Below are 455,249 nucleotides of genomic sequence, written 5' to 3' on the forward strand. Positions count from 1 at the left end.
AGTGATTAGATTTTCGGTGGTTTTTGGTTGGTATTGCGAAGTAAAAATGGACTGCAGACCAGATGGCATAAGCGATCCGATGAAAAGGATTGTGGGGCATGGATGGGGCAAAACTGCGTTATAAAGTTCGTTTAAGTTCGTTAACTCTGCTTTTCACTGATATCGCTCATCCCTTGTTTAATGCGCTCCTGGACGATCTTTATCGATATTAAAAATTATGAGTTCATATTATACAAATGTAGCGAAAAAGGTGTTTGTACCTGAAAAGATGAACATTCTGCATAGCGCGTTTTAGACAACAGGAATATATTGAAACGTTACTCGACAAACGATGCATAAGGTTTTCTATGACACAACAGCCACAAGCCAAATACCGCCACGACTACCGTGCGCCGGATTACCTGATTAGCGATATCGATCTGACTTTTGACCTGGATGCCACTAAAACCGTCGTGACAGCGGTGAGCCAGGTGACGCGCCAGAGCGCGACGGCTGTACCGCTGCGTCTTGATGGTGAAGACCTGACGCTGGTTTCCCTGCATATTAATGATGAAGCGTGGACTGATTATAAAGAAGAAGGCAACCAGCTGGTTATCGACAACCTGCCGGAACGCTTTACGCTGCGCATCGTCAACGAAATCAGCCCGGCCGCCAATACCGCGCTGGAAGGGCTCTACCAGTCAGGCGTGGCGCTGTGTACCCAGTGTGAAGCAGAAGGCTTCCGCCATATTACCTGGTATCTGGATCGCCCCGATGTACTGGCGCGCTTTACCACCAAAATCATTGCCGATAAAACCCTCTATCCGTTCCTGCTCTCGAACGGCAACCGCGTGGGCGAAGGCGAGCTGGAGAACGGTCGTCACTGGGTACAGTGGCAGGATCCGTTCCCGAAACCGTGCTACCTGTTTGCGCTGGTGGCGGGTGATTTCGATGTCCTGCGCGACACCTACAAAACCCGCTCTGGCCGCGACGTGGCGCTGGAACTGTTTGTTGACCGTGGCAACCTTGACCGCGCGCCGTGGGCGATGACCTCGCTCATCAACTCCATGAAGTGGGACGAAGAGCGCTTCGGCCTCGAATACGATCTCGACATTTATATGATCGTCGCCGTCGACTTCTTCAACATGGGCGCGATGGAGAACAAAGGTCTTAACGTCTTTAACTCCAAATACGTGCTGGCGCGTACCGATACCGCCACCGATAAAGACTATCTCGATATCGAACGCGTGATCGGGCACGAATATTTCCATAACTGGACCGGTAACCGCGTCACCTGCCGCGACTGGTTCCAGCTGAGCCTGAAAGAGGGCTTAACCGTTTTCCGCGACCAGGAGTTCAGCTCCGATCTGGGCTCCCGCGCCGTGAACCGCATCAACAACGTGCGCACCATGCGCGGCCTGCAGTTTGCGGAAGATGCCAGCCCAATGGCGCACCCGATTCGTCCGGATAAAGTCATCGAGATGAACAACTTCTACACCCTGACGGTGTACGAAAAAGGCGCTGAAATCATCCGCATGATCCACACCCTGCTGGGCGAAGAGAATTTCCAGAAAGGGATGCAGCTCTACTTCGAGCGTCACGACGGCAGCGCCGCCACCTGCGACGACTTCGTCCAGGCGATGGAAGACGCGTCCAACGTGGATCTGTCCCATTTCCGCCTCTGGTACAGCCAGGCCGGTACACCTGTCGTGACCGTTAAAGACGACTACAATCCGGAGACCGAGCAGTACACCCTGACCATCAGCCAGCGCACGCCGCCAACGGCCGAGCAGGCGGAGAAACAGCCGCTGCACATTCCGTTCAGCATTGAGCTGTACGATAACGAAGGCAAAGTGATCCCCCTGAAGAAGGGCGGTCACCCGGTACACAGCGTGCTAAACGTCACCCAGGCGGAGCAGACGTTTATTTTCGATAATGTTTACTTCCAGCCGGTACCTGCGCTGCTGTGCGAATTCTCTGCGCCGGTAAAACTGGAGTACAAGTGGAGCGATCAGCAGTTGACGTTCCTGATGCGTCACGCGCGCAATGACTTCTCTCGCTGGGATGCAGCGCAGAGCCTGCTGGCAACCTACATCAAGCTGAACGTGAACCGTTATCAGCAGGGCCAGCCGCTGACGCTGCCGGTTCATGTTGCGGATGCCTTCCGCGCGATCCTGCTGGACGAGAACATTGACCCGGCACTGGCGGCTGAAATCCTGACCTTACCGTCCGCGACTGAAATCGCCGAGCTGTTCGAGATTATCGACCCGATTGCGATTGTCGCAGTGCGTGAAGCGCTAACCCGCACGCTGGCTGCCGAACTGCGGCGTGACGCTGCTCACCCGCACGCTGGCTGCCGAACTGGCGGATGAGTTCCTGGCCATTTACAACGCCAACAAGCTGGATGCGTACCGTGTTGAGCATGCCGATATCGGCAAACGTTCCCTGCGCAATACCTGTCTGCGCTATCTGGCCTTTGGTGAGGTGGAACTGGCGAACACGCTGGTCAGCAAGCAGTATCACGAAGCCGATAACATGACCGACGCGCTGGCTGCGCTCGCCGCAAGCGTTGCCGCCGAGTTGCCGTGTCGTGATGCGCTAATGCAGGAGTACGATGACAAATGGCATCAGGATGGTCTGGTGATGGACAAATGGTTCATTCTGCAGTCCACCAGCCCGTCCGCCGATGTGCTGAGCACCGTACGTCGCCTGCTGAAGCACCGCTCGTTCACCATGAGCAACCCGAACCGCGTCCGCTCGCTGATTGGCGCGTTTGCCAGCAGCAACCCGGCTGCCTTCCACGCGGAAGACGGCAGCGGCTATCAGTTTATGGTGGAAATGCTGACCGAGCTGAACAGCCGTAACCCGCAGGTGGCGTCGCGACTGATTGAGCCGCTGATCCGCCTGAAACGCTACGATGCGAAGCGTCAGGCGAAGATGCGCGCCGCGCTTGAGCAGTTGAAAGGGCTGGAGAACCTGTCTGGCGATCTGTACGAGAAGATTGCTAAGGCGCTGGCCTGATGTAAAAAAGCCCGGTGGCGCTACGCTTACCGGGCCTACGTGGGGTCGCGGGGCATCGGTTTTCTCCCTCTCCCTGTGGGAGAGGGCCGGGGTGAGGGCATCAGGCATTGGCCTTTATCCGCTGAATCTCCGCTTCCCCACGTTTCATCACCCGATCCAACACTTCCGCCTCCAGCTCCGCCAGTTTTGCCGAGCCCACGCGGCGCGGGCGCGGGATATCCACCGTCAAATCCAGACCAATCTTCCCGTCTTCTATCAGCAGCACCCGGTCCGCCATCGCGACGGCCTCGCTCACGTCATGCGTCACCAGCAGTACCGTAAAGCCATGCTCCTGCCACAGGGACTCAATCAAATCCTGCATTTCAATCCGCGTCAGCGCATCAAGCGCGCCGAGCGGTTCATCAAGCAACAGCAGGCCGGGACGGTGAATCAACGCGCGCGCCAGCGCCACGCGCTGTTTCTGTCCCCCTGACAGCGCAGCAGGCCACTCGCCTGCGCGGTTTTCCAGCCCGACGGCGGCCAGCGCCTGACGTGCGTTATCCCGCCAGTTGCCCTTCAGACCGAGACCGACGTTGTCGATAACCGTTTTCCACGGCAGCAGGCGCGCGTCCTGAAACATCATGCGCGTATCGTCCTGAATATTAGCCAGCGGCGTTGAGCCTGCCAGGATTTCACCGCCGTTGGGGGCTTCCAGCCCGGCCAGAAGGCGTAGCAGCGTACTCTTGCCGCCGCCGCTGCGTCCGACAACGGCCACAAATTGTCCGGCGGGAATATGCAGATCCAGCCCGTTAAGAATGGTGTTTTCGCCGTAGCGTTTGGTGACGCCGTTGAGCAGTAACGGCGTCCCCTGGTTCAGTCGTGCAGTATTCATGCTTTTGCCTCCTGAAGGGTATAGGCCGGGTTCCAGCGCAGCCAGCTGCGCTCCAGCCACTGGGCGCTGACGTCGGCGAGTTTGCCGAGCAGGGCGTAAAGGATGATGGCTACCACCACTACGTCGGTTTGCAGGAATTCACGGGCGTTCATCGCCAGATAGCCAATGCCGGAGTTAGCCGAAATGGTTTCCGCCACAATCAGCGTCAGCCACATCAGGCCGAGCGCAAAACGCACCCCAACCATAATCGAGGGCAGGGCGCCCGGCAGGATCACATGTATAAAGAGAGAAAAACCGGACAAGCCGTAGCTTCGCGCCATCTCAACCAGACCGCGATCGATATTGCGGATGCCGTGCCAGGTGTTGATGTAAATCGGGAACAGCGTGCCCAGCGCCACGAGGAAGATCTTGGCGCTCTCATCAATGCCAAACCACAGGATAACCAGCGGGATCAGCGCCAGATGCGGCACGTTGCGCAGCATCTGTATAGACGTATCCAGCAGCCGCTCACCCCAGCGCGAAAGGCCGCTGATCAGACCCAGAACCAGACCGATACTGCCGCCAATGGAAAACCCAATCACGGCGCGCCATGAGCTGATCGCCAGATGCTGCCACAGCTCTCCGCTCACGCTCAGCGACCAGAACGCTTCAACAACGCCCTCCGGAGAGGGCAGAATGCGGCTCGACAGCCAGCCGGTGGACGACGCGAGCTGCCAGAGGGCCACGATGCCGACGGGTAAAAACCACGGCGCGGCGCGCAGCAGCCATTTTTGTGAGGTGGCAGACATGGTCACTCCTTAGCTCTGCGCGGCTTTTCGTGGAATAAATTCGTTCGCCACGGCTTCGCCCTGAAGCTGGAGTTGCTGCGGCTGCGGAATTTCCGGGATGGCGACATCCAGGTGCGGGAATAACAGTTCGCCCACCTTGTAGGCCTCTTCCAGATGCGGATAGCCGGAGAGGATAAAGCTGTCGATGCCCAGGTCTGCGTATTCATTAATCCGCGCGGCCACCGTTGGACCATCGCCGACCAGCGCTGTACCTGCGCCGCCGCGTACCAGACCAACACCCGCCCACAGGTTCGGGCTGATCTCCAGGTTCTCGCGCTCGCCGTTGTGCAGGGACGCCATCCGGTGCTGCCCGACGGAGTCGGTTTTAGCAAACGCGGCCTGCGCTTTCGCGATGGTCTCATCGTCCAGATGGGAAATCAGGCGGTCGGCGGCCTGCCAGGCTTCTTCATTGGTTTCGCGCACAATCACATGAAGGCGAATACCGAAACGCACCTTGCGACCGTGGGCTGCTGCCTTGGCGCGGACCTGGGCAATTTTTTCTTTCACCAGCTCAGGCGGTTCGCCCCAGGTCAGGTAGAGATCGACCTGCTCGGCGGCCAGATCCTGGGCCACATCCGACGATCCGCCAAAATAGAGCGGCGGGCGCGGCTGCTGCACCGGCGGGAAGTAGAGTTTCGCGTCGCGAACGTGAATATGTTTGCCTTCGAAGGTGACGGTTTCACCTTCCAGCAGGCGTCGCCAGACGCGGGTGAATTCGGCGGAGGCCTCGTAGCGCTCCGTGTGATCGAGGAAAACGCCATCGCCCGCCAGCTCCTGCGGATCGCTACCGGTGACAAGGTTAAACAGGGCGCGGCCGTTGGACAGTCTGTCCAGCGTTGCCGCCTGACGCGCCGCCACGGTGGGGGAAACTACGCTTGGACGTAACGCGACCAGGAACTTCAGACGCTGGGTGACCGGGATCATCGACGCGGCGACCAGCCACGCATCCTCGCACGACCGTCCGGTTGGGATCAGCACGCCGGTGAAACCGATTCGGTCCGCCGCCTGCGCAATCTGCTGCAGATAGCCATGGTCAACCGGGCGTGAACCCTCTTCTGTACCAAGGTAGTGTCCATCACCGTGGGTGGGTAAAAACCAGAAAAGATTCAGACTCATGATTTAGCTCCTTCTTTGCCTGCGGGCTGCCAGATGCGTTCGCGAATATTGACCTGTTTTGGCACCAGGCGGTTTTGATAGAAAAGGTCAGCGGTTTGTTGCTGAAGGGCGGCGACCTGCGCATTAACAGGCGCAATGGTGGTCGGCGGACGGTGGCTGAGATAGCTCGCGATCACCGGTTCAGGTAAGCCCATGGTTTTTGCCAGCAGGGTAATGCTTTCCTGACGCTGGCTCTGGGTCAGGGCATCGGCCTGGGTAAAGGTATCCAGTACGCCCTGAATGAATGCACCGTTTTTCTCCGCGTAAGGACGTGCAGCGAGATAGAACGAGCCGGTTTGTTTCAGCGTGGTGCCATCTTTCAGCACCCGCACGCCACCCTGCAGTAAGGCTGCGGAGTAGTACGGATCCCAGATGGCCCAGGCATCCACGTTCTTCTGCTGGAACGCGGCGCGCGCGTCGGCAGGCGTCAGGTAAACGGGCTGAATGTCGGTGAACTTAAGCCCGGCCTCTTGCAGGGCGCGCAGCAGCAAGTTGTGTGAGCTGGAACCTTTCTGGAAAGCCACTTTATGGCCTTTAAGATCGGCAACGCTTTTAATCTCGCTATTTTCAGGTACCAGAATCACCTCGGCTTTCGGTTTAGCGGGTTCAACCCCCACATAGACCAGATCCGCCCCGGCAGCCTGAGCAAAGATAGGCGGAATATCGCCCGTGCTGCCCAAATCGATACTGCCGACGTTCAACGCCTCCAGCATCTGTGGGCCTGCAGGGAACTCCACCCAGGAGAATTTGGTGTCCGGGAAGCGTTTTTCCAGAAGCTGGTGGCTTTTCGCCAGCACCATGCTGACGCTGCCTTTCTGATAGCCGATGCGCAGGCTTTCCGGCGCGGTTTCCGCCGCATGAGCCAGCGACGACAGAGCCATCAGCCCTGCCAGCCCGATACGTGTCAGTGTTTTAAACATGAGCGACTCCTTGCGACGGATTAAAAGCGGGAACCTGAATATCCCGGCGATGCAGCGCATGCCAGAACGTTTCCAGCGCGGCATCAAGGCGAGTTTGCAGATTTGGCGTAAAGTGGGGTTTGTGTTGATAGTCGATGACCTGTGAATCATCTGCGAAAACGCCATGCAGGATTTCCTGTGCTTTCAGGGCGTTCAGCACCGGTTTCAGGGCGTAATCCACCGCCAGTAAATGGGCAACCGTACCGCCCGTAGCCAGCGGCAGCACCACTTTGCCGTCCAGCGCGCGCTCCGGAAGCAGGTCAAGCAGGGTTTTCAGTGCGCCAGAAAAAGAGGCTTTATAAATGGGCGTCGCCACAATTAAGCCATCTGCCCCCTTGAGCTGCTCGATCAGGGTTTTCAGCGCGGGGCTGTCGAAGCGGGCATAGAGCAAATCTTCAGGTTCGAAGTTATGCAGATTCCAGTGGCACACTTCCACATCCAGAGCAGTGAGCTTTTCGCGGGCATATTCCAGCAGGGCGCTGGAACGCGAGGGGAACCGTGGACTACCGGCCAGGGTGATGACGCGCATGTTTGCTCCTTATAACTAATTGTTTGCTTTTATCTAACATTCATAACAATTTTAAGGAGTGTGACATCGCCGGGTTATTCCACTAAATGATTTATCTGCAATTTAAATGCGAAAAAGTGCATAAGAAACAGGCGCGCAGGTAAACGTTTGCGTTTTGCGCGATTTTTTTGCCGCAGGTCAATTCCCTTTCCGGGCGGGATCGCACATAATCCCCTCCCGGTTTGCACACCGGGAATCCAGGAGAGTTCATGTACTACCCCTTCGTTCGTAAAGCCCTTTTCCAGCTCGATCCTGAGCGCGCTCATGAATTTACATTCCAGCAATTACGTCGTATTACAGGCACGCCTCTGGCTGCGCTGGTGCGTCAAAATGTGCCGGAAAAACCTGTCCAATGCATGGGCCTGACCTTCAAGAATCCGCTGGGCCTGGCGGCCGGTCTGGATAAAAATGGCGAATGTATTGATGCCCTGGGCACGATGGGGTTTGGCTCCATCGAAATCGGTACCGTTACGCCGCGTCCGCAGCCGGGTAACGACAAGCCGCGTCTGTTCCGCCTGGTCGAAGCTGAGGGTTTGATCAACCGCATGGGCTTCAACAACCTCGGTGTCGATCATCTGGTTGAGAACGTTAAAAAATCCCATTTTGATGGCGTATTAGGCATCAATATTGGTAAAAATAAAGACACGCCGGTGGAGCAGGGCAAAGATGACTATCTGATTTGTATGGAAAAAGTCTATGCCTATGCCGGTTATATTGCGGTGAATATTTCATCACCCAATACCCCGGGCCTGCGCTCATTACAATATGGCGATGCGCTGGACGATCTTCTGAGTGCCATTAAAAATAAACAAAACGAGCTCCAGGCGATCCACCATAAATATGTTCCGGTCGCGGTTAAGATCGCGCCGGATCTTTCTATTGAAGAATTGATCCAGGTTGCCGACAGTTTAGTACGTCATAATATTGATGGTGTGATAGCAACCAATACAACACTCGATCGTTCTCTCGTTCAGGGAATGAAAAACTGTGACGAAGCGGGCGGGCTAAGTGGCCGTCCGGTACAATTAAAAAGTACGGAAATTATTCGCGCACTCTCTGCTGAATTACAGGGACGTCTGCCCATTATTGGCGTGGGCGGTATCGACTCTGTTATTGCTGCACGCGAGAAGATGGCTGCCGGGGCATCACTGGTGCAAATTTATTCCGGCTTTATTTTTAAAGGCCCGCCATTGATTAAAGAAATCGTTACTCATATCTAATCTTTTCTCCTAATCAGACAACCAGGGCTTTATTTCCGGCCCTGGTTGTTTTATATTCCGTCACTGTTGCTTATTTAGTCATTATAGTCTTTTATTAATGGTGTTATAAACGAGGCGGCAAACAGGACATTTTTAGTACAGGACGTTTGGGGACGGGAGAGACACATGCGAATTAAACCTGACGATAACTGGCGCTGGTATTTTTGCGACGAGCACGATCGAATGATGCTCGATTTAGCCAATGGCATGTTGTTTCGTTCACGTTTTCCGCGTCGAATGTTAACCCCGGACGCTTTCTCGCCGTCAGGCTTTTGTGTGGACGATGCTGCGCTTTATTTTTCCTTCGAAGAAAAATGCCGCGACCTGATGCTCTCCAAAGAACAGCGCGCTGAGCTGGTCCTGAATGCGCTGGTGGCTATCCGTTTCCTGAAACCGCAAATGCCAAAAAGCTGGCATTTTCTTGCTCATGGCATGAGCTGGACCCCGGCAACGGGCGATGCGGCAAGCGTCAATCTGAGCGATACCGCAGAAGAGGTGAATTTACTGGTCGTTGAACCCGGTGAAAACGCCGCGCTCTGTTTGTTAGCGCAGCCCGGCGTGACCATTGCCGGGCGAGTTATGCAGTTAGGTGATGCGATCAAAGTCATGAATGACAGGCTGAAGCCACAGCTGCGCGTTGATTCGTTCAGCCTTGAACAGGCCGTTTAAGCTTCCAGTTGGACGGACGTTTTCGGCACACAGCTGCAGCATAAAATCGTACCGTCATCACCTACCGCCGATTTCTTCAGCGCAGTGACTTCACCCTCGACCAGTTTGATTCGACAGCATCCGCAAATACCTGCACGACAGGAGTAAGGTACGCGGATCCCTGCCTGTTCCAGTTGCTCAAGTAATACCTGCTGATTGTTGCCACGGATAACTTTACCCTGCCAGTGAATATCGACCCCTGACGAAGGCGCGGACTCGATATCAACAAACTCCTCTTCCTGGCTGGAACCATAAATCCTGGCGGGACCACGGGTGAGGATTTCTACTTCGTCACCGACGCGGATCACGCCGCTGGAGCGCGGGATGAGGTTCTGACCGAAATCCACATCACCGTTGTCCTGGGCGGTACGGAATGACTGCAACGTTTTCAACGGTTCACCGGAAGGATGTTTTTGGCCTTTTTCTGGGCTGACAGTGGTGAAAATGCAGCGACTACAGGGCTTCACCACGTCGAAAATCACGCTGCCGATGCGGATCACCTTCCAGGTATCTTCGTCCCAGGCGTCGGCACCTGTGACCACCAGGTTAGGGCGGAACTGTTCCATCTGAACGCTGGCTTTGCAGCGGCGCTGTAAATCACGCAGCGAGGCTTCGTTGGTCAGCAGGAACGGGAAACCATCGGCGAAGGAGAGGGGAACGGCGTCATGGCGCTTCACGCGACGCGTCAGTTCAGGACCAACCCAGCGCAACTGCACGTCGCGGGAGAAAAAACCGCTCAGCCAGCGGTTAATTTCATCCGGGGCGATGCGCGCGGTAAAATGATTGCCCCACACTTCCGTTGGCGCGTCGACAGGGGCAAAATCAGCAAAGCGAATCACTACGCTGGAACCGTCCGGCGCGGTCAGGTGCAAACCGTCATGAAGTGGAGAAGGGGTAAAGCGAACCATCTGCGGGAACTGGCGTGCGGTAATGAACGTACCGTCAGGCTCGGTGACCATAAAAATGCGATCGAAGGCGAATCCGCTCATGTCGGCTAGCGCGTGAGAGACGCCGATGCCGCGCATGGATTTCACCGGATGAATAAAAAGCCTGGATAACGTCGCCACTGCACACTCCCACAAATGAAAATAAGCCTTCAACTTTATGACATACACGCCATATTAGCTATAATGCGCGACAATTTTCTAAGAGTAAAAGTGACGATATGAATTCTCTGTTTGCCAGTACGGCCCGTGGGCTGGAAGAGCTGTTAAAAACTGAACTGGAAAGCCTGGGCGCGCAAGAGTGTCAGGTGGTTCAGGGTGGTGTCCATTTTGAGGGCGACACGCGGCTTATTTACCAGAGCCTGATGTGGAGCCGTCTGGCGTCGCGCATCATGCTGCCGATGAAGGAGTGCAAGGTCTATAGCGACCTGGACCTCTATACCGGCGTACAGATGATCGACTGGACAGAGATCTTCACGCCAAATGCCACCTTTGCGGTGCATTTCAACGGCGTGAACGACGAGATCCGCAACAGCCAGTACGGTGCCCTTCGCGTAAAAGACGCCATTGTGGACTGCTTCACGCGTAAAAATAAGGAACGTCCAAACGTCGATCGCGAAAATCCGGATCTGCGTATTAACGTCTGGCTGAACGGCGACACGGCCAGTATCTCTCTCGATCTGAGCGGCGCGGGTCTGCACCTGCGCGGCTACCGCGATCGCACCGGTATGGCGCCGATCAAAGAAACGCTGGCTGCCGCCATCGTCATGCGCTCCGGCTGGCAGCCGGGCACGCCGCTGCTCGACCCAATGTGTGGTTCTGGTACGCTGTTGATAGAAGCAGCCATGCTGGCAACTGACCGCGCGCCGGGGCTGCATCGCGGTCACTGGGGCTTTAAAGGCTGGGCACAGCACGACGAAGCGCTCTGGAAAGAGGTCAAAGACGACGCGCAAACCCGCGCGCGTAAAGGTCTGGCGGAGTACACCTCCCACTTCTACGGTTCGGACAGCGACCCGCGCGTCATTGAACGCGCGCGCAGCAACGCCCGCCGCGCCGGTATCGGCGAGCTGGTCACCTTCGAGGTGAAAGACGTGGCGAACCTGACCAACCCGCTGCCAAAAGGCCCGTACGGTACCGTGATCAGCAACCCGCCATACGGCGAGCGCCTGGACAGCGAACCGGCGCTGATTGCCCTGCACAGCCTGCTGGGCCGCAATATGAAGGACTACTTCGGTGGCTGGAATCTCTCCCTGTTTAGCGCCTCACCGGAGCTGCTGAGCTGCCTGCAGCTGCGTGCCGATCGCCAGTTTAAGGCGAAAAACGGCCCGCTGGACTGCGTGCAGAAAAACTACCATCTGGCAGAGAAAGCGGCGGACAGCAAGCCGTCCGGCGTGGCGGAAGATTACGCCAACCGCCTGCGCAAGAACCTGAAGAAATATGAGAAATGGGCAAAGCAGGAAGGGATTGAATGCTACCGCCTGTACGACGCCGACCTGCCGGAGTACAACGTGGCGGTTGACCGCTACGCGGACTGGGTGGTGATTCAGGAATATGCGCCACCGAAAACCATCGATGCGCAAAAAGCGCGTCAGCGTATGCTGGATGTGATTGCGGCCACCATCGCCGTGCTCGGCATTACGCCGAACAAACTGGTGCTGAAAACCCGCGAGCGCCAGAAGGGCAAAAATCAGTATCAGAAGATGGGCGAGAAGGGCGACTTTATCGAAGTGGGCGAGTACAACGCGCGCCTGTGGGTAAACCTGACCGACTATCTGGATACCGGCCTGTTCCTTGACCACCGTATCGCGCGCCGCATGCTGGGCCAGATGAGCAAGGGCAAAGACTTCCTCAACCTGTTCTCCTATACCGGTAGCGCGAGCGTGCATGCAGGTTTGGGCGGGGCGCGTAGCACCACCACGGTGGATATGTCTCGCACCTATCTGGAGTGGGCGGAGCGTAACCTGCGTCTGAACGGCCTGACCGGACGCCAGCATCGCCTGATGCAGGCCGACGTGCTGGGCTGGCTGCGTGATACCGACGAGCAGTTCGACCTGATCTTTATCGATCCGCCGACCTTCTCCAACTCCAAGCGTATGGAGGATAGCTTTGATGTTCAACGCGATCACCTGCGCCTGATGACCGACCTGAAACGCCTGCTTCGTAAAGGCGGCACCATTATGTTCTCGAACAACAAACGCGGCTTCCGCATGGATCATGAAGGCTTAGCCACGCTGGGACTGAAAGCGCAAGAAATCAGCCAGAAAACGCTGTCTCAGGACTTTGCCCGTAACCGTCAGATCCATAACTGCTGGTTAATCTCAGCGGTCTGAAAGGAAATATAAATGTCACTAATTAGCATGCACGGCGCCTGGCTGTCTTTCAGCGATGCGCCCCTTCTCGACGATACTGAACTGCACATTGAAGATAACGAACGTGTTTGTCTGGTAGGCCGTAACGGCGCGGGTAAATCCACGCTGATGAAGATCCTTAACCGTGAGCAGGGTCTGGATGACGGCCGTATCGTTTACGAACAAGATCTGATTGTTTCTCGACTGCAGCAGGATCCACCGCGTAACGTGGCGGGCACCGTCTACGACTTCGTTGCGGAGGGGATCTCTGAACAAGCCGAATACCTGAAGGGCTATCATGAAATTTCGCATCTGGTGATGACCGACCCGAGCGAAAAAAATCTTAATGAAATGGCGCGCCTGCAGGAACTGCTGGATCATCACGGCCTGTGGCAGCTTGAAAGCCGTATCACTGAAGTGCTGGACCAGTTAGGTCTGGATGCGGATATGGAACTGGCATCACTTTCCGGCGGCTGGCTGCGTAAAGCGGCACTGGGACGCGCGCTGGTCAGCGGCCCGAAAGTGCTGCTGCTGGACGAACCGACCAACCACCTGGACATTGAAGCCATCGACTGGCTGGAAGGGTTCCTGAAGACCTTCAACGGCACCATCATCTTCATTTCGCACGACCGTTCGTTTATCCGCAACATGGCGACGCGCATTGTCGATCTCGATCGCGGCAAACTGGTGACCTATCCTGGCGATTACGACACCTATCTGCTGGAAAAAGAAGAAAACCTGCGCGTAGAAGAGCTGCAAAACGCTGAGTTTGACCGCAAGCTGGCGCAAGAAGAGGTCTGGATCCGCCAGGGTATCAAAGCCCGCCGTACCCGTAACGAAGGCCGCGTGCGTGCGTTAAAAGCGATGCGTAACGAGCGTAGCGCCCGCCGTGAGGTGATGGGTAGCGCGAAGATGCAGGTGGAAGAGGCATCCCGCTCGGGCAAAATCGTCTTTGAGATGGAAAACGTGAATTACCAGGTTGACGGTAAAGTGTTGGTGAAAGACTTTTCCGCTCAGGTTCAGCGTGGCGACAAAATTGCCCTTATTGGCCCGAACGGCTGTGGTAAAACCACGCTGCTCAAGCTGATGTTAGGCCAGCTGCAGGCTGATAGCGGTCGCGTTCACTGTGGTACGAAGCTGGAAGTGGCCTACTTCGACCAGCACCGCGCTGAGCTTGACCCGGACAGAACGGTGATGGATAACCTCGCTGAAGGTAAGCAAGAAGTGATGGTCAACGGTAAGCCGCGCCACGTGCTGGGTTATTTGCAGGACTTCCTGTTCCATCCGAAACGCGCAATGACACCGGTACGCGCGCTGTCTGGCGGCGAGCGAAATCGTCTGCTGCTGGCACGTCTGTTCCTGAAGCCAAGTAACCTGTTGATTCTCGATGAACCAACCAACGATCTGGATGTCGAAACGCTGGAATTACTGGAGGAGTTAATCGACGGTTATCAGGGAACCGTGATGCTGGTGAGCCACGATCGTCAGTTCGTTGATAATACCGTGACCGAGTGCTGGATTTTTGAAGGTGAAGGCCGGATTGGTCAATACGTGGGCGGTTATCATGACGCGCGTGGACAACAAACCCAATCGCTGCTGCAAAAACAGGCAAAATCCAAAAGTGCACCGGAACCGGTTGTAGCGAAAGCAGAAACTGTCAAAAAAACTCCTGCTAAAATGAGCTATAACCTGCAGCGCGAACTGGAAGGCTTACCTCAGCGTCTTGAAGAACTGGAAGCTGCTCTTGAAACGCTGCAAATTCAGGTTGCTGATGCGTCATTCTTTACGCAGCCGCACGACTATACTCAGAAAATATTGGCTGAACTGTCCGCGGCTGAAAAAGCCCTGGAAGAAGCATTTGAGCGCTGGGAGTACCTCGAGTCTCTGAAAAACGGCGCATAAACAGGGATTAACTATGTGTGACCAGCACCACGCCGACAGGCATATATTATGCTCGCAATGCGATATGCTCGTGGCGTTGCCAGAGCTTGGTCACGGACATAAAGCCCTGTGTCCACGTTGCGGCGCAACGTTGACGACGGAGTGGGACGCGCCAAGGCAGCGTCCCACTGCTTATGCCCTTGCTGCATTGTTCATGCTGCTGCTTTCCAACCTCTTCCCTTTCATTTATATGAAAGTGGGCGGCATGACCAGCGAGGTCGATCTGCTTGAAATTCCTGGCGTGATGTTCTCGGAAGATTACGCCAGCCTCGGCACCTTTTTCCTCCTCTTTGTCCAAATCGTCCCGGCGTTCTGTCTGGTGGTGATCCTGTTGCTGGTAAACCGCGTCAGGATGCCCGCATCCCTTAAAATTAAACTCGCGCGTATCCTGTTCCAGCTGAAAAGTTGGGGGATGGCCGAGATCTTTCTGGCGGGGATTCTGGTCAGTTTCGTCAAGCTGATGGCCTATGGTGATGTGGGAATTGGCAGTAGCTTTATTCCCTGGTGCCTTTACTGTGTATTACAGCTGCGCGCTTTCCAGTGCGTAGACAGGCGATGGGCGTGGGATGACATCGCGCCAGCACCGACGCTTGCGCAGACGGTTAAGGTCGGTGTGCCGGGCATCCGTCAGGGGCTGCGCTCTTGCTCATGCTGTACCGCCGTTCTGCCCGCGGATCTCGATGTGTGTCCTCGCTGCGAAACGAAAGGCCATGTACGTCGTAAAAATAGCCTGCAGTGGACGATGGCGTTGCTGGTCACGTCAATCATGCTCTATCTGCCAGCCAATATTCTACCCATTATGATCACCGATTTACTCGGCGACAAAATGCCCTCAACCATCCTTGCTGGGGTCGTTTTGCTGTGGGGCGAAGGATCGTATCCGGTGGCTGGCGTGATCTTCATCGCCAGTATTATGGTACCAACCTTAAAAATGATCGCCATTGCCTGGCTCTGCTGGGACGCGAAAGGTCACGGCAAACGCGACAGCGAACGCATGCACCTGATCTACGAAGTTGTTGAATTTGTTGGCCGCTGGTCAATGATTGATGTGTTTGTCATTGCCGTTCTCTCTGCGCTGGTGCGCATGGGAGGACTGATGAGTATTTATCCCGCAATGGGAGCGCTAATGTTTGCGTTGGTCGTCATTATGACCATGTTTGCGGCCATGACCTTCGACCCTCGTTTATCGTGGGATCGTGAGCCCGAGTCAAGCCATGAGGAAGAGTAAGAGCATGGAAAATAAGAGTGGAGAGGCGAAAGTGCAGAAGGTCAAGAACTGGTCTCCGGTGTGGATTTTCCCCATCGTAACCGCGCTGATCGGTGCATGGATCCTGTTTTATCATTACAGCCATCAGGGACCGGAAGTCACGCTTATCACCACCAATGCAGAAGGTATTGAGGGGGGAAAAACCACCATCAAAAGCCGCAGTGTGGATGTGGGCGTGGTTGAAAGTGCAACCCTGACGGATGATTTGACGCACGTTGAAATAAAGGCGCGTTTAAATTCCGGTATGGAAAAATTGCTGCATGGCGACTCGGTTTTCTGGGTGGTTAAACCGCAGGTAGGACGTGAGGGGATCAGCGGGTTGGGGACGCTGCTGTCCGGCGCCTATATTGAGCTGCAGCCAGGTAAGAAAGGGAGCCAGCCGGGACAATACGAGCTGCTGGACTCTCCGCCGCTTGCGCCACCGGATGCAAAAGGCATTCGCGTGATCCTGGACAGTAAAAAAGCGGGACAGCTCTCGCCTGGCGATCCCGTGCTGTTCCGCGGCTATCGCGTGGGTTCAGTTGAAACCAGTACGTTTGACGCGCAAAAACGCACCATTAGCTATCAGCTCTTCATCAATGCGCCAAACGATCGTCTGGTCACCAGCAACGTCCGCTTCTGGAAAGACAGTGGGATCGCGGTAGATCTGACCTCGGCGGGTATGCGTGTCGAAATGGGCTCCCTGACCACGCTGTTTGGTGGTGGCGTCAGTTTTGACGTGCCGGAAGGGCAGGATTTGGGCCAGCCGGTTGCAGAGAAAACGGCGTTCAGACTCTTTGACGATCAAAAAAGTATTCAGGATGCGCTCTATACCGATCACGTTGACTTCCTGATGTTCTTTAAGGACTCGGTCCGTGGCCTTCAGCCGGGAGCACCGGTCGAATTCCGCGGCATTCGACTCGGAACGGTTGGACAGGTTCCGTTCTTCGTGCCGGGTCTTCAGCAGATGCTGGATGACGATTACCGTATTCCTGTGCTGATTCGCATTGAGCCGGAGCGTCTGCTCAACCAGATTGGCGAAAATCAGGATATTGCCACCCATATCAGCCAGCTGATGGAGCGCGGTCTGCGAGGCTCGCTGAAAACCGGAAACCTGGTCACCGGTGCGCTGTATGTGGATATGGACTTCTATCCTAAAGCGCCAGCGATTACCGGTATTCGTGAATTCGGGGGCTATAAAATTATCCCAACGGTCAGCAGCGGTCTGGCACAAATCCAGCAGCGTCTGATGGATACGCTCGATAAGATTAACAATCTGCCGCTTAATCCGATGCTGGAAGCCGCGACCGGTTCGTTACATCAAAGTCAGGCGACGATGCAACGTCTGCAAACGACGCTGGATAATATTAATAAGATCACGGCAAGCCAGTCCATGCAGCAGCTGCCGCAGGATATGCAGAAAACGTTGCGTGAACTCAACCGTAGCATGCAGGGCTTCCAGCCGGGTTCAGCGGCATACAACAAGATGGTGGCCGATATGCAACGTCTTGATCAGGTCTTACGTGAACTGCAGCCTGTGCTGAAAACGCTCAATGAGAAGAGCAACGCACTGGTGTTCGAAGCGAAAGATAAAAAGGATCCTGAGCCGAAGAGGGCTAAACAATGAAAAAATGGCTAGCGATTGCAGGAGCAATGGTATTAACGGCCTGTAGCTCGGGTAGTGATAACAAAAGCTACTATCAGTTACCGCTGACGACCCAGGCGAGCGCACAAAGCACTGCCTCGCAGGGCAACCGTCTGTTATGGGTGGAGCAGGTTGCGGTGCCGGATTATCTGGCTGGCAATGGCGTGGTGTATCAAACCAGCGATGTTCAGTACGTTATTGCCAACAATAACCTGTGGGCCAGCCCGCTGGACCAGCAGTTGCGCAATACGCTGGTGGCGAATCTCAGCAGCCTGCTTCCTGGCTGGGTTGTTGCGTCACAGCCGCTGGGAAGCGACCAGGACACGCTTAACGTCACCGTGACGGGCTTCCACGGTCGCTATGATGGCGTCGTTGTGGTGAGTGGAGAATGGCTGCTGAATCATCAGGGGCAGCTGATTAAGCGTCCTTTCCATCTGGAAATGAAGCAGCAAAAAGATGGATATGATGAGATGGTGAAAGTGCTGGCCCAGGGTTGGGCGCAGGAGTCTGCGAGTATCGCCAGAGAGATTTCCAGACTGCCATAAGTAAAATTCATCGACAAAAGCCGCTATCAGATTTTCGCTGATTGCGGCTTTTTTTTCGTTTTGGCTTCAGGTTGTTACTTGTGCTGCATCACATTTTTTGTACAAATGATCTTCTGCTTAGCTCACAAATATGACACCCGTATGAATTTTGAACGTTGACGCTGAGGCTAATTCGGGTTATTCGTTATCTGTGCTTGCACACTTTGCAATCACTGTTTTCTTTCCACCAGACAAAAGAATGAGGGAAACGAGGCATGAAGAGACAGAAACGAGATCGCCTGGAAAGGGCTCATCAACGTGGTTATCAGGCTGGCATCGCCGGACGTTCTAAAGAAATGTGTCCCTATCAGACCTTGAACCAAAGGTCTCAATGGTTAGGGGGCTGGCGAGAAGCCATCGGAGACAGGGCAGTACTTGCTTGATAGCGTCTCTTTAAAAAAGAAACCTCCGCAGAGCGGAGGTTTCGCCTTTCTGAAGCAGCTAAAAGCCGGGCTTAGAAAGCAGAGGTATCCTGGAACAGACCCACTTTCAGATCGTTCGCGGTATAAATCAGACGACCATCTACCAGCACTTCACCATCCGCCAGGCCCATGATCAGACGACGGTTAACGATGCGCTTGAAGTGGATACGGTAGGTGACTTTCTTCGCGGTAGGCAGTACCTGACCGGTGAATTTCACTTCACCCACGCCCAGCGCGCGGCCTTTGCCTTCGCCACCGAGCCAGCCCAGATAGAAGCCAACCAGCTGCCACATCGCATCGAGGCCCAGGCAGCCAGGCATTACCGGATCGCCAATAAAGTGGCAACCGAAGAACCACAGATCCGGGTTGATATCGAGTTCTGCTTCTACGTAACCCTTATCGAAGTTACCGCCGGTTTCGGTCATTTTCACGACACGGTCCATCATCAGCATGCTTGGGGCCGGTAACTGTGGGCCTTTAGCGCCAAACAGTTCACCACGACCAGAGGCAAGAAGGTCTTCTTTTGTATAGGATTCGCGTTTATCTACCATGTTCTCAGTAAGCCTTATTTTAGTGAAGGACGCAGGATAGCTAACACGTGTACGCTGAACAAGTCCGATCAGTTTGAACTAAACCAACTTAACCAACGTAACGGCCAGGGATAACGATGACGAGCATCCGGCTGTGTTGCCTGAGCAATGCGCTCCTGAATGGTCTGCATCAGCGTGGTTTGACCCTCGCCATCCCATACCAGGTTTGTCAGTAAGGGTAGTGCATCCTCAATGCCTTCGATGGCCCACAGGGTGAATTGTTCCTGTTCCACCGCATCTAGCAGTTCCTGGCTCAGGCTCAAATGGCGCGCGTTTGGCGCAGGGATAATAACGCCCTGTTTGCCGTTTAACCCACGCTGCTGACAAATGGAGAAGAAGCCTTCGATTTTCTCGTTCAGACCACCGACCGGCTGGGCGCGGCCAAACTGATCCACGGAACCCGTAATGGCGATGTTCTGATTAATCGGGACTTCTGCCAGGGCGCTGATCAAGGCGCACAGCTCGGCCATTGAAGCGCTATCGCCATCGACTTCACTGTAGGACTGCTCAAACGTCAGGGACGCAGAGAAGGGGATCTGCTGCTCAAGCTGCAGCTCGGACATCAGGAAAGCTTGCATGATCATCATGCCTTTAGCATGAATGTTTCCACCCAGCTCCGCTTTCCGCTCAATATCCGTAAATTCACCGTCGCCAATGTGAACGACACAGCTGATACGGGAAGGCTCGCCGAACGCACGAGGGTGGCCGGGGAACTCAATTACGGACAAGGCGTTAATCTGACCGATTCGTTCGCCTTCGGTTTCGACCAGAATCTGTTCCAGCAGGATTTCATCCTGCATACGGTCCGCAAGGTAGCCTTCGCGCCATTCTCGCTGGGCAAGCATCTGGGTCAATTGTTCGCCTGTGAAAGCGCCTTCGCCGCTGATCACACCCACTTCACGCAGCTGTTTGCCGATCCAGAGTGGGCAAAGCGGCAGGGTTTCCTGGTCGCCGGTGTAGCGTACCGCTTCGCGGATTAAGCCCGGCCATGCGTCAGCCGCAGGGGTTGGCAGCGCAAAACGTTCAGCAACGGCCATCACCCACTGGCACCACTGCGCCATATCATCCGCATCGGCAATTTGAATGTTGTCTTCGTATTCGCTGTAAACCGCCTGATCCGCCAGCTCTGGCTCCATTTCCTGGAAGTCGGCCAGAGACTCACGATCCCCCGTCAGCACGACGGTTAGAGAGAGCGGCATTGACGGGATGGATACAGGCAGAGGGCGAGACTCGTCATAGCCTACCCAGTCGAAGCGCTGCTGGCTCACGATCGTTTTCAGACGCATCCACAGCAGCGGTTGCGACATCAGGGTGCGCAGGGAAATAATAAGTACACCGCCGTTTGCGCGATGCACCAGCCCTGGCTGCAGGGAGAGCTCACCGTTAAACTGACGAAGACAACCAAACAGTTGTTCTGCTTCGACCCAGTTAGCGGTAACGACTTCGCCCTGCGCTGCAAAACGTTCATCAGCCTGCGTAGCGGGGGCGAAAGTGACATTATGTCCTGTGATACGATACTCGCCGCCGAAAACAGCATTCGCTTCCGGTTTCAGCTCGCGCATGGCATCACCCAGAAGCGTCAAATACTCGGCTTCTTCCGGGGCTTTGAGCAGCATGAAGGGAGATGTTGCCCATGGGCTTAACACCTGCTCCAGCGCGTAATGCAAACGCGGTTGTGTATCGCTAAGTATGAATTCGTGTTCTTGTGCGAGGTCTGGCTGTGCAAACAGTTCCTGATAGCTCTCGGTATCCGGAACCAGGTCACGCCATGCTAGTTTCGTAATGGTCAAAGTTGATGTTTTTTAGTCAGATGTAAAACCGTGGAGTATACCGTAAGCGGGGGGCTCTTCCCAAGCAGGATCGGGGATTTCAATGAGTGAATCTCAAGCGATGTTTCACAGGATATGATTTCTTTTCAGCAGATTGCCAAAAAACTGATATTCTGAACAGAGTTACGTGGTAACACTGAGATCGCAATGAAATATCAACAACTGGAAAATCTCGAAAGCGGCTGGAAATGGAAGTACCTGGTCAAAAAGCACCGTGAAGGGGAGCTGATCACCTGCTACATCGAAGCCAGCGCTGCGCAAGAGGCCGTGGATATTTTGCTGACCCTCGAAAATGAACCGGTACAGGTGAATAGCTGGATTGAGAAGCATATTAATCCCGCCCTGTTAAACCGGATGAAGCAAACTATCCGTGCGCGGCGAAAACGGCATTTTAATGCTGAGCATCAGCACACCCGTAAAAAATCAATCGACCTGGAGTTTATGGTCTGGCAGCGTCTGGCGGGGCTTGCGCAACGTCGAGGAAAAACGCTGTCAGAGACCGTAGTACAACTGATTGAAGATGCCGAGCACAAAGAGAAGTATGCCAGCCAGATGTCGACGCTGAAGAACGATCTTCAAGCTCTGCTGGGTAAAAAGTAGTTTCTTACTGTTCTTCAGACAATAAAAAACCCCGCATGGCGGGGTTTTTTTATAAGACGATAACTTATGCCGCAGGCTGAGTTACAACGTCTTTGATACCTTTAACTTCGATCTCAACGCGACGATCTGGTGCCAGGCAGTCGATCAGTGCAGCGCGAGCTTTCACGTTGTCACAGGTAGAACCGGTCACTGGGTTAGATTCGCCCATACCACGTGGGGAGATCTTGTTAGCTGGGATACCTTTAGAAACCAGGTAATCAACTACAGACTGAGCACGTTTCTCAGACAGTTTCTGGTTGTAAGCGTCAGAACCGATACGGTCGGTGAAGCCCAGAACCACTACAGAACCATCTTTAGGATCCAGGTTGCTCAGCTGGGTGTACAGCTGATCCAGTGCCTGCTGACCTTCTGGTTTCAGAGTAGCTTTGTTGAAGTTGAACAGAACGTCAGACTTCAGAGTGAAGTGCTTGGTCTGTACTTCTGGAGCTGGAGCCGGAGCTGGCGCTACGATTGGTGCAGCATCTTCCTGCTGACCGAAACGGTAAGAAACACCAACGCTCAGCATGCCGTTGTCTGGACGAACGCCAACGGTAGCACCGTCACCAATGTTGTTAACCCACTGGTATTCCAGACGGGTAGCGATGTCACGGGTCATAGCCCACTCAACGCCACCAGCGAATACTGGGGAAACACCGGTGTCATGGTCGTCGCCAGCGATGCTGTTGCTGGAGTCTGCACGCCATACCATGCCGCCCAGACGGGTGTACACGTCCAGATCGTCAGTTACTGGGTAACCCAGTTTAGCGGTCAGCTGAACGCCTTGAGCTTTGAAAGCGCCATTGACGTTGTCGCCTTTGTATGGCATACGACCTAACCAGTCGTAACCCATTTCAAAACCAACATACGGGTTAACCTGATAGCCACCGAACGCGCCTGCACCCAGCTGGCTCTCGTGAGTCGGGCCATCGTTGTTCAGGCTGCTGTTGTACCAGCCGGTGTCATGGAACTGAGACCAGCCCAGTTTACCACCTGCATACCAGGTATTATCTTTCGGAGCGGCCTGCGCTACGGTAGCGAAGCCAGCCAGTGCCACTGCAATCGCGATAGCTGTCTTTTTCATTTTTTGCGCCTCGTTATCATCCAAAATTTGCCATGAAGATCTCTGCAGAGAAATCACGGTTAAATCCTTCACCGGGGGGCGTGGTCAAATATAAATCTACCGATATCTTCGGCTTAGGCCGAGCACCCCTGGCGATGTAAAGTCTACAACGTAGATGAAAACTTACAAGTGTGAAGTCTGTCAGGCATATGAAAAAAAAAGTTCCGTATACCTAATATTTAACATTTCTTGAACGAAAATTGTGCAGCAAAATTAACGAGAACCGCTCCAGACAAGCCTTGCCGAAGATTTGACGCGTTGAACTATTTCTGCATCTTATGGTCGAAAAAAATTCCAGGAAAACTCCTAATTTCACTCAATGGTACAAATTTGAGTGAATTTTTAGCCCGGAATGTTGTCCTCTGCGATAAGAATCTGCACGAACCGGTCGCATAATAAACCCCATCGCGTGACCTTCTTCCGCTGCTTCCGTCAGTCTCAAGTGTTCCTCTTCCGACAGTTCATCAGGCAGCCATCCGATCACCACACTGTAATTCCCTGTGCGTAAGGCCCGAATCATTGAATCTACCGTATCGCAGGGTGAGAGTTGGTTAATCTGCATCACTTTCGCCAGCGGCAGGCCCGCAGACAGAACCCACTCGCGGCTCAATTTTTGTTGTGGCGTTAGCCAAAGCTGCCAGCGTGATTGCTGACCAAGCTGTTGCAACAGCGGCAGTAATAAGAGTTGCGTTAACAGAGGCTGGTCTTCACGGTAAACCACTTCACTGATAAGCCCTGTAGAATCACGCCCGACGGATTTCTGCGCGACATTGCCAGCGGTAGAAGAGAGAGATGTTGAGCGATTTGCATAGCCTGAAGTGTACATATTCATTCCAGCCCTGTAGTTACTGTATGGATATACAGTAACCCCTGTATGCATAAAGATCAACCTCATTTTCGGAAAGAGACTCGCAAATTTCACCCATTCTTGGTGCGCCATAAAAAATCATCTTGCCCTCCAGCAATAAGTTGCCTATTTTCCTGCTAACGGATCCGTTAGTGAGAAATATCGTTGTTAATAATTGATTTTAAATGGAATTATCATGAAAAAGATATCTTATGAGCGGATTTATAAATCGCAGGAATACCTCTCACCGTTAGGCGAAATTCATCATCGGGCGCTATTCGGTGGGTACACCCTGGCGGTGGATAATGCGGTGTTCGCGATGGTGTCGGAGGGGGAACTCTACCTCCGGGCCTGTGAAGAAAGTGCCAGGTATTGTGTAAAAAACGCCTCTTCGTTTCTGACGCTGATGAAACGGGGCCGTCCCGTCCTGCTTAATTACTATCGGGTGGACGACGGGCTGTGGCAGGACAGGGACAAATTGCTCCAGCTTTCCTCCTTTGCTCTCGACGCGGCAAGGAAGGAGCGCTGCCAGCGCCATCAGCGCAACCGGCTAAAAGATCTTCCGAACCTGACCTTTCAACTTGAGGTGCTGCTTTTAGAAGCAGGCATCACTAATGAGGAAACCTTACGGGAACTGGGCGCCAGGAAATGCTGGTTAAAGATGAGGTCCAAAAACAAGGCCTTAAGTATTAAGGTGCTGTTCGCGTTGGAAGGTGCCATCGAAGGGCTACATGAAGCGGCGCTCCCGGCCGACATTCGCCGGGAGCTGACAGAGTGGTTTAATGCGCTGCCCGAGAGTCAGGAGCATCATTCCTCAAGGTAGCGATCTGCTGCTGCAGCCGGCAGATTTCCGGCAGCAGGGCGATCAGCAGGCCGATTTGCTGCAGGACCAGCGGGGCTTTGTTGTCGGCGCCCGGGTCAAGGTGGGCAATACGTTGGGCCAGTTCATCCAGCGATTGTTGAACGCGCGGCTCATCGGCTGGCCGATGATGAAGCGCATCATCGACGTAGCAGACAGCATCATCCAGTAAGGCGAGAATGCCCGGGTTGGTCAGTTTCTCACGGTGTGCGCCCAACGTAGAAATATAGCTAGTGAACGTATGATTCAGACACAGCAGACGAAAAGCGGTTTCCCGAATTTCCGCGGTGGCGCGCGGTTCCGTGGACATGTTCGAGACCACCGACGCCAGTTCCGCATCGCTGTTATGCGCATCGCGTCGGGCAATGCGATAAGCAAGGCGGTTATCGCGCCCCTGGTGGTATTGCTCAAGGATCGCATCAAGGTACCGGCAGTTTGCATTCATCGCCCTGTCTAACACACGCGGCAAATTACGAAAACGCCAGTCGGGCCAGATGAAACTCACCGCCGCCCAGGCGATAGCGCAGCCTATGAGCGTGTCGAACACGCGGGGCAGGGCAACTTCAAACCCTTCTCCCAGCAGGTTAAAGCACAGTAAAACCAATAGCGTGATGAACATCGTCGCGTGGGCGTATTGCACATTACGGAAGGCGAAGAACAGTACGCCAGTAATGACGATCAGCACCAGTTGGCCTTCGATGGACGGCACGAAATAGAGCACCGGCAGGCCAATGGCGACGCCTACCAGCGTTCCAATAATACGTAACGCCAGGCGGTGGCGGGTGGCGTTATAGTTGGGCTGGCAGACAAACAGGCTGGTGAGCAGGATCCAGTAGCCGTGGTGTAAACCGGTTATTTGAATAAACGCATAACCCACGCACAGGACCAGTGACATTCTCACCGCGTGACGAAATAGGGCAGATTCCGGCGTAAAATTGCGGCTCAGCCGCAGCCACATGTCGCTAACGCTATGCACGCTGTCATCAGCAAGCTGATTATCGGCATCGTTGCCCGGCATGGCCATCGCCTGCTCGGATTCAATCGTCGCGAGCTGAGCATCGATTGCCCGCAGGTTATTAAGCAAAAACCCCAGCGCTTTTATATGTTCCGGTGCGGTTCCACTGGCCTGCACGCGGTCGATTGCCGCATCAAGATGGCTAAACGCGCGCTCAAACCGCGGGTCATGCTGATAGGGCGTTCGCAGTAAAATTGAACGCGCTAGCTGCTGGCACGCCTGAGACTGCATGGAAAGTAACCGCTGGAAGCGGAACATCACGTCGCTGTAGCGGAACGTTTCACGCAGGGCGGCATATTGAACGTGCGAAGAGCTGGCGCGCTCATGGATGTCCTGAGCGGCAAAGTAGTAGTGAAGTGTTCTTCGCGTCCCGCGTTGGCCGCGGTCTCCGCGCAGTCGGGTCAGCAGGGAGGCTTTGGTCTGGTTCAGCGTGGCGACCAACTGGCCGTTTGCCAGCGCCAGATCGTAAAGAGGGGCCTGACTTTCCTCTTCGATATCCGGGTCAAACAGCCGGGATTTCAGCTCCAGATAATGAGCCAGCTGCTCATAGCTGCGAGCAAGATTATCCTGCAGAGGGCGCACCGGGAAGATGAGGTGCCCTGTTAACGTCAGTAGGTTATACCAGATGGCCCCCAGCAATAGCAGCACGGGTTGCTGGTACCACTGATCGTACAGCGACACGCCCAGCATGGTGTAAATAGCAATCAGCAGCGCGCCAAATGCGATGGTGGCATAACGCTGTCCAAGCCCGCCGAGCAGAATAAAGCCGCTGGTGGAGAGCGTAAGGCCTAAGGCAAACAGCCAGGGCCACGGGAAGAGCAGCTCGACAGACGCGGACGCAATAAAGAAACAGACAAGAGTGATAACCAGGTTGCGCAGACGCCCGGCCAGACGGTCATCGAGGTCCGCAAGCGCCCCCGCAACCACCCCTAACGTGAGCGGAATCGTGAGCTTAACGTCATTCAGCCACCACGGCAGGGCAACGGTGCCACAAAGAGCGATAAAAATTCTGACGTTATAAAGCCAGATGCTGTTCCAGGTATAACGGCGAAGCAGTGGGCTTAGCATGAGCGCGGCCAGTCCTTATTACTGAAAACGACGGCGAGCATTGGCCTCACGCGCGGCTTGCGCCACCTCAACCGGGACGACCCTACGTCCAACCGGCCACAGGGCAATGACGGCAATTTTAAAGTTCGCGATCCCAACAGGAATGCCAATAATCGTCATGCACTGGGCGATACCGGCAAAAATGTGCATCAGGCACAGCCACCAGCCAAAGAAAATCAGCCACAGAATATTCAGTACGGTGCCGCCGGTATTCATCAGCGCGTTTTTACCTTCCGGGTTCAGCTCATCAACGTGGACAGCCTCATTACCGTAGGGAATAAAGGAGAGTTTGGTGATTTCCCAGCAGGAGCGCGTCAGCGGCAGGGTAAAGATAAGCACGATGCTGACCAGAGTGGCAAAAAGCCAGGAAAGGGTGGTGGCAAAACCGCCCAGCACAAAATTCAACACATTCAGAACGGTACGCATAAACCCTCACTTCCTTTCGATAAAATTAACGCCCACTGATTGTAACGTTTTTTTAGGCTGGAGCACCTTAAAACTGGCAGTTAAACTATCAGGCAAATTATCTCTTCGTGGATCCGGCTGGATATGGAACTGAAAGCAACGTCAATGGGCAAACGCCTGGCTCAACACCCTTACGACAAGGTTGTGCTCCTTAACGCGGGAGTGAAAGTCTCCGGGGAACGCCACGAATATCTCATTCCCTTCAATCAAATGTTGGCGATCCACTGTAAACGTGGGCTGGTGTGGGGCGAGCTGGAGTTCGTTTTGCCTGCCGATAAAGTAGTGCGCCTTCACGGCACCGAGTGGGGGGAAACCCAGCGTTTTCATTACCATCTGAACACGCTCTGGCAGCAGTGGAGCCAGGATATGAGCGTGATTGCCGCCCAGGTTTTGCAGCAGGTACTGGATGAAATCGCGCAGAGCGATGCCCAACACAAATGGCTCACGCGCCAGCAAACTGCGGGACTGCAGCAAAAAATAAAACAGGCGCTGACTGCGTTGCCGTTCCCCGTAGCGCGTCTCAATGAGTTTGAAAATTGCCGCGATGCATGGCGGAAGTGCCAGGCATGGCTGAGCGATATTGATAAAAGTCGCCTGGCGCATAACCAGGCCTGGACCGATGCCATGCTCACCCAATATGCTGATTTCTTCAGCACGGTCGAGTCATCGCCGCTTAACCCTGCGCAGGCGCGTGCGGTGGTCAACGGTGAACAGTCGCTGCTGGTACTTGCGGGCGCCGGGAGCGGTAAAACCTCGGTGCTGGTGGCTCGCGCAGGCTGGCTTCTGACCACTGGCGAGGCCGTTGCAGACCAGATTCTGCTGCTGGCATTTGGTCGCAAAGCCGCACAGGAGATGGACGAACGTATCCAGGCGAGACTGCATACCCAGGATATCTCGGCCAGAACGTTTCATGCGCTTGCGCTGCATATCATTCAGCAGGGCAGCAAGAAAGTCCCGTCCATCAGTAAGCTGGAAAACGACACGCAGGCGCGCCAGGCGCTGTTCATTAAAACGTGGCGGCAACAGTGCAGTGAGAAAAAAGCACAGGCAAAAGGCTGGCGTCAGTGGCTGGAGGAAGAGCTGAACTGGGCGGTGCCGGAAGGCAGTTTCTGGCAGGATGACAAGCTGGCACGTCGGCTCGGCTCGCGTCTCGATCGTTGGGTCAGCCTGATGCGCATGCACGGCGGTTCGCAGGCCGAGATAATTGAAAGTGCCCCGGAGGCGATCCGCGCGGTGTTTTCAAAGCGCGTGAAGCTGATGGCTCCGATGCTAAAAGCGTGGAAAACGGCACTGAAAGAGGAGAACGCCGTCGATTTCTCCGGGCTTATCCATCAGGCCATTATCATTTTAGAGAAGGGGCGTTTCGTCAGCCCGTGGAAGCACATACTGGTTGATGAGTTTCAGGATATCTCTCCGCAGCGTGCCGCTCTGCTCTCTGCGCTGAGGGCGCAGAACAAACATACGTCGCTGTTTGCGGTGGGGGATGACTGGCAGGCCATCTATCGCTTTAGCGGGGCGCAGCTTTCACTGACGACAGCGTTTCACCACTATTTTGGCGAAGGCGATCGCAGCGATCTGGACACCACCTACCGCTTCAATGCGCGCATAGGCGAAATAGCCAACCGCTTTATTCAGCAGAACCCGCACCAGCTGACCAAACCGCTCAACAGCCTGACGCCGGGGGATAAAAAAGCGGTCACCCTGTTAGCAGAAGATCAGCTTGAGCCGCTACTGGATAAACTGAGCGGCTACGCGAAACCCGACGAACGCATTCTGGTGCTGGCGCGCTATCATCACCTCAAACCGGCCGCGCTGGAAAAGGCCGCTACACGCTGGCCGAAACTGCAGCTTGAATTTATGACAATTCACGCCAGCAAAGGGCAGCAGGCTGATTATGTGATTGTGGTGGGGCTTAAAGAGGGCAGCGACGGTTTCCCGGCCCCGGCCCGCGAGTCGGTGATGGAAGAGGCCCTGCTGCCGGTGCCGGAAGATTTCCCGGATGCAGAAGAGCGACGTCTGCTGTATGTGGCGATAACCCGCGCGCGTCATCGCGTATGGCTGTTGTTCAATAAAGAGGAGCCATCCGTGTTTGTCGATATTCTGAAGAGTATTGATGTGCCGGTGGCGCGTAAACCATAGCGATGTAAGGCAAGATTTTGTAGGCCGGGTAAGGCATAGCCGCCACCCGGCAAAAAAGCTACTTCAGTCTCTCGGAAAGATAGCGCTGGTAGTCCGGAATAAGGATATCCACCGGCGAGTTAAACTGCGGCGATTCAATGATGAAATCCGCCGTCGACAGGTTCGTTGCCACCGGAATATTCCACACCGTCGCCAGGCGCAGCAGCGCTTTAACATCCGGATCGTGCGGAACCGCGTTCAGCGGATCCCAGAAGAAAATCAGCACATCAATTTTCCCTTCCGAAATCTGTGCGCCTACCTGCTGATCGCCGCCCATCGGGCCGCTCAGCATGGCGTTCACTTCGAGACCCGTTTCGCGCTGGATCAGATTGCCGGTTGTACCGGTCGCTGAGAGGGCGTGCTTTTCCAGCAATGACTGATGGCGGCGAACCCAGTTAAGCAGCATTTGTTTACAGTGATCGTGCGCAACCAGAGCAATGTGTTTGCGTTCCGGGAGCGTGCGTGTTGTCAGTTCCATAATCATATCCATCAGGTTAACTGACTACACGATGACGGGAACCGCCTGATGCTGCAAGAGAAAGGCGTAAAAAATGTGGCTTACGACGAAGGTTGTTGTTTTGCCCACTGCAAAAAGCGGGCGCGCGTATCGGGATCGGCCTGCTGGAACCAGAATTTCAGGCGTTGCTCCGTCAGCGTCTGGGACTGAGGCGGTATAACATCCAGCTCTGAAACACCGGATAACAGCGTACTGTCGTCGGCCATCATGGTGGCAAACTGCGGAAGAGAGGCGCGTTTACCCGCTTTGTTATAAGACTCGGTTGCGGCCTCGTAGTCCGTGCCTTTTGGCGAGGTGGTTAGCGCCAGAATATCAAGCTTCACCGGGATCGGCATCGAATCCCCATCCAGCAGCTCAACGCGCGGCGCGGCGTCGAAAGCGACGGACTCTTTTTCGCTCTCAAGCCGCGGCAGGGTAATGTTTACCTGACTGACCCGCTGGGTATTAAAGCTGACAATCAGTGGGGGAGAGATGTACATCCGTTGTTCATGATTCGCAAGACCGATCGTTTTTTCTACCCGAAACACCAGCTGATGCGGCCCGTTATCCAGTTCGATGCTCTCTGCGCCGCGCAATAATGAACTGGAGACTTTTTTTCCGTCCAGCACCAGCAGGTCAATATCAGTAGAGAGCCGAAGCGTGGTTGCAAAAACGCAAACCGGCATCACTAACGCAATCACAGCAGAGACGATGCCGGTTTTCATAGTTGACTCCAGTTGAAAATTATACCCGCAAGAATGTATCAAAATTTTTCGATAATCACGTTTACTAACATATAGACATAAATCACCGTTTTGCCCTCATACATCTGTATGGGATGAATGGTTGAGATGTGCGCTTTGGCGTACACTTTGAAAAAAGCCAGGAGAAAAAGCATGAGAGAGAATGATATTGCCGAGATTTTGACATCCACGCGCACTATTGCGCTGGTGGGCGCCAGCGATAAACCGGATCGTCCAAGTTATCGCGTGATGAAATACCTTCTCGATCAGGGCTATCACGTGATCCCCGTTTCGCCAAAAGTGGCGGGAAAGACGTTATTAGGCCAGCAGGGCTACGCCACGCTTAACGATGTACCGGAAAAAGTGGACATGGTAGATGTGTTCCGTAATTCCGAGGCGGCATGGGGTGTCGCGCAGGAAGCGATTGCCATTGGTGCGAAAACGCTGTGGATGCAGTTGGGCGTCATCAATGAACAGGCTGCCGTACTGGCGCGCGAGGCGGGTTTACAGGTGGTTATGGACAGATGCCCGGCGATTGAAATCCCCCGGCTGGGGCTGGCTAAGTAAAAAAAAGGCCCGATTATCGGGCTTTTTTTACACGCTCAGTTGCGCAGGCGCGGCGCCTGTAACTGCTTGCGGATAGTCTGCGCTAATTCATCCATCGTGGGTTGCTCCGGATGTTCATCCTGCAGCTCACTGCTTAACTGCGCCTCAGCGAGGTAGGTGTGAACGGGTTGCCCGTCGTCACCTTCCATCACCACGTGGTACCAGGGCGCGGCACGAAGCTCTGCATCAACCGCCAGCTCGTCGGCTGACGGTTCGTCAAGGGAATACTCCGGGTCGATATCCACGACCACACCCAAATACCCAAGCAAGGTGTGGCGGACCTGCTGGCCGATACCGAATTTGCTGGCAATCATAGTCACCTCCCGGGAAACATTACTTACACACGATGTGAGGGCAATATTTCTCTTTTCAAGTTACATGACGCGACAGGCAAACCCTTTCAGATACAGCCCTTCCGGGTAGGTAGCGATCACCGGATGATCGGCCGCCTGACGGAACTGCTCTATAAATTGTACATCACGACCAGCATCTATTGCGGCATCGGCGATGATTTTCTGAAATAAATCTGTGGTCATCAGGCCGGAGCAGGAGAACGTGAGCAGAACCCCGCCCGGGTTCAGCAGCTGGATAGCCAGCATGTTGATATCTTTATACCCGCGGCATGCACCCATCAGCTGGCTTTTGTTTTCCACAAACTTAGGCGGATCCATGACGATAACATCGAACTTCTCGCCCTGGTCGCGATATTTACGCAGCAGCTTGAAGACGTCATCACGTACAAACTCCGCTTTGCTCAGGTCCAGTTTGTTTAGCTCAACGTTCTGTTTCGCCACGTCCAGCGCTTCCTGTGACGTATCCACGCTAACGACCTGGGCACAGCCGCCCATCAGCGCAGACACCGCAAAACCGCCCGTGTAGGAGAAGCAGTTCAGCACGCGCTTGTTCGCCACGTACTGACGGGTTGCCAGACGGCTGTCACGCTGGTCGAGGTAGTAACCTGTTTTGTGGCCGCCCTGAATATCCACCAGCAGCTTCATGCCGTGTTCTTCGATAGGCAGCAGGGCAGGCGGTAATTCACCGGTAACAGGCCCTTGCGTCAGCTCCATGCCCTCTTTTTTACGCACCGCCACATCGCTGCGGTCATAAATGGCGCATTCAGGGAACAGAGACTGAAGGGCGCTGATCAGGGCAGCACGCTGATATTCCGCCCCTGCGCTTAACAGCTGCAGCACCATAAAGTTGCCGAAGCGATCGATGGTCACGCCCGGCAGACCGTCGGACTCACCGGCGATCAGCCGATAGCTGTCCAGCCCGTCACGTTTTGCCAGCCACTCACGCCACTGCTGAGCCTGCTGCAGGCGGTGGACGAAGAAATCGATATCGATGGTTTCATCTTTATCGAACGTCCAGACGCGAGCGCGGATCTGCGATGCTGGCGAGTATGCGCCGCGCGCTAACCATTTCCCCTGATGGTCAACGATATCGATGGTTTCACCGAGGTTGGCTTTACCTTCCATACGCGCAACCGCGCCGGAAAAGACCCAGGGATGGCGGCGCAGCAATGACTTCTCGCGCCCTTTGGCTAACACTAAACGTACACTCATAATTTCTATTCTGTCGATTGCATGGAAATGGCGCGTAGAGTAGCACAGAAGGCCAGTGGCAATCATCTGCGGACACTCTGCGCGCCCTTAACTAAAAATCTTCCGGGAAATAGGCAAAGTAGTCAAAATCGGCCGGGATATGTTCGCCCGTGAAATCCTGACAGCACATCCCGACAAAGGCACCGGTGAAGCGCTCTATGCCACGTTCCTTAAAATATTCATCGGACAGTTTGCTGTATTCAACATAACCCCCAATCGGGAACCATTTTTTTTCATCGAGTGAATAGTAAAAAAGAGCACCATCATCTTTGACGCAGACTCTGAGGTAAACCAGACCTTCTGCGGCAATTTTTACCCCTTCTCCTGTCGGTAAGGAGAATCGGTTCAGGTCATTAACCATCAAATTGACCGTCCGTTCTCCCGCGTCGTTACAGGATATGTTCAGATAAACGTAGTTGGTGGTGTCGTAAAAGCAGACCAGCCCGGCCATCTGCTGGAAAGAGTGAGGCTTAAAATCTACGCATGTCTGAGCGGTATATATAAAATCGGTTTGTCTTCTTGCCAGCAGGCTTTGATAGTGCTGTGAACTCAGGGATTCATAACCCCGCAACCGTAACCATCCGCGCCTTTCCGTAAGCGTGCACATTTCCTCGCTTAAGGGGATGCGTAACGACTGGTAGTGAAGGGGCAGCTCCGGCGTATCGAACTCATCCCGGGCAGGCGGCGTTGGCCACGGACGTTCTTTCAGGCGCGTCTGCACCGTTAATTCTGGCGTAATGCTGTTATTTGTTAAGCGCAGCCAGCCATCCTCCGTCCAGTAAACCTGCTGAATAGCGGTTTCTCGACCCATCGGGCTGCGTCCTTTTGAGGGCAACGGTTGCCCGCATAAATGCACAATAAACCATTCGCCCAGACCGTTATCAAAAAGATCCGCATGGCCGACGCGCTGTAAAGGTAAACGGCAATCAAAGCGAGATGTCATCATTTGCCCGATGGGATCGGTTTCGTAGGGGCCAAACAGATGCCGGGAGCGCGCCAGCGTGACGCCATGGTTATAAAACGTCCCGCCTTCAGCCACTAACAAATAGAACCAGCCGTTCAACTCATAAATGTGTGGCCCTTCGGTGATGCCCAACGCGGTACCGGCGAAAATTTTACGGCACTCGCCGGTTAAGCGACTCTTCTGCTCATCGTATTGTTGGATGATAATGCCATTCCATTTCGGGAATCCTGCCTCCCCGCCGTCCCTGTAGCTCATCTCCATGCTCACAAGCCATTTCGTACCGTCACTGTGGTGGAACAGTGAGGGATCAATCCCTCTGCTATTGAGATACGTTGGCTCAGACCATTCACCTTCGATATCGTCCGTGGTCACGATAAAGTTATTCGGGTCCCAGAAACGTCCGGTCACGTTTTTGACATCGGTATAAATGAGATAAAATTTTCCGGCATTGTAGCTGAGGCATGGTGCATAGATTCCGCCGGAATTCGGATTCCCGCGCATGTTCAACTGACTTTTCCGCTTCAGGGGATGAGAAATCAGCCGCCAGTTTTTGAGATCGTATGATTTATACAAACAAATACCTGGAAACCATTCAAATGTCGATGTTGCTAAGTAATACGCCTCACCCACTCTTATAATGGAGGGGTCCGGATTAAAACCTGGGATAATGGGGTTAGTTATTATGGTCATCTTCGATTCCTGTTATGAAAATAGCGGTGGTAACGTCAGGCCTGTAACGCATTATGGGTCCGGTATTGCCTCATGATGAGGTACATCATGAAGACAAAAGCAGCGGGAATAAGCGTAAAGATAAGCCGCACAATCAGAATGGCGAGATCGGTTTGGATCGCAGCACTGCCCACATAGCCGCCAACGGTGAGCAGCCAGCCAATGATGGCACCGCCAACCGCAATGCCAATTTTTATAGCGAAAAGATTGGTTGAGAAAACTAAGCCACTCAGCGAAATGTTTGACTGTTTTTCAACGTTATCAATGATGTCACTGAGCAGGCTCCATTGCAGGGGGGCAGAACTGGCGTCGATGAAATGAATCAGACAGATCACCAGGCAAACCGGCAGGACGTATTCTGCAGGAATGGCGAAAAGAATAATTAAGATAATGGCTTGTATAATTAACGAAACTTTATATGACAATACCCGGTCATAATTTTTATATAATAGCGTTGTCGACAATGCGCCCAGAAATCGGGTGCAGAGAATAATAATAAGCACAAGCCCCACTAAATCGGGCCTTTTCAGATAGTAGCTAACGAAATAAATGGCTCCGCCCGTTTTCAGGATGCCAGCGATAAGGCTTGCAATATTGAGGCTGAAAATACAGCGCCAGTTATGATCTTTCACCACGACAGTCAGATCATCATAGATACCACGAAAGTTACGTTTTTTATCCACCGCTTTCGTGTAATGTTCCCTGGTCATGGCAAAGCAACAGTAAAACATGATAGTGCTGATCGCCCCCATAATCACCATCGCCAGAAAATAGCCTTTCTGTAGATCGCCTTCACCCAAAATTTTGGTTAACGGTAGCGCCACGACGGAAACAATAATCCCTCCTAAAGCAGCGAAGGCAAAACGATAAGACTGCATTGAAACCCGTTCTTTTGCATCACTGGAAATGTTATTAATCAGCGCGCAGTAGGGAACGTTAACGAGGGAATAAAAAAGCGAGAGGGCAGTATAAGACACATACGCATAGACAATTTTGGCCGACTCGCCAAAATCGGGTGTATAAAACGTCAGGGCACCAAAAATACCGAAGGGCAGCGAGAACCAGAGGAGATAAGGTCTGAACTGACCGTACCGGGTCTGAGTATGGTCGGCCAGATAGCCAATGTACACGTCGGCAATGGCATCAAACGCTCTGACGACCAGGAACATGGTCCCCATATGAAAAGCGCTTAGCCCGTAGATATCTGTATAAAAGTAGGCCATGAAAAGCATTATCGTTTGCCAGATAATATTGGACGCACCATCACCTAACCCATAACCAATCTTTTCTTTGAATCCTATTTTTCTCATAATAAATACCTTTTAATCAGGATGAGTACGAATCCGAAATGAGTGGCCAGTCTCAGGTTAAAAGATAAATATTAAGAGCATAAAAAAATGTATGAGAAAGATGCTTTTATATAATTTTTTTGCGCAGGTAGATTTGTGCCGATCACAGTTTTATCAACGACGCGGTTTTACGCTTAAAGCTGCACGTTATGACCGGTTTTTAACTGTTCTGATGTCAGATTGCTGTTCCTGAATTTTTTAGGTGTAACGCCGATAACCCTTCTGAACTGGAAGCAATAGTACGCAGCATCTGTAAACTCACATTTGTAAGCAATGTCGGTGATGCTAAGTTCTGTATTACGCAACAGTTGTATTGACAGGGCGATTTTCTTTCGCAGAAGATATTCCTTGAAACTCACCTGCATAATTTTTTTAAACGTTCTGGAAAAATGACTGGGTGAGAGTCCGACCGATTCAGCGGCTTCGTTCAAACTCATCGTAAATGAGGTTTGCGTTTCCAGGTTGATCACAAAAGAGATAATAACCGCAAAGATGGATTGATGATCCGTCTCTGTGGCGATTTTGGTTGCGTTTTCGGCATGCTGCAGAACGGTGCTGAGTAACAAAATCATTAACGGCTTAATTTCTTTTTCAGAATAGGCCGTCTCATTGACTTCTGAGAACCATTTGAAAATAAATTGTAATCTTTCTGCATCCTTTTCCTCCAGGCAGGAAACGACACCCGTATGTGATTCCAGGGCGGGTACTGGATATTTCAGATTGCTGAGCGCAGTATGATCATATTGTAAGATAAAACGTTCATGGTCTGCCGTAAAATCCAGTTCCATATCATGCAGCGTGAGTGGGCTGACATAGACAAGCGTATTATTCTGGAGAGCGAATTTTTCACGGCCAATACTATAGCTGCCTCTGGCTTTGTAAAACCACATTATTTCATGTTCGAGATGCATATGTGGCTTGATGTACATTCCACCTTCCGGCACTTTTTCCTGTGCGCGTAATATGTAATTTAACCCGGCTTTCGTTTCCAGCTTCTCAAAGAAATAATCTGATGGTGGCATAGGTTTTTCCTAAAATTCATCTGTTTATCCTGTTATTTTGATACCATATTTTGAGACGATTTAAAAACCGGCATAATTTGCTATTCTTTGAATTCGAATAGAAAGAGGGGCGGGCTGCGCTCCGGACGGATAAGGAGAATAACGATGTCAAACGTGTGCACCATCGCCTGGGTTTACGGCGTCGTTCAGGGTGTCGGCTTCCGTTACAGTACCCAGCGCGAAGCCGTACAGCTAGGGTTAACGGGATATGCACGTAATATGGACGACGGCAGCGTAGAGGTACTGGCCTGTGGTGAAGAAGAACAGGTTGAGAAGCTGGTGGCGTGGCTGAGAGCGGGCGGGCCGCGAAGTGCGCGGGTTGATAAGGTTTTAACGGAACCGCATCAACCCGGTCGGGAGTACGTTAACTTCGGTATTCGCTATTAAATGCACTTCACCGGCTTAGGCAGGCCAGCAATCTTTGTTGCCTGTTTTGCCGGGCCTTTTGGAAACAGGCGATACAGATAACGGCTGTTACCTTTCTCTTCGCCGAATTTATTGGCCATGGCTTTGACCAGCATACGAATAGCCGGAGAGGTGTTGAATTCGAGATAGAACTCGCGCACAAAACGCACCACTTCCCAGTGTTCGGGGGAAAGGACGATACCCTCTTTCTCCGCAATCACCGCTGCCAGCGCTTCGCTCCACTGGCCACTCTCTTTGAGATAACCGTCGTTATCGGTCTCGATCTCTTTGCCTTCAAAACTCAACATAATCATTCACGCATCAGTCAAAAACCGCAGCAGTGTATCAAAAAACAAAGCCCCGCATAAGCGGGGCCAGGTTTACATTGCTGTAGCTTTAATCGCGGCTGGCGAAGCCCAGAATGCTCAGCAGGCTGACGAAGATGTTATACAGCGACACGTACAGGCTCACGGTAGCGCGGATATAGTTCGTCTCACCACCGCGAATGATGTTGCTGGTTTCAAACAGGATCGCACCTGAAGAAATCAGAATAAACACGGCGCTAATTGCCAGGTGCAGGGCAGGCAGCTGCAGGAAGATGTTTGCCACCATACCCACCAGCACGACCACGATACCCGCCATCAGCATACCGCCGAGGAAGGACATGTCCTTACGGGTAGTGAGTACGTAGGCCGAACAGCAGAAGAACACCAGTGCCGTACCGCCCAGCGCCATACCGATAAGGTCGCCCATACCGGCAGACAGATACGCATTCAGCATCGGCCCCAGGATGTAGCCCAGGAAGCCAGTGAAGGCAAACGCAGACAGAATACCAACCGGTTTGTCAGCGGTTTTGTAGGTCAGGAACATCAGACCATACATCCCCACCAGCGTCAGGATCAGCCCCGGAGACGGCAGCATCAGCACGGTGCTGGCGGTGGCGGTGATCGCCGAAAACGCCAGCGTCAGGCTAAGCATGAAATAGGTATTGCGCAGCACCTTATGGGTACTGAGTAGCGATGTGCGGTCGCGTGAAGATGTAATTATACGATCCATGAGTCACTCTCTTATGACAGATGTAATTAACGGCAAGAATAGGAAACGGCGCGCCAGTCTCAAAGTGGTTTTACCCATCTTTACTCAGCACGTTAGCGCTGATGCTGGTTATTTCTTCTGCGAAAATCATTTCCTACAGGATGAACAGCGGATTACGAATTTTATTCAGATCAACCTCTTATAGGTTACTGAAAAATATTGCCTTATTTCAATGCGGGCGCTAAGAGTTATTCCCGGATCGTCATAAAACAGACAATAAGGCGAAGGACATGAAACCACAAACACGCACTAACTTTACACTCTCGTTGTTAACCGCGGCCATACTGTGCACCAGCACGGCAAGCTGGGCGGCTAACGTGCCGGCAGGAACGCAACTGGCAGAGAAGCAGGAACTGGTCAGGAACAACGGCAGTGAACCCTCATCGCTTGACCCGCATAAAGTCGAAAGCGATGTCGAATTCAATATTATCAGCGATTTATTCGAAGGGCTGGTCAGCGTTTCTCCGAACGGTGAGATCCAGCCGCGGCTGGCGGAGAAATGGGAGAACAAAAACAATACCGTCTGGACGTTCCATCTGCGTCCTGGCATCACCTGGAGCGACGGCACCGCCATTACTGCAGAAGATGTGGTCTGGAGCTGGCAGCGTCTGGTCGACCCTAAAACCGCTTCGCCGTACGCCAGCTATCCGGGCAACATGCACATCATCAACGCCGCAGAGATTGCGCAGGGTAAACAAGCGCCCGATAAACTGGGCGTGAAAGCCATCAACGACACTACGCTTGAAGTCACGCTCACCCAGCCAAATGCCGCTTTCCTGGCGATGCTGGCGCACCCGTCGCTGGTGCCGGTGGATAAAGTGCTGATTGGGCGTTTCGGTGATAAATGGACCAAACCCGAGCATTTCGTCAGCAGCGGTGCTTATAAACTGTCGCAGTGGGTGGTCAACGAGCGCATTGTGGCCGAGCGCAACCCGCGCTACTGGGATAACGCGCATACCGTTATCAATAAAGTGACGTACCTGCCCATCACCTCTGAAGCCGCGGATGTGAACCGCTATAAGGCCGGTGAAATCGACATCGTTTATACGGTGCCGATCAATCAGTTTGCGCAGCTCAAGAAAACGCTGGGCAGCGAACTGGATGTTTCTCCACAGCTTGCCACGTACTGGTATGAGTTCAACACCACCCGTCCACCGTTTAATGATGCCCGCGTGCGCAGGGCGCTGAACATGGCGCTGGATAAAGACATCATCGCGGAGAAAGTGTTAGGGCAGGGGCAGCGCCCGGCGTGGCTTGTCAGCCAGCCGGATATCGGCGGTATCACGCTAAAAAACCCGGATTACGCCAGCTGGCCGATGGAAAAACGCATTGCCGAAGCCAAAAAGCTTCTGGACGAAGCCGGTTTTAACGCCAGCCACCCGCTGCGCTTTAATCTGCTCTACAACACGTCTGAATCGCACCAGCGCATTGCCATCGCGGCCAGCTCAATGTGGAAGAAAAATCTCGGCGTGGAGGCGAAGCTGCAAAATCAGGAGTGGAAAACCATGCTGGATACCATGCACACCCACAACTTTGACGTGGTGCGCTACGCCTGGATTGCGGATTACGATGATGCGGCGACGTTCCTCAACAACTACCGTACCGGAGACAGTGAAAACACCAGCCAGTACAGCAATCCGGAATATGACCAGGCGTTAGTCAACGCGGCGAAAGCGAAAACGCCGGAAGAGCGCGGTAAATTCTACCAGCAGGCAGAGGATCTTTTAGGGCGTGACGTGCCTGCGATCCCGGTCTATCACTACGTGCGTACACACCTGGTGAAACCGTGGGTGGGCGGATTCACGCCGGATAAGCTGGGGTACTACTACACCAAAGATATGTACATCAAGAAGCACTAAGCCTGAACGCTGCATGTTGTGCTGAGAAAATGGCCAATGCGTTGTCAATTCAACCGATTAAACGCGTATTGGCTATTTTTAAAGCGAACGAATGCCGTGGCTCTTTACAGCACGCAGCGAGGTGTTTATAGTTCGCCTCACTTAGGAAGCGTGGCCGAGCGGTTGAAGGCACCGGTCTTGAAAACCGGCGACCCGAAAGGGTTCTAGAGTTCGAATCTCTACGCTTCCGCCAAATATAAACCCCAGGTTGCTCGTCAACCTGGGGTTTTTCTTTTGCATTGGCCGATCCGGCTCACATTTTTAAAAAACCGCTATTCCCCTATATAAAACAGGCGTTATCATTCACGCCGTAAATATCTTGCTATCTCTCACCGAGGCTTTGATGCTGGAGAATGTTTTCATCAGATAATCAGTTTCCCGCCCTTTTCAGGACGGACTGGTTATCGCTGCGCTTAAACCTTACGCACGCACCTGCAGGTGTGGGCTCGTTTTTACGCATGATGATTACACAGGTTTTCCAGTATGAATTTATCCCGTCAGGAACAACGAACCTTACACGTTCTCGCCAAAGGTGGACGTATTGTGCACGTCCGCGACAGTTCTGGCCGCGTCACGTCCGTTGAGTGCTACACCCGTGAAGGGCTGGTGCTGAGCGACTGCACGCTTAACGTCTTTAAAAAACTCCGCACTAAAAAACTGATCCGATCCGTGAACGGGCAGCCATATCGCATCAATACCACCGGGCTGAACAACGTTCGCGCCGAGCTGGATAATCGTTAAACGGAATAAACAACGCCACCCTTGGGTGGCGTTGGCCTACGGTGGATCGTGCGAAATATAGGCCGACCCGGCAAAAACAAGAAAGGTGACGTCTAAGAGCGGATAAAGGCCAGAATGTCCGCGTTGATCGTATCCGCATGGGTGGTATGCATCCCGTGTGGGAAGCCCGGATAAACTTTCAGTACGCTGTTCGCCAGCAGCTTGTCCTGCAGTAGAGAGGCATTTTTATACGGCACGACCTGATCGTCGTCGCCCTGCAGCACCAGTACGGGAACCTTGATGGCTTTTAAATCCTCCGTCTGGTCGGTCTCTGAAAACGCCTTAATTCCCTCATAGTGAGCCTTGGCACTGCCGATCATTCCCTGGCGCCACCAGTTCTGAATGGTGCCCTGCGAAACGTCGGCCCCGTCCCGATTAAAGCCGTAGAAAGGACCGCTGGCGACGTCGAGGTAAAACTGGGCGCGGTTAGCCGCCAGCGCTTTGCGGAAGCCGTCGAAAACCTCGATGGGCGTCCCGCCGGGGTTAGCGTCCGTTTTTACCATCAGAGGCGGGACGGCGCTGACGAGCACCGCTTTGGCGACGCGCCCCTGCGGTTGTCCGTACTGTGCAACGTAGCGGGCGACCTGGCCGCCGCCGGTGGAGTGGCCGACGTGCACGGCGTTGCGCAGGTCCAGGCTTTCAACCACGGCCGACGCATCGGAGGCATAATGATCCATATCGTGGCCTTCACTCACCTGATCCGAACGCCCATGACCGCGACGGTCGATAGCGATAACGCGATAGCCTTCCGCAAGGAAGAAGAGCATCTGGTTATCCCAGTCATCGGCACTTAAAGGCCAGCCGTGGTGGAAAACAATGGGTTGCGCCTCTTTTGACCCCCAGTCTTTGTAGAAAATGTTGACGCCGTCTTTCGTTGTTACGAATGCCATACCGCAAACTCCTCAGTTAAAGGCAACATGATCGCAGGCTGAAAGGCTTGAATCCTCATCGCCCTGATTGATCCGGCTTTTTCACGTTCACCGTACCGGTAGAACCTTTAAAGTGTAGGAGAAATACCAGAAGTAGACGGTTTCATTCCCGTTAAAAGCAGCCATACGCACGCTGGCCGAGGGGGAACGGGCCTTACGTTTTACACCTCGGCTGAATGAGTTTTGCGCAGGCATAGAGAAATAGAAAAATTCCTGCTTTACAAGGCGCTAATAGGTGTTTATAGTGCGCCTCACTTTGGAAGCGTGGCCGAGCGGTTGAAGGCACCGGTCTTGAAAACCGGCGACCCGAAAGGGTTCTAGAGTTCGAATCTCTACGCTTCCGCCAAATTCGAAAACCCTGCGATAGCAATATCGCAGGGTTTTTTCGTTTTACAGCGCAATCACCAGTTCACCGGAATGGCTTCGGGAACAGCACAGCGCCACCTGCTGGTCCGGCGCGCCTTTTTCCGCCTCCGACTGCACGCTATCCCGGTGATCCACCACGCCGTCAATCACCGGCGTCAGGCACGCACCGCAAATCCCCATTTCACACGACAGCGGCACGTCTACACCGTTTTCCTGCAATACCTGGGCGATGGTTTTATCCGCAGGCACCGGCCAGCGCTCGCCGGTGGAGGCCAGTTTGACCGTGAAGATCTCGCCGGTTTCACCGCCTGCGGCAGGAGCAGCGGGCTGAAACGCCTCGCTGTGAAGATGGGCGTCATCCCATCCCTTCGCTGTGGCCACCTCACTCACTTTTTCCATAAAACCCGCAGGTCCACACACCCAGGCATGAAATCCCGCCTCCGGCACCGGAAGATGCTCACCCAGCGCAGTGCGCGGGCTGGCGGTATGAATGATGCACTCACCGCACTGCGAGAGCTCGCGCGCAAACGCCGCGCTTTCGCGGTTTTTGACGTAATAATGCAGGGTAAACGGCGTTCCGGCCCCCTTCAGCTGCAGGGCCATCGCATACAGCGGGGTAATGCCAATGCCCGCCGCCAGCAGCAAAACCCGCTCTGCCTGACCAAGCGGAAACAGATTGCGCGGGGCGGAAATCATCAGCTTCTGCCCGGGACGCAGCGTCTCGTGAACGTAGCGCGACCCGCCGCGCGAGGCTGTTTCCCGCCCCACGCAGATAAGGTAGTTCTTTTCCTCACAGGCCCCGGTCAGGGAATACTGGCGGACCACGCCGCAGGGCAGGTGGACGTCAATGTGCGCGCCGGGCTGCCACGGCGGCAGCGCTTCGCCGTCTTCAGACACCAGCCTGACGGCGAGGCTTTTGTCGCCCTCGCGCCACAGCCCGTCAACAATCACGCTCAGCATATCGGCCTCCGTCATACCAGGAAAAACTCGCCAAAGCCCATTTTTTTCAGTCCCCGACGGTAGGCTATTGAGCTTTTGTCAGCGGGAATATGGGCTTCCAGCGTCAGGTCCAGCGGCAGGCTTTCCGGACGCTGGGTTTCCACCATCAGGCGATCCTCTTCGAAGATGCGCAGGTTAAAGGCATGCACGTCTTCCACCGGAATATGCAGGTCAAGGTTGCGCGCAATAGGGGCGAACATGCGGGTGACGCGCGATGACACGGGCGACGCGGCGTTCATGATCACCAGTCTCGACTCTCCCGGAAAATGAATCGTCAGAGTGGCGGTAAACGGCAGATGCATTTCAAAATGGCGCAGCCACTGGAACCCTTCTGGCACCTGCACGGGTGAACCGGCGGGATAGTTGCTCACGGAGCTCCAGTAATCCGCCACGAAGCCGAACGGCGTCTCCTGCGGCTGATAGGCGGGCACAAGCTGATTATTGGGATCGGCAAAGGTATCAGTGTGGATCCACGCAAAGTGCGCCACGTCCAGAAACCCCTCCACCTGTCGCCCGGCGAAGCCATTCACCTCAAACGCCGGGCAGTTGATCTGCTGAAAGCCTGCGTCATCCCAGTGCGGCATGGTGGGCAGCGGCGCAGGATTGTCCGGGTCAAAGGCCAGGCAGGTCCAGATCAGGCCGAAGCGCTCCTCCACGGCGTAGTTAATCAGGTTCAGCTTCGCCGGAACGGGCTGGTCGGGGCTGGACGGAATACGGTTGCAGCGCCCGTCCTCGCCAAAGCGGAGGCCGTGGTAGGGGCAGATAATCCCGTGCTCGTCGTGAAAGCCGAGCGTCAGCGGCACGCCGCGGTGTGGGCAGACGTCACGGGCGACCACGACCTGGTCGTTAATCCGGTAAATCACCAGCTGTTCATCCAGCAGGGTCGCTTTGACCGGTGCCGGACCGACGTCGCAGGCGCGCGCGACCGGATGCCAGCATTTCGCCAGGCGCAGCCAGTCCTCTGGTTCAAACGTGCAGTGGGCGGGTGGAGTCGGTTCTCTTTTCATCGTTATCCCTCTTACGTTCAGCCTAACGGGCCGCCCTGAATGGTCTCGCACAGACCGTTGATGATGCGCTCGCCGGTCTCCTCTTTGAGCTCCTGATACCAGGCCTGCGTCAACGCCATGTCTTTCCCGTGGGTGACGTCGCAGCGTTTACGTGCCTTTAGCACCAGGTCGCGCACCCGGTCGCAGCGCAGTGCTTCGTACTGCCGCAGCGCCAGCGTAATGCTGTGGTTTTCACGCAGGCATTCCCCCAGCACCACGGCATCTTCCATCGCCGCACAGCCACCCTGGCCGATATCCGGCGTGGTGCTGTGCGCGGCATCGCCGAGCAGCGCGACGTTGCCGCGCACCAGGCTGTCGAACGGCTCGATGTCGTGGATCTCAATGCGGTTGGTGGTCTCGGGATCCAGCGCCGCGATAAGCGTCTGCACCGGCGGCGCCCAGCCGCGGAAGTAGCCCGTGAGATCGGCGCGCAGGGTGGTGCGATCCTCCGCCAGCCCCGCGGGCAGCGGCACGTCAAAAAAGAAGTAGAAACGACCGCCGGAGACGGGCATCAGCGACACGCGTTTACCTTCGCCAACGAAGGTGGTCCACTGGTGCGCCGGGGCTATCTCTTCATCAATCTTCACCAGCCCGTTCCAGTTCACGTACCCGGCGTAGCGGCGCTCCGGGGTGTAGCCCAGCACGTACGGACGAACCGCCGAGTGGCTGCCGTCGGCGGCAATCAGAAAATCGCCTGTTGCCGTGCTGCCATCGGTAAAGGTCACGCTCACGCCCGCGTCGTCTTCCTGAACGTGTTCCACACGCTTGCCGAACTGCACCCTGTCGCGACCCCAGAAGTCCAGCATTTCGCGCTGGAGTTCAGCGCGCGAGACGGGGCAGGGACGCCCGCCGGTACGCTCAACCAGCGGGGCAAGGCTAAAGCGGGTCAGGGTCTCGCCGCGCCGGTAATCCTTGTAGGCCATAAAACGCATCGGACCGCCGTACGTCTCGATGATGTCGCCCATGCCGAGGTGCTGCATGCATTTCACGCCGTTAGGCCAGATGGAGATGGCCGCCCCGACGGGCCTGATCTCTTTTACGGCTTCAAACACGGTACAGTCGATGCCCGCTTTCTTCAGCGCGACGGCGGCGCTCAGGCCGCCAATTCCCGCACCAATAACGATTGCTTTCATGCTTCTCTCCTTTTGCAGGGTGTAAAAACAGTCAGCAATTTGCGTACCAGGCTGCAAAGTGGCGAAAACGGCGTTGTGAGCGGTGAGTTTGCACTGCTAAGGTGCGCAAACGCGGTGAAGGTGCCTTTTTATGAATCAATAATTTCCTGTTGAGCTCTACGGAATCGACTGTTTCACGCCTGCGCTCAGAATGGCGTGGTTTGTGCAAGAACCCGGAGGATGACAATAAAGGAGACGCTATGATCGCACTGCACGAGTTCAATCATCTTCCCCACGAAAAGGCGTTAGCGCTGATTCACCCTTGCGTGGCGCTCCCCGGCTGGGCCAACGCGCTGGCTCTGGGGCGGCCCTACGCCAACCGGGACGAATTGTTCAGTACGGCAAACGCGCTGACGCAAGCCTGGGACGACGCGGCGCTGGCGCAGGCCCTGAGCGCCCATCCACGCATCGGGGAAAAGCCGGCGGGCTCACAGGCAGAGGCGGCGCTGTCGCGCCAGGAGCAGGGCGCGGTGAATGACCGCGATGCCGCCCTTGCCCAGGCGCTGCGCGAGGGGAATGCCCGCTACGAGGCCCGCTTCGGGCGCGTCTTTCTGATCCGCGCGAAGGACCGCAGCGGCGAAGACATTTTACATGCGCTGCACGCGCGGCTTGAAAACAGCGATGCGCAGGAAGTACTGGCCGCGCTGGAACAGCTGCGGGAAATTACGTTACTACGTCTGGAAGGAGTCATTAGCGAATGAGCACACTCAGCACCCATATTCTGGATATCTCGACGGGCCAACCCGCAGAGGGCGTGACGGTTCATCTTGAACGGGAGGGCGAAATCATGGCGACGGGCGTGACCAACGTAAAGGGTCGCATCACCGAATTTGTCCCTTTCCTGCCAAAAGGCCGCTATCGGCTGGTGGCGGAGATCGGCGCGTGGTTTAGCGAAACAGGTCGCGACACGCTCTACCCCTGCGCGCAAATTGATTTTGTGACGGGAGAAACGGCAGGCGAGCACTTCCACCTGCCGTTTGTGATTGCGCCCGGCGGGTGGTCAACCTACCGGGGCAGTTGACCATACCCGCTCGCCGTTAACCCAGGTCTCGCTGATGTTGCGCTCGTCGCCGAGCGTCATCAGCACGAAAAGCTGCTCGTAGATATCCTGACAGCGGCGATTGCGCAGGCGCTGCAGCGGCGTTACGTCAGGGTCGATAACCACGAAATCCGCCTCTTTGCCGGGCGCGAAGTTGCCAATCTTATCGTCCAGGCGGAGGGCGTGCGCGCCGCCCAGCGTGGCATGGTAAAACGCCTCGCTGGCGCGCAGGCGGTAGCTCTGAAGCTGGCCGACCTTGTAGGCTTCCCCCAGGGTGCGCAGCATGCTGAAGGTGGTGCCTGCGCCGACGTCGGTGCCGATGCCCATCCGCACCTTGTGCTGCCAGCAGGCGGGCAGGCGAAACAGCCCACTGCCGAGAAACAGGTTCGAGGTGGGGCAAAACGCCACCGCCGAACCGGTGTCGTGCAGGCACTGCCACTCGCTGTGGTGAAGATGAATCGCGTGGGCAAACACGCTGCGCTCGCCGGTCAGGCCGTAGTGGTGATACACGTCCAGATAGCGCTCGTGCTCCGGCCAGAGGTCGCTTACCCAGGCCACTTCGTTGGGGTTTTCGCTCAGGTGGGTCTGCAGCCAGGTATCCGGGAACTCCTCTCTGAGCAGGCTGACCGCGGCAAGCAGCTCGGGGGAAGACGTTGGGGCAAAGCGCGGCGTAATGGCATAGCCCAGCCGCCCCCGGTGGTGCCAGCGCTGAATCAACTCCCGCGTCTGCCGGTAGCTCTGCTTCGCGTCTTCGCTCAGGTAGTCCGGCGTGTGCCTGTCCATCATCACCTTTCCGGCGATTAGGCGCATGTTCAGGCGCAGGGCTTCGGTAAATAGCGCCTCGACCGATTCCGGGTGCAGCGTGCAAAACACCAGCGCGGTGGTGGTGCCGTTGCTCACCAGTTGCTGAATGAAAAATTCGGCGATCTCTTTCGCGTAGGCTTCATCGGCAAACTGGCTCTCCACCGGGAAAGTGTAGGTGGTCAGCCACTCCAGCAGCTGTTCGCCAAAGGCGCCGATCATCTCCGTTTGCGGGTAATGGACGTGGGTGTCGACAAAACCGGGCAGCAGCAGCCTGCCGCGCAGGTCGGTGTAGCCCTTGTGGGGGTCAAGATACTGCTCGCCCTCCTGCCACGGCATCTGCGCCAGGATTTTCCCGCTCTGTATAAACAGCAGCCCGTCCTCAAGGTAGCGCGCGTGTTGGGCAATCGCGTCTGCGCTGTCGCAGACCTGGGCAATATCAAAAAATGCACCGCGGATCGCTGTCTGGTAATCCATCATGGTTCCTGCCTTCGTGTTTGCGTAGCGGGGTGATAAGGCGCAGCAAGAACGGTGCCAAAAAATGGACGGGCCGCAGACACGCTGCGGCCGGAAGGAGGGGATTACTCTTTTTGCGTTGCCACGCGGGAGCCGAACGACGTCGCGCCTGCCGTCTCGCGATCTTCCCGCGCCAGCCAGCGGTAGGTCACGCCGCCGAGGAAGACGCCGATGAACCAGCTGAAGTTCGCCACCTCATGCAGGGCCGGAATAAAGCTAATCACCAGGCCCACGGCCACGGACGGGATCAGCGCGCCAATGGCTTTCGGGTTAAAGCCGTTGCGGTACCAGTATTTGCCCTTTGGCGTGTCGTCGAACAGATCGTCAACCGACACCTTGCCGCGCTTAATCAGGTAGAAGTCGGCAATCAGAATGCCGAACAGCGGGCCGATAAACGCCCCGAGCACGTCCAGGGTGTAGTGGATAAGCTCCGGCGAGTTGAACAGGTTCCACGGGGTGAGCAGGATCGAGCCGACGGCGGCAATCATGCCCCCGGTGCGGAAGCTGATTTTCTGCGGCGAGCAGTTAGAGAAATCAAATGCCGGGGAGACGAAGTTCGCGACGATGTTGATCCCGATGGTGGCGGTGATCATCGTCAGCAGGCCAATCGCCACGGCCAGATCGTTGCCCACGCGGCTGACGGTCTCGATCGGGTCGGTGATCATGCGGCCAAACAGCGACTGGGTGCCGGAGACAATGACCACGGTGACGATGGAGAACAGCAGGAAGTTAAACGGCAGGCCCCAGCGGTTGCCGCGGCGGATCTCGCCCATGCTTTTGCCGTAGCGGGAGAAGTCGCCAAAGTTGAGCAGCGGGCCGGAGAAGTAAGACACCACCAGCGCGGTCGCGGTGATCATCTGCCAGGTCTGCTCGCCCGCGCTCAGGGATTTGCTGGCGAGGGTGAAGGAAATGCCGTCAAAACCGGTCTTGTATACAATCCAGCCTGCAAGGGCCAGCATCACCACGTAGACCGCCGGACCGGCGATATCAATAAAGCGCTTGATGGCGCTCATGCCGTGCCAGAAGACCATCGCCTGCAGGACCCACATAATGGCAAAGCAGATCCAGCCCAGATGCGACAGGCCCAGGAACGCGCCGGTGGTGAGCGAAGAGAGCGACGGCCAGAACTTCAGCGCCACCAGCATCAGGGCGTTGGCGGCCAGATAGGTCTGAATGCCATACCACGCGAAGGCAATCAGCCCGCGGATCACCGCCGGAATATTGGCCCCGAAAACGCCAAACGCCTGACGGCTGATCACCGCATAAGGCACGCCCGCCATCTGGCTCGGTTTGGCCACCAGGTTGGCGCACAGCTGCACGATGCAAATCCCCACCAGCAGGCAAAGCAGCACCTGCCAGCTTGCCAGCCCGAGCGTAAAGAAGCTCGCGGCGACAACATAACCCCCCATGCTGTGGACGTCCGACATCCAGAACGAAAAAATGTTGTACCAGCTCCAGTTCTGGTCACGCGTCGGTGCCAGATCCTCATTGCAAAGACGTGGGCTGTAAACCGCACCGGAATCAGCGGCCGTACCCTGCTGCGCGTTTTGACTGTTTGGCATGAAACCTGCTCCTGTGAATGAAAACCCGTTGAGTGGGAGTGCAGACGGTGTTGCAGGATCCAGGCCAAAATAATAAATCTTGTATGCAATATTTTATTTTTATGTATACGATTCGATAACGAAGAGTAAAAGACGGAGTGGTGAATGAACAACATAAACGCCCTGCAGACCGCGCCAGACCTGCATGACAAAGATGAATCCATCTTTCAGGCGCTGATGACCGCGATTGTCGAACATCAGCTGCTGCCGGGGAGCAAACTGCCGGAAGAGGCGCTGGCCGAGGTGTTTGGCGTAAGTCGCACGGGCATCCGAAAGGTGCTGCAGCGACTCGCGGCTGTGCAAATGGTCACTTTAACGCCCAAACGTGGTGCACACGTTGCCAGCCCGACGGTGGAAGAGGCGCAGCATATCTTCCGCACCCGCGCCCTGCTGGAGGTGGCCAACCTGCCGGACGTGCTGGCCCGCTGTCAGCCGCCGCACCTTGCCGCGCTGGAGGCCATTATTCATCAGGAGCAGCAGGCGCACGAGGCGTACGACGGCCCGGCGGCGATCCGCCACTCTGCCAATTTCCACATTCAGCTGCAGGCGATCTCCGGCAACCAGGTGCTGACGGAGATGGTGACCGGCCTGAGCCAGCGCTCCTCGCTGGTGATTGCCACTTGGGGCGCGCCGTGGCGGCAGGGCTGTCGCTGCAACGATCACGAACAGCTGGTGGATCTGCTGCGCCAGAAGGCGCTCCAGCCGCTCAGCGATGCCTTAATGCACCATTTTGAACATATCGTCGCCAGCCTCTGCTTCGAGCGGGCGGGCGAGTGCCTGCCTGATTTTGCCCGGCTGTTTGCCGGCCACAAGGAGTCGTAATGTCCTCTGTCTGTATACAAGTGATCAACCCTAACACCAGCCTCGCGATGACGGAAACCATCGGCGCGGCGGCCCGCGCGGTGGCGGCACCGGGGACGGAGATCCTCGCGGTCTGCCCGAGCGCGGGCGTGCCGTCTATAGAAGGCCACTTTGATGAAGCCATCGCCGCCGTGGGCGTTCTCGAACAGGTCAGGCTCGGCAGAGAGCAGGGCGTGGATGGTCACGTCATCGCCTGCTTTGGCGATCCGGGCCTGCTGGCGGCGCGCGAGCTGGCGCAGGGGCCGGTGGTAGGAATTGCGGAAGCCGCCATGCATATGGCGACGCTGGTGGCGACGCGTTTTTCGGTGGTTACCACGCTGCCACGCACGCTGATTATTGCCCGTCATCTGCTGCACCAGTATGGCTTTCAGGATCGCTGCGCGGCGCTGCACGCTATCGATCTCCCGGTGCTGGCGCTGGAGGACGGCTCCGGTCTGGCGCAGGAGAAAGTGCGCGCGCGCTGTATACAGGCGCTGAAAGAGGATGGCTGTGGCGCCATCGTGCTGGGCTGCGGCGGCATGGCGACGCTGGCGCAGGAGCTGACACGAGAGCTGCGCGTGCCGGTTATCGACGGCGTCAGCGCGGCGGTGAAGATGGTGGAATCGCTGGTGGCGCTGGGGCTGTCGACCAGCAAGCACGGGGATCTGGCCTTCCCGGAGAAAAAAGCGTTAAGCGGGCAGTTTCAGGCATTGAATCCATTTTGAAGGTGAGGGGAGACGTAATGGCGCTTTTTGAACAGGATTACCCGCGGGATCTGCGCGGTTACGCAGGCAACCCGCCGCACGCGCGGTGGCCGAATCAGGCGCGCATCGCCGTGCAGTTTGTGCTCAATTATGAGGAAGGGGCGGAAAACCACGTTCTGCACGGCGATGCCGGTTCCGAGCAATTCCTGTCGGACATCATCGGCGCGGCCAGCTACCCGGATAAACACATGTCGATGGACTCCCTCTACGAATACGGCAGCCGCGCCGGGTTCTGGCGGATCCACAATGAATTTCAAAAGCGCGGCCTGCCGCTGACGGTCTTTGGCGTGGCGATGGCGCTGGCGCGTCACCCGGAGATCGTCGAGGCAATCAAGGGCGCGGATTACGACGTGGTGAGCCACGGCTGGCGCTGGATACACTATCAGCACATGGATATCCAACAGGAGCGCGAACACCTGCATAAAGCGGTGCAGGTGTTGACCGACCTGTTCGGCAAGCCGCCAACCGGCTGGTACACCGGGCGCGACAGCCCCAACACCCGCAAGCTGGTGGTGGAGCACGGCGGTTTCGACTACGACAGCGACTACTACGGCGACGACTTACCGTTCTGGACAGAGGTGACGTGCGGCGACGGCACCCGCAAACCGCACCTGGTTGTGCCCTATACGCTGGATGCGAACGACATGCGCTTCGCGACCGCGCAGGGGTTTAACACCGCCGAGCAGTTTTATACCTATCTGAAGGACAGTTTTGACGTGCTGTACGAAGAGGGGGAAAGCGCGCCGAAGATGATGTCCATCGGCATGCACTGCCGCCTGCTCGGGCGGCCGGGGCGTTTTCGCGCGCTGCAACGGTTCCTGGATTACGTGCAGCAGCACGAGCGGGTGTGGGTCTGTACCCGCCAGCAGATTGCGGACCACTGGCGGGAGGTGCATCCGTTTCAGAAATAATTGTGCCGTGTTTTGCCGGGTGGCTGCGCCTTACCCGGCCTACAGGACGTCGCATGCCCGTTGGCGTTACACCATCAAACTCACCTGCGCCGCCACGATGCGCCACCCGTAGGCAAACCGCACCCACGTCTGCTGCTGGCGTCCAGTGCGTTCCGTCCCTTCGCGGGTAAACTCGGTGCTGCACACGGCATAAGCCTCGCCGAAGGTGGTGATGACGGTGTGGCGCAACGTACGCTGCAGCCCGGCGGACGGGCGTGCCGCGCGAAAGGCGCGGATTTCATCAATCCCGTACAGGTTTTCACCCGCCCCCAGACGCACCGTGTTTTTGTCGTGCCAGAACAGCTCGTCCAGCACCGCAATGTTGTTGCTGACCAGCGCGTCTTCATAGCGGTAAAACGCGGCGGTCACCTCGGCAACCACCCACGGCAGGTTAATGTCATCGTGATTCATCATGCGGCCACCTCCGCCGGACGGGCATCGGCGATCCCGCTCTCTTCCAGCACGCGCGCGACGCGCAGGCAGGCCTGCTCGTTAAACGGCGCGGCAATCAGCTGCAGGCCAATCGGCGCACCCTGGGCGGTGCGCAGCGGAACGGTGGTCACGGGCAGGCCTAAAAATGATATCGGCTGGGTCAGCATCCCCATGCTGGCGCGGATGGGGAGCGGCTGGCCGTTTATCTCCATGGTCTGCTCACCCGCGAGCGTCGCGCTGCGCGGTGTTGCCGGGGCGATCAGCACGTCGGCCTGCGCGAAGAGGGTTTTAAACGCCTGCCGGGCGTGTGCGCGAAACCGCTGGGCCTGAATGTACCAGGCGGAGGGGATCATTGCGCCTGCCAGCAGGCGTTCGCGGGAGTGCGGCTCAAAACGCTCGGGCTCACGGCGAAGCGCGGGCAGGTACTGGTTTCCCCCTTCGGAGGCGCTGATGATAAACGCTGCGGAGCGCGCCAGCTCGGCGTCCGGGAACTGCAGCTCATCCTGCACGTCGAGCGCCTTCGCCACCCGCGCCACGGCGTCTCGGGCATCCGCGTCGCACCAGGTGGTGAAGTAGCCGCCGAGCACCGCGCAGCGCAGGCCGTCAAGCCCCCGCTCAAGCAGGGGGCGCGTCTGCTCGCGCGAGCTCTCTGCCTGAAAACCGTCGCTGCTGTCCCGCCCCTGCAGCGCGTCATACACGGACGACAGGTCGCACACGCGGCGGGCAAAGGGACCGATATGATCCAGGCTCGCGACAAACGGATGGCTGCCGGATCGCGACAGGCGGCCAAAGGTGGGCTTCAGGCCATAGATGCCGCACAGGGAGGCCGGAACGCGAATCGAGCCGTTGGTGTCGGTGCCGAGCGAAAAGTGCACCAGCCCGGCGGCCACGGCGGCGGCTGAACCGCCGGACGACCCGCCCGCAATGCGCGCCAGATCGTGCGGGTTACGCGTCGTGCCGTAGTGGCTGTTTTCGGTGGTGAAGCCGTAGGCGTAGGCATCCATATTCACCATCCCGGTTAGCAGCCCGCCTGCGCTGCGCAGCTGGCGCACCGCGAAGCTGTCAGCGGCCGCGGCGGGGCTCTGGCTGAACAGCTCTGCCCCGGCGAGGGTGGTGTGACCGGCAACGTCGAACAGATTTTTTACCGCGTAGGGCACGCCCGCCAGCGGCGGCAGGGGGCGCTTCTCGCGGCGCAGGGTGTCGATGCTCTCGGCCTCGGCGAGCATGCGCGCTTCCGTCACGGCGGTCCAGGCGCCGATCTGCGGGTTAACGCGCGCAATGGCCTCCAGCGTCTGGCGAGCAATCTCGCGAGCGCTCAGCTCGCCTGCGCTCAGCGCATGCTGGATCGCGCTGATACTCATCTCGTGTAGCCTCATGCTTTGTATACTCCTGCGATCTCCAGACGGTCGTCGAGCGGCAGCGCCATCAGAGGGGCGGCCAGAGTGGCAATGCGGCTGAACTGCAGCTGCAGCTCGGCGCGGCGGGCATCGTCCAGCGTCACGCCGAGCACGGACTCCATTTGCGCAAGATACGCATGCCAGTCGGGCTGTTGTGTGGTCATTGTTTTCTCCTCAGAATCCGGCGGCCGCGCCGTTGCTGCGCGGGTCAAATGCCCCTTCGAACAGCCCGTTGGGGTGGTGGACAATCGCACCCGCGTGGCCCATCGCTTCACTGAAGTCAGGGAACATTTCCACCTCGTGTCCGAGCGCCTGAAGTCGTGAGACCGTTTCAGCGCTAAAGCGCCCTTCAAGTTTTAACGTGTCCGAGGTTTGTCCCCAGGTGCGACCCAGCAGCCAGCGCGGGCGGGAAATGCTTTCCTGTAAAGGCACGCCCTGAATCGCGTAGCGGGTAAAGAGCGCGGCCTGGGTTTGCGGCTGTCCGTCACCGCCCATCGATCCGTAGACCATCACGCGTCCGTCCCTGAGACGCGCCGCCGCCGGGTTCAGGGTATGGAAGGGCTGCTTGCCCGGCGCGAGGGCCAGAAGATGATTGGGATCGAGGCTGAACGATGCGCCCCGGTTCTGCCAGACGATGCCGGTGTCGGGCAGCACCACGCCGCTGCCGAACTCGTGATAGATACTCTGGATAAACGACACGGCGAGCCCGCTGTTATCCATCACCCCCATCCACACCGTATCGCCGGGGCCTTTTCCGGTGCCCCACGGCGCGGCGCGGCTATCGTCAACCCTGTCGGCAAGCGCCTGCAGAGCGGCGGGATCCAGCAGTTTCTGAACATCGGTTTTCAGCTCGCGCGGGTCGGTGATGTGGGCATCGCGCAGGCCAAAGGCCAGCTTGGTGGCTTCAACGATGCGGTGAAGGGTGTCGGCATCGTCGGCCTCCCCCATGTTCAGACGATCGGTGATGCCGAGTATCGCCAGCGAGACCAGTCCCTGCGTCGGCGGGGCGTGGTTAAAGATCTCCCCCTGCTGATGCTGCAGCCTCAGCGGCGCGGTGCGCCGGGCAGCGTGCGCGTGTAAATCGGCCAGCGTCACGGGCAGCCCCAGCGTCTCCATGCCGTGCGCCAGTACGTTTGCCAGCGGGCCGCGATAAAAGCTGTCCAGACCGTCTTCCACCAAACGCGTCAACGTCGTGGCCATGGCGGGCTGGTAAAAACGGCTCCCGACCTGCGGCGGCTTACCGTCCACCAGCCAGGTTTCCGCGAAGCCGGGGATGGTCTTCAGTTCGTCGAATTTACTGGCCGTGGCATGGGCCTGAGAGGCCGTGACCGGGGTGCCGTTCTGCGCATAGTCAATGGCGTCGGCCAGCAGGCGAGCCAGCGGCAGCGCCTTGCCGGTCATCTCGCGCGAAACCTTCAGCGCCTCGTCCCAGCCGCTCACCGTACCGGCGACGGTCAGCGCCGCACGGGGCCCGCGATGGGGAATATGCGCCAGCCCGTCGTAGGCGGCGAGCGTTGCCAACGATCCCGCCGCGCCGCTGGCATCAATGGCGACAGGTTCGCCTTCCGGCGGCACGATGAGCCAGAAGCCATCGCCGCCCAGCCCGTTCATGTGCGGATAAACCACGGCAATGGTGGCCGCCGCGGCGACCATTGCCTCTATCGCGCTGCCGCCTTCGCGCAGCACCGCCAGCGCGCTCTGGCTGGCGAGATGGTGGGGCGCAACGGCCATGCCGTGCGTGGAGACATTACTTTGCATGAAGTGTCCTCGTAACCCTGAAAGTCACAAGGTGCTGCAAAAGCTGTTCCAGTTCTGAAAGAAAAGTTTCAGTAAACTGGCACGTATAATGAATACGCAGAATAAAAGGTACAATGTAATGAAACAAAAGTTACAGAGGCGCTATGGAACAACTGGATGAACGTCTGAAAGCACAGTACCCGTCGCTGTCGCCGCAGGAGCAGCGGGTGGCGGATTTTATTTTCGATCATTTTGACGACCTGATTAGCTACAACAGTGCCGAGCTGGCGCAGCTGAGCGGGGTGTCGAAAGCCACGGTCAGCCGTCTGTTTAAGCGTCTGGGCTATGAGAAATATAAGGACATGCGCGACGAGCTGCGCACCCTGCGCCAGAGCGGGATGCCGCTCACCGATAACCGCGATGCGGTGCAGGGCAATACGCTGCTGGCGCGCCACTATAAGCAGGAGATGGCGAACCTGACCCAGTGGGTCAATGCCCTCGACGCGCAACAGTTTGCCGACGCCATGGCCTGCATGGTGAAGGCTCGGCGCATCGTCATTATCGGCATGCGTAACGCCTATCCGGCGGCGCTGCACCTGCGCCAGCAGCTGCTGCAGGCGCGCGGTCAGGTGCTGGTGCTGCCGCAGCCGGGGCAGAGCCTGAGCGAAGAGCTGGTGGATTTAACGCCCGACGATCTGGTGGTCATGATGGCCTTTCGCCGCCGCCCGCGCATCATCCGCCCGCTGATGCAGCACCTTCAGAACAGCGGTATTCCGGTGCTGCTGATGTGCGAGCCGCAGGCGCACAGCCTGTTTCCGCTGGCGAGCTGGCAGCTCTGCGCCCCGCTGGACAGCGTCTCGGCCTATGACAGCTACTCCTCGGTCAACAGTCTGATCAACCTGCTGGCGAATGCTTTCCTGCATGAAATTCTTGATAAAGGCCGTCCGCGCATTCACGACATTGCTTCCCTCTACCAGCAGCTGGACGAACTCGAACAGCGATAATGGGGCATCAGACTGGTGCTTTGCATTAAAATGGTGCAGTTGTCGGGTCGGGAAAACGCACGTTTTTTCGACCCGTCCTTGTTTTATCAGGCTTTACAAGAATATTCCCCGCTTCGCCTTATCTGGCACATTAGTTGCAAAATCACATTCAAAGAATCTTTTGTTTCATGTTAACGTTACGGGGAAGCACCATGAAAAAATTGTTGATTGCACTGGCCGGGGCCGCATGCCTCTTCACACAGCTGCCGGCAAAGGCTGACCAGCTTCAGGATATCGAGAAGCGCGGCACCATCCGCATTGCCGTTCCGCAGGACTTCCCGCCGTTTGGCTCGGTGGGGACCGATCTGCAGCCGCAGGGCTATGACATCGACATGGCGCGCTATCTGGCCAAACAGATGAAGCTCAAGCTGCAGCTGGTGCCGGTGACCAGCGCCAACCGCGTGCCGTACCTGCAAACCGATAAGGTGGATCTGGTCATTTCAAGCCTCGGTAAAAACCCGGAGCGCGAGAAGGTGATCGACTTCAGCCGCGCCTACGCGCCGTTCTTCCTCGGCGTGTTTGGTCCGAAAGGGGCCGAGCTGAAAGACGCCGCCGCGCTGAGCGGAAAAACCATCGGCGTGACGCGCGGGGCGGTGGAGGACATGGTGCTGACCGGCCTGGCGCCGAAAGACGCGGACGTGAAGCGCTACGAAGACAACAACACCACGCTCTCCGCCTACCTCTCCGGCCAGGTGCAGTACGTGGCAACCGGCAACCTCGTGGTGGCGGCCATTTCGCGCCAGAACGCGGATAAAGCCCCGGTGCCGAGCTTTATGCTGAAAGATTCGCCGTGCTTTATTGGCCTGAAGAAAAACGAACCGGCCCTGAAGGCAAAAGTGGATGCGCTGATTGAGCAGGGCATTAAGGACGGCACGCTGAACGGCCTGTCCGAGCAATGGCTGAAGGCCCCGCTGCCGGCAAGCCTCGGCGTTTAAGGCTATGGCTGAGCAACTCGATTTTTCAGCGCTCTGGCCGTACTGGCCGGAGCTGCTGGCGGGGCTGTGGGTCACCGTTCAGCTGACGGTGATGGCAACCGTCGGCGGGCTGGCAACAGGGGTTTTCGGGGCGGCGATCCGCAGCGGACGCACCACCTGGTTCAGCCGGCTCTGGGGCGCGTACGTGGAAATCATCCGCAACACGCCGTTTGTGGTGCAGTTGTTTTTCATCGTCTTCGGCCTGCCGAATCTGGGGCTGAAGATGACGGCGGGAGAAGCGGCGCTGTTGGCCATGGTGGTGAACCTTGGCGCGTACAGCACCGAGATTATCCGCGCGGGCATTCAGGTCACGCCGAAAGGGCAGTGGGAGGCCGGACGCGTGCTGGGGCTGACCCGCCTGCAGACCTTTATTCGCGTGGTGCTGCCGCCCGCGCTGCAGCGCATTTACCCGGCGCTGGTGAGCCAGTGCATCATCGTGATGCTCGGCTCGTCGGTGGTGTCGCAGGTCTCGTATGAAGAGCTGACCTTCGCCGCCAACCTGATCCAGTCCAGAACGTTTCTGAGCTTTGAGGTTTATCTGGTGACAACCGGCATTTACTTAGCGCTGTCGATTACCCTGCGCCAGCTGATGATGGCGGCGGGACGCAAATGGCTGGGGGTGCAGGCATGATGACCACCTTTACCGACTGGGACATTATTCGCAACCTGCTGCTGGCCGGGCGCTGGACGGTGCTGCTGTCGCTGGTGGCGTTCGTCGGCGGCGCGGCGGTGACGCTGCCGCTCCTGCTGCTGCGCCTGACGGGCGGGCGCGCGGTGAGGCGCATCATCCGCGGCTACATTGAGCTGTTCCAGGGCACGCCGCTGCTGATGCAGCTGTTCCTGGCCTTCTTTGGCGTGGCGCTGTTCGGCATCGACGTTTCGCCGTGGACCGCCGCCTCGCTGGCGTTAACCTTCTACACCAGCGCGTTTCTGCTCGACATCTGGTTTGGCAGTATTCGCGCCTTGCCAAAAGGGCAGTGGGAAGCCTCGCGCTGTCTGGGGCTGACCTTTGGCCAGACCCTGTTTCGCGTGGTCGCCCCGCAGGCGCTGCGCATCGGCATTGCCCCGACGGTCGGTTTTGCCGTGCAGGTGATCAAGGGCACCGCGCTGGCGTCGATCATCGGCTTTATCGAGCTGACCAAGGCCGGGACCATGCTGACCAACGTGACGTATCAGCCGTTTAAGGTCTTTGCGCTGGTGGCGCTCGGCTACTTTATTCTGTGTTATCCGCTGTCGCGCTACAGCCGCTATCTGGAGACGAAATTCAATGCCTCTCATCACCATTAATCAGGTGCAGAAGTACTACGGCGATAACCACGTGCTCAAGGGCGTCGATCTGGATATCGACATGGGCCAGGTGATCTCCATTATCGGGCGCAGCGGGTCGGGCAAAAGCACGCTGCTGCGCTGCATTAACGGACTGGAAGGCTATCAGGACGGCAGCATCAAGCTGGGCGGCATGACCATTACTGACCGGGATTCTCAGGCGCGTGAAATCAGCCGCTCGGTCGGGATGGTGTTCCAGAGCTTCAACCTGTTCCCGCACATGACGGCGCTGGAAAACGTGATGCTCGCCCCGCGTCGGGTGCTGAAGAAAAGCGCCGCCGAATGCCGCGAGCTGGCGCAGCGCATGCTGGAAAAAGTCGGCCTCGGTGACCGTCTGGATTACTACCCGTCGAGCCTCTCCGGCGGCCAGCAGCAGCGCGTGGCCATTGCCCGGGCGCTGGCCATGTCGCCGAAAGTTTTACTCTGTGACGAGATCACCTCCGCGCTTGACCCGGAGCTGGTGGGCGAAGTGCTCAAGGTGCTGGAGCAGCTGGCGGCCGAGGGGATGACGCTCATACTGGTTACCCATGAAATGAATTTTGCCCGCGAAGTGGGCGACCGCGTGGTGTTTATGCACCAGGGGAAAGTCTGGGAGCAGGGCGACAGCAAAACGCTGTTCGCCAACCCGCAGACCACGGAACTGAAGCAGTTCATCTCCTCCGTGCGCGGCCTCAACTGATAAGGACTTAACAATGGATATCGCACAATTTCCGCAAATCAATCCGCCCCAGCGCCTGCTGATGGGGCCGGGCCCGATCAACGCCGACCCGCGCGTGTTGCGCGCCATGTCGAGCCAGCTGATCGGCCAGTACGATCCGGCCATGACTCACTACATGAACGAGGTGATGGCGCTCTATCGCGGGGTGTTCCGCACCGAGAACCGCTGGACGATGCTGGTGGACGGCACCTCCCGCGCGGGAATTGAAGCCGTTCTGGTCTCCGCCATTCGCCCGGGAGATAAGGTGCTGGTGCCGGTCTTTGGCCGCTTTGGTCATCTGCTGTGCGAAATTGCCCGCCGCTGCCGCGCGGAGGTGCATACCATCGAGGTGCCGTGGGGCGAGGTGTTTACCCCGGACCAGGTCGAGGATGCGATTAAGCGTATTCGTCCGCGCCTGCTGCTGACCGTGCAGGGCGACACCTCCACCACCATGCTGCAGCCGCTCGCGGAGCTTGGCGCGATTTGCCGCCGCTACGACGCGCTGTTTTACACCGACGCCACCGCGTCCCTCGGCGGCAACGCGCTGGAGACCGACGCCTGGGGGCTGGACGCCGTCTCGGCCGGGATGCAGAAGTGCCTTGGCGGCCCGTCGGGCACGTCGCCGATCACCCTGAGCGCGCGCATGGAGGAGGCGATCCGCCGCCGCAAATGCGTTGAGGAAGGCATTCGCACCGACGCCCACCGCGACGGCGACGAGGAGATGATCTACTCCAACTATTTCGATCTTGGCATGGTGATGGACTACTGGGGGCCGGAGCGGCTGAACCACCACACCGAAGCCACGACCGCGCTGTTTGGCGCCCGCGAATGCGCGCGGCTGATCCTGCAGGAAGGGCTGGATAACGGCATCGCCCGCCACAGGCTGCACGGCGATGCATTGCTGAAGGGCATTCAGGCGATGGGGCTGGAGACCTTCGGCGATCTGAAGCACAAGATGAACAACGTGCTGGGCGTGGTTATCCCGCAGGGCGTCAACGGCGATCAGGTGCGCAAGCTGATGCTGGAGGATTTCGGGATTGAAATCGGCACCTCGTTTGGCCCGCTGCACGGCAAAGTGTGGCGCATTGGCACCATGGGCTACAACGCGCGCAAAGACTGCGTGATGACCACCCTGAGCGCGCTGGAGTCGGTGCTGAACTACCTGAAGTTCTCCACCACGCAGGGGGCCGCCATGCAGGCTGCGTGGGACCACTATCGCCGCGAGACGCCGCAATGAGCCCGGCGGCAGAACGGGTGATGGCGCGTGCCGACGCGCTGGCCGCCATCAGCGAAACCCCGGATGCGCTGACAAGGGTATACCTCTCGGCGCAGCATCTGCAGGCCAACCAGCTGGTCGGCGAGTGGATGCGCCAGGCGGGTATGACCGTCTGGCAGGACAGCGTGGGCAATATCTGTGGACGCTATGAGGGCGCGCAGGAAGGGGCGCAGGCGGTGCTGCTCGGCTCGCATCTGGATACCGTGCGCAACGCCGGGCGCTACGACGGCATGCTCGGGGTGCTCACCGCCATCGAAGTAGTGGACGGCCTGCACCAGCAGGGGCGGCATCTGGCCCAGGCCATCGAGATTGTCGGCTTTGGCGACGAAGAGGGCACCCGTTTTGGGATCACCCTGCTTGGCAGCCGGGGCATTACGGGCACCTGGCCGCAGGGCTGGCTGGAGACGTGTGATGCCCACGGCATCAGCGTGGCGCAGGCGATGGTGCAGGCGGGGCTCGATCCCGCCCGCGTGGCGCTGGCGGCACGCCATCAGGACGATTTCAGCGCCTGTCTGGAACTGCATATCGAACAGGGACCGTGTCTGGAGCAGGAAGGGCTGGCGCTGGGCGTGGTGGAAGCCATCAACGGCGCGCGCCGCCTCAGCTGCCGCTTCACCGGGGAAGCCGGACACGCGGGTACCGTGCCGATGAATCACCGCAAGGATGCCCTTGCCGCCGCCGCCGAGTGGATGGTGCTGATCGAAAATACCACCCGACAGCGGGGCGGTCATCGCGTGGCGACGGTCGGGGAACTGCGCTGCCTGCCCGGGGCGGTCAACGTGATCCCCGGTGAGGTTGCGCTCTCGCTGGATATTCGCGGTCCGCAGGATGCCCCGCTGGACGCACTGCTCGCGGAACTGCTGGCGCAGGCGCAAACCATTGCCGCTCGTCGCGGGCTGAGCTTCAGCGCCGAGGAGTTTTACCGTATCGCCGCCACGCCGTGCGATGCGCGTTTGCAGGAGCTGCTGGGGCAGGCCGTTGAATCGGTGCAGGGGCGCTCATTATCGCTGCCGAGCGGTGCCGGGCATGACACCATCGCGCTGGCAGAACGCTGGCCGGTCGGCATGCTGTTTGTGCGCTGCAAGGGGGGCGTCAGCCACCATCCGGCGGAATCGGTGATGGCTGAGGATGTTGCCCTGGCGATCGAGGCGTTTGGGCGGGCGGTGAGAACGCTGGCTGACGGTGGCGCGCGTTAAGCCACCGAACGCACCGCATCGTCGATATCCGCGCTCACCCGGATATCCTGCTCGTCAAAGACCATGCAGTGGCGATCGTCGAAGGCCACGTCTATCTTCTGCCAGGGCGCGAACTTCACGTCGCCCGGCAGCAAAATCTTCACGTTGTCATGGCCATAGCATTGCCCAAACAGGTAAGTATTGTTTCCCAGTCGCTCCACCACTTCACAGTTAAATTCCAGCCGCGTGCCGCGGTGAAGATCGGTGGTTAAATGTTCCGGACGGATGCCCAGCGTGACCTGACTGCCCGGCTGCAGCGGTGTGGTGGTTATCGCGAGCGTGAGCGACTTCTGCTGTGATAGCCTGACGCTAAGCTTGCCCGGCTGCCAGGCTTCAACGGTCGCCGGCAGAAAGTTCATCTTCGGCGAACCGATAAACCCGGCGACAAACTTATTCGCCGGCTTGTAGTAGAGATCCATCGGCGCGCCCATCTGCTCCACCTTGCCGTAGTTCATCACCACAATTTTATCGGCCAGCGTCATGGCCTCAATCTGATCGTGGGTGACATACACCATGGTAGTTTTCAGCTCCTGGTGCAGGCGAGCGAGGTGCAGGCGCATCTCCACGCGCAGTTCGGCATCCAGGTTGGAAAGCGGCTCATCGAACATAAAGACGCGCGGGTTACGCACGATAGCGCGGCCAATCGCGACGCGCTGGCGCTGGCCGCCGGAGAGCTGTTTGGGTTTGCGGTCCAGCAGGTGGGAGAGCTGCAGCGTTTTGGCGACCATCTCAACCTGATGGCGGATCTGATCTTTCGGCACTTTATTCACCTTCAGCCCGTAGCCCATGTTTTCGGCCACCGTCATATGCGGATAGAGCGCGTAGGACTGAAAGACCATCGCCACACCCCGATGGGAAGGGGCGATGTCGTTCATCACCTCGTTACCGATCAGCACTTCACCCTCGCTTATCTCCTCCAGCCCGGCAATCATGCGCAGCATAGTGGATTTGCCGCAGCCGGAAGGCCCGACGAATACGGCAAACTCACCGTCCTCAATATCAAGATTAACGTTGTGGAGCGTGACGGTGTCGCCAAAGCGCTTGGTGACATTCCTCAATTGTATGTTCGACATCAGTGTTCCCCAGGTAAACCGCCGGGTATGTTTTACGTATAACAATTTTGTTCAACGTGGCCGGACGGTGCAATTTGTCTGCCTTGACTATAACTTCCAGCATTCATGCGCCCTATATAGATATTCCATTAATGTTATGACGATCACACAACTTACAGTTTTATGTAGAGTTATCATGATGTGAAGGGTAGCGTATAACAAACCAAAGGCATTTGGTGTCAGACGTACAACGCCAGTTTTATCAGGATATATAGCGGGGTTTGTAGGGCATCAGATGCAATAACAACCATAAAATTGTTATACCTTCACATGAGGTTGATAATGAAAAAGAACATACTCGCTGCTCTGATCCTCTCTACGCTCGCGGTACAGGCTCACGCCACCGCGCAGCTTAACGTCTGGGAAGACATCAAGAAGTCGTCCGGTATTAAAGATGCGGTCGCGGACTTTGAAAAACAGTACGACGTCAAGGTTAACGTGCAGGAAACCCCTTACGCACAGCAGCTGGAAAAACTGCGCCTGGACGGCCCGGCAGGCATTGGCCCGGACGTGCTGGTCATTCCTAACGATCAGCTGGGCGGCGCCGTCGTGCAAGGGTTATTGACCCCCCTGAATCTGGAGGCTAAGCAGACCGAACAGTACACCCCGGCCTCGATTAACGCCTTCAAAATGGATAACGCCCTCTACGGCGTGCCGAAAGCGGTTGAGACGCTGGTGCTGATCTACAACAAAGATCTCATCGACAAGCCGCTCAACTCGCTGCAGGACTGGTATGACTTTTCTAAACAGCAGCGCGCAAAAAACCAGTACGGTCTGCTCGCCAAGTTCGATCAGATTTACTACAGCTGGGGCGCGATCTCCCCGATGGGAGGCTACATCTTCGGTCAAAACGGCAAAGGCGGCTATAACGCCAGCGACGTCGGCCTGAACAAGCCGGGTGCGGTAGAAGCCGTGACGTACCTGAAAAAATTCTACGCCGACGGGATCTTCCCGGCCGGGATAGTCGGTGACAACGGCCTGAACGCCATTGACTCCCTGTTCACCGAGAAGAAAGCGGCAGCCGTCATCAACGGGCCGTGGGCGTTCCAGCCGTATGAAGCGGCAGGCATCAATTACGGCGTGGCGCCGCTGCCCACGCTGCCGGACGGCAAGCCAATGAGCTCCTTCCTCGGCGTGAAAGGCTACGTCGTTTCCACCTGGAGCAAGGACAAAGCGCTGGCGCAGAAATTTATCGAATTCATCAACCAGCCGCAGTACGTGAAAACCCGCTACGTGGCCACGCGGGAGATCCCGCCGCTGACCGCAATGATCGACGACCCGGTAATCAAGAACGACGAGAAGGCGAGCGCCGTTGCGGTGCAGGCCGCGCGAGCCACCGCCATGCCGGGTATCCCTGAAATGGGCGAAGTCTGGGGGCCGGCCAACGCCGCGCTGGAGCTGAGCCTGACCGGTAAACAGGATCCCAAAGCCGCGCTGGACAGCGCAGAGAAACAGGTCCAGATGCAAATCGAAGCCATGCAGGCCAGCAACCAGTAATTTTCTGACGTCGCAGAACGGGAGGCCGCTCTCCCGTTTTATTGAAAGGAGTTGTCTGTGAGTATCATCCCGGAAAATTTTGCCAGACCGCACGGGGCCGGGCGTCACGCCTGGACCGGCCTGCTGCTGGCGCTCATCCCCGGCTTCGGCCAGTTCTATCACCGCCAGTGGCTGAAGGGCGTTATCTTCCTGGTGCTGCTGGCCAGTTTTATCGGCGTTTTTGCCGATTTCCTGCGCGAAGGGCTGTGGGGGCTGGTGACGCTGGGGGAGGAAGTGCCGCGGGATAACTCCATCTTCCTGCTGGCAGAAGGGATCATTAGCGTACTGATCGCCGCATTTGGCGTGATGGTGTATTACCTGTCGATGCGCGATGCCTGGGTCAACGGTCGAAAACGCGATGAAGGGCTGGGGCTAAACAGCGTGCGCAAGCAGTATCAGATGCTGCTGAGCGACGGCTTTCCGTATCTGATGATCACGCCGGGCTTTATTCTGCTGGTGTTTGTGGTGGTTTTCCCGATCCTCTTCGGTTTTGCCATCGCCTTTACTAACTACAATCTTTACCACACGCCGCCGGCTAAGCTGGTGGACTGGGTTGGGTTTAAGAACTTCATCAATATTTTCACGCTCTCCATCTGGCGCTCAACCTTCTTTGACGTCCTGCAGTGGACGGTGGTCTGGACGCTGCTCGCCACCACGCTGCAATGTACCGTGGGCGTACTGCTGGCTATCCTGGTGAACCAGAAAGACCTGCGCTTTAAGCCGCTTATCCGCACCATCTTCATTCTGCCGTGGGCGGTGCCGGGCTTTGTCACCATTCTGGTGTTTGCCGGAATGTTCAACGACTCTTTCGGTGTGATAAACAATGCCATTCTTGCCTTCTTCGGCATTGCGCCGAAAGCCTGGATGACCGATCCGTTCTGGACCAAAACGGCGCTGATCCTGATGCAGACCTGGCTCGGTTTCCCGTTTGTTTTCGCCATGACCACCGGCGTGCTGCAGGCGATCCCTGACGATTTGTACGAAGCCGCCACCATGGACGGGGCCAGCAGCGCGACCAAGCTGCGCACCATCACGCTGCCGCTGGTGCTTTATTCCATTGAGCCAATACTGATTACCCAATACACCTTCAACTTCAATAACTTCAACATCATCTACCTGTTCAACAACGGCGGGCCGGCGGTGGTGGGGTCCAATGCGGGTGGGACAGATATCCTGGTGTCGTGGATCTACAAGCTCACCATGTCGTCGTCGCAGTACGCGATTGCGGCGACCATCACTATCCTGCTGTCGATCTTTGTCGTCGGCCTGGCGCTGTGGCAGTTCCGCGCCACCAAATCTTTCAAAAACGACGACATGGCGTAAGGGACGTAACAATGGCTCAATCACAAAGTATTAAACGTGAGAAGTGGGTACGCCTCTCGCTCTCCTGGCTGGTTATCGTGCTGGTGTCGACGATTATCATCTACCCGCTGGTGTGGACGGTCGGCGCGTCGTTTAACGCGGGTAATAGCCTGCTCAGCTCCTCAATTATTCCAGAGAACTTTTCGGTGCAGCACTACGCCGACCTGTTTAACGGCCAGGTGAACTACATGACCTGGTACTGGAACTCGATGAAAATCAGCTTCCTGACCATGGTGCTGACCTTAATCAGCGTCAGCTTTACCGCCTATGCCTTTTCGCGCTTTCGCTTTAAGGGACGCCAGAACGGGCTGATGCTGTTCCTGCTCCTGCAGATGATCCCCCAGTTCTCGGCGCTCATTGCCATCTTCGTGCTGTCGCAGCTTTTGGGCCTCATCAACAGCCATCTGGCGCTGGTGCTGATCTACGTGGGCGGCATGATCCCGATGAATACCTACCTGATGAAAGGCTACCTCGACGCCATCCCGAAAGATCTGGATGAATCCGCGCGCATGGACGGGGCCAGTAATTTCCGGATTTTCATCGAAATTATCATGCCGCTATCGAAGCCAATTGTGGCGGTGGTGGCGCTGTTCTCTTTCACCGGGCCGCTGGGGGATTTCATCCTCTCCAGCACGATTCTGCGCACCCCGGACAAATACACCTTACCCATCGGGCTCTATAACCTGGTGGCGCAAAAAATGGGTGCCAGCTACACCACCTACGCGGCAGGCGCGGTGTTGATTGCGGTGCCGGTAGCGATCCTCTATCTGGCATTACAAAAATACTTCGTCTCCGGCCTGACCTCCGGGAGTACCAAAGGATAATCATGAACAGACTCAAACCTGCTTTACTTGCCGTTTGCCTCTCATGTGGCCTGGCCGCGAGCGCGTTTGCTGCGGACGGGGTGCAAACGCGTCCTTTTAACGCCATGCCCGCGGACTTTATCAAGGGCGCGGATATTTCGACGCTGCTGGAAGCGGAACAACATGGCGCCAAATTTTATAACCAGAGCGGCCAGCAGCAGGACGCGATGGCTATCCTCAAAGCTAACGGCGTGAACACCGTGCGCCTGCGCCTGTGGGTTGATCCGCAGGATGCCGACGGCAACACCTACGGCGGCGGCAGTAATAATCTCGAAAACACCCTCGCGCTGGCGAAGCGCGTAAAGGCGCAGGGCCTGAAGCTGCTGCTCGATTTCCACTACAGCGATTTCTGGACCGATCCGGGCAAACAGTTCAAGCCAAAAGCCTGGGAGAAGATGGACTACCCGCAGCTGAAAACGGCAATTCATGACTATACCCGCGACACGATCGCCCGCTTTAAAAAAGAGGGCGTATTGCCGGACATGGTGCAGATAGGAAACGAAATTAACGGCGGCATGCTGTGGCCGGAAGGGAAAAGCTGGGGGCAGGGCGGCGGCGAATTTGACCGCCTGGCCGGGCTGCTCAACGCCGCGATTGGTGGGCTAAAGGAGAACCTGACCGACGGCGAGCAGGTGAAAATCATGCTCCATCTGGCCGAAGGCACCAAAAATGACACCTTCCGCTGGTGGTTTGATGAAATCACGAAGCGCGACGTGCCGTTCGATATCATCGGCCTGTCGATGTACACCTACTGGAACGGCCCGATTAGCGCGCTGAAGGCCAACATGGATGACATCAGCAGGCGCTATAACAAAGACGTGATTGTGGTGGAAGCGGCCTACGGCTACACGCTGGAGAACTGCGATAACGCCGAGAACAGCTTCCAGGCCAAAGAAGAAAAGGACGGCGGCTATCCCGGCACCGTTCAGGGTCAGTACGATTATATTCACGATTTAATGCAGTCCGTTATTGATGTGCCTGACCGTCGCGGCAAGGGCATTTTTTATTGGGAACCGACCTGGATAGCCGTTCCGGACACCACGTGGGCCACCAAAACCGGCATGAAATATATCCATGACGAATGGAAAGAGGGGAATGCCCGCGAGAATCAGGCGTTATTTGATTGCCAGGGTAAAGTGCTGCCGTCAATAACGGTATTTAACTAGTTTAATCTCCATTCAGGACGTTTTAAATATGAATAAATTTGCGCCTTTAAGTCCAAAGGTCGCGGCGTTATTGCATGGCGCCGACTATAACCCGGAGCAATGGGAGAATTACCCCGGTATTATTGAAAAAGATATCGCCATGATGCAGCAGGCGAAATGTAATGTCATGTCGGTGGGGATATTTAGCTGGGCGAAACTGGAACCGCATGAAGGGGAATATGATTTTGCCTGGCTGGACAGCATTATTGAAAAACTCTATGCGGCAGGCATTCATATATTTCTCGCGACGCCGAGCGGCGCGCGTCCGGCATGGATGTCGCAAAAATATCCGGAAGTGCTGCGCGTCGGGCGCAACCGCGTCCCCGCGCTGCACGGCGGGCGTCATAACCACTGCATGTCGTCTCCGGTCTACCGCGAAAAGACGATGAAAATTAACAGCCTGCTGGCGGCGCGTTATTCGCATCATCCGGCGGTGCTGGGCTGGCATATCTCCAATGAGTACGGCGGCGAATGCCACTGTAGCCTGTGCCAGGAACGCTTCCGCGACTGGCTAAAGGCGCGCTACAAAACCCTCGATGCGCTGAACCATGCGTGGTGGAGCACCTTCTGGAGCCATACCTACACCGACTGGTCGCAGATTGAGTCCCCCGCGCCGCAGGGAGAAATGTCGATTCACGGCCTGAATCTCGACTGGCGCCGCTTCAATACCGCGCAGGTCACCGATTTTTGCCAGCATGAGGTGGCACCGCTGAAGGCCGCCAATGCCGAACTGCCGGTGACGACCAACTTTATGGAGTATTTCTACGATTACGACTACTGGCAGCTGGCGAAAGCGATCGACTTCATCTCCTGGGACAGCTACCCGATGTGGCACAAGGAGAAAGACGAAACGCAGCTGGCCTGCTATACCGCCATGTACCACGACATGATGCGCAGCCTGAAGGGCGGTAAACCCTTTGTGCTGATGGAGTCCACGCCGAGCACCACCAACTGGCAGCCGACCAGCAAGCTGAAAAAACCGGGAATGCATATTCTCTCCTCTATTCAGGCGGTGGCGCACGGGGCGGATTCTGTGCAGTACTTCCAGTGGCGTAAGAGCCGCGGGTCGGTGGAGAAATTCCACGGTGCGATTATCGATCACGTGGGGCATCTTGATACCCGCGTCGGGCGCGAAGTGACGCGTCTGGGGGAGATGCTGGCGCGTCTGCCTGAGGTGGTGGGGTGCCGCACCGACGCGCGCGTGGCCATTATCTTTGACCAGCAAAACCGCTGGGCGCTGGACGATGCCGAAGGCCCGCGCAACATGGGGCTGGAGTACGAAAAAACCGTCAACGAACACTATCGTCCATTCTGGGAAAAGGGCATCGCGGTCGACGTCATCGACGCTGACGGCGATCTGAGCCGCTACGCGCTGGTGATTGCCCCCATGCTCTACATGGTGCGCGAAGGTTTCGCCGAGCGGGCGGAAGCCTTTGTGGCCGCGGGCGGGCATCTGGTGACGACCTACTGGAGCGGGGTAGTAGATGAGACCGATCTCTGCCACCTCGGCGGTTTCCCGGGCCCGCTGCGCAAGCTCCTCGGCATCTGGGCTGAAGAGATAGACTGCCTGGGCGAGGGGGAGAGAAACCTGGTTCAGGGGCTGGCGGGCAATGCGGCGGGCCTGCAGGGGCCGTATCAGGTCAGGCATCTGTGCGAGCTGATCCATACTGAATCCGCGCAGGCGCTGGCGACCTACCGGGATGATTTCTACGCCGGTCGCCCTGCGGTGACGGTCAACCGCTTCGGCAAAGGCAAGGCGTGGCACGTGGCGTCGCGCAACGACCTGCCGTTCCAGCGCGATTTCTTCGCCGGGATTATCGACGAGCTGGCGCTGCCGCGCGCAGTCGAAGGGGATTTCCCTCCGGGCGTGGTCGCCACGGCGCGCACGGATGGCGAAACCGCCTGGGTGTTTGTGCAGAACTACACGGCTCAGCAGCAGCTCATCACGCTGCCGCAGGGGTATACCGACTGCATGACCGACGCCGCCGCGGCGGGCGATACCGTGTTGCTGGCGTGGGACTGTCGGGTGCTCAGGCGTAAAGCGTAGTTGATTTTCTCCCTCTCCCTGTGGGAGAGGGTTGGGGTGAGGGCATCAGACCGCACCGTCCCGGCAACAAGGCACAAAACGCCTGCTCCCCGAGCAGGCATTTTTTTATCTGCATAAAAGAGAGGCGTATTATGGACAGTCAAATTACCCAGCGTTTAATTCCGGCATTTGGCGGCGACGATAATATCGAGCACGTCGAAGCCTGTATTACCCGCCTGCGCGTGACGGTAAAAGATTTAAATAAGGTCGATTCACAGGCGTTACAGAATGAGGGGGCGCTGGGGGTGATTATTATCGGTCAGCAGGTGCATGCTATATTCGGCAGGCAGTCTGATACATTACGGAAATTATTAGACGAACATTTTAATCAGTAAATATAAAAAAGGGATAGCCAAAGTAATGGCTATCCCAAAGCAGTAAAATAGACTGCAGGTTGTTGGAGATACGATAACGATTAACGCAAATTATGAATTAAGACTTACCACCAGGCCTCGACCTGCACACCAAAGTTCCAGGTATTGTTGGCCGTGCCATCCTCGAAGGATTGCCCTTTTTCGGAGTCATTCAGATAGGAGGCGAAGACGCGCAGTTCAGGACGTGACATAAACTCAGGACCGTCTGCCAGGCCCAGCGCGAGGGTGTACTTCTCGCCGCTCTGCTTGTACTTAGTGCCGTCGGTGTAAGTATCTTCCTGGTAGAATCCGCCCACTTCGCCAATCAGACGCACGTACTCGGTGAACTGATACTGCGCGCGCGCCACCAGCGATACCAGGCGTGATTTGTCCGTGTACTGCGTGGTGTCGTCTGCCGAGCCCCATGTCAGGACGTGGTTAAAGGAGAACTTGTCGGTAATCGGAATTAAGCCGGTGTTAATCACGCGGTAGCCGGTGGCGTCGTTCACGTAGTTCCACATGTCGTACCAGCCCCCACCCTGTGAAACCATGTTCTGGGCCAGACCTTTATTGGCGTACTGCAGCACCAGCTTGTTATAGCCGCCAAACATATCCTGGCTGATCTCACCGGTGACCATCACGCCGTTATCGGCCTCGTACAGCCCGCCGTACTCTTTCTGCTTGTTGGTCGGGTTTGGCATGGCGTAATCAATACCCACTTCCGTCCACGCGCCCGCCCACGGCTTCCAGCCCGCATAGCGAAGGTCGATGTAGTTGATGTTAACGTCGCTGTCGCCATCCACGCGGTAGTCCACGTCGTTGGCATCGCCGCGGATCCACGCAACGGAGACTGCGCCCGGGCCAAGCGTGTAGTTCTCGATACCCGCACCGGAGCCGGAAATATTCCAGTATTTGGTATCAATGATGTGCAGGTCATGGCGCTGGTAGTAGCGCTTACCGCCCCAAATCACCGCATTGGGATCCCCGGGGATCAGCCCCTTGATCTGCAGGTTAAGCTGGCGCAGGCCGAACTGGGCATCGTCATCTAAGGTGGTTTCATTGTCGTTGGAGCCGTCTGATACCATGCTCACCATGCTGTCGAGATAGAAACTGACGTCGTTCTTTTTGTATACCTCAGAGCCTAGCTCCAGCTCGCCGTAGGTGTCGGCCTCGTTACCCAGACGGCCAATTTTGTTTTTTTGCCACTCCTCCATCCCACCATCCCGTGAGACGCCCACGCCGGAGCGAAGATATCCATGAAAATCAATCGGTACTGAAGACGCTGCAAACAGCGAAGGCGATGCCAGCGCGGCAGCCAACGCAACAGATACAGAGCGGATCGTCGTGTTCATTGTAACCCTCTTATTGTTTTGTAATACGTTCACAAATCCGCTGTCATAAAATGCCTAAACCCGTTGGCTGGCAATTGCACGATCTGAAATGTGTGATTAACTGCAAATAAAATAGACAATTTTGTTACGAGTAATGAGATTGGACACAAATTATGGCATTGTGAGCGTCATACTTTTTGATGGTGTTATGCCCGCAGCGAGAGGGTGGTAAGCGTTTTTTTTCAGCACCCCTGTTACAATCAGCGCATAACAACATAAGGAACCGGACCATGAAGTCGAAAAGCGCAACGTTAGAGGACGTGGCACGCCATGCGGGCGTCTCCTATCAGACCGTGTCCAGGGTACTGAATAAGTCTGCCAATGTATCCGACGCCACGCGCAGCAAGGTGGAGAAATCCATAGAGTTATTGCGGTATGTACCCAACCGACTGGCTCAGCAGCTGGTGGGCAAGCAGAGCCAGACCGTTGGGCTGGTGACCATTTCGCTGGCGCTGCACGCGCCTTCGCAGGTTGCGGCGGCAGTGAAACGCTATGCCAATGTGGAAGGCTACCAGGTACTGATCTCAATGATTGATGAGAACGTCAACCACAGCATCCAGGATTCCATCAACGAGCTGAAATCCCAGCTGGTGAGCAAAGTGATCATCAACGTGCCGCTGGAGGCTGAAGCGGCGCAGAAAATCGCCACCGACAACGACGACATTGTCTGCCTGTTCCTCGACGTGGACCCGTACAGTTCCGTGTTTAACGTTTCGTTTAACCCGGCGGACGGCACCCGCGCCAGCGTCAAATATCTTTACGAACTGGGGCATCGCGACATTGCCCTGCTGGCGGGGCCGACGTCTTCCGTCTCGGCGCAGCTGAGGCTGAAAAGCTGGATCGAGACCCTGAAGGGCTACGGCCTGGAGCCAGCATCGGTCATTCGCGGCAACTGGGATGCGCAAAGCGGTTATTCGGGAGCGTTGCAAATGCTGCGGGAAACGGCGCAGTTTACCGCCGTGCTGGTGGCTAACGACCAGATGGCGCTCGGCGTGCTGAGCGCATTCCATCAGCAGCAGATTTCAATTCCGGGCGAGAAGTCGGTGATTGGCTACGATGACACCTATGAAAGCTCGTTCTTCTACCCGGCGCTGACGACGGTATCGCTGGATTTAGATCTGCAGGGTAAAGAGGCGGTGCGTCGTATTCTCGACAGCGGTGAAGAGAATGCCCAGCGCATGTCCTCGATTTTACCTGCCCGTCTGGTGGTGCGTCAGTCCACCGGGCCAAAAGGAGAGAAGGGGAAAAACCTGCAGGCGCTTGCCCAGCAGCTGCGTGAGATCGCGCATCAGCTCGGCGATGCGTAGCGAAGTGAGCACCTCAATCACGTGAATGAGGTGCTCGCAAGCTTACTCTAGCCCCAGCGTGTACTGGGCAATTTTGAAGTAGATAATCAGCCCGGTCCCGTCAATCAGCGTGGCGATAAACGGTGCGGACACCACGGCAGGGTCGATCCGGCAGCGCTTGAGCACCATGGGGATCACGGACGACACAATCGCACTCCACAGCGTAATACACACCAGCGTCAGGCTGACGATAAGCGTGATCTCCAGGCCGATACCCATCATCCAGGCACGGATACACCCGGCGATACCGAGCGTGGCGGCAATCATCAGCGAGGTGGTCATCTCTTTGCGCAGCACGCGCCCGACGTCGCGAAGGTGGACTTCCCCCAGCGCCATCGCGCGCACCAGCGTGGAGGTGATCTGCGTCCCGCTGTTGCCGCCCGTGCCAATCAGCAGCGGAATAAAGAACGCCAGCGCAATGGCGGACTCCAGCGCCTCCTCGAAGTGCTGGATCACCGAACTGGTATACGCTTCCGCGACAAACAGCAGCAGCAGCCAGACGGAGCGTTTTTTCCACAGGCTATACGGGCTGGTTTCCAGATACGGCTTTTCCAGCGGCAGCGTTGCACCCTGAAGCTGAGCATCTTCGGTGACGTCATCTTCCAGCAGATGGGCGATCTCGCGCTCGGTCAGGCAGCCGACGAGCTTGCCGTGGGTGACCACGGGCACCACATCCGCCCCGGCGTGGGCCAGCACGCCTGCCACGTCCGCACGTTCATCTTCGGGTTTAACCTGAATAAATTCCGAAATCATCAGCGCCTTAACGGACTGCAGCGTATCGGTAGTCTGCAAGAGTTTGCGCACGGCAATCATGCCCGCGAGGCGACCGTTATCTTCAATGAAAATATGCGACGGAATATCGTCGTCTTTTAATTTTTCGAAGAATTGCTCGCGCGCCAGCGCCACGCATAATGAAATATCAAGGACGATAAAATCAGTATTCATATATTGCGCGATCGCGCTGTCATTGAATGCCAGATTTTGGTTGTGAATAGCGTAAGACATAGTGAATTCCCTTTGAATAATAACATCTCTCAGGGGCGAGCAAGACAGGGCATGTCGAAGAGGAGATCCCCACGTCCTGGGTTCAGCACTGTACACCGTATCCCGTAAGGGAAGTTATACTGACAAAGCCTTGATTCGACAGTGCCTGTTTTACCCTGTGCCGGTTCTCTCGAACCCACCAGAGCGATAACGTGTATTTGTACAGGAGCCTCGCCATAACGAGATCGTTGTAAAACGAGAGGGATAATACGCTTATTTCATTTTGCCGCTCAGAAAATTAAATAATGTTTAAGAATGGTTTAGGAGAATTTTATTAATTAAACGTTGAGGGTTTATTTAAGGTGATTCATTTCTAATAAAGGATTAAATAATCAATGGAGGAGAGGAAAATGGCGTGGCTTGATAATCTGCTGAATCATTTTGCCCTCTATCCGGCACATCTTTTCGCGCTGTTATTCGTGATGGCGCTGAGTAAATCCACGGTGCTGGTCTCCTCCGTGCTGCCGCCCGCCTCGGTGATGCTGCTGGCGGGCATCAGCGTCGGCCAGGGGAGCATGCATCCTGCGCTGGCGTGGCTTGCCGTGGTGATGGGGGCAACGGCGGGGTCGGTGCTGAACTACCATATCGGCCAGCTGATGGGGCATACCCGGCTGGTCACGCGTTTCACGTCGAAGCACGCCGATAAGTTCTTGCGGGTACAGCACCAGCTGCAAAAGAACGGTGTCATCGTGCTGTTTACGTCGCGCTTTCTGGCGGTGTTACGTTACGTCGTGCCGCTGGCGGCGGGGATGCTCAGGCTGAATGCAGTCAAGGTCTACGCCGTCAGCCTGCTTTCCGCCTGTGCGTGGGCGGCGCTGTACGTCGGCGCGGTCACCGGCATCAGCGCCTTTTGATTTACAAACTTCCCATTCCGCCGTCCACCAGCAGCTCCGTTCCTACCGTATAGCTCGACTCGTCGGACGCCAGATAGAGCGCGGCTTTTGCCAGCTCCGTGGTCGAGCCCATTCTGCCGAGCGGGACCAGCTTGATGACCTCTGCCATCATCGCGTTAAGCGCCTCATCGCTTAGGCCCGTCTTCGTAAACGCCGGGGTTTCCACCGGACCGGGGCTCAGACCGTTGACGCGGATCCCGCGCGGCAGCAGCTCCGCCGACAGCGTACGCGCCAGAGACAGCAGGGCGGCCTTGCTCGCGGCATACACGCTGCTGGTGGGCAGGCCGATGCGCGCGCTCACGGAGCCGCAGAGGATAACCGACGATGGGTTATTAAGCAGCGGCAGCAGCGCCTGAATTAAAAAGAACGGTCCCTTCAGGTTGATGCCCATCAGGCGGTCCCAGGCATCCTCCTGCCAGGCTTCCAGCGGCGCGTGCGTCACGTCGCCAGCGTTGAGAAACACCGCGTCGAGGCGCGGCCAGCGAGCGGCGAGAGTGTCCGCCAGCGCTTTTTGCGACGTGATATCTCCCGCATCGGTCGGGATCACCCAGGCCTTATCGCCAAGAATACGTTCTGCTTCGGCGAGGGTGTCCGGGTTGCGTCCGGTCACGGCGACGCGCGCGCCTTCGGCGATAAACGCCTGCGCGGTGGCAAGACCGATGCCGCTGGTGCCGCCGGTAATCAGCGTATATTTATCTGTTAAACGACTCATGTTCTTCTCCTGAAATGTCTCTGGAGAAAGCACTATAGAAACGTTAGTATCTAAAAGAAACCAGGTACCAAATAGATACTAACGAGGCAAGAGGTGTGCTATGGCAGAAATGCTTGAGGTGTGCTGTGAAAAAAAATCTGAGGCGTATACCTGCCCGATGACGCAGTTTGTGAACCTGATATCCGGTAAGTGGGCGATCCCCATTCTCTACCGCCTGATTGTGTTCAATACGCCCGTACGCTTTGGCGATCTGCTGCGGGCCGCAGCCCCCATCACGCAAAAAGAGCTGACGAAGCAGCTGCGCCTGTTTGAGCAGCGCGGGCTGGTGACGCGGACGGTCTATCCGGAGATCCCGCCGCGCGTGGAATATCAAATTACCGCGCTCGGGCTAACCCTGCAAAATGCGCTTTCTCCGCTGGCCGCCTGGATGAGCGAGTACGGCGACCAGCTGGAGCGTTAGGCTAGCGTTTTACGTAGCGCGGTGCCGGAATGCCGGTGCGCGCGCTGTTGAACAGCTCAAGGCGCGCCGCTTCGTAGCGCTCCCATAGCCCTGCGTCATGCATCGGCGGGATGGTGATCGGTTCACCCTGATCCAGACCCGCCAGCGATGCATCCACCATATCGTCGGTGGTCATCACCGATCCTTCCGGCAGATCGTTCACCGTGACGCCCGAATGGCTCCAGATTTCTGTCGCCGTGGCGGCGGGCAGCACGGCCTGAATGCGCACGCTGCTGTCGGCAAATTCTTCCTGTAACCCACGGGTAAAGCTCAGTACCCACGCCTTGGTGGCGCTGTAGAGCGCGCTGCCCGCCCGTACGTGCAGGGCCAGCACCGACGCGATATTGATCAGCGTGCCGCGATTGTTTTGCGCCAGGCGGGGCAGGATGGCGTAGGTTAAGCGCATCAGCGCGGTGGTGTTCAGCGTGTTAATGGCCTGATGCTGCGCCACCTCGCCCGCGAGGAACGGTGCCATCTGCGCGGTGCCCGCGTTGTTAATGAGCGTATCAATGGCGGTATTGCTGCGCAGCTCCTCTTCGACGGCGCGGATCCCGGCTTCATCGGTAAGATCGGCCACCAGGATTTCGACGGCCACGCCATAGCGCGCGCGCAGGTCGGCGGTGAGGGTTTTCAGGCGATCCTCGCGGCGGGCGACCAGCACCAAATTAGCGCCGCGCGCGGCAAGACGATCGGCATAGACGGCACCGATCCCGGAAGAGGCGCCCGTAATCAGGGCGGTGGTGATTTGCGTAGTCATCATGTGTTACCTCAAGACAAAGTGGGTTATTTGGTTTCAAGATGAAACTGGATTAACTCTCTGTCATTTGGTTTTATAATGCAACCATTTTGGTGAGCATTTTGTGCTTTTGCCATCGGGAACGATCAGGAGGGGAGTTTAGCCACGATCTCTTCTGGCGTCAGTTCGCGCCCATCGTCGGCAATAAGCGCCAGCCTGCGCAGGGGTTTGCGCTGTTCGCTATCGACCAGCACGGTGCCGCATTCGTTTTCAGCAAACAAAAATTCATTCCCCCACTGGGACAGCGCAACCAGCACCGTTTGCAGGGCGCGCCCTTTATCGGTCAGGACATACTCCTGCCAGGCGCTGCCGTCGGACGCGGGCTGAAGCGTAAGAATGCCTTCGTCGACCAGCAGCTTCAGCCGCGTGGTCAGCATGTTTTTTGCGATACCGAGGCTTTTCTGGAACTCGCCGAAGCGTTTAATCCCGCGCAGCGCATCGCGCACGATCAGCAGCGACCACCAGTCGCCGATGATATCCAGCGAACGGGCGACGGGGCAGGTGCTCTCTTTAAGGCGGGTACGTTTCACGGTCAATTCTCCGGTAGGGTGTGGTTTTATTATAAAACTAATCTGCGCGCGTCGTAAGCACGTTAATCATCACTTTGAGAAATGCTTCCCGAAAAAGCTGTCACGAATGTGTCACACTCGCCGCAACAATAAAACGCGTGAGGAATAAGGGATGAGAAAAGCACTACTCGCAGTTGCAGTCGCAGGTACTCTTTCAGTGACCTTTGGCGCACAGGCGCAGGAGACGCCAGACGGATATCAGCTGGAGCAAGTTTTAATCATGAGCCGTCACAACCTGCGCGCGCCGCTCGCCAATAACGGCAGCGTGCTGGAGCAGTCCACGCCGAAGCAGTGGCCGGAGTGGGAAGTGCCGGGCGGTCAGCTCACCACCAAGGGTGGCGTGCTGGAAGTCTATATGGGCCATTACATGCGCGAGTGGCTGGCGCAGCAGGGAATGGTAACCACCGGAGAATGTCCTCCAGCGGATAGCGTTTATGCCTATGCCAACAGCCTGCAGCGCACCGTCGCCACCGCGCAATTCTTTATCACCGGCGCGTTCCCGGGCTGCGACGTTCCCGTGCACCATCAGGAAAAAATGGGCACCATGGATCCGACCTTTAACCCGGTGATTACCGATAACTCGCCGGAATTCCGTGAAAAAGCGCTGAGGGCGATGGAGACCGAGCGGCAGAAAATGCAGCTTGGCGAAAGCTATAAGCTGCTGGAGCAAATGACGAACTACGCGGATTCTCCGTCCTGCAAAGAGAAAAAGGTCTGCTCGCTGGCAGACGCGAAAGACACCTTCAGCGCCGACTATGAAAAAGAGCCTGGCGTATCCGGGCCGCTGAAGGTGGGTAACTCGCTGGTGGATGCGTTTACGCTGCAGTATTACGAAGGCTTCCCGGCCGACCAGGTGGCCTGGGGCGAAATTAAGACTGACCAGCAGTGGCGCGTGCTGTCGAAGCTGAAGAACGGCTATCAGGACTCGCTGTTTACCTCCACCGAGGTGGCGCAAAACGTGGCGAAGCCGCTGGTGAAGTACATTGATAAAACCCTGGTCACCGAGCAGGCGAAAGCGCCTAAGATCACACTGCTGGTGGGGCATGATTCGAACATTGCTTCCCTGCTCACCGCCCTGGATTTCAAACCGTATCAGCTGCACGACCAGCAGGAACGTACCCCGATTGGCGGCAAGATTGTCTTCCAGCGCTGGCATGACAAAAATGCCAACCGCGAGCTGATGAAAATTGAGTATGTCTACCAGAGCTCAGAGCAGCTGCGTAACGCCAGCGTGCTGTCACTGCAGTCGCCTGCGCAGCGCGTGACGCTGGAGCTGAAAGGCTGTCCGGTGGATGCGAACGGCTTCTGCCCTGTCGATAAATTCAATGCGGTCATGAATAACGCGGCGAAGTAAAAGAGAACCCCCCGCTGCGGCGGGGGGAAACGCTTAGACGTTTTTACGTTCGATGGTTTGCTCACCCCAGAAGAGCGAGTCTTTATCCGTTTTTTCGAAGGCGCGCACCAGCACCTCATCGTTACCTTCCTCCCAAATCTGCTCGGCCAGCTTTTCATCGTATTTCGCGACTTCAAAGATAGCTTCGGCAATCTCCGGAGAGGTATTGCGTAAACTTGCCCATTCGCCCACGTGGTGAGCTTTGGATTCTTGAGTTGGCATGCTTGTCCTCCTGTTGGGTGTTAGCCGTTCAGTTTTTTGGCCAGACCCGCGACGTGTTCACCCTGATAGCGGGCGATAGCCAGTTCTTCATTGCTTGGCTGGCGTGAACCGTCCCCACCGGCAATGGTGGTTGCACCGTAAGGCGTACCGCCGCGCACCTGGGAAACGTCAAACAGCTCCTGCGCGCCGTAGCCAATCGGCACAATCACCATCCCATGATGAGCAAGGGTAGTCCAGGTTGAGGTAATCGTCTGCTCCTGACCGCCGCCGGTGCCGGTAGAGCTGAATACGCTGGCGAGTTTGCCGTAGAGCGCCCCGGATGCCCAAAGTCCGCCGGTTTGATCGAGGAAGGTGCGCATCTGACCCGACATATTGCCGAAGCGGGTTGGGGTGCCGAAGATAATGGCATCATAATCTGCCAGCTCCTGCGGGGTGGCGACCGGGGCGTTTTGCGTTTTCCCCCCGGCTTTCGCGAAGGCTTCCGCCTGCATGGTTTCCGGTACGCGTTTCACCACAACCTCCACGCCATCAACCCTGTTTGCACCTTCTGCTACCGCGTGAGCCATGGTTTCAATGTGTCCATACATGGAATAATAGAGCACCAGAACTTTTGCCATTTTGCATCACTCCTCGTTTGTTTTTTCTGACAGCGGATCGCTGCGTTCTTTTAAAGATATGCCATCACAGCCAGACTGCAAAAATGAACGGCATTTCTTTGATATATAACAATATGATTACAAAAATGGCTTTGTAGCAAAATGAAACAACTTTCTCTCAGTCGAATTTTGAAATGATAAGAAAGGTTTATGAGTCACCGTCGCGTCGTCTCACCCAAAAGACTGAGATCATGTTGTAGAATATTACCTCTGGCTTGCTGGATAGCCGCATTCCACTAAGCTTAGTTTCACGCGGCACAGATAAAGGCACTGTCCTTGAGTCGCGAGGTGAAAGAATCCTCTTTTACTGAATGCAATATGATGTCTAATGTTTCACACTCTGGAGGTTAGAGATGGCAAACCATCGTGGTGGTTCAGGTAATTTCGCTGAAGACCGTGAAAGAGCATCAGAAGCAGGTCGTAAAGGTGGCCAGTCCAGCGGGGGTAACTTCAAAAATGACCCTCAGCGCGCATCAGAGGCTGGTAAAAAAGGGGGCAAAAACAGCCACGGCAGCAATAAGTAACACGCCGGGTTGAACCCCTGCCGCCGGGATTTCCCGGCGGTTTTTTTATTTCTGCAACATTGAACTGTAACCAAAGGCAACGCACACTAGAGAATTGATTTTAATTGCGAGTGCCGCATGTCTGTCTCACGCTTCAAATTCTCCGTAAAACCGCAGGAAGCCATCCTCATTCTCATCACCATGTTCTGGGGCGGGACGTTTCTGGCCGTCCAGTACGCGGTGACCCTCAGCGATCCGTTCTTTTTTGTTGGCCTGCGCTTTGCGACGGCGGCGCTTGCCGTAGGGCTGATTTCACTGAAAACGCTGCGGGGGCTGACGCTTAAAGAGCTTAAGGCCGGCGTGGCGATTGGTGTGGCGATAGCGATGGGCTACAGCCTGCAGACGTGGGGTTTACAGACTATCTCCAGCAGCAAATCCGCGTTTATTACCGCCATGTATGTGCCGCTGGTGCCGCTATTGCAGTGGCTCTGTCTCGGCAGAATTCCGGGCCTGATGTCCTGTATTGGCATCGTGCTGGCGTTTATCGGCCTGATCTTACTGGCCGGACCGGAAAACAACCTGCTGGCGTTGGGGCCGGGCGAAATCATCACCCTGATTGGGGCGATTGCCATTGCGGCGGAAATTATTCTGATTAGCGCCTGGGCGGGCAAGGTCGACGTTAAGCGGGTGACGGTGGTGCAGCTCGCCACGGCGTCGCTGGTGGCGTTTGCGACAATGGTGCCGGCAGGCGAGTCCGTACCGCCGATGTCCACCGGGCTGGTTGTGGTCGCACTGGGGCTGGGTATCTTCAGCGCCATTATTCAGGTCACCATGAACTGGGCGCAGCGCAGCGTATCGCCAACCCGTGCGACGGTGATTTATACCGGAGAACCGGTCTGGGCGGGCATTTTCGGGCGGCTGGCCGGGGAGCGTCTGCCGCTGCTGGCCCTGGTGGGCGCGGCATTTATTGTCGCCGGGGTGCTGGTGAGCGAGCTAAAGTTAAAAAAACGACGTAAGTCGATTGCCGGGTTGGGCACTGAACAAGGGGCAGATAGCTAACAACGCGCACGCTGCCCGTTTTGCCCGGCGGCGCTTCGCTTGCACGGGCCTACAATTGGCATGTAGGCCGGGTAAGCGTAGGGTATGAACCGGAAACATGGGTAACACTTTAGACCGGATACATGGGTAACAGTTATAACTGGCATAGAAGAGGAGACTCGCTATGCCCTGGACTGAGACCCGACCTATGCAACGCCTTGATTTTATCCGTGCCTGCCATGCAGGTACGGACTCCTTCTCCGCGCTTTGCCGTCTTTTTGGCATCAGCCGTAAAACCGGCTATAAATGGCTTCAGCGTTTTGACCCCGCTGACCTGTCATCTCTCTCTGACCGGTCGCGCGCGCCACACTCCCACTCCCGGACGGTTCCTGATGATATCGCCGGACAGCTTACGGCCCTGAGGCAAAAACACCCTGACTGGGGTCCGAAAAAACTGCGGATGTGGCTGCTCAATCATCATGTCGATTTTACCGTACCTGCTGCCAGCACTATCGGCGATATCCTCAAGCGTGAAGGCCTGGTTCCGGATAAAAAGCGAAAACGCAGGACCCCGGGCAATCGCCAGCCCCTGACCACCATCAGTGAGAACAATCAGGTCTGGAGCGCTGATTTTAAAGGCAAGTTCAGGCTGCTGAGCAGAGAGTACTGCCATCCCTTCACCCTGACCGACAATCACAGCCGGTATCTTCTGAGCTGCCGGGGAACCGACCGGGAGAGTGAGCCCTTCGTCAGACAGTGCCTGACGGATGCGTTCCTGGAATACGGTCTGCCGGAAGTGCTCAGAACCGATAACGGTCAGCCCTTCGCGGGAACAGGGATAGCCGGACTAAGTCGTCTTGCCGTCTGGCTAATCAAGCTGGGCATCAGGCCTGAGCGTATCAGGAAGGGGCATCCGGAAGAAAATGGCCGTCATGAGCGAATGCACCGCTCCCTGAAAAGTGCGGTGAAACAGGGCAACACCTTCATGACGATGGAAGAACAACAGCGGTGGTTCAGTGACTACCGGGAAGAATTTAACCACGAAAGGCCGCATGAAGCTCTGGCGGGTGCAACGCCCGGAACGGTATGGCACCCCTCGAACCGACACTGGGATGGCCGTGTTCCTGAATACGCGTATCCGGAAGGCGGTACGGTCTACAGGGTGAAATCGAGGGGGACACTCTATATGGGGAAAAAGGGGACGGTGTTCCTGAGTGAAGCGCTGACTGATGAGTACATCATGCTGGAAGAACAGGATGATGGCCTTGAGGCCATCATCTTTAACGGAATAACGCTTGCGTACTACGACCGAAAAACCGAGAGTGTGCTCCGGATAGACTGAAAAGTGTTACCTATGTTCCCGGTCTGATCTGTCACCTATGTATCCGGTCATACAGTAGCGTCACCCGGCTATTTCAGGTTCAGGGGGTGATGGCTTCCGCTTGCGCTTCATCCCCTTTGCGGCGGCTCAGCAGGGCATTAAGCAGAATTGCCCCAAAGGTCGCCGTGCCAATCCCGCCAATCGTGAATCCGCCCAGCGTCAGGGCGAAGTCGCCTGCGCCCAGCACCAGCGTGACCGCCACCATAATCAGGTTGCTGTTCTGGCTGAGATCGACGCGGTGCTGCACCCAGATGCGCGCCCCGGCCACGGCGATCAGCCCAAACACCACAATCGATGCGCCGCCGATGACCGGTGACGGAATGGTATGGATCAGCGCGCCGAACTTCGGTGAGAAGCCGAGCAGTATCGCCATCACCGCCGCTGCGACGAAGACCAGCGTGGAGTAGACTTTGGTGACCGCCATCACACCGATGTTTTCGGCATAGGTGGTGACGCCGCTGCCGCCCACGGAACCGGAGAGCATGGTCGCCAGCCCGTCACCGACGAACGCGCGGCCCATGTACGGGTCCATGCTGCGTCCAGTCATGCCCGCCACGGCCTTCAGGTGGCCCAGGTTCTCCGCCACCAGGATAACGGCGACGGGCGCGATAAGCATCATCGCCTGGGTGTTAAAGGTGGGCGAGGTCACCTGCGGCAGGCCGAACCAGGCAGCCTGGTGCAGCAGCGTAAAATCAACCGGTTTGCCCAGGCCAAAAACGTTCGCCAGCAGGGCGTAGACCAGACAGGCGACAATCAGCCCAACCAGGATAAGCAGACGCTGGATCATGCCCCGCGTAAACACCGCCACCACGCCGATGCACAGCACCGTGATCACCGCCATCCAGCTTTCAAACGGCGAGGCGGAGACGCTTCTGACCGCAATCGGAGCGAGGTTCAGGCCAATCGCCATCACCACGGCACCCGTCACGACGGGGGGCATCATTCGCTCTATCCAGCGCGTGCCGATTTTCATCACCACCAGACCAATCAGGGTGTACACCAGGCCGCAGGCGATGATGCCGCCGAGGGCCATGCTCAGGTTGGGGTTGATCCCCTGGCCGTTAAACCCGGTGGTGGCGATAACCACCCCGACAAAGGCGGCGCTGGAGCCAAGATAGCTGGGCACGCGCCCGCCGGTAACAAAGAAGAACAGCAGGGTACCGATACCCGACATCAAAATAGAGAGGTTGGGATCGAGTCCCATCAGCATCGGCATCAGCACCGTCGCGCCAAACATGGCAACCGCGTGCTGTACGCCCATCACCATCGTCTGCCCGAGCGGGAGGCGTTCATCCGGCGCGACCACGCCTGCTTCTGTGGAGGTCGATTTCAACTGCCAGTGGGGAAATCCGAACATGGTCTGTCTCCTTAAGGCGGGTTAACAGGCGGGTCGCATAAGCGCGTGGTAGCCGCGGTCAAACCACACCAGCCCTTGCGGCGCGGGGTGGCGAATAATCGAAACAATGTCGCAAAACAGAATGTCGTGGGTACCGACGCTGACCACCTGGCTGATGCGGCAGTCAAACGAGGCCAGCGCATCCTCCAGCCGCGGGCAGCCCGTGTCGCCCGTCTGCCAGCGGGCGGCGGCAAAGCGTTCCTCCATCGGCGTTTTCCCGCCAAACAGATTGGACAGCGGCTCCTGTCCGGCGCTCAGGGTATTCACGCAAAGGGTGCGGTTTTCGCTAAACGTTGGCCAGACGGACGCCCCGCGGTTCAGGCACACCAGCAGGGTGGGCGGTGAATCCGTGACGCTGCACACCGCGCTGGCGGTGAAGCCTGCCATCCCCGCCGGGCCGTCGGTGGTGATGATATTGACCGCCGCGCCGACGCAGGCCATGGCGTCGCGAAAGGTTTGTTTATCCGGTGTCATGACGATCGCTCCTTTACGCCAGCCCGCAGGCATCGTCGAAGGTCAGACGCGGCAGGCGCCCGTAAAGTTTGCTGGTATCGCCATAGCCAATGTTGATCAGCAGATTGCTTTTAAGCGTGGTGCCGGTGAAGAAGGTCTCGTCGACCTTTTGCCGGTCAAATCCCGACATCGGGCCAGTGTCCAGCCCCAGGGCGCGACAGGCGAAAATCAGGTAAGCAGCCTGCAATGAGCTGTTGCGAAAGGCGGTCTCTTCCGCATGCGCGGGGCTGGAGGTAAACCAACTCTTTGCATCGCCGTGCGGGAACAGCTCGGGCAGGCGCTCGTAGAATTCACCGTCCCAGGCGACAATGGCTGTGACCGGGGCGGTGAGCGTTTTCTCGAGGTTGCCGCTGGAGAGCGCCGGGCGCAGCTTCTCTTTTCCCTCTGCGCTTCGCACAAACACAATTCGCGCCGGGGAGCAGTTCGCGGACGTTGGCCCCCATTTCATCAGGTCGTAGATTTCGTGCAGCGTTTCGTCGCTGACAGGCATATCCAGCCAGCCGTTATGGGTGCGGGCGCCGGTGAACAGCGTTTCCAGCGCGGCGGGCGTAATGGCTTCGCTCATTAAAGCTCCTTATAAAACGGGTTCAGGACTGTGCAGCAGGCTGGCAAGCCCGTTCAGCAGCAGGGTGTTAAAGGTGTCCGGCTCGGTGACGTTGCAGGCATGCCCGCCCTGGCGCATCACCACGCTGTGGCTGTGTGGGATCGCCGCCTGCAGCTCGGACGAGCAAACAGCGGGCACCAGCATGTCGTCGGCGGAACAGATAATGTGTACCGGGCAGCGAATGCGCGCGGTATGGCGTCGGAAGTCGGCTTTTTTTAGTGCGCTGAGCCTGCGCAGCAGATTGGTTTTACCCTGGAAATGGGCCAGCGCCAGCGCTTCTTCTGCCTCCAGGCGAGGCGCGCGGGCGGCCATCCAGTCTGCCGGGTAGAGAAACAGCGGCTGCGCCTCGACCCAGGCCTGCGCGCCGCCGGAATGCAGCAGACGCTCGCGAACGTCAAAACAGCGGCGGGTATGGGCATTGAGGGTGAGCCAACCGTTAATACACACCAGCGCAGAAACCGCGTCGGGTTTGTCGATCGCCAGCTGCAGGCCGACCAGCGCGCCCAGCGCGTGGCCCACGACGGTGTAGCGTAAGATCCCGGCATCCGTAAGCGCCTGAGCCAGTTCATCGGCCATCTGCGCCAGGCTATAGCCTTCAGGAAGGGTATCCGGGTTATTACCCGTCCCTCGCTGGTCATAGCACACCACCTGATACTCCTTTTCCAGCGCGGCGAACTGGGGCAGCCAGTAGCTACCGCTGCCTCCAAGTCCGGCAATCAGCACGACCACGGGCGCGCCCTCGAACGGGGGCGGCGAGAGAGAAAGCTTCATGGCAGCCTCACTTCGCGATGTGCGCAACGGTGGCGATTTCAACCAGCGCCTCGGGCTTCACCAGCCCGCACTGAATGCAGAACCGCGCCGGTTTATCGCCGGGGAAGAACTCGGCGTAGATCTCGTTAATCGCGGCGTAGTTTTTCCAGTCGGTGATAAAGATGCTGTTGAAGGTCACATCCTCCATCGTGCCACCCGCCGTTTCGATCACGGTTTTGATCGTCTCCAGCACGTGGCGGGTTTGCGCCTTTGGGTCGTTGATAAACACCACGTTGTTGTCTTTATCAAACGGCAGCGTGCCGGAGACATACACCACGCCGTCGGCGAGGGTGCCGGGGACAAACGGGGCGATGGGCGTGCTGGTGCCCGGCGGAATAATCACGGATTTTGGCATCAGGTGTCTCCTCAGGCGATACGGGCGAGCGGGGGAGTCAGGGCGTCGCAGAAATCATTGACGTTACTGACCCAGCCAAAAAAGGTTTCGATATTGAACAGGGCGGCTTTCTGGGCGAATTCCGGCCCGGCCTGGTGGGTCGCGTCTTCCAGCACCACGCCAAAATACTCGAGGAAAAAGCCGTCGCGCAGGGTCGACTCCACGCAGACGTTGGTGGCGATGCCGGTGAACACCAGATGGCGAATGCCCCGGCTGCGCAGCAGGCTGTCGAGCGGGGTGTTGAAAAAGCCGCTGTAGCGCGGTTTCGGCAGAACGATATCGCCCGCCTGCGGTACCAGCTCATCCACCAGCTGATAGTCCCAGCCGCCTTTCGCCAGCAGCTTGCCCTGCAGTTCGGGCCGTTTACGCATGGTTTTCAGGGCGTTCGACTTGTGGAAGTTGGGTGAGCCGGGACCGCCTGCCTCGACGTACTGGTCATCCCAGCCGTTCTGGAACCAGATGATGAGCATCCCCGCAGCGCGCGCGGCGGCGACGGCGGTTTTGATGTTCGCGATCACCGGCTGCGTGGTGGAGACGTCGAACCCCGCCAGGTCCAGATAGCCGCCCTGGCTGGCGTAGGCGTTTTGCATATCCACTACGATCAGCGCGCTCTGCTCTGGCGCAAAGGTGATGGCTTCCGGGCGTGCGTTGAGGGTCGTCATTACGCCACCTCCTTCGTGACGGCAGGGATGTGGGCGCGGCACTGCATCAGCGGCTGGATGCGCTCGCCGAAGGTCTCCACGCCGGTCAGGAAATCATCGAAGGTCAGCAGGACGCCTTCCGCGCCGGGGACGGCCGCCACTTCGTCGAGCATTCTGGCCACGCTGGCATAAGAGCCGACCAGGGTGCCCATGTTGATATTCACCGCAGAGGTGGGGTCGGCCATCTGGCGCACGTTGGTATCCGCCCCGGAGCGGGTATCCTTCTGGCTCTGCTCGGTGAGCCAGCTCAGGGCTTCCTCGTCGGCACCGTCCTTATAGCGCTCCCATTTCGCGCGCGCGGCGTCGTCGGTTTCGTCGGCGATCACCATAAACAGCACGTAGGAGCCCACGTCGCGTCCGGTCTTGTCGGCGGCCTCTTTCATTCGCGCGGCAGTCGGGGCGAAGGCGGCAGGCGTGTTCACGCCTTTACCGAAGCAGAAGTTGAAGTCGGCGTATTTGGCGGAGAATTCCATCCCCGCGTCGCTCTGCCCGGCGCAAATCACCTTCATCGGCACCGACGGCTGCGGACTGACGCGACAGTCGTTCATGGTAAAGAAGTCACCCTTGAAATCGCTTTTGCCCGTACCCCACAGATCGCGCAGCACCTGCACGTATTCAGTCAGGTAGTCATAGCGACGCGAGAAGTAGTCGTCACCCGGCCAGAGCCCCATCTGCTCGTATTCGGGTTTTTGCCAGCCAGTGACCAGGTTAACGCCAAAGCGCCCGCCGGAGATGGAGTCGATGGTGGAGGCCATGCGCGCTACGATCGCTGGCGGTAAGGTGAGGGTGGCGGCGGTGGCGTAGATTTGGATCCGCGAGGTGACCGCGGCCAGCCCGGCCATCAGGGTAAAGGACTCCAGGTTGTGATCCCAGAATTCGGTTTTGCCGCCAAAGCCGCGCAGCTTGATCATCGAAAGCGCAAAGTCGAAATGGTAGTGCTCCGCTTTCTGCACGATGGCTTTATTAAGCTCAAAAGTCGGCATGTATTGCGGTGCGGTGGTCGAGATAAGCCAGCCGTTGTTGCCGATGGGTACAAATACGCCAATTTTCATCACGAACCTCTCTTCATTACGTCGCAGGTGTAAGGATGTTTTGCAAAGGGAATGCCAGTTTTGAAAATGACAGTGTTATTAATGTGTTAACCAGAAGTTGGTGGATTGATGCGTCTAAATGTGGACTAAATGGTCAAAAACATTGCACAGAAAACAGGCATTCATGCGCGATCGGAGTGCAGGATATCGTGGCGAGACGGGGGTTTTGCTATGCTGAGGGCAACGCAGAATAAGGAGAGCGGGAATGACACAAGGCGCAGTGAAAACACCAGGTAAACGTTCGCAGGCGGTGAGTGCGAAAAAGCAGGCTATTCTGAGCGCGGCGCTGGATACGTTTTCGCAATTTGGCATCCACGGCACGCGCCTGGAGCAGGTGGCGGAGCAGTCCGGGGTATCCAAAACCAATCTGCTCTACTACTACCCATCGAAAGAGGCGCTCTATATTGCGGTGATGCAGCAGATCCTCGATATCTGGCTGGCACCGCTGAAAGCGTTCCGCGCAGAGCTGGCCCCGCTGGTGGCGATCAAGGAGTATATTCGCCTGAAGCTGGAGGTGTCGCGCGATTACCCGCAGGCATCAAGGCTATTCTGTCTTGAGATGCTGCAGGGCGCGCCGCTGTTGCAGGCGGAACTCACCGGAGATTTAAAGCAGCTGGTGGACGATAAGTCGGCGATTATTGCTGGATGGGTCGCCAGCGGAAAGCTGGCCCCGGTCGATCCGCATCATCTGATCTTTATGATTTGGGCCTCCACCCAGCATTACGCTGACTTTGCGGCCCAGGTTGAAGCGGTGACCGGTAAAACGCTCCAGGACGAGGCGTTTTTCCAGAGTACGCTGGATAACGTGCAGCGGATGATTATTGAAGGGATCCGCGTGCGCTAGTTTCCCGGCGGGAGAGGGCAGCTTAAGTCGCCCTCTTCACACTGCATCAGCGAAGCCAGAAACGCTTCGCGTTCCACGGTTTTTTCCGCCAGGCACTGGTTAACAATCATTGGCTGGACGCTTCCGCCTTCCGTCCCCGAACCGATAAACGCGCAGTCCGCGTCGCGCAGGGTAATCCACGCCTGCTGCGCTTTTTTCAGCAGGTCGCGCTGGGTGGCCGCCGCGCGTTTGATGGCGGCCTGATAGGTCTGGTTGAGTTTTTTATCGGCAGCCTGGTACTGCTGCGCGCTACAGGTATTCAGTTCAAGCTGGGTGGTCGCTTTGTCGCACTCGTCGGCCAGCGCGCTGGCGCTCATTAGCAGTGCTGCGCCTGTGATAAGAAATCGTTTCATACACTCCCCAATAAAATAAGGCTCCGTCTCCGGAGCCTTATTAGCACAGCGTTAGCCGATTGTCATCAGGCTGGCGTTACCCCCCGCCGCCGCGGTGTTGACGCTGAGCGAGCGCTCAACGTACAGACGCTCCAGCAGCAGGTTGGTTTCCCCGCGCGCAAAGCCCTGCACGGAAACGATGGCACCGCTGCGGGCCGCAACCTGCTCGCACAGTTCGCGCAGCTGGTCGGAATCACCGTGGTAGATCACCGCATCAAACGGCTGCGTCAGCAGCGCATCGGCCTTCGCAAAGCGAATGCGGGCCGAGACCGCTTTCGGCAGCTGTTTGGCGAGATCGCGATGCAGCGCATCTTCCGGCCACAGCACTTCACACCCGGTTGCCATTGCGGCAGCCAGCTGCACCAGCGCGTCCTGCTCGTTATCGGCCACGCACAGTACGCGCTCGCGCGGCATCAGCGTCCAGGTGTTGCGCTCGCCGGTTGGACCCGGCAGCAGACGCTGGGTGCCCGCCTGCGCCAGTTCGCCGTACTGCCGGGCGACGGCACGCAGTTCAGGACGTTTTTCCGCCCAGGCGATCAGCGCCTCCAGCGGCTGGGTCAGCACGGTTTTCACCTGCGTATCCACCGGATAGTGTGCGTCCTGACGCGCCAGGGTCACGCCCAGCGCGTTCTCCGGACGGTTAGCGAGCAGACGGTACAGGTAGAGCGGGCCACCCGCTTTCGGACCGGTGCCGGAGAGACCTTCACCGCCGAACGGCTGCACGCCCACGACCGCGCCAACCATGTTGCGGTTGACGTACAGGTTGCCGACTTTGGCATTGCCGGTGACCTGCGCAATGGTTTCGTCGATACGGGTATGCACGCCGAGCGTCAGGCCGTAGCCGGAGGCGTTGATCTGCTCAACCAGCTCGTTCAGGTTGTTACGGTTGTAGCGCACCACGTGCAGTACCGGACCGAAGACCTCTTTTTTCAGCTCATCGAAGCTGGCCAGCTCAATCAGCGTTGGCGGCACAAAGGTGCCGGTCCGCCATTCGCGGGCATCTTCGCTGTTCTCGCGCACAGCCTGGAACACCGGACGGCCTTTCGCGCGCATGGCCTGAATGTGGTTTTCGATATTGGCTTTGGCTTCCGCGTCGATCACCGGCCCGATGTCGGTGGTGAGACGGCCCGGGTTGCCCATGCGGCATTCGGCCATCGCGCCGCGCAGCATCTTCAGCGTGTGGTCCGCCACGTCGTCCTGCAGGCACAGCACGCGCAGGGCGGAGCAGCGCTGACCGGCGCTGTCGAACGCAGAGGCCAGCACGTCGACCACCACCTGCTCGGTGAGCGCCGAGGAGTCAACGATCATGGCGTTCATCCCGCCGGTTTCCGCGACGAGCGGAGTAGGACGCCCCTGCGCATCCAGACGGGTAGCAATGTTGCGCTGCAGCAGGGAGGCTACTTCGGTCGAACCGGTAAACATCACGCCGCGCACGCGGTTATCGGAGGTCAGCTTAGCGCCGACGGTTTCACCGCGGCCCGGCAGTAGCTGAACCACGCCCGCTGGCACGCCCGCTTCCAGAAGAATGTTGATACCCTGCGCGGCAATCAGCGGGGTCTGCTCTGCCGGTTTTGCCAGCACGCTGTTGCCTGCGGCCAGCGCGGCGGCAATCTGGCCGGTGAAGATCGCCAGCGGGAAGTTCCACGGGCTGATACAGACGACCGGACCCAGCGGACGGTGGGTTTCGTTATCGAAATCATCGCGCACCTGACCGGCGTAGTAATGCAGGAAATCGACGGCCTCGCGCACTTCGGCGATGGCGTTGCTGAAGGTTTTACCCGCTTCTCGCACCAGAATGCCGATGAGCGACTGCATCTGGTCTTCCATCAGCACCGCGCGTTCCAGAATGGCGGCACGCTCCTGCGGCGGCGTGGCGAACCAGATTGGCGCGTTGTTCACCGCGCTGTCCAGCGCCTGGTCCACCTCGGCTTCGGTGGCTTCACGCACGTAGCCGACGATATCTTTTGGCTCTGCCGGGTTAATGACCGGCTGCATTTCGCCGTCAGCAACGGAATGTTCCAGGATCGGCTTCGCCTGCCATTTCTGCAATGCGCTGTTGAGCAGGGCAGAGGAGAGCGACGCCAGACGATGTTCGTTGGCGAGATCCAGACCCGCCGAGTTGACGCGGCCTGCGCCATACAGCTCGCGCGGCAGGGCAATCTTCGGATGCGGCAGGCCAATCTGGCCTTCCTGCGCCGCCATCTTCTCTACGGCCTGCACCGGATCGGCAACCAGCTCGTCCAGCGGCAGGGTGGTGTCGGCGATGCGGTTAACGAAGGAGGTGTTCGCGCCGTTTTCCAGCAGACGACGCACCAGGTATGCCAGCAGGGTTTCGTGGGTTCCCACCGGGGCATAGATGCGGCACGGGCGGTTCAGCTTGCCGTCCGCTACTTTACCGGTGACCTGCTCGTACAGCGGTTCACCCATGCCGTGCAGGCACTGGAACTCGTACTGGCCCGGATAGTAGTTCTGTCCCGCCAGGCTGTAAATTGCCGCCAGGGTGTGGGCGTTATGGGTAGCGAACTGCGGATAGATCAGGTTCGGCACGCCGAGCAGCTTTTTCGCACAGGCGAGGTAAGAGACGTCGGTGTAAACCTTGCGGGTATAGACCGGATAGCCTTCCAGACCTTCCATCTGGGCGCGTTTGATTTCGCTGTCCCAGTAGGCGCCTTTCACCAGACGGATCATCAGGCGACGGCGGCTGCGGCTTGCCAGGTCAATCAGGTAATCAATGACGAACGGGCAGCGCTTCTGGTAAGCCTGGATCACGAAGCCGATGCCGTTCCAGCCTGCCAGCTCCGGCTCGAAGCACAGTTTTTCCAGCAGATCGAGGGAGATCTCCAGACGGTCGGCCTCTTCGGCGTCGATATTAATGCCGATGTCATACTGGCGCGCCAGCAGGGTCAGGGACTTCAGGCGCGGGTAGAGCTCTTCCATCACCCGGTCGTACTGCGCGCGGCTGTAGCGCGGGTGCAGGGCGGAGAGCTTAATGGAGATGCCCGGGCCTTCGTAAATACCGCGACCGTTGGACGCTTTACCGATGGCGTGAATCGCCTGCTGGTAAGAGACCATGTAGGCCTGCGCGTCGGCGGCGGTCAGCGCCGCTTCGCCCAGCATGTCGTAGGAGTAGCGGAAACCTTTATCTTCCAGCTTGCGGGCGTTCGCCAGCGCTTCGGCAATGGTTTCCCCGGTGACGAACTGCTCGCCCATCAGGCGCATCGCCATGTCCACGCCTTTGCGGATCAGCGGCTCGCCGCTCTTACCGATAATGCGGTTCAGGGAGCGGGAGAGGTTGGCTTCGTTATGGGTGGAGACCAGTTTGCCGGTAAACAGCAGGCCCCATGTCGCGGCGTTGACGAACAGCGACGGGCTGCGGCCAATGTGGGAATGCCAGTTGCCGTTGCTGATCTTGTCGCGGATCAGCGCGTCGCGGGTGGCTTTATCCGGAATACGCAGCAGCGCTTCCGCCAGGCACATCAGCGCCACACCTTCCTGTGAAGAGAGGGAAAACTCCTGCAGCAGACCCTGAACCATCCCGGCGCGGCCGGTGGCGGTTTTCTGGTTGCGCAGCTTGTCGGCTAACTGATACGCCAGGCTGTGCGCCTGTGCGGCAATGGCTTCCGGCAGGCGAGCTTGCTCCAGCAGCATCGGCACGGCGTCGGTTTCGGCGCGGCGGTAGGCGCCAGTAATGGCGGCACGGCTGACGGACTGCGGCAGGATCTGCTCGGCGAATTCGAGGAACGGCTGATGGTTCTCGTCGCCAGCGGCTGGCGCTTCCTCGCTTTCGTTCGCTGCACCGGCCAGCAGGGCAGGCAGTTCCGGCAGACCTTCATCGCTCTCGAGTCTTTCGAGATAGTTAAAAATCGCCTGCTTAATTAACCAGTGCGGCGTGCGGTCAATGCGGGTTGCTGCGGTCTTAATCCGTTCGCGGGTGGCGTCATCCAGCTTAACCCCCATGGTGGTCATACCCATGCCAAAGCTCCTGTTGTTCTTTCATCGTGTTTGGTCGTTAGCGTGAAATATCCCCCATGTTGCAACTTTGTGCAACCGTGTTAAATGTGACCTGGTTTGCAACCCGGAAAATGAATGGATTGTTAACGAATGGTTAGCTGGAAAAACGCACTGGCTTTTGGGCGGGAAGCCTGTTTTTATGCGGGAGTTAACACTTTTAAAAGGTGCAACCCGTAAAAGCGTGAGCGAGTGCAACCTATAGGAAACTCGTATCAAACCAGGGATGAAATTGATGTAAATGCAGTGTTAAATCGTTTGTCAGCGGGATGCGCATACGGCAGGATAGCGCGCCCAACAGAAACACAAGATACATTCACCTCGTTCCGGTGATCATATAACAAGGCAGCCCGGATGGTTGTCGCTCGACATTTTGGAGAATTTGAATGGCTATTAGCACACCGATGCTGGTGACATTTCTCGTTTATATATTTGGCATGATCCTGATAGGGTTTTTGGCATGGCGTTCAACAAAGAACTTTGACGACTACATTCTGGGCGGACGCAGTTTAGGCCCAATGGTGACCGCGCTCTCTGCGGGCGCTTCCGACATGAGCGGCTGGCTGTTGATGGGCCTGCCGGGCGCGATTTTCATCTCCGGTATCTCTGAAAGCTGGATCGCCATCGGTCTGACCGTCGGCGCGTGGATCAACTGGAAGCTGGTGGCTGGCCGTCTGCGCGTGCATACCGAGGCCAACAATAACGCCCTGACGCTGCCGGATTACTTCACCGGACGCTTTGAAGATAACAGCCGCGTTCTGCGCATTATCTCCGCGGTGGTTATCCTGCTGTTCTTCACCATCTACTGTGCCTCCGGCATCGTGGCCGGCGCGCGCCTGTTCGAAAGCACCTTCGGCATGAGCTATGAAACCGCTCTGTGGGCCGGTGCTGCGGCGACCATCCTTTATACCTTTGTGGGCGGTTTCCTGGCCGTGAGCTGGACCGACACCGTGCAGGCGAGCCTGATGATCTTCGCCCTGATCCTGACCCCGGTGATTGTGATTTTCACCGTTGGCGGCTTTGGCGAATCGCTGGAAGTGATCAAGCAGAAGAGCATTGAAAACGTCGACATGCTGAAAGGGCTGAACTTCGTTGCCATCGTCTCCCTGATGGGCTGGGGCTTGGGCTACTTCGGTCAGCCGCACATTCTGGCGCGCTTTATGGCGGCGGACTCTCACCACACCATCGTTCATGCCCGTCGCATCAGCATGACGTGGATGATCCTGTGTCTGGCAGGGGCGTGTGCGGTCGGCTTCTTCGGTATCGCGTACTTCAACAACAACCCGGCGCAGGCGGGCGCGGTCAACCAGAACGCCGAGCGCGTGTTCATCGAGCTGGCGCAGATACTGTTTAACCCGTGGATTGCCGGTATCCTGCTCTCTGCGATCCTGGCGGCGGTAATGTCCACCCTGAGCTGCCAGCTGCTGGTCTGCTCCAGTGCGATCACCGAAGACCTCTACAAAGCCTTCCTGCGTAAAAACGCGAGCCAGAAAGAGCTGGTCTGGGTAGGGCGCTTTATGGTGCTGGTGGTGGCGCTGATTGCCATCGCGCTGGCGGCCAACCCGAATAACCGCGTGCTGGGTCTGGTGAGCTACGCGTGGGCGGGCTTCGGTGCGGCGTTTGGTCCGGTCGTGCTGTTCTCCGTGCTGTGGTCACGTATGACCCGTAACGGCGCGCTGGCGGGGATGATTATCGGTGCGGTGACCGTTATCGTCTGGAAACAGTTCGCGTGGCTGGGCCTGTACGAAATCATTCCGGGCTTCATCTTCGGCAGTATCGGTATCGTGGTGTTCAGCCTGCTGGGTAAAGCACCGTCTGCTTCTATGCAGAAACGCTTTGCTGAAGCCGACGCGCATTACCACACTGCGCCGCCTTCTAAGCTTCAGGCAGAATAATTTTTCTCGCTGCACAATGCGGGCCGGGTGAGCGCAAGCGCACCCGGCTTTTTTCTTGCCAAAATCCGTAATTTCCTGTGATATCCATGTACTTATAACAATGAGGATAGCGAAGCATGACAATCAAAACATGGGTAATGGCAGCGGCATTATTGATGCTGGCGGGCTGCACTGCGCCATCGCAACACGTAGCGGTCGAGACCTGCAAAGCGGATAACCAGATGCAGCAAACCACGCTCTATTTCGGCCTAAATCGTCCTGCCGGGGCGCAGATTACCGGCAACGAATGGCAGCAGTTTGTTGATCAGGACGTGACGCCGCGTTTCCGCGATGGCTTGACGGTGTTTGATGCGCGCGGGCAGTGGCTGGGGAACGACGGGAAAGTGGCGCGTGAACCCAGCAAAGCGCTGATGCTGATCCACGGTAAAGATGCGCAGAGCGAGAAGAACATCGAAGCGTTGCGCGGGATTTATAAATCACGCTTCGCGCAGGAGTCGGTGATGCGGGTCGACCAGCCGGTGTGCGTGCAGTTTTAATGAAAACGGCGGGATAACCCGCCGTTGTTGTATCGTAGTTGTTTTGTAGGCCGGGATCGCTGCGCGCCACCCGGCATTGCATCAGAGCACCAACCCCGCAAAGCTCGCCGACAGCAGGCTTACCAGCGTCGCGCCGTACACCAGACGCAGACCAAACCGCGATACCACGTTGCCCTGCTGCTCGTTCAGGCCCTTAATCGCCCCGGCGACGATACCGATTGAGGCAAAGTTAGCAAACGACACCAGGAAGACGGACAAAATACCCAGCCCGCGAGGGGACATCTGATGGGCGATTTTTTGCAGCTCGATCATCGCCACAAATTCATTCGCTACCAACTTGGTTGCCATAATACTGCCCGCGTTTAAGGCATCGCTCAGCGGGATCCCCACCAGCCAGGCCAGGGGATAAAACACATAACCCAGGATCTGCTGGAAGCTCATGCCAAATACGCTGGAGAAGAGGGCGTTAACGGCGCTAATAAGCGCGATAAAGCCAATCAGCATCGCCAGAATAATCATCGCCACCTTAAAACCGGCCAGAATATACTCGCCGAGCATTTCGAAGAAGCTCTGCGATTCATGCAGCTTTTCCAGCTTGATATCCGGCTCCGCTTCCGGGCGCGCCGGGTTGATGACGGAGAGAATAATAAAGGTGCTGAACATATTCAGAATAAGCGCCGCGACGACAAATTTGGCGTCGAGCATGGTCATATAGGCACCGACTATCGACAGGGAGACCGTCGACATGGCCGTGGCCGCCATGGTGAAGAGACGACGAGAGGAGAGATCGCCCAGCACGCCTTTGTAGGCAATGAAGTTTTCCGACTGACCGAGGATCAGCGAACTTACCGCGTTAAAGGATTCCAGCTTGCCCATACCGTTCAGTTTTGACAGCAGTGTACCGATGACGCGAATAAAAATTGGCAGGATCCGCCAGTGCTGAAGAATACCAATCAGTGCGGAAATAAAAATAATCGGACACAGCACGCCGAGGAAAATGAAGGCCAGCCCTTTTTCACCCATTCCGCCAAAGACGAAATTCGTCCCTTCGGCCGCAAATTTAAGCAGCGATTCAAAGAAACCGGAGACATATTTAATAATAAAAAGTCCACTTTCTGCGTGCAGGAAAAAGAATGCCAGCGCGATTTCAATAACAATCAGCTGTACAACAAAACGAATGCGAATTTTTCGGCGGTCGAAACTCACCAGCCAGGCAAGTGCAAGAATAATCACCAGCGCCAGCAGGAAATGGATAATCTTAAACATGGTTTATTTTCAGTTAGTTTTCGAGGTGGATATTTAGCCACAGCGCTGATTAACCGTAAATGGGCATTTTCGTTATAACTTATAAACGCAATCGTAACGGATAGAATTATTATCCTGCGATGCGGTTACAACTCGTCATCAAAAGGCCACATATTTCGCTTGTTTTTCTTCTTGCCGTAATGATAATCACTATCACAAGAATTTACCTTTCTTTGCATCAGTTGACCGCGATAAACATTTAAGGTGTCGGCATGTTTGTTCCATTTCTCATTATGTTACGTGAAGGCCTTGAAGCGGCCCTGATTGTCAGCCTTATCGCCAGCTATCTGAAGCGAACCCAGCGCGGACGCTGGATTGGCGTCATGTGGGTTGGTGTCTTCCTTGCCACGGCGCTCTGCCTGGGCCTTGGTATCCTCATCAATGAAACCACCGGCGAATTCCCGCAGAAAGAACAAGAGCTGTTCGAAGGGATCGTCGCCGTGATTGCGGTGGTGATCCTCACCTGGATGGTGTTCTGGATGCGTAAAGTCTCCCGCAACGTGAAGGTGCAGCTGGAGCAGGCGGTGGACAATGCCCTGCAGAAGGGGAACAACCACGGCTGGGCGCTGATCCTGATGGTCTTTTTTGCCGTTGCGCGTGAGGGGCTGGAATCGGTCTTCTTCCTGCTGGCGGCGTTTCAACAGGATGTCGGCATCTGGCCGCCGGTTGGCGCGATGCTCGGGCTGGCAACCGCGGTTGTGCTGGGTTTTCTGATCTACTGGGGCGGCATTCGTCTCAATCTGGGCGCCTTCTTCAAGTGGACCAGCCTGTTTATTCTTCTGGTGGCGGCAGGGCTGGCGGCAGGGGCGATACGCGCCTTCCACGAAGCGGGCCTGTGGAACCACTTCCAGGACGTGGCGTTCGATCTCAGCAACGTTCTCTCCACCCATTCACTGGCCGGCACCCTGCTCGAAGGTATCTTCGGCTACCAGGAAACGCCGAGCGTCAGCGAAGTGGCGATGTACTTTATCTATCTGGTTCCGGCGCTGGTGTTGTTCGCTATGCCGCCGCGTACCGGCACCCAGGCGTCGCGCGTTGCGCCGTAATGTGTAATTTAGTTACAACATACTTTTAAAGGGAAGAGTCATGGCAATTCAGTTCCGTCGTAGTGCGTTATGCGCAGGCATTGCCGCGCTGTTCGCTTCTTCATTCTCTGCCTGGGGCGCTGATGTTCCTCAGGTCAAAGTGACCGTCAATGATAAACAGTGCGAGCCGATGACCATCACGGTCAACAGCGGCAAAACCCAGTTTATCATCCAGAACCACAGCCAGAAGGCGCTGGAGTGGGAGATCCTCAAAGGCGTAATGGTGGTGGAAGAGCGTGAAAACATCGCCCCTGGCTTCAGCCAGAAGATGACCGCCAACCTACAGCCGGGTGAATACGACATGACCTGCGGCCTGCTGACCAATCCGAAAGGCAAGCTGATCGTCAAGGGCAACGCCACGAAGGATGCCGCGAAAGGCGAAGCGCTGCTGAGCCTGGGCGAGGCCATCACCGCCTATAAAGCCTACGTCACTAAAGAGACGGCGGACCTGGTTGCGGGCACCAAAGCCTTCACCGATGCGGTGAAAGCCGGGGATATCGAAAAAGCGAAATCCCTGTACGCGCCAACCCGTCAGCACTACGAGCGCATCGAGCCGATTGCCGAGCTGTTCTCTGACCTCGATGGTAGCATCGATGCCCGTGAGGACGATTACGAGCAGAAGGCCGCCGATCCAAAATTTACCGGCTTCCACCGACTGGAAAAAGCCCTGTTTGGCGACAACTCCACCAAAGGGATGGAGAAATACGCCGGGCAGCTGAACGGCGACGTGCTGGAGCTGCAAAAGCGCATCAGCGAGCTGGCCTTCCCACCGTCGAAAGTGGTGGGCGGCGCGGCCGGTCTGATTGAAGAAGTGGCTGCCAGCAAAATCAGCGGTGAAGAAGATCGCTACAGCCACACCGACCTGTGGGACTTCCAGGCCAACGTCGACGGCGCGCAGAAAATTGTCGATCTGCTGCGTCCTCAACTGCAAAAAGAGAACAGCGAACTGCTGGCCAAAGTGGATGCCAACTTCAAAAAAGTCGACACCATCCTGGCGAAGTACCGCACCAAAGACGGGTTCGAAACCTACGACAAACTGACCGACGCTGACCGTAACGCGCTGAAAGGCCCGATTACCACCCTGGCGGAAGATCTCTCCCTGCTGCGCGGCGTTCTGGGTCTGGACTAAGCACAATGAACAAGCATGACGAGCACGACGTGGCCGAACCTTCCCGACGTCGTTTGTTAAAAGGGGTAGGGGCGCTGGGCGGTGCGCTTGCCCTGGCAGGCGGCTGCCCGGTGGCGCATGCGGCTAAACCGCAGAGTGCCCCCGGCACGCTGTCGCCGGATGCGCGCATGGAGACGCAGCCGTTTTATGGCGAGCATCAGGCGGGCATTCTGACGCCGCAGCAGGCCTCCATGATGCTGGTGGCGTTTGATTCGCTGGCCAGCGATAAAGCCGATCTGCTGCGTCTGTTCCGCCTGCTGACAACGCGTATTGCGTTTCTCACCGCGGGCGGTCCGGCACCGGAAACGCCAAATCCGCGTTTGCCGCCGATGGACTCCGGTATTCTCGGGGCGTTTATCGCCCCGGATAACCTGACCATTACCGTGTCGGTGGGCGAGTCGTTGTTTGATGACCGCTACGGCCTGGCAAAACAGAAGCCGAAAGCGCTGCAAAAAATGACGCGCTTTCCAAATGATTCCCTCGACGCGGCGCTGTGCCACGGCGATCTGCTCCTGCAGATTTGCGCCAATACCCAGGACACGGTGATCCACGCCCTGCGCGATATCATCAAGCACACGCCGGATCTGCTGAGCGTGCGCTGGAAGCGGGAAGGGTTTATCTCTGACCACGCTGCCCGCAGTAAAGGCAAAGAGACGCCGGTGAACCTGCTGGGCTTTAAGGACGGCACGGCCAACCCCAACAGCAGCGATGCGGCGCTGATGAAAGACGTGGTGTGGGTGACAGCGGATCAGGGTGAACCGGCGTGGGCGGTGGGCGGCAGCTACCAGGCGGTGCGCATTATTCAGTTCCACGTGGAGTTCTGGGACCGCACGCCGCTGAAAGAGCAGCAGACCATCTTTGGCCGCGACAAGCAGAGCGGGGCGCCGCTGGGCATGCAGCACGAGCACGATGTGCCGGACTACGCGAGCGATCCTGACGGGAATACCATCGCACTCGACAGCCACATTCGCCTTGCGAACCCGCGCACCAAAGAGACGCAGTCGAGCCTGATGATGCGTCGTGGCTACAGCTATTCGTTAGGCGTGACCAACTCTGGTCAGCTTGATATGGGGCTGCTGTTTGTCTGCTATCAGCACGATCTGGAGAAAGGGTTCCTCACCGTACAGAAGCGGTTAAACGGCGAAGCGCTGGAAGAGTATATTAAGCCCATCGGCGGCGGTTATTTCTTTGCCCTGCCTGGCCCGCGCGACCAGAACGCCTACCTCGCTCAAGGGCTGATCGAAGCCTGATAATCGTCCCTGCGATAGTTCGCGGGGACATTATTTTTTCATATGACTATCTTGTTGTTATATTTCTGTAATATTTCTATATAAGACTGAATCCACTGCAGGTGCAGTCTTAAAAGTTGCATTCAGGTAAAATAAATGTTGCATTTATGATAACTCCTGATGTACTTAAGATAAGACAGCGGTAGTTCCCGGCAGTGATGCTGAATCACTATGGAGATCGCGAATGGTTGGGTCCTATACTGGACAAGGTAAACATAACAACCGCAGCACCCGGCGCGGAGGCTCAGACTCCGGCAGCGATTTCCTCACCACTAAATTCTCCCCTTCACCTCAAGAATCTGATTCCACCGACGTGCAGACTGGTGCGCGTAGCTATTCTGTATCGTCATCCGGTAAAGCAAGCAATGGCTTACAAGGAAGCCAACCCTCTGATGTTCGTGCGCATAATCGTGCCGAAGCTGGCGCGTGTGATGAATACCAACAACTCAAGGTGCTATCCATGGGAAGACAAAAAGCAGTGATCAAAGCTCGTCGCGAAGCAAAACGTGTGCTGAGACGGGATTCACGTAGCCATAAACAGCGTGAAGAAGAATCGGTCACCTCGCTTGTGCAGATGAGTGGCGTAGAAGCAATTGGCATGGCCCGAGACAGCCGTGATAATTCTCCAATTGTTGCGCGCAATGAGGCTCAGGCGCACTACCTGAATGCTATCGAGAGTAAACAGCTCATCTTTGCAACCGGTGAAGCCGGATGCGGGAAAACCTGGATTAGTGCAGCCAAAGCGGCAGAAGCGCTGATCCATAAGGACGTGGAGCGCATTATTGTTACCCGTCCGGTACTGCAAGCTGATGAAGATCTCGGCTTCTTGCCCGGAGATATTTCGGAGAAGTTTGCCCCGTACTTCAGGCCCGTTTATGACGTGCTGGTGAAGCGACTGGGTGCATCCTTTATGCAGTACTGCCTGCGACCAGAGATTGGCAAGGTGGAAATCGCGCCGTTCGCCTATATGCGCGGACGTACATTTGAAAATGCGGTCGTTATTCTTGACGAGGCTCAGAACGTGACCGCAGCGCAAATGAAAATGTTCTTAACGCGCCTCGGGGAGAACGTGACGGTTATCGTTAACGGCGATATTACCCAGTGTGATCTGCCGTCCGGCGTGAAATCCGGATTAAGCGACGCCATGTCACGTTTTGAGGAAGATGAGATGATTGGGGTGGTACGTTTCACCAAAGATGACTGCGTGCGCTCGGCGCTCTGTCAGCGCACGCTGCAAGCGTATTATTGAGTTCGCTGTTGTGTTCAAGGCCCGGGAAACCGGGCTTTGTTTTTTGTGCGGGCTTTTTGTCGGGTGGCGCTGCGCTTACCCGACCTACAATACCCGTAGGCCTGGTAAGCGCAGCGCCACCAGGCATAAAGAGCGCAGGGAGTCTCAAGGTTCGAATCCCCAGGTGCGATCCAAAAGAAAAAAGCCCGCATTTTCATGCGAGCTCTTCTTTAAATATGGCGGTGAGGGGGGGATTCGAACCCCCGATACGTTGCCGTATACACACTTTCCAGGCGTGCTCCTTCAGCCACTCGGACACCTCACCATATTGTTTTGCTGCCTGACCGCTTGGGGGGCAACGGGGCGCTACTATAGGGAGTTGCGCTAAAACGGTCAAGCAGATTTTCTGTATTCGTGTGCGTTCGGTTAAGCCTTAATCAGCTCTTGTCGCAGCACGGGCTATTAACGCTGTGAATCGAGCACTTCGCTGTTTTTCACTACTTCCTGTGCTTTACCGTAGCTTTCGATCAACAGCTGGTAAGCCGGGAAGATGTGGGTGTATACCTCAGCCCACTCAGCCGCGTCTTCACGATTCCATGTCCGCTGGATCTCAGAGGCCACCGCCGCCGTATCCATTGGCACCACGCCAGCCTGAACGACTCGTGCCAGAGTGATCTCCTGCGCCATCTTACTGTAAGTGCCGGAGGCATCAATCACCGCAAACACTTTATAGCCATCCGCAACCGCGCTGATTGACGGGAAGGCCATGCAGACGCTGGTGATAGTGCCCGCGATAATCAACGTTTTACGTCCGGTCGCTTTCACCGCGGCCACGAACTCCGGGTTGTCCCAGGCGTTGATTTCACCTTTACGGGCAACATACTGCGCATGCGGTGCGTTGGCGTGGATCTCCGGGATCAGCGGTCCGTTCGGCCCCTGTGGAACGGACGCCGTAGTGATAACCGGGATTTTCGCCAGGGTAGCGATTTTCGCTAACGCCGCCGCACGAGCACGCAGCTCCGGCATTGGCATGTCACCAACGGTCTGGAACAGACCGCTCTGGTGATCGATAAGCAACATCACCGCATCGTTAACATCAATGACCGGACGTGCTCCATTAAAATTGGCAGGTGTGGACATGTTCTTCTCCTTTATTACGATTACGATCGGATCTGGCCGAAGCGGCCGGAGTTGAAATCACGAATAGCTTCCGCGATCTCGGTTTTAGTGTTCATCACAAACGGGCCATAGCCGACGATGGGTTCATTGAGCGGCGCGCCGGCCATCAGCAGCACTTTGGCATCGCTGCTTGCCTCAAGGTGCAGTTTGTCGCCTTCCTGACTCAGCACCACCAGCTGGGCTTCTCCCGCTTGAGCAGTGCCATTCACCGTAACGTGACCTTCCAGCACCACCAGCGCCGTGCTCCAGCCCTCCGGCTGAGCGAGCGTAAGATGGCTTCCCTGATTAAGGGCAAGATCCCAGACGTTCAGCGGCGAAAAGGTGTGCGCAGGGCCGGTAATAGCGTCGTAGCGTCCAGCGATAACCCGCACCGTTCCGCTGTTGTCCGGTAACGCCACAACCGGGATGTCGCTTTTGGTGATGCTCTGGTAGCCCGGCGTCGCCATTTTGTCTTTGGCTGGCAGGTTGACCCAAAGCTGCATCATTTTCAGTTCGCCGCCTTTCTGCGAGAACGCGCTGGAGTGGAACTCCTCGTGCAGGATGCCTGCACCTGCCGTCATCCACTGCACGTCGCCGGGGCCAATGACACCACCTTTACCCGTGGAGTCGCGATGCTCCACTTCACCGGAATAGACGATGGTGACCGTTTCAAAACCCCGGTGAGGGTGTTGGCCTACGCCGCGTTTCTCCCCATCTGCCGGAAAGGTGTACGGACCTGCGTAGTCCAGCAGCAAAAACGGACTCAGCGGCTCGCCGTGGGTTTGATAAGAAAACATCGAACGAACCGGGAAACCATCGCCAACCCAGTGCTGGCGGGGAGCGGTATAAACGCCTGTTACGTTTTTCATGATTAACTCCTGATGTTCTGTTGATGTAATTAGCTTATATTCAGAGTTAATATCCCGGTAGATAGTGAAAATGGCATTCACTGTTCCGAAAATAGAACGATGGGGTTTTATGCAGGATCTCAATGACTTTGTCTGGTTTGTGAAGGTGGTCGACCATGGTGGGTTTGCGGCGGCGGGAAGGGCGCTTGACCAACCCAAGTCCAAACTGAGCCGCAGGATCGCGCAGCTGGAAGAGCGGCTTGGCGTGCGGTTGATACAGCGCACTACGCGGCAGTTTACGGTGACGGAAGTGGGGCAGACCTTCTATCAGCACTGTAAGGCGATGCTGATAGAAGCAGAAGCGGCAGAGGAGGCCGTTGCTGCGCTGCAGGCTGAGCCGCGCGGCGTCGTCAGGATCACCTGTCCCGTCACGTTACTGCACGTCCACGTAGGACCGATGCTGGCACGGTTTATGGCGCGCTACCCCGGGATTAATCTCCAGCTTGAGGCCACCAATCGGCGGGTCGATCTTGTGGGCGAAGGCATTGATGTGGCGATCCGCGTGCGTCCGCGTCCGTTTGATGACAGCGATCTGGTCTTAAGGGTGCTGGCTGACAGGGGGCATTGCCTGGTGGCGAGTCAGCAGTTGATTGAACGTATGGGTAAACCCCGAATGCCTTCTGAGCTCAGTGAATGGCCTGGTTTAAGTATAGGGGCCGGTAAACAGGTGCATAAATGGGAACTCAGTGGTCCAGAGGGGGCGAAAGCGGAGATCCACTACGCACCGCGCTTTATTACCACCGACATGCTGGCACTGCGGGAAGCGGCGATAGCGGGCGTGGGCGTTGTACAGTTGCCGATATTGATGGTGAAGGATCAGCTTGCGTCAGGAGAACTGGTACGGGTGCTGGACGCGTGGGAGCCCCGACGGGAAGTGATTCACGCAGTTTATCCTTCACGGCGCGGCATGCTGCCGTCGGTCAGGACGCTGGTAGATTTTCTGACCGAAGAGTATGCGCGGATGGTGGAGGAGTAGTTTTTCGTAGGTCGGGTAAGCGCAGCGCCACCCGACATAAAGAGCGCAGGGAGTCTCAAGGTTCGAATCCCCAGGTGCGATCCAAAAGAAAAAAGCCCGTACTTTCGTACGAGCTCTCATCTTAAATATGGCGGTGAGGGGGGGATTCGAACCCCCGATACGTTGCCGTATACACACTTTCCAGGCGTGCTCCTTCAGCCACTCGGACACCTCACCATATTGTCATCCCGTTGTTGCCGGGACGGGCGCTAATGTAAGGAAAAGCCGAACTGGCGTCAACTCACTTTTTCAGTAATTTAGCGCGTTTAGACAAACTTCAAGCAACCTGACTCCTAAATGTGCACAAAGCGCCTCTTTTATCAGCAACGCGGTTTACTGATAAATTTGTTATGCTGGCAATCCATTTGAAAATGAAAACAAAACAGCGCACTAAAAGGCAGGAATGACCATGGATATTCTCTTCTATCACCCTACATTTGATACCGCTTACTGGATCGAGGCACTTTCGGCGGCGCTGCCCGGCGCACGCGTACGCGAGTGGAAGCGTGGCGATAATGAACATGCCGACTATGCGCTGGTCTGGCACCCGCCGGTTGAGATGCTGCAGGGCCGCAAGCTGAAGGCGGTTTTCGCCCTGGGTGCGGGGGTTGATTCGATCCTCAGTAAACTGAAAGCGCATCCAGAAATGCTGGCTGACAATATTCCGCTGTTCCGTCTTGAAGATACGGGAATGGGCCAGCAGATGCAGGAGTATGCCGTAAGCCAGGTGCTGCACTGGTTCCGCCGCTTCGACGATTATCAGGCCTTTAAACAGCAATCCCACTGGGAGCCGCTGCCGGATTATCGACATGAAGATTTTACCGTTGGGATCCTCGGCGCGGGTGTGCTCGGCTCAAAAGTGGCAGAAGCACTTGCCCCGTGGGGCTTCCCGCTGCGCTGCTGGAGCCGCAGCCGTAAGGATTTTCCGGGCGTCGAGAGTTTTGCCGGAACGGATGAGCTTCCTGCGTTCCTGAAAGGGACTCGCGTGCTTATCAACCTGCTGCCGAATACCGCCGAAACGGTGGGCATTATCAATAGCACTCTCCTGAACCAGTTAGCCGAGCAGAGCTATTTGATGAACCTCGCGCGCGGGGTCCATGTCGTGGAGGGCGATCTGCTGAACGCGCTGGACAGCGGAAAGCTTAAAGGTGCCATGCTGGACGTTTACAGCCGTGAGCCACTGCCAGCGGAAAGCCCGCTGTGGGCGCACCCGCGCGTCGCGATGACGCCACACGTGGCTGCCGTGACGCGTCCGGCAGAAGCGGTGGCATACATATCCCATACCATCAGCGAAATGGAAAAGGGTAACGCGGTCACCGGACAGGTCGACAGACAGCGCGGCTACTAACGGAAACCCGGCGTTCGCCGGGTTTTTGCTAATATTCGCCGCTGATAACTGCTATCCTTTGGAAAAACCGCAGAGGAGAGAAAGATGTATCCCGTAGACCTGCATATGCACACCGTCGCCAGCACCCACGCGTATAGTAACCTCCATGATTATATCGCCCAGGCAAAGCTCAAGGGCATCAAGCTTTTTGCGATTACCGATCATGGCCCGGATATGGCGGATGCACCGCACTACTGGCATTTTGTGAATATGCGGATTTGGCCACGTCTGGTGGACGGTATTGGGATACTGCGCGGCATTGAGGCGAACATCAAAAATACAGACGGTGAGATCGACTGCACCGGCCCGATGCTGACCTCTCTTGACCTTATCCTTGCCGGTTTCCATGAGCCGGTCTTTGCGCCTCAGGATAAAGACACCAACACCGCGGCGATGATTGCTACCATTGCCAGCGGCAATGTGCACATTATCAGCCACCCCGGTAACCCGAAGTATCCGATTGATATTCAGGCTGTCGCGCAGGCGGCAGCGAAACACCGCGTGGCGCTGGAGATTAATAACTCCTCCTTTGTTCACTCGCGTAAGGGCAGTGAAGCCAACTGTCGCGAAGTGGCTGCCGCCGTGCGTGATGCGGGGGGAATGGTGGCGCTGGGGTCCGATTCTCATACCGCGTTTACGCTGGGTGATTTCAGTGAGTGTATGAAAGTATTAAATGACGTTGGTTTCCCGGAAGCGCAAATCCTGAACGTGACGCCACGCCGCATGCTCGATTTCCTCGAGTCGCGCGGCATGGAGTCGATTGCCGAATTTGCCGATCTTTAATTGTGTAATGGAATAAAAATGAACGAGTTCTCCATCCTTTGCCGCGTGCTGGGTACACTCTATTATCGCCAGCCGCAAGACCCGCTGTTGGTTCCGCTTTTCACGCTGATCCGTGAAGGCAAGCTGGCGCAGAACTGGCCGCTGGAACAGGATGATTTGCTGGAACGTCTGCAAAAAAGCTGCGACATGCAGCAGATTTCAACGGATTACAATGCGCTGTTCGTCGGTGACGAGTGCCGTGTTTCGCCGTACCGTTCTGCCTGGCAGGAAGGGGCGACGGAAGCAGAAGTGCGCGCGTTTCTCTCCGAGCGCGGAATGCCGCTGAGCGATACGCCAGCCGATCACATCGGTACGCTGCTGCTTGCGGCCTCCTGGCTCGAAGACAACGCCGGTGACGACGAAAATGAAGCCATCGAAACCCTGTTTGAAACCTACCTGTTGCCGTGGGTTGGGACGTTCCTGGGTAAAGTTGAAGCCCATGCCACCTCGCCATTCTGGAGAACCCTGGCACCGCTGACGCGTGATGCGATTGCTGCGATGTGGGATGAGCTCGAAGAAGAAAATGAAGAGTGATTTAGATCACAAAAATTATGCAACGATACATTTCAACTTGCACATAATGTGCTTCTGATCGCATTTCTATGGCGCGCTTCTGCTAAGATGCGCGCCATGAACATATTACTTTGTATTGCACTGACAACAGGCATTCTCTCCGGACTCTGGGGATGGGTGGCCGTGTCTCTCGGATTGCTCAGCTGGGCCGGGTTCCTCGGCTGCACCGCCTATTTCGCCTGCCCGCAGGGTGGCGTCAAAGGGCTATTCATCTCCGGCTGTACCCTGATGAGCGGAGTGATTTGGGCGCTGGTGATCATGAAGGGCAGCGCGCTGGCGCCTCACCTGGAGATCCTGGGCTATGTCATGACGGGCGTGGTCGCATTTTTAATGTGCGTTCAGGCAAAGCATTTGCTGCTATCGTTCGTACCGGGCACGTTCATGGGAGCCTGCGCGACCTTTGCAGGGCAGGGGGACTGGAAGCTGGTCGTTCCCTCGCTGGCGCTGGGACTTCTCTTCGGCTATGCCATGAAAAACAGCGGCCTGTGGCTGGCAGCGCGGCGAGAAAAAGCGCAAAACATCACTGCGGTGAGTGAATAAAAAAAGGCGAGACAGGGGTCTCGCCTTTTTTATGCGCTTTCGATCAGGATTCCGGCGGCACCGACATATCGCGGTATTTTACCAGTACTGGGTTTTGCGCTTCTGATTTGTTCTGCAGATCCCACAGCCCGCGATCGATACCATCGTTAATCAGGAAGATAACCCCGGTTTCGATAGCCGACATCAGACACAGCATCACCGGTTCGTTAGAGGTATACCCAATTTCACCCTCCAGCAAACGCTGATAGTCGATAAAGCGGAATACCCCGGCCTGAACTTCATACGAGAGAATGGTTTTGCTGGTGTTCACGGAGGATAAGATCTCACCCGTGCTCACGTTAACCACGCGCAGGTTGACGGCAATCTGGTCGAGTTGATACTGGGTGTCAGCACCGATACCGAAGTAACGCGCACCTGCTCCCCCCGATTTCACGTTACTTTCGTAACCGATAATCGAGCCTTCCACCATGATATTGGCTGCGGTAAGCGACTGAAGTGGCATTCGATTATTCACGCCAACGGTTCCGTTTTCCTGTGCGGCGCGGATGATTTTTCGTTCATTCAGCAGGTTTTGCAATCCCTGGCGTTCCAGAGGAATAAACCAGCGTGAATCCTTCAGGGCAGTGACCAGCATGGCGGTTGCACTCTGCGGCACGGCCGTAGAGAAGTTACTTGCCGGATACGGTTTAAACTGTCCTGTTTCATCCTGAATGTTATATACCGAGACAAATATCTTACCGGTTGGTGTCGGCAGATGGGTTAAATCGCGGTAGCTTTGTGCCCGAGGCATTAATGTTGGCTTAGCGGCTTCTTTAGGTGGAGCAGTTAAACAACCGCTCAATAAGCACACTGCAACAAAGATCAAAAAGCGCTGCATGATAATTGTCCTTATTTTGGGGTTGTTTAAAAATCAGTCGAACTGGTTTGCAAACCCGACACCTGGATTGTCGATGTTTTTCCGGTTTTGCGATCCGTTACATTCAGCTGAAGCTGCCCATCTTTGTTGGCGATATCGACGATAAAGTCGTTAGTCACCATGCGGCCGGGTTTACCGGTATTAATATTGGTTAATAAGCCACCTAATATTTGCGACTGGATGGCCTGGGTGAAGTTATCCAGCGCTGACGGGGTTTCGATACCGAAATCGTCGTCAAAGCTTGGGTCTTTGTAAGAGTTTTGAGCCTGGGCTTCGTTAAGCATGAATGCCCCGTTGTTCGGGTTGCCGCCAAAATTAGGGTTGCGGAACTGGAAGGTCATATTCCCGGCCCAGCTTAGCGGTGCAATGAGCATTAACGAAATCACTGTGTGTGCGAGACGCATTACAGCCTCCGAAATAAGTATCGTTGCTAGAACTCATCTTTTGCTAAATCGCCTGTACTCAGCAGGGCTTTATCTAACTGCAGACGATTAATAGCTTCTTCTGTTTGTGCCAGGGCAAAAGCGACGTTCTGATCGAAGTCTCTTTTGGTGGGGAACAGGAAGGTCTGGTAAATAACATCCTGATTGGCTGTTATTGTGATCCAGCTTCCCCACCGTGCACTGGGCCGTTCGTTGATTGTTAAGTTACCGGGATAGTCACTTTCCCATTTATCACTGAAGGCGCGGTAGAAATCGTGCCCGATAGATGTGACGGTGTGGTCGGTTAACAATCCGGGAACCTCAACTTCCACTGCCTGGAGATTCCCGGCCGCAAGCAGGAAACCTGCTGCAGCAATCCAACTCAACGTGCGTTTCATGCTATTAACGCCTGAGGTTATCGTTTGCCCATGAAACGGCCTGAGTCCGGTTTTTAACAGCTATCTTCTTGAAAAGATTATAAAGGTGCGTCTTGACCGTATTTTCGCTGATAAATAACGAACGGGCGATTTCAATGTTTGAAGCACCAATGCGCAACTTGTTCAAAATCTCTTTCTCACGATGCGTCAGCAGTGCAGACTCTGTACTGTTGTAGCGATAATTTCCGGAGTGTGTAATGAGGTAGCTGGCAAGCTTTTGCGAGAAATAGCATTCGCCTCGCAATATGCCCTGCAAGCCTTCCACGACACGATTCTCTTCTTCAGTGACGTAGAACACGCCATTGATATGCGGCCAGCTTTCTATGTCTCTAAAAGGATACTCATCAGGGGTATTCAATAATAACACGCGGATATTATTGTTTTTCCTGCTTAAGTTATCTTGCCAGTAATGGATCAGCTTTTTATCCGCTTCCATCATATCGAGAAGAATGATACTGCCAGGTGCAATGTCATCAAAAGAACGTTGAATATTATGCAATTTCCCGTTCAATGAAAGAGATTGCTTTAAATGCTGCAATAATGCTGTCGCTTGTAAAGAAGGTTTGGTGATCAACAATAATGTATGACCATGTAAACTATGGACTTCATTAAACATGATGAAACCCCACTTTATTTATGACACCTGGCAGCTATCCCTTGTTAATAGATAAGGAATACCAGAAGCACTGACAGATGTGGCACTGCTGTGTGTAGAATCAAACCATTCCTCCAGAGGAGGACGGAAATAAAAATAAAATGACTTACTACTGTTTTCAATCTAGCTATTACAAACGTTAAAGCAAGTGTTAATCATGTAACTAAATGTAAAATTCAATATTAAATTGTGTATTTAGGGTAATAAATTAGTTTTTGTTTAAGAGAAAAGTTGTACATGAGAATAACACTGCACACATTTTAAAAATCATACAAATAATTATAACTGCATGAAAAAAATGTGGATTTATAATTCTTACCCCACCGGTGAAAGGTATGAGATACATAAGAAAACTAAGCCTTCCTTCATCAGGCGATTCCTTCTTAAGAAAACTCACCCTGTGTGACAAGGTTTTCAAATTGTCTCGCGTGGGTGTGGTGAAGCCAGGCTACGTAAGGCTGGACAAGGAACCTGCCATTGTACAGGATCTGAGAGGGACGATTTTTTTCTCGCGCTAAACCTAACGTCTTTCAGCGTATTTTTACCGGAATTAATACTTTGAGGTGAAGTCATTAATTAAAATAAGCCGCGCGGGTGAGATATTTAAATTGTTTCGGCGGACATACTCTTTTTCGTAACGCGACGTTAACAAAAAAACGATTCGCGTTTATGCATGAAGAAACGTTATTTTGTGTATAGCCAGGTCCAGGGTGACAACATGAAAAACAGAACGTTATTTATGATGTTTACATTACTGGGTGTGCCTGGATTTGTAACCGCAGGCGGTTCGGACTTAGCCGGTTCTGAATATAACTTTGCGGTTAATGAATTAAGTAAGTCCTCCTATAATCAGGCAGCCATTATTGGTCAACAAGGTTCAGGTAATTCTACTGATATTCGTCAGGACGGTTCCAAATTAATGTCCGTTGTCTCTCAGGAGGGAGGAGGCAACCGAGCGAAGGTTGATCAATCAGGAACTTATAACCTTGCTTATATCGATCAAGATGGAAATGGTAATGACGCGAGTATTAAGCAGGACGCTTTTGGTAATACCGCAATGATTATCCAAAAAGGGTCGGCTAACAGAGCGAGTATTACGCAGTATGGTACGCAGAAAACAGCAGTTGTAGTGCAGAGACAGTCACAAATGGCCATCCGCGTTATTCAACGTTAGGGCGTTGTGGCGACTTAATCAATCCGATGGGGGTTTACCATGAAACTTTTTAAAGTGGCAGCAATTGCAGCAATCATCGTTTCTGGCAGTGCTTTCGCAGGTGCGGTACCTCAATTTGGCGGCCACGGTCATGGCCACGGCGGTGGCGGTGGTAATAGCGGTCCTGACTCAACCCTGAGCATTTACCAGTTTGGTGGCGGCAACTCTGCCCTTGCCTTGCAAACGGATGCAAGAGATTCAGAACTGACAATTACCCAGCATGGCGGCGGTAACGGTGCTGATGTTGGACAAGGATCTGATGACAGCACCATCGATCTGCTGCAGAAAGGCTTTGGTAACAGCGCAACCATTGACCAGTGGAACAGCAAAAACTCCGTCATCGATGTTAAACAGTACGGCGGCGGCAACGGTGCGGCAGTGGACCAGACAGCATCTGGATCAACTGTTACCGTGCATCAGGTCGGCTTTGGCAACAATGCGACCGCACATCAATACTGATTTCAAATCTGTGCTACAAAAAAACAGGGCATTTGCCCTGTTTTTTTTCGGGAGTTCATCATGAATACCTTAATTCTCCTTGCCGCGCTTTCCAGCCAAATAACCTTTAAAACATCGCAGCAGGGAAATATGACCACCATTATTCCGCAGGTCACCCTGACACACGCGTGCGATTGTCAGGTTCAAATTTTGTCCGTTCGCCAGGGGGAGGGAGGACAAAGTACCTCACGCCAGCAAAATACCTTTTCTATACCCGCTAATCAGACGATTGATTTGATGAGACTGAGTTTAAATATTGGCACAGGGGATACGGTGAACATTACGGTCACCGTCTCTGACGGAAAATCGCTGCATTTATCACAACAATGGTCGCCTGCAGAACGCTCGCTTTAATCATTCATAAAATCAATGATTTGGGAATGTGGCGGGAGTTGAAAGGTGTAACTATGATGTTATCAGGAGCTGAACACGTTTCGCTGTTCAATTACCGGCTACCGCGTTGTCATACTGGAGCGCTTTTACCCCTCAAGGATGATTTATTTTGAGGAGTACAACTTGTGACCAAATCTACCGCTCTGCTCATCTCAGGTTTTAGCCTGATCGTCTCGGCTTATATGACACCCGCATTTTCAGCAACGATTGTTGAAGGCGGTGTTATCCATTTCCGTGGTGCCATTGTTGCCGATCCCTGTGAGATTACCCCTCAACATCGTCAGTTTGCGATGTCCTGCCCGGAAAATAACCGTATCCAGACCCGGATGGTCAGCTATGAGGATGCACTGAATGGGCGTTCCGCCTATCCAGGACTGGCAACCGTGAGTATGCAGTACCTCAATCCTGAAAAAACGCTGGCCGTAGTTAAGGTGGAATATCGCTAGCCGTTTTAAACGATAGTTTTTTCTGACCCTCCCCTCTGCGATACACTTAAGAAAAAGGCGGGTAGCAGGGGGAATGTATGAGACCGCAAATCGAGATTATTCACGGCGATATCACAACGTTACATGTTGATGTGATCGTCAATGCAGCGAATTCCTCGTTGCTGGGGGGAGGCGGCGTGGATGGCGCTATTCATCGCGCTGCCGGGCCGCAATTGCTCGAAGCTTGCAAGGCCGTGCGTCAACAACAGGGGGAATGCCCGCCGGGGCATGCCGTGATTACGCTGGCAGGGGATCTGCCCGCCAAAGCCGTTATTCACGCCGTGGGACCGGTGTGGCAGGGGGGCGAGCACCACGAGGCACGGATCCTTGAGGATGCTTACCGTAACTGCCTGCGCCTCGCTGCGGATAATGGCTATAAAACCCTGGCGTTTCCTGCCATCAGCACCGGTGTTTATGGCTATCCCAAAGCGGCTGCCGCGACCATTGCGGTGAATACCGTGTACCACTACCTTTCCCTGAAGCCCATGCCGGAAAAGGTCATCTTTGTCTGTTTCGACGAAGAAACGACACATCTCTACCAGAGACTTTTGACCCAGCGTGGAGAAGAACTGGACGGCTGATACAAAAGCGGCACCGTATCGGCGCCGCTTTTTCGATCAGGCTTTAACCTGCGGTTTCCCGGAGAAGAGGAACCGCAGTAGCGGGATACGCAGGTGGATCTCGTACAGCACGATGGCAATCCCGATCACGAAGACCAGCCCGGTGAAGAAGCCCAGCGTGTTGGAAGCAATATGCGGAGTGATGTAAGCGCCGAAGAACAGCGTCAACGGGTGATGCACCAGATAAATGAACAGTGATGCATTGACGAAATAGGTAACGCGGCTGGATTTAAAGTTCAGCAGGCGATGACCGAGTGCAAACACCACGTTCACCATCCACAAGCCCAGCAGCATGGTAATGACACTCTCCGTTTCGTACATCCACGCGTCACCGCTGCCGTAGCGCTGATTGAGAAGATAGGCTGCGAAGGCAAGGGCTGCGCCGACGGCACACCAGGGCGACGGTTGGGTAAACAACGCTTTTAACTGCGGATAGACAAACGCCAGCGCTCCCACCAGGAAGAAAGGAATGTAGAACAGCGACTGCATCACCACGAAATTAAACAGCCCGTCGCTCAGGATGGGTGGATAAACAATGAACAGCGTGCGTCTGATGGCCGCGTAGACAATCCCCAGCACCAAAAAGAGCAGGGACAGTTTACCGAGCGTGATGTTGGCAAAGAAAGCGTCTGACGTAGTGCTTAAATGGCGGCGCAGACGGCTGAAGATGACAAGACTGACAGTGGTAAGAACCACCAGAACCAGCAGGAACCAAAGGTGTGAAACCAGCTCCCAGACCAGCGTATTGTACTTTTCATACAGCGACAGGTTAGGCCAATTTTCCGCTTTGCCTTTCACATACTGCAGCATAATGAATTGCGGCAGCGTCAACAGCGGGATGGCGGTGAGCATCGGTATGCCGACGCGCTCTACGCGCACCTTCCACCATCGCTTAAGCGGGTAGCGCAAAAACAGCATATAAGAGAAGTAGCCGGATATGACAAAAAACACCTGCATACGGAAGGCGTGAATGAAGTCATTAAACAGCGTCAGCCACCAGGAGGGCATTTGGCTGTTCACGTGCCAGGTGTGGCTGGAATAAATCAATGAAATGTGAAACGGGATCCCCAATAGCATCAGCCATGCCCGGATCGAGTCGAGGAAATATTCACGTTGTACGGGTGTTGTGCTCATATAACTCAGTACATTCTCAGACTAATCGCCTTATCCCTAAGACGCATAATGGTTACATTCGAAGCCAACCCTACACCAAGACCGACACCCTGTCTCCAGGATAAGCACGCAAAGTGAAAAGCGGGTTCTTTCATTTGCTTAATCCCTGAGCCAGCGAGCTGAACAAAGCAGTGATAATGTTGTCGGATTGCCTGAGTTTCCATTAAAATGGATCGGATCGAATTAAGCACACAAAGGGGGAAGTGCTTACTTATTATGAAACATAAATCACAAATGATGAAAATGCGTTGGTTGGGTGCGGCAGTGTTGTTGTCCCTGTATACCTCATCGGCCTGGTCCTTTACCATCGATGACGTTGCTAAACAGGCCAAGTCTATGGCTGGCAAGAGCTACGAAGCGCCAAAAAGTAACCTGCCCTCCGTTTTCCGTGACATGAAGTACGCGGACTATCAGCAGATCCAGTTCAATCACGACAAAGCATACTGGAACAACGTTAAAACCCCGTTCAAGCTTGAATTTTATCATCAGGGTATGTATTTCGACACGCCTGTTGCTATCAATGAAGTGACGGCAACCGCGGTACGGAAAATCAAGTACAGCCCGGATTATTTCAATTTCGGCGATGTGCAGCACGACAAAGACACGGTTAAGGACCTGGGCTTCGCCGGCTTCAAAGTGCTCTACCCAATTAACAGCAAAGATAAAAACGACGAAATCGTCAGCATGCTCGGTGCCAGCTACTTCCGCGTGATTGGCGCAGGGCAGGTGTACGGGCTTTCCGCGCGTGGTCTGGCTATTGATACCGCGCTGCCATCAGGTGAAGAATTCCCACGTTTCCGCGAGTTCTGGATCGAGCGTCCTAAACCAACGGATAAACGTCTGACAATCTATGCGCTGCTGGACTCCCCTCGTGCAACCGGCGCATACCGCTTCGTGATCATGCCGGGACGCGACACTGTCGTTGACGTGCAGTCCAAAGTTTACCTGCGCGATAAAGTGGGCAAGCTGGGCGTTGCACCGCTGACCAGTATGTTCCTGTTCGGGCCGAACCAGCCGTCTCCGGCGACCAACTTCCGCCCGGAGCTGCATGACTCTAACGGTCTCTCTATCCATGCTGGTAACGGCGAGTGGATCTGGCGTCCGCTGAATAACCCGAAACACCTCGCGGTGAGCAGCTTCGCGATGGAAAATCCGCAGGGCTTTGGTCTGCTGCAGCGTGGCCGTCAGTTCTCTCGCTTTGAAGACCTGGATGACCGTTACGATCAGCGTCCAAGCGCCTGGGTAACCCCGAAAGGTGACTGGGGTAAAGGGAAAGTCGAGCTGGTTGAAATTCCAACTAACGACGAAACCAACGATAACATCGTCGCTTACTGGACCCCGGACCAGCTTCCGGAAGCCGGTAAAGAGATGAACTTCAAATACGCCATCACCTTTAGCCGTGACGAAGACAAACTGCATGCGCCGGATAACGCGTATGTGATGCAGACTCGCCGTTCAACGGGTGATGTGAAGCAGTCAAACCTGATCCGTCAGCCTGACGGTACCGTGGCTTTCATCGTGGACTTCGCGGGCCAGGACATGAAAAAACTGTCCCCGGATACCGCCGTGACTGCGCAGGCGAGCATCGGTGATAACGGTGAGATCGTTGAAAATGCCGTGCGTTACAACCCGGTAACGAAAGGGTGGCGTTTGACCCTGCGCGTGAAAGTGAAAGATCCGAAACAGACCACTGAAATGCGCGCCGCGCTGGTCAGCAACGATCAGCCGCTGAGTGAAACCTGGAGCTATCAGCTACCTGCCAATGAATAATACATCTGAATATATTGATGCCATGCCGCTGACGGACATTGAAAAAGCGGCACTGCCTAAAAGCGACATCCGTGCGGTACACACCGCGCTGGATGGCGATCATCGTCAGTTTACACGTGATGATGATACGCCGCTGGGGTCAGTAAAGGCGCGTCTGGAGCAGGCCTGGCCAGACTCGCTGGCAGAAGGACAGCTGATTAAAGACGACGAAGGGCGCGACCAGCTTCAGGCGATGCCGAAAGCCACGCGTTCTTCTATGTTTCCCGATCCATGGCGCACCAACCCGGTGGGTCGCTTCTGGGATCGCCTGCGCGGACGTGACGTCACGCCGCGCTATCTGTCGCGTCTGACCAAAGAAGAGCAGGCCTCAGAGCAGAAGTGGCGTACCGTCGGAACGATCCGTCGCTACACGCTGTTACTGCTGACGCTGGCGCAGACGGTGGTGGCAACCTGGTACATGAAGACCATTCTGCCGTATCAGGGCTGGGCGCTGATCAACCCGGCTGACATGGTAGGCCAGGATATCTGGGTCTCCTTCATGCAGCTGCTGCCGTACATTCTGCAAAGCGGCATTCTGCTGTTGTTTGCCGTTCTCTTCTGCTGGGTCTCGGCGGGTTTCTGGACCGCGCTGATGGGCTTCCTGCAGCTGCTGATGGGGCGTGATAAATACAGTATTTCAGCGTCAACGGTCGGGGATGAACCCCTCAATCCTGAGCACCGTACTGCGCTGATTATGCCTATCTGTAACGAAGACGTTGACCGCGTGTTTGCGGGCCTGCGCGCAACCTGGGAGTCTGTTAAGGCGACCGGTAACGCCGAGCATTTTGACGTTTACATCCTGAGCGACAGCTACAACCCGGATATCTGCGTAGCAGAACAAAAAGCCTGGATGGAGTTGATTGCGGAAGTGCAGGGCGAAGGCCAGATCTTCTATCGTCGCCGTCGCCGTCGTGTGAAGCGTAAAAGCGGTAACATCGATGACTTCTGCCGTCGCTGGGGTAATCAGTACAGCTACATGGTGGTCCTGGATGCCGACTCCGTGATGAGCGGTGACTGTCTGAGCGGTCTGGTCCGCCTGATGGAAGCCAACCCGAACGCCGGTATCATTCAGTCCTCGCCGAAAGCGTCCGGAATGGACACGCTTTACGCACGTTGCCAGCAGTTCGCGACCCGTGTGTACGGCCCGCTGTTTACGGCTGGTCTGCACTTCTGGCAGTTGGGTGAATCCCACTACTGGGGCCACAATGCGATTATCCGCGTGAAGCCGTTCATTGAGCACTGTGCGCTTGCGCCGCTGCCGGGTGAAGGGTCTTTTGCCGGGTCGATTCTGTCGCATGACTTCGTGGAAGCAGCGCTGATGCGCCGCGCAGGGTGGGGCGTCTGGATTGCCTACGACCTGCCAGGCTCATACGAAGAACTGCCGCCGAACCTGCTGGATGAGCTCAAGCGTGACCGTCGCTGGTGCCACGGTAACCTGATGAACTTCCGCCTGTTCCTGGTGAAAGGGATGCACCCGGTTCACCGTGCGGTATTCCTGACCGGCGTGATGTCCTATCTCTCTGCACCGCTGTGGTTTATGTTCCTGGCGCTGTCTACTGCCTTACAGGTGGTTCATGCCCTGACGGAGCCGCAATACTTCCTGCAACCGCGCCAGCTGTTCCCGGTGTGGCCGCAGTGGCGTCCGGAGCTGGCGATAGCGCTGTTTGCATCGACAATGGTGCTGCTGTTCCTGCCTAAGCTGCTCAGTATCATCCTGATCTGGTGCAAAGGCTCGAAAGAGTATGGCGGTTTCTGCCGCGTGACGCTCTCGCTGCTGCTGGAAGTGCTGTTCTCCGTGCTGCTGGCGCCGGTGCGCATGCTGTTCCATACCGTGTTTGTGGTCAGCGCGTTCCTGGGCTGGGAAGTGGTCTGGAATTCACCGCAGCGTGATGACGACTCCACCCCGTGGAGCGAAGCCTTCATGCGTCACGGTTCGCAGCTGCTGCTCGGTCTGGTGTGGGCTGCGGGGATGGCGTGGCTGGATCTGCGCTTCCTGTTCTGGCTGGCGCCGATTGTCTTCTCGCTGATCCTGTCGCCGTTTGTGTCCGTGATCTCCAGCCGTTCAACGGTGGGGCTGCGTACCAAACGCTGGAAGCTGTTCCTTATCCCGGAAGAGTATTCCCCGCCGCAGGTGCTGGTGGATACCGACAAGTACCTGGAGCAGAACCGCAGCCGTTCGCTGGATGATGGCTTTATGCACGCGGTGTTTAACCCGTCATTCAACGCCCTGGCGATGGCAATGGCGACCGCGCGTCACCGCGCCAGCCAGGTGCTGGAGATCGCCCGCGATCGCCACGTTGAGCAGGCGCTGAACGAGACGCCGGAAAAACTCAATCGCGACCGCCGTTTGGTGCTGCTGAGCGACCCGGTTACCATGGCGAGGCTTCACTATCGCGTGTGGTCTGCACCGGAGAAATACTCTTCGTGGGTGGGCTACTACAAAGAGCTGAAGCTGAATCCGCTGGCGCTGAAGGCGAAGTAAGCTGCTAAGTAGGGCGGGTAAGCGAAGCGCCCCCGCCAGATAAAATACCGGCTGCGAGGCCGGTATTTTTTTAGAGGTAATGAATGAAAATAATTGTCGTGGTGTTGATGACATGCCTGCTCAGCGGCTGCGGCAGCATTATCAGCCGCACTATTCCGGGACAAGGTCACGGGAATCAGTATTATCCCGGCGTCAAATGGGACGTACGAGATTCCGCCTGGCGCTACCTGACCGTGCTCGATCTGCCGTTTTCGCTGATCTTCGACACGCTATTGCTGCCCATCGACGCCAGCCACGGGCCTTACGAGTAATGAGCGCTTAACGTTCGTCCCACTCATCGGCTGCGGTCTGGCCCTCTTCGGTATCCAGCGGCGGTTCGAGTTGAAATTCGCCCTCATCCCATTCATGCAGGGTATTTTCTTCAAGCCATTCCTGGCGTAATTCAATTTCGTCGTAATCGCCGTCAAAGACGGCCTGAGCACCTTCACCGCTCAATATCGGCAAACATTCTCCCTCTTCACCGTCATCGGCAAAAAATTCGGCCTGCCACATAATATCGCCGTCCTGCAGGACATACTTTTGGATATTGAGTTGTTGCACGTCAGCATCTTCTTCCTCAATACCGGGGTTATCGGCGAGGAATTCTTCACGAGCGGCATCAATAGCTTCTTCCAGCGTGGCGTACATGGTCATCGGTGTCTCCCTGTTATTCATGAAGGTATTCAGGGAAAGAATAGCTGATTCTCTGATTTTGCAAGTATGAATGCGAAAATAAGCCGTCAGGCATTTGTCTTATTCAGTTCAGAACGCATCGTCCGGGATAAACTGAACCAGGAGTAAATGGCGTTAAACAGCACGACACCGGCCGTGACGATAAAAACGGCGCGAAAGCCAAAGCTGGCGGAAATGCCCGCCCCGACAAGCGGCCCGGTGACGTTGCCGATATCACGAAACGACTGGTTATAGCTAAAAATACGTCCGGCGATTTGGTTCGTTGAGTTGTAGACCAGCAGGGTCTGTACGGCAGGTAATAACGCACCGTCTGCCGCGCCGAGCAAAAAGCGCAGCAGGCCGAGTTGCCAGGGAGACTGCACCATCGCCATCGGGATGAGTAACAGAACGGAAATCACCAGGGCACAAATCAGGATCTTTTCGGGCCCAACACGGTCGCCGAGTTTTCCCAGCCTTGGCGCGCTGAGCAGTGCCGCCACGCCAGGTACTGATGCGATCAGCCCGCTGATAAAGGCAATGTTGTTGACGTTGCCCGCCAGATCGCGCACGTACAGCGTTAAAATCGGGGCGATCGACCCGGTCGCCACCTGAATAATCATGGTCGTCACGAACAGGCTCAACACCAGTTTGGGGTTTTTCAGCGAGGTAAGAACATCCCGGGCATGAAGCATCTCTTTTTTGGTGACCGGCGTGAATTTTTCACGGATACAGAGCAAGGTGACGACAAAGCAGAGGAACAGCACGCTGGCGGTGATGAAAAAGACGGGCCGCAGGCCGTAGCTATCCGCCAGTAAGCCGCCCGCCAGAGGTCCAAGCAGCGCACCGCTGACGCCACCCGTTGAGAGCGTACCGAGAGCCCAGCCGCTTTTATGGCGTGGAATTTGTGTGGCAATCAGGGCGTTGGCATTGGGAATGAATCCGCCCAGCAGGCCAAGCAGTGCGCGCAGCACCAGGAACTGCCAGACGTTTTGCGCCACACCCATCAGCGCCATAATAATAGCCATCCCCAGCGCTGAACGTAGCAGCATAATTTTTCGCCCCTTGCGGTCGGCGAGGCCGCCCCAGAATGGCGAAGCGATAGCGGAAAACAGAAAGGTGATGCTAAACACCAGACCTGACCACATATTGAGCGCGCTGTGGCCCGTAACGCCAAGCTGTTCAACGTAGAGAGGCAGGAAAGGCATGACCAGGCTGAACGCCGCGCCCGTCAGAAAGCAGCCGAGCCAAGCAACCGCGAGGTTACGTTTCCAGTTTATGGGAGCATCTGAGGGTGACATAACTCTCCGCAAATTAAGATACAGTGCGCCGGGAAGGGGAAGTAATAAGCGTGCTAATTATGCGCCTGGGTCAGGATTGCCGCAATGTGGGGGAGCTTTTAAAGCTAAAACAGCATGCGGCCCGGAGGCCGCATGACAATCAGTATCGGGAGGGAACGCCTTGCGGGCGCGTTTTAAAGCGGCGGTGGAGCCACATGTACTGCTCCGGTGCCATCATGATGCATTTCTCCACAATATCGTTCATCCAGCGCGCGGTGGTTTCTGCGTCGTCCAGAGGAGGCGTGCGTTCTGGCTCAAGCATGATGAGCTGATAGCCTGAACCATCCGGCTTGCGGCGTGGGACAAAGGGAACAATAGCCGCTTTAGACATTCGGGCGAGCATCCAGGTCCCCGTGGTGGTCGCCGCTTCTTCGACGGCAAAAAACGGCACAAACACGCTGGATTGCGGGCCGTAATCGTGATCGGGGGCGTACCAAACCACCTCACCGGATTTGAGGGCGCGGATCATGCCCTTCAGATCTTTACGGTCAATCATGCTTTTGTTAGAGCGCATGCGGCCATTGGTCTGGATGAGATCGATGACCGGGTTGTCATTCGGCCGATATACGCCAATACCAGGCGCCTGCATGCCAAACATACGCGCGCCAATTTCAAGCGTCAGGAAATGGACGCCAATCAACAGTACGCCGGTCTGATTAGCCTGCAACGTGTGCACGGGCTCCATACCTGTTCCGGCAACCTCCGTCCAGCGGGCCATTCTTTTGTCCGACCAGAACCATGCAATGCCTGTTTCCATCAGCCCCATGCCAACGGATTCGAAATTTTTAACCACCATATCGTGACGTTCTGTCTCACTCATCTGCGGAAAACAGAGTTCGAGGTTGCGGTAAGCAATCCTGACGCGGCGTTTCATGAATTTCCGGGCAACGTGGCCGATCCCTTTACCGAGGCGGAAAATAACCGGGTAAGGAAGTTGTACGATAAGCCACAACAAGCCTATGCCAATCCAGGTCAACCAATAGCGGGGATGCAAAAGGGCGGCAGTAAATTTCGGTAACTGGGTCATGTCTGTCCTGTGTTCTTACGTCCTGAATGGCTATTCTCGCATTTTTTAGTACGTAGCCAAAATGTCTGTCATCGAAACGTGCACGAATCCAGCATTTGTTAATCCTGGTAAATCAGGTAGGCTGAAATGTAGCGTAAATTGTGTGGATGTAAATTAGCTTTGTTTGCTATATGATGCCGACCGATTTTAATTCTCTAACGATTGCAGGACTTGTACACCATGCCAGTGTTACACAACCGCGTATCGAATGAGATGTTGAAGGCGCGTATGTTGGCTGAAACCGAACCGCGCACGACCATCTCATTCTACAAATACTTCACTATCAACGATCCACAAGCGACCCGCGATGAACTCTATCAGGCATTGACTGCGCTCAATGTCTTCGGGCGCGTCTATCTGGCGCGTGAGGGCATCAATGCACAGATCAGCGTGCCGGAAAGTCAGGTGAACGCCTTCCGTGATTTTCTTTACGGCTTCGATCCGGCGCTTAATGGCTTACGCCTGAACATTGCGCTGGATGATGACGGGAAATCGTTCTGGGTTCTGCGCATGAAAGTGCGTGAGCGTATCGTGGCTGACGGTATTGACGATCCCAGCTTTAATGCGGGTGACGTCGGGGAATACCTGAAGGCCGCTGAAGTGAACGCCATGCTTGACGATCCTGATGCGGTCTTTATCGATATGCGCAACCACTATGAGTATGAAGTGGGCCATTTCGAGAACGCGATGGAAATTCCGGCTGATACCTTCCGCGAGCAACTGCCAAAAGCGGTTGAGATGATGCAGGAACATAAAGACAAAAAGATCGTGATGTACTGCACCGGCGGGATCCGCTGTGAGAAAGCCAGTGCGTGGATGAAGCACAACGGTTTCAACAAGGTCTGGCACATCGAAGGTGGCATCATTGAGTATGCTCGCCGTGCGCGTGAGCAGGGCCTGCCGGTGCGCTTTATCGGCAAAAACTTTGTCTTTGACGAGCGCATGGGGGAGCGTATTTCCGACGACGTGATCGCCCACTGCCACCAGTGCGGAACGCCTTGCGATACGCATACCAACTGCAAAAACGACGGTTGCCACCTGCTGTTTATTCAGTGTCCAACCTGCGCTGAGAAATTTAACGGCTGCTGTAGTGAGCTGTGCAGCGAAGAGAGCGTGTTGCCGGAAGAAGAGCAGCGTCGCCGTCGCGCAGGTCGCGAAAACGGGAACAAGATTTTTAATAAATCCCGCGGACGTCTGAATACCAAACTGGGTATTCCCGACCCTGAGTAATGTTTATGCCCGACGGAAAATACCGCCGGGCATATTTTTATCCCTTCTGCTGAACGCCTTCCACGGAAATAATCAGTTCAACATCCTGAGATGCCGGGCCTAAATCCGTGGTGATGTTAAAGTCTTTCAGGTGAATTTTACCTGCAGCTTCAAAGCCTGCACGTTTCCCGCCCCACGGATCATCACCCTGACCAAGCAATTTCGCGTTAAGAGTGACGGGTTTCGTTACACCATTAAGCGTCAGGTTGCCGGTAATATCCAGCTTGTCGCCGTCCTTTTTCACGCCGGTAGAGGCGAATGTCGCCTGCGGGAATTTCGATACGTTCAGAAATTCTGCACTGCGTAAATGTTTATCACGCTCGGCGTGGTTAGTATCCACGCTATTGGTATTAATGGTGACATTGACTTTATCCGCTGCCGGATTTTTCTCGTCAAAAGTAAAGGTGCCATCAAAATCGTTAAAGGTGCCATATAGCCAGCTATAGCCAAGATGCTGAATACGGAAATTGACGAAGGCATGTTGGCCCTCTTTATCAATTTTATAATCAGCCGCAACAGCAGAACCGGTGGTAAATAACAGTGAACCTAAGGCGATGCCCAGCAGGTGTTTTTTCATTTTATGCTCCAGAGTCAGAAGACGAACGGCCAAGCATGCGCTTCAGCGTGTCGTCTTTATCGATAACATGATGTTTGAGGGCCGCGAGTCCGTGAAGGACAGAAAGAATAACCACGCTCCAGGCCAGCCACAGATGGACAACGCCAGCGGTATCCGCCTGGACGCCAGCATCGCTGAGCGTGGCGGGAACGTCAAAAAGACCAAAGACGCTGATCGGCTTGCCATCCGCTGTTGAAATAAGGTATCCGCTAATCAGAATGGCAAAAAGCAGGGCGTAGAGCGCAATATGGGCCGCGACAGCGCTCACGCGCGTGAATTTACCGTGGGTTTTCGGCGCGGGTGGCGGCGGGGAAATATGTCGCCAGACGACGCGAACAACCAGACCCATCATCAACAGGACACCTATGCTTTTATGCAGTTCCGGTGCCTGGTGATACCAGCCGTCATAATAGCTTAACGTGACCATCCAGAGCCCAAGCCCGAACATAGCATACACCGCAAGCGCGAATATCCAGTGCAAACCTATGGATATTATTCCGTAGCGATGGGGGGTATTACGCAATTGCATAAGAGATACCACTCAAAATCATTCGAGCAATAAAAATGAACGGGAAAAGAGGATATTGCAACTGAAATAAGTAGATAACGTTTTTAATTTAATTTATTTCAGCGTATTTGAAGGTGTTGCGTGGATGTATTTCAAAAGCTTCGAGCAATATAACTCAGGCGGAATCAGCGGATGCGTTAAAAAATAATTAACCTCAACAAGTGTCAATAAACGTAAGCGTTTCTTTTCAATAAAATACAATGTAAATAACATCAATGATGGCCAGCAGCGCCCACAACAACAGATAGAGCATAAAATGCTCGCGAATATTATTGACGAGTAAATCGACGATCCTGCGCATCATTTTTCCTCAGATAAAAGAGGCTCCGGGGGACCGGAGCCTGGCGGGTATTATCCGTTAAAACGTGAGAGCGAGAAGGGCTGCAGATCAAATGGCGGTGTAATACCCTGCGCAAACTGCGCGGCAATTTCGCCAAGCACGGAGGCGAACTTGAAACCGTGGCCGCTGAGCCCGGTAATGAGCAACGTGTTGTCATGTCCCGGCAGGGTATCAATGATGAAATCTTCATCAGGCGTATTGTCATAGGTGCAGGCTGCGCCGTAGAGCAAGCCGCCAACGCCCGGCAGGATAGTACGCAAGAACATGAACGCTTCTGAACCATCCTGAGGGTATGCGCCATAGGGTTTGCGCTCCTCAGGCGTGGAGATAATTTGTCCGCCGTTGTGTTTGCCAATCTTAAGCGCGTCCTTTTCTGACGGGAAGCCGTAGAACTGATCGCCGTTCGGTAACTCGCCGGTGAATGCCGGGAATTTATTCTGCGCGCTGTAACGCCCGTCTGACTGGAACCAGGAGAAGACTTTGCGCACGGGCTGAATGGGCAGATCCGGGAGCAGTTTTGTTACCCAGGTTCCGGCGCTAATTAGCAGCCGAGACGCAGAATAGTCTCCGTCAGCGGTGGTGACGGTGACACCGTCAGCATGATGGGTAATGCCGCTTACGGGGCAGTTGAACAACTGGGCACAGCCGGCTTTTGCCGCCAAATCAATCCAGGTCTTAATGGCCGCTTCACAATGCAGTACGCCCGAGTTGGCTTCAAACAGCCCGATGTAATCATCCGGAACGGCGATCTCCGGCCAGCGTTGCATAATGCCGTTCGCATCCAGACGTTCAACATCAAGATTAAATTCCTTCGCGCTCTTTTCCACGTTCGCAAGAAATGCAGAACTGGCCGGGCCAAGGTTGATAATCCCCGTGCGGTCAAAAATGCGTTCTTCGGTCAGCGTTGCCAGTTCATCCCACAGCGTCTGGGCACGTAAGACCAGCGGGACATAACGCTCTCCTTCACCATAGGCGTGGCGAATAAGACGGGTATCACCGTGATGGCTACCTTCCGCGTGCGGAGGAAGATGGGCATCAATCATCAGAACCTTCAGACCGGCCTGCGTTGCGTAATAACCGGCAGCAGAACCTACAGAACCGCTGCCAATAATGATTAAGTCGTATCTCATATGCATCTCGTTAACTCACGCTTTGTTAGCAGAGTAATTAACTATGCGGGCTGATACAAGGGAGAAATAAATAAGGCACCACGTGGGTGCCTGTTGAGTGAAAAATGGGCATTGTACTAATGCCGTTTATACTCATTTTCCTGATAGTCGCCAGATTCTATTTTTGCGATACCTGCTTCTAAAATAGAAATAAACTGACGGGCGACGTCTGTTGTAAGCCACAGCGTCTGTCCAACTTCCGCTTCGTCACGGTTGAGTTGATTTGGGGTCTGGTAGTGCAAACGCAGCATCAGCGCATCGTAGCTATCTACGGTACTGATATCCCAGCCGACAAGCGGATGGGTCTGGATGACTTCACTATTCTTTTCCATTATAACCCCCTAAATGCGTGTTAGAAGACAACGGCTTTGAGGTTCAATGCATGTTTTTCTGAAAGCATCTTCAGTATACAAGTAATAAGGGTTCCGAAGAGAAAAATAAACAGCTGGCAACACATTTTTCTGCGTTTTAGGATTCTTCGAACAATAAAACACCGTCTTGTTCACGATTTTCTAAGAAGATGCTGAAATAATTTGAACTTATCCAGGATAAAAAACAAAAAAAGCCGGGGCGACCCGGCAAAACAAAACAATGAGGGAGCAAGGTTAATCCGTTATGAACCAGTCGTCGGCGCTTTCCCACGTTTCCTGCAGGATGTCGCGGATACGATCTTTGTCTTCTTTTGCACCGCCGATGACGGAGAGGTTGTTTGCGGCCGCGTAACGTACCGTTACGGCGCCATCATTTTCAGGAAAGGTGCTGTGAATACGACGGGATAACTCGCCCGCCAGCGCATCGAGTGCGCCAGCAGGCAGAACGGTTGTTTTGGCAATGGTGACTTCAATACGCATAAATGCCCCCTGTGTAATATACTGTTTATATATACAGGTATATTATGGATTTGACAACAAGAGGCATTGATTTTTTAACGTTTTACCGTCCAGTGTACGGTTTCACCGGCCAGGAACGGGATCAGCGTGTCATCCGTCAACGGAATCGCGTCGTCCACCTGGCTTGCTTTGCGCTCCAGTTCGATGAAGCTCTCATTGATCGGCAGACCATAGAAGCGTGGGCCGTTGAGGGAGCAGAACGCTTCAAAATGTTCCAGCGCATTCATCTCTTCAAACACGGTGGCATAGCTCGCCAGCGCAGTCGGAGCGTTGAAGCAACCCGCGCAGCCGCAGCTGGCCTCTTTACGATGACGCGCGTGCGGGGCGGAGTCGGTACCCAGGAACGCGCGGGAGAAACCGCTCGCAACCAGCTCGCGCAGGGCTTGCTGGTGGATATTGCGTTTGAGGATCGGCAGGCAATAGAGGTGAGGGCGCACGCCGCCAACCAGCATATGGTTACGGTTAAACATCAGGTGCTGAGGCGTGATGGTGGCGGCGATAAGATCGTTGCCATCGCGAACATATTCCGCGGCGTCTTTGGTTGTGATGTGTTCAAACACCACTTTGAGGGCAGGCAGACGCTGGCGCAGCGGTTCCATTACCGTTTCGATAAACCGGGCTTCACGGTCGAAGATATCAATCTCGGCGTGCGTCACTTCCCCGTGTACCAGCAGCGGCATGCCCAGTTTTTGCATCCGTTCCAGAACGGGCATGATGGCATCAATGCTGGTCACACCGTGGCTGGAGTTGGTGGTGGCATTGGCCGGATAGAGTTTCGCCGCGGTGAAGACGCCTTCGTTAAACCCACGTTCTACTTCGTTCGGGTCGAGCGAATCGGTCAGGTAGCAGGTCATCAGCGGGGTGAAATCATGCCCCGCCGGAACGGCGTCAAGAATTCGCTGGCGGTAAGCCATTGCGGCATCGACGGTCGTGACTGGCGGAACCAGGTTAGGCATAACAATCGCGCGGCCATAAATTTCGCTGGTGTAGGGCACGACGGTTTTCAGCATATCGCCATCGCGCAGATGGATATGCCAGTCGTCAGGGCGGCGGATTTTAAGAACCTGGGGTTGTGCAGTCATGGAAGCTCCGGCTTGTCAGGAATCAGTCATAAGGATGGCTGTTTTTGCCGGACACAAATCATAAGCGGAAACGTTTTCGTTTGCACACTTTTCTGCGAAAAAAAAGGGCGCTTCCGCGCCCTTCAGGTTAATCGGTGAAAGGAATAATGATTTCTCCCGGTTTCACCTCTATCCCTTTTGCATATTTTTTCGCGAGCGCTTCACCCTTGCTCTTGTCTTCGCTCAAGACATAGGCGGGTTGCTGGTTGAAGTAATTACGCAGCGACTGATTCAGATAAGGCATCAGGGTTTGCAGTACCGGCTTCATTTTGTCCGGCGTGACGACCGCATCGACGATCTCCATTTCCTGCAGGAAAATGGCCCCTTTCTCTTTGTTGAAGACCGGCAGCGCCTTGAGCTTCAGCTTAATATCGGCTTTCTGGTTGCCAAATAATGAGGTCATATCCAGCGTGGCGTCACCGGAAAGGGTGACTTTGTTCGGTTCTTCACGTCCAATCTGGCTGGCGAGATTGCTGAGGACGATATGGGCATCGGCAAGGCCCGGGACGCCGATGTCTTTGGCAAAGTTATTATGTTTTTCCAGCGCCTGATTAATTTCCTGCTCACTGACGGTGTACTGCGTAAGCTGGTTACAGCCTACCAGCAGGCCACTCACAATTAACGCAGCGGCAATGACAATCTTCTTCATAGTGTTCCTCAACGAAAAATCGGCGCATCTGTCCTGATACGCCAGTATGTCAGTGTGAATAGGGAGAAACCAGCAGAAAAAACTGAGAATTGAGGCGGGAAATGACGCCCGCCAGAAAGAAGAACTAGGCGCCGGGTTCGAGCATGCCGCTCGCGCTGCGCTTCTGGCTGAATTGCCACCACAGGGCCAGCAGGGTCATAAAGCCTACCACGCCGAGCATCATCCACGGCAGTTCCGGCTGGTTCAGCGCTTTACCAGCGTCGAACAGCCAGCCGCCTCCGGCGTAGCCCAGCGCGCCGCCAAGGGCGAGCCCAAGTCGACTGAACCCCATATAGCTGCCACGCGCGCGTGCATCGGCCAGCGAGGCACTCAGCGTCTCACGCGCGGGTTCGGCAACGATCGAGCCGATGTAGAAGGTGCAAATCAGCATGAACAGCTGCTGCAGCGAATTCACGAGCCCGATGGGCATCATGCTCAGCGTCATCAGCAGAAGCCCTGCCATCAGGCGATGCTCCAGACGAAATCGGCGCTCGCTCCAGCGGGCTATCGGGTAGAGGAGCGTCAGTGACAGGCAGGCCTCAATGGCATACATCCACTTCACGGCGGCAGGGGTGCCTGCAATGTCGTTAACCATGATCGGCAGCATCAGCATGACCTGCACCGCCAGCATGTAGTACCCCGTCAGGGTGAGCACATAGGTGACAAAGCGTTTGTCGCGCAAAACGCGGCCCAGACCTTCTCGCACCGGTGCTTTCACCGTCGACAGCTTCCACGCGGGCAGGAACAGGCCATTGAACAAGGCGCAGAGAATAAACAACACCGCCCCGGTCGCACAGACCAGACGGAAATCATACTGCAGGAGCCAGCTGCCCAGCAGTGCGCCAATCACCGCGCCAGCGCTATCCTGCATCATCAGAATCGAGAAGAAGCGTCCCCGGTGCTGCGGGCGGATCAGCTTCACTACCAGCGCGGTGCGCGGCGGATCGAAGAGGGTGCCGCCAATCCCGGAGAGGAAGCAGGAGAACCACAGCAGCCAGGGCTCGTGGGCGATTGCCATCGTGGCAAAGCCTGCCGCGCGTAACAGCATGCCGGTAACGATCATCGGTTTAGCGCCGAAGCGGTCAGCAATGGCTCCGCCAAAGACGCCCAGACCCTGCTGGACAAACTGGCGCAACCCCAGTGCAATGCCAACCATTAATGCCGCCCAACCCATCTGATCGACAAAGCGGATCGAAATAAGCGGAAAAACGACAAAAAAGCCGAGCACGACCAGCATGTTATCGACGAGCAGGAAATATTTACCCAGGCTCCTGGCCTGTGATACGCGGGACATTTTCCCTCCAGGGAAAATAAGAAGGTGAGCACGCTAACATTCTGCGGTGTCGCCGCGTTTTTTCCCACCCCCGGGCGTGACAATATTTTTTTATCAAAAGGGTGCTTTGATAGAGAGTTCTCATCGAAAAATGTGAAAAGAGGTCAAAATGGTATGTCACTGTTTTCACAGACGGCGCAGGCGCAGGTATAGTAAAGCTAATCGGTAGAACAGAAGTGACGGGAAGGAGTGGTATCGATGTTTGGCTATCGCAGCAATGTGCCAAAAGTGCGTCTGACAACGGACAGGCTCGTCGTTCGTCTGGTGCATGAGCGTGATGCCTGGCGTCTGGCGGATTATTACGCCGAGAATCGCCAGTTTTTAAAACCCTGGGAACCCGTTCGGGATGAGAGCCATTGTTACCCCTCCGGCTGGCAGGCGCGTCTCAGTATGATCGCGGAATTTCACAAACAGGGCAGCGCGTTTTATTTCGCGCTGCTGGATCCGGAAGAAAAAGAGATTATCGGCATCGCCAATTTTTCTAACGTGGTGCGCGGATCGTTCCACGCCTGTTATCTCGGCTACTCCATCGGTCAGAAATGGCAGGGGCAGGGGCTGATGTTTGAGGCGTTAACGGCGGCGATCCGCTACATGCAACGCACGCAACATATCCACCGTATTATGGCGAACTACATGCCGCATAATCAGCGCAGCGGGGATTTGCTGGCGCGCTTAGGCTTTGAGAAAGAGGGCTACGCCAAAGACTATCTGCTTATCGATGGCGAATGGCGCGATCATGTCCTCACCGCATTAACCACCCCGGACTGGACTGCAGGTCGTTAAGGAGAAAAGATGAAATATCAGTTAAGCGGTGCAGAAGCGCGCGTTGTCGGCAGCCTGCTGGAAAAACAGGTCACCACGCCGGAACAGTATCCGCTTTCGGTCAACGCCGTGACGATGGCCTGCAACCAAAAAACCAACCGTGAGCCAGTGATGAACCTCAGCGAGCATGATGTTCAGGACGTGCTGGATGCGCTGGTCAAACGCCACTACCTGCGCACCGTCAGCGGCTTCGGTAACCGCGTCACTAAGTATGAACAGCGCTTTTGTAACTCCGAATTTGGCGACCTGAAGCTGAGCAGCGCGGAAGTAGCTGTCATCACCACGCTGTTGCTGCGGGGGGCACAGACGCCGGGGGAACTGCGAACGCGCGCTTCCCGTATGCATGAGTTCAGCGATATGCAGGAGGTCGAACAGACGCTTGAAGGGCTGGCGGCGCGTGAGGATGGCCCTTACGTGGTGCGTCTGGCGCGCGAGCCGGGAAAACGCGAAAGCCGCTATATGCATCTGTTCAGCGGTGACGTTGACGCCGCAAGCGCGACGGCTGAATCGGATCGCCCTGAACGCAATGACAGCCTTGCCGCGCGCGTAGAGGCCCTGGAAGAAGAGGTCGCCGGGCTAAAACAGCGTCTGGATGCGTTGCTGGCACATCTGGGAGACTAACAGTGAAAAAATTACGCATTGGCGTGGTCGGTCTGGGCGGTATCGCGCAAAAAGCGTGGCTACCGGTTTTGGGCGCAGCTTCTGACTGGACGCTGCAGGGAGCCTGGTCGCCCACGCGCGAGAAGGCCGAGCGCATCTGTGAAACCTGGCGCATTCCGTATGCCAGCTCGCTTCAGGCGTTAGCCCGCGAGTGTGATGCGGTATTTGTGCATACCTCAACGGCAACGCACTATCAGGTGGTGAGCGAGCTGCTCAACGCGGGTGTCCACGTCTGCGTGGATAAGCCGCTGGCAGAGAATGTTCAGGATGCCGAACGGCTGATTGAGCTTGCCGCGCGCAAAAAGCTGACGCTGATGGTGGGCTTCAACCGCCGCTTCGCGCCGCTTTATCAGCAGCTTAAGGCGCAGTCGGGCACGCTTGCCTCGCTGCGGATGGATAAGCACCGCACCGACAGCGTCGGGCCGAACGATCTGCGCTTCACCCTACTGGATGATTATCTTCACGTTGTGGATACGGCGTTATGGCTGACGGACGGCAATGCACAGCTGAAAAGCGGCACTCTGCTGACAAACGATCAGGGGCAGATGGTCTATGCGGAACACCACTTTGCCGTTGAGCATCTTCAGGTGACCACCAGCATGCACCGTCGGGCCGGTAGCCAGCGTGAATCCGTGCAGGCGGTGACCGACGGCGCGCTGGTCGACATTACGGACATGCGTGAGTGGCGAGAAGAGAAGGGCAACGGCGTGGTGACGCTGCCCGTTCCCGGCTGGCAGAGCACGCTGGAGCAGCGCGGTTTTGTCGGGTGTGCTCGTCACTTTATCACCTGCGTACAAAATCAGACGGTTCCTGAAACCTCCGGCGAACAGGCGATTCTGGCGCAGCGCATTGTAGAAAGGCTCTGGCGCGACGCCATGAGTGAATAACTCGCTGTAACATCTGCGGATAGTAATTCGTTGAAATCCGGTTAGACTAAGCGCCGCTTGTTGGCTTTGCCGGGTGGCGCTTACGCTTACCCGGTCTACAAATCCGTATGGTTCTGGAAATTCACGTTAATGAACTTATTAAAATCGCTGGCGGCCGTCAGCTCGATGACCATGTTTTCCCGCGTGCTCGGCTTTGCGCGCGACGCCATTGTGGCAAGGGTATTTGGTGCAGGGATGGCCACGGACGCCTTTTTCGTCGCGTTCAAATTGCCGAACTTATTACGCCGTATTTTTGCGGAAGGTGCGTTTTCCCAGGCCTTCGTGCCGATTCTCGCAGAATATAAAAGCAAGCAAGGCGAGGACGCGACCCGCGTTTTTGTCTCTTACGTCTCGGGGCTGCTGACCCTGGCGCTGGCGGTGGTGACCGTCATCGGGATGCTGGCCGCGCCCTGGGTGATTATGGTGACGGCACCGGGCTTTGCGGATACGGCGGATAAATTTGCCCTGACCTCGCAGCTTCTGCGCATTACCTTCCCCTATATTCTGCTGATCTCGCTGGCCTCGCTGGTGGGGGCGATACTCAATACCTGGAACCGCTTCTCCGTCCCGGCGTTTGCGCCGACGTTTCTTAACGTCAGCATGATCGGCTTTGCGCTGTTTGCCGCACCGCATTTCAACCCGCCGGTGCTGGCGCTGGCCTGGGCCGTGACCGTGGGCGGCGTGCTGCAGCTTGCTTACCAGCTGCCGCACCTGAAGAAAATCGGCATGCTGGTTCTGCCGCGTATCAACCTTAAAGATGCCGGGGCGATGCGCGTGATCAAGCAGATGGGACCCGCCATTCTTGGCGTCTCCGTCAGCCAGATCTCGCTTATCATCAACACCATTTTTGCCTCTTTCCTGGTGTCTGGCTCGGTCTCCTGGATGTACTACGCTGACCGCCTGATGGAGTTTCCGTCCGGCGTGCTGGGCGTGGCGCTGGGGACCATCCTGCTGCCGTCGCTCTCCAAAAGCTTTGCCAGCGGCAACCACGATGAGTATTGCCGCCTGATGGACTGGGGGCTGCGTCTCTGCTTTCTGCTGGCGCTGCCGAGCGCGGTGGCGCTGGGGATTCTGGCGAAACCGCTGACGGTGTCGCTGTTCCAGTACGGTAAATTTACCGCCCATGACGCCGCCATGACCCAGCAGGCGCTTATTGCCTATTCGGTAGGGTTGATGGGGCTGATTGTCGTGAAGGTGCTGGCACCGGGGTTCTATTCACGCCAGGACATCAAAACGCCGGTGAAAATCGCCATTGTGACGCTGATTATGACCCAGCTGATGAACCTGGCGTTTATTGGTCCGCTGAGACACGCCGGGCTGGCGCTGTCGATTGGTCTGGCGGCCTGCCTGAATGCCGGGCTGCTGTACTGGCAGCTGCGTAAGCAGGATATTTTCACGCCGCAGCCGGGCTGGTCGCGTTTTCTTGTGCGTCTGGTGATCGCGGTGCTGGTGATGTCGGCGGCATTGCTGGGCATGCTGTATGTGATGCCGGACTGGTCAGCCGGCACTATGCCATTCCGCCTGATGCGCCTGATGGCCGTTGTGGTGGTCGGCGTGGTGGCATACTTCGCCACGCTCGCGGTGTTGGGATTCAAGGTGAAAGAGTTCACCCGCCGTACGGCATAAACGCCAAAAGGGGAGTTCACCTTATGGTGCTCCCCACAGCCTGATTTGCCGCTAAGGCGTCAAATCGAAATCTTTTTCCCGCCCGTAATGCGTGCCGTGGCCGTCTGACCATCCGCACCGTACAGCCCCGGCTCTTTATGGGGCTTTAATACTTCCAGAGCCTGCTGATTACGCACCATCTGTCCCTCAAGTAACCAACCGTTATGCTGGTTGAGATCGCGCAGATGCTGGGTTTTTTCCGTAATCGTTTGCCAACGTTCGACAATTGCATCGTTGGCGCTGCGCTTCTGATCCTGTTCAGCGCGTCGCTGCTGCTCAAGGTAATCCAGCGTCGCCAGAAGCGAACTTTTGTCTTCAGTAATGCGTTGCAACGCGCTGCCGTTGATTTGACCCGAAGACAGGTGTTGTTGTTCAGCATCCATTACCGTTTTCAGGTCGTTCAGGACAACCGTCATCTGATCCAGTATTTCTGACAGTCGACTCATACGGTTATTTACTCTGTAAGAAACTCTGCGCTTCCTCGATCAGCGCGTCAGCGATTTTGCTGGTATCCATTTTCAGCTCGCCGTTACGAATGGCCGTTTTCAGCGCTTCAACACGTTCCATGTTGATATCGCTGCTGCCCGGCTGCATCAGTTTGGACTGCGCGTCGCTCAGGGTCACGCTGGTGCTGTTAGCCGTAGACGGTTTTTCCAGACGCGTTTTCTGCGCGGGAGCGTCATTCGTTTCGCGAGGTTGTACAGTGCTAACCGGCTTCAGGGCTGATGTACGATCAATGCTCATAGTGTTGTCCTCATCGAGGGTTCGCGGCGTTTGCGCCTGACATCATCATTAGTTGAATATTTATCGGCAGGCACCGCGAAATCTTTAAAAAGATTATAGGTTAATCAGAATATTCCCATCAGAATCGACAGTTCCGCTAACCACCTGGCCTGAAGACATTCTGACCCGGGCATTTTGCGCCACGGCGGCATTGTTTAATGCCTTACCTTCACTGTTGATACTAAAGCCGTCTCCGTTGGCGACCACCATCACCTGCTGACCCGCTTTCACCCGCCACGCTTTACGCAGCATGGAGAGCTGAATGGCCTGACCTGGTGCCATATCGCGCAGGCTGACCGCGTCCTGTGCCTGGTTTATGTCCAGCATCGTTCGCGGCGGAAGCTGATCCAGTCGACCGCGTTTAAGCGTCACGCTGCTAGCCTGCAATACGCTGCCGCGGGCAATGGGCGCGGCGGCAACAACATAATTGCCCGTCGCCTGAACCGCAACCTGTAAATAGCGTTTTTCGTTGGCGCAGCGCGCCAGCACGTTCACGTTACCCCACAGCTTTGTCGTGCCGGTCACGGTGAATGAGGGCTGTTCGCAGGAGGGATAGAGATTAGTCGGCGTGCGAACGGTGACGCTGACTTCATCACTAAAGCCCGCCAGCTGCTGTGCAAAAAAAGTCGTCAGCTGAGCCTGTAAGTTTTCAGCCTGCGCCAGAGGGCTTAAAAGCAATAAGGTTGCCGCCAGGCCTCGTTTTATCGTCCGCATTGCACATCCCACCGTTTCCAGAATTGAGAGGATTCTACCCGCAGTGGTTTTACATCAACGCAATAAATAGCGACGCATTTTGCGCTTATTCCGTCGATAGGGGAGACGGGGTGAGATTTAAGCTGTGAACTGAAATTTTGCCATCAGCGGAGGAGACATGCTCGATAAACTCGACGCCGCGTTACGTTTTCAGCAGGAAGCGCTCAATTTACGCGCCCAGCGGCAGGAGATTTTAGCCGCCAATATTGCCAACGCCGATACCCCGGGGTATCAGGCGCGCGATATTGATTTTTCCAGTGAACTTAAAAAAGTGATGGAGCGTGGACGTGCCGAAGGAACGGGTGTCGCACTTGCACTGACATCCTCACGCCATATTCCTGCTCAGGCGATGACCGCGCCCACGACCGATTTACTTTATCGCATTCCCGACCAGCCATCGCTTGACGGCAATACCGTCGACATGGACCGGGAGCGTACGCAGTTTGCCGATAACAGCCTGCAGTACCAGACGGGTCTGACCCTACTCGGCGGACAAATTAAAGGCATGATGACCGTCCTGCAAGGGGGCAACTAATCCATGGCTTTGCTGAATATTTTTGATATCGCCGGTTCGGCGTTAACGGCACAGTCCAAGCGTCTGAACGTTGCCGCCAGTAACCTCGCTAACGCCGACAGCGTAACCGGTCCTGACGGACAGCCCTATAAAGCAAAACAGGTGGTCTTTCAGGTCGATGCTGCACCGGGTGCGGCAACAGGCGGCGTGAAAGTCTCTGACGTGGTGGAGAGCCAGGCACCTGACAAGCTGGTGTATGAACCGGGCAACCCGCTCGCCGATGCCAGTGGTTACGTGAAGATGCCTAACGTGGATGTGGTCGGTGAGATGGTGAACTCGATGTCCGCCTCGCGCAGCTATCAGGCAAACGTCGAAGTGCTCAACACCGTGAAGAGCATGATGCTCAAAACACTCACGCTCGGCCAGTAAAGGAGACACGCATGTCCATTGCCGTCAGTATGAATGACCCAACGAATACGGGGGTCAGCAGTGCCAGTACGACCTCCGGTTCCAGCTCCCTGACCGGAAGCAGTGCTAACGATCTGCAAAGCAGCTTCTTAACGCTGCTGGTGGCGCAGCTGAAGAACCAGGATCCTACCAACCCGATGCAGAACAACGAACTGACCACGCAGCTTGCGCAGATCAGCACCGTGAGCGGCATTGAGAAACTGAATACCACGCTCGGCTCCGTCTCCGGTCAAATCGACAACAGCCAGTCTTTGCAGGCAGCCAACCTGATTGGTCACGGGGTGATGATCCCGGGGACCACCATTCTGGCGGGCACCAGCACCACCGATGGCACCTCAACCACCACCACCACGCCGTTTGGCGTTGAGCTGCAGCAGGCGGCTGACAAAGTGACCGCGACGATCACCGACTCGACCGGTGCCGTGGTACGCACCATCGACATCGGTGAGTTGAAAGCCGGTGTGCATACCTTCACCTGGGATGGCAGCCTGACCGACGGCACCAAAGCGCCAAACGGTTCCTATAAGGTGGCGATCAGCGCCAGCAGCGGGACCACCCAGCTGGTTGCGCAGCCGCTGCAGTTTGCACTGGTTCAGGGCGTCATCAAAAGTAGCGATGGCAACAAACTGGATTTGGGTACCTCTGGTACCACCACACTCGACGAAGTTCGGCAGATTATCTAAGCCTTTACACTTATCAGGAGTAAGTCATGGCCTTTTCTCAAGCGGTCAGCGGCCTGAATGCTGCGGCCACCAACCTGGACGTCATTGGCAACAACATCGCCAACTCCGCGACCTATGGTTTTAAATCCGGTTCGGCCTCGTTTGCCGATATGTTTGCAGGCTCTAAAGTCGGCCTGGGCGTTAAAGTCGCGGGTATCACTCAGGACTTTACCGACGGTACAACCACCAATACCGGTCGTGGTCTGGACGTTGCCATCAGCCAGAACGGTTTCTTCCGTATGGTGGATTCCAACGGCTCTGTGTTCTACAGCCGTAACGGCCAGTTTAAGCTCGACGAAAACCGTACCCTGGTGAACATGCAGGGGATGCAGTTGACCGGCTATCCGGTTGCAGGTACGCCACCAACGGTGCAGACCGGTGCGAACCCACAGGCGATTACCATCCCTAACACCCTGATGGCCGCGAAGGCGACCACAACGGCAACCCAGCAGATCAACCTGAACTCCACGGATGATGCGCAGACTGCCGCGTTCGATGCGACTAACCCGGATACCTACAACAAAAAAGGGACCGTGACCGTATTCGATACCCAGGGTAACGCCCACAACATGTATGTCTACTACGTCAAAACAGCGGACAACAAATGGGATCTGTACACCCAGGACGGTAGCGTTGCCGGTTCTCCAGCAACCAAAGCCGCTCAAATGAACTTTGACAGCAATGGTAACCTGGCGGGCGTGTACAACTACAACGCGGCTGGCGTACTGAGCGCGACGCCAAACGCCACCCCGGCCATCAACATCACCACCGGTTCAGTGAGCGGCGCGACGCCTGCGACGTTCTCCCTGAGCTTCCAGAACTCCATGCAGCAGAATACCGGTGCCAACAACGTTGTCGGGACCACCCAGAACGGCTACAAGCCGGGCGATCTGGTGAGCTATCAGATTAACGACGACGGTACCGTTGTGGGTAACTACTCCAACGAACAGACGCAGGTTCTGGGTCAGATCGTGCTGGCAAACTTCGCTAACAACGAAGGCCTGAAATCTGAAGGCGACAACGTATGGTCTGCAAGCCAATCCTCCGGCGTTGCGCTGCTCGGCACGGCGGGTACCGGTAACTTCGGTACGCTGACCAACGGCGCGCTGGAAGCCTCTAACGTGGACCTGAGTAAAGAGCTGGTGAACATGATTGTCGCGCAACGTAACTACCAGTCGAATGCGCAGACCATCAAAACGCAGGATCAGATCCTCAACACGCTGGTTAACCTGCGTTAAGCGGCTAACAGGAACGCGCAATGGATCACGCAATATATACAGCGATGGGCGCGGCAAGCCAGACGCTCAATCAGCAGGCCGTTACCGCCAGCAACCTGGCAAACGCCTCCACGCCGGGTTTTCGCGCACAGCTTAATGCGCTGCGTGCGGTGCCGGTCGAAGGGCTTTCATTGCCCACGCGTACGCTGGTGACGGCATCCACTCCCGGTGCCGATATGACGCCGGGCCAGATGGATTACACCTCGCGTCCGCTGGACGTTGCCCTTCAGCAGGACGGCTGGCTGGCGGTGCAAACGGCAGACGGCGGCGAAGGCTATACCCGTAACGGTAATATCCAGGTGAGCGCAACCGGGCAGTTGACCATTCAGGGTCATCCGGTGATGGGCGAAGCCGGCCCGCTCACGGTGCCGGAAGGCTCAGAGCTGACCATCGCGGCAGACGGCACCATCTCGGCGTTAAACCCGGGCGATCCGGCCAATACCGTTGCGCCCGTCGGGCGTCTGAAGCTGGTTAAAGCGGAAGGCAAAGAGGTGCAGCGCGGCGATGACGGCATGTTCCGTCTGACCCAGGCGGCACAGACCACCCGTGGCGCTACGCTCCAGGCTGACCCGAGCATTCGCGTGATGTCCGGCGTGCTGGAAGGCAGTAACGTCAAGCCGGTTGAAGCCATGACCGACATGATCGCCAGCGCCCGCCGTTTTGAAATGCAGATGAAAATTATCAGCAGCGTGGATGAAAACGCGAGCAAGGCTAACCAACTTCTGGCTATGAGTTAACAGGACTCCTTATGATCAGTTCTTTATGGATCGCGAAAACAGGCCTGGACGCGCAGCAAACCAACATGGATGTGATTGCCAACAACCTGGCAAACGTCAGTACCAATGGTTTCAAGCGTCAGCGTGCGGTTTTCGAAGATTTGCTTTACCAAACCATTCGCCAGCCGGGTGCTCAGTCTTCTGAGCAAACGACGCTGCCGTCCGGTCTGCAGATTGGTACCGGCGTGCGTCCGGTAGCGACCGAGCGTCTGCACAGCCAGGGCAACCTGTCTCAGACCAACAACAGTAAAGATGTCGCCATCAAAGGGCAGGGTTTCTTCCAGGTGCAACTGCCTGACGGTACCTCAGCCTACACCCGTGACGGCTCATTCCAGGTGGATCAAAACGGCCAACTGGTGACGGCGGGCGGCTTCCAGGTTCAGCCTGCAATCACCATTCCGGCGAATGCCCTGAGCATCACCATCGGGCGCGACGGTATCGTGAGCGTCACCCAGCAGGGTCAGGCCGCGCCCGTTCAGGTTGGACAGCTCAACCTGACCACCTTCATGAACGATACCGGTCTGGAAAGCATTGGTGAGAACCTCTACACCGAAACCCAGTCCTCCGGTACGCCAAATGAGAGTACGCCGGGGCTGAACGGCGCGGGTCTGCTGTATCAGGGTTATGTTGAAACCTCGAACGTTAACGTGGCGGAAGAGCTGGTGAATATGATCCAGGTTCAGCGCGCGTATGAAATTAACAGTAAAGCAGTGTCGACGACCGACCAGATGCTGCAGAAACTGACGCAACTCTAAGGTGCAGCCCGGTGCGGTCAACGCCGCACCGGCTCCCTGTTTTCGAAGATGAAGGCAATGCAAAAAAACGCGGCGTTTCGTTATCCGATATTGACTGTTCTGGCCGTCACCCTCAGCGGGTGTGCCTGGATCCCGTCTAAACCATTGGTCGAGGGTGCGACTACCGCCCAGCCCGTTCCCGGCCCCGCGCCCGTGGTGAACGGCTCCATTTTCCAGACCGCACAGCCGATTAACTACGGCTATCAGCCGCTGTTTGAAGATCGTCGCCCGCGTAACATCGGCGATACGCTGACCATCGTGCTGCAGGAAAACGTCAGTGCGAGCAAGAGCTCGTCGGCGAACGCCAGCCGCGATGGCAAAACCAATTTTGGCTTCGACACCGTTCCACGCTATCTGCAGGGCCTGTTCGGCAATGCGCGTGCGGATGTTGAGGCGTCTGGCGGCAATACCTTTAACGGTAAAGGTGGTGCGAACGCCAGTAACACCTTCAGCGGTACGCTGACGGTGACGGTTGACCAGGTACTGGTTAACGGCAATTTACACGTTGTGGGTGAAAAACAGATCGCCATTAACCAGGGCACTGAGTTCATTCGCTTCTCCGGTGTGGTTAACCCTCGCACCATCAGCGGCACCAACACCGTACCGTCCACCCAGGTGGCGGATGCGCGCATTGAATACGTCGGTAACGGCTATATCAACGAAGCGCAAAATATGGGCTGGCTGCAGCGTTTCTTCCTTAACTTATCGCCGATGTAAGCGAGGTGACCCATGTTTAAAACGATCTTCGCCGTGGCGCTGGCGCTGGTGGCAACCTTCGCTCAGGCTGACCGTATTCGCGACCTGACCAGCGTTCAGGGCGTGCGCGAGAACTCGCTGATTGGCTATGGCCTGGTGGTGGGGCTGGACGGTACGGGTGACCAGACCACCCAAACGCCGTTCACCACCCAGACCCTGAACAACATGCTTTCGCAGCTTGGCATTACCGTCCCTGCGGGGACCAACATGCAGCTGAAAAACGTGGCGGCGGTGATGGTGACCGCGTCCTATCCGGCGTTTGCGCGTCAGGGGCAGACCATCGACGTAGTGGTCTCCTCCATGGGTAACGCCAAAAGCCTGCGCGGCGGCACGCTGTTGATGACGCCGCTTAAGGGCGTCGACAGCCAGGTCTATGCCCTGGCGCAGGGTAACATTCTGGTTGGCGGTGCGGGTGCCTCTGCGGGCGGGAGCAGCGTGCAGGTCAACCAGTTGAACGGCGGGCGTATCACTAACGGGGCCATCATCGAGCGCGAGCTGCCGACCCAGTTTGGCGCAGGAAATACCATCAACCTGCAGCTTAATAATGAAGATTTCACGATGGCGCAGCAAATTGCCGACACCATCAACCGCAGCCGCGGCTACGGGAGCGCCACGGCGCTGGACGCGCGTACCGTGCAGATCCGGACCTCTTCGGGTAACAGTAACCAGGTGCGTATGCTGGCGGATATCCAGAATATGGAAGTGAACGTGCCGGTGCAGGATGCCAAAGTCATCATCAACTCACGCACCGGGTCGGTGGTGATGAACCGCGAGGTGTCGCTGGACAGCTGTGCCGTGGCGCAGGGTAACCTCTCCGTGACGGTGAACCGCTCTGCCAACGTCAGCCAGCCGGACACGCCATTTGGTGGCGGTCAGACGGTGGTAACACCGCAAACGCAAATTGATTTGCGCCAGAGCGGCGGCTCGCTGCAAAGCGTGCGTTCCAGCGCGAACCTGAACAGCGTGGTGCGTGCCCTGAATGCGCTGGGCGCGACGCCGATGGATCTGATGTCGATTCTGCAATCGATGCAAAGTGCAGGCTGCCTGCGCGCCAAACTGGAAATCATCTAATGCTGACCGATAGCAAACTGCTGACCGGTGCCGCCTGGGATGCCCAGTCGCTGAACGAACTGAAAACCAAAGCAGGCAAAGACCCGGCGGCGAATATCCGCCCGGTCGCCCGCCAGGTGGAAGGGATGTTCGTGCAGATGATGTTGAAAAGCATGCGTGAGACCCTGCCGAAAGACGGGATGTTCAGCAGTGATTCCACGCGGCTGTACACCAGCATGTATGACCAGCAGATTGCACAGCAGATGACCGCCGGTAAAGGACTCGGACTGGCTGACATGATTGTCAAACAGACCGCTGCCGCACAGGGTATTCAGCCTGAGGATCAGCCGCAGCAGGTGCCGATGAAGTTCGACATCGAAACGGTGACCAGTTATCAGAACCAGGCGCTGACGCAGATGGTGCGTAAGGCCATGCCGAAGCCCGCAGAGACGCGCGACGAGCCGCTCTCCGGCGACAGTAAGGACTTCCTGGCGCAGCTTTCTCTGCCAGCGCGACTGGCCAGCGAGCAGAGCGGGGTACCGCATCACCTGATCCTGGCCCAGGCGGCCCTGGAGTCGGGCTGGGGCCAGCGTCAAATCCGTAAGGAAAACGGCGATCCGAGCTTCAACATCTTTGGCGTGAAAGCCACCTCCAGCTGGAAGGGGCCGACAACCGAGATCACCACCACCGAATACGAAAACGGCGCGGCAGTGAAGGTTAAAGCCAAATTCCGCGTTTACAGCTCCTACCTTGAAGCATTGTCAGATTACGTCGGCCTGTTAAGCCGAAACCCGCGCTATACCGCTGTGACGCAGGCATCGACGCCGGAGCAGGGCGCGCAGGCATTGCAGAATGCGGGATACGCTACCGATCCGAACTATGCGCGCAAGCTCACCAGCATGATCCAGCAGCTGAAATCGATGGGTGAGAAGGTGAATAAAGCCTATAGCACCGATATTGAAAATCTGTTCTGAAAGTTCTCAAGTCCCGGTGGAGGCTGCCGATAACCTTCATCAGGACTCGTGTCTGAAAGTATAAAAGGAACCCCCATGTCCAGTTTGATTAACAGCGCCATGAGTGGCCTCAGTGCGGCACAGGCGGCACTTAATACCGTAAGTAATAATATTTCAAGCTATAACGTGGCAGGTTACACCCGCCAGAACACTATTCTGGGCGCGGCTAACAGCACGCTGACCGGCGGTGGCTGGGTGGGGAACGGGGTTTATGTCTCCGGCGTGCAGCGTGAGTATGACGCCTTCATTACCAACCAGCTGCGCGCCGCACAGACGCAGAGCAGCGGGCTGACAACGCGCTATCAGCAGATGTCAAAGATTGACGACGTGCTCTCCGATACCACCAACTCGCTTTCGACCACACTGCAGGATTTCTTCAAGAGCCTGCAAACGCTGGTGAGTAACGCCGAAGATCCGGCTGCGCGCCAGACGGTGATCGGCAAAGCGGATGGACTGGTAAACCAGTTTAAAACCAACGATCAGTATCTTCGCGATCAGGATGCGCAGGTTAACACCGCGATCACCACCAGCGTGGATCAGATCAACAACTACGCGAAGCAGATAGCCAACCTTAACGATCAGATTTCCCGTCTGACCGGCGTAGGCGCGGGCGCATCGCCGAACGAACTGCTCGATCAGCGCGATCAGCTGGTGAGCGAGCTGAATAAGATTGTGGGTGTGGACGTGACCGTGCAGGACAGCGGTACGTACAATATCTCCATCGCGAACGGTTACACCCTGGTGCAGGGCAGTACTGCCAGCCAGCTGGCTGCGGTGAAATCCAGTGCTGACCCATCGCGCACCACGATTGCCTACGTAGATGCAGCGTCTGGAAACGTTGAGATCCCGGAAAAGCAGATCACCACAGGGTCACTGGGTGGACTGTTGACCTTCCGTTCTGAAGATCTGGATAAAGCGCGTAACACCCTTAACCAGATGGCGCTGGCGTTTGCCGACGCGATGAACACACAGCATGAAGCCGGGTTCGACGCCAACGGCGACGCGGGCGGCAAGCTGTTCGACTTCGGTTCACCTTCCGTACTGAGTAACAGCAAAAACACCGGCAGCGCGTCGGTAACGGCGAGCGTAACGGACAGCTCTGCGGTGCAGGCGACGAACTATAAAGTTGAGTACAACGGGACCAACTGGACGGTCACGCGTCTGTCTGACAAAACCAGCTTTACGGCCACGCCGGACGGCAGCGGTAACCTGTCGTTTGACGGTCTGAACGTGAACATCACCGGTGCGGCCAACCAGAAAGACAGCTTCATCGTGAAACCGGTGAATGACGTCATTATGAATATGGACGTCGCGATTAGCGATGAATCCAAACTGGCGATGGCCTCCGCCAGCGACAGCGGCGATAGCGACAATACCAACGGCCAAAAACTGTTGGATCTGCAGAGCGCGAAGCTGGTGGGGAATAACAAAACCTTCAACGATGCCTATGCGTCACTGGTCAGTACGGTGGGGAGTACCACGGCATCGCTGAAAACCAGCAGCGCCACGAAAGACAACGTGGTAACGCAGCTGACCAAACAGCAGCAGTCGATTTCCGGGGTTAACCTGGATGAAGAATACGGCAACCTGCAGCGCTATCAGCAGTACTACCTGGCGAATGCGCAGGTGCTGCAAACGGCGAGCACGCTGTTTGATGCGTTGATCAACATTCGCTAAGGCCGGGGTTAAAAAATGCGTATTAGTACTCAAATGATGTATGAGCAGAGCATGCGCGGAGTGACGAACTCCCAGAGTCTCTGGCTGGGCTATGGCGAGCAGATGTCAACCGGCAAGCGCGTAAACCGTCCTTCCGATGACCCGATTGCGGCTTCTCAGGCCGTTGTGCTCTCCCAGGCGCAGACGCAGAACAGCCAGTATGCGCTGGCGCGTTCTTTCGCCACGACCAAGGTGTCGCTGGAAGAGAACGTGCTGAAAGAGGTGACGAATGCGATTATCACCGCGCAGGAAAAAGTGGTTAACGCCGGTAACGGAACCCTGAGCGATGATGACCGACAGTCGCTTGCCACCAACCTGCAGGGGATCCGCGATCAGCTGATGAACCTGGCAAACAGCACCGACGGTAATGGACGCTATATTTTTGCGGGTTACAAAACGGAAGCGGCGGCCTTCGACGAGACGACCGGCACCTATAACGGCGGCTCTACGCCAATCAGCCAGCAGGTTGACGCCGCGCGTACCATGCAAATCAGCCACACGGGCAGTGAAGTTTTCGATACCTTCACCAGTAACGCGAAACCGGAGCCGGACGGCAGCGCGCCGGAAACCAACCTGTTTAAGATCCTGGATACCGCTATCGCTGCGCTGAATACGCCGGTTGAAGGCGACCAGACTAAAGCCGATGCGTTTACGGCGGCGATGGATAAAACCAACCGCGGCCTGAGCAACTCGCTGAACAACGTGCTGACCGTGCGTGCAGACCTGGGGATCAAACTGGACGAGCTGGGCAAACTGGATTCGCTGGGCGATGACCGTGCTTTGGGCCAAACGCAGCAGATGAGCGACCTGGTCGATGTGGACTGGAACTCGGTGATCTCTTCTTACTCCATGCAGCAGGCGGCTCTGCAGGCCTCCTATAAGGCGTTTAGCGATATGCAGGGGATGTCCCTGTTCCAGATGAACAAATAACGTCTTGACCTCTTAGAACATGTCTTGAAACTGGGCATGTTTTGACTGCCCAGCCCGTATGGACTGGGCATTTTTTTACACGGTTTCAGCCTGAGCGGAGGTTACCCGGGCGTTTTCAATCAGTCTGATGACCAGGGCAATAACGCCGCACAGGGTTGCCAGCGCCACCACGCCAGGCCAGCCTGCCATCGTATAAATTTTGCTGCCGAGCGCCGAGCCTAGCGCCATCCCGATAAACACCACCGTAAAGAGCAGGGCGTTCAGGCGACCGCGTGCCTGCGGTTCAAGGCTGTAAACCAGGTTCTGGTGCGCCACCAGGCTTGACTGCAGGCCAAGGTCAAAACCGACGGCGGAGATGGCAATCAGAATCAGCTGCCCATGGACGCCGAGGGCGGGCATCAGGAACATCAGCGCAAACGAGACGGTGACGAGCGCGGCACCCAGCTGCGTCACTTTTCCTGCACCCAGTTTATCCGCCAGTCCGCCTGCCAGCGGCGCGGCTAATGCCCCGGCGGCACCTGCGATACCAAACCCGCCCGCCACGGCGCTGCCGAGGTGGTCGCGTTCCAACAGCATCACGGCCAGCGTTGACCAGAATGCGCTAAAGGCAATCGACAGAAAACCCTGAGCCAGCGCCGCGCGACGCAGTGCCGGGTAACGACGCCACAGGTGCTCCATGGAACGCATCAGCGCGGGATAGCTCAGCGTGGAGTGAATAGCAAAACGTGGGAGTACGGCCCACATCACCGCGCCGACAAAGGCAATGCTTGCAGCAGCCAGCTGATACATCACCCGCCAGCCAAAGGCTTCACCGACCACGCCGCTGACGGTTCTCGACAACAATATGCCCAGCAGAAGACCTGTCATGACGGTGCCCACGGTTTTCCCCTGCTTACCTTCAGGGGCGAGGATAGCAGCAGCGGGAACGATATCCTGCGCCATGGTGGCGGCCATGCCAATCAGCAGGCTTGCCAGCAGCAGCGAAGGGAGTTGCCCGGTGAGACTACAGCCCAGAAGAAACAGCGCCAGGGCAGCACTTTTAATCACAATCAGCGTCCTGCGGTCATGACGATCGCCAAGCGGCAGCAGGAAGAGGATGCCGAGCGCGTAGCCAGCCTGGGTCAGCGTCGGAACCAGGCCCATTCCTTCAATACTCAAATGAAGGTCTGCGCCCATGAGAGGCAGCAAAGGCTGTGCGTAGTAAATGGATGCCACGCTGAAACCAGCACCCAGAGCCAGCATTAATATCACCCAGCGGCTCACGGCATGGGAGGCAGTTGTTGTGTTCATAAGACGTTCCTCAGTCATAGTGTGAGGCTATTTTTTATCACTACGCCTTGCGGCGGTAGACGGGCCGATGGTAAAACGCTTATACGTTAAGCGTATGACAGAGGAAAGTATGAAGCGAGTTGAGCGTATAGACAGGGTGGAACTGATGCGAACTTTTGTTCGCATCGTGGAAACCGGCTCGCTCTCGGCAGCGGCAAGGCAGCTTTCGACGACTCAGGCCACGGTAAGCCGACGTTTGCAGTCTCTGGAAACGTTGCTGGGGGCTCGCCTGCTGCTGCGAACCACCCATGCCACCAGGCTTACTGACGACGGTGAACGCTGCTATCAGCATGCCCGGCGGGTGATTGATAGCTGGCTGGCGCTGGAAGATGAAGTCGGGCAGGCGGAGGATGAACCGGTTGGGGTATTGCGGGTGCGGGCACCGCACGCCTTTGGTCAGGAACAGCTCCTGAAACCGTTGACGGAATTTTTGCAGCGCTACCCTCAGCTTTCCGTTGAGTGGATGTTGAACGATAAGTCGGTGGATTTCCTCAGCGACAATATTGATTGTGCGATCCGCGTGGGTGCCGAGGTCGATCCCGCCACGGTTTCCGTACAGCTGGCAGAGGTGCCGCGCTCCATCGTCGCCTCTCCGGCGTTGCTGGCACGCTTCCTAAAGGTTAGCAAGCCAGAGGATTTGCAGGCGCTGCCCTGGATTGCCATCAGCACCTTCTACCAGCGACACGTTGAGCTGTTTGATGGTGCAGCGCAGCCGACACGCATTGCCATTACGCCGCGTCTGAGCACGGACAGCCTGTACGTGGCGCGAAATACGGCCCTGACCGGGCTGGGGGTGGCGCTGGTATCAAGCTGGACGGTGAAAGAGGATATTCAGGAAGGGCGCTTAATCCCTCTTCTGCCCGAGTGGCAACCCACGGCACTGCCCGTCCATCTGGTTTATCCGTGGTCGCGATACTATCCTGCGCGCTTGCGACGTTTTCTGGAGATGATGAAGCAGGTGATGCCGGGTATAGCCGGAATGAGAAAGCCAGCAAATGCGCAATAAAAAAGCCGACCCTGAGGTCGGCTTTTCGTCTTAACGCGTATTACTCAACAGACTGGGGGCGGGTTGCCGGTGCAGTCGCCTGATGCGTCGCGCTGTGACCACCTGCGGAACCTTTGCCGTCAAAGTTGAACTCCGGGCGAACCCAGTCGCTTTGACGCGGTGCTTCCGGCACATACTCAGGTGCAGGTGCGCGAGTCATGGGTGCCGTTGCAACGTGTGCTGCCGCTGGCGCAGTAACCACTGGTGCAGCAACCACTGGCGCTGGTTTCACCTCAGGCGCTGGAGCTTCTTCGGCTTCACGAACCGGTTCAACGTCAAGTTCAACGTCCTGAACCACCTCTTCTGTCACCGTTTCGATAACAGCGTCAGCGGTGTCTTCAACCGGCGCGGCGGCTTCAACTTCTTCAGCAACCTCTTCGGCCACGACCGCGTCTTCTTCGGCGATGAACTGCGGTGCGGCATCAACCGGGGCAGCAATCACTTCAGGATGGGTGGTTTCCACTTCAACCGCCTGTGGGGCTTCGGCTTCCACAGCCTGCGGCTCAACCACCGTCGCTGCTGCCGCCACAACTTCTTCAGCTGCAGCTACAGGTGCAATCACCTCTTCGGTGACAGACTGTTCTTCAACAATCTGCTCCGGGCGAGCAACCGGGTAGCGGATCCAGACTTTACCGGATGCCATTTCAGGCGACGCACACGCGATGGCTAACGGCATTGGAGACTGAGTCGGGTAACGCTCGTCACGATAACGGCGACGACGCTGACCGCTCACGCGCAGGTGACGAGGAGAACGACGTGAACGACGCGGCATGCCTGCGTTATCACGACCTTCGCCGTTATCGTCCTGCTCGGCGTTGTTCTCTACCACCGCTGGCAGATCAACTTTCGCCAGTTGGGTCTGCGGCGCGCTTTCGGCGACGGTTTCCGTAACAACAGTTGTCTCTTCGGTCGTTTCAGAAGCAAAACGGACCTTCTGATTCAGCTGGCGCTGCTTACGACGCGGCATAACCTGAGTACGTTCTTCCTGCTCAGCGTCTTGCTGTTCAACAGGCTCTTCGCGGTTCAGGTTTTTAACTTCCTGCTGCGCCTGACGCTTCTCGTCGTTGCGACGACGATTACGCTCGCGGCGAGGTTGCTGCTCGTCGCGCTGTTTGCTCTTCTCGGACTCATCGCCCGCCGGTTGGCGAATTTCGCGATCTTCAACATTCTGCTGCTGTTTCTCGCGACGGTTGCGACGGTTATCTTCGCGTTGCTCACGGCCTTCGTTGTTGTCAGAACGGTTGTCGCGACGCTCGTTACGGTCGCTGCGGTCGCTGCGGTCATTACGATCGCGGCGGTTGTTCTGGCGCTTACGACGATCCTGCTGACGCTCAGGCTTCGCTTCTTTCGGTGCTTCTTTTGGCTGCTCCGGCTGAACTTCTTCGCCAGCAAACATCTTCTTCAGCGCGCCGAAGAAGCGGCTCAGAAGACCTGGTTGCTCTGGCTGGGCTTTCGCCACGTCTGGCGCAGGTTTTTGCGCAGCAGGTTTAGCCGCTGGTTTTTCCAGCACGGCTTCCGGCGGCGCTTCCGGCATAATGAAGGTGGCTAATGCAGGCTGCTCAGGCAGTTTACGCTCGGCAGGCTCTTCATCGGATGGCAGTGCCATCTCTTCTTCATGCAGCTTCGGCAGCAGGTAGCTGAGGGTGGTCGTCTCTTCGCCCTTACGTACACGCAGCACGTGATAGTGCGGAGTCTGCATCTGGTCGTTTGGCACGATGATGCAGCGAACGCCGCCCTGACGTGCTTCGATTGCGCTTACCGCTGCACGTTTTTCGTTAAGCAGGTAAGAGGCAACGGGCACCGGCACAATGGCGTGAACTTCTTTAGTGTTCTCTTTCAGCGCTTCTTCTTCAATCAGACGCAGAATAGAGAGGGACAGCGATTCGTTATCACGCACGGTACCGGTACCGGAACAGCGCGGGCAAACGTGATGGCTGGACTCACCCAGTGATGGGCTCAGACGCTGACGGGACATCTCCAGCAGGCCAAAGCGAGAGATATGGCTGATCTGAATACGAGCACGGTCCTGGCGCACCGCTTCGCGCAGACGGTTTTCAACCGCACGCTGGTGACGAACAGGGGTCATGTCGATGAAGTCGATAACGATCAGACCACCCAGGTCGCGCAGGCGGAGCTGGCGGGCGATTTCATCAGCGGCTTCAAGGTTGGTGTTGAAGGCGGTCTCTTCGATATCACCGCCGCGGGTTGCACGCGCGGAGTTGATGTCGATAGCGGTCAGCGCTTCGGTCGTATCGATAACGATAGAACCACCGGATGGCAGACGCACTTCACGCTGGAAGGCGGATTCAATCTGGGATTCAATCTGATAGTGGCTGAACAGCGGGATTTCACCGGTGTACAGTTTGATTTTGCTGGTGAAATCCGGACGACCCAGCGCGGCGATGTGCTGGCGAGCCAGCTCAAGCACTTTCGGGTTATCAATCAGAATTTCGCCGATGTCCTGACGCAGGTAATCACGGAAGGCACGCACGATAACGTTGCTTTCCTGGTGGATCAGGAACGGAGCAGGGCGGCTTTCTGCGGCTTTCTGGATGGCTTCCCAGTGTTTCAGACGGAAGCTTAAGTCCCACTGCAGCGCTTCGGCAGATTTGCCCACGCCTGCGGTACGAACGATAAGCCCCATGCCGTCCGGCAGTTCAAGACTTGCCAGTGCTTCTTTCAGCTCGGTACGGTCATCACCTTCGATACGGCGAGAGATACCACCCGCACGCGGGTTGTTTGGCATCAGAACCAGATAGCTCCCCGCCAGGCTGATAAAGGTCGTCAGTGCGGCACCTTTGTTGCCACGCTCTTCTTTATCAATCTGGACGATAACTTCCTGACCTTCACGCAGAACATCTTTGATGTTTGGGCGGCCATGGGCGTTGTAGTTTGCAGGGAAATATTCGCGGGCGATTTCTTTAAGAGGGAGGAAACCGTGACGCTCAGCACCGTAATCGACAAATGCAGCTTCAAGGCTTGGTTCAATGCGGGTGATTTTACCTTTGTAAATGTTCGCTTTTTTCTGTTCGTGTCCAGGACTTTCGATATCCAGATCGTACAGGCGCTGCCCATCCACAAGGGCGACACGCAACTCTTCTTGCTGAGTTGCGTTGATTAACATTCTTTTCATCGTAACTTACTCGTTATTCTTACATTGACGACAAAGCTGCGGGCAAGGTGACGCTTTCCGGGGTATGAACCGATGGCCTCGTGTCTGTTCACGTCGCCAACCTCACGGTTGTCGCTCGCTTAAGAGGCGCAGAGTGTCGGTTGCCTGTATTTCATACGGAAACACAGCGCAATTATCAGGGGAATTGCCTGGGTAGAACTCTCCAGAAAACAATCCTTATACCGGGAAGTACTGCAACCCGCAGCCCGCTAACTGCCTGAAAGATCAATACGTCTTACGCCATTGCTGCGTGGATGATCGGTCAGACAAAATTGGTCATTCCGTCGACATCCTTACTTAACCAGGATTTAACACGGAAAACAGCCTCATTATTCCACTGCTCGCCGGGTTATAGCAAGATGACTTTTACCAATTATCACCCGGTTACTCACAGTTTCTTCACTTCGAGGTGGTGATTGGTTTAATAACCACCAAATCGATTGCGCGAAACGGGGCGCAGGCCGGATAAAAGTAAATATAAGCATAGAAAAATGAGTGGCGCTAATGGCTGACGATATTTAGAATCGCCAACCATGAAAACAGAGACTCCAGCCGTAAAAATTGTTGCTATCGCGGATGACTATGCGGGGCAACGCATCGATAACTTTTTACGCACCCAGTTGAAAGGCGTGCCAAAAAGTATGATTTACCGCATCCTGCGCAAGGGCGAGGTGCGGGTTAACAAAAAACGCGTGAAGCCTGAGTATAAGCTCGAAGCCGGTGATGAAGTGCGTATCCCGCCGGTGCGCGTGGCTGAACGTGAAGAAGAGGCGGTTTCGCCTAAGCTGCAAAAAGTGGCTGCGCTGAGTGACGTCATCCTTTATGAGGATGACTATATCCTTGTACTGAACAAACCGTCAGGTACAGCCGTACACGGCGGCAGCGGCCTGAGCTTTGGCGTGATTGAAGGGCTGCGCGCGCTTCGACCGGAAGCCCGTTTCCTGGAGCTGGTGCATCGCCTGGATCGTGATACCTCCGGCGTGCTGCTGGTGGCGAAAAAGCGTTCTGCGCTGCGTTCTTTGCATGAGCAGCTTCGTGAAAAAGGGATGCAGAAAGACTACCTGGCGCTGGTTCGCGGGCAGTGGCAGTCCCATGTAAAAGTGGTGCAGGCACCGCTGTTGAAAAATATTCTGCAGAGCGGTGAGCGCATTGTGCGTGTGAATCAGGAAGGGAAACCGTCCGAGACGCGCTTTAAAGTTGAAGAGCGCTATGAATTTGCCACGCTGGTGCGCTGCAGCCCGGTGACGGGGCGTACCCATCAGATTCGCGTGCATACCCAGTTTGCCGGGCATCCTATTGCGTTTGATGACCGCTATGGCGACCGCGAGTTTGATAAACAACTGGTGGGCACGGGGCTGTCGCGTCTGTTCCTGCATGCGGCTGCGCTGAAGTTTACCCATCCAAACACCGGTGAAATCATCCGTATTGAAGCGCCGCTGGATGAGCAGCTGAAACGCTGTCTTAAGGTCCTTCGCGGCTGATTATGCGCCGGGTGGCGCTGCGCTTACCCGGCCTACGAAACCCGTAGGCCCATGCAAGCGAAGCGCCGCTGGGCAAAAGTCACGCCGTCAGTGGATTACACTCTTCTCGCCTTAACATCTGACACAAGGCAATCAGCGGTAACCCCACTAGCGTGTTGGGATCGCGACCGTCCAGCTTGTCGAATAGCGCAATCCCCAATCCTTCACTTTTAAAACTTCCTGCACAGTTGAGCGGACGTTCCCGGCGGACATAATCCGTTATTTCCTGCTCGCTGAGATGGCGAAAGTGCACGTCGAACGGCTCGCATTCCGTTTGCAGGTGGCCTGAGGCGGAGTTATAGAGCGCCAGCCCTGTATAAAAGGTCACGATAGTGCCACGTGCACGCAGAAGCTGCTGGCAGGCGTTCTCTTCCGTATGCGGCTTGCCGGTGATCTCTCCGTCCAGTACACAAACCTGATCGGAGCCTATAATCAAATGGGCGGGATAACGTGCGGCCAGCGATTGCGCTTTCTCTTGTGCGAGACGCGTCACCAGATGACGCGGGGATTCGCCCGGGTGTGGCGTTTCGTCAACGTCGGGGGCAGCGCATTCGAACGGGATCCCGAGCTTTTCCAGCAGCATTCGACGGTAGGGTGAAGTGGAGGCGAGAACGAGATTTGGCATATTTTTATCACCAGATATAGCGTATCGATGCCAGCCATTTTAAACTACAGGCCGCAATGTGTGCGAATAATTGGCAAAAGGCAGCTCTGGTTGCCTTTTTCTTTGACTCTATGACGTTACAAAGTTAATATGCGCGCCCTATGCAAAAGGTAAAATTACCCCTGACTCTTGATCCGGTTCGTACGGCTCAAAAACGCCTTGATTACGAAGGAATCTATTCTTCCGATCAGGCTGAGCGTATTGCCGAATCCGTAGTCAGTGTGGACAGTGATGTAGAATGCTCCATGTCGTTCGCTATCGACAACCAGCGTCTCGCCGTTTTAACCGGTGATGCAAAGGTAACGGTAACCCTCGAATGTCAGCGTTGCGGGAAACCGTTTGTACAGCATGTTCACACAACGTATTGTTTCAGTCCCGTTCGTTCTGACGAGCAGGCTGAAGCACTCCCGGAAGCGTATGAGCCGATTGAGGTTAACGAATTCGGTGAAATCGATCTTCTGGCTCTGGTTGAAGATGAAATCATCCTCACCTTGCCAGTGGTTCCGGTGCATGATTCTGAACACTGTGAAGTGTCCGAGGCGGACATGGTCTTTGGGGAACTGCCTGATGAAGCGCAAAAACCAAACCCATTTGCCGTATTAGCCAGCTTAAAGCGTAAGTAATTAAGGAGTAAGGTCCATGGCCGTACAACAGAATAAACCAACCCGTTCCAAACGTGGCATGCGTCGTTCCCATGACGCGCTGACTGCAGTTACCAGCCTGTCTGTAGACAAGACTTCTGGTGAGAAACACCTGCGTCACCACATCACCGCTGACGGTTTCTACCGCGGCCGCAAGGTTATCACTAAGTAATCACGCGTTAGCGTGATTAGGCTTAGTGAGGATTTCCCCGTGCAAACGGGGAAGTTACCGAACCAGGCTGCGACGATACCTTGACACGTCTAACCCTGGCGTTAGATGTCATGGGGGGAGATTTTGGCCCTTCCGTGACAGTGCCTGCAGCATTGCAGGCACTGAATTCTAATTCGCAACTCACACTTCTTTTAGTCGGCAATCCCGACACAATCACGCCATTACTTGCAAAAGCTGACTTCGAACAACGTTCACGTCTGCAGATTATTCCTGCACAGTCAGTTATTGCCAGTGATGCCCGGCCATCGCAGGCTATTCGCAATAGCCGTGGCAGCTCTATGCGGATTGCACTGGAGCTGGTGAAAGAAGGGCGAGCGCAGGCTTGCGTCAGTGCGGGAAATACCGGTGCACTGATGGGGCTGTCGAAATTATTGCTCAAGCCCATTGAGGGCATTGAGCGCCCGGCGCTGGTGACGGTGTTGCCGCATCAACAAAAGGGCAAAACGGTGGTGCTGGATCTCGGTGCTAACGTTGATTGTGATAGTACAATGCTGGCTCAGTTTGCTGTGATGGGGTCGGTGCTGGCTGAAGACGTAGTGGGAATTCACAATCCCCGCGTTGCGTTACTGAATATTGGTGAAGAAGAGACCAAAGGCCTGGACAGCATTCGTGACGCTGCCGAATTGCTCAAGCAGGTTCCCTCCATCAACTATATTGGTTATCTCGAAGCCAATGAGTTGCTGACGGGAAAGACCGATGTATTAGTGTGTGATGGCTTCACCGGAAACGTAACGTTGAAGACTATGGAAGGGGTGGTGCGAATGTTCCTTTCTCTGCTGAAATCGCAGGGGGAAGGTAAAAAAAGCGCCTGGTGGCTGATTTTATTAAAGCGTTGGTTACAAAAAAGCCTGACGCGGCGATTCAGTCACCTCAACCCCGACCAGTATAATGGCGCCTGTCTGTTAGGATTGCGCGGCATCGTGATTAAGAGTCACGGTGCGGCCAATCAGCGAGCCTTTTCCGTCGCGATAGAACAGGCAGTGCAGGCGGTGCAGCGACAAGTTCCTCAACGGATTGCCGCTCGCCTGGAATCTGTATTAGCTAAAAGTGACTGAGCGTACATGTATACGAAGATTTTAGGTACCGGCAGCTACCTGCCAACACAAGTGCGTACCAACGCCGATCTTGAAAAAATGGTAGATACGTCTGACGAGTGGATTGTCACGCGCACAGGTATCCGTGAACGTCGTATCGCCGCGCCAGACGAAACCGTGTCCACCATGGGTTACGAAGCCGCACAGCGCGCTATCGAAATGGCTGGCATCGATAAAGAACAGATTGGCTTGATCGTGGTCGCCACCACGTCTGCCACGCATGCCTTCCCAAGCGCAGCGTGCCAGGTGCAGAACATGCTCGGCATTAAAGGCTGCCCGGCATTTGACGTTGCTGCCGCGTGCGCAGGTTTCACCTACGCGCTGAGCGTTGCCGATCAGTATGTTAAATCTGGCGCCGTGAAGTATGCGCTGGTGATCGGCGCTGACGTGCTGGCGCGCACCTGTGATCCAACCGATCGCGGGACGATCATTATTTTTGGTGATGGTGCGGGTGCGGTGCTGCTCGGGCAGTCCGAAGAGCCGGGCATCATCTCCACGCATCTGCATGCCGACGGTAGCTACGGCGAGCTGTTGACCTTGCCAAACGCCGATCGCGTTAATCCGGAAAGCTCCATTCACCTGACAATGGCAGGTAATGAGGTGTTCAAGGTGGCGGTGACTGAGCTTGCACACATTGTTGATGAAACGCTGGAAGCGAACAACCTTGAACGCTCTGCGCTTGACTGGCTGGTGCCGCATCAGGCTAACCTGCGTATTATCAGCGCAACCGCGAAAAAGCTGGGCATGTCGATGGATAATGTTGTGGTGACCCTTGATCGCCATGGCAACACCTCTGCGGCGTCGGTACCGTGCGCATTTGATGAAGCGGTACGCGATGGACGAATCAAACGGGGCCAGTTGGTCTTGCTTGAAGCCTTCGGTGGCGGGTTCACCTGGGGTTCCGCGCTGGTTCGTTTCTAGGATAAGGATTAAAAAATGACGCAATTTGCTTTTGTGTTCCCGGGGCAGGGCTCTCAAACCGTTGGGATGTTGTCTGAAATGGCAGCACACTATCCGGTAATTGAAGAGACTTTCCGTGAAGCTTCTGATGCACTGGGTTATGATCTGTGGGCGTTGACTCAGCAGGGTCCAGCCGAAGAACTGAACAAAACCTGGCAGACTCAGCCAGCACTGCTGACCGCGTCCGTTGCGCTGTGGCGTGTATGGCAGCAGCAGGGCGGCAAAGCGCCTGCACTGCTCGCGGGCCACAGCCTCGGTGAATACTCTGCACTGGTGTGTGCGGGTGTGATCGCCTTTGCTGACGCGGTACGTTTGGTAGAACTGCGCGGTAAATTCATGCAGGAAGCGGTGCCGGAAGGCACGGGTGGCATGTCTGCTATCATCGGTCTGGATGATGCTTCGATTGCAAAAGCGTGTGAAGAATCTGCTGAAGGTCAGGTGGTTTCACCGGTAAACTTTAACTCGCCGGGCCAGGTCGTTATCGCCGGTCATAAAGAAGCGGTTGAACGTGCTGGTGCTGCCTGTAAAGCTGCTGGCGCGAAACGTGCGCTGCCACTGCCGGTCAGCGTTCCGTCACACTGCGCGCTGATGAAGCCAGCCGCCGACAAACTGGCGGTTGAGCTGGAAAAAATTACGTTTAACGCACCGACGATTTCTGTTGTAAACAACGTCGATGTGAAATGCGAAACCGCGCCGGAGGCAATCCGTAACGCGCTGGTTCGCCAGCTTTACAGCCCGGTACAGTGGACCAAAACCGTTGAGTTTATGGCGTCACAGGGCGTTGAGCATCTGTATGAAGTCGGTCCAGGTAAAGTCCTCACCGGCCTGACAAAACGTATTGTTGATACCCTGACTGCCTCGGCCATTAACGAGCCGGAAGCACTGTCAGCGGCACTCGCGCAATAAAAGAGGAATACCATGAGTTTTGAAGGAAAAATCGCACTGGTTACCGGCGCAAGCCGCGGTATCGGGCGTGCAATTGCTGAAACACTGGTTGCGCGCGGCGCGAAAGTGATTGGTACAGCAACCAGCGAGAATGGCGCTCAGGCCATCAGCGAGTATCTGGGTGCGAACGGTAAAGGTCTGGTACTCAATGTGACCGAACCTGCATCTATCGAATCTGTTCTGGAAAATATTCGCGCAGAGTTTGGCGAAGTCGATATTCTGGTCAATAATGCCGGGATCACGCGCGACAACCTGCTGATGCGAATGAAAGATGACGAGTGGAACGATATTATCGAAACCAACCTGTCATCTGTATTCCGTCTGTCAAAAGCGGTAATGCGCGCTATGATGAAAAAGCGTCATGGTCGTATTATCACTGTTGGTTCTGTGGTTGGTACCATGGGAAATGCTGGTCAGGCTAACTACGCTGCGGCGAAAGCAGGTCTGATTGGCTTCAGTAAGTCGCTGGCACGTGAAGTCGCGTCCCGCGGTATTACTGTAAACGTTGTTGCTCCGGGCTTTATTGAAACGGACATGACGCGTGCGCTGACCGATGATCAGCGTGCGGGTACGCTGGCGGCAGTTCCGGCGGGTCGTCTTGGCGACCCTAAAGAAATCGCCAGCGCGGTTGCATTTTTAGCCTCTGACGAAGCGGGTTACATCACTGGTGAAACCCTTCACGTCAATGGCGGGATGTATATGGTTTAATCACGATGAAAAATATTTGCGTTATTGTAGGGCTTGGCCTCAAAATAACGTAAAATCGTGGTAAGACCTGCCGGGATTTAGTTGCAAATTTTTCAACATTTTATACACTACGAAAACCATCGCGAAAGCGAGTTTTGATAGGAAATTTAAGAGTATGAGCACTATCGAAGAACGCGTTAAGAAAATTATCGGCGAACAGCTGGGCGTTAAGCAGGAAGAAGTTGTGAACTCCGCTTCCTTCGTTGAAGACCTGGGCGCAGATTCTCTTGACACCGTTGAGCTGGTAATGGCTCTGGAAGAAGAGTTTGATACTGAGATTCCGGACGAAGAAGCTGAGAAAATCACCACCGTTCAGGCTGCCATTGATTACATCAACGGTCACCAGGCGTAAGTGAACATCTCCAGGCGGTCATTCGACCGCCTGAGTTTTATCTTTTTTAGTCCCACGAATCTCTTTTTTATCCCTCCCTGGAGGACAAACGTGTCTAAGCGTCGTGTAGTTGTGACCGGACTTGGCATGTTGTCTCCTGTCGGCAATACCGTAGAGTCCACCTGGAAAGCTCTCCTTGCCGGTCAGAGCGGCATCAGCCTAATCGACCATTTCGATACTAGCGCCTATGCAACGAAATTTGCTGGCTTAGTAAAGGATTTTAACTGTGAAGAGATCATCTCGCGCAAAGAACAGCGCAAGATGGATGCCTTCATTCAATATGGAATTGTCGCTGGCGTTCAGGCCATGCAGGATTCTGGCCTTGAGATTACGGAAGAGAACGCATCCCGTATCGGCGCCGCTATTGGCTCCGGGATCGGCGGTCTTGGCCTGATCGAGGAAAACCATACATCTCTGATGAATGGCGGACCGCGTAAGATCAGCCCGTTCTTCGTTCCGTCCACGATTGTTAACATGGTGGCAGGTCACTTGACCATTATGTTCGGTCTGCGTGGGCCAAGCATTTCCATCGCTACCGCATGTACGTCCGGCGTACATAACATCGGCCAGGCCGCGCGTATCATTGCGTACGGCGATGCAGATGCTATGGTTGCAGGCGGTGCTGAAAAAGCCAGTACCCCACTGGGTGTAGGCGGTTTTGGTGCGGCGCGTGCGCTGTCTACCCGTAATGATAACCCGCAGGCGGCGAGCCGTCCGTGGGATAAAGACCGTGACGGCTTCGTGCTGGGCGACGGTGCGGGTATGATCGTACTGGAAGAGTACGAACACGCGAAAAAACGCGGTGCGAAAATTTATGCTGAAATCGTTGGTTTCGGCATGAGCAGCGATGCTTACCACATGACGTCTCCTCCGGAGAACGGTGCGGGTGCTGCGCTGGCCATGGAAAATGCGATTCGTGATGCGGGTATTACCCCAGCACAGATTGGCTACGTTAACGCGCACGGTACTTCTACGCCTGCAGGCGATAAAGCTGAAGCACAGGCGGTTAAGTCTATCTTCGGTGAATCTGCCAGCCGCGTAATGGTGAGCTCCACGAAATCCATGACCGGTCACCTGTTAGGTGCGGCGGGTGCAGTAGAGTCAATCTACTCCATCCTTGCGCTGCGCGATCAGGCTGTTCCGCCAACCATCAACCTGGATAACCCGGATGAAGGTTGCGATCTGGACTTCGTTCCTCACGAAGCGCGTCAGGTTAGCGGTATGGAGTACACCCTGTGTAACTCCTTCGGCTTCGGTGGTACTAACGGCTCTCTGATCTTCAAAAAGGTCTGAGCCTGACTGCACGATGGCTATTAAAAAAGGTCCGCTAGTCGGGCCTTTTTTATTAAGCGTAATCCCCTTGTCCGGTTAAAGACATCCTGCCAGACTGAACCCCCACGCATCAGGAGACATCATGTTTTTGATCAATGGCCTTGAGCAGGAGAATCTGCCTGCCAGCGACAGAGCAACGCAGTTTGGTGATGGCTGCTTTACGACGGCGAGAATTATTGACGGGCAAGTATGCCTGCTCGACGCGCATATCCGCCGTCTGCAAACGGCCTGCGAAACCTTAATGATCCCCTTTCAGCACTGGGGCACGCTGCGACGTGAGATGAGCCAGCTGGTGTCAGAGAAGAGCAGTGGTGTGCTGAAAGTCATCATCAGTCGCGGCAGCGGAGGGCGGGGTTATAGCGGGGCCAGCTGTGAGAACCCCACGCGCATACTCTCCGTATCCGCTTATCCCGCACATTATGAAAGCTGGCGCAAAGACGGCGTCACGTTGACGCTGAGCCCGATACGACTGGGCCGCAACCCCATGCTGGCCGGAATTAAACACCTCAATCGCCTTGAACAGGTGCTGATTCGTACTCATCTTGAACAGACGGACGCTGATGAGGCGCTGGTTCTTGACAGCGAAGGGTTCATTACGGAATGCTGTGCGGCTAATTTACTCTGGCGGAAGGGCCGTGATGTCTTCACACCTTCACTGGAGCAGGCTGGGGTGAAGGGCATTATGCGTCAGTTTTGTTTGCAACAGTTGGCACACTCGGGTTTTCGCGTTGTCGAAGTTAACGAAAGGGAAGAGGCGCTACTGACCGCTGATGAAGTTATTGTTTGTAACGCGTTGATGCCTGTTTTACCCGTCCGCGCCTATGGCCAACAGGTCTGGTCATCGCGCGAACTGTTTCAGTTTTTAGCCCCGTTATGTGAGCAAACCAGATAGTCATGAAGAAAATGTTGCGCTTTGTTCTCCTCCTCATCGTTGTGCTGGGTATTGCTGGCGGCGCGGGAGTGTGGAAAGTCCGTCAGCTGGCGGACAGTAAAATCCTGATTAAAGACGAGACGATTTTTACCCTTAAAGCCGGTACCGGGCGCATTGCGCTGGGTGAGCAGCTTTACGGGGATAAGGTTATTAACCGCCCGCGCGTCTTCCAGTGGTTACTGCGCCTTGAGCCTGAACTGTCTCACTTCAAAGCCGGTACGTACCGCTTTACCCCTGGTATGACCGTCAGGCAGATGCTGCAGGTGCTGGAGAGCGGCAAAGAAGCCCAGTTCCCGCTGCGGTTTGTTGAGGGGATGCGCTTAAGCGATTACCTCAAACAGCTGCGTGACGCACCCTATATCAAACACACGTTAAAAGACGACAGTTATCAGACGGTCGCTGAGGTGCTGAAATTCGAGCATCCTGAGTGGGTGGAAGGCTGGTTCTGGCCGGATACCTGGATGTACACGGCGGGCACAACCGACGTTGCTATTCTGAAACGCGCACATAAAAAAATGGTCGCGGCGGTGGAGTCAGCGTGGGAAGGGCGTGTAGATGGCCTGCCCTATAAAGATCAAAACCAGTTCGTCACCATGGCCTCGATCATTGAAAAAGAGACTGCCGTTGCGGCAGAGCGCGATCAGGTCGCTTCCGTATTTATCAACCGTCTGCGCATCGGTATGCGTCTGCAAACCGATCCCACCGTCATCTACGGTATGGGCGAGAGTTATAGCGGCAAGATATCCAGAAAAGATCTGGAGACGCCTACAGCGTATAATACCTACGTGATCGCAGGCCTGCCTCCAGGCCCGATTGCGACGCCGAGTGAAGCCTCATTACGAGCCGCGGCGCACCCGGCCAAAACACCGTACCTCTATTTTGTGGCTGACGGAAAAGGGGGGCATACCTTTAATACCAACCTTGCCAGCCATAATCGCTCTGTTCAGGACTATCTGAAGGCACTTAAGGAAAAAAATGCGCAGTAAATACATTGTCATTGAGGGACTCGAAGGGGCGGGTAAAACCACCGCCCGCAACGTAGTGGTTGATACGCTAAAAGCGCTTGGCGTTGCGGACATGGTGTTTACCCGTGAACCAGGCGGTACGCAGCTGGCTGAAAAGCTGCGTAGCCTTGTGCTGGATATCAAATCCGTTGGCGACGAGGTCATCACTGACAAAGCCGAAGTGTTGATGTTCTACGCGGCGCGCGTGCAGCTGGTAGAAACGGTGATCAAACCTGCACTGGCAGAAGGGAAATGGGTGATTGGCGATCGTCATGACTTGTCGACCCAGGCGTATCAGGGCGGTGGTCGGGGGATTGACCAGACGATGTTAGCAACGCTGCGCGACGCCGTGCTCGGTGATTTCCGTCCCGACCTGACGCTCTATCTGGACGTGACGCCCGAGGTCGGCCTGAAGCGTGCCCGCGCGCGCGGTGAACTGGACCGCATCGAACAAGAGTCTTTTGACTTCTTCAACCGTACCCGAGCGCGCTACCTTGAACTGGCGGAGCAGGATGCTTCCATTCGCACTATTGATGCAACACAGTCTCTGGACGAGGTGACGCGCGCAATTCAGAAGACGGTCGCGCAGTGGCACCAGGAGCAACAGGCATGAAATGGTATCCATGGTTGCGCCCGCACTTTGAACAGTTGATCAACAGCTATCAGGCGGGGCGGGGCCATCATGCGTTACTGATTCAGGCATTGCCAGGAATGGGCGATGATGCGCTCATTTACGCTATCACCCGTTTCCTGATGTGTCAGCAGCCGGAAGGGCATAAAAGCTGCGGTAAATGCCGTGGCTGCCAGCTGATGCAGGCGGGCACACATCCGGACTATTACACGCTGGAGCCTGAAAAGGGCAAAAGCACGCTCGGGATTGACGCCGTGCGTGAAGTCAGTGAAAAACTGTATGAACACGCGCGGCTTAACGGGGCCAAAGTGGTCTGGCTGAAAGATGCCGCGCAGCTTACCGAGGCGGCGGCGAACGCGCTGCTCAAAACCCTGGAAGAGCCACCGGAGAAAACCTGGTTCTTCCTGTCATGTCGTGAACCGGGACGATTACTGGCGACACTGCGCAGTCGCTGCCGTCTTCATCACCTCGCAGTACCTCAGGAAGCATGGGCGCTCACCTGGATTGAACGCGAAGTGACGGTGTCACAAGACGCTGCACTGACTGCGCTGCGGCTGTGCAGCGGCGCGCCAGCGGCGGCCCTGGCGTTGCTTCAGGCGGATGTCTGGTCGCAGCGTGAAACGCTGTGTCGTGCCGTCGAGTCTGCACTGGATAGCGGCGACTGGTTGAGTTTGCTGCCTGCCCTGAACAGCGATCAGGCGACCGAGCGCCTGCACTGGCTGGCCGCTTTACTGCTGGATGCGCTCAAACTTCAACAGGGGGCAACGCTTCTGACCAACCTTGACGTCTGGTCGCTGGTGAACACCCTGGCGAATCGCCTGTCGGGCGTCTCGTTGCGCGCTATCCTTCATGATGTTTGCCAGAGTCGCGAACAACTTTTGACAGTAACCGGTCTTAATCGCGAGCTTTTACTGACAGACCAGTTACTGCGTATCGAACACTACCTGCAACCCGGCGTCACACCGCCTGTTTCCCATCTCTGAGAGAGACATTATGTTTTTAGTCGACTCACACTGCCATCTTGATGGTCTGGATTATCAATCTCTGCATAAAAACGTCGATGACGTGCTGGAAAAAGCCGCCGCCCGCGATGTCAAATTCTGTCTGGCCGTGGCAACCACGCTGCCGGGCTACCGCTCCATGCGCGAACTGGTTGGCGTTCGCGATAACGTCGTCTTCTCTTGCGGCGTTCATCCACTGAACCAGGATGACGCGTATGACGTGGAAGATTTACGTCGTCTGGCGGCAGAAGAGGGCGTGGTGGCGATGGGTGAGACCGGGCTTGACTATTTTTACACGCCGGAAACTAAACCACGCCAGCAGGCGTCCTTCCGTCACCATATCCGCATTGGCCGCGAGCTGAACAAACCCGTCATCGTGCATACCCGCGATGCGCGCGCCGATACGCTGGCGATCCTGCGGGAAGAAAAGGTGACGGATTGCGGTGGCGTACTACACTGTTTCACAGAAGACAGAGAAACGGCGGGCAAGCTGCTTGATTTAGGGTTTTATATCTCGTTTTCGGGGATCGTAACGTTCCGTAATGCTGAGCAGCTGCGTGATGCTGCGCGTTATGTTCCGCTCGATCGCATTCTGGTGGAAACAGACTCGCCGTATCTGGCACCGGTACCGCATCGCGGTAAAGAGAACCAGCCAGCGATGACGAGAGACGTGGCTGAGTATATGGCCGTTCTGAAGGGCGTCAGCATTGAAGAGCTGGCTCGTGCGACGACGGAAAATTTCTCCACGCTGTTCCACATCGACCCCGCCCGCCTGCAATCTGTCTGATACACCTGTTTTTTTTAGGCTCGTAATTAATAAATAAAGCGAGTAAAGTTCACCGCCTCATTTGGGGCGGTGATGGTGTTTTTAGACACATCCAGACATGCTTTTTGTAAATATCTGAAAGTTTTTTGGCCGTCTTGAACTGAAACGTGATAGCCGTCAAACAAACCCAGAGGGAATTATTTTACTCTGTGTAATAAATAAAGGGCGCTTAGATGTCCTGTCCACGGCACGGTACTCCCCCCGGGCCAATGCGTGAAAGCGTAAAAAAAGCACAAATACTCAGGAGCACTCTCAATTATGTTTAAGAATGCATTTGCTAACCTGCAAAAGGTCGGTAAATCGCTGATGCTGCCAGTATCCGTACTGCCTATCGCAGGTATCCTGCTGGGCGTCGGTTCTGCTAACTTCAGCTGGCTGCCAGCCGTAGTTTCCCACGTGATGGCCGAAGCAGGCGGTTCTGTTTTTGCTAACATGCCGCTGATCTTCGCGATCGGTGTTGCTCTGGGCTTCACCAATAACGACGGTGTATCTGCACTGGCTGCAGTGGTTGCCTACGGCATCATGGTGAAAACCATGGCGGTGGTTGCGCCGCTGGTTCTGCATTTACCGGCTGAAGAGATCGCCGCGAAACACTTGGCGGACACCGGTGTTCTGGGCGGTATCATCTCCGGTGCGATTGCAGCGTATATGTTTAACCGCTTCTATCGCATCAAGCTGCCTGAGTATCTGGGCTTCTTCGCGGGCAAGCGTTTCGTTCCGATCATCTCTGGTCTGGCAGCGATTTTCACTGGTGTGATCCTGTCCTTCATCTGGCCACCAATCGGTTCCGCTATTCAGACCTTCTCTCAGTGGGCTGCTTACCAGAACCCGGTTGTGGCGTTCGGTATCTACGGCTTCATCGAGCGCTGCCTGGTACCATTTGGTCTGCACCACATCTGGAACGTTCCATTCCAGATGCAGATTGGTGAATTCACCAACGCAGCAGGTCAGGTATTCCACGGCGATATCCCACGCTACATGGCAGGCGACCCAACTGCAGGCAAACTGTCTGGTGGCTTCCTGTTCAAAATGTACGGTCTGCCGGCTGCTGCGATTGCAATCTGGCACTCTGCTAAACCAGAGAACCGTGCAAAAGTGGGCGGTATCATGATCTCCGCGGCGCTGACCTCGTTCCTGACCGGTATCACCGAGCCGATCGAGTTCTCCTTCATGTTCGTTGCGCCGATCCTGTACATCATCCATGCTGTACTGGCTGGCCTGGCGTTCCCAATCTGTATCCTGCTGGGTATGCGTGACGGTACGTCCTTCTCTCACGGTCTGATCGACTTCATCGTTCTGTCCGGTAACAGCAGCAAACTGTGGCTGTTCCCAATCGTGGGTGCGTGCTATGCCGTTGCTTACTACACCATCTTCCGCGTGCTGATCAAAGCACTGGACCTGAAAACTCCGGGTCGTGAAGATGCAACTGAAGACAGCAAAGCAGGCGTGACCAGCGAAATGGCTCCAGCACTGGTAGCCGCGTTCGGTGGTAAAGAGAACATCACTAACCTGGACGCGTGTATTACTCGTCTGCGTGTGAGCGTTGCCGATGTCGCAAAAGTTGACCAGCCGGGCCTGAAAAAATTGGGCGCAGCAGGTGTTGTTGTTGCAGGTTCTGGTGTTCAGGCAATCTTCGGTACCAAATCCGATAACCTGAAAACCGAAATGGATGAGTACATCCGCAACAACTAAGTTGTGATGTGGGGAGACTGAGGCAGCCGAATGGCTGCCTTTTTTATTTGTGCGGCCTGTTCAGCCCGGTGGCGGCTACGCCTTACCGGGCCTACGTGAAACGAATCGTCACCCGGCGAGAAGCGCGAACAAAAAAAGGGAGCCATTCGGCTCCCTATTAATACGTCTGAGCGATCAGAACTGGTAGCTTGCCGTTACGCTGACGTTTCGGGGTTCACCATAAACCAGTGAGCCCTGAACGTTGGTATCGTAAGTCTTGTCGAACAGGTTGTTCAGATTCCCCTGCAGAGAGAAATTCTTCGTGACCTGATAGCGGGTGAAGAGATCAACCAGCGCATAGCTGCCTTGTTCCGCGCGCCATGTACCGTAAGGTGTGGCAACGTCGCTGTAAACGCGGTTTTGCCAGTTAACACCGCCACCCACGGTCAGCGCAGGCATCGCTGGCAGACGGTAACTGGTGAACAGTTTAACCGTCGTGCGCGGTAGGTAAGGGTTAACGTCTTTACCGGCGCTGTCTTCAGCCAGGTAGCGCGTCGCGCCAAAGGTCATTTGCCAGTTGTCCGTCAGCGCGCCGTTAATTTCAAATTCAACGCCTTTACTTACTGTGCCGTCTACGCCTTCATAAGCGGTATCGGTTGACCCCTGAATCACGCGCCCCGTACTCTGCGCCACGTTATCCTGCTCGATGCGGAAGACAGAGAGCGTTGTGGTCAGTCGGCTGTTCATCCAGTCCGACTTCAGGCCCACTTCATAATTGTTGCCGGTGATTGGGTCGAGATACCTGCCGGTACTGTCACGGTAGTTCTGTGGCTGGAAGATGGAGGTATAGCTGGCATAGGCGGACCAGTTATCATCAATGTCATACACAAGACCCGCATACGGCGTGGTATGGTTTTTTTCCATACCATAAGTCATTGTGTCGACGCTCCAGTTCGTATAGCGGGCACCGAGAATCAAATGCAGAGGATCGGCCAACGAAATCCGCGTCGCGGCATAGAGCGATTTCATATTCGTTTTGTCGTCCTGGGCCAGCGCCTGCGATCCCCAGTTTGTTTCCGGGAAATGCCCATCATAGTCGTAGAAATTACCGAATTCGTCCGGATACACGTTCGCCCACGCGTTGGTGTAACGGTTCGTTTGACGACTGAAGCTGCCGCCGAACATCACGGTATGCTGGCGGCCAAACAGGTCATAGCCACCATCGGCAAACAGATCGACAGCATCGACCTTACGCTTCCCGCTGTTCCAGCCCGTCCCGCCGATGTAGCCGTAGTCCGGTCCGTAATTCGTATAAGGCCCAACCAGCATGCCGGTTGATTTGTCCACATAGGCGTCGAGGTACAGGGCTTTACTGTCGAATTTGGCCTCGGTGTGGGTGGCATTCAGCGTGGCCTGCCAGGTGTCGGCAAAGCGCTGCTTGAAGGTGGCGAAAACTTTATTGAACTCTTTGTCGTTATAGGCCCAGTCAGGCGCGGTGCTGTGGGCGCGATCGTAATGCCTTACGCTACCGTCGGTATTCCAGCGCGGTAAGCCGCCCCAGGTCTGGTTGTTTACGTCAATGCGCTGGTATTCGTAACCTGCCGAGAATGAGGTGGTATCGCCCAGGTCCGCATCAAGAATGCCGGAGAAGAACGTTTTCTTTTGATTGTAGTTATCGAGCCAGGAGTCATTATCCTGATAGCCCGCCACGATGCGAGCACGCACATTGCCATCGTCGGTTAACGGGCTTTGCAGATCCATAACGTAACGCTGTTTGTTCCAGCTGCCGTATTCCGCAGACAGATTGCCTTTGAACTCGCGGCTGGTGGCATGTTTACGCACCATGTTGATCGCTGCCGACGGGTTACCCGTGCCCGTCATCAAGCCGGTCGCCCCACGCACCACTTCCACGCGCTCAAACAGGGCGGTATCCGAGAGGGCATCCCCGAGGTTCCAGCGAGATTCGAAATAGGTGGGGATACCATCAATCATGTAGTTGTCGATCTCGAAACCACGTGAGTAATAGCTGCTGCGATCGGAGTCTGCGGTGTTTTTGCTGATCCCCATCGTGTTATCCATCACATCTCCCAGCGTTTGCAACTGCTGATCTTCCATACGTTGTTCACTGACAATGGAGACTGACTGGGGGATATCGCGCTGGACCATCTGCATTTTGGTGCCGATGGTGGTGGTTTTGACGCTGTAATCCTGCTCTTCGCTGGACGCGTCTGGCTGGGAAGTACCGTCAACGACGAGTGTTTCCTCGTTTGGGGCGGCGAAACTTACGGTTGGCATCAGTGCCATAGCAATGCAGGCTGCCAGCAACGAAGGCGTTGCAACAGGCTGACGTTGCCCATCCCTGGTATGATTAATGAAAGACATCATCAAACCCTTAGTGAATGGTGAAGGTTGTATGCGTCAGTCCCTTAACCGGGCTGGCGTCGTATTCTTGGTTAAAAACGCGCATGAAAATGCAAATGCGAAATATACGCATTGTTATTAGCACTGTAAACAGATGTTTCGGACGAAACTGAAATAATGTTTCAGAGGAAAAATGTCGTCTGGCGGTCACTCTCCCGCCAGCTGGTGAGGGATCGGGAAAGAAATCGAGGGAGAAGGTTGAAAGGACAGGAGAAACTCGCTCATACTCTTGCGTTGTATCACACTGTCGTAAAGACTGTATGTGTGAATAGCGGACGCATCACGCCAGATTAATCAAAAAAGGAAAAGGTCATGGCCGAAGAAACGATTTTCAGTAAAATTATCCGCCGCGAAATCCCGTCGGATATCGTCTTTCAGGATGAGCTGGTGACGGCTTTTCGGGACATTTCACCTCAGGCGCCGACGCATATCCTTATCATTCCAAATATTCTGATTCCTACCGTCAATGATGTGAAAACCGAGCATGAAGTGGCGTTAGGCCGTATGCTAACGGTAGCCGCGAAAATTGCTGAGCAGGAAGGCATCGCTGAAGACGGCTATCGTTTGATCATGAACTGCAATCGCCACGGCGGTCAGGAAGTTTATCATATCCATATGCATCTTCTGGGTGGGCGACCACTGGGACCGATGCTGGCACATAAAGGTCTTTGACATGTTAAGAGGGCGTATTGCAGCGCTGATGATAACGCTGGTGATAGCAGGGTGCAGTGCGCGTCCTGCGATCCCCGTCAGCGACGAACAGACGCTGGTGATGGAGTCCTCAGTCCTTGCTGCAGGCATTACGGCAGAGCAGCCTTCGCTGACCATTAGCGAAATCCAACCTTCTGCTTCCTCTACGCTCTATAACGAAAGACATGAGCCAGTGACGGTACATTACCGCTTCTACTGGTATGACGTAAGAGGTCTTGAAATGCATCCGCTTGAGGCGCCGCGTAGCGTGACCATTCCGGCAAGATCGTCGGTGACGCTCTATGGCAGCGCTAACTATTTGGGTGCGCATAAGGTGAGACTTTATCTTTATCTGTAAGGGGTGATCCTTGATTAAAAATATGAGCCGTTATGTGCTCTTAAGTGCGTTTGCACTTTTCCTCGCAGGGTGTGTGACGCGTACAGAACAGCCTGCGCCAGTGGATGAGGCGAAGCCGGGTACGGAACAGCCGACACAGCCAACGCAGCCGGTGCCAACGGTGCCTTCTGTCCCGACCATTCCGGCGCAGCCTGGCCCAATTGAGCACCCGGACCAAACGTCCCAACCTGCGCCGCGTGTGCGTCACTATGACTGGAATGGCGCAATGCAGCCTATGGTGGGCAAAATGTTGCAGGCTCAGGGCGTGACGCCGGGAAGCGTACTGTTGGTGGATAGCGTAAATAACCGCACCAATGGTTCACTCAACGCGGGCGAAGCGACGGAAACGCTGCGTAATGCGTTAGCAAACAACGGCAAATTTACCCTGGTCTCGACACAGCAGCTGGCAGTAGCCAAACAGCAGTTGGGCTTGTCGCCGCAGGATAGCCTGGGCTCGCGCAGCAAAGCGATAGGCATTGCGCGCAACGTTGGCGCTCAGTATGTCCTCTATTCTAACGCCACCGGTAATGTGAACACGCCTTCGCTGCAGATGCAGCTGATGCTGGTTCAGACGGGTGAAATAATCTGGTCAGGTAAAGGTGCCGTTACGCAACAATAGCTGCACGCGTGACGAGATTCTGACGCGTTATTTTCCTCAGTATCGCCTTATCGCGCCGCAGGCCCACTCCGGGCTTGGCGGCGCGAGCTGCATCATTGAGCAGGGCGAACATCGGCTGGTGCTGCGACAGCATCACGATCTCTCTGCCCCTGCCTCCCACTTTCGCCGACAGTTTCGTACGCTGAGGCGCTTGCCTGCGGATCTCGTGCCGAAGCCCTGTTTTTTTACGCAGGGCTGGATGGCGGTAGAGTATCTTGCGGGGGAGATCAAAAGCACGCTTCCGCATACTCCCACGCTCGCCGTGATGCTGTATCATCTTCACCGCCAGCCTCGCCTGGGATGGCGGGTCACGCTGTTACCGCTGCTGGAAAAATACTGGCAGCAGGCCTCGCCCGACAGACGAACGCCATTCTGGCTTGCGCAGCTTAAAAGGATGCGAAAGCGAGGGCAACCGCAACCCTTACGGCTTTCGCCGTTGCATATGGACGTCCACGCCGGGAATATTGTACACACGCCCGCGGGAGCCAGGCTCATCGACTGGGAGTATGCCGGAGATGGCGACGTGGCGCTGGAGCTGGCGGCGGTCTGGATGCCGGATGATGCCTCCCGTGAGCAGCTTATAATGGTCTATGCCCGTGAAGCGCAGATGGATGCGTTGACGCTTATGCGGCAGGTCAGGCGCTGGCGACCCTGGGTATTCATGCTGATGGCGGGCTGGTTTGAAATGCGCTATCAGCAATCAAACGACAAACACTTTATTACGCTGGCAGATGACGTCTGGCGTCAGTTACAAACTAAAGGATAAGAGAGGTTCGTGTGGGTCCAGTCATGTTGGATGTCGAAGGGTTTGAGCTGGATGCGGAGGAGCGCGACATTCTGGCGCATCCGCTGGTAGGGGGGCTGATTCTGTTTACCCGCAACTACCACGATCCGGCGCAGTTGCGCGAACTGGTTCGTCAGATCCGCGCGGCATCCCGTAACCATCTGGTGGTCGCGGTGGATCAGGAAGGCGGGCGCGTGCAGCGCTTCCGCGAGGGGTTCACCCGCTTGCCTGCCGCACAATCTTTTGCTGCGCTGCTGGGTACAGAAGAGGGCGGTAAACTGGCGCAGGATGCTGGCTGGCTGATGGCGAGCGAAATGATTGCGATGGATATCGACATCAGCTTTGCTCCCGTTCTGGATGTGGGCCATATCAGCGCGGCGATTGGCGAGCGTTCATACCATGAAGATCCGCGCATTGCGCTGGCAATAGCCACCCGTTTTATCGACGGCATGCACGCAGCGGGCATGAAAACCACCGGCAAACACTTCCCGGGACATGGCGCAGTGACGGCAGATTCTCACAAAGAGACGCCGCGCGATCCGCGTCCGGCAGCGGAAATCCGTGCCAAAGATATGTCGGTGTTCCGTTCGCTTATCACCGATAACAAGCTTGATGCCATCATGCCTGCACACGTGATTTACAGCGATGTCGATCCGCGCCCGGCCAGCGGTTCACCGCACTGGCTGAAAACGGTGCTTCGTCAGGAGCTCGGTTTTAACGGCGTGATTTTCTCCGACGATCTGTCGATGGAAGGGGCGGCAATTATGGGCAGCTACACGGAGCGCGGGCAGGCATCCCTGGACGCAGGTTGCGATATGATCCTCGTCTGCAATAATCGTAAAGGGGCCGTCAGCGTGTTGGATAACCTGTCGCCGATCAAAGCAGAGCGTGTTACACAATTGTATCATAAAGGTTCATTTAGCCGTCAGGAGCTGATGGATTCGGCGCGCTGGAAGACGGTCAACGCCCAGCTTGAAGCACTGAATGAGCGCTGGCAGGCACATAAAGCCAGCCTGTAAACCCTCCCGGAAGGCGTAGCGTGGTGAGAAGACAATGATCATCTATTTACACGGTTTTGACTCAAACAGTCCTGGTAATCATGAGAAGGTGCTGCAGCTGCAGTTTATCGACCCGGATGTACGGCTGATCAGTTACAGCACGCGTCATCCGAAGCATGATATGCAGCATCTGCTTAAGGAAGTGGACAAGATGTTACAGCTCAACGTCGATGAACGCCCGCTGATCTGCGGCGTGGGGCTGGGGGGCTACTGGGCCGAACGCATTGGCTTCCTGTGCGACATCCGCCAGGTCGTGTTCAATCCCAACCTGTTCCCGAACGAGAACATGGAAGGCAAAATTGACCGCCCGGAAGAGTATGTCGACATTTCCACCAAGTGCGTGAGTAACTTCCGTGAGAAAAACCGCGATCGCTGTTTAGTGATCCTCTCGCGCCAGGATGAGGCACTGAACAGCAGCCGGGCGGCAGAACTGCTGCATCATTACTATGAAATTGTCTGGGACGAGGAACAAACCCACAAGTTCAAGAATATCTCCCCGCATCTGCAGCGCATTAAAGCCTTCAAAACGCTGGGCTAAGCCACAGCCTGCCACCCGAAACCCGGTACGCCTTTGCGACCGGGTTTCTTTTTGTCCAGAATTGTCTACTTTTAAGCCATCAAAACTTGATGCATATCAATTTTGGTATGACCAATGCGCCTGACGTGTTATTCTCAATTCACCTGAATGGTTTCAGTGCTGTAACCTGTTGTTAATTAAGGGTTATTTTTATAACTTTTACTTAACAATTGGTTAATAATTTGAGGGGGTCACGTTGACTACGCCATTGAAAAAGATAGTGATTGTAGGCGGTGGTGCTGGCGGGCTGGAGCTGGCCACACAGCTGGGTAAAAAGCTGGGTCGCGGCAAAAAAGCCAAAATTACGCTGGTGGATCGCAACCATAGCCACCTGTGGAAACCGCTGCTGCACGAAGTGGCGACCGGTTCGCTGGATGAGGGCGTCGATGCGCTGAGCTATCTGGCGCATGCGCGCAATCACCATTTCCAGTTCCAGCTGGGATCCGTGGTGGATATCAACCGTGAAAGCAAAACCATTACACTGGCCGAACTGCGTGATGAAAAAGGCGAACTGCTGGTTCCTGAACGCAAGCTGGCGTATGACACGCTGGTCATGGCGCTGGGCAGTACCTCTAACGACTTCAACACGCCGGGCGTGAAAGAGCACTGTATCTTCCTCGATAACCCGCACCAGGCGCGTCGTTTCCATCAGGAAATGCTAAACCTGTTCCTGAAGTACACCAGCAATATGGGTGCCAATGGCAAGGTGAACATTGCTATTGTCGGCGGCGGCGCGACGGGCGTTGAGCTGTCTGCAGAGCTGCACAACGCGGTGAAACAGCTGCACAGCTACGGTTATAAAGGGCTGACTAACGAAGCGCTGAACGTGACGCTGGTTGAAGCCGGTGAACGCATTCTGCCTGCGCTGCCGCCACGTATTTCCGGTGCGGCGCACAATGAACTCACCAAACTGGGCGTGCGGGTGCTGACGCAGACCATGGTGACCAGCGCTGACGAAGGCGGCCTGCATACTAAGGACGGCGAGTATATCAAAGCGGATCTGATGGTCTGGGCGGCGGGCATCAAAGCGCCTGATTTCATGAAAGAGATCGGCGGGCTGGAAACCAACCGCATTAACCAACTGGTGACAGAGCCGACGCTGCAAACCACGCGCGACCCGGAAATCTTCGCTATTGGTGACTGTGCATCCTGCGCGCGCCCTGAAGGTGGGTTCGTGCCGCCGCGCGCTCAGGCCGCTCACCAGATGGCGAGTCTGGTGCTGCACAACATCCTGGCGCAGTACAAAGGGAAGCCGATGAAGTCGTATGTCTATAAAGACCACGGTTCGCTGGTGTCACTGTCTAACTTCTCTACCGTGGGTAGCCTGATGGGTAACCTGATGCGCGGCTCGATGATGGTAGAAGGGCGGATTGCACGCTTCGTGTATATCTCCCTTTACCGTATGCATCAGATTGCGCTGCACGGCTACTTCAAAACCGGTCTGATGATGCTGGTTGGCCGAATCAACCGCGTGATCCGCCCTCGACTGAAGCTGCACTGATATTTCTCTCCCTCCGGGCCATCCGGAGGGGTTTTTTAGCATTTCATGCTGTACATCACACTTTGCGTGCTTAAGAGTTCTCTCAAACACGATATATCTCCCCCAGACGCCCATTTTTTAATCCTTTGTCTTATTGGCGAGGACTGACCCCTGCTGCAAAATAGTTTCCAATAGCAACAAAGGAGGAAGTCCCGTGAATAAATCAATGTTGGCGGGTATAGGGATTGGCGTCGCTGCTGCGCTAGGTGTGGCTGCCGTAGCCGGTCTCAACGTACTTGATCGTGGCCCGCAGTATGCGCAGGTCGTTTCCGCTACCCCGATTAAAGAAACCGTGAAAACCCCTCGTCAGGAGTGCCGCAACGTCTCCGTGACTCACCGTCGACCTGTGCAGGATGAAAACCGCATTGCCGGTTCCGTTCTCGGTGCCGTAGCCGGTGGCGTGATTGGTCATCAGTTTGGTGGCGGGCGAGGCAAAGATGTGGCGACGGTCGTGGGTGCGCTGGGTGGCGGCTATGCCGGTAACCAGGTGCAGGGCGCAATGCAGGACAACGACACGTACACCACTACGCAGCAGCGCTGCAAAACCGTTTATGACAAGTCCGAAAAAATGCTTGGCTATGACGTAACCTACAAAATTGGCGACCAGCAGGGCAAAATCCGCATGGATAAAGACCCTGGCACCCAGATCCCTCTGGACAACAATGGTCAGCTGGTACTGAACAACAAAGTGTAAAAAAGATGTTCTCTGAACTTAGCTCCTCATGCGCTCAGGCTGAGGAGCTTTTTTTTGCCTTAAAGTTTAAGCAGTTCAGGCCACAAACGCAGCGTGGTTTGCGTAATGCTCTGCAGTTTTTCCAGCGTAGCCCCTTCACGGGCGCTGATGGACATGCCCTGTAAAATACAGCTCAGGTATTGCGCCAGCTCCTGCGGGCGGCAATGCGCCGGGATTTCACCGCGCTGCTGCCGCTGGGCCAGAAACGTACTTAACGTCTCCTCCTGCATGGCATGGCGTGATTTCACCGTATTGGCAATCTCTTTAGACGACGCAGCAAGCGTGGCGGAGGTGTTGATCATAAAACAGCCCGCGGGTGTGTCTTTGCTGGTAAAGCAGGTCGCGACGGCACAGAAATAGTCCTGCAACGCCTGCTCAACGCTTTTCTCTTCGCAAAAAAGCTGCGCTTCGTGTTTTGCCGCAAAGCGCGAGATGTATCTGTCCAGCACTGCCCTGAACAGCCCCTCTTTATTGGTAAATTCCGCATACAGCGTGGGTGCCTTGGCGCCGGTCGCTTCTACCAGATCGGAAAGCGAGGTCGCTTCGTACCCATGCTGCCAGAAGAGTGTCATGGCCTTATCGAGCGCCGCATCCCTGTCGAACACTTTTGGTCGGCCACGGCTTTTCTTTGCGCAACTCGTGACTTCGGTTGTCATTTGCCGTTGGTCCTCAGTTGGTTTGTTGAATGACCATTATAAAAATAAACCCATCCCGCGACCAGCGTAGTTTGCTTAAAAATAAATTAATCATATAGGTATGAAAATTAACGAAAATAAAATTAATTTAACGGTCGTTATAAAAACATGTTGACGTGTGAGCTGGATCACATCTATCATTTACCTATCGATCGTTAAGTAAATAACTTACGACGCCCAATTCATCTGCCTAAAGGTAAAAATCATGAAAAACGTAAAAACCCTGATCGCTGCTGCTGTACTTAGCTCACTCTCTTTCGCAAGCTTCGCCGCTGTAGAAGTTCAATCTACTCCTGCTGATCAACAAAAAGTGGGTACCATCTCTGCAAACGCGGGGACAAACCTGGGCTCACTGGAAGATCAGCTGGCGCAGAAAGCGGATGAGATGGGTGCGAAATCGTTCCGTATCACCTCAGTGACCGGCCCTAACACCCTGCACGGTACTGCGGTTATCTATAAATAAGCCTGGCTAAACCCTCATTTATGCCACTGCTATAAAAAACGCCCTGCATTTGCAGGGCGTTTTTTTTGTACTTACATTGACTGCGGAGTGACATCGCCATGTCGGGTGACGTCGATTGGCATTCCTGACCGGGCTTCCATCGCGCGCTCCATCACCAGGCTATCGGTGTTGGTATTCGATTTAAAGCCCACCATCGCGGCATTCAGTGGAATGGGCAGCGTCTGCGGATCGTCACCGAGGTGTTTTGATAATGGCTGGTGAATTTCGACCAACCGTACGCTACCGGGCTCTTCCGAGGCCTTAATCGGTGTATTGATAATATTCACTTTTGTGCCCGGCGTAATCACGCTGTAGAGCGTCTTGATGTCGTCATCCCGCAGACGAATACAGCCGGAGCTGACGCGCATACCGATGCCGAAATCCGCATTCGTTCCATGCAGCAGATAAACCCCACCATATGCCGCGAGGCGGATCGCGTGATGACCCATTGGGTTGTCCGGGCCCGCCGGCACGACGGTGGGCAGATCGATACCCTGAGCTTTATAGCGTGCGCGAATATTTGCCGTGGGTGTCCAGGTTGGGTTAGCACGTTTATCCGACACGGTAGTGACCATGGTTGGCGTCAGCGTATCGCCGCCCAACTGGCCGATACCGATTGGATAAACGGTCACTTCTTTTTTACCCGGCGGATAATAGTAAAGTCGAAGCTCGGCAAGGTTAATCACGATCCCCTGTCGTGGTGCATCAGGAAGAATGGTCTGAAGCGGGATCGTCAGCACGCTGCCAGCGCGCGGCACGTAAGGATCGACACCGGGGTTGGCCTGCAGCAAGGCCAGAAAGCCGACGTTATATTTTTTGGCAATGGCCTCCAGCGAACCCCCGTTATCTTCAACAACATGAAAACGGTTTTGCCCGACAACGTTGCTGCCAGGGGGGGAAGGGGCCAGGTGTTTGCGCGTGCAGGCAGCGCAACGGCTACCGTAGCGGCAAGCGCAAGCAGGGTGATCCAGCGAGTTAAACGCGAAGCGGTCATTATCATAATCCCTATAAATGATAAGGTTATTGTTTTATAAAGGGTTAATGATAATTATGGCGAAGAGGTGTGTCGGGAAGATCGGGTGAAGTGCAAAGAGTTTGTAAATTCTCCCCCGTCAGCCAGGCGCTAACGGGGGAGAAAGTTACGCGATAGCGTTCTCTTCAAGCTGGCGCATAAAGTTACGCACCCAGTCCATGCGGGTTTTGCGTTCTGTCAGTTCCTGAGTAAAACGCAGACGCGTTGGGCCGTCCAGGCGGAAGTGCTGCGGCTGTTTTTGCAGCAAACCAATCAACCACATCGGATCGACATGGTTTTTTTCCGCGAACTCAATCACGCCGCCTTTTTCATTCCCTTCGAGCTTACGAATGCCCAGCTTTTGCGCCTGCTGACGGAGTCGCGCGATATCCAGCAGATTTCGCGCGGCATCCGGCAGCAGCCCGAAGCGGTCGATCAACTCCACCTTAATCTCTTCCAGCTCGTTTTCTTTTTTCGCGCTGGCGATACGTTTGTAGAATGACAGACGGGTATTCACATCAGGAATGAAATCATCCGGCAGCAGGGAAGGCATACGCAATTCCACCTCGGTCTGCTGGCTGGTCAAATCTTCCAGCGACGGCTCGCGTCCGGCCTTCAGCGCATCGACGGCATTTTCCAGCAGTTCCATATAGAGCGAGAAGCCGATGGTCTCCATCGAGCCGCTCTGGTCTTCACCCAGCAGTTCACCGGCACCGCGGATCTCGAGATCGTGTGTCGCCAGCGCAAAGCCTGCGCCAAGGTCTTCCAGTGAGGCGATGGCTTCCAGACGCTTTTGCGCGTCGGTGGTCATCGCTTTCGGATGCGGCGTCAGCAGCCAGGCGTAGGCCTGATGGTGTGAACGCCCGACGCGACCGCGCAACTGGTGCAGCTGCGCCAGACCAAAGTGATCCGCGCGTTCGATAATAATCGTGTTCGCGGTCGGGATATCAATACCGGTTTCAATGATGGTGGTACACACCAGCACGTTGAAGCGCTGGTGGTGGAAATCATTCATCACCCGCTCCAGCTCGCGCTCGCGCATCTGTCCGTGACCGATAGCGATACGCGCTTCCGGCACCAGCTCCGCCAGCCTGTCCGCCGCTTTTTGAATGTTCTCTACGTCGTTGTAGAGGTAGTACACCTGGCCGCCGCGCAGCACTTCACGCAGGATCGCTTCGCGCACCACCAGATTGTCATACTCGCGGACAAAGGTTTTTACCGCCAGACGGCGCGCCGGTGGCGTGGCGATAATCGACAGATCGCGCATGCCGCTCATCGCCATGTTCAGCGTACGCGGGATAGGCGTTGCGGTCAGGGTCAGGATGTCGACGTCGGCCCGCATCGCCTTGATGCGCTCCTTATGGCGCACCCCGAAGCGGTGCTCTTCGTCGACGATCAGCAGCCCCAGATCTTTCCACTTCACGTCGCTTTGCAGCAGCTTGTGGGTGCCGATCAGGATATCGATTTTACCTTCGCTTGCCTGTTCCAGAATTTGCGTCTGCTCTTTGGCGCTGCGAAAACGTGAAAGCATTTCGATGCGCACCGGCCAGTTGGCAAAGCGGTCGCGGAAGTTGTCGAAGTGCTGCTGGGCAAGCAGGGTAGTGGGAACCAGCACCGCCACCTGCTTGTTGTTCTCCACGGCCAGGAAAGCGGCGCGCATGGCGACTTCAGTTTTACCGAAGCCCACATCACCGCACACTAAGCGGTCCATCGCCAGCGGCTGGCACATGTCGCTCAGCACCGCGTTAATGGCCTGCGCCTGATCCGGCGTGGTTTCAAACGGGAAACTGTCGCAGAACAGCTGATACTGCTCTTTATCATGCTTAAACGCATAACCTTCTTTGGCCGCGCGCTGGGCATAGATGTCCAGCAGCTCGGCCGCCACGTCGCGCACTTTTTCCGCCGCCTTCTGGCGCGCGCGCGCCCAGGCGTCGCCGCCCAGCTTGTGCAGCGGTGCATTATCTTCGGCACCGCCTGCATAGCGGCTGATCAGGTGCAGGGACGAGACCGGCACATAGAGTTTGGCGTCGTTGGCGTAGGTCAGCATCAGGTATTCGCCTTTGATGCCGCCCGCTTCAAGGGTGGTCATCCCCTGGTAGCGTCCGACGCCGTGCTCGAGGTGAACAATCGGCTGGCCCGGATGCAGTTCGGCCAGGTTACGGATCAGCGTGTCCGGGTTGATGGTGCGACGGCTATCCTGACGGCGGCGCGCCACGCGCTCGCCGAGAAGGTCGCTTTCGCAAATTAGCGCCAGGTTGTTGAGCGTGTCGATAAACCCATGCTCAGCGGCACCGATCATCAGATAGCGGCCCGTTCCGGTGGCATCGTCCAGCCGCAAAATACGCTTTGGCGCGATCTTAATGCGGCCAAGCAGTTCGCCTAACGCTTCGCGACGACCTTCGCTCTCAACGGAGAACACCACCGGCCCGGTAAAGGATTCCAGGAACTTGCGCAGATTATCCAGCGGGGATTTTTGCTGCGCCTGAACGGAGAGGTCCGGCAGCGTTTGGAACGCCAGGTTGGTATTGGCCGCTTTATCCGCGAGCGAGTCGGTTCTGAGCTGCATGCGCGGCCAGCGCTTCAGTTCGGCGTTGAGCTCGTCGGTGCGCAGCCAAAGCGTTTCCGGCGGCAGCAGCGGACGCATCGGATCCACGCCACGGTTTTCGAAGCGAGCGCGGGTTTCACTTTCAAAGCGGCTGGCGCTGGCCTCGATATCCCCGGTGTTGACAATCAGCGTGTTCGCCGGGAAATAGCTGAACAGCGCGGGTAGCGGCTCGTTGAAGAACAGGGGCTGCCAGTATTCGATCCCGGCAGGCAGCGTGCCTTTGCTGACCTGCTGATAAATGTGCTCGGCATCGCGCTTCACGTCGAACCTGTCGCGCCACTGGCTGCGGAACAGCTCGATAGCGGTTTTGTCCGTCGGGAATTCATGTGCGGGCAGCAGGTTGATGGATTCCACTTCTTCCAGCGTGCGCTGCGTGTCGGCGTCGAACACGCGCAGGCTGTCGATTTCATCATCAAAGAAATCCAGGCGGTACGGCTGGTCGCTGCCCATTGGGTAAAGATCGAGCAGCGCGCCGCGGGTGGCGTATTCCCCGTGCTCCATCACCTGATCGACATGGCGATAACCGGCACCGTCAAGCTGCGCGCGCAGGGCGTCACGTGACAGGCGCTGGCCTTTTTTCATTACCAGCGCGTGGCCGTGAAGATAGCTGTGCGGGCAGACGCGCTGCATCAGCGTATTGACCGGCACGATTAACACGCCGCGCTGCATGGTCGGAAGCTGATACAGCGTTGACAGGCGTGAAGAGATGATCTCCTGATGCGGGGAGAAGCTGTCATACGGCAGCGTTTCCCAGTCGGCCAGGCTGGACACCAGGCTATCGGTAAATTGACGGATTTCGTCATGCAGGCGCAGGGCATTTTGCATATCCGGGGCAACCAGCACCACCGGGCCGGGATGGCGCTCAGCGATTTCTGCCACCAGCGTGGCGCACGCCGCGCCCGTGAGTTCGCCCAGCTGGCGTTGGTCGCCTGCTTTAACAGGCAAGGTAAAGCGATAGTGTTCAGGCATGGCTATGTCAGAGTCTCTTATGGATATACCAACAGTATTGGGGCATATCACTGATACGCAATGTCTTTATTATCCTCGATCGTTTTGCATTAGCAAATCGTAAGCGTATGGGCGGCAATTCGCCCCCGAAAAGGGGGCGAAGAGGGCATCAACGGGTGGCGGTTGATGGGGAGAGCGTAGCGGGTGGGGAGAAAAAGAGATCGCCAAAGAGAGAGGTGGAAATCTTGCGTATGCCAAGCCCTACAAGGGTGCAGACCAGCAGGCTGGCGAACGGATAGACCAGAATCAGCGTTAACTCGGCCCACACCGGCCAGTACGCGGCATTCATTTCACCAATCAGGAACAGGCTGAATGCCTCTATCAAGATGCGATGCGTAGTGTAAATCGCAATGGTATTCGAACCCACCACATTCAGCAGGTTGCCGGGATGGACGGCATAACGTTGCTCAACGCTGTAGAAAAGCTTCATGATCAGCACAATCGACAGCAGTGAGAGCGGGAGAGGGACATTTGCAAACCACAGGACTACGGAGACCGCTCCGAACGCGACCAGCGCCAGCCAGACGCGACCTATTTCCAGCCCCTTCATCCAGGCCATAAGCTGGGCACCGTACCACGCGCCCAGGCTGTAGTAGATCATATTACGCACGACGCTGTTCATTCCCCACCACGGCAGCGGCAGGAAGTTAATGGCAATGCTCGCCAGCGCCAGCAGGCCCAGAACCGGCAGCTTCCAGCGGCTCAGCAGTTTACACAGGGTGAAATAGACCACCAGGGCATACAGATACCACAGGCTGGTGCTGGCAGTGAGCATACCCAGAATAAAGCCCGAGACAGAGTCGGCGTAGGCCGCATTCGAGGACGTTGCCAGTTCACGTTCCGGTGCGAGCCAGGCATTGAGGTGGGTTAGCGCCTGCCACTGAAGTATTCCCCATAGCGCCAGCACCCAGACGATGCTCCAGATGCGCTTGTCGAGGCTGGTGCGCCAGTCCACTTCATCAATGTATCGGCGGATTAGAAAGCCGGAGATAAAGAAGAACACCGGCATGCGGAACGGTGCGAGATACAGGTTAAAATAGACCCAGCATTTGGCGAGAAGCCCTGACAGCGGATGCTGCAGCCCGCTGAGATGAGGATAAAAGGTGATGACCGAGTGGTAAATCACCACCAGGCAGATGCACAACCCCTTTATCTGATTAATCCATAATGCTTTTTGTTTCATCGGTAACCAATACCTGTTTTGCCATAAACGAACGGGCAATTGTTCTAAAACGACAGCGAGATGTAACGGGTAACTGTCTGTATCGGGACGTTTTTCGGAAAAGGTGGAGGGTGTGCAGAGAAGAAACCGAAAGTACCACCCTGATTTATCTGAGTTTTTCGGAAAAATGATTACCAAAGCTTACGGTTTCAGTCATTTACGCTTAACGGATTCGCTTATATACTCGTGGGTCTGCTATCAGCAAACAGACGGATTTCATGTATCAACCTGTCGCACTCTTCATAGGCTTACGTTACATGCGTGGGCGCGCCGCGGACCGCTTCGGTCGTTTTGTCTCCTGGCTTTCGACTATTGGCATTACGCTTGGCGTGATGGCACTGGTGACGGTGCTTTCCGTCATGAATGGCTTTGAGCGTGAGCTGCAAAACAATATCCTGGGGCTGATGCCGCAGGCCGTTCTCTCCTCAACCAACGGTTCCGTGAACCCGCAACAGCTGCCGGAAAGCGCAGCGAAGTTACAGGGTGTCACGCGCGTTGCGCCATTAACGACCGGCGATGTCGTGCTGCAAAGCGCCCGCAGCGTGGCGGTCGGCGTCATGCTGGGGATTGATCCTGCCCAAAAGGATCCGTTGACGCCGTATCTGGTTAACGTGAAGCAATCCGATCTGCAGCCCGGTAAATACAATGTCATCCTCGGCGAACAGCTTGCCGGACAGCTCGGCGTCAACCGTGGCGATCAGCTGCGCGTGATGGTGCCGTCTGCAAGCCAATTTACGCCGATGGGGCGCTTGCCAAGCCAGCGCCTGTTCAACGTGATAGGTACCTTTGCCGCCAACAGCGAAGTCGACGGCTATCAGATGCTGGTTAACATCCAGGATGCGTCGCGCCTGATGCGCTACCCGGCGGGAAACATTACCGGCTGGCGCCTGTGGCTCGATCAGCCGCTCAAGGTCGATACCCTCAGCCAGCAAACGCTGCCGGAAGGTACCAAATGGCAGGACTGGCGTGACCGTAAAGGCGAACTGTTCCAGGCCGTTCGCATGGAAAAAAACATGATGGGGCTGCTGCTGAGCCTGATCGTCGCCGTGGCGGCATTTAACATCATCACCTCGCTGGGCCTGATGGTGATGGAGAAGCAGGGCGAAGTCGCCATTCTGCAAACCCAGGGGCTCACGCCGCGCCAGATCATGGCGGTCTTTATGGTTCAGGGGGCAAGCGCAGGCATCATCGGCGCGCTGCTCGGTGCCGTGCTGGGCGCGCTGCTTGCCAGCCAGCTGAATAACCTAATGCCGATCATCGGCGCGCTGCTTGATGGTGCGGCGCTGCCGGTGGCTATCGAGCCGCTGCAGGTGGTCGGTATTGCGCTGGCCGCGATGGCCATTGCGCTGCTTTCTACGCTTTATCCTTCCTGGCGCGCTGCCGCCACTCAACCCGCTGAGGCTTTACGTTATGAATAAGATCCTGTTGCAATGCGACAACCTGTCCAAACGCTATCAGGAAGGCACTGTGCAGACCGACGTGCTGCACAATGTGAGCTTTAGCGTGGGTGAAGGCGAGATGATGGCGATTGTCGGCAGCTCCGGGTCCGGCAAAAGTACGCTGCTGCATCTGCTGGGCGGGCTGGATACGCCAACTGAAGGTGACGTGATCTTCTCCGGCCAGCCGATGAGCAAGATGTCCTCCGCGGCGAAGGCCGAGCTGCGTAACCGCGAGCTGGGCTTTATCTACCAGTTCCACCACCTGCTGCCGGACTTCACGGCGCTGGAAAACGTGGCGATGCCGCTGCTGATTGGCAAAAAGAAACCGGCAGAAATTAACGCCCGCGCCAGCGACATGCTGAAAGCGGTAGGGCTGGGCCATCGCGGGAACCACCGTCCCTCAGAGCTTTCCGGTGGCGAGCGCCAGCGCGTGGCGATTGCCCGTGCGCTGGTGAACAATCCGCGTCTGGTGCTGGCGGATGAACCTACCGGTAACCTGGATGCGCGCAATGCGGACAGTATTTTCCAGCTTCTGGGCGAGCTGAACGCCTCGCAGGGCACCGCGTTTCTGGTGGTGACCCACGATCTGCAGCTGGCAAAACGCATGGGTCGCCAGCTTGAGATGCGCGACGGCCATCTGAACGCGGAACTGACCCTGATGGGAGCAGAGTAATGGCGTCACCGTTATCGCTACTCATCGGTTTACGTTTTAGTCGTGGTCGCCGTCGCGGCGGCATGGTGTCACTCATATCCGTGATCTCCACCGTGGGTATCGCGCTCGGTGTGGCGGTATTGATCGTGGGCTTAAGCGCCATGAACGGCTTTGAGCGCGAGCTAAACAACCGCATTCTTGCGGTGGTGCCGCATGGGGAGATCGAGCCGGTTAACCAGCCGTGGACGAACTGGAGCGATGCGCTCACAAAAGTCGAAAAAGTGCCGGGCATTGCCGCGGCCGCGCCCTACATCAACTTTACCGGGCTGGTGGAGAGCGGGGTAAACCTGCGCGCCATTCAGGTGAAAGGTGTCAACCCCGTCCAGGAAGCGCGTCTCAGCGCGCTGCCACAATTTGTGCAGAACGGCGCGTGGGCCAACTTTAAGGCTGGCGAGCAGCAGATCATCATGGGCAAAGGCGTTGCCGATGCGCTGAAGGTGAAGCAGGGCGACTGGGTATCGATCATGATCCCGAACGCCAGCGCCGACCACAAACTGCAGCAGCCTAAGCGCGTGCGCCTTCACGTTGCCGGCATTCTTCAGCTGAGCGGGCAGCTCGATCACAGCTTCGCCATGGTGCCGATGGAAGACGCGCGCCAGTATCTCGACATGGGCGACAGCGTGACGGGCATTGCCATTAAGGTGAACGACGTCTTTAACGCCAACAAACTTGTGCGTGATGCGGGCAGCGTGACCAATAACTATGTCTACATCAAAAGCTGGATCGGCACTTACGGGTATATGTACCGTGATATCCAGATGATCCGCGCCATTATGTATCTGGCGATGGTGCTGGTGATTGGTGTAGCGTGCTTTAATATCGTCTCGACGCTGGTGATGGCGGTCAAGGATAAGAGCGGAGACATCGCCGTGCTTCGTACCCTCGGGGCGAAAGACGGCCTTATTCGCGCCATCTTCGTCTGGTACGGTTTGCTGGCGGGCCTGTTCGGCAGCCTGTGCGGCGTGGTGATTGGCGTGGTGGTTTCCCTGCAGCTGACCCCAATCATCAACGGGATTGAAAAGCTGATTGGCCACCAGTTCCTGTCGGGTGATATCTATTTTATTGACTTCCTGCCGTCTGAACTGCACTGGCTGGATGTTTTTTATGTGCTGGTTACAGCGCTTTTACTGAGTCTGCTGGCAAGCTGGTATCCGGCGCGTCGCGCAAGCCGAATTGATCCGGCGAGGGTACTAAGTGGCCAGTAATTTCGTCATGGTTTAGCGGTCTTTAGGCCGCTGGATCAAACAGAGGAATGCATCATGTATTACGGATTTGATATTGGCGGCACCAAGATTGCGCTCGGCGTGTTTGATAAAGACCTCAAGCTGCAGTGGGAAACCCGTGTTCCCACGCCGCGCGAAAGCTACGACGAATTTTTAACCGCCATTGCCGCTCTGGTGGCGCAAGCCGATGAACGCTTTGGCGTGAAAGGCAGCGTCGGCATCGGCATTCCGGGCATGCCCGAAACCGACGATGGCACGCTGTATGCCGCCAACGTGCCTGCCGCCAGCGGCAAACCGCTGCGCGCCGATCTCTCTGCTCTCCTTGAACGCGATGTGCGTTTAGATAACGATGCCAACTGTTTTGCCCTCTCCGAAGCCTGGGACGATGAGTTCCGTCAGTATCCACTGGTGATGGGGCTGATCCTCGGTACCGGCGTCGGCGGGGGAATTGTGATCAACGGTAAGCCGATTACCGGGCGCAGCTACATCACCGGCGAGTTTGGTCACATCCGTCTGCCGGTGGACGCGCTGGAGGTCGTTGGGCGTGATTTTCCGCTCACCCGCTGCGGCTGCGGCCAGCATGGCTGTATTGAGAACACCCTCTCCGGTCGCGGGTTTGCATGGCTTTACGAACACTTCTATCATCAGAAACTTGAAGCCCCCCAAATCATTACCCTGTGGGAGCAAGGGGATGCGCAGGCGCGTGAGCACGTCGAGCGCTATCTTGATCTGCTGGCGGTGTGTCTGGGAAATATTCTCACCATCGTCGATCCGGATCTGCTGGTGATTGGGGGAGGGCTATCAAACTTTACTGCGATTACGGAACAGCTGTCCGGGCGTTTGCCCCGACATTTATTGCCGGTCGCCCGCGTGCCGCGTATTGAACGCGCGCGACACGGGGACGCGGGAGGCATGCGCGGAGCCGCATTCCTTCATCTCACCGATTAGTCTACGAGGTTTCTATGCTGTCGCGTCGCCAGGGTCGACTCAGCCGTTTTCGCAAAAACAAACGCCGCTTGCGTGAGCGCTTGCGCCAGCGGATCTTTTTCAGAGACAGAATGATGCCAGAAGCGATGGATAAACCCAGAGTGGTGGTGCTGACCGGCGCGGGGATCTCCGCCGAGTCAGGAATTCGAACCTTCCGCGCGGCGGACGGGCTGTGGGAAGAGCACCGTGTCGAGGACGTGGCGACGCCGGAAGGTTTCGCCCGCGATCCGGACCTGGTGCAGGCGTTTTATAACGCCCGCCGCCGTCAGCTTCAGCAGCCTGAGATTGCGCCGAATGCGGCGCATCTGGCGCTGGCTAAGCTGGAAGAGGCGCTGGGGGATCGTTTTCTGCTGGTGACGCAGAATATCGATAACCTGCACGAGCGGGCGGGTAACAAGAATATCATCCACATGCACGGCGAGCTGCTCAAGGTTCGCTGCGCCTGGAGCGGTCAGGTGCTGGACTGGAAAGAGGACGTGCTGCCGGAAGACAAATGCCATTGCTGTCAGTTTCCTGCGCGTTTACGCCCGCACGTAGTGTGGTTCGGCGAAATGCCGCTGGGCATGGATGAGATCTACAGCGCGCTGGCGATGGCGGATGTGTTCATTGCCATCGGCACGTCCGGGCACGTCTATCCGGCGGCGGGATTTGTTCACGAGGCTAAACTCCAGGGCGCGCATACGGTAGAGCTTAATCTGGAGCCGAGTCAGGTGGGCAGTGAGTTTGAAGAAAAACACTATGGCCTGGCAAGTGAAGTGGTGCCCGCTTTTGTGGATAAACTCCTGAAGGGGCTGTAGTTGTGACGGGCGACATCGCGTCGCCCGTCATATCTCAACGACCTGCTTTTAACTTCTGATAATACTCTTCATAAAGACGGCTCGCGTCACCCACGTCGTTCTGCCATTCGCCTTTGCTGACGGTATCAACATCAGGGTACAGCGATTTATCATTCGCGACTTCAGGGCTTAACAGCTTGCGTGCAGCCAGATTTGGCGTCGGGTAGCCGATGGTTTCAGCCACCTGTTTCGCCACGTCGGGGCGCAGCAGGAAGTTAATCAGCTTCAGCGCGCCGTCCACGTTTTTCGCGTTGGCCGGAATCGACAGGCTATCCATCCAGAAGATCCCGCCTTCTTTCGGCCAGACGACCTCCAGCGGCGTACCGGCCTGGCGGGCGACATACGCGGAGCCGTTCCACACCATCCCCAGATTCACTTCGCCTTCCATATACGGGTTTGCCGGGTTATCAGAGTTGAATGCCGCCACGTTAGGCATCAGCTTTTTCAGCTCGTTGTAGGCCGCTTCGATCTCTTTCGGATCGGTGGTGTTACCGGAATAGCCGAGTTTACGCAGCGCTATCTGGAACACCTCACGCGCATCGTCGGTTAACAGCAGGCTACCTTTGTATTCCGGTTTCCACAGATCGGCCCAGCCTGTAACCGTTTTCGGATCGATGGCATCGCTGTTCACGCCAATCGCTGTCGCACCCCAGATGTAAGGAATGGAGTAGTCGTTATTGGGATCGAACGGTTTGTTAAGCATCTCCGGATCGAGGTTTGAAAAATGGGTTAGCTTCGTTTTGTCGATCTTCTGGATCATGCCCTCTTTGCGCATTTTGTCGACAAAGTAGGTGGAAGGCACGACCAGATCGTACGCGCCGTCCTTGTAGGTTTTCAGCTTGGCGTACATGGTTTCATTCGACTCATAGGTCGAGTAGATAACCTTGATGCCCGTCTCTTTGGTGAACTGTTCCAGTAGCCCTGGCGGCACGTATTCGGTCCAGTTGTAGAAGTAGAGCGTTTTGCTGTCATCAGCGTGCGCGGCACCCATGCCAAGCACCAGCGCCGCAGCGGCGAGCATTTTTTTCATTTCATTGTCCCCTGAGATTTTGTTTTATCACGAGCAATAACCTGGCTGGCAATCACCAGAACCAGCGACAACACCAGCAGAATGGTCGCCAGCGCGTTCACCTCAGGTGAGACGCCGACTTTCACCATTGAATAGATCTTCAACGGCAGAATTTCATAGCTCGGCCCGGTCACGAAGGAGGAGACCACCACGTCATCCATCGACAGAGTAAAGCTGAGCAGCCATCCGGCCGCCACGGCAGGCATTGCCAGCGGCAGGATGATTTTACGCAGGATGGTCATCTCGCTGGCGCCCAGATCTTTCGCCGCCTCCAGCATACGCACGTCGAACCCTTTAAGACGCGCAAAGACGGTCACTACCACAAACGGCAGGCAGAAGGTGATATGCGAGAACAGCAGCGACCAGAAGCCAAGCTGTACGCCCAGCAGCATAAACAGCACCAGCAGCGAAATGGCCATGACGATATCCGGCGACATCATCACTACAAACAGCATGCCGCTGACGAACGGTTTGCCGCGAAAGCGGTAGCGGTAGAGCGCGACGGCGGTGAGCGAGCCAATCAGCGTCGCGAAGGTGGCGGAGACGATCGCCATCGTCAGCGAGTGCTGAGCGGCCTGCAGCAGGCTGTCGTTGTTCATCAGCAGGCTGTACCAGTTGGTGGTAAAGCCCTGCCAGTTAATCCCGAACCGCGAGCTATTGAATGAGTTCACGATCAAAATTACGATCGGGATATAGAGCCAGGCATAAATGGCGGTCATGAAACCGCCGCGAAGCAGTCGACCGATCATTCGAGCTCCACCTTTTTATTCAGCAGGCGCGAGGCGCGCCAGTAGACCAGCAGCATCAGGCCCATCACCACCGTCAGCGTAATGCTGGTGGCCGAGCCGAACGGCCAGTCGCGGATGTTGAGGAATTGACTCTTGATCACGTTACCGATCAGCAGGTTTTTCGCACCGCCCATCAGATCCGACACATAGAACAAGCCCATCGCCGGGAGCATCACCAGCAGACAGCCTGCAATAATACCGGGCATCGTCAGCGGAATAATGATGCGGATAAAGGTCTGCAGCTTACTGGCACCCAGATCTCTTGCCGCTTCCAGCAGCGGTTTATCCAGCTTCTCGATGCTGGAGTAGAGCGGCATCACCATAAACGGCAGCAGGATATAAACCAGGCCGACAATCACCGCGCTCGGCGTGAACATAATACGGATTGGCGTATCAATCACCCCCAGCCACAGCAGAAACTCGTTGAGATAGCCTTTCGTGCTCAGGAAGATTTTCAGCCCGTAGATGCGGATTAACGAGTTGGTCCAGAAGGGAACAATCAGTAAAAACAGCAGCAGGGGGCGTACCTTTTGCGGCAGGCCCGCGAGGAACCATGCGAAAGGATAACCCAGCACCAGACAGGCGAGGGTGGCAATCAGCGCCATATTGAGCGAGTGCAGCAGCACGTCAAAATAGAGCGGATCGAGCAGGCGCGTGTAGTTGTCCAGCGTAAAGACCAGCGAAACGAAGTTAGCGTCGTCGCGGGTCAGGAAGCTGGTCGCAACGATCATCAGGTTGGGTAAAAAGACAAACAGCACAAGCCAACCGACGATCGTGGCGATCACCACATTCTGGAATTTACTTGTGTTCTTCATCAGCCAGCACAACCTCCCAGCTTTCTACCCAGTTGATAACCATTTTCTGGTCGAGAGAGTGGTCGAAGTCAGGGTCATCCTCATTAAAGAACTCGCTGACCATCACCATCTTGCCGTTTTCCAGCTCAACAACGGACTCCAGCGTCATCCCTTTGTAGTTGCGCTCGCGGATATAGCCGATTAACCCTTCGGCCTCGGTATTGCCATGAATTTCCTCGACGCGCAGATCTTCCGGGCGCAGCAGGACGTGAAGCTTTTGTCCCTTTTCAACGGGGAAATTCACCGTGATAGTGCACTCACGGCCTTCAACGCTGGCGCGCACACGCTGGTCGTCCAGGCGTTCAATCACCGTGGCGTCGAAGATATTGATCTCACCGATGAAGCTGGCGACAAACAGATTCTTCGGCTCTTCGTAGATTTCGCGCGGCGTGCCGTCCTGCTCGATTTTTCCGTCACGCATCACCACGATGCGGTCGGACATGGTCAGGGCTTCTTCCTGGTCGTGGGTCACAAAAACAAAGGTAATGCCCAGCTTACGCTGTAAGGCTTTCAATTCGTTCTGCATCTGCTTGCGCAGCTTGTAATCCAGCGCGGAGAGGGATTCATCCAGCAGGAGCAGACGCGGCTTGTTGACCACGGCGCGAGCGATGGCCACGCGCTGCTGCTGGCCGCCGGAAAGCTGATGGGGTTTACGCTGGGCAAACTCTTCCAGTTGCACCATCCGCAGGGCTTCGGTGACGCGCGGTGGGATCTCGGCGGCAGGTGTTTTTTGCATCCGCAGACCAAACGCGACGTTCTCAAACACGGTCATGTGCGGGAACAGGGCGTAGCTCTGAAAGACGGTATTGACGTGTCTGTCTTCTGCGGGAACCTGGGTAATATCCTGGTTCTCAAGATGGATATGGCCGTTATCAACGCTTTCAAGCCCGGCGATAAGGCGCAGTACGGTGGTTTTGCCGCAGCCAGAGGGGCCAAGCAGCGTCAGAAACTCACCGTCGTTGATGGTGAGCGTGAGGTCGGAAATAACGTCTTTACCATCAAAGTTTTTACGAATTCGTTCCAGTTGCACCAGCGGTGAACGTGAACGGGATTGTGTATTCAATTTTTGCGCTGTCCCATATAGACGCCTCAGGCAGCAGACCGAAGCGGGGTTTGTGTGTAACCACCTTGGTGACTCGTAATGAGGGCGGACATTCTACGGCAATCCCCTGCAATCGCCAATCCTTGTCACTGATTCATAAGCTACATTTATTAACGCATAACGATATAAACGGAAAATATTCTCGTTTGCGGGATAAAAGTGACCTGACGCAATATTTGCGTTTTGATGCTTATTGATAATGTTGTCACAAAAAGTGAGGGTGACTGCATGGATAAATTACTTGAGCGTTTTTTACAGTACGTTTCGCTGGATACCCAATCTAAACCGGGTGTTCGCCAGGTGCCGAGCACCGAAGGCCAGTGGAAGTTATTAAACCTGCTTAAAGAGCAGCTTGACGCCATGGGGCTGGTCAACGTCACGTTAAGCGAGAAAGGCACTGTGATGGGAACGCTGCCTGCCAATGTCGACGGGGAAATCCCGGCGATTGGCTTTATCTCCCATGTCGACACCTCTCCGGATTTTAGCGGTAAACATGTGAACCCGCAGATTGTTGAAAACTACCGCGGCGGCGATATCGCGCTGGGTATTGGCGATGAAGTGCTCTCGCCGGTGATGTTCCCGGTTTTGCATCAGCTGCTGGGCCAGACGCTGATCACCACTGACGGCAAAACGCTGCTGGGGGCGGATGACAAGGCGGGCATTGCGGAGATCATGACGGCGTTGGCGGTGCTGAAAGGCAAAAATATCCCGCACGGTGATATCCGCGTGGCCTTTACGCCAGATGAAGAGGTGGGCAAGGGCGCAAAACATTTCGACGTCGAGGCCTTCAATGCGAAGTGGGCCTATACCGTTGACGGCGGCGGCGTCGGTGAACTCGAGTATGAGAATTTTAACGCCGCGTCGGTGACGATCAAGATTGTGGGGAACAACGTTCACCCAGGCTCCGCGAAAGGTGTGATGGTGAATGCGCTGTCGCTGGCGTCGCGTATTCATGCTGAGGTTCCGGCGGAAGAGAGCCCTGAAATGACGGAGGGGTATGAAGGTTTCTATCACCTGACCAGCATCAAAGGCACCGTGGACAGCGCGCAGATGCACTACATCGTACGCGATTTCGACCGCAAGGCCTTTGAGGCGCGCAAGCGTAAGATGATGGAGATCGCCAAGAAGGTGGGGAAAGGGTTACACCCTGATTGCTATATTGAGCTGATCATAGAAGACAGCTATTACAATATGCGTGAGAAGGTGATGGAGCATCCTCATATCCTCGACATCGCTCAGCAGGCCATGCGCGACTGTGACATTGAACCGCAGCTGAAGCCGATTCGCGGTGGTACTGATGGCTCGCAATTGTCGTTTATGGGATTACCTTGCCCGAACCTGTTTACCGGCGGGTATAACTACCACGGCAAGCATGAGTTTGTGACGCTGGAAGGAATGGAAAAAGCGGTGAAGGTGATTGTGCGGATAGCTGAACTGACGGCAAAACGCTGAGAAAACGCCCGGTGGCGCTTCGCTTACCGGGCCTACGGTATCACGCTTTTGTAGGCCGGGTAAGGCGAAGCCGCCACCCGGCTTTTAGGCAAGGAACGCCAATGTCAAACTATCGTCGTCATTACGTCCCTGGCGGTACCTGGTTCTTCACCGTTAACCTTCAAAACCGCCAAAGCGATTTGCTTACCCGTCACATTGATAGCCTGCGTGCTGCCACCTCTATGGTTAAACGCGCGAAGCCCTTTACCATAAACGCCTGGGTTATCCTTCCCGAACATATGCACTGTATCTGGACCTTACCGGAAGGCGACAGTGACTTTTCGGCCCGCTGGCGGGATATTAAAAAAACGTTTAGCCACAACATCGACATGCGCCACATATGGCAGCCGCGTTTCTGGGAGCACACCATTCGCAATGAACAGGATTACCGGCGGCATGTGGATTACGTCTATATCAATCCGCTGAAGCATGGCTACGTCAGTAAGGTTCGCGACTGGCCGTATTCAACGTTTCATCGGGACGTACGGGAAGGGTTATATCCAGAGGATTGGGCCGGAGAGATCGAGGATTTTGCGGCAGGTGAGAGCAGATAAAAACGCCCGGTGGCGCTACGCTTACCGGGCCTACGGGATCGTGCTTTTGTAGGCCGGGTAAGGCGCAGCCGCCACCCGGCAAATATCACCGATCAGTCCTCAAAGAACCAATACCCACTGTTCACCAGCGCGGCCAGCATCGCGAGGAATGACGGGTCTTCCAGCGCGTCGCCAAACGTTTCGGCGTGCAACACCTGATGGCTGGCGATGGCTTCCAGCGCCGGACGGTGCGGAGAGTCCAGCTTTTCGCCGTTCACGAAGACATCTTCACCAATGCGCAGCACGCGTAACCCACCGAGGCGAACCAGCTTGTCACCCTGTTGCAGGGCATCATAAATCTCATCGGCCTGATACGGTGGCTCCGGCGGCGCAACGTCCAGCTCGTGGCGTGACTGGCTGACAAACTCACCAAACCACTGTTTGAAATGTTCCGGCTCGTTGATCAAATCCAGCATCATGCCGCGCAGCTTATCAAGCTCTTCCGGCAGGATGTCAGCAGGGTGTTCACGCGATGGCACGTCCGGGTCGCTGTAGCGGTAGCTGCCCAGCTCGCGCTGCAGAACATAGTCAGCGAAGCCGCTGATCATCTCGCGACCGCTTGGCGCGCGGAACCCCACGGAGTAGTTGAGCGAGTTTTCCAGGGAGTAACCTTCGTGCGGGAATCCCGGCGGAATGTAGAGAATATCACCCGGCTCCAGCTCTTCGTCGATGATCCCTTCAAACGGGTCAACCTGAAGCAGGTCCGGATGCGGGCAGTGCTGTTTCATCGGCACTTTGTCACCCACGCGCCAGCGACGGCGGCCGGTACCCTGAATGATAAACACGTCGTACTGATCCAGATGCGGGCCAACGCCGCCACCGGGAACGGAGAAGGAGATCATCAGATCGTCCATTCGCCAGTCGGGCAGGGCGCGGAACGGGCGCATTAAGGCGGCGGTAGGCTCATGCCAGTTGTTGACCGCCTGCACCAGTAAAGACCAGTTATTTTCGCCCAGGTGATCGTAGCTTTCGAAAGGACCGTGGCTGACCTGCCATTTTCCGTCCTGGTGGCTCACCAGGCGGCTGTCGACTTCATTTTCCATGGCCAGGCCGGCCAGCTCGTCAGGGGAGATAGGGTCGACAAAATTGCTGAACCCGCGTTTGAGAACCACCGGGCGTTTTTGCCAGTAGCGCTCGATAAACTCGGGCCAGTTAAGTGCTAAGTGATATTCCATATTTTTTTATTCCGCAGGCTCTTATTGAGTCGGATTATAACGGAAGCTCAGGAGCCTGAGTGCGAGATCCGCGCATTTTTCACATAACGGGTCAAGTATCGTTCGATGTGGGATGCTGGCGGCCAAAAATAGCCTCCATTCGCGCACCGCCCAGCAGGCTTTCACCCGTTTCAATTTTGCCATCGTACTGATCGACAATCTCACGGGCGACGGCTAACCCCACTCCCTGACCCGGACGCAACGTATCGGCGCGTTGACCCCGATCAAACACGACTTCACGTTTATTGCGGGGAATGCCGGGCCCATCGTCTTCAACGATGATGTGCAGCTCGTTATCCGTCTGACGTGCGGACACTTCCACAAACTCCAGACAATATTTACAGGCGTTATCGAGCAGGTTACCCATCACTTCCATGAAATCATTTTTCTCGCCCACGAAGCTGATTTCCGGCGAGATATCGAGGCTGATGTTCACCCCTTTACGCTGATACACCTTGTTCAGCGCGGAAGTGAGGTTGTCCAGTAAAGGCGCCACCGGATGCAGCTCGCGGCTCAATAACGCACTTCCTGAACGCATGCTGGCGCGATGGAGATAATAGCCAATTTGCTGCGAGATGCGACTGATCTGCTCAAGCATCACAGGCTCTGCATCATCAACGCTGAGCGTTGAGCTACGCATGGAACGCAGCGTGCTCTGCATGACCGCCAGCGGCGTCTTAAGGCTGTGCGTCAGGTCGGTGAGCGTGGTGCGGTATTTATCATAGCGTTCGCGCTCGCTTTTCAGCAGGCGGTTAAGATTACGCACCAGGCTGGTGAGTTCGCGCGTGGTTTCCGGGTTGAGCTTTTCACGATGATGTTCTTCCAGCTCGCGAACCTCTTTGGCCAGTGATTCTATCGGACGCAAACTCCACCATGCTGCGACCCACAGCAGAGGGATAACCAGCAGAAGATTGGCGGCCAGAACATACACGAACCAACTCCAGACCATGTAAGAACGTTTAAGCTCAACCGGAATGGTGTCGATCACCACGATGGTCAGTTGCGGCATGTTCATGGTAGCGGGATAGAGATTAATGGCGACGGAGTGGGTCATCTCCGTGTCGTCGTCATCCTCGCGTATCTCATTCAGCTTTTGCTGAAGGGCGCGATCGTCATGCAGCAATGCGCTGGTTGAATTGAGATCGGCCTCAATCTCATGAAAACCATTCGTCCTGAGCCATTCCGGGCGAATGCGTTTTTTCAACCAGGGGACGTCGCGCTGAGCCCACAGCAGTTTGCCTTTTTCATCATAAATTAACGCCAGCGTTGGGCTTTGCTGATTGAGGTGCTCAGGCATATCCACGGTAATGTGGTTATCTTCCCACTTCGCCAGGGTATAAAACAGGTTACTTTCGCCGCGTAACAGACGGAAGGTTGTTTTATCGAAGCTCACGCTATACCCGACCAGCGCCACTAATCCATAGGAAAGAGAAAGCACCAGCACCACGGCAGCGGTTGCCAGCAGAAAGCGAACCCGCAGCGAAAGGGGCAGAAAGTGACGTGAAATCCCTTTCATTAGCGTAATTCGAACAGGTAACCCTGACCACGAACCGTGGTGATCACGTCCTGCGGGTATTGCGCCTGAATTTTTTTGCGCAAACGTCCCATCAGCACGTCAATGGTGTGGCTCTCCCGTAGCTCGGCATCCGGGTAAAGCTGGAGCATTAAGGAATCCTTGCTCACCACTTTGCCATTATTGCGGATAAGCGTCTCCATGATGGTGTACTCGAACGCCGTCAGCTTGACCACTTCATTATTAATAGAAAATTCGCGGCGGGAAAGATCAACCTGGAATGGCGGAAGGGAGATAACCTGTGAGGCATGACCGCTGTTGCGACGTAACAGCGCCTGCATGCGCGCAGCGACTTCTTCGATATGAAACGGCTTCGTCACGTAGTCGTCCGCACCCGCGCTGAGCACTTCCACTTTATCCTGCCAGCCTTCACGGGCGGTCAGGACCAGCACCGGCAGAGAGACGTCATGGCTGCGCCAGCGACGGATCAGCGAGAGACCGTCTTCATCCGGCAAGCCTAAATCGACAATGGCGATATCCGGCAGGTGTTCATTGAGATAATAATCGGCTTCTTTTGCATCTTCAGCATCGTCCACCTGATGTCCCATCTCCTGAAGCTGAACTTTCAGGTGATGACGTAGCAATGCGTTATCCTCAACAACCAGTACGCGCATCATCTCTTCTCCCTAAATAATTGGTATGAATAGTTTAACGCTGATTATGTTGTTGTGGTGATAAACATTGACTAAACCGGGGAAAAGCATCCCCCTTTTCGGGCGAAAAGGGGGAGAAGGGGTTACTTCAGCTCGTCAACCATCGTGACGGCGCGACCAATATAGTTCGCCGGGGTCATCGCCTTGAGACGCGTTTTCTCGTCCTCCGGCAGTTCCAGACCGTCGATAAACTGCTTCATGCCTTCAGCGTCCACGCGTTTGCCGCGGGTCAGCTCTTTCAGCTTCTCGTACGGTTTTTCAATGCCGTAACGGCGCATCACGGTCTGGATTGGCTCCGCCAGCACTTCCCAGTTGTGATCCAGTTCGTCCAGCAGACGATCGCGGTTCACTTCCAGTTTGCTCACGCCTTTCAGGGTGGACTGATAGGCGATCAGCGCGTAGCCAATGCCTACGCCGAGGTTACGCAGTACGGTGGAGTCGGTCAGGTCACGCTGCCAGCGGGAAACCGGCAGTTTGCTCGCCATATGCTGCAGCATGGCGTTCGCCAGGCCCAGGTTGCCTTCGGAGTTTTCGAAGTCAATCGGGTTCACTTTGTGCGGCATGGTGGACGAACCGATTTCACCGGCGATGGTTTTCTGTTTGAAGTGGTTCAGCGCGATATAGCCCCACACGTCACGATCGAAGTCGATCAGGATGGTGTTGAAGCGGGCGATGCAGTCAAACAGTTCCGCGATGTAGTCGTGCGGCTCGATCTGGGTGGTGTATGGGTTCCACTGAATGCCCAGAGAGGTCACGAACTCTTCGCTGAACTGGTGCCAGTCCACTTCCGGATAGGCGGCGATGTGGGCGTTATAGTTGCCAACGGCACCGTTGATTTTGCCGAGGATCTCAACCTGTTCCAGCTGACGATACTGACGCTCCATACGGTATGCCACGTTCGCCATCTCTTTACCCATGGTAGATGGGGTAGCTGGCTGGCCGTGGGTACGGGAAAGCAGCGGAATGTCGCGATATTCCACAGACAGCGCTTTCACCGCGTCGATGATTTTACGCCAGTATGGCAGCACGACTTCTTTGCGCGCGGTGGAGAGCATCAGCGCGTGAGACAGGTTATTGATGTCTTCAGAGGTACAGGCAAAGTGAATGAATTCAGACACGGCGTGCAGGGCAGGAACGCTTTCCACTTTCTCTTTCAGGAAATACTCAACCGCCTTCACATCGTGGTTGGTGGTGCGTTCAATGGTCTTAATGCGCGCAGCATCTTCTTCATTGAAGTCAGCAACGATTTTATCAAGGTAATCGTTTGCCTTTTCGTCAAAAGCAGGAACTTCCTTGATTGCTGCCTGGGCGGCCAGCTTCTGCAGCCAGCGTACTTCAACCTGAACACGGAACTTCAGCAAACCATATTCGCTGAAGATCCCGCGCAGCGCGCTGACTTTATCGCCGTAGCGTCCATCGACAGGGGATACGGCGGTCAGTGAGGATAATTCCATAATTCGCAACTCCGGGAGGTTAACAATGAGCAAGAATTTGTTTTGCCTGAGTGGTCAGGCGATTACGAGAAAACATTAACTGCAGGCGGCCGCCGCCGACCTGATGCCACAGCACGGCGGCGCGGATGCCCGCCAGCAGCGAGGCGCGAACCTTCGCCTGAACCTGTGGGCTTTGCAGTACCGCAGGAGAGCCGGTGACCTGAATGCGCGGGCCTAGCGGGCTGATGACGTCGACATAAATCCCCGCCATCGCGCTCAACAGCGTTTCCGACTGCAGGTCAAAATGTTCGAGCTGACGCTGCAGCCCGGCAATGCGATCGCCCAGCGTATTCATTGCGCCTTTTGCGGCGTTCAGCTTACGTTCCAGTACCATCAGGCTTAGCGTGTAGCGGGTTAATTCTGCGTTTAACCCCTGACGGTTGCTGGCATTGAGCACGCCGAGCAGAGTTTCAAGACCGAGACGAAGATTGGCTTCACTGCCGCCGAAAACACCCAGCGTAGAGCCCGGGTTGAGATCGATAACGCTGTTAAGTGAAACGTGCAGGGCATCGGCGTCGCAGTGACCCTGGTGCGCCAGCTGTTGCACCAGACGGGCTGACTGGCAAATTCCCGCCAGCGCCAGGGTGATGTCATAGTAGTTCTTCGCCACACGGTCTCCTTTATGTGTGCAATCGTATTAAACAGCAGGCAGCGGCAGGCGCTGTTCAATGATCCCGCCGCCCAGGCAGATCTCACCGCTGTAGAAGACAGCGGACTGACCCGGGGTGACGGCTGCGACCGGCTCGTCGAAACGCACGTCAATGCGATCGTCATCAAGCGCGGTAATGGTGCAGGGAATATCGGTCTGACGGTAGCGTGTTTTCACCGTGCAGCGGAGCGTGCCTTTCAGCGGCTCGCGATCGACCCAGTGCAGCTGCTGCGCGATAAGCCCAACGGACATAAGACGCGGATGATCGTGGCCCTGGGCGACAACCAGAATGTTGTTTTCAACATCTTTGTCGACGACGTACCACGGATCTTCACTACCTTCTTTGGTCCCGCCGATACCCAGACCTTTACGCTGGCCGAGCGTGTGGTACATCAGACCCTGATGCTGGCCAATCTCTTCACCGTCGACGGTGACAATTTTACCCGGCTGTGCAGGCAGGTAACGTCCCAGGAAATCGCGGAATTTGCGCTCGCCGATGAAGCAGATGCCGGTGGAGTCTTTTTTCTTGGCGGTGATCAGGTCCAGCTCTTCGGCGATTTTACGCACTTCCGGCTTTTCCAGCTCGCCGACCGGGAACAGGCTTTGGGCAATCTGTTCGTGGCTCAGCGTGTAAAGGAAGTAGCTCTGATCTTTATTGCCGTCCAGACCGCGCAGGAGCTGGCTTTTGCCATTCACATCTGCGCGACGCACGTAGTGACCGGTCGCAATGTAGTCTGCGCCCAAATCTTCTGCGGCGAATTCCAGGAAGGCTTTAAATTTGATCTCTTTGTTGCAGAGAATATCGGGGTTCGGCGTGCGGCCCGCTTTGTACTCTTCCAGGAACAGTTCAAAGACGTTGTCCCAGTATTCCGCCGCAAAGTTTACGGTGTGCAGTTCAATGCCAAGCTTGTCGCACACGGCCTGCGCATCGGCGAGATCCGCAGCGGCAGTGCAATATTCCTCACCATCATCTTCCTCCCAGTTCTTCATGAACAGGCCTTCCACCTTATAGCCCTGTTGCTGTAACAGGTAGGCGGAAACGGAGGAATCGACACCGCCGGACATGCCGACGATCACTTTTTTCTGGCTATTATCTGACATGGAATACTCACGACATTGAACTTCAAGGCGGCGTATTCTATCACGCCCCCCCACCGTTGACACCCTCTGTAAACGGCCAGTTAAATTCTCCGATGACATCCAGCGGCAGGCGAACCGCAGACTGCCAGCAGCGGATGCTTTCCGCAACCAGCGGCGAGCGCAGGTTTGGCGCGTTCAGGATCTCGTCGGCGGTCACCCACAGGCAGCGATCGATATCGTCATCGTGCGGTTCAGTGGCGCACGTTTCGCTAAGCTCAACGGTGAATAAAAAACGCAGGAAGGGGGTGCTATCGGGCGCGATCCACTGGTGCATACGGATGAAATGCTGGGGCTCAGCGTGAATGCCGGTCTCTTCCCACAGCTCACGCTTCGCTGCCTGGAGTAGGGTTTCATTGGCTTCAAGATGCCCGGCAGGCTGGTTCCACAGCGCTTTGCCGTTGATGCTCTCTTCAACAACAAGGAATTTGCCCTGGGCGTGAACCACACAGGCGACCGTAACATGAGGTTTGAACATCGTTTCTCCTTAAGGGACAGCGTCCCGCCATTCGCCGTTCGCCAGTGAATCCAGCGTGTAGCTGCCCATGGCGTAGCGAATCAGACGCAGGGTAGGGAAGCCAACGTGTGCCGTCATCCGGCGAACCTGACGGTTGCGGCCTTCGTAAAGGGTAATTTTAAGCCAGCTTGTCGGAATGGATTTACGTTCACGAATCGGCGGGTTGCGCGGCCATAACCATTCCGGCTCATTCACGCGCTCAATACCCGCGGGCAGGGTGGGACCGTCATTTAACGTCACGCCGCTGCGCAACGTCGCCAGCGTCGCGTCATCCGGTTCGCCTTCAACCTGCACAAAGTAAATTTTGCCGGTACGTTTGCCCGGTTGCGTGAGCTTTGCCTGCAAGGCGCCGTCGTTGGTTAAGACCAGTAGCCCTTCGCTGTCGCGGTCCAGTCGCCCGGCGGCGTAAACGCCCTGCACGGGGATGTAGTCCTTCAGCGTGCTGCGCCCGGCCTCGTCGGTGAACTGCGGCAAAACATCGTAGGGTTTATTGAACAGAATCACCCGCGTCGGCTGGGTTTCTTGCGGTCTTCTGGTGGCTTGTCGCGAGCTGAATCGCTCAACCCGGTGTTTTGTAAAAGAAGTTTTCTTCATGGTATTTTCAGGCGTTATCAATTGCCGCATTATAGCCTAATAACGAAGACCTTTCATGGCGTCGGACATTCAGGTACTATCGAAGGGCTCATTACAATTTATTAACATAAGATCAGTAACAACCAGAAGCGCTCGAAGGAGAGGTTAATGGAAAGCAAAGTAGTTGTTCCGGCGGAAGGTAAAAAGATCACCCTGCAAAACGGCAAGATTAACGTTCCTCACAATCCGATTATCCCGTTCATTGAAGGCGACGGTATCGGTGTAGACGTTACCCCGGCAATGCTGAAAGTGGTTGATGCCGCTGTTGAGAAAGCCTACAAAGGCGAGCGTAAAATTTCCTGGATGGAAATTTACACCGGTGAGAAATCGACTCAAGTTTATGGCCAGGACGTCTGGCTGCCAGCAGAAACGCTGGACCTGATCCGCGACTACCGCGTTGCTATTAAAGGCCCACTGACGACGCCAGTTGGCGGCGGTATCCGTTCCCTGAACGTGGCGCTGCGTCAGGAGCTGGACCTGTACGTGTGTCTGCGTCCGGTTCGTTACTATCAGGGCACCCCAAGCCCGGTTAAGCACCCTGAACTGACCGATATGGTTATCTTCCGCGAAAACTCAGAAGACATCTACGCGGGTATCGAATGGAAAGCTGACTCTGCTGACGCAGAAAAAGTGATTAAATTCCTGCGCGAAGAGATGGGCGTGAAGAAAATTCGTTTCCCTGAGCATTGCGGTATTGGCATCAAGCCATGCTCTGAAGACGGTACCAAGCGTCTGGTGCGTGCGGCCATCGAATACGCGATCACCAACGACCGTGACTCTGTGACCCTGGTTCACAAAGGCAACATCATGAAGTTCACCGAAGGCGCGTTCAAAGACTGGGGCTACCAGCTGGCGACCGAAGAGTTCGGCGGTGAGCTGATCGACGGCGGCCCATGGCAGAAGATCAAGAACCCGAACACCGGCAAAGAGATCATCATTAAAGATGTGATCGCCGATGCGTTCCTCCAGCAGATCCTGCTGCGTCCTGCTGAATACGACGTGATCGCCTGTATGAACCTGAACGGTGACTATATCTCTGACGCCCTGGCAGCGCAGGTTGGCGGTATCGGTATCGCCCCTGGCGCGAACATCGGTGACGAGTGCGCCCTGTTCGAAGCGACCCACGGTACTGCGCCAAAATACGCAGGCCAGGACAAAGTGAACCCAGGCTCTATCATCCTGTCCGCAGAGATGATGCTGCGTCATATGGAATGGTTCGAAGCCGCAGACCTGATCGTAAAAGGTATGGAAGGCGCGATTAACGCGAAAACCGTCACTTACGATTTCGAACGTCTGATGGAAGGCGCTAAGCTGCTGAAATGTTCAGAGTTTGGCGACGCGATTATCGCGAATATGTAATCCAGATTCTGGGTTAAACAAGAGCGGGGGCCTGAGGGTTCCCGTTTTTTTTGCCTTTGTGACGTTGACTCCAGGCTTTGGTCAGGGGATATACTCGCTACAATCCTCTTTAACTGTCAGACTCAAGAATGATTATGAACAACGAAATCCCACTTAAATTTTATGACATCGTCGATGAATACTCGACGGAATCGGCTGAAACTGTGAGCGACTCTGAGCGTGACGGCCTGGCACATTATTTCCAGCTGTTGCTTACCCGTTTGGCAAATAACGAGGAGATCAGCGAAGAAGCCCAGCAAGAGATGGCCAGCACAGCAGGGATCCGCACGATGCGTATAGATGATGTTGCGAACTTCCTTAACCAGTGGGGCAACGAGTAACGCCGGGGTGCTGTCTGAATGAGTGTTGCATGCCAACGTCATCTATTAATGTTTTGATGTCGGAAGATATTAATTCCCGATAATTAACTTCCTGAATATGCATACTTGCTAACGCATTTTTTAGTGCGTTAGCCAGTTATCAATGCCCCAGGAATCTTATTCCGTGAATACTTCCAGATTAAAACCAATACGGGTGGTTTCATTTGCATGGCTTAAGTACAATTTATTTTCCTCTTATACTGACCTTTGCTACAGTGACAAGAGTTGTCAGCCAGGGATATCAGGCGTGATAAGGTGGATTAGCTCGTGCATGTGAAAAACGCGTTTAACACAACAACCATTACCGTCATCATCGTCTCACTGATTATTTCGCTGTCGCTTGTCGTTCAGATCGCCACATCCAGACAGCAATCAATTCAACAAATTAATACCAGCGTTGCCAACCTGAGCCATACCCTTGATGTGTACACTGAGGGGATTATGCGCCAAAGTGAAATGTTGATTACCACTGTCTCTGACATGATTGAAATTTATGGCATGACGCCGCAGCAGGCTGTGAATATTCAGCGGATAATAACAAATCAGGATGATTTACTTTCTCAGATAAATAATGTCGTCGTCTACGATGCGAAAGGGGATATCTTCACGGCATTGCATGAGGGGTTTTCCGGTTCCCGTAAAGGGGCAGACAGGCCATTTTTCGTCTATCACAAAGAAAATAAAAATTCGCAGATTTTTATTGGTCAACCTGTGGTGAGCAGAACAAACGGTAAATGGGTGATTACCATCAGTCGACGCCTGGAAACGCACTCGGGAGCCTTTAACGGGGTTGTCGTGGTTACGCTGGGTATCGAAAACTTTCTTGCGCTGTATGGACAGATTGACATTGGTCATTCTGGGGTTATTGGTTTAACGACGCAAACAGGCGTATTACTGGTTCGGCACCCTTTTAAAAATAACTATATTGGCGCGATTGTTTCTGACTCACCCCTTTTTAAGGAGTATCTCAAGGTACAGAACGCCGGGATAGCCAGTTCCGTCTCGCGGTTTGATAAAATCGAACGCATCTACGCGTTTGAGAAAAACAAACGCTATGGTTTGGTGACGACCGTGGCGGTCAGCAAGGAGGAGGCGCTGTCTCCCTGGCGCAAGCAGGCCATTCAGCTCGCCGTCGTTATTCTTATTTTAACCGCCGTGCTCATCGTGGCTTCCTACTTTTTGTATGTAGACTTATCCAGAAAAAACCGGGTTAACAAAGAGCTTCAAATCATTGCCTCTGAAGATGCATTGACCGGGCTTTTCAATCGCCGCGCATTTGATGAAAAGATCCTGTCTGAAATTGCGCGCTGTGCGGCTGACAATTCCCCGATTTCGGTGCTGATCGTGGATGCGGATTTCTTCAAAAAATACAATGACAACTACGGGCACCCGGAAGGGGATCGGTGTCTTAGCCTACTGGGAGAGTGTCTCAGGAAAAGCCTTACCCGGAACAACCAAATTGTGGCGAGATACGGCGGTGAGGAATTTGCGCTCATCTTGCCTGACACCGATATCGAGGAGGCGTGTCGCCTTGGCAAATCGATTATTCGCAATGTCTGCTCCCTGAATATTGAACACGATTTCAGCCCCTTTGGGCGGGTAACGGTAAGTGTAGGGGTCTCAACCGCGCGTGCCGTGGAGATTGCAGGTAGCCAGCAGAACATTATTATTGCTGCCGATCGTGCGCTCTATCAGGCAAAACGGGCCGGACGAAACCAGCACGCCTTTATTGCGGTATGATGTGTCTGTCTTGCAGGCAAAAAAAAAGCCCACTCAAGAGTGGGCAAGAAATACTGGAAGCAATGTGAGCAATGTCGTACTGAATACCTGAGTGTTTCACTCAACTATTCAGTGTTGAGAAAGATAATCTTTCTCAACAAAAGATGCAACCCCACATTTCATGTGGAACGGCATTTTTTATAGCTCAGATTTTACTCAATCAAACCCTGTGATGCTTATCACAAATTTCCTTTCTTAAATCCTGTGCTATCCTTTTCTGTGTCGTTGATTTAATGACAAAAACCATACAGAGAGGAAAGCTATGGGAATTTTATCCTGGATTATCTTTGGGCTGATTGCGGGGATCCTGGCGAAGTGGATTATGCCGGGCAAAGATGGTGGTGGGTTCTTCGTAACCGTCATACTGGGGATCGTGGGTGCAGTCGTTGGCGGCTGGATCAGTACCCTGTTCGGGTTTGGCAAAGTAGATGGCTTCAATTTTGGCAGCTTTGCCGTCGCGGTGATTGGCGCCCTGGTGGTTCTGTTTATCTACAGAAAAATCAAAAGCTAAATCTGTTATTTGCTGAAAAAGGCTGCCAGATGGCGGCCTTTTTACATTGGAGGTTTACCACCAGCCGAACTGTGAACCCGCGACAGCTACGATTGCCACGACCAACATAATGATGGTTGTTTTTCTCATTTATGCCCCCGGCGCAGCGTAACCGCCAATGAAAAACCAGGCTAAAAAAATCACCGCCGTTATAAAAATAACAACCGGGAAGAGGATCCCTATTCGCATGCCATCACCTTTATCGTTTTACGTAACGCCGTAGAGTGTACGGCGTTAATCCATCGTGAGAAAGCGTGTTTTACTTTTTCCTTTTTTGTCTTGATACATCGCCATATCTGCCGCCTGTAACGCGCTGTCCGCATCGGTGCTCGCGGGATCAACTTCGACGATACCCAGACTCGCACCCGGATACACAATATGAACCTGACCGAGCCAGTATTCACCCGCAATGCGAGCGCTAAGCCGGGTTTTCAGCAGATTAATCTGCGTCCTTTCGGCTTCTTCTGTGCTTTGACTCAGACAGGCTACCAGAAACTCATCGCCGCCTAATCTTCCGACGATCTCGTCCTCGGTCTGTTCGTCTGTGAGTCGCTTGCCTACTTCGATCAGGAATCGATCGCCCGTCTCATGCCCGAAGCGATCGTTAATCAGTTTGAAATCATCCAGATCGATAAACGCAATAATGGCGTTGCGTTTAAGGTGTTTAGCTAAGGAAAACAGGGTAGTGAGATTCTCGAAAATCGCCCGACGGTTGGGCAACCCCGTGAGGGCATCGGTATACGAGTGGGCGATGAGCGCTGCATTGGCTTCACGAAGCTGGGCCACCAGGGACTCTTTCTGAATATACTGGGCAATTAAACCGGCAAACAGTTTTAGCACTTGCTCACCGCGTTCACTAAGCTGCTTTTTTTCCGTGCTGGTCGCGCAGAGGGTTCCGTAAATCGAACCATCAGCCAGGTGAATAGGGATACTCATGTAGGTTGTAATCCCAAGCGCTTTTGCGGCTTCGCAATCAGGCCAGCGACCCGCCACGTCGTTGCTGAACAGAGTATCGCTGTCTATCGCACGCTTGCACAGGGTATCCCCCCACGGAACGCTCAGCCCTTCAGGGATCTGCATCTGCTTACTGTTGCGGGCATAAAGAATGTGCTGCAACCGCGCGTTGATATCCACCTTTGTCAGGTAGGTGGATTCCATTTCGGTCACAATTTCCAGCATCTCCAGCAGCTGGCGTACAAGACTTTCTAAGGATTGCTCGGTGGCGAGTGTTTCAGAAACACGGGCAAGGATAATATCCGACATGACGTGGGTTGACTCCCATACAGAAGACGTCTGCATCTGCATGTTATGCTGAAATTTTCCAATTTCGACATAGTAAAACATGAATATAACAAATTTTATACATTCTCCGGGGCGATTCTGGAGACAAAAAGGCCCCGGTGCAGAGACCGGGGCAAAGACATCTTGATTACGGAATGATGTTCTCTGGTCATATCGAGAACACGCTGCACTGTAAGGGGCAAAAGTGCAGTTACGATGGAGAAATCATGGAGAAAACCCTCCTGACCCGTTACCCTGACGTTTTCAGGACGCTTTAAGGATTGCGATGATGAAATATCTGTTACTGGCACTGGCGTTACCGCTCGCAGCTTGCACAACAAAAGCCACTCAACCTGACGCCCCTATGCCGCCGCATGCGGCAGGTATGGCGAACCCGGCCTCCGTTTACTGCCTGGAGAAAGGTGGCGAACAGATCCCGGTGCAAAGTCCGCAGGGTGTGCGTACCGAGTGCAAACTGCCTGGCGGTGAAGTGATTGATGAGTGGGATCTCTACCGTCGCGATCATCCGCAACCTGCCAGGTGACAGCGGGATACTCTCTGCGATACACTTCTCTTTAGGATTATTCTTAGCCAATTTTTGGCGATATTGACCGCGAGAGAAGTATGTTTCAGTTAAAGCCGGGCAGCCTGGCGATAATCATTGGCGCGCGTACGCCAGCTGGCCGCCGCAACGTTGGAAAATCAGTGGAGCTGTTTGGTCTTTGCCAGCCAGGTCAGCGTTTTGTTAATCCAGTAAACGGCGTGATGACGCAGCTGCCTGCAACGGCGGACCGTGCGCTGTGGCTGGTGACGGGAGATGTCTATGCGTTTGATAATCAGCATGGCTTTGCGTTTGTCCGCCCGGAACATCTGCTGCCGCTGACACCGGACGAAACATCGCAGACCTGTGATGAACTGACGATCGGTTGATTACAGATGGCGCAGCCAGTCAGCCAAAACCAGGGCATGATTTTGCGCCTCGTCTTTAGCGCCGTAGAGCAGGGTTAAGGTCTGCCTGTTTGCCAGAGCTGCCAGACGCTGGCCTTCGTCCTTATGCTGCGCCAGTTCTTCCCGATACGCCTTACTGAAGGCAGTGAAATCAATCGTTTCGCTATGAAATGCTTTGCGCAATTCAGTTGAAGGCGTGAGCGTTTTACACCATTCATCATACGCGAGGTCTGTTTTTTTCACCCCGCGTGGCCACAACCTGTCCACCAGAACCCGATAGCCGTCGTCCTGACTGGCCCGATCGTACAGGCGCTTGCACTGAATCATATTTCACCCCTCCCAATTTAAGGTATTGTGATAATTGCAGAAGATCGGTAGTCTGAGGTTCCTTATGTTATCTGATAATTCTTTGGCATAAGGACTCCCTCATGGAACACCTCCCGGTTAAAACGACGCTGCGCATTGCCCTTGTTGGCGATTATAACGCTAATGTGGTCGCGCATCAGGCGATCCCACTGGCAATTGACGATGCCGCTGCTGTACTGGATCTCACCGCCGATTATGACTGGCTTGCAACAACGGAGCTGACCAGCCCGGAAGACCTGGTAGGCTATGATGCCATCTGGCTGGTGCCTGCAAGTCCCTATAAGAACACCGAGGCGGCCTTCATCGCCGCACGCTACGCCCGTGAAAACAGTATTCCCTTCCTCGGGACCTGCGGTGGATTCCAGCACGCATTGATTGAGTACGCGCGCAATGTGCTGGGCTGGAGCGATGCGGCTCACGCCGAAACGGATACCGAAGGGACGATGGTGATTGCGCCGCTGACCTGCTCGCTGGTGGAAAAAACCGATGCCATTGAACTGCGCAACAATACGCTGATCGCGAAAGCCTACGGAAAGCCGGAAATTGTAGAGGGTTATCACTGCAACTATGGCGTGTCGCCAGAATTTGCGCAGCAACTGGAGAGCGGTGATATGCGCGTGACGGGCTGGGACGAGCAGGGCGACATTCGCGCAGCCGAACTGGTTACGCATCCGTTCTTTGTGATCACCTTATTCCAGCATGAACGTGCAGCGCTTGAAGGGCGTCCGGTGGTGCTGGTGCAGGCGATGCTGCGCGCGGCGCGCGGATAAAACAAGGGCAGACTATCGGGTCTGCCCTTGTCATTAGCGGGGTGTGATCTCCCGGTCACGCCCGGCAAGCACGCCGCAAACCGCCATCACCGCGGCGGCCAGCGCGCAGGCCATCAGTGGAATGCGCCAGTCCCCGGCCGTGTCGTGAATTTTCCCCATCAGCGGTGGCCCGCAGGCGGCCAGCAGATAACCAATCGACTGCGCCATACCGGATAACGCCGCCGCCTGGTGCGCAGAGCTGGCGCGCAGACCGATGAAGGTCAGGCCGAGGATCATGGTCGCACCCGAGCCAAAGCCAAACACCAGAGTCCATATTACCGCCATGTCAGGCGCAAACCAGAACCCCGCCGCGCTTACCGCGCACATCAGTGCCACGATACCGGCGATCCCGCGCTGATCGTTCAGGCGATGGAGGAGCAGTGGGATAGCAAGACCCGGCACGGCGGTGGCCAGCTGTAGCAGGCCGTGCATCGAACCTGCCTGTGTTTCACTGTAGCCGTGACTGAGTAAAATCGCCGGTAGCCAGCCGATTATCACGTAGTAAATCAGCGAGTTGATTCCCAGAAACAGAGTCACCTGCCAGGCAAGGGCAGAGCGCCAGATGGCGCGATTGTGCAACGCACCTGCGCCGGTCACGGTGGCGGCAGGGGTCTGACGCCACTGCGGCAGCCACAGCAGCAGGGCTACCAGCGGGAAGATCATCAGCATCAGCAGCGCGCCGTGCCAGCCCGCATCACCCAGCGCCAGGGGAACAATCAGCGCAGAGCCTAACGCAGCAGACGCCCCCATTGTCAGGGAATACGCTCCGGTGAGCTTAGCCACCTGTCCCGGGAAGTCGCGCTTGATTAACCCCGGTAACAGCACATTGCCCAGTGCGATACCACAGCCGATGACCGCCGTACCGATAAACAGCAGAGAGGCCGAAGGCAGGGAACGCACGCCAATTCCGGCGCAAATCAGCAGCAGGGCGAGAAACAGGCTGCGCTCCATGCCGATACGGCGGGCGACACCTGCGGCGAGGGGAGAGATTAACGCGAATGCCAGCAGAGGCAGCGTGGTGAGCAAACCCGTTTGGGCGGTGGTTAAGCCGTAGTCCTGACGGATGGTGTCAAGCAGCGGCGCCGCCCCGGTAAAGGTGACGCGAAGCGTGGTGGCAATCATCAGGATGCCTGCAATCAGCAGCGCGCCGTGTTTTCCTGACGTTCGAATAGCTGTAGTCATTATGTTCTCATACGTTCAAGCGAGCGCACACAATACCGATTTTCAGCCTGGTTGAAATCAAGCTAAAATGACAGTTTATCGCTAATATCGGACAACTTTATGATCGGTCTTGGGCTGGATGGCTACGATCCGGATAGCCAGCACGACCCTGCGGTGGCGTTTCGCATCCGCGTGGTGGCTGAAGAACAGCATATTCCGCTGCATCATCACCGCAAAGGTCAGCTGATTCTGGCGCTGGGGGGCGCGATCACCTGCGATGTGGAAAACGCTATGCTGATGGTGCCGCCACAGTATGCCGTATGGGTTCCGGGGGAGATGCCGCACAGCAATAAGGCCACGCCAGGCGCACAGCTGTGCTTCTTATTTATTGAACCCGGCGCCGTCAGTTTGCCCGATCGCTGTTGCACCCTGAAAATCTCCCCGCTGGTGCGGGAACTTATTTTGTCGCTGGCGGATAAATCGCGTGAAGCGCTGCGCCTTGCGGCCACATCGCGCCTTGTGGATGTCCTGTTTGACGAGTTACCGCTCCAGCGTCAGGAGCATCTGCAGTTGCCCGTGTCGCCCCATCCTAAAATTCGGCTGATGAGCGAGAAGATGGCAGAAGAGCCTGCCGCCTGGCAAACGCTGGCGCAATGGGCGAGTCACTTTGCCATGAGCGAGCGCAACCTGGCGCGGCTGGTCGTAAAAGAGACGGGGTTAAGCTTCAGGCGCTGGCGACACCAGCTGCAGTTGATTGTCGCCTTGCAGTTGTTAATTAGCGGGAACTCCGTGCAGCAGGTAGCACAGTCACTGGGGTATGACTCTACCACCGCCTTCATTACCATGTTCAAGAAAGGGTTGGGGCAGACGCCTGCTCGCTATATTGCCAGTCTGACTACGACTTCCCAATAAACAGCGAAACCAGCCCGGCGGCAATCAGCGGCCCCACCGGCACGCCGCGGAACAGCGCTACGCCGAGCACGGTGCCTACCAGCAGGCCCGCCACCAGCGAGGGCTGGCTGCTCATCAGCGTCACGCCGCGTCCACCCAGCCACGAGACAAAAACACCCACCGCGATCGCCACCAGCGATTTCCAGTTCATGAACGAATGCAGCAGTGTCGAGGCAGGAAGCGTGCCGCTGGCGATCGGAGCCATCACGCCGATGGTCAAAATGATAATCCCGATGGTGAGGCCTTGTTTTTCTATCCACGGGAAAAAGGTATTGAGCGGGGTCACGCGCACAATAATCAGCACCAGAATCGAGATGGCGACAGTGGTGTTATGGCTGACAAAGCCGAGCGCGGCGAGTGCCAGAAGAATGAGCAGAGTAGGGTCAAACATAGGGAGTCCTTGCCAAAATAATTAACCTGCTTACTGTACGCGCAAACGCGACGCAGGACAGTTTTAAAAAGATTTTGTTGTTGTCATAACCTTGTCATTTACGCGGATTAAAACGGAGGCAGATATCGCAAAAGGGGTCGCCATCATGAACGATCACATGTTTGTTGAAACGCTGATTATCTCCTCATCGTTTTTCGCTATTGCCGTGATTCTCGTCGCCTCCGTACTGTTTCTGGAAAGAAAAGGCTGACGGGGGCGTCAGCCTTAGCGGTTACGCTTTATGGAAGGTCACCAGCTCGGGACGGGCGATGCGCAGGTAATCCTGGGTATCCATAATGACGGATTTCTCCAGCAGGCCAGCGTTAAACGCGATTTCGTCGAAGCGCTCGAACAGCAGCGGGTCGGCCACCAGCGCCAGGTCAGGATGGAAGCTAAAGGGCGGGATAGCGCCGAAAACGCAGGCGGTCAGGGTATCGACTTCCGCCGGGCTGGCGAGCGAGGCCTTAAGCCCGCCAAAATGGCTGGCAAGCTGGCTCAGGTCGGCCTGCAGGTCGGCGGCCAGGATCGCCAGAACGTGTTTTTTTACGCCGTTGCCTTTTACTTTGCACACCAGCGCTTTTGCGCCTTGTCTTAGATCGGTCCCGCGAATTTCACTTACCGCTTCACATTTCCCCACCGCCTCGTGCTCCATCACCCGAAACCGCGCGCCCTGCTCGGTAAGTAAGGTAATCAGCTGCTGGTGAGTTGCCGTCCCAATAACATCTTCAGACATAACGATTTTCCCGGTAATAAACCCATTTGCAGCTTGCTAGATTATCACGGGATGAACGGGGTCGAAAGAAAACAGCCAGCGGATTCGCTGGCTGCTGGGTTATGCATTGCTGGTGGCAGACTGCTTGTGGAACAGCTCCCGGAATACCGGATAGATATCATCCTGATCGCGGATATGCTGCATGGCAAAGTTATCGAACATCGACTGCAAATGTTCATACTCCCGCCACAGAGTCTGGTGCGCGCGGCGGGTGATTTCGATATAGCTGTAGTAACGCACGACGGGCAGAATTTTCTTCGCCAGAATTTCATGACACAGCGGCGAGTCGTCTGCCCAGTTATCGCCATCCGACGCCTGCGCGGCATAGATGTTCCACTGCGCCGGGTCATAACGCTCTTTCACCACTTCATCCATCAGCTTCAGGGCGCTCGATACAATGGTCCCACCGGTCTCTTGTGAGTAGAAGAACTCGTGTTCATCCACCTCTTTCGCCTGAGTGTGGTGGCGGATATAGACCACCTCCACGTTCTTATAGGTTCTGCTCAGGAACAGGTAGAGCAGAATATAAAAACGCTTCGCCATATCTTTGGTGGCCTGGTCCATTGAACCGGAAACGTCCATCAGACAGAACATCACCGCCTGGCTGGATGGCTCTGGACGTTTTTCGTAGTTCTTGTAACGCAGGTCAAAAGTATCAATAAACGGCACGCGGTCGATTTTTGCCCGTAGCTCGGCAATCTCTTTGCGCAGGCGCTCCTCTTCCAGCAGTTGCGCCGGTTCCGTGTTTTCCACGACCTTCAGGCTGGTTTCCAGCTCGCGCAGTTCACGTCGTTTACCTGCTGTCATCGCCGTCCGTCGCGCCAGTGAGTTCTGCAGCGAACGCACGACGCTGATATTGGCGGGCACGCCGTTTGCGGTATAACCCGCGCGATGGGTTTTGTATTCGTTAAGCTGGCGGTGCTGGTTCTTTTTCAGATTAGGTAGCGCCAAATCCTCAAACAGCAGGTCGAGATATTCATCTTTCGAGATCTGGAAGACAAATTCATCCTGACCTTCACCGTCCTGGCTGGCTTGTCCCTGACCGCTTCCAGAACCGCCGCCACCGCCTTGTGGACGCTCGATTCGGTCATTCTGAACAAAGTGATCGTTACCTGGGTGGACGCGATGGCGCAGACCGCCTCGCCCCTGATGAAACATCGGTTCGCTGATGTCATCAGTGGGGATGGAGACAGACTCGCCGCTGTCTACGTCAGTCACCGAGCGTTTGTTGATGGCCTCGGAGATCGACTGTTTAATTTGCGCTTTATAACGACGCAAGAAGCGCTGGCGGTTCACCGTGCTCTTGTTTTTGCCGTTAAGACGCCGGTCAATAAACCAGGTCATATACCCCCCGTACTGCATTTGCCAACTTGCATTTTGTAGGCCCGGTAAGCGTGAACGCTACCGGGCACTTGTTTTAAGACGATTTGCGCACGCGCAGGTACCATTCGCAGAGCAGGCGGACCTGTTTGCGGGTATAGCCTTTCTCCATCATACGGTCGACAAAATCGTCGTGCTTTTTCTGCTCGTCGGTTGAGGTTTTGGCGTTAAACGAAATAACCGGCAACAGCTCTTCGGTATTGGAGAACATTTTTTTCTCAATGACCGTGCGCAGTTTTTCGTAGCTGGTCCAGTTCGGGTTACGCCCGTTGTTATGCGCTCTGGCGCGCAGGACGAAGTTGACAATCTCATTACGGAAGTCTTTCGGGTTGCTGATACCGGCAGGCTTCTCAATTTTTTCCAGTTCCGCGTTCAGGGATTCACGGTCAAACAGCTGGCCGGTATCCGGGTCGCGGTACTCCTGATCCTGGATCCAGAAGTCAGCATAGGTGACATAACGGTCGAAAATGTTCTGCCCGTATTCTGAATAGGATTCCAGGTAGGCGGTCTGGATCTCTTTGCCAATGAACTCGGCGTATTTCGGGATCAGGTAGCCTTTCAGGAACTCAAGGTAGCGTTCAGCCTGCTCCTGCGGGAACTGCTCGCGCTCGATTTGCTGCTCCAGGACGTAGAACAGATGCACCGGGTTGGCCGCCACTTCCGCATGGTCAAAGTTAAAGACGCGGGAGAGGATCTTAAACGCGAAACGCGTGGACAGACCGTTCATCCCCTCGTCGACGCCAGCGTAATCGCGGTACTCCTGATAGGACTTCGCTTTCGGGTCGGTGTCCTTCAGGCTTTCACCATCATAGACGCGCATTTTCGAGTAGATACTGGAGTTTTCCGGCTCTTTCAGACGCGACAGAATGGAGAAGCGAGACAGCGTTTCCAGCGTTCCCGGTGCGCAAGGTGCGTGCACCAGCTCACTGTGGTTAAGCAGTTTCTCGTAAATTTTGATCTCTTCCGAGATCCGCAGGCAATAAGGCACTTTGACAATGTAAACACGGTCGAGGAACGCCTCATTGTTTTTATTATTACGGAAGGTGACCCACTCAGATTCGTTGGAGTGCGCCAGAATGATGCCGTTAAACGGCAGGGCGGAAATACCTTCCGTCCCGTTGTAGTTCCCTTCCTGGGTGGCGGTCAGCAGTGGATGCAGCACTTTAATCGGTGCTTTAAACATCTCGACGAACTCCATAATCCCCTGGTTTGCACGGCACAGGGCGCCGGAATAGCCATAGGCATCCGGGTCGTTTTGCGCGTGATGTTCCAGCTTACGAATATCGACTTTACCGACCAGGGCCGAAATATCCTGGTTGTTCTCGTCGCCGGGCTCCGTTTTGGCGATGGCAATCTGTTCCAGAATTGACGGCCAGACTTTGACGACGCGGAATTTGGTAATATCGCCACCAAACTCGTGCAGGCGTTTTGCCGCCCACGGTGACATAATCGTGCCGAGATAGCGATGCGGGATGCCAAACTCTTTATCAAGGATCTGCGCATCTTCCTGCGGATTAAACAGGCACAGCGGATGGTCATTGACCGGGCTGCGTTCCCCGTTGGCACTCAGCACGTAAATCGGCACGCGTTGCATCAGCGCTTTAAGGCGCTCGGCAAGCGACGATTTACCGCCACCCACAGGACCCAGTAAATAGAGGATCTGCTTCTTCTCTTCCAGACCCTGAGCAGCATGCTTCAGGTAGGAGACGATCTGCTCGATGGCATCTTCCATGCCATAGAACTCTTCAAACGCCGGATATCGGGCGACAACCCGATTCGAAAAGAGACGGGAAAGCCGTGGCTCCAGGGCAGTATCAACCATGTTAGGCTCACCAATAGCCATCAATAGCCGTTCTGCCGCATTGGCATAGGCACTGCGATCTTGCCGACAAATGGTAAGAAACTCCTGCAGTGTGAACTCTTCGTCCTTGGCAGCTTCGTAGCGCTGGCGATAGTGATCGAATATATTCATGGCATGCCGTCCTTTCGTTTTTTAGCACAGGATAAGAGCCGTTCGTATGAGTAGTGGAGGCTCCCGGAAGAGAATTTCTCGCACCTCACTGCCAGAGCAGCAACCTGTGTGCCAGGTCAGACGCTAAGAAGTGCGGGGGTGTGCAGCAAAATCTCTTCTTAAATTAAAGCGTAGATGGCATTTGCAAAACTTGCATGCTGAGAAAATCTAATTTCAATGACATATCAATAACTCATCCAAAAATTCCCACGTGCGTAATAAGGCGAAGCCGCGTTTTTCATTCAGGGTTCACATAAATGAAAGCAGCCTGTCATCTGAAAAGTAAAAAATAACGGGTTAATCAGACTCATTAGTCAGCAAAAAATTTTGGGATGAACGGGAATGGCGGTTACACTTCACCCGCTGATTATTTGACTACAGGAAAGAATGGATTGTGACCAAACTCAAACTTCTGGCATTGGGCATCCTTGCCGCTACCGCAGTGAACACCGCACAGGCAGAAAGTCAGTGGACTGTTGGCGCGGGCGCGGGTGTCATTAACAGCCCGTACAAACAGTATGACCGCGACGTGTATCCCGTTCCCGTTGTCACCTATGAAGGCGATAACTTCTGGTTCCGTGGCCTGGGCGGCGGCTACTATCTGTGGAACGATACGGCTGACAAGCTGTCGATCATGGCGTATTACGATCCGACGCACTTCAAGCCAGGTGACAGCGACAGCAACGCGCTTCGCCAGCTGGACAAGCGCAGAAGCTCGCTGATGGCGGGTCTTTCTTACGTACATAATACCCAGTATGGCTTCCTGCGTACTGCGCTGGCGGCGGATACGCTCGACAACAGCAACGGCTTTATCTGGGATCTGGCGTGGCTTTATCGCTACACCAACGGTGCGCTGACGCTGACGCCGGGCATTGGTGTGCAGTACAGCAGCGAGAACTACAACGACTACTACTACGGCGTCTCTAAAGCTGAATCTCGCCGTAGCGGTTTGAACAGCTACAGCGCGGATGATGGCTGGGATCCGTACCTGGAGCTGACCGCGAGCTATAACTTCCTCGGTGACTGGAATGTCTACGGTACTGGCCGTTACTCCCGCCTGAGTGATGAAATCAAAGATAGCCCGATGGTCGACAAATCCTGGGCAGGCATCTTCTCTGTGGGTGTGACCTACAAGTTCTGAGTGCGCATCATTAGCGTGCATTCTGTGCATCAAAACGGGGCGCTTGCGCCCCGTTTGTTTTATTTTGGTGCGGCAGAACAGTATTAACGTTTCACAATCTTAATCGTCTGGCCTAAACGGGACGGTTTTTCTTCGCTTGCTTTCTGCGGCGTGCTCACGCAAGCGGTTTCTACGCAAACAAAGGTTTTATAACCGTCATCTGTTACGTCCGCCATGCTGACAGAAAGCGCCGGGCCTGGGTTCCAGCCGACTACGTCGCTGTGATGGTGATGAACCACTTCAATACCGCGATTCAGGGCACCGTCATGGATCACGCTGCACGCTTCAGGATGCTGGTAAACGCGGTCGGTACGATCGGGGAACGTTTGCACGCCGTCGCTCAGTTTGCCCTGCTGCGCGTTATCCACCTTGTCGATAAAGGTATCACCAAGACCGCTCACTTTTACCGCGCTAATATCACCCACGTTGAAATAGGTGTGCAGGGCTGACGTGGTTTCAAACTCGCCATGGGCTTCCAGCTCAATTTCGCAGGTTTTCGCCAGCTTGAAGCGGGCATAAAGGGTGAAATCGTGCGGCCACAGGGCGCGAGTTTCATCGTTTGCCTGCAGTTCAAAGGTCAGCACCGCGCCGTTATCATCTTCGTTGTGTGCTTTCAGCGTCCACTGTTGATTACGGGCAAAACCGTGAGACGGCAAACCCGGTTGCGCGGAAGGGCCGAACCACGGCCAGCAGATCGGTACGCCGCCACGGATCGCCGCCCCTTTTTTGAATGAGGTCGCATCGCTCAGCCATAAGCCTTCCACTTCTCCTTCCGGTTTCCAGGAGAGCAGGTGAGCGCCGTTCAGCGCCACGGACGCTTTCACGCGCGGATGGTCTACAACGATAATATCAGCACCGTCGATCTGACGGCGGGAGAGCACAGGGGTAAGTTGTTCGACTACCGGAAGTGCAAAAATTTTATTAATCATTAAGCAATCCTCTGTCTTAAAACAATAAAAAAGGCGACCGAAGTCGCCTTTTTGGATCAAACACTCATCTCAACTTATTTGGAGATGTGAGCGATCAGGTCCAGTACTTTGTTAGAGTAGCCGGTTTCGTTGTCGTACCAGGAAACCAGTTTAACGAAGTTGTCGTTCAGTGCGATACCAGCTTTAGCATCGAACACGGAAGTGCACACTTCGCCGTTGAAATCGGTAGATACAACGTCGTCTTCGGTGTAACCCAGAACGCCTTTCATTGCGCCTTCGGAAGCAGCTTTGATTGCTTTCTTAATTTCTTCATAAGAAGCAGCTTTTTCCAGACGAACGGTCAGGTCAACAACGGATACGTTAGGTGTTGGAACGCGGAACGCCATACCAGTCAGTTTACCGTTCAGCTCTGGCAGTACAACGCCTACAGCTTTAGCAGCACCGGTAGAAGATGGGATGATGTTCTGAGCTGCGCCACGGCCGCCGCGCCAGTCTTTGTGAGACGGGCCATCAACAGTTTTCTGAGTAGCGGTAGTTGCGTGAACGGTGGTCATCAGGCCTTCAACGATACCGAAGTTGTCGTTGATAACTTTAGCCAGTGGAGCCAGGCAGTTGGTGGTGCAGGATGCGTTGGAAACGATGTCCTGGCCAGCGTATTTTTCGAAGTTAGCACCACGAACGAACATTGGGGTGTTGTCTTTGGAAGGACCAGTCAGAACAACTTTCTTCGCACCAGCGGTGATGTGTTTACGTGCGGTTTCGTCGGTCAGGAAGATACCGGTAGCTTCAGCTACAACGTCAACACCAATTTCGTTCCATTTCAGGTTAGCTGGGTCTTTCTCAGCAGTAACGCGGATGGTTTTACCGTTAACAACCAGGTGGCCGTCTTTCACTTCAACGGTGCCGTCGAAACGACCGTGAGTTGAGTCGTACTTCAGCATGTACGCCATGTATTCAGCGTCCAGGAGATCGTTGATACCAACGATTTCGATGTCAGAACGTTTCTGAGCAGCACGGAAAACAATACGGCCGATACGGCCAAAACCGTTGATACCTACTTTGATAGTCATATATTCCACCAGCTATTTGTTAGTGAATAAAAGGTTGCCTGTAAAATTACAAAAACCTTACGCAGCGTCAAGCGGAATCGTGTCAATCATTGCGACAAATCAATCCTGTGACTAACGTTTGTGCGACTGACTCGCCTCACTTTCCCTTTGAGCTAGCAACCACATGGGGGCTGCGGCCGGAATTTTAAAGGCCTCGCAGGATAAAAATGTGAAACAGATCACAATTGCCTGACCGCCTTTTCGCGACACATAAGTTTAGAACAAAAGTGCACGCAAGGGTGTTAATGTTTTGTTAGAATTCGGGTCAGAAGATGTCTGTTTCTACAGCGAGATGTAAGCATATGTCGAACCAACGTAACCCCGACGATTTGAAAAAAAACCTCACAGAAATGCAGTTTTACGTGACGCAGAACCACGGAACGGAACCGCCATTCACCGGGCGTTTACTGCACAACAAACGAGACGGCGTCTACCACTGCCTGGTGTGCGATGCGCCGCTGTTTAATTCGCAAACAAAATATGATTCAGGCTGTGGCTGGCCGAGCTTTTACGAGCCGGTGAGCGATGACGCGATCCGCTATCTGACGGACTCCTCGCACGGCATGGTACGCACTGAAATTCGTTGCGGAAACTGTGATGCGCACCTCGGGCATGTCTTCCCTGATGGGCCTCAGCCAACGGGTGAGCGTTTTTGCGTGAATTCAGCCTCGTTAAGCTTCACTGATGACGAAAATGGCGATCACACTAAAGGTTGAAAAATCGATTCAGCAAATTATTCCTTTAAAAGGGAGACATCATGAATATTGATGACATGATTAGCGGTATGACACCGGAGGTTTATCAGCGTCTGGTGACGGCCGTTGAACTGGGAAAATGGCCAGATGGTGTGGCGCTCACCCCGGAGCAAAAAGAGAACAGCCTGCAGCTGGTGATGCTGTGGCAGGCGCGCAATAATACCGACGCGCAGCACATGACGATCGACACCAGTGGACAGATGGTGATGAAGAGCAAGCGCGAGCTGAAAGAAGACTTCGGCATCACGCCGAAGCCGATTGCGACTTTCAAATAATGCTCTCTGTGTAGGCCGGGTAAGCGTTAGCGCCACCCGGCACACTACACCTTAGTGTGGGATCCCGAGCGACGCCGCCAGCTGCTTCGCTAACTGGTTGTTGTCGTCCGCGCCGTACTCCCAGAACATCGCCCCTGCCAGACCTTTCTCTTTGATGTAGTCCGCTTTGATGGCAACGGAACGCGGGTTCTCATAGGAAATCGCAAACAGCGCCTTCCCGTCGGCAGAATTCACCGACAGCCACGGCACCTTAGCCTGGTCATCCCAGTGCTCAGTAAAGCGCTTCTGCGGATCGTTCAATAGCTTCTTCACGATATCGTTGTACTTCACGTAGGTATCTTTGGTCAGGTCATAGCCGAGTGACGTGAACAACCCGATCTCCTGAGGTCCGAAGTAGGGCTGGGTCACCGGATTTTTTTGCGCATCCGGTTTCGTCCAGTCGATCCCCGGCTCGACGGCGCGTTTCGGCACGCGGCCATAGAAACCGATCCCGAGGTTCATCTGCTGTGGCTTCAGCCCGGCGGCCAGATAATTGTTCACCACAAAATCGACGCTGTATTTATCGGCCGCGGCAACCGTCGGCCAGGTGCTGGAGTCATACAGGTTCGCGTTGAAATACTGCGTCCCGTACGCCATGTCGTAGGTCATCAGGTTGATGTAGTCGAGCAGCGGGGCGATAGCTTTGACATCCACCCAGCTTTTCGGACTTTCCGCATTCGCGCCTACCGCTATAGTGACCAGTTTTTTCTGCCCGAACGCCTCACGCATCTCTTTCAGCAGCGCGGTGAAGTTATCCCGGTCGGCAGGCGTGCTGGCAACCAGCCCCCACGCGCCGTTGACCGGATACTCCCAGTCGAGGTCGATCCCGTCCAGACCGTATTTATCGACGATCTCCTGCGCAGAGCGGATAAACACCGCGCGCGTCTCTTTAGTCGCCGCTGCGCCAGAGAAGCCACGCGCCCCCCAGCCGCCAACAGAAAGCAGCACTTTGAGGTTCGGGTTTTGTTTACGCAGGGTCGGGATGAGGGCCAGATCGGAGGCGACTTTTGGCGATAGCCAGATCTGATGCAGCTTTGCCGGATCTTTTAGGGCGGCGTTGGTTTCATCTTTCTCATCGTTATAGACAAGGCCAAACGAGTAGTTCAGGTGGGTGATCTGGCGAACGTCCAGCTTATTGATGTCGCCACCCGGTCCGGCGGTGACATCGCCACCCCCGTTAAAGTAGCCTACGGACATCAGGGTACTGGCGGAGGCAACTGACGCGCAAACCAAGGGTAATGCTGCCAGCAAGGGCAAACGTTTCATACAAGTTCCTCTTTGACTTAATAAAAGTAACCACGCCACAGAAAGGCGTGGCGAAAAAACAGCCTGAAAAGAATAGCATTGCCGCTTCGCTGAGGATGCGAGGGAGTTCACTTTATGGGGATTGGGGAAGAAATGCCGGGTGGCGGCTGCGCCTTACCCGGACTACGGGGAAAGGTAGGCCGGGTAAGCGTCAGCGCCACCCGGCTAAAAAGGCTTACGCCTGCGTTTCCAGCCAGTCTTCCAGCGTATACAGCGTCGCGCCTTCGGCGGCCATATCCATAAACGCCTGGGCGCTGTCCTGCGGGTTAATGTTCACCCCGCGGCAGCCGTCGGTGATGACGCTGACGGTATACCCCAACTGGAGCGCGTCCAGCACGGTAAACTTCACGCAGTAATCCGTCGCCAGGCCCAGCACAATCAGCTCCGCGATTTCGTGGTGACGTAACCATGCGTCCAGCGCCGTTTTCTGGCGATGCCCGTTATCAAAAAACGCGCTATAGCTGTCGATAGTCGGGTTTTCCCCTTTATGGAACACCGCATCGATGGCCTTATGATTCAGGAGCGGATGCAGCTCCGCGCCTTCCGTCTGCTGTACACAGTGATCCGGCCAGAAGGTTTGCGCCAGCCCGTCGAGTTCACCCTGGGTGAAGGGCGCAACGTCGTGCTGGCTGGCAAAACTGCCGTGGTTCGCCGGGTGCCAGTCCTGGCTTGCGACAACCGCCTCACCGCGGGCTTTGCACCAGTCAATTAGCGTATTCGCCACATCAACGGTGCTGTCACCTTCCGCGACGGCCAGCGCGCCGCCCGCGCAGAAATCATTTTGCAAATCGACCAGTAACAGGGCGCGTTGCTTCATGTGGCCTCCTTATTCGTCCGGGGTCAGCTCGCCGCGCAGGTTTTGCATCATCGCGCTACGAATGGACTGGATGTCCAGACCCTGGCTCAGTAAATAGTGAAGTTTAGTCAGCGTTGCCTCAACGGTCATATCGAAGCCGCTGATGACTCCGGCATGTGCGAGCGCGTTGCCGGTAGCGTAGCCGCCCATGTTCACCTTGCCGGACATACACTGGGTCAGGTTCACCACCACGATCCCGCGCTCGCTGGCTTCCTGAAGCTCTTTCAGGAATTCGCCGTTCTGCGGGGCGTTGCCGACGCCGTAAGAGCGCAAAATCAGCGCTTTCACTGGCTGACGCAGGAAGTTACGTACCACGTCCGCAGAGATCCCAGGGTAAATCGTCACCACGCCAATCGGTTGTGGGGTAATCGGGTGCACAATCAGCTCACCGGCGGTGTTCGGCGCAGGCGGCGTGCCCAGACGACGGATATGAATACCCGCCTCCAGCAGCGGCTGCAGGTTAGGTGAGGCGAAAGCGTCAAAGCCGTCGGCGTGCGCTTTGGTAGTGCGGTTCCCGCGATACAAACGGTTATTGAAGAACAGAGACACTTCATTAATCGGATAATTCGCCGCAACGTACAGTGAATTAAGCAGGTTGATCTGCCCGTCCGAGCGTAGCTCCGCCAGCGGGATTTGTGAGCCGGTGACGATAACCGGCTTGCCCAGATTCTCCAGCATGAAGGAGAGCGCGGAAGCGGTAAACGCCATGGTGTCGGTGCCGTGCAGGATCACAAAGCCGTCGTACTGGTCGTAATGGGCTTTAATATCATCCGCGATGTGCTGCCAGTCTTCCGGCGTCATGTCGGAGGAGTCCATCAGCGGCTCGTATTCGTGGATGGTAAAGTCAGGCATTTCCGGGCGGTGGAATTCAGGCATCAGTGCAAGCTGACGCTGCAGGTGGCCGGAGACAGGAATATAGCCGTTTTCAGAGCGCTGCATCCCGATGGTACCGCCAGTGTAGGCTACATAAATCGATTTCTTCTGCATGGGTGTGAGTTCTTGTTCTTCAAAAGAAAAAATCCCCTCTTCGCGGGAAGAGGGGACGGTTTTTAACGGACGTTCGCGCAGGTCAGGCAAAACGCGTAACGACTTTGTGGATCATTAAAGGCCGCGAGCTTATCGCTTTCCGCCTTCATCGCTTTCGCCGCCGTGGCAACAGGCGCAGGCAGGTAAGCCTGCAGCGCCTCCGGCAGCATGGCGCGAACGGAAACGGACATGCTGTCCATCACCATATCGAAGAACGACGGCTCGTCCTGATAATACTCAACGTGCCACTGCTTGAGCTTCGCCAGTTCGGCCGCTTTCTTAACGGCGTCGTCAAAGTCACCCAGACTGTCGACCAGACCGTTGTTCTTCGCGTCCTGTCCGGTCCAGACGTGGCCCTGCGCAATCTGATCAATCTGTTCTGGCGTCTTTTTACGCGAGTCGGCAACCAGCGTGATAAAGCGCTTGTACCCGTTTTCAATGCTGAGCTGCATCATCTCAGAGACTTCAGGCGGCAGAGATTTCGTCACCGACACATCCGCCAGCGGAGACGTGGAAACGCCATCGGTATGCACGCCCAGATAGTCCAGACTGTTTTCAACAGTATTGATCACCCCGAAGATGCCGATAGAGCCGGTCAATGTGCTTGGGTTGGCGACAATGTAGTTCGCTGGCGTCGAGATCCAATACCCGCCCGATGCGGCCATTCCGCCCATTGATACCACCACCGGTTTGCCAGCGGCGCGAGCCGCGGCCAGTTCCGCGCGGATCACCTCAGAAGCGCTCACGCTGCCGCCCGGGCTGTTTACGCGCAGAACAATCGCCTTCACTTTCGGGTCAAGGCGCGCATCGCGGATTTGCGATGCGGTGGTGTCCCCGCCAACGTTCCCCGGGGTCTCCTGTCCGTCCATGATAGCGCCGTTAGCAAATACCACGGCAACGCTGTCGCCGGTCTCATCCGGTTTTTTTGCTGCGTAGTCATACATGCTGATGGCGCTGAAGTTTTTATCCTCTTTGCTCCAGCCAAACTGTTTGGTCAGCGCTTTTTCGACATCCGCACTGGAGCCCAGCGCGTCAACCAGCTTGTTGTCGAGCGCATATTTCGCGGTATCGCCGTCAACCTTACGCAGCCCGTCCAGCATGCCGCGCGCGCCAGGGAAGACCTGTTCAGCGGTAATCTGACGGTTGGCGGCAATGGTGCCGAGATAGTTCTGCCACAGTTCGCCAATCCAGCGGCTGTCCGCTTCACGGGCAGCAGGGGACATATCGTCGCGGATAAACGGCTCAACCGCAGACTTATAGGTACCGACGCGGAAGACGTGGGTGGTGACTTTCAGCTTGTCGAGCAGCGACTTGTAATACAGCCCATTGGTGGCAAAACCATGAAGGTCGACCGTACCCTGCGGCGAGAGCCAAATTTTATTGGCAAAGCTCGCCAGATAATATTGCCCCTGGCTGTAGCTGTCGCCCACGGCAATCACCGGTTTGCCACTGTCGCGGAACTCGCGCAGCGCTTTACCGATGTACTGCATGGAAGGCTGATCGCCTCCGGCAAAATCTTTCAGATCCAGCACGATCCCGGTGATGTTGCGGTCGTCTTTGGCCTGACGAATGGTATCGACGATATCGAACAGGGAGTTTTCCTGCAGACGGTCGGATGTTGCGCCAAACAACTGGCGGCCAATCACGCCCAGACGGTTGCTGGTAGAAGGTTTATCAACGATGACGCCGGTGATGTCGAGTAACAGCGCCCCGCGGGTCGAATGTTGAGCCTGGTTGGCGTTGCTGATGTGCATCCAGACGCCTACGCAAACCAGTACCAGGAAGATGAAAAAGATGTTCATCACCAGGTTGCGGACGAAGTTGAGCAGTCGCCACGTCCATTTAAAGAAACCGGCAAAGATTCGCCAAAGGGTTCGCATGTATTCTCCCTAACCAGAAAATGACTGTTTCCGTCGCCACGTGACGGTAATGTTGGGCTATCGTAATGACCCAACCGCCACTTGTCAGCAGGAATCGCCTGACACGCTGTAACAAAATCTGCCGTCGTGTTAATTTTGTGAGTAAATTTCAAGAAAGGAGTTAACCAATGGATGCACTTGAACTGCTTGTTAACCGCCGTAGCGCGTCGCGTCTGGCCGAGCCTGCTCCAGCGGGCGAGCAGCTGGAAAACATTCTGCGTGCGGGCCTGCGCGCGCCGGATCATGGCACGCTCCAGCCCTGGCACTTCTTTGTGATTGAAGCCGAAGGCCGCGACCGCTTCAGTGCGTTACTGGAAAAAGGCGCGGTTGCTGCTGGTCAGGATGAGAAAGGGATTGATAAAGCCCGCAGTGCGCCTTTCCGCGCGCCGATGATCATCGCTGTCGTGGCGAAATGTCAGGCCGACCATAAGGTGCCGGTCTGGGAGCAGGAAATGTCCGCAGGCTGCGCGGTAATGGCGATGCAAATGGCCGCCGTCGCGCAGGGCTTCAATGGCATATGGCGCACCGGACCGCTGACCGAGAGTTCGGTCGTGCGTGATGGCTTTGCCTGTGGTGAGCACGATAAAATTGTCGGCTTCCTCTATCTTGGCACCCCGCAGCTTAAAGCCTCCAGCACCATCAGCGTGCCGGACACCACGCCTTTCGTCAGCCGTTTCTGATAACCCGCGCTAAACTGTCTGGATTCTGAGCATCCGCCGCAGAATTCAGACAGTCATACTTACCTCTTTATGGAATGAGCGCTACCATAGCGCGATTGAGATGACAGGAGACGTCCATGAGCGAGCAAACCATTCGTTTAACGCAATACAGCCACGGAGCCGGTTGCGGTTGTAAAATTTCCCCGAAAGTGCTGGAGACCATCCTGCACAGCGAACAGGCGAAGTTTGTCGACCCGAACCTGCTTGTCGGTAACGAAACGCGTGACGATGCAGCGGTTTATGACTTAGGTAACGGCACCAGCATTATCAGCACCACTGATTTCTTTATGCCGATTGTCGATAACCCGTTCGATTTCGGGCGCATTGCGGCGACTAACGCCATCAGCGATATCTTCGCGATGGGCGGTAAGCCGATCATGGCGATTGCCATTCTGGGTTGGCCGATTAACACCATTCCACCTGAGATTGCCCGCGATGTGATTGCGGGCGGGCGCTTTGCCTGTCAGCAGGCGGGGATTGCCCTGGCCGGTGGTCACTCTATCGATGCGCCGGAGCCGATCTTCGGCCTGGCCGTTACGGGCGTGGTACCGACCGAGCGCGTGAAGCGCAACAGCACCGCGCAGGCGGGCTGCAAGCTGTTCCTCACCAAGCCGCTGGGCATTGGCGTACTCACCACCGCCGAGAAAAAATCCCTGCTGAAGCCCGAGCATGTGGGTCTGGCAACGGAAGTGATGTGCCAGATGAACCTCGCGGGTGCGGCTTTCGCCAACATCGACGGCGTGAAGGCGATGACCGACGTGACCGGTTTTGGTCTGCTGGGGCACCTGAGTGAAGTCTGCCAGGGCGCTGGCGTTCAGGCGCAGGTCTGGTATCAGGACGTGCCGAAGCTGCCGGGCGTGGAAGAGTATATTGCTCAGGGCGCGGTGCCGGGCGGTACCCAGCGCAACTTCGCCAGCTACGGTCACCTGATGGGCGAGATGCCTGAAGCGTGGCGCAACCTGCTGTGCGATCCGCAAACCTCCGGCGGCCTGCTGCTGGCGGTTACGCCGGGATCCGAAGCCGACGTTCAGGCGACCGCCGCTGAGTTTGGCATCACCCTGACGGCGATCGGCGAGCTGGTGACCGCGCGCGGCGGCCGACCGATGATTGAGATCCGTTAATTCGATGCGGTTGTTTATTGCCGAAAAGCCGAGCCTGGCCCGCGCCATTGCCGATGTGCTGCCTAAACCGCATCGCAAAGGCGACGGCTTCATCGAATGCGGTAACGGGCAGGTGGTCACCTGGTGTATTGGTCACCTGCTTGAGCAGGCGCAGCCGGATGTCTACGACAGCCGCTATGCCCGCTGGAACCTGAACGATCTGCCCATCGTGCCGGAAAAATGGCGCCTGCAGCCCCGGCCTTCGGTCACCAAACAGCTCAACGTGATCAAGCGCTTCCTGCATGAAGCGGCTGAAATCGTGCATGCGGGTGACCCGGACAGGGAAGGGCAGCTCCTGGTCGATGAAGTGCTGGACTACCTGGAGCTGGCGCCGGAAAAGCGTCAGCAGGTGCAGCGCTGTTTAATTAACGACCTCAACCCGCAGGCCGTCGAGCGGGCAATCTCGCGCCTGCGCGCCAACAGCGAGTTTATTCCACTGTGCGTTTCGGCTTTAGCCCGCGCCCGCGCCGACTGGCTGTACGGTATCAATATGACTCGCGCCTACACCATCCTCGGGCGCAACGCGGGCTATCAGGGCGTGCTCTCCGTGGGCCGCGTGCAGACGCCGGTGTTGGGGCTGGTGGTTCGCCGTGATGAAGAGATTGAAAACTTCGTCGCCAAAGATTTCTTTGAAGTGAAAGCGCATATCGTCACCCCAAAAGACGAGCGCTTTACCGCCGTCTGGCAGCCGAGCGACGCCTGCGAGTCATACCAGGATGAAGAGGGGCGTCTGCTCCATCGTCCGTTGGCCGATCACGTGGTTAACCGCATTACCGGGCAGCCCGCTATCGTCACCAGCTATAACGATAAACGGGAATCAGAACCCGCGCCGCTGCCATTTTCGCTCTCTGCACTTCAGATTGAGGCGGCCAAAAAGTTTGGCCTGAGCGCGCAGAACGTACTGGATATCTGCCAAAAGCTCTACGAAACCCATAAGCTCATCACCTATCCGCGTTCGGACAGCCGCTATCTGCCGGAAGAACACTTTGCCGGACGCCACTCGGTGATGAACGCCATCGGCGTGCATGCGCCGGATCTGCTCCCGCAGCCAACGGTCAACCCGGACACCCATAACCGCTGCTGGGATGATAAAAAGGTGGATGCCCACCACGCGATTATCCCGACGGCGCGTGCCAGCAGCGTCAATCTGACCGAGAACGAAGCGAAGGTGTACAACCTGGTCGCCCGTCAGTACCTGATGCAGTTCTGCCCGGACGCGGTGTTCCGTAAATGCGTCATTGAGCTTGAGATTGCCAAAGGCAAGTTTGTCGCCAAAGCGCGTTTCCTTGCGGAAGCGGGCTGGCGCACGCTGCTCGGTAACAAAGAGCGCGACGAGGAGAACGACGGCACGCCGCTGCCGGTTGTCGCTAAAGATGACGAGCTGCTGTGCGAGAAGGGCGAAGTGGTTGAACGTCAGACCCAGCCGCCGCGCCATTTCACCGACGCGACGCTGCTTTCCGCCATGACCGGGATCGCCCGTTTTGTGCAGGATAAAGATCTGAAGAAGATCCTCCGCGCCACCGACGGTTTGGGTACGGAAGCAACCCGCGCGGGGATTATCGAGCTGCTGTTTAAGCGTGGTTTTCTCGAGAAAAAAGGGCGCTATATCCATTCGACAGAGCCGGGCCGGGCACTGATTCACTCCTTGCCAGAGCTGGCCGCGAGGCCGGACATGACCGCGCACTGGGAGTCGGTGCTGACGCAGATCAGCGAGAAGCAGTGCCGCTATCAGGACTTTATGCAGCCGCTGGTCGGGACGCTTTACCAGTTGATCGATCAGGCGCGCAGCACGCCGGTGAAAACGTTCAGAGGGATGGTTGCACCCGGTGGTGGCGCGAAGAAAACGTTTAAAAAGAAAAAGAGCGCGGCAGCCTCTTAAACCGTAGGCCGGGTAAGGCGCAGCCGACACCCGGCGAAAAGCAGCTCTGCGGCCTTAAAAAAGCCCGGTGGCGCTAACGCTTACCGGGCCTACAAGGGTGAGAATGCAGCGAAAGCTTAAATCACGCCCTGCCCAATCATCGCATCCGCCACCTTCACGAACCCGGCGATATTCGCCCCGCGCACGTAGTTGGTTTGCGATGCTTTACCGCCGTACTCCACGCAGGCATGGTGAATATCCAGCATGATGTGGTGCAGGCGCGCATCCACTTTCTCCGCTTTCCAGCCCATACGCGCGGCGTTTTGCGCCATCTCGAGGCCGGAGGTCGCCACGCCGCCCGCGTTAGCGGCCTTGCCCGGCGCAAACAGCACGCCCGCGTCCAGGAACAGGTCCGTCGCGTCGATGGTGGTCGGCATATTCGCCCCTTCAGCTACGGCTTTCACGCCGTTGCTAATCAATGTACGCGCGGCTTCAACATCCAGCTCGTTCTGCGTTGCGCACGGCAGGGCGATATCCACCGGCACGCCCCACGGCTGTTTCCCTTCCAGGTAGGTCAGGCCAAACTCTCGGGCATAATCTGCCACGCGACCGTCGCGGCTGGCTTTGATTTCACACAGGCGCGCCAGTTTCTCCGCCGTGAAGCCCGCTTCATCCACCACCGTGCCGCTGGAATCAGAGGCGGTTACCACGCGAGCGCCAAACTGCATCGCTTTCTCAATAGCGTACTGCGCCACGTTACCGGAGCCGGACACCGCGACGCGCATCCCTTCAAAACCTAATCCGTGACGCTTGAGCATAGCTTCGGTGAAGTAAACCAGGCCGTATCCGGTCGCTTCCGGGCGGATCAGACTCCCGCCAAACGACAGCCCCTTGCCGGTAAAGACGCAGGCGCTGTTATTAGAGAGTTTTTTCATCATCCCGGCCATAAAGCCCACTTCACGTCCACCGACGCCGATATCACCGGCAGGAACGTCGGTGTCAGGACCAAGATGACGATACAGTTCGGTCATTAGCGCCTGGCAGAAGCGCATCACTTCGCCTTCGCTTTTGCCTTTCGGATCGAAATCGCTGCCGCCTTTCCCGCCGCCCATCGGAAGCGTGGTGAGGGCGTTTTTAAAGGTCTGCTCGAAGCCGAGGAACTTCAGAATCGACAGGTTTACGGACGGGTGGAAGCGCATGCCGCCCTTAAACGGGCCAATGGCGGAGTTAAACTGTACGCGCCACGCACGATTGACTTGCACCTGATTGCGATCGTCAACCCATGTCACGCGGAATTGGATCACGCGTTCTGGCTCGACAAGGCGTTCAAGCAGAGACATCTGACGGTAGCGCGGATTTTGTTCAAGGAAGGGCCACAGCGTGGTCATCACTTCACGAACGGCCTGCGCGAACTCGCTTTGGTGCGGGTCGCGCTGCTGAACATGGGCAAGGAAACTTTCCAGAGTGCGTGTCTGATCCATAGATATAAGAACCTCTTATAGTAATTTATGTGTGTTGCTTATGCGATTTGTGTTGTTTTTTTGACTATACCACCCGTACCGCTTTGTGAGGCAAGCAGAAATGTGTGCCGAAAGGGAAATTCATGAGAGAGGGCGGGTCATAACCAAAAGCGATGACGAGATAAATTAAAGGTTCTGCTCAGGTTTACCGTTATAGTCAATATCAGGACACAACAGGAAGACAAGTCGATGAACCGTTACGTGATGACCGCGTTATGTTTGATGTTTACCGCTGGCGCTCAGGCTGACCGCATTCGCCCGGATGTGGAAGTGAACGTGCCGCCAGAGGTTTTTAGCTCCAGCGGCCCGCGCGCGCAGCCGTGCAATCAGTGCTGCATCTATCAGGATCAAAACTATTCTGAAGGGGCGGTGGTTAAAGCGGACGGTGTTTTACTGCAGTGCCAGCGTGATGAACGCACCATTAGCACGAATCCGCTGGTCTGGCGTCGCGTAAAAGAATAAAGGCCTCCAGCAGCGGAATATCCGCCGGGGCTAAGTCGTAGGCGAACGCCTCTTCCGGCGTACACCACACCAGCGCGCTGTGGTAGTGCGCCGTGAGCTCTCCACTGAAGACGGGAACATGCCAGGCGTGCAGGTTGATTAATCGCTGCGACACTTCGCGCTGGTGGCTTGCCACGTAGTGCGCAGGCTGAGCCTCAATACCCAACTCTTCACGCAGTTCGCGGATCAGCGCCTCGGGCTGGGTTTCACCGGCTTCGACTTTCCCGCCTGCAAATTCCCACATTCCCGGCTGGTCGGCGTGGGCAGGGCGCTGCGCCAGTAAAATGTTGTCGTCTTTTTCGATGATGGCGGCAACGACATCGAGTGTTTTCAGCATGGTCGTCAATAATTGTTAGCAAAAAAAGACATATTATCGTGCTCTTTCTCAGAGTCCAGCTATCAGGAGAATCAGGTGAAAAAGACCACCACCTGGGTTGCCCCCATCGAATCCCTTCCCGCCAGCCTTAAGCCGATTGCCGCCATGCAGAAAAAAAATTTTGGCGCGGTGCTTAATCCCACTCGCTGGTGGGGACGGATGCCGCGTCTGTTCTGGCTGGTGGCGCTGTTCGTCGGTTATCTGGAGCGCCGCAAGGCACCTCTTTCCCCGGTGCTGCGTTCACTGCTGATGACACGCGTGTCGCAGCTGTGTCACTGCGCATTTTGTATTGATGCCAACAGCCTGCGGCTTGCCGAGCGGGCGGGCGCGCTGGATAAAGTTCAGGCGGTGAGCCACTGGCGTGAAAGCGATGTATTCAGCGACGAGGAGTGCGCTGCGCTGGCGTATGCCGAAGCCGTCAGCGCCACGCCGCCTCAGGTGGATGACGTGGTCAAAGCGCAGTTGAAGCGCCACTTTACAGACGACGCGATTACCGAAATGACGGCGTTGATTGCGTTTCAAAACCTCTCGGCACGTTTCAATGCCGCGCTCGACATTCCTGCTCAGGGGCTGTGCGCTACCTTTAAAGAGAAACCCCATGCTTGATAAACACCTGCATCCTCGCCTGAAACCTCTCCTTAACCAGCTCGTGGCCGTGCTGGATAAATCCTTTATTACCCCTGATGGCCTGACGTTAACGGGATTTGCCGTCGGCGTGCTGGCGCTGCCGTTTCTGGCGCTCGGCTGGTATTTTGCTGCGCTGGTCGCCATCGTATTCAACCGCCTGCTGGATGGTCTGGACGGTGCGCTGGCGCGCCGCAGGGGATTAACCGATGCGGGAGGGTTTCTGGATATCGCGCTCGATTTTCTGTTTTACGCGCTGGTCCCGTTTGGCTTTGCCCTGGCTGCGCCCGCCGAGAATGCGCTGGCCGCCGCCTGGCTGTTGTTCGCGTTTATCGGCACCGGCAGCAGTTTTCTGGCGTTTGCGGCGCTGGCGGCGAAACACGATATCGACAACCCCGGCTATGCGCACAAGTCGTTTTATTACATCGGTGGGCTAACGGAAGGGACGGAAACCATCGCGCTGTTCGTACTGTGCTGCCTGTTTCCGGCGCACTTTACGCTGTTTGCGTGGATATTCGGCGCGTTGTGCTGGCTGACCACCACAACGCGCATCTGGAGCGGCTATGTGACGCTGAAGTCACTCAACGCTTAGAGGGTACTCTCAGGCCCGCGTTTGCCGGTAGAGACCGGATTTTGCGGATGACTGCTCCATTCGTACCAGCCGCCGTCATAGACGGCGACGTTCTTCCAGCCCATCGCGCGGGCGTACATAAAACTTTCTGACGCCCGCCAGCCGGTGCCGCAGTAAAACGCGACGTGCTGCTCAGGCTGGATGTGCCAGGTCTTCCACATAGCGGCTATATCATCGGCGCTGCGCATGGTGCCATCCGGGTTATGGAAATCTTCCATGTGGGTCGCGTCGCTGCCCGCGTGACCCCAGCGCGCCCCGGCAATTTCACCTTTGGGCTTGATGTAGCTGTAGCCGCTGGTGTCACCGATAAACTCCGGCCACGAACGAATGCTGACCAGCGAGGCATCCTGACGGTGTAGCATGCCGCGCGCCTGTTCCATATCCACCATTAGCTGAGGCTGGCCGGGGATCGGTGCACCGAAATCCGGGGCGGGCTTCACGTTTGCGGGCATACCGCGCTCAACCGGCAGGTTGGCCTCTGACCATGCTTTCCAGCCGCCGTCGAGAATGCGAACATCCTTCACCCCCGCATACAGCATGATTTGCGCCACGCGCGCGGCGGCGTAAACGTCACGGCCATACAGAATGACGGTGGTATCGTGACGGATCCCGTGCTTCGCCAGCATCGCTTTCAGCGCGTCGTCAGAAACCTTATTCCACAGCGGCTCGCTTTCCACCTCGTTGGTGTCGATGTAACCCGCGCCGGGGATATGGTTCAGCAGGTAAAACTTCGGTGCGCCCCAGGCGGCTTCAATCACTTTCCAGTCGCCCGCCGGGGCGGCGGTGACCGGTTTGCCTTGTTGTAGCTGGTGGATCCACTGCGGGTAGACAAGTTGTTCAAAGTGCGGCAGGCGCTGTAGGCGGTCGGGCGTTTGCAGGGCATCGCTGAGAAGCGACACATGCGTGTATCCGGCCTTCTCCAGGCGGGCTTTAACGGCCTGGTTGTCGGCATCGCGACCGTAAAGGGCAATGGGCATGGACGAGGTAAGCTGGTGCTGTTTTATCCACGCGCCAATCTGCCCGTCGCTCATGGCTCTAAGCCAGGAGGCCGCCAGGTTGAGCGCGGCGGGTTCATGCCCGGAGGGGCCGCTGAGCGTTTGCGGCCAGCCGTTGTAAAACGCGCTGGGGCGGGTGTCGATGGCTTTGCCCTGTTGTGCCTGCAGTTCGGCCAGCGTAAGGGAAGAGGACATATCAGCCGCCACGGCGGAGAGTGAGGCGAGGCCGCAGAGCAGGGCCAGCGCGGTCAGTTGAGAAACACGTTTCATCGAATAACCTGACGTCAGTAAAAGGGGGGCATTGTCGTCTCTCCCGGATCTGAAAACATTGCGTTAGCACATTATTGCCAGCGAGAAATCTCGATCACCTCGCCACCGGGCGGAATGTCTTCCTCATCATGGGTGACCAGCACCACAGGAATATTACGCGCACGAACGGCGTCAAACACCCATTTTCGAAACGTCGTTCGTAACGCTTTATCGAGGCGGCTGAACGGTTCATCCAGCAATAATGCCTGCGGCTCCGCAAGCAGGGCGCGCAGCAGGCTGACCCGGGCGCGTTCTCCGCCGGAAAGCGTAGCAGGGTCGCTGGCAGAGTAATTTTCCAGCCCGGCAGAACGTAGCGCCTGCTCAACGCGTTCTCGACGCGCCTCGCCTTTAATGCGGGAAGGCAGGGCGAGCATCAGGTTTTGCCCGACGCTGAAGTGGTCAAACAGCAGGGCGTCCTGAAAGAGGATCCCTAAACCACGCGTTTCCACGGGCAAGGTGTCACAGCGGCGTTCTTCAAGCCACAGTTCTCCCTGCGCCTTAAAATCAGAAGATAACGCCCCCACCATCCAGGAGAAAAGTGTCGATTTCCCGCTTCCGGACGGCCCCATCAGGGTCATTATCTCCCCGCGCGGTACACAAAAATTGACCTGCCGGAAAAGCGGTTCAATGGTGAGATTTTGCACCTTTAACATTATCGTAATCCTCGACGGTAGCGGCCTGCCAGTCTGGATAAGAGGGCGGCGGTGCCAAAAACGATGCCCGTCACTAACAGTAATCCCAGCGCGCGGGTAGCCAGGACTGGAAGACTTCCTCCGCTGCTGAGCGCCACGGTTTCAGTGGTCAGCGTGGCAAAACGCCCGGCACCCAGCCACAGTGTGGGCATGTATTGCGCCATGCTCACCGAAAACCCGGTGGCAAAAGCCAGTAACGCCGGGCGTACCAGCAGGGGGCATTTTAGCATCCAGAATATTTTCATCCGTCCCCAGCCAAGCGTTCTGGCGGAGAGGAACAGTCGGGGATCCAGCTTTTGCCAGGCAGGTTGCAGCACCAGCAGCGTCCAGGGCAGCACCCACAGCAGGTGCCCCCAGAGCACGGCAGCGAACTGCCCGTCGATGCCCAGCGTGAGCGCAACGGCATATTGACCGGAGACAAGAGGTAGAGCGGGCAACGCGAGCGGCAGCCAGATCCACAGCGCGCGTCTTTTGGGCCCCCATTCGAGCCAGAGAAAACTCAGCCCAAGCGCCAGCACGCCAGAGAGCATCCCCAGCGTAAGGCTGGTGGTTAACGGGGACAGCGCGGCCGCTTCGGGACGCGCTAAACCGAGCAGCACGATGGCGCAGAGGATCCCACATCCCGGTAGCCACCAGGCGAGCGACTTTTCCGGTACCGGCAGGGACGCGCGGCGCCTGACGCCGGAGAGGTTTGGCAAGGTGCGTCGCCAGACTTTCCAGATGCCGAATCCCACGCCGGCCAGCAGCGCCAGAGTCAGGAGTAAGAGAAGGCAAACGAGCGTTCCCTGCGCCTGCTGCTGCGCATCGCCCTGGCTGAGCCACTGCCAGGCCAGCACCGCCAGCGTGGGGGGATTACCTGGCCCCAGAATAATGGCAACATCCACCACAGACAGCGACCAGGCCAGAACGGCCAGCATCACGGCCCCCAGCGCGGGGGCAATGGTCGGCAGGACCAGCCAGCACAGGCGCTGAAGGCGTCCGTAACCGAGGGTACGCAAAACCACATTCTTCTGCGCCAGCTGCGCTTCAGGCAGCGCGGCATAGAGTGCCCACAGGACAAACGCGCTCTCTTTGACTGCGAGCGTTAGCCCCAGCCCGATGCCATAACGATCGAGTTGCGGTGAGCAGAAAGTGCAGACCTGATAAAACAGCCCTCCCTCGGCAAACAGGAGTAACGCGCTGGTCGCGAAAGCGACGTGGGGCACCGCCAGCATCCAGGGTAACTGCGTGCACAAGCGACGCCAGCGTTCGCCGGGCCACAGCAGCGTGATGAACCCCAGGGCAATCACCAGCGAACCCAGCGTTGCCAACAGCGTCGAGACCAGCGTAGCGGCAAACGCCTGCGGCAACTGGGGGTCGTCAGCCAGCGCCTGCCAGCTATCGAGCGACAGCGCCGGGGTAAACAGCATAGCGACGGCAGGAAGCAGCGGGAGATAAATCACCGCCATTACCAGCCAGATCGCCGCGCTTAGCGGGTGCCGTAGCGGCGAAGCCATTCCTGCTCCAGCGCGTTAACCCAGGCGGCGTGCGGTTCAGGAAGAACTGCCGGTAACGCTTCTGGCGTGTGGCTGCGAAGCCGCTTCGCCTCATCGGCGGGTAGCGTTCCCGGGTCCAGCACGCTCGGGTCACCCCACACGGCCGGGTCGGCTTTGCGGATCTGCGCCTGCGGTGAAAGCAGGAAGTTTGCCACCACTTTTGCCCCCGCACTGGCGCTGGCATTCGCCGGAATGGCGACAAAATGGACGTTACCGATCGTACCGTTCTTAAACCCGAAGCTGTAGCTGTCGGCAGGGAGTTCACCGCTGGCGACCTTTTGCCGGGCATGTGCCGGGTTAAAGGTCATCGACAGAGCCAGGTTGCCGCTGGCGAGCAGGGCATCCATGCGCGCGGGCGAGGGAGGAAAATCTTGCCCTTTACGCCACAGCAGTGGATGCAGCGTGTCGAGGTAGCGCCACAGCGGCGCGGTAACCTGCTGGAAGGTATCATCCGGCGCTTTTTTTAGCGCGTCAGGCTGCGTGGTGAGCGTCAGAAGCAGCTGTTCCAGGAACGCCGTGCCGGTAAAGTCAGGCGGGCGCGGATAAGTGACGTAGCCCGGATGCTGCTGCGCCCAGGCCAGCAATGCCTGAGGGGTATCTGGCGGCGCGGGCATGCTTGCTTTACGGGCGATAAAGGTCAGCTGCGCGCCGCCCCACGGCGATTCTGCTCCCTCGATTGGGATGGCAAAATCCTCCGTAACCGGTTTACGCGTATCAACGTATCGCCAGTTCGGCAACTGCTGTGCCCATTCGGTTTGCAGCAAACCCGCCTCTTTTAGGGTGCGGAAATTTTCTCCGTTAACCCAGAGTAAATCGACCGAGCCGTTGTGGTTTCGCCCTGCGGCATGTTCCGTCTGGATGCGTTTTACCGCATCGGCGGCATCCGCCAGACGAACAATCCTGAGGTCAATCGCGTAGTGCGTTTTCATTTCGCCGCTAACCCAGTCCAGGTAGCGGTTTACCACCGGATCGCCACCCCAGGCATTAAACCAGACGGTCTGGCCTTTTGCCTGTTGTTGAAGGGATTGCCAGCTGTCTGCAGAAAAGGCTGGCGTCGCCAGTAGCAGGCTTGTCAGAAACGCGCAAAAACGCACACGGCGCATAATGCCTCACTTTTTGAACGAAGAGGTGTAACGGGAAAAGAGCCAGCGGGTGGCCAGCGGGAATAACCCCAGTAGTGTAAAGGCGAACAGCACACTCGGCGACAAAATATCGCGCAGCGATGTCACTCTTCCAAGCTCGCGCCCGGCGTTGAGAAAGACAACCGTTGCAGGCAGCATGGCGGCCTGACTTACCCACCAGTAGCGACGCACCGTGATGCGGGTCAGCCCCATCATCAAATTCACCAGGAAAAAAGGAAATAGCGGCATCAGGCGAAGGGCAAAAAGGTACCCCGCGCCGTCACGCGCCATCCCGGCATTGACCGTTTTCATCTGTAGCGTAAAACGCCGTTGCACCCCGTCGCGAAGCAGATAACGGCTGGCGAGCATCGCCAGCGTGGCGCCGAGCGTGGACGCAAACGACACCAGCAGTACGCCTTCCCACAAGCTGAAAAGTGCACCACCCAGCAGCGTCAGGATGGCTGCGCCAGGGATCGACAGGGCGCTTACCACGACATAGATAACAAAAAAGGTGAGCGCACTTCGCAGGGGGGCATGTTCGACCTGCGTGAGCAACGCCTGCTGGTGCGTTTTTATCACGTCGAGGGAGAGCGTACCCGGTGGCAGGAGGAAGAACGCCAGCGCAAAGGCGCCCAGAAAGGCGCACAGGAAAAGTGTTTTTTGAATGTTCACACAGGGTTATAGCTTGAATTTCGCCCACACCGGCGCGTGGTCAGACGGTTTTTCCATGCTACGGATATCGTAGTCAATACCGGTTTCGATGCAGCGTTCTGCCAGCGGGGAGCTGGCCAGCAGCAGGTCGATGCGCAGGCCGCGGTTGTCATCAAAGCCTTTTGAGCGATAGTCAAACCACGAGAAGCGATCCTGCGTCTCCGGGTTGGCGGTACGGAAGGTATCCACCAGGCCCCAGTCCAGCAGGCGCTGCATCCACTCGCGCTCTTCCGGCAGGAAGGAACATTTGCCGGTACGCAGCCAGCGTTTGCGGCTGTCTTCACCAATGCCAATATCCAGGTCGGTCGGGCTGATGTTCACATCACCCATAATCAGCACCGGGTTGTCTTTGTTCAGTTCGGTGGTCAGATAGTCCTGCAGATCCTGATAAAACTTGGCTTTGGCCGGGAATTTGGTCGGATGGTCGCGGCTTTCGCCCTGGGGAAAGTAACCATTGATCACGGTGATGTTCCCCAGCGGGGAAGGCAGCTCCGCCATGATGATGCGGCGCTGTGCTTCTTCGTCATCGCCGGGAAAACCACGGCGCACAGAAACGGGCGTCTCTTTGGTCAACAGCGCAACGCCGTAATGGCCTTTCTGCCCATGATAAAAGACGTTGTAACCGAGTTTCGCCACCTCTTCGAGGGGGAACATGTCGTCGTGAACCTTGGTCTCCTGCAGGCCGATCACATCTGGCTGATGTTGCTCAACAATGGCTTCAAGCTGATGAGGACGGGCGCGCAGGCCGTTGATATTAAAAGAGACAAATTTCATAGTCGCTGCCAGTGCAAGGTGAATAGTGCATGGATGGTAGCAGAAATTGTGTCGTCTGTTATCCGCTTCGCCCAATTACTGCGACAGATAATGCCAACGGTGCAATTTTTGCACCATTCTGACGCACCTTGCCCCCAAACAGAGCGTAAATGGTCAATAAATTTCGCGAGCGATCACAATTCCAGAATTATATTTGGCCTGTGCATACTCTTTCTGATTTTCATGCGGCAAAGCGCCGCTCGTCGTAAAAATATTCACTTTTTATGCATTAACAGTGAATAACTCCATATCGTAACCTGTTGATATTCTGTCTTGCTATCCCGTTTATGCATTTTTATCGCTGGCTGGCACGAAGCGTGCAATCTACATTCACAGTGCAAACACCCAATTATTTAACATTCAAATAACTTTTTATTTACCGGATGAGGTCGCTATGTCTCTGTCAATTACGCGTGAAAATTTCGATGAATGGATGATGCCGGTTTACGCTCCGGCGGCTTTTATTCCGGTACGTGGGGAAGGCTCGCGCCTGTGGGATCAGCAGGGCAAAGAGTACATCGACTTTGCGGGGGGGATTGCGGTGAATGCGCTGGGCCATGCGCACCCGGCGCTGCGTCAGGCGCTGAACGACCAGGCGGCGAAGTTCTGGCATACCGGTAACGGCTTTACCAACGAGCCTGCGCTGCGCCTGGCAAAAAAACTGATCGACGCGACCTTTGCCGAAAAAGTGTTTTTCTGTAACTCGGGGGCGGAAGCCAACGAAGCGGCGCTGAAGCTGGCGCGTAAATATGCCCACGACAAGTTTGGCACGCACAAGAGCGGGATTGTGGCGTTTAAGAATGCCTTCCACGGCCGCACGCTGTTTACCGTCAGCGCAGGCGGTCAGCCTTCTTACTCTCAGGACTTTGCGCCGCTGCCACCGGATATCCGTCACGCCATCTATAACGATCTGCAGTCCGCCAGCGAGCTGATTGACGACACAACCTGTGCGGTGATCGTCGAGCCGATGCAGGGCGAGGGTGGCGTACTTCCGGCGCAAAAAGCCTTCCTGCAGGGGCTGCGCGAGCTGTGCGATCGTCACAATGCGGTGCTGATTTTCGACGAAGTGCAGACCGGCGTGGGCCGCACCGGTGAGCTGTATGCCTATATGCACTATGGCGTTACCCCGGACGTGCTCTCAACCGCCAAAGCGCTGGGCGGCGGCTTCCCGATTGGGGCAATGCTGACCACCGATAAATTTGCCAGCGTGATGACCGTGGGCACGCACGGCACCACCTACGGCGGTAACCCGCTGGCTACCGCCGTCGCCGGGCAGGTGCTCGACATCATTAACACCCCTGAGGTGCTGAAAGGCGTTAAGCAGCGTCACGACTGGTTTGTTGAACGCCTGAATGCCATCAACAGCAAAATGGGGCTGTTTAAAGAAATTCGCGGTCTGGGGCTGTTAATCGGCTGCGAACTCACGCCGGAGTTTGCCGGAAAAGCTAAACTTATTTCACAGGAAGCGGCAAAAGTGGGCGTGATGGTGCTGATTGCCGGTGCCAACGTGGTGCGGTTTGCCCCTGCGCTGATCGTCAGCGAAGAAGAGGTGAGAACTGGCTTAGACCGTTTTGCACTGGCCTGTGAACAGGTGAAATCCGGGGTGTCATCATGATGGTCATCCGTCCCGTTGAGCGCGGCGATCTCGCCGGGCTCATGCAGCTTGCCGGTAAGACAGGAGGCGGGCTGACCTCGCTTCCTGCCGATGAAAAAACGCTGTCGGCGCGCATTGAGCGCGCCCTGCAAACCTGGCAGGGGACGTTGCCAAAAAGCGAACAGGGGTATGTGTTCGTGCTGGAAGAGACCGACACGGGCACCGTGGCCGGGATTTGCGCTATTGAAGTGGCCGTCGGGCTTAACGACCCGTGGTACAACTACCGCGTCGGCACCATGGTTCACGCCTCGAAAGAGCTGAACGTCTATAACGCGCTGCCCACGCTGTTTCTCTGTAATGACCACACGGGTGCCAGCGAGCTATGCACGCTGTTCCTCGATCCGGCGTGGCGCAAAGAGGGCAACGGCTATCTGCTCTCCAAATCGCGCTTTATGTTTATGGCCGCCTTCCGCGATCGCTTTAACGAAAAAGTGGTCGCCGAGATGCGCGGCGTGATTGATGAGACAGGCTACTCGCCGTTCTGGGAGAGCCTGGGCGAGCGCTTCTTCTCGATGGAGTTCAGCCGGGCGGACTATCTCTGCGGCACGGGCCAGAAAGCCTTTATTGCCGAACTGATGCCGAAACATCCTATCTATACCCATTTTCTCACCCCGGAAGCGCAGGCAGTGATCGGCGAAGTGCATCCGCAGACCGCGCCCGCCCGCGCGGTGCTCGAGAAAGAGGGGTTCCGCTACCGTAACTATGTCGACATCTTCGACGGCGGCCCAACGCTTGAGTGTGACATTGACCGCGTGCGCGCCATTCGTAAAAGCCGTCTGGTGACGGTCTCCGAAGGACAGCCCGCGCCGGGCGAGTGGCCAGCCTGTCTGGTCTCCAACGAAAATTACAATAATTTCCGCGCCATGCTGGTACGTACTGACCCTAAATGTGAGCGTCTGGTACTGACGGCGGCGCAGCTGGATGCGTTGAAATGTAACGCGGGCGACTCGGTTCGCCTGGTGCGTCTCTGCCCTGAGGAGAAAACAGCATGACTTTATGGATTAACGGTGACTGGGTAACGGGTGAAGGCGACCTGCGGGTAAAAACCAATCCGGTCGGCCAGGCGGTGCTCTGGAAAGGAAATGATGCCAGTGCCGGGCAGGTAGAGCAGGCGGGCCAGGCTGCTCGCCGCGCGTTTCCGGCATGGGCAAAACAGCCCTTCGCCGTGCGCCAGGCGATTGTGGAAAAATTTGCCGGGCTGCTGGAGGCGAATAAGGCCGAACTGACGCGCATCATTGCGTCTGAAACCAGCAAACCGCGCTGGGAAGCGACCACCGAAGTGACGGCGATGATCAACAAAATCGCCATTTCGGTGAAGGCCTACCACACCCGCACCGGTGAACAGCATACCGAGATGCCGGACGGCGCTGCCACGCTGCGCCACCGTCCACACGGCGTGCTGGCGGTATTTGGCCCGTACAACTTCCCGGGGCATCTGCCGAACGGCCACATAGTGCCCGCGCTGCTGGCGGGCAATACCGTTATTTTCAAACCGAGTGAGCTCACGCCATTAACCGGCGAGGCGGTGGTGAAGCTGTGGGAACAGGCCGGTCTGCCGCCGGGCGTGCTGAACCTGGTGCAGGGCGGGCGCGAAACCGGTCAGGCGCTGAGTGCGCTGAGCGATATCGACGGCCTGCTGTTTACCGGCAGCGCCGGAACGGGCTATCAGCTGCACCGCCAGCTGGCAGGGCAGCCGGAGAAAATTCTGGCACTGGAAATGGGCGGCAACAACCCGCTGATTGTCGAAGATCCTGATGATATCGACGCTGCGGTGCACCTGACGATTCAGTCCGCCTTTATTACCGCCGGACAGCGCTGTACCTGTGCCCGCCGCCTGTTGGTCAAGCGTGGCGCGCAGGGGGAGGCCTTCCTGAAGCGTCTGGTAGAGGTGAGCGCGCGTCTGGTGCCTGCCGCGTGGGATGCCGACCCGCAGCCGTTTATCGGTGGGCTGATTTCCGAACAGGCCGCGCTGAACGTGCTGAAAGCCTGGCAGGAGCACGTCGCGCGCGGCGCGAAAACCCTGCTGGAGCCGAAGCAGGTTCAGCCTGGTACCTCGCTGCTGACGCCGGGCATTATTGAGATGAGCGGCGCGAGCAACGTGCCGGATGAAGAGGTCTTTGGCCCGCTGCTGTGCGTCTGGCGCTATGACGATTTTGATGCGGCCATTGCGATGGCGAATAACACCCGCTACGGCCTGTCGAGCGGGCTGATTTCACCGCATCGCGAGAAGTTTGATCAGCTGTTGCTGGAAGCGCGCGCCGGGATTGTGAACTGGAACAAACCGCTTACCGGGGCGGCAAGTACCGCGCCGTTCGGCGGCGTGGGCGCGTCGGGCAACCATCGCGCCAGCGCGTGGTATGCCGCCGATTACTGCGCGTGGCCGATGGCGAGCCTGGAAACGCCGGCGCTGACGCTGCCGGAGACGCTTAATCCTGGACTGGATTTTACCGGAGGGGATCGTCATGAAAGCGCGTGAGGTCAACTTTGACGGGCTGGTGGGGCTGACGCACCACTATGCCGGTCTCTCATTCGGGAATGAAGCCTCGACGAAGCACCGTTTTCAGGTCTCCAACCCGAAGCTGGCGGCGAAGCAGGGGCTGCTAAAAATGAAGGCGCTGGCGGATGCCGGTTTCCCGCAGGCGGTCATCCCGCCGCAGGAGCGCCCGAACGTGGCTGTCCTTCGCCAGCTTGGCTTTAGCGGTACTGATGAACAGGTGGTGGAAAAAGCGGGGACGCAAACGCCGCACCTGCTCTCTGCCGCAAGCTCCGCGTCGTCAATGTGGGTGGCAAACGCGGCGACCGTCGCGCCGTCAGCCGACACGCTGGATGGCAAAGTCCATCTGACCGTGGCGAACCTGAATAACAAATTCCACCGCGCCACCGAAGCGGAAACCACCGAGCGCGTGTTGCGCGCCATTTTCCAGAATGACGCCCGTTTCGAGGTGCATCAGGCACTGCCGCAGGTGGCGATGTTTGGCGACGAAGGGGCGGCCAACCACAACCGGCTGGGCGGTGATTATGGCGATCCTGCCGTGCAGCTGTTTATCTACGGGCGGGAAGAGGGCGGTCACAACGCGCCCACGCGCTATCCTGCACGCCAGACGCTGGCGGCGAGCCAGGCGGTTGCCCGGCTGAACCAGGTCAATCCGTCACAGGCGATCTTTGCCCAGCAAAACCCGCAGGTGATCGACCAGGGCGTATTCCATAACGACGTGATTGCCGTCTCCAACCGTCAGGTGCTGTTCTGCCATGAACAGGCGTTTGCGCATCAGGAGAGGTTGCTTGCCACGCTGCATGAGCATGTACCCGGTTTTACGCCGATTCAGGTACCCACACAGGCGGTGAGCGTGCAGGATGCGGTAGAAACCTATCTGTTCAACAGCCAGCTGCTGAGCCGTGACGATGGCAGCATGATGTTGGTGCTGCCGCAGGAGTCCCGTAATCATCAGGGCGTGTGGCGTTATTTGAGCGAACTGGTGAAAGCCGATAATCCGATTGATGAACTGCGCGTCTTTGATCTGCGTGAAAGCATGGCCAACGGCGGCGGGCCAGCCTGTTTACGTCTGCGCGTGGTGTTGACGCAGGATGAAATGCAGGCGGTAAACCCGGCGGTCATGATGAACGATACGCTCTTTGCGCGGCTGAACGACTGGGTCGATCGTTACTATCGGGATCGCTTGACCCAGGCCGATCTGGTTGACCCGCAGCTTCTGCGTGAAGGGCGCGAGGCGCTGGATGCGTTATCGACAATCCTGCAGCTGGGATCGGTTTATCCGTTCCAGCGCTAGGGGGCTGATATGGAAAATTTACTGGCGCTGACGCTGGCAGACGAAACGCCCGAACAGACTGAGGGCGATGGCCCCTCATTCCACTGGCGCTGGCTGGGACGGGGCGTACTTGAACTGACGCCGTTTGCGCAGAGCGACGTATCGCTTCTGCTGTCGAGCGGTATTCACGGCAACGAAACTGCACCCGTTGAGATTGTCGACCTGCTGCTGCGCGCGTTGTACCGTGGAGAGATTACGCTCGCGTGTCGCGTGCTGGTGGTGTTTGGCAATCCGCCAGCGCTGGCGCAAAACAAACGTTACCTGGTGAGTGATATCAACCGGATGTTTGGGGGCCGCTGGTCGCAGTTCCCCCAAAGCGATGAAACGGCGCGCGCGCAGTGGCTGGAGAGCGTAGTGACGACGTTTTTTGTCACCGCGGGGGGAACGCGCTGGCACCTCGACCTGCATACGGCTATCCGTGCCTCTTATCATGTGCGTTTTGGCGTCCTGCCGCAGCGCAGTCAGCCCTGGGATGAAACCTTTCTGAGCTGGCTGGGGGATGCGGGGCTGGAAGCCCTGGTCTTCCATCAGTCGCCGGGCGGTACGTTTACCCATTTTACGTGTGAAAACTTCGGCGCGCTGGCCTGCACGCTGGAGCTGGGAAAAGCGCTGCCTTTCGGGGAAAATGATCTGACGCGCTTTGCTCCGACGCACTCTGCGCTTCGGGCGCTGCTCGGCGGCACCGCACCGGAACATGCGCAGGAGCCCGTCGTGCGTTATCGGGTCGTGCAGCAGATCACCCGTCGCAGCGATGCCTTCCTTCTCCATATGGCGGCCCACACGCTGAACTTCACGCCGTTCCGTCAAGGGGCACTCCTGGCAGAAGACGGTGACGAGCGATACGAGGTGCAGAAAGCCACAGAGTATGTTTTATTCCCCAATCCGTCGGTGGCGTTTGGTCTGCGAGCCGGACTGATGCTGGAAAAATTAGCCTGATAACTTCCCCTCTTGAAGTAAGAGGGGAAATTATTTTCTTAGCAATGAAGGCGGTTATATCTCTTTTGCAGAATATTCCTGGATAATTGCTTTATTAATAAACGCCACTTCGTTATACTTCTGCATAATCTCTTTAAAATCAGCATATTGAATATTTATGTTTCACCTCTCCATGTTTTATCCTTAATTCCTCCACATTTGGCGAAAAATTGTTTTTTACACTTTCATTGTTTTACCGTTGCTCTGATTAATTGACGATAAACCCCGTAAAGTGAATATCGTCAACACGGCATAGCGCCGAAGAATAACTGAAAGTAAGGAAATACATTATGCGTAAGTTAACTGCACTGTTTGTTGCTTCTACCCTGGCTCTGGGCGCTACCAGCATGGCGTTCGCCGCAGATACCGCCGCCACGACCGCCGCGCCAACTGAAGGCAAAATGATGATGCATCATAAAGGCAAGCCGGGTATGCACCATGAGATGATGATGTTTAAAGACCTGAATCTGACCGACGCGCAGAAACAGCAGGTTCGCGACATCATGAAAGGCCAGCGTGACCAGATGAAACGTCCTCCGCTGGAAGAGCGCCGCGCGATGCATGACATCATTGCCAGCGACAGCTTCGATAAAGCGAAAGCGGAAGCGCAGATCGACAAAATGGCCGAGCAGCATAAAGCCCGCATGCTTGCCCACATGGAAACCCAGAATAAGATCTACAACATTCTGACCCCGGAACAGAAAAAACAATTTAATGCCAATTTTGAGAAGCGTCTGACAGAACGTCCGGCGCCGGAAGGTAAAATGCCAGCACCAGCCAAATAATCGGTTCACCCTCTTAAGACCGCCGGGATCCTGTTCACATAAGCAAAAACGCTGTGGACAGGACCGGCGGTTTTTTCTTTCTGCCCACCTCTTGCCTGCCGCCGCCAGCGCGGTATTCTCCTGTAGTCGCGTCAGAGATTTACTAAGGTTTGCCCACTCTGCTGCCGATAATACGTCTGTAGATTTCCAACGATAATAAACAAGACAGCAATGACAGCAATGTCTTTGCCCTGGCGCAGGTTGCGCCCCTCAGGAGTGGTGATGGAGTTCTTTGATATCCGTAAGATGCCGGTCAGTCTCTGGCGTAATGGCGCTGGCGAAACACGCGAAATATGTTGTTTTCCTCCCGCGACGCGTGATTTTTACTGGCGCGCCAGCATTGCCTCTATTGCCAGCAATGGCGAGTTCTCGTCATTTCCCGGCGTCGATCGGGTGATCACCCTGCTGGAAGGGGGAGAGGTCACGCTGGATGCCGGTCAGGCATTTTTCCATACGCTGAAACATCACCAGCCCTACAGTTTTGCCGGCGATCTGCCGGTGAAGGCGCTGCTGACGGACGGGCAGATGTCGATGGATTTTAATATTATGACCCGGCGGGATTGCTGCCAGGCGAAGGTTCGCGTCGCGGATCGGACCTTCACCACCTATGGCTCCCGCGGTGGCGTGATATTTGTGTTAAGCGGGGCATGGCAGCTTGGCGAAAAATTGCTGACGGCGGATCAGGGAGCCAGCTGGGAGGAGGGCACGCATACCCTCCGGCTGCTGGAATCTACAGGGACGCTGTTGTTCAGTGAAATTACGTGGCTGCCAGGTCATTAAGCGAAATGATCTCGTACTTGCCGGTTAACACGGGTTTACAGAGTATTTTGTAGCCGTCGTGGTCGAATCCGGCGGGGGTACGCAGCAGGGTTGCGGCGTCTTGCAGCGTATCAACGGCGCCCAGCCAAAGCCAGTTGTGGACGATGTGATACTGCGTCATCAATTCCCCCACTTCCTTCAGGGCAACGGCACCTTCCCATGGCCAGCATTTGACGCTGATGGCCCCCAGCCCGGCGAGCAGTCGGGCATTATGCTCCTCGATGCTCTCTTTCCCACAACAGGCACCCGCGCAGCGTTTCAGCGCCGAGCGGAAACAGGCGCGGCCGCGCGTGGTGCCCTCTAAACCTAAAAGGCTGTAGCAAAGCTGTAAATCGTCGGCGAGCGCCTGCAAAGCCTGCAGTGCCGCGCGTTTATTGGCGAACAGGCCATAGAGGTTCGGCTCATGGGAAAAATCAACGTCACGGGCGTACACAACCTGTGGTTTGCCGTTGCTGATCTGCAGGGAACAGAGCTGGCGATTGCGCCGAAGCCGCTTATTGAACAGCGGCTGCTGCTCTTTTATCAACCGAGCTTCCAGCAATAGCGCGCCCATTTCACCCGCAGTCGGAAACCAGGTGATGCGTCTCGACTGGCGGAGCATCGCGGCTTCGTCCGGCGTGCGCAGATGGGATAATACCCGGCTGCGAATATTCACGCTTTTACCGATATAGAGCGGTAGGGTGTCGCTTTCGCCGTGAAAGATGTACACACCCGGCTGTTTAGGCAACGCTTCAAGCCAGGGGCGAAGATGTTCGGGATATTCATAGATAGCCGCCGCTTCAAACTCAAGACGCGGGGCGGATTGACGCCTGCTCACATACTGCTCCATATACTGTTCAGGTATACAGTGTAACAGGTGTGTGGTGGTTAAAAAAGAGTCGGGTGGCCTGATGCCCTCACCCCAACCCTCTCCCACGGGAGAGGGTGCAAACACTAAAAACGGTAACCAGTTACCGTTTTGCTTTATTTTTTCCAGAAGTCGTCGAACACCGTAATCGGCGTGTGACGCTTGTGCTCGGTTTTCAGATACCAGCCTTCGATAATCTTCGCAGTACCTTCATCCAGCTGTTTGCCTTCCAGATAATCGTCAATATTGTCATAGGTCACGCCCAGGGCTGCTTCATCAGGCAGGGAAGGGCGATCGTCTTCCAGATCGGCGGTTGGCGCCTTCTTGTATAAATGCTCCGGGCAGCCAAGTGCGGCGAGAAGCTGTTTACCCTGACGCTTGTTGAGGCGGAAGATCGGATTAATGTCGGTGCCGCCGTCGCCGTATTTGGTAAAGAAACCGGTGACGGCTTCCGCTGCGTGATCGGTGCCGACAACAACACCTTTGGTCATGCCCGCAATGCTGTACTGCGCTTTCATACGCTCACGCGCTTTTTCGTTGCCGCGGACAAAATCGCTCAGCTCGATACCGGCTTCGCGCAGCGCCTGCTCGCTTGCCAGCACGGAACCTTTAATGTTCACGGTCAGAACACGGTCGGGCTGAATGAAGGTAATCGCGTCCTGGCAATCTTGTTCGTCGGCCTGCACACCATAAGGAAGGCGCACGGCGATAAATTGCAGCGCATTATCACCCGTTTCTTCACGCAGCTCTGAAATGGCCATCTGGCACAGTTTGCCGGTCAGCGTAGAGTCCTGGCCGCCGCTGATGCCCAGCACCAGAGACTTCAGGAAAGCGTTTGTTTTTAAGTAGGACTTCAAAAAATCAACGCTTCGGCGGATCTCTTCATTTGCATCTACTGCAGGTTTCGCGCCCAGCGCCTGGATAATCTCTTGTTGCAGAGCCATTACGCCCTCCCTATGCAGAACGAGACAGAAAAATGTTATCTGTTAAAACTAACCCTTTGGGCGTAAAACGACAAGGATCACAGTTTCGAGTGCGCTAAATTGCGGCGCTTTAGCAGCTTATCGTTGTTTTATTAGAATTTTCCGAAATTCGTGTGGCGTAACTCGCAAAGTTGAACAATAGTATTTTTTATCCCATGCTTAGTTAACACGCTGATAAACAAGAGGACGGAATATGAACAAGAACGTAGCAGGAATTTTAAGCGCAGCGGCGGTACTGACTATGCTGGCAGGGTGTACGGCTTACGATCGCACCAAGGATCAGTTTACCCAGCCAGTTGTAAAAGACGTCAAAAAAGGGATGACGCGTTCACAGGTTGCTGCAATTGCAGGTAAACCTTCTTCTGAAGTCACCATGATTCATGCTAAGGGAACCTGTCAGACCTACATACTGGGTCAACGTGATGGTAAGGCAGAGACCTACTTTGTCGCGCTGGATGATACCGGTCATGTGATTAACTCCGGCTATCAGACCTGTGCAGAATACGACACCGATCCACAGGCCCCTAAGGCGCAGTAACCGCGCTTGCCTGAGGATGTTAACTAACCGGCCTGGTGGCCGGTTTTTTTATGCATACGTAAATCTTATTTCTTTGCGCGAATTATTTGCCCGAAATGTGAAGAGAGTCAACAAGCCAGGTCAATGAGAGACAATTTGACCCTATCCAGAATTATCCCCTCCTTGTACCATTGCGTATACTCGTTTCAACGACAAACAACAGTAAGTAACCTACCCGTCAGCCGGGATAGCAAGTCGAGTGATAGCGCGACGGCGGGGGGCACACAAGAGGGAAGTTATTATGGAAAAGAAACATATCTATCTGTTCTGTTCTGCGGGCATGTCAACCTCACTTCTGGTTTCCAAGATGCGTGCGCAGGCCGAAAAGTATGAAGTTCCTGTGGTGATCGAGGCGTTTCCAGAGACGCTGGCGGGCGAAAAGGGCCAGACAGCAGATGTTATTTTACTGGGGCCGCAAATCGCTTATATGTTGCCAGAAATTCAGCGTTTGCTGCCTCATAAACCGGTCGAAGTCATCGACTCGGGGCTGTACGGTAAGATTGATGGTTTAGGTGTATTAAAAGCTGCTGTTGCAGCTATTAAAAAAGCTGCTGTTGCAGCTATTAAAAAAGCTGCTAATTAATTATTTATTTTTCCCGTCAAAGAGTTATTTCACACACAATACGCCGTAACATGCGTTACGGCATTTAAGGGTATTTTCCTATGAGTAAAGTCATCGCTTCACTTGAAAAGGTACTCCTTCCTTTTGCTGTTAAAATAGGAAAGCAGCCTCACGTTAATGCCATCAAAAACGGCTTTATTAAATTAATGCCGTTGACGCTGGCCGGGGCAATGTTCGTTTTAATTAACAACGTTTTTCTGAGCTTTGGTGAAGGTTCCTTCTTTTATTCATTAGGAATTCGGTTAGACGCTTCCACTATTGAAACCCTTAATGGTCTTAAAGCCATCGGCGGCAACGTATACAACGGTACGTTGGGTATTATGTCGCTGATGGCGCCTTTCTTTATCGGGATGGCGCTGGCGGAAGAGCGTAAAGTGGATCCTCTGGCCGCAGGTTTACTCTCTGTCGCAGCATTTATGACGGTTACCCCATACAGCGTCGGCGAGGCTTATGCTGTCGGTGCTAACTGGCTGGGTGGCGCTAATATTATTTCGGGTATTGTTATCGGTCTGGTCGTTGCGGAAATGTTCACGTTCATTATTCGCCGCAACTGGGTTATCCGTCTGCCGGATAGCGTACCGGCATCGGTATCTCGTTCATTTTCCGCGTTGATTCCAGGCTTCATTATTCTCTCCATTATGGGGATTATCGCCTGGGCGCTCTCTCACTGGGGCACAAACTTCCACCAGATCATTATGGACTCTATCTCTACGCCGCTGGCGTCAATGGGTGGAGTGGTGGGTTGGGCGTATGTCATCTTTACCTCCCTGCTGTGGTTCTTCGGCGTGCATGGTTCACTGGCACTGGCGGCGCTGGACAGCGGTATCATGACCCCTTGGGCACTGGAAAACGTTGCGCTTTATCAGCAGTACGGCTCCGTTGATGCGGCGCTGGCAGCCGGTAAAACCTTCCATGTGTGGGCGAAACCGATGCTTGACTCCTATATCTTCCTGGGCGGTACCGGGGCGACATTGGGTCTGATCATCGCGGTCTTTATTGTCTCTCGTCGTGCCGATCATCGTCAGGTTGCGAAGCTGGCGCTGCCGTCAGGCATCTTCCAGATTAACGAACCGATTCTGTTTGGTCTGCCAATCATCATGAACCCAGTGATGTTCATTCCATTCATCCTGGTGCAACCGCTGCTGGCGGCAATCACCCTGACCGCGTACTACCTGGGCATTATCCCGCCGGTGACCAACATTGCACCGTGGACCATGCCTGCCGGTCTGGGCGCGTTCTTTAACACCAACGGTAGCGTTGCGGCATTCCTGCTGGCGATATTCAACCTCGGGATTGCAACCCTGCTTTACATGCCATTCGTGGCAATAGCGAACAAAGCGGCAACCGTTATCGATGAAGAAGAGAGCGAAGAGGATATCGCCCTCGCACTGAAATTCTAAAATTGCACGGCGCGGGGCAACCCGCGCCAGCTAAAAGGAGCTTAACGATGTTAGATTTGGATAGTATTGTCGCAGACGAAACCGTAGAGAACGATCTGGAAGAAGTGGTTATGGGGCTTATCATCAACTCTGGACAGGCACGCAGCCTGGCGTATGCCGCGCTGAAGCAGGCCAAGCAGGGTGATTTCGCCGCAGCAAAAACCATGATGGACCAGTCCCGTCTTGCACTGAATGAAGCGCATCTGGTGCAGACGAAGCTCATCGAAGGCGACCAGGGCGAAGGGAAAATGAAGGTGAGCCTGGTGCTGGTACATGCCCAGGATCATCTGATGACCTCCATGCTGGCGCGCGAGCTGGTGGCAGAGTTAATCGAGCTTCACGAGAAGATGCAGTAAGTCAGGTCAGGCAGCAGGAGGTCAGCACGATGGAAATTAAAACCGCACTTGAGCAGCAGCTGTTTAATGGCAAGAATTTTCACGTGGTTATTTACAACAAGACGGAGAGCGCCAGTGGTCTGCACCAGCATGACTACTACGAGTTCACGATTGTTCTGACCGGCCGCTACTACCAGGAGATCAACGGTAAGCGCGTGTTACTGGAGCGCGGAGATTTTGTCTTCCTGCCGATGGGGTCCTATCATCAGAGCTTTTACGAGTTTGGTGCCACACGCATTCTGAATGTGGGCGTCAGCCGACGCTTCTTTGAGAAACATTATCTGCCGCTGGTACCGTTCTGCTTCGTGGCGTCACAGGTCTATCGCGTCAAAAACGAGTTCATGACCTGGATCGAAACGGTTATTGCCTCACTCAACTTCCGCGACAATGAGTTCGACGAGTTTATTGAAACCGTGACGTTTTATGTGATGAACCGCCTTCGCCATCATCGCGAAGAACAGCAGGTCATTGATGATATCCCACAGTGGCTTCGCAGCACCGTTGAGCTCATGCACGACAAAGGGCAGTTCAGCGACAACGCGCTGGAAAATATGGTTTCGTTGTCGGGCAAGTCGCAGGAGTATTTAACCCGCGCGACGCAGCGTTATTATCGTAAAACGCCTGTGCAAATTATTAATGAAATCCGCATTAACTTTGCCAAGAAACAGCTGGAAATTACCAATTACTCTGTCACCGATATTGCTTATGAGTCAGGTTACAGTAGCCCCAGCCTGTTTATTAAAACGTTTAAGAAGTTTACTTCGTTCACACCAAACAGTTACCGCAAAAATCTGACGGTAATTAATTAATATCCGGCGATTTTATTCGCCACGAATATTGACGTAATTGCTTGCCCAAATAGCGGGAAGAGAACGCTATACCTTGCAGGCGGTTAACCTGATACGCTAAGGGAGATATTATGCAACAGAAATTAAAAGTCGTAACCATTGGTGGCGGCAGCAGCTATACCCCAGAATTACTGGAAGGTTTCCTGAAACGTTATCATGAATTACCGGTCAGCGAATTATGGCTGGTGGATGTAGAAGAAGGTCAGGAAAAGCTGAATATTATTTTCGACCTGTGTAAACGTATGGTTGAGAAAGCCGGTGTGCCATTGACCGTACATAAAACGCTGGATCGCCGTCTGGCGCTGAAAGATGCTGATTTCGTTACCACCCAGCTGCGCGTCGGCCAGCTGAAAGCACGCGAGCTGGATGAGCGTATTCCGCTGAGCCACGGCTATCTGGGACAGGAAACCAACGGTGCGGGTGGTCTGTTTAAAGGTCTGCGTACCATTCCGGTGATTTTCGACATCATCAAAGACGTGGAAGAGATTTGCCCGAATGCGTGGGTGATTAACTTCACCAACCCGGCGGGAATGGTGACGGAGGCAGTCTATCGCCACACCGGTTTCAAACGCTTTATCGGCGTCTGTAATATCCCGATTGGCATGAAGATGTTTATTCGCGACGTGCTGGCGCTGACCGACAACGACGAGCTTTCCATCGATCTGTTCGGCCTGAACCACATGGTGTTTATCAAAGACGTGATCGTTAACGGCACGTCGCGCTTTGCCGAACTGCTCGACGGTGTTGCTTCGGGTCGACTGACCGCCGCATCCGTGAAGAACATTTTCGATCTGCCATTCAGTGAAGGGCTGATCCGCTCCCTGAACCTGCTGCCGTGCTCGTACCTGCTCTACTATTTCAAGCAGAAAGAGATGCTGGCTATCGAAATGGGCGAGTACTATAAAGGCGGCGCGCGTGCCCAGGTGGTACAAAAAGTTGAGAAGCAGCTGTTTGATTTGTATAAAGATCCAAATCTTAATGTTAAACCGAAAGAGCTGGAGCAGCGCGGCGGGGCATACTATTCCGATGCGGCCTGCGAAGTGATTAACGCCATTTATAACGACAAGCAGGCTGAGCACTATGTCAACGTGCCGCATCATGGCCACATTGATAATATCCCGGCTGACTGGGCCGTTGAGATGACCTGCATTCTGGGTCGCGACGGCGCGAAACCGCACCCGCGCATTACCCACTTTGACGACAAAGTGATGGGCCTGATCCACACCATTAAAGGCTTTGAGGTGGCAGCAAGCAATGCGGCGTTGAGCGGTGAACTGAATGATGTGCTTCTGGCCCTGAACCTCAGTCCGCTGGTGCACTCCGACCGTGATGCGGAGCAGCTGGCGAGTGAGATGATCCTGGCGCATGAAAAATGGCTGCCAAACTTTGCTGCAACGGTTGAGAAACTGAAGTTCACCCACCGTTAAGAGGATGTACGATGGAAAACCTGCTGATCGTAAACGCCGATGATTTTGGCCTGTCGAAAGGGCAGAACTACGGCATCATTGAAGCCTGTCGTCGGGGTGTGGTGAGTTCAACCACGGCGTTGATTAACGGCGAGGCGGTTGAACATGCGGCTCAGCTAAGTCGGGACGTTCCCGAGCTGGGTGTGGGCATGCATTTTGTTCTGACGCTGGGTATGCCGCTTTCACCGATGCCGGGCCTGACGCGTGACGGACAGTTAGGGAAATGGATTTGGGAAATGGCAGAGCAGGACGCTCTGCCGCTCGAAGAGATTACCCGTGAACTGGATTGCCAGTTTAACCGCTTTGTTGATGTGTTTGGCAAGGAGCCGACGCACATCGATAGCCATCACCACGTGCACATGATCCCGGCGATTTTCCCGATTGTCGCGGAGTTTGCACAGCGTAAAGGCGTCGCGATCCGCGTGGATCGTGAGGTGCCCGGCGTGCCGGACTGCGCTGTGAAATCAACAGATGGATTCAGCAGTGCATTTTACGGAGACGAGATCGACGAAGCGCTGTTCCTGAAGGTGCTGGATGAGTCCGCCGCTCGCGGTGAAAAATCCGTAGAGGTGATGGCGCACCCGGCATTTGTCGATAATACCGTGCGGAAAAGTGCCTACTGCTGGCCGCGTCTGGTGGAACTGGATGTGCTGACGTCAGCGTCGCTGAAGTATGCGATTGCCGAGCGCGGGTATCGGTTGGGGACGTTTGGGGATTTGTGAGTAAAAAAAAAGCCGGGTGGCGAGGTAAAAGCAAAACGGTAACCTCGGTTACCGTTTTTTGTGTTTTCTCCCTCTCCCGTGGGAGAGGGGCGGGGTGAGGGCATCAGGCCGCACAATCGGGTACGGCTTTTTTTATGCCGGTATCTGGTCAATCTTACTGCTGCGCGACCAGACGCGGTGCGCGGCGAGTAAATCAAACAGCTTCGTCATAAAGGCATCGTCAACGTTATCGCCCTCGACAATGCCGTCCTCACCCTGATCGGCCACCTTCAGCTGCGCCTTAAACTGTCGCGCATCGCCTGCCAGGGCGATAGGTTTCAGATGCTTATAGGCTTCCAGCAGATAATACACGGCGTCACCGTTGGTCAGCAGGCTGTCAATATCTCCACACGGCACAATCACCGCATCAACGGTCAGCGAAGGCGCCCCGGCAAAGGTCGCCGCCACCGGCAGCACGGAGCCATCATCGGCGGTCACTTCGCCCATACGGGAATAAAGCAGTTTCGCATGCACGCCCTGGGTTTTCAGCGCCTGCATAATCCCCAGCACGTCGCTGGCGCGGGTTTTATCGTTCAGCAGGATGGCGACCACGCGGCCCTTAATCGATCCGCCCGGTACGGCGTACAGGCTTAGAGACGGATCCTTTTTCAGCCCGTTAACGTCTTTCGGTGGAGCTGCGTTACGTTGCTCATCGGTCAGGGTAATACCGAGGTTATCGGCGACGCTCTGCGCAAGCTGGATATCGATTCGCGCCAGCTGATCGACCACGCGCTCGCGGATGTAAGTGCGCACCACCTTGCTCAGCTCAAAGCTGAAGCCGCCGATGATATGCTGCTGCTCAATCGGGGTCTGGCTGTTCCAGAAGAGGCGAGGATGGGCGTAATACTCACCGAAGGATGGGCTGCGTTCACGAATTTTGGTTCCTTCGACGCGCTCCTGATACGACTCAAACCCGCCACGTTTCGGGCCCGGTGGTGTTTCACGCGGCCAGTTATCGTTGATCGAGTTCGGTTCGTAGTTCGCCGGGTTGGTGTCGATATCCTGGCGATGCATCCCGTCGCGCTGGAAATTGTGATACGGGCAGGTGGGGCGGTTAATGGGGATTTCGTGGAAGTTCGGTCCGCCGAGACGGCTAATCTGCGTGTCGGTGTAGGAGAACAGACGACCCTGTAACAGCGGGTCGTTGGTGAAATCCAGACCGGGGACAATATGGCCCGGGTGGAAGGCGGCCTGTTCATTCTCGGCAAAGAAATTATCCGGATTACGGTTGAGCACCATTTTCCCTACCAGCTGAACCGGCACCAGTTCCTCAGGAATGAGTTTAGTCGGATCAAGCAGGTCGAAATCAAATTTGAACTCGTCCTCTTCCGGAATCAACTGTAACCCCAGTTCGTATTCCGGGAAGTCTCCGGCTTCAATGGATTCCCACAGCTCGCGGCGGTGGAAATCGGGATCGCGGCCAGTCAGCTTCTGCGCTTCATCCCACACCAGCGACGCTTTACCCGCCACCGGTTTCCAGTGGAAGCGCACGAAAGTGGCTTTGCCTTCCGCGTTAATCAGGCGGAAGGTGTGGATGCCAAACCCTTCCATGGTGCGATAGCTGCGCGGAATGCCGCGGTCTGACATTGCCCACATCACGTTGTGCAATGTTTCTGGCTGTAGCGAGACGTAATCCCAGAAGGTGTCGTGCGCACTTTGTCCCTGCGGTATGGCCCAGTGTGGCTCCGGTTTTACCGCATGGACAAAGTCAGGAAATTTATGCGCATCCTGAATGAAAAACACCGGGGTATTGTTGCCGACCAGGTCGAAAATACCTTCTTCGGTATAAAATTTGGTGGCAAAGCCGCGGATATCGCGCACCGTGTCGGCCGAGCCTGCGCCACCCTGCACGGTAGAAAAGCGCACAAACACCGGGGTGATTTTATCCGGGTCGGAGAGGAAATCCGCTTTGGTAATGTCTTTCAGACTTTTATAGGGCTGGAAGTATCCGTGCGCAGCCGAGCCGCGCGCGTGAACGATGCGTTCCGGTATGCGCTCGTGGTCAAAATGGGTAATCTTTTCCCGCAGGATGAAATCTTCCAGCAGGGTCGGCCCACGCGTGCCTGCGCGAAGGGAGTTCTGATCGTCAGCAATACGCACGCCCTGATTGGTCGTGAGCGCAAAACCTTCGCTACCTTTACGGTGTGGCTCAAGCGATTCCAGCTTCTCGTTCCCCGTATCCGGCGATTTCATGCTTCCCGGTGCGGTAGGCTGCTCGCCAGGCGCGGAAGGGCCCGGTGAGGGGCGGTGAGAGCCGTCAGCTGGAGCGAGAGAGTCCATACCCGGTTGCGATTCTTCAGTGCCATGAATCGGTGATTGATGTGTTTTATCTTTGTTCGACATTGCACGTTTCTCCTTTATCCATTGCTAAAAACCCTATTAAGGATAGAACAATGTCGTGAGATGGCTCGCCAACTAAGAGTTTTCACATGCCGTCATTAACGAAAGGAGCCATCTCACCCACTCTGAGCGCGACGGAAGGTAGTCGGATCGGCTATCATAGAATTTTCCTGCTTCAAGAATTTGCTTTAGTGAACCCGTCGCTTATGAAACCTCTTCGTCAACAAAACCGCCAGGTTATTAGCTATGTGCCCCGCGTTGAGCCCGCGCCGCCTGACCATGCCCTGAAAGTGGATGGTTTTCGCGACGTCTGGCAGTTACGGGGTAAATACGTGGCCTTTGTGCTGATCGGCGAGCATTTCCGCCGCTCTCCCACGTTTACGGTGCCGGAGTCAGCGCAACGGTGGGCGATGCAGATCCGCCAGGATGAAGAGGTTGAAGAATAACAGCCATAAAAAAACCGCCATCAGGCGGTTTTTTTATTTCAACAGTGATTAACGGTGCGCCAGTTCGGCGTCGTCTTCACTGTCCAGAATCGCTTTGTCGGTCTGCTTCAGCCACTGGCTGGTTAGCGTACCGGCGGTCATGGAGCCACTCACGTTCAGCGCGGTACGTCCCATGTCGATCAGCGGCTCAACGGAGATCAGCAGCGCAACCAGCGTCACAGGCAGACCCAGCGCAGGCAGCACAATCAGTGCGGCGAAGGTTGCACCACCACCGACACCCGCAACGCCTGCGGAGCTGATGGTCACAATGCCCACCAGGGTGGCAATCCACACCGGATCCAGCGGGTTGATACCCACAGTCGGCGCGACCATTACGGCCAGCATTGCCGGGTACAGGCCCGCACAGCCGTTCTGTCCAATGGTGGCACCAAAGGAAGCAGAGAAGCTGGCGATGGACTCAGGAACGCCCAGGCGACGCGTTTGCGCTTCCACGTTCAGCGGAATAGACGCGGCGCTGGAACGGCTGGTAAACGCGAAGGTCAGCACTGGCCACACTTTACGGAAGTATTTCAGCGGGCTGACGCCGTTCACGCCCAGCAGGATGCCGTGCACCACAAACATGATGCCCAGACCCAGGTAAGAGGCGACGACAAAGCTGCCCAGCTTGATGATGTCCTGCAGGTTTGATCCCGCAACCACTTTGGTCATCAGTGCCAGCACACCGTAAGGCGTCAGCTGCATGACCAGACGGACCAGCTTCATTACCCAGCTCTGCAGGGTATCGATAGCGGTCAGCACGCGTTCGCCTTTTGGCGCATCGTCTTTCAGCAGCTTCAACGCAGCCACACCCAGGAACGCGGCGAAGATCACCACGCTGATAATGGAGGTCGGGCTTGCACCGGTCAGGTCAGCAAACGGGTTTTTAGGAATAAAGGAGAGCACCATCTGCGGAACCGTCAGGTCGGCCACTTTGCCAACATAGTTGGTTTGAATCGCCGTCAGACGCGCGGTTTCAGCCGTACCCTGGACCAGGCCTTCAGCGGTCAGGCCCAAACAGGTTGGTCACCAGCACGCCCACCAGCGCGGCAATCAGCGTGGTGAACAGCAGCGTACCGATAGTCAGGAAGCTGATTTTCCCCAGCTGAGTCGCATTATGCAGACGGGCAACGGCGCTCAGAATAGACGCGAACACCAGCGGCATCACAATCATCTGCAGCAGCTGCACGTAGCCGTTACCGACAATGTTGAACCATTGAATGGAATCTTTCAGTACCGGGTTATCGGAGCCGTAAACAGCGTGTAATGCCAGACCAAAGGCCACACCCATGACCAGACCGACCAGCACTTTTTTCGCCAGGCTCCACTGTTTGTGGCGCGCCTGCGCGAGAAGCAATAGCAATACAACGAACACAATAATGTTCGCGATGAGTGGAAAATTCATCCCCGTTCTCCTGATTTATTATACGGTCGGTTTTTACCGATCCTGATGGCGCAAGGTTAGCAGAAGTGTGATGCAGCGCTTATATCCAAATGGAATGGTTTATGACAAACGGGATTATTTTGTTTGTTTACTGTTCAATCTGGTGATGAATGAAACGATTGAACTGAAATTGCAGCGAATTGATCATCTGCGATGACCAGCGGACTGCACCATTTTCGGGCAACGTCTGCGGCATCCAGACGGCGTACGCGAAGAGTGCCATGCACAAAACGCGCTCCAGCTGATTGCCTTTTTGCGGGGCGAGAATGGGAAAACGGAAACGCCACCGGCAGGGCCACAGGAGGGGGACACCGGCAGGCGTCAGCATATCGGCAAGAATATGGCTTAAATAGCCGAGCACCATCCCCTGTATGGCATCTGCCGGCACTATCCAGCTTTCAGGCACTTTTAAATAGAACAGGGTAAGCAGGGCAAACACGGCCAGCAGGCTGTGGGTAAATCCCCGATGACCAAACGCTCTGGCAATGGGTTTGGCGATCCACTTCAACCGTTGTCCAAGAAACGACTTCGGGTGATCGATGTCCGGCAGGAGACAGGTTAATACGGCGGAAGGGACGATATGCCACCAGTCACCCTGTGCCAGCACAGGGGTCAGTTCAGCGTTTTTGGCAAACACTGCGCATGCAATTGAAAAAAGCAGGTGGCCTTCCGCCGTCATGATAAAACCCAACAAACTGTCAATTCATACAGTATAGGGTTTTTATACAGTGTACGGAAGAGGTGACGGTGTAACTCTTTGTCACAAAGCGGCGTCAGCGCGCCAGCCAGCCACCGTCTACGGCCAGGGTGTGACCGTTGACATAATCCGATGCAGCAGAGGCAAGGAAAACAACCGGACCTTGCAAATCCTCCGGCAATCCCCAGCGCCCGGCCGGGATACGCTCCAGGATCGCCTGGCTACGCTGTTCATCATCGCGCAACTGCTGTGTGTTATTGGTCGCCATATAACCCGGCGCAATGGCGTTCACGTTGATGCCATGCGTAGCCCATTCGTTGGCGAGCAGGCGCGTGATACCCAGAACACCGCTTTTAGACGCGGTGTAAGAAGGCACCCGGATCCCCCCCTGGAATGAAAGCATCGAGGCAATATTGATGATTTTCCCACCCTGACCCTGCTGGATAAACTGTTTGGCCACCGCCTGAGAGAGGAAAAAAACCGATTTGAGATTCAGGTTAACAACGTCGTCCCAGTCTTTTTCACTGAATGCCAGGGCATCCTCCCGCCGTATGGTCCCGGCGTTATTCACCAGAATATCGACGCGTCCCATCTCGGCGACAGCGCTATCCACTACGCGCTGAATGCTCTCTTGTTGACCGAGATCGGCCCGAATCGCCATAAATCGACGCCCGAGAGCGGTGATGCGCGCGGCCGTTTCGTCGGGAACTTTACGGTTCACGCCAACAATATCGCATCCGGCTTGTGCGAGCGCCACGGCCATGCCCTGTCCCAGCCCGGTATCGCATCCCGTGACGATGGCCACTTTTCCTGCAAGAGTGAAGGACTCCAGTATCATACGCGCCTCAGAAGTAAGGTTATTGTCATTCTGAAGGTAAGAATAGGAGGTGAAAGCGGGAAATGCAATTAAATGAAACGATGTTTTATTTTTATTTCAGGCAGCGAAGGGCTGCCTGAAAGAGAAGGTCACTCGCCGCGCAGATGGGCAACCGTAAGGTCTTCCAGCGAGGCCAGTTTCACATCCGCCAGGGCAAAGCGGGGATCGTGGCGGCCTTCTTCGGCAGGCACAACGATAGAGCGCATGAGTGCGGCTTTGGAGGCCACCATGCCGTTAACGGAATCTTCCAGCGCCACGCAGGTGAGCGGATCCAGACCCAGTTTTGCGGCGCAGTCCATATAGACCTGAGGGTGCGGCTTGCTGTAGGGCAGTTTCTCGGCTGAGGCCAGCGCGTCGAAGCTGTCGCGCAGTTCGAACAGGGACAGCACTTTTTCCAGCATATGCAGCGGCGAGGCGGAGGCCAGTCCGACCTTCAATCCTTGCGCCTTGCACAGGGCGATCGCATCACGCACGCCCGGAAGCAGGGGCTTCTGCTCTTCAACCAGCGTAATGGCGCGGTTAATAATACGCGCGGTGACTTCATCACGACCGGGGCCAACCCATGGCTGGTGGGCATACCAGAGGTCTACAACCATATCAATGCGAAGTCCCAGCGTATCGGGAAGTTCGTTCCGGCGGCTGATATCGACGCCGAGGCTCGCCATCACATCCAGTTCAGCCCGATCCCACAGCGGTTCGGAGTCAATCAGCAATCCGTCCATGTCAAAAATGGCGGCAAGTATTTGGCGCGGTGTCGACATCACAACGTCTCCTTATCTCAGGTGTTCGACAGACGATACGTGCTAAGCACAATCTGCAATTTAGCATAATGCTTTTAAAGAACGGGCGAAAATGATGGGCAGCAGGTAGACTTAGGCAAAAATAACGCGTCTTTTTGAAGGGGAACGAATGACGTATCAACAAGCTGGACGCATCGCTGTCTTAAAACGTATTGCCGGTTGGGCCATTTTTATTCCGGCTGTAATTTCCACGCTGATTTCCGTACTCAAATTTATGTACGATCACAGTGAAAAGCAGCCGGGTATCAATGCGGTAATGCTGGATTTCGCGCATGTGATGATTGAAATGATGCGTTTTAACACCCCGTTCTTAAACTTTTTCTGGTTTAACTCACCGACACCGAATTTTCATCAACAGGCGAATGTTGGCTTTTGGGTGATTTACGCGCTGATTTTTATCGCGATGGCATTGCAGGCATCAGGCGCGCGCATGAGTCGCCAGACGCGTTTTTTACGAGAAGGTGTGGAAGACCAGCTCATTCTTGAGCAGGCGAAAGGGCCGGACGGGATGAGCCGCGAGCAAATCGAATCCCGCATCGTTGTTCCGCGGCACACGATTTTCCTGCAGATTTTCCCGCTCTATGTATTACCGGTAGTCATCATCGTGGCCGGTTATTTCTTTTTCTCACTGCTCGGTTTTATCTAGAGCCACAGCGGGTGGTGCATGACCGCCCGCTACGCCGCCAGTACCCGCTCCAGTGCGCGCTGCGCATTCACCAGATGTTGACCACCAAACAGAATTGCCCGATTCAACAGGGTATAAAGTTGATACACCGGCTGGCGGTCGAGGAAGTCAGGCGGCAACGGCGAGACCGACTGGTATCCGTCATAAATCTGCGGCAGCTGTTCAGGATGCAGTGGCAGCATAGCGAGGTCGCACTCTCTGTCACCCCAGTAACAGGCAGGGTCGAAGATATAAGGGCCGTTCGGACCCAGCGCACAGTTATCTGACCACAAATCCCCGTGCAACAGCGAAGCCTGAGGCTGGTGCGCGGCAAGACGCTGCTGCACGTGTTCGACAATGGCATCAATGTTGCCAAATTCCAGCCCTTTCTCTGCCGCCAGTTCCAGCTGCCAGCCTATACGTTGCTCTGCAAAGAAGATCGACCAGCGGCGTTGCCAGGCGTTCGGCTGCGGTGTGGTGGAGAGATCGTTGTCGAAATCGAGTCCAAACTGCGGTTGGTCGCTCCACTGGTGCAATCGCGCTAGCTGCTGGCCAAGAATAAACGCGTTATGGGCATCCAGCGGGCGAGCGGGGAGATATTCCATGACCAGAAAACTGTAGTCGCGGTCACTGCCCACGGCCCAGACGTGCGGGACGGTGACCGTTTTGCTGCGCGACAGCAGATCCAACTGATCGGCTTCGGCAGTGAAGATGGGGAGAAGTTCACGTTCATCGCATTTAACGAAAAGGTCGCGCCCCGCGTAGCGTAAATGCCACGCGGCGTGGATCTCACCGCCAGGCAGTTCATTACGCAGTTCAATTTCACCTTCACCTAATTGCTCGCTTAAAAGATGACTGATAGCCTGCCACATGATATCTCTCCCATGTTGTCTGCCAGATCATAAAGTTAGCGCAAAACGGCTGTTAAAAAATACGAACTAACGCACACCTGAGCGGTTTAAATTCATACAACGCACTTATTGTTCTTTTTTTCGCCAGCTTTCCCAGGTATCTACCTCAATATCCGCGTCCTTATCGGTCACACTCTCGGCCAGACTGCTTGCCAGGGCGTGAACTTCCTCGTCGCTGAGGGCGCTTATCAGGCCAAATGTCAGCGTGCCTAAATCATGAATATTGCCCTCGTCGTCCGTGAGGGTGAGCAGAAAATTTGCCCGTGTAAAAGCGTTGTTGAGTTCATTGAGCTCGGTCAGTGACGCTTCATGAATGTTGACGGTAATGACGTAGCGGGTGATGTCACCACTGCTCATAGTTCACCTCATTGTTATCATGAAAGTTTTCTTAGCATAGTCGATAGTACGTTTTTGGCGACTATGGCTCGTCTTTCCCCTCTCCCCGTAAGAGAGAGGGGGACGGTTAATTTTGGGACAGATAATCAACAATTTTCTCGGTGTCAGGCAGCGAACAAAGCCGCGTTCCCTGATTGATGGTTGCAGCGCTACCTGCTGCAACGCCGTAGCGCGTCATCTCCAGCAGCGACGCACCCTGCGCCAGCTTCAGCGTCATCGCCCCCACCATGCTGTCGCCTGCGCCAACGGTGCTCTGGCTTTTCATGGGGGGTGGCACGACCTGCACATAGCCCGTTCCATCCACGGCCAGCGCACCCTGAGGGCCAAGGGAAACCACCACGCGCAATGCCTTGCCGCTGCGTATTAGCTCTTGCGCAGCGTTACGGACGTCATCCGGCTGGGTGAGTTCACGATTCACCAGCGCGCTTAGCTCTTTCTGATTAGGTTTGACCAGCTCAAGGTTGCCCGGCTCCAGGGCGGCTTTTAACGCCTCGCCGGAACTGTCGACAATGCACCGGATGCCCCGTTGCTGGGCTGCACGAATTAATGCTGTGAGTTTCTCTGTGCTCACGCCCGGCGGCAGGCTGCCGCTGATCACCAGCAAAGCACCCCTCTCAATTGTCAGAACCTTCTCCTCAAGCTGACGAAACTCATCATCACTCAATTTTGCCCCCGGCATAACGAAACGGTACTGCTCGCCGCTGGACTCAACGTGAACGTGCAGGTTCTGACGCGTCCAGTCGCTGGCCTCGACGGTTTGCACGGCAACCTGTTCGTCTGCCAGCAGAGACACCAGATGTTCACCAGTGGCGCCACCGGCAGGAAAAATCGCCGTCGCTTTGCCTCCAAGGTGGGTAATGGCGCGTGCGACGTTGATACCGCCACCACCGGGCTCAAACACCGGGGCGCTACAGCGTAGTTTACCTTCCGGGTAAATCTGTGCGGTTAAGGTAGCGGAATCGAGAGAAGGGGAGAGCGTCAGCGTGTAGACAGGAACCATCATAACCTCCTTTTTGCATGGGTTCCTTTAAGCCTGGCACCAATCGACAGGAAGGCAACGTAAATAACAGTATGATTTTAAATATGAATGCTGACAAAAGGGCGGGATTGTTTTTATAAAATAAAAGTCGTTTTGAGATCGTTCTTATTCAAAAATGAAATAAGAAAACATTGCTATGTTATTTGCGGCTTTTTATAATTTGTTACCTTTCTCTGGACGCCTTGTCATTGATCCTCAAGAAAGTTTCCGAGACCGTGATGGTCTCTTTTTTGTTGTATGGACTCCTTAATAAAATGAAGCTTTTGAAGACAGTACCCGCTGCAATGATGCTGGTGGGTGGCGTGTTTGCGTCAATGAATGCAATCGCCGATGATACCGTTTTTACTGTCATGGACGATCCCTCCACAGCGCAAAAACCTTTTGAAGGTAACCTGAATGCAGGGTATCTGGCGCAATCCGGCAACACGAAAAGCTCTTCCCTGACCGCAGACAGCACCTTGACGTGGTATGGCAACACCACCGCCTGGTCACTGTGGGGGAATGCCAGCAACACCTCAGCGAATGACGAACGATCGTCAGAGAAATACGCCGTAGGCGGGCGTAGTCGTTACAATATGACCGATTATGATTACCTGTTCGGTCAGGCAAGCTGGCTAACCGACCGCTATAACGGCTACCGGCAGCGTGATGTCTTCACTGCGGGTTATGGTCGCCAGTTCCTGAATGGACCGGTACACAGCCTGCGTTTTGAATTCGGTCCAGGCGTACGTTATGACGAGTACACCAACGGCGATACCAAAACCCAACCGCTGGGCTATGCCTCTGGTACTTACGCCTGGCAGATGACCGACAACACCAAATTCACGCAGGGTGTTTCGGTATTCGGTGCTGATGATACGACGCTGAACTCCGAGACGGCGCTGAATGTAGCCATCAATGAACACTTTGGGTTAAAGGTGGCGTACAACGTGACATGGAACTCTGAACCGCCTGAATCTGCGCCTGATCATACTGACCGCAGGACGACAATTTCTTTGGGTTATAAAATGTAATCTGAATGGGCCGACATTATTTCGGCCCTTTTTTTATTTTTAGAAATTGTGCTGATTTATATTAAACGGCGTTTTAAAATAATTGGTCCGAAAATATCTCCATACTTTCTCCATAATTACACCGCTCCCCGAATATTCAGATTATTTGACACGAATTGATAAATAAACTGACTATGCAAAAGTGTGATCCAGATCTACACTGACACTACAGGCAAAATTCAGCCTTAGGTCTTTATGCTCTAATTAAGTATGAGAATAATCATGATGAAAAAAATCAAAACTGCAGCAGCAGCAATGGTGCTTTCAGCACTCTCTTTTGGCGTATTCGCTGCTGATCGCACGGGTATTAGCACTGCCTCTGATGTTGAAGCGGGTTCAAACATCGCCCCGGCGTCACAGTCTACCGGTCAGTCAATGAATGATGCGTTTGACGTGCATACACTGGTAGCCGGTGAGTGGTCCTGATACGTGTTTCAATTTTAAACCTCATCGTAAAAAACCGGATTGTGATGTACCGGTTTTCATCACATCAATGCTGTAAAGATATTCAAAGATTTTTCAGGGTTTGATGTCTTATTACTTTTGCTTGCAATGCGTTAACACTAACCCCATATCATTGCAGCCCAGCGCAATAACAACATTGCACCGCAGATTGCAATTAATACGACCACCATTTTCCAGTGCTTCGCGGCAAAGCGTTTTGTTGGCATAACCTCTTCCTTGTCAGTTTATTGTTCCAGTCTACCAAAAAAATGCGGTAAAAAGCGCATTATTCGGGACAACGGGTTATGCCACGGCATTGATTCATGTCAGAACCAATGGAATCTGTCGGCAAGAATCAACACTAAACCGGCAGCTGAGAGTAGATTCAATATCACAACGGTTCTACTGGACACATTCATGTGATGCCCCTTGGGTGTGTAAGGACCTGTTCAAGAATAGCTCAGCACTTTTGAATTGCGAGCCATGGTTCGCGAAAGTTCGTTCACTCATACCGATGAGTGAAGGTTCAAACTGGTCGCAGCAGAGGGTGCATTCGCCCTTTCATTAGTGTTACCATTAGGGTGCTTGCCGTAAATCCGCATTTGTCTGAAATCGGCGGGAGCATGATGACGAGCCAATTTGACGATTGTTGGTCAGATGGCTTCGCAATCTATTGTTAAATAATGATTATTTTCTTTGTATATGCTCTTATGTGTGGGGCATCACTGCAAATAAGGATATAAAATGCCTGTAATTACTCTTCCTGATGGCAGCCAACGCCATTACGACCACGCTGTTAGCCCAATGGATGTTGCCCTGGATATCGGCCCTGGACTCGCGAAAGCGACCATCGCTGGCCGTGTAAATGGTGAGCTGGTTGATGCGTCCGATCTGATCGAGAGCGATGCGAAGCTGTCTATCATCACCGCGAAAGACGAAGAAGGTCTTGAGATCATTCGTCACTCCTGCGCGCACCTGTTAGGCCATGCCATCAAACAGCTGTGGCCAAACACCAAAATGGCGATCGGCCCGGTTATCGACAACGGCTTCTACTATGACGTTGACCTCGATCATACCCTGACCCAGGAAGATATCGACGCGCTCGAAAAACGTATGCACGAGCTCGCCGAAACCAACTATGACGTCATCAAGAAGAAAGTCAGCTGGCACGAAGCGCGTGAAACCTTCGTGAAGCGCGGCGAGAACTATAAAGTCTCTATTCTTGACGAAAATATTTCGCATGATGACAAGCCTGGCTTGTACCATCACGAAGAATACGTCGACATGTGCCGTGGACCGCACGTGCCGAACATGCGCTTCTGTCATCACTTCAAGCTGATGAAGATCGCGGGCGCCTACTGGCGTGGCGACAGCAACAACAAGATGTTGCAGCGTATCTATGGTACCGCATGGGCAGATAAGAAAGCCCTGAGCGCGTACCTGCAGCGCCTTGAAGAGGCTGCGAAGCGTGACCACCGTAAAATCGGTAAGCAGCTTGACCTGTATCATATGCAGGAAGAAGCGCCGGGTATGGTGTTCTGGCATAACGACGGGTGGACTATCTTCCGTGAACTGGAAACCTTCGTTCGCTCCAAGCTGAAAGAGTACCAGTACCAGGAAGTGAAAGGCCCGTTCATGATGGACCGTGTGCTGTGGGAAAAAACCGGCCACTGGGACAACTACAAAGATGCGATGTTCACCACCTCGTCTGAGAACCGTGAGTACTGCATCAAGCCAATGAACTGTCCGGGTCACGTTCAGATCTTCAACCAGGGTCTGAAATCCTACCGCGACCTGCCGCTGCGTATGGCGGAGTTCGGTAGCTGCCACCGTAACGAGCCATCAGGTGCGCTGCACGGTCTGATGCGCGTTCGTGGCTTTACTCAGGATGATGCGCATATCTTCTGTACTGAAGATCAGGTCCGTGACGAAGTTAACGCCTGTATTCGTATGGTCTACGATATGTACAGCACCTTTGGCTTCGAGAAGATCGTGGTCAAACTCTCAACGCGTCCGGAAAAACGTATCGGTAGCGATGAGACCTGGGATCGCGCAGAAGCGGATCTCGCCGTGGCGCTGGAAGAGAACGGCATTCCGTTCGAATACCAGCTGGGCGAGGGCGCATTCTACGGTCCGAAAATTGAATTTACCCTGTATGACTGCCTCGATCGCGCATGGCAGTGCGGTACTGTACAGCTGGACTTCTCCCTGCCGCAGCGTTTAAGCGCCTCTTATGTTGGCGAAGACAACGAGCGTCAGGTACCGGTAATGATTCACCGTGCGATTCTCGGTTCACTGGAGCGCTTCATCGGCATCCTGACCGAAGAGTTCGCGGGCTTCTTCCCAACCTGGCTTGCGCCAGTGCAGGTCGTGGTGATGAACATTACCGATTCTCAGGCGGATTACGTTAAAGAATTGACGCAGAAACTACAAAATGCGGGCATTCGCGTAAAAGCAGACTTGAGAAATGAGAAGATTGGCTTTAAAATCCGCGAGCACACTTTACGTCGTGTCCCGTATATGTTGGTCTGTGGTGATAAAGAGGTGGAAGCAGGCAAAGTTGCCGTTCGCACCCGCCGTGGTAAAGACCTGGGGAGCCTGGACGTAAGTGAAGTGATTGAGAAGCTGCAACAAGAGATTCGCAGCCGCAGTCTTCAACAACTGGAGGAATAAGGTATTAAAGGCGGAAAACGAGTTCAAACGGCACGTCCGAATCGTATCAATGGCGAGATTCGCGCCCAGGAAGTTCGCTTAACAGATCTTGAAGGTGAACCACTGGGAATTGTGAGTCTGAGAGAAGCGATCGAAAAAGCTGAAGAAGCTGGAGTAGATTTAGTTGAAATCAGCCCTAACGCCGAACCGCCAGTTTGTCGTATCATGGACTACGGCAAGTTCCTTTATGAAAAGAGTAAGTCTTCTAAGGAACAGAAGAAGAAGCAAAAAGTTATCCAGGTTAAGGAAATCAAATTCCGTCCTGGTACCGACGATGGCGATTATCAGGTAAAACTCCGCAGCCTGATTCGCTTTCTGGAAGATGGCGATAAGGCCAAGATCACACTGCGTTTCCGCGGTCGTGAGATGGCCCACCAACAGATCGGTATGGAAGTGCTTAACCGCGTCCGTGAAGATCTGAGTGAACTGGCAGTAGTCGAATCCTTCCCTACGAAGATCGAAGGCCGCCAGATGATCATGGTGCTCGCTCCTAAGAAGAAACAGTAAGGCCTTCAAGCAGCAAAATCTGTGGAGCCTTCGGGTTTCATAGGTTTTGTTCGCCTATGTTTCGTTTATTTAACAATGCGAAGTGGAAGTTATTAAGATGCCAAAAATTAAGACCGTACGCGGTGCTGCTAAGCGCTTCAAAAAAACCGGTGGTGGTGGATTTAAGCGTAAGCACGCAAACCTGCGTCATATTCTGACCAAAAAATCTACTAAGCGTAAACGTCACCTGCGTCCAAAAGGCCTTGTTTCTAAAGGCGATCTGGGTCTGGTTATCGCGTGCCTGCCGTACGCATAAGCCGTTAACGTTTAATTTTTTTACTAAGAATATAGATACAGGAGAGCACACATGGCTCGCGTAAAACGTGGTGTAATTGCACGTGCACGTCACAAGAAAATTTTGAAACAAGCTAAAGGCTACTACGGTGCGCGTTCACGCGTATACCGCGTTGCCTTCCAGGCTGTTATCAAAGCAGGTCAGTACGCTTACCGTGACCGTCGTCAGCGTAAGCGTCAGTTCCGTCAACTGTGGATTGCGCGTATCAACGCAGCAGCACGTCAGAACGGTATTTCTTACAGCAAATTCATCAACGGCCTGAAAAAAGCCTCTGTTGAAATCGACCGTAAGATCCTGGCTGACATCGCAGTATTCGACAAAGTAGCGTTCACCGCTCTGGTCGAAAAAGCGAAAGCAGCACTGGCATAAGCCAGTTGAGAGAGGGAGCTTTGCTCCCTCTTTTGTTTTAACATCATCAGAACATTGACTTTTACCCGTCCAGGCTTTTCAATAAGGTCTTTACGGTTTTTACCACATAAGGTAACGCAAGCATGAATGCTGCTATTTTCCGCTTCTTCTTTTACTTTAGCACCTGAATTCAGGAGGCTAGCGCGTGAAAGATGAAACGAAAAACAGCGCCAGATAAGCCTCCCGATGGAGGCTTTTTTTGTGTCTAAATTCGAGAGAATAAGTCCACCAAATCGGTGTCTGCACCGACATAATGAGGAAAACCATGTCACATCTCGCAGAGCTGGTTGCCAGTGCAACGGCCGCCATTAACCAGGCCTCAGATGTTGCCGCGTTAGACAATGTCCGCGTCGAATATCTGGGCAAGAAAGGGCATTTAACCCTTCAAATGACTACCCTGCGTGAGCTGCCGCCGGAAGAACGCCCGGCAGCGGGTGCGGTGATTAACGAAGCCAAAGAGCAGGTACAGCAGGCGCTGAACGCGCGTAAAGCTGAACTCGAAAGCGCGGTGCTGAATGCGCGTCTGGCGGCGGAAACCATCGACGTTTCTCTGCCCGGTCGCCGTATTGAAAACGGTGGTCTGCACCCGGTTACCCGCACCATCGATCGCATTGAAAGTTTCTTCGGTGAGCTCGGCTTTACCGTGGCGACTGGCCCGGAAATTGAAGATGATTATCACAACTTCGATGCCCTGAATATTCCTGGCCATCATCCGGCACGTGCTGACCACGACACTTTCTGGTTCGACGCTACGCGTCTGCTGCGTACTCAGACCTCCGGCGTACAGATCCGTACCATGAAGGATCAGGAGCCGCCAATCCGTATTATCGCACCGGGCCGCGTCTATCGTAACGACTACGATCAGACCCACACCCCAATGTTCCACCAGATGGAAGGTCTGATTGTTGATAAAAACATCAGCTTCACCAACCTGAAGGGTACGCTGCACGATTTCCTGAACAACTTCTTTGAGGAAGATCTGCAGGTTCGTTTCCGTCCGTCCTACTTCCCGTTCACCGAACCGTCTGCGGAAGTTGACGTGATGGGTAAAAACGGCAAATGGCTGGAAGTGCTGGGCTGCGGTATGGTGCATCCAAACGTGCTGCGCAACGTGGGTATCGATCCGGAAGTGTACTCCGGCTTTGCCTTCGGTATGGGCATGGAGCGTCTGACCATGCTGCGCTACGGCGTGACCGACTTACGTGCATTCTTCGAAAACGATCTGCGTTTCCTCAAACAGTTTAAATAAGGGCAGGACAGAACAATGAAATTCAGTGAACTGTGGTTACGCGAATGGGTGAACACGACGCTCGACAGCGAAGCACTTTCTAACCAGATCACCATGGCGGGTCTGGAAGTTGATGGCGTCGATCCTGTCTCGGGTGCTTTTACCGGCGTGGTGGTGGGTGAAGTGGTCGAGTGCGGCCAGCACCCTAACGCCGACAAACTGCGCGTGACGAAAGTGAACGTGGGTGGTGACCGTCTGCTGGACATCGTCTGCGGCGCGCCAAACTGTCGTCAGGGGCTGAAAGTGGCCGTGGCGACCGTCGGTGCAGTGCTGCCGGGCGATTTCAAAATTAAAGCGGCTAAGCTGCGCGGCGAGCCGTCTGAAGGCATGCTGTGCTCCTTCTCCGAGCTGGGTATTTCCGACGACCATAACGGCATTATCGAACTGCCGCTGGATGCGCCGATCGGAACCGATATCCGCGAATACCTGAAGCTTGATGACAACACCATCGAAATCAGCGTGACGCCAAACCGCGCCGATTGCCTGGGCATCATCGGCGTGGCGCGCGACGTTGCCGTGCTGAACCAGACTGAACTGAACGCGCCGGATATTGCGCCGGTTGAAGCGACCATCAGCGACACGCTGCCAATCCAGGTTGAGGCTGCGGATGCTTGCCCGCGCTATCTGGGCCGCGTGGTGAAAGGTATTAACGTTAAGGCGCCAACGCCGCTGTGGATGAAAGAGAAGCTGCGTCGCTGTGGTATCCGCTCAATCGATGCGGTTGTTGACGTAACCAACTACGTTCTGCTGGAGCTGGGCCAGCCGATGCACGCGTTCGATAAAGATCGTATCGACGGCGGCATCGTTGTGCGCATGGCGAAAGAGGGCGAAACCCTGGTTCTGCTGGACGGCAGCGAAGCCAAACTGAACGCCGATACGCTGGTGATTGCTGACCACAGCAAAGCGCTGGCAATGGGCGGTATCTTCGGGGGTGAACACTCTGGCGTGAACGATGAAACGCAAAACGTTCTGCTGGAATGCGCGTTCTTTAGCCCACTCTCCATTACCGGCCGCGCACGCCGCCACGGTCTGCATACCGATGCCTCTCACCGCTACGAGCGCGGCGTTGACCCGGCTCTGCAGTACAAGGCGATGGAACGTGCGACTCGCCTGCTGATCGACATCTGCGGCGGCGAAGCGGGTCCGGTTATCGACGTGACCAACGAAGCGACGCTGCCTAAGCGTGCCACCATTACCCTGCGCCGCAGCAAGCTGGATCGTCTGATTGGCCACCACGTTGCCGATGCACAGGTTACCGACATTCTGACCCGTCTGGGCTGTGAAGTGACCGAAGGCCAGGACGAGTGGAAAGCCGTTGCGCCATCATGGCGTTTCGACATGGAAATTGAAGAAGATCTGGTGGAAGAAGTGGCCCGCGTTTACGGCTACAACAACATCCCTGACGAGCCGGTACAGGCGGGTCTGGTGATGGGCACCCACCGTGAAGCCGACCTGTCCCTGAAGCGTGTGAAAACCATGCTCAACGACAAAGGCTATCAGGAAGTGATCACCTACAGCTTTGTTGATCCTAAGCTGCAGCAGCTGATCCATCCGAGCCAGGAGGCGCTGATCCTGCCAAGCCCGATCTCCAGCGAGATGTCCGCGATGCGTCTGTCCCTGTGGACCGGCCTGCTCGGCACTATCGTGTATAACCAGAATCGTCAGCAAAACCGCGTGCGCATTTTCGAAAGCGGTTTACGCTTTGTACCGGATAATCAGGCAAATTTAGGCATCCGTCAGGATCTCATGCTGGCGGGGGCGATCAGCGGTAACCGCTATGAAGAGCACTGGGATCTGGCAAAAGGTACGGTTGATTTCTACGATATGAAGGGCGATCTGGAAGCCATTCTCGATCTGACCGGTAAATTATCTGAAATTGAATTCCGCGCAGAAGCGAATCCAGCCCTGCATCCGGGCCAGAGCGCGGCGATTTATTTAGACGGTAAACGCGTTGGTTTCATTGGAGTTGTTCATCCGGAGCTGGAGCGTAAGCTGGACCTGAATGGCCGTACCATCGTGTTCGAGCTGGAGTGGAACCCGGTCGCAGACCGCGTCATTCCTCAGGCGCAGGACGTATCACGCTTCCCGGCGAACCGCCGTGATATCGCGGTTGTCGTCGCTGAAAACGTGCCCGCAGCAGATATTTTGGCCGAATGTAAGAAAGTTGGCGTAAATCAGGTAGTTGGCGTAAACTTATTTGACGTGTACCGCGGCAAGGGCGTAGCAGAAGGTTTCAAGAGCCTCGCTATTAGCCTTATCCTTCAGGATACCAGCCGTACACTCGAAGAAGAGGAGATTGCCGCTACCGTTGCCAGATGTGTAGAGGCATTAAAAGAGCGATTCCAGGCATCATTGAGGGATTGAACCTATGGCGCTTACAAAAGCTGAAATGTCAGAATATCTGTTTGATAAGCTTGGGCTTAGCAAACGGGATGCCAAAGAGCTGGTAGAGCTGTTTTTCGAAGAGATCCGTCGTGCTCTGGAAAATGGTGAGCAGGTAAAACTCTCCGGTTTTGGCAATTTTGATTTGCGAGACAAAAACCAACGTCCGGGTCGCAACCCGAAGACGGGGGAAGATATTCCCATTACAGCCCGCCGCGTGGTGACCTTCAGACCCGGCCAGAAGTTAAAAAGCCGTGTCGAAAACGCAACGCCTAAAGCAGAGTAATATGAACTAACTAAAAAGGCCGCTATTGCGGCCTTTTTTCTTTGCGCTCTTCTGCAAACCCACCGTAAAATCAATTACATCTCACGTGACTAAAACCATACCCATGCTTGATTTTGCCCATCGCCAGCACCGTTCCGATCGACGTCGCCTGCTTCTGCTTGCGCTGCTGCTCATTGTGGCCGCTGTCGTTAGCCTGTGCGCGGGCGACAGGTGGCTGGGCCCGGAAAGCTGGTTGGGTCCGGATGGCCAGCTTTTTGTCTGGCAAATACGCCTGCCGCGCACGCTGGCGGTGATCCTGGTGGGGGCCGCGCTGGCGCTGTGCGGCACCATCATGCAGGCGCTGTTTGAAAATCCGCTGGCGGAGCCCGGGCTGCTTGGCGTGTCGAATGGGGCTGGCGTGGGGCTGATTGCGGCTGTCATGCTGGGGGGCGGGGCGCTCTCAGCGTGGGGCATTAGCTTTAGCGCTATTCTCGGCGCCTTGCTGATAACCCTCATTCTTCTGCGTTTTGCCAGACGACATCTGTCGACCAGTCGCCTGCTGCTTGCCGGGGTGGCGCTGGGGATCATCTGCAGCGCGTTAATGACCTGGGCGGTCTATTTTTCAACGTCGTTCGATTTGCGACAGCTAATGTACTGGATGATGGGCGGATTCGGCGGTGTCGACTGGCGGCAGGGCTGGCTGATGGCGCTGTTGATCCCGGTCATACTGTGGACCGCTTTTCAGGCACAGCCGCTGAATATTCTCGCGCTCGGCGAAACGTCGGCTCGCCAGCTCGGCATGCCGATTAGCTTCTGGCGCAATGCGCTGGTGATTGCCATTGGCTGGATGGTGGGGGTGAGCGTGGCGCTGGCGGGGGCGATTGGCTTTATCGGGCTGGTTATCCCACATATGTTGCGTCTGTGCGGTATTACCGACCATCGGACGTTACTCCCGGCCTCGGCGGTTGCCGGGGCGGCAACGCTGCTGGTGGCTGACATCATCGCCCGACTCGCCCTGAGCGCAGCCGAACTGCCGATTGGTGTAGTGACCGCTACGCTGGGCGCGCCGGTATTTATCTGGCTACTCTTAAAAGCTGGACGTTAAATCACTACCCGTAAGACAACCTGAGGGAATGCTATGCAGACTGATATTCTGAATACCGAAGTGACCACCATTGACGGCGAGAAAACCACGCTGGAAGGCTACAAGGGCAACGTGTTGCTCATCGTCAACGTGGCATCTAAATGTGGCCTGACGCCGCAGTACGAACAGCTGGAGAACATTCAGAAAGCCTGGGAGAAAGACGGTTTCACCGTACTGGGCTTCCCGTGCAACCAATTCCTAGGTCAGGAGCCGGGCAGCGAAGAGGAGATTAAAACCTTCTGCAGCACCACCTATGGCGTGACGTTCCCGCTATTCAGCAAGATCGACGTCAACGGTGAAGACCGCCACCCGCTCTATGCGAAGCTGGTGGCCGCAGCGCCGACCGCCGTGGCGCCAGAGGGCAGCGGTTTCTATGAGCGTATGGCAAGCAAGGGGCGTGCGCCGCTCTATCCTGACGATATTCTGTGGAATTTTGAAAAATTCCTGATTGGTCGCGACGGCCAGGTTGTCCAGCGTTTCTCACCGGATATGACGCCTGAAGATCCGATCGTCATGGAGTCTATCAAGCTGGCGCTGGCGAAATAATGACGTTGCTGATGCAGCTCACGGACGTCGCCGATAAGGGACGTCTGGAGCCGGTAACCGGTGCTATCAATGCCGGAGAAATCCTGCATTTTGTTGGGCCAAATGGGGCCGGTAAAAGCACGCTGCTGGCACGCATGGCGGGCTTGACCTCTGGTCCGGGTGAGATCGTGCTGCAGGGGCACGCCCTTGCCGACTGGTCACCGGTATCGCTGGCACATCGGCGTAGCTATTTAGTTCAGCAGCAGGTGCCACCGTTTGCGATGCCGGTCTGGCACTATCTGATGCTGCATCTGCATGATAAAAACAGCGCCACGCTGCTCTCGGATGTCGCGACGGCGTTAGGGTTAGACGATAAACTCACCCGTCACGCCAGCCACCTCTCCGGTGGGGAGTGGCAGCGCGTGCGTCTGGCCGCGGTTATCCTGCAGATCCATCCGGCAGGAAATCCTCACGGACGCTTGCTGCTTCTGGACGAGCCGATGAGCGGTCTGGATGTCGCCCAGCAGGCGGCGCTGGATACCCTGCTAAGCGGGTTGTCCCGTCAGGGGATAGCCGTCGTCATGAGCAGTCATGACCTGAACCACACGCTGCGCCATGCCCACAGGGTCTGGCTGCTGTCGCGAGGCAAAATGATTGCCAGCGGCGCGCGTGACCAGGTTCTTACGCCACCAAATCTTGCCCGCGCGTACAATATGTCGTTCCGCAGGCTGGACATAGAAGGGCATAAGATGCTGATTTCTACCGCGCAAGAGTAACCGTTTCTTGCCTGGTAGCCTACTTGCACGCTAAATTACAAAAAGAATAAAAAAGCAGAGGATTCGTCTGGACATGCGATTCTGGTTTCTCTTTGTGGCAGCGCTCTTTCTTGCGGGATGCAGTAGCCATCGTGCGCCACCCCCTAACGCCCGGCTCTCGGATTCAATCACCGTGATTGCCAGCCTGAACGACCAGTTAAGCAACTGGCGCGGCACGCCTTATCGCTACGGCGGTATGAGCCGCGGCGGCGTGGACTGTTCTGGTTTTGTGCTAATGACCTTCCGCGATAAGTTTGATTTGCAGCTTCCGCGTGAAACGCGCAAGCAAGCTGAAATAGGCACGGAAATCGACAAAGATGAGCTACTGCCTGGCGACCTGGTCTTTTTCAAAACCGGTTCGGGTGAAAGCGGTCTCCATGTTGGCATTTACGATACGGATAACCAGTTTATTCATGCTTCGACCAGCCGTGGGGTGATGCGCTCTTCGCTCGATAATGTCTACTGGCGTAAAAATTTCTGGCAGGCGCGGCGTATTTAGTCGCGCCTTGACGGCTTAACGCTGGCGGCAGGGTAACTAATAAACTATGCCGCTTTTAATCATATAAGATGATTAAAGTTAAATTTACGAAGAATTAGTTATGTCCAGATGTATCTGTTTTATCTAAAACTGGCTATTACACAGCAACCAGGATAAGATTAATTTAGATTCAGGGATAAATCTGAAAAATATTACGGAACTGATGAAATTAATCTTATTAAAATCAAGACAGTGGAATTGTGTCGTCAATTGCTCCAGGATGTCCTCTCTCATCTTTAATGCGGGGCGAGTGCAATGATTATTACGCTAGATAATGCCTACAAGTCTGAACTTTTGCTGCAGCCTGCGCGTAATAGCGCTGGGGAGCTTAAAGGTTTAGAGCTTGTGGTTAACTTTGCTGGCGTTGACACGGAAGTGAGGATCCCTACTGAACTGGTTATCCCGCGTCTTTCACCCGCAGAAGAGTTAGTGCTGTTTCAAGAGAAACTGCAATTGCTCGACACCTGTAAACTGTTCTTTATTCAGCACCAGTTAATTGCATGGATCAATATTACACCTGTAATAGTTGAGTTTTTATTAACGAATGGAAATGCTGTTTCATTACTTGAGCGCTATCCTTTTCTTGAGTTTACTGTTAATGAGAACTATCCAGGTTTAAATAATGGAAAAGATGATCTGAACCTGGCGAGAATGGCAATCCATTTTCCTTTAGTGCTGACAAACTTTGGCGCAGGTGCAGCATCTCTCAAAGCGGTTTATGACGGTTTGTTTAAACGCGTAATACTGGACAAAGGTTTTATCCAGCAGCGGGCTGCAGCGCTTTCTTTTGAGCCCTTTATGCGCGCTATTCTCTGGCAAATCACCCCCCACTGCCAGTCGGTTATGGTATCCGGGATTGACGATCACAGCCTGTTGCAGCGCGTGCTGACGTTTAATTTTGGCGCGATGCAGGGAAGTCTCTGGCCTGCCGTACCGGCAGAGCAGGTGACAACGCTCGTTCAATGATAACCCTTCTCTTCGCCCGTGTTTAAGACCCGCTAAACCCTCTACACTAAAAGCAGGAGGACCTATGACCCTGTCTTTTACTGCACACTGGCATGACGAGTTGCCTGGCTTTTATACCGCACTCAAACCTACACCGTTACACCATTCCCGTCTTATCTGGCATAACGCGCCGCTGGCTGACGAACTGGCGATCCCGCCTGACCTGTTCCAGCCTGCAGAAGGGGCTGGCGTCTGGGGCGGCGAAACGCTTTTGCCGGGCATGCAGCCACTGGCTCAGGTCTACAGCGGCCACCAGTTTGGCGTCTGGGCGGGGCAACTGGGTGACGGCCGGGGGATCCTGCTCGGTGAACAACAGCTTCCCAACGGGGAGACGGTTGACTGGCATCTGAAAGGTGCAGGTCTTACCCCCTATTCGCGAATGGGCGACGGGCGCGCGGTGCTGCGCTCAACGATCCGCGAAAGCCTGGCATCGGAAGCCATGCATGCGCTGGGGATCCCTACCACGCGCGCGCTGTCCATTGTTACCAGCGATACGCCGGTTGCGCGTGAGACGATGGAGCAGGGGGCAATGCTGGTCCGCATCGCTGAAAGCCATCTGCGCTTTGGTCATTTTGAACACTTTTACTATCGCCGCGAGCCGGAAAAAGTCCGACAGCTTGCAGACTATGCCATTCGCCGCCACTGGCCACAGTTGCAGGGTGAAGCGGAAAAGTATGTTCTCTGGTTCCGCGATATCGTCTCCCGTACCGCCTCAATGATTGCCCGCTGGCAGACCGTCGGGTTTGCACACGGGGTCATGAATACCGATAACATGTCCCTTCTGGGACTCACCTTCGATTACGGTCCGTATGGCTTCCTTGATGATTACCAGCCGGGTTACATCTGTAACCATTCGGACTATCAGGGACGCTACAGTTTTGATAATCAGCCTGCTGTAGGGTTGTGGAATCTACAACGCCTTGCGCAAAGCCTGTCGCCTTTTATTGACGTCGATGCCCTGAATGATGCGCTCGACGACTATCAGGAGGTTCTGCTGCGGGAGTATGGTGCGCTGATGCGCAACAAGCTGGGCCTGCTGACCCAGGAGAAAGGCGATAACGAATTACTGAACACCTTGTTTGCGCTGATGGCGCGGGAAGGCAGTGACTACACCCGCACCTTCCGGATGCTGAGCCAGACGGAGCAGAACAGCGCGGCGTCACCGCTGCGTGACGAGTTTATCGACAGGCAGGCGTTTGACGACTGGTTCACGCTCTACCGCTCGCGGCTTCAGCAGGAGCAGGTGGCCGATGCAACCCGCCAGGAGAAGATGAAGGCCGCGAACCCCGCAATGGTATTGCGCAACTGGCTGGCGCAGCGGGCGATTGAGCAGGCAGAGCAGGGACAGTACGACGAGCTACACCGCCTGCATGTGGCGTTGCGCACGCCGTTTGCCGACCGGGACGATGACTACGTCAGCCGCCCGCCTGACTGGGGCAAGCGGCTGGAAGTGAGCTGCTCAAGCTAGGGGGCGAGAAACACCTGCGGCGCGGTGTGAGCCGGATGTTGACCCACGTGCAGCTGTGCGCCATACCAGTGGGCCAGCGCATCGGCCTGCAGGACCGCCTCCGGTGTGCCTCCGGCGACCAGCCTGCCGTTATGCAACAGCAGGATCCTGTCTGCCCACAGCGCCGCCAGATTGAGATCGTGCAGCACTACGCAGACGTGCAGATCCTTTTGACAGGTCAGCGTTCTCAACAGCCGCAGCAGATACTGCTGATGGTAGAGATCCAGCGCGGAGGTGGGTTCATCCAGGAACAGCCAGCCGCGCGGAGCACCGTCGCACCAGAGTTGCGCCAGCGCGCGCGCAAGCTGGACACGCTGCTGTTCGCCACCGGAAAGCGCCGCAAATTGCCTTCCGGCAAGCGGTAAACATTCGGTGATCCGCATGATTTCCTGAATCACTGCCGCTTCAGGCGTGCGCGTCCACGGGGCGCGGCCCATGCCGATAACGGCCTCCACCGGCCAGTCAAATCCCAGCTGCGTGTTTTGACGCATTACCGCCCGCTGGCGGGAAAGCGCGTCCGGACGCCATGCGCTGAGGGGTTTCCCCGCCAGAAGACAGTGCCCGCTGGCAGGCTTGAGATAACCCGTTAACAGCCGTAATAACGTTGATTTCCCGGCACCGTTCGGGCCAATTAACGCGATCAGTTCACCCTGCGACAATGACAGCGAAATGTCGTTGATTATCGTGCGTCGTCCCGCCTGAAAAACAATATTTTCAGCGCAATAGCGGTCAGCCATGTTGCCCTCCACGACGGAAGATAAGCCAGAGAAACCAGGGAGCTCCAAGAAGGCTGGTCAGCAAACCGACCGGCATTTCTGCTGGCGCGACCAGCGTTCGCGCGGCCGTATCCGCAACCAACAGCAGCGAAGCTCCGGCGAGGACCGAGCCGGGGATCGCGGCCCGGTGATCCGCGCCCAGCCACATACGCATCAGATGCGGCACCACCAGCCCCACAAAGCCGATCACGCCGCTGACCGCCACTGCGGCAGCAACCAGCAGGGCGCTGCACAGCAGCAGGATCCGCTGTACGACGGCGACATCCACACCCAGGTAATGCGCTTCCTCATCACCGAGTTGGAGCACGTTGAGCGCGTTCGCCAGCCGCCAGATAACCAGAACGGTGGGCACCATCAGCGAGGTAACGGCCAGCAGTGTAGACCACTGCGCCTGACCGAGGCTGCCCATTCCCCAGAGCGAAAGCTGGCGAAGCTGCGCATCGTTACTCACCCAGGAGAGGACGCCGACCGCCGCGCCGCACAGGGCGTTTATCGCAATGCCCACCAGTAACAGACGTGACAGGGAGCTGTTACGCTGCTGGCTGAGCAGGAAGATCGCAACGGTCGCTGCCAGCGCGCCGAGAAAGGCTGCCAGCATCGGGGCATAGAGCATCACCAGGGCAGGTAACGAGAGCGGAAGAACGACCCACAGCGCGACCGCCAGCGCCGCGCCGCTGCTGATGCCGAGCAAACCCGGATCCGCCAGGGGATTGCGAAACAGTCCTTGCATCACACACCCCGCCAACGCCAGAGACCCGCCGATGACCAGCGCCAGCAGCACGCGAGGCAGGCGGATCGTCAGCCAGATTTGACGCAGCGCCTCGTCGCTGCCGTTCCACAGCAGGCTGACCGGCAGGTGCAACGCACCAAAGCCGGTGGCCGTGAACGTCAAAAGGGAGAGCAGGGCAGCCAGCAGCCACAGTGAAACCGTAACCCGTCGGGACATCAGGGGAGTTGCTCCGCTTTGGCGCGCAGCTGCTGGATCGCTTTCGGCGTTCGCACGCTAAAGCCCAGCAGCGCCATGTCATCAATCGCCAGCACCTGTCTGTTCCGCCCGGCTGGCGTTTGCGCCAGACCCGGCAGCGTCCACAGATTTTCTTCACCGCCCAGCGCCCGCACGCCGTCCTGCGAAATCACCACTAGGTCGGGCTGGCTGGCAACCACGCCCTCCTGCGACAGCGGCTGATAGCGGGAAAATCCCTGCATAGCGTTCTGTAAACCTGCCGCACGGATGGCGGCATCCGCGCCGGTCTGCTGCCCGGCAGCCATGGCTGTCATCCCGCCGTGGTTAAGAATAAACAGCACCCGCTTGTTCAGCGACGACGTGGGCAGTGCGGCCAGCTCCGCACGCAGCGTTTTGCGCAGGATTTCTCCCTGCGCCTGCTGGTGCGTTGCGTCGGCGATCGTCCGGACTTTCTCGTCAATCACGCTCAGGGCGTTACTGGCGGGAACGGTGACCACCCTGACGTGGCTTTGCTCAACCTGCTTCAGCGCCAGAGAGGGCTGAGCCTGAGCGCTCGCCAGCACCAGCGTGGGACGCATGGACAAAATCCCCTCTGCATTAAGCTGGCGCAGATAACCCACGTCTGGCAGGCCGTTCGCCGCCTGCGGCCACTGGCTGGTGCTGTCGCGCGCGACCAGAGAAGACTGTGCGCCAAGGGCATAAACGATCTCCGTGACGTCGCCGCCGAGGGTGACAATTTTCTCCTGCGTGGCGGCAAACGCCACCAGAGGCAGAGCGCTTAGCAGGGCAAACCAGCTTTTCATGCGGCTATCCCTTTTGGCGTCAGGGCGTCAATCTGGCTGCGCCACTGGCTCTGCTCCGGCTCGCCTTCGGTACGCTGGCCATACAGCTGGGCGATTTGCGTACCGTCGGCGGCAAACAGTTCCAGGCTGGTGACGTGACCATCTGCGGTAGGCTTGCGCGTAACCCAGCTCTCCGCGACGGCGTCTTCCAGCAGATGCAGCGTAAAGGCGGGGTTAAAGATATTCAGCCAGCCTTTCATCGGTACGACTTTTTCCACCGCGCCGGTGAAGATCTGCACGCAGCCGCGGTTGCCCACGAAGACCATGATTTCGTTACCGTCCTGACGTGCCGTTTCCAGCAGCTGCCCCAGCGCGCTGTTCTCCACTTTGCAGGCGAGGTCGTCGCCCACCAGACGAAACGCCTGCTGACGGCTGAGGTTATGGCGCTTCAACAGGCTGAAGAACTGATGAACGTCGGTCATGGCGCGCCACTCTTTGTCCACACGCGCGGCATCCGCATTCTCAGCGTGAGCCGGGGCATCAGCGGCCTTCAGCTCAAGCGGCGGGTTATCGGCAAAGATAAAACGGGTCAACACGTCGCCCCAGGCAGAGACGTCGGTATTGTCCGTGGTATACACCTTCAGCAGGGCATCGCCCTGACGATCGAAGAACTGAATGCTCTGACGCTCACCGCGTGCGGTGGTTTCGCTGATGTGAAACACGCTCGCCCACTGGTTGAGGAACAGGCGCAGATCCAGCGCGCGCGGGTTCAGCACCAGCCCGGCGTGGCCGTTCAGGTGCTGGTTGGTAAAGCTCCCGACCTGCTCGTGCACGGCGTATTCGTTGCGGCAGATACATTTGGTTTCGCCCACAGCCTCCAGCGCGCCTAAAATCTCGCGGATTTCACCGTGCAGTCGCCAGGCGTCGTGACCTACGCGGGCAAAGGCCAGCTCCGCTTCGCTGATGTTCATTAACCCTGCGATGTCACGCGCGTATTTACCCGGATTGTCTTCTTTTAACTCAAGCCAGCGTGTGTAGTGATTCATTGTCTCTTCCTTCTCAATATGCGTTACCACTGATAACTCACGAAAATCTTACCGTTACGACCGTCCTGCGGGATCCCCTGCGGTGACCAGTACGCTTTGTCGAAGGCGTTGCCCAGCACCAGCGTGGTGGTCACGCCTTTGAGCTGTTCCTGACCTTTATAGCTGACGTAGAAATCATTGACCGCATAGCCCGGCTGTTTACTGTAGCTGCTGCTGATATGCGTTGAGCGATCGACAAAAGTACCGATCCAGCCGACGGAGAACCCGCTTTGCGCCACCGGGATATCCAGCTTGCTGGTGACGGTGTCCGGGTTAATGCTGGAGATATACTCGCCGGTGTTGGTGTCTTTGCCGCGCGTGCGGTTGTAGGCCACGTCGAGGTTGAACAGGTCGGCGGCGTATTTTGCCATTACGTCCCATCCCCAGATTTTGGCGTCGGGGACGTTATAGGACATGGTGGTCGCCGCGGCAAAATCGACGGTGGTGGAGATGTAGTCTTTGGCTTTGGTATCGAAATAGCTGGCCTTAAACTCCAGCGCATCGTTGGCAAGCATCAAATCGTCAAAGCGCAGACCAAAACCGAACTCCTGGGTTTTGTTGGTTTCCGGTCGCAGGTTCGGGTTGGGTACCCAGTAGTTGGTGTAGAAGCTGCCGATGGAGAAGTGTTTCGCATCGTTATACATCTCGCCCATGGTCGGCGCGCGGAAGGCCTGCGCATAAGAGCCGAACAGCATCAGCCAGTCGGTTGGGCTGACGGTTAACCCGGCGCGGGATGACCACTTATCGGCTTCCACATCGTCGTAACCCTCGCTGCTGCCGCGATAATTGTCGTAGCGCGTACCGCCCAGAAGGGTCACGGGCAGATCGCGCAGGGTGATCTCATCCTGCAGCCAGCCGGAGCTGAAATCGATTTTGGCATTCGGGAAGCCGGTTGTCGCACCGCCCGGGCGTTGCTCCTGACGATAGTATTCGCCGCCGTAGGTCAGGAGATGAGACGCAAAGGAGTCGCTGAACAGACGGGTGCGGTTTTCCACTTTGCCGCCTTTGGTGGTCTGCTTGCGGAACTCGCCGGTGCCGTCGACGTTCTGGGCGTTAATGCGCGCTTCGGACCAGTAGACTTTTGCATCGGCGTTCAGCCAGTCGTTACCTTCCGGGGCAATGTGGTAGCCAAGCTGCGCATCACGCTGGATGGTGGAGCGGTCGGTCATGGGATTGCTGCTGTCGGACGCGTCGGTGGTTTGCGGGTTTTTCGGCTCCTGCGCGTCGTTGTTGTAGTAGCGCAGGGAGCCGCTCAGGGTTTGAGCCGGGTCGATTTTCCAGCTCCCTTTTGCCAGCATGTTATTAATGGATTCGTCGTTAGGCGCCGTTGCACCGTTACTCTGGCGAATATCACCGCGATCCCGGCTCGACCACGCCACCAGACCGTCCAGCGTCTCGGTACGGCCGTAGGCGCTGGCACCCATTCCGATGCTGCGATCGCCCGTCGCGCCCGTACCAAACACGCGGTAGCCGCTGTTCTTGCCAGGCTCGAGCAGATCGTTGGCGTCGGCGGTGTCATAGGAAATCACGCCGCCCAATGCGCCGCTGCCGTAGAGAAGAGCGGAAGGACCGCGCACCACTTCGATACGTTTGATCAGCGCCGGGTCGAGGAAGGTGCTGTTGAGGTGGCCGGTATCGGTTCCCTGACGCACGCCGTCGACCAGGACCAGCACGCCGCGACGGTCGTAACCGCGCAGGTTGACGTCCTGACCGTTCGTGCGGCCGGTGCCGTCCAGCGTCAGACCGGGGACCTTGCGCAGCAGGTCAGCGGCAGAGCTGGCGGTCTGGTTTTCCGGGGCGGTGGCGTCAATGACGCTGACCATCATCGGCGCCTCAAAGGCGCTGCGGGCGTTGCCGGTGGCGGTTACGGTGATGTCGTCTGTGGCGGCAAACGCAGCCCCCGGCAGGGTGCTGACAATCGCCAGCGCCAGAAGTGACGGACGTAAAGATGCGGAAGGCAGGTGTGGCATAGCAACTCTCCATAAGAATTGAAAAGCGCTGGCTGCCTGGGGATCACCTGGGTGGCTGGCGAAATTATCGTGTTGTTTATTTAGTCAGGATCAGTTTTCCAGCATGGGTCTGGCGCAGAAGATAGTGCTGGCCGTCATGCTCGATAATGACCCGCCCCTCATCACCGAGCAGGGTTTTGCTGTCGATACGGCGATCGGTGGAGGTGGGGGAAGGCGCTGTGTGTGTTTTTATTGGCGTTGCCGCGCTGTAATCCGTACGTGACATAATGTTTATAAATAACAATCAATGTAACAATGATAATCATTATCAATAAACTGCAAATTCACGGCAAGCGTTTTTGTGAAAATTGTGTGACGGGATCAAATTTGGGGGAGGTGCAGTCTGATGCCCTCTCCCACAGGGAGAGGACACGGATCGTAGGTCGGGTAAGCGCAGCGCCACCCGACAATAACATCAGAAGCGAGAATCAACCGCAGCTGCCAGCTTCTCCAGCAGCAGCTCGCTGTCTTCCCAGCTCAGGCACGGGTCGGTGATCGACTGGCCGTAAACCATCTGCTGTCCGGTAACGATTTTCTGCGTGCCTTCTTTGAGGAAGCTTTCCGCCATAATGCCTGCCACGGCGGTGGAACCGCTGCGGATCTGCTGGCAGATCTCATCGCAGACGTCCAGCTGGCGACGGTGCTGCTTCTGGCAGTTGCCGTGGCTGAAATCCACCACCAGGTGTTCCGGCAGGTCGAACTCGGCCAGCGTTTCGCAGGCTGCTGCGATATCTTGCGCATGATAATTCGGTTTTTTGCCGCCGCGCATAATGATATGCCCGTACGAATTACCGCTGGTCTGGTAGATGGTCATGTGACCGCTCTTATCCGGCGACAGGAACATATGGCTGGCACGCGAGGCGCGGATCGCGTCGACCGCAATTCGCGTGTTGCCATCGGTCCCGTTTTTAAAGCCGACCGGACAGGAGAGAGCGGAGGCCATCTCACGGTGGATCTGGCTTTCGGTGGTGCGTGCGCCAATTGCGCCCCAGCTGATCAGATCGGCGATAAACTGCCCGGTCACCATATCGAGAAACTCGGTCGCCGTCGGAACGCCCAGCTCGTTGACCTGTAAAAGCAGCTTCCTCGCCAGCTCAATACCGTGGTTCACGCGATAGCTGCCGTTGAGGTCAGGATCGGAAATCAGACCCTTCCAGCCCACCACGGTGCGCGGTTTTTCAAAGTAGGTGCGCATGACGATCTCAAGGCGATGCTGATACTTCTCACGCATCCCCTGAAGACGTTTTGCGTAGTCCATCGCGGCATCCAGGTCGTGAATGGAGCAGGGGCCAATCACCACCAGAAGGCGCTTGTCTTCGCCGTTCAGGATTTTTTCAATGCGGCGGCGGGACGCCGTTACATGTTCCGCAACGCCTGCGGAAACGGGGTGCCGCTGGGCCAGTTCAGCCGGAGTCACCAGGCTATCAATGCGCGCAGTGCGGAGTTCGTCGGTTTTGTTCATGGAATGTCTCAGAATTTTTGTGCTTCATCGGCAGACTACCGGGAAGTGATGGGCATCACCTTAAACCAATCCCTGCTGATTTCAAGTTCGGGGCAAATTCGCCCCGATGATGCCCATTATGATAACTGAAACTGGATTAATGTACTAGCATATTAGTACATGCGGCGATTCAGCCCCATGATGTCGAGGATTTTGGTGGCAATTTCTTCTACGGAATAGTTGGTGCTGTTCAGCCACGGGATCTGGTTTTTGCGGTACAGCGCTTCAACCTCGGAAACTTCCATCCGGCACTGGCGCATGGAGGCGTAGCGGCTGTTCTCGCGGCGCTCTTCGCGGATGGCGGCGAGGCGCTCCGGGTTAATGGTCAGGCCGAACAGCTTGTGCTGCAGCGGCTTAAGGGCGGCGGGCAGCACCAGGTTGTCCATATCGTCGGCAATAAACGGATAGTTTGCAGCGCGAATGCCAAACTGCATGGCCAGATAGAGGCTGGTCGGAGTTTTGCCGCAGCGCGACACGCCCAGCAGGATCACCTGCGCCTGGTCGAGATTTCGCAGAGAGATACCGTCATCGTGGGCGAGGGTGTAGTCAATGGCGGCGATACGCGCATCGTACTTGGTCAGGTTGCCGGGGTTCAGCCCGTGTGTACGGTGGGCGATGGGCGTGGGGTCGAGCTTGAGCTCGCTCTGCAACGGTGCCACCAGCGCCTGCACGATGTCCTGGCAGAAGCCTTCACTTTGCAGAATGATGCTGCGAATTTCCGGGATAACAATCGAATAGAACACCAGCGGGCGCACGCCGGTTTGCTGGAAGATGGCGTCAATCTGGTCTTTCACCGCTTTGGCGCGGCTCTCATTTTCCACAAAGGGCAGCGTGATGCTGTTAATCGAAACGGGAAACTGCGACATCACCGCGTGCCCCAGCACCTCGGCGGTGATCGCCGTACCATCAGAAATATAAAAAACGTGGCGATCGACAGCACTATCCATTTTATCCACCCTGAATATCAGACCTAATTGACTGAAAGCATAAATTAAAAAAGTAAATTACACAGCAAAGAACTTAACATAATAATAATTGAAACGGTGTTTTTGATTTTCCTGAAAAGTAGATTTCATTTTTCAAATAGCGACTTTATTTCTGTGGTTTTTGGTTGAATATAGAGGAATCATCGGTTTAGCGAGTGATGGGAAAGTATCCGAAAAGTTGAAAATTTAAATTGCTTACACGATTCACCGTTTTTTTAGCGGAAGTAAATATGCCAGTATAAATACGTAGTCAGGTGTTTCTTACTCCGATCAAATATCACAAAAGGATTGTTTCGATGTCCAACAATGGCTCGTCACCGCTGGTGCTTTGGTATAACCAACTCGGCATGAATGATGTAGACAGAGTTGGGGGCAAAAATGCCTCCCTGGGTGAAATGATTACAAATCTGTCCGGTATGGGTGTTTCCGTACCAAACGGGTTTGCCACCACTGCCGATGCCTTTAACCTGTTTTTAGACCAGAGCGGTGTTAACCAGCGCATTTACGACCTGCTGGATAAAACGGATATTGATGACGTCACCGAGCTTGCCAAAGCCGGGTCACAAATCCGCCAGTGGATCATCGACACACCTTTCCAGCCGGAACTGGAAAAAGCCATTCATGACGCGTACAACCAGCTCTCCGCTGACGATGCGCAGGCCTCCTTTGCCGTGCGTTCTTCTGCAACCGCAGAAGATATGCCCGATGCCTCGTTCGCCGGACAACAGGAAACCTTCCTGAACGTTCAGGGTTACGATGCGGTGCTGGTGGCGGTGAAGCACGTGTTTGCTTCCCTGTTTAATGACCGCGCCATCTCCTATCGCGTGCACCAGGGCTACGACCATCGCGGCGTCGCGCTCTCCGCTGGCGTGCAGCGTATGGTTCGCTCGGACGTAGGTTCTTCCGGCGTGATGTTCTCCATCGATACCGAATCCGGCTTCGACCAGGTGGTGTTTATCACCTCCGCGTGGGGCCTGGGCGAGATGGTGGTGCAGGGCGCGGTAAACCCTGACGAATTCTACGTCCACAAGCCTACGCTGGCGGCTAACCGTCCGGCAGTGGTGCGCCGCACCATGGGCTCGAAAAAAATTCGCATGATCTATGCCCCAACCCAGGAGCATGGCAAGCAGGTTAAGATTGAAGATGTGCCGCAGGAGCAGCGCGACCGCTTCTCCCTGACCGACGCCGAAGTGGAAGAGCTGGCGAAGCAGGCGGTGCAGATCGAAAAACACTACGGTCGTCCGATGGATATCGAATGGGCGAAAGACGGTAACACCGGCAAGCTGTTTATCGTGCAGGCGCGTCCGGAAACCGTCCGCTCTCGTGGTCAGGTGATGGAGCGTTATACGCTGCACGCGCAGGGCAAAATCGTGGCGGAAGGCCGCGCCATCGGTCACCGTATCGGTGCTGGTCCGGTGAAAGTGATCCACGACATCAGCGAGATGAACCGCATTGAGCCAGGCGACGTGCTGGTGACCGACATGACCGACCCGGACTGGGAACCGATCATGAAGAAAGCGGCGGCCATCGTCACCAACCGCGGCGGTCGTACCTGTCACGCGGCGATCATTGCCCGCGAGCTGGGTATTCCTGCGGTTGTTGGCTGCGGTGATGCCACCGAGCGCATGAAGGACGGGCAGAACGTGACCGTCTCCTGTGCCGAAGGCGATACCGGCTACGTGTACGCCGATATTCTGGACTTCAGCGTGAAAAGCTCCAGCGTGGATACCATGCCGGACCTGCCGCTGAAGATCATGATGAACGTCGGTAACCCGGACCGTGCGTTTGACTTCGCCTGCCTGCCGAACGAAGGCGTGGGCCTGGCGCGTCTGGAATTCATCATCAACCGTATGATTGGCGTTCACCCGCGCGCGCTGCTGGAGTTTGACGACCAGGATCCGAAGCTGCAGAACGAAATCCGCGAGATGATGAAAGGCTACGACTCACCAAGAGAGTTCTACGTCGGCCGTCTGACCGAAGGGATCGCGACGCTGGGCGCGGCGTTCTACCCGAAACGCGTGATTGTGCGTCTGTCAGACTTTAAGTCTAACGAATACGCCAACCTGGTGGGCGGCGAGCGCTACGAGCCGGAAGAAGAGAACCCGATGCTGGGCTTCCGCGGGGCCGGACGCTACGTGTCCGACAGCTTCCGCGACTGTTTCGCGCTGGAGTGTGACGCGGTGAAACGCGTGCGCAACGACATGGGGCTGACCAACGTGGAGATCATGATCCCGTTCGTGCGTACCGTGGACCAGGCGAAAGCGGTGGTAGACGAGCTGGCGCGCCAGGGGCTGAAGCGCGGCGAGAACGGGCTGAAGATCATCATGATGTGCGAAATCCCGTCCAACGCCCTGCTGGCCGAGCAGTTCCTGGAGCACTTCGACGGCTTCTCTATTGGCTCGAACGACATGACGCAGCTGGCGCTCGGTCTGGACCGCGACTCTGGCGTGGTCTCTGAGCTGTTCGACGAGCGTAACGAGGCGGTGAAAGCGCTGCTCTCCATGTCCATCCGCGCGGCGAAGAAGCAGGGGAAATACGTCGGGATCTGCGGTCAGGGTCCGTCCGACCATGAAGACTTTGCCGCCTGGCTGATGGAAGAGGGGATTGATAGTCTCTCCCTGAACCCGGATACCGTGGTGCAAACCTGGCTGAGCCTGGCGGAACTGAATAAGTAACCGCGTAAAAACGGAAAAAGGCGAGGAGATATCTCCTCGCCTTTTTTTATTTCCGCCCGAATATGCTCCCCATCACAAATAAAACAAAAAACCAAATATCATAATTTGTCTGTTAATTTAGACAATTGTTAGCGCGCAAAGCGTTGCTAATACTTGAGCCTTACTGCGCACTTCCCTTCAGATGATGCGCAACTGGTTGAAATACGTTTTAACCTGATAAAAAGGCAAATAACAATGACAATCTCCTCTGTATTACGTACGAAAGATAAAATAGGTTATGGCTTAGGCGATATGGCCAGCGCGCTGGTCTGGCAAACGGCGACGTTATTTCTCGCCTATTTTTATACGGACGTTTTTGGCTTGCCCGCCGCGATTATGGGCACCATGTTTTTAGTGGTGCGCGTGGTCGATGCATTTATCGATCCCTGCATTGGCGCACTCGTCGACCGCACGCAAACGCGCCACGGTCGTTTTCGCCCCTGGCTGCTGTGGTTTGCTATTCCGTTTGGCGTCAGCTGTCTGATTACCTTCTATGTACCGGACGTCGGGCCGACCGGGAAAATCGTCTATGCCTGCGTGACTTACGCCATTCTGAGCCTTATCTACTCGGCGATTAACGTGCCTTACTGCGCCATGCCGGGGGCGCTGACGCTGGATCCCCGCGAACGTCACTCTCTGCAATCCTGGCGCTTTGGGTTGTCCTTTATCGGCGGGCTGATCGTGACGGTGATTGCCCTGCCGCTGGTGTCACAGCTGGGGCAAGGTAACGTACAGAAAGGCTATTTCTATGCCATGAGCCTGATGGGGCTGCTGGGTATTGTTTTATTCTTCTGCTGCTTCCTGATGACCCGCGAACGTTATTCACCACGAAATGATACCTCCGGCTCCATGCTGACGGATTTAAAACTGCTGGCCAAAAACAGCCAGTGGCGAATTGTGTTCGTGTTTAATATTTTGCTGTTAACGGCGGTCGTGACGCGCGGCTCTGCCACCATGTATTACGTCAACTATGTGCTGCTGCGCCCGGAACTGGTCTTTGCCTTTATTGTTTCAGGCATGGTGGCCTCATTAAGCGGGGCATTATTATCTGAACGCCTGCTCGGAAAATTTGATCGCGTTCGCGCCTATCAGTGGACCATTATGACGTTCGTCATTTTCGGGGCGCTGATTTTCTTCATTCCGCCTTCGCAGGTCTGGCTGATATTCGGCCTCAACATCGTTTTTAGCTTTATTCAAAACCTGACCACGCCGCTCCAGTGGACCATGTTCTCCGACGTGGTGGATTACGAAGAGCATCGCAGCGGTCGTCGTCTGGACGGTCTGGTCTTCTCTACCGCGCTGTTTGCCATCAAGTTTGGGCTGGCGCTGGGCGGGGCCGTGGTCGGTTGGGTGCTTGGCATGGTGGATTACGCCCCGGGCCAGGTGACGCAGGCGCCGCACGTGCTCTCTACCATCAACGCGCTCTTTACGCTCATTCCTTGCGTGCTGTTCCTCTGCATGGTGGCGCTTCTTTCCATTTACAAACTCAACAGTCGGCTGGTGGATTCCATTGCTCGTGAACTTGCGGGCAAGCGTGATGTGCGTCCCGACGCAGGAAAGCTCAGCCCGGCAACCCATTCTGCAATACAGGAGTAAAACATGACGGCTATCTATAAGGACGCAGGACGTCCGGTACACGAGCGCGTCGCCGATTTACTGGCGCGCATGACCCCGGAAGAGAAGTTTGCCCAGATGCACGCGTACTGGCTGATCCTCGATGAAAACGGCAATCACCGCGAACGGAGCGATCTCAGCGATGAGTTCGCAGACGTGAGCGAGCAGGCCTCGCTCAGCGAACGGCTGAAGCTGGGTGTGGGGCAGATCACACGTCCGCTCGGCACGCATATTGTTGATGCGAAAACGGGCGTGCGCGCGGCCAACCGACTCCAGCGCATGATGATGGAAGAGACGCGTCTTGGCATCCCGGCGCTGTTCCACGAGGAGTGTCTGGTGGGGCTGCTGTGCAAAGACGCAACACTGTTCCCGTCTTCGCTGAACTATGGGTCGACCTGGGACCCGGAGCTGGTGCAGCGGGCGGCGGAGCAGATTGGCAAAGAGGCGCGCTCCGTCGGCTGTCAGCAGGGGCTGGCGCCGGTGCTGGACGTGTCCCGCGACGTGCGCTGGGGGCGTACCGAAGAGACCTTCGGCGAAGATCCCTGGCTGGTGGGGGTGATGGCGACCGCCTACGTGAAGGGGTTACAGGGCGATAAACGCGACCTGCTGGCGACCCTGAAACATTACGTTGGCCACTCGTTTAGCGAAGGGGCGCGCAACCACGCGCCGGTGCACCTCGGGTTTAGCGAGCTGAATGATACCTTCCTGCTGCCGTTTGAAATGGCGGTGAAGCTGGCCAACGCCGGTTCGGTCATGCCCGCCTACCACGACATTGATAATCAGCCGGGTCACAGCGACAGCTTCCTGCTTACCACCGTCCTGCGAGAACAGTGGGGATTCGATGGGATTATTGTGGCGGACTACGGCGGCGTCAGCCTGCTGCATCAGCACCACGGGATTTCCCACGACGCGGCCGAATCTGCTGCGCTGGCCTTTAACGCCGGGCTGGACGTTGAGCTGCCGAAAGATGACTGCGCGCGCCATCTGGCGGAAGCGGTAGAGCGTGGGCTGATTTCGATGGCGAAGGTGGACGAGATCGTGGCGCGTACGCTGACGGAAAAATTCCGCCTTGGCCTGTTTGAACGTCCCTATGCCAATGAGCAGGGCAGCGATCTGCAAAATGAGACGACCCGGCAGGTGGCGCGTGATGTCGCGACAAAGTCGATCACGCTTCTGGAAAACAATGGCATCTTGCCCCTCGGTGGAAAGCCTCGCGTTGCGCTGGTCGGCCCGACGGCAGACGATCCGCTGGCGTTACTTAGCGGTTACAGCTTCCCGGTACACCTGATCATCAGCGACATGGTAGAAGAGACGTCGCAGGTGACGACCCCGCGCGCGGCGCTGGAACACTATCTGGGTGCATCTAACGTGCGCTATGCCATAGGGTGCCACATCATTGAAAAACGGATGGCGGGCGCGCCGGTCTTCCCCGGTGACAGCGGCGGTAAGCCGATGCAGCAGTCGCCGGTTTCACTGAGCACCGCACTGATCCCCGAGGCGGTAGACGCCCCGCAACAAAGTGACGTGGTGGTGGCCTGCGTTGGCGATCTCGCCGGGCTGTTCCAGAGCGGCACCGTGGGTGAAGGCTCAGATACTGACTCATTGAATCTGCCTGGCGTGCAGCAACAGCTGCTGGAAGCGCTGGTCGCCACCGGTAAACCGGTGATCGTAGTGATGACCGGCGGGCGCCCGTACAACCTTCAGGGCCTGGAAGATAAGGTCGCGGCGCTGATGATGGCCTGGGCACCCGGGCAGGAAGGGGGCTGGGCGATTGCGGACGTGCTGACGGGGCGGGCGGAGCCGCAGGGGCGTCTGGTGGTGAGCGTGCCGAAAAGCGCCGGAGCAATGCCGTATTACTACAATCACAAGCTCAAAAGCGGCGGCACGCCGTTTGCGTTCCATTTCGGTTCGCGTTACCCGTTTGGCTTCGGCCTCGGCTGGACGCAGTTTAGCTGGGGAGCGACAAAAGTGGCGGCATCCAGCGTGCCGGTCGACGGCGAGGTGACGCTGAATGTGGATATCACCAATACCGGTGAGCGCAGCGGCAGCGAGGTGGTACAGGTTTACGTCAGGGATAAGGTCGCCACGCAGGTGCGACCGCTTCAGGAGCTGAAGGCCTTCCAGCGCGTCACGCTCTCGCCGGGCGAAACCGCCACGCTCACCTTTACGCTACCGGTTGAGATGTTCAACTTTACCCGTCGCGACGGGAAACGCATCGTTGAGCCGGGTGAGTTTGAACTGCAGGTTGGCGCATCGTCGGCGGATATTCGCGAGGCGGTGACGGTCAATGTGACAGGGGAAACGCGGGTACTGCCTGCTGAGTGGCGGATGCTCAGTACCTGTGAGGTTAAGCGCGCGTAGTCAGGATAAAAAAAAGCCCATCGTGGGAGATGGGCAAAGACTACACACAGCAATTCGTTGTTTCACTCAGGGGATTTCCATGCTTATAAATCAAGGTGTTGATTTATAACCGTGTCCTAATAGTAGGCATGTCGGCTTTTAGCGTCGATCAGATTCGTCTCAATAGTTAAAGAGACGTAAAGATTTCTTGAGGTTAGCAGCGGACTTGCTGCTGAAATGGCGGGTCTGACCAGTGAGTAATGAATAAATACTTTAGCAGCGTTAAAGTATTGTGAGGGGGAATGTAGGCCGGGTAAGCGTTAGCGCCACCCGGCCAAAAGGCTTAATGCGTGTTCTTCTCTTCCAGCTCTTCCAGTTCGCTCAGGATCACATCAGGATCTGTTCCCGGAGGGGGAACTTCATGCACCCAGGCCGAGAAGAGACGCCATGTCACTGCGAGCAGCACCGGGCCAATAAAGAGGCCGATCATTCCAAATGCGATTAACCCGCCGATAACGCCTGACAGGATCAGAATCAACGGTAAATCAGCCCCCATGCGGATCAGTATCGGGCGAATGACGTTATCCATGGTGCCGACCACGCAGCTCCAGACCAGAAGCACGGTGCCCCAGGTGGTATCGCCCGTCCAGTAGAGCCAAATGATGGACGGCACCAGCACCAGCAATGGTCCCAGTTGCGCAAGACAGGTCATCAGCATGACAACGGTGAATACGGTAGCGTACGGCACGCCGGAAATCGCCAGGCCGATACCGCCCAGCACCGCCTGCACCAGCGCGGTCACCACCACGCCCAGCGCAACGGCACGGACGGCTTGCGCAGCCAGCAGCACGGCGGCATCGCCGCGTTTACCCGCCAGTCGGGTGGCAAAATGACGCACCCCAAGGGCAACCTGCTCACCGCGCCAGTACAGGAGCGCGCTAAAGACCAGCATCAGCGCACAGTGCATCATAAAGCGACCAATATGCGCCGCCTGACCGACAAACCAGGTGGTGGTGGTGCCAATATACGGCCGCACTTTCGCGATCAGCGCGCTGCCGCCCATCTCCAGCAGGCTGTGCCAGCCGCTGTAGAGTTTCGCGCCGACCAGTGGAATGCTATTAAGCCACGCGAGATCCGGCAACGTCAGATCCCCGCTGGTGGCGGCACGGATAACCGGGCCACTGGAGTCGACAAGACTATTTACCAGCAGGGCAATCGGAATAATAAACAGCATGAACAGCAGCAGCGTCATGACCAGCACCGCCAGGCCACGGCGGCCAAACAGCAGTTTCTGCAGTCGTAATAGCAGAGGCCAGGTGGCGACGACAACGGTAGCGGCCCACGCAAAGCCAAGCACGAAGGGTTGAACAATCCACAGACACGCAATAATCATCAGGGCTAAAAACAGCACCGACAGCAAAATTTGCGCAACATCCCTGGGCTGACGAAGATTGACCATAAATGTAACTTTCCTTAAATGAACACCAGCATGGCTGGCGAGAACGTGAACCGCCTTTCTCTAATCATTAGTGATATCAGCGATTTTTGACAGGCGGATTTTGCCCGTAATTCTGCTGAGCGCATAAGAAAAAAATGTGATAAAAAGTTGTGATACAACGCAAACGATTTCCACAACAACTCTAATTAGGGTCGACAGTGATGATCCCACAGATTTCTCAGGCACCTGGCGTCGTTCAGCTGGTGCTTAATTTTTTGCAAGCACTGGAGCAACAGGGTTTTACAGGTGATACCGCCACGAATTATGCCGACAGGCTGACAATGGCGACCGATAACAGTATCTACCAGCTTCTCCCCGATGCCGTCGTTTTTCCACGCTCTACAGCGGATGTGGCGCTGATTGCCCGTCTGGCCTCGCAGGAGCGCTTTACCTCCCTGGTTTTCACACCCCGTGGCGGCGGTACCGGCACCAACGGGCAGGCGCTGAACCAGGGCATCATCATCGATATGTCCCGCTATATGAACCGCATCATTGAAATCAACCCTGAAGAGGGATGGGTGCGCGTGGAAGCGGGGGTTATCAAAGATCAGCTTAATCAATTCTTAAAACCGTACGGCTACTTTTTTGCGCCGGAACTGTCGACCAGCAACCGGGCGACCATTGGCGGGATGATCAATACCGACGCATCCGGTCAGGGCTCTCTGGTCTACGGTAAAACCTCCGATCACGTGCTGGGCGTGCGCGCGGTGCTTCTGGGGGGCGACATCCTCGATACCCAGCCAATGCCGGTCGAGCTGGCCGAGACGCTGGGTAAAGAGAGCACGGCGAGCGGGCGGATTTATCGCACCGTGCTGGAGCGCTGTCGCGATAACCGTCAGCTGATCCTCGACAAATTCCCGAAACTGAACCGATTCCTGACGGGTTACGATCTGCGTCACGTCTTTAACGACGACCTGACCCAGTTCGATTTAACCCGCGTGCTGACCGGTTCGGAAGGTACGCTGGCGTTTATTACCGAAGCGCGTCTGGATATCACCCGGCTGCCGAAGGTGCGTCGCCTGGTGAACGTTAAATACAACTCCTTCGATTCTGCTCTGCGCAATGCGCCATTTATGGTGGATGCGCGGGCGTTGTCGGTGGAAACCGTTGACTCAAAAGTGTTGAACCTGGCAAGAGAAGATATCGTCTGGCATTCGGTCAGTGAGCTGATTACCGATGTACCCGACAAAGAGATGCTCGGTCTGAACATCGTTGAGTTCGCTGGCGATGACGCCGAACTGATTGAACGTCAGGTTAGCACGCTGTGCCAGCGGCTGGACGAACTGATTGCACGCGGTGAAGGCGGCGTGATCGGCTGGCAGCTGTGCAACGATCTCTCCGGCATTGAGCGTATCTACGCGATGCGTAAAAAAGCGGTGGGGCTGCTCGGGAATGCGAAAGGGGCCGCGAAGCCAATTCCGTTTGCCGAGGATACCTGCGTGCCGCCGGAACATCTGGCGGATTACATCGTTGAATTCCGCGCGCTGTTGGACAGCCACGGCCTGAGCTACGGCATGTTTGGCCACGTGGACGCGGGCGTGCTGCACGTGCGTCCGGCGCTGGATATGTGTGACCCGCAGCAGGAGATCCTGATGAAGGAGATCTCCGACGACGTGGTGGCCTTAACCGCCAAATATGGCGGCCTGCTGTGGGGTGAGCACGGCAAAGGGTTCCGCGCGGAGTACAGCCCGGCGTTCTTCGGGGAGCAGCTCTTCGGTGAACTGCGTAAGGTCAAAGCGGCATTCGACCCGGATAACCGCCTCAATCCCGGTAAGATTTGCCCGCCGGAGGGCGTTGACGCGCCAATGCTGCAGGTGGATGCGGTCAAGCGCGGCACCTATGACCGACAAATCCCGATTGCGGTGCGCTCTTCCTGGCGTGGCGCGATGGAGTGCAACGGCAACGGCCTGTGCTTTAACTTCGATGTGAAGAGCCCGATGTGCCCGTCGATGAAAATCACCAGCAACCGTATCCACTCGCCAAAAGGGCGTGCGACGCTGGTGCGCGAGTGGCTGCGACTGCTGGCGGACCGCGGCGTCGACCCGCTCAAGCTCGAGCAGGAACTGCCGGAAAAACGCGCCAGCCTGCGTTCCCTTATCGAACGCACCCGCAACAGCTGGCATGCGAATAAAGGCGAATACGACTTCTCGCATGAAGTGAAAGAGGCCATGTCCGGCTGCCTGGCCTGCAAGGCCTGTTCGACGCAGTGTCCGATCAAAATCGACGTGCCTGAGTTCCGCTCGCGCTTCCTGCAGCTGTATCACACGCGCTATCTGCGACCGATGCGCGACCATCTGGTGGCGACGGTGGAAAGCTACGCCCCGCTGATGGCGCGTGCGCCGAAGACCTTTAACTTCTTTATCAATCAGCCGCTGGTGCGCAAGCTTTCCGAAAAACATATCGGCATGGTGGATCTGCCGCTGCTCTCGACACCGTCGCTGCAACGCCAGCTGGTGGGACACCGCTCGGCAAACATGACGCTGGAGCAGCTTGAAGCCCTGAGTGATGCGCAAAAAGCCAACGTGGTGCTGGTGGTGCAGGATCCGTTTACCAGTTATTACGATGCTCAGGTGGTGGCCGATTTTATCCGTCTGGCGGAAAAAGTGGGCTACCAGCCGGTTGTGCTGCCGTTCTCCCCGAATGGCAAGGCGCAGCACATTAAGGGCTTCCTGACCCGTTTTGCGAAGACGGCGCAGAAAACGTCTGACTTCCTCAATCGCGTGGCGCAGCTTGGAATTCCCATGGTCGGCGTCGATCCGGCGCTGGTACTGTGCTACCGCGATGAGTACAAGCAGACGCTGGGCGAAAAACGCGGTGATTTCCACGTCATGCTGGTACACGAGTGGCTGCCTTTAGCGCTACAGCAAACTGCCGCACGTGAGGCCAGCGGTGAGCCTTGGTATCTCTTTGTTCACTGTACTGAAGTTACGGCACTGCCGGGCGCACCTGCCCAGTGGGCCGCTATTTTCGCCCGTTTTGGCGCGAAGCTGGAAAACGTCAGCGTGGGCTGCTGCGGTATGGCAGGTACCTACGGACACGAAGTGAAAAACCACGCCAATTCGCTTGGGATCTATGAATTATCGTGGCAACAGGCGATGCAGCGTCTACCGCGTAACCGCTGTCTGGCCACGGGGTATTCGTGTCGCAGCCAGGTGAAACGCGTTGAGGGTAACGGCGTTCGCCATCCATTACAGGCTTTGCTGGAGATTATCGGATGATCTGGAAACGTGCGGTGACGCTGCAGGCGTTAAACGCCATGGGCGAAGGCAATATGGTGGGGCTGCTGGACATCCAGTTTACCCGGATTGGTGAGAATGAGCTGGAAGCGACGATGCCCGTCGATAGCCGCACGCATCAGCCGTTCGGTTTGCTGCACGGCGGCGCGTCCGTTGTGCTGGCCGAAACGCTGGGTTCGGTTGCGGGCTATCTCTGTACCGAAGGGGAGCAGAAGGTTGTCGGGCTGGAGGTGAACGCTAACCATATCCGCTCTGTTCGCAGCGGGCGCGTGCGCGGTATTTGCCGCGCGCTTCATGCCGGGAGCCGTCATCAGGTGTGGCAGATCGATATTCTCGATGAGCAGGAACGCCTGTGCTGCTCCTCAAGACTGACGACGGCAGTTGTGTAAAGTTTCCTGATGTTTTTGCTCGTGGTCAAAAGCTAGCCAGCGCGTTGTGATATACTGGTCAGGATTTGTACATAAGCGAGGACATCATGGATACTGAAATAACCCCAACCCAACTGGCAATTGAATATTTACGTCGCGATAAGAGCAACCTGTCTCCGGCGCAGTACCTGAAAAAACTGAAACAACTTGAGCTGGAATTTGCAGATTTGCTGGCGCTCTCTTCAAACGAGCTGAAAGAAGAGATCTATTTTGCCTGGCGGTTGGGCGTTCACGTCCATTGAGTGCGAATGAAAAGGCCGCGTATGCGGCCTTTTTTGTGTCTGGAGTTCAGTATTTGGCGGGAAGCTTATTGATTTTTATCAGCCTGCCTTCATCGATTTCAATAAATCCGCCTGTTTTGAGATCGGCCAGAATGCGCATAACGCCACTGCGCGAAAGCTGCGTTTTTTCCCTGATATACCTTTCTGCCGTCACGCCGAGCCGATAAGCCTCATCTTCCTCCATCAGCTTAACAAGCTGCTGGCGAATCATCTCATACGCCGTCGGTGCGCCTTGTGGCATCACGTTGTTATACAGTCGGCTATAGACAAACATCAGCTGGTTAGAAAGCAGGCCCCATAACGCTTTCTCTTTAATAATTTCACTGACCTTCTCGGTAGGGAGAATGCCAATCAGGCATGGGCTCACGGTTTTGATGTAATCATTGAAATAAATGTCCGTCAGATTTGCGAGACCAAACAGAGCAGGGCTGCGGGCGGTGGAGAGCATCATGTCATCGCTTCTGCGGTAGACGGCAATTGTCCCCTCCAGAATTAAATAACAGATCCCCTTGCCGTCGACCTGAAGATCGAATTGTTCGCCACGGCCTGTTCTGCGCGTGGTGCAGTACGGCTCTAAATAAGAGATCAGTTCCTGGGCGTAGGGAGAGCCGCGATGTTGTTGTGCTGAAGACATTGTCTGAAACCTGAAAAAAGACCGGACTGATTATAGTGTCGCTCTTATCCTCCACCTTCTCCAGATATAAATGTGAGCTCAGTACTTTCGGGGTAAGTGATGGATATCCATCAGCACGCCGCGCACCATAGTGATGTATTTACCCGTTCGTAACTCCGCCAGAATACGCATAATACCGCTACGCGAAAGATAGGTCCGGCTTTTGATATAGGCCGCGGCGGTCGTATTGAGCCTTATCGCCTCAGGCTCCTGCATCAGTTCAACAAGCTGAAAGCGGATGATGTCGTAAGCCGACATTTGCGATATCTGGGCACAGTGTTCATAGACGCGTGAGGCGGTATAGATCAGCAGGTTAGAAAAATGCTCCCACAGATTTTGCTGCGCAACGATGCAATTAAAACGCTCCAGCGACACAGCTGCGACTTCGGAGGTTTCCAGCGCCCTGACATAAAGATGCTCAGAGGAGAACTGGCTGCTTACACCCAGAATAAAGGGCGCTGATTCAGAATTTAAGACAATACCATCTCCACGGCGGTGTAAGGCCACGCTCCCCTGGATCAGTAAAAAACACTGGCGAATATCGCTCTTGTAATAGTGAACCACTTCCCCTCTGGACAGTATTTTCCTTTCTGCTGAAGGAAGTAGGGTATCGATAATTTTTTCAATGTGCTTATAGGGTTTTAGGTGGAGCACGGTGGAATTGTCTTTACTACATTCTATAGCCATTCGGGTATTCATCAGATGCCTCATTCACGCATGCGATCATTTTTTGATCGGCATAGAGAATTATCTTAAAAAACAGCATCTCAGGGAATGACCGAAGCAGGTCTAATAATAGACTGGAGGATGTGTAAAATCTAATCTTATGAATTTAAAGGCTTTGTATTAAGAGTCTAAAAGTAGACCCATGAATAACATGTCTAAGGTTTATCTAAAGGGAATGTTTCGTGATTGTTAAATGTAAGTCTACAGCTAGACCTCAATTAGATTGTGCGCTGAATAAGAGTTGGTTAAATTTTGACTCGTCGACAGGAATGCTCAGACTTCTATTTGTGAGTCATTTATCGGGTTCCTGACAAAAAATAAAAGGCAACGCTCAGGTTGATTGAAACTTGTGGGGAACGTTTGCCCGGATTTCAGTAATAAATAAAGTGATACAGGGTTGGATATTATGAAAAAGAAAATGATGATGGCAATGCTGGCAGTGAGTTCTGCACTGCCGATGACGCAGGCTTTTGCTGCAGCGGGTACCGTTAATTTTAACGGTAATATTCTGGATTCCGCCTGCGACGTTGATGTGGCGTCTCAGAACCAGGTCGTCGTATTGGGCGATTATTATAAAACTGAATTCCCGACAACGGGAGCCAGAACCGCTGCCACACAATTCAGTATTGTATTGAAAAACTGTCCGGTCACGGTGACTAACGCGAAAGTGCGCTTTGACGGTACGCCTGATTTAAGCAACGCCAGCCTGCTGGCGATTGACTCCTCGGTGGCGGGGGCGGCAACAGGGGTGGCAATCAACCTGATGAGCGCCGATAAGGCCGATCTGCCTCTGCATGGCAGCAACAGCTATTCCTATGCACTGAGCAGCACCGCAGATAATACGCTGAACTTCTATGCGCAGTATATTTCGACCGCCGCGTCAGTCACTGCCGGTCCGGCAAACTCGGTCGCGAACTTCTCCGTAGTTTACAACTGAGTTTTTGCAGCAATCAGTAGGGGGCTAACCCGGCCCCTTTGTTTTACGAGGTTTTTTCCCATGCATTTTATCAGAACAACAGGGCTGGCGGTGGCGCTGTTACCGTTGGCATTAATGACGGCCAATGCCGGGGTGATTATTGGTGGTACGCGCGTTATTTTCGAGGGTGCGAAGAAAGAAGCCACAATCAATATTACTAACCCTGACAATACTCCTTATTTAATCCAGTCGTGGATAGATATGCAGGATGGGGTGTCGGGTAAAACGCCGTTTATTATTACGCCGCCGCTGTATCGCCTGGACGGTGGACAAAAAAATCTTGAGCGTATTGTAATGACGGGCTCCCTGCCTCAGGAGCAGGAAAGTTTATTTTGGTTGAATATTAAAGCGATTCCCTCAGCCTCACAACAGATGAACGCCCTGCAAATTGCGGTAAAGACGCGGATTAAATTAATTTATCGACCTGATGGCTTGCGGGCGTCAACGCCGGAAGAACAAGCGACTAAATTAACGTGGCAACAATCCGGGAATGCGATTCAGGTGAATAATCCCACGCCCTACGTAATCAATTTCAATGAGATTACCCTGGGCGGGCGAAAACTTGATGATGTGACCTATGTTTTACCCGGCGCATCAGCCCGGTTTTTATTACCTGAAGGGGTGAGTGGTCATTCTCTCACATTTAAAGTCATTAATGACTATGGCAGTCCTGGCACCGCACATCAAGCCAGTTTCTGATGTTCGTGCATTCATTAGGTTTCCTGCAATGACATCATCAACACATATGATACGGCCTGCTCGTCTGGCGATATTTATCGCCTGTGCACTTGCCGGTTCATCACAGGCACTTTATGCCAGTGAAACGTTTAATACGGAACTGGTTGAGCTGGATAATCCTGGAATGGGCAAAGCAGACCTGTCGGCGTTTGAAACAGGCTCTCAGGCACCGGGAACGTACCATGTTGACATCATTCTTGACGACCAGTTAATGGAGACCCGCGATATCACCTTTGCCGCAGTTAAAAGCGACGACGGGAATGAGATATTGCAGCCTTGCCTGAGCATCGACCAGTTAAAACAGTGGGGAGTGAAAACCGCGCTATTTCCTCAGCTTGCTTCGGGAAAAAGTGACTGCGCGGATCTTCAGGCCATTCCGCAAGCAAGTACCGATTTTCAGTTTGGCGCTCAGCGCCTTCTGATCAGCATTCCACAGGCGGCGATCGATCTGCCCGCGCGAGGCTATGTGTCGCCAGAGATGTGGGATGAGGGGATCGCGGCGGCCATACTCAATTACAGCCTGAGCGGCGCGAACACCCGGGCGAGCCACGGTGAAGGCAACAGCAGCGACAGCCAGTATGCCAACCTGCGTCCGGGGATCAATATCGGTCCGTGGCGTCTGCGCAATTACTCCACGTGGTCACGGGACGGTTCCGGTCAGGACCGGTGGGACACCGTCTATACCTACGCGCAGCGTGCCGTGATCCCCCTGAAAGCACAGCTGACGCTTGGAGACAGTTCTGCACCGGCTGACGTGTTTGACAGTATGCCGTTTCGCGGCGCTCAGCTGGCATCTGATGACGACATGTTGCCAGATTCCCTGAAGGGGTATGCCCCTGTCGTGCGGGGTATCGCGCGCACCAATGCGCAGGTTGTGGTGCGTCAGAATGGTTATCAGATCTACCAAAGCTACGTAGCACCCGGTGCATTCGAGATTACGGATATGTATCCGACCGGAGGGGCTGGCGATCTGGACGTGACGATCAAAGAAGCCGACGGCAGCGAGCAACATTTCATACTGCCGTACGCGTCGTTGCCGGTACTGCAGCGCGAAGGCCGTCTGAAATATGCCCTCACCGGGGGGCAATATCGATCCTATAACCACAGCGTTGACAACACGCCTTTCGGGCAACTTACCGGCATTTATGGCCTTAAGCACGGGATTACCCTCTATGGCGGAGTGCAGGGCTCAAGCAAATATCGGTCGCTGGCGCTGGGGGTGGGAAGAACATGGGCGATTTCGGCGCGCTCTCAGCAGACGTCACGCAGGGTTGGTCAACGCCGGATAACACAGCCAAAACCAACGGTCAGTCCTTGCGCGCGAGGTATAGCAAGAATTTCGTGAATACCGGGACGAATTTTTCCATCGCGGGATACCGCTATTCAACACGCGGTTATTACGGGATGCAGGAGGTGCTGGATTCTTACGGAGACAGCAGCGCGCTTCAGGAAAGGCGGCGTAACCGTGCAGAGCTGACGATGAGCCAGACGCTGGGCGGCGACCTTGGGTCTCTAACCCTTAGCGCGGCGCGGGAAGATTACTGGAACACCGGTAAGTCGATGGCTTCCTGGAGTGTCGGATACAACAATGACTGGCATAACATCAACTACGGGGTGACCTGGGCATACAGCAAAAATGCCAGCGCAGCGGCATACGGCAGCGGCAGCGGGAAAACCTATGACCATGACCAGCAGCTGGCATTCAACGTCAGCGTGCCGCTGGATAAATTCCTGCCGCGGACGTGGGCCAACTATGACATGAGTGCCAGCAAGAATAATGGCACCACGCACAACATCGGCATGAACGGCGTTGCGCTGGAAAACAGCGCGCTCAGCTGGAACGTGCAGCAGGGTTACGGCACGAACGGCGTGGGTTACACCGGCAACATGAACGGTGATTACAAAGGCACCTACGGCGAACTGACGGCGGGCTATGGCTACGACAAAAACAGCGAGCGTCTGAATTACGGGCTGCAGGGGGGCATACTCGCCCACGCCGATGGCGTCACGCTTTCTCAGCCGCTGGGTGAGACGAATGCCCTGATTAAAGCGCCCGGCGCACGGGGTGTCGATATCCGTAATCAGTCCGGAGTACGTACGGATTATCGCGGTTATACGGTGGTCAGTAATTTGTCCGTGTACCGAAAAAACGATCTCATCCTCGATCCGGAAAATATGCCTGACGATGTTGAACTGGAGATCAATACCCGTACGGTCACCCCGACGCGCGGGGCCGTGGTGAGAGCAGACTACCTTTCCAGAGTCGGACGCCGGGTGCTGATGACCCTGACAGACAACAACCGTCCCGTCCCGTTTGGGGCCGTGGTCACCCTCGCGGGTGACCGTAACAACAGTTTCATTGTGGGCGACCGCGGCCAGGTGTATTTAACCGGCATGAGCGAGCAGGGGACGTTAGTTGCGACCTGGGGAAACCAGGACATCCAACAGTGCCGTGCTGATTTCAGTCTGCCGAAACAATCAACCTACAGTGGAATAACGGACGTGAGTGCCACGTGTCGCCAGGAGCATTAACATGAAATTCATTCAGGCTATTTTACTGCTCTGTTTACTCACGTGCTGGAATAACAGCGTGCGTGCAGGGACCTGCACGACAATAACACCGCAAGTGTCCACGCTGTCGGTGGGCACGATTAATGTCCAGCGCGATGCGCCTGTCGGCACGGTGATATTTTCCGGCGCAGCCACCTATACGGGATCCTATCTTACCGGGTGCAGTAATCCATTAATGCTCGGATTTAGCATGCGCTATAACAACGCCACGTTGAGCAGCTATGGCAACCATGTTTACAACACCAATATCAGCGGGATTGGTATTCGTTTTTCTTCGAATAACTACTTTGAAAATCCGACCAATACGTTTTCTTATAATGCGCAGACCTCTTATGTTGACTGGTACGGCGGTAGAGTTGAGCTGGTGGTCACCGGTCAGGTATCGTCAGGTGCCTTAACGCCTGGAGTCATAGGCGTAGTGACACTTCAGGGGAACGACGGCGTCTACCGCGACGGCCTGACGACCCAGCTCACCAGCGGGACGATTAACGCGCTTGCATGCAGTATTACCACGCCTCCGCTGACGTTCCCCATCGGCGATATCTCCGCCTCAGCGTTTGGCACGGCGATCGGCACCACCCCCACGGGCGCGCAGAATACGCAAAATCTGGGGTTAACCTGCACCCCCGGAACCAATATTAGCGTTTCGCTTGGCGGAATTCAGAACCCGGACAGCACCAATACCAGCGTAATGGCGCTAACGGGACAGGGGATGACCGGTACGGCAAAAGGCGCGGGCGTGCAACTTTTATATAACGGCACGCCGCTGGTGCTGAATAGCCGCCTGCTATTAAAACAATCTTCGGGTGGACTAGAGACGCTGCCGTTAACGGCGCGATATTACCAGACGTTAACGTCTGTCGAATCCGGCGCGGCCAATGCCTCTGCCACGCTTAATTTGACCTACCAGTAGCAGGTAAATGATGAAAATATCGCAGAAGAAACTGGCCTTTCTCGCCTTATTGAGCTGGAGGGCTTTTTCCGCCGATAACGTGAATCTTGACGTGACGGGAAATATTGTGGCCTCGCCCTGCATATTCAATGGCGGGAATACGCAGCTGGATATTAATCTCGGCAATATTCAGGCGACAAACATGGTGACGCCGGGATCATCCTCCGACCCGGTGACGTTTAATCTGCAGTTTACGCAATGTCCCGCGGGGACGCGCAGCGTGACGGTCTCCTTCACCGGAAACCCCGATCCGGTAGCTGGGGCGGACTACTACATGAACAGCGGCTCGGCAACGAACGTGGCGGTGGCCATGCGTGAGGCGGGGACCGGCACGCTCAAAGGAACGGGCTCTAGCATGACGCAAAATATTGCAGCAGACCGAACGGCCAGCATGCCCATGCAGGCATCGGTGATATCCCAGACCGGTGGTGCGACGCCGGGAAGCATCAGCGCGGTTGTTGTGATGACGATGCAATACAACTGAATGCCGGAAAGCGCATTTATCATGAGACATGGGGGATCTATGTTGAATATCCTGATTCAGGAAACGGATTTATTTTTTCAGGCCGGGCTGCGGTATTTTTTCGAAGATTTTTTTGAGCATAATTTTCATCGATCCATCCATTTTAACGCTGGCCTGACCGAGGACAACGTCATTCAGGCCGATATTATTGTCCTTTCGCTCTGTCAGGGGGAAACGCTGACCTGTTTTCCTGAGTTACAGGTCCGGGAAAAAGGGATTGTGATAGGTCTGGTGGATGATGAGCACCGTTTTTCCGCGTTGCCCTCCTGCTTTCAGGACATTATTTTTCTCTCTCGCCGCGCTTCGCTCGATCGTATAAGCGGGGCATTGTTTATCGCCTTGTTCAGGACGCAATTACCGGGCTACGCCTGGAATAAAAAATCCTGTTTCGAATGCCAACATAAAGTCCTGTCACCGCAACAGATTCGAATTATGGTGAATTTCTATCAGGGACACTCGGTTGTGCAGACCGCCAACATATTAAAGATGAGTGATAAAACGGTCTTTACCCATAAATATATGATGATGCAGAAGTTTAACCTGCGCAGTGATTACGAGCTGATCCTTCTGCTCAGAAGGTTAATGGAGAAAAAGAGTCGGCCAAACCCGCTGCGCGATTACCTGGAAAATAATTATGCATGAGCGGTAATTTGATATTGCTGCAGAGAATATGCCGGGCAAGCGTAGCGCCGCCCGGCAGTACATTCACACGTTTACCGCACTGATTAACCGCGACTTCATGGACTGGTAGGCCGACGCCGCAAAGTCCTCGGCCCAGCGCTGATCCTCAATCGCCTCCAGCTGCACCGCGCAATACTTCGTTTCCGGCGTTTTGGAGACGGGGTCGAGGTTATCCTGGGTCAGCTCGTTGCAGGCGCCAATCCACCACTGATAGGTCATGTAGACGGCTCCGGCATTGATGCGTTCGCTGATGCTGGCGCGGGTTATCACTTTACCCCGGCGTGAACGTACCCAAACCAGTTGGCCGTCTGCAATTCCCAGTCTATGGGCATCGGCAGGGTTCATCTGGACGCGTCCAGGCTCGTCGGCCAGGCTTTGCAGCGCCGCGCAGTTTCCGGTCATGGAGCGACAGGAGTAGTGCCCCACCTCGCGTACCGTGCACAGCACCAGCGGGTAATCCTCATCCGGGGTTTCCGCTGGCGCGCGCCAGGCGGCGGCAAAAAGCTGCCCTTTGCCCGTTGGGGTGTCGAACTGATTGTCCTTGTACAGGTAGGGCGTACCGGGGTGATCGAGCGTCGGGCACGGCCACTGAACATGGCCCATCTCGCCCATTTTTGCGTAGGTCACGCCGTAGAACAGCGGGCACAGTTCGCGCATTTCGTCCCAGATCTGCTGGTTGTCGTCGTAATGCATCGGGTAGCCCATCTCCGTCGCCAGCAGGCTTATGATCTCCCAGTCGCGCTTCACGTTGCCGCGGGCTTCAATAGCTTTTCCGAAGCGCTGGAAGCCACGATCGGCGCAGGTAAAGACGCCGCCGTGTTCACCCCATGACGTGGCCGGTAACAGCACGTCCGCCACTTCCGCCGTTTTGGTCATAAAGATGTCCTGAACCACCACGAAATCGAGCGCGTCGAAACCGCGACGGACCAGGCCGAGATCGGCTTCTGTCTGAAGCGGATCTTCCCCCATGATGTAATACGCTTTGACCTTACCTTCCAGCGCAAGATGCGGCACTTCGGTGATGCGCGTTCCGACGCGATCGTCCATTCTGCTGACGTCTATCTTCCACGCATCGGCAAATTTCTGTCTGACCGCTGGGTCCGTTACCTCCTGATAGCCGGGGAACATATTGGGTAGAACGCCCATGTCACACGCGCCCTGAACGTTGTTTTGCCCGCGCACCGGGCCAACGCCGACCGCCGGACGGCCCAGGTTGCCCGTCAGCAGCGCCAGGCTGGAAAGGCCTTTCACCACATCGACCGCCTGACCAAACTGGGTAACACCCATCCCCCACATTACCGTCGCTGACGGTGCCGCCGCGAACGTGCGCATTGCCTGACGCACATCGCGCGCGGGGATGCCCGTCAGATGCTCTACGCGCTCTGGCGCGTAATCTTTGACGATCTGTCGGTACGCCTCCAGCCCTTCCGTAAAACGTGCGACGTAGTTTTTGTCGTACAGTTCCTCTTCCAGCAGCACATAGCCAAAGGCATTCACCAGCGCCATGTTGCTGCCGTTTTTCAGCTGAAGATGCTGATCGGCAATGCGTGCCGTTTCAATGCGACGCGGATCGCAGACGATGATTTTTGCGCCATTCTCACGCGCTTTCAGCACGCGCCGGGCGACGATAGGGTGAGAGTCTGCGCAGTTATAGCCGAACACCAGCAGGCATTTTGAGTTTTCAATGTCGTTGATCGAGTTACTCATGGCGCCGTTACCGAGCGTCTCCTGCAAACCGGCAACCGAAGGGCCATGGCAGACGCGCGCACAGCAATCGACGTTGTTGGTATTAAGCACGGCACGGGCGAATTTCTGCATGACATAGTTGGTCTCATTACCCGTTCCTCGCGAGGAGCCGGTGGTCATGATTGATCGTGGACCGAACTGTTCTTTGATGCTCTTGAGCCTGTGGGCGGTATAGCGAATGGCCTCTTCCCAGGTGACGGGGGTGAACGCCTCTCCTTTGTGGTAGCGGATCATGGGCTGCGTCAGGCGGGGGGTGAGCAGGCGGGTGTCGTTAAGGAAATCCCAGCCGTAGAATCCTTTCAGGCAAAGTGTGCCCTGATTGGTGACGCCGTCTGCTGCTTCGGCTCGGATAATACGGTTATTTTCAACAACGAGGTTAAGTTTGCAGCCTGCACCGCAGTACGGGCAGACGCTGGCGATTTTTTTCATCAATAACAGACCTGTTAAGAAATGAAGCAATGTTTAACTGGAAAGCCCAGTCCCTTATTAGCTTAAGCAGGAACCATGCCACATTGCTTGTGCTTGATTTACAGGGTGTTATGGAGGGAGTGCGTGTCATCGTCAGGCTGTTCGTCAGAATTGACGATGACACGTTCGCTTTTTGTGAGGAAGGGGGGTCAAAGATCGTCCATGGTGTAGCCGACGACGATTTCCAGCGTCTTGCGGATCACATCCGCCTGAACGACATCGTCAGTGGCTTCCAGCGTCTGGATCAGCCAAAGGATAATGGCCTTATTGGTCAGATGCCCTTCAGAGGCAAGGACACAGCGTACTGCAGTAGAAAAAACAGCGGACTCTTCAGCAAAACGTTCGCCTGCATGACGGAAGTACTCCGATAACGCACTGTCTAAAAAGGCAAAATGAAATTCGGGTTGAAGCTGAATATTTTGTCTCATTTGTTCTCACCGTAGCTGTATGGTTGCAGTCAATGTATCTTCTTTGGATCGGACGGTTTTCCATTACCAAATAACGGCACTACATTGTCTCGACTCTCTTTGAGAGATCCCTCTCTTTTTGGTCGTCCGTGTGCGGTTCTGCGACGTTTAAAGGCGAGGTCATTTGAACCGATTTCGGCAATCACCCTCGCAAGTGTCTCCCGCCGCTGGGGATCCTTTTCACGTGCTTTCATATTGCGCAGACGCTGGATGAGACCTTCGGTTGTCACGGGGCCACGCTCTCTCAGAAGAGAAAGAACGGCTTCACCGATTAGCTGGTCGATCAGGCGATCTGCGTCACTACTGTTCATCAGGTTACCGTTCGAAAAGCAGTCCAAGCAGCATGTGATAATGCTGTTCCTCTTCCGGGCCTTCAGCCCTTTCGAGACGACTTAAAAGTTTGGTACAGAGCGATTTGCGATTGAGATGTCGCCCGTCGCTAAGAATTTCAACAACCACCTGACCCAGCGTCTCCTGTTGGGTAGGTAGCGCGGCTTTCTCGAAGTACTGCGCGATTGCTGCTGCTGAATCTGCGACATAACCGTTCTGGTTCATGTTTCGCTCCTGTAAATATCCGTAATCAGTAACGTTACAATTAAGGTATACATATTTTTCAAATCTGTACATTCAAAATGTACAGATTTTTAGATTTTTCTTGATATATTTTATAATTTTTATAAATATCAGTTGGTTGTGATTGTATCATTCAGCGTTATCGTTGCAGGATATATTGTACAATCTCTATTGTGCTCAGAGAGTTGTACAACACCAAAACCCGGCTTTGTAAATGCGCTAAATCATTGACGTGTAAATTATTTGTTAAGCAATGAATGTGCTATAACAACACTCTATCCACGATCTTTTCGTGGCCGAACCTATAAACCCCCAGGAATAGCATGCTAACAACCATCATTTACCGCAGTCATATCTGCGAGGACGTTCCGGTGAAAGCGCTGGAAGAAATGGTAGCTGCTGCAAATCGTAAAAATCGGCACTCCGATGTCACGGGGATCTTGCTGTTTAACGGCACACATTTTTTCCAGTTACTTGAAGGGCCAGTTGATAATGTGACGGCCATCTATCAGCATATCTGCCGTGACCCGCGACATCATAATGTGGTGGAACTCATGTGCGATCATGGTCCCTTCCGACGCTTTGGCAATGTGGGTATGGAGCTTTTCGATTTGCGTCAATTTGATACAGACGAAGTGCTCCAGCAGGTGCTTGATAAAGGGACGACGAAGTACCGGTTGACGTATAGCGACCGTGCCCTGCAGTTTTTCCGCACCTTCGTTGAGGCCACCGAAAAAGCCAACTATTTTGAACTGCCTCCGGCGAACAGCTGGGAATTTATTCCCGAAGAGACGCCTTTATCCGCGCAGTCAGAGGTTGTGGCAAAAGGTGCAGATTGCAGCTTTGCGTTTCAACCTATCGTCGATCCCTTTATGCAACAGATTGTCTCCTGGGAAGCGCTGATTCGTACGCCCGAAGGGGACTCACCTGCTGCCTATTTTCAGACTCTGCCGCGAGACGCGCTTTATGAGGCCGATCTGAAGAGCAAGCAGGTGGCACTGTCGATGGCCAGCGCGCTGGGGCTACACACCCAAACGCTGTCCCTCAATCTGCTGCCGATGACGCTGGTTAACGTCCCTAACGCGGTTGATTTCCTGCTCACGGTCATTGAGGCGAATGGTTTTGTGCCGGAACAGATCGTTGTCGAGTTCACGGAGAGTGAAGCGATCTCCCGCTTTGACGAATTTACACATTCAGTCAGGCAGTTAAAGAGCGCGGGTATCAGCGTGACGATCGATCACTTTGGCGCAGGGTTTGCCGGGCTGCAGCTGCTGGCGCAGTTCCAGCCGGACAGAATTAAGATTAATCGGGATTTGATCGCCAACGTGCACAAAAGCGGCCCGCGCCAGGCGATTGTACAAGCCATCATCAAATGCTGCGCGTCCCTGGAAATCCAGTTCTGCGCGGTGGGGGTAGAGCTGGCTGAGGAGTGGATGTGGCTGGAATCCGCCGGGATTTCGCAGTTTCAGGGGCATCTGTTCGCCAGCCCGCGCCTGGGCGGGATCCCGGCTGTTGCCTGGCCTGAAAAAAAGAACGATTTTTAAAAACCTGTACATGACACCCGAGAGTTAACTGTACGAACAGAGAAATTTGGACAACAATAGATAAACGAGTGAAAGGATTTGACCCCTTTCACTTGTCTCATAACGGGGAGTTGTTTATACAAATGCGTTATACAATCTGATAAGGTTGGTGCGGTTAGGTATGGAAGTGTTGAGCGTGAGGGAGTTAATGGCCTATTACAGTATCGGCGAAGTCGCCGAACGATGCGGTATCAACCCCGTTACGCTGCGCGCCTGGCAACGCCGTTATGGTTTGTTGAAGCCGCAACGCAGCGAAGGGGGCCATCGTCAGTTTGACGATGAGGATATCCTGCGTATCGAAGAGATCAAGCGCCTGATGAAAACCGGCGTCTCGGTCGGAAAAGTCAAAGCGTTACTGGAAAATAAAGAAGAGCTGACGCAGGGCAACTGGGCCTCTTTCCAGGAAGAGATGATGACGGTTCTGCGTTACGCCAGCCCGGGTAAACTGCGCGCCAAAATCGGCGAGTTCCGGCGCGATCATGCGATGGATGCGCTGATTGATAACATTATTTCTCCGGTCCGACAGCGAATGAACCAGGACCAAAATACCGTGCGTCACATGGCGAGTCTGTTTGACGGCGTACTGATCGAATTCGCGGTTGCAAGCCTGGCGGAATCCCGCAAGAAAGCCGGTAAAGACGCTCTACTGATTGGCTGGGAATGCGATGACCGCACCCACCTATGGCTGGAAGCCGCGCGCTTATCGCAGAAGGGCTGGCACATTGACGTCTTGGCTGAACCCATCGATTCACCGCGTCCTGAACTGTTCCCGGGGCAAAAAATCTTCGTCTGGACGGGGAAATCCCCCACACCTCGCCAGCAGGAACAGCTCGATCACTGGCGCGAACAGGGGTTTGCTGTTTCATTTCATCACTGATCGTAAGAGGCCTTGAGGGCCTTTTTTTGTTTTTGTCACTTCCTGAGCAAAAGTTAACTTCGCATGTTTAATGGGCCGAGGCGTCATCAGGAGCGTGAAAGGATGAGCACCATTACCAGATAATTCACAAAATAATAGGTGGTGGTGCTCCTTATTATTACTCAGCTTGTATGGCGCTCATTCCATGCATCTGAAAATTGGATATTACCGTCAATAATTCTCCAGGTGATTTTTTCATATTGAATGCTGACACTTTCAATATGATTCATTTTATCGTTGCCCGCAAGCTTAACATTTGGAACGCTACAGTGGACGCCCGTTAATTTCACATTCTCCATAAGAACGGTGTAATAGCAAACCTCCTGACCTGCATCATTGATGTGATAAAACCTGATTTCTGCGCTTTTCAACGTCTGCCCGGTTGCTGCAGCCTTGTAAAGATATGGTGTAGCGCTATCAACTTCTTTTTCAATCATCATGGATGAGTGCTGGCGGGTGCCGGTGATTTTGCCGTTTGCGCTGTCAACGGGCAAGTTTATGCCATGGCTCAGGCCGATAATTTCAATACTTCCTTCACGATCTTGTACGTCAACAGATCCTTTGATATCTGCACCGCCATCGTCTTTAAGCCACATATAGGGAGGTATAGGCATTTATTTATTCCTTATTTTTTCGAGTAAATTCATTGTTATAATATAAAAAGGGATGATGATAATTAGCATTGTAACCCAGTCAATAAATGAGTAGGCGTCATACATTGATTCTGCATTCTCATTTCCGGTGATAATCATGGCTGTTGTTCTGACTAAATCATAGTTAATATATATCTCAGGGCCTGGTAGTATATGACCTACAGTGAGTAATAAAATGAGAAAATAAATAATTTTACATGCCCTACGAGCAAGGTTTTTTAATGTGGCCACCAGCTACGACCTCCACCCATCCCCGCGCCATTAATGACCTCATGCATGGGACCTGAATAAGTGATGTATTCATTAGCGCGTTATGAATCATCGCAAAAACAGACATGTTGGCGATAGTTATGCAACCTTTTGAAACCGTGCCTGGTGGAGTCGGAAATTTCCACGTTTTACGCTTTCTACCCATGTGTAATCATCAATACCCCAGTCATCACGCCACAAAGCAAACCAGTCCGATTTACCAAAAGCATTTCTGCCAATAAATCTGTTAGCTCCATCGTGAATTTCCTCTTTTTTTTGCGAAAACCAGTTACCCTCCCTGCGATCTACAATCCAGTATTTCCCTAAGGGAATAGGACCCGTATTGGCGACATGTCCGCAACTGGCATTGTTTCTGCTGGCCCCCAACCCTGAGTGCGCCATGAACACGCCCACCCCATACAAATCGAAAGGCGCGTAATCTGCGCCGTTCAGAATCATCTTTCCCTGTAACGCCATATGACACCTATTTTCCATTAAATGTGTATGGTTAATGCTACAGCGATTGATAATGTGATCCAGAGGGACTGCATGATTTTCAGAAAAAGACTCTGATTATCCGATTGTTTGCTGCTGGGGTAGCACTTGTTTCTGTGCGCCAAAGCGCATTCGTTTGACTATGTTTACGACAGCTAAAGAAGCTATCTTAAAAATAGGCATTTCCGATGCATATTTTACTTTTCTCCTCATCGCCACAAATGCCGCGGCGAAATGCATTATTTATCAATGCATTGAACAATTAAATCCATCCTGCCTGCATCCTTCTACAGGGTCTATGCTTAATAAAAGTAACCAAAAAGGGCGGTTTACCCGGATGCCCCTACTGACAGGGGGTTGAAGTGATAATCGTTATCACTAACATGGTGTTATGCCCTGATGGCTATTCAGACGAGGTGGACCTATGGAACTGCATTCAGAAACCTTTAATCCGGCCGATTTTGCCTGGCGCGGTTTAACGCTCACGCCAGCGGCGGCGGCACACATTCACGAGCTGGTGGCGAAAAAGCCCGAGATCCTTGGCGTGCGTTTAGGCGTCAAACAGACCGGATGCGCAGGTTTTGGTTACGTGCTTGATACCGTCACCGAACCCGAGAAAGATGACCTGGTCTTCGAAACCGACGGCGCGAAACTGTTCGTTGCGCTGCAGGCGATGCCCTTTATTGACGGCACCGAAGTGGACTACGTCCGCGAAGGCTTAAACCAGTTATTCAAATTTCATAACCCGAAAGCCCAGAACGAATGCGGCTGCGGCGAAAGCTTTGGGGTATAGGCGGTACTATGTCTCGTAATACTGAAGCAACGAGTGATGTGAACACCTGGAGCGGCGGACACCTGAATTATAAAGAAGGGTTCTTCACGCAGCTGCAGACCGATGAGCTGGCGAAAGGCATCAACGAAGATGTCGTACGGGCGATCTCGGCCAAACGTAACGAACCCGAGTGGATGCTCGAATTTCGTCTGAGCGCCTTCCGCGCCTGGCTGGAAATGGAAGAGCCGCACTGGCTGAAAGCGCACTACGACAAGCTGAACTATCAGGATTACAGCTACTACTCCGCGCCCTCCTGCGGCAGCTGTGACGACACCTGCGCCTCGCAGCCGGGTGCGGTACAGCAAACCGGCGCAGAAAACAGCTTCCTGAGCAAAGAAGTTGAAGAAGCCTTTAATCAGCTTGGCGTGCCCGTTCGCGAAGGAAGAGAGGTGGCGGTGGACGCCATTTTTGACTCCGTCTCGGTGGCGACCACCTACCGCGAGAAGCTGGCAGAGCAGGGGATCATTTTCTGCTCCTTCGGCGAAGCGATTCACGATCACCCGGAACTGGTGAAAAAGTACATTGGGACCGTGGTGCCCTCTAACGATAATTTCTTCGCGGCGCTCAACGCGGCGGTAGCCTCCGACGGCACCTTTATTTATGTGCCGAAAGGCGTACGTTGCCCGATGGAGCTGTCGACTTATTTCCGTATCAACGCGGAAAAAACTGGCCAGTTCGAACGTACCATTCTGGTGGCCGATGAAGGCAGCTACGTCAGCTATATCGAAGGCTGTTCCGCGCCGGTACGAGATAGCTATCAGCTGCACGCGGCGGTGGTGGAAGTCATCATCCACAAAGACGCCGAGGTGAAATACTCCACGGTGCAAAACTGGTTCCCGGGCGACGGCAACACCGGCGGTATCCTGAACTTCGTCACCAAGCGCGCACTGTGCGAAGGCGAAAACAGCAAGATGTCCTGGACCCAGTCGGAAACCGGCTCGGCCATTACCTGGAAATACCCGAGCTGCATCCTGCGCGGGGATAACTCCATCGGTGAGTTTTACTCGGTGGCGCTGACCAGCGGCCATCAGCAGGCCGATACCGGCACCAAGATGATCCACATTGGTAAAAACACCAAATCCACCATTATCTCGAAAGGGATCTCCGCCGGGCACAGCCAGAACAGCTATCGCGGGCTGGTGAAAATCATGCCGACGGCCACCAACGTGCGTAACTTTACCCAGTGTGACTCAATGCTGATTGGCGCTGACTGCGGCGCGCATACCTTCCCGTACGTCGAGTGCCGTAATAACACGGCCCAGCTTGAGCACGAAGCGACCACGTCGCGCATCGGGGAAGACCAGCTCTTCTACTGCCTGCAGCGCGGGATCAGTGAAGAAGATGCCATTTCAATGATTGTGAACGGCTTCTGTAAGGACGTGTTCTCTGAACTGCCGCTGGAATTCGCCGTTGAAGCACAAAAACTCCTCGCCATTAGTCTTGAACACAGCGTCGGTTAAGGAAAGCACATGTTAAGCATTAAAGATTTACAGGTTAGCGTGGAAGAGAAAGCCATCCTGCGTGGCCTCAATTTTGACATTAAGCCGGGTGAAGTTCATGCCATCATGGGGCCGAACGGCTCCGGGAAAAGTACGCTTTCCGCGACGCTGGCAGGACGCGAAGATTACGAAGTCACCCACGGCTCCGTCGAGTTTAACGGCAAAGATCTGCTGGAGATGTCGCCGGAAGAGCGGGCCGGGGAGGGCATTTTTATGGCCTTCCAGTACCCGGTAGAAATTCCGGGCGTCAGCAATCAGTTCTTCCTGCAGACGGCGCTGAACGCGGTGCGCAAATATCGCGGTCTCGACGCGCTGGACCGCTTCGACTTCCAGGATCTGATGGAAGAGAAGATCAAGCTGCTGAAAATGCCGGAAGACCTGCTGACCCGTTCGGTCAACGTCGGCTTCTCCGGCGGTGAGAAAAAGCGTAACGACATTCTGCAGATGGCGGTGCTCGAGCCCGAGCTGTGCATTCTTGATGAGACCGATTCAGGCCTGGACATCGACGCCCTGAAGATTGTCGCGGACGGGGTGAACTCGCTGCGTGACGGCAAGCGCTCGTTTATTATCGTCACCCACTACCAACGCATTCTTGACTACATCAAACCAGACTACGTCCACGTGCTTTACCAGGGGCGCATTGTGAAATCCGGCGATTTCACGCTGGTTAAACAACTGGAGGAGCAGGGTTATGGCTGGCTTACCGAACAGCAGTAATGCACTCCAGCAGTGGCACCGGCTGTTTGAAACGCAGGGGCAATCGCGTTCTGAACAGGCTCAGCAGCACCTTCAGCAGATGCTGCGTCTGGGTCTGCCCACCCGTAAGCACGAAAACTGGAAATACACACCGCTCGATGGCCTGCTGAACGGCGAGTTTGTCACGCGCTCGGCGGACGTCACTCCGGCCCAGCGAGACGGGCTGGCGTTACCTGTGGATGCGCTGCGCCTGGTCTTTGTCGACGGCGTGTTTCACCCGGAACTCAGTGACGAGACGCAACACAGCGGCTTTGAGATCGCCGTGAATGACGTTCATCAGAGTCTGGCCGCACCGGTTCAGCCGGAGGTCTTCCTGCATCTCACCGAAAGTCTGGCGCAGTCTGTGACGCATATCAGCGTGAAACGTAACCAGCGTCCGGCGAAGCCGCTGCTGCTGATGCACATCACTCAGGGGCTGGACGGTGACGAAATCAACACCGCGCACTATCGCCATCATCTTGAACTGGCGGAGGGGGCAGAGGCCACGGTGATTGAACATTACGTCAGCCTCAACGAGACGCGCCACTTTACCGGCTCGCGTCTGACGATGAATGTGGCGGCCAATGCCCAGCTTCACCACATCAAGCTGGCGTTTGAGAACCCCCAGAGCCACCACTTTGCCCATAACGACATTTTACTTGGGCAAGATGCCGCGGCCTACAGCCATAGCTTCCTGCTCGGCAGCGTGGTGCTGCGCCACAATACCAGCACCCAGCTTAACGGTGAAAATACCACGCTACGTATTAACAGCCTGGCGATGCCGGTCAAGTCTGAAGTGTGCGACACGCGCACCTGGCTTGAGCACAACAAAGGCTATTGCAACAGCCGTCAGCTGCATAAAACGATCGTCAGCGACAAAGGGCGCGCGGTGTTTAACGGCCTGATTAACGTGGCCCAGCACGCCATTAAAACCGACGGACAGATGACCAACAACAACCTGCTGCTGGGGCGTCTGGCGGAAGTGGACACCAAACCGCAGCTGGAGATCTACGCCGATGACGTGAAATGCAGCCACGGTGCGACGGTCGGGCGGATTGACGATGAGCAGATGTTCTACCTGCGCTCCCGCGGTATCGATCGGCAGGCGGCGCAGAAGATGATCATCTACGCGTTTGCCGCCGAGCTGACGGAAGCGCTGCACGATGGCGCGTTAAAACAGCAGGTGCTGGCCCGTATCGGTCAGCGTCTGCCTGGAGGCGAAGCATGAGTTTTCCCGTCGAGAAAGTACGGGCAGATTTTCCCGTTCTGACCCGTGAAGTGAACGGTCTGCCGCTGGCCTATCTGGACAGCGCGGCCAGCGCGCAGAAACCGAATCAGGTGGTGGATGCAGAAGCCGAATTCTATCGTCACGGCTATGCCGCCGTGCATCGCGGTATTCATACCCTGAGCGCCGAGGCGACCCAGCGTATGGAAAACGTGCGCACGCAGATTGCCGCTTTCCTCAATGCGCAATCGCCTGAAGAGCTGGTCTTCGTGCGCGGCACCACCGAAGGGATCAACCTGGTCGCCAACAGCTGGGGCAACGCACAGGTGCATGCGGGCGATAACATCGTCATCACGCAAATGGAGCACCACGCCAATATCGTGCCGTGGCAAATGCTCTGTGAGCGCGTTGGTGCGCAGCTGCGGGTGATCCCGTTGAATGCCGACGGGACGCTTCAGCTTGAGCAGCTTGACGCGTTGCTGGATGAGCGCACGCGGCTGGTGGCCGTCACCCAGGTCTCTAACGTACTGGGGACTGAGAACCCGGTGGCGGAGATTATCGCAAAGGCCCATCAGGCAGGGGCGAAGGTACTGATTGACGGCGCGCAGGCGGTGATGCACCACGCGGTTGATGTCCAGGCGCTGGACTGCGATTTCTACGTCTTCTCGGGACACAAACTCTACGGCCCGACCGGGATTGGCGTGCTGTATGTGAAAGAAGACATCCTGCAGGCGATGCCGCCGTGGGAAGGGGGCGGGTCGATGATCGCCACCGTTAGCCTCTCAGAAGGGACTACCTACGCCCGCGCGCCGTGGCGTTTTGAGGCGGGCACGCCCAACACCGGGGGCATTATCGGGCTGGGGGCGGCGGTCTCCTACGTTTCTGCGATTGGCCTTGATGCCATTCAGGAATATGAACAGCTGCTGATGCACTATGCGCTTGCCCAGCTTGCCAGCGTACCGGATTTAACCTTATACGGCCCGGCTGACCGACAGGGTGTGATTGCGTTTAATCTGGGTAAACATCACGCCTATGACGTGGGCAGTTTTCTGGATAATTATGGCGTGGCGGTCCGTACCGGGCATCACTGCGCCATGCCCCTGATGGCGTTTTACCAGGTGCCGGCAATGTGTCGCGCGTCGCTGGTGATGTACAACACAACGGAAGAGGTCGACAGGCTGGTGGCGGGGCTTAAGCGCATTCACCAGTTGCTGGGCTAACGGAGAGGCGAAAGATGGCAGAACTGCCGGATAAAGATAAATTGCTGCGCAACTTCGGGCGTTGCGCTAACTGGGAAGAGAAATATCTCTATATTATTGAGTTGGGGCAGCGTTTAGCGCCGCTCAGCGAAGAGGCGCATAACCCGGATAATATTATTCAGGGCTGCCAGAGCCAGGTGTGGATTGTGATGAAGCAATCTGCCGATGGCACTATCGAATTACATGGCGACAGCGACGCTGCGATTGTGAAAGGGCTTATTGCCGTCGTCTTTATTCTCTATCACCAGATGTCGGCGCAGGACATTGTCGCTTTTGATGTTCGTCCCTGGTTCGAAAAAATGGCACTCACCCAACATCTCACCCCGTCCCGATCCCAGGGACTGGAAGCGATGATCCGCGGCATTCGCGCCAAAGCTGCAATCCTTAGCTAGACTTACAGAACAGCATTCATTCTGTTTCGCGAGGTGGTTCCCGCCTCGCTGGTTTTTCAGCTTTCTGGCGTTCTGTCAGTGAATAAGGAATCTCAGCATGAAGCGCGCGTCTCTAATAACTCTATTACTCCTTGGTTCGCTCGGTGTGCTTAATTCGGCCCGGGCGGTGGATTATCCGTTGCCGCCCGCAGGCAGCCGTCTGATTGGGCAAAATCAAACCTACACGATTCAGGAAGGCGACAATAAACTGCAGGCCATTGCCCGCCGGTTTAATACGGCTGCTCAGCTTATTCTTGAAACCAATAATACCATTGCACCGGTGAACCCCGCGCCGGGGACGGTGATCACCATTCCTTCTCAAATGCTGCTGCCGGATACCCCGCGGGAAGGGATCGTGGTCAACCTGGCTGAGCTTCGGCTTTACTATTTCCCGCCGGGGGAGAATATCGTTCAGGTCTTCCCGCTCGGTATCGGGCAGCTGGGACTGGAAACGCCGGTGACGACCACCCGCGTGAGTCAGAAAATCCCTAATCCAACCTGGACACCGACAGCGGGCATCAGGGCGCGCTCTCTGGCGCAAGGAATTAAATTGCCGCCGGTCGTGCCAGCAGGGCCAAATAACCCGTTAGGACGCTTTGCGCTGCGTTTAGGCGTAGGGAACGGTGAATATCTCATCCACGGCACCAGCGCGCCGGACAGCGTCGGTTTACGGGTCAGTTCAGGCTGTATGCGGATGAACGCGCCGGATATCAAAGCGCTTTTTGGGCAGGTGCGTGTTGGCACGCGGGTCCAGATTATCAATGAGCCGGTGAAGTTTGCCGTCGAGCCGGACGGGAAACGCTACATCGAAGTACACCGTCCGTTGGCGCAGGTCGAGGGGGAAAACCCACAGGTAGCGCCCATTAGCCACTCCGAAGATTTCGCGACCTTCGTGTCTCAATCGGGGAGTGATAAAGCGCTGATCGATAAAGCCCTGTCACGTCGTGCGGGGATCCCTGTTGTGGTGTCTGCCGGTAATGGCCCGTCAGCCAGCAACAGCGTGTTGTCGGTGCAGAACAGTCGGGTGTCAACTGCGGTAGCGGAAGACGAAGGGGAGAAGGTGACGCAGTAGGGGTTTGACGCAGGCAAAAAAAATGGCGCACAATGTGCGCCATTTTATTAACAGGTACTATTACTTACGGTATTTAGTAGCCTGGTTGTCCAGACGCTGGTTAGCGCGAGCTGCGTCGTCTTTAGCAGCCTGAACGTCGGAACGGATTGCGTTCACGTCGTTGCTCAGCTGGTCAACTTTAGCGTTCAGAGTCTGAACGTCAGAAGACAGCTGATCGATTTTAGCGTTGCTGGAGCAACCTGCCAGCAGAGTAGAACCCAGGATTACCGCGCCCAGTACCAGTTTAGTACGATTCATTATTAATACCCTCTAGATTGAGTTAATCTCCATGTAGCGTTACAAGTATTACACAAAGTTTTTTGGGTTGAGAATATTTTTTTGATGGGAATACGCCTATTTTTGATCGTTCGCTCAAAGAAGCAACGAATTTGGCCTTTTTGTCGAAAAAGCCATGTTAAAAAAGGCATTTTTCATCGGATTCATCTTAGATAAATCGCAATTAAATAGAAAAACCCGATTTGCAATTTGAATGACTTTGGCTAATGCCGAGAATAAAAAAAGCGCCCGGCGGGCGCTTTTTATCAAAATTAATTCGTTCGGGAATTATTACAGCACGTGAACAGATGCAGTGTTAGTGGTACCTGCTGGAACCAGAGCACCAGAAACCATCACCACAACGTCGCCTTTCTGTGCCAGACCGCTTTCCAGCGCCATCGCTTTACCCTGAATGTAGAAATCATCGGTAGACGCGATCTCTTTCACCAGATGAGCAACCACGCCTTTACTCAGCACCAGCTGACGCGCGGTGGTTTCATTGGTGGTCAGGGCCAGGATGGTGGCATCCGGGAAGTATTTACGCACTGCACGAGCAGATTTACCGCCCTGGGTCGCTACCACGATCAGCGGTGCGTCCAGTTTCTCAGCGGTTTCAACTGCACCGCGGCACACAGCTTCGGTGATGCGCAGTTTGCGGCTGTCGTTGTTGAAGTCCAGACGGCTGGTCATCACGCGGTCAGTACGCTCGCAGATGGTCGCCATGATGCCGACCGCTTCCAGCGGGTATTTACCCTTAGCTGACTCACCGGACAGCATCACTGCATCGGTACCGTCGAGGATGGCGTTCGCCACGTCACCTGCTTCAGCGCGGGTAGGGCGTGGGTTTTTGATCATGGAGTCCAGCATCTGCGTTGCAGTGATAACCACTTTACGCGCGCGAACGCATTTCTCGATCATCATCTTCTGCGCGAAGATCACTTCTTCAACGGGGATCTCAACGCCCAGGTCGCCACGTGCAACCATGATGCCGTCTGACGCTTCGAGAATTTCGTCGAAGTTGTTCAGGCCTTCCTGGTTTTCGATTTTGGAGATGATCTGGATCTTCTCGCCGCCGTGCGCTTTCAGGTGCTCACGGATCTCAACCACGTCAGAACGCTTACGGATGAAGGATGCAGCAACGAAATCAACACCTTGCTCGCAACCAAAGATCAGGTCCTGTTTGTCTTTTTCAGCCAGTGCTGGCAGCGCGATAGAAACGCCCGGCAGGTTAACGCCTTTGTTTTCGCCCAGGTCGCCGTTGTTCAGCACTTTACACACAACGTTTTTGCCTTCGATAGCGGTGACTTCCATACCGATCAGGCCATCGTCCACCAGCACGGTGTTGCCGACGGACAGATCGCTGGTGAAGCCTTCGTAGGTCACTGCAACGATTTCGCTGTTACCAACAACAGATTTGTCGGTGGTGAAGGTGAAGGTCTGGCCCGCTTTCAGAGAAACGTCGTTACCGCCTTCCAGTTTGATGGTACGGATTTCCGGACCTTTGGTATCCAGCAGAATAGCGGCTTTTTTGCCGGTCTTGCTCATCACGTTGCGCAAGTTCTGGATACGCTGGCCGTGCTCAGCATAGTCGCCGTGGGAGAAGTTCAGACGCATCACGTTCATGCCGGCATCCAGCATTTTGCTCAGCATCTCTTCAGATTCGGTTTTCGGGCCGATAGTACAAACAATTTTCGTCTTTTTCATGACAGTCTTAGTCTTTAAGTTGGGAAGGATATGGAAATCTCGCTCCGGGGGCGCACCGCCGCGGAGTCAAACCTGTGTTGCAAAAGAGTATATGACACGCACTAAGGATAGGAGACATCAAATGAGCGTGCAGAAGAAAGTGTGCCTGTGTGTCAGCCCAACGAAGGAGAGGAGAAGTTGTACGTTGTTTTTTGTATTCCAAGCGCTGAAACCATTCACCAGGGATTTGGCGCGCATTATACGCTGATTTTAAGATAAAAGGAAAATGGAAACAGCGCTTCAAAAATAATCTGTGCAGATTCACATAAGTTTGTTATCAATGCGTTAAGGCATAATGACAACTTATGGCGGCAGGTGCCTGACCTGCCGCGTTTTGCTTATTTTTGCAGCGCCTGGCTGAGGTCGGCAATCAGGTCTTTCGGATCTTCAATTCCGACTGACAGGCGGATCAGCTGCGGCACTATGCCGTTGGCCAGGCGTTGTTCCAGCGGAATCGACGCGTGGGTCATGCTGTAGGGCTGGCTCACCAGACTCTCCACCCCGCCCAGGCTTTCCGCGAGGGTGAACAACTTCAGGTTGCGGATCACCTCGGTGGCGCGTTGCGCATCGCCTTTCACCACGACGGAAATCATCCCGCCCGGCAGCGCCATCTGCGTACGGGCAAGCTGATATTGTGGATGCGATTCCAGACCGGGATAGAAAACGTTTTCCACCAGAGGATGCTGATCGAGCCATTGCGCAATCGCCAGCGCGTTGGTGCTGTGCTTTTCGACGCGCAGCGCAAGGGTGCGAATACCGCGCAGCGTCAGGAAGCTGCTGAACGGATCCAATACGCCGCCCACCGCGTTTTGCAGATAACCCAGCTTATCCGCCAGTTCCTTGTTGTCCCCGACAATTGCCAGCCCGGCCACCACGTCTGAGTGGCCGTTCAGGTATTTGGTGGCGGAGTGCACCACGATATCGAAACCTGATTCCAGCGGACGGTGGATCACCGGCGACGCGAAGGTGTTATCCGCCACGCTGATGACGTTATGACGACGGGCAATTTGCGCAATAGCCGCCAGATCCGCCAGCTTCAGCAGCGGGTTGGTTGGCGTTTCAACCCACACCATGCGGGTTTCCGGACGAATGGCGGCCTCAAGCCCGGCCAGGTCGTCCGGTTTAACCCAGCTGACCTGCAGACCGGTGCTGCGCTTGCGCACGTTTTCAATCAGGCGATACGTCCCGCCGTAAACGTCATCAATGGCGACAATATGGCTGTCTTTATCGAGCAGTTCGAGCACCGTGGAGATGGCCGCCAGACCGGAGGCAAACGCGTAGCCGCGCGAGCCGCCTTCCAGTTCGGCGATGGCGGTTTCCAGCGCGTGGCGGGTGGGGTTGCCGCTGCGGGAATACTCATAGCCGGTATGCTCGCCGGGTGACGGTTGCGCAAACGTCGAGGTAGCGTAAATCGGCGGCATGACGGCGCCGTGCTGGTCGTTGAACTCGCCGCTGTGAACGCTCAGGGTTGCCAGGTTTTTCATCTCTTATTCCTTTATTGTTGTAGACGGTTGCGCCAGGCGGTCAGGACGTCGCTGCGCGTGATCAGACCCAAAAAGCGGTCGTTGTCATTAATAACGGCCACCAGGCCACGGTCGAAAATAGCGTTCAGGGCGCTCTCAGGGGCGTGTTTATCAAGGAACTCCACCTGACGCGTCATGGCTGCCGTTACCGGAAGGGCGAAGCGATCGCCATCGCCGCCGATATGCCGCAGCAGATCCCACTCGTCGATGATGCCCACCACCTTGCCGTTCTCCAGCACCGGAAGCTGGGAGATGTCATACAAACGCATGCGCGCCAGTACGGTTGAAAGCGTGTCATCCGGGGCGGCGGTGACGGTGGCACCTTCATCGTGACGCAGGGCAATATAGTCGGAGAGATCGCCAGCCTGAGGACGCGTGATGAGCCCTTGCTGACGCATCCAGTCATCGTTGAACATCTTCGAGAGATATTTATTGCCGCTGTCGCAGGCGAAGGTGACCACGCGTTTCGGCGTGTCTGCGCCTGACAATATTTCAGCGCCGCCGCCAGCAGCGTGCCGCTGGAGGAGCCCGCCAGAATGCCTTCCGTTTTCAGCAGATCGCGTGCGGTGGTGAAGGCTTCGCGGTCGGTGATGCGCCAGGCGCGATTCACCCCTTCGATGTGGGCCAGCGGCGGAATAAAGTCTTCGCCAATCCCTTCAACCAGCCATGAGCCTGCATCGTGATAGCGTCCGGTTTCCACCTGATCGGCCAGAACCGATCCGGCCGGGTCTGCCAGGACAAACTCCGTATCGGGGGAATGTTCCGCAAACCACGCCTGTAATCCGCCCAGCGTGCCGCCAGAGCCCACGCCGACAACAATGGCGTCGATCCGCCCATCAAGCTGTTCAAACAGTTCCGGCGCCGTCGTGGTGCGGTGCGCCAACGGGTTGGCCTCATTATTGAACTGGTCGATGTAAAACGCGCCGGGCAGCTCGTTGGCCAGACGCTGGGCGTAATCCTGGTAATAGGCCGGATGCCCCTTATTCACATCGGAGCGGGTCAACACCACCTGAGCCCCCAGCGCGCGCAGGTGGAAAATCTTTTCGCGGCTCATTTTGTCGGGTACTACCAGGATCAGCGAGTAGCCTTTCTGCGCGGCGATCAGGGCCAGGCCGAGGCCGGTATTGCCCGCCGTCGCTTCTATAATCGTGCCACCCGGCTGCAGTTGGCCGGTGCGCTCCGCTTCGTTGATCATCGACAGCGCAACGCGGTCTTTAATCGAGCCGCCGGGATTTTGGTTTTCCAGCTTCAGAAACAAGGAGCAGGGACCGGTATCGAGTTTGTGCAGCTGGATAAGCGGCGTGTGGCCAATCAGTTCGGTGACGGAGTGATAAATCGTCATGGTCTTTTTCCTTTAACGAGGTCATGACCGGATGATAGGACCATGAAAATTTCTCAATAAAGAACGTTTCACTGCCTTTTAGAACAGAAAGGAATATTCAGCATGTTTTCGGATGTAAGGACAGCAAGACGTAAAGTTGTCTGGATGTGAGGATGGCTATATCGGGATAAAATGCTGCAAAAATGACCATTTTTTCAGCGGGTCAGCCATCGAATATGCGTATGGCAGATAATCATTGCTGAAAATGATCTAAATGCTTTCCAGCCGTTAAATTCACGGTTTATTTCCGAAAGTTATAACACATTCTTTTTTGTTCATTTAAAACCTGATAACGCCTGTTTACTATCGTTTGGACATCCATACTGCTAAACCGCCATGAGCGGAACGGATAACGAATAAGAATGATTGTACTGAGCAATATTTCGAAGGTTTTTGACAACGGAAAGGTGGCACTGACAGCCGTTGATAATGTCAATTTGACGATAGCGCAGGGACAGATTTACGGGATTATCGGTTACAGCGGCGCCGGGAAAAGTACGCTTATCCGCCTGCTGAACGGTCTGGAAAAACCCAGTACCGGCAGCGTAACCATCAACGGGCAGAATATTTCTGCCGCTAAGGGCGAAGCCTTACGACAGGCGCGACTGAAGATCAGCATGGTGTTCCAGCATTTCAACCTGCTCTGGTCGCGAACGGTTAACGAGAACATCGCCTTCTCGATGCAAATCGCGGGCGTGCCTAAAGCCAATATCAAGGCGCGCGTTGCTGAGCTGGTGGATTTGGTCGGCCTGAAAGGGCGCGAGAATGCGTACCCGTCCCAGCTGAGCGGCGGGCAAAAACAGCGCGTGGGCATTGCGCGCGCGCTGGCCAATAACCCGGACGTGCTGCTCTGCGACGAAGCCACGTCGGCTCTTGACCCACAGACCACCGATCAGATCCTCGATCTACTGCTGGATATTAACCGTCGTTTCAAACTCACTATCGTGCTGATCACCCACGAGATGCACGTGGTGCGCAAAATCTGCGACCGCGTGGCGGTGATGGAGAATGGCAAGGTGGTGGAAGAGGGCGACGTCCTGAGCGTCTTTACCCATCCGCAACAGCCCATCACGCAACAGTTTGTTCGTCAGGTGAGCCAGTACGCCGAGGAAGAGACCTTCAACGCTGAGCTGGCAAATGAACTGGAAGGCACGGTTATCAAGCTGACCTTTACCGGACATAGCACGCATAAGCCTGTTGTCGGTGAATTAACGCTGCGCTATGGCCTGCCGTTTAACATCCTGCACGGAAAAATGACGCAAACCGCCCACGGTGTTTTCGGGCAACTCTGGGTGCACGTAGTGGCATCTGATGAACAACTGAACAATATCCTCGCCGACCTGCAGCACAGCGATATTGAAGGCGAGGTGATTAAACATGGCTGAGGATCTCTTTCCGCATCTGAAGTGGGACCAGCTGTGGGCAGCAACCCAGGAGACGCTGTACATGACCGCGCTCTCCGGCGTGGCGACCTTTGTTCTGGGGCTCGTGCTCGGTCTGGCGCTGTTTTTAACCGCGCGCGGCGGGCTGTTCCATAACCGCACGGTCTACAGTGTGATTTCGATTGTGGTGAACGTTTTCCGCTCCATTCCGTTCATCATCCTGATTGTATTGCTGATCCCGTTCACGAAAACCATCGTGGGGACCATCCTTGGCGCCAACGCGGCACTCCCGGCGCTGATTGTGGGCGCAGCACCGTTCTACGCACGCCTGGTGGAAATCGCCCTGCGTGAAGTGGATAAAGGCGTTATAGAAGCAACGCGCTCGATGGGCGCACGACTGAGCACGTTAGTGTTTCGGGTTTTACTGCCGGAATCATCACCTGCACTGGTTTCAGGTATTACGGTGACGCTGATTGCGCTGGTGAGCTACAGCGCAATGGCGGGGGTGATTGGTGCCGGCGGTTTGGGAAATCTGGCTTATCTGGAAGGATTCCAGCGCAACCATGGTGACGTCACGCTGGTGGCAACGGTGACCATTTTAATCATCGTTTTCATTATCCAGTTCTGCGGCGACATCATTACTTCACTGTTAGATAAAAGATAAACACGAATAACACACAGGAACCATCATCATGAAAAAGACACTGACACTGATCGCCGCAGCAACCCTGATCGCCTTGAGCTTCGCCTCCTGGGCTGACACGCTGACCGTAGGCGCGTCCAACACGCCGCACGCCGAAATTCTGGAGCAGGCGAAGCCGATTCTGGCGAAGCAGGGTATCGACCTGGAGATTAAACCGTTCCAGGACTACATTCTGCCTAACACCGCGCTGGCGGGACGTGACATCGATGCGAACTATTTCCAGCATATTCCTTACCTGAACAGCGTGCTGAAAGATCATGCGGGCGATAAAGACTACGATTTTGTCAGCGCAGGCGCGATCCACATTGAGCCAATCGGTATCTACTCTAAAAAATACAAGTCGCTGAAAGACCTGCCGGAAGGCGGCAAGATCATCATGCGTGACGCGGTCTCCGAAGAGGGTCGCATTCTCTCTATCTTCGAGAAAGAGGGCGTGATCAAGCTGAAGCCGGGCATTGATAAAGTGACCGCGCGCATCAGCGATATCGTCGAAAACCCCAAAAAACTGCAGTTCACACCTAACGTCGAAGCGTCTCTTCTGCCGCAGATGTATAACAACGATGAAGGCGCTGCGGTGGTGATCAACGCCAACTACGCGATTGATGCAGGTCTGGACCCGGTTCACGATCCGATTGCGGTAGAGAGTGGTGAAAATAACCCGTACGCCAACATCATTACCGTACACCGCGGTGATGAGAAGAAAAAAGATATCGTTGCGCTGGTGAACGTCCTGCACTCCAAAGAGATTCAGGACTGGATCCGCACCAAATACAAAGGCGCGGTCATTCCCGTAAACAACTAATTAGCTGATTTTTGAGATGAAGCCCGGCGAGTCTCTCGTCGGGCTTCTTTTTTGTATCCAGCCGATGAATCATTTAAGCTGGCGCTTTAGGGCAATGGAGTGAAGGCAATGGGCAATGTGACCAAAGACGAAGCGCTGTACCAGGAGATGTGTCGGGTGGTCGGCAAGGTCGTTCTCGAAATGCGTGATTTAGGGCAGGAGCCAAAGCATATTGTGATTGCTGGTGTGCTGCGAACCGCGCTGGCGAACCAGCGCGTCAAACGCAGTGAATTGACAACCGAAGCGATGGAAACGGTGGTTAAAGCGCTGGCCGGGTAATGCGCCAGCGCTTCGCGAGTTGCTCAAGCGAGCAGCACAGCAGGTAGTAAACCACCCCCGTAAAGATAAAAATGGCCGCCGGGTAGATTTGCACCCGGTTGTTCACCTGGCCCGCCACGGTGGTCAGTTCAGGTACGTTCACAATAAACGCCAGCGACGTATCCTTCAGCAGGCTGATAAATATCCCCACCAGAGACGGCAGAATATTGCGCATCACCTGCGGGAGCAGCACGCGCCACAAGGTTTGCCGCGTGCTGAATCCCTGAGTCAGTGCCGCTTCATATTGCCCGGCGGGCAACGCGTTTAGTCCGGCGAGTACCGAATGCATAACCGATGCCGCCGTGAACCAGGCCAGCGCCAGCGTCACGGTAAGGGCGCCGGGCAGATCGCCGCCGGTCATCAGCGGCAGCAGATACCACATCCAGAAAATCACAAAGATGAGCGGAATGCCGCGTATCAACTCTGCCCACAGGAACAGCGCCTTACGCACAAGCCCGGGATAGCGCCACGCGGCGCACGCCAGCGCAATTCCGCAGGGCAGAGCAAGTATGGCGGCTCCTGCGGCCATCAGCAGCGAGAGCAACACGCCACCGGGTTCACCCGCAGCAGCACGTCCCCACAGCAGATAATCCAGGTTATCAACAATCACGTTAAATCCGGCAATCATGCTGAGTCCTCCCTGCGCGGGGGCCGAGTCGCGTCAGTAGCATACCCATTAGCACGCCGGTAAGCAGATACAGTGCGGTTCCCACGGTAAAGGCCTCCAGCGCGTGCGCGTTATAGCTTTCAATCTGCCGCACCTGATAGGTGAGTTCGGCAAAGCCAATGCCGCTGGCGAGCGAGGAGAGCTTCATCAGGTTGAGATACTGACCGACGACAGGCTGCCAGGCATTCGCCAGTCCTTGCGGCAGCAGAATGTAGCGGAATAACCGCCAGGCAGAAAACCCCTGCGCCAGCGCCGCCTCCCGCTGTCCGTTGGGGACGGAACGCAGCCCGGACTCAATCTCCTCAATTAAAAAGGCCGAGGTGAACACGCCCAGCCCCCAGGCAGAACATAAAAATTCAGGCGTGAACCACCAGACGTCACCGGGCAAAATCGACCAGGCGTGATCGGCATTCACGACCTCCCGAAACCCGAGCGGCAGCCCGTTCCAGGCGGCGAAGTACCAGAACAGGAGCTGCACCAGCAGCGGCGTGTTGCGAAACAGCGAGACCCACCCGCTGACGACGGCATGACCGAACCGTCCTGCGGAGAGGCGAAGCAGCAGAAAAAACAGCGCAAGCAGGGTGGCAAGTACCACGCCCGCGAGCGTGACCCACAGCGTGGTGAGAAAACCGGATACTATCCACTGCAGGGGCTGCCCGGTCAGCACTCCCTGCCAGTCGAGCGCGGCCATTACAGCGGCTCCTGGTGAAGCGGGTCGAGCACTTTTTGCAGGAACCGCTGGGCGCGTGGATGCGACGGTTGACTGAAAAATTGCGCAGGCGGGGCGGTTTCGAGAATGTGTCCGCCGTCGATAAAGACGATCCGGTCAGCAATCTCCCGGGCAAACTGCATTTCGTGCGTCACCACAATCATGGTGATCCCACTGTGGGCGAGGGCTTTCATCACATATAACACTTCGCCAATCATCTCGGGATCGAGGGCTGACGTCGGTTCATCAAAGAGAATGATTTGCGGCGACGAGGCCAGCGCGCGAGCAATCGCCACGCGCTGCTGCTGGCCGCCGGAAAGCTGTGCGGGAAAATGATGGGCTTTTTCCAGCATCCCGACCTTTTCCAGCAGCGCCAGCGCGCGCTCCTGGGCGGGCTGCGGCTTCCAGCCGTGAACGTGCTCCAGCGCCAGGGTAATGTTCTGGCTGGCGGTGAGGTGGGCGTAAAGGTTAAATTGCTGGAACACAAAACCGACGCGGCTGCGTAACTGGCGCAGTGCCGCAGTGGCAAGCCGGGCGGTGGGTTTGTTATCAATCAGAATGTCGCCGTCACTGAGGGTTTCAAGCTGGTTGATAAGACGGATCAACGTCGATTTCCCCGAACCGGATGGACCGAGGATCGCCACCACTTCACCCGGAGAAATGCTGAGGTTAATGCCTTTTAATACCTCATGGTCGCCGTAACGTTTTACGACGTCACGAAACTCGACGCTGGCGTGTTCCAGATGTGAAAAATCCGCGGCACCGGCCGCGGAGTGTGAAAATAAACCTGAGAGCATATTACTGGGCTTCTATTTTAAAGGCGCGAGGCTGTGGAGCGGGCGTGTTTGGGCCAAACCAGACATCGTAGATTTTTGCCGCCTGGCCGTTCTTCTCGAGATTAACCAGTTCGTCGTTAACGGCCTTCAGCAGCGCGGTTTCACCTTTTTTCACCCCAACGCCAATCTCTTCCTTGCTGAGCAGATCGGGCAGGATTTTAAAGTTCGCTTTATCCGGGGCCTGTGCCAGCAGGCCTGCAAGAATAGTGCTGTCCTGGGTGATGGCTTGCACGTTGCCGTTGCGCAGCGCCGTCAGCGCCAGAGGAATATCATCATAAGAGAGCACGCGAGACTGCGGGAAACGCTGGTGCAGCGCCTGCTCGCCCGTTGTCCCTTTCACCGCACCAATGCGTGCCCGGCTGTATTCATCCAGCTTATCGGGTGATTTGGCGGGGACCAGGAACTGTTGGCCGGTCACGAAATAGGGGGTGGAGAAATCAATCACCTGTGCGCGTTCCGGGGTGATGGTGATATCCGCCACGATCAGATCTGCTTTACCGGACTGAAGCAACGGAATTCGGTTCGCCGGATTGGTGGCAACCAGTTCAAGCTTCACGCCGAGTGATTTTGCCAGCGCTTTGGCAAAGTCCACGTCGTAACCCACGATGTCGTGCGTCTTTGCATCAATAGAGCCAAACGGCGGATTGGCGTCAAAGGTGGCGACTTTCACCACCCCTGCGGCCTTAATATCCGCCAGCTGATCGGCCTGTACCTGCGCTGAAAGCAGGCTCCCGGCTGCCAGTAATCCCAGAACCCATGTCCGTTTGTTAAACCCTTTCGTTTTTGCTGCCATAGTCATACGTCATCCCGTCGTTTTTTGTTTTGTCCCTTTACGCTCCCATAAGCGAAAGCTATCGCCAAATAAGAAATCGTTCTTTGCTATAAGCAAAAAAGCATTAGTGAACAGGGTGTTATGAACAGGTAAATGAAAGGGGACGCTATTTGCAGATACTGCACATGAACAGACGATATTGGTATTTCCCTCGCGCCGAAGTTGAGTGTTTAACTGAGGTCAGGCAAAGCGAAGAGGGGTAAAGACAATGAAAAAATGGATAAGCACGTTACGGCGGTTTTTTGCGACCCGGCAGGTCAATGCGGAGAACAGCGCGCAACGGGTTCTTGAGTCGATACTGCCTGTCGCCAGCCTGTATGGCGTGGACGTTGCCAACATCGATCCGGAGTGGTTCTATGATAAAACGTCACGCTGAGTTGCGCCGGACGCGCGAAATGTACTGGAATGAGCTGTGCGTGATGACTGTAAAGCAGGGATGAGCGGAAAAATACGCAGGCAAATCCTCGGTAAACGATAGCCGTTTTGTTACCACTATCTCCTTTCAGAGATGGAGATGATAATGAAACGGACAGTATTAACCACCACACTTACAACCACCGCATTACTGATTGCCATGCAGGCGGCGCACGCTGCACCACAGGCGCACGTCGTCTGCGGTTACTCCCACACGCTCGGCGATGATGCCATTATGATGTACGGCATGCCCAACGAGGCCATGCTGCACGATTTTTTTGGCAACGTGCAAACGGATGCCTTCTCCAGCCGCGAATCGCTGCGTAGAGATGAAAAGACCACCTGTGATAACAAAGCCGACAGCTCGGCCTACTGGGCACCCTCTCTGAGGTTGCCTGACGGAACGGTGGTCAAACCCGCCTATCAAAAAACCTACTATCAGGCCTCGAACGTTGACGCCTGGCCGCTGCACCCTTTCCCGGCGGGGCTGTCGCTGCTGGCGGGCGATCATCATGGCACCGCGCCGAATCCCCATATTACGTTCTTATGCGCCAACGGCAAAGGCTACACCACCAAAACGGGCGAAGTGTGCGGCTTGCGCAAGGCGAACGATGCCGTGCAGTTTAATATCGGCATTCAGTTTCCGAACTGCTGGGACGGGGTCAACCTGAAGCCCGCTCACGGGATGAACAACGCCACCTACGACACGAAAGGGCAGTGCCCGTCTGCTTTCCCGGTGAAAATTCCGACCGTGAACATGAATATTGCGTACGTGCTCCCGACGATTAGCGCTCTGGATACCAGCAAAGCGCAGCTTTCTCTCGACCCTATCATGCACGGCAGCGAGCGCGAAGAGCGGTGGGGAAGCCTGTACACGGCGCATGCGGACTTCATGAACGGCTGGACGGAGGACGCCGCGCGCTTTATGACCGATCTCTGCATGAACCGCGGGATAGACTGCGGCACCACCGTTCCGTATGGCTACTCAAAAGCGAAGGCCAACGTCTGGCTTAGCAGCCTGGAGCCAGCGCTTTCCCAGCCGGAACCACAGGTCCTGCTGGTGCAGGATAACTGGCAGAACGGCGGGCGCACGAAAAACAGCGAAACGCTGTCGCTGGTGAAGTTCAACATTCCGCCGCTGCCTGTCGGGCAGGAACCGTCGCAGTTTAAATACCGCGTGCGTATTTATGGCGGGAAAGTGGAAACCAACGGCGCGGATCAAATTTTCTTCTATCCGGCGAGCAATGACTGGGATCCGACCCGCGTGAGCTGGCATACGCGGCCAGCCTGCAACTACCGTTCGGATGCGGTGCTTTACCTTAACCACTCCCGCGAATACCGGATGGTGGACGTGGATAAAGCGGTGCGCAAGGCGCTGGCAGAAGGGAAAACCGAGATTTCGTGGTATATCGGCGGCGATCGTCAGGGAAATCATTACCAGTTTGAGACGGCGTCATCTCCGCAAAGTATGCTCCTGATGCTGACCGGCTTTAGCAAAACGCCGGAGATCTAATACCGCCCGCGTTTTTTGTTCTCATCAACGTTAACTGGTAATGTCGGTAGCCTGAATGACGGTGCCAGTTAACGCGATGAGTATAAAAAAGATGATAAAGCGCAGCATCGCCGTATGGGTGGCGATCTGTCTGATAAGCAGTGTGTTGCTATATGTGGAACAGATCCGCCGTCAGTTCTGGGAGCGCGATCGCGAGTATTCGGTGCTCTTTTCTGAGATTAGCGCCGTCCTTACGCAGAACGAGTCTGTCTTGCCGCTACTGAGCGGTAATGAAGACATCACGGCACTGAATAAAAAATTCCCCCATCTTCTTGCGCTGGAGAAAACAACCGGACGCGCGCTGGACGCCGCCCGCGTTGAGCCCGCCAGCGATCGACAATACTGGCTCTACAATCCCTGGCGGCAAATCCGTGTACGGGTGGATCTTGCCCCACTACTCAATACGCATCATGCCTTTGAGCGCCTCGACGTCTCTTATTCGAAGCGTAGCGAACTACACTCTTCAGATGCCTTCTGGCACTGGGCACGCTCCTTCCCACAGGTAACGCAACCCTTCGTGCTTTCAGCCGATGCTCAGCCGGACTGGCTCGGGATTCAGTGGTTTATCTTCCTGGCCGTCTTTCTCGGATGGGGAATGGTCATTGCGGTGGGCAGCGTGGCGCTCTGGCAGCGCAAGGCAAGACGAGACGCAGAGCAGCGCGCTTTGTATTACCAGCATGCCCGACTCAACACGCTGGGGGAGATCACTGCGGGTATTGTCCATGAGATCAACCAGCCGCTCACGGCCGTGCAGACCTGGATCCAGGGCGCGCAGCGGCAGCAAAAGCTGGACAATCCACAGGCGGTGTCCCAGGCACTGGCAGCAGCGCTGGTGCAAACACAGCGTATCAGCGCCCTGTTAACCCGTTTTCGTGAACACGTGGTGCAGGAGAAAGTGACGCTGCGCGAAACCGACCTGGCGCAATGCTGGCAGCAGGTTGTGAATTTACTGGAGCACGAGAGACGCGCTGAACATATTATCGTCACCCATGCGTTTACACCGGAGGCAACGACGGTTCTGGCTGACAGACTCTGGCTTGAGCAGGTACTGCACAATCTGCTCAGCAATGCGATTCAGGCTCAACAGGCGAACGCGCAGGGTTGGGTGCGGATCGAAAGCCGGAAAGGCGCAAATGGCATTCAGGTCATCGTGACGGATGGCGGCCCCGGTTTTAGCCCGGAGGCGCTACAGAATGCCTTTATGCCGTTTTACAGCGGCAGAGAAGAGGGAATTGGCCTGGGGATGACCTTAACGGAGTCACTGATGACGCGCATGAACGGATCGATTACGCTGGGGAATTCGCCGGAGGGAGGGGCGCGAATCGTCCTGCAACTGGCTAATGGAAAGGAGACGACGCATGGATAATATCATCTGGCTGATCGATGACGATGAATCCATCAGAGAATCGATGGCATTTTTACTTTCGGGCATGGGCTGGGAGGTGAAGACATTCGGGAGTATCGACGCGTTTACCTCGGCCCATGTTAAGGACTCAACGCTCGTCGGCTGCCTGCTGCTGGATATGCGCATGCCGGGAAAAGGGGGGCTGACGTGGCTGGAAGAGGGCGAGTGGCCGTGGCCGCTGCTGCCGGTAATTATCATGACCGGACACGGCAGCGTCGACGCCTGCCGCCGGGCGTTCCGTAACGGCGTCTTTGAGTTTTTCACCAAGCCGCTGGATGCGGACAAGCTTATCGAATCCGTGGGGCTGGCGTGTGAGGAGAGCCAGAGACGGTTCGCCGACTGGCAGGCGATCTCACGCATAAAAGTGCGCTTTGAACAACTCACCGCGAGGGAACATGAGGTATTGGCGGTGTTGATGGAAGGGCTCAGCAATAAAGAGGTGGCGGCGCGGCTTAACCTGTCGCCGCGCACGGTGGAAGCGCATCGTGCAGCTGCGTTTGCCAAGCTGGGCGTCACGAGCCTGGTTCAGGCAAGCCGCGAGTACGATAAATTGCAATCCGTATAATTACCAGGATGCGTGCGTAATCAACCGAATTACGCGTCGTTGCCTGTCCCGGTATCCTCGAAGGGTTTTCAGTTATTCTATTCGAGGTTATGCAATGAAAAAGTTAATGATGGCGGCAGCGCTGGTCGCGGGTAGCGTAAGTCTGACTGCGCAGGCAGATTCCGTGAGCCAGAAAAATCTCTCCCTGGCGCAGGCCAATGCGCTGGCAAACTCTGCCGTTCAGGCGTGTCTGGCGAAGAACTATCAGGTTTCGGTGACCGTGGTTGACCGTGCGGGTGTGGTGAAAGCGGTACAGCGCACCGATAATGCGGGCCCACATACGGTCAAAGCCAGTGAAATGAAAGCCTTCACGGCGCTCAGCGCGAAGAATGCCTCAGGCAAAGTGATGGAAGCGGCGCAGAACAACGCGGGTGCGCAGAATATGCGTGATATCCCAGGCTTCCTGCTGCTGGCGGGTGGCTTACCCGTTAAAGAGGGCGATGAGGTGATCGGGGCGATTGGTATCGGCGGGGCGCCGGGCGGTCATCTGGATGAGGCCTGTGCTCAGGCAGCCATTGACGGGCTGAAGAAGTAACATCAAAAAAAGCACCGGCTTTACCGGTGCTTTGCAATCAGATCTTGCAGGCGTCGCCGCAGTCATCATCGGCAACCATCGCCTGCGCTTTTTTGTCTGCGTCGTCCAGACGTTCGGCGTTACGCTCTTCTGCTTCATCCAGTCCGTTAAAGACCAGGTTATCGAGATCAATTTCCATGTGGCACCTGCTATGTTCAGTTTTTGATACTGGCACAGTATAGGGCAAAAAAAACCAGGAATGTACCTCGCAGCACATAAGGATAATCCCTGCCATACTCAGTGCGTTGTCACTGAGGAAAGCACATGATTATACTCTGTAAAGCCTGCGGGACCTCGTATGCGTTCCAACCCGACAGATGCCCTGTCTGCGAGGATGAACGCCAGTATGTTCCAGTTACCGGGCAGGCGTGGACCGAACTTGAAACCGTCACTGCCGCGCATACCAACAAATGGCAGCAGCTTGAACCGCAGCTCTTTAGCATCAAAACGGTGCCCGCCTTTGCCATCAATCAACGGGCACTGCTGCTGCGCACCCCACACGGCAACATTTTGTGGGATTGCATCGCCAACCTCGACCCGGCAACCCGAACGCTGATCGCCGCCCTCGGGGGTATCAGTGCCATCGCCATTTCACACCCTCACTATTACACCACCATGCAGGACTGGGCGGAGACGTTCGACGCGCCGGTGTATCTTCATGCGAGCGATCGGGAGTGGGTCATGCGCGACAGTCCGGCCATTCACTTCTGGCAAGGCGAAACGCTGGAGATTGTCCCCTCCGTGACGTTGCTGCGTCTCGGCGGCCACTTTGCGGGCGGAACGGTGCTGCACTGGCAGGAGGGCGATGGGGTTTTGCTGGCGGGGGATATCCTGCAGGTCACGCCGGGGAAAGACGCCGTTTCATTTATGTGGAGCTATCCGAATATGCTTCCGCTACCCGCCCACACCGTTGCGTCCGTCACCCATCGCCTTGAAGGCAGAAAATTTGAGCGTCTGTATGGCGCGTTCGAGGGGCAGAACATCCAGGCTTTCGCGGACGATATTGTGCAGCGGTCGGGCCAAAAATATATTGCTTGTCTGAAGTAAAGCACGGTGGGTAAACTTTACGAGTGTGATCGCGATCATACCTAAACTACAACAGATAAAAGAGAAATTGCTATGCAACATATCATTGAAGGTTTTCTCAGCTTTCAAAAAGAGATTTTCCCGCAACGTAAAGAGCTCTTCCGCAGTTTAGCGTCCAGCCAGAATCCCAAAGCGCTGTTCATCTCCTGCTCCGACAGCCGACTGGTGCCAGAACTGGTCACGCAACAAGAGCCAGGACAACTCTTTGTCATTCGTAATGCTGGCAATATTGTGCCGCCGTTCGGGCCAGAGCCGGGCGGCGTTTCCGCCACTATCGAATACGCGGTTGTGGCGCTGGGCGTGACCGATATCGTGATATGTGGCCACTCTAACTGCGGTGCGATGAAAGCGATTGCCGACAATGCCAACCTGGAGCCGATGCCTGCGGTCTCCCACTGGCTGCGCTACTCTGATGCGGCGAAAGCCGTGGTGGAGAAGAAATCCTGGGACCAGCCAATCGATAAAGTGAATGCGATGGTGCAGGAGAACGTGTTTGCGCAGCTGAGCAACATTAAGACCCACCCGTCCGTCGCGGTGGGCCTGCGTAATAATTCCATCCGACTGCACGGCTGGGTGTACGACATTGAAAGCGGCGACATTCGCGCGCTGGATAAAGCGACGAAAACCTTTATCTCTCTGTCTGAAAACCCGGAGGTTTTCTTCGAGTAATCAGACCGTTCAGGGCAGGGAGGCCCTGTCAGTTTTCCATAAAAGGTAACTTTTTGCGCGTAACCGACGCAGGTTTATTTGCCGCTTTTGCCATTGCTTCCCCAATCTCTGCGCACTCTGCCAGCCCCTGTACAAAGGGGCGGTCGTGCATCAGCCACGGTATCGCACCAAAGGCAATACGTCCGCGAAGCGTATCGGGCGCCAGCAGCGTGTAATCTTCACCAACATCGGGTATATCGTCGCCTGTCGTTTGTAGCAGTTTACGCAAGGACGGGAAGGGTAAATCTTTTGTCTTGAGGGGTTTCTGCCCGCGCGCATCAATAAAGACGTCGAAGCGGTAGCGGTGCTCTTTGGTGGTAATGACCGTTTGAGCACTACCGATATCCAGAGTGTAATCCTCACCCAATGCCACTACGCTTATGAGCCCCGCCTCGCGCAGGGCAAGCAGCCTGCGAATAGACTGAGGGGGGATGGCGGCATAGTTATCAATAAACACGCGCTCCAGCCCGGCTTTGAACCGCGCTCTGTCCTTTTCGTTCAGGGCGGGTACGATTTCTGCAACGATCTCGTGCAGGCGAAGTACGGTATAGCGCCAGGCCACGGTGCGCCGTTCACGTTTGTTTCGCTCGACCTCTTTGAGATTCTCTTCCGCCCAGGTAAAGGGACCGTGCTGTTTACGCTCTTCAAACCACGCCTCGCGAAGGCTGTCTGCGTCCTGTTGCCACAGCGATATGGCCTCGCACCACGCCGGGTCGGCAAGTTCAAGCTCTTTAACCATCAGGGCGAAGATGCGGTCCAGCAAGCCGTCTGCTCCTTTGGCAATCTCGGTTTGAACCACGAATTCAGTCAGTACCGACAGCGGCTCGTAAGGGATCGGGCAGTAAAAATCGGCCTCTGGTAAAATGCCGGTCCGGGACATCAGGACAATTTTTAGCGCCTCGCTTCCTTTATCCAGAATGAACGCGTCGTCCACAAACTGACCATGCTGCATCACCACCGCCATGGCCGCGTCCAGACCGCTCAAAGACGTTCCCATAATGCCAACCTTACAGGGGCGGATTTCGGCGTCCATGAGTCCTGACCACGGGCTTGGGAAGAACGTGCGCGTGGCTTCATCTTCGTCTGGCCAGACGTGACCGGTGGCGATAACCGCAAGGTCATACCGATCGGCGAACGCATCACCGTTAACTGAAAGCGTGATGGCGTTTGAGTTGACCTCGATATCTGTGACTTCCGAGGATTCGTGGATCTCGACCTTGAATCCTAATTTTTTAGCCTCTTTTACAACCGTGAGAAAGCTGTCGCGGAAATACTCACCCAGCAGGAGCCGGGGCAGGAACTGCCGGTCATGCAAACGGGCTTTATCAACCTTAAAGCGCGCCAGATGGGCTTCGCTCTGGCCCTTAAGCCAGTCGAGATAGGTCATAAAAATGGGCGGGATTTCAATGCTTGCAATGTTCGCCAGCATCAGACGAGAGTTTTCGTCGTCGTTATAGGGCATACCCACGCCAGCTTCATCAGCTTGTTCAAAGACGGAGATCGAAAGCGGCTGCGGATTTTTAAGAAGTGCGTAAAAGGTGTAAATCCCTGTTGGGCCGGAGCCAATAATCGCGATTTTCTTCATCGGCGTTCTTCCTGCTTTTTTTGTCATGAGAAAAGCGTAGCAGGAGAATAATTAAGAAATCAGGAGATTGGGATAATTCAGAACATAAAGAGAGGATTTGCACCATTTCAGGACTGAAATGGTGCGTCCGAGTGGACTCGAACCACCGACCCCCACCATGTCAAGGTGGTGCTCTAACCAACTGAGCTACGGACGCAGAATGGTGCGTTCAATTGGACTCGAACCAACGACCCCCACCATGTCAAGGTGGTGCTCTAACCAACTGAGCTATGAACGCAACGTGTTGTCGGTGACAACGGGGACGAATATTAGCGGCACAGCATCTTTGAGGCAAGAGGGAAAACGCATTTTTCTCTCTGAATTCACGCGATTGCTTCATTACCGCGCAAAGTGAAGAGAAAGTAGCCGCCAGCTGGCGGCTACTGCCTGTTTAACGTGCGGCGCGTTGCAAAATGACCATGGAAGGCTGGCGTTGCAGAAAACGCATACGCAGCATCATCATGATGGCCGCAGAGGTCAGACCGATGATAAAGCCCATCCAGAACCCTGCCGGACCCATGCGATCAACCACCAGATCGGTAAGCGCCAGGATGTAGCCTGTCGGCAGTCCCAGCACCCAATAGGCGATAAACGTTATAAAGAAAATAGAACGCGTATCTTTATATCCGCGCAGCACGCCGCTGCCAATCACCTGGATGGAGTCAGAGATCTGGTAAATTGCGGCCAGCAGCATCAGGTGCGACGCCAGCGTGACGACTTCCGGGTTGTCGTTGTAGAGCAGCGCAATCTGCTCGCGTAATGCAACGGTAAAGAGCGCCGTACAGACGGCCATGCAGACGCCGACGCCCAGCCCGGTCCGGGCGGCCGTTTGCGCATCCAGCGTTGATCCCTGGCCCAGACGGAAGCCTACGCGAATCGTCACCGCCGCGGCCAGTGACATCGGCAGGACGAACATCAGGGAACTGAAGTTCAGCGCAATCTGGTGGCCCGCGACATCAATAATGCCCAGCGGGGAGACCAGCAGGGCGACCACGGCAAACAGGGTCACTTCGAAGAACAGCGCCAGCGCGATAGGCAGCCCTAACTGCACCAGGCGCGTCATGATGTTCCAGTCCGGCGTGCTAAATCTTTTCTCGTTGCGAATATCGCGCATGGAACGGGCGCGTTTTACAAAGGTGATCATTGAGAAGAACATCACCCAGTATACGGCTGCCGTCGCCACGCCGCACCCGACGCCGCCCAGCTCCGGCATGCCGAAGTGGCCGTAAATAAAGATGTAGTTCACCGGGATATTGACCAGCAGACCGATAAAGCCCATCACCATACCGGGCTTGGTTTTTGCCAGACCTTCACACTGGTTACGCGCCACCTGGAAAAAGAGGTAGCCAGGCGCGCCCCAGAGCAGGGCGCGCAGATAGCCCACGGCTTTATCCGCCAGCGCCGGGTCAATGTTGTCCATTGCGCGAATGATGTGCCCGGCGTTCCAGAGCACCACCATAATCAGCACGGAGACAAACCCTGCCAGCCAAAAACCCTGACGAACCTGGTGGGCAATGCGCTCGCGGCGGCCCGAGCCGTTCAGCTGTGCAATAACTGGCGTGAGCGCGAGCAGTAAACCGTGACCAAACAGGATGGCCGGTAGCCAGATAGAAGTGCCGATTGCCACGGCAGCCATATCGGTGGCGCTGTAACCACCTGCCATTACCGTATCCACAAATCCCATTGCGGTTTGGGCCACTTGCGCGATGATCACTGGTATAGCCAGTGCCAATAACTGGCGCGCTTCATTCATGTACTTCTGCACGTGAACACCTTTATTTTGTAGTTATTTGAGAGACTAAAAAAGCCGCCGAAACGGGCAGCAAGAAGAAAATGCAGGGGGGTGCCAGCTATTGTAGCGGGCTTTAACTATTTATCTAGTGAAAAAATCGCCAGAAAATGCGCTCCACTGGCAACCTGTTTTTCCAACTGTTATTGTGATGGGATTAAACGGTGTCACCACCGTCCGGAAAAAACAGGAGTTGTAAGCATGTTTACTGGTATTGTGCAGGGCACCGCCAAAGTGGTGTCCATTGATGAAAAACCCAATTTCCGCACTCACGTGGTTGAGCTGCCGGAATATATGCTCGACGGCATAGAGACCGGCGCCTCGATTGCACATAACGGCTGCTGCCTGACGGTGACCGAAATTAACGGTAACCAGATTAGCTTCGATTTAATGAAAGAGACGCTGCGTATCACCAACCTGGGTGAACTGGTGGTGGGGGATACCGTCAACGTTGAGCGCGCGGCGAAGTTCAGCGACGAGATCGGCGGCCATCTGATGTCGGGCCACATCATGACCACCGCCGAGGTCGCAAAAATTGTGACCTCGGAAAATAACCGTCAAATCTGGTTTAAAGTTCAGGATCCCGCATTAATGAAATACATCCTGTATAAAGGATTTATTGGTATTGATGGGATTAGTCTCACGGTCGGAGAAGTGACGCCGACGCGCTTTTGCGTGCATTTAATTCCCGAAACGCTGCAGCGCACAACGCTGGGCGCAAAAAAATTGGGGCATCGCGTGAATATCGAAATCGATCCGCAAACCCAGGCGGTTGTGGATACCGTTGAACGCGTCCTGGCGGCAAAAGAGGCGGCGATAATAAAAGCCGTTGAGGAAGAATAAAAAATAACCCCGGATATCCGGGGTTATTTTTTTAGCGGGCGACACGTAATCCGTGTTCAATGCCGCGACTGAAAACAACCTGCCAGAGCTGAATATCCCGCGCACGGAACGCACCCGCACAGGCATTCAGGTAATAGCTAAACATGCGTTTGAACCGTTCGGAATAGTTGTCTGCAATCTCAGGCCAGGCTTCCTGAAAACGGGAGTGCCATGCCATCAATGTGGTGTCGTAATCCGCGCCGAAGTTATGCCAGTCTTCCACAATGAAGTGGGGCTCGCTGGCGTTAGCAATCTGGCGCACGGACGGTAAACAGCCATTCGGAAAGATGTATTTATTGATCCACGGGTCGACGTTATTGTCGGTGCGCTTAGAACCAATGGTATGGAGCAGGAAAATACCGTCAGGCTTCAGGTTTCGGTCGGCAACGTCAAAATAGGTTCTGTAGTTTTTCGGACCCACGTGCTCGAACATGCCAACGGAAACGATGCGGTCGAACTGTTCGTTCAGGTCGCGGTAGTCCTGAAGCCGAATATCGACATCCAGCTCCTGGCAGCGTGCCTGCGCCATTTTTTGTTGCTCAGCTGAAATCGTCACGCCCACAACGCTGGCACCGTAATGCTTCGCCATAAAATACGCCAGACCGCCCCAGCCGCAGCCGATATCCAGCACGCGCATACCCGGTTTTAACTGCAGTTTCTCGCAGATTAGACGCAGTTTATCTTGCTGCGCCTCTTCAAGCGTTGTGGCCTTTTTCCAGTAGCCGCAGGAATATTGCATTAAGGGATCAAGCATACGGCTGAACAGGTCATTACCGAGATCGTAGTGCTCTTTACCGACGATCCATGCCCGCTTTTTACTTTGCAGATTGAACAGTCGAGCGGAGGCGATACGCAGCGTATCTTTGAAGTGGCGAGGGAGCTGATTTTCAAGACCGGCGCGCAATACGCTGGAGAAAAACATGTCCAGACGTTCACACTCCCACCAGCCGTCCATATAGCTTTCGCCCAGGCCTAACGATCCCTCCTGCAAGACGCGTTTAAAAAAATCGGGATGTTTGACCTGCGGATCGGCGGGGGAAGACCCATTAATCGTGATGCCCGCACGTCCCAACAGTTCACTGACGATCCGGGACCAGTTATCGTCCGGAACGCTGACTTCTTCTATACACGATGAACTCATAGCTTCTCCATCACCTTGCTGTGATCAGAACCTTAAAACAGCGTAGACGCTTTTTGGGGTTTGTGAGAAATCTCACGGTAAATGCCCGCGAGGCTAATATCCGACGTAGAACAGAGGAAGGGAGATAACCCTTGCCGAAAAGCCTTCCATGGTAAAACGGGAGCACTCCGGCTCCCGTTAACACTTAATATTTATCGTATTTAATCGAACCAAATTTAGTATAGGCCTCAAAATTTGGTGATTCAATAGAAAATTCTTAGCAACCTAATCACTATGTCTTAACATAATTTCTGGCGCGATTATGCGTGCGATGTTTCCACCTTCTGACGCGCATTCTGCTCGCGCTGAGCGGAAGACTGCATACGGTAGCCAAGGGCAGCCAGCGCAACGGTCACCAGCATCACGCTGGTGGTGGTCAGGAGCGGCGTGGCAATCAACGCAGAGACCACCAGACTCGCCAGGAAGCACAGACCCAGCTGTAACGTGTTCTGCAGCGCGGCGGCGCGTCCCGTCGCCTGTGGGAACGGACGTAACGCCTGCGCCACCACGATGGGGTAAATAGCACCGTTAGCGACTGCCATGACGCAGAACGGAATCAAAATTTCGGTCAGGCCCGTACCCGGAATAAAGCCGACGGCCCATGTGCCGAAAACGCTTAACGCGAACAGCACCAGCAGCCAGGGCAACATCTGCTGGCCTTCCCACTTCTGCAACGCTGCACGACAGCCGTAGCCGCCGACCAGGAAAGCGATGGTCTGTGGAACATAACTCAAGCCGATTGCCGCCGGGCTGTATCCCATATCGTGCAGAATGAATGGCGAGCCAGTCAGCCACGCGAAGAAACTGGCGGAACAGGCCGCGTAAATCAGGACGTTGCCGCGATAGGCTTTTGAACGCAGCAGCGAGGCAAAGGTAATCGGCTTCGCGTCAGGATGTGTCTCTTTTTTATGTGCAGGCTTGAGGAAAAACGCAGGCAGCATTAATACCAGCGTGATGGCAAAGAGCGTCGCAAAGATCGCCTGCCAGTCGAAATGGGCCAGGATCCAGCTTCCGAGCAACGGTGCGAGGGCAGGCGAGAGACCGACCAGCGGCATAATGGTGGCGAAAATTCGGTTAGTGCGGGATGCCGGATAATAATCGGTCACCAGCGCCTGCCAGGTGACCGCTGCAGCACAGACGCCAACGGCCTGAATGAATCGCAGTACCAGCAGCCAGGTGGCGTCGCGTACCCACAGCATGCCCAGGCAGCCCACGGCAAAAATAGCCAGACCCAGCAGCAGCACCGGTTTACGACCAAAGCGGTCGGAGAGCGGTCCCCAGAGCAGCTGTGCGAAGGCAAAACCGGCGAGGAACAGGCTCAGGCTGGCGCTGATAGCGGCTGCGGGGGTTTGCAGATCTTCCTGCATCGCGGCAAAGGCGGGCAGATACATGTCGGTCGCTAAAAAGCCCAGCACGCTTAAGCCGCCGAGCCAGACTAAAAATCCTTTCCTGGGTTGCATTGTTTTATTCTCCTGAGGAGGCAGGTGTACGTTTGCGCAGAGTGTAGGGAGTGCAAAGCGGCTTGTGAAACGCTAATATTTGCTGAGTGCATTCAAATTTTTTGCAGGCAGAACATGTGGTCAGATTATTCTCTTGAAGTGGTGGATGCTGTTGCCCGTAACGGCAGTTTCACCGGTGCCGCGCAGGAGTTACACCGCGTACCCTCGGCGATCAGTTACACCGTGCGTCAGCTGGAAGAGTGGCTGGCGGTTCCGCTGTTCGAGCGGCGTCATCGCGACGTGGAATTAACGCCTGCAGGGGCGTGGTTTTTGAAGGAAGGGCGTTCTGTCATCAAAAAAATGCAGATCACCCGCGAGCAGTGTCAGCAGATCGCTAACGGCTGGCGAGGCCATCTCTCCATCGCGGTGGATAATATCGTTAAGCCGGAACGGACCCGGCAAATGATCGTGGATTTCTATCGTCATTTTTCTGATGTCGAACTGCGGGTCTCTCAGGAGGTGTTCAACGGCGTCTGGGATGCGCTGGCAGATGGCAGGGTGGAGATGGCGATTGGGGCAACGCAGGCGATCCCCGTTGGGGGACGCTATGCGTTTCGCGATATGGGGATGCTGAGCTGGACCTGCGTTGTCGCCCGCGATCATCCGCTGGCGGCAATGGAAGGCCCTCTCAGCGATGACACGCTGCGCAACTGGCCATCGCTGGTGCTGGAAGATACCTCGCGCTCGCTGCCCAAGCGCATCACCTGGCTCCTGGACAACCAGCGCCGCGTGGTGGCCCCTGACTGGGAATCGTCGGCAACCTGTCTTTCTGCGGGGCTGTGCGTGGCGATGGTGCCCGTTCACTTCGCGCGTCCGCGCATTGATACCGGAGAGTGGACAGCGCTGACGCTGGAAAATCCGTTCCCGGATGCGGCCTGCTGTCTGACCTGGCAGCAAAACGACGTGTCGCCTGCGATGGCCTGGCTTCTGGATTATCTGGGAGACAGTGAAACGTTGAATCGGGAGTGGCTACGGGAGCCAGCATAACTGGCTCCGTAAGCGATTAACGACGATAGTCGCGGAACGGACCGTCCGCCACGGAGCGGCGCTCGATGAGGCGTGGGTGAACTTCAATCGATTGCGATTCTTCACGCTTGTTGACGATCCTGTCCATCAGCATGTTGAAAGCCGTTTCGCCCAGCGAGTCTTTTGGCTGGTGAATGGTGGTCAGCGCCGGGGTGAAGAAGCGCGCGTTACGCACGTTGTCATACCCGATCACGGAAATATCCTGCGGCACCCGCAGGCCCAGCTCGTCGGCGGCGCAGAGTGCGCCCATCGCCATAATATCGCCACCACAGAAAACAGCCGTCGGGCGATGCGGTTGGGAGACAATCTGCTGCATTGCGCGGTAACCGGATTCCGGCTCAAAGTCGCCTTGAACGATCCAGTTTTCCGGCACGGTGATGAGTGCCTCTTCCATTGCCTTCATAAACCCGGCCAGACGGCCCGCACCGGTGTTGCGCTCCAGCGGACCCGGGATCACGCCAATCTCGCGGTGGCCGCGTTCGATCAGATAACGACCGGCCATATAGCCGCCTTCAAAGGCATTATCGATAACGGAATCGGTGAAGTCCGCGCGCGCTTCGCCCCAGTCCATCACCACCATCGGGATGTGGCGGTACTCTTCCAGCATGGACAGTACGGACTCTGGGTACTCGGAACACATTACCAGCAGGCCATCGACGCGCTTTTGCGCCATCATCGACAGGTAGGCGCGCTGCTTCTCAATGCTGTTCCACGCGTTGCCCAGAATCAGCGTATAGCCTTTCTGGAAGCAGTTTTTCTCAACGGCTTCGATGATTTCGGCAAAATAGGCCGCTTCACTGCTGGTCGCCAGCAAGCCAATCGACTTGGTGTGATTCACCTTCAGGCTGCGCGCAACCGCACTTGGGGAGTAATGTAACTCCTTGATCGCCGCCCAGACGGCGTTGCGCGTCTCTTCCGCGACGAAGCGGGTTTTGTTAATTACATGTGATACGGTTGTAGTGGAAACGTTTGCGCGTTTTGCTACGTCTTTTATTGTTGCCATTCAATGTCACTCCAGACCATATCCTAAACTCCTGAAAAACTTGAAGGTAAACGTTTGCCTTCTCTCACCCTTATTACGCAATCTTGAGTTGCGACACGCCGGGAAAACGACACAGGACGTCAGGAGGGGGTCAATGGCCGGTACGCTAATAAATTTAGCGTGGAATTTTGTCCTATCTTGATGAAAAGGGGAAGAGCTAAAGTGGATATCAGTTTAAATCCAGGAAGATTTTTGACGTAAACTGTGTAAAAATGAGCAAGCTCACTTTTCGTGGGGTGATTAAAAGGAGAAAAATTGATGAGTTCCGATCTGAAGTTTTCGCTGGTGACCACCTTTATCGTGCTGGCATTGATTGTTGCCGGTGGTTTGACGGCTGCGCTGCACTGATTTACGCGGGGGGAGAGTCCTCTCCCTCTTCATTTGCTTCCTATTGTTACCTCTCCGGCAAAAATCTTTTGCCAAAATGTTAACTTCTCAAATTTTGTGATTGATGTCATGCTTTTGACTTCTTAGTTCTGTGTCGTGTGATGACACGGCATCCGGAGTTGACTCATGAAAATCAATTTTCCTCTGCTGGCCCTGGCGATTGGCGCCTTTGGGATTGGCACCACTGAATTCTCCCCGATGGGGTTACTGCCTGTTATCGCACGCGGTGTAGACGTCTCTATTCCTGCGGCCGGGATGTTAATCAGCGCCTATGCCATCGGCGTGATGGTCGGGGCCCCGCTGATGACGCTGCTGCTGTCGCACCGCGCGCGTCGCAATGCGCTGATATTTTTGATGGCGATCTTTACGCTGGGCAACGTGCTCTCCGCGATTGCGCCGGATTACACCACTCTGATGCTGTCGCGTATTCTGACCAGCCTGAACCACGGCGCATTTTTCGGTCTGGGCTCGGTTGTTGCGGCAAGCGTGGTTCCGAAGCACAAGCAGGCCAGCGCGGTGGCGACCATGTTTATGGGGTTGACGATCGCCAACATAGGCGGTGTGCCTGCGGCCACCTGGCTGGGTGAAGTCATTGGCTGGCGAATGTCTTTCCTGGCGACAGCAGGGCTGGGCGTGGTGGCGATGGTGGCGCTGTTCTTCTCCTTACCGAAGGGGAGCGCCGGGGAACGTCCTGACGTGCGCAAAGAGCTGTCGGTGCTGATGCGTCCTCAGGTGCTTTCCGCGCTGCTGACCACGGTGCTGGGGGCCGGTGCGATGTTTACCCTCTACACCTATATTTCACCGGTGCTGCACGATATTACCCACGCGACGCCGATCTTTATTACCGCGATGCTGGTGCTGATAGGCGTGGGCTTCTCTATCGGTAACTATCTGGGCGGGAAACTGGCCGATCGCTCCGTGAGCGGTACGCTGAAAGGCTTTTTAACCCTGCTGATTGTCATCATGATTGCGATCCCGTGGCTGGCACGCAACGAATGGGGTGCAGCGATCGCAATGGTCGTGTGGGGTGCTGCCACCTTTGCCGTGGTACCACCGCTTCAGATGCGGGTGATGCGTGTCGCCCATGAAGCGCCAGGTCTCTCTTCTTCCGTGAATATCGGTGCGTTTAACCTGGGTAATGCGCTGGGGGCTGCAGCGGGCGGGGCGGTGATTTCCGGTGGGCTGGGATACAGTTTTGTGCCGGTGATGGGGGCAATTATTGCCGCACTCGGCCTGCTGTTAGTGCTGATGTCCGGTCGTAAACAGCCAGAAGCTGCCTGCGCGGCGGAATAAACAAAAACGCAGAAGGGCGAACCCTTCTGCGTGTCTCTTACGCGGCGAAGTTCTTCGCCACAAAGTCCCAGTTAGCCAGTGCCCAGAAGTGCTCCAGATAGTTAGGACGCGCGTTCCGGTAATCAATGTAGTAAGCGTGTTCCCATACGTCCACGGTCATCAGCGGTTTAGCGCTGGTGGTCAGCGGGGTGCCCGCATTAGAGGTGGAAACGATAGCCAGCTTGCCATCCGCTTCTTTGACCAGCCACGTCCAGCCGGAACCGAAGTTTTTGATGGCCGCATCGGTAAACTTCGCTTTGAAGTCCGCGAAGCTGCCAAAAGCGGCGTTAATGGCGCTCGCCAGTTCACCGTCAGGTTCACCACCGGCATTTGGCGCCAGGCAGTGCCAGTAGAAGGTGTGGTTCCACACCTGAGCCGCGTTGTTAAACACGCCACCCTCTGAGCTACGGACGATCTCTTCCAGCGTTTTGCCTTCGAAATCGGTACCTTTAATGAGGTTGTTCAGATTGGTGACATAGGTTTGATGATGTTTGCCGTAATGGTACTCCAGCGTTTCCGCAGAAATGTGTGGTGCCAGGGCGTCTTTTGCATACGGTAGTGCAGGTAATTCGAACGACATTGCTTCTCTCCTTATTTTATTTGTACGTTGTCAATAACCCTACAGACAACAGGGAAAGGATAGCAAATTGAAAGAGTATGCAAAAGAGGAACTTACCCTGCCACGCGAGCGGCAGGGCAGGGGTTAGCGAATGGTTTTTGGCGTCATCACACGGCGTGCGCCAACGTAATGACGCACCCAGTAGTCTTCACTGAGTGAGGTAATCTGGATGTCCTGGCCGCTACGCGGTGACTGAATGAATTTTCCGTTGCCGACATAGACCCCGACATGGTCAGCCGTGCCGCGACCCTGGGTACGGAAGAACACCAGGTCACCGTTCTCCAGCTCACCACGATTGACCGGTGCGGCGTCGCGCAGGTGGTACATTTCATTGGCGGTACGCGGAATACGGAACTTCACCAGGTCTTTATAAGCGTAATACACCAGGCCACTGCAATCGAAACCCGTTCGCGGAGAAGTGCCACCCCAGTGATACGGTTTACCTATTTGCCCCATTAATTTATTCATCGCCGTTTTTTGCGCTTTCTGCATACGGACTTTATGCACTTCGGCTAATTTCGTGACTTTCGTGCACTTCGCTTTGTGACCTTTACGCGTAGTGCATTTTTCTGTCACGAGGTTGGCGGCCGTTTGCGAGGCTTTACGTCGGCTGGAATGTGCGGTGTGGGTTGGGGATGTTTTCGTCTTGCTGGAGGCGGTCTTTTTGGTCGATGTGGGTGTTTTTTTCTTTACGGTCTTGCTGGTGGTTTTTTTCTTACGTTCTGTGGACTTAACCAGATGCGATTTTTGTACAGCAGAATGCCGCGCCTGTTCAGAGGCGTTCGCCGCTGGCGTGAAAGTGAGTGATGTAAACAGTAAAGCACAGAGCGTGATCGAGATTTTATTTATCCGCGCCACTGGGCAGTCCCCTGATTAATGCAGGCCATCAATAATACCCGCGTATGATTTACAAAGCCTGTCGATTCTAATCCATAAAAACCCGAGAAGTTAATAGCATTTTTCATTCTAAAATCATGTTTCGTTAGCAAGTGCAAAAAAATTCATCGTTCTGTCGCACTATTGTTCACTCCCTAAGCAAAACCGTACGGCAAACAGGGATAAACGTCATTTGCAATGCATCTTTTAGCATTAGCCGTTAAAATAGTAAGACGTGACAAAAATGTTATTTTCCGATGTCTGTCTGAACCGCTACAATGTCAGACTAATGCCGTAACAGAAGTTAAAGGAAGCAAGACATGAGCACCACTATTGAAAAAATTCAGCAACAAATCGCTGAAAACCCGATTCTCCTGTACATGAAAGGTTCTCCGAAGCTGCCAAGCTGCGGTTTCTCCGCGCAAGCGGTTCAGGCGTTATCTGCCTGTGGTGAGCGTTTTGCTTACGTTGATATCCTGCAGAACCCGGACATCCGCGCTGAGCTGCCAAAATACGCAAACTGGCCGACTTTCCCACAGCTGTGGGTTGACGGTGAGCTGGTGGGCGGTTGCGACATCCTGATTGAAATGTATCAGCGTGGCGAACTGCAGCAGCTGATCAAAGAGACGGCGGCGAAGTACAAAACGGAAGAACCCGACGCAGAGTAAGTTTCTGCGGGAATAAAAAAGCGACCCGCTTAGTGTGGTCGCTTTTTTTTTGCCGGGTGGCGCTGCGCTTACCCGGCCTACGATTGGCGATCGGCCTCATCATCCATCGGCAGCGGCCAGCCGCCCAGACGTTTCCAGCGGTTCACAATTTCACAGAACAGTTCTGCCGTACGCTCTGTATCGTAGAGCGCCGAGTGCGCCTGGGTGCCGTCAAACTCAATTCCTGCCGTGATGCAGGCTTTGGACAGCACCGTTTGTCCCAGCGCCAGACCGCTTAGCGCTGCGGTGTCAAAGGTCACAAACGGATGGAACGGGTTGCGTTTCAGCGAGGCGCGCTCTGCGGCGGCCATCGTAAAGCTGTGGTCGAACGTTGCGTTGTGGGCCACCATAATGGCGCGGCTACAGTCATTCTCTTTCATGCCTTTGCGCACCATTTTAAAAATGGCGTGCAGCGCGTCATATTCGCTGACCGCGCCACGTAACGGGTTTTTCGGATCGATACCGTTAAAGGCCAGCGCCTCTGGCTGCAGGTTTGCCCCTTCGAAAGGTTCAACATGGAAATGCAGCGTGGTGTCCGGTGTAAGCCAGCCCTGTTCATCCATCTTCAGCGTGATGGCGGCAATTTCAAGCAGCGCATCGGTTTTAGCGTTAAATCCGGCTGTTTCTACATCAATGACAACGGGATAAAAACCACGAAAACGGTCGCACAGACCGGTAAATTGAGCGTTATCGGACATCAGGGTCTCTTACAAGGGGAAAAAAGCAGTGCGCATTATGGCAAATTTTGAGAGGGGATGCAGTAAAACTACGGGCGCATAGTGCGCCCTGCGGGATCAGTTGCCCAGACCGCGGCCAGCGTCTTTGGCTTCGATCAGTTCGATTTTATAACCGTCGGGATCTTCAACAAACGCAATCACGGTGGTGCCGCCTTTTACCGGGCCCGCTTCACGCGTAACGTTGCCGCCGTTGCTGCGGATGCGCTCGCAGGCTTCCGCTGCGTTGTCCACTTCCAGCGCGATATGACCGTATGCGGTGCCCAGCTCATAGCTGTCTACGCCCCAGTTATAGGTCAGCTCGATGACGGCTTCATCGGTTTCCGGGCCGTAACCCACGAATGCCAGCGAGTATTTGTATTCAGGGTTTTCGCTGGTGCGCAGCAGCGTCATGCCCAGAACGTTAGTGTAGAAATTGATGGAACGTTGCAGGTCGCCAACGCGCAGCATGGTGTGAAGTAGGCGCATAATTTCCTCATTAACCAATAGAATGGAGTATCTTTTTGAACAGAAACGATGTTTTAGTATAGCGGCGAAATGTCGCCGCTATCAATGCACAATGGGGGATTACAGCGAAGGGTAGTCGGTATAGCCTTCCGCGCCGCCGCCGTAGAAGCTTTCAGGGCGCTGTGGGTTCAGCTCCGCTTTCTTCTGCAGACGGGCAACCAGATCCGGGTTCGCAATAAAGTCACGGCCAAACGCGACGGCGTCGATCAGGCCTTTGCCGATCAGATCTTCCGCTTTTTCTGGGGTATAGGCACCCGCACCGATGATCACGCCATGGAAGCGCTCGCGTACTTTCTGGCGGAATGCTTCTGTGTAGGGCTGGCCGCCTGCCCAGTCCGGCTCGGACATGTGCAGATAAGCAATACCGCGTTTCGCCAGCTCTTCAATCAGATACAGCGCGTCCGCTTCTTCGTTCGGGCCGTTGTCGACGTTCTGGAAAGAACCAATTGGAGAGACGCGAATACCAATACGGTCTGCGCTCCACTCTTTACACACCGCATCCACCACTTCCAGGACCAGACGCGCGCGGTTTTCGACGCTGCCGCCGTACTGGTCCGTGCGGTGGTTAGAAGACGGTGACAGGAACTGGTGCAGCAGGTAACCGTGTGCAGAGTGCAGCTCAACCAGGTCGAAACCGGCTTCACGGGCGTTCGCCACGGCCTGACGGAAATCGTTCACGATGCCAGGGATCTCGTTCAGCTCCAGCGCGCGGGGCATGGAGGTATCGACACGGATCGCATTGCCGTTTTCATCGCGCAGGGACGTTCGGGTATTTGCGCTCAGGGCAGAAGCGGACACCGGAGCCTGACCGCCAGGCTGGATGCTGCTGTGCGAGATACGGCCGGTGTGCCACAGCTGAACCGCAATGCGGCCATCTTCTGCGTGCACGCCTGCGGTGATTTTCTTCCACGCGGCAATCTGTTCCGGGCTGTGCAGACCGGGCGCACCGGCATAGCCTTTCGCCTGGGCTGAAATCTGCGTGGCTTCTGAGATGATAAGGCCTGAGCTTGCGCGCTGACGGTAATATTCACCCATCAGAGGCGTTGGGATGTCACCCGGCTCGATGCTGCGAAGACGGGTCAGCGGGGCCATAAACACACGGTTTGGCGCGGTAACGGCGCCCACTTTCAGTGGGGTAAATAACTTTTCAGCGGACATAACGACTCCTGAGTAGACCAGTCGACTAGTAATAACGTAAATAAAAACGCCTGCTAAGCGCCAGGCGCAGTAATACTGCTTTTTACATGTGCCAGCGCGCTTTCGAGCGGCACGGCACTGCGAGAAATCTTGGCCTGCAGGTTGGCTCCTAACCAGAGGGAGTATAAAACCTGAGCCTGTGTTAGCGGGTCACCGGGGAAGGAGAGCGTGTTTTCATCACGCCCCTTCGCCAGCGCCTGCGCGAGCAGGGCGATAACCCCGCTGGCACCTTTATCCATCGCCGCGCGCATATCTTCGGAGAGATCGCACACTTCCGCAGAGAGTTTTACCGTCAGGCAACCGCTGATGATGCCCTGCTGACAGAACTGCGTCAGCGTTTCCTGATAGTAGTTCAGAACACGATCCCGGTAGTTACCTGCACCGCTGGCGAAGTGGGTGGCAAGGCGCTGATGGTAGCTGGCGTAGTGCCGCTCCAGCATGGCCACGCCGAAGGCTTCTTTGGAACGGAAGTAGTGATAAAACGACCCCTTCGGCACCTCAGCGGTTTTCAGTAACTCACTCAACCCCATACCGGTAAACCCGCGGTGCATGCAAAGACGCTCGCCGGTTGCCAGTAAATGTTCGCGTGTATCGTGTTCAGTGTGTCTGCTCATGGGGGCACTCTAATAGACCGTTCGGTCTAATGCAAGCCTGCTCAGCGACGACATGGCGACAAAATATCCATCTGTTGCTGATAAACCGTTGATTTCACGTCCATCATACCCAGTACGGTGGCGAACAAATTGTCCTGCGATACCGCATCTTTTGCTGCATGGTCACGCAAACACTGCTCGTTGACGCCATAATTTTTCGCGTAGTCAGGGGAGAGCCAGAACATAAAGGGAATATGCGTTTGCTGCTCTGGCGCCAGCATGTAGGGCGTACCGTGCAGATAAATCCCGCTTTCACCCAGTGATTCACCGTGATCGGAAAGATAAATCAGCGCCGTATTCATGTTGGCCTGACGGGCTTTTAAGGCGTCAATCGTTTTACTGACCACACTGTCGGTATAGAGGATGGTGTTGTCATAGGTGTTCATCAGCGCCTGATGATCGCAGTCCTGAATTTCGTTGGTATCACAGGTTGGCGTAAATTTTCGGAAACTGTCCGGATAGCGTTTGCTATACGCCGGACCGTGACTGCCCATCAGATGGATAACCAATACCGTGTCTTGCTTCAGACCGTCCAGCACATTATCCAGACGATAGAGATTCACATCATCAATACAGGTTTTGTCTTTGCAGAATTGATCCAGTTTCCACTGCGTCATGTCTGTGTGCGGCACACGATCGCAGGCACCTTTACAGCCGCCGTCATTATCGCGCCACAGTAGGTTGACACCTGCATGGTTAAGCACGTCGAGCAGACCTTCCTGGTGACGCGCGAGGTCGGCATCGTATTTTTTCCGGGTCATGCCGGAGAACATACAAGGGACAGAAACGGCGGTTTCGGTACCGCAGGACGAGGCCTGCGGGAAGTTAATGACGTCTTGCTTTTTCAGTTCCGGGTTAGTTTCGCGCCCGTAACCGTTGAGCGAGTAGTTTGCCGCGCGTGAGGCTTCACCGACGACCAGAACCAACACGGTTTTTTTCTGCTGCCCGGCAATCAGTGGGCCTTTATGGGCATCTTCACCGATGCGTACCAGCGTTTGGTCGCCCGCAAACCAGCGCATTTTGCTGTATTTCACGACGGCGCTGACGTAGTTCGCCGGCGTGACCATTTTGACAATGCTTTTATTATTCCGAAACAGCGAGGCGTAATCTTTATAAAAGACGGCAGCTACCAGAATAATGACCAAAAGTGCCCCCAGCATTGCTGCAAAGCGCATCAGGAGGGCATACCACCATTTCCCGGTACGGATCCGCGTCAGTGCGAGTATGACGGAAGGGACAATACCAGCAACGGCAATCCACAGGATCATCTGCGGCGTGAGCAGTGCCGTGGCTTCCTGGGAATTGGTTTCAAACACGTTCACAATCATGTTCTGATCGATAACCGCGCCGTAGGTGTACATAAAGTAGGTCGCGGCAGCACATCCCATGGTCAGGACAATCAGCAGCGGCTTACGAATAAAGGGAATATTAAGCAGGCTAAAGACAATTACCCAGCCGCAAAAAAGCACCAGCGGTACGGAAGCGGCGAAGAGGATATCGTGCAGATGTGCAGGGGCGATAATGGCCCAGCTGCGCTGAATAAAAAGTGCATTTAGCGCAGTGAAGAAAAGCGCACAACCCAGAGTGAATTTAATATCGTTACAGTGTAACTTTTTTGCAAACCACATCATAAGCAAACCATTCTTTATAGTGATGCGGCGAGTATAGAGAGGGAAGATTAGTGAAACCTTAATGCCACAAAACGGTGGTAAATCTCTTGCACAGTAGGCGCATAACGTCTTCACTGTAAGTGATGGTCGGTTTGTGGAGGTGAGTGTGGCAGAGCAACTGGAATTTTTCCCCATCCAGAGCCCGTGCCGGGGGATTTGTCAGGTTGATGAACGCGGCTATTGCCGTGGGTGTATGCGTACCCGTGACGAGCGGTTTAACTGGCAAAACTTTAGCGATACACAAAAGCAGGACGTGCTTCGCCTCTGCCGACAGCGTCTGCTGCGCAAAATTCGCGCAAACAAAGCGGGGGAAACCGAAGAACCACAGCAACCTTCACTGTTTTAACACGGTAATTGCGTATACTCATGACATCACGTTCTTGAGGAAAATGTTATGGTTCAGCGTATTACCCTTGCCCCGCAGGGCCCGGAATTCTCCCGTTTTGTCATGGGCTACTGGCGTTTGATGGACTGGAATATGTCCCCGCTTCAGCTGGCAAGCTTCATTGAAGAGCATCTCGATTTAGGCATCACCACCGTCGATCATGCCGACATCTATGGCGGCTATCAGTGTGAATCCGCCTTCGGTGAGGCGCTAAAGCTGGTGCCAGCCCTGCGTCAGCGGATGGAGATCGTCACCAAGTGCGGGATCGCCACCACCGCGAAACCTGAAAACGCGCTCGGCCACTACATTACCGACAGCGCACACATTATTAAGAGTGCCGAGCAATCTCTGGTGAATCTGGCAACCGATCATATCGATCTGCTGCTGATCCATCGTCCGGACCCGTTGATGGATGCCGATGAGGTGGCGGAAGCGTTTCTGAATCTGCACCAGAGTGGCAAAGTCCGACACTTTGGCGTGTCTAACTTCACCCCGGCGCAGTTTGCGCTCCTGCAATCGCGTCTGCCGTTTACCCTGGCCACTAATCAGGTCGAGATTTCTCCAGTACACCAGCCGCTGCTGCTGGATGGTACGCTCGATCAGCTGCAGCAGCTGCGCATCCGTCCTATGGCGTGGTCGTGCCTCGGCGGCGGTCGTTTGTTCAATGACGATGAATTCCAGCCCCTGCGTGACGAGCTGGAAACCGTTGCCCGCGAACTGAATGCCGAAAGCATTGAGCAGGTGGTCTATGCGTGGATCCTGCGTCTGCCGTCTAAACCACTGCCGATTATCGGTTCGGGTAAAATTGAGCGTGTGCGGTCCGCATTGGCGGCCGAAGAGCTGCAGATGAGCCGTCAGCAGTGGTTCCGCATCCGCAAGGCCGCGCTGGGTTACGACGTGCCATAAACCGCCATAAGGTGACTTTTCGGTGAAATCTTTGCCTCTGGTATACACTTAAGGGGCAAAAAATAACCAGCGGAGGTCATATGAAGCGTTTTGCTCTGGCATTGGTCACGCTGGTTGTTTGCGCAGGGGCGCAGGCAGCCAGCGACGAAGTAGAAATGAATCTCGTCACCTCACAGGGGGTAGGTCAGTCCATCGGTACGGTGAAGATCACGGAGACCGATAAAGGGCTGGAGTTCGCCCCCAACCTCAAAGCACTTCCTCCCGGTGAACATGGTTTCCATGTCCATGCAAAAGGCAGCTGTCAGCCCGCGTTAAAAGAAGGCAAACCGTCGGCGGCGGAAGCAGCAGGGGGGCACCTCGATCCGCAGCATTCCGGCAAGCATGAAGGCCCGGAGGGAATGGGACATTTAGGCGATTTGCCTGTGCTGGTGGTGAACAATGACGGTAAAGCGACGGATCCGGTGGTGGCACCTCGTCTGAAAAAGCTGGACGAGGTGAAAGGGAAAGCGCTGATGATCCATGTCGGCGGCGATAACATGTCCGATCAGCCTAAACCCCTCGGGGGTGGCGGAGCACGCTATGCCTGTGGCGTGATCTGATCCCCAATCGTTCCCGGTGGCGGTGCCTGTTCCAGCTGCGACAGCGAGCAGTGCAGGCGCCAGATTATCGAGGCCAAATCACGAGCCGCGGGCAGATGATGCCGCGCAAGGGTATCGCAGATCCGCTGCAGTTCAGCCAGCGTGGTTTCCAGCGGCCGCTGCTGGACGCCGCGCTCGCTCATTACATCGCGTAGCAGGGAGAGGCAGACATCGCGCACCTGCGACAGCGGGTCGGAACGCGTTTCCCACGCACGAAGCTGCCAGACGACGTGTGAACAGTTCAGCAGTACCACGCCCCAGCGTAACAGCCAGCGGCGGGAAAGAGAGTCCTGGCTATTATTGAGCTGGCTGACATGGTGATAAACCAGCGATTCATACTCGCTTTCACGCAGATGCGGTTTACGGCTAAGCTGGTCGACAAAGCCCCGTCTTAGTTCACGGATATGTCTGCGGCTTTTACGCGCATCAGAACCTGGCCGCAGTACGGCGAACGCCAGCCACGCCAGACCCACGCCGAGGATCTTCGCCAGATTGTCATTGAGAAAGTCGGCGTAATCATACACCGGTGGATTCGTCACAGAGATAAACGACCCCATAAAGACAATCAGCTGCCCCCAAAGACCGGCCAACCTGGGCATTTGCAGCTTCAGCAGCTGCATGGTGGTTAACAGCGGGAACAGGAACAGCAGGAACTGCCACAGGTCGCTTATCTGAACCATCAATCCAAACTTCACCACAAAACTGAACAGCGACAGCAACAGCAGCGTGCGTAACAGTAGCGTAAGCGAGTTAAACGGTGACGCGGCAACGGAATAGAGCACGCAGCTGATGGCGGCAAGCGTTAAGGCCGCAGAGCCGGATTCCCACTGCGTGGTGATGCTCCACGCGCCAACGAGGGTAAGGGCGCAAAAGGTGCGAAAACCGCTCCACAGCGCTTCCATATAGTCGGTGTGGCGTGCCAGCGCCGGGCTGCTGGGGACGGTGAATTCCGTTATTGGAGTGGCATTTTCGACCGCGTTGATCCAGCGACTGCTTCGCAGATACAGCCGACAAAAATAGTTCAGGCGCTGCCAGAACGCGCGGTGGCGGTAATCGTATTCATCGACGGGAGCGAGCGGGGCGATGATCCTTGCCACGGTGTAGATGTCCGTATCCGGGCGGGCGAGGGCAGCTAGTAAGGTATCAATGACGGCGCGCGTGTTGGCGGGCGGCGCGGGCCAGTTGAGCAGCATTCGACGCAGGCTGGAGATAGCGCTGGTCATCCGCAACTGCTGATGCAGCAAATAGTTGAGGAGTTTGTTCTGCCGACGAAAGCGATAGTGGCTCCAGAAGGCCTGAATGCGCAGAAGATTCATGGTCAGGATCTGCCCGATGACCTTTTCGTGGGCCAGACGGATTTCATCGTTGGTATCTGGCTGCCAGAGAAGGCTTGCATGCTCCAGTAAGCGGGCATGCATGGTCTTCAGGGCGGTGATAAGCGCTGTCCCGTCGGAGGTACTGGGCAGGATCATCATCATAAACCCACCGCTAAGAATGCCGACAATCACTTCACAGACGCGCGCCTGGGCGATGTCCCATAGCTCGGTGGTGTCGAGTACATTCACGACGGGAAAGGCAATAATGGCGGCGGTATAACCCGCCAGCTGAAATGCGTAGGCGACGTTATTGGTAAAATGGGCGCAGGCCCAGGTACAAAACCCCAGCCAGGCCGCCATGCTCAGTAAAAAGAGCCACGGATCGTTTAGCGTATGCCCCGCAATGATTAACGCTGCGGTGGCTCCCAGCAGGCTCCCGGCCACGCGCCCCAGACTTTTGCTGATGACCCCACCGACGGTCGGAAAGCTTACCACCGCCGCAGAGGTCATCGCCCAATAGGGTTCATCCAGATTCAGGTAATAGGCGACGGTCAGTGCAAGGCACATGGCAATGCCGTTTCGAAGCGCGTAACGCCACTGAGGGCGCGATGCTTTTACCCACGGAAGGTTTTGCCAGGAGAGCACCCGCAGGTTCATCTGCGCGTTCCGATAGAAACAGTACAGGTCGTGCCTGAAACCAGCGTGAGATTCTGGGGCAGGTTATCAAACTCTACGCGAACCGGAACGCGCTGTGCCAGACGAACCCACGGAACGTTAGGTTTAATATCGGGTACCAGGCCGGAATCCGTCTCAACGCTTTGATCGTAAATGGCGCGGCCAATGCTGGAAACGTGACCCTGTAACCTGTTCGAGCCGCTGTAGAGTGTGATAGTTGCAGGCGCACCTTCCTGAATATGGCGAAGCTTGGTCTCTTCAAAATAGCCCACGACATAAAAAGAGTGGCTGTCGACTAAGGCAAAAACGGGTTGACCGGTAGTGGCATAGTTCCCCACGCGGGCAGAGAGGTTTGTCACCCAGCCATCGACCGGTGCTTCCACCACCGTTTGCGTTAACGCCCACTGCGCCTGTTTGAGCGTAGCTTCCGCCACGTTAACGCTGGCTTGCATAGCCTTAACGTTTATATTGGCAGTGTCTAAATCTTCGGCAGAGATATAGTTTTGCGACAAATGCCGACGGCGGGTCGCTTCGTTATTGGCTTTCGCGAGATCGGACTGCGCTTTCGCTAGCTGTGCCTGGGCGTTGAGGATGGCGATATGAAAGGGCGTATCATCAATACGGAATAAAACGTCTCCCTTTTTGACGAACTGGTTATCCTTAACAAGAAGTGTCGTGATGCTTCCAGACACCTGCGGTGTGATGCTGACCTGCTCTGCGCGAATTTTACCGTCGCGTGTCCAGGGGGACTGCATGTAGTAGTTCCACATCCACCAACCGGCAACCAGCGCCAGCGCCAGAACAAGAAGAGTGGAAAAGTATTTCAGCGTTTTCAGAGACATATTCACCACACGGTCAACACAGCAAGGCCCAGGCATACGGAGAGGGCAAACAGGGAGAGATCCATCAGCATGGGGTGCCAGATCTCGCCGGAATACATCCAGTCTCGCAGGAGCCGGTGTGCGACAAGCCAGATAGCAAAGCCCACCAGTACGGCTTTAAACAGGGGAGGAAAATAGACTGATGCACCAAAGATCAGGTCCTGGAGGGGTAACCCCGTGGAGTTTAACGAGAACGTCACGAGCAGTGGTCCTTTGCAGTGAACTGAGTGCCACGATGGGCTGTCTTAATGATGTAACATGAGTATTCAGTGTAAATCATACTTTTATTAATGTTGAATGCAGTAATGCATTTGTTTTGGCAATACAAATACTGCACACTATTCTAAAATCAGTATAATAACTTAGCAAGCTAATTATAAGGAGATGAAATTGGAATCGCCATTAGGTTCTGATCTGGCAAGGTTGGTACGCGTCTGGCGTGCTCTGATTGACCATCGCCTGAAACCTCTGGAATTGACACAGACGCATTGGGTCACGCTGCATAACATTCATCAGCTACCGCCCGAGCAGTCGCAAATTCAACTGGCAAAAGCGATCGGTATTGAGCAACCGTCACTGGTGCGCACGCTCGATCAACTGGAAGAGAAAGGACTCATCTCCCGGCAAACCTGTGCCAGCGATCGTCGCGCGAAGCGGATTAAACTGACGGAAAAAGCGGCGCCTATCATTACTGAGATGGAAGCCGTTATCAGTAAAACGCGAGGTGAAATCCTGTCCGGGGTATCACCTGAAGAACTGGAAATGCTCATCAGTCTTATTGGACGCCTTGAGCAAAACATTCATGAGTTGCAGTCACGCGACTGAGAAGTAAAAAAAGGCCTTGCATGAGCAAGGCCTTTCTCTTTTTACTGGAAAATCACCACGCGGTTTCGGCCAGTCTCTTTGGCCTCGTACATCGCCTTATCCGCACTTTCTACACACTTCTCGGCGGTTATGTCCGGCGATATTGCCGTGAAGACGCCCATACTGATCGTAATCGGCTCGGGCAGTTGCCCCTCACTGCTGGCTTTATCAAAGCTGCTTAACTTTATACGGATGCGTTCAGCGACCTGGCGTGCTTCTTCTGAAGAGGTATTTTCCAGCATCAGGACAAACTCCTCGCCGCCGATACGTGCCGCGATATCTTGCGGTCGCACGGAATCCATCAGCAGGTTAGAGACAAACTGCAGCACTTTGTCGCCCTGCAAGTGCCCGTAGTTGTCGTTAATGCGTTTGAAGCGATCGAGATCGCTGACAATCACCGAAACCGGACGGTTGGCTTTGGCGATTGCCAGCGCCTGATTTAATGAATCATAAAAATAACTGCGGTTATAAAGACGCGTCAGCGGATCGCGAATCGAGTTCTGATAAGACTGCTGATACTTTAAATGTGATTCACGATACAAATTGAAAACATCGTAAAGCAGGACAAAAATAATAAGCAGCGTCGCGACAGTTTCAAATAAACGGGCGCGATACCAGGAGATATCTTCGGCATGCCCACCCACTAACAGCATTGATAGCGTGACCACATAACAGACGCAAAGGAAATTCCCTCCGACCCAGAAAAGATTGCGTACGCGCGTAATAAACATCAGCGTTGCTAATGTCACTATCCACAGGACAATTAATGAAATATTAATGCACTGGCTCCAGAGAACCATAAACTGGCGGGTTTCATTATCCACCAGGTCAATTGATAACAAATCTGAATGACTTGAATAGACCCAGGCCAGAAACACGGCACAAAAGGTAAAGACAAATAACCCGCTAATAATTGAAACATGCGCCAGCCGTGACAGTGGCCGACTCCGCGTGGTGTAGAGTAATGCCGAGACGATGATCAGTATCGCCATTAACAGATGGCGGAACATGTAGTAAATCATCGCATCGTTATAGTTGACGACATTGAATTGATAGAGATCCAGCCAGGCCGGGAAACTCGAAAGCGTGCCAATCATCAACAATGCCGAACCGGCAAAGGCGAAGGCGATCGCTACCAGATACAACCGTTTCCTGTCACACCAGTATTTCATTAGCATAAAACAGGCAATAAACAGGTGAAATACAAGCAAGAAAATGGTGAGCGTCGGGAACAGAAACGGTGAAAAGGAAGGGATCCATTCCACCAGTTTGATAAATAACGTTTGTAATATCCCGATGACAACAATGCAACCGAGACAGAACGAGATATAACGACCTTTTACAAAACGACTCATCGCAAGCATATAATTTTTAACAAAGTTATAATGAATTAAAAGAGGTAATTGCGACGAGTCTAAACTATTAATTCAATAAATACTTTGCGCAGAAACAATATCAGATAACATTAATAATAAGTGCAATAAATATATATTGTAAATATATTCATTAAAATGATGTGTTTTGTAAACGGATGTGGCCCGAGAGCCACATCCGTTATCAGATTAACGCGGGGAAACCGTCACCTGACGGCCATTGCTCGCCAGAACAACACGCTGGCCAGCGGAGAAGCGGGTGTTGCCTTGTTTCTGAACGACCATAATGGTGCTACCGTCATCTTTGCGGATTTCCAGCTCCACGCCCTGGGTTTTGTTCATTGCACCCTGAACGCCCTGGCCTGCGACACCACCGGCAACGGCACCTGCTGCTGTCGCCAGCGATCGGCCCGTACCACCGCCTACGGTGTTACCGAGGAAGCCGCCCAGAACCGCACCGCCGATAGCACCCATTACGTTGTTTTCATCGCCACCCTGAATTTGAACAGGACGCGCATTAACAATGGTACCGTAAGTCACGTTCTGAACTTGTTTAGCCTCAGAAGCGCTATAGACGTCGCCAGAAAGTGAACTGTCATTCACACAACCAGCGAGTGTTAAACCAATCAGCGAAACGCCCAGTACACGTAAAATCATTTGAATCTCCTGTTCACCCAAAACGCCCGGTTCGGGCATCCATTATGGCTAAATTATATGGCATTACGGGCCATACTTCATATCTTTGCACTAACTATCAGAAAATTGTACTTGAATTTGGCTTAACGGAAGATAAACGGACTTCCCGCGTGCCACCTGTCTGACATTGTTAAAAAATATTATCTCCGCATAGCAAAGCACCGCTGTTTATGGTGGAGTGGATATCCTTAGCCCACTCAACGTAAGGAAAGCGCATGAAATCGGGTCGCTATATCGGTGTGATGTCTGGAACCAGTCTTGACGGTGTCGATGTCGTCCTGGCCGCCATTGATGAAAACATGGTGGCGCAGCAGGCGAGTCTGACCTGGCCTATTCCCGTTTCGCTCAAAGAAGACATTTTGAGCATTTGCCAGGGTCAACAACTGACGCTTTCGCAGCTGGGACAGCTCGATGTGCGGCTGGGGGCGCTGTTTGCAGAGGCTGTTTTAGGCCTGATGCGCAAAGAGAATCTGCAACCGCATGATGTGGTCGCCATTGGTTGTCACGGTCAGACCGTCTGGCATGAACCCACCGGCGACGCGCCGCATACGTTGCAAATCGGTGATAATAATCAGATTGTGGCAAAAACAGGTGTCACCGTGGTGGGGGATTTTCGTCGCCGCGATATTGCGCTGGGCGGGCAGGGTGCGCCGCTGGTGCCAGCGTTCCATCACGCGTTGCTGGCACATCCGGTTGAGCGCCGTATGGTGCTTAATATCGGCGGGATTGCAAACCTGTCGATGTTGATCCCCGGTCAGCCCGTGCGCGGGTACGATACGGGGCCGGGCAATATGTTAATGGATGCCTGGATCTGGCGTCAGTGCGGAAAGCCCTATGATAAAGACGCGGAGTGGGCCAGCGAAGGCAAAGTCATTCTACCGCTGCTGCAGTCCATGCTAAGCGATCCCTGGTTTGCGCTGCCTGCGCCGAAGAGTACGGGGCGCGAGTATTTCAACTACGGCTGGCTTGAACGCCAGCTGGCGCAGTTCCCTGCGCTGGCACCACAGGATGTTCAGGCCACGCTCACCGAATTGACCGCAGTGTCGATATCCGAACAGGTTCTCCTCAGCGGAGGGTGCGAACGCCTGCTGGTCTGTGGCGGAGGGAGCCGGAATCCGCTGGTGATGGCGCGTCTGGCGGGGCTACTGCCGGGTACTGAAGTCACCACAACGGATGAAGCCGGGATCAGCGGTGATGATATGGAAGCGCTGGCTTTCGCCTGGCTTGCCTGGCGTACCGTTGCCGGTTTGCCCGGTAATTTACCTTCTGTCACCGGCGCGCGGGAGGCGAGCGTCCTCGGGGCGATTTTCCCGGCAAATCCGCGTCATAATCAGAGTTAACTGAAATTCATCGTGGCGTGTCGTCGTTAGAATGGAACGAAACAGGAGGGCAGCGATGCCCTCCAGGACCAGGAAAGTCTTCGGAATACGCCCATGAAAAAACTTCTTCTTATTGCCGCGCCTTTATTGCTGTCAGGATGCAGCGTCTATAACCAGCTCCTTGAGCGCATGCAGACTGATACGCTGGAATATCGCTGCGATGAAAAGCCGCTGACCGTTAAGCTGAATAATCCGCGTCAGGAAGCCAGTTTTGTCTATGACAACAAACTGCTGACCCTGAAACAGGGGATGTCGGCTTCCGGGGCGCGTTATACCGACGGGATTTACGTGTTCTGGTCGAAAGGTGACAGCGCAACGGTCTACAAACGTGACCGCATTGTGCTGAACAATTGCCAGCTCGAAAATCCGAAGCGTTGAGATTTTTACAGGGGCGGCGCACAATAGCGCCTCCCACTCTCAATGTCAGCTAACGCCATGTCAGATAACGACGAACTGCAGCAAATTGCGCATCTGCGCCGTGAATACACCAAAGGCGGCCTGCGTCGCCAGGATCTTCCCGCTGAACCCCTTGTGCTTTTCGAACGCTGGCTGAAACAGGCCTGCGAAGCGAAACTGGCAGACCCCACCGCCATGGTTGTCGCGACGGTTGATGAAAACGGTCAACCGTATCAGCGCATCGTATTGCTCAAGCATTATGACGAGAAAGGGCTGGTGTTCTATACCAACCTGGGCAGCCGCAAAGCGCACCACCTGGAAAACAATCCTCGCATCAGCCTGCTGTTTCCGTGGCACATGCTAGAGCGTCAGGTGATGGTGACAGGCAAAGCGGAACGTCTTTCGACGCTGGAAGTGGTGAAGTATTTCCACAGCCGCCCGCGCGACAGCCAGATTGGCGCCTGGGTTTCAAAACAGTCCAGCCGTATTTCTGCCCGCGGCGTGCTGGAAAGCAAATTCCTCGAACTCAAACAGAAGTTCCAGCAGGGTGAAGTGCCGCTGCCAAGCTTCTGGGGCGGTTTCCGCATCCCCATTGAGCAGATGGAATTCTGGCAGGGGGGCGAACACCGCCTGCACGACCGCTTTTTATACCAGCGCGACAACGGCGGCTGGAAAATCGACAGACTGGCACCGTAATCCCCGAAATTTGTTGATTTAAGCGCTAGCGCACACCGCGCTTGCGCTTTATTCTATGGTCCTTTCGCATCAGGCGAAAAGTCGTGTACCGGCAAAGGTGCAGTCGTTTATACATGGAGAATTTGATGGCAAGCAGTAACTTGATTAAACAATTGCAAGAGCGGGGCCTCGTGGCCCAGGTGACGGACGAGGAAGCGTTAGCAGAGCGACTGGCGCAAGGCCCGATCGCGCTCTATTGCGGCTTCGATCCCACCGCTGACAGCTTGCATTTGGGGCATCTTGTTCCATTGTTATGCCTGAAACGCTTCCAGATGGCGGGCCATAAGCCTGTTGCCCTGGTGGGCGGCGCGACCGGTCTGATTGGTGACCCAAGCTTTAAAGCCGCTGAGCGTAAACTGAACACAGAAGACACCGTGCAGGAGTGGGTGGATAAAATCCGCAAACAGGTGGCACCGTTCCTCGACTTCAACTGTGGCGACAACTCCGCAATTGCTGCTAACAACTACGACTGGTTTGGTGGCATGAACGTGCTGACCTTCCTGCGTGATATCGGCAAACACTTCTCTGTTAACCAGATGATTAACAAAGAAGCCGTGAAGCAGCGTCTGAACCGTGACGACCAGGGCATCTCCTTCACCGAGTTCTCCTACAACCTGCTGCAGGGCTATGACTTTGCCTGCCTGAACAAACTGCACGGCGTTTCCCTGCAGATTGGGGGTTCTGACCAGTGGGGTAACATCACTTCCGGTATCGATCTGACCCGCCGTCTGCATCAGAATCAGGTCTTCGGTCTGACCGTTCCGCTGATTACCAAAGCCGACGGCACCAAATTCGGTAAGACCGAAGGCGGCGCGGTATGGCTCGATCCGAAGAAAACCAGCCCGTACAAATTCTACCAGTTCTGGATCAACACGGCGGATGCCGATGTTTATCGCTTCCTGAAGTTCTTCACCTTTATGGACATTGAAGAAATCAATGCGCTGGAAGAAGAAGACAAAAACAGCGGTAAAGCGCCACGCGCGCAGTACGTGCTGGCGGACGAAGTGACCAAACTGGTTCATGGCGAAGAAGGTCTGGCCGCGGCAAAACGCATTACCGCAAGCCTGTTCAACGGTACCCTGAGCGATCTGAGCGAAGCGGACTTCGAACAGCTGGCGCAGGACGGCGTGCCAATGGTTGAGATGGAGAAAGGGGCTGACCTGATGCAGGCGCTGGTGGATTCTGAGCTGCAGCCGTCTCGCGGTCAGGCGCGTAAAACCATCGCGTCTAACGCCATCACCATTAACGGTGAGAAGCAGGCTGATCCGGAATACACCTTCGTTGACGGCGATCGTCTGTACGGACGTTACACGCTGCTGCGTCGCGGTAAGAAAAATTACTGTCTGGTCTGCTGGAAGTAATTAAAAGTACACAGGGGCGTGGGAAACCACGCCCCTTTTGTTTTTACAGGGTTTGGTAAGAAAAAATGAAGAACATCCTCGCCATCCAGTCCCACGTTGTTTTTGGGCATGCTGGCAACAGCGCAGCGGAATTCCCGATGCGCCGCCTCGGTGCCAACGTCTGGCCCCTCAATACCGTACAGTTTTCAAACCACACGCAATACGGCAAATGGACCGGCTGCGTGATGCCGCCATCGCACTTGACAGAGGTTGTGCAGGGTATTGCCGAAATCGACCAGCTTAGGCGCTGTGACGCGGTGCTGAGCGGCTATCTCGGTTCAGCAGAGCAGGGGGAACATATCCTGGGGATCGTTCGCCAGGTGAAAGCGGCGAATCCTGCGGCAAAGTATTTTTGCGATCCGGTTATGGGCCACCCTGAAAAGGGCTGTATTGTCGCGCCCGGCGTGGCGGAGTTTCACGTCCGCCACGCGCTGCCGGCCAGCGATATTATTGCGCCAAATCTGATCGAGCTTGAAATCCTCTGCGAGCATCCGGTCAACAGCGTAGAAGAGGCTGTAAGCGCTTCTCGCGAGCTAATTGCTCAGGGGCCTGAGATTGTCCTGGTGAAGCATCTTGCGCGCGCAGGGTTAAGCCAGGACCGTTTTGAGATGCTGCTGGTGACGAAAGACGAGGCATGGCACATCAGCCGTCCGCTGGTGGATTTTGGTACGCGTCAGCCGGTAGGGGTGGGCGATGTGACCAGCGGCCTGCTGCTGGTGAAGTTGCTCCAGGGGACGGCTCTGCGGGATGCGCTTGAGCATGTGACCGCAGCAGTTTATGAAATTATGATGGCGACGAAAAACATGCAGGAATATGAGCTGCAGGTGGTAGCAGCGCAGGATCGTATCGCGAAGCCCGAGCATTATTTCAGCGCAACCCAATTGTAAGAGCAGGGATAGTGTAGGCCGGGTAAGCGCAGCGCCACCCGGCAATACAGAGCGCTCGGATTAATTCAACCCTTCTGCCTTCAGCGCCGCTGCAACCGCAGGGCGCGCCGCGACGCGTTCCATATACGACGCAATATGATCTAACCCTTCCAGGTTCAGCTTCACCGCACGCGCCCAGCGCAGAACGGTAAACAGATACGCATCAGCAATGGTGAAACGCGCACCGCAGATCCACTGATCGTCTTTCAGTGATTCATTAATGTACTGCATCTTTTTCTCAAGTAACGCACGTACGGTCGGTTTGTACTCTTCCGGCGTGTCCGGGCGGAACAGCGGCGTAAAGCCTTTGTGCAGCTCGGTCGCGATGTAGTTAAGCCACTCAAGGGTTTTATAGCGAGAGATACTGCCTGTTGGTGCCAGCAGCTGACGATCCGGCACGTTGTCGGCCAGGTACTGCATAATCGCCACGCCTTCGGTCAGCAGCGTACCGTCATCCAGCAGCAAAGCCGGAACTTGTCCTTTCGGGTTGATCGCGAAAAAATCATCGCCGTTTTCGAGGCGCTTTTTCATCAGGTCAACGCCGTCCAGCGTGAAATCTTTGCCGCTCTCGCGAAGAGTGATATGGGAAGCAAGAGAGCAGGCGCCCGGTTTGTAGAACAGTTTCATCGGTAACTCCTTTTTGCTGAGGTATCAGCTATGTTAGTGCGCGTTCGGATAAAAAAAAAGCCGCTAATGCTTTAGCGGCTTCTTTCCATTCAGTCGTTTCCCGATGACATTACGCGGTAGCGGTTTCGGTCGCTTTAGACGTTTTGTCGTCGTCCTGAGTCATGCGATTCAGCTTAGGCGCGGTCAACAGCATCAGCAGAGCGATAACCGCCGTGGCAATACCAATCTGCATGAACACGGTGCCGTACACGTTCAGGGAAAGCAGTGGGTCAGTCACGTTTTCCGGAACCGCCATCAGGTTAGCAATCTTACCTGCAATGATTGCCGCACCCGCAGTGGTCAGGAACCAGCTACCCATGATGAAGCCCATCAGACGCTGCGGCACCAGCTGTGCAACCATCGCCAGGCCCAGACCGGAGATCATCAGCTCACCGATAGACTGCAGGGCGTAGCTCAGGATCAGCCAGTTAACGGAGACGATACCTGCGTCGGTGGCAAATTTGGTACCCAGCGGCAGCACCAGGAAGGCGCAAGAGCACAGCACCATGCCCACGGCGAACTTGTGCGGCATTGGCAGACGGTCGCCCATCTTGTTATAGATAGCGGCCAGAATCGGGGAACCAATCATGATCCAGAACGGGTTCAGTGCCTGGAACTGCTCAGGTTCGAACGCGATACCGAGGATTGAATGTTCAACGTTACGGATAGCGAAGAAGTTCAGGGAAGTTGGCATCTGGCTGTACAGCACGAAGAAGATAATCGCTTCCAGCATCAGGATGAACGCGACAATCATCTTACGACGTGCAGCGCCCTGCATGGCGAAGGCTTCTTTCGCAAAGATGCAGACGATACCCAGCGCAACCACGCCCAGAACCGCACGTGCAACGCCCTGGTTGTGCAGCAGCCAGGTGGCGATCGCGGCGAGAACGACAACGCCTACGATAGTGGCCAGCAGTTTACCCATGTGAACCGGTTCGAAGTCTGGCTTAGAACCGTAGTCTTTAACCCAGCTGCGGCAGAACAGGAAGTTCACAACGGTGATCAGCATACCCACGAAGCTCAGCGCAAAGGCCACGCTCCAGCCGAATTTCGCTGCCAGCCATGGTGTTGCCAGCATGGAGAAGAATGAGCCGATGTTGATGGACATGTAGTACATGGTAAATGCACCGTCCAAACGTGGATCATCTTTGTTGTAGCAGGTAGAGAGCAGGGAGGACGGGTTCGCTTTGAACAGACCGTTACCGACGGCAATCGTTGCCATACCCATATAGACCACAGCCGCATCGTGTCCAGACCATGCAACCAGACCATAGCCAATCGCCAGGACAATGGCGCCCAGCATAATGACGCGTTTGGTGCCGAGGACTTTGTCACCCAGCCAGCCGCCGATAGCAACCAGACCGTACACCAGAGCACTGAAGGAGGAGAACAGCGTGATTGAATCCGCTTCGGACATACCCAGTTGTTTAACCAGGTAAACCGCCATGATCCCTTGCAGGCCGTAATAACCAAAACGCTCCCATAACTCGATAGAGAAGATGAGATAGAACGCTTTCGGCTGTTTAAAAGCGTTGAGACTCACGCTTTCATTTGTTGGTTTATTGTTTGCAGTAGACACATATACCTCTTTTTTTACATCCCATATTAACGGGGGTGTTCATAGCGTGATGACCGTAGTCCATCCGCTTTATAGTTATATTGGGAGGGGAAACGGCGGGTAATGTTCACTATCCTGACCCATCTGGCAATATGTTTGAAATACTCTGTTACATATAACTTAGGTGGTATAATCCACGGGTCACACAAATGTTATTCAGCGTTAAATTTCACCCGTTGCGTTTTGTTGGTTTTTTTCACTACCCCCAACCCCCTTCCAGCCCGATATGGCAATATGTTCTGCTATTTGACCTTTAATGTAGTGATATAGCCCATAATCTGAAAAATGACTGGTCTTATATGCGGTATATGGACGGTTAATTCTTGTCAGGCGAAGGTTTTGCGAGGGGTTTGACAACAAAAATCCAACATGACGTTATCAGAGTGATCTTGATCACAGATGTATAGAAATTTTTGGTGATGAAAAAACTATTAACCTGTTTGAGTGTTAAATGGCCGAACAATCCATAAGGTGGGATAGCGCAAAAGCGGACAAATTACGGGCAAAAGGAAGGTATGCAGAGGGCCTTCCTTTTATAGGGTTTTGATTCGGGAGTGAAAAACGCTAAAGCGATCAGGGATAGACTTTTTCTTTATATTCGCAAAGATCTTCGATGATGCAGGAGCCGCAGCGAGGCTTGCGTGCGATGCAGGTATAGCGGCCATGCAAAATCAGCCAGTGATGACAGTCGACCTTAAATTCCGCCGGAACGACTTTTAATAACTTCTCCTCAACCTGTTCAACGTTTTTGCCAGGCGCAAAGTTGGTGCGGTTAGAGACGCGGAAAATGTGCGTATCGACGGCGATAGTCGGCCAGCCGAAGGCCGTATTCAGCACCACGTTCGCCGTTTTGCGTCCGACGCCGGGCAGTGCCTCCAGCGCGGCACGATCCTCTGGCACTTCGCCTCCGTGCTGTTCCAGCAAAATCCGGCAGGTTTTGATCACGTTCTCGGCCTTGCTGTTAAACAGGCCGATGGTTTTGATATACGACTTCACGCCTTCGACGCCTAACTCAAGCATCGCCTTCGGCGTATTGGCCACCGGATAGAGCAGGGCGGTGGCTTTATTGACGCTGACATCGGTAGCCTGCGCAGAGAGCAACACGGCGATCAGCAGCTCAAACGGGGAGGTAAAATTCAGCTCCGTCGTTGGGTGCGGGTTCTCGTCCCGCAGACGGGTCAGGATCGCAATGCGCTTTTCTTTATTCATGAAGCCTTCTCGGGTGTCCCTTCCAGAACGCTACGCTCAGCCGCGCGGCGCTTACGTTTTTCATCAATCAGGTATTTTATCGCCAGCATCATGCCAAGGCCAATGAAAGCACCCGGCGGCAGCATGGCCAGCAGGAATGGCGTATCGGTGTGGAACACTTCAATACGCAACGCTTTTGCCCAGCCGCCCAGCAGCGCATCTGCACCGTCGAACAGCGTACCGTTGCCGAGGATCTCACGAATCGAGCCGAGGACAAACATGGCACCTGTCGCCCCCATACCGATGGCGAAACCGTCAAGCGCCGACATCGCCGGGCTGTTCTTCACGGCAAACGCCTCGGCACGCCCGACCACAATACAGTTGGTCACGATCAGCGGAATGAAGATCCCAAGCGACTGATACAGGCCAAACGCGTAAGCGTTAATCAGCATCTGAACGATACTCACCACCGACGCGATGATCATGACGTAAATCGGAATACGGATCTCCGAAGGCGTCCAGCGGCGCAGTGCGGAAATGGACAGGTTAGTCAGTGTCAGCACCAGCGTGGTCGCCAGCCCCAGACCGAGTGCGTTGGTTGCAGTAGAGGTGACGGCCAGCAGTGGACACATCCCCAGAAGCTGCACCAGCGCGGAGTTGTTCTTCCACAGCCCCTGAACAATAACCTCTTTAACCTGGCTCATGGCTACTCCTCACAGACCGGAAGATTGTTAATCTGCGCAGGCAGCGTTTCAGCATACAGCCCGGCGCGTTTTACAGCGTTAACCACGGCGCGCGGCGTGATGGTCGCACCCGTGAACTGGTCGAACTCACCGCCATCTTTCTTCACCGCAAACGCTGCGTCATTTTCGCCGTGGATCACTTTACCGGCAAAGTGCAAAATCCAGTCGCTTAAGCGTGTTTCAATTTTATCGCCAAGGCCCGGCGTCTCGTGATGCTCCGTCACACGGGTACCCAGTACGGTACCGGAAAAATCGCTGCCGACGAGCAGTTGAATGGCTCCGGAATAACCGTCGGGGGCCGTGGTTTCCATGACTGCACCCACCGGCCGATCACCTTTGCGGGCGATAAAGACGCGGTGCGGGCCTTTACCAAGCTGCGGCGCTTCTACAACAAAGCAGCTTTTCTGCAGGTCATTATCGTAGAAGTCAGACGGGATCACCTGATCAAACAACGCTTTTTGCTGCTTTGCCGCCTGCTCATCAATCGTCGATTTTGTCAGCTCGTTCACCAGCGCCGTCAGGCCGGTCAGCACCGCAGCGAAAATAGCCAGCGTGACGCCGTGTTTTTGCATGGTCTTTAACATGGCGAAACCCTTAGCGATGACCGTACACGCGCGGACGCGTGTAGTAGTCGATGAGCGGAACAGTAATGTTGGCAAGCAGGACGGCGAACGCTACCCCATCCGGATAACCGCCAAAGCTGCGAATCAGCCACACCAGCAGACCCGCCAGCGCGCCGAAGATCAAACGGCCACGATTGGTGGTTGACGCCGTAACCGGGTCGGTAAGAATAAAGAATGCACCCAGCATAGTCGCGCCGGAGAGCAGATGCATCTGCGGGCTGGCCAGTGACTCAGGAGAGAAGACCCAGCCCAGCGTAGCGCAAACCGCCAGCGTCACGAGGAAGCTGACGGGAATATGCCAGCGGATCGCTTTTTGTTGCAGCAGGAACAGGCCGCCCAGCAGATACGCCAGGTTGACCCACTGCCAGCCTGCACCGGCCAGCACGCCGCTGTAGATGGCGGATTTCATGATCTGCTCAACGCTGTGCCCGGCGTGCAGGGACGTTTTAAAGGTATCGAGAGGCGTTGCCTGGCTGATACCGTCCACGCCCATACGCAGCGCGTTCATATCCGCGCCGAGTGCCGTATGGCCGGTAAAGATAACGTGCAGGGCATCCATAAAGCCAGGAACCGTGGCGGCAATTTCATGGGGTGGTAACCAGCTGGTCATCTGCACCGGGAAGGAGATCAGCAGCACCACGTAGCCGATCATCGCCGGGTTAAACGGGTTATGACCAAGCCCGCCGTACAGCTGTTTGGCGATAATCACCGCAAACACGGTACCCAGCACCACCATCCACCATGGGGCAAACGGTGGAATACTGATCGCAAGCAGCAGCCCGGTCAGTAACGCGGAGTTGTCAGCGAGAATGCGGGAGACCGCCATTTTTCGCAGCTTCAACACGAGCGCTTCCGCCGCTAACGCACTGGCGCAGCCAAGGACCAACTGGAAAAGGGTTCCCCAGCCGAAAAACCAGAACTGAACGGCGATGCCTGGCAACGCCGCCAGGCAGACCAGCATCATGATGCGCGATGTCTGGCGCTGGTTATGGGTGTAAGGGGAACTTGCGATTCTGAAAACCATTTAATCCTCGTTAACTGCTTGTTGTGCGGCTTTCTTCGCCTGAACGCGCGCAATCGCGGCGGCGACGGCGGCTTTGCGTGGATCGTCGTTTGCGGCCTGCGGCTGCTCTTCCTGCTGGGTGGCTTTGCGCGCTTTGGCCCGAGCGATAGCGGCTTCGACAGCGGCTTTGCGAGGATCAACCGGCACTTCGGGCTCCGCAGTTTGCGCCTGCTGCGCTGCTTTGCGCGCTTTCGCGCGTGCAATGGCCGCTTCGACGGCAGCTTTACGCGGATCTTCAGCGTCTTTCTCAACAACCACGTCCTGCTGACCCGCTTTACGGGCTTTGGCACGGGCAATTGCCGCTTCAACCGCCGCTTTACGCGGATCGACGCCCGTTTCAGGCTGGGCAGTTTCTGCTTTCTCTGCCTGACGGGCGCGAGCCTGGGCCTTGCGCGCTTCGCGTGCCGCAATCGCTTCGCTGTTATCCGGTTTTTCGCCTGCCGGGATCACCAGGGTTTGCGCTGCAGTGGCTTTTTTCTCCCGCACGCGCGCTAGTGCAGCGTTGATGGCGTCCTGATCTTTCTCACCAGGCTGAACGGCAGCCTGTTTATGGCGCTCCTGGCGGGCGATTTTCTCGCGTTCGAGACGCGCCTGACGGGCTTCAAAGCGCGCTTTGGCTTCGGCTGCGCGCTTCTCTTCCATTGAGATGGCATAAATCTCGGCCTTCTCCTGACGGAAGTATTGCACCAGCGGAATATTGCTTGGGCAGACCCAGGCGCAGGCACCGCATTCAATGCAGTCGGCAAGATTGTGGGCTTGCGCTTTGTCGTGCAGTTGGCCTTTGCTGTACCAGTACAGCTGCTGCGGGAGCAGATCCGCCGGGCAGGCATCAGCACAGGCGCTGCAGCGGATGCAGCCTTTTTCTTCCTGTTCTTCACCCATCTCGGTCGGAGAGGGGGCGAGCAGACAGTTAGTAATTTTGACGACCGGGACATCCAGCCACGGCAGGGTAAAGCCCATCAGCGGGCCGCCCATGATCACCATCTGGTCACTACCGGGGCAAAACTCGGCCTGCTCCAGCAGATGACGCACCGGCGTACCCAGACGCGCCCAAACGTTGCCTGGACGGGACACCGATTCACCGGTCAAGGTCACCACGCGCTCGGTTAGCGGCTCGCCGTCAATCACCGCACGTTTTACCGCATACGCCGTACCGACGTTTTGCATCAACACGCCGATGTCAGAGGAGCGGCCACCGTGCGGTACTTGTTTACCGGTGAGGATCTGGGTTAGCTGCTTTGCGCCGCCAGACGGGTATTTGGTCGGGATTACGCGCAGGCAAATATCATGGCAACCCGCCAGCACGGCCCGCAGCATGGAAATGGCCTGCGGCTTATTGTCTTCAATGCCGATCAGCACTTCTCGTGGCTGCAGAATATGGGCGAGAATGCGAATACCTTCCACCACCTGGGCGGCACAGTCCTGCATCAGACGGTCATCGGCGGTGATATAAGGTTCGCATTCCGCAGCGTTGATGATTAGCGTGTTAATTTTGTCGCCACCGCCGCGCAGTTTGGTACCCGTCGGGAAACCTGCGCCGCCAAGACCGGCCACGCCGAACTGATGGACGCGTTCAATCAGCTCTTCGCGGCTGCGGGAACGGTAATCGCTCCAGCCGTCACGGTCGATCCAGCGGTCTTCGCCGTCGGCTTCAATAATCACGCTCAGTTCAGACAGCGCTGAAGGGTGCGCGACGGTATGTGGGGCGATCGACACCACTTTACCGGAGGTGGGGGCGTGTACCGGCAGCATTCGTCCCCGACCAAAGGTCAGCGGCTGGCCGCGAAGAACGGTATCGCCTTCTTTAACGCAGAGTTCGCCTTCCGCACCGATATGCTGTTTGAGCGGCATGACGTAACGCGTCGCCAGCGGAATTTGTCGCAGCGGCGTGCCGTTTGACTGGGTTTTCATCTCCGGGGGATGGATACCGCCGTCGAAGTCCCAAATCTTCTCTTTTCTGAAAGCAGAAAATAACTTAAGCATGTTGTTCCACAGGAATATTGCGAACCGGAATGGTCTGAAGATCCCATTTCCAGCTTTCGGTAGTCGTTTCAACCGGGCGCAGCTCTATGCACTGCGTTGGGCAGGGGGCCACGCAAAGGTTACAGCCGGTGCACAGATCGGCCACAACGGTGTGCATGGCGCGGGTTGCGCCCACAATGGCATCAACAGGGCAGGCCTGAATACATTTGGTGCAGCCGATGCAGTTCGCTTCGTCGATCACCGCGAGGGCGCGAACCGGTTCCTGCACCTCGGCATCGCCGTCAACAGGCTGCGGGTCAACGTTAAGCAGGGCGGCAATTTTGAGCATCACCGCTTCGCCACCGGGCGCACAGCGGTTGATTTTTTCACCCTGCACGCCAACCGCTTCGGCATAAGGCCGACAGCCGGGGTAGCCACATTGCCCGCACTGGCTTTGCGGCAGCAGCTCGTCAATTTTTTCGACAACGGGATCGTCCTCAACCGCGAAACGGCGTGAGGCGTAACCCAGAATCAGGCCAAACACCAACCCCAGCACGCTGATGGAGGCGATGGCAATCCAGATAGCACTCATTACAACTTCACCAGACCACTAAAGCCCATAAAGGCCAGAGACATTAAACCCGCCGTCACCAGTGCAATGGCGTTTCCGCGGAAGGGTGCGGGAATATCCGCTGCAGCCAGACGTTCACGAATAGAGGCAAACAGCACCATAACAAATGAGAAACCGACGGCGGCAGAAAAGCCGTACAGCGCCGATTGCATGAAGTTATGCCCGAGGTTGATGTTCAGCAACGCCACCCCGAGTACGGCGCAGTTGGTGGTGATCAGCGGCAGGAAGATACCCAGCAGGCGATAGAGCGCCGGGCTGGTTTTGCGCACCACCATTTCGGTAAATTGCACGACGACCGCAATGACCAGAATAAAGGACAAGGTGCGCAAATAGATCATGTCCAGCGGGATCAGGATCCAGGTATCAATCAACCATGCGCAGATGGACGCCAGCGTCATGACGAAGGTTGTCGCCAGCCCCATGCCCATCGCGGTCTCCAGTTTTTTGGAAACCCCCATAAAAGGACACAGGCCAAGAAACTTCACCAGAACGAAGTTGTTAACCAGCACAGTGCCGACAAAGAGCAGTAAGTAATCGGTCATTATTCAGCCTGAAATAAAAAAGCCGCCTATTATCGGACAAAGCACGACAGGCGACAACAGGTTAACAGTAAGGTTATTACGGGTTCACGAAGGTTTTCTTCACCCGCGTCGAACGCTTGAAGTAAGGGACCAGCAGCGCAGCAGCCAGTAACGGGAATAACAGCTGGCGAACCGCTAGCGCGTCAGAAACAGGAGAAAAAGCAAAGGCTTTCACCGCCAGCAGCACGGAAATCAGCAGCCAGATAATATAATGTTTTGGCACACTTTTGCGGCGCTTAAAGAACGCAATGGTCAACCAGAGCGTGTAGTACCACATCCCGATGGCGAAGACGAACGAGGCAAACCACAACGCAATATTAAGCACACTTTGCGACATCAGGGTCTGAATGGCATGAGGTGTGATCAGCGCGGTGGTATAGAGTAACAGCGCAAGCGATGCGCTTAATAATGCAACCAGCAGCCATGCCAGCGGGGCGATTAACCAGCCTCCAATTCTTTCTCCAGGCGATACGGTCATGCTCTCTCCCATAGTCTGCGCGAAAGGTTATACAGAAATTTGCAGGGCGGAGAGTATATAACATTTCGCGCGGATGGCTACTTTCTTATAAAACGTAACGCCATACGGACTTCGGCACTTCCCCGACGTTGAACAAACGGCCACCGGAGACCAGTTCCGCCCGGCGGTGATCAGCAGCGCGATACATATTGATAATTTCGTGATTATCCAACAGCGTGTAGTTTAGATGGTCAAACAGTTTTTCCAGGCTCTCAAGGGAATTGATCTTGCGAAATTTTAATAAATAGTCCTGAACTGTCATGTTAATAAGTTTCCATATAAAAGTGAGTAATACCCGTGTCGGTAATTCGTTCGAATAATAAACGGATAAATAAAGGCGTAAAACAGCCCACTCACGTAATGTGACGAAATTAGGAGTTTTCTTTGCTGAAAGATTCAGGCATCAGACGATGCCTGGAAGAGAAGGTTAACCCTGTTCAACACGGCTGGCAATATGCAACTGACAGAATGTGTCACAAGGGCGTTACTTCGGTTGTGCGACGGTGACAGGCTCCGGCGGTTGGTAGTTATCGATGTGGCTGGCAACGCCAAGCAAAATGACCGAAACCCCAAGGACAATCCATCCCGCTAATTCAATGATTCGATTAATTATTGATGACATAACTCGTGTTTGTAATTTATCCATAAATACAGATTGCAAATGTTACCGTGCAGCACTGACCTCGGCAAGCGGTTTGGGAACGATACCCTTAATCAATCTTAGTGAGTTACATCCTTGTAACAAAAACATCTGGTGCAAGGTGCTATTTTAAGTCATATGACACATTATTAATGTGTAGTAATACCCGCAAAGCCAGTGTGAAATAAGATAATGACAGGAGGGCACTACGATGAGTGAAAATATCCGTGTCGGGCTGATTGGTTATGGTTACGCGAGTAAAACCTTTCATGCGCCTCTGATTAGCGGGACGCCGGGAATGTCTCTGGGGGCGGTTTCGAGCAGTGATGCCGCCAAAGTACATGCCGACTGGCCAACCGTTCCGGTTGTTTCTGAGCCTAAACATCTTTTCAACGATCCGAATATTGATGTCATCGTCATTCCCACCCCAAACGACACGCACTTTCCGTTAGCTAAAGCGGCGCTGGAAGCGGGTAAGCATGTTGTGGTCGATAAACCTTTTACCGTGACACTGTCACAGGCGCGCGAGCTGGATGCGCTGGCAAGAAGTCTTGGCAGGCTGTTGTCCGTCTTCCATAACCGGCGCTGGGACAGTGATTTCCTGACGGTGAAAGCCCTGCTTAGTGAAGGCACTCTCGGTGAAATAGGCTATTTTGAATCTCATTTTGACCGATTTCGTCCGCAGGTGCGTAACCGCTGGCGTGAACAGGCGGGCCCCGGAAGCGGTATCTGGTATGACTTAGCGCCGCATTTACTCGATCAGGCCGTCAATCTGTTTGGTCTGCCGGTGAGTATGACGGTTGATTTAGCGCAGCTTCGGCCTGGCGCGCAGACGACAGATTACTTCCATGCCGTTTTGAGCTATCCGCAGCGTCGTGTCGTACTGCACGGGACGATGCTCGCCGCCGCGGAATCGGCGCGTTATATCCTTCATGGTACGCGCGGTAGCTACGTGAAGTTTGGTCTGGATCCGCAGGAGGACCGCCTGAAAAACGGTGAGCGTTTGCCGCAAGAGGACTGGGGCTACGACATGCGTGATGGCGTGCTGACGCGCGCGGAAGGTGAAGAGTTGGTTCAGGAAACGCTGCTGACCATTCCAGGGAACTATCCGGCTTATTACGCGGCTATCCGTGATGCGCTCAACGGGACGGGGGAGAATCCGGTTCCGGCCAGCCAGGCGATTCAGATCATGGAGCTGATTGAACTGGGCATTGAATCTGCCAAACATCGCGCCACGCTCTGTCTGGCATAAGTTCTACATGTTTTTTTGTAGGCCGGGCAAGCGCAGCGCCACCCGGCAAATGCTCAACCGCGAGCCACTTTATCTTTAAGCGCCTGCTTCTCTTCAGGCGTCAGGAACGCAATTTCCAGCCCGTTAATCTGCGCCTGGCGGATCTGCTCGCGGCTCAGGCCCGCCTGCGGTGCGGCAATGTTGTATTCGTGAATAATATCCACGCCCTGAACCGCCGGATCGTCGGTGTTCAGCGAGGCCAGCACGCCGTGTTCCAGGAAGGTTTTCAGCGGATGCTTATCCAGCGTGGCTACGGTGCTGGTCTGAATGTTAGACGTCAGGCACGACTCAATCCCGATACGCTGCTCTGCCAGGAAATCCATCAGGGCACGATCTTCGACGGCTTTCACCCCGTGGCCGATACGCTCTGCGCCCAGCTCGCGAATGGCCTGCCAGATGCTTTCCGGGCCAGCTGCTTCACCCGCATGAACGGTAATATGCCAGCCCGCGTCACGCGCGCGGTTGAAATGAGAGAGGAACAGGCTACCCGGGAAGCCTAGTTCATCCCCGGCGAGGTCGACAGCGGTGATCTGGTCACGATGCGCCAGCAACGCTTCCAGCTCCTGAAGGCAAGCTGCTTCACCGAAGGTGCGGCTCATGATGCCAATCAGACGTGCCTGAACGTCGAAAGCTTTACACCCTTCGCGAACGCCCTCAATCACCGCTTCCACCACGCCCGCGACGGGCAGATTGTGGGTCATTGCCATGTAGCCCGGCGAGAAGCGCAGCTCGACGTAATGCAGGCCGTTACGGGCGGCGTCTTCAATGTTCTCGAACGCCACGCGGCGGCAGGCATCGAGCGAGGCCAGCATCTTTACGCCCCAGTCGAGTTTGCTCAGGAAGCTGACCAGATCCGGCTCATTCGAGGTGACCTGAACATGTGGGATCAGGGTTTCAAGCGTTTGTGCTGGAAGCGTTAAATTGAACTGGCGGCCAAGATCGAGGATGGTTTGGGCACGAATGTTACCGTCAAGGTGACGATGAATATCAGTTAAAGGCAGGCGTGTATCAATCATGGTCGCACTCTTTGCTGGTTAAAGTGCGCCATATTATAAAAACAAAACGGGGTAAAAAGCTATTTGCGCAAGGGAATATTCCGTTGCGCAATGGCATTACAGCAGGGTAGCGATCCCGGCGATGAGGCGTTGCACCCCTTGTTCCAGCTTGCTGCGCGGGCAGCCTGCGTTCAGGCGCACGAAGCCATTACCCTCTTCTCCGTAGGTATATCCCGGCATGATCGCCACTTTTTCCTGCTGTATCAGCACTTTTTGCAGCGCCCTGTCGTCAATGTTCAGCGGGCGCAGGTCAATCCAGGCCAGATAGGTTGCTTCCGGCGGCTGCCAGTTCAGTTTCGGAAAAGCGCGGTTTAATTCCTGCGCGATATACAACAGATTCTCTTCCAGATAACCCCGCAAGGCATCCAGCCATGGCGCTCCCTGCTGATAGGCGGCGATATGCGCCGTCAGCGCCAGCACGGAAGGGGAAGAGAGTCCGTCGCGGCCTTTAAGCGCGCGGAGGTAACCCGTGCGACTCGCTTCATCGCCGATCAGCCCGTAAGCTCCGGTCAGCGCCGGAATATTAAAGCTTTTCGAGCCAGAGGTGAGGAGCGCCCATTTGCCGCGCGCCACCTCATTCCACGGTGTGTGATGATGTTTTCCCCACACCATGTCCATATGAATTTCATCGCTGATCGCCGCCACGTCATAGCGTGCGCACAGTTCCGCCATCTGCGTCAGCTCATCCCGCGTCCAGACCTTACCGGTTGGATTTTGCGGGCTACAGAGCAGCAAAATTTTGTTTTCGGGTTTGGCCAGGGCCGTTTCCAGCGCGGCCATATCACCCATCCAGCCGCTCGCCTGTTTCACCATCGCAACCGGCACGACGTGGCGCGCGTTGCCTTCGATGGCGTTATAAAACGCATCGTACGCGGGAGTATGAACCACCACGCCGTCGCCGGGCTGCGACCAGAGACGGATCAGTTCTGACACCATGTAGATGACGGAAGGGCCATAAACGACGGATTCGGTATCGATACGGCTGTTAAAGCGTTGCTGGAACCAGTGCGCGACGGCAGCCAGAAACTCATCGTTTTTCCATCGGCTGTAGCCAAACACGCCGTGATCGATGCGCTGATGCAGCGCGTCGGTAATGCAGGGCGCAGTGGCGAAATCCATATCCGAGATAGTGAACGGCAGCAGATCGGCCGCGCCAAAGCGGTCGGCAACGTAATCCCACTGGGTGCACCAGGTGCCGTGACGATCCACGACGGTCGAGAAATCAAACATAACTCTCATCCTTAACGTAAAACCCCCTCATGAGAGGGGGCTGAGGCATCAGGCTTCTACTGTTCGCATCAGGGTTGCCAGTTCATCTTTTACCGACTGTACCTGCGGGCCGATAACCACCTGCAAATTATGCTGATTTAACTGTACCACACCGATGGCGCGGTTAGCTTTCAGCGCATTGGTATCCACTTTCGACATATCCGCCACCGACAGACGCAGGCGGGTAATGCAGTTATCCAGCGAGGTGATGTTATCCGCACCGCCCAGCGCTGCCAGAATGGCAGGGGTGTTGTAACCTGATTTTCCTACCGTCCCTGCAACCGCTTGTTCAACGCTGGTCGCTGTTTCAGCATCACGGCCCGGTGTTTTCAGGTTAAAGCGGGTGATGGCGAAGCGGAAGATGCCGTAGTACACCGCAAACCAGATTGCCGCCACGACCGGCACCAGATACCACTTGGTGGACAAGCCGTGCAGGATCCCGAACACCACGAAGTCAATCACGTTGCCGTCGGTGTTGCCGATGGTGACGCCCAGCACCGCCATCACGGTGAAGCCCAGACCGGTCAGCACGGCGTGAATGAGATACAGCACCGGCGCGACGAACAAGAACAGGAATTCGATTGGCTCGGTTGTGCCGCCAACGACGCAGGCAATCACACCGGAAATCAGCAGGCCTTTAATCTTATGACGGTTTTCCGGACGAGCACAGTGGTACATCGCCAGCGCCGCGCCCGGCAGGCCGCCCAGGAAGGCAGGCATTTTGCCCTGAGACAGGAAACGGGTTGCGCTCTCAGAGAAGCCGTGGGTGGTCGGGCAGCTCAGCTGCGCCTGGAAGATCGTCAGCGCACCGCTCACGTCGTGACCGCACACATCCATCGTCCCGCCCGCTTCGGTGAAGCGAATCAGAGCCACCAGAATGTGCTGCAGACCAAACGGCAGCAGCAGACGTTCACCGGTACCGAAGATCATCGGACCGAAATCACCCGCGCCGTTAATGATGCGACCAATACCGGTGATACCCATCGCGAAGACAGGCCAGATCAGCGGAATGATCAGACCAAACAGACCCATTACCACGAGGGTGATAATCGGCACAAAGCGGGTACCGCCGAAGAAGGCCAGGGCATCCGGCAGGCGGATATTGTGGAAGCGTTCGTGCAGCATCCAGATAATCACACCCGCGATCACCGCACCGAGGATCCCGGTGTCGATAGACTGGATACCAATCACGCTCTGAATATTATTGGCTTTTAGTACGGCAGCGTCGGTGGTAGGCAGAATGCCTTTTGCGGTCAGCCAGAAGTTAACCGCAAGGTTCATCACCGCGTAGCCCACGAAGCCCGCAAAGGCGGCTACGCCTTTATTCTCGCGCGCCAGACCCAGCGGGATGGCGATGCAGAACATGACGGGTAGGAAGCTAAACGCAAAGGAGCCGACTTTGCTCATCCAGATGAAGATCGCCTGCAGCACCGGGTTGCCGAGGAACGGGATCAGCGTGATAACGTCATGGCTGCTCAGGGAACTGCCGATCCCCAGCATGATCCCGCAGAATGAGAGGAGTGCCACGGGCAGCATAAAGGTTTTACCCAGTTGCTGGAAAAACTCCCACAGCGATATTTTTTGTGCTGCTTTCGCCGTCATAAAACGACTCCTTGATGGTTAAAAATAGTTTACCTGCGTCAATGCAGCGAGAAGATAAAACGTTTTATCAAACTTTAGTGCGCGCTAAATCACATTCTCAGGCTTTTACTGGTAGTATAAAGATAACGTATTGATAAAACGTTTTACCGATCTCATTATCAGGGAGTCACGCCAAGACATGGCCGTAGCGAAAAAGATCACCATTAACGATGTCGCCCTGGCGGCTGGCGTCTCTGTCAGTACCGTTTCGCTGGTGCTGAGCGGGAAAGGGCGTATATCTCCTGCGACCGGTCAGCGGGTTAACGAGGCGGTTGAGCAGCTGGGCTTTGTGCGTAATCGTCAGGCGTCCGCGCTTCGCGGTGGGCAAAGTGGGGTGATTGGTTTGATCGTTCGTGACTTAACCTCGCCGTTTTATGCGGAGCTCACGGCCGGGTTAACGGAAGCGCTTGAGGCACAGGGACGGATGGTGTTTTTGCTGCACGGTGGTCGCGACGCCGGGCAGCTGCTGTCCAGGCTGGATATGCTGTTGACGCAGGGGGTTGATGGCGTGATCGTGGCGGGGGCGTCGGGCGTGGGCAGCGAGCTGTGCGAGCGCGCCGCAGAGAAGGGCGTACCGCTGGTCTTTGCTTCCCGCGCCAGCTATCTCGACGAAGCCGATACGCTGCGTCCGGATAATATGCAGGCTGCCCAAATGCTGACCGAGCATCTTATTCGTCGCGGACACCAGCGTATTGCCTGGCTCGGCGGGAAAAGTTCATCGCTTACGCGCGCCGAGCGGGTAGGCGGCTACTGTTCGACGCTGATCAAATACGGGCTGCCGTTCCACAGTGAGTGGGTGGTGGAATGTGGATCCAGCCAGAAGATAGCGGCGGAAGCGATCGGTTCGCTGCTGCGCGCCAGCCCGACCATTAGCGCCGTGATTTGCTACAACGACGTGATTGCGATGGGAGCGTGGTTTGGCCTGATCCGTGCCGGACGTCAGAGCGGAGAAGGGGGCGTTGAAACCTTCTTCGGCCATCAGGTGGCGCTGGGTGCATTTGCCGATGTGGGCGAAAACGCGCTCGACGATCTGCCCATCGTCTGGGCGACTACCCCCGCGCGCGAAATGGGCTACACGCTGGCGGACAGGATCATGCAGCGCATCGAAAATACGGATGTCCAGGCCGGGCACCAGATTGTGGCGGCGCGACTGGTCACGGTGAAATAGCGCCGTGCACTTGCACGGGCCTACAACGGCCCCCAGTCGTAGGCCGGGTAAGCGTCAGCGCCACCCGGCAATAAAAAACCCCTCATAAGAGGGGTTTTGACGTTTACGGCTGCGGTGCCGCCGGTTCGGCTGGCGCTGCAGGTTCAGCCGGTTCCGGCATCCCCAGAGCGGGCATACCAAACATGCCGACAAAATCTTCCAGCGGCATTTTATCGCCGTTCAGGGTTACCTGGCCGTTGGCATACTGCAGGCTGGTGGAAATTGTGTTGTCTTCCACTTTAGTGATGCGGAACATCTGGCCCATCGCAGCCAGACCTTTCACCTGCTGGTTCGCTAGTTTGCCAGCGTCTTCATCGCCGTAACCTTCCAGCTTCGCAATCTGGGTCATAAACTCGGTCGCCATGTCCATTGGGATGGTCAGCTTGCTCTCGAGCGACTTCACGCTGCGATCCACTTCCTGCGCCAACGTCTGCGGTTCACCCGTTGCGGCTGCCGGATCTTTCAGGAACAGAGACAGGTTGAAGTTGGTTTCGCCTTTGCTGTTTTTCCAGCTCAGCGGTGCGACGGTGATCACCGGCTCGCCTTTCAGCAGGATTGGCAGGTTGTTGAACAGCACCGCCATCGCCTGCTGCTGGTACACTTCCGGATTCTGCTGCAGCGCGGCATCGGTCAGCAGCGCCTGGCTCTCTTTGCTGTATTTCTGGCTAAATTCGTGCCACGCCTGGCCGTCGATATTGCCGATCTTCAGCGTTAATTTTCCGGTCCCCAGATCCTGATTCTGCACCTTCAGGCTCTTCAGGGCGTAATCCAGCTGCGTATTGATATTCTTGCCGTCTTTGGAAATGTCGGATTTTCCGTTCACGTCCATGCCTTCCAGCACGGCCATCTCTTTACCTTCAACCACGATTGCAATCTTATCGAGAGAGAGCTTCTGATCGCCGATACGCTCTTTAAAGTCGGTCATACGGCTGTTGCCGTCGGCTTTCAGGTTGTTGAAGCTGAGCTGAACCTTTTGGTTATATTCGTTAACCGCGTTCACCACGCCGCTTTCTGCTTCACCGGTCAGAGAGAACACGTTTCCGTCGCGGTCAGCGTCCAGTTTGAAGTTACCCCCGCTGAAGGCGACCTTCTCGTTCTCTTTCTCGTAGTTCAGTGCTTTCAGCGCAATATCGGAACTCGTGTCACCGGCATAGCTGATGCGGGTATTGATTTCGAAAGGTGAGGTATTTTTTGCCAGATCAAACAGCGGTTTGGTGACGTCGTTATTCACCAGCACCGTGTGAACGGACGCCATTGATGGGATCAGATTAAACGATTTTAACTGTGCCAGCGGGAACGGACCGTGGCTGACCACTTCATCCAGCACCACGCTCTGGCCAGGCTTCAGCCAGGCGTTGGCGTTTCCTGCCACAGGTTTCACCACCATCTGCATATGGCTGGTAAACACGCCGCGCTGATAGTTCTGATAGCTAAGCTCAACGCCTGCCTCCGGCGCGCTGCGCTTAATCTCTCCGTTAGCCTGCGCGACCATCTCAGCCAGACGGCCTTCCAGCTGTTTCCCGGTAAACCAGGAGGCTCCCGTCCAGACCACGCCTAACGCTACAATCACTCCAACCGCTACGACCGATTTTTTCATTGCGACTATCCCTAAAATGAAACCAGGCGGTAAAAACCGCCCGGAGATATTAAGCCTGCAACTAGCTTAGCAAGAGTTGTTAAAAAATTCAGTAAGTGCTTATAGCTTATTAAAAACGCGCGTCAGACGACCGGTGCCGCTCACGCTAACCGGCGACTCGTTCGCTGCAACAAAAGCCGACTCGCCCGGCTTGAGCACCAGACGCTGTTCGCCTTTCTGCAGCGTCGCTTCGCCCTCCACGCAGAACAGGATCGCCGCGCTCTCCTGTGCGATGGCGGTTTCGGCGTGGCTCAGGTCGTGCAGAGAAAACGCAAAATCCTCAACCGGGATCGGGAAGTCCAGCTCTGCGCCGTTTTTCACCGGCTGAGTCAGCAGTTCGTCGGCAGGCTTCGCCACGAACTTCACGTTGGCGACCAGCTCAGGGATATCGATGTATTTTGGCGTCAGGCCCGCGCGGAGCACGTTATCCGAGTTGGCCATCACTTCCAGCGCTACGCCCTGCAGGTAGGCGTGCGGGGTTTCGGCAAACAGGAACATCGCTTCGCCCGGGTTCAGCTTCACCACGTTCAGCAGCAGGGGAGAGAACAGGCCGCTGTCGTCCGGGTAGAATTCGGAAATCAGACGGATGGTCTCCCACGGCTCACCTTGCTGGCTGTTCAGTGCGGCTTTCAGCACTGCCAGCGCGTGAGATTTCTCTTCGCCCTGCATATTCAGCAGGCTGGCAAACAGCTGGCTCAGCGCGTCAGCGTTCGGGTTTTCCAGGAAGTGGGCGATAGCCTTGTTAGCACCCGCCACAGGTTGCAGCAGAGAAACGATCTCTGAAAACGCGCGGAACGCGTTCATCGCCAGGAAAGGGGTGAGAGCAAAAACCAGCTCCGGTTTGTGGTTCGGATCTTTGTAGTTACGTTCAGCCGCGTCTAATGGAATCCCCGCCGCGTTCTCTTTCGCAAAGCCGATTTCAGAGGCTTTCTTGTTCGGGTGAACCTGAATGGAGAGCGGCTGGTCGGCGCACAGTACCTTAAACAGGAACGGCAGTTCGCCAAAACGCGTGGCAACCTTGTCGCCCAGCAGTGCGGCTTTATCGGCATCAATCACGTCGCGCAGGCTGCGTACCTGGCCGCTGGCGTCTGTTATTTTTGAGCTGCTCTTCGGGTGCGCGCCCATCCACAGCTCTGCCATCGGCAGGTTGTCCGGGTTGGCGATACCGTAGAGATCCGTTAACGCAGTTTTACTTCCCCAGGCGTAGTTTTGCACTGAGTTGATGAGTTTTTGCATTATCAAGCCCTGATTCAAATGTGGAATTAACTCCGGGTATTAAAGCAATAAACCGCGTGGAAGTAACCTGCGGATGTAAAAAGTCGTACTAGTCTCAGTTTTTGTTAAAAAATTGTGTAGGATAAGCTGACTCGCTTTTAAGCCGGGCAGCGGAACATCTGCCCTGAACAATCAGACCGAAGCAGTAAGTGAGAGAACAATGTCGAACAAACCCTTTCATTATCAGGATCCTTTTCCCCTCAGTAAGGATCAGACCGAGTATTACCTGTTAACCCGCGATTACGTTTCTGTCTCTGAGTTTGAGGGACAGGAGATCCTCAAAGTTGACCCGCAAGCGCTGACGCTGATGGCGCAGCAGGCCTTCCACGACGCTTCGTTCATGCTCCGCCCGGCGCATCAGCAGCAGGTTGCCGATATCCTGAGCGATCCGCAGGCCAGCGAGAACGATAAGTACGTGGCGCTGCAGTTCCTGCGTAACTCGGATATCGCGGCGAAGGGCATTCTGCCGACCTGCCAGGATACGGGTACCGCAATTATCACCGGCAAAAAAGGCCAGCGCGTCTGGACCGGCGGCGGTGACGAAGCGGCGCTGGCGCATGGCGTCTACAACACCTATATCGAAGATAACCTGCGCTACTCGCAAAACGCGGCGCTGGATATGTACAAAGAGGTCAACACCGGCACCAACCTGCCTGCTCAGATTGACCTCTACAGCGTCGATGGCGACGAATACAAATTCCTCTGCATCGCCAAGGGCGGCGGTTCGGCTAACAAAACCTACCTCTACCAGGAAACCAAAGCGCTGCTCACCCCGGGCAAGCTGAAAAACTACCTGGTTGAGAAAATGCGTACTCTCGGCACCGCAGCGTGTCCGCCGTACCATATCGCCTTCGTGATCGGCGGTACCTCGGCGGAAAGCACGCTGAAAACCGTCAAGCTGGCGTCGACCAAATACTACGACGGCCTGCCGACAGAAGGGAACGAACACGGCCAGGCGTTCCGCGACGTGCAGCTTGAGCAGGAACTGCTGACCGAAGCGCAGAACCTGGGGCTGGGCGCACAGTTTGGCGGCAAATACTTCGCGCACGACATTCGCGTGATCCGTTTGCCGCGCCACGGCGCATCCTGCCCGGTGGGCATGGGCGTCTCCTGCTCGGCGGATCGTAACATCAAGGCGAAGATCAACCGCGACGGCATCTGGATCGAGAAGCTGGAGAACAACCCGGGCAAATACATCCCGGAAGAACTGCGTAAAGCGGGCGAGGGGGAAGCGGTTCGCGTGGACCTGAACCGTCCGATGAAAGAGATTCTGGCGCAGCTTTCTCAATATCCGGTCTCGACCCGTCTCTCCCTGAACGGCACGATCATCGTGGGCCGCGACATTGCGCACGCGAAGCTGAAAGAGCGTCTGGACAACGGCGAAGGGCTGCCGCAGTACATTAAAGATCACCCAATCTACTACGCAGGCCCGGCGAAAACGCCTGAAGGCTACGCGTCCGGCTCGTTAGGCCCGACTACGGCAGGCCGCATGGACTCTTACGTTGACCAGCTTCAGGCCAACGGCGGCAGCATGATCATGCTGGCGAAAGGTAACCGTAGCCAGCAGGTGACGGACGCTTGCCACAAGCATGGCGGCTTCTACCTGGGCAGCATCGGCGGCCCGGCAGCGGTGCTGGCGCAGGGCAGCATCAAGAGCCTGGAGTGCGTGGAATACCCGGAACTGGGTATGGAAGCGATCTGGAAAATTGAAGTGGAAGATTTCCCGGCGTTTATCCTGGTGGATGACAAAGGTAACGACTTCTTCAAACAGATCCAGTCTTCTCAGTGTTCGGCGTGTGTGAAGTAGTCTGAAGAAAATGCCGGGTGGCGCTGACGCTTACCCGGCCTACATTCTCGTAGGTCGGGTAAGGCGAAGCCGCCACCCGACACCAAAAAGAGCGCACAAAGCGCCATAACGTTTCTCAGAAGTCATCAATACTTATCCCTTAAGCATGTGAGCAATCCCTCTTTTGTTATCAAGGAGAAAGTAATGACCACGGTACGCCATGAGAAAGACTCGATGGGCGCCATCGACGTCCCCGCCGACAAGCTATGGGGCGCGCAAACCCAGCGTTCGCTGGAGCATTTCCGAATCTCGACTGAAAAAATGCCCGTCTCGCTGATTCAGGCGCTGGCGCTGACCAAACGCGCCGCCGCCAAAGTGAATCAGGATTTAGGCCTGCTGGCCGCCGATAAAGCGACGGCCATCATCGACGCTGCCGATGAAGTGCTTGCGGGCAAGCATCCCGACGAATTCCCCCTCGCCATCTGGCAGACCGGTTCCGGCACCCAGAGCAATATGAACATGAACGAAGTGCTGGCGAACCGGGCGAGTGAACTGCTGGGCGGCGTGCGCGGCATGGAGCGTAAGGTTCACCCGAACGATGACGTCAACAAAAGCCAGAGTTCTAACGACGTCTTTCCAACGGCGATGCACGTGGCGGCGGTGATTGCCATCCGCGAGCAGCTTATCCCGCAGCTCAACGTGCTCAAAACCACGCTCAACGAGAAAGCGCAGGCCTTCCGCGACATCGTTAAAATCGGCCGTACGCACCTGCAGGACGCCACGCCCCTGACGCTCGGGCAGGAGATTTCCGGCTGGGTGGCGATGCTGGAACATAACCTGAAGCACATCGACTATAGCCTGCCGCATCTGGCGGAGCTGGCGCTCGGCGGTACGGCGGTGGGTACCGGGTTAAATACTCATCCGGAATATGCGGTGCGCGTGGCTGAAGAGCTGGCAAGCATCACCGGACAGCCGTTCGTCACAGCGCCCAATAAGTTCGAAGCGCTGGCGACCTGTGACGCACTGGTCCACACCCACGGCGCGCTGAAAGGGCTGGCGGCATCATTAATGAAAATCGCCAACGACGTGCGCTGGCTGGCCTCGGGTCCACGCTGCGGCATCGGTGAAATCAGCATCCCGGAAAACGAGCCGGGCAGCTCCATCATGCCGGGTAAAGTCAACCCGACCCAGTGCGAAGCCATGACCATGCTCTGTTGTCAGGTGTTGGGCAACGACGTGGCCGTCAACCTGGGCGGCGCGTCCGGCAACTTCGAGCTGAACGTCTATCGCCCGATGGTGATCCACAACGTTCTGCAATCGATTCGTCTGCTGGCGGACGGGATGGAGAGCTTTAACGAGCATTGTGCGGTAGGGATTGAGCCAAATCGCGAGCGTATCAGCCAGTTGCTCAATGAATCTCTGATGCTGGTGACGGCGCTAAATACCCATATTGGCTACGACAAAGCCGCCGAGATCGCTAAAAAAGCGCACAAAGAGGGGCTGACGCTGAAAGCCTCCGCCCTGGCGCTGGGCTATCTGACGGAGACGGAGTTCGACGCCTGGGTTCGCCCGGAAGCGATGGTCGGCAGTCTTAAATAATCATCCCGCCACATACAGGTGCAGCCGTGGAATAATCAGCTGCAGCGGCTGCGCCTGAGGTCTGTAACGGTGCTGGACATTGTCCGCATCGTAATTCAACAGTTCACCAATATCCGGCACGATGGCCCCCTGATCGGCATCAAAGAGCGCAATCAGCGGCGTTGGGCAGGCATACTGCACCTGCTTTTGCTGCCCGGAATACCAGACGCGGGCAATAGGCTGCACCTTCACCGGGCGCTTTATCTTGAGGCGCGTGTCCGCCGGTAGCGAGGCGATGCTGTGATACTCCTGCTCCAGACGCTCAATCCACTGCTCGCGGGACCAGGGGGCAACCGTACGCGGTGCTTTCAGGCTTTTCTCAAGCTGCGCCAGAATCTCATCCCGGGTGAAGTTTTTAATGATGTGCTTATTCGCCCAGCCGAAGCGCAGCGTGGCGGGGTGACGCAGTACCGTCAGCGTGCGATAGGCATTCAGGGTAATCAGCCCCGGAAGTTGACGGTGCACCCACTCAAACCGGGCTGCAGGGGCGAGGCCCGACTCTTCGGTGACGATCTTTTCAAAGGCCGCTTTCAGGGTGTTGATATGGGTAATCTGGCCTTCCAGCATTTCACGCATTGTCGCATCGGTTTGCAGGCAGATCACGCCGGGCAGACGCACGGCCGCCTTACTGCTGCGATGTTCAGACTGCTGCTGGATAAAAAAGTGGCGATAGTGCTTCATCGCCAGCTCAAATGCGGCGCTGCCGATGTGCTGTTCAACTTCGATGGTGTTCAGCGGGTCGTGCTCCGCCCCTTTGGCTACATCAGGCAGAGTAAAGACACGCGCGGCCAGTAGGCGGCAGGTTTGCAAGCGTTCTGTCAGGGTAAGTAGCTCGTGTTCTATTTCGCGAAAGGTACTGTTCAGCCTTTCGATGAGATCGTAGGTCGCCATAAACACCCTCATTAGTTACAACATACTTATCATATAGCACAACACGCCGGATCAGGCCAGCGTGCGGTTGAGGTCAGGCAGGGACGGGAAGGACGATGTTATGGTACACCGGCCAGCTAAAGCAGAAGCGCGTGCCGCCAAGTTCGCTCTCCTCACAATGTACCGTGCCGCCCATCGCCTGGGCGATAGAGTAGACGATCGCCAGCCCAAGGCCACAGCCTCCGGTGGCGCGATCGCGGCTGGGGTCGAGGCGGACAAAGGGTTCAAACACGGTTTCTCGTGCTTCCGGGGAAATTCCCGGTCCGTCATCCTCTACGGTCAGGCTCGCCTGATTGCCCTGCAAATCCAGGCCAATTCGCAGCGTACTCTCGCTGTAGCGCATGGCGTTATTCATCAGGTTATCCAGCACGCGCTCCATCAGGCGCATATCCAGCGCGCCGTAATCCCCCGGCGTCACCGCCGTTAACAGCGTGCGTTGTGGATTAACGCTCTGCACATCATCAATATGCGCCTGTAACCAGACGGGCAAATCCGGCGTGCTGAGGTTAAGCTCGTTTTGCGGGCGGTCGAGGCGCGCGTAGGTCAGGAGTTCCTCAATCAGCGCTTCTAGCTGGCCAATGTCGCGATTCAACGCCTGATTCTCCGCCTCGGTCAGGTTCTCACTCATCTCCAGCCGATAGCGCAGGCGAACCAGCGGGGTACGCAACTCGTGAGCAATCCCGTCGATCAGCTGTTTCTTGCTGGCAATCAAGGCATTAATGTTATCGGCCATCTGGTTAAACGCAATGCCGAGGCGATCGAAACTGGAACCGCTGTCGAAATGAATCCGCTCGGTAAGATGACCCTCACCAAAACGCTGCGCGGCAGATTCCAGTTTCAGCATGTCCTGCCAGTGTGGACGCATCCAGATAAACACCGGAAAAGCCAGTGAAATGGCAATAAACGCCAGCAGGGCGAGGTCCAACAGGCGCATCTGATGCAGATAATACAGATAAGGCACCGGCCCGACGGCCAGTACGTAATGGCTGCGAGGAATACGCTGGATAAAGGTGTACTTCTCATCCAGCGCCACAATGTCTCCGTCACGCAAACGTTGCAGGGTGGGGGCATCTAAATCGAAATCTTTCAATGGCTCGATGCGCAGATCGAACGACAGATTTAAATCCAGCTCTTTGAGGGTTTTCGCCCAGTCGTGCGGGGGAATTTCTCGCAGCTCGCTACGCATCAGATAGAGCGAGCTTTTCATCAGATCGTCCAGCGACTGCCTGCCCGCACGTTCGGCGGTGAATTTATAGACCAGCCCGACCAGCATGGTCATCACCAGGAAGCAGACAAACAGCAAAAGATAAAACTGCACAAACAGCTTTTTCATTAAATATCACCGGAAAATCAAGTAATTAACTACGTTGTTTTTACCTTCAGGGGCACTATAGGGGCATTTGTATATCCACCAAAGCGCTGATTCAAAAATGATACCTGATCGCTAGCGAGAGCATTTATCCACGCAGAGTATACATGGAAGACCATCTCTGCATTCTCATGACCCATCTGATTCACTATAAAAGCAGGATTAGCACCTGCCGACAACATCCAGCACGCGTATGTATGACGCAGCTGATAGGGGCGTCTGCGGCGAATGCCCGGACGTCTTACCGTAATATCCCATAGTGACACAATAGAACTGACTGAATAATAGGCAGCCTGCCTTCCTTTTTGAGTCGGGGCTTAAATACAACGTGCAGCTTCTGCGTTTCCGTTTTTCCGAACTCCCGGAGGTAAAAAGTAATTGGTACCTTATGGGCACTCCCCGTAAGCTCCTTTTGAGCTCGCAAAGCCTCCAGAGCTGGCTCCAGTAACCCGCCTGTTCGACGAGCGTGACTCCAAAAGGATCGACACCAGCTGAGCTTCTAAAAGCTAAATACGCGCGTTTGAACGCCGGAGGGAGGGTATGAGTATATTTGATGTTTATAGAACAGGTGAGATTGTGGACCTTGAACAATTTATTCCTGTGTCAGATTACTTCCTTTCGAGGTTGCAGTATTATCGGTGAAATTGTGGATCTACCCGAGAGTAGCTGTCCGCGTAACATGGAAATGGCGAAGGTGAATCAGAAATGAAATGGATAGCAATGGCTTCAATGGTTCTCGCTGCTCCTGTTTTAGCTGAAGAATACAGTTATGGCCCTCCAGTATCAGTATGTCTCGATAAATATACGACCCCGCACATCAACACAGATAGGCCAGCCATAGAGATCGTTGATGAGGCATACGATAAGTGTCAGGACGTTCTTGCCCAATGGGATGAGGAAAGGAAGTCATTACCGCCCGAGCTTGTTGTCAGCCAGGATAAAGAGTTTCACGCATTTTACGTTCATATGATCGAAGCTCGTCGAAAATCGGATGCTAATAAAAAATGACTATTGTGTTTATTCCTGCGTTGGTAGTGGTTCTTTTAAGTAAAGAAAGAGAAACCGGAAGAGAGTTAACACAGCAAGAGGTTGAGGCAATCCGTGATTCCGCTACAGCTATACGAGTGCCAGTTGATGTTGCAAAAGAAATGATTAAAGAACGGGGTTACCTTGACATCGACCCTGAGGATGTTTGGGAGGAATGGGTTCTATACAAAAAATATGTCAAATGAGTTGTGGCTAGACGTGTGAGAAAAGGTAAGCCGGACCGACTGTACGCGCCGTGTTGGCTGCGCCAGTTTCGTCGATGGGGCCGACTCCAGCGGAGCTTTGAAAGCCAAATACGAGCGGATGAAGGCTCATAAGAGCCCGCGCTGTAACGGGAAAAATAAGTGCCGCTTCGCCAGTTGCGAGACTTTTAGTATCCATGGAAGAAGTAGCGAATCTTCAAACCGATAAACTTCAACACTGGCCATACATAATACTGGATTAAATATAGGGCAGGTGGAACAACCAATGTCGCTCCAGTTGCGCAAAGTGCGTATACCGCCGAGTCCTTTGCGATTAATGAGTAATTTAGGTTAAGTGATTCAAGATTAATTGCACTGGCTGTACTCGAACCTACAAATCCAGAGCCAAAAACAACCAGAAACACATAAAGTGATGCTGTTATGAGCTTTAAAATTAGCCGAATGTATTTCACGATGAACACCTGCTGAATGAATCACCCTTTTTACACATAAACAACGTGTTTAGCTAGCTCATGGCTTACGTTGTTCTAAATAGTATTCTGATCCTTACACCCCCTCATCTTCTTGGACTGTCGCCGGGTATTTAATTCAGGCAGCAGGAAAACATTTTCAGATGCCTCGTCGTTTTTTTTCTGATGACCTTACCACTTACTTTGAACAGCACCCCATAAAGCGAGGTGAGAGTATGTATCGCATGGACAAACTTACCACCGGTACTGCATACGGCGCTCCAGCCGGGCCTACTGCCCCGAACCCGTGTGGTTTCTGCTGACTGGCGCTTCTGCAAAGGGGCTGAGGCCGTAAAACATGCAGAATATACATGAAAAAACCCACGGTGTTTTCATGTCTCTTTAGCGTGTGGAAAGCGTTATCTCTGTCGGGCTGAGCGCATTACATCGCGCGCGCAGGTCTTTTAACCTTGGCGATGAGTGTTTCCGTTACGGCCAGGCCTTCCGCAATATGCATATCAATCACGGTAGTCCCAAATTCGTTAATTAAATCCAGAAGTAATTCGTAAGACTGGATGAGCTCAAGGAGGTCAAAGAGCGCTTTTTGATCGGCGCGTGAGGGGGAGGAATGGCTAAGCGCTGCCTGATTAACAATCCATTCAAGATTGGTTTTGATGGCTTCTACCTGATTGTAGCTATACATATTTCATGGGCTTAAATCCTCATTTCAAGATTTTATGGGAGAGGTATCATGAGAGCTTCACGGTGAAAAAGAGTCTGTATATAGACGGGGCGGCGCTAGCTGTAGAAAGGATGGATGAAGATTTAAGTATGGGAGAGTTCGCGTGCTTAGCAAGTTAATTGTTGCGCAAACGGATAAATAAAAGCGCGAAGGCGAGGGCATCGCTGTGTAATGCCTTCATTTCGCGCATGTTATGCTAGCCGGATAACGGAATCAGGTTTCCCAGGCGTGCGGGGCGAACAGATACCCCTTATTACGCACGGTTTTAATGCGGTATGGCTCGGTGGCATTATCCTGCAGCTTTTTACGCAGGCGCGAAATCGCGACGTCCACGCTGCGGTCCATTCCGTCATAGCTGACGCCGCGCAGGTTTTTCAGCAGGGCATCGCGGTCCATGATCTGCCCCGCATGCGTTGCCAGCTCCCACAACAGGTCAAAGTCTGCGGTGGAGAGAGCGATAAGCTCCCCAGAGAGCAGCACCTGGCGGTTAATGGGATCAATAGACAGCGTACCGAAGCGCATCGCTTTGTGCGGTGTCAGAGACGGCGCGGGCGCTTCGCGTTCACTGCTGGCGCGCTGGCGCAAATGAAGCCTCAACCGGGCCAGCAGAACGGCTGGCGGCGTGGTTTTGAGAATGTAGTCGTTAGCGCCCATCTCCAGCGACAGAATATGGTTCATGTCGCTGTCCAGAGAGGTCAACAGCACGATAGGCCCCTCCCACCGGGCGCGCAGGTCACGGCAGAGCGTCATGCCATCTTTACCGGGCAGCATGATGTCCAGCAGCACCAGATCCGGATTTTCGCGTAGCACAACCTCTTCAGCGCGATCGCCGCGAGGCTCAACGATGACGTCCATATCGTGTTTACCCAGATAAGCGGCGATCAATTGTCCCACTTCGGGTTCATCTTCTACATAAACAATCTTATTCATACTGCGTCTGTTATCGCGAAAAAAGCCAACATACACCGCACAACCTTAACCTTCCATTAATCTTTCTAAATTAACGCCAGTTCCGTTATTCTGCCTCATATTGTTTCTTGATTGTTATGGAAAAAATGATGGGGCTGCTGATTAAAGCCGCGCTGGGTGCGCTGGTGGTGCTGTTGATTGGGGTGCTGGCGAAAACGAAGAATTACTACATTGCCGGGTTGATTCCGCTCTTTCCGACCTTTGCGCTCATTGCGCACTACATCGTTGCGTCCGAGCGTGGCATTGAAGCGCTGCGGGCCACCATTGTGTTCGGAATGTGGTCCATCATCCCGTATTTTCTCTATCTATTGTCGCTGTGGTACTTCACCGGTTTTATGCGGCTTCCGCTGGCGCTGGGCGGGGCAGTGGTCTGCTGGAGCCTCAGCGCCTGGGTATTGATCTTCTTCTGGAGCCGCTTTCACTAGCGAAGCGGGCGTCCTCCATCCACGGAGAAGGTTCTGCCCGTCACGTAGCAGCTGGTGAGCAGGTAATCGATAAGGTCGATCACCTCTTTCTCGCCCGGGGCGATTTTCATCAGTGATTTATTCAGCGCCTGCTGGCGATACTCGGCATCATCGTGTTCGTTAAACAATATCATCGCCGGGGCGATGGCGTTCACTTTCACTTCGGGTGCCAGCTTGCGGGCAAACGAACGCGTCATGTTATCCAGCGCAGCTTTGCTGGCCGCATAGGCGATGTGTTTGTCGCTGCCGCGCTCCACCACATAATCGGTGAAATGAATAATGTCACCCGCGGCATGCCCGTGGCCGCGCAGTAGGTCTTGCAATGCATGGTTCAGCAAATAGGGCGCATTGACGTGGATTTGCAGCATGCAGGAGAGCGTTTCGCTCAGCGGCGTCGCAGGCGTTTCGGCCTGCCAGGCGCTGGCGTTATGAATAATGGCGCGCAGCCCGTGGGTGGTAGCCTTCACCTCTTCAGCAAAGGCAAGAATCCCTTCATCGGTTGAAAAATCGGCCTGAATGCAAACCGCACCGGCTTTTCGTAATCCTTCAATCGAGGGATATTCACTGCGGTAACTGACGATAACCGGATGGCGAAGGTTGAGAAAGTGATGGGCAAGGGCGAGGCCGATACGACGGCCTCCACCGGTGATCAATATTGGGCGTTGCTGTGCATTTCCCATCGTATTCTCCTTTTCAGTTCAACAATGGGAAAGGCGATGCTATCCCATTAACATCCACGTGGCCGGTACGGCAGCAATCAGTAACAACCCGATCGCGGCCATTTCACGGCGCTTGAGGGCGTTCTCCAACTGATGCGTGCGACGTGCATAGATAAACACCAGCAGACCCGGCGCATACAACACCACCGACAGCAGCAGATGCATAGGCCCGGAAGCATACAACAACCACAGACCGTAAATACAGGCGCCGACACCGACAATGTAATGCGCCGGGCGCGTCGCGATTTTTAACAGATACGCACCCACTAAGAAATAGGGTACCAGAATCATTTCAGAGGCGATGGTCAACAGGGTGTTATAGTCCGAACCTGTGAGCCAGATCAGCACCAGACAGACCTGTACGCTGATGTTGGTGAGCCAGAGTGAGGCCGACGGCGCTTTGTTTTTATTCTGGCGGGCAAACAGGCGAGGAAATGCCTTGTGCGTGGCGGCCAGGAACGGTACTTCTGCCGCCATGATGGTCCAGCTCAGGTAAGCGCCACACACGGAAACGATAAGCCCCGCAGCAATCACCACATCTCCCCACGGGCCGAGCATTTTCACCATCAGCCCGGCCATCGACGGATTACGCATTTCTGCCAGTTCAGGACGCGCCACCACGCCCAGCGACAGCAGCGTCACCAGCAGATAGACCCCCAGCGCCGCCAGCACGGCCAACAGCGTGGCGCGGCCGACATCGCGCTTATTACGCGCCCGGGCCGAAACCACGACGGCACCCTCAACGCCGATGAACACCCACAGGGTGATCAGCATGGTATTTTTGACCTGCTCCCAGACGGGCACGCCCAGCGCGATACCGGTGAAGTCGAGCTTAAAGACGTCAAGACGAAACGCAATAAATGCCAGCACGAGAAACAGGCCAAGCGGGACCAGTTTAGCCAGCGTCGCAACCAGGTTTATGCTGGCCGCCGTCTGGACACCGCGTAATACCAGCCAGTGCACCACCCACAGCAGTACAGATGCCCCGACAATGGATTGCCAGGTATTGCCGTCACCAAACAGGCGGAGCTCAGGGGTATCGGTAAAGAAACTGAGCGCCGAAAAGACAATCACCAGGTAGGAGACGTTCGCGATCACCGCACAAAGCCAGTAGCCCCATGCGGAACAGAAGCCAATCAGCTCCCCGAAGCCTTCGCGGGCATAGGTGAAAATGCCGCCATCCAGATCGGGGCGAATGCGGGTGAGCAGCAGCATGGCAAATGCCAGCAGCAGGATCCCGACGCCGGTGATCGCCCAGCCAATAATTAACGCGGCAGGGCTTGCGACTGCCGCCATGTTCTGCGGCAAACTGAATACACCCGCACCCAGCATTGAGCTTAAAACGAGTGCAGTTAATGCACTCAGGCCAAGTTTCTTTTCCATTGGCTTCCTGTTATGAAAGGTCCAAATCCAGAATAATTATTTCGCACGGGCGCATAAAAATGGTGGATCACACTAAGGCGCGGGATTTTACGGAGTGTCAGGAAAGCATGCAATGATGTGTGGCCGAAATTAGAAAAAAAGTAACAAAAAAGGCGGCATTACGCCGCCTCAGATCAACCGTTTTGTTACTTATACAGATCGGCGCTGATGGTCATGTTGTTACCACGTTCCTGCCACTGGCGGGTGATGTGGTAGTACTTCGCGCCTTTCTTCGCCGCGCGCTTCGCGACCTGATAAGAGACTTCCGTTCCGTTGCCGTAGTTGCCGGTAAACTTGATGCTGTCGAACGGTACCATCTGCGCGGCAGTGGCGTTGTTCAGCTCTTCAATTTTGGTTCCATCCGGCAGGGTGACGGAATAGCGTCCACCTTTGGTGGTTTGCGTTTCAAAGAAACGGCCCACTTCAGCGCTTGGCGCTGCAGAGGTTGCGACGCCCGGGATCTCAACTTTCTTCGCTTCTTCACCGCCTTTTGCTAACGCCGCACGTCCCGCATCGGAATCAGCAGGGATAGCGTCCGGGCTTTGCAGAACGCGTTTTTTCGCATCTTCTTTATAGATGAACGCGGTAATACGCTGGTTGCCGCCCTGGTTAGCATCCACCTGACGCACGATATAGAAAGAGTAAGCCCCTTTCTGTTTCGCGGCTTTGGTGATGGCATCGTTCACTTCAGGCTGGCTGCGGTAGAAGCCCTGCACGGTAACGGTGTCATACGGCTCAAGCGCAATCGCCTGATCTTTTGGCAGCTCAACGATGCCGTTAATCACGCGGTTTTTCTGTTCATCCGCTTTAGGCGCATTTTCTTTGTACAGCGCAATGGTGACGCGCTGGTTGCCGCTGTTGCCCTGATCGGACTGATCGAGCACATAAAACGAAGCCGCACCTTTTTTATCAGCGGCTTTTGACGCGGCGGCAACGCCGTCGCCAATGGAGTTGTAGCGACCCACAATGACCGTCTGGTCAAAAGGTTTTAACGCTGCCGCTTGCTCCGGCGTTAACTCTGTCGCGGCATTCGCAGACAGGGCGGTCGCGGAAAGAAGTGCGGACGCCAGGAGTGTGTTCTTAAGCTTCATAAAAATAATCCTTCGCCTTGCGCAAACCATGTACTGGTATTGTTGTTAATTTGAGACGGTCCCGATTATGGCATTTAAATCCCGTCGCTGTCTGCGCCATTTTTCACAGCCTGTGCTCAGCGCATGACCCAATTCGATAACATTTAGTGATATGTTGAAAAAACAGACGTTTGACAAGTAAAACTGATAAAGCTTATGACTTTTACAAGTTAATTTAATGTTAATAAGTTGTTCTGTTATGGCGCTATATCATGTTTTTGCCGCTTCGCTTGCGCGTTTTATCGGTCTCAGCGATGAATTTAAGGTAAATATCTCTGTCAGCGATGCCGATCGCTTATTTTTCACAGATAAAGTAAGAAATAGTGTTTTTGGACGGTAGATCACGGGCGTTATTTTCAGTAGGTTATAGAAAGTTTGTTACTGTTTTATTTTCCGGGGTGGATCATTTTTCGTCGTTATGTGGATGGCGAAATCTGCGACCGACCACGGGCAATTATCGACAAACCATCATCAAAAACCGATGGAAGGGAAAACTATGCGTATTGGGGTACCAAAAGAACGGTTAGCCAATGAAACCCGTGTAGCGGCAACACCGAAAACGGTGGAGCAACTGCTCAAACTGGGTTTTACCGTCGCGGTTGAAAGCGGCGCGGGCAAACTGGCCAGTTTCGATGACGAGGCCTTTATCCAGGCCGGTGCGGAAGTGGTCGAAGGGGCAGAGATCTGGCAATCACCGATCATTCTGAAGGTCAACGCACCGGAAGAGAACGAGATTGCGCTGCTGAACGCGGGCACGACGCTGGTGAGCTTCGTCTGGCCTGCACAAAATCCAGAGCTGATGGAGAAGCTGGCAGCCCGTGGCGTCACCGTGATGGCGATGGACTCGGTGCCGCGCATTTCGCGCGCCCAGTCACTGGATGCGCTGAGCTCCATGGCGAACATCGCGGGCTACCGCGCTATCGTTGAAGCGGCTCACGAGTTTGGTCGTTTCTTTACCGGTCAAATCACCGCGGCGGGTAAAGTACCGCCAGCGAAAGTGATGGTGATTGGTGCGGGCGTGGCCGGTCTTGCTGCGATTGGAGCGGCAAATAGCCTGGGCGCTATCGTCCGTGCTTTTGATACCCGTCCGGAAGTGAAGGAGCAGGTCCAGAGTATGGGCGCCGAGTTCCTTGAGTTGGACTTCAAGGAAGAAGCGGGCAGCGGTGATGGTTACGCGAAGGTAATGTCCGAAGCCTTTATCAAAGCCGAAATGGAACTCTTCGCCGCGCAGGCGAAAGAGGTCGACATCATCGTCACCACGGCGCTGATTCCGGGCAAACCAGCACCGAAGCTGATCACCCGCGAGATGGTCGATTCCATGCAGCCGGGCAGCGTGATTGTCGATCTGGCCGCGCAGAACGGCGGTAACTGCGAATATACCGTGCCGAATCAGGTGACCACGACCGCGAACGGTGTGAAGGTCATTGGTTATACCGATCTGCCGGGTCGTCTGCCAACCCAGTCTTCACAGCTGTACGGCACTAACCTCGTCAACCTGCTGAAGCTGCTCTGCAAAGAGAAAGATGGCAACATCACCGTTGATTTTGACGACGTGGTTGTCCGTGGTGTCACCGTGGTCCGTGAAGGTGAAATCACCTGGCCTGCACCGCCTATTCAGGTTTCCGCGCAGCCTCAGGCGGCACCAAAAGCCGCGCCAGAGCCAAAAGAACCCGCTAAACCGGCTTCCCCGTGGCGCAAATACGCGATCATGGCGCTGGTGATTATTCTCTTCGGCTGGCTGGCTGACGTCGCACCAAAAGAGTTCCTTGGTCACTTCACCGTCTTCGCCCTCTCCTGCGTCGTGGGCTACTACGTGGTGTGGAACGTCTCCCATGCGCTGCATACGCCGCTGATGTCGGTGACCAACGCCATCTCCGGGATTATCGTGGTCGGGGCGTTGCTGCAGATTGGTCACGGCGGCTGGATCAGCTTCCTGAGCTTTGTCGCGGTACTGATCGCCAGTATCAATATTTTCGGTGGTTTCACCGTGACTCAGCGCATGCTGAAAATGTTTCGTAAAGGCTAAGGGGTAGCATATGTCTGGAGGATTAGTGACAGCCGCATACATTGTTGCTGCAATCCTGTTTATTTTCAGTCTGGCGGGACTTTCCAAACACGAAACGTCTCAGCAGGGGAATAACTTTGGTATCGCCGGGATGGCAATTGCGCTGATTGCCACCATCTTCGGGCCGGACACCGGCAACGTTGCGTGGATCCTGGTGGCGATGATTATCGGTGGCGCAATTGGTATTCGCCTGGCAAAACGCGTTGAAATGACCGAGATGCCGGAGCTGGTTGCGATTCTGCACAGCTTCGTGGGTCTGGCAGCGGTGCTGGTGGGCTTCAACAGCTATCTGTATCACGAACCGGGCCTGGAACCGATTCTGGTGAACATTCACCTGACGGAAGTGTTCCTCGGTATCTTTATCGGTGCGGTGACCTTCACCGGTTCGATTGTGGCGTTCGGCAAGCTGCGCGGGAAAATTTCCTCTAAGCCGCTGATGCTGCCAAACCGTCACAAGTTGAACCTGGTGGCGCTGGTGGTCTCATTTGTGCTGCTGGTGGTCTTCGTGCGTACCGAAAGCGTAGGCCTGCAGGTGCTGGCGTTGCTGGTGATGACCATCATTGCGCTGGCGTTCGGCTGGCACCTGGTGGCGTCCATCGGTGGTGCGGATATGCCAGTGGTTGTCTCGATGCTGAACTCCTACTCCGGTTGGGCGGCAGCGGCGGCAGGCTTTATGCTGAGCAACGACCTGCTGATCGTCACCGGTGCGCTGGTGGGTTCTTCGGGGGCGATCCTGTCTTACATCATGTGTAAGGCGATGAACCGTTCGTTCATCAGCGTGATTGCCGGTGGCTTTGGTTCAGACGGCTCTTCGACCGGTTCCGATGAGGAAGTGGGTGAGCACCGTGAAATCAGCGCGGAAGACACTGCGGATATGCTGAAAAACTCGCATTCCGTGATCATCACCCCGGGCTACGGCATGGCGGTGGCGCAGGCGCAGTATCCGGTTGCGGAAATCACCGAGAAGCTGCGCGCGCGCGGTATCAAGGTTCGCTTTGGTATCCACCCGGTGGCAGGTCGCCTGCCAGGCCACATGAACGTGCTGCTGGCGGAGGCGAAAGTGCCTTACGACATCGTGCTGGAAATGGACGAGATCAACGATGATTTCGCCGACACCGACACCGTGCTGGTCATCGGCGCTAACGACACCGTTAACCCGGCGGCGCAGGACGATCCGCGTAGCCCAATCGCCGGTATGCCGGTTCTGGAAGTGTGGAAAGCACAGAACGTGATTGTGTTTAAACGCTCCATGAATACCGGCTATGCAGGCGTTCAGAACCCGCTGTTCTTCAAAGAGAACACCCACATGCTGTTTGGCGATGCCAAAGCCAGCGTGGATGCGATTCTGAAAGCGCTGTAAGTTGCGTTGAAACGAAAAAACCGCCGAATCCGGCGGTTTTTTTATTGCCGGGTGGCGCTGACGCTTACCCGGCCTACGATTTTGTAGGCCCGGCAAGCCTGCGCCGCCGGGCGTTGGGGGTTAATCGTCTTCCGGGTCATCCAACTCCACCGGCGTCTGGAACTCATCCGGCTTAATGACCAGCAGGTCGCAGCGCAGATGGTCGATCACCTGTTCGGCGGTATTGCCGAGGAACGCGGCTGAAATACCGGTGCGCCCGATGGTTCCCAGTACCACAATCCCCGCCTGAAGATGTTCCGCTAAATCCGGGATCACCTCTTCAGGCAGACCTTTTTCAACGTGCGTCATTTTCTCATCAATGCTGAATTTTTGGCGCAGCGCTTTCATCGCCAGCAAGTGCTGACCGCGGATCGCGTCGTTATAGACGCTCGGGTCAAATTCAGGCAGCTCAATGGCAATGTTAATCGGCGTGACCGGATACGCGCCCACAAGATGCACTTCGGTGTGATTGACCTGTTCGGCAAGCTGGATGGTTTCCTTCACCAGCTTCTCGTTCAGCGAATTGTGGTAATCCTCTTCGCTCGCGAGGTTTACTGCCACGACGGCTTTTCCGCCTTCAGGCCACGGCTGGTCTTTTACCATCCAGACCGGACAAGGACATTTACGCAGCAGATGCCAGTCGGTAGGGGTGAAGATCACGGATTCCAGCTTGTCATGCTGGTGCGCCATTTTCAGCAGCAGGTCGTGCCCACCGGCAACAACTTCCTGGATAATGGCTTCGAAAGGTCGGTTATGCCAGACCACTTTGATATCAATAGGAACACCCGCTTCCAGGTAATATTTCGCCTGTTCACGGATCCACGCGGTACGCTGGCCGATCACGCCCTGACGCATCGCGGTGCGCTCGTCAGGCGACAGAAGGGTGGTCATCTCATACGAGAAGTCATAGATCGGCAAAAACGCTTTGATTTTGCCACCAATCCGTTGATGTAAATACACAGCACGTCGTAATGCTGGCTGATCGTCCTGATTCGGATCGATAGCTACCAGCATGTTTTGATACTTGGCCATACAGGTCTCCTTACTACTGTCACCACAGTCTGTAATTAAAAGAGTAACCTATATATCCTGAATGAAACAGAGGGGAGCTTTTGCCAGATCAATAATTCATGAAAATTTATCAGAGGAAAAGCACGGTGGATGTCACCGCGATAAACGCAATCAACAGCAGCACCATCACCGCTATCGCAAAGGTCGTTGAATCCTGCACATAGGTCTTTTCCTCTCCCTTCATAGGGCCGACAAGCATGATCCAGATGAATATGAAGGTGATTGAGGCAATAACGACTGAAACGAAAAATAAACTTTCTCTCAAATCATAACCTCAACGGGAACGTGCCAGGCGCAGACCGGGGAGTGGGAGCGGTTGAAAAGGGCAATGTAAAATGCCAGTCCCGTCATCACGAAAATGTACGAAACTGGCATGAATCATTCGGGGATGTTATGCGACGTTGCGGGCGTGCCCGGCGAGAACCGCCAGCGCTTCACCATTTTCGATGGTGATGTACTTACCTTTAACCGCCAGCATGCCGCTTTTCTGGAAACGTCCCAGCAGACGGCTGATGGTCTCAACGGTCAGGCCCAGGTAGTTACCGATATCGCCACGCGTCATCGTCAGTCGGAATTCACGCGGCGAGAAACCACGTTCCGCGAAACGGCGGGAGAGGTTGTAGATAAACGCGGCCAGGCGCTCTTCTGCATTCTTTTTGGAAAGCAGCAGGATCATGTCCTGGTCGCCTTTGATCTCACCGCTCATCAGACGCATCATCTGCTGACGCAGGTTAGGCATCTTACCGGACAGATCGTCCAGCGTTTCAAATGGAATTTCGCAAACCATTGAGGTTTCGAGCGCCTGAGCAAAGCTCGGGTGATGACCCGTGCCGATAGCATCAAAGCCCACCAGGTCGCCCGCCAGATGGAAGCCGGTGATCTGCTCATCACCCTGTTCGGTGATGGTGTAGCTCTTGATGGTGCCAGAACGGATAGCATAGAGCGATTTCAGTTCGTCTCCCGCTTTAAACAGCGTCTGCCCTTTCTGAATAGGCTTTTTACGCTCGATGATATTATCAAGCTGATCGAGTTCATGCTCATTCAGGGTAAACGGGATACAGAGCTGGCTGATGCTGCAATCCTGGCAATGGATAGCACAACCGCCAGACTGAATGCGTCGTATAATTCGCTTTTCCGGGATCATAGGTTTGCTCAAGCCTTAATTGATATTGGTCAATTTTAACATCTTTTTGGTAAGTACGTAAGCCTGGCAAACCCTCAATAAGGACAAGTGGCGACAATGTGTCGCCATCTTCTTGAAATTCCACAAATTGCTTATGGATTTTTACCCTAACCGGAAGAAAATTAAGCACTAAAAGCCTGGTTTCTACAGCAAAAGATACCCTTCATGGCGCAGTAGCCACTCTTTTCGCTGCACGCCACCGGCATAGCCCGTCATGGTGCCGTTGCGGCCAATCACGCGGTGGCAGGGCACCACGATGCTGACCGGGTTGGAGCCGTTTGCGGCCCCCACTGCGCGCGCCGCGCCCGCACGGCCTAACTGCTCTGCGAGCTGACCATAATGCATGACCTGCCCGCACGGTATCGACCGCAGGGCCTGCCATACGTCGCGCTGAAAAGGCGTGCCTGCCGTGGCGGTTGGCAGAGTATCAATGATGCTGAGATCGCCCTCGAAGTACGCCGCAAGCTTGTCGCTCAGCCCACCCGGATTGGTGGCGCTGATACGCTCAAAACCCTCAGCGCGATAATGAATGTTCAGCAGTTCTTCCATGCGGTCGCTGTGCTCTTCCCATTCGACGGCGCGCAGATTGAACGCCTCATCGGCGATAACCCACAGCGGCCCCAGCGGCGTCGCAATCTTATCTTCGAGTAATCTCAGCATCCTCATTCCTTTAGTTCAGCCTCGGGTATATTCCCGGTCCAATCGGCAGGCCGACAAGATACCACGCCACCAACATCACCAGCCATACCCCTAAAAAGATAAGCGGATAAGGCAAGACGAGCGAATAGTAGGTACCCAGTTTGGCCTCTGGTTTATAGCGCTGCAGGAAGCCTAAAAACAGCGGAACAAACGGTGAAACCGGCGCCAGTGGAATGACCGAGGAGTCTGCGATACGGAACAGGATCTGCGCAAAAGCCGGGTGGAAGCCCAGCATCATAAACATCGGCACGAAGATCGGTGCCAGAATCGACCAGATGGCGGAGCCGCTGGCGATAAACATGCACAGCAGCGATGAAAGCAGCGCCAGGCCGACAAACGCCGGTACGCCGCTTAACCCGGCTGCCTCCAGCGCGTCGGTCAGGCCCACGGCCATAAACTTGCCCATGTTGCTCCAGTTAAACATCGCCACGAACTGCGCCAGCGGGAATACCATCACAATAAAACCCGCCATCTCCTTCATCGGCTCGATCATCAGCTGCGGCAGATCGCCCTGACGGCGGATTTTGCCGGTGGCGATACCGTAGGCGAGCGAGACGACAAAGAAGAAGAGGATAATCAGCGGCACGATGCCCTGAATAAACGGCGACGGCAGGACGGTATGTTTAACCGGATCGCGCAATATGCCGTTTTCCGGCACCACCATCAGCGCCACCAGGGCGATAAAGGCCAGCGAGACCAGGCCAGCTACGCGCAGGCCGAAGCGCTGCTCTTTGCTCAGGGTTTCCAGCTTTTCATCGCTACGGCCTTCCCATTTACCCAGCCGCGGCTCGATGATCTTATCGGTAATCAGCCCGCCAACAATCGTCAGGACAATCACCGAGCTGGCCATAAAGTACCAGTTGTCGATCACGCTGACGTGCATTGCCGCATCGATGGTTTTCGCCGCCTCCGTGCTGATGCCAGAGAGCAGCACGTCGGTGGTGACGATCAGCAGGTTGGCGGTGAATCCACAGCCCACGCCCGCAATCGCAGACAGCAGGCCCGCCACGGGATGACGCCCGACGGCGAGGAAAATCAGCGCCCCCATCGGCGGCATGATCACCAGCGCGGCGTCGGAGGAGATATGGCTGAAGAAGGCGATAAACAGCACCATGTAGCTCGCGTAGCGCGCGCTGACGTGGGACGCCATTTTCACCATTAACGCGGGCAGCAAGCCCACGCGTTCCGCCAGCCCGGCGCCCAGCACCAGCGCCAGAATGGCGCCCAGCGGGGCGAAACCGCTGAAGTTTTTAATCACGTTGGGTAAAAACCAGTGCAGCCCGTCAACGCTGAGCAGGTTTTTCACCGCCACCAGGCTGCCGTCAGCCGGACTGCGCACGCTCACGTCAAAGGCGGAGAGTACGGCGGTGGCGACCATCAAAATCACAATCAGATAGATAAAAAGCAGGAAAGGGTGCGGCACTTTATTGCCGATCCTCTCAACCCAGCCATAGAGCTTACCGGATGGGGAATGCGAAGGTATGGATGACATACTCATGGGCGTTCCTCGGGAGTGTTGTGTTGTTGTGTTGTGTTTTTTTATTTTAAAGGTGACGGTGTCACGTACTGAGGGATCGGACACACGTACGGTTTTTCATGTAATTGTTGTTCGAACTCTTCACGGCATTTTTTCAGCAGCGCTGCGTCCTGCAGCAGATTGAGCGCGGTCGCACCCATCACTTTTCCCGCCAGCAGCATGCCTTTGTGGGCAATAGAGGTACGCCCCTGCGCCACCAGTTGCCAGGTGTGCAGCGGCGTGCCGACGGTAAAGCAGGGGCTGAAGCACTGGGCGACCGGCATTTTCCAACTGACATCGCCCACGTCGGTTGAACCCGCCAGCACGTTGTCGGTGATGGCATAGGGGGCGACTTCATCCACCAGCAGCGTATCCTGATGACGACGGGCAAAGGCTTTCCCCGCGTCGCCACCCGTTGCGGCAATATTTTTCAGGCTGTTCTGCAGATCGTTGGGCGTCAGGGTGGCGCGGATCTCGCGGGCGAAGGCGCGTTCTTCCTCCGTCCAGAGCGGCGTGCCGTAGTGCTGCAGGGCGCGATACATCGCCGCCTCGAGCGTGCGGTTTGGCAGATAGCTTGAGCAGGCTTTATCAAAGCGACACTCGACGGTGGTTTCGGTCATCATCGCCGCGCCCTGGGCGATTTTTTCGATGCGTTCGTAGATTTGCTGCGCATCGGCCATCTCCGGAGCGCGGATCAGGTACAGCACCTCAGCCTGCGCCTGCACCACGTTGGGCGAAATCCCGCCAGTGTCGGTAATGGCGTAATGGACGCGCGCTTTTTCGATAATGTGTTCGTTGAGGAAGTTGGTGCCGGTGGTCATCAGCGTCACGGCGTCCAGCGCGCTGCGTCCCAGATGGGGTGAGTTGGCCGCGTGCGCCGCCACGCCGTGAAAACGCCAGGCGGCCTGAATATTCGCCAGCGTGCTGACGTTAAACATCCCGGCGAAGGCTTCCGGATGCCAGGTGACGGCGGCATCAACGTCATCAAACAGACCTTCGCGCACCATAAAGGTTTTCCCGGAACCGCCTTCCTCGCCGGGACAGCCATAAAAACGCACCGTTCCGCTGCCGCCGTGCTCCTCCAGCCAGCTTTTCACCGCCACCGCGCCCGCCAGCGCCGCGGTGCCCAGGAGGTTATGCCCGCAGCCGTGGCCATTTGCCCCCGGCGTGGCGGATTGCGCGGTGGCGCAGTGCGCCTGCTGGCTTAACCCAGCCAGCGCGTCGTATTCGCCCAGCAGGGCGATAACCGGTTTCCCGCTGCCGAAGCTGGCGATAAACGCGTTGGGAATACCGCCAGCCTCGCGCGTCAGCGTGAAGCCCTCGGCCTCCAGCTCGCTGGCGAGCCGTTCGGCGGACCAGAACTCTTCAAAGCGGGTTTCAGGGCGATCCCAGATCGCGTCGGCAATATCGGTTAACGTCCGACATCGCGTGTCGATCGCATCGGCAATAAAAGCGTAGTTCTCCTGCATTACACACCTCGCGTCCACGGGAAATTGAGCGCAGTTCGCGCCAGCGTTTCAATGGCGATGGTCATGACCTGCTCATCGAAGTCGAATTTTTCGTTGTGATGTCCGGCGCTCAAATCGGTTCCAAACACCATATAGGAGGCCATGCCGCCGTTCTCCTGCACGCGGGCCATCATTAGCGTGGCGTCTTCGGAGCCTGCTGGCGCCTTCACCTTATCGATGGCGTGAACAACCCCGGACACCTGGCTCGCCTGTTCGCGCAGATAATCCACCCACGCCGGCGTCGGCGCGCTGGAGGTCGCGGCACCCATCAGGCGCATCTCGGCGCGCACGCCGTAGAGCGCCGCCGCGCCGGTAATGACCGCCTGCGCGCGTTCAAAGACATACTGGTTAATGGCTTCGGTTTCGCCGCGCGTTTCAACCTTGATCAGGGCATTGGCGGGCACCACGTTGCGTCCGCTGCCCGCCTGCATCACGCCGACGTTCACCCGGGAGGCCCCTTCGCTGTGCGGGGCGATGCTGTGCAGGGCGAGGGAGGCCTGCGCGGCGGCGAGCAGGGCGTTACGTCCGTCCTCCGGTTTACCGCCCGCGTGTGCGGCCACGCCGGTAAAGTTCACGTCGAACTTGGTGGTGGCCATAAAGTTATCGCTGCCGCAGATCGTCGTTCCGGCAGGGACGCCGGTACCAATATGGATGGCCGTGAAATAGTCCACGTCGTCCAGCGCCCCGGCGGCAACCATGGCGCGCGCGCCGCGGGTGCCTTCTTCGGCAGGCTGGAAGATCAGCTTGAGGGTGCCGTTGAGCTGTGCTTCATTCTGCTTAAGCACCTGCGCCAGCCCCAGACCAATGGTGGTGTGGCCGTCGTGCGCGCAGGCGTGCATCATCCCCGCGTTGCAGGAGGCAAACCCGTCGCGGAACGGGCGATGGCTTTCATCCAGCGCTTCGCTTAAATCAAGGGCATCCATGTCGACGCGAAACGCCAGGGTTGGACCAGGACGCCCGGTATTGAGGGTCGCCACAATGCCGGTAAACCCGCCTTCAAACGGCGCCAGCCATTTCTCAGTCGCGCCCTGCGCCCGCGCGCGGGCAAACTCACGCGCCAGAGTCGCGGCATCGGGCAACCCCATCCGGCTTTCGGCATCGACCACGTCACGACCCATCGCCAGTTCGTAACCCAGCGAGTCCAGGATTTCCGCGACTTTCGCGGCGGTACGAAACTCTACCCAGCCGGATTCCGCGAAATGGTGAAAATCACGACGCCATGCGCTCAGCTGCGGGGATAATGTCTGGATGTACTGCGCCAGTGTGTCCATATCTGTTCCTGTCATCATTAAAATATGTGAACTGCTTCACGCTGCGATAGTTTTTACTTATCACTAACCGATTTTTCACAGTTTTAACCGTTCAGGAATTACCCTCGCACATCCCTTTCCATTAAAGTAGATGACAGTTTCTTTACTCTGATAAACAACGGTTATCGGTCGGGCTATGACATTCCAGATTAAATTTCATCAAATCCGGGCGTTTGTTGAAGTCGCGCGTCAGGGCAGCATTCGCGGTGCCAGCAGGACGCTGAATCTTTCGCAACCGGCGCTGACCAAATCCATCAAAGAGCTGGAGGAGGGCATAGCGGCGCAGCTTTTCGTGCGCAGGAGTAAGGGCGTCGCGTTGACCGAATGCGGTGAGGGCTTTTACCAGCGCGCCAGGTTGATTCTGGAAGAGCTGCGTGCGGCGCAGGATGATATCCGTCAGCGGCAGGGCGAACTGGCCGGGCAGATCAACATCGGAATGGGGGCCAGCGTTTCACGAAGCCTGATGCCCGCCGTCATCACCCGTTTTCATGCGCAACATCCGCAGGTCAAGGTGCGAATTATGGAAGGGCAACTGGTGTCGATGATCAATGAATTACGCCAGGGGGAGCTGGATTTCACCATCAATACCTATTACCAGGGGCCTTACGACCATGAATTTACGTTTGAAAAACTCTTTGAAAAACCGTTTGCAGTATTTTGTCGGGAAGGGCATCCGGCTACGGGGGCAACCTCGATTAATGAACTTTTGCATTATAACTGGACAATGCCGACGCCGCGGGGAAGCTATTATAAGCAATTAGAAGAGGTATTTAGCCACCGCTCGCAAATACCGCGAATTGGTGTCGTCTGCGAAACCTTTTCTTCCTGCATTAGTCTTGTCGCGCAAAGTGATTTTTTAAGCATATTACCGCAGGAGCTAGGCTGTGACCCGCTGCTGGCGCACCGTCTGGTCATGCTGCCGGTCGTTGAGTCGCTTCCTAAAGCAACCTATTATTTAATTCAGCGCCGTGATTCACGTCAGACGCCCCTTGCCGAATCATTAATTACGCAATTCAGAAGGGAAGCGAGAAAAATAGTCGTTGCGTGAAATACATATTATAAAAAAACAGGATCTGTCCGACATCAGACAGACCCTATAGTACACACAGCAGTACATCCTTTTGCCAGTCCTGAGTATTATATCCATGAGGCAGGTATATTTAGGTATAACATCTTTTCCGAAAAATGAAAGGCAGGCGAGTGATTGATTTTATAAAAATTTAACGCAAATCACTTATTTTAACTTTACTGAAGTTTTAGTTAAGTCTGATTTAAATATTTTTAATAATGGCTATATATATTCATCAGGATAATATGTATCTCACCCCGCATTCTGCAGGGGTGATTGAGGCGCCTGTCTGGTGCAGGTATAGTACAAGCCCAGATGTAGCCGGAGGATTTCCATGAACCCTGACGACAAATCCCTTTTTCTTGACGCCATGGAAGATGTTCAGCCCCTGAAACGCTGCACGGATATCCACTGGCAGCAAAGCCGTAATTCACGGGCTCGCCAGGACATTGATACTGAACAGCTCGACAACTTTCTGACCCTGGGTTTTCTGGAATTGCTGCCGCTTGAAGAGCCGCTCATGTTCCAGCGCGAAGGGGTTCAGCAGGGCGTTATTGATAAGCTGCGTTCCGGCAAATATTCCCGTCAGGCCAGCTTAACCCTCTTACGTCAGCCCGCCGAACGCTGCCGCCAGATGCTGTATTCTTTTATCCGGCAGGCGAGTCGTGACGGGCTGCGCAATCTGATTATCGTGCACGGCAAAGGGCGTGAGCTGAAGTCACACCCTAATGTGGTGCGCAGCTATCTGGCGCGTTGGTTGACCGAGTTCGAGGAAGTGCAGGCATTTTGTGTCGCGCTGCCGCACCATGGCGGCAGCGGGGCTTGCTATGTTTCGCTGCGAAAATCCGACGAAGCGAAACAGGAAAACTGGGAGCGGCACGCCAAGCGCAGCCGCTAGCGGTACGGCTTAGAACGTTTCCCAGTGATTGTCGCCCGACGCGCTGGCCGTTGCCGGGCGCAACAGCTGCGGCGTTTTCACATTTTTGGCGCGCGGCGCGGCGCTTTCCTGCACGTTCAGGCGAAATGCGGCCACGGCCTGACGCAATTGCTCGGACTGGTCTTCCAGAGCCGCTGCGGCCGTGGCGGATTCCTGCACCAGCGCGGCGTTTTGCTGCGTTACGCTGTCCATCTGCGATACGGCCAGGCTCACCTGCTCAATACCGCGGCTCTGCTCGTCAGAGGCTGACGAAATCTCGCCCATAATATCGGTGACGCGGGTGACTGCGGCGACGATCTCTTTCATCGTTGCACCAGCCTCGCTCACCTGTTCAGAGCCGGTGTTGACCCGGCTGACGGAATTCTCAATCAGTCCTTTGATCTCCTTCGCCGCCTGGGCGCTGCGGCTCGCCAGCGTACGGACTTCACCGGCGACAACCGCAAAGCCACGGCCTTGTTCCCCGGCGCGAGCGGCTTCCACCGCCGCGTTAAGTGCCAGAATGTTCGTCTGGAAGGCGATGCTGTCAATCACACCGGTGATGTGCGCGATTTGCTGCGAACTGTCGGCAATTTCGGTCATCGTGCGAACCACGTTATCCACGACGTGACCGCCGCGTGCGGCCGTTTCTGAGGCATTTTTCGCCAGCAGCGTAGCCTGACGCGCGTTATCGGAGTTCTGTTTAACCGTTGCGGTCAGCTCTTCCATACTGGCGGCCGTCTCTTCCAGCGAGGCAGCCTGCTGTTCGGTACGGGCCGAGAGGTCGTTGCTCCCGGCGGCAATTTCACCCGCGCCGGTATAGATCGAATCCGTGCTCCCGCGTACGGCACTGACCGTGTTAACCAGCGACTGCTGCATCTCATGCAGGCCTGCCGCCAGCTGTCCCATCTCATTGCGGCCAGAGATATCGACGTTTTGCGTCAGATCGCCGCCCGCGATGGTGCGGATGTGGTTCATGATGGTTTTGAGCGGTTTCAGCAGCAGGTGTTGTAAACCCTGCCAGATCACGACCAGTACGGCGATCACGGCCAGGAAAATCCCTGCCAGCGTCCACTGCATCTGCGTAAAGCTGCTCTGGTTTTCCTGTGTCGCCGCTTTAAGCAGGGTGTTGTTTTCGGCACGCCAGCGGTTATAGACCGTTTCCATGCCGTCCTGTGCCTGCTGGGCATCCAGATCACCGTAAGCCTGATAGTTGTCGGCGCGCAGATACTCAATCGACAGACGCATCACCTCGTGCATTTGATTCCAGGATTTCTGCATCTCTTCGGTTAACGCCGCGTTTTGGCCATTAACCTGCGGCATTTTCTGCCACGCTTTGTTATAGGCTTCGGCTTTCGCCAGAGAGTCATTGGCGGTGCCTAACAGCTTGTTGATCGCCGCGAGGGACGCAGGATCGCGCTGGTTTTTCAGGTAACGGATCGCCACGCGGGTGACGGTAACGCGCGTTTTTATCAGCGTATTGACGCTGTCGCTCAGGCTCTCCTGCTGGGCATTGAGCACCCCGGAGTTCTGGAAGTTATGGCGATCGTTGCTGACGGCAGAGTAGAACAACCCTCCCGTGACAACTTGCAGCAGACAGAATATGGTGAGGGCAAAGATAATACCGGTAATCACGTGCAGATTTTTCAGCATAGCGGTCGTCCGTTAGAGAGATGCAGAGGTACATCAATACTATCGTCGTATAGAATTTAAACTTTAATTTAACTCGTGCTTAACTTAGGGCTCCGATCGGGAACCTGTTGTAAACCCGGATCATTTTTATGAGGAAGGTCAACATGAGCAGCATTGATAAAAGCGGAACGTACGCGCTCGGCACGCGAACGGTTAAACGACTGGGCTATGGCGCGATGCAGCTTGCCGGGCCGGGCGTGTTTGGCCCACCGAAGGATAAGCAGGCCGCGCTGGAGGTGCTCCGCGAAGCGGTGGCCGCGGGTGTGAATCATATCGATACCAGCGATTTTTACGGCCCGCACGTGACTAACCAGCTGATCCGCGAGGCGCTTCATCCTTATCGGGACGATCTGACCATCGTGACCAAAATCGGCGCCCGCCGCGACGACAAAGGTGCCTGGCTCCCGGCCTTTTCCGCGCAGGAATTGACTCAGGCGGTGCATGATAATCTGCGCAACCTGCAGCTGGACGTACTGGATGTGGTCAATCTGCGGATCATGTTTAGCGCCCACGGTCCTGCGGAAGGATCGATCGCTGAACCGTTGTCCACGCTGGCTGAGCTACAGCAGCAGGGGCTGGTTCGCCATATTGGATTGAGCAACGTCACGGCCTCTCAGGTCGCCGAGGCGCAGAAAATGGTGTCCGTGGTGTGCGTGCAGAACATGTACAACATTGTGAATCGCGGTGATGATTCGCTGGTGGATACGCTTGCGCAGCAGGGGATTGCCTGGGTGCCATTCTTCCCGCTGGGCGGTTTCACACCGCTGCAATCTTCCGGGCTGCAGACGGTTGCGGATGCGCTGGGAGCAACGGCAATGCAGGTTGCGCTGGCGTGGCTGTTGCAACGCTCTCCGAACATCCTGCTGATCCCCGGAACGTCCTCCGTGGCGCATCTCCGGCAAAACCTTGCCGCCGGGGATCTGGTGTTACCGCCGGACGCGCTGGACACGCTGAATTCACTGGTGGATTAAGCGAAAACAGATACCGCCTGCCAGATGAAGCCCTGGCTTAGTCTGCCGCAGGCGTCATCTGGTTATTCTGCCGGTGAAGCGCTAACGCTTCCGCCACAATCTCTTGCTTACTTTTGCGGGTTTCATAGGCGGTGGTTCTGATGTACTCCATCAGGTCGGGATCGATGCGGGCGCTTAACATCCTGAGATCGGCCTCCTTTGCTAAACCGCGAGCAACGCGTTTGTCGGGATAATCACGGGCTGGCATAGAAAACGTCCTCCAAAAAGTCTTGTTAATTTGTGCTGTAAAATATGCATTAGTCTAAATTTAAAGTCAATCATTAGTGTTTTATAGTGATTGATTTAGTTGAGCTCTCACGGTAAGTCATAAGTAAGTCATTAATTTAAAGATAACATGGTTATTTTTATTATTGTCGACCATGCTATTTATAATCATAACCCTGTAGGGTAGATACGTTGATGCGTAACGCTTTTGTGCCTGTCGCAGCAGCAGTAGCCATTTTTATTGCGGGTATTTTTATCCTCAATATTCAACTCTGGTATTCAGCACGGGCCGACAGTCAGTCGGGAGCCCGATACGCTGTAAGCGATATCAATGACATTCTTGACGAGGCGCGCGTTGCCGCCCGAACGGCGACGGAAATTATCGTCAAGGGGTGCGATGCAGAAGGCCAGTACCAGCTGGGTACGGAGGCAGCGCTTCAGCCACATCTCAGAACCATCGTCATCATCAGGCAGGGGCAGCCCTGGTGTTCCTCTCTGCCGGGAAATCGCGTGTTATTGCGGCATATTAATACATTACCCGATACTCCCTTATTACTTGTTCCGGCAAGCGATACGGTAAACGGGCAGCCGGTTTTGCTCTTTCAGACCCGGTTTGCAGAAAACCGTATTATCGTGACGATCACCGATCGCCATATCCGGGATGCGTTAAGCACGCCGTTAAAGCACGTGAATTATTCATTAGCGGTGGGCGGGAGCGCAATTGACGCCTCTGGCGAACTGCACGTCACGTCTCCCGGCGAACGTCAGGCCAGACAGGTTTACTCTGAACAATACGCCTATAGCATCCGATACAACCCTGCGCCTTTTTTCAGCCCGCAAAGGCTGCTTCGTCAGGGGGGCGGCATACTCCTTTTCGTACTGCTGGTTGCCGGTATCGCGGCTTATGTTCTGTATAAGTACCTGAACAAACACACGCTTCCTGAAGAAACACTTCGCAGTGCGATTGCGAAGAGAGAAATCATTCCGTTTTACCAGCCCGTGGTTAACGGCAGGGAGGGTACGCTGCGGGGCGTGGAAGTACTGGCAAGATGGAAGCACCCCAAAGCGGGATATATTTCACCGGGAGCATTCATTCCGATTGCTGAAAAATCGGGGCTGATTGTTTCCCTCACGCAAAGCCTGATGGCGCAGGTGGTGACGCAAATGAATGCCATCTCCAGTAAGCTTCCGGAAGGTTTTCATATCGGGATTAACTTCAGCGCTTCCCATATCGCGATGCCTGGCTTCGTGGACGAATGCCTGAAGTATAAAAATAGCTTCGTCAGAAAGGATTTAAACCATGTGATTGAGGTGACAGAGCGAGAGCCACTGGATATTGATGAACGCCTCGTGCAGACCCTGAACGTGCTCCATGAAAATGGTTTTGCCATTGCCCTGGATGACTTTGGTACCGGCTATTCCGGGCTCTCATATCTACACGATCTGCATATCGATTACATCAAGATTGACCACAGCTTCGTCAGCAGAGTCAATGAACACGAGGACTCCACCCGGATCCTCGATTGCGTATTGGATTTGGCGCGAAAGCTCTCCATCAGCATTGTGGCGGAAGGCGTTGAGACGAAGGCGCAGTTAGACTATCTCAACCGGAATAACATCGTATACCAGCAGGGATACTACTTCTTTAGACCGGTCGCCTTTACCGGGCTTATCCATATTTTGCTGTCTAAACCCAAGGTGAAGGTCATGGTGGAGTGACTTGTACAGGCTATGGCTAAATTAAATCCGCTCAAACTTCAACGCGTTTGGGTTCGCCTCCGGAAATGACCTTGATCCTTGTCCATAATCCGTAATACTGTATTTATATACAGTATCTGGCGAGAAAGGCATTATGGACACTCTCTTTTCTTATCACCCAAAGCAAATCATTGAATTACCGTTATTTTTAGAACGCGTCGCCTGTGGTTTCCCGAGCCCGGCGCAGGATTACGTGGAGGATCGTCTCGATCTTAACCGGCTGGCAGTGAGACACCCCAGTGCGACCTATTTTATCAAGGTGAGCGGAGACTCCATGATTGGGGCGGGAATTAGCGATGGCGATCTTCTGGTGGTGGATCGTTCGTTAAATGCCGAACATGGGGATATCGTCGTGGCGTCGGTCGCCGGTGAGTTTACGGTGAAAGAGCTACAGACCCGCCCGGTTCTGAGGCTATTGCCACATAATGTCCGCTATCAGCCGATCGCCTTTCAGTCCGAAGAGGAGCTGCAGATCTTCGGCGTCGTCACCCACACGCTCAAAACGCATAAACATGTTCGCGCTGGTTGATGTAAATAGCTTCTATGCCTCCTGCGAGCGGGTGTTCCGCCCCGATCTGGAAGGGAAGCCCATCGTGGTAGTGTCCAATAACGACGGCTGCATTATTTCACTGTCGCGGGAGGCAAAGCAGTTCGGCATAAAAATGGGTGAGCCGTATTTTAAATTCAAAGAAAAGCGCTACCCGTCGCGGGTTTACGTCTTTAGCTCGAACTATGCGCTGTATGCCGATCTCAGCAGTCGGGTCATGCAGACGCTGACCGATCTCGCGCCGGCCATTGAGATCTACTCCATTGATGAAGCATTTGTGAACGTTTCAGGGGTCAGTCACTGCCTGTCGCTGGAAACGTTCGGTCACCAGATGCGCACGCAGGTCTTTAAAAATACGGGCTTAACCGTTGGCGTCGGTATTGCTCCGACAAAAACGCTAGCGAAACTGGCCAACTATGCGGCGAAACGCTGGGCCAGCACGGGCGGCGTGGTCGATCTCTCAGGCCGCGAGCGGCAGCGTAAACTGCTGGAAAAGGTTCCGGTAGAGGAGGTGTGGGGGGTAGGACGGCGCATTACGAAAAAACTGAACGCGATGGGCATTACCACGGCGCTGGAGCTGGCGGAAGCGTCATCCTGGGTCATTCGCAAACATTTTAACGTGGTAATGGAACGTACGGCGCGCGAGCTTCGCGGCGAGCCGTGCCTTGATCTTGAAGAATTCACCCCCACGAAACAGCAAATTATCTGTAGCCGTTCGTTTGGTCACCGTATTACGCAATACGAAGAGATGCACCAGGCGATTTGCGCCTACGCGGAGCGGGCAGCAGAGAAACTACGCGGCGAGCATCAATACTGTCGTTTTATCAGCGTGTTTGTGCGCACCAGCCCGCATGCTGACAACGAAATTTATTACGGCAATCAGGCTTCTGTCACCCTGATGACGCCCACCAATGACTCGCGCGATATCATCCGCGCCGCCACGGAGGCGCTGGGGCGTATATGGCTCGACGGCTATCGCTATATGAAAGCCGGGGTGATGCTGGCGGACTTTTTCAGCAGCGGCGTCGCCCAGCTTAATTTGTTTGACGATAATCGCCTGCGCGCCAACAGCGCAGCGCTGATGGAAATGATTGACAGCGTAAATCATTCCGGTAAAGGGAAGATATGGTTCGCCGGGCAGGGGATTGAGAAATCCTGGGCGATGAAGCGTGAGATGCTGTCACCGGCCTATACGACGCGGTACGCCGATTTGCCGGTGGCGAAGTAGAAGGCGACTATTTTGTGGTTTCATGCGTCGCGATCTCAGGCAGTAACTGCTCAATCACGCTGACGACCTTTCTGACGCGCTGCGGAATAAAGCGGGCGTCAGGATAAACGGCATAGAGGAAGCGATCGGGTAGCCGCCAGTCGGGCAGTACCGGTACCAGCGTGCCCGCCTTCAGCGCGCGGGCCGCGAGCGGTCGCTGCAGGCCGCCGATGCCAATGCCGGACGCCAGCGCCTGCAGCAGCGCGTCGCTGGTATTGGCACGGAAAACGGTATTCACGTTTATCTCGACCGTTTCCTCGCCAGAAACCAGACGCAGGGGGGCATCCAGCGGAATACCGCTGAACCGTACGTGGGGCAGCGTCGCCAGCTCGCTGACGGCGTGTACCGCCTGAAAGCCGGGAGCGGCAAACAGCGCAGCTTCAATACGCGCCAGCACGCGAGCCGCGTGCGCCTGCGGAGGCTCACTGCTCAGCCGTATCGCAACATCCACGCCTTCCGTCACCAGATCGGCAAGGCGGTCATCCAGGGAAATCATCAGCTGCAGTTCGGGATGCAGGCGCTGCAGCCCCAGCAGATGCGGCAAAATGATCTGCCCCAGGCCGCTCGGTAACTGGACATGGACGCGTCCCTGAACGCTATGATCGACAGGATGTAAACGCCTCTCCGCTTCCCCCATGGCGTCCAGCACAAGCTGCATATCTCGCCGGTAACGTTCACCCTGTTCGGTCAACTTCATCGTACGCGTTGTACGGTGTAGCAATACCACACCCAGCGATTCCTCAAGCGCCGCGATCTGTTGACTGACGGCGGACTGCTTAATACCTGTCTGCCGGGCGGCTGCAGAAAACGAGCCCGCTTCAGCGACGCGCAGAAAGGTAGAAATGGCATTGAGCTTGTTATTCATTTAATGATTCTGCTTATAAGTGCCATCTGTTTCAGGGGATATCTCCAGAAAAAATAATATATCACACTGCGTCTGTCACCCATTCCGGAGAAACACCATGAATAAGATGCAGCAACACAACGTCGCCCTGGTCGCGGGGGTCAGCGGCATTGTCGGCAGACAGCTGGTCAACACGCTTCTGCACCATCAGTGGAAGGTGATCGGCCTTAGCCGCCATGCCGAGTCTCATCCTGACGGCATCCCCCTGGTGAACGTCGATTTACTGGATGCGCAGGACACTGCACGGGCGCTGCACGCCCTGAACGGTGTCACCCACATTTTTTACAGCGCCTGGGCGAACGCGGCGAACTGGACAGACATGGTTGAGCCGAACGTCACCATGCTGCGTAATCTGGTCAACACCCTCGAAAAAACGGCACCGCTACAGACGGTAAGCCTGATGCAGGGGTACAAAGTCTATGGTGCGCATCTTGGGCCGTTTAAAACCCCGGCGCGGGAAAGCGATCCCGGCGTAGCGGGTGCCGAATTTAACGCTGCGCAGCTCACCTGGCTCAGCCAGTTTCAGCGGGGAAAACGCTGGCACTGGAATGCCATCAGGCCGGGCGTGGTGGGGAGTGCGGTACCGGGCAATGCCATGAACCTTGCGCTGAGCATCGCCCTGTACGCCTCCCTGTGCAAGGCGCTGGATTTACCGCTGCGTTTTCCCGGTTCGGAACAGACCTGGCACAGCATCGTTGATCATACCGACGCCGGGCTGCTGGCCGAGGCAACGCTGTGGGCTGCCACGTCACCTGCGGCACAGAATCAGGCGTTCAACGTGAACAATGGCGATATCTGGCGCTGGAGCGAGCTGTGGCCGCGCATCGCACGCTGGTTTGAACTGGACTCTGCGCCGCCGGTGAGGTTGTCATTTCATCAGCTGTTTAACGACTATCGCGGCGTATGGCGCGAGCTTGCCGGAGAGTGGCTGGTGGAAGCGGATATTTTGCAACTGAGCGACGGGCAGTTTGCCGATTTTGTCTTTAGCTGGAATTACGACATGTTTGGGGACGGGAGCAAGCTACGCAGGGCGGGCTTTACGCAAATGCAGGCCACCGATGAGATGTTTTTCCGCCTGTTTGCGCAGCTGAGAGCCGGGCGGATTATTCCCTGATGAACCAGGGCGTCCTGGTGCAGGCCAGGACGCTGGGGCACTTACTCAACCGTTAATGCATTAACAACCTCGGCCACGCTTTTCACGCTGCGGATGTTCCCAATCCCCGTGCCGAGCGCGATATAGCCTTCATCGGTGTTACCTTCGAGCATGCCAAGACGCAGGCCCCGTAATCCACCCATCGCCTTGCCCAGCTCTTCGTTGCTTGCGCCTGCTTTATCCATCGACGCCAGTTTTTCCGCCAGCATGCCGGGAAGAGCGCGGTAGTAATGGGGCACGGTGCGGAAAAGCAGCAAATCGAGGCCGTTGGCGGCAACAATTTTCTCTTTGACGCTCTGCGGCACGCGGCTTTCTTCCGTGCTGATAAAGACCGAACCGGCAAACACGCCTTCCGCACCCAATGCATGCGCCGCTCTGGCGGTGCGATTATCGGTAATGCCGCCCGCGGCCATCACCGGGACGTGCTTCACGGCATCGGCAATCAGCGGCACGATGGAAAAGGTGCCAAGTGCCGTTGCGGGTAAGGTCCCGCCCTCATCAAAACCGGTAGCCACGATAATGTCTGCCCCCATTTCTTCTGCGAGGCGGGTGTTCTCCGGCGTTGGATTGATGTCGCGGTAGATAATGGCGATACCCGCCTCTTTTAACTCGCTGAACAGCGCAGGAATAATGCTGCCTTCCCCATAGCCCGTATACACCACAACCCTGACGCCTTCTTCTTTCACCACCTGAAGGATCGGCCCTGTCCAGACGTCATTAACGGCTGTGGGGATCAGGTTCACGCCAAAGGGTTTCTCGGTCAGCCGTTTGGTTTTACGAATCTCCTCGCGCATTTTTTCGGCGGTCTCTTCCGGCGTGGAAACTGCGGTGTCCGCGGTTAAACCGGCATTGGGTCCCAGCACGCCGAGCCCGCCAGCATTGCTGACTGCGGCAACTAAACGGGCATCCGTGAGCCAGGATAACGGTCCCTGAATAACAGGTTTTTCGATCCCCAGGATCTGACAGATACGGTTATTTTTCATAGCGGACTCTCCCTCTTGTTTGAATGGAGGAGAGTGTAGGGCGTAGAATTGTTAGGAAAAATAGCCAAAAAGATTCATCACTGTTATAAAATTAATAACAATAATTTTATCCCGCTCGCGGCAAGAGCGTCCCTTATGAACATAAACCTCTTTGAATCTATTCGAATTTTTATTGAAATTGTCGAGTCGGGGAGCTTGTCCAGGGCTGCGGAAAACCTGCAGATCCATCGCCCGGCGGTCACCAAAGCGTTACAGCTTCTGGAGCAGCACAGCGGCACGCGTTTGCTGCAGCGAACAACGCGTCGGATTAGCCTGACGCCGGATGGCGATGCGTTTTATCGCCGGAGTAAACCCCTGCTGGCGCAGGCGGATGAATTGCTGGAGTCGTTTGGTGCTGGCCGGGCAATACACGGCCAGCTGCGTGTGGATATGCCCATCGCTTTTGCGGCGCTGCGGGTGATACCGAACCTGCCTGATTTTTATCGGCAGCATCCTGAGATCGACATCATTCTGAGCAGCTCCGATCGCCGCCGGGATATGCTCCGGGACGGCCTGGACTGCGTGCTGCGAGTGGGCGAACTGGACGACGGCGACTATATCGCGCGAAAAGTGGGGAACATCAAAATTACGACCTGTGCCAGTCCGGCCTGGCTGGCACAACACGGCACGCCAGAAACGCTGGATGATTTACACCAACATCAGGCCATCAACTGGGTGAATAACAACAGCAGACAAATCCATCCGTGGACGTTTACGACGCCAGAAGGCATCGCGGAGATTACTCTGCCAGGTAAGCTTGTCGTGGATAACTCCGAGGCCTACATCGCGGCAGGCCTTGCCGGGCTGGGGTTAATGCAGGGGATGAATCTCTTTCTCCAGCCTTACATTGACCGCGGTCTTCTGGTTGAAGTTCTACCAGAGCATCGCTCTCCGGACCGCAAACTGTCGCTTCTCTACCCGCACCGCCACCTCTCCCGCAAGGTGCGGGTCTTTACCGAGTGGCTGGAGAGTCTGGTGTGAAAACAGCCAGCTCGTGACACAGTGCGCCAATCTGTTCCACGGCGTTCAGCAGGCGGGGCGTGGGTTCGTTTGCGCAGTTCAGCCGCAGAAAGTGGGTTAACCCTGCGGCCGGGGAAAACAGGGGGCCAGGGCTGACGCCAATGCCCAGCGCCAGCGCGCGACGATGCACCTCCAGCGCGTTGACCTGCTGAGGCAGTTCTACCCACAGCAGGAAACCGGCTGCGGGTACGCTAACGCGCGTACCGGGAGGGAAGCTGCCTTCGACTCGTGCGACGACGGCTAAAACACCCTCTGCAACCCGGCGCTTTAGCCGCCGCAGGTGGCGATCGTAGTCGCCGCTTGCGAGCACCTCGCTCGCCGCGGCTTCCAGCAGCGGGGCGCCCGCCCAGTCTCCGGCCATGCGGGCCTGTAAGACCTGCGCGTGGTAGCGTCCCGCTGCAATCCAGCCGATTCGCCAGCCCGGCGCAAGCGTTTTAGACAGCGAACTGCAGTAAATCACATTCCCGCTCTGGTCGAATGCCTTACAGGCCGGAGGTCGCTGCCCGTCACCGACCAGGTCACCGTAAACATCGTCCTCAATCAAAGGAATTTCTGCCTCTTCAAGCAGGGCAACCAGTTCCTGCTTGCACGCGACGGGCATGCTGGCACCCAGCGGGTTTTGCACGGTGGGCGAGGCCAGAACGGCAGCGGGCCGGTGGCAGCGAATGGCGTCCGCCAGCGGTTCCAGCAGCAGGCCTTCGACAGGATCGGTGGGGATCGCTAAAGCCTTCAGGCCTAAATCCTCCAGCAGCAGGAGCGTGCCAAAATAAGCGGGCTGCTCAATCGCCACGACATCACCCGGCTGACACACGGCCCGAAGGGCCAGACGCAGCGCCTGCGTTGCGCCTGCGGTAATAATGAGATCGTCTGCGCCGAAACGGGCTCCCCATTGCGCAGAACGCGCGGCAATCCTGGTGCGCAAATCAACCCTTCCCGGAGGCAGGCTATAGCTCTGCCCATGCGCGTCCAGACGACGACTCGCAGAGTGCAACGCCCGCTGTAGCGCATCTCCTGGCAGCCACGCGGGATCGGGCAGGGCGGCGCCCAGCGGAACCAGACGGGCTTCTGCACTGCTGAACAGCGACCGGGCCACGGCGGACAGGGTGACAGGCACCGGACCTGGCGGGGAACGGGAAGTCTCCACGCTCGGAGGCAGGCTGGTCTGGCGGATGTAATAACCTGAACGCGGACGCGCAACGATCAGCCCTTCAGCCTCCAGGCAGCGAAGGGCCTCCAGCGCCGTTGGAAGGCTAACGTGCTCGCGTTCGGCCAGTTTACGCGCGGAGATCATCCGGTCACCGGCGCGCAGCGCGCCAGACGTCAGCGTGAGGCGCAGCATCTCGGCAATGCGGCGATAGTGTGGGGACGACGGGGACGGGGCAGACATGGGTATCTGTTCAGGCTAATTTTCGATAAAACTGACTATACAGCCAATGATGCGTGCCATCTATAGTGTCCGGCATGTTCAGGACAAGGAGGCATTATGCACAGCGAAAATTTCAACATTTCCACCTATTTCAAACGCATAAACTATACCGGACCGGCGGGTGCCGATACGGTCACTCTGCATGCTCTTATGCGTCATCAGCTCTTTTCAGTCCCGTTTGAAAATCTGGATGTACAGGCGGGTAAAGTTGTCTCTCTGGTGCCAGACGACATTGCCGATAAGGTACTAACGCAGGGGCGCGGCGGCTACTGCTATGAGGTGAACGGGCTTTTTGCCATGGCGCTGGCGGCGTTAGGGATACCTTACCGCTTCGTGGCAGCGCGCCCGATGTTCTACCCCGCGCGGCGGCCGAAAACCCATATGGCGTTGATTGCCGAGGTGGAGAGCCGACAGTGGCTTTGCGACCTCGGGTTCGGCAGCTACGGCATTCGCGCGCCGATGGCGTTAGACACGCTTGATGTGGAAATCACGCAGGATTTCGACACGTTCCGACTGAGCCGCAGCGCGGAGGGCGAGTACCTGCTTCAGGCGAAGGTGGAGGGGGAATGGGCTAATCAATACGGCTTTGATCTCACGCCTCAGGAATGGATTGATTTCGTCCCGGCCAACTATCTTAATTCCACGCACCCGGAGGCGATCTTTGTGCAGAAGCGGGTGGTGGTGCAGCACAGCCCCGAAGGACGCCAGATTTTGCTGGGCGATATGCTGAAAACCATCACGGCGAACGGCACTGAAACGCGGAAACTGGCGGAGGAGGAAATCCGCCATGTCCTGAAAGACCGTTTTGCGCTGACCGCCGCGTAATCGGAGAAAGATGGGGACTCAGCCCGGCCCGTCGGCTCCGGCTTTGCGCTGAGCCCCCCACTGTAACAGCAGGCTAAACGACGCGGGTAACACGGTCAGCGTCACCAGCGTCGCAACCAGCAGCCCGTCGATGATGGCATAGGCCATTGGCCCCCAGAAGACCTGATGAGAAATGGGGATCATGCCCAGAATGGCGGCACAGGCGGTCAGACTGATGGGTCTGGCCCGGTGCTCCGCAGCCGCCATAATCGCGGCATCGCTTGTCATCCCCTGAGCAAGATTGCTGTCAACCTCGCTAATCAATATCACCGCGTTACGCACGATCATCCCCGCAAGGGCGATGACGCCCAGTAGCGCGACAAACCCCATCGGCGTTCCGCCGGGGAGCATAGCCAGCACGATCCCCGGTAAACCAAACGGGGCCATCAGGAGTGCCAGCAGCATACGGGAATATCGCCGCAGCTGAAGCATCAGCAGCAACAGCATGATGACCAGCGTTACCGGAAGAACGGTAAAGACGGAGCTGTTCCCCTTATCCGATTCGGCAACCGCGCCGCCTTCTTCAATGCTGTAACCTGCGGGCAAGCTCGCGCGCAGCTTGTCGACCGCCGGACGCAGCGCCGCGGATACCGCTTCAGCTTTCAGCCCCGGGGCAAGATCCGTTTGCACCGTGATAAAGGGCACGCGCTGGCGACGCCAGATGACCGGATCGTCCACGCCCCAGACCGGCGTTGCGACGACGCTGAGCGGAATTTTTTTACCGTCATTCCCCTGAATCGTGAGCGAGGAGAGGGTAGCGGTGCTGTGACGTGCATTGTCCGTGGCCCGAAGCACCACGTCGACAAGGCGGTCGTTATCCCTGATGGACGTGACCACGCTGCCGGACCAGACGGTGTTCAGCGTGCGTGCGAGGCTTTCTGACGATATTCCCGCCGCCCTGGCCGCCGTCTGATTCACCTTAAGGGTAATGACCCTCTCCGGCTCTCCGGCCGTCTGGTTCACGTCACGTGAGAACGGAGACTGCCCAATCGCGTCCGTGAGACGGTTCGCAAACGCCCGAACCTGCAGATAATCAGGCCCGCTCACCCGGTATTTGATTGGCCAGCCGACGGGTGGCCCCAGCTCAAGGGGCGACACGCGCGTGATGATGTCGCTAAACTGCGTCGCCAGGATCCTGTTGAGCTGCGCATGCAGACGATCCCGCGCCTCAAGATCTTTAGCCACCACGACCATCTGGGCGATATTTTCATTTTCCAGCAGCACGTCCATCGGCAGGTAAAAACGGATGGCGCCCGACCCAATGAACGTCGAATAGCGATTGATGTTGCTGTTGCCGACCAGCGCCTTTTCCAGCTTTTCCACCTCTCTTAACGTTTCCGGCTGCGACGCGTTGGCCGGAAGCGTCAGGCTGACCAGCAGCTCAGGCCTGTCCGAAGCGGGGAAAAACTCGCCCTGCATAAACGTCGTGCCGTACACGGACAGCCCCAGCGCGGAAAGGGCGAACAGCAGGGTAGCGACTCGGTGACGCAGTGCCAGGCGCAAAAGCCGTCCGTACCCGCGCGCGATCCTGCCGGGTCCCGTCGCGTGATGTCTGACTTTTTCCGGCAGTAGCCACGTGCCCGTCAGCGGTGAAAACAGGATCGCGACAGCCCAGGAACAGAGCAGGGCAATGAGCACCACCGCAAACAGGGAAAAACAGTATTCACCGGCGCTGGAGGCCGCGAAACCAACGGGAATAAAACCGGCAATCATCACCAGAGTACCGGTGAGCATCGGGAAGGCCGTCGTTTTGAACGCATGGGTGGCCGCATGCCGACGGGAATCACCCGCTTCCAGCCGGGAGACCATCGTTTCGACGGCGATCATGGCGTCATCCACCAGCAGCCCCAGGGCAATGATCAGCGCTCCGAGCGAGATACGCTGAAGGCCAATACCGGCGAGCATCATGCCGGCAAACGTCATGGCGAGCACCAGCGGGATGGCCGTCGCCACCACCAGTCCGGCCCGTAAACCCAGTGAGACAAATGAAACCGCCAGCACGATAATAACGGCTTCGATAAGCACCCGGATAAATCCGCTTACCGCGTCACTGACCACCGCCGACTGATCGGCGACTTTTACCATCTCTATGCCGTGCGGAAGCCCGGCGCTGAGGGCCGCCATTCTGGCGTTCAGTGCAGCACCGAAACGCAGCATGTTGCCCGTTGGTGCCATCGACACCGCCAGCCCGATAGCTGGTTTGCTGTTCACCCGGTAGGCCGGGGCCGGTGGCTCGGCGATTTCCCGGGTGACGGTGGCAATGTCGGTCAGCGGAATATAGCGATTGTTAACGTGCAGCGTGACGGCACGTAAGCTCTCTTCGGTCGTGAGCGCCCCGCTGACCTTTATCGCCATGTTCTCCCGTCCGGTACGCATAACGCCAGCCGGAACAACCGTGTTCTGCGCCCGGAGGGCGTCGGCGACGGCCTGAATATCGAGCCCCATCCCGGCCAGGCGTGACGGAGAAAAGGCGAGAACCCACTGCTCCTGCTGTTCGCCCAGCAGGGTGGTTTTGCCCATATCCGGCAGGGACATAAGCTCTCGACGTATTGTCTCTGCGCGATCCCGCACCTCCCGTAGGGTGAAGCCCTCGGGAATAAAGGCATAAATTGTGCCGAACGTGTCGTCAAACTCGTCGTCCACGGCAGGGCCCTGTACTCCTTCAGGTAGGGACGGCGCGATGTCCTGCATTTTTTTGCGAACCTGATACCAGATGTCCGGCACGCTCTGCGGGGGCGTATCGTCACGGAGATTGACATAGATAACGGTGCGTCCGGCCCGGGTTTCACTTTCGAGATAATCCAGCCAGGGCGTTTCCTGCAACTTTTTTTCAAGCGTATCGGTCAACAGGCGGGTGGTATCCGCCACGGATGCTCCCGGCCACTGCGCGGAGACGACGGCCGTTTTAATGGTGAAAGCCGGATCTTCGTTACGCGGCAGCTTTTCATAACAGAACACGCCCATCGCAATCACCAGCAGCATGAAAAAGCTCACCATCTGCTGGTTCTTCAGCGCCCAGGCGGAGAGGTTAAATTTGGCTTCCGGTCCTGCGTTCATGGCTGAACCTCTCCGGTCATCACCGGCTCGCCGGACCGCAATGTGCTCACGCCCGCCGTGATCACCCGATCGCCGGACTCAAGGCCGGAGGCAATCATGACGGAGGTGGCCGTATAGCTGGCGGGCACCACCGCACGCAGCTGCGCCCGCGACTGCGGGGTAATCACAAAAACCGCTGGTTTGTCGCCTGCACGGCTCAGCGCCGAGGCGGGAAGGGTGTACCCGTGCGGGGCTGACGATGGCAACGTGACGGTAACGCTGGCACCCAGCGCCATGGCCGCTGGCGGGTTATGCAGGGTGGCTCTGACGCGCCAGGTGCGGGTCTGGGGATCGGCCTGCGGGGTGATATCCCGCAGCACGGCAGACGCCTGTACCGACGGGGCGCTGAGGAGGGAAACCTGTAAAACCACCTTATCCAGAAGCGGGATCGCATCGGGGGTGGCAATATCAAACACCACGTCGCGATCTTTCCCGGTCGCCAGCGTCAGCACGGACTGACCGTCGCTGACAACCTGCCCCGCAGAGGCGTTCACGGCTGTGATGACGCCCGCTTGTGGCGCGATCAGGCGCGTCCAGCCGAGGCTTTCTCGGGCATTTCGCCACGCGGCCTCGCTGCTTTTTAAGCGCGCGCTGGCGACAAGCCAGTCCGCACGGGCGCTGTCGAGCTGCGCGCGGGCTATCGCACCCGTTGGCATGAGCTTTTGCATTCGACTGACGTTAAGCGCGGCGACCTGCGCTGAGGCTTTAGCTCCTTCATAGTCGGCCGCCGCGCTGTCGAGCTGGTTTTGCCCGGTCGTGTTGTCAAGCGTGGCCAGCACCTGTCCGGCAGTGACCCGGTCGCCAATATCAACGCTGCGCGTCAGTATCCGGCCCCCGGTACGAAAGCTCAGGGTCGTTTCATCGTGGGCATGGATCTCACCGGTTCTTTCCAGCGCGGGAAGAGTTTGGGCGGCCCCGACGACGACGTAGCGTACCGCTCGCACAGGGTTGGGCTTATTTTCGTGTTTATCACCGCAGCCGGTCAGCGGAAAAATCGCCAGCGCAAGCAGCGCCAGGGGAAGAAAATACAGCCAGGAAAGGGTGCGCGCCACGCCGTACAAATGATGCAGGCAGTGGCGGAGGGAGAGAAATAATTCGTCTGACATAACGCCGCTCCATAAAGGTAATGGCGTTATTAAATGCGCGCTACGTCGAGAAAGATTCGATGTTGTGTCAAGGCTTTATCAAGAGTGGATATTTTCATTATCGGACGGATGCCAGGGCAACAAAATGCGCACGGAGAGGCCGCCGGTTTCCGGTAATGACGCGCTAATTTCTCCGCCATGCGCCTGACAAATCGCCCGGGCGATGGACAAACCGAGGCCGCTGCCGCCGGAATGCCGCGCGCGGGACTGCTCCTCGCGGCTGAAGCGTTTAAACATTTCCGGCAAGAACTGGGGCGATACGCCCGGCCCGTCATCGGTAAATTCAAGGGTGTAATGCCCGCTGGCGTCGTGCAGCGCCACCTCAAGGTGGCCGCCATCGCGCCCGTAACGTAGTGCATTTTCCATGAGGATGGTCACGACCTGTCCCAGACGGAACGCATCGCCTCTGAAGGGGCAGGTACGCGGGTTACGAAGCGTTATCCGGAAATGATGCGCATCAGCCTGGGGCATGATCCAGGCGGCCCGCTCCTGAATCAGCTCATCCAGACAGAACGGCTGGTCCTCCAGCACGAGATTTCCCGCGTCGGCCAACGAGAGAAGGTGGAGCTCATCGGTGAGGCGGTTGAGGTGCTGGAGCTGCTTCATCACCATTTCCAGCTGCGCGGGGCTGGCATCAAACACGCCGTCTAACATGCCCTGCAGACGCCCGATGGCGGCCGTCAGGGGCGAGCGTAGCTCGTGCGCCATCGCGACGTGTGAGGCGCGGAGCTCTTTTTCATAGCGGGCGAGTTGCCCCGTCATGGAGTTAAAGTCGGTCGCAAAGCTGACCATTTCCGCCGGGGCATCTTTGATAAGTTCCGCCTGACGGCCAAACTGCCCTTCGGCAACATACTTTGCCGCATCGCGAAGGCGGCTGAACTGCAGCGCCAGCGGCCGGGCGTGTTTTAGCCCCATCACCACAATAAACGGGATCATCACCAGCACCAGCAGCGCCACCGTGACCCAGTCGGCTGAGGCGATAGACGGCGTGGAATAGCTCAGACCCCACCAGGTGTCCACAATCGTGTGGAAACGGGCTGGATTGGCCTGCGGGTTCTGGCTGAGCGTAAGAAACTCCTGTCGGACCGCCGGCGGCATCCTGCCCATTATCCAGTAGTTCTGTACCGCATAACGTAGCCACATGCAGGTGGCAATGACGATCACGCTGCCGATGGCAAGCGCCAGGATACGCGCGCAAATCCAGCGCCACAGAGAGGAGTGCCGGTTTTTTATCATGGTTGTCTGAACCTGTAACCCACGCCGCGAACGTTGATCAGCACGCCGGAAATACCCGCCGCTTCGAGTTTTTTACGCAGGTTATATATATGGGTGTCCACCACGCGCTCCAGCGCCTCGCTTTCCGGCAAACAGTGTTCCAGTAAATACTGGCGGGAGAACGGGTGCGCAGGAGAACGCAGCAGCGTTGCCAGAAGCGAGAATTCCGTTGGCGTAAGATCGAGCATCACAGGCGTGTCGTCGCCGTTATCCACGCTCGCCACAATGGCGGCGACATCCACCTCCAGCGTTTGCCAGCGAAGGATCGCTTCGTCTGTCTCTTTTTTACTGCTGCGCCGCAGCACCGCCTGCACCCGAGCCACGACTTCTCCCGGATGATAAGGCTTCACAACGTAATCATCGGCACCGTACCGCAGGGCACCAATACGGTCGGGGGTATCCCCCATGGCCGTGACCATGATCACCGGCACATCGCTTTTACGACGCAGCCCAGCCAGCACTTCGGTGCCGTTAAGCCCCGGCAGCATCACGTCCAGCAGGATGAGGTCGGGCTTCCACCGCTGGGCCATATCCAGCCCGGAAAGACCGTCTCTGGTAATGGTCACGTCGTAATTTTCACGCCGTAAATAGGCTTCGAGCACGCCAGCCGCATCGGCGTCATCTTCAATAATCAGCACTCTTCTGGACAACATCCGTTCACCTTGACCATTTCTTAACACTATCCCGACGATTCATTGATTCAGCCAAATCATACTGCGCCAACATTGTGTGGCCGCTCCTGAACCAGGAGACGCCAGCGTCTGTATGGAGAGCAGTATGATAGCGATAAAAAAAGTCCTGTATATGTCCGTCCCGCTTCTGATGGTAGTGGCATCCGGCGCGCAGGCGGATGATGGCTCTGCGTCCGATTCCTTAACCGTCGGGCTGGGGGGACAGTATGCCCCGCGTTACTCAGGCTCAGACAAGCAGGTGTGGCAGGTGGTTCCTGTGCTGCTGGGTCGCAAAGGCGCTTTCTTTATTGATGCGCAAAAAGGGCTGGGATATGACCTGCAAAACGACAGCGGTTGGTATTTCGAACACACGCTGGGCTACGACTTCGGAAGGGCTGATAAAAATTCTGACTGGCGTGAGGGCGCAAACAATCTGAAAGGGATGGGGAACATTGATGCCACCCTGAATACCGGCCTTGCCGTGGGCTGGCAGGCCGCGCCCTGGCTAAGTGTGGAAGGCAAAGCGACGCTGCCGTTAACGGACAGCCAGGGAGGAAGCTATCAGGCCTCCGTTACGCTAATCCCTGTACAAAATAACCAGGACATGGTCGCCTTTCAGTCTGCGGCCCTGTTTGGCGACAGCCGTTATCTGAATACCTGGTATGGGGTCAGCGAGCAGCAGAGCCGCCGCACCGGATATCACCGCTATTTAGCGGCGGGTGGATTTTATGGCGTCGACACCAGTCTGACCTGGAGCCATCAGTTCGATGCCCACTGGGGAACGGTCCTGAGTGCGGACTATACCTGGCTTGGCGACCATGCGAATGAAAGCCCGATTGTGATGCGGCGAAATGAGGGGGCTGCAACAGCGGCCATCACCTGGACATTTTAACGTCGAGGTGACGGTATGCGCTTATGGGATTGGCCATTTTTCAGTACGGCAGGAGTAGCGATCGCGGGGATATACGTCATAACCTACTACGTGTATGTCTATACGTGAATCTCTCTAAGAACATCGGAGTGAGCAAAAACTGAAGAAGTAGTAACCCGCGAAAAAACGCCATTCCTGGCGTTGTTACTTCTTCTTGTCCATCATCGCTTTTAAATCGGCAAACGGGTTAAACGTGGCGACGCCCACGTCTTTTTGCGCGTCTTCACCGGCCACGACGGTAGTACCGTACTGATCCGCTTCGGTGTATTTTGAGTGCTCATGGTCATGGCAAAACAGGCACAACAGCTCCCAGTTGCTGCCATCTTCCGGGTTATTAGTATGGTCGTGATCGATATGGTGAACCGTCAGTTCTCGCAGGTTGGAATAGACAAACTCCCGCGAGCAGCGTCCGCAGACCCATGGGTAGATTTTTAACGCTTTTTCGCGATAGCCGCTTTCCAGCCGCGCGTAATTTTTGGGGATCAAAGCCATTGCCGATGTTACCTGCCATGAAAAGAGTGGGGAATATTATATCCCATTATGGCGCGTAATGACGCACTGCTCAATTCTGTCAATTTATTTGAATCACTCCGTTAAATAAACGCCATTTATTCTCACCCGGTAATGCGTAAAGTAGGTACAACGCAAAGCATTATCAGGACACAGAGTCATGAAAAAGATCGGGTTTTTATCCTTTGGTCACTGGACGCCGTCGCCGCAGTCCGGTACGCGCTCGGCGGCAGACACGCTGCTGCAGTCGATAGATTTGGCCGTGGCGGCCGAAGAGCTGGGAGCAGACGGTGCCTATTTCCGCGTACACCACTTTGCCCGCCAGCTGAGCTCACCGTTCCCCTTACTGGCGGCGATAGGTGCAAAAACCAAACGTATTGAAATCGGTACGGGCGTGATCGACATGCGCTATGAGAACCCGATGTATATGGCGGAGGACGCGGGGGCAGCGGATCTCATTTCCGGTGGTCGTTTACAGCTTGGCATCAGCCGCGGTTCCCCGGAGCAGGTCATTGATGGCTGGCGTCATTTTGGCTATGTTCCGCAGGAAGGGGAAGACGAATCGGATATGGCGCGCCGTCATACCGAGGTGCTGCTCGAGGTACTGCGCGGAGAAGGATTTGCAAAACCGAATCCACAGCCGATGTTCCCGAACCCGCCAGGGTTATTGCGTCTGGAGCCGCATTCCGAAGGCTTGCGGGACCGTATCTGGTGGGGCGCGGGGTCGAATGCGACCGCGGTATGGGCCGCCACGCTCGGAATGAATTTGCAAAGCTCCACGCTGAAGGACGATGAAACCGGCGAGCCGTTTCATATTCAGCAGGCAAAGCAGATCCGCGCGTATCGGCAGGCCTGGGCCGACGCGGGGCATACCCGTCAGCCACGCGTGTCGGTCAGCCGCAGCATTTTTGCCCTGATGGATGACCGCGACCGGATGTATTTCGGTTCAAGCCGCAATGAGAGCGATAGTGTCGGTTATCTTGATGAGAAAACGCGCGCTATTTTCGGTCGCAGCTATGCCGCAGAGCCTGACGCGCTGATCGAACAGTTGAAAAAGGATGAGGCCATCGCCGAGGCGGATACGCTCTTGCTGACCGTGCCGAACCAGCTGGGCGTGGACTATAACGCACATGTTATTGAGTCCATTCTGAAGCATGTCGCACCGGAAATGGGCTGGAGATGATGTCCCGGGCACTCTGGATCGCCGATTCGGCGATCCAGAGTCGGGTGCAGGGCGATGGAGGGGCTAGCGATGATCCATATCGCTTAGCAGCACGGCGATACTTTGCCCGCCCGCCGTTTGCTCCAGCCCAATCTTCACGATGATCGTCAGTGGAACAGAAAGCAGCATACCCACGGGACCCAGCAGCCAGCCCCAGAATATCAGGGACAGGAACACCACCAGCGTGGAAAGCCCCAGCCCGCGGCCCATCATGCGTGGTTCAAGAATGTTCCCGAACACCAGGTTGATCGCCAGATAACCCGCTAACAGAACCAGCGCATCATAAAGCCCACTAAACACTAGCGTCTGAAGAATAGGGGGGATCGCCGCCAGCACGGAACCGATGTTAGGAATGTAGTTGAGGGCAAAGGCCAGCAATCCCCAGACGAAAGCGAAGCGGACATCCAGCGCGACGAGCATCCCCCAGACCACCAGGCCAGTCACCAGGCTGATGGCGGTTTTCAGCACCAGATAGCGTGAAACGCTGTCCAGCGCGCGCTGAATTGCCCCCATACCTTCTACCGGACGAACCATGATTTGCTGCAGCTTTGCGGGCAGTTGCGGCACTTCCAGCAGCATAAACACGACCGTCAAAAACAGCAGGAAAATGGATGTCATCGCGTTAGAGAGTTGCGCCAGCAGGCTGGTAACGAGGGTCATGGCGGCATTCGGATCGATATACTTCAGCAGTTCCTCAACCGAGACCTCAATACCTGCCCGCTGCAGCCAGGGCTCGAGTTGCAGGAGCGGGATCGCCAGCGAAGAACGGTATTTTGGTAACGTACGCGCCAGCTCGTTCAACGATGTCCCGAGATAGGCCACCAGTAGCACCATGACAACGATGATAATGCTGATGAGCAGCGTGATCGCCAGCACGCGGGGAACGCGTAGCCGCACCAGGCGCTGTACCAGCGGGTTCAGGATCACCGCAATAAAAAGCGCCAGAATAAATGGCACAATGATGTCGGCTGCAAAACGAACGCCGGTCAATATGATTACCAGCATGCCCAGCATAATGACAATCTTCAGCCCGTTCAGGGTAATGATGGGTTTAGCCATGGAAGTTCCTGAATAATGTTTTATTTATAATAGATGCATTATCCGAGTAAAAAAACTAACCAAAATCAAACAGAATGGGTAAAGAAATGAAAAGACTTTGAGTAAAATCCTGGCTTATGGTACAAATCTAGCGTGTTCAACTACCGAGGACAATTTTCATCCGCAAAGACGAGAAGCAACAACGCGGATAATTGTAATTTTATGGACAATTTGTTCAGGACGTATTTTTCAACAAACACCGCTGTATTCTCCACTTCCTTCTGCCTTCTGTCTGGTGAGCAACACTGGCGCAACGCGCTGTAGTCACGTCTTCTGCCTGAGCTGGCGCCCTGCGCTTAGCTGTCTGATCTCATTTAATATTTTTGGTTTGCTGTCCAACGCGAGCCACGATGGATTATATTCTCAAGCAGGAGAAGAACATGTTTTACTGGATTTTATTAGCCCTGGCTATTATCGCTGAAATTACCGGCACCCTGTCGATGAAATGGGCAAGCGTGAGCGATGGTAATACCGGTTTTATTTTAATGCTGGTGATGATTACCCTTTCCTATATTTTCCTCTCATTTGCGGTAAAAAAAATCGCGCTGGGTGTCGCGTATGCCCTGTGGGAAGGTATCGGTATTTTATTGATCACGCTGTTCAGCGTCATGATATTTGACGAAACCTTGTCGACAATGAAAATTGCCGGATTAACCACGCTGGTGGTAGGGATCGTGCTGATTAAATCGGGTACACGTAAACCGACGAAACAGCAGAAGGAGCAGGCTCATGCAGCAGTTTGAATGGATCCACGCGGCCTGGCTGGCGCTGGCCATCGTACTGGAAATCGTGGCTAACGTCTTTTTAAAATTCTCTGACGGTTTTCGCCGTAAGTTTTATGGATTGATGTCCATTGCCGCCGTGCTGGGGGCATTTAGCGCCCTGTCGCAGGCGGTGAAAGGGATCGACCTTTCTGTGGCCTATGCACTGTGGGGGGGCTTCGGTATCGCCGCCACCCTGGCAGCAGGCTGGATCCTGTTCGGCCAGCGTTTGAATCACAAAGGCTGGATCGGCCTGGTTCTGCTGCTCGCAGGCATGATTATGATAAAACTCGCCTGATGTCAGTTTCGACATCCTCTTCAGGCAGCGATATTCGCTGCCTTTTTTATTGCTGCGCGAGCGCTTCCAGCTTGTCGCGAAAACCGGTAACCGACAGGGCACGGTTGTCGGCGCGCCATCTGTCTTTGGCGGATGGGGCAGAGCTTTGAACACCAATCAACTGCCAGCCATTCTCGGTTTTCAACATCAGCGGTGACCCGCTGTCACCCGGTAGCGTATCGCACTGATGCGAGAGCACGCTGTTTTGCGCCCAGCCAGTGACCGTGCAGTCCGTATGCGTGTAGAGAGAATCAAGATGATCGACCGGGTAGCCGGATTGCGTCACTTTTCGGTCGACGGCTTTCAGTGCCGCCGTCAGCGCGGCTTTGTCACCGTCGAATAAGGGCAGGGGTGTGATACCCGATGGCGGATAACGCAGAACAATCAGCCCAAAATCCCAGGATGCGGCGGCAGGGGGTACAATCCAGCCCTCACCATCCGGTTTTAAGCGTTTACCCAGAGAGGGATCAACCCGTCCTTCAATGCCGTGGATCTCATAGCGCCAGACCCCTTTTTGCGACACAAAGCGCAGGGCGATAGCTTTATCCGGTTTACCGGCTGGTGGCATGAGAAGGCAATGACCGGCCGTCAGTGCCAGTTGAGGCGTAATTAATGTTGCGGTACATAAGTTACCGCTGGCCGTTTCCAGTTGTCCTATGGCATCCCAGGGGGCCTGCGTCGGATCGGTAACCCGCGTGCGGTCATCATGACCAAAAAAAAGGGTCTTGACCTCTTTGGCGCTGATAGCGTCTTCATCACCATCGTCCGCATGTAAGAATCCTGAAAAAAGACCAAACGTTCCCAGTAACAACACAACAGATTTACGCATATCACACTCTGGTGGGGTAATTATGATTATTAAAAGTGAACCCTATGAAAATACTATAGACGGGACAGCGCGAAAGTGGGAGTAAAATCAGCGTGCTACAATCAGGAAAGATAAAACTGGCTTGCGATGAGCGCGCATAAAATAAGCAAGATAAGAATGAGCTCAAACCGATAGCGCCGCAGCATACGCCCTCCGGATAAAAAAACGGCGCGGAACTGGTCGGTTCAGCGCCGGTTTACCAACGTGCCCCGAAGGGCACGGTTTAGCTTGTACTCTTACGCAGCTGGCTGTGCAGCTGGTTTAGCAGCTTCGTGTTTTACTGCTTTTTTGTGATGCTTTTTAGCAGCCTGCGCTTTCTGCTCTACAGCAGGTTTGGTCGCTTTTTTGTGGTGCTTTTTAGCGGCCTGGGCTTTCTGCTCTGCAGCAGGTTTTGCTGCTTTGTGATGTTTTTTATGGTGAACCGCTTTGGCTGGCGCAGCGGTGGTGGTTGCAGCTGGAGCCGCAGCAGGTGTTGCGGTCGCGGTAGTTTCAGCAGCAAATGCAGCAGAAGACAGACCCATAGCAGCGGCAACAACCAGAGCTAATACTTTTTTCATTTTCATACCCTCGAATTTGGTTTTTCATTTAACCCCACTGCGGGGGCCGTTGAAAGAACTATATCCCTGTAAACTCGGGGTTTCCGTGAGTGATTGGTATCGGCGTGTAACCGTTTGTACAATGCCGGGTTCCCCCGGCGATGTCGATTACAAATAGCGTGACGTCAGGTGTTCGCGGAAGTAGCGGATATTCAGATCTTCCCCCGTCGCCTGGGTAATCAGCTGAGAGGTGCTAAACCGGCTGCCGTGCTGCCAGACGTTCTGGCGCAGCCAGTCGAACAGCGCTGAGAAATCGCCGTCAGCGATAGATGCTTGCAGACCCGGAAGCGCCGTTTTCGCGGCGTGGAAGAGCTGCGCAGCGTACATCGCACCCAGCGTGTACGACGGGAAATACCCAAAGCCGCCGTCGGTCCAGTGGATATCCTGCATACAGCCGTTGCGATAGTTATCTTTGGTCGATAGCCCAAGCCAGGCCTGCATTTTCTCATCCCACAGCGCCGGAATGTCGTCCACCTCAATGTCGCCGTTGATCAACGCGCGTTCAATTTCATAGCGCAGCACCACGTGCGCCGGGTAGCTCACTTCGTCCGCATCAACGCGGATATAGCCCGGCTTCACGCGCTGGTTCCAGGCGATAAAGTTCTCTTCGCTGAACGCAGCCTGACTGCCAAAGCGGGCGTGAACGGCAGGTAGCAGATGCTTCAGGAAGGCCTCGCTACGCCCGAGCTGCATCTCAAAGAACAGGCTCTGAGATTCGTGGATTGCCGTTGAGCGCGCCAGCGCCACGGGCTGTCCGGCCCAGGCGCGCGGCAGGTTTTGTTCGTAACGCGCATGTCCGGTTTCGTGGATCACGCCAAACAGCGCGCTCAGCAGCTCGTCCTCGTCGTAGCGCGTGGTGATACGCACGTCTTCCGGCACGCCGCCGCAGAACGGGTGGGCGCTGACGTCCAGACGACCGCCGTTAAAATCGAAGCCGAGCATCTTCATGGTTTCCAGACCCAGCTCACGCTGCGTCGCGGTCGGGAAAGGGCCCTGCGGCGGAACGAATGACCGCTGAGCCTGTTTTTCCACGACGTTTGCCAGGAGGTCCGGCAGCCAGGATTTCATGTCGCCGAACAGCACGTCCAGACGCGCGCTCGTCATGTCTGGTTCAAAAATATCGAGCAGCGCGTCGTAGGGCGAACACCCTTTGGCGTCGGCGCGCAGGCGAGCCTCTTCGCGGCTCAGTTTCACCACCTCTTTCAGGTTGACGGAAAACCCCTGCCAGTCGTTGGCGGGGCGCTGAGTACGCCACGCGTGCTCGCATTTGCTGCCTGCCAGCGATTTGGCTTCCACCAGTGATTCGGGTAGCAATGTTGCTTGTTGATAATGGCGCGTCATTTCACGCAGGTTGGCCTGTTCGACATCATTCAGGTCTTCGCTTGCCGCGGCAGCCAGCCAGTCACCCACTTTTTTATCTGTCAGGATCTGGTGTTGCAGGACGCTCATCTCCGCCAGCGCTTCACCGCGCGCGGCGCTGCCGCCCGGTGGCATCATGGTGAACATGTCCCAACTGGCGATGGAGGAGAGGTGGGAGAAGCGGGAGAGACGCTGGAAGGTGCGGGTGAGTTGCTGGTAGTTATTGTTTTTCATGAAGTCCTCGTGTCTGAATCAGCCGATGACAAAAATTAGCATCGGCTCGATTTAAACACGAAGGCCGCAGAATGTTAATGCAGACGTTTATGCAAACTGGCCCCCACCAGCAGCGCCGCGCACAGCATCAGCGCGATAAACCCGCCCACGCCGTTCCAGCCGTAGTTGTGCCAGAACACGCCGCCGAGTGTCCCGGCAATGCTTGATCCCAGGTAATAGCTAAACAGATACAGCGACGAGGCCTGGCCCTTTGCGCGACGGGCGCGCGGGCCGATCCAGCTGCTGGCGACCGAGTGGGCGGCGAAAAAGCCTGCAGAGAAGAGCAGCATTCCGGCAAAAATCAGCCACAGAGAGGAGAAGAGCGTTAGTAGAAGCCCGACCAGCATCACCGCCGTGAAGAACAGCATCACCGGGCCACGACCGTAGCGTGCGGTCATCGCTCCGGCTTTTGGCGAACTCCAGGTGCCGGTGAGGTACGCCACGGAAAGCAGGCCAACCACCGCCTGGCTGAGATGCCACGGAGAAAGCATCAGGCGATAGCCAATGTAGTTAAACAGCGTGACAAACGAACCCATCAACAGAAAACCCATCAGGAACAGGCGCGGCAGCCCTTTATCACGCCAGTGCAGGCGGAAGTTGATAAACAGCGTTTTGGGACGCAGGGACGCCGGGCGGAAGTGACGTGATTCCGGCAGAATTTTCCAGAACATCAGCGCAGAGGCGAGCGCAAAGCAACCAATCACCGCCAGCGCAATGCGCCAGTTAAAGAAATCGGTAAACACTCCGCTCAGCAGGCGTCCGCTCATCCCGCCGATGGAGTTCCCGCTGATGTACAGCCCCATAGAGAAGGCGACAAAGCTCGGGTGGATCTCCTCGCTGAGATAGGTCATCCCGACCGCCGCGACGCCGCTCAGCGATAACCCGATCAGCGCACGCATTATCAGGATACCGTGCCAGCTGGTCATCATCGTCGAAAGCAGCGTACAGACGGAGGCCAGCATCAGTGCGGTGACCATGACCTGCTTTCGGCCAATCGCATCTGAGAGCGGCCCGGTGAACAGCAGACCGACCGCCAGCATCCCGGTGGAGAGAGAAAGCGAAATACTGCTGCTCGCAGGCGACACGCCAAACTCGTGGGACAACACGGGCAGGATCGGCTGAACGCAATAGAGCAGGGCAAAGGTTGCGAGACCCGCTGAGAAAAGCGCCAGCGTGACGCGCATAAACTGAGGGGTACCACGTTTAATAAACTGCACCGGCTGAGATGCTGCAGGTAAATCATCAATATCATTTGCCGGAGTGATATCAATGGTAGTAGTACGACTCACACATGTTCCTTGCTTAAACATCCCCGTGATTTCTGGTGACGGGTATGACCACAAGATCAGAGTAGGAAAATGTAAATATTCTGTCTAATATATTAATAATCTCAAATGATACTTTAAAAATATGAATATCGAACTCCGTCATTTACGCTACTTTGTGGCGGTAGCAGAGGAGCTGCATTTTGGCCGCGCGGCGGCGAGGCTGAACATCTCTCAACCACCGCTCAGCCAGCAAATTCAGATCCTCGAACAGCAGGTTGGGGCGCGTCTGCTGGCGCGTACGAACCGTAGCGTGAGCCTGACCGCCGCGGGCAAGCAGTTCCTGGCCGACAGCAGGCAAATTCTGAGCATGGTGGATGACGCCGCTGCCAGGGCGGAGCGGCTGTATCTGGGGGAGACAGGCGAACTGCGGATCGGCTTTACCTCGTCGGCACCCTTCATCAGCGCCGTCTCAGAAACCCTTTCATCGTTCCGCCGTCATTTCCCGGACGTGCATATTCAGACCCGCGAAATAAACACCCGCGAGCAAATATCTCCGCTCAACGAGGGGGCGCTCGACCTGGGGCTAATGCGTAACACCGCGCTACCGGATACCCTGGCATGGCAGGTTATCCTGCGCGAACCCCTGATGGCGATGATCCCGCAGGATCACCCTCTGGCGTCGCAAGCTTCCGTGACGCTGGCAGAGCTGGCAAAAGAGCCCTTTGTCTTTTTTGACCCTCAGGTCGGCACCGGTCTGTATGACGATATTTTGGGCCTGATGCGTCGTCACGATCTCGCTCCGGTGATTACTCAGGAAGTGGGGGAGGCTATGACTATTATTGGTCTGGTTGCCGCCGGACTTGGAGTTTCTATTCTCCCGGCGTCCTTTAAGCGGGTACAATTGCAGGAAATGCGCTGGGTGGCGATTGCCGAAAAAGAGGCGGTTTCAGAGATGTGGCTGGTCTGGTCAAAACATCGCGAACAGAGTCAGGCGGCGCAGCGGTTTAAAAAGCAGCTCATCACAGCCTCGGCAGGGCGATATTTATAGGGAAACTGGGGTAAAAACGTGCGGTAAATCACATGGCTAAGTAAATATTTGACGACGCCTGGTGAAGTGCTTCACCATAGCCAACAGTTTATTTCGAAGCTCGAAAATAAGGGAGTACGAGGTGGTTGCTGATAGCCAGCCAGGGCATATTGATCAGATTAAGCAGACCAATGCAGGCGCAGTGTATCGCCTGATCGATCAGCTCGGTCCGGTTTCGCGTATCGATCTTTCGCGCCTGGCACAACTGGCACCCGCCAGTATCACCAAGATAGTCCGCGAAATGCTGGAAGCTCACCTGGTCCAGGAGACGGAAATACAGGAGCCGGGCAGCCGTGGACGTCCTGCCGTCGGGCTGGTGGTAGAAACGGAAGCATGGCACTACCTGTCACTGCGCATTAGCCGGGGGGAGATCTTCCTTGCGCTGCGCGATCTCAGCAGCAAGCTGGTGGTGGAAGACCGGCTGGAGCTCCCGCTCGATGCGGAACAACCGCTTCTTGACGCCATCCTGACCCATATCGATCACTTCTTTATCCGCCATCAGCAGCGGCTTGAACGGTTAACGGCAATTGCTATCACCATGCCGGGTATCATTGATACCGAGAATGGCATCGTGCACCGCATGCCGTTTTATGAGAATGTCAAAGAGATGCCGCTGGGTGAGGTGCTGAAAAACCATACCGGCGTGCCCGTCTACATTCAGCATGATATCAGCGCCTGGACCATGGCGGAGGCGCTGTTTGGCGCATCACGCGGCGCGCGCGACGTTATTCAGGTGGTGATTGATCACAACGTGGGGGCGGGGGTGATTACCGACGGTCGCCTGCTGCACGCCGGAAGCAGCAGCCTGGTGGAAATCGGTCACACGCAGGTCGACCCGTACGGTAAACGCTGCTACTGCGGGAATCACGGCTGCCTGGAGACCATTGCCAGCGTCGAAAGCGTGCTGGAACTGGCGCAGGTGAGGCTCAGCCAGTCGATGAGCTCCTCGCTTCACGGCCAGCCGCTTACCGTGGATTCTCTCTGCGCGGCAGCCCGACAGGGGGATTTACTGGCGAAAGATATCATCACGGGCGTCGGTAACAACGTGGGCCGCATTCTCGCCATTATGGTCAATCTGTTTAACCCACAAAAAATTCTGATTGGTTCACCGCTCAGCCAGGCGGCGGATATTCTCTTTCCGGCGATTTCTGCCTGCATCAACCAGCAGGCGCTGCCTGCGTACAGTAAAAACATCGCGGTCGAAAGCACCCAGTTTTCGAACCAGGGAACCATGGCCGGTGCCGCGCTGGTGAAAGATGCGATGTATAACGGCTCTTTACTGATCCGTTTGTTGCAGGGTTAACTCTTTTCCATAGATGTAAGAAATATTGCGCTATCTCAAGCCGGGTAGCGCACGCATCCCGTAGACTTCCCCCACTGAATTATTTACCTGGTTTATATTTTCGAAGCATACCCAAGAGGTGGAATGAGTCATGCTTAAGCGTTTCTTTGTTACTGGTACTGATACCTCTGTCGGCAAGACCGTCGTATCCCGCGCATTGCTGCAGTCTCTGGCAGCCAGCGGTAAACGCGTGGCAGGGTACAAACCGGTCGCAAAAGGCAGTAAAGAGACGCCAGACGGATTGCGTAATAAAGACGCCCTGGTGCTGCAAAGCGTTTCGTCCATTGAATTACCTTATCACGCGGTAAATCCTATCGCGCTGAGCGAGGATGAGAGCAGCGTGGCGCACAGCGGTCTGATCAACTACAGCCTGCTTTCCGATGGTCTGGCGAGCCTGAGCGAGAAAGTTGACCACGTTGTGGTTGAAGGTACCGGCGGCTGGCGCAGCCTGATGAATGATTTACGCCCGCTTTCCGAGTGGGTGGTGCAGGAACAGCTGCCCGTGGTGATGGTGGTCGGCATTCAGGAAGGGTGCATCAACCATGCCCTCCTGACGGCACAGGCCATTGCCAATGACGGCCTGCCGCTGGTGGGCTGGGTGGCTAACCGTATTAACCCGGGGCTTGCGCACTACGCTGAAATCATCGATGTGCTGAGCAAAAAACTCCCCGGGCCTTTAGTGGGTGAATTGCCCTACCTGCCGCGCGCCGAGCAGCGCGAATTAGCGCAATACATCGACCTCTCTGCTTTCAGCAGTATGGGGTCCGTAGACAGAGTCGTGGCGTAACGTCCTCGACAGTACCGACGCGACGACGCACGCGACCAGCAAGCCGGGCAGTAAAAAATACTGCCCGGTCATTTCACAGACCATAAGTGCCGACATAATCGGCGCATGCGTCGTGGCAGCCAGCAGCGTTGCCATACCTGCCAGTCCCAGCAAAATTGCCGTCTCAGCACCAGGAAACCACAGCGCGGATAGCTGCGCAAACAGCATTCCTGTCGCCATGCCGACAAATAACGTCGGTGTGAACACCCCGCCGGGCGCGCCCGAGCCGCTGCTTGCCAGTACCGCCAGCAATTTACAGATAAACACGCCTGCAATCGCCGACAGCAACGGCGGGGCGAGAAGAAAAGCCTGAACCACACTGTAGCCATTCCCCCACACCTTCGGCGTCAGCAGCGACAGCAGCCCAACGATCAGCCCGCCCAGCGCCAGCTGCCACGGCGGCGAAAGCTTAAGGCGCAGAAACAGAGCGTGGCTGTACGCCATCAGCCACATCAGCAGCGGACCGCACAGCCCGGCCAGCAGTCCCATGCCGACAATCAGGGAATAATCTACCGCGGTAAGGCTCTCGCTGAGGTGAACCGAATAAAGGGTGTTTGCGCCGGGGCTGAGCAGGCGGGTCGTAAGCAGCGCGACCACGGCAGCAATCACCACCGGGCCGAGCGAGGCCAGCATCAGCGTGCCAAACAGGATCTCAGCGATGAACAGGCTTCCGGCTAAGGGGGCGTGGTAGGCGCTGGCCATCCCGGCGGCGGCCCCGCAGGCAATCCACAATTTCCATTCTGATTTAGGGGTAAAGCGCCGGGCGAACAGGGAAGCCGCGAGGGCGGCAAGCAGGATCATCGCCCCTTCACGCCCGATGGCGCTGCCGCTGGCGACCACCAGCAAAGAAGCGAGTGATTTCACCAGGCTGGCACCGTAATCAAACTGTCCGTCTTCGGTTTCCAGCGCTTCCATATAATCGGTTGGCGCGTGAGGCCGCTGCGCGGTAAACCGTTGCCATCCCCAGAGCAGCAGCCCAGCAGCCAGACCGCCCAGCGCGGGCGTCAGCACCCGTCGCCAGGGCGATAATGCGGCGGCGGCGTTCACCAGGCTGCCGCTGTCGTTGCTGAGAAACAGCCACTCCAGCAGATACATGCTGTGGCGGAATACCGCAACGGCCAGCGCGGCCAACACGCCGGTGACGGTGGCAATCAGGAGTCGGCGAAACATCGCGCGAATGTCGGGGTAGGCGTGAAGACGTTGCATGGGTCGCGAGTCAACGGGAAAGATACAATATTGTGGCGGGAAATCGTGGGGTTAGCAAAAGGTATGCGTGCGAAAAAGCCGGGCGATGCCCGGCCTGAAAGATTAACTCTCACTATGAATATTCAGCGCCCGGCGCGTACGCCCTGAACTCAGGTACTCGGCAATATAGTCCTGAGAAATCTCGCCGTTGTAGCGCCCGTCCTCATCCACGATCGGCATCCAGCTGGTATTGCTCTCATACAGACGTGAAAGCACCACACGCAGGTTGTCTTCCGCCTTGCCGGTCATGCGGAACGGATGCAGGATGTCGGCGCAGGTGCCGCTGGCGTTACGCGCTTCGCGACGCTTCACAAAGCCCAGCGGTTTGCCGTGCTCATCGACCACGGTAATCGCGCGAATGTCATTATCATCCATGGTTGAAAAGGCTTCGGGAAGCGGGGTAGAACCCCGCACCGTAATGGTCGGCTGCTGGTCGGTCACGTCTCCTGCGGATACCAGCAGCAGACGCTTCAGCGTACGGTCCTGACCAACAAACGAGCCGACAAACTCATTCGCCGGTTTCGCCAGCAGTTCATCCGGGCTGGCGCACTGCACGATTTTCCCCTGACGGAACACCGCAATACGGTCGCCGAGCTTCAGGGCTTCGTCGATATCGTGGCTCACCAGCATGACGGTTTTTTTCAGCTTGCGCTGCATCTCCAGGAACTGGTTCTGGATCACCTCGCGGTTGATCGGGTCCACCGCGCCGAAGGGTTCATCCATCAGTAGCACTGGAGGATCCGCCGCAAGGGCGCGAATTACGCCGATACGCTGCTGCTGGCCGCCGGACATCTCGCGCGGGTAGCGGTTGAGGAACTTATGCGGATCCATCGCCACCATATCCATCAGCTCTTCGGCGCGGGTTTTGCAGCGCGCTTTATCCCAGCCCAGCATGCGCGGCACGACGGTGATGTTCTCTTCGATGGTCATGTTCGGAAACAGGCCAATCTGCTGGATCACGTAGCCAATGTTGCGGCGCAGGGTGACGGTGTCCATCCCGCTGGTGTCTTCACCGTTGATCAGGATTGTCCCGCTGCTCGGGGTAATAAGGCGGTTAATCATCTTCAGCGTGGTGGTTTTCCCACAGCCGGACGGGCCGAGCAGGACGCACATTTCCCCTTCGGGCACGTTCAGGTTGACGTTATCAACGGCCTTAAAGGTCTGGCCATGCTTCTGTGAAAATTGTTTGGTGAGGTTTTCCAGTTTTATCATTATCGAATCCCCTTTGGAGTCAGAACCACCTGCAGACGGTGCAGCAGCCAGTCGAGCACAATCGCTAAAAGACAAATCATCAGCGCGCCCGCGATCAACATGCGAATATCACTTCCGCCGATGCCGTTGAGCAGTAGCAGGCCCAGTCCGCCGGCGCCGATCACGGCGGCAATCGCCATCACGCCAATGTTCATCACCACGGCGGTGCGGATCCCGCCGAAAATCACCGGCAGCGCCATCGGGATCTCAACCCAGCGCAGGCGCTGCCAGAAGGTCATGCCGATACCGCGCCCGGCTTCGCGCAGGCCCGGCGGCAGGCTGTCGAGCGCCGTATGGGTATTACGCACAATCGGCAGCAACGAGTAGAGAAACACCGCCGTAATCGCGGGTAGGGCACCAATCCCCTGACCGATCAGCGAAAACAGCGGAATCATAAGGCCAAACAGGGCGATGGACGGAATGGTCAGCACGATGGTGGCTATCCCCAGCACCGGCGTTGCCAGCCACTTGTGGCGGACAATCAGAATGCCCAGCGGTACGCCGATGATGATGGCTAAACCTACGGCCAGCGCCACCAGCCACAGATGCTGCAGCGTCAGGGTTAAGAGGTAATCCCAGTTGTCCAGAATGTAGTGAATCGTCTCCATGGCGCCTCCTACAGCAGCTGTTTGCTACGCAGGAAATCTCGGGCGACCTGCTGCGGTGACTGATGGTCGATATCCACCTTCTTATTCAGTTCGGTGATAGCGTCGTTGTTGAGCTGGGCAGAGAGGGTGTTGAGCGCCTCTTCCAGACCGGGGTTGGCCTCCAGTGTGTCTTTACGCACCACCGGCGTCACCGCGTAACTCGGGAAGAAGCCTTTATCGTCTTTCAGCACCTTGAGGTCGAAGCCTTTCACGCGCCCGTCGGTGGTGTAAATCAGTCCGGCATCGACAAACCCGTCGCGTACGGCGTTGTATACCAGGCCCGGGTCCATCTGGCGGATCTGTGGGCGATCCAGCTCCATGTTGTAGGCCGCCTGAAGCGGCTTCATGCCGTCGCTGCGTCCGGCAAACTCCAGGTCTAAGCCCAGCAGCCAGTTTTTGTCCGGGTTGGTTTTACGGATCTGCTCAATCTTCGCCACCATCTCCGACATGGTGTTGATATGTTCCGCCTCGGCGCGCTTGCGCTGCATGGCGAAGGCATAGGTGTTGTTCATGTCGGCAGGCTTGAGCCAGACCAGACCGTGCTTCGCGTCCAGGCGTTTTACCGTCTCCCAGGACTCCTGCGGTGACATGCGCTTGTTGATGTGGTTAAAGATGATCAGCGACGTGCCGGTGTACTCCCAGGTCATGTCAATCTGCTTGTTGATCATCGCGTTGCGGGAAATCACCGTGGCAATGTTGGTTTGCGGCTGTACCTGAAAACCTTTCTTTTGCAGGTACTGCACGGTCATTGCCGAAAGAATGTGCTGCTCGGTAAAGCTCTTGGTCGCCAGAATCAGCGGGGCCGCCATTGCCTGGCTGGTGAACAGCGCCGCGGCACACAGTGCCGTCAGGCCGGAAAACAGTCTCATAAAAGCTCCTTGTTATTGTTATCGAGCGAGATGGGGACTCATCGCGCGACCCAGCGCCGCCAGCAGGGTATCGAGGATCAGGGCGAACAGGGCGGTTGCCGCCGCGCCGAGGATCAGGGTCGGGAAATCGTTTAAGTAAATACCGGGGAAAATCAGCTCGCCGTAGCTGCTGGCACCAATCAGGAACGCCAGCGGTGCGGTCCCGACGTTAATTGCGGTGGCGATGCGGATCCCCGAGAGCATGACCGGCCAGGCGGCTGGCAGCTCAACCTGACGCAGACGCTGCCATTTGGTCATTCCGATGCCGTTTGCCGCTTCCAGCAGCGACGGCGGGACCGAGCACAGCCCGGCGTAGGTGTTACGCACTATCGGCAGCAGCGAGGCGAGGAACAGGGCGATGATGGCGGGCGTATCGCCTATGCCAATCACCACCATCGCCAGCGCCAGAACGGCCAGCGGCGGCAGCGTATTGCCGACGTTGAAGATTTGCATCACATATTCGGCGATACCTCGCGCCGCAGGGCGGCTCAGCAGGATCCCGCTCGGAATACCGACCAGCAGGGCAAAAAACATCGATGAGAAAACCAGAATCATGTGCTGTTGCCCGAGATAGACCAGGTCAACCTGGCGCGCCCTGATCGTCTCCAGCCCAATGCCCCAGACGAGGAGGGCGAGAACCACGATAATGGCGCCGACAAACAGCAGCGAGCGTTTGAGTAATGGGTGCATTGCGGTGTGTCTCCCTGTGCGCATGCGTTATAGCAACCACCGGTTGCCTGTTGTTATGCCATGTTTCGGCAGGGGTATTTCACCTATAGCAAGCGTTTGGGAAGGGTTCCAGCGAAGGGGTAAAATCAGTAACCCTATGAAAACAGTGACAACCTCGGGTTAAGCCTTATGGCGTAAGGGCTGATAGAGGTGCAGACAGAATAGTCCTAAAGCGCTTTTTTAAAAGTGACGCTGTCACATTCAAAAGGCGCTTACACCGAATATCAATCTCAATCTTCATTGAGAGGCACGCACCCGTCGAACCCGCGTCGAGACGGTGATAATTGAAACGATAGCGACCACGGCGAGCATCAACCCGAGCGCCAGCATGGCGTTAAACCCGATCCACCTGAACAGCAGCAGTCCCGCGATACCGCCCGTGATAAACGAGAAAAGGGTGGTTAAGTGGGTTTTCAACTGGCTTTTTTGTGCCGCCGTATCTTTGGAGTAATCCCTGCGGAGCATTGCCACCAGTACGGAGGCCAGGGATATTCCCGCGTCTGTCAGCGTCCCGGTAATGTGCGTCGATCTCACCCGTCCGCTGGACAGCTGCGTGGAAGTGGAATTATGAATGCCCATCAGGCCGCACAGAAAAAGAATAATTTCTCGGTTGCTCGTGAGGGTATGAAAAAACATTTCGTAGAAGGAGACGCCGGTCAGCAATATCCCTTCAACAAACAGGATCTGGCAAAAAACCAGCCGGACGTTATGGATAATGCCCCATATCACGATTGTGCGCGCAATAATGGCGCCTGCGACAAAGGAGAGAATAATCGACCCGAAAAAAATCATATCGCTCAGGTCGGTGGAAGAGACTTCGCTGGATAATTGTGAGGTGTTGCCGGTCATGTGTGAGGGGAAAAAACCAAATGCGCCGAGGGCGATGGCATTCAGCAAACCTGCCGAGGTCGCCAGCCAGAGAGCAAGCCGGCGATCCTCCTTATGCGTTCGTTCTTTCTTGAGTCTAATCAGCAAAAATACCTCCAGGTTGAGCGTTGCCTGAATAGTCAGGCTAGCAAAGCGGTGCAACGGGCTGTCCAGGATATGGCTTAATTATTATTCCCTCAGGCGACTTTCAGGGTTAAGTAATTAAATAAAATATCCTTGCTCAACATGGGGGCGTAAATACTTCACATCATGCCGTTATTGCCGTGACGCAAAAACGCCGGCCGCTGGTTGAGACGTTCAAACCAGGCCTCAATCGCGGGCACGTCGGGCTTATCAAACGGCGTCATCTTCCAGCGATTCACCGACAGCCCAAGCACCACGTCCGCAAGGGTAAACGTCTCGCCCGCTGCAAAGGCTCCGGTGTGCTGCAGCTGGTTTTCCAGAATGGTAATGCAGTGGTTCCACTCTTTTATTCCCGCCGCAATGCGCCGAGGGTCGTTAAAGTCCGGGTTTTTACGCCCCAGCGCCGGGAAGACATAGCGCCAGGCGTTATTGAATTCGGTTGCCTGCCAGTCCATCCAGCGCTCAACGTTGGCGCAGGCCTGCGGCTCTGCGGGCAGCAGCGCGTGATTTCCGGCCTTGCGCACCAGATAACGGCAGATGGCGTTGGACTCCCACAGCACGAAATCACCGTCAATCAGTACCGGCACCATGGCGTTGGGGTTCAGCGCGCGGAAGGCATCCGTTTCCGTTGAGGCAAAACCGCTGCCGTAATCTTCCTGTTGATACGCGAGGCCTGCTTCTTCGCAGGTCCAGAGCACTTTACGAACATTGATGGAGGTGGTTTTGCCGAGGATGTTAATCATGTCGCCGCTTCTCTTCAAAGTGATGAATCGTTTAAAAACAATACACCAGCGGTGAAGAAAAGCGTCAACAAATCATCCGGCGAGTGATTTGTGAAGACGCGAAAGCAGAAGCGTCAACACAACCGCGCCCAGGAGCAATATTCCGCTCAATGCAAACGTGCTCTGCCAGCCGCTATGATCGAACACCATACCGCCCGCCGTTGAGCCGAGCGCAATGGCGAGCTGGATCACGGCGACCATTAACCCGCCACCGGCTTCGGCATCTTGCGGCAGCGTTCGTGCAATCCATGTCCACCATCCTGTGGGGGCCGCCGTCGCCAGCATCCCCCAAAAGCTTAACAGCAGGGCAACGATCCACAGGCTGTGACCGGTCAGTATCAACACGCCTGCAATGACGGCCATCAGCAGGGGAATGGCGATTAACGTCTGGTAAAACGCCGCGTTCAGAACCATGGCAACGAGCAGTGTGCCAACAAAACCCGCGACGCCGATGGTGAGTAAAATCAGCGATAAGCCAGAGGGACTGACCTGCGTGACGGTTTCAAGAAACGGCCGCACGTAGGTAAACAGCGCAAACTGTCCCATAAAGAACAGGCCGCAGGCCAGCAGACCCACAGAGACCACTCGCTGACGGAACAAACGAAAAACGCTTCCACGCGAGGCATCGTACTGATTCCCTTTCATACCCGGCAGGCTAAAACACTGCCAGATGAAGGCGACTATCGCTACAGGAACCAGGCACAGGAAGGCACCGCGCCAGCCAATGGTGGCGCCGAGATAGCTCCCCAGTGGGGCTGCCACCACTGTCGCCAGCGCGTTCCCCCCGTTGAATATCGCCAGCGCGCGCGATACCTGATGCCGCGGAACAAGGCGAATGGCCGTTGCGGCAGACATGGACCAGAACCCACCTATTGCGATACCGATCAGCGCGCGGCCTGTCATGTAAACCAGATAGTTTGGGGCGAAAGCGATAATCATCCCCGAGAGCGCCATCAGGATCGTCATGCCCAGCAGAAGGTGTTTGCGGTTCATATTCCCGGCAAGCCGGGAAAGGAAGAGGCTGGTCAGAACCGCCAGCGCGCCGGAAATCGCGATCCCCTGGCCAGCGAGCCCCTCTGTAACGCCCAAATCTCTGGCAAGAGGCGTGAGCAGGCTGACGGGCATAAATTCCGAGGCAATCAGGACAAATACGCACAGGGTCATGGCAAAAATACCGCCCCAGTGCGCGCGTTCCTCATTCTGTGAGGTGGTAGGGTTCAGAGTGGACATAGTCATCTTTCACAAAGCACCGCCCGCTCAACACGGGCGGCGGAGAGGTTTATTTCAGGCTGGTTTTGAAGAACTGTTCAAACTGGCCGAACGGGATCTTCCCGGCAACGTTGTCGTACAGATCGACATGGTTTGCGCCCGGAACAATCACCAGTTCCTTCTGCTTGCTGCCGACCGCTTTAAACGCATCTTCCGCAAAGTAGCGGGAGTGTGCCTTTTCACCGGTTACGATAAGCGTCGGGATAGTCACTTCACCGGCGTAGCTCAGCAGCGGCATATTCATAAAGGATAATGGCGTGGTCGCGGTCCATGCGCCGGTGGAGTTGACGGAGCGCGCGTGGAAGCCGCGCGGCATGCGGTAGTAGTCATAGAACTCCTTCAGTACCGGATGCGGGTCTGCTGGCAACGCCTCTGGCAGAATACGTTCAGCTGCCGTCACCTTGCCGTTTTCATCGACATAAATGTCATGACCGCCGTGCGCGAAGGTCCCGTTCTCAGCATCTTTCCAGCGCTGTGCGTTCAGATACTGCAGAACGGCACGGCGGTCAGACGTTGAATAGCGATCTTTCCCGTCGCCCACGCCGTGGCCCATCGCCCGGCTCATGTCGTACATCACACTGGTGGCGACCGCTTTCACGCGGGTGTCCATGGAGGCCGCATTCAGCGCCATACCGCCCCAGCCGCAGATGCCGAGAATACCAACGCGGTTACGATCAACCTCTTTCTGCAACCCCAGGAAATCCACCGCCGCGCTAAAGTCTTCGGTATTGATATCCGGAGACGCAACGTTGCGCGGCTGGCCACCGCTTTCGCCCGTATAGGACGGATCGAACGCCAGGGTCACAAACCCATTTTCCGCCAGGGTCTGCGCATACAGGCCGCTGGACTGCTCTTTGACTGCACCAAACGGCCCGCTGACCGCAATCGCCGCCAGCTTGCGGTCGCCGCGGTTTTTGGGAAGATACAGATCGCCCACCAGGGTGATCCCGTATCGGTTCTGGAAAGACACCTTACGGTGATCGACTTTGTCACTTTCGGAAAAGGTTTTGTCCCATGTGGTCACCATCGAAACAGGTGCGTTTGGGTTGGTGGTTTCTGCATAACTCATTGTTGTCACCCCACTTAATGATGCACATAGCAGCATCGCAACGGACAGTTTTTGGGTAAATGTTTTCATGGAAATGAACCCTGGGTTGTTGTGTTGCGGTCATTATAGTTAGCAGAAATAGTGCTGATTAGAGGGCGAAAGCTGCTAGGATTC

General features: G+C 55.5%; 446 protein-coding genes, 6 tRNA genes, 1 other RNA gene, 8 pseudogenes, 1 riboswitch and 1 other annotated feature. Of the genes and pseudogenes, 232 read left to right on the top strand and 229 right to left on the bottom strand.

The genetic code is table 11. The features are described from left to right. Positions 1–347: 347 nt before the first annotated feature. A pseudogene (pepN, locus tag EXW94_RS00795) lies at positions 348–3,000 on the top strand (aminopeptidase N). A 100-nt stretch (positions 3,001–3,100) separates the two neighbouring features. Here pepN and ssuB read toward each other — a convergent pair. Genes ssuB through ssuE form a run of 5 tightly spaced genes read right to left on the bottom strand, consistent with a single transcriptional unit; the run spans position 3,101 to position 7,341 of the window. Next, positions 3,101–3,871, bottom strand: coding sequence for an aliphatic sulfonates ABC transporter ATP-binding protein (ssuB, locus tag EXW94_RS00800; RefSeq protein WP_120158481.1), 771 nt, complete (start codon positions 3,869–3,871; stop codon positions 3,101–3,103). Further along, a complete protein-coding gene (ssuC, locus tag EXW94_RS00805; RefSeq protein ID WP_023311016.1) occupies positions 3,868–4,659 on the bottom strand; it encodes an aliphatic sulfonate ABC transporter permease SsuC in 792 nt (263 codons plus the stop codon). Before ssuC ends, ssuB begins: the two co-directional genes overlap by 4 nt. 9 nt (positions 4,660–4,668) lie before the next feature. Beyond that, the gene (gene ssuD / locus EXW94_RS00810) at positions 4,669–5,814 is read right to left on the bottom strand and encodes an FMNH2-dependent alkanesulfonate monooxygenase (protein ID WP_148399704.1); all 1,146 of its coding nucleotides are present in this window, start codon (positions 5,812–5,814) and stop codon (positions 4,669–4,671) included. Beyond that, the gene (locus EXW94_RS00815; RefSeq protein WP_089598368.1) at positions 5,811–6,773 is read right to left on the bottom strand and encodes a sulfonate ABC transporter substrate-binding protein; all 963 of its coding nucleotides are present in this window, start codon (positions 6,771–6,773) and stop codon (positions 5,811–5,813) included. Before EXW94_RS00815 ends, ssuD begins: the two co-directional genes overlap by 4 nt. Continuing rightward, positions 6,766–7,341 (bottom strand): NADPH-dependent FMN reductase, encoded by a 576-nt coding sequence (ssuE, locus tag EXW94_RS00820; protein WP_010429323.1) that lies wholly within the window; start codon positions 7,339–7,341, stop codon positions 6,766–6,768. The genes EXW94_RS00815 and ssuE overlap by 8 nt, the downstream gene beginning before the upstream one ends. A gap of 248 nt (positions 7,342–7,589) precedes the next feature. Here ssuE and pyrD point away from each other — a divergent pair, with 248 nt between their 5' ends. Both pyrD and zapC read left to right on the top strand, forming a co-directional pair. After that, positions 7,590–8,600: a quinone-dependent dihydroorotate dehydrogenase gene (gene pyrD / locus EXW94_RS00825; RefSeq protein ID WP_174339300.1), complete on the top strand. Its 1,011-nt coding sequence runs from the start codon at positions 7,590–7,592 to the stop codon at positions 8,598–8,600. Between the two features lie 165 nt (positions 8,601–8,765). Continuing rightward, on the top strand, positions 8,766–9,308 hold the full coding sequence (zapC, locus tag EXW94_RS00830) for a cell division protein ZapC (protein WP_042716264.1): 543 nt from the start codon (positions 8,766–8,768) through the stop codon (positions 9,306–9,308). Here zapC and EXW94_RS00835 read toward each other — a convergent pair. Further along, on the bottom strand, positions 9,305–10,414 hold the full coding sequence (locus tag EXW94_RS00835) for a YcbX family protein (RefSeq protein WP_108416021.1): 1,110 nt from the start codon (positions 10,412–10,414) through the stop codon (positions 9,305–9,307). The two genes, zapC and EXW94_RS00835, sit on opposite strands and share 4 nt — an antisense overlap. A gap of 98 nt (positions 10,415–10,512) precedes the next feature. Here EXW94_RS00835 and rlmKL point away from each other — a divergent pair, with 98 nt between their 5' ends. The 6 genes from rlmKL to rmf all read left to right on the top strand — a co-directional run bounded on the left by rlmKL (position 10,513) and on the right by rmf (position 18,438). Continuing rightward, positions 10,513–12,621, top strand: coding sequence for a bifunctional 23S rRNA (guanine(2069)-N(7))-methyltransferase RlmK/23S rRNA (guanine(2445)-N(2))-methyltransferase RlmL (gene rlmKL, locus EXW94_RS00840; RefSeq protein ID WP_174339301.1), 2,109 nt, complete (start codon positions 10,513–10,515; stop codon positions 12,619–12,621). 12 nt (positions 12,622–12,633) lie between these two features. Further along, a complete protein-coding gene (locus EXW94_RS00845; RefSeq protein WP_174339302.1) occupies positions 12,634–14,541 on the top strand; it encodes an ABC transporter ATP-binding protein in 1,908 nt (635 codons plus the stop codon). A gap of 13 nt (positions 14,542–14,554) precedes the next feature. Then, complete coding sequence (pqiA, locus tag EXW94_RS00850; protein ID WP_174339303.1) at positions 14,555–15,808, top strand: membrane integrity-associated transporter subunit PqiA; 1,254 nt, start codon at positions 14,555–14,557, stop codon at positions 15,806–15,808. A gap of 4 nt (positions 15,809–15,812) precedes the next feature. After that, positions 15,813–17,453: an intermembrane transport protein PqiB gene (pqiB, locus tag EXW94_RS00855; RefSeq protein WP_089598371.1), complete on the top strand. Its 1,641-nt coding sequence runs from the start codon at positions 15,813–15,815 to the stop codon at positions 17,451–17,453. After that, positions 17,450–18,016, top strand: coding sequence for a membrane integrity-associated transporter subunit PqiC (gene pqiC / locus EXW94_RS00860; RefSeq protein WP_174339304.1), 567 nt, complete (start codon positions 17,450–17,452; stop codon positions 18,014–18,016). Before pqiB ends, pqiC begins: the two co-directional genes overlap by 4 nt. Before the next feature lie 254 nt (positions 18,017–18,270). After that, on the top strand, positions 18,271–18,438 hold the full coding sequence (gene rmf / locus EXW94_RS00865; RefSeq protein ID WP_010429337.1) for a ribosome modulation factor: 168 nt from the start codon (positions 18,271–18,273) through the stop codon (positions 18,436–18,438). 71 nt (positions 18,439–18,509) lie between these two features. On the opposite strand, the gene fabA is transcribed toward rmf, so the two are convergent. Together fabA and EXW94_RS00875 are read right to left on the bottom strand one after the other, a co-directional pair. Further along, positions 18,510–19,028: a bifunctional 3-hydroxydecanoyl-ACP dehydratase/trans-2-decenoyl-ACP isomerase gene (gene fabA / locus EXW94_RS00870; RefSeq protein ID WP_010429339.1), complete on the bottom strand. Its 519-nt coding sequence runs from the start codon at positions 19,026–19,028 to the stop codon at positions 18,510–18,512. A gap of 68 nt (positions 19,029–19,096) precedes the next feature. Further along, positions 19,097–20,857 (bottom strand): Lon protease family protein, encoded by a 1,761-nt coding sequence (locus EXW94_RS00875; protein ID WP_120158486.1) that lies wholly within the window; start codon positions 20,855–20,857, stop codon positions 19,097–19,099. A 186-nt stretch (positions 20,858–21,043) separates the two neighbouring features. Here EXW94_RS00875 and matP point away from each other — a divergent pair, with 186 nt between their 5' ends. Next, positions 21,044–21,496: a macrodomain Ter protein MatP gene (gene matP, locus EXW94_RS00880; protein WP_010429344.1), complete on the top strand. Its 453-nt coding sequence runs from the start codon at positions 21,044–21,046 to the stop codon at positions 21,494–21,496. Positions 21,497–21,560: 64 nt separating this feature from the next. On the opposite strand, the gene ompA is transcribed toward matP, so the two are convergent. Then, the gene (gene ompA / locus EXW94_RS00885) at positions 21,561–22,616 is read right to left on the bottom strand and encodes a porin OmpA (RefSeq protein ID WP_010429345.1); all 1,056 of its coding nucleotides are present in this window, start codon (positions 22,614–22,616) and stop codon (positions 21,561–21,563) included. Between the two features lie 355 nt (positions 22,617–22,971). Then, positions 22,972–23,481: an SOS-induced cell division inhibitor SulA gene (gene sulA, locus EXW94_RS00890; RefSeq protein ID WP_089598374.1), complete on the bottom strand. Its 510-nt coding sequence runs from the start codon at positions 23,479–23,481 to the stop codon at positions 22,972–22,974. 217 nt (positions 23,482–23,698) lie between these two features. Between sulA and EXW94_RS00895 the strand changes: the two genes are divergently transcribed. Further along, the gene (locus EXW94_RS00895; RefSeq protein ID WP_042719042.1) at positions 23,699–24,325 is read left to right on the top strand and encodes a TfoX/Sxy family DNA transformation protein; all 627 of its coding nucleotides are present in this window, start codon (positions 23,699–23,701) and stop codon (positions 24,323–24,325) included. On the opposite strand, the gene yccS is transcribed toward EXW94_RS00895, so the two are convergent. After that, positions 24,282–26,444: a YccS family putative transporter gene (gene yccS / locus EXW94_RS00900; RefSeq protein ID WP_148399692.1), complete on the bottom strand. Its 2,163-nt coding sequence runs from the start codon at positions 26,442–26,444 to the stop codon at positions 24,282–24,284. The two genes, EXW94_RS00895 and yccS, sit on opposite strands and share 44 nt — an antisense overlap. Before the next feature lie 18 nt (positions 26,445–26,462). Then, positions 26,463–26,909, bottom strand: a complete 447-nt coding sequence (locus tag EXW94_RS00905) for a YccF domain-containing protein (protein ID WP_120158488.1) — start codon at positions 26,907–26,909, stop codon at positions 26,463–26,465. A gap of 123 nt (positions 26,910–27,032) precedes the next feature. Between EXW94_RS00905 and helD the strand changes: the two genes are divergently transcribed. Continuing rightward, complete coding sequence (gene helD / locus EXW94_RS00910) at positions 27,033–29,087, top strand: DNA helicase IV (RefSeq protein ID WP_174339305.1); 2,055 nt, start codon at positions 27,033–27,035, stop codon at positions 29,085–29,087. A gap of 58 nt (positions 29,088–29,145) precedes the next feature. On the opposite strand, the gene mgsA is transcribed toward helD, so the two are convergent. Both mgsA and EXW94_RS00920 read right to left on the bottom strand, forming a co-directional pair. Beyond that, positions 29,146–29,604: a methylglyoxal synthase gene (gene mgsA, locus EXW94_RS00915; RefSeq protein ID WP_008499922.1), complete on the bottom strand. Its 459-nt coding sequence runs from the start codon at positions 29,602–29,604 to the stop codon at positions 29,146–29,148. Positions 29,605–29,684: 80 nt separating this feature from the next. After that, positions 29,685–30,347 carry a DUF2057 family protein gene (locus EXW94_RS00920; RefSeq protein ID WP_174339306.1) on the bottom strand — a complete coding sequence of 221 codons (663 nt, stop codon included), beginning with the start codon at positions 30,345–30,347 and terminating at the stop codon, positions 29,685–29,687. A gap of 171 nt (positions 30,348–30,518) precedes the next feature. Between EXW94_RS00920 and EXW94_RS00925 the strand changes: the two genes are divergently transcribed. Continuing rightward, positions 30,519–30,932: a CoA-binding protein gene (locus tag EXW94_RS00925; RefSeq protein WP_010429357.1), complete on the top strand. Its 414-nt coding sequence runs from the start codon at positions 30,519–30,521 to the stop codon at positions 30,930–30,932. Between the two features lie 35 nt (positions 30,933–30,967). Here the strand turns inward: EXW94_RS00925 and hspQ are convergent, their stop codons facing one another. From hspQ to EXW94_RS00950, 5 genes are all read right to left on the bottom strand, one after another. Further along, positions 30,968–31,285 carry a heat shock protein HspQ gene (gene hspQ / locus EXW94_RS00930; RefSeq protein WP_010429359.1) on the bottom strand — a complete coding sequence of 106 codons (318 nt, stop codon included), beginning with the start codon at positions 31,283–31,285 and terminating at the stop codon, positions 30,968–30,970. A 60-nt stretch (positions 31,286–31,345) separates the two neighbouring features. Next, positions 31,346–32,536 (bottom strand): 23S rRNA (cytosine(1962)-C(5))-methyltransferase RlmI, encoded by a 1,191-nt coding sequence (gene rlmI, locus EXW94_RS00935; protein ID WP_174339307.1) that lies wholly within the window; start codon positions 32,534–32,536, stop codon positions 31,346–31,348. Between the two features lie 91 nt (positions 32,537–32,627). After that, positions 32,628–34,229, bottom strand: coding sequence for a glycoside hydrolase family 43 protein (locus EXW94_RS00940; RefSeq protein ID WP_174339308.1), 1,602 nt, complete (start codon positions 34,227–34,229; stop codon positions 32,628–32,630). A gap of 35 nt (positions 34,230–34,264) precedes the next feature. Beyond that, complete coding sequence (locus EXW94_RS00945) at positions 34,265–35,578, bottom strand: glycoside-pentoside-hexuronide (GPH):cation symporter (RefSeq protein ID WP_174339309.1); 1,314 nt, start codon at positions 35,576–35,578, stop codon at positions 34,265–34,267. Between the two features lie 173 nt (positions 35,579–35,751). Further along, positions 35,752–36,639 (bottom strand): AraC family transcriptional regulator, encoded by an 888-nt coding sequence (locus EXW94_RS00950; protein ID WP_089598382.1) that lies wholly within the window; start codon positions 36,637–36,639, stop codon positions 35,752–35,754. A 144-nt stretch (positions 36,640–36,783) separates the two neighbouring features. Here EXW94_RS00950 and yccX point away from each other — a divergent pair, with 144 nt between their 5' ends. After that, positions 36,784–37,065, top strand: coding sequence for an acylphosphatase (gene yccX, locus EXW94_RS00955; RefSeq protein ID WP_174339310.1), 282 nt, complete (start codon positions 36,784–36,786; stop codon positions 37,063–37,065). Here yccX and tusE read toward each other — a convergent pair. Then, on the bottom strand, positions 37,062–37,391 hold the full coding sequence (gene tusE / locus EXW94_RS00960; protein ID WP_010429378.1) for a sulfurtransferase TusE: 330 nt from the start codon (positions 37,389–37,391) through the stop codon (positions 37,062–37,064). The genes yccX and tusE overlap by 4 nt on opposite strands. Positions 37,392–37,479: 88 nt before the next feature. Continuing rightward, entirely contained in the window at positions 37,480–38,139 is a 660-nt protein-coding gene (gene yccA, locus EXW94_RS00965) for an FtsH protease modulator YccA (protein ID WP_108416034.1), read from the bottom strand. A 269-nt stretch (positions 38,140–38,408) separates the two neighbouring features. Here yccA and EXW94_RS00970 point away from each other — a divergent pair, with 269 nt between their 5' ends. The 3 genes from EXW94_RS00970 to EXW94_RS00980 all read left to right on the top strand — a co-directional run bounded on the left by EXW94_RS00970 (position 38,409) and on the right by EXW94_RS00980 (position 40,817). Next, positions 38,409–40,037, top strand: a complete 1,629-nt coding sequence (locus EXW94_RS00970; RefSeq protein ID WP_120158494.1) for an ABC transporter substrate-binding protein — start codon at positions 38,409–38,411, stop codon at positions 40,035–40,037. A gap of 144 nt (positions 40,038–40,181) precedes the next feature. After that, a tRNA-Ser gene (locus EXW94_RS00975) sits at positions 40,182–40,269 on the top strand. 290 nt (positions 40,270–40,559) lie between these two features. Then, entirely contained in the window at positions 40,560–40,817 is a 258-nt protein-coding gene (locus EXW94_RS00980) for a YjhX family toxin (RefSeq protein WP_028019199.1), read from the top strand. A gap of 92 nt (positions 40,818–40,909) precedes the next feature. Here the strand turns inward: EXW94_RS00980 and EXW94_RS00985 are convergent, their stop codons facing one another. Further along, complete coding sequence (locus tag EXW94_RS00985; RefSeq protein WP_174339311.1) at positions 40,910–41,746, bottom strand: alpha/beta fold hydrolase; 837 nt, start codon at positions 41,744–41,746, stop codon at positions 40,910–40,912. Positions 41,747–42,043: 297 nt separating this feature from the next. Between EXW94_RS00985 and EXW94_RS00990 the strand changes: the two genes are divergently transcribed. Then, positions 42,044–42,131 (top strand) — tRNA-Ser (locus EXW94_RS00990). Positions 42,132–42,175: 44 nt separating this feature from the next. On the opposite strand, the gene EXW94_RS00995 is transcribed toward EXW94_RS00990, so the two are convergent. From EXW94_RS00995 to hpxO, 3 genes are read right to left on the bottom strand one after another with little or no spacing between them, the layout of a single operon-like run. Continuing rightward, positions 42,176–43,111, bottom strand: a complete 936-nt coding sequence (locus tag EXW94_RS00995) for a PDR/VanB family oxidoreductase (RefSeq protein WP_254797800.1) — start codon at positions 43,109–43,111, stop codon at positions 42,176–42,178. 11 nt (positions 43,112–43,122) lie between these two features. Continuing rightward, positions 43,123–44,157: a molybdenum cofactor-independent xanthine hydroxylase subunit HpxD gene (gene hpxD, locus EXW94_RS01000; protein WP_120158497.1), complete on the bottom strand. Its 1,035-nt coding sequence runs from the start codon at positions 44,155–44,157 to the stop codon at positions 43,123–43,125. Between the two features lie 17 nt (positions 44,158–44,174). After that, positions 44,175–45,329, bottom strand: a complete 1,155-nt coding sequence (gene hpxO, locus EXW94_RS01005; protein ID WP_174339313.1) for an FAD-dependent urate hydroxylase HpxO — start codon at positions 45,327–45,329, stop codon at positions 44,175–44,177. Between the two features lie 239 nt (positions 45,330–45,568). Between hpxO and uraD the strand changes: the two genes are divergently transcribed. Continuing rightward, positions 45,569–46,069: a 2-oxo-4-hydroxy-4-carboxy-5-ureidoimidazoline decarboxylase gene (gene uraD, locus EXW94_RS01010; protein ID WP_174339918.1), complete on the top strand. Its 501-nt coding sequence runs from the start codon at positions 45,569–45,571 to the stop codon at positions 46,067–46,069. Next, complete coding sequence (uraH, locus tag EXW94_RS01015; protein ID WP_042718743.1) at positions 46,066–46,389, top strand: hydroxyisourate hydrolase; 324 nt, start codon at positions 46,066–46,068, stop codon at positions 46,387–46,389. The genes uraD and uraH overlap by 4 nt, the downstream gene beginning before the upstream one ends. On the opposite strand, the gene guaD is transcribed toward uraH, so the two are convergent. Together guaD and EXW94_RS01025 are read right to left on the bottom strand one after the other, a co-directional pair. Then, complete coding sequence (gene guaD / locus EXW94_RS01020; RefSeq protein ID WP_174339314.1) at positions 46,369–47,685, bottom strand: guanine deaminase; 1,317 nt, start codon at positions 47,683–47,685, stop codon at positions 46,369–46,371. The two genes, uraH and guaD, sit on opposite strands and share 21 nt — an antisense overlap. Positions 47,686–47,789: 104 nt before the next feature. Then, entirely contained in the window at positions 47,790–49,286 is a 1,497-nt protein-coding gene (locus EXW94_RS01025) for an NCS1 family nucleobase:cation symporter-1 (protein WP_023335187.1), read from the bottom strand. A 144-nt stretch (positions 49,287–49,430) separates the two neighbouring features. Between EXW94_RS01025 and EXW94_RS01030 the strand changes: the two genes are divergently transcribed. The 3 genes and pseudogenes from EXW94_RS01030 (at position 49,431) to puuE (ending at position 51,840) form a co-directional block, all read left to right on the top strand. Further along, entirely contained in the window at positions 49,431–50,147 is a 717-nt protein-coding gene (locus EXW94_RS01030) for a GntR family transcriptional regulator (RefSeq protein WP_174339315.1), read from the top strand. Continuing rightward, a pseudogene (gene hpxA, locus EXW94_RS01035) lies at positions 50,147–51,023 on the top strand (allantoin racemase). The gene EXW94_RS01030 and the pseudogene hpxA overlap by 1 nt, the downstream one beginning before the upstream one ends. Continuing rightward, complete coding sequence (puuE, locus tag EXW94_RS01040) at positions 50,941–51,840, top strand: allantoinase PuuE (protein WP_254797810.1); 900 nt, start codon at positions 50,941–50,943, stop codon at positions 51,838–51,840. The pseudogene hpxA and the gene puuE overlap by 83 nt, the downstream one beginning before the upstream one ends. A gap of 66 nt (positions 51,841–51,906) precedes the next feature. On the opposite strand, the gene hpxZ is transcribed toward puuE, so the two are convergent. The 4 genes from hpxZ to hpxW are packed head-to-tail and all read right to left on the bottom strand — an operon-like array spanning position 51,907 to position 55,466. After that, positions 51,907–52,293 (bottom strand): oxalurate catabolism protein HpxZ, encoded by a 387-nt coding sequence (hpxZ, locus tag EXW94_RS01045; RefSeq protein ID WP_174339317.1) that lies wholly within the window; start codon positions 52,291–52,293, stop codon positions 51,907–51,909. Beyond that, positions 52,290–53,687, bottom strand: a complete 1,398-nt coding sequence (locus EXW94_RS01050; protein ID WP_174339318.1) for an AtzE family amidohydrolase — start codon at positions 53,685–53,687, stop codon at positions 52,290–52,292. The genes hpxZ and EXW94_RS01050 overlap by 4 nt, the downstream gene beginning before the upstream one ends. Next, positions 53,684–53,872, bottom strand: coding sequence for an oxalurate catabolism protein HpxX (gene hpxX / locus EXW94_RS01055; RefSeq protein ID WP_174339319.1), 189 nt, complete (start codon positions 53,870–53,872; stop codon positions 53,684–53,686). The genes EXW94_RS01050 and hpxX overlap by 4 nt, the downstream gene beginning before the upstream one ends. Before the next feature lie 10 nt (positions 53,873–53,882). Further along, positions 53,883–55,466, bottom strand: a complete 1,584-nt coding sequence (hpxW, locus tag EXW94_RS01060; RefSeq protein ID WP_174339320.1) for an oxamate amidohydrolase — start codon at positions 55,464–55,466, stop codon at positions 53,883–53,885. A 143-nt stretch (positions 55,467–55,609) separates the two neighbouring features. Between hpxW and hpxU the strand changes: the two genes are divergently transcribed. The 7 genes from hpxU (at position 55,610) to hpxK (ending at position 61,957) form a co-directional block, all read left to right on the top strand. Beyond that, positions 55,610–56,449 carry a MurR/RpiR family transcriptional regulator HpxU gene (gene hpxU / locus EXW94_RS01065; RefSeq protein ID WP_174339321.1) on the top strand — a complete coding sequence of 280 codons (840 nt, stop codon included), beginning with the start codon at positions 55,610–55,612 and terminating at the stop codon, positions 56,447–56,449. Positions 56,450–56,640: 191 nt separating this feature from the next. After that, complete coding sequence (locus EXW94_RS01070) at positions 56,641–57,423, top strand: transporter substrate-binding domain-containing protein (protein WP_010429429.1); 783 nt, start codon at positions 56,641–56,643, stop codon at positions 57,421–57,423. Positions 57,424–57,427: 4 nt separating this feature from the next. Continuing rightward, positions 57,428–58,093, top strand: a complete 666-nt coding sequence (locus tag EXW94_RS01075; protein ID WP_148399664.1) for an amino acid ABC transporter permease — start codon at positions 57,428–57,430, stop codon at positions 58,091–58,093. Beyond that, on the top strand, positions 58,093–58,749 hold the full coding sequence (locus EXW94_RS01080; protein WP_071787484.1) for an amino acid ABC transporter permease: 657 nt from the start codon (positions 58,093–58,095) through the stop codon (positions 58,747–58,749). The genes EXW94_RS01075 and EXW94_RS01080 overlap by 1 nt, the downstream gene beginning before the upstream one ends. Continuing rightward, positions 58,730–59,467 carry an amino acid ABC transporter ATP-binding protein gene (locus EXW94_RS01085; protein ID WP_008499843.1) on the top strand — a complete coding sequence of 246 codons (738 nt, stop codon included), beginning with the start codon at positions 58,730–58,732 and terminating at the stop codon, positions 59,465–59,467. Before EXW94_RS01080 ends, EXW94_RS01085 begins: the two co-directional genes overlap by 20 nt. Before the next feature lie 13 nt (positions 59,468–59,480). Beyond that, complete coding sequence (locus tag EXW94_RS01090) at positions 59,481–60,722, top strand: alanine--glyoxylate aminotransferase family protein (RefSeq protein WP_174339322.1); 1,242 nt, start codon at positions 59,481–59,483, stop codon at positions 60,720–60,722. Beyond that, positions 60,719–61,957 (top strand): allantoate amidohydrolase, encoded by a 1,239-nt coding sequence (gene hpxK / locus EXW94_RS01095; protein ID WP_108416053.1) that lies wholly within the window; start codon positions 60,719–60,721, stop codon positions 61,955–61,957. Before EXW94_RS01090 ends, hpxK begins: the two co-directional genes overlap by 4 nt. On the opposite strand, the gene EXW94_RS01100 is transcribed toward hpxK, so the two are convergent. Beyond that, positions 61,954–63,069 (bottom strand): ABC transporter ATP-binding protein, encoded by a 1,116-nt coding sequence (locus EXW94_RS01100; RefSeq protein ID WP_108416054.1) that lies wholly within the window; start codon positions 63,067–63,069, stop codon positions 61,954–61,956. The genes hpxK and EXW94_RS01100 overlap by 4 nt on opposite strands. Before the next feature lie 321 nt (positions 63,070–63,390). Here EXW94_RS01100 and EXW94_RS01105 point away from each other — a divergent pair, with 321 nt between their 5' ends. From EXW94_RS01105 to EXW94_RS01130, 6 genes are all read left to right on the top strand, one after another. Next, positions 63,391–64,605 carry an extracellular solute-binding protein gene (locus EXW94_RS01105; RefSeq protein ID WP_042715476.1) on the top strand — a complete coding sequence of 405 codons (1,215 nt, stop codon included), beginning with the start codon at positions 63,391–63,393 and terminating at the stop codon, positions 64,603–64,605. Positions 64,606–64,662: 57 nt separating this feature from the next. Continuing rightward, positions 64,663–65,967, top strand: coding sequence for a sugar ABC transporter permease (locus tag EXW94_RS01110; RefSeq protein ID WP_309232507.1), 1,305 nt, complete (start codon positions 64,663–64,665; stop codon positions 65,965–65,967). Positions 65,968–65,978: 11 nt separating this feature from the next. Then, the gene (locus EXW94_RS01115; protein ID WP_042715482.1) at positions 65,979–66,830 is read left to right on the top strand and encodes a sugar ABC transporter permease; all 852 of its coding nucleotides are present in this window, start codon (positions 65,979–65,981) and stop codon (positions 66,828–66,830) included. A gap of 2 nt (positions 66,831–66,832) precedes the next feature. After that, positions 66,833–68,035 (top strand): arabinogalactan endo-beta-1,4-galactanase, encoded by a 1,203-nt coding sequence (locus EXW94_RS01120; protein ID WP_108416056.1) that lies wholly within the window; start codon positions 66,833–66,835, stop codon positions 68,033–68,035. 28 nt (positions 68,036–68,063) lie between these two features. Further along, the gene (locus tag EXW94_RS01125; RefSeq protein ID WP_174339323.1) at positions 68,064–70,121 is read left to right on the top strand and encodes a beta-galactosidase; all 2,058 of its coding nucleotides are present in this window, start codon (positions 68,064–68,066) and stop codon (positions 70,119–70,121) included. Between the two features lie 131 nt (positions 70,122–70,252). Continuing rightward, positions 70,253–70,495 carry a glucose PTS transporter subunit EIIB gene (locus tag EXW94_RS01130; protein ID WP_072250618.1) on the top strand — a complete coding sequence of 81 codons (243 nt, stop codon included), beginning with the start codon at positions 70,253–70,255 and terminating at the stop codon, positions 70,493–70,495. A gap of 104 nt (positions 70,496–70,599) precedes the next feature. Here EXW94_RS01130 and EXW94_RS01135 read toward each other — a convergent pair whose 3' ends face one another. Then, the gene (locus tag EXW94_RS01135; protein WP_174339324.1) at positions 70,600–71,865 is read right to left on the bottom strand and encodes a maltoporin; all 1,266 of its coding nucleotides are present in this window, start codon (positions 71,863–71,865) and stop codon (positions 70,600–70,602) included. 269 nt (positions 71,866–72,134) lie between these two features. Here EXW94_RS01135 and EXW94_RS01140 point away from each other — a divergent pair, with 269 nt between their 5' ends. Then, positions 72,135–73,211, top strand: a complete 1,077-nt coding sequence (locus tag EXW94_RS01140) for a LacI family DNA-binding transcriptional regulator (protein ID WP_010429458.1) — start codon at positions 72,135–72,137, stop codon at positions 73,209–73,211. Positions 73,212–73,253: 42 nt separating this feature from the next. Here the strand turns inward: EXW94_RS01140 and EXW94_RS01145 are convergent, their stop codons facing one another. Then, the gene (locus tag EXW94_RS01145) at positions 73,254–74,255 is read right to left on the bottom strand and encodes a magnesium transporter (protein WP_108416058.1); all 1,002 of its coding nucleotides are present in this window, start codon (positions 74,253–74,255) and stop codon (positions 73,254–73,256) included. 60 nt (positions 74,256–74,315) lie between these two features. Next, positions 74,316–74,485, bottom strand: a riboswitch (M-box (ykoK) riboswitch). A 159-nt stretch (positions 74,486–74,644) separates the two neighbouring features. Here EXW94_RS01145 and EXW94_RS01150 point away from each other — a divergent pair. Further along, complete coding sequence (locus EXW94_RS01150; RefSeq protein ID WP_108416059.1) at positions 74,645–75,148, top strand: DedA family protein; 504 nt, start codon at positions 74,645–74,647, stop codon at positions 75,146–75,148. 1 nt (position 75,149) lies between these two features. Here EXW94_RS01150 and EXW94_RS01155 read toward each other — a convergent pair whose 3' ends face one another. Next, positions 75,150–75,899 (bottom strand): SDR family oxidoreductase, encoded by a 750-nt coding sequence (locus EXW94_RS01155; protein WP_174339325.1) that lies wholly within the window; start codon positions 75,897–75,899, stop codon positions 75,150–75,152. A 100-nt stretch (positions 75,900–75,999) separates the two neighbouring features. On the opposite strand from EXW94_RS01155, the gene EXW94_RS01160 reads away from it, so the two are divergent. Next, on the top strand, positions 76,000–76,359 hold the full coding sequence (locus EXW94_RS01160; protein WP_174339326.1) for a helix-turn-helix domain-containing protein: 360 nt from the start codon (positions 76,000–76,002) through the stop codon (positions 76,357–76,359). Between the two features lies 1 nt (position 76,360). Here the strand turns inward: EXW94_RS01160 and EXW94_RS01165 are convergent, their stop codons facing one another. Both EXW94_RS01165 and EXW94_RS01170 read right to left on the bottom strand, forming a co-directional pair. Further along, positions 76,361–77,155, bottom strand: a complete 795-nt coding sequence (locus EXW94_RS01165; protein WP_174339920.1) for an SDR family oxidoreductase — start codon at positions 77,153–77,155, stop codon at positions 76,361–76,363. 125 nt (positions 77,156–77,280) lie between these two features. Further along, on the bottom strand, positions 77,281–77,724 hold the full coding sequence (locus EXW94_RS01170) for a helix-turn-helix domain-containing protein (protein WP_174339327.1): 444 nt from the start codon (positions 77,722–77,724) through the stop codon (positions 77,281–77,283). A 151-nt stretch (positions 77,725–77,875) separates the two neighbouring features. Between EXW94_RS01170 and agp the strand changes: the two genes are divergently transcribed. Further along, positions 77,876–79,117, top strand: coding sequence for a bifunctional glucose-1-phosphatase/inositol phosphatase (gene agp / locus EXW94_RS01175; RefSeq protein WP_174339328.1), 1,242 nt, complete (start codon positions 77,876–77,878; stop codon positions 79,115–79,117). 33 nt (positions 79,118–79,150) lie between these two features. Here agp and EXW94_RS01180 read toward each other — a convergent pair whose 3' ends face one another. Together EXW94_RS01180 and wrbA are read right to left on the bottom strand one after the other, a co-directional pair. Then, complete coding sequence (locus EXW94_RS01180) at positions 79,151–79,378, bottom strand: YccJ family protein (protein ID WP_008499832.1); 228 nt, start codon at positions 79,376–79,378, stop codon at positions 79,151–79,153. 20 nt (positions 79,379–79,398) lie between these two features. Beyond that, positions 79,399–79,995 carry an NAD(P)H:quinone oxidoreductase gene (wrbA, locus tag EXW94_RS01185; RefSeq protein WP_010429487.1) on the bottom strand — a complete coding sequence of 199 codons (597 nt, stop codon included), beginning with the start codon at positions 79,993–79,995 and terminating at the stop codon, positions 79,399–79,401. Positions 79,996–80,387: 392 nt separating this feature from the next. On the opposite strand from wrbA, the gene EXW94_RS01190 reads away from it, so the two are divergent. From EXW94_RS01190 to EXW94_RS01200, 3 genes are all read left to right on the top strand, one after another. Beyond that, positions 80,388–80,558: a general stress protein gene (locus tag EXW94_RS01190; protein WP_001273664.1), complete on the top strand. Its 171-nt coding sequence runs from the start codon at positions 80,388–80,390 to the stop codon at positions 80,556–80,558. A gap of 117 nt (positions 80,559–80,675) precedes the next feature. After that, positions 80,676–81,596, top strand: coding sequence for a DMT family transporter (locus tag EXW94_RS01195; protein ID WP_174339329.1), 921 nt, complete (start codon positions 80,676–80,678; stop codon positions 81,594–81,596). Positions 81,597–81,759: 163 nt separating this feature from the next. Further along, complete coding sequence (locus tag EXW94_RS01200) at positions 81,760–82,917, top strand: DDE-type integrase/transposase/recombinase (protein ID WP_174339330.1); 1,158 nt, start codon at positions 81,760–81,762, stop codon at positions 82,915–82,917. Positions 82,918–82,996: 79 nt separating this feature from the next. Here the strand turns inward: EXW94_RS01200 and rutG are convergent, their stop codons facing one another. Genes rutG through rutA form a run of 7 tightly spaced genes read right to left on the bottom strand, consistent with a single transcriptional unit; the run spans position 82,997 to position 88,426 of the window. After that, positions 82,997–84,313: a pyrimidine utilization transport protein G gene (gene rutG, locus EXW94_RS01205; protein ID WP_174339331.1), complete on the bottom strand. Its 1,317-nt coding sequence runs from the start codon at positions 84,311–84,313 to the stop codon at positions 82,997–82,999. A 21-nt stretch (positions 84,314–84,334) separates the two neighbouring features. Continuing rightward, positions 84,335–84,826, bottom strand: a complete 492-nt coding sequence (gene rutF / locus EXW94_RS01210; protein ID WP_029485030.1) for an NADH-dependent FMN reductase RutF — start codon at positions 84,824–84,826, stop codon at positions 84,335–84,337. Positions 84,827–84,839: 13 nt separating this feature from the next. Continuing rightward, positions 84,840–85,430, bottom strand: a complete 591-nt coding sequence (locus EXW94_RS01215) for a malonic semialdehyde reductase (protein WP_174339332.1) — start codon at positions 85,428–85,430, stop codon at positions 84,840–84,842. 9 nt (positions 85,431–85,439) lie between these two features. Then, positions 85,440–86,240, bottom strand: a complete 801-nt coding sequence (gene rutD / locus EXW94_RS01220) for a pyrimidine utilization protein D (protein ID WP_100167077.1) — start codon at positions 86,238–86,240, stop codon at positions 85,440–85,442. A 7-nt stretch (positions 86,241–86,247) separates the two neighbouring features. Next, positions 86,248–86,634: a pyrimidine utilization protein C gene (gene rutC / locus EXW94_RS01225; RefSeq protein ID WP_010429508.1), complete on the bottom strand. Its 387-nt coding sequence runs from the start codon at positions 86,632–86,634 to the stop codon at positions 86,248–86,250. 11 nt (positions 86,635–86,645) lie between these two features. Continuing rightward, complete coding sequence (gene rutB / locus EXW94_RS01230) at positions 86,646–87,335, bottom strand: pyrimidine utilization protein B (RefSeq protein ID WP_108416066.1); 690 nt, start codon at positions 87,333–87,335, stop codon at positions 86,646–86,648. After that, a complete protein-coding gene (gene rutA, locus EXW94_RS01235) occupies positions 87,335–88,426 on the bottom strand; it encodes a pyrimidine utilization protein A (RefSeq protein ID WP_023617762.1) in 1,092 nt (363 codons plus the stop codon). The genes rutB and rutA overlap by 1 nt, the downstream gene beginning before the upstream one ends. 244 nt (positions 88,427–88,670) lie before the next feature. Here rutA and rutR point away from each other — a divergent pair, with 244 nt between their 5' ends. Beyond that, complete coding sequence (rutR, locus tag EXW94_RS01240; RefSeq protein WP_010429525.1) at positions 88,671–89,309, top strand: HTH-type transcriptional regulator RutR; 639 nt, start codon at positions 88,671–88,673, stop codon at positions 89,307–89,309. On the opposite strand, the gene EXW94_RS01245 is transcribed toward rutR, so the two are convergent. Continuing rightward, a complete protein-coding gene (locus EXW94_RS01245) occupies positions 89,306–89,701 on the bottom strand; it encodes a lysozyme inhibitor LprI family protein (RefSeq protein ID WP_126816769.1) in 396 nt (131 codons plus the stop codon). The genes rutR and EXW94_RS01245 overlap by 4 nt on opposite strands. 51 nt (positions 89,702–89,752) lie before the next feature. Continuing rightward, positions 89,753–93,712, bottom strand: a complete 3,960-nt coding sequence (gene putA, locus EXW94_RS01250) for a trifunctional transcriptional regulator/proline dehydrogenase/L-glutamate gamma-semialdehyde dehydrogenase (protein ID WP_174339333.1) — start codon at positions 93,710–93,712, stop codon at positions 89,753–89,755. 422 nt (positions 93,713–94,134) lie between these two features. Here putA and putP point away from each other — a divergent pair, with 422 nt between their 5' ends. Beyond that, the gene (putP, locus tag EXW94_RS01255) at positions 94,135–95,643 is read left to right on the top strand and encodes a sodium/proline symporter PutP (protein ID WP_089600232.1); all 1,509 of its coding nucleotides are present in this window, start codon (positions 94,135–94,137) and stop codon (positions 95,641–95,643) included. A 116-nt stretch (positions 95,644–95,759) separates the two neighbouring features. Then, positions 95,760–96,179, top strand: a complete 420-nt coding sequence (locus tag EXW94_RS01260; protein ID WP_174339334.1) for a DUF3574 domain-containing protein — start codon at positions 95,760–95,762, stop codon at positions 96,177–96,179. A gap of 81 nt (positions 96,180–96,260) precedes the next feature. Here EXW94_RS01260 and EXW94_RS01265 read toward each other — a convergent pair whose 3' ends face one another. Continuing rightward, positions 96,261–97,445 carry a NupC/NupG family nucleoside CNT transporter gene (locus EXW94_RS01265; protein ID WP_174339335.1) on the bottom strand — a complete coding sequence of 395 codons (1,185 nt, stop codon included), beginning with the start codon at positions 97,443–97,445 and terminating at the stop codon, positions 96,261–96,263. A 251-nt stretch (positions 97,446–97,696) separates the two neighbouring features. On the opposite strand from EXW94_RS01265, the gene efeU reads away from it, so the two are divergent. The 4 genes from efeU to phoH all read left to right on the top strand — a co-directional run bounded on the left by efeU (position 97,697) and on the right by phoH (position 102,275). Beyond that, positions 97,697–98,530, top strand: coding sequence for an iron uptake transporter permease EfeU (efeU, locus tag EXW94_RS01270; protein WP_126816764.1), 834 nt, complete (start codon positions 97,697–97,699; stop codon positions 98,528–98,530). 40 nt (positions 98,531–98,570) lie between these two features. Then, a complete protein-coding gene (gene efeO / locus EXW94_RS01275; protein WP_126816763.1) occupies positions 98,571–99,698 on the top strand; it encodes an iron uptake system protein EfeO in 1,128 nt (375 codons plus the stop codon). A 5-nt stretch (positions 99,699–99,703) separates the two neighbouring features. Next, positions 99,704–100,987 (top strand): iron uptake transporter deferrochelatase/peroxidase subunit, encoded by a 1,284-nt coding sequence (gene efeB, locus EXW94_RS01280; protein WP_174339336.1) that lies wholly within the window; start codon positions 99,704–99,706, stop codon positions 100,985–100,987. A 499-nt stretch (positions 100,988–101,486) separates the two neighbouring features. Beyond that, positions 101,487–102,275 (top strand): phosphate starvation-inducible protein PhoH, encoded by a 789-nt coding sequence (gene phoH / locus EXW94_RS01285; protein ID WP_008503509.1) that lies wholly within the window; start codon positions 101,487–101,489, stop codon positions 102,273–102,275. Positions 102,276–102,491: 216 nt separating this feature from the next. Here the strand turns inward: phoH and EXW94_RS01290 are convergent. From EXW94_RS01290 to EXW94_RS01300, 3 genes are all read right to left on the bottom strand, one after another. Further along, positions 102,492–102,579 (bottom strand) — tRNA-Ser (locus EXW94_RS01290). Between the two features lie 137 nt (positions 102,580–102,716). After that, complete coding sequence (locus tag EXW94_RS01295) at positions 102,717–103,394, bottom strand: isochorismatase family protein (protein WP_025755865.1); 678 nt, start codon at positions 103,392–103,394, stop codon at positions 102,717–102,719. Positions 103,395–103,414: 20 nt separating this feature from the next. Beyond that, positions 103,415–104,281, bottom strand: coding sequence for a pirin family protein (locus tag EXW94_RS01300; protein ID WP_148399623.1), 867 nt, complete (start codon positions 104,279–104,281; stop codon positions 103,415–103,417). 109 nt (positions 104,282–104,390) lie between these two features. Between EXW94_RS01300 and EXW94_RS01305 the strand changes: the two genes are divergently transcribed. Then, positions 104,391–105,296, top strand: coding sequence for a LysR family transcriptional regulator (locus EXW94_RS01305; RefSeq protein ID WP_174339921.1), 906 nt, complete (start codon positions 104,391–104,393; stop codon positions 105,294–105,296). Between the two features lie 128 nt (positions 105,297–105,424). Here EXW94_RS01305 and EXW94_RS01310 read toward each other — a convergent pair. Beyond that, a tRNA-Ser gene (locus EXW94_RS01310) sits at positions 105,425–105,512 on the bottom strand. A gap of 232 nt (positions 105,513–105,744) precedes the next feature. Here EXW94_RS01310 and ghrA point away from each other — a divergent pair. The 4 genes from ghrA (at position 105,745) to EXW94_RS01330 (ending at position 108,657) form a co-directional block, all read left to right on the top strand. After that, positions 105,745–106,683 (top strand): glyoxylate/hydroxypyruvate reductase GhrA, encoded by a 939-nt coding sequence (ghrA, locus tag EXW94_RS01315; protein WP_174339337.1) that lies wholly within the window; start codon positions 105,745–105,747, stop codon positions 106,681–106,683. An 84-nt stretch (positions 106,684–106,767) separates the two neighbouring features. Then, positions 106,768–107,505: a phosphatase gene (locus EXW94_RS01320; RefSeq protein ID WP_174339338.1), complete on the top strand. Its 738-nt coding sequence runs from the start codon at positions 106,768–106,770 to the stop codon at positions 107,503–107,505. A gap of 18 nt (positions 107,506–107,523) precedes the next feature. After that, positions 107,524–108,078, top strand: coding sequence for a molecular chaperone (locus EXW94_RS01325; protein ID WP_042719419.1), 555 nt, complete (start codon positions 107,524–107,526; stop codon positions 108,076–108,078). A gap of 96 nt (positions 108,079–108,174) precedes the next feature. Further along, positions 108,175–108,657 (top strand): DUF1097 domain-containing protein, encoded by a 483-nt coding sequence (locus EXW94_RS01330; protein WP_126815316.1) that lies wholly within the window; start codon positions 108,175–108,177, stop codon positions 108,655–108,657. Between the two features lie 43 nt (positions 108,658–108,700). Here EXW94_RS01330 and csgG read toward each other — a convergent pair whose 3' ends face one another. Genes csgG through csgD form a run of 4 tightly spaced genes read right to left on the bottom strand, consistent with a single transcriptional unit; the run spans position 108,701 to position 111,048 of the window. Then, entirely contained in the window at positions 108,701–109,534 is an 834-nt protein-coding gene (gene csgG, locus EXW94_RS01335) for a curli production assembly/transport protein CsgG (protein WP_108418058.1), read from the bottom strand. Positions 109,535–109,560: 26 nt separating this feature from the next. Then, complete coding sequence (csgF, locus tag EXW94_RS01340) at positions 109,561–109,977, bottom strand: curli production assembly/transport protein CsgF (protein WP_010429564.1); 417 nt, start codon at positions 109,975–109,977, stop codon at positions 109,561–109,563. 26 nt (positions 109,978–110,003) lie between these two features. Continuing rightward, a complete protein-coding gene (gene csgE / locus EXW94_RS01345; protein ID WP_010429567.1) occupies positions 110,004–110,393 on the bottom strand; it encodes a curli production assembly/transport protein CsgE in 390 nt (129 codons plus the stop codon). Between the two features lie 4 nt (positions 110,394–110,397). Further along, on the bottom strand, positions 110,398–111,048 hold the full coding sequence (gene csgD / locus EXW94_RS01350) for a biofilm master transcriptional regulator CsgD (protein ID WP_010429571.1): 651 nt from the start codon (positions 111,046–111,048) through the stop codon (positions 110,398–110,400). A 757-nt stretch (positions 111,049–111,805) separates the two neighbouring features. Between csgD and csgB the strand changes: the two genes are divergently transcribed. The 5 genes from csgB (at position 111,806) to ymdB (ending at position 114,257) form a co-directional block, all read left to right on the top strand. After that, positions 111,806–112,261, top strand: coding sequence for a curli minor subunit CsgB (csgB, locus tag EXW94_RS01355; protein ID WP_089597832.1), 456 nt, complete (start codon positions 111,806–111,808; stop codon positions 112,259–112,261). Positions 112,262–112,300: 39 nt separating this feature from the next. Next, on the top strand, positions 112,301–112,759 hold the full coding sequence (gene csgA / locus EXW94_RS01360) for a curli major subunit CsgA (protein ID WP_089597826.1): 459 nt from the start codon (positions 112,301–112,303) through the stop codon (positions 112,757–112,759). 60 nt (positions 112,760–112,819) lie between these two features. Beyond that, the gene (gene csgC / locus EXW94_RS01365; RefSeq protein WP_010429579.1) at positions 112,820–113,152 is read left to right on the top strand and encodes a curli assembly chaperone CsgC; all 333 of its coding nucleotides are present in this window, start codon (positions 112,820–112,822) and stop codon (positions 113,150–113,152) included. Between the two features lie 164 nt (positions 113,153–113,316). After that, positions 113,317–113,637, top strand: a complete 321-nt coding sequence (locus EXW94_RS01370) for a type 1 fimbrial protein (RefSeq protein WP_100167061.1) — start codon at positions 113,317–113,319, stop codon at positions 113,635–113,637. A gap of 77 nt (positions 113,638–113,714) precedes the next feature. Then, positions 113,715–114,257, top strand: a complete 543-nt coding sequence (gene ymdB / locus EXW94_RS01375) for an O-acetyl-ADP-ribose deacetylase (RefSeq protein ID WP_010429585.1) — start codon at positions 113,715–113,717, stop codon at positions 114,255–114,257. 36 nt (positions 114,258–114,293) lie between these two features. Here ymdB and mdoC read toward each other — a convergent pair whose 3' ends face one another. Continuing rightward, the gene (gene mdoC / locus EXW94_RS01380) at positions 114,294–115,430 is read right to left on the bottom strand and encodes a glucans biosynthesis protein MdoC (RefSeq protein ID WP_120158542.1); all 1,137 of its coding nucleotides are present in this window, start codon (positions 115,428–115,430) and stop codon (positions 114,294–114,296) included. A gap of 273 nt (positions 115,431–115,703) precedes the next feature. On the opposite strand from mdoC, the gene mdoG reads away from it, so the two are divergent. The 3 genes from mdoG (at position 115,704) to EXW94_RS01395 (ending at position 120,071) form a co-directional block, all read left to right on the top strand. After that, positions 115,704–117,239: a glucans biosynthesis protein MdoG gene (mdoG, locus tag EXW94_RS01385; RefSeq protein ID WP_010429591.1), complete on the top strand. Its 1,536-nt coding sequence runs from the start codon at positions 115,704–115,706 to the stop codon at positions 117,237–117,239. Then, positions 117,232–119,760 carry a glucans biosynthesis glucosyltransferase MdoH gene (gene mdoH, locus EXW94_RS01390; protein ID WP_108418055.1) on the top strand — a complete coding sequence of 843 codons (2,529 nt, stop codon included), beginning with the start codon at positions 117,232–117,234 and terminating at the stop codon, positions 119,758–119,760. Before mdoG ends, mdoH begins: the two co-directional genes overlap by 8 nt. An 83-nt stretch (positions 119,761–119,843) precedes the next feature. Further along, entirely contained in the window at positions 119,844–120,071 is a 228-nt protein-coding gene (locus EXW94_RS01395) for a YceK/YidQ family lipoprotein (protein ID WP_010429597.1), read from the top strand. A 7-nt stretch (positions 120,072–120,078) separates the two neighbouring features. Here EXW94_RS01395 and EXW94_RS01400 read toward each other — a convergent pair whose 3' ends face one another. From EXW94_RS01400 to EXW94_RS01410, 3 genes are all read right to left on the bottom strand, one after another. Then, positions 120,079–120,453 (bottom strand): MysB family protein, encoded by a 375-nt coding sequence (locus EXW94_RS01400; protein ID WP_100167059.1) that lies wholly within the window; start codon positions 120,451–120,453, stop codon positions 120,079–120,081. A gap of 86 nt (positions 120,454–120,539) precedes the next feature. Beyond that, on the bottom strand, positions 120,540–121,769 hold the full coding sequence (gene mdtG / locus EXW94_RS01405; protein WP_174339339.1) for a multidrug efflux MFS transporter MdtG: 1,230 nt from the start codon (positions 121,767–121,769) through the stop codon (positions 120,540–120,542). A gap of 139 nt (positions 121,770–121,908) precedes the next feature. Further along, entirely contained in the window at positions 121,909–122,835 is a 927-nt protein-coding gene (locus EXW94_RS01410; protein WP_174339340.1) for a Kdo(2)-lipid IV(A) acyltransferase, read from the bottom strand. A 219-nt stretch (positions 122,836–123,054) separates the two neighbouring features. Between EXW94_RS01410 and EXW94_RS01415 the strand changes: the two genes are divergently transcribed. Further along, positions 123,055–124,104 carry a rhodanese-related sulfurtransferase gene (locus EXW94_RS01415; protein ID WP_108418052.1) on the top strand — a complete coding sequence of 350 codons (1,050 nt, stop codon included), beginning with the start codon at positions 123,055–123,057 and terminating at the stop codon, positions 124,102–124,104. A gap of 37 nt (positions 124,105–124,141) precedes the next feature. On the opposite strand, the gene EXW94_RS01420 is transcribed toward EXW94_RS01415, so the two are convergent. The 9 genes from EXW94_RS01420 to mdtH all read right to left on the bottom strand — a co-directional run bounded on the left by EXW94_RS01420 (position 124,142) and on the right by mdtH (position 130,829). Further along, positions 124,142–124,720, bottom strand: a complete 579-nt coding sequence (locus EXW94_RS01420; RefSeq protein ID WP_010429605.1) for a YceI family protein — start codon at positions 124,718–124,720, stop codon at positions 124,142–124,144. Between the two features lies 1 nt (position 124,721). After that, complete coding sequence (locus tag EXW94_RS01425) at positions 124,722–125,288, bottom strand: cytochrome b (protein ID WP_042718788.1); 567 nt, start codon at positions 125,286–125,288, stop codon at positions 124,722–124,724. 226 nt (positions 125,289–125,514) lie between these two features. Continuing rightward, a complete protein-coding gene (locus EXW94_RS01430) occupies positions 125,515–125,628 on the bottom strand; it encodes a DUF2770 family protein (protein WP_010429609.1) in 114 nt (37 codons plus the stop codon). Between the two features lie 50 nt (positions 125,629–125,678). Continuing rightward, a complete protein-coding gene (gene solA, locus EXW94_RS01435; RefSeq protein WP_174339341.1) occupies positions 125,679–126,797 on the bottom strand; it encodes an N-methyl-L-tryptophan oxidase in 1,119 nt (372 codons plus the stop codon). A 116-nt stretch (positions 126,798–126,913) separates the two neighbouring features. After that, the gene (bssS, locus tag EXW94_RS01440; RefSeq protein WP_003858012.1) at positions 126,914–127,168 is read right to left on the bottom strand and encodes a biofilm formation regulator BssS; all 255 of its coding nucleotides are present in this window, start codon (positions 127,166–127,168) and stop codon (positions 126,914–126,916) included. A 273-nt stretch (positions 127,169–127,441) separates the two neighbouring features. Further along, a complete protein-coding gene (gene dinI, locus EXW94_RS01445; RefSeq protein WP_108418049.1) occupies positions 127,442–127,687 on the bottom strand; it encodes a DNA damage-inducible protein I in 246 nt (81 codons plus the stop codon). 74 nt (positions 127,688–127,761) lie between these two features. Further along, positions 127,762–128,808 carry a dihydroorotase gene (pyrC, locus tag EXW94_RS01450; protein ID WP_108418048.1) on the bottom strand — a complete coding sequence of 349 codons (1,047 nt, stop codon included), beginning with the start codon at positions 128,806–128,808 and terminating at the stop codon, positions 127,762–127,764. A gap of 127 nt (positions 128,809–128,935) precedes the next feature. Next, complete coding sequence (locus EXW94_RS01455) at positions 128,936–129,496, bottom strand: lipoprotein (RefSeq protein ID WP_010429621.1); 561 nt, start codon at positions 129,494–129,496, stop codon at positions 128,936–128,938. A gap of 124 nt (positions 129,497–129,620) precedes the next feature. Beyond that, positions 129,621–130,829 (bottom strand): multidrug efflux MFS transporter MdtH, encoded by a 1,209-nt coding sequence (mdtH, locus tag EXW94_RS01460; protein ID WP_108418047.1) that lies wholly within the window; start codon positions 130,827–130,829, stop codon positions 129,621–129,623. Positions 130,830–131,066: 237 nt separating this feature from the next. On the opposite strand from mdtH, the gene rimJ reads away from it, so the two are divergent. The 4 genes from rimJ to murJ all read left to right on the top strand — a co-directional run bounded on the left by rimJ (position 131,067) and on the right by murJ (position 134,902). Beyond that, complete coding sequence (gene rimJ / locus EXW94_RS01465; protein ID WP_010429626.1) at positions 131,067–131,651, top strand: ribosomal protein S5-alanine N-acetyltransferase; 585 nt, start codon at positions 131,067–131,069, stop codon at positions 131,649–131,651. Between the two features lie 9 nt (positions 131,652–131,660). Next, positions 131,661–132,311: a YceH family protein gene (locus tag EXW94_RS01470; protein ID WP_108418045.1), complete on the top strand. Its 651-nt coding sequence runs from the start codon at positions 131,661–131,663 to the stop codon at positions 132,309–132,311. Between the two features lie 2 nt (positions 132,312–132,313). Continuing rightward, entirely contained in the window at positions 132,314–133,237 is a 924-nt protein-coding gene (locus EXW94_RS01475) for a Gfo/Idh/MocA family protein (protein WP_174339342.1), read from the top strand. Between the two features lie 129 nt (positions 133,238–133,366). Continuing rightward, the gene (gene murJ / locus EXW94_RS01480) at positions 133,367–134,902 is read left to right on the top strand and encodes a murein biosynthesis integral membrane protein MurJ (RefSeq protein WP_089599868.1); all 1,536 of its coding nucleotides are present in this window, start codon (positions 133,367–133,369) and stop codon (positions 134,900–134,902) included. Between the two features lie 59 nt (positions 134,903–134,961). Here murJ and flgN read toward each other — a convergent pair whose 3' ends face one another. From flgN to flgA, 3 genes are all read right to left on the bottom strand, one after another. Further along, complete coding sequence (gene flgN / locus EXW94_RS01485) at positions 134,962–135,387, bottom strand: flagella biosynthesis chaperone FlgN (RefSeq protein WP_174339343.1); 426 nt, start codon at positions 135,385–135,387, stop codon at positions 134,962–134,964. Between the two features lie 4 nt (positions 135,388–135,391). Beyond that, a complete protein-coding gene (gene flgM, locus EXW94_RS01490) occupies positions 135,392–135,685 on the bottom strand; it encodes a flagellar biosynthesis anti-sigma factor FlgM (protein ID WP_010429637.1) in 294 nt (97 codons plus the stop codon). 93 nt (positions 135,686–135,778) lie between these two features. Beyond that, positions 135,779–136,438 carry a flagellar basal body P-ring formation chaperone FlgA gene (gene flgA / locus EXW94_RS01495; protein ID WP_174339344.1) on the bottom strand — a complete coding sequence of 220 codons (660 nt, stop codon included), beginning with the start codon at positions 136,436–136,438 and terminating at the stop codon, positions 135,779–135,781. A 157-nt stretch (positions 136,439–136,595) separates the two neighbouring features. Between flgA and flgB the strand changes: the two genes are divergently transcribed. From flgB to flgL, 11 genes are all read left to right on the top strand, one after another. Next, on the top strand, positions 136,596–137,012 hold the full coding sequence (gene flgB / locus EXW94_RS01500) for a flagellar basal body rod protein FlgB (protein WP_010429643.1): 417 nt from the start codon (positions 136,596–136,598) through the stop codon (positions 137,010–137,012). Positions 137,013–137,015: 3 nt separating this feature from the next. Then, positions 137,016–137,420 carry a flagellar basal body rod protein FlgC gene (flgC, locus tag EXW94_RS01505; RefSeq protein ID WP_010429647.1) on the top strand — a complete coding sequence of 135 codons (405 nt, stop codon included), beginning with the start codon at positions 137,016–137,018 and terminating at the stop codon, positions 137,418–137,420. Between the two features lie 11 nt (positions 137,421–137,431). Continuing rightward, positions 137,432–138,142 carry a flagellar hook assembly protein FlgD gene (gene flgD / locus EXW94_RS01510; protein WP_100167049.1) on the top strand — a complete coding sequence of 237 codons (711 nt, stop codon included), beginning with the start codon at positions 137,432–137,434 and terminating at the stop codon, positions 138,140–138,142. A gap of 26 nt (positions 138,143–138,168) precedes the next feature. Next, a complete protein-coding gene (gene flgE, locus EXW94_RS01515) occupies positions 138,169–139,419 on the top strand; it encodes a flagellar hook protein FlgE (protein WP_100167048.1) in 1,251 nt (416 codons plus the stop codon). A gap of 20 nt (positions 139,420–139,439) precedes the next feature. Next, the gene (locus tag EXW94_RS01520) at positions 139,440–140,195 is read left to right on the top strand and encodes a flagellar basal body rod protein FlgF (RefSeq protein WP_120158550.1); all 756 of its coding nucleotides are present in this window, start codon (positions 139,440–139,442) and stop codon (positions 140,193–140,195) included. Between the two features lie 11 nt (positions 140,196–140,206). Continuing rightward, positions 140,207–140,989: a flagellar basal-body rod protein FlgG gene (gene flgG, locus EXW94_RS01525; RefSeq protein ID WP_000625853.1), complete on the top strand. Its 783-nt coding sequence runs from the start codon at positions 140,207–140,209 to the stop codon at positions 140,987–140,989. Positions 140,990–141,046: 57 nt separating this feature from the next. Continuing rightward, complete coding sequence (gene flgH / locus EXW94_RS01530; RefSeq protein ID WP_089599873.1) at positions 141,047–141,745, top strand: flagellar basal body L-ring protein FlgH; 699 nt, start codon at positions 141,047–141,049, stop codon at positions 141,743–141,745. Between the two features lie 12 nt (positions 141,746–141,757). Then, complete coding sequence (locus EXW94_RS01535) at positions 141,758–142,855, top strand: flagellar basal body P-ring protein FlgI (protein ID WP_010429662.1); 1,098 nt, start codon at positions 141,758–141,760, stop codon at positions 142,853–142,855. Beyond that, complete coding sequence (flgJ, locus tag EXW94_RS01540) at positions 142,855–143,808, top strand: flagellar assembly peptidoglycan hydrolase FlgJ (protein WP_174339345.1); 954 nt, start codon at positions 142,855–142,857, stop codon at positions 143,806–143,808. Before EXW94_RS01535 ends, flgJ begins: the two co-directional genes overlap by 1 nt. A gap of 75 nt (positions 143,809–143,883) precedes the next feature. Continuing rightward, positions 143,884–145,524, top strand: a complete 1,641-nt coding sequence (gene flgK / locus EXW94_RS01545) for a flagellar hook-associated protein FlgK (protein WP_010429667.1) — start codon at positions 143,884–143,886, stop codon at positions 145,522–145,524. Between the two features lie 15 nt (positions 145,525–145,539). Further along, a complete protein-coding gene (flgL, locus tag EXW94_RS01550) occupies positions 145,540–146,493 on the top strand; it encodes a flagellar hook-associated protein FlgL (RefSeq protein ID WP_010429668.1) in 954 nt (317 codons plus the stop codon). 75 nt (positions 146,494–146,568) lie between these two features. Here flgL and EXW94_RS01555 read toward each other — a convergent pair whose 3' ends face one another. Further along, complete coding sequence (locus tag EXW94_RS01555; RefSeq protein ID WP_174339346.1) at positions 146,569–147,783, bottom strand: MFS transporter; 1,215 nt, start codon at positions 147,781–147,783, stop codon at positions 146,569–146,571. Positions 147,784–147,850: 67 nt separating this feature from the next. On the opposite strand from EXW94_RS01555, the gene EXW94_RS01560 reads away from it, so the two are divergent. Continuing rightward, positions 147,851–148,828 (top strand): LysR family transcriptional regulator, encoded by a 978-nt coding sequence (locus EXW94_RS01560; protein WP_174339347.1) that lies wholly within the window; start codon positions 147,851–147,853, stop codon positions 148,826–148,828. Positions 148,829–148,868: 40 nt separating this feature from the next. On the opposite strand, the gene rne is transcribed toward EXW94_RS01560, so the two are convergent. Beyond that, positions 148,869–152,000 carry a ribonuclease E gene (rne, locus tag EXW94_RS01565; RefSeq protein ID WP_174339348.1) on the bottom strand — a complete coding sequence of 1,044 codons (3,132 nt, stop codon included), beginning with the start codon at positions 151,998–152,000 and terminating at the stop codon, positions 148,869–148,871. 572 nt (positions 152,001–152,572) lie between these two features. Between rne and rluC the strand changes: the two genes are divergently transcribed. Continuing rightward, complete coding sequence (gene rluC / locus EXW94_RS01570; RefSeq protein ID WP_174339349.1) at positions 152,573–153,520, top strand: 23S rRNA pseudouridine(955/2504/2580) synthase RluC; 948 nt, start codon at positions 152,573–152,575, stop codon at positions 153,518–153,520. 79 nt (positions 153,521–153,599) lie between these two features. Here the strand turns inward: rluC and EXW94_RS01575 are convergent, their stop codons facing one another. Beyond that, complete coding sequence (locus tag EXW94_RS01575; RefSeq protein ID WP_120158555.1) at positions 153,600–154,184, bottom strand: nucleoside triphosphate pyrophosphatase; 585 nt, start codon at positions 154,182–154,184, stop codon at positions 153,600–153,602. A 140-nt stretch (positions 154,185–154,324) separates the two neighbouring features. Between EXW94_RS01575 and yceD the strand changes: the two genes are divergently transcribed. The 14 genes from yceD to ptsG all read left to right on the top strand — a co-directional run bounded on the left by yceD (position 154,325) and on the right by ptsG (position 166,650). Continuing rightward, positions 154,325–154,846 (top strand): 23S rRNA accumulation protein YceD, encoded by a 522-nt coding sequence (gene yceD, locus EXW94_RS01580; protein WP_006174678.1) that lies wholly within the window; start codon positions 154,325–154,327, stop codon positions 154,844–154,846. Between the two features lie 16 nt (positions 154,847–154,862). After that, a complete protein-coding gene (gene rpmF / locus EXW94_RS01585) occupies positions 154,863–155,036 on the top strand; it encodes a 50S ribosomal protein L32 (RefSeq protein WP_003857964.1) in 174 nt (57 codons plus the stop codon). An 80-nt stretch (positions 155,037–155,116) separates the two neighbouring features. Beyond that, on the top strand, positions 155,117–156,151 hold the full coding sequence (gene plsX / locus EXW94_RS01590; RefSeq protein WP_010429690.1) for a phosphate acyltransferase PlsX: 1,035 nt from the start codon (positions 155,117–155,119) through the stop codon (positions 156,149–156,151). Between the two features lie 6 nt (positions 156,152–156,157). After that, entirely contained in the window at positions 156,158–157,111 is a 954-nt protein-coding gene (locus EXW94_RS01595; protein ID WP_032647990.1) for a beta-ketoacyl-ACP synthase III, read from the top strand. Between the two features lie 15 nt (positions 157,112–157,126). After that, positions 157,127–158,056, top strand: a complete 930-nt coding sequence (fabD, locus tag EXW94_RS01600) for an ACP S-malonyltransferase (protein ID WP_032647992.1) — start codon at positions 157,127–157,129, stop codon at positions 158,054–158,056. A gap of 12 nt (positions 158,057–158,068) precedes the next feature. Further along, positions 158,069–158,803 carry a 3-oxoacyl-ACP reductase FabG gene (fabG, locus tag EXW94_RS01605; protein ID WP_010429699.1) on the top strand — a complete coding sequence of 245 codons (735 nt, stop codon included), beginning with the start codon at positions 158,069–158,071 and terminating at the stop codon, positions 158,801–158,803. Between the two features lie 154 nt (positions 158,804–158,957). Beyond that, positions 158,958–159,194, top strand: coding sequence for an acyl carrier protein (gene acpP, locus EXW94_RS01610; protein ID WP_003857954.1), 237 nt, complete (start codon positions 158,958–158,960; stop codon positions 159,192–159,194). Between the two features lie 90 nt (positions 159,195–159,284). Continuing rightward, on the top strand, positions 159,285–160,526 hold the full coding sequence (gene fabF, locus EXW94_RS01615; RefSeq protein WP_010429707.1) for a beta-ketoacyl-ACP synthase II: 1,242 nt from the start codon (positions 159,285–159,287) through the stop codon (positions 160,524–160,526). A gap of 121 nt (positions 160,527–160,647) precedes the next feature. Next, on the top strand, positions 160,648–161,457 hold the full coding sequence (gene pabC / locus EXW94_RS01620) for an aminodeoxychorismate lyase (protein ID WP_174339350.1): 810 nt from the start codon (positions 160,648–160,650) through the stop codon (positions 161,455–161,457). 2 nt (positions 161,458–161,459) lie between these two features. Continuing rightward, positions 161,460–162,482: a cell division protein YceG gene (gene yceG / locus EXW94_RS01625; RefSeq protein ID WP_109081047.1), complete on the top strand. Its 1,023-nt coding sequence runs from the start codon at positions 161,460–161,462 to the stop codon at positions 162,480–162,482. After that, the gene (tmk, locus tag EXW94_RS01630) at positions 162,472–163,113 is read left to right on the top strand and encodes a dTMP kinase (protein WP_100167036.1); all 642 of its coding nucleotides are present in this window, start codon (positions 162,472–162,474) and stop codon (positions 163,111–163,113) included. The genes yceG and tmk overlap by 11 nt, the downstream gene beginning before the upstream one ends. Beyond that, positions 163,110–164,114, top strand: a complete 1,005-nt coding sequence (holB, locus tag EXW94_RS01635; RefSeq protein WP_174339351.1) for a DNA polymerase III subunit delta' — start codon at positions 163,110–163,112, stop codon at positions 164,112–164,114. Before tmk ends, holB begins: the two co-directional genes overlap by 4 nt. 10 nt (positions 164,115–164,124) lie before the next feature. Continuing rightward, positions 164,125–164,919: a metal-dependent hydrolase gene (locus tag EXW94_RS01640; protein WP_108418030.1), complete on the top strand. Its 795-nt coding sequence runs from the start codon at positions 164,125–164,127 to the stop codon at positions 164,917–164,919. A gap of 297 nt (positions 164,920–165,216) precedes the next feature. Next, positions 165,217–166,650: a PTS glucose transporter subunit IIBC gene (gene ptsG / locus EXW94_RS01645; RefSeq protein ID WP_010429721.1), complete on the top strand. Its 1,434-nt coding sequence runs from the start codon at positions 165,217–165,219 to the stop codon at positions 166,648–166,650. A gap of 174 nt (positions 166,651–166,824) precedes the next feature. On the opposite strand, the gene fhuE is transcribed toward ptsG, so the two are convergent. Then, positions 166,825–169,011: a ferric-rhodotorulic acid/ferric-coprogen receptor FhuE gene (gene fhuE, locus EXW94_RS01650; RefSeq protein WP_174339352.1), complete on the bottom strand. Its 2,187-nt coding sequence runs from the start codon at positions 169,009–169,011 to the stop codon at positions 166,825–166,827. A gap of 351 nt (positions 169,012–169,362) precedes the next feature. On the opposite strand from fhuE, the gene hinT reads away from it, so the two are divergent. The 8 genes from hinT (at position 169,363) to EXW94_RS01690 (ending at position 175,448) form a co-directional block, all read left to right on the top strand. Further along, complete coding sequence (hinT, locus tag EXW94_RS01655; RefSeq protein ID WP_010429724.1) at positions 169,363–169,722, top strand: purine nucleoside phosphoramidase; 360 nt, start codon at positions 169,363–169,365, stop codon at positions 169,720–169,722. A gap of 1 nt (position 169,723) precedes the next feature. After that, a complete protein-coding gene (locus EXW94_RS01660; RefSeq protein ID WP_010429726.1) occupies positions 169,724–170,098 on the top strand; it encodes a YcfL family protein in 375 nt (124 codons plus the stop codon). 10 nt (positions 170,099–170,108) lie between these two features. Then, on the top strand, positions 170,109–170,756 hold the full coding sequence (gene lpoB / locus EXW94_RS01665; RefSeq protein ID WP_089599887.1) for a penicillin-binding protein activator LpoB: 648 nt from the start codon (positions 170,109–170,111) through the stop codon (positions 170,754–170,756). Next, complete coding sequence (gene thiK, locus EXW94_RS01670; protein WP_174339353.1) at positions 170,737–171,561, top strand: thiamine kinase; 825 nt, start codon at positions 170,737–170,739, stop codon at positions 171,559–171,561. The genes lpoB and thiK overlap by 20 nt, the downstream gene beginning before the upstream one ends. Before the next feature lie 11 nt (positions 171,562–171,572). Beyond that, positions 171,573–172,598: a beta-N-acetylhexosaminidase gene (gene nagZ, locus EXW94_RS01675; protein ID WP_174339354.1), complete on the top strand. Its 1,026-nt coding sequence runs from the start codon at positions 171,573–171,575 to the stop codon at positions 172,596–172,598. A gap of 34 nt (positions 172,599–172,632) precedes the next feature. Beyond that, positions 172,633–173,175 (top strand): alpha/beta hydrolase YcfP, encoded by a 543-nt coding sequence (ycfP, locus tag EXW94_RS01680; protein ID WP_148399567.1) that lies wholly within the window; start codon positions 172,633–172,635, stop codon positions 173,173–173,175. Positions 173,176–173,410: 235 nt separating this feature from the next. Next, a complete protein-coding gene (locus EXW94_RS01685; protein ID WP_089599891.1) occupies positions 173,411–174,715 on the top strand; it encodes an NAD(P)/FAD-dependent oxidoreductase in 1,305 nt (434 codons plus the stop codon). Positions 174,716–174,908: 193 nt separating this feature from the next. After that, positions 174,909–175,448, top strand: coding sequence for a glycine zipper 2TM domain-containing protein (locus EXW94_RS01690; protein ID WP_029485037.1), 540 nt, complete (start codon positions 174,909–174,911; stop codon positions 175,446–175,448). A 59-nt stretch (positions 175,449–175,507) separates the two neighbouring features. Here the strand turns inward: EXW94_RS01690 and comR are convergent, their stop codons facing one another. Further along, positions 175,508–176,143 (bottom strand): TetR family copper-responsive transcriptional repressor ComR, encoded by a 636-nt coding sequence (gene comR / locus EXW94_RS01695; RefSeq protein WP_010429744.1) that lies wholly within the window; start codon positions 176,141–176,143, stop codon positions 175,508–175,510. A 244-nt stretch (positions 176,144–176,387) separates the two neighbouring features. Here comR and bhsA point away from each other — a divergent pair, with 244 nt between their 5' ends. Further along, entirely contained in the window at positions 176,388–176,645 is a 258-nt protein-coding gene (bhsA, locus tag EXW94_RS01700; protein ID WP_006174713.1) for a multiple stress resistance protein BhsA, read from the top strand. Between the two features lie 71 nt (positions 176,646–176,716). Here bhsA and EXW94_RS01705 read toward each other — a convergent pair. The 3 genes and pseudogenes from EXW94_RS01705 to EXW94_RS01715 form a co-directional block, all read right to left on the bottom strand. Beyond that, a pseudogene (locus EXW94_RS01705) lies at positions 176,717–177,681 on the bottom strand (L,D-transpeptidase family protein). Positions 177,682–177,823: 142 nt separating this feature from the next. Next, a complete protein-coding gene (mfd, locus tag EXW94_RS01710) occupies positions 177,824–181,270 on the bottom strand; it encodes a transcription-repair coupling factor (RefSeq protein WP_089599893.1) in 3,447 nt (1,148 codons plus the stop codon). 148 nt (positions 181,271–181,418) lie between these two features. After that, positions 181,419–182,492 carry an acyltransferase family protein gene (locus EXW94_RS01715; RefSeq protein ID WP_120158563.1) on the bottom strand — a complete coding sequence of 358 codons (1,074 nt, stop codon included), beginning with the start codon at positions 182,490–182,492 and terminating at the stop codon, positions 181,419–181,421. A 257-nt stretch (positions 182,493–182,749) separates the two neighbouring features. On the opposite strand from EXW94_RS01715, the gene lolC reads away from it, so the two are divergent. Genes lolC through cobB form a run of 5 tightly spaced genes read left to right on the top strand, consistent with a single transcriptional unit; the run spans position 182,750 to position 187,689 of the window. Beyond that, a complete protein-coding gene (gene lolC / locus EXW94_RS01720; RefSeq protein WP_108418024.1) occupies positions 182,750–183,949 on the top strand; it encodes a lipoprotein-releasing ABC transporter permease subunit LolC in 1,200 nt (399 codons plus the stop codon). Next, on the top strand, positions 183,942–184,643 hold the full coding sequence (gene lolD / locus EXW94_RS01725) for a lipoprotein-releasing ABC transporter ATP-binding protein LolD (RefSeq protein WP_010429765.1): 702 nt from the start codon (positions 183,942–183,944) through the stop codon (positions 184,641–184,643). Before lolC ends, lolD begins: the two co-directional genes overlap by 8 nt. Further along, on the top strand, positions 184,643–185,887 hold the full coding sequence (gene lolE / locus EXW94_RS01730; RefSeq protein WP_108418023.1) for a lipoprotein-releasing ABC transporter permease subunit LolE: 1,245 nt from the start codon (positions 184,643–184,645) through the stop codon (positions 185,885–185,887). Before lolD ends, lolE begins: the two co-directional genes overlap by 1 nt. A gap of 54 nt (positions 185,888–185,941) precedes the next feature. Beyond that, on the top strand, positions 185,942–186,853 hold the full coding sequence (gene nagK / locus EXW94_RS01735; RefSeq protein ID WP_042718885.1) for an N-acetylglucosamine kinase: 912 nt from the start codon (positions 185,942–185,944) through the stop codon (positions 186,851–186,853). 14 nt (positions 186,854–186,867) lie between these two features. Further along, positions 186,868–187,689, top strand: a complete 822-nt coding sequence (gene cobB / locus EXW94_RS01740; RefSeq protein WP_010429776.1) for a Sir2 family NAD+-dependent deacetylase — start codon at positions 186,868–186,870, stop codon at positions 187,687–187,689. A gap of 34 nt (positions 187,690–187,723) precedes the next feature. Here cobB and potD read toward each other — a convergent pair whose 3' ends face one another. The 4 genes from potD to potA are packed head-to-tail and all read right to left on the bottom strand — an operon-like array spanning position 187,724 to position 191,532. Continuing rightward, entirely contained in the window at positions 187,724–188,758 is a 1,035-nt protein-coding gene (potD, locus tag EXW94_RS01745) for a spermidine/putrescine ABC transporter substrate-binding protein PotD (RefSeq protein WP_108418021.1), read from the bottom strand. Continuing rightward, positions 188,755–189,546: a spermidine/putrescine ABC transporter permease PotC gene (gene potC / locus EXW94_RS01750; RefSeq protein WP_042718888.1), complete on the bottom strand. Its 792-nt coding sequence runs from the start codon at positions 189,544–189,546 to the stop codon at positions 188,755–188,757. Before potC ends, potD begins: the two co-directional genes overlap by 4 nt. Continuing rightward, positions 189,543–190,400 carry a spermidine/putrescine ABC transporter permease PotB gene (gene potB / locus EXW94_RS01755; RefSeq protein ID WP_174339355.1) on the bottom strand — a complete coding sequence of 286 codons (858 nt, stop codon included), beginning with the start codon at positions 190,398–190,400 and terminating at the stop codon, positions 189,543–189,545. The genes potC and potB overlap by 4 nt, the downstream gene beginning before the upstream one ends. Continuing rightward, complete coding sequence (potA, locus tag EXW94_RS01760; protein ID WP_174339922.1) at positions 190,384–191,532, bottom strand: spermidine/putrescine ABC transporter ATP-binding protein PotA; 1,149 nt, start codon at positions 191,530–191,532, stop codon at positions 190,384–190,386. Before potA ends, potB begins: the two co-directional genes overlap by 17 nt. A gap of 237 nt (positions 191,533–191,769) precedes the next feature. Between potA and pepT the strand changes: the two genes are divergently transcribed. Next, entirely contained in the window at positions 191,770–192,993 is a 1,224-nt protein-coding gene (pepT, locus tag EXW94_RS01765; RefSeq protein ID WP_126815339.1) for a peptidase T, read from the top strand. A 101-nt stretch (positions 192,994–193,094) separates the two neighbouring features. Continuing rightward, a complete protein-coding gene (locus EXW94_RS01770) occupies positions 193,095–193,586 on the top strand; it encodes a transposase (protein WP_174339356.1) in 492 nt (163 codons plus the stop codon). A gap of 92 nt (positions 193,587–193,678) precedes the next feature. Here EXW94_RS01770 and EXW94_RS01775 read toward each other — a convergent pair whose 3' ends face one another. The 8 genes from EXW94_RS01775 to rluE form a co-directional block, all read right to left on the bottom strand. After that, a complete protein-coding gene (locus tag EXW94_RS01775) occupies positions 193,679–194,800 on the bottom strand; it encodes a cupin domain-containing protein (protein WP_010429795.1) in 1,122 nt (373 codons plus the stop codon). A 91-nt stretch (positions 194,801–194,891) separates the two neighbouring features. After that, positions 194,892–196,355, bottom strand: a complete 1,464-nt coding sequence (gene phoQ, locus EXW94_RS01780; RefSeq protein WP_010429798.1) for a two-component system sensor histidine kinase PhoQ — start codon at positions 196,353–196,355, stop codon at positions 194,892–194,894. After that, positions 196,355–197,026 carry a two-component system response regulator PhoP gene (gene phoP / locus EXW94_RS01785; protein ID WP_010429800.1) on the bottom strand — a complete coding sequence of 224 codons (672 nt, stop codon included), beginning with the start codon at positions 197,024–197,026 and terminating at the stop codon, positions 196,355–196,357. Before phoP ends, phoQ begins: the two co-directional genes overlap by 1 nt. Before the next feature lie 122 nt (positions 197,027–197,148). Next, positions 197,149–198,519: an adenylosuccinate lyase gene (gene purB / locus EXW94_RS01790; protein WP_120158893.1), complete on the bottom strand. Its 1,371-nt coding sequence runs from the start codon at positions 198,517–198,519 to the stop codon at positions 197,149–197,151. A 19-nt stretch (positions 198,520–198,538) separates the two neighbouring features. Next, complete coding sequence (gene hflD, locus EXW94_RS01795) at positions 198,539–199,168, bottom strand: high frequency lysogenization protein HflD (RefSeq protein ID WP_126815342.1); 630 nt, start codon at positions 199,166–199,168, stop codon at positions 198,539–198,541. 27 nt (positions 199,169–199,195) lie between these two features. Next, positions 199,196–200,308 carry a tRNA 2-thiouridine(34) synthase MnmA gene (mnmA, locus tag EXW94_RS01800; RefSeq protein ID WP_108416777.1) on the bottom strand — a complete coding sequence of 371 codons (1,113 nt, stop codon included), beginning with the start codon at positions 200,306–200,308 and terminating at the stop codon, positions 199,196–199,198. A 40-nt stretch (positions 200,309–200,348) separates the two neighbouring features. Beyond that, positions 200,349–200,822: an NUDIX hydrolase gene (locus EXW94_RS01805; RefSeq protein ID WP_089599908.1), complete on the bottom strand. Its 474-nt coding sequence runs from the start codon at positions 200,820–200,822 to the stop codon at positions 200,349–200,351. 9 nt (positions 200,823–200,831) lie between these two features. Continuing rightward, a complete protein-coding gene (gene rluE, locus EXW94_RS01810) occupies positions 200,832–201,485 on the bottom strand; it encodes a 23S rRNA pseudouridine(2457) synthase RluE (RefSeq protein WP_010430011.1) in 654 nt (217 codons plus the stop codon). A gap of 117 nt (positions 201,486–201,602) precedes the next feature. On the opposite strand from rluE, the gene icd reads away from it, so the two are divergent. The 4 genes from icd (at position 201,603) to EXW94_RS01830 (ending at position 205,562) form a co-directional block, all read left to right on the top strand. Continuing rightward, positions 201,603–202,853 carry an NADP-dependent isocitrate dehydrogenase gene (icd, locus tag EXW94_RS01815; protein ID WP_063142859.1) on the top strand — a complete coding sequence of 417 codons (1,251 nt, stop codon included), beginning with the start codon at positions 201,603–201,605 and terminating at the stop codon, positions 202,851–202,853. Between the two features lie 134 nt (positions 202,854–202,987). Next, a complete protein-coding gene (locus EXW94_RS01820) occupies positions 202,988–203,233 on the top strand; it encodes a YmjA family protein (RefSeq protein ID WP_108417021.1) in 246 nt (81 codons plus the stop codon). Between the two features lie 306 nt (positions 203,234–203,539). Further along, a complete protein-coding gene (locus EXW94_RS01825) occupies positions 203,540–205,012 on the top strand; it encodes a sensor domain-containing diguanylate cyclase (protein ID WP_174339357.1) in 1,473 nt (490 codons plus the stop codon). Positions 205,013–205,313: 301 nt separating this feature from the next. Beyond that, positions 205,314–205,562, top strand: a complete 249-nt coding sequence (locus tag EXW94_RS01830; protein ID WP_010430025.1) for a GlsB/YeaQ/YmgE family stress response membrane protein — start codon at positions 205,314–205,316, stop codon at positions 205,560–205,562. Between the two features lie 54 nt (positions 205,563–205,616). On the opposite strand, the gene yoaJ is transcribed toward EXW94_RS01830, so the two are convergent. From yoaJ to EXW94_RS01845, 3 genes are read right to left on the bottom strand one after another with little or no spacing between them, the layout of a single operon-like run. Beyond that, on the bottom strand, positions 205,617–205,691 hold the full coding sequence (gene yoaJ / locus EXW94_RS28550) for a protein YoaJ (RefSeq protein WP_100167096.1): 75 nt from the start codon (positions 205,689–205,691) through the stop codon (positions 205,617–205,619). After that, positions 205,692–205,790 (bottom strand): YoaK family small membrane protein, encoded by a 99-nt coding sequence (locus EXW94_RS01840; RefSeq protein WP_010430030.1) that lies wholly within the window; start codon positions 205,788–205,790, stop codon positions 205,692–205,694. It lies immediately after the preceding gene. A 45-nt stretch (positions 205,791–205,835) separates the two neighbouring features. Further along, positions 205,836–206,864 carry a sensor domain-containing diguanylate cyclase gene (locus EXW94_RS01845; RefSeq protein WP_174339358.1) on the bottom strand — a complete coding sequence of 343 codons (1,029 nt, stop codon included), beginning with the start codon at positions 206,862–206,864 and terminating at the stop codon, positions 205,836–205,838. A 307-nt stretch (positions 206,865–207,171) separates the two neighbouring features. On the opposite strand from EXW94_RS01845, the gene EXW94_RS01850 reads away from it, so the two are divergent. Together EXW94_RS01850 and EXW94_RS01855 are read left to right on the top strand one after the other, a co-directional pair. Further along, complete coding sequence (locus EXW94_RS01850) at positions 207,172–207,426, top strand: DUF333 domain-containing protein (protein ID WP_174339359.1); 255 nt, start codon at positions 207,172–207,174, stop codon at positions 207,424–207,426. Between the two features lie 80 nt (positions 207,427–207,506). After that, a complete protein-coding gene (locus EXW94_RS01855; protein ID WP_042714215.1) occupies positions 207,507–207,812 on the top strand; it encodes a periplasmic protein in 306 nt (101 codons plus the stop codon). Here the strand turns inward: EXW94_RS01855 and EXW94_RS01860 are convergent, their stop codons facing one another. Further along, the gene (locus tag EXW94_RS01860; RefSeq protein ID WP_174339360.1) at positions 207,813–208,157 is read right to left on the bottom strand and encodes a DUF488 domain-containing protein; all 345 of its coding nucleotides are present in this window, start codon (positions 208,155–208,157) and stop codon (positions 207,813–207,815) included. It abuts the gene before it with no gap. Positions 208,158–208,258: 101 nt separating this feature from the next. Between EXW94_RS01860 and EXW94_RS01865 the strand changes: the two genes are divergently transcribed. Then, positions 208,259–208,966 carry a CTP synthase gene (locus EXW94_RS01865; protein ID WP_089599071.1) on the top strand — a complete coding sequence of 236 codons (708 nt, stop codon included), beginning with the start codon at positions 208,259–208,261 and terminating at the stop codon, positions 208,964–208,966. Between the two features lie 33 nt (positions 208,967–208,999). Here EXW94_RS01865 and EXW94_RS01870 read toward each other — a convergent pair whose 3' ends face one another. Next, positions 209,000–210,187 carry a CynX/NimT family MFS transporter gene (locus EXW94_RS01870; protein WP_174339361.1) on the bottom strand — a complete coding sequence of 396 codons (1,188 nt, stop codon included), beginning with the start codon at positions 210,185–210,187 and terminating at the stop codon, positions 209,000–209,002. A 99-nt stretch (positions 210,188–210,286) separates the two neighbouring features. On the opposite strand from EXW94_RS01870, the gene EXW94_RS01875 reads away from it, so the two are divergent. Then, positions 210,287–211,078, top strand: coding sequence for a helix-turn-helix transcriptional regulator (locus EXW94_RS01875; protein WP_174339362.1), 792 nt, complete (start codon positions 210,287–210,289; stop codon positions 211,076–211,078). On the opposite strand, the gene EXW94_RS01880 is transcribed toward EXW94_RS01875, so the two are convergent. Then, positions 211,062–211,508, bottom strand: a complete 447-nt coding sequence (locus tag EXW94_RS01880) for a DUF441 domain-containing protein (protein WP_010430052.1) — start codon at positions 211,506–211,508, stop codon at positions 211,062–211,064. The genes EXW94_RS01875 and EXW94_RS01880 overlap by 17 nt on opposite strands. A 145-nt stretch (positions 211,509–211,653) precedes the next feature. On the opposite strand from EXW94_RS01880, the gene yoaI reads away from it, so the two are divergent. After that, a complete protein-coding gene (yoaI, locus tag EXW94_RS01885) occupies positions 211,654–211,758 on the top strand; it encodes a small membrane protein YoaI (RefSeq protein WP_010430055.1) in 105 nt (34 codons plus the stop codon). Between the two features lie 21 nt (positions 211,759–211,779). Here the strand turns inward: yoaI and EXW94_RS01890 are convergent, their stop codons facing one another. The 3 genes from EXW94_RS01890 to yeaG form a co-directional block, all read right to left on the bottom strand. Further along, positions 211,780–212,280 (bottom strand): YbaK/prolyl-tRNA synthetase associated domain-containing protein, encoded by a 501-nt coding sequence (locus EXW94_RS01890; protein WP_042719249.1) that lies wholly within the window; start codon positions 212,278–212,280, stop codon positions 211,780–211,782. Between the two features lie 99 nt (positions 212,281–212,379). After that, positions 212,380–213,663 (bottom strand): YeaH/YhbH family protein, encoded by a 1,284-nt coding sequence (locus tag EXW94_RS01895; protein ID WP_010430062.1) that lies wholly within the window; start codon positions 213,661–213,663, stop codon positions 212,380–212,382. 73 nt (positions 213,664–213,736) lie between these two features. Beyond that, positions 213,737–215,671, bottom strand: coding sequence for a protein kinase YeaG (gene yeaG / locus EXW94_RS01900; protein WP_042717518.1), 1,935 nt, complete (start codon positions 215,669–215,671; stop codon positions 213,737–213,739). 433 nt (positions 215,672–216,104) lie between these two features. On the opposite strand from yeaG, the gene EXW94_RS01905 reads away from it, so the two are divergent. Next, positions 216,105–216,851, top strand: coding sequence for a MipA/OmpV family protein (locus EXW94_RS01905; RefSeq protein ID WP_174339363.1), 747 nt, complete (start codon positions 216,105–216,107; stop codon positions 216,849–216,851). A gap of 83 nt (positions 216,852–216,934) precedes the next feature. On the opposite strand, the gene EXW94_RS01910 is transcribed toward EXW94_RS01905, so the two are convergent. Both EXW94_RS01910 and gapA read right to left on the bottom strand, forming a co-directional pair. Further along, entirely contained in the window at positions 216,935–217,819 is an 885-nt protein-coding gene (locus tag EXW94_RS01910; protein ID WP_174339364.1) for a D-hexose-6-phosphate mutarotase, read from the bottom strand. Positions 217,820–217,893: 74 nt separating this feature from the next. Next, the gene (gapA, locus tag EXW94_RS01915) at positions 217,894–218,889 is read right to left on the bottom strand and encodes a glyceraldehyde-3-phosphate dehydrogenase (protein ID WP_010430074.1); all 996 of its coding nucleotides are present in this window, start codon (positions 218,887–218,889) and stop codon (positions 217,894–217,896) included. Between the two features lie 341 nt (positions 218,890–219,230). On the opposite strand from gapA, the gene msrB reads away from it, so the two are divergent. Both msrB and EXW94_RS01925 read left to right on the top strand, forming a co-directional pair. Then, complete coding sequence (msrB, locus tag EXW94_RS01920) at positions 219,231–219,644, top strand: peptide-methionine (R)-S-oxide reductase MsrB (protein WP_010430078.1); 414 nt, start codon at positions 219,231–219,233, stop codon at positions 219,642–219,644. A gap of 41 nt (positions 219,645–219,685) precedes the next feature. After that, positions 219,686–219,958 (top strand): YeaC family protein, encoded by a 273-nt coding sequence (locus EXW94_RS01925; protein ID WP_108416785.1) that lies wholly within the window; start codon positions 219,686–219,688, stop codon positions 219,956–219,958. A 51-nt stretch (positions 219,959–220,009) separates the two neighbouring features. Here EXW94_RS01925 and EXW94_RS01930 read toward each other — a convergent pair whose 3' ends face one another. The 4 genes from EXW94_RS01930 to sppA all read right to left on the bottom strand — a co-directional run bounded on the left by EXW94_RS01930 (position 220,010) and on the right by sppA (position 225,064). Continuing rightward, on the bottom strand, positions 220,010–221,263 hold the full coding sequence (locus EXW94_RS01930; protein WP_174339365.1) for a glycoside hydrolase family 18 protein: 1,254 nt from the start codon (positions 221,261–221,263) through the stop codon (positions 220,010–220,012). Positions 221,264–221,477: 214 nt separating this feature from the next. Next, on the bottom strand, positions 221,478–222,119 hold the full coding sequence (gene pncA / locus EXW94_RS01935) for a bifunctional nicotinamidase/pyrazinamidase (RefSeq protein WP_174339366.1): 642 nt from the start codon (positions 222,117–222,119) through the stop codon (positions 221,478–221,480). Between the two features lie 9 nt (positions 222,120–222,128). Beyond that, positions 222,129–223,145 carry an asparaginase gene (gene ansA / locus EXW94_RS01940; RefSeq protein ID WP_174339367.1) on the bottom strand — a complete coding sequence of 339 codons (1,017 nt, stop codon included), beginning with the start codon at positions 223,143–223,145 and terminating at the stop codon, positions 222,129–222,131. A gap of 62 nt (positions 223,146–223,207) precedes the next feature. Then, entirely contained in the window at positions 223,208–225,064 is a 1,857-nt protein-coding gene (gene sppA / locus EXW94_RS01945) for a signal peptide peptidase SppA (RefSeq protein ID WP_100166984.1), read from the bottom strand. Between the two features lie 167 nt (positions 225,065–225,231). Here sppA and EXW94_RS01950 point away from each other — a divergent pair, with 167 nt between their 5' ends. The 3 genes from EXW94_RS01950 (at position 225,232) to EXW94_RS01960 (ending at position 228,861) form a co-directional block, all read left to right on the top strand. After that, on the top strand, positions 225,232–225,783 hold the full coding sequence (locus EXW94_RS01950) for an NAD(P)H nitroreductase (protein WP_010430090.1): 552 nt from the start codon (positions 225,232–225,234) through the stop codon (positions 225,781–225,783). 116 nt (positions 225,784–225,899) lie between these two features. Further along, on the top strand, positions 225,900–226,943 hold the full coding sequence (gene selD / locus EXW94_RS01955) for a selenide, water dikinase SelD (protein WP_174339368.1): 1,044 nt from the start codon (positions 225,900–225,902) through the stop codon (positions 226,941–226,943). 4 nt (positions 226,944–226,947) lie between these two features. Then, positions 226,948–228,861, top strand: coding sequence for a DNA topoisomerase III (locus EXW94_RS01960; protein WP_174339369.1), 1,914 nt, complete (start codon positions 226,948–226,950; stop codon positions 228,859–228,861). Between the two features lie 116 nt (positions 228,862–228,977). Here the strand turns inward: EXW94_RS01960 and gdhA are convergent, their stop codons facing one another. After that, on the bottom strand, positions 228,978–230,321 hold the full coding sequence (gdhA, locus tag EXW94_RS01965; RefSeq protein ID WP_174339370.1) for an NADP-specific glutamate dehydrogenase: 1,344 nt from the start codon (positions 230,319–230,321) through the stop codon (positions 228,978–228,980). 228 nt (positions 230,322–230,549) lie between these two features. Between gdhA and EXW94_RS01970 the strand changes: the two genes are divergently transcribed. Beyond that, positions 230,550–230,822, top strand: a complete 273-nt coding sequence (locus tag EXW94_RS01970) for a YnjH family protein (protein WP_174339371.1) — start codon at positions 230,550–230,552, stop codon at positions 230,820–230,822. Here EXW94_RS01970 and EXW94_RS01975 read toward each other — a convergent pair. Continuing rightward, on the bottom strand, positions 230,782–231,198 hold the full coding sequence (locus EXW94_RS01975) for a pyrimidine (deoxy)nucleoside triphosphate diphosphatase (protein WP_221549711.1): 417 nt from the start codon (positions 231,196–231,198) through the stop codon (positions 230,782–230,784). The two genes, EXW94_RS01970 and EXW94_RS01975, sit on opposite strands and share 41 nt — an antisense overlap. Before the next feature lie 75 nt (positions 231,199–231,273). On the opposite strand from EXW94_RS01975, the gene EXW94_RS01980 reads away from it, so the two are divergent. Together EXW94_RS01980 and EXW94_RS01985 are read left to right on the top strand one after the other, a co-directional pair. Further along, positions 231,274–231,843, top strand: coding sequence for a carboxymuconolactone decarboxylase family protein (locus EXW94_RS01980; RefSeq protein ID WP_010430102.1), 570 nt, complete (start codon positions 231,274–231,276; stop codon positions 231,841–231,843). Beyond that, positions 231,836–232,453, top strand: coding sequence for a CDP-alcohol phosphatidyltransferase family protein (locus tag EXW94_RS01985; protein ID WP_010430104.1), 618 nt, complete (start codon positions 231,836–231,838; stop codon positions 232,451–232,453). The genes EXW94_RS01980 and EXW94_RS01985 overlap by 8 nt, the downstream gene beginning before the upstream one ends. Here the strand turns inward: EXW94_RS01985 and EXW94_RS01990 are convergent. From EXW94_RS01990 to xthA, 6 genes are all read right to left on the bottom strand, one after another. Further along, on the bottom strand, positions 232,450–233,757 hold the full coding sequence (locus EXW94_RS01990; RefSeq protein WP_174339372.1) for a sulfurtransferase: 1,308 nt from the start codon (positions 233,755–233,757) through the stop codon (positions 232,450–232,452). The genes EXW94_RS01985 and EXW94_RS01990 overlap by 4 nt on opposite strands. Positions 233,758–233,828: 71 nt before the next feature. After that, entirely contained in the window at positions 233,829–234,449 is a 621-nt protein-coding gene (locus tag EXW94_RS01995; RefSeq protein WP_174339373.1) for an ATP-binding cassette domain-containing protein, read from the bottom strand. Continuing rightward, positions 234,449–235,984: a thiamine ABC transporter permease gene (locus tag EXW94_RS02000; protein WP_174339374.1), complete on the bottom strand. Its 1,536-nt coding sequence runs from the start codon at positions 235,982–235,984 to the stop codon at positions 234,449–234,451. Before EXW94_RS02000 ends, EXW94_RS01995 begins: the two co-directional genes overlap by 1 nt. Next, positions 235,957–237,117: an ABC transporter substrate-binding protein gene (locus EXW94_RS02005; protein WP_174339924.1), complete on the bottom strand. Its 1,161-nt coding sequence runs from the start codon at positions 237,115–237,117 to the stop codon at positions 235,957–235,959. The genes EXW94_RS02000 and EXW94_RS02005 overlap by 28 nt, the downstream gene beginning before the upstream one ends. 15 nt (positions 237,118–237,132) lie before the next feature. Next, on the bottom strand, positions 237,133–237,816 hold the full coding sequence (locus tag EXW94_RS02010; RefSeq protein ID WP_174339375.1) for a TVP38/TMEM64 family protein: 684 nt from the start codon (positions 237,814–237,816) through the stop codon (positions 237,133–237,135). A 6-nt stretch (positions 237,817–237,822) separates the two neighbouring features. After that, entirely contained in the window at positions 237,823–238,629 is an 807-nt protein-coding gene (gene xthA / locus EXW94_RS02015) for an exodeoxyribonuclease III (protein WP_100166976.1), read from the bottom strand. Positions 238,630–239,062: 433 nt separating this feature from the next. On the opposite strand from xthA, the gene EXW94_RS02020 reads away from it, so the two are divergent. From EXW94_RS02020 to ves, 7 genes are all read left to right on the top strand, one after another. Then, entirely contained in the window at positions 239,063–240,283 is a 1,221-nt protein-coding gene (locus tag EXW94_RS02020) for an aspartate aminotransferase family protein (protein WP_010430119.1), read from the top strand. Then, positions 240,280–241,314 (top strand): arginine N-succinyltransferase, encoded by a 1,035-nt coding sequence (gene astA, locus EXW94_RS02025; RefSeq protein ID WP_120158871.1) that lies wholly within the window; start codon positions 240,280–240,282, stop codon positions 241,312–241,314. The genes EXW94_RS02020 and astA overlap by 4 nt, the downstream gene beginning before the upstream one ends. Continuing rightward, positions 241,311–242,798: a succinylglutamate-semialdehyde dehydrogenase gene (astD, locus tag EXW94_RS02030; protein ID WP_174339376.1), complete on the top strand. Its 1,488-nt coding sequence runs from the start codon at positions 241,311–241,313 to the stop codon at positions 242,796–242,798. The genes astA and astD overlap by 4 nt, the downstream gene beginning before the upstream one ends. Then, on the top strand, positions 242,785–244,110 hold the full coding sequence (gene astB / locus EXW94_RS02035) for an N-succinylarginine dihydrolase (RefSeq protein ID WP_148399498.1): 1,326 nt from the start codon (positions 242,785–242,787) through the stop codon (positions 244,108–244,110). Before astD ends, astB begins: the two co-directional genes overlap by 14 nt. A 9-nt stretch (positions 244,111–244,119) precedes the next feature. Next, positions 244,120–245,085, top strand: a complete 966-nt coding sequence (gene astE, locus EXW94_RS02040) for a succinylglutamate desuccinylase (RefSeq protein WP_108416799.1) — start codon at positions 244,120–244,122, stop codon at positions 245,083–245,085. Between the two features lie 329 nt (positions 245,086–245,414). Continuing rightward, positions 245,415–245,909 carry an ATP-independent periplasmic protein-refolding chaperone Spy gene (spy, locus tag EXW94_RS02045; protein WP_174339377.1) on the top strand — a complete coding sequence of 165 codons (495 nt, stop codon included), beginning with the start codon at positions 245,415–245,417 and terminating at the stop codon, positions 245,907–245,909. A 261-nt stretch (positions 245,910–246,170) separates the two neighbouring features. Further along, positions 246,171–246,728 carry an environmental stress-induced protein Ves gene (gene ves / locus EXW94_RS02050; RefSeq protein WP_108416801.1) on the top strand — a complete coding sequence of 186 codons (558 nt, stop codon included), beginning with the start codon at positions 246,171–246,173 and terminating at the stop codon, positions 246,726–246,728. Here ves and cho read toward each other — a convergent pair. Then, on the bottom strand, positions 246,706–247,584 hold the full coding sequence (gene cho / locus EXW94_RS02055; protein ID WP_212473761.1) for an excinuclease Cho: 879 nt from the start codon (positions 247,582–247,584) through the stop codon (positions 246,706–246,708). The genes ves and cho overlap by 23 nt on opposite strands. Before the next feature lie 146 nt (positions 247,585–247,730). Beyond that, entirely contained in the window at positions 247,731–248,558 is an 828-nt protein-coding gene (gene nadE, locus EXW94_RS02060; RefSeq protein WP_108416802.1) for an ammonia-dependent NAD(+) synthetase, read from the bottom strand. A gap of 232 nt (positions 248,559–248,790) precedes the next feature. Between nadE and osmE the strand changes: the two genes are divergently transcribed. The 7 genes and pseudogenes from osmE to chbG all read left to right on the top strand — a co-directional run bounded on the left by osmE (position 248,791) and on the right by chbG (position 254,666). Next, a complete protein-coding gene (osmE, locus tag EXW94_RS02065) occupies positions 248,791–249,135 on the top strand; it encodes an osmotically-inducible lipoprotein OsmE (protein WP_010430142.1) in 345 nt (114 codons plus the stop codon). A gap of 241 nt (positions 249,136–249,376) precedes the next feature. Beyond that, positions 249,377–249,757, top strand: coding sequence for a PTS sugar transporter subunit IIB (locus EXW94_RS02070; RefSeq protein ID WP_277922488.1), 381 nt, complete (start codon positions 249,377–249,379; stop codon positions 249,755–249,757). An 80-nt stretch (positions 249,758–249,837) separates the two neighbouring features. Continuing rightward, entirely contained in the window at positions 249,838–251,196 is a 1,359-nt protein-coding gene (gene chbC / locus EXW94_RS02075) for a PTS N,N'-diacetylchitobiose transporter subunit IIC (RefSeq protein ID WP_010430146.1), read from the top strand. A gap of 47 nt (positions 251,197–251,243) precedes the next feature. Continuing rightward, positions 251,244–251,591 carry a PTS N,N'-diacetylchitobiose transporter subunit IIA gene (gene chbA / locus EXW94_RS02080; protein WP_010430147.1) on the top strand — a complete coding sequence of 116 codons (348 nt, stop codon included), beginning with the start codon at positions 251,244–251,246 and terminating at the stop codon, positions 251,589–251,591. Positions 251,592–251,602: 11 nt separating this feature from the next. Then, positions 251,603–252,439 (top strand): annotated as a pseudogene (gene chbR, locus EXW94_RS02085) (transcriptional regulator ChbR); the annotation flags it as partial. A gap of 110 nt (positions 252,440–252,549) precedes the next feature. Next, positions 252,550–253,905 carry a 6-phospho-beta-glucosidase gene (locus EXW94_RS02090; protein ID WP_089599100.1) on the top strand — a complete coding sequence of 452 codons (1,356 nt, stop codon included), beginning with the start codon at positions 252,550–252,552 and terminating at the stop codon, positions 253,903–253,905. 11 nt (positions 253,906–253,916) lie between these two features. Next, a complete protein-coding gene (gene chbG / locus EXW94_RS02095) occupies positions 253,917–254,666 on the top strand; it encodes a chitin disaccharide deacetylase (RefSeq protein ID WP_108416803.1) in 750 nt (249 codons plus the stop codon). 132 nt (positions 254,667–254,798) lie between these two features. On the opposite strand, the gene katE is transcribed toward chbG, so the two are convergent. After that, positions 254,799–257,048 (bottom strand): catalase HPII, encoded by a 2,250-nt coding sequence (katE, locus tag EXW94_RS02100; RefSeq protein ID WP_108416804.1) that lies wholly within the window; start codon positions 257,046–257,048, stop codon positions 254,799–254,801. A gap of 167 nt (positions 257,049–257,215) precedes the next feature. Here katE and cedA point away from each other — a divergent pair, with 167 nt between their 5' ends. Then, complete coding sequence (cedA, locus tag EXW94_RS02105) at positions 257,216–257,491, top strand: cell division activator CedA (RefSeq protein WP_256350567.1); 276 nt, start codon at positions 257,216–257,218, stop codon at positions 257,489–257,491. 48 nt (positions 257,492–257,539) lie between these two features. Here the strand turns inward: cedA and tcyP are convergent. The 4 genes and pseudogenes from tcyP to hxpB all read right to left on the bottom strand — a co-directional run bounded on the left by tcyP (position 257,540) and on the right by hxpB (position 261,306). After that, positions 257,540–258,932: pseudogene (gene tcyP, locus EXW94_RS02110) on the bottom strand (cystine/sulfocysteine:cation symporter). A 127-nt stretch (positions 258,933–259,059) separates the two neighbouring features. Then, a complete protein-coding gene (locus EXW94_RS02115; RefSeq protein ID WP_010426116.1) occupies positions 259,060–259,650 on the bottom strand; it encodes a metal-dependent hydrolase in 591 nt (196 codons plus the stop codon). 94 nt (positions 259,651–259,744) lie between these two features. Next, positions 259,745–260,506: a 2-dehydro-3-deoxy-D-gluconate 5-dehydrogenase KduD gene (gene kduD / locus EXW94_RS02120; RefSeq protein ID WP_042714490.1), complete on the bottom strand. Its 762-nt coding sequence runs from the start codon at positions 260,504–260,506 to the stop codon at positions 259,745–259,747. Between the two features lie 128 nt (positions 260,507–260,634). Next, on the bottom strand, positions 260,635–261,306 hold the full coding sequence (gene hxpB, locus EXW94_RS02125; protein WP_174339379.1) for a hexitol phosphatase HxpB: 672 nt from the start codon (positions 261,304–261,306) through the stop codon (positions 260,635–260,637). A gap of 148 nt (positions 261,307–261,454) precedes the next feature. Here hxpB and EXW94_RS02130 point away from each other — a divergent pair, with 148 nt between their 5' ends. Further along, on the top strand, positions 261,455–261,991 hold the full coding sequence (locus tag EXW94_RS02130) for a YniB family protein (protein WP_010426111.1): 537 nt from the start codon (positions 261,455–261,457) through the stop codon (positions 261,989–261,991). A gap of 29 nt (positions 261,992–262,020) precedes the next feature. On the opposite strand, the gene EXW94_RS02135 is transcribed toward EXW94_RS02130, so the two are convergent. From EXW94_RS02135 to pfkB, 3 genes are all read right to left on the bottom strand, one after another. Then, positions 262,021–262,881, bottom strand: a complete 861-nt coding sequence (locus EXW94_RS02135) for a fructosamine kinase family protein (protein WP_010430160.1) — start codon at positions 262,879–262,881, stop codon at positions 262,021–262,023. A 105-nt stretch (positions 262,882–262,986) separates the two neighbouring features. Then, positions 262,987–263,277, bottom strand: coding sequence for a type V toxin-antitoxin system endoribonuclease antitoxin GhoS (gene ghoS / locus EXW94_RS02140; protein WP_108416807.1), 291 nt, complete (start codon positions 263,275–263,277; stop codon positions 262,987–262,989). A gap of 106 nt (positions 263,278–263,383) precedes the next feature. After that, the gene (pfkB, locus tag EXW94_RS02145; protein WP_010426105.1) at positions 263,384–264,316 is read right to left on the bottom strand and encodes a 6-phosphofructokinase II; all 933 of its coding nucleotides are present in this window, start codon (positions 264,314–264,316) and stop codon (positions 263,384–263,386) included. A 293-nt stretch (positions 264,317–264,609) separates the two neighbouring features. On the opposite strand from pfkB, the gene EXW94_RS02150 reads away from it, so the two are divergent. Both EXW94_RS02150 and EXW94_RS02155 read left to right on the top strand, forming a co-directional pair. Further along, a complete protein-coding gene (locus EXW94_RS02150) occupies positions 264,610–265,368 on the top strand; it encodes a YdiY family protein (protein ID WP_174339380.1) in 759 nt (252 codons plus the stop codon). 264 nt (positions 265,369–265,632) lie between these two features. Continuing rightward, positions 265,633–265,833, top strand: coding sequence for a hypothetical protein (locus EXW94_RS02155; RefSeq protein ID WP_010426103.1), 201 nt, complete (start codon positions 265,633–265,635; stop codon positions 265,831–265,833). A 137-nt stretch (positions 265,834–265,970) separates the two neighbouring features. On the opposite strand, the gene yniD is transcribed toward EXW94_RS02155, so the two are convergent. After that, positions 265,971–266,078, bottom strand: a complete 108-nt coding sequence (gene yniD / locus EXW94_RS02160; RefSeq protein ID WP_010426102.1) for a small membrane protein YniD — start codon at positions 266,076–266,078, stop codon at positions 265,971–265,973. 99 nt (positions 266,079–266,177) lie between these two features. Further along, entirely contained in the window at positions 266,178–266,270 is a 93-nt protein-coding gene (gene yncL / locus EXW94_RS02165) for a stress response membrane protein YncL (RefSeq protein WP_071785204.1), read from the bottom strand. 325 nt (positions 266,271–266,595) lie between these two features. Between yncL and thrS the strand changes: the two genes are divergently transcribed. The 14 genes from thrS (at position 266,596) to selO (ending at position 279,242) form a co-directional block, all read left to right on the top strand. After that, positions 266,596–268,524, top strand: coding sequence for a threonine--tRNA ligase (thrS, locus tag EXW94_RS02170; protein ID WP_010430168.1), 1,929 nt, complete (start codon positions 266,596–266,598; stop codon positions 268,522–268,524). Positions 268,525–268,527: 3 nt separating this feature from the next. Continuing rightward, on the top strand, positions 268,528–269,070 hold the full coding sequence (infC, locus tag EXW94_RS02175) for a translation initiation factor IF-3 (RefSeq protein WP_059443439.1): 543 nt from the start codon (positions 268,528–268,530) through the stop codon (positions 269,068–269,070). A gap of 97 nt (positions 269,071–269,167) precedes the next feature. Next, positions 269,168–269,365 (top strand): 50S ribosomal protein L35, encoded by a 198-nt coding sequence (gene rpmI, locus EXW94_RS02180; protein ID WP_003030583.1) that lies wholly within the window; start codon positions 269,168–269,170, stop codon positions 269,363–269,365. A 51-nt stretch (positions 269,366–269,416) separates the two neighbouring features. Further along, on the top strand, positions 269,417–269,773 hold the full coding sequence (gene rplT, locus EXW94_RS02185; RefSeq protein ID WP_000124850.1) for a 50S ribosomal protein L20: 357 nt from the start codon (positions 269,417–269,419) through the stop codon (positions 269,771–269,773). A 117-nt stretch (positions 269,774–269,890) separates the two neighbouring features. Further along, positions 269,891–270,015 (top strand) — a sequence feature (Phe leader region). Next, positions 269,896–269,940, top strand: coding sequence for a pheST operon leader peptide PheM (gene pheM / locus EXW94_RS02190; protein ID WP_001386830.1), 45 nt, complete (start codon positions 269,896–269,898; stop codon positions 269,938–269,940). It overlaps the preceding feature by 45 nt. A gap of 62 nt (positions 270,016–270,077) precedes the next feature. Continuing rightward, positions 270,078–271,061, top strand: coding sequence for a phenylalanine--tRNA ligase subunit alpha (gene pheS, locus EXW94_RS02195; protein ID WP_010426091.1), 984 nt, complete (start codon positions 270,078–270,080; stop codon positions 271,059–271,061). A gap of 15 nt (positions 271,062–271,076) precedes the next feature. Next, positions 271,077–273,464 carry a phenylalanine--tRNA ligase subunit beta gene (pheT, locus tag EXW94_RS02200; RefSeq protein ID WP_120158858.1) on the top strand — a complete coding sequence of 796 codons (2,388 nt, stop codon included), beginning with the start codon at positions 271,077–271,079 and terminating at the stop codon, positions 273,462–273,464. A gap of 4 nt (positions 273,465–273,468) precedes the next feature. Further along, positions 273,469–273,768 (top strand): integration host factor subunit alpha, encoded by a 300-nt coding sequence (gene ihfA, locus EXW94_RS02205; RefSeq protein WP_003857805.1) that lies wholly within the window; start codon positions 273,469–273,471, stop codon positions 273,766–273,768. Positions 273,769–273,871: 103 nt separating this feature from the next. Beyond that, a complete protein-coding gene (btuC, locus tag EXW94_RS02210; protein ID WP_148399492.1) occupies positions 273,872–274,852 on the top strand; it encodes a vitamin B12 ABC transporter permease BtuC in 981 nt (326 codons plus the stop codon). A 33-nt stretch (positions 274,853–274,885) separates the two neighbouring features. After that, the gene (locus EXW94_RS02215) at positions 274,886–275,437 is read left to right on the top strand and encodes a glutathione peroxidase (protein WP_042714875.1); all 552 of its coding nucleotides are present in this window, start codon (positions 274,886–274,888) and stop codon (positions 275,435–275,437) included. After that, complete coding sequence (gene btuD, locus EXW94_RS02220; protein ID WP_174339381.1) at positions 275,437–276,192, top strand: vitamin B12 ABC transporter ATP-binding protein BtuD; 756 nt, start codon at positions 275,437–275,439, stop codon at positions 276,190–276,192. Before EXW94_RS02215 ends, btuD begins: the two co-directional genes overlap by 1 nt. 73 nt (positions 276,193–276,265) lie before the next feature. Further along, complete coding sequence (locus EXW94_RS02225; RefSeq protein WP_108416813.1) at positions 276,266–276,730, top strand: C40 family peptidase; 465 nt, start codon at positions 276,266–276,268, stop codon at positions 276,728–276,730. A gap of 294 nt (positions 276,731–277,024) precedes the next feature. After that, on the top strand, positions 277,025–277,735 hold the full coding sequence (locus EXW94_RS02230) for an EAL domain-containing protein (protein ID WP_089601019.1): 711 nt from the start codon (positions 277,025–277,027) through the stop codon (positions 277,733–277,735). 64 nt (positions 277,736–277,799) lie between these two features. Then, complete coding sequence (gene selO / locus EXW94_RS02235; RefSeq protein ID WP_174339382.1) at positions 277,800–279,242, top strand: protein adenylyltransferase SelO; 1,443 nt, start codon at positions 277,800–277,802, stop codon at positions 279,240–279,242. Here selO and EXW94_RS02240 read toward each other — a convergent pair. The 8 genes from EXW94_RS02240 to EXW94_RS02275 form a co-directional block, all read right to left on the bottom strand. Next, positions 279,239–280,018, bottom strand: a complete 780-nt coding sequence (locus EXW94_RS02240; protein WP_174339383.1) for a heme ABC transporter ATP-binding protein — start codon at positions 280,016–280,018, stop codon at positions 279,239–279,241. The two genes, selO and EXW94_RS02240, sit on opposite strands and share 4 nt — an antisense overlap. After that, complete coding sequence (locus EXW94_RS02245) at positions 280,011–281,003, bottom strand: iron ABC transporter permease (protein ID WP_174339384.1); 993 nt, start codon at positions 281,001–281,003, stop codon at positions 280,011–280,013. Before EXW94_RS02245 ends, EXW94_RS02240 begins: the two co-directional genes overlap by 8 nt. Then, a complete protein-coding gene (locus EXW94_RS02250; RefSeq protein WP_174339385.1) occupies positions 281,003–281,824 on the bottom strand; it encodes a hemin ABC transporter substrate-binding protein in 822 nt (273 codons plus the stop codon). The genes EXW94_RS02245 and EXW94_RS02250 overlap by 1 nt, the downstream gene beginning before the upstream one ends. Beyond that, positions 281,821–282,849, bottom strand: a complete 1,029-nt coding sequence (chuS, locus tag EXW94_RS02255) for a hematinate-forming heme oxygenase ChuS (RefSeq protein ID WP_174339386.1) — start codon at positions 282,847–282,849, stop codon at positions 281,821–281,823. The genes EXW94_RS02250 and chuS overlap by 4 nt, the downstream gene beginning before the upstream one ends. Before the next feature lie 23 nt (positions 282,850–282,872). Further along, positions 282,873–284,858 carry a TonB-dependent hemoglobin/transferrin/lactoferrin family receptor gene (locus EXW94_RS02260; protein WP_174339387.1) on the bottom strand — a complete coding sequence of 662 codons (1,986 nt, stop codon included), beginning with the start codon at positions 284,856–284,858 and terminating at the stop codon, positions 282,873–282,875. 76 nt (positions 284,859–284,934) lie between these two features. Continuing rightward, a complete protein-coding gene (gene hemP, locus EXW94_RS02265) occupies positions 284,935–285,123 on the bottom strand; it encodes a hemin uptake protein HemP (protein ID WP_174339388.1) in 189 nt (62 codons plus the stop codon). Between the two features lie 189 nt (positions 285,124–285,312). Continuing rightward, on the bottom strand, positions 285,313–286,359 hold the full coding sequence (aroH, locus tag EXW94_RS02270) for a 3-deoxy-7-phosphoheptulonate synthase AroH (protein ID WP_174339389.1): 1,047 nt from the start codon (positions 286,357–286,359) through the stop codon (positions 285,313–285,315). A gap of 152 nt (positions 286,360–286,511) precedes the next feature. Next, the gene (locus tag EXW94_RS02275) at positions 286,512–287,345 is read right to left on the bottom strand and encodes a pyruvate, water dikinase regulatory protein (protein WP_042719439.1); all 834 of its coding nucleotides are present in this window, start codon (positions 287,343–287,345) and stop codon (positions 286,512–286,514) included. A gap of 335 nt (positions 287,346–287,680) precedes the next feature. On the opposite strand from EXW94_RS02275, the gene ppsA reads away from it, so the two are divergent. The 3 genes from ppsA (at position 287,681) to EXW94_RS02290 (ending at position 294,073) form a co-directional block, all read left to right on the top strand. Continuing rightward, positions 287,681–290,059: a phosphoenolpyruvate synthase gene (gene ppsA, locus EXW94_RS02280; RefSeq protein WP_100166949.1), complete on the top strand. Its 2,379-nt coding sequence runs from the start codon at positions 287,681–287,683 to the stop codon at positions 290,057–290,059. Between the two features lie 234 nt (positions 290,060–290,293). Beyond that, the gene (locus EXW94_RS02285) at positions 290,294–291,694 is read left to right on the top strand and encodes an MFS transporter (protein WP_108416822.1); all 1,401 of its coding nucleotides are present in this window, start codon (positions 290,294–290,296) and stop codon (positions 291,692–291,694) included. A 3-nt stretch (positions 291,695–291,697) separates the two neighbouring features. Then, a complete protein-coding gene (locus tag EXW94_RS02290) occupies positions 291,698–294,073 on the top strand; it encodes a glycoside hydrolase family 3 N-terminal domain-containing protein (RefSeq protein ID WP_174339390.1) in 2,376 nt (791 codons plus the stop codon). A 5-nt stretch (positions 294,074–294,078) separates the two neighbouring features. On the opposite strand, the gene rprA is transcribed toward EXW94_RS02290, so the two are convergent. Continuing rightward, an RNA gene (gene rprA / locus EXW94_RS02295) (antisense sRNA RprA) lies at positions 294,079–294,186 on the bottom strand. 209 nt (positions 294,187–294,395) lie between these two features. Next, positions 294,396–295,511: an AI-2E family transporter YdiK gene (gene ydiK / locus EXW94_RS02300; RefSeq protein ID WP_010430184.1), complete on the bottom strand. Its 1,116-nt coding sequence runs from the start codon at positions 295,509–295,511 to the stop codon at positions 294,396–294,398. Positions 295,512–295,711: 200 nt separating this feature from the next. On the opposite strand from ydiK, the gene EXW94_RS02305 reads away from it, so the two are divergent. The 3 genes from EXW94_RS02305 to EXW94_RS02315 all read left to right on the top strand — a co-directional run bounded on the left by EXW94_RS02305 (position 295,712) and on the right by EXW94_RS02315 (position 299,456). Then, positions 295,712–298,768, top strand: coding sequence for an FAD-binding and (Fe-S)-binding domain-containing protein (locus tag EXW94_RS02305; protein WP_174339391.1), 3,057 nt, complete (start codon positions 295,712–295,714; stop codon positions 298,766–298,768). Further along, positions 298,765–299,175 carry a 1,4-dihydroxy-2-naphthoyl-CoA hydrolase gene (gene menI, locus EXW94_RS02310; RefSeq protein ID WP_042715638.1) on the top strand — a complete coding sequence of 137 codons (411 nt, stop codon included), beginning with the start codon at positions 298,765–298,767 and terminating at the stop codon, positions 299,173–299,175. The genes EXW94_RS02305 and menI overlap by 4 nt, the downstream gene beginning before the upstream one ends. 86 nt (positions 299,176–299,261) lie before the next feature. Continuing rightward, positions 299,262–299,456, top strand: coding sequence for a YdiH family protein (locus tag EXW94_RS02315; RefSeq protein WP_010430192.1), 195 nt, complete (start codon positions 299,262–299,264; stop codon positions 299,454–299,456). 46 nt (positions 299,457–299,502) lie between these two features. On the opposite strand, the gene EXW94_RS02320 is transcribed toward EXW94_RS02315, so the two are convergent. Beyond that, complete coding sequence (locus tag EXW94_RS02320; protein ID WP_120158846.1) at positions 299,503–300,129, bottom strand: helix-turn-helix domain-containing protein; 627 nt, start codon at positions 300,127–300,129, stop codon at positions 299,503–299,505. A gap of 78 nt (positions 300,130–300,207) precedes the next feature. Then, positions 300,208–300,867, bottom strand: coding sequence for a helix-turn-helix domain-containing protein (locus tag EXW94_RS02325; protein ID WP_174339392.1), 660 nt, complete (start codon positions 300,865–300,867; stop codon positions 300,208–300,210). A gap of 433 nt (positions 300,868–301,300) precedes the next feature. Between EXW94_RS02325 and EXW94_RS02330 the strand changes: the two genes are divergently transcribed. From EXW94_RS02330 to EXW94_RS02355, 6 genes and pseudogenes are all read left to right on the top strand, one after another. Next, positions 301,301–301,831 carry a fimbrial protein gene (locus tag EXW94_RS02330; protein ID WP_029485046.1) on the top strand — a complete coding sequence of 177 codons (531 nt, stop codon included), beginning with the start codon at positions 301,301–301,303 and terminating at the stop codon, positions 301,829–301,831. A 60-nt stretch (positions 301,832–301,891) separates the two neighbouring features. Next, positions 301,892–302,569, top strand: a complete 678-nt coding sequence (locus EXW94_RS02335; protein ID WP_174339393.1) for a molecular chaperone — start codon at positions 301,892–301,894, stop codon at positions 302,567–302,569. Positions 302,570–302,597: 28 nt separating this feature from the next. Further along, positions 302,598–305,140, top strand: a pseudogene (locus tag EXW94_RS02340) (fimbria/pilus outer membrane usher protein). A gap of 1 nt (position 305,141) precedes the next feature. Continuing rightward, complete coding sequence (locus EXW94_RS02345) at positions 305,142–306,092, top strand: spore coat protein U domain-containing protein (protein ID WP_174339394.1); 951 nt, start codon at positions 305,142–305,144, stop codon at positions 306,090–306,092. 10 nt (positions 306,093–306,102) lie between these two features. After that, a complete protein-coding gene (locus EXW94_RS02350; RefSeq protein WP_174339925.1) occupies positions 306,103–306,615 on the top strand; it encodes a fimbrial protein in 513 nt (170 codons plus the stop codon). A 39-nt stretch (positions 306,616–306,654) separates the two neighbouring features. Continuing rightward, a complete protein-coding gene (locus EXW94_RS02355; protein WP_174339395.1) occupies positions 306,655–307,296 on the top strand; it encodes a LuxR C-terminal-related transcriptional regulator in 642 nt (213 codons plus the stop codon). 63 nt (positions 307,297–307,359) lie between these two features. Here EXW94_RS02355 and fdhF read toward each other — a convergent pair whose 3' ends face one another. The 4 genes from fdhF to ycgZ form a co-directional block, all read right to left on the bottom strand. Continuing rightward, positions 307,360–309,510: a formate dehydrogenase subunit alpha gene (fdhF, locus tag EXW94_RS02360; protein WP_120158839.1), complete on the bottom strand. Its 2,151-nt coding sequence runs from the start codon at positions 309,508–309,510 to the stop codon at positions 307,360–307,362. Positions 309,511–309,698: 188 nt separating this feature from the next. After that, positions 309,699–309,977, bottom strand: a complete 279-nt coding sequence (locus EXW94_RS02365) for a biofilm/acid-resistance regulator YmgB/AriR (protein ID WP_174339396.1) — start codon at positions 309,975–309,977, stop codon at positions 309,699–309,701. 29 nt (positions 309,978–310,006) lie between these two features. Further along, positions 310,007–310,327, bottom strand: coding sequence for a hypothetical protein (locus EXW94_RS02370; protein ID WP_126815378.1), 321 nt, complete (start codon positions 310,325–310,327; stop codon positions 310,007–310,009). 4 nt (positions 310,328–310,331) lie between these two features. Then, entirely contained in the window at positions 310,332–310,571 is a 240-nt protein-coding gene (ycgZ, locus tag EXW94_RS02375) for a regulatory protein YcgZ (RefSeq protein WP_010430219.1), read from the bottom strand. A 341-nt stretch (positions 310,572–310,912) separates the two neighbouring features. On the opposite strand from ycgZ, the gene EXW94_RS02380 reads away from it, so the two are divergent. Continuing rightward, positions 310,913–312,133 carry a diguanylate phosphodiesterase gene (locus EXW94_RS02380; RefSeq protein WP_174339397.1) on the top strand — a complete coding sequence of 407 codons (1,221 nt, stop codon included), beginning with the start codon at positions 310,913–310,915 and terminating at the stop codon, positions 312,131–312,133. 187 nt (positions 312,134–312,320) lie between these two features. Next, positions 312,321–313,049 carry a MerR family transcriptional regulator gene (locus EXW94_RS02385; protein WP_174339398.1) on the top strand — a complete coding sequence of 243 codons (729 nt, stop codon included), beginning with the start codon at positions 312,321–312,323 and terminating at the stop codon, positions 313,047–313,049. Positions 313,050–313,210: 161 nt separating this feature from the next. Here EXW94_RS02385 and EXW94_RS02390 read toward each other — a convergent pair whose 3' ends face one another. Further along, positions 313,211–313,702 (bottom strand): type VI secretion system tube protein TssD, encoded by a 492-nt coding sequence (locus tag EXW94_RS02390; RefSeq protein WP_148399478.1) that lies wholly within the window; start codon positions 313,700–313,702, stop codon positions 313,211–313,213. A 241-nt stretch (positions 313,703–313,943) separates the two neighbouring features. After that, a pseudogene (locus EXW94_RS02395) lies at positions 313,944–314,467 on the bottom strand (DUF2778 domain-containing protein). Between the two features lie 442 nt (positions 314,468–314,909). On the opposite strand from EXW94_RS02395, the gene sufA reads away from it, so the two are divergent. The 7 genes from sufA to EXW94_RS02430 all read left to right on the top strand — a co-directional run bounded on the left by sufA (position 314,910) and on the right by EXW94_RS02430 (position 321,538). Continuing rightward, complete coding sequence (gene sufA, locus EXW94_RS02400) at positions 314,910–315,278, top strand: Fe-S cluster assembly scaffold SufA (protein ID WP_010430228.1); 369 nt, start codon at positions 314,910–314,912, stop codon at positions 315,276–315,278. A gap of 8 nt (positions 315,279–315,286) precedes the next feature. Continuing rightward, a complete protein-coding gene (gene sufB, locus EXW94_RS02405) occupies positions 315,287–316,777 on the top strand; it encodes a Fe-S cluster assembly protein SufB (protein ID WP_174339399.1) in 1,491 nt (496 codons plus the stop codon). 9 nt (positions 316,778–316,786) lie between these two features. Beyond that, positions 316,787–317,533, top strand: a complete 747-nt coding sequence (gene sufC / locus EXW94_RS02410) for a Fe-S cluster assembly ATPase SufC (RefSeq protein ID WP_108416836.1) — start codon at positions 316,787–316,789, stop codon at positions 317,531–317,533. After that, positions 317,508–318,779, top strand: a complete 1,272-nt coding sequence (sufD, locus tag EXW94_RS02415) for a Fe-S cluster assembly protein SufD (protein ID WP_174339400.1) — start codon at positions 317,508–317,510, stop codon at positions 318,777–318,779. Before sufC ends, sufD begins: the two co-directional genes overlap by 26 nt. Next, positions 318,776–319,996, top strand: a complete 1,221-nt coding sequence (sufS, locus tag EXW94_RS02420) for a cysteine desulfurase SufS (protein WP_108416838.1) — start codon at positions 318,776–318,778, stop codon at positions 319,994–319,996. The genes sufD and sufS overlap by 4 nt, the downstream gene beginning before the upstream one ends. Positions 319,997–320,010: 14 nt before the next feature. Next, a complete protein-coding gene (sufE, locus tag EXW94_RS02425; protein ID WP_108416839.1) occupies positions 320,011–320,427 on the top strand; it encodes a cysteine desulfuration protein SufE in 417 nt (138 codons plus the stop codon). A gap of 97 nt (positions 320,428–320,524) precedes the next feature. Further along, entirely contained in the window at positions 320,525–321,538 is a 1,014-nt protein-coding gene (locus EXW94_RS02430; protein WP_174339401.1) for a L,D-transpeptidase family protein, read from the top strand. Between the two features lie 60 nt (positions 321,539–321,598). Here EXW94_RS02430 and lpp read toward each other — a convergent pair whose 3' ends face one another. From lpp to EXW94_RS02450, 4 genes and pseudogenes are all read right to left on the bottom strand, one after another. Then, entirely contained in the window at positions 321,599–321,835 is a 237-nt protein-coding gene (lpp, locus tag EXW94_RS02435; protein ID WP_010430241.1) for a murein lipoprotein Lpp, read from the bottom strand. 309 nt (positions 321,836–322,144) lie between these two features. Continuing rightward, complete coding sequence (pykF, locus tag EXW94_RS02440; protein WP_120158826.1) at positions 322,145–323,557, bottom strand: pyruvate kinase PykF; 1,413 nt, start codon at positions 323,555–323,557, stop codon at positions 322,145–322,147. 377 nt (positions 323,558–323,934) lie between these two features. Next, complete coding sequence (locus EXW94_RS02445) at positions 323,935–325,080, bottom strand: PLP-dependent aspartate aminotransferase family protein (protein WP_010430244.1); 1,146 nt, start codon at positions 325,078–325,080, stop codon at positions 323,935–323,937. Positions 325,081–325,091: 11 nt separating this feature from the next. Then, a pseudogene (locus EXW94_RS02450) lies at positions 325,092–326,461 on the bottom strand (pyridoxal-phosphate dependent enzyme). A gap of 401 nt (positions 326,462–326,862) precedes the next feature. On the opposite strand from EXW94_RS02450, the gene EXW94_RS02455 reads away from it, so the two are divergent. The 4 genes from EXW94_RS02455 (at position 326,863) to fumD (ending at position 329,705) form a co-directional block, all read left to right on the top strand. After that, positions 326,863–327,885, top strand: coding sequence for a methionine ABC transporter ATP-binding protein (locus EXW94_RS02455; protein WP_089599778.1), 1,023 nt, complete (start codon positions 326,863–326,865; stop codon positions 327,883–327,885). Then, a complete protein-coding gene (locus tag EXW94_RS02460; RefSeq protein WP_010430251.1) occupies positions 327,878–328,546 on the top strand; it encodes a methionine ABC transporter permease in 669 nt (222 codons plus the stop codon). The genes EXW94_RS02455 and EXW94_RS02460 overlap by 8 nt, the downstream gene beginning before the upstream one ends. A gap of 28 nt (positions 328,547–328,574) precedes the next feature. Next, positions 328,575–329,387 carry a MetQ/NlpA family ABC transporter substrate-binding protein gene (locus EXW94_RS02465; RefSeq protein WP_174339402.1) on the top strand — a complete coding sequence of 271 codons (813 nt, stop codon included), beginning with the start codon at positions 328,575–328,577 and terminating at the stop codon, positions 329,385–329,387. Positions 329,388–329,495: 108 nt separating this feature from the next. Then, on the top strand, positions 329,496–329,705 hold the full coding sequence (gene fumD, locus EXW94_RS02470; protein WP_008500615.1) for a fumarate hydratase FumD: 210 nt from the start codon (positions 329,496–329,498) through the stop codon (positions 329,703–329,705). On the opposite strand, the gene EXW94_RS02475 is transcribed toward fumD, so the two are convergent. Genes EXW94_RS02475 through EXW94_RS02490 form a run of 4 tightly spaced genes read right to left on the bottom strand, consistent with a single transcriptional unit; the run spans position 329,686 to position 332,749 of the window. Then, entirely contained in the window at positions 329,686–330,372 is a 687-nt protein-coding gene (locus EXW94_RS02475) for an amino acid ABC transporter permease (protein WP_010430258.1), read from the bottom strand. The two genes, fumD and EXW94_RS02475, sit on opposite strands and share 20 nt — an antisense overlap. Continuing rightward, the gene (locus EXW94_RS02480) at positions 330,356–331,102 is read right to left on the bottom strand and encodes an amino acid ABC transporter permease (protein WP_174339403.1); all 747 of its coding nucleotides are present in this window, start codon (positions 331,100–331,102) and stop codon (positions 330,356–330,358) included. The genes EXW94_RS02475 and EXW94_RS02480 overlap by 17 nt, the downstream gene beginning before the upstream one ends. Beyond that, a complete protein-coding gene (locus EXW94_RS02485; protein WP_010430263.1) occupies positions 331,102–331,917 on the bottom strand; it encodes an amino acid ABC transporter ATP-binding protein in 816 nt (271 codons plus the stop codon). Before EXW94_RS02485 ends, EXW94_RS02480 begins: the two co-directional genes overlap by 1 nt. A 1-nt stretch (position 331,918) precedes the next feature. Continuing rightward, positions 331,919–332,749, bottom strand: coding sequence for an ABC transporter substrate-binding protein (locus EXW94_RS02490; RefSeq protein WP_174339926.1), 831 nt, complete (start codon positions 332,747–332,749; stop codon positions 331,919–331,921). A gap of 247 nt (positions 332,750–332,996) precedes the next feature. Between EXW94_RS02490 and EXW94_RS02495 the strand changes: the two genes are divergently transcribed. The 5 genes from EXW94_RS02495 (at position 332,997) to EXW94_RS02515 (ending at position 337,298) form a co-directional block, all read left to right on the top strand. Further along, a complete protein-coding gene (locus tag EXW94_RS02495; RefSeq protein ID WP_042713742.1) occupies positions 332,997–333,164 on the top strand; it encodes a hypothetical protein in 168 nt (55 codons plus the stop codon). Between the two features lie 144 nt (positions 333,165–333,308). Further along, positions 333,309–334,715, top strand: coding sequence for a DUF1996 domain-containing protein (locus EXW94_RS02500; RefSeq protein WP_174339404.1), 1,407 nt, complete (start codon positions 333,309–333,311; stop codon positions 334,713–334,715). 91 nt (positions 334,716–334,806) lie between these two features. Then, the gene (locus tag EXW94_RS02505) at positions 334,807–336,120 is read left to right on the top strand and encodes a sensor histidine kinase (RefSeq protein ID WP_250901285.1); all 1,314 of its coding nucleotides are present in this window, start codon (positions 334,807–334,809) and stop codon (positions 336,118–336,120) included. After that, positions 336,113–336,724 carry a response regulator transcription factor gene (locus EXW94_RS02510; protein WP_174339406.1) on the top strand — a complete coding sequence of 204 codons (612 nt, stop codon included), beginning with the start codon at positions 336,113–336,115 and terminating at the stop codon, positions 336,722–336,724. Before EXW94_RS02505 ends, EXW94_RS02510 begins: the two co-directional genes overlap by 8 nt. A 94-nt stretch (positions 336,725–336,818) precedes the next feature. Then, positions 336,819–337,298, top strand: coding sequence for a heme-binding protein (locus tag EXW94_RS02515; protein WP_126543829.1), 480 nt, complete (start codon positions 336,819–336,821; stop codon positions 337,296–337,298). 37 nt (positions 337,299–337,335) lie between these two features. On the opposite strand, the gene EXW94_RS02520 is transcribed toward EXW94_RS02515, so the two are convergent. Then, positions 337,336–337,476, bottom strand: a complete 141-nt coding sequence (locus EXW94_RS02520; protein ID WP_010430278.1) for a hypothetical protein — start codon at positions 337,474–337,476, stop codon at positions 337,336–337,338. A gap of 125 nt (positions 337,477–337,601) precedes the next feature. Here EXW94_RS02520 and EXW94_RS02525 point away from each other — a divergent pair, with 125 nt between their 5' ends. Beyond that, the gene (locus EXW94_RS02525; RefSeq protein ID WP_174339407.1) at positions 337,602–338,384 is read left to right on the top strand and encodes an MBL fold metallo-hydrolase; all 783 of its coding nucleotides are present in this window, start codon (positions 337,602–337,604) and stop codon (positions 338,382–338,384) included. Between the two features lie 72 nt (positions 338,385–338,456). Beyond that, a complete protein-coding gene (locus EXW94_RS02530) occupies positions 338,457–339,092 on the top strand; it encodes a carbonic anhydrase (RefSeq protein WP_010430283.1) in 636 nt (211 codons plus the stop codon). Between the two features lie 28 nt (positions 339,093–339,120). On the opposite strand, the gene EXW94_RS02535 is transcribed toward EXW94_RS02530, so the two are convergent. The 4 genes from EXW94_RS02535 to mdtK form a co-directional block, all read right to left on the bottom strand. Continuing rightward, positions 339,121–340,716 (bottom strand): FAD-NAD(P)-binding protein, encoded by a 1,596-nt coding sequence (locus tag EXW94_RS02535; protein WP_174339408.1) that lies wholly within the window; start codon positions 340,714–340,716, stop codon positions 339,121–339,123. A gap of 119 nt (positions 340,717–340,835) precedes the next feature. Next, positions 340,836–340,912 (bottom strand) — tRNA-Val (locus EXW94_RS02540). A 4-nt stretch (positions 340,913–340,916) separates the two neighbouring features. Continuing rightward, positions 340,917–340,993: transfer RNA gene (locus EXW94_RS02545), tRNA-Val, on the bottom strand. A gap of 153 nt (positions 340,994–341,146) precedes the next feature. Next, on the bottom strand, positions 341,147–342,520 hold the full coding sequence (mdtK, locus tag EXW94_RS02550) for an MdtK family multidrug efflux MATE transporter (protein ID WP_108416850.1): 1,374 nt from the start codon (positions 342,518–342,520) through the stop codon (positions 341,147–341,149). Positions 342,521–342,745: 225 nt separating this feature from the next. Here mdtK and EXW94_RS02555 point away from each other — a divergent pair, with 225 nt between their 5' ends. Then, positions 342,746–343,387 carry a riboflavin synthase gene (locus tag EXW94_RS02555; protein WP_010430291.1) on the top strand — a complete coding sequence of 214 codons (642 nt, stop codon included), beginning with the start codon at positions 342,746–342,748 and terminating at the stop codon, positions 343,385–343,387. Positions 343,388–343,418: 31 nt separating this feature from the next. On the opposite strand, the gene cfa is transcribed toward EXW94_RS02555, so the two are convergent. Both cfa and punC read right to left on the bottom strand, forming a co-directional pair. Further along, positions 343,419–344,567, bottom strand: coding sequence for a cyclopropane fatty acyl phospholipid synthase (cfa, locus tag EXW94_RS02560; RefSeq protein ID WP_148399465.1), 1,149 nt, complete (start codon positions 344,565–344,567; stop codon positions 343,419–343,421). A gap of 299 nt (positions 344,568–344,866) precedes the next feature. Further along, positions 344,867–346,066, bottom strand: a complete 1,200-nt coding sequence (gene punC, locus EXW94_RS02565) for a purine nucleoside transporter PunC (protein WP_174339409.1) — start codon at positions 346,064–346,066, stop codon at positions 344,867–344,869. A gap of 114 nt (positions 346,067–346,180) precedes the next feature. On the opposite strand from punC, the gene punR reads away from it, so the two are divergent. Further along, on the top strand, positions 346,181–347,092 hold the full coding sequence (gene punR / locus EXW94_RS02570; RefSeq protein WP_174339410.1) for a DNA-binding transcriptional activator PunR: 912 nt from the start codon (positions 346,181–346,183) through the stop codon (positions 347,090–347,092). A gap of 16 nt (positions 347,093–347,108) precedes the next feature. On the opposite strand, the gene purR is transcribed toward punR, so the two are convergent. Then, on the bottom strand, positions 347,109–348,134 hold the full coding sequence (gene purR / locus EXW94_RS02575) for an HTH-type transcriptional repressor PurR (protein WP_010430302.1): 1,026 nt from the start codon (positions 348,132–348,134) through the stop codon (positions 347,109–347,111). A gap of 297 nt (positions 348,135–348,431) precedes the next feature. Here purR and EXW94_RS02580 point away from each other — a divergent pair, with 297 nt between their 5' ends. After that, positions 348,432–348,521, top strand: a complete 90-nt coding sequence (locus EXW94_RS02580; RefSeq protein WP_042717882.1) for a YnhF family membrane protein — start codon at positions 348,432–348,434, stop codon at positions 348,519–348,521. Between the two features lie 165 nt (positions 348,522–348,686). Beyond that, on the top strand, positions 348,687–349,853 hold the full coding sequence (locus EXW94_RS02585; protein WP_010430305.1) for an MFS transporter: 1,167 nt from the start codon (positions 348,687–348,689) through the stop codon (positions 349,851–349,853). Between the two features lie 37 nt (positions 349,854–349,890). Here EXW94_RS02585 and sodB read toward each other — a convergent pair whose 3' ends face one another. Both sodB and EXW94_RS02595 read right to left on the bottom strand, forming a co-directional pair. Then, positions 349,891–350,472, bottom strand: coding sequence for a superoxide dismutase [Fe] (gene sodB / locus EXW94_RS02590; protein WP_089599797.1), 582 nt, complete (start codon positions 350,470–350,472; stop codon positions 349,891–349,893). Positions 350,473–350,595: 123 nt separating this feature from the next. After that, positions 350,596–351,369, bottom strand: a complete 774-nt coding sequence (locus EXW94_RS02595) for a C40 family peptidase (protein WP_108416854.1) — start codon at positions 351,367–351,369, stop codon at positions 350,596–350,598. A 338-nt stretch (positions 351,370–351,707) separates the two neighbouring features. Between EXW94_RS02595 and grxD the strand changes: the two genes are divergently transcribed. Beyond that, entirely contained in the window at positions 351,708–352,055 is a 348-nt protein-coding gene (gene grxD, locus EXW94_RS02600) for a monothiol glutaredoxin 4 (RefSeq protein ID WP_010430312.1), read from the top strand. A gap of 77 nt (positions 352,056–352,132) precedes the next feature. Here grxD and rnt read toward each other — a convergent pair whose 3' ends face one another. From rnt to eptA, 5 genes are all read right to left on the bottom strand, one after another. Continuing rightward, positions 352,133–352,792, bottom strand: coding sequence for a ribonuclease T (rnt, locus tag EXW94_RS02605; protein WP_042718996.1), 660 nt, complete (start codon positions 352,790–352,792; stop codon positions 352,133–352,135). Between the two features lie 96 nt (positions 352,793–352,888). Beyond that, complete coding sequence (gene gloA, locus EXW94_RS02610) at positions 352,889–353,296, bottom strand: lactoylglutathione lyase (protein ID WP_010430317.1); 408 nt, start codon at positions 353,294–353,296, stop codon at positions 352,889–352,891. Between the two features lie 99 nt (positions 353,297–353,395). Further along, complete coding sequence (locus EXW94_RS02615; RefSeq protein WP_010430318.1) at positions 353,396–354,493, bottom strand: alkene reductase; 1,098 nt, start codon at positions 354,491–354,493, stop codon at positions 353,396–353,398. A gap of 53 nt (positions 354,494–354,546) precedes the next feature. Continuing rightward, complete coding sequence (locus tag EXW94_RS02620; protein WP_100166913.1) at positions 354,547–355,146, bottom strand: TetR/AcrR family transcriptional regulator; 600 nt, start codon at positions 355,144–355,146, stop codon at positions 354,547–354,549. A gap of 41 nt (positions 355,147–355,187) precedes the next feature. Continuing rightward, positions 355,188–356,813, bottom strand: coding sequence for a phosphoethanolamine transferase EptA (gene eptA, locus EXW94_RS02625; protein WP_174339927.1), 1,626 nt, complete (start codon positions 356,811–356,813; stop codon positions 355,188–355,190). 148 nt (positions 356,814–356,961) lie between these two features. Here eptA and EXW94_RS02630 point away from each other — a divergent pair, with 148 nt between their 5' ends. From EXW94_RS02630 to sodC, 3 genes are all read left to right on the top strand, one after another. Then, positions 356,962–357,201 (top strand): DUF1289 domain-containing protein, encoded by a 240-nt coding sequence (locus EXW94_RS02630; RefSeq protein WP_010430327.1) that lies wholly within the window; start codon positions 356,962–356,964, stop codon positions 357,199–357,201. 48 nt (positions 357,202–357,249) lie between these two features. Further along, complete coding sequence (locus EXW94_RS02635; protein ID WP_089600251.1) at positions 357,250–358,146, top strand: aldo/keto reductase family oxidoreductase; 897 nt, start codon at positions 357,250–357,252, stop codon at positions 358,144–358,146. An 80-nt stretch (positions 358,147–358,226) separates the two neighbouring features. Continuing rightward, positions 358,227–358,745 carry a superoxide dismutase [Cu-Zn] SodC gene (sodC, locus tag EXW94_RS02640; protein ID WP_010430333.1) on the top strand — a complete coding sequence of 173 codons (519 nt, stop codon included), beginning with the start codon at positions 358,227–358,229 and terminating at the stop codon, positions 358,743–358,745. Here the strand turns inward: sodC and EXW94_RS02645 are convergent. Genes EXW94_RS02645 through EXW94_RS02655 form a run of 3 tightly spaced genes read right to left on the bottom strand, consistent with a single transcriptional unit; the run spans position 358,724 to position 361,856 of the window. Continuing rightward, complete coding sequence (locus tag EXW94_RS02645) at positions 358,724–360,757, bottom strand: FUSC family protein (protein ID WP_120158811.1); 2,034 nt, start codon at positions 360,755–360,757, stop codon at positions 358,724–358,726. The two genes, sodC and EXW94_RS02645, sit on opposite strands and share 22 nt — an antisense overlap. Beyond that, positions 360,754–361,617, bottom strand: coding sequence for an HlyD family secretion protein (locus tag EXW94_RS02650; protein WP_010430336.1), 864 nt, complete (start codon positions 361,615–361,617; stop codon positions 360,754–360,756). Before EXW94_RS02650 ends, EXW94_RS02645 begins: the two co-directional genes overlap by 4 nt. A 2-nt stretch (positions 361,618–361,619) precedes the next feature. Beyond that, positions 361,620–361,856 (bottom strand): DUF1656 domain-containing protein, encoded by a 237-nt coding sequence (locus EXW94_RS02655; protein ID WP_010430338.1) that lies wholly within the window; start codon positions 361,854–361,856, stop codon positions 361,620–361,622. A 184-nt stretch (positions 361,857–362,040) separates the two neighbouring features. Here EXW94_RS02655 and slyA point away from each other — a divergent pair, with 184 nt between their 5' ends. Next, complete coding sequence (gene slyA / locus EXW94_RS02660; RefSeq protein WP_029485052.1) at positions 362,041–362,481, top strand: transcriptional regulator SlyA; 441 nt, start codon at positions 362,041–362,043, stop codon at positions 362,479–362,481. 41 nt (positions 362,482–362,522) lie between these two features. Here slyA and EXW94_RS02665 read toward each other — a convergent pair whose 3' ends face one another. Together EXW94_RS02665 and slyB are read right to left on the bottom strand one after the other, a co-directional pair. Next, positions 362,523–363,884: a GGDEF domain-containing protein gene (locus tag EXW94_RS02665; RefSeq protein ID WP_174339411.1), complete on the bottom strand. Its 1,362-nt coding sequence runs from the start codon at positions 363,882–363,884 to the stop codon at positions 362,523–362,525. Between the two features lie 198 nt (positions 363,885–364,082). After that, positions 364,083–364,550: an outer membrane lipoprotein SlyB gene (gene slyB / locus EXW94_RS02670; RefSeq protein ID WP_010430343.1), complete on the bottom strand. Its 468-nt coding sequence runs from the start codon at positions 364,548–364,550 to the stop codon at positions 364,083–364,085. A gap of 254 nt (positions 364,551–364,804) precedes the next feature. Here slyB and anmK point away from each other — a divergent pair, with 254 nt between their 5' ends. From anmK to pdxY, 5 genes are all read left to right on the top strand, one after another. After that, a complete protein-coding gene (anmK, locus tag EXW94_RS02675) occupies positions 364,805–365,929 on the top strand; it encodes an anhydro-N-acetylmuramic acid kinase (RefSeq protein ID WP_174339412.1) in 1,125 nt (374 codons plus the stop codon). A 93-nt stretch (positions 365,930–366,022) separates the two neighbouring features. Next, positions 366,023–366,346, top strand: coding sequence for a C-type lysozyme inhibitor (gene mliC / locus EXW94_RS02680; RefSeq protein ID WP_023335447.1), 324 nt, complete (start codon positions 366,023–366,025; stop codon positions 366,344–366,346). Positions 366,347–366,403: 57 nt separating this feature from the next. Further along, complete coding sequence (pdxH, locus tag EXW94_RS02685) at positions 366,404–367,060, top strand: pyridoxamine 5'-phosphate oxidase (protein ID WP_003857601.1); 657 nt, start codon at positions 366,404–366,406, stop codon at positions 367,058–367,060. Between the two features lie 125 nt (positions 367,061–367,185). Next, positions 367,186–368,460 (top strand): tyrosine--tRNA ligase, encoded by a 1,275-nt coding sequence (gene tyrS, locus EXW94_RS02690; RefSeq protein WP_032657730.1) that lies wholly within the window; start codon positions 367,186–367,188, stop codon positions 368,458–368,460. Positions 368,461–368,525: 65 nt separating this feature from the next. Continuing rightward, complete coding sequence (gene pdxY, locus EXW94_RS02695) at positions 368,526–369,386, top strand: pyridoxal kinase PdxY (RefSeq protein WP_174339413.1); 861 nt, start codon at positions 368,526–368,528, stop codon at positions 369,384–369,386. A 60-nt stretch (positions 369,387–369,446) separates the two neighbouring features. Here pdxY and gstA read toward each other — a convergent pair whose 3' ends face one another. The 12 genes from gstA to blr all read right to left on the bottom strand — a co-directional run bounded on the left by gstA (position 369,447) and on the right by blr (position 379,627). Beyond that, positions 369,447–370,052 (bottom strand): glutathione transferase GstA, encoded by a 606-nt coding sequence (gene gstA, locus EXW94_RS02700; RefSeq protein WP_023299960.1) that lies wholly within the window; start codon positions 370,050–370,052, stop codon positions 369,447–369,449. Between the two features lie 109 nt (positions 370,053–370,161). Further along, positions 370,162–371,670 carry a dipeptide/tripeptide permease DtpA gene (gene dtpA / locus EXW94_RS02705; protein WP_174339414.1) on the bottom strand — a complete coding sequence of 503 codons (1,509 nt, stop codon included), beginning with the start codon at positions 371,668–371,670 and terminating at the stop codon, positions 370,162–370,164. Positions 371,671–372,282: 612 nt separating this feature from the next. Next, complete coding sequence (gene nth / locus EXW94_RS02710) at positions 372,283–372,918, bottom strand: endonuclease III (RefSeq protein WP_008500570.1); 636 nt, start codon at positions 372,916–372,918, stop codon at positions 372,283–372,285. Next, positions 372,915–373,601 (bottom strand): electron transport complex subunit E, encoded by a 687-nt coding sequence (locus EXW94_RS02715; RefSeq protein ID WP_120158807.1) that lies wholly within the window; start codon positions 373,599–373,601, stop codon positions 372,915–372,917. Before EXW94_RS02715 ends, nth begins: the two co-directional genes overlap by 4 nt. A 2-nt stretch (positions 373,602–373,603) precedes the next feature. Beyond that, positions 373,604–374,224 carry an electron transport complex subunit RsxG gene (gene rsxG, locus EXW94_RS02720; RefSeq protein WP_174339415.1) on the bottom strand — a complete coding sequence of 207 codons (621 nt, stop codon included), beginning with the start codon at positions 374,222–374,224 and terminating at the stop codon, positions 373,604–373,606. A gap of 10 nt (positions 374,225–374,234) precedes the next feature. Further along, positions 374,235–375,287, bottom strand: a complete 1,053-nt coding sequence (gene rsxD, locus EXW94_RS02725; RefSeq protein ID WP_089599515.1) for an electron transport complex subunit RsxD — start codon at positions 375,285–375,287, stop codon at positions 374,235–374,237. Continuing rightward, positions 375,288–377,309 carry an electron transport complex subunit RsxC gene (gene rsxC, locus EXW94_RS02730; RefSeq protein ID WP_174339416.1) on the bottom strand — a complete coding sequence of 674 codons (2,022 nt, stop codon included), beginning with the start codon at positions 377,307–377,309 and terminating at the stop codon, positions 375,288–375,290. It abuts the gene before it with no gap. Next, positions 377,302–377,880 (bottom strand): electron transport complex subunit RsxB, encoded by a 579-nt coding sequence (rsxB, locus tag EXW94_RS02735; RefSeq protein WP_042716342.1) that lies wholly within the window; start codon positions 377,878–377,880, stop codon positions 377,302–377,304. Before rsxB ends, rsxC begins: the two co-directional genes overlap by 8 nt. After that, a complete protein-coding gene (rsxA, locus tag EXW94_RS02740) occupies positions 377,880–378,461 on the bottom strand; it encodes an electron transport complex subunit RsxA (RefSeq protein WP_120158804.1) in 582 nt (193 codons plus the stop codon). Before rsxA ends, rsxB begins: the two co-directional genes overlap by 1 nt. A 76-nt stretch (positions 378,462–378,537) precedes the next feature. Beyond that, entirely contained in the window at positions 378,538–378,978 is a 441-nt protein-coding gene (locus tag EXW94_RS02745; RefSeq protein ID WP_010430380.1) for a DUF2569 domain-containing protein, read from the bottom strand. An 85-nt stretch (positions 378,979–379,063) separates the two neighbouring features. After that, positions 379,064–379,279, bottom strand: coding sequence for a transcription modulator YdgT (ydgT, locus tag EXW94_RS02750; protein WP_108416867.1), 216 nt, complete (start codon positions 379,277–379,279; stop codon positions 379,064–379,066). 222 nt (positions 379,280–379,501) lie between these two features. Then, entirely contained in the window at positions 379,502–379,627 is a 126-nt protein-coding gene (blr, locus tag EXW94_RS02755) for a division septum protein Blr (RefSeq protein WP_168112406.1), read from the bottom strand. A 241-nt stretch (positions 379,628–379,868) separates the two neighbouring features. Here blr and EXW94_RS02760 point away from each other — a divergent pair, with 241 nt between their 5' ends. Continuing rightward, the gene (locus EXW94_RS02760) at positions 379,869–380,909 is read left to right on the top strand and encodes an oxidoreductase (RefSeq protein ID WP_089599521.1); all 1,041 of its coding nucleotides are present in this window, start codon (positions 379,869–379,871) and stop codon (positions 380,907–380,909) included. Between the two features lie 53 nt (positions 380,910–380,962). On the opposite strand, the gene add is transcribed toward EXW94_RS02760, so the two are convergent. The 3 genes from add to malX form a co-directional block, all read right to left on the bottom strand. Then, a complete protein-coding gene (gene add / locus EXW94_RS02765; protein ID WP_010430386.1) occupies positions 380,963–381,964 on the bottom strand; it encodes an adenosine deaminase in 1,002 nt (333 codons plus the stop codon). 96 nt (positions 381,965–382,060) lie between these two features. Continuing rightward, on the bottom strand, positions 382,061–383,233 hold the full coding sequence (locus EXW94_RS02770) for a MalY/PatB family protein (RefSeq protein ID WP_120158803.1): 1,173 nt from the start codon (positions 383,231–383,233) through the stop codon (positions 382,061–382,063). Positions 383,234–383,281: 48 nt separating this feature from the next. Next, positions 383,282–384,874: a maltose/glucose-specific PTS transporter subunit IIBC gene (gene malX / locus EXW94_RS02775; RefSeq protein WP_108416871.1), complete on the bottom strand. Its 1,593-nt coding sequence runs from the start codon at positions 384,872–384,874 to the stop codon at positions 383,282–383,284. Positions 384,875–385,052: 178 nt separating this feature from the next. Between malX and EXW94_RS02780 the strand changes: the two genes are divergently transcribed. Beyond that, entirely contained in the window at positions 385,053–386,081 is a 1,029-nt protein-coding gene (locus EXW94_RS02780) for a Mal regulon transcriptional regulator MalI (protein ID WP_120158802.1), read from the top strand. A gap of 103 nt (positions 386,082–386,184) precedes the next feature. Here EXW94_RS02780 and EXW94_RS02785 read toward each other — a convergent pair whose 3' ends face one another. Continuing rightward, the gene (locus tag EXW94_RS02785; RefSeq protein WP_120158801.1) at positions 386,185–387,717 is read right to left on the bottom strand and encodes a YdgA family protein; all 1,533 of its coding nucleotides are present in this window, start codon (positions 387,715–387,717) and stop codon (positions 386,185–386,187) included. A gap of 99 nt (positions 387,718–387,816) precedes the next feature. Further along, on the bottom strand, positions 387,817–388,992 hold the full coding sequence (gene manA, locus EXW94_RS02790) for a mannose-6-phosphate isomerase (protein WP_174339417.1): 1,176 nt from the start codon (positions 388,990–388,992) through the stop codon (positions 387,817–387,819). A gap of 199 nt (positions 388,993–389,191) precedes the next feature. On the opposite strand from manA, the gene fumA reads away from it, so the two are divergent. Both fumA and fumC read left to right on the top strand, forming a co-directional pair. Beyond that, on the top strand, positions 389,192–390,838 hold the full coding sequence (fumA, locus tag EXW94_RS02795) for a class I fumarate hydratase FumA (RefSeq protein ID WP_010430411.1): 1,647 nt from the start codon (positions 389,192–389,194) through the stop codon (positions 390,836–390,838). A 183-nt stretch (positions 390,839–391,021) separates the two neighbouring features. Continuing rightward, the gene (gene fumC, locus EXW94_RS02800; RefSeq protein WP_174339418.1) at positions 391,022–392,416 is read left to right on the top strand and encodes a class II fumarate hydratase; all 1,395 of its coding nucleotides are present in this window, start codon (positions 391,022–391,024) and stop codon (positions 392,414–392,416) included. On the opposite strand, the gene tus is transcribed toward fumC, so the two are convergent. The 3 genes from tus to EXW94_RS28145 all read right to left on the bottom strand — a co-directional run bounded on the left by tus (position 392,417) and on the right by EXW94_RS28145 (position 395,020). Beyond that, positions 392,417–393,346 (bottom strand): DNA replication terminus site-binding protein, encoded by a 930-nt coding sequence (tus, locus tag EXW94_RS02805; protein WP_174339419.1) that lies wholly within the window; start codon positions 393,344–393,346, stop codon positions 392,417–392,419. It lies immediately after the preceding gene. A 73-nt stretch (positions 393,347–393,419) separates the two neighbouring features. Next, positions 393,420–394,718, bottom strand: coding sequence for a two-component system sensor histidine kinase RstB (gene rstB / locus EXW94_RS02810; RefSeq protein ID WP_174339420.1), 1,299 nt, complete (start codon positions 394,716–394,718; stop codon positions 393,420–393,422). Between the two features lie 29 nt (positions 394,719–394,747). Further along, on the bottom strand, positions 394,748–395,020 hold the full coding sequence (locus tag EXW94_RS28145; protein ID WP_253179237.1) for a tyrosine-type recombinase/integrase: 273 nt from the start codon (positions 395,018–395,020) through the stop codon (positions 394,748–394,750). 439 nt (positions 395,021–395,459) lie between these two features. Between EXW94_RS28145 and EXW94_RS02820 the strand changes: the two genes are divergently transcribed. Together EXW94_RS02820 and EXW94_RS02825 are read left to right on the top strand one after the other, a co-directional pair. Continuing rightward, complete coding sequence (locus tag EXW94_RS02820) at positions 395,460–395,762, top strand: hypothetical protein (protein ID WP_174339421.1); 303 nt, start codon at positions 395,460–395,462, stop codon at positions 395,760–395,762. After that, positions 395,759–395,986: a hypothetical protein gene (locus EXW94_RS02825; protein ID WP_174339422.1), complete on the top strand. Its 228-nt coding sequence runs from the start codon at positions 395,759–395,761 to the stop codon at positions 395,984–395,986. The genes EXW94_RS02820 and EXW94_RS02825 overlap by 4 nt, the downstream gene beginning before the upstream one ends. A 909-nt stretch (positions 395,987–396,895) precedes the next feature. Here EXW94_RS02825 and EXW94_RS02830 read toward each other — a convergent pair. Next, positions 396,896–397,156, bottom strand: a complete 261-nt coding sequence (locus EXW94_RS02830; RefSeq protein WP_174339423.1) for a hypothetical protein — start codon at positions 397,154–397,156, stop codon at positions 396,896–396,898. A gap of 252 nt (positions 397,157–397,408) precedes the next feature. After that, positions 397,409–398,125 (bottom strand): two-component system response regulator RstA, encoded by a 717-nt coding sequence (gene rstA / locus EXW94_RS02835; protein ID WP_108417029.1) that lies wholly within the window; start codon positions 398,123–398,125, stop codon positions 397,409–397,411. 128 nt (positions 398,126–398,253) lie between these two features. Between rstA and EXW94_RS02840 the strand changes: the two genes are divergently transcribed. After that, the gene (locus EXW94_RS02840; protein ID WP_089599552.1) at positions 398,254–398,589 is read left to right on the top strand and encodes a GlpM family protein; all 336 of its coding nucleotides are present in this window, start codon (positions 398,254–398,256) and stop codon (positions 398,587–398,589) included. Here EXW94_RS02840 and folM read toward each other — a convergent pair. From folM to ydgH, 3 genes are all read right to left on the bottom strand, one after another. Next, the gene (gene folM / locus EXW94_RS02845) at positions 398,586–399,308 is read right to left on the bottom strand and encodes a dihydromonapterin reductase (RefSeq protein ID WP_108416882.1); all 723 of its coding nucleotides are present in this window, start codon (positions 399,306–399,308) and stop codon (positions 398,586–398,588) included. The genes EXW94_RS02840 and folM overlap by 4 nt on opposite strands. Positions 399,309–399,347: 39 nt before the next feature. Beyond that, positions 399,348–400,730: an amino acid permease gene (locus EXW94_RS02850; RefSeq protein ID WP_174339424.1), complete on the bottom strand. Its 1,383-nt coding sequence runs from the start codon at positions 400,728–400,730 to the stop codon at positions 399,348–399,350. A gap of 185 nt (positions 400,731–400,915) precedes the next feature. Further along, positions 400,916–401,860 carry a DUF1471 family protein YdgH gene (gene ydgH / locus EXW94_RS02855; protein ID WP_010430434.1) on the bottom strand — a complete coding sequence of 315 codons (945 nt, stop codon included), beginning with the start codon at positions 401,858–401,860 and terminating at the stop codon, positions 400,916–400,918. A gap of 535 nt (positions 401,861–402,395) precedes the next feature. Between ydgH and pntA the strand changes: the two genes are divergently transcribed. Next, entirely contained in the window at positions 402,396–403,925 is a 1,530-nt protein-coding gene (gene pntA, locus EXW94_RS02860) for a Re/Si-specific NAD(P)(+) transhydrogenase subunit alpha (RefSeq protein WP_174339425.1), read from the top strand. Positions 403,926–403,935: 10 nt separating this feature from the next. Continuing rightward, a complete protein-coding gene (pntB, locus tag EXW94_RS02865; RefSeq protein WP_174339426.1) occupies positions 403,936–405,324 on the top strand; it encodes a Re/Si-specific NAD(P)(+) transhydrogenase subunit beta in 1,389 nt (462 codons plus the stop codon). A 120-nt stretch (positions 405,325–405,444) separates the two neighbouring features. Here pntB and uspE read toward each other — a convergent pair whose 3' ends face one another. The 6 genes from uspE to EXW94_RS02900 form a co-directional block, all read right to left on the bottom strand. Further along, positions 405,445–406,395, bottom strand: coding sequence for a universal stress protein UspE (gene uspE, locus EXW94_RS02870; RefSeq protein ID WP_010430440.1), 951 nt, complete (start codon positions 406,393–406,395; stop codon positions 405,445–405,447). A gap of 430 nt (positions 406,396–406,825) precedes the next feature. Then, positions 406,826–407,578, bottom strand: coding sequence for a fumarate/nitrate reduction transcriptional regulator Fnr (gene fnr, locus EXW94_RS02880; protein WP_006174991.1), 753 nt, complete (start codon positions 407,576–407,578; stop codon positions 406,826–406,828). Between the two features lie 183 nt (positions 407,579–407,761). Continuing rightward, positions 407,762–408,277: a methylated-DNA--[protein]-cysteine S-methyltransferase gene (gene ogt, locus EXW94_RS02885; RefSeq protein WP_042714140.1), complete on the bottom strand. Its 516-nt coding sequence runs from the start codon at positions 408,275–408,277 to the stop codon at positions 407,762–407,764. Positions 408,278–408,287: 10 nt separating this feature from the next. After that, complete coding sequence (gene abgT / locus EXW94_RS02890) at positions 408,288–409,814, bottom strand: p-aminobenzoyl-glutamate transporter (RefSeq protein WP_042714142.1); 1,527 nt, start codon at positions 409,812–409,814, stop codon at positions 408,288–408,290. Between the two features lie 41 nt (positions 409,815–409,855). After that, the gene (locus tag EXW94_RS02895; RefSeq protein WP_174339427.1) at positions 409,856–411,301 is read right to left on the bottom strand and encodes a M20 family metallopeptidase; all 1,446 of its coding nucleotides are present in this window, start codon (positions 411,299–411,301) and stop codon (positions 409,856–409,858) included. Further along, a complete protein-coding gene (locus EXW94_RS02900) occupies positions 411,301–412,611 on the bottom strand; it encodes a M20 family metallo-hydrolase (RefSeq protein WP_174339428.1) in 1,311 nt (436 codons plus the stop codon). The genes EXW94_RS02895 and EXW94_RS02900 overlap by 1 nt, the downstream gene beginning before the upstream one ends. Before the next feature lie 175 nt (positions 412,612–412,786). On the opposite strand from EXW94_RS02900, the gene EXW94_RS02905 reads away from it, so the two are divergent. Together EXW94_RS02905 and smrA are read left to right on the top strand one after the other, a co-directional pair. Further along, positions 412,787–413,698, top strand: coding sequence for a LysR family transcriptional regulator (locus tag EXW94_RS02905; protein ID WP_100166832.1), 912 nt, complete (start codon positions 412,787–412,789; stop codon positions 413,696–413,698). A gap of 355 nt (positions 413,699–414,053) precedes the next feature. Then, positions 414,054–414,617, top strand: a complete 564-nt coding sequence (smrA, locus tag EXW94_RS02910; RefSeq protein WP_108416890.1) for a DNA endonuclease SmrA — start codon at positions 414,054–414,056, stop codon at positions 414,615–414,617. Between the two features lie 9 nt (positions 414,618–414,626). Here the strand turns inward: smrA and EXW94_RS02915 are convergent, their stop codons facing one another. Further along, positions 414,627–416,285 (bottom strand): methyl-accepting chemotaxis protein, encoded by a 1,659-nt coding sequence (locus tag EXW94_RS02915; RefSeq protein WP_174339429.1) that lies wholly within the window; start codon positions 416,283–416,285, stop codon positions 414,627–414,629. A gap of 143 nt (positions 416,286–416,428) precedes the next feature. On the opposite strand from EXW94_RS02915, the gene EXW94_RS02920 reads away from it, so the two are divergent. Further along, positions 416,429–417,295 carry an aldo/keto reductase family oxidoreductase gene (locus EXW94_RS02920; protein ID WP_108416892.1) on the top strand — a complete coding sequence of 289 codons (867 nt, stop codon included), beginning with the start codon at positions 416,429–416,431 and terminating at the stop codon, positions 417,293–417,295. A 37-nt stretch (positions 417,296–417,332) separates the two neighbouring features. On the opposite strand, the gene EXW94_RS02925 is transcribed toward EXW94_RS02920, so the two are convergent. After that, positions 417,333–417,542, bottom strand: a complete 210-nt coding sequence (locus tag EXW94_RS02925; protein ID WP_174339430.1) for a hypothetical protein — start codon at positions 417,540–417,542, stop codon at positions 417,333–417,335. 212 nt (positions 417,543–417,754) lie between these two features. On the opposite strand from EXW94_RS02925, the gene EXW94_RS02930 reads away from it, so the two are divergent. From EXW94_RS02930 to umuC, 3 genes are all read left to right on the top strand, one after another. Then, entirely contained in the window at positions 417,755–419,278 is a 1,524-nt protein-coding gene (locus tag EXW94_RS02930; protein WP_174339431.1) for a cyclic diguanylate phosphodiesterase, read from the top strand. A gap of 133 nt (positions 419,279–419,411) precedes the next feature. Further along, positions 419,412–419,846 carry a translesion error-prone DNA polymerase V autoproteolytic subunit gene (umuD, locus tag EXW94_RS02935; protein WP_174339432.1) on the top strand — a complete coding sequence of 145 codons (435 nt, stop codon included), beginning with the start codon at positions 419,412–419,414 and terminating at the stop codon, positions 419,844–419,846. Beyond that, positions 419,830–421,092: a translesion error-prone DNA polymerase V subunit UmuC gene (gene umuC / locus EXW94_RS02940; RefSeq protein ID WP_010430484.1), complete on the top strand. Its 1,263-nt coding sequence runs from the start codon at positions 419,830–419,832 to the stop codon at positions 421,090–421,092. Before umuD ends, umuC begins: the two co-directional genes overlap by 17 nt. A gap of 7 nt (positions 421,093–421,099) precedes the next feature. Here umuC and EXW94_RS02945 read toward each other — a convergent pair whose 3' ends face one another. Next, entirely contained in the window at positions 421,100–421,996 is an 897-nt protein-coding gene (locus tag EXW94_RS02945; RefSeq protein ID WP_174339433.1) for a LysR family transcriptional regulator, read from the bottom strand. Positions 421,997–422,093: 97 nt separating this feature from the next. On the opposite strand from EXW94_RS02945, the gene EXW94_RS02950 reads away from it, so the two are divergent. Continuing rightward, positions 422,094–423,149 (top strand): SDR family oxidoreductase, encoded by a 1,056-nt coding sequence (locus EXW94_RS02950; protein ID WP_174339434.1) that lies wholly within the window; start codon positions 422,094–422,096, stop codon positions 423,147–423,149. Positions 423,150–423,190: 41 nt separating this feature from the next. On the opposite strand, the gene EXW94_RS02955 is transcribed toward EXW94_RS02950, so the two are convergent. After that, positions 423,191–424,171 (bottom strand): nitronate monooxygenase family protein, encoded by a 981-nt coding sequence (locus EXW94_RS02955; RefSeq protein ID WP_174339435.1) that lies wholly within the window; start codon positions 424,169–424,171, stop codon positions 423,191–423,193. Positions 424,172–424,306: 135 nt separating this feature from the next. On the opposite strand from EXW94_RS02955, the gene EXW94_RS02960 reads away from it, so the two are divergent. Beyond that, positions 424,307–425,191, top strand: a complete 885-nt coding sequence (locus EXW94_RS02960) for a LysR family transcriptional regulator (RefSeq protein ID WP_174339436.1) — start codon at positions 424,307–424,309, stop codon at positions 425,189–425,191. On the opposite strand, the gene EXW94_RS02965 is transcribed toward EXW94_RS02960, so the two are convergent. After that, positions 425,163–426,617 (bottom strand): PLP-dependent aminotransferase family protein, encoded by a 1,455-nt coding sequence (locus EXW94_RS02965; protein WP_174339437.1) that lies wholly within the window; start codon positions 426,615–426,617, stop codon positions 425,163–425,165. The genes EXW94_RS02960 and EXW94_RS02965 overlap by 29 nt on opposite strands. A 96-nt stretch (positions 426,618–426,713) precedes the next feature. Here EXW94_RS02965 and EXW94_RS02970 point away from each other — a divergent pair, with 96 nt between their 5' ends. Continuing rightward, positions 426,714–427,481, top strand: a complete 768-nt coding sequence (locus tag EXW94_RS02970) for an arylamine N-acetyltransferase (protein ID WP_174339438.1) — start codon at positions 426,714–426,716, stop codon at positions 427,479–427,481. A gap of 18 nt (positions 427,482–427,499) precedes the next feature. Here the strand turns inward: EXW94_RS02970 and EXW94_RS02975 are convergent, their stop codons facing one another. The 4 genes from EXW94_RS02975 to EXW94_RS02990 form a co-directional block, all read right to left on the bottom strand. Next, the gene (locus tag EXW94_RS02975) at positions 427,500–430,577 is read right to left on the bottom strand and encodes an efflux RND transporter permease subunit (RefSeq protein ID WP_174339439.1); all 3,078 of its coding nucleotides are present in this window, start codon (positions 430,575–430,577) and stop codon (positions 427,500–427,502) included. Next, complete coding sequence (locus EXW94_RS02980; protein WP_174339440.1) at positions 430,574–431,722, bottom strand: efflux RND transporter periplasmic adaptor subunit; 1,149 nt, start codon at positions 431,720–431,722, stop codon at positions 430,574–430,576. Before EXW94_RS02980 ends, EXW94_RS02975 begins: the two co-directional genes overlap by 4 nt. A gap of 78 nt (positions 431,723–431,800) precedes the next feature. Further along, entirely contained in the window at positions 431,801–432,997 is a 1,197-nt protein-coding gene (locus EXW94_RS02985) for a cell wall metabolism sensor histidine kinase WalK (protein WP_174339441.1), read from the bottom strand. After that, a complete protein-coding gene (locus EXW94_RS02990; protein ID WP_174339442.1) occupies positions 432,994–433,689 on the bottom strand; it encodes a response regulator in 696 nt (231 codons plus the stop codon). Before EXW94_RS02990 ends, EXW94_RS02985 begins: the two co-directional genes overlap by 4 nt. Before the next feature lie 124 nt (positions 433,690–433,813). Here EXW94_RS02990 and EXW94_RS02995 point away from each other — a divergent pair, with 124 nt between their 5' ends. Next, positions 433,814–434,599, top strand: coding sequence for a MipA/OmpV family protein (locus tag EXW94_RS02995; RefSeq protein ID WP_174339443.1), 786 nt, complete (start codon positions 433,814–433,816; stop codon positions 434,597–434,599). 183 nt (positions 434,600–434,782) lie between these two features. Here the strand turns inward: EXW94_RS02995 and yajD are convergent, their stop codons facing one another. Next, entirely contained in the window at positions 434,783–435,130 is a 348-nt protein-coding gene (gene yajD, locus EXW94_RS03000; protein WP_003857471.1) for an HNH nuclease YajD, read from the bottom strand. A gap of 178 nt (positions 435,131–435,308) precedes the next feature. Between yajD and EXW94_RS03005 the strand changes: the two genes are divergently transcribed. Next, complete coding sequence (locus EXW94_RS03005) at positions 435,309–436,331, top strand: LLM class flavin-dependent oxidoreductase (protein ID WP_010430534.1); 1,023 nt, start codon at positions 435,309–435,311, stop codon at positions 436,329–436,331. Between the two features lie 63 nt (positions 436,332–436,394). On the opposite strand, the gene EXW94_RS03010 is transcribed toward EXW94_RS03005, so the two are convergent. Then, positions 436,395–437,429: an AI-2E family transporter gene (locus EXW94_RS03010; protein ID WP_148399427.1), complete on the bottom strand. Its 1,035-nt coding sequence runs from the start codon at positions 437,427–437,429 to the stop codon at positions 436,395–436,397. A 419-nt stretch (positions 437,430–437,848) separates the two neighbouring features. Between EXW94_RS03010 and mdtJ the strand changes: the two genes are divergently transcribed. Continuing rightward, on the top strand, positions 437,849–438,211 hold the full coding sequence (gene mdtJ, locus EXW94_RS03015) for a multidrug/spermidine efflux SMR transporter subunit MdtJ (protein WP_010430538.1): 363 nt from the start codon (positions 437,849–437,851) through the stop codon (positions 438,209–438,211). Next, positions 438,198–438,527 (top strand): multidrug/spermidine efflux SMR transporter subunit MdtI, encoded by a 330-nt coding sequence (mdtI, locus tag EXW94_RS03020; protein WP_010430539.1) that lies wholly within the window; start codon positions 438,198–438,200, stop codon positions 438,525–438,527. The genes mdtJ and mdtI overlap by 14 nt, the downstream gene beginning before the upstream one ends. A 46-nt stretch (positions 438,528–438,573) precedes the next feature. On the opposite strand, the gene EXW94_RS03025 is transcribed toward mdtI, so the two are convergent. The 4 genes from EXW94_RS03025 to EXW94_RS03040 form a co-directional block, all read right to left on the bottom strand. After that, positions 438,574–439,395 carry a serine protease gene (locus EXW94_RS03025; RefSeq protein WP_010430540.1) on the bottom strand — a complete coding sequence of 274 codons (822 nt, stop codon included), beginning with the start codon at positions 439,393–439,395 and terminating at the stop codon, positions 438,574–438,576. A 275-nt stretch (positions 439,396–439,670) separates the two neighbouring features. Continuing rightward, the gene (asr, locus tag EXW94_RS03030; RefSeq protein WP_029485059.1) at positions 439,671–439,991 is read right to left on the bottom strand and encodes an acid resistance repetitive basic protein Asr; all 321 of its coding nucleotides are present in this window, start codon (positions 439,989–439,991) and stop codon (positions 439,671–439,673) included. A 147-nt stretch (positions 439,992–440,138) separates the two neighbouring features. After that, a complete protein-coding gene (locus EXW94_RS03035; RefSeq protein WP_108416909.1) occupies positions 440,139–441,623 on the bottom strand; it encodes a carboxypeptidase M32 in 1,485 nt (494 codons plus the stop codon). Positions 441,624–441,697: 74 nt separating this feature from the next. Next, a complete protein-coding gene (locus tag EXW94_RS03040) occupies positions 441,698–442,951 on the bottom strand; it encodes an MFS transporter (RefSeq protein WP_010430549.1) in 1,254 nt (417 codons plus the stop codon). A 121-nt stretch (positions 442,952–443,072) separates the two neighbouring features. On the opposite strand from EXW94_RS03040, the gene EXW94_RS03045 reads away from it, so the two are divergent. From EXW94_RS03045 to bioD, 3 genes are all read left to right on the top strand, one after another. Beyond that, the gene (locus EXW94_RS03045; RefSeq protein ID WP_010430552.1) at positions 443,073–443,978 is read left to right on the top strand and encodes a LysR family transcriptional regulator; all 906 of its coding nucleotides are present in this window, start codon (positions 443,073–443,075) and stop codon (positions 443,976–443,978) included. A 121-nt stretch (positions 443,979–444,099) separates the two neighbouring features. Then, a complete protein-coding gene (mlc, locus tag EXW94_RS03050) occupies positions 444,100–445,320 on the top strand; it encodes a sugar metabolism global transcriptional regulator Mlc (RefSeq protein ID WP_174339444.1) in 1,221 nt (406 codons plus the stop codon). A 130-nt stretch (positions 445,321–445,450) separates the two neighbouring features. Next, complete coding sequence (bioD, locus tag EXW94_RS03055) at positions 445,451–446,146, top strand: dethiobiotin synthase (protein ID WP_042714599.1); 696 nt, start codon at positions 445,451–445,453, stop codon at positions 446,144–446,146. Here bioD and clcB read toward each other — a convergent pair. The 9 genes from clcB to EXW94_RS03100 form a co-directional block, all read right to left on the bottom strand. Continuing rightward, the gene (gene clcB / locus EXW94_RS03060) at positions 446,081–447,391 is read right to left on the bottom strand and encodes a voltage-gated ClC-type chloride channel ClcB (protein WP_174339445.1); all 1,311 of its coding nucleotides are present in this window, start codon (positions 447,389–447,391) and stop codon (positions 446,081–446,083) included. The two genes, bioD and clcB, sit on opposite strands and share 66 nt — an antisense overlap. 102 nt (positions 447,392–447,493) lie before the next feature. Beyond that, complete coding sequence (gene osmV / locus EXW94_RS03065; protein WP_010430562.1) at positions 447,494–448,642, bottom strand: osmoprotectant ABC transporter ATP-binding protein OsmV; 1,149 nt, start codon at positions 448,640–448,642, stop codon at positions 447,494–447,496. Further along, a complete protein-coding gene (gene osmW / locus EXW94_RS03070) occupies positions 448,642–449,289 on the bottom strand; it encodes an osmoprotectant ABC transporter permease OsmW (protein ID WP_006808875.1) in 648 nt (215 codons plus the stop codon). Before osmW ends, osmV begins: the two co-directional genes overlap by 1 nt. Before the next feature lie 8 nt (positions 449,290–449,297). Next, positions 449,298–450,197, bottom strand: coding sequence for an osmoprotectant ABC transporter substrate-binding protein OsmX (gene osmX / locus EXW94_RS03075; protein WP_174339446.1), 900 nt, complete (start codon positions 450,195–450,197; stop codon positions 449,298–449,300). Positions 450,198–450,215: 18 nt separating this feature from the next. After that, positions 450,216–450,926: an osmoprotectant ABC transporter permease OsmY gene (gene osmY / locus EXW94_RS03080; protein ID WP_042718248.1), complete on the bottom strand. Its 711-nt coding sequence runs from the start codon at positions 450,924–450,926 to the stop codon at positions 450,216–450,218. A 276-nt stretch (positions 450,927–451,202) separates the two neighbouring features. Further along, complete coding sequence (locus tag EXW94_RS03085; RefSeq protein WP_126815450.1) at positions 451,203–451,940, bottom strand: YoaK family protein; 738 nt, start codon at positions 451,938–451,940, stop codon at positions 451,203–451,205. A 155-nt stretch (positions 451,941–452,095) separates the two neighbouring features. After that, positions 452,096–452,719: a glutathione S-transferase family protein gene (locus tag EXW94_RS03090; protein ID WP_174339447.1), complete on the bottom strand. Its 624-nt coding sequence runs from the start codon at positions 452,717–452,719 to the stop codon at positions 452,096–452,098. A 72-nt stretch (positions 452,720–452,791) separates the two neighbouring features. Next, positions 452,792–453,988 carry an MFS transporter gene (locus EXW94_RS03095; RefSeq protein WP_174339928.1) on the bottom strand — a complete coding sequence of 399 codons (1,197 nt, stop codon included), beginning with the start codon at positions 453,986–453,988 and terminating at the stop codon, positions 452,792–452,794. A 49-nt stretch (positions 453,989–454,037) separates the two neighbouring features. Further along, positions 454,038–455,165 (bottom strand): alpha/beta hydrolase, encoded by a 1,128-nt coding sequence (locus EXW94_RS03100; RefSeq protein WP_174339448.1) that lies wholly within the window; start codon positions 455,163–455,165, stop codon positions 454,038–454,040. Positions 455,166–455,249 lie beyond the last annotated feature (84 nt).

This window comes from Enterobacter sp. JMULE2, from assembly GCF_013337145.1.
GTDB classification, from domain to species: Bacteria; Pseudomonadota; Gammaproteobacteria; order Enterobacterales; family Enterobacteriaceae; genus Enterobacter; species Enterobacter mori.

Excerpts from the sequence above, each read along its gene's own strand:
- ssuB (WP_120158481.1), bottom strand. The coding sequence starts at position 3,871 with ATGAATACTGCACGACTGAACCAGGGGACGCCGTTACTGCTCAACGGC.
- ssuC (WP_023311016.1), bottom strand. The coding sequence starts at position 4,659 with ATGTCTGCCACCTCACAAAAATGGCTGCTGCGCGCCGCGCCGTGGTTT.
- ssuD (WP_148399704.1), bottom strand. The coding sequence starts at position 5,814 with ATGAGTCTGAATCTTTTCTGGTTTTTACCCACCCACGGTGATGGACAC.
- EXW94_RS00815 (WP_089598368.1), bottom strand. The coding sequence starts at position 6,773 with ATGTTTAAAACACTGACACGTATCGGGCTGGCAGGGCTGATGGCTCTG.
- ssuE (WP_010429323.1), bottom strand. The coding sequence starts at position 7,341 with ATGCGCGTCATCACCCTGGCCGGTAGTCCACGGTTCCCCTCGCGTTCC.
- pyrD (WP_174339300.1), top strand. The coding sequence starts at position 7,590 with ATGTACTACCCCTTCGTTCGTAAAGCCCTTTTCCAGCTCGATCCTGAG.
- zapC (WP_042716264.1), top strand. The coding sequence starts at position 8,766 with ATGCGAATTAAACCTGACGATAACTGGCGCTGGTATTTTTGCGACGAG.
- rlmKL (WP_174339301.1), top strand. The coding sequence starts at position 10,513 with ATGAATTCTCTGTTTGCCAGTACGGCCCGTGGGCTGGAAGAGCTGTTA.
- EXW94_RS00845 (WP_174339302.1), top strand. The coding sequence starts at position 12,634 with ATGTCACTAATTAGCATGCACGGCGCCTGGCTGTCTTTCAGCGATGCG.
- pqiA (WP_174339303.1), top strand. The coding sequence starts at position 14,555 with ATGTGTGACCAGCACCACGCCGACAGGCATATATTATGCTCGCAATGC.
- pqiB (WP_089598371.1), top strand. The coding sequence starts at position 15,813 with ATGGAAAATAAGAGTGGAGAGGCGAAAGTGCAGAAGGTCAAGAACTGG.
- pqiC (WP_174339304.1), top strand. The coding sequence starts at position 17,450 with ATGAAAAAATGGCTAGCGATTGCAGGAGCAATGGTATTAACGGCCTGT.
- rmf (WP_010429337.1), top strand. The coding sequence starts at position 18,271 with ATGAAGAGACAGAAACGAGATCGCCTGGAAAGGGCTCATCAACGTGGT.
- fabA (WP_010429339.1), bottom strand. The coding sequence starts at position 19,028 with ATGGTAGATAAACGCGAATCCTATACAAAAGAAGACCTTCTTGCCTCT.
- matP (WP_010429344.1), top strand. The coding sequence starts at position 21,044 with ATGAAATATCAACAACTGGAAAATCTCGAAAGCGGCTGGAAATGGAAG.
- ompA (WP_010429345.1), bottom strand. The coding sequence starts at position 22,616 with ATGAAAAAGACAGCTATCGCGATTGCAGTGGCACTGGCTGGCTTCGCT.
- sulA (WP_089598374.1), bottom strand. The coding sequence starts at position 23,481 with ATGTACACTTCAGGCTATGCAAATCGCTCAACATCTCTCTCTTCTACC.
- EXW94_RS00895 (WP_042719042.1), top strand. The coding sequence starts at position 23,699 with ATGAAAAAGATATCTTATGAGCGGATTTATAAATCGCAGGAATACCTC.
- yccS (WP_148399692.1), bottom strand. The coding sequence starts at position 26,444 with ATGCTAAGCCCACTGCTTCGCCGTTATACCTGGAACAGCATCTGGCTT.
- EXW94_RS00905 (WP_120158488.1), bottom strand. The coding sequence starts at position 26,909 with ATGCGTACCGTTCTGAATGTGTTGAATTTTGTGCTGGGCGGTTTTGCC.
- helD (WP_174339305.1), top strand. The coding sequence starts at position 27,033 with ATGGAACTGAAAGCAACGTCAATGGGCAAACGCCTGGCTCAACACCCT.
- mgsA (WP_008499922.1), bottom strand. The coding sequence starts at position 29,604 with ATGGAACTGACAACACGCACGCTCCCGGAACGCAAACACATTGCTCTG.
- EXW94_RS00920 (WP_174339306.1), bottom strand. The coding sequence starts at position 30,347 with ATGAAAACCGGCATCGTCTCTGCTGTGATTGCGTTAGTGATGCCGGTT.
- EXW94_RS00925 (WP_010429357.1), top strand. The coding sequence starts at position 30,519 with ATGAGAGAGAATGATATTGCCGAGATTTTGACATCCACGCGCACTATT.
- hspQ (WP_010429359.1), bottom strand. The coding sequence starts at position 31,285 with ATGATTGCCAGCAAATTCGGTATCGGCCAGCAGGTCCGCCACACCTTG.
- rlmI (WP_174339307.1), bottom strand. The coding sequence starts at position 32,536 with ATGAGTGTACGTTTAGTGTTAGCCAAAGGGCGCGAGAAGTCATTGCTG.
- EXW94_RS00940 (WP_174339308.1), bottom strand. The coding sequence starts at position 34,229 with ATGACCATAATAACTAACCCCATTATCCCAGGTTTTAATCCGGACCCC.
- EXW94_RS00945 (WP_174339309.1), bottom strand. The coding sequence starts at position 35,578 with ATGAGAAAAATAGGATTCAAAGAAAAGATTGGTTATGGGTTAGGTGAT.
- EXW94_RS00950 (WP_089598382.1), bottom strand. The coding sequence starts at position 36,639 with ATGCCACCATCAGATTATTTCTTTGAGAAGCTGGAAACGAAAGCCGGG.
- yccX (WP_174339310.1), top strand. The coding sequence starts at position 36,784 with ATGTCAAACGTGTGCACCATCGCCTGGGTTTACGGCGTCGTTCAGGGT.
- tusE (WP_010429378.1), bottom strand. The coding sequence starts at position 37,391 with ATGTTGAGTTTTGAAGGCAAAGAGATCGAGACCGATAACGACGGTTAT.
- yccA (WP_108416034.1), bottom strand. The coding sequence starts at position 38,139 with ATGGATCGTATAATTACATCTTCACGCGACCGCACATCGCTACTCAGT.
- EXW94_RS00970 (WP_120158494.1), top strand. The coding sequence starts at position 38,409 with ATGAAACCACAAACACGCACTAACTTTACACTCTCGTTGTTAACCGCG.
- EXW94_RS00980 (WP_028019199.1), top strand. The coding sequence starts at position 40,560 with ATGAATTTATCCCGTCAGGAACAACGAACCTTACACGTTCTCGCCAAA.
- EXW94_RS00985 (WP_174339311.1), bottom strand. The coding sequence starts at position 41,746 with ATGGCATTCGTAACAACGAAAGACGGCGTCAACATTTTCTACAAAGAC.
- EXW94_RS00995 (WP_254797800.1), bottom strand. The coding sequence starts at position 43,111 with ATGCTGAGCGTGATTGTTGACGGGCTGTGGCGCGAGGGCGACAAAAGC.
- hpxD (WP_120158497.1), bottom strand. The coding sequence starts at position 44,157 with ATGAAAAGAGAACCGACTCCACCCGCCCACTGCACGTTTGAACCAGAG.
- hpxO (WP_174339313.1), bottom strand. The coding sequence starts at position 45,329 with ATGAAAGCAATCGTTATTGGTGCGGGAATTGGCGGCCTGAGCGCCGCC.
- uraD (WP_174339918.1), top strand. The coding sequence starts at position 45,569 with ATGATCGCACTGCACGAGTTCAATCATCTTCCCCACGAAAAGGCGTTA.
- uraH (WP_042718743.1), top strand. The coding sequence starts at position 46,066 with ATGAGCACACTCAGCACCCATATTCTGGATATCTCGACGGGCCAACCC.
- guaD (WP_174339314.1), bottom strand. The coding sequence starts at position 47,685 with ATGGATTACCAGACAGCGATCCGCGGTGCATTTTTTGATATTGCCCAG.
- EXW94_RS01025 (WP_023335187.1), bottom strand. The coding sequence starts at position 49,286 with ATGCCAAACAGTCAAAACGCGCAGCAGGGTACGGCCGCTGATTCCGGT.
- EXW94_RS01030 (WP_174339315.1), top strand. The coding sequence starts at position 49,431 with ATGAACAACATAAACGCCCTGCAGACCGCGCCAGACCTGCATGACAAA.
- hpxZ (WP_174339317.1), bottom strand. The coding sequence starts at position 52,293 with ATGATGAATCACGATGACATTAACCTGCCGTGGGTGGTTGCCGAGGTG.
- EXW94_RS01050 (WP_174339318.1), bottom strand. The coding sequence starts at position 53,687 with ATGAGGCTACACGAGATGAGTATCAGCGCGATCCAGCATGCGCTGAGC.
- hpxX (WP_174339319.1), bottom strand. The coding sequence starts at position 53,872 with ATGACCACACAACAGCCCGACTGGCATGCGTATCTTGCGCAAATGGAG.
- hpxW (WP_174339320.1), bottom strand. The coding sequence starts at position 55,466 with ATGCAAAGTAATGTCTCCACGCACGGCATGGCCGTTGCGCCCCACCAT.
- hpxU (WP_174339321.1), top strand. The coding sequence starts at position 55,610 with ATGGAACAACTGGATGAACGTCTGAAAGCACAGTACCCGTCGCTGTCG.
- EXW94_RS01070 (WP_010429429.1), top strand. The coding sequence starts at position 56,641 with ATGAAAAAATTGTTGATTGCACTGGCCGGGGCCGCATGCCTCTTCACA.
- EXW94_RS01075 (WP_148399664.1), top strand. The coding sequence starts at position 57,428 with ATGGCTGAGCAACTCGATTTTTCAGCGCTCTGGCCGTACTGGCCGGAG.
- EXW94_RS01080 (WP_071787484.1), top strand. The coding sequence starts at position 58,093 with ATGACCACCTTTACCGACTGGGACATTATTCGCAACCTGCTGCTGGCC.
- EXW94_RS01085 (WP_008499843.1), top strand. The coding sequence starts at position 58,730 with ATGCCTCTCATCACCATTAATCAGGTGCAGAAGTACTACGGCGATAAC.
- EXW94_RS01090 (WP_174339322.1), top strand. The coding sequence starts at position 59,481 with ATGGATATCGCACAATTTCCGCAAATCAATCCGCCCCAGCGCCTGCTG.
- hpxK (WP_108416053.1), top strand. The coding sequence starts at position 60,719 with ATGAGCCCGGCGGCAGAACGGGTGATGGCGCGTGCCGACGCGCTGGCC.
- EXW94_RS01100 (WP_108416054.1), bottom strand. The coding sequence starts at position 63,069 with ATGTCGAACATACAATTGAGGAATGTCACCAAGCGCTTTGGCGACACC.
- EXW94_RS01105 (WP_042715476.1), top strand. The coding sequence starts at position 63,391 with ATGAAAAAGAACATACTCGCTGCTCTGATCCTCTCTACGCTCGCGGTA.
- EXW94_RS01115 (WP_042715482.1), top strand. The coding sequence starts at position 65,979 with ATGGCTCAATCACAAAGTATTAAACGTGAGAAGTGGGTACGCCTCTCG.
- EXW94_RS01120 (WP_108416056.1), top strand. The coding sequence starts at position 66,833 with ATGAACAGACTCAAACCTGCTTTACTTGCCGTTTGCCTCTCATGTGGC.
- EXW94_RS01125 (WP_174339323.1), top strand. The coding sequence starts at position 68,064 with ATGAATAAATTTGCGCCTTTAAGTCCAAAGGTCGCGGCGTTATTGCAT.
- EXW94_RS01130 (WP_072250618.1), top strand. The coding sequence starts at position 70,253 with ATGGACAGTCAAATTACCCAGCGTTTAATTCCGGCATTTGGCGGCGAC.
- EXW94_RS01135 (WP_174339324.1), bottom strand. The coding sequence starts at position 71,865 with ATGAACACGACGATCCGCTCTGTATCTGTTGCGTTGGCTGCCGCGCTG.
- EXW94_RS01140 (WP_010429458.1), top strand. The coding sequence starts at position 72,135 with ATGAAGTCGAAAAGCGCAACGTTAGAGGACGTGGCACGCCATGCGGGC.
- EXW94_RS01145 (WP_108416058.1), bottom strand. The coding sequence starts at position 74,255 with ATGTCTTACGCTATTCACAACCAAAATCTGGCATTCAATGACAGCGCG.
- EXW94_RS01150 (WP_108416059.1), top strand. The coding sequence starts at position 74,645 with ATGGCGTGGCTTGATAATCTGCTGAATCATTTTGCCCTCTATCCGGCA.
- EXW94_RS01155 (WP_174339325.1), bottom strand. The coding sequence starts at position 75,899 with ATGAGTCGTTTAACAGATAAATATACGCTGATTACCGGCGGCACCAGC.
- EXW94_RS01160 (WP_174339326.1), top strand. The coding sequence starts at position 76,000 with ATGGCAGAAATGCTTGAGGTGTGCTGTGAAAAAAAATCTGAGGCGTAT.
- EXW94_RS01165 (WP_174339920.1), bottom strand. The coding sequence starts at position 77,155 with ATGACTACGCAAATCACCACCGCCCTGATTACGGGCGCCTCTTCCGGG.
- agp (WP_174339328.1), top strand. The coding sequence starts at position 77,876 with ATGAGAAAAGCACTACTCGCAGTTGCAGTCGCAGGTACTCTTTCAGTG.
- EXW94_RS01180 (WP_008499832.1), bottom strand. The coding sequence starts at position 79,378 with ATGCCAACTCAAGAATCCAAAGCTCACCACGTGGGCGAATGGGCAAGT.
- wrbA (WP_010429487.1), bottom strand. The coding sequence starts at position 79,995 with ATGGCAAAAGTTCTGGTGCTCTATTATTCCATGTATGGACACATTGAA.
- EXW94_RS01190 (WP_001273664.1), top strand. The coding sequence starts at position 80,388 with ATGGCAAACCATCGTGGTGGTTCAGGTAATTTCGCTGAAGACCGTGAA.
- EXW94_RS01195 (WP_174339329.1), top strand. The coding sequence starts at position 80,676 with ATGTCTGTCTCACGCTTCAAATTCTCCGTAAAACCGCAGGAAGCCATC.
- EXW94_RS01200 (WP_174339330.1), top strand. The coding sequence starts at position 81,760 with ATGCCCTGGACTGAGACCCGACCTATGCAACGCCTTGATTTTATCCGT.
- rutG (WP_174339331.1), bottom strand. The coding sequence starts at position 84,313 with ATGTTCGGATTTCCCCACTGGCAGTTGAAATCGACCTCCACAGAAGCA.
- rutF (WP_029485030.1), bottom strand. The coding sequence starts at position 84,826 with ATGACACCGGATAAACAAACCTTTCGCGACGCCATGGCCTGCGTCGGC.
- EXW94_RS01215 (WP_174339332.1), bottom strand. The coding sequence starts at position 85,430 with ATGAGCGAAGCCATTACGCCCGCCGCGCTGGAAACGCTGTTCACCGGC.
- rutD (WP_100167077.1), bottom strand. The coding sequence starts at position 86,240 with ATGAAGCTTTCTCTCTCGCCGCCCCCGTTCGAGGGCGCGCCCGTGGTC.
- rutC (WP_010429508.1), bottom strand. The coding sequence starts at position 86,634 with ATGCCAAAATCCGTGATTATTCCGCCGGGCACCAGCACGCCCATCGCC.
- rutB (WP_108416066.1), bottom strand. The coding sequence starts at position 87,335 with ATGACGACCCTCAACGCACGCCCGGAAGCCATCACCTTTGCGCCAGAG.
- rutA (WP_023617762.1), bottom strand. The coding sequence starts at position 88,426 with ATGAAAATTGGCGTATTTGTACCCATCGGCAACAACGGCTGGCTTATC.
- rutR (WP_010429525.1), top strand. The coding sequence starts at position 88,671 with ATGACACAAGGCGCAGTGAAAACACCAGGTAAACGTTCGCAGGCGGTG.
- EXW94_RS01245 (WP_126816769.1), bottom strand. The coding sequence starts at position 89,701 with ATGAAACGATTTCTTATCACAGGCGCAGCACTGCTAATGAGCGCCAGC.
- putA (WP_174339333.1), bottom strand. The coding sequence starts at position 93,712 with ATGGGTATGACCACCATGGGGGTTAAGCTGGATGACGCCACCCGCGAA.
- putP (WP_089600232.1), top strand. The coding sequence starts at position 94,135 with ATGGCTATTAGCACACCGATGCTGGTGACATTTCTCGTTTATATATTT.
- EXW94_RS01260 (WP_174339334.1), top strand. The coding sequence starts at position 95,760 with ATGACAATCAAAACATGGGTAATGGCAGCGGCATTATTGATGCTGGCG.
- EXW94_RS01265 (WP_174339335.1), bottom strand. The coding sequence starts at position 97,445 with ATGTTTAAGATTATCCATTTCCTGCTGGCGCTGGTGATTATTCTTGCA.
- efeU (WP_126816764.1), top strand. The coding sequence starts at position 97,697 with ATGTTTGTTCCATTTCTCATTATGTTACGTGAAGGCCTTGAAGCGGCC.
- efeO (WP_126816763.1), top strand. The coding sequence starts at position 98,571 with ATGGCAATTCAGTTCCGTCGTAGTGCGTTATGCGCAGGCATTGCCGCG.
- efeB (WP_174339336.1), top strand. The coding sequence starts at position 99,704 with ATGAACAAGCATGACGAGCACGACGTGGCCGAACCTTCCCGACGTCGT.
- phoH (WP_008503509.1), top strand. The coding sequence starts at position 101,487 with ATGGGAAGACAAAAAGCAGTGATCAAAGCTCGTCGCGAAGCAAAACGT.
- EXW94_RS01295 (WP_025755865.1), bottom strand. The coding sequence starts at position 103,394 with ATGTCCACACCTGCCAATTTTAATGGAGCACGTCCGGTCATTGATGTT.
- EXW94_RS01300 (WP_148399623.1), bottom strand. The coding sequence starts at position 104,281 with ATGAAAAACGTAACAGGCGTTTATACCGCTCCCCGCCAGCACTGGGTT.
- EXW94_RS01305 (WP_174339921.1), top strand. The coding sequence starts at position 104,391 with ATGCAGGATCTCAATGACTTTGTCTGGTTTGTGAAGGTGGTCGACCAT.
- ghrA (WP_174339337.1), top strand. The coding sequence starts at position 105,745 with ATGGATATTCTCTTCTATCACCCTACATTTGATACCGCTTACTGGATC.
- EXW94_RS01320 (WP_174339338.1), top strand. The coding sequence starts at position 106,768 with ATGTATCCCGTAGACCTGCATATGCACACCGTCGCCAGCACCCACGCG.
- EXW94_RS01325 (WP_042719419.1), top strand. The coding sequence starts at position 107,524 with ATGAACGAGTTCTCCATCCTTTGCCGCGTGCTGGGTACACTCTATTAT.
- EXW94_RS01330 (WP_126815316.1), top strand. The coding sequence starts at position 108,175 with ATGAACATATTACTTTGTATTGCACTGACAACAGGCATTCTCTCCGGA.
- csgG (WP_108418058.1), bottom strand. The coding sequence starts at position 109,534 with ATGCAGCGCTTTTTGATCTTTGTTGCAGTGTGCTTATTGAGCGGTTGT.
- csgF (WP_010429564.1), bottom strand. The coding sequence starts at position 109,977 with ATGCGTCTCGCACACACAGTGATTTCGTTAATGCTCATTGCACCGCTA.
- csgE (WP_010429567.1), bottom strand. The coding sequence starts at position 110,393 with ATGAAACGCACGTTGAGTTGGATTGCTGCAGCAGGTTTCCTGCTTGCG.
- csgD (WP_010429571.1), bottom strand. The coding sequence starts at position 111,048 with ATGTTTAATGAAGTCCATAGTTTACATGGTCATACATTATTGTTGATC.
- csgB (WP_089597832.1), top strand. The coding sequence starts at position 111,806 with ATGAAAAACAGAACGTTATTTATGATGTTTACATTACTGGGTGTGCCT.
- csgA (WP_089597826.1), top strand. The coding sequence starts at position 112,301 with ATGAAACTTTTTAAAGTGGCAGCAATTGCAGCAATCATCGTTTCTGGC.
- csgC (WP_010429579.1), top strand. The coding sequence starts at position 112,820 with ATGAATACCTTAATTCTCCTTGCCGCGCTTTCCAGCCAAATAACCTTT.
- ymdB (WP_010429585.1), top strand. The coding sequence starts at position 113,715 with ATGAGACCGCAAATCGAGATTATTCACGGCGATATCACAACGTTACAT.
- mdoC (WP_120158542.1), bottom strand. The coding sequence starts at position 115,430 with ATGAGCACAACACCCGTACAACGTGAATATTTCCTCGACTCGATCCGG.
- mdoG (WP_010429591.1), top strand. The coding sequence starts at position 115,704 with ATGATGAAAATGCGTTGGTTGGGTGCGGCAGTGTTGTTGTCCCTGTAT.
- mdoH (WP_108418055.1), top strand. The coding sequence starts at position 117,232 with ATGAATAATACATCTGAATATATTGATGCCATGCCGCTGACGGACATT.
- EXW94_RS01395 (WP_010429597.1), top strand. The coding sequence starts at position 119,844 with ATGAAAATAATTGTCGTGGTGTTGATGACATGCCTGCTCAGCGGCTGC.
- EXW94_RS01400 (WP_100167059.1), bottom strand. The coding sequence starts at position 120,453 with ATGACCATGTACGCCACGCTGGAAGAAGCTATTGATGCCGCTCGTGAA.
- mdtG (WP_174339339.1), bottom strand. The coding sequence starts at position 121,769 with ATGTCACCCTCAGATGCTCCCATAAACTGGAAACGTAACCTCGCGGTT.
- EXW94_RS01410 (WP_174339340.1), bottom strand. The coding sequence starts at position 122,835 with ATGACCCAGTTACCGAAATTTACTGCCGCCCTTTTGCATCCCCGCTAT.
- EXW94_RS01415 (WP_108418052.1), top strand. The coding sequence starts at position 123,055 with ATGCCAGTGTTACACAACCGCGTATCGAATGAGATGTTGAAGGCGCGT.
- EXW94_RS01420 (WP_010429605.1), bottom strand. The coding sequence starts at position 124,720 with ATGAAAAAACACCTGCTGGGCATCGCCTTAGGTTCACTGTTATTTACC.
- EXW94_RS01425 (WP_042718788.1), bottom strand. The coding sequence starts at position 125,288 with ATGCAATTGCGTAATACCCCCCATCGCTACGGAATAATATCCATAGGT.
- EXW94_RS01430 (WP_010429609.1), bottom strand. The coding sequence starts at position 125,628 with ATGCGCAGGATCGTCGATTTACTCGTCAATAATATTCGCGAGCATTTT.
- solA (WP_174339341.1), bottom strand. The coding sequence starts at position 126,797 with ATGAGATACGACTTAATCATTATTGGCAGCGGTTCTGTAGGTTCTGCT.
- bssS (WP_003858012.1), bottom strand. The coding sequence starts at position 127,168 with ATGGAAAAGAATAGTGAAGTCATCCAGACCCATCCGCTTGTCGGCTGG.
- dinI (WP_108418049.1), bottom strand. The coding sequence starts at position 127,687 with ATGCGTATTGAAGTCACCATTGCCAAAACAACCGTTCTGCCTGCTGGC.
- pyrC (WP_108418048.1), bottom strand. The coding sequence starts at position 128,808 with ATGACTGCACAACCCCAGGTTCTTAAAATCCGCCGCCCTGACGACTGG.
- EXW94_RS01455 (WP_010429621.1), bottom strand. The coding sequence starts at position 129,496 with ATGAAGAAGATTGTCATTGCCGCTGCGTTAATTGTGAGTGGCCTGCTG.
- mdtH (WP_108418047.1), bottom strand. The coding sequence starts at position 130,829 with ATGTCCCGCGTATCACAGGCCAGGAGCCTGGGTAAATATTTCCTGCTC.
- rimJ (WP_010429626.1), top strand. The coding sequence starts at position 131,067 with ATGTTTGGCTATCGCAGCAATGTGCCAAAAGTGCGTCTGACAACGGAC.
- EXW94_RS01470 (WP_108418045.1), top strand. The coding sequence starts at position 131,661 with ATGAAATATCAGTTAAGCGGTGCAGAAGCGCGCGTTGTCGGCAGCCTG.
- murJ (WP_089599868.1), top strand. The coding sequence starts at position 133,367 with ATGAACTTATTAAAATCGCTGGCGGCCGTCAGCTCGATGACCATGTTT.
- flgN (WP_174339343.1), bottom strand. The coding sequence starts at position 135,387 with ATGAGTCGACTGTCAGAAATACTGGATCAGATGACGGTTGTCCTGAAC.
- flgM (WP_010429637.1), bottom strand. The coding sequence starts at position 135,685 with ATGAGCATTGATCGTACATCAGCCCTGAAGCCGGTTAGCACTGTACAA.
- flgA (WP_174339344.1), bottom strand. The coding sequence starts at position 136,438 with ATGCGGACGATAAAACGAGGCCTGGCGGCAACCTTATTGCTTTTAAGC.
- flgB (WP_010429643.1), top strand. The coding sequence starts at position 136,596 with ATGCTCGATAAACTCGACGCCGCGTTACGTTTTCAGCAGGAAGCGCTC.
- flgC (WP_010429647.1), top strand. The coding sequence starts at position 137,016 with ATGGCTTTGCTGAATATTTTTGATATCGCCGGTTCGGCGTTAACGGCA.
- flgD (WP_100167049.1), top strand. The coding sequence starts at position 137,432 with ATGTCCATTGCCGTCAGTATGAATGACCCAACGAATACGGGGGTCAGC.
- flgE (WP_100167048.1), top strand. The coding sequence starts at position 138,169 with ATGGCCTTTTCTCAAGCGGTCAGCGGCCTGAATGCTGCGGCCACCAAC.
- EXW94_RS01520 (WP_120158550.1), top strand. The coding sequence starts at position 139,440 with ATGGATCACGCAATATATACAGCGATGGGCGCGGCAAGCCAGACGCTC.
- flgG (WP_000625853.1), top strand. The coding sequence starts at position 140,207 with ATGATCAGTTCTTTATGGATCGCGAAAACAGGCCTGGACGCGCAGCAA.
- flgH (WP_089599873.1), top strand. The coding sequence starts at position 141,047 with ATGCAAAAAAACGCGGCGTTTCGTTATCCGATATTGACTGTTCTGGCC.
- EXW94_RS01535 (WP_010429662.1), top strand. The coding sequence starts at position 141,758 with ATGTTTAAAACGATCTTCGCCGTGGCGCTGGCGCTGGTGGCAACCTTC.
- flgJ (WP_174339345.1), top strand. The coding sequence starts at position 142,855 with ATGCTGACCGATAGCAAACTGCTGACCGGTGCCGCCTGGGATGCCCAG.
- flgK (WP_010429667.1), top strand. The coding sequence starts at position 143,884 with ATGTCCAGTTTGATTAACAGCGCCATGAGTGGCCTCAGTGCGGCACAG.
- flgL (WP_010429668.1), top strand. The coding sequence starts at position 145,540 with ATGCGTATTAGTACTCAAATGATGTATGAGCAGAGCATGCGCGGAGTG.
- EXW94_RS01555 (WP_174339346.1), bottom strand. The coding sequence starts at position 147,783 with ATGAACACAACAACTGCCTCCCATGCCGTGAGCCGCTGGGTGATATTA.
- EXW94_RS01560 (WP_174339347.1), top strand. The coding sequence starts at position 147,851 with ATGGTAAAACGCTTATACGTTAAGCGTATGACAGAGGAAAGTATGAAG.
- rne (WP_174339348.1), bottom strand. The coding sequence starts at position 152,000 with ATGAAAAGAATGTTAATCAACGCAACTCAGCAAGAAGAGTTGCGTGTC.
- rluC (WP_174339349.1), top strand. The coding sequence starts at position 152,573 with ATGAAAACAGAGACTCCAGCCGTAAAAATTGTTGCTATCGCGGATGAC.
- EXW94_RS01575 (WP_120158555.1), bottom strand. The coding sequence starts at position 154,184 with ATGCCAAATCTCGTTCTCGCCTCCACTTCACCCTACCGTCGAATGCTG.
- yceD (WP_006174678.1), top strand. The coding sequence starts at position 154,325 with ATGCAAAAGGTAAAATTACCCCTGACTCTTGATCCGGTTCGTACGGCT.
- rpmF (WP_003857964.1), top strand. The coding sequence starts at position 154,863 with ATGGCCGTACAACAGAATAAACCAACCCGTTCCAAACGTGGCATGCGT.
- EXW94_RS01595 (WP_032647990.1), top strand. The coding sequence starts at position 156,158 with ATGTATACGAAGATTTTAGGTACCGGCAGCTACCTGCCAACACAAGTG.
- fabD (WP_032647992.1), top strand. The coding sequence starts at position 157,127 with ATGACGCAATTTGCTTTTGTGTTCCCGGGGCAGGGCTCTCAAACCGTT.
- fabG (WP_010429699.1), top strand. The coding sequence starts at position 158,069 with ATGAGTTTTGAAGGAAAAATCGCACTGGTTACCGGCGCAAGCCGCGGT.
- acpP (WP_003857954.1), top strand. The coding sequence starts at position 158,958 with ATGAGCACTATCGAAGAACGCGTTAAGAAAATTATCGGCGAACAGCTG.
- pabC (WP_174339350.1), top strand. The coding sequence starts at position 160,648 with ATGTTTTTGATCAATGGCCTTGAGCAGGAGAATCTGCCTGCCAGCGAC.
- yceG (WP_109081047.1), top strand. The coding sequence starts at position 161,460 with ATGAAGAAAATGTTGCGCTTTGTTCTCCTCCTCATCGTTGTGCTGGGT.
- tmk (WP_100167036.1), top strand. The coding sequence starts at position 162,472 with ATGCGCAGTAAATACATTGTCATTGAGGGACTCGAAGGGGCGGGTAAA.
- holB (WP_174339351.1), top strand. The coding sequence starts at position 163,110 with ATGAAATGGTATCCATGGTTGCGCCCGCACTTTGAACAGTTGATCAAC.
- EXW94_RS01640 (WP_108418030.1), top strand. The coding sequence starts at position 164,125 with ATGTTTTTAGTCGACTCACACTGCCATCTTGATGGTCTGGATTATCAA.
- ptsG (WP_010429721.1), top strand. The coding sequence starts at position 165,217 with ATGTTTAAGAATGCATTTGCTAACCTGCAAAAGGTCGGTAAATCGCTG.
- fhuE (WP_174339352.1), bottom strand. The coding sequence starts at position 169,011 with ATGTCTTTCATTAATCATACCAGGGATGGGCAACGTCAGCCTGTTGCA.
- hinT (WP_010429724.1), top strand. The coding sequence starts at position 169,363 with ATGGCCGAAGAAACGATTTTCAGTAAAATTATCCGCCGCGAAATCCCG.
- EXW94_RS01660 (WP_010429726.1), top strand. The coding sequence starts at position 169,724 with ATGTTAAGAGGGCGTATTGCAGCGCTGATGATAACGCTGGTGATAGCA.
- ycfP (WP_148399567.1), top strand. The coding sequence starts at position 172,633 with ATGATCATCTATTTACACGGTTTTGACTCAAACAGTCCTGGTAATCAT.
- comR (WP_010429744.1), bottom strand. The coding sequence starts at position 176,143 with ATGACAACCGAAGTCACGAGTTGCGCAAAGAAAAGCCGTGGCCGACCA.
- bhsA (WP_006174713.1), top strand. The coding sequence starts at position 176,388 with ATGAAAAACGTAAAAACCCTGATCGCTGCTGCTGTACTTAGCTCACTC.
- mfd (WP_089599893.1), bottom strand. The coding sequence starts at position 181,270 with ATGCCTGAACACTATCGCTTTACCTTGCCTGTTAAAGCAGGCGACCAA.
- EXW94_RS01715 (WP_120158563.1), bottom strand. The coding sequence starts at position 182,492 with ATGAAACAAAAAGCATTATGGATTAATCAGATAAAGGGGTTGTGCATC.
- lolC (WP_108418024.1), top strand. The coding sequence starts at position 182,750 with ATGTATCAACCTGTCGCACTCTTCATAGGCTTACGTTACATGCGTGGG.
- lolD (WP_010429765.1), top strand. The coding sequence starts at position 183,942 with ATGAATAAGATCCTGTTGCAATGCGACAACCTGTCCAAACGCTATCAG.
- lolE (WP_108418023.1), top strand. The coding sequence starts at position 184,643 with ATGGCGTCACCGTTATCGCTACTCATCGGTTTACGTTTTAGTCGTGGT.
- nagK (WP_042718885.1), top strand. The coding sequence starts at position 185,942 with ATGTATTACGGATTTGATATTGGCGGCACCAAGATTGCGCTCGGCGTG.
- cobB (WP_010429776.1), top strand. The coding sequence starts at position 186,868 with ATGCTGTCGCGTCGCCAGGGTCGACTCAGCCGTTTTCGCAAAAACAAA.
- potD (WP_108418021.1), bottom strand. The coding sequence starts at position 188,758 with ATGAAAAAAATGCTCGCCGCTGCGGCGCTGGTGCTTGGCATGGGTGCC.
- potC (WP_042718888.1), bottom strand. The coding sequence starts at position 189,546 with ATGATCGGTCGACTGCTTCGCGGCGGTTTCATGACCGCCATTTATGCC.
- potB (WP_174339355.1), bottom strand. The coding sequence starts at position 190,400 with ATGAAGAACACAAGTAAATTCCAGAATGTGGTGATCGCCACGATCGTC.
- pepT (WP_126815339.1), top strand. The coding sequence starts at position 191,770 with ATGGATAAATTACTTGAGCGTTTTTTACAGTACGTTTCGCTGGATACC.
- EXW94_RS01770 (WP_174339356.1), top strand. The coding sequence starts at position 193,095 with ATGTCAAACTATCGTCGTCATTACGTCCCTGGCGGTACCTGGTTCTTC.
- EXW94_RS01775 (WP_010429795.1), bottom strand. The coding sequence starts at position 194,800 with ATGGAATATCACTTAGCACTTAACTGGCCCGAGTTTATCGAGCGCTAC.
- phoQ (WP_010429798.1), bottom strand. The coding sequence starts at position 196,355 with ATGAAAGGGATTTCACGTCACTTTCTGCCCCTTTCGCTGCGGGTTCGC.
- phoP (WP_010429800.1), bottom strand. The coding sequence starts at position 197,026 with ATGCGCGTACTGGTTGTTGAGGATAACGCATTGCTACGTCATCACCTG.
- purB (WP_120158893.1), bottom strand. The coding sequence starts at position 198,519 with ATGGAATTATCCTCACTGACCGCCGTATCCCCTGTCGATGGACGCTAC.
- mnmA (WP_108416777.1), bottom strand. The coding sequence starts at position 200,308 with ATGTCAGATAATAGCCAGAAAAAAGTGATCGTCGGCATGTCCGGCGGT.
- EXW94_RS01805 (WP_089599908.1), bottom strand. The coding sequence starts at position 200,822 with ATGTTCAAACCTCATGTTACGGTCGCCTGTGTGGTTCACGCCCAGGGC.
- rluE (WP_010430011.1), bottom strand. The coding sequence starts at position 201,485 with ATGCGGCAATTGATAACGCCTGAAAATACCATGAAGAAAACTTCTTTT.
- icd (WP_063142859.1), top strand. The coding sequence starts at position 201,603 with ATGGAAAGCAAAGTAGTTGTTCCGGCGGAAGGTAAAAAGATCACCCTG.
- EXW94_RS01820 (WP_108417021.1), top strand. The coding sequence starts at position 202,988 with ATGAACAACGAAATCCCACTTAAATTTTATGACATCGTCGATGAATAC.
- EXW94_RS01830 (WP_010430025.1), top strand. The coding sequence starts at position 205,314 with ATGGGAATTTTATCCTGGATTATCTTTGGGCTGATTGCGGGGATCCTG.
- EXW94_RS01840 (WP_010430030.1), bottom strand. The coding sequence starts at position 205,790 with ATGCGAATAGGGATCCTCTTCCCGGTTGTTATTTTTATAACGGCGGTG.
- EXW94_RS01845 (WP_174339358.1), bottom strand. The coding sequence starts at position 206,864 with ATGTCGGATATTATCCTTGCCCGTGTTTCTGAAACACTCGCCACCGAG.
- EXW94_RS01850 (WP_174339359.1), top strand. The coding sequence starts at position 207,172 with ATGAAATATCTGTTACTGGCACTGGCGTTACCGCTCGCAGCTTGCACA.
- EXW94_RS01855 (WP_042714215.1), top strand. The coding sequence starts at position 207,507 with ATGTTTCAGTTAAAGCCGGGCAGCCTGGCGATAATCATTGGCGCGCGT.
- EXW94_RS01860 (WP_174339360.1), bottom strand. The coding sequence starts at position 208,157 with ATGATTCAGTGCAAGCGCCTGTACGATCGGGCCAGTCAGGACGACGGC.
- EXW94_RS01865 (WP_089599071.1), top strand. The coding sequence starts at position 208,259 with ATGGAACACCTCCCGGTTAAAACGACGCTGCGCATTGCCCTTGTTGGC.
- EXW94_RS01870 (WP_174339361.1), bottom strand. The coding sequence starts at position 210,187 with ATGACTACAGCTATTCGAACGTCAGGAAAACACGGCGCGCTGCTGATT.
- EXW94_RS01875 (WP_174339362.1), top strand. The coding sequence starts at position 210,287 with ATGATCGGTCTTGGGCTGGATGGCTACGATCCGGATAGCCAGCACGAC.
- EXW94_RS01880 (WP_010430052.1), bottom strand. The coding sequence starts at position 211,508 with ATGTTTGACCCTACTCTGCTCATTCTTCTGGCACTCGCCGCGCTCGGC.
- yoaI (WP_010430055.1), top strand. The coding sequence starts at position 211,654 with ATGAACGATCACATGTTTGTTGAAACGCTGATTATCTCCTCATCGTTT.
- EXW94_RS01890 (WP_042719249.1), bottom strand. The coding sequence starts at position 212,280 with ATGTCTGAAGATGTTATTGGGACGGCAACTCACCAGCAGCTGATTACC.
- EXW94_RS01895 (WP_010430062.1), bottom strand. The coding sequence starts at position 213,663 with ATGACCTGGTTTATTGACCGGCGTCTTAACGGCAAAAACAAGAGCACG.
- yeaG (WP_042717518.1), bottom strand. The coding sequence starts at position 215,671 with ATGAATATATTCGATCACTATCGCCAGCGCTACGAAGCTGCCAAGGAC.
- EXW94_RS01910 (WP_174339364.1), bottom strand. The coding sequence starts at position 217,819 with ATGATTAATAAAATTTTTGCACTTCCGGTAGTCGAACAACTTACCCCT.
- gapA (WP_010430074.1), bottom strand. The coding sequence starts at position 218,889 with ATGACTATCAAAGTAGGTATCAACGGTTTTGGCCGTATCGGCCGTATT.
- msrB (WP_010430078.1), top strand. The coding sequence starts at position 219,231 with ATGTCGAACCAACGTAACCCCGACGATTTGAAAAAAAACCTCACAGAA.
- EXW94_RS01925 (WP_108416785.1), top strand. The coding sequence starts at position 219,686 with ATGAATATTGATGACATGATTAGCGGTATGACACCGGAGGTTTATCAG.
- EXW94_RS01930 (WP_174339365.1), bottom strand. The coding sequence starts at position 221,263 with ATGAAACGTTTGCCCTTGCTGGCAGCATTACCCTTGGTTTGCGCGTCA.
- pncA (WP_174339366.1), bottom strand. The coding sequence starts at position 222,119 with ATGAAGCAACGCGCCCTGTTACTGGTCGATTTGCAAAATGATTTCTGC.
- ansA (WP_174339367.1), bottom strand. The coding sequence starts at position 223,145 with ATGCAGAAGAAATCGATTTATGTAGCCTACACTGGCGGTACCATCGGG.
- sppA (WP_100166984.1), bottom strand. The coding sequence starts at position 225,064 with ATGCGAACCCTTTGGCGAATCTTTGCCGGTTTCTTTAAATGGACGTGG.
- EXW94_RS01950 (WP_010430090.1), top strand. The coding sequence starts at position 225,232 with ATGGATGCACTTGAACTGCTTGTTAACCGCCGTAGCGCGTCGCGTCTG.
- selD (WP_174339368.1), top strand. The coding sequence starts at position 225,900 with ATGAGCGAGCAAACCATTCGTTTAACGCAATACAGCCACGGAGCCGGT.
- EXW94_RS01960 (WP_174339369.1), top strand. The coding sequence starts at position 226,948 with ATGCGGTTGTTTATTGCCGAAAAGCCGAGCCTGGCCCGCGCCATTGCC.
- gdhA (WP_174339370.1), bottom strand. The coding sequence starts at position 230,321 with ATGGATCAGACACGCACTCTGGAAAGTTTCCTTGCCCATGTTCAGCAG.
- EXW94_RS01970 (WP_174339371.1), top strand. The coding sequence starts at position 230,550 with ATGAACCGTTACGTGATGACCGCGTTATGTTTGATGTTTACCGCTGGC.
- EXW94_RS01975 (WP_221549711.1), bottom strand. The coding sequence starts at position 231,198 with ATGCTGAAAACACTCGATGTCGTTGCCGCCATCATCGAAAAAGACGAC.
- EXW94_RS01985 (WP_010430104.1), top strand. The coding sequence starts at position 231,836 with ATGCTTGATAAACACCTGCATCCTCGCCTGAAACCTCTCCTTAACCAG.
- EXW94_RS01990 (WP_174339372.1), bottom strand. The coding sequence starts at position 233,757 with ATGAAACGTGTTTCTCAACTGACCGCGCTGGCCCTGCTCTGCGGCCTC.
- EXW94_RS01995 (WP_174339373.1), bottom strand. The coding sequence starts at position 234,449 with ATGTTAAAGGTGCAAAATCTCACCATTGAACCGCTTTTCCGGCAGGTC.
- EXW94_RS02000 (WP_174339374.1), bottom strand. The coding sequence starts at position 235,984 with ATGGCTTCGCCGCTACGGCACCCGCTAAGCGCGGCGATCTGGCTGGTA.
- xthA (WP_100166976.1), bottom strand. The coding sequence starts at position 238,629 with ATGAAATTTGTCTCTTTTAATATCAACGGCCTGCGCGCCCGTCCTCAT.
- EXW94_RS02020 (WP_010430119.1), top strand. The coding sequence starts at position 239,063 with ATGTCTCTGTCAATTACGCGTGAAAATTTCGATGAATGGATGATGCCG.
- astA (WP_120158871.1), top strand. The coding sequence starts at position 240,280 with ATGATGGTCATCCGTCCCGTTGAGCGCGGCGATCTCGCCGGGCTCATG.
- astD (WP_174339376.1), top strand. The coding sequence starts at position 241,311 with ATGACTTTATGGATTAACGGTGACTGGGTAACGGGTGAAGGCGACCTG.
- astB (WP_148399498.1), top strand. The coding sequence starts at position 242,785 with ATGAAAGCGCGTGAGGTCAACTTTGACGGGCTGGTGGGGCTGACGCAC.
- astE (WP_108416799.1), top strand. The coding sequence starts at position 244,120 with ATGGAAAATTTACTGGCGCTGACGCTGGCAGACGAAACGCCCGAACAG.
- spy (WP_174339377.1), top strand. The coding sequence starts at position 245,415 with ATGCGTAAGTTAACTGCACTGTTTGTTGCTTCTACCCTGGCTCTGGGC.
- ves (WP_108416801.1), top strand. The coding sequence starts at position 246,171 with ATGGAGTTCTTTGATATCCGTAAGATGCCGGTCAGTCTCTGGCGTAAT.
- nadE (WP_108416802.1), bottom strand. The coding sequence starts at position 248,558 with ATGGCTCTGCAACAAGAGATTATCCAGGCGCTGGGCGCGAAACCTGCA.
- osmE (WP_010430142.1), top strand. The coding sequence starts at position 248,791 with ATGAACAAGAACGTAGCAGGAATTTTAAGCGCAGCGGCGGTACTGACT.
- chbC (WP_010430146.1), top strand. The coding sequence starts at position 249,838 with ATGAGTAAAGTCATCGCTTCACTTGAAAAGGTACTCCTTCCTTTTGCT.
- chbA (WP_010430147.1), top strand. The coding sequence starts at position 251,244 with ATGTTAGATTTGGATAGTATTGTCGCAGACGAAACCGTAGAGAACGAT.
- EXW94_RS02090 (WP_089599100.1), top strand. The coding sequence starts at position 252,550 with ATGCAACAGAAATTAAAAGTCGTAACCATTGGTGGCGGCAGCAGCTAT.
- chbG (WP_108416803.1), top strand. The coding sequence starts at position 253,917 with ATGGAAAACCTGCTGATCGTAAACGCCGATGATTTTGGCCTGTCGAAA.
- katE (WP_108416804.1), bottom strand. The coding sequence starts at position 257,048 with ATGTCGAACAAAGATAAAACACATCAATCACCGATTCATGGCACTGAA.
- EXW94_RS02115 (WP_010426116.1), bottom strand. The coding sequence starts at position 259,650 with ATGACGGCGGAAGGCCACCTGCTTTTTTCAATTGCATGCGCAGTGTTT.
- kduD (WP_042714490.1), bottom strand. The coding sequence starts at position 260,506 with ATGATACTGGAGTCCTTCACTCTTGCAGGAAAAGTGGCCATCGTCACG.
- hxpB (WP_174339379.1), bottom strand. The coding sequence starts at position 261,306 with ATGTCGACACCGCGCCAAATACTTGCCGCCATTTTTGACATGGACGGA.
- EXW94_RS02130 (WP_010426111.1), top strand. The coding sequence starts at position 261,455 with ATGACGTATCAACAAGCTGGACGCATCGCTGTCTTAAAACGTATTGCC.
- EXW94_RS02135 (WP_010430160.1), bottom strand. The coding sequence starts at position 262,881 with ATGTGGCAGGCTATCAGTCATCTTTTAAGCGAGCAATTAGGTGAAGGT.
- ghoS (WP_108416807.1), bottom strand. The coding sequence starts at position 263,277 with ATGAGCAGTGGTGACATCACCCGCTACGTCATTACCGTCAACATTCAT.
- pfkB (WP_010426105.1), bottom strand. The coding sequence starts at position 264,316 with ATGGTTCCTGTCTACACGCTGACGCTCTCCCCTTCTCTCGATTCCGCT.
- EXW94_RS02150 (WP_174339380.1), top strand. The coding sequence starts at position 264,610 with ATGAAGCTTTTGAAGACAGTACCCGCTGCAATGATGCTGGTGGGTGGC.
- EXW94_RS02155 (WP_010426103.1), top strand. The coding sequence starts at position 265,633 with ATGAAAAAAATCAAAACTGCAGCAGCAGCAATGGTGCTTTCAGCACTC.
- yniD (WP_010426102.1), bottom strand. The coding sequence starts at position 266,078 with ATGCCAACAAAACGCTTTGCCGCGAAGCACTGGAAAATGGTGGTCGTA.
- yncL (WP_071785204.1), bottom strand. The coding sequence starts at position 266,270 with ATGAATGTGTCCAGTAGAACCGTTGTGATATTGAATCTACTCTCAGCT.
- thrS (WP_010430168.1), top strand. The coding sequence starts at position 266,596 with ATGCCTGTAATTACTCTTCCTGATGGCAGCCAACGCCATTACGACCAC.
- rpmI (WP_003030583.1), top strand. The coding sequence starts at position 269,168 with ATGCCAAAAATTAAGACCGTACGCGGTGCTGCTAAGCGCTTCAAAAAA.
- rplT (WP_000124850.1), top strand. The coding sequence starts at position 269,417 with ATGGCTCGCGTAAAACGTGGTGTAATTGCACGTGCACGTCACAAGAAA.
- pheS (WP_010426091.1), top strand. The coding sequence starts at position 270,078 with ATGTCACATCTCGCAGAGCTGGTTGCCAGTGCAACGGCCGCCATTAAC.
- pheT (WP_120158858.1), top strand. The coding sequence starts at position 271,077 with ATGAAATTCAGTGAACTGTGGTTACGCGAATGGGTGAACACGACGCTC.
- ihfA (WP_003857805.1), top strand. The coding sequence starts at position 273,469 with ATGGCGCTTACAAAAGCTGAAATGTCAGAATATCTGTTTGATAAGCTT.
- btuC (WP_148399492.1), top strand. The coding sequence starts at position 273,872 with ATGCTTGATTTTGCCCATCGCCAGCACCGTTCCGATCGACGTCGCCTG.
- EXW94_RS02215 (WP_042714875.1), top strand. The coding sequence starts at position 274,886 with ATGCAGACTGATATTCTGAATACCGAAGTGACCACCATTGACGGCGAG.
- btuD (WP_174339381.1), top strand. The coding sequence starts at position 275,437 with ATGACGTTGCTGATGCAGCTCACGGACGTCGCCGATAAGGGACGTCTG.
- EXW94_RS02225 (WP_108416813.1), top strand. The coding sequence starts at position 276,266 with ATGCGATTCTGGTTTCTCTTTGTGGCAGCGCTCTTTCTTGCGGGATGC.
- EXW94_RS02230 (WP_089601019.1), top strand. The coding sequence starts at position 277,025 with ATGATTATTACGCTAGATAATGCCTACAAGTCTGAACTTTTGCTGCAG.
- selO (WP_174339382.1), top strand. The coding sequence starts at position 277,800 with ATGACCCTGTCTTTTACTGCACACTGGCATGACGAGTTGCCTGGCTTT.
- EXW94_RS02240 (WP_174339383.1), bottom strand. The coding sequence starts at position 280,018 with ATGGCTGACCGCTATTGCGCTGAAAATATTGTTTTTCAGGCGGGACGA.
- EXW94_RS02245 (WP_174339384.1), bottom strand. The coding sequence starts at position 281,003 with ATGTCCCGACGGGTTACGGTTTCACTGTGGCTGCTGGCTGCCCTGCTC.
- EXW94_RS02250 (WP_174339385.1), bottom strand. The coding sequence starts at position 281,824 with ATGAAAAGCTGGTTTGCCCTGCTAAGCGCTCTGCCTCTGGTGGCGTTT.
- chuS (WP_174339386.1), bottom strand. The coding sequence starts at position 282,849 with ATGAATCACTACACACGCTGGCTTGAGTTAAAAGAAGACAATCCGGGT.
- EXW94_RS02260 (WP_174339387.1), bottom strand. The coding sequence starts at position 284,858 with ATGCCACACCTGCCTTCCGCATCTTTACGTCCGTCACTTCTGGCGCTG.
- hemP (WP_174339388.1), bottom strand. The coding sequence starts at position 285,123 with ATGTCACGTACGGATTACAGCGCGGCAACGCCAATAAAAACACACACA.
- aroH (WP_174339389.1), bottom strand. The coding sequence starts at position 286,359 with ATGAACAAAACCGACGAACTCCGCACTGCGCGCATTGATAGCCTGGTG.
- EXW94_RS02275 (WP_042719439.1), bottom strand. The coding sequence starts at position 287,345 with ATGGATAGTGCTGTCGATCGCCACGTTTTTTATATTTCTGATGGTACG.
- ppsA (WP_100166949.1), top strand. The coding sequence starts at position 287,681 with ATGTCCAACAATGGCTCGTCACCGCTGGTGCTTTGGTATAACCAACTC.
- EXW94_RS02285 (WP_108416822.1), top strand. The coding sequence starts at position 290,294 with ATGACAATCTCCTCTGTATTACGTACGAAAGATAAAATAGGTTATGGC.
- EXW94_RS02290 (WP_174339390.1), top strand. The coding sequence starts at position 291,698 with ATGACGGCTATCTATAAGGACGCAGGACGTCCGGTACACGAGCGCGTC.
- ydiK (WP_010430184.1), bottom strand. The coding sequence starts at position 295,511 with ATGGTCAATCTTCGTCAGCCCAGGGATGTTGCGCAAATTTTGCTGTCG.
- EXW94_RS02305 (WP_174339391.1), top strand. The coding sequence starts at position 295,712 with ATGATCCCACAGATTTCTCAGGCACCTGGCGTCGTTCAGCTGGTGCTT.
- menI (WP_042715638.1), top strand. The coding sequence starts at position 298,765 with ATGATCTGGAAACGTGCGGTGACGCTGCAGGCGTTAAACGCCATGGGC.
- EXW94_RS02315 (WP_010430192.1), top strand. The coding sequence starts at position 299,262 with ATGGATACTGAAATAACCCCAACCCAACTGGCAATTGAATATTTACGT.
- EXW94_RS02320 (WP_120158846.1), bottom strand. The coding sequence starts at position 300,129 with ATGTCTTCAGCACAACAACATCGCGGCTCTCCCTACGCCCAGGAACTG.
- EXW94_RS02325 (WP_174339392.1), bottom strand. The coding sequence starts at position 300,867 with ATGAATACCCGAATGGCTATAGAATGTAGTAAAGACAATTCCACCGTG.
- EXW94_RS02330 (WP_029485046.1), top strand. The coding sequence starts at position 301,301 with ATGAAAAAGAAAATGATGATGGCAATGCTGGCAGTGAGTTCTGCACTG.
- EXW94_RS02335 (WP_174339393.1), top strand. The coding sequence starts at position 301,892 with ATGCATTTTATCAGAACAACAGGGCTGGCGGTGGCGCTGTTACCGTTG.
- EXW94_RS02345 (WP_174339394.1), top strand. The coding sequence starts at position 305,142 with ATGAAATTCATTCAGGCTATTTTACTGCTCTGTTTACTCACGTGCTGG.
- EXW94_RS02350 (WP_174339925.1), top strand. The coding sequence starts at position 306,103 with ATGAAAATATCGCAGAAGAAACTGGCCTTTCTCGCCTTATTGAGCTGG.
- EXW94_RS02355 (WP_174339395.1), top strand. The coding sequence starts at position 306,655 with ATGTTGAATATCCTGATTCAGGAAACGGATTTATTTTTTCAGGCCGGG.
- fdhF (WP_120158839.1), bottom strand. The coding sequence starts at position 309,510 with ATGAAAAAAATCGCCAGCGTCTGCCCGTACTGCGGTGCAGGCTGCAAA.
- EXW94_RS02365 (WP_174339396.1), bottom strand. The coding sequence starts at position 309,977 with ATGAGACAAAATATTCAGCTTCAACCCGAATTTCATTTTGCCTTTTTA.
- EXW94_RS02370 (WP_126815378.1), bottom strand. The coding sequence starts at position 310,327 with ATGAACAGTAGTGACGCAGATCGCCTGATCGACCAGCTAATCGGTGAA.
- ycgZ (WP_010430219.1), bottom strand. The coding sequence starts at position 310,571 with ATGAACCAGAACGGTTATGTCGCAGATTCAGCAGCAGCAATCGCGCAG.
- EXW94_RS02380 (WP_174339397.1), top strand. The coding sequence starts at position 310,913 with ATGCTAACAACCATCATTTACCGCAGTCATATCTGCGAGGACGTTCCG.
- EXW94_RS02385 (WP_174339398.1), top strand. The coding sequence starts at position 312,321 with ATGGCCTATTACAGTATCGGCGAAGTCGCCGAACGATGCGGTATCAAC.
- EXW94_RS02390 (WP_148399478.1), bottom strand. The coding sequence starts at position 313,702 with ATGCCTATACCTCCCTATATGTGGCTTAAAGACGATGGCGGTGCAGAT.
- sufA (WP_010430228.1), top strand. The coding sequence starts at position 314,910 with ATGGAACTGCATTCAGAAACCTTTAATCCGGCCGATTTTGCCTGGCGC.
- sufB (WP_174339399.1), top strand. The coding sequence starts at position 315,287 with ATGTCTCGTAATACTGAAGCAACGAGTGATGTGAACACCTGGAGCGGC.
- sufC (WP_108416836.1), top strand. The coding sequence starts at position 316,787 with ATGTTAAGCATTAAAGATTTACAGGTTAGCGTGGAAGAGAAAGCCATC.
- sufD (WP_174339400.1), top strand. The coding sequence starts at position 317,508 with ATGGCTGGCTTACCGAACAGCAGTAATGCACTCCAGCAGTGGCACCGG.
- sufS (WP_108416838.1), top strand. The coding sequence starts at position 318,776 with ATGAGTTTTCCCGTCGAGAAAGTACGGGCAGATTTTCCCGTTCTGACC.
- sufE (WP_108416839.1), top strand. The coding sequence starts at position 320,011 with ATGGCAGAACTGCCGGATAAAGATAAATTGCTGCGCAACTTCGGGCGT.
- EXW94_RS02430 (WP_174339401.1), top strand. The coding sequence starts at position 320,525 with ATGAAGCGCGCGTCTCTAATAACTCTATTACTCCTTGGTTCGCTCGGT.
- lpp (WP_010430241.1), bottom strand. The coding sequence starts at position 321,835 with ATGAATCGTACTAAACTGGTACTGGGCGCGGTAATCCTGGGTTCTACT.
- pykF (WP_120158826.1), bottom strand. The coding sequence starts at position 323,557 with ATGAAAAAGACGAAAATTGTTTGTACTATCGGCCCGAAAACCGAATCT.
- EXW94_RS02445 (WP_010430244.1), bottom strand. The coding sequence starts at position 325,080 with ATGAAAAACCTGGCAACCCTGAGCGTTCACAGCGGCGAGTTCAACGAC.
- EXW94_RS02455 (WP_089599778.1), top strand. The coding sequence starts at position 326,863 with ATGATTGTACTGAGCAATATTTCGAAGGTTTTTGACAACGGAAAGGTG.
- EXW94_RS02460 (WP_010430251.1), top strand. The coding sequence starts at position 327,878 with ATGGCTGAGGATCTCTTTCCGCATCTGAAGTGGGACCAGCTGTGGGCA.
- EXW94_RS02465 (WP_174339402.1), top strand. The coding sequence starts at position 328,575 with ATGAAAAAGACACTGACACTGATCGCCGCAGCAACCCTGATCGCCTTG.
- fumD (WP_008500615.1), top strand. The coding sequence starts at position 329,496 with ATGGGCAATGTGACCAAAGACGAAGCGCTGTACCAGGAGATGTGTCGG.
- EXW94_RS02475 (WP_010430258.1), bottom strand. The coding sequence starts at position 330,372 with ATGATTGCCGGATTTAACGTGATTGTTGATAACCTGGATTATCTGCTG.
- EXW94_RS02480 (WP_174339403.1), bottom strand. The coding sequence starts at position 331,102 with ATGGCCGCGCTCGACTGGCAGGGAGTGCTGACCGGGCAGCCCCTGCAG.
- EXW94_RS02485 (WP_010430263.1), bottom strand. The coding sequence starts at position 331,917 with ATGCTCTCAGGTTTATTTTCACACTCCGCGGCCGGTGCCGCGGATTTT.
- EXW94_RS02490 (WP_174339926.1), bottom strand. The coding sequence starts at position 332,749 with ATGGCAGCAAAAACGAAAGGGTTTAACAAACGGACATGGGTTCTGGGA.
- EXW94_RS02495 (WP_042713742.1), top strand. The coding sequence starts at position 332,997 with ATGAAAAAATGGATAAGCACGTTACGGCGGTTTTTTGCGACCCGGCAG.
- EXW94_RS02500 (WP_174339404.1), top strand. The coding sequence starts at position 333,309 with ATGAAACGGACAGTATTAACCACCACACTTACAACCACCGCATTACTG.
- EXW94_RS02505 (WP_250901285.1), top strand. The coding sequence starts at position 334,807 with ATGATAAAGCGCAGCATCGCCGTATGGGTGGCGATCTGTCTGATAAGC.
- EXW94_RS02510 (WP_174339406.1), top strand. The coding sequence starts at position 336,113 with ATGGATAATATCATCTGGCTGATCGATGACGATGAATCCATCAGAGAA.
- EXW94_RS02515 (WP_126543829.1), top strand. The coding sequence starts at position 336,819 with ATGAAAAAGTTAATGATGGCGGCAGCGCTGGTCGCGGGTAGCGTAAGT.
- EXW94_RS02520 (WP_010430278.1), bottom strand. The coding sequence starts at position 337,476 with ATGGAAATTGATCTCGATAACCTGGTCTTTAACGGACTGGATGAAGCA.
- EXW94_RS02525 (WP_174339407.1), top strand. The coding sequence starts at position 337,602 with ATGATTATACTCTGTAAAGCCTGCGGGACCTCGTATGCGTTCCAACCC.
- EXW94_RS02530 (WP_010430283.1), top strand. The coding sequence starts at position 338,457 with ATGCAACATATCATTGAAGGTTTTCTCAGCTTTCAAAAAGAGATTTTC.
- EXW94_RS02535 (WP_174339408.1), bottom strand. The coding sequence starts at position 340,716 with ATGAAGAAAATCGCGATTATTGGCTCCGGCCCAACAGGGATTTACACC.
- EXW94_RS02555 (WP_010430291.1), top strand. The coding sequence starts at position 342,746 with ATGTTTACTGGTATTGTGCAGGGCACCGCCAAAGTGGTGTCCATTGAT.
- cfa (WP_148399465.1), bottom strand. The coding sequence starts at position 344,567 with ATGAGTTCATCGTGTATAGAAGAAGTCAGCGTTCCGGACGATAACTGG.
- punC (WP_174339409.1), bottom strand. The coding sequence starts at position 346,066 with ATGCAACCCAGGAAAGGATTTTTAGTCTGGCTCGGCGGCTTAAGCGTG.
- punR (WP_174339410.1), top strand. The coding sequence starts at position 346,181 with ATGTGGTCAGATTATTCTCTTGAAGTGGTGGATGCTGTTGCCCGTAAC.
- purR (WP_010430302.1), bottom strand. The coding sequence starts at position 348,134 with ATGGCAACAATAAAAGACGTAGCAAAACGCGCAAACGTTTCCACTACA.
- EXW94_RS02580 (WP_042717882.1), top strand. The coding sequence starts at position 348,432 with ATGAGTTCCGATCTGAAGTTTTCGCTGGTGACCACCTTTATCGTGCTG.
- EXW94_RS02585 (WP_010430305.1), top strand. The coding sequence starts at position 348,687 with ATGAAAATCAATTTTCCTCTGCTGGCCCTGGCGATTGGCGCCTTTGGG.
- sodB (WP_089599797.1), bottom strand. The coding sequence starts at position 350,472 with ATGTCGTTCGAATTACCTGCACTACCGTATGCAAAAGACGCCCTGGCA.
- grxD (WP_010430312.1), top strand. The coding sequence starts at position 351,708 with ATGAGCACCACTATTGAAAAAATTCAGCAACAAATCGCTGAAAACCCG.
- rnt (WP_042718996.1), bottom strand. The coding sequence starts at position 352,792 with ATGTCCGATAACGCTCAATTTACCGGTCTGTGCGACCGTTTTCGTGGT.
- gloA (WP_010430317.1), bottom strand. The coding sequence starts at position 353,296 with ATGCGCCTACTTCACACCATGCTGCGCGTTGGCGACCTGCAACGTTCC.
- EXW94_RS02615 (WP_010430318.1), bottom strand. The coding sequence starts at position 354,493 with ATGTCCGCTGAAAAGTTATTTACCCCACTGAAAGTGGGCGCCGTTACC.
- EXW94_RS02620 (WP_100166913.1), bottom strand. The coding sequence starts at position 355,146 with ATGAGCAGACACACTGAACACGATACACGCGAACATTTACTGGCAACC.
- eptA (WP_174339927.1), bottom strand. The coding sequence starts at position 356,813 with ATGTGGTTTGCAAAAAAGTTACACTGTAACGATATTAAATTCACTCTG.
- EXW94_RS02635 (WP_089600251.1), top strand. The coding sequence starts at position 357,250 with ATGGTTCAGCGTATTACCCTTGCCCCGCAGGGCCCGGAATTCTCCCGT.
- sodC (WP_010430333.1), top strand. The coding sequence starts at position 358,227 with ATGAAGCGTTTTGCTCTGGCATTGGTCACGCTGGTTGTTTGCGCAGGG.
- EXW94_RS02645 (WP_120158811.1), bottom strand. The coding sequence starts at position 360,757 with ATGAACCTGCGGGTGCTCTCCTGGCAAAACCTTCCGTGGGTAAAAGCA.
- EXW94_RS02650 (WP_010430336.1), bottom strand. The coding sequence starts at position 361,617 with ATGTCTCTGAAAACGCTGAAATACTTTTCCACTCTTCTTGTTCTGGCG.
- slyA (WP_029485052.1), top strand. The coding sequence starts at position 362,041 with ATGAAATTGGAATCGCCATTAGGTTCTGATCTGGCAAGGTTGGTACGC.
- EXW94_RS02665 (WP_174339411.1), bottom strand. The coding sequence starts at position 363,884 with ATGCTTGCGATGAGTCGTTTTGTAAAAGGTCGTTATATCTCGTTCTGT.
- slyB (WP_010430343.1), bottom strand. The coding sequence starts at position 364,550 with ATGATTTTACGTGTACTGGGCGTTTCGCTGATTGGTTTAACACTCGCT.
- anmK (WP_174339412.1), top strand. The coding sequence starts at position 364,805 with ATGAAATCGGGTCGCTATATCGGTGTGATGTCTGGAACCAGTCTTGAC.
- mliC (WP_023335447.1), top strand. The coding sequence starts at position 366,023 with ATGAAAAAACTTCTTCTTATTGCCGCGCCTTTATTGCTGTCAGGATGC.
- pdxH (WP_003857601.1), top strand. The coding sequence starts at position 366,404 with ATGTCAGATAACGACGAACTGCAGCAAATTGCGCATCTGCGCCGTGAA.
- tyrS (WP_032657730.1), top strand. The coding sequence starts at position 367,186 with ATGGCAAGCAGTAACTTGATTAAACAATTGCAAGAGCGGGGCCTCGTG.
- pdxY (WP_174339413.1), top strand. The coding sequence starts at position 368,526 with ATGAAGAACATCCTCGCCATCCAGTCCCACGTTGTTTTTGGGCATGCT.
- gstA (WP_023299960.1), bottom strand. The coding sequence starts at position 370,052 with ATGAAACTGTTCTACAAACCGGGCGCCTGCTCTCTTGCTTCCCATATC.
- nth (WP_008500570.1), bottom strand. The coding sequence starts at position 372,918 with ATGAATAAAGAAAAGCGCATTGCGATCCTGACCCGTCTGCGGGACGAG.
- EXW94_RS02715 (WP_120158807.1), bottom strand. The coding sequence starts at position 373,601 with ATGAGCCAGGTTAAAGAGGTTATTGTTCAGGGGCTGTGGAAGAACAAC.
- rsxG (WP_174339415.1), bottom strand. The coding sequence starts at position 374,224 with ATGTTAAAGACCATGCAAAAACACGGCGTCACGCTGGCTATTTTCGCT.
- rsxD (WP_089599515.1), bottom strand. The coding sequence starts at position 375,287 with ATGGTTTTCAGAATCGCAAGTTCCCCTTACACCCATAACCAGCGCCAG.
- rsxC (WP_174339416.1), bottom strand. The coding sequence starts at position 377,309 with ATGCTTAAGTTATTTTCTGCTTTCAGAAAAGAGAAGATTTGGGACTTC.
- rsxB (WP_042716342.1), bottom strand. The coding sequence starts at position 377,880 with ATGAGTGCTATCTGGATTGCCATCGCCTCCATCAGCGTGCTGGGGTTG.
- rsxA (WP_120158804.1), bottom strand. The coding sequence starts at position 378,461 with ATGACCGATTACTTACTGCTCTTTGTCGGCACTGTGCTGGTTAACAAC.
- EXW94_RS02745 (WP_010430380.1), bottom strand. The coding sequence starts at position 378,978 with ATGACCGTATCGCCTGGAGAAAGAATTGGAGGCTGGTTAATCGCCCCG.
- ydgT (WP_108416867.1), bottom strand. The coding sequence starts at position 379,279 with ATGACAGTTCAGGACTATTTATTAAAATTTCGCAAGATCAATTCCCTT.
- EXW94_RS02760 (WP_089599521.1), top strand. The coding sequence starts at position 379,869 with ATGAGTGAAAATATCCGTGTCGGGCTGATTGGTTATGGTTACGCGAGT.
- add (WP_010430386.1), bottom strand. The coding sequence starts at position 381,964 with ATGATTGATACACGCCTGCCTTTAACTGATATTCATCGTCACCTTGAC.
- EXW94_RS02770 (WP_120158803.1), bottom strand. The coding sequence starts at position 383,233 with ATGTTTGATTTCTCGACCGTCGTGGATCGTCACGGCACCTGGTGCACC.
- malX (WP_108416871.1), bottom strand. The coding sequence starts at position 384,874 with ATGACGGCGAAAGCAGCACAAAAAATATCGCTGTGGGAGTTTTTCCAG.
- EXW94_RS02780 (WP_120158802.1), top strand. The coding sequence starts at position 385,053 with ATGGCCGTAGCGAAAAAGATCACCATTAACGATGTCGCCCTGGCGGCT.
- EXW94_RS02785 (WP_120158801.1), bottom strand. The coding sequence starts at position 387,717 with ATGAAAAAATCGGTCGTAGCGGTTGGAGTGATTGTAGCGTTAGGCGTG.
- manA (WP_174339417.1), bottom strand. The coding sequence starts at position 388,992 with ATGCAAAAACTCATCAACTCAGTGCAAAACTACGCCTGGGGAAGTAAA.
- fumA (WP_010430411.1), top strand. The coding sequence starts at position 389,192 with ATGTCGAACAAACCCTTTCATTATCAGGATCCTTTTCCCCTCAGTAAG.
- fumC (WP_174339418.1), top strand. The coding sequence starts at position 391,022 with ATGACCACGGTACGCCATGAGAAAGACTCGATGGGCGCCATCGACGTC.
- tus (WP_174339419.1), bottom strand. The coding sequence starts at position 393,346 with ATGGCGACCTACGATCTCATCGAAAGGCTGAACAGTACCTTTCGCGAA.
- rstB (WP_174339420.1), bottom strand. The coding sequence starts at position 394,718 with ATGAAAAAGCTGTTTGTGCAGTTTTATCTTTTGCTGTTTGTCTGCTTC.
- EXW94_RS02820 (WP_174339421.1), top strand. The coding sequence starts at position 395,460 with ATGAAATGGATAGCAATGGCTTCAATGGTTCTCGCTGCTCCTGTTTTA.
- EXW94_RS02825 (WP_174339422.1), top strand. The coding sequence starts at position 395,759 with ATGACTATTGTGTTTATTCCTGCGTTGGTAGTGGTTCTTTTAAGTAAA.
- EXW94_RS02830 (WP_174339423.1), bottom strand. The coding sequence starts at position 397,156 with ATGTATAGCTACAATCAGGTAGAAGCCATCAAAACCAATCTTGAATGG.
- rstA (WP_108417029.1), bottom strand. The coding sequence starts at position 398,125 with ATGAATAAGATTGTTTATGTAGAAGATGAACCCGAAGTGGGACAATTG.
- EXW94_RS02840 (WP_089599552.1), top strand. The coding sequence starts at position 398,254 with ATGGGGCTGCTGATTAAAGCCGCGCTGGGTGCGCTGGTGGTGCTGTTG.
- folM (WP_108416882.1), bottom strand. The coding sequence starts at position 399,308 with ATGGGAAATGCACAGCAACGCCCAATATTGATCACCGGTGGAGGCCGT.
- EXW94_RS02850 (WP_174339424.1), bottom strand. The coding sequence starts at position 400,730 with ATGGAAAAGAAACTTGGCCTGAGTGCATTAACTGCACTCGTTTTAAGC.
- ydgH (WP_010430434.1), bottom strand. The coding sequence starts at position 401,860 with ATGAAGCTTAAGAACACACTCCTGGCGTCCGCACTTCTTTCCGCGACC.
- pntA (WP_174339425.1), top strand. The coding sequence starts at position 402,396 with ATGCGTATTGGGGTACCAAAAGAACGGTTAGCCAATGAAACCCGTGTA.
- pntB (WP_174339426.1), top strand. The coding sequence starts at position 403,936 with ATGTCTGGAGGATTAGTGACAGCCGCATACATTGTTGCTGCAATCCTG.
- uspE (WP_010430440.1), bottom strand. The coding sequence starts at position 406,395 with ATGGCCAAGTATCAAAACATGCTGGTAGCTATCGATCCGAATCAGGAC.
- fnr (WP_006174991.1), bottom strand. The coding sequence starts at position 407,578 with ATGATCCCGGAAAAGCGAATTATACGACGCATTCAGTCTGGCGGTTGT.
- ogt (WP_042714140.1), bottom strand. The coding sequence starts at position 408,277 with ATGCTGAGATTACTCGAAGATAAGATTGCGACGCCGCTGGGGCCGCTG.
- abgT (WP_042714142.1), bottom strand. The coding sequence starts at position 409,814 with ATGAGTATGTCATCCATACCTTCGCATTCCCCATCCGGTAAGCTCTAT.
- EXW94_RS02895 (WP_174339427.1), bottom strand. The coding sequence starts at position 411,301 with ATGCAGGAGAACTACGCTTTTATTGCCGATGCGATCGACACGCGATGT.
- EXW94_RS02900 (WP_174339428.1), bottom strand. The coding sequence starts at position 412,611 with ATGGACACACTGGCGCAGTACATCCAGACATTATCCCCGCAGCTGAGC.
- EXW94_RS02905 (WP_100166832.1), top strand. The coding sequence starts at position 412,787 with ATGACATTCCAGATTAAATTTCATCAAATCCGGGCGTTTGTTGAAGTC.
- smrA (WP_108416890.1), top strand. The coding sequence starts at position 414,054 with ATGAACCCTGACGACAAATCCCTTTTTCTTGACGCCATGGAAGATGTT.
- EXW94_RS02915 (WP_174339429.1), bottom strand. The coding sequence starts at position 416,285 with ATGCTGAAAAATCTGCACGTGATTACCGGTATTATCTTTGCCCTCACC.
- EXW94_RS02920 (WP_108416892.1), top strand. The coding sequence starts at position 416,429 with ATGAGCAGCATTGATAAAAGCGGAACGTACGCGCTCGGCACGCGAACG.
- EXW94_RS02925 (WP_174339430.1), bottom strand. The coding sequence starts at position 417,542 with ATGCCAGCCCGTGATTATCCCGACAAACGCGTTGCTCGCGGTTTAGCA.
- EXW94_RS02930 (WP_174339431.1), top strand. The coding sequence starts at position 417,755 with ATGCGTAACGCTTTTGTGCCTGTCGCAGCAGCAGTAGCCATTTTTATT.
- umuD (WP_174339432.1), top strand. The coding sequence starts at position 419,412 with ATGGACACTCTCTTTTCTTATCACCCAAAGCAAATCATTGAATTACCG.
- umuC (WP_010430484.1), top strand. The coding sequence starts at position 419,830 with ATGTTCGCGCTGGTTGATGTAAATAGCTTCTATGCCTCCTGCGAGCGG.
- EXW94_RS02945 (WP_174339433.1), bottom strand. The coding sequence starts at position 421,996 with ATGAATAACAAGCTCAATGCCATTTCTACCTTTCTGCGCGTCGCTGAA.
- EXW94_RS02950 (WP_174339434.1), top strand. The coding sequence starts at position 422,094 with ATGAATAAGATGCAGCAACACAACGTCGCCCTGGTCGCGGGGGTCAGC.
- EXW94_RS02955 (WP_174339435.1), bottom strand. The coding sequence starts at position 424,171 with ATGAAAAATAACCGTATCTGTCAGATCCTGGGGATCGAAAAACCTGTT.
- EXW94_RS02960 (WP_174339436.1), top strand. The coding sequence starts at position 424,307 with ATGAACATAAACCTCTTTGAATCTATTCGAATTTTTATTGAAATTGTC.
- EXW94_RS02965 (WP_174339437.1), bottom strand. The coding sequence starts at position 426,617 with ATGTCTGCCCCGTCCCCGTCGTCCCCACACTATCGCCGCATTGCCGAG.
- EXW94_RS02970 (WP_174339438.1), top strand. The coding sequence starts at position 426,714 with ATGCACAGCGAAAATTTCAACATTTCCACCTATTTCAAACGCATAAAC.
- EXW94_RS02975 (WP_174339439.1), bottom strand. The coding sequence starts at position 430,577 with ATGAACGCAGGACCGGAAGCCAAATTTAACCTCTCCGCCTGGGCGCTG.
- EXW94_RS02980 (WP_174339440.1), bottom strand. The coding sequence starts at position 431,722 with ATGTCAGACGAATTATTTCTCTCCCTCCGCCACTGCCTGCATCATTTG.
- EXW94_RS02985 (WP_174339441.1), bottom strand. The coding sequence starts at position 432,997 with ATGATAAAAAACCGGCACTCCTCTCTGTGGCGCTGGATTTGCGCGCGT.
- EXW94_RS02990 (WP_174339442.1), bottom strand. The coding sequence starts at position 433,689 with ATGTTGTCCAGAAGAGTGCTGATTATTGAAGATGACGCCGATGCGGCT.
- EXW94_RS02995 (WP_174339443.1), top strand. The coding sequence starts at position 433,814 with ATGATAGCGATAAAAAAAGTCCTGTATATGTCCGTCCCGCTTCTGATG.
- yajD (WP_003857471.1), bottom strand. The coding sequence starts at position 435,130 with ATGGCTTTGATCCCCAAAAATTACGCGCGGCTGGAAAGCGGCTATCGC.
- EXW94_RS03005 (WP_010430534.1), top strand. The coding sequence starts at position 435,309 with ATGAAAAAGATCGGGTTTTTATCCTTTGGTCACTGGACGCCGTCGCCG.
- EXW94_RS03010 (WP_148399427.1), bottom strand. The coding sequence starts at position 437,429 with ATGGCTAAACCCATCATTACCCTGAACGGGCTGAAGATTGTCATTATG.
- mdtJ (WP_010430538.1), top strand. The coding sequence starts at position 437,849 with ATGTTTTACTGGATTTTATTAGCCCTGGCTATTATCGCTGAAATTACC.
- mdtI (WP_010430539.1), top strand. The coding sequence starts at position 438,198 with ATGCAGCAGTTTGAATGGATCCACGCGGCCTGGCTGGCGCTGGCCATC.
- EXW94_RS03025 (WP_010430540.1), bottom strand. The coding sequence starts at position 439,395 with ATGCGTAAATCTGTTGTGTTGTTACTGGGAACGTTTGGTCTTTTTTCA.
- asr (WP_029485059.1), bottom strand. The coding sequence starts at position 439,991 with ATGAAAAAAGTATTAGCTCTGGTTGTTGCCGCTGCTATGGGTCTGTCT.
- EXW94_RS03035 (WP_108416909.1), bottom strand. The coding sequence starts at position 441,623 with ATGAAAAACAATAACTACCAGCAACTCACCCGCACCTTCCAGCGTCTC.
- EXW94_RS03045 (WP_010430552.1), top strand. The coding sequence starts at position 443,073 with ATGAATATCGAACTCCGTCATTTACGCTACTTTGTGGCGGTAGCAGAG.
- bioD (WP_042714599.1), top strand. The coding sequence starts at position 445,451 with ATGCTTAAGCGTTTCTTTGTTACTGGTACTGATACCTCTGTCGGCAAG.
- clcB (WP_174339445.1), bottom strand. The coding sequence starts at position 447,391 with ATGCAACGTCTTCACGCCTACCCCGACATTCGCGCGATGTTTCGCCGA.
- osmV (WP_010430562.1), bottom strand. The coding sequence starts at position 448,642 with ATGATAAAACTGGAAAACCTCACCAAACAATTTTCACAGAAGCATGGC.
- osmW (WP_006808875.1), bottom strand. The coding sequence starts at position 449,289 with ATGGAGACGATTCACTACATTCTGGACAACTGGGATTACCTCTTAACC.
- osmX (WP_174339446.1), bottom strand. The coding sequence starts at position 450,197 with ATGAGACTGTTTTCCGGCCTGACGGCACTGTGTGCCGCGGCGCTGTTC.
- osmY (WP_042718248.1), bottom strand. The coding sequence starts at position 450,926 with ATGCACCCATTACTCAAACGCTCGCTGCTGTTTGTCGGCGCCATTATC.
- EXW94_RS03090 (WP_174339447.1), bottom strand. The coding sequence starts at position 452,719 with ATGATTAACATCCTCGGCAAAACCACCTCCATCAATGTTCGTAAAGTG.
- EXW94_RS03095 (WP_174339928.1), bottom strand. The coding sequence starts at position 453,988 with ATGTCCACTCTGAACCCTACCACCTCACAGAATGAGGAACGCGCGCAC.
- EXW94_RS03100 (WP_174339448.1), bottom strand. The coding sequence starts at position 455,165 with ATGAAAACATTTACCCAAAAACTGTCCGTTGCGATGCTGCTATGTGCA.